The organism is Nocardioides massiliensis (assembly GCF_030811215.1).
Taxonomy (GTDB): domain Bacteria; phylum Actinomycetota; class Actinomycetes; order Propionibacteriales; family Nocardioidaceae; genus Nocardioides_A; species Nocardioides_A massiliensis.
In genome coordinates this window covers 1,583,908-2,039,817 of record NZ_JAUSQM010000001.1, presented here as the reverse complement: position 1 = coordinate 2,039,817, position 455,910 = coordinate 1,583,908, and the positions used below count along the sequence as shown (strand labels likewise).

Sequence of the window (455,910 nt, the reverse complement as noted above, 5' to 3'; positions counted from 1 at the left end):
GGCTACGAGGAGGCGCTGGGTTATTGCGTCGCGCCGCACCTGGTCCGCGACAAGGACGGCATCTCGGCCGCGCTGCTGGCCTGCGAGCTGGCCGATCGCGCCAAGGCCGAGGGGCGCACCCTCGACGACCTGCTCGACGACCTCGGCCGGCGCCACGGCCTGCACGCCACCGACCAGCTCTCGGTGCGCGTCACCGACCTCGCTGAGATCGACACCGCGATGCAGCGCCTTCGCGCCGTTCCGCCCACCCAGCTCGGCGGGTTCGCCGTGACCGGTGTCGACGACCTCAGCGCGGGCAGCGCCACGCTCCCGGCGACCGAGGGTCTGCGCTACCGGCTGGCCGAGGGCGGACGCGTCGTCGTACGCCCGTCGGGGACCGAGCCGAAGCTGAAGTGTTACCTCGAGGTCGTGGTGCCGGTCGAGCAGGAGGCCGAGGACGGCGTCGCTGCGGCCCGCATCGTCGCGGCGCAGCGGCTGGACGCCATCCGTACCGATCTGGCGCAGGCCGCGGGGCTCTGACGCGCGTTTTCGTCAGCCGCCGACCCCACACCTATGCTGGATCGGTGACCGCAACGGTGAATTCACGGCTCTCCGGGGAGCTCGCGGACGCGACGTCCTCCGATGCGGCGTTGCGGCGCTTCCTGCACGGCCTGCCGGGTGTGGACCAGGTCGGTGCGGAGGCCCGAGCAGCTCGGCTCGGCACCCGCTCCATCAAGACGTCCGCGAAGGCCTTCGCCATCGACCTCGCCATCCGCATGGTCGACCTCACCACGCTCGAGGGTCAGGACACCCCGGGCAAGGTGAGGTCACTGGCCAGCAAGGCGATGCGTCCGGACCCGACCGACCCGGCGTGCCCCGCCACGGCCGCGGTCTGCGTCTATCCCGACCTCGTCGGCGTGGCCAAGGAGACCCTGGGCGACTCCGGCGTGCAGGTGGCCGCGGTCGCCACGGCCTTCCCGTCGGGACGTGCCGCCCGCGACATCAAGCTCGCCGACACCGCCGACGCGGTCGAGGCCGGTGCCGACGAGATCGACATGGTCATCGACCGGGGCGCGTTCCTCACGGGGCGCTACCTGCAGGTCTTCGAGGAGATCGTCGCCGTACGCGAGGCGTGTGCCCGGCCCGACGGCACCAGCGCCCACCTCAAGGTGATCTTCGAGACCGGTGAGCTGCAGACCTACGACAACGTGCGTCGCGCGTCGTGGCTGGCGATGCTCGCCGGTGCCGACTTCATCAAGACCTCGACCGGCAAGGTGCAGCCGGCCGCGACGCTCCCGGTCACGCTGGTGATGCTGGAGGCCGTGCGCGACTGGCACGAGGCGACCGGCCAGATGGTGGGCGTGAAGCCCGCCGGCGGGATCCGCACGACCAAGGACGCGATCAAGTACCTCGTGATGGTCAACGAGATCGCCGGCGACGCCTGGCTCGACCCGGCGTGGTTCCGCTTCGGTGCCTCCAGCCTGCTCAACGACCTCTTGATGCAGCGCACGAAGATGCTCACCGGCCGCTACACCGGCCCCGACTACGTCACGGTGGACTGATGGTCTCGACAAGCTCGACCAACACGTTCGACTACGCCCCCGCACCCGAGTCACGCAGCATCGTCGACCTGTTGCCGTCGTACGGCCTCTTCATCGACGGCGCGTTCGTGGACGGCCGAGGCGAGGCGTTCAAGACGATCAACCCCGCGACCGAGGAGACCCTCGCCGAGGTCGCCGAGGCCGACGAGCGCGACGTCGAAGCCGCGGTGAAGGCCGCCCGTCGCGCCTACACCCGGGTCTGGTCACGGATGCCGGGCAGCGAGCGGGCCAAGTACCTCTACCGCATCGCCCGGATCATCCAGGAGCGCGGACGCGAGCTGGCGGTGCTGGAGTCGCTCGACAACGGCAAGCCGATCCGTGAGACCCGCGACATCGACGTGCCCACCGTTGCGGCGTTCTTCTTCTACTACGCCGGCTGGGCCGACAAGCTGCACTACGCCGGTCTCGGCACCTCGCCCCGGCCGCTCGGCGTCGCCGCGCAGGTCATCCCGTGGAACTTCCCGCTGCTGATGCTGGCCTGGAAGATCGCGCCGGCGTTGGCCGCGGGCAACACGGTCGTGCTCAAGCCGGCCGAGACCACGCCGCTGACGGCGCTGCTGGTCGCCGAGATCTGCCAGCAGGCCGACCTGCCGCCCGGCGTCGTCAACATCATCACCGGCGCCGGGGCCACCGGGCAGGCGCTCGTCGGCCACCCCGGCGTCGACAAGGTCGCGTTCACCGGCTCGACCGAGGTCGGCAAGGCGATCGCGCGCAGTGTCGCGGGCACCGAGAAGAAGGTGACGCTCGAGCTCGGCGGCAAGGCCGCCAACATCGTGTTCGACGACGCCCCCATCGACCAGGCGATCGAGGGCATCGTCGACGGGATCTTCTTCAACCAGGGTCACGTGTGCTGCGCGGGCTCGCGCCTGCTGGTGCAGGAGTCCATCGCCGACGAGGTGCTGGCGCGGCTCAAGCGTCGCGTCTCCACGCTGCGCGTCGGCGACCCGCTGGACAAGAACACCGACATCGGCGCGATCAACTCCGCCGAGCAGCTCGCGCGGATCACCGAACTCTCCGAGAGCGGCGAGACCGAGGGTGCGCAACGGTGGTCGCCGGCGTGCGACCTGCCGGAGACCGGGTTCTGGTTCGCGCCGACGATCTTCACCGACGTCTCGTTGGCGCATCGGATCGCGCGCGAGGAGATCTTCGGCCCCGTGCTGTCGGTGCTGACCTTCCGCACGCCCGACGAGGCGGTCGCCAAGGCCAACAACACGCCGTACGGACTCTCCGCCGGTGTGTGGACCGACAAGGGCTCGCGGATCCTCTCCATCGCCAACCAGCTGCGGGCCGGGGTGGTGTGGGCCAACACGTTCAACAAGTTCGACCCGACCAGCCCGTTCGGCGGCTACCAGGAGTCCGGCTACGGCCGCGAGGGCGGACGCCACGGGCTCGCCGCCTACCTGGCGACCGACGAGGACACCAATCGGGAGGGCGGCCGCTGATGGCACGCATCGACGTCCGCAAGACCAACAAGCTCTACATCGGCGGGGCGTTCCCGCGCTCGGAGTCGGGCCACTCCTACGAGGTCCTCGACGCGGGAGGGAAGTTCGTCGCCAACGCCGCGCTCGCCTCGCGCAAGGACGCCCGCGACGCCGTCGTCGCCGCGCGCAAGGCGGTCGGTGGCTGGTCCGGGCGTACGGCGTACAACCGCGCGCAGATCGTCTACCGCATCGCCGAGGTGATGGAGGACCGCCGCCCGCAGTTCGTCCAGGCGGTGCGCCAGTCCGAGGGCCTCACCGCCGCCAAGGCGGAGCGGGTCGTGGACGCGGCGATCGACCGCCTGGTCTGGTACGCCGGCTGGGCCGACAAGCTCACCCAGGTCGTCGGCAACGCCAACCCGGTCGCCGGTCCGTTCTTCAACCTGTCGACGCCGGAGCCCACCGGGGTGGTGGCCGTGCTCGCGCCGCAGCAGTCCTCGCTGCTCGGGCTCGTCAGCGTGGTCGCGCCGGTGATCGTGACCGGCAACGCCGTGGTCGCGGTGTCGTCCTATGAGCGCCCGCTGCCGGCCGTGACCTTCGCCGAGGTGCTGGCGACCTCCGACGTGCCCGGCGGCGTGGTCAACATCCTCACCGGTTCGGCCGCCACGATCGGGCCGTGGCTGGCCTCCCACATGGACGTCAACGCCATCGACCTCGTCGGCATCGCGGGTGACACGGCGCTGGCGACCGACCTCGAGGTCGCGGCCGCCGACAACCTCAAGCGCGTGCGTCGCGCCCCCGCCGCAGAGCCCGACTGGACCCTCGAGCCGTCGCTGAGCGCGATGACCGACTTCGTCGAGATCAAGACGGTCTGGCACCCGATCGGTGTCTGAGCACGCTCGCGTCATCGTCCTCGCCGGCCCTTCGGGCGCGGGCAAGAGCCGACTGGCGCGACGCCTCGGATTCCCGGTCCTGCGCCTCGACGACTTCTACAAGGACGGCGACGACCCGACGCTGCCGACGATGGAGCTCGGCCACGAGCGCGTCGTCGACTGGGACCACCCGGGCTCGTGGGACTGCGACAGCGCCGTCCGCGCGCTGACCGAGGTGTGTCGCCGGGGGCGGGTGGAGACCCCGGTCTACGACCTGTCCACCAGTGCCCGCACCGGGCACCATGTGCTGGATCTCCACGGGTCGGCGTACGTCGTGGCGGAGGGGATCTTCGCCCACCACGTGGTGGAACGCTGCCGCGAGGCCGGGATCCTCGCTGACGCGGTCTGCGTGCGCCAGCAGCCACTGGTGACCTTCTGGCGTCGGCTGCGGCGTGACCTCGCCGAGCGTCGCAAGCCGTGGTGGGTGCTGGTCCGGCGCGGGCTGCTCCTCATGCGTTTGCAGTCGTTCGTGGTCGATGCCGCGGTCGAGCACGGGTGCGCGCCCTGCACGCCCGAGCAGGCGTGGGAGCGGTTGTCGCCGCTGCGGGACCGGTCGGTCACCCGTGCCTGAACCGGCACATCTTCCCCGCCTCCCCCAGCCCGACACCACCTCGTGCGGGGCCTCCGCCATGGTCGTCGCACGTGCGCTGGCCGACCCGGCGTACGGCGATCGGGTGGTCAACGCACCGGATCCGTACGCCGCCTTCCGCGCCGAGGTGGTGGACCTGCATCCACGACTGCGACGCTGGTGGCCCCGCTCGCTCGGCGCGACACCGTGGGCGGTCGCGCGAGAGCTGCGGCGCGTCACCGGGGAGAGGTACGCCGTGCGCTGGGTCTGGCCGCGTCGTCGGCTCGCTGCGTGGCAGCTGCTGCACGGGACTGTCCGCGAGGGTGCGTTGGTGGCGGTCTACGTCGGCAACCGCTGGTCCCCACGGCATGTCGTCCTCGCGCACCGCGCAGCCGCGGACGCCGTCAGCGTCTACGAGCCCAGCCACGGCCAGACCCGCCGCGCCACCGCCGAGATGTTCGTCGAGGGCCGGCTGCGGTGGGGGTGGCGCACGCCGTGGGCACTCGTCGTGCCGCGCAGTTAGCTCGTCGTCGCCGGTCGAGCGTCGTCGAGACCCTCAGCCGCGGGCGCGGACCTCGCTCTGCTCGCGGCGCAGGATGCAGAACTCGTTGCCCTCGGGATCGGCCAGGACCACGAACGGGTCCTCGGCGCTCTGCCCGACATCGACGTGACTCGCCCCCAGGGAAAGCAACCGCTCGGCCTCGGCGTCTACGTCACCGTTGGCCGGTCGGAGGTCGAGGTGGGTGCGGTTCTTCGTGGTCTTCGGACCGGCGGAGGGTTGCAGCCAGATCGTCGGCGTCTCGATCGGCGCATCCTGCGGCGGGACCAGGTGGCAGGACCCGCCCTCATTGCGCACGATCGCGTAGCCGAGCGCCTGCGACCAGAACGCCGCCATCCGCTCGACGTCCTGCACGTCGATGGTCGTCTGCACGATCACGCTGGTCATCGGTCCTCCTCGTCGACTGTCACGGCGGTACCCAGGTGTGGCCGGGACGAACCGATCCCAACGGAAGGTCGAAGTGGTCGAGTGCCGAGCGAGGCGCTAGCCGGACTCCCCGGGAATGGTGGTCGAGTGCCGAGCGAGGCGCTAGCCGAGCCCGGTGTATCGAGACCTGACACCACGGACTTTCTCCCTCAACGACGCCAGTCTTGGTGGTCTCGATACACCACTCACTCCGTTCGCGGCACTCGACCAACCCGGTGGTCGAGTGCCGGGCGAGGCGCTAGCCGAGACCGGTGTATCGAGGCCAGGGTGACTGTCGGTGCCGCCTGTTTCACTAAGACCATGCTCGATCGAGGCGACCTGGAGAACTTCGGCAAGGCCGAAGTGTGGGAAGCCATGCGCGCTTCCCGCGCCCGGGTCCAGCGCGAGCAGACCGACGAGCTCCTCCTCGCCGCGCACCTCGCCGGCCTCTACGAAGCCGGCACGCTGGCTGAGGCCACGAAGGCGTTCCGCCACGACCCCGAACGGATGGTCGCCCTGGCCGGTGAGGGCGCACCGATCGTGAGTGAGTACGCCGCCAGCGAGCTGTCCGGCCAGCTGCGCATGCCGTTGCAGTCCGCACGGCAGCTGTTGGGGGACGCGATCGAGATCGCCCACCGCCTCCCGCGCCTGTGGCAGCAGATGGTCGAGGGCAAGACCGAGGCGTGGCGGGTCCGCGCCGTGGCCAAGGAGACCAGGCAGCTGTCGCTGCAAGCAGCGTCGTGGGTGGATGCGCAGCTGACGCACCGCCTGCAGAAGCGCAAGCCCAACAACGCCGCCCCGCAGCTCGTCGATGAGGCGATCAAGCGTTTCGACACCGAGCTGTTCGCCAAGCGCGAGCAGCGCCGCCAGGACGGCCGCGGCGTGTGGCTGGACCCCGACACCTGCCAAGGCCTGTTGCGTGGGGTGCACATGAACCTCGACGCACCGGATGCCGAGCTGTTGGACCAGACCCTCGACACCATCGCCGCAGGGCTGAAAGCCGCCGGAGACACCGACGACCACCAGGCCCGCCGCGCCAAAGCCGTCGGGACGCTACTCGACCCCCAGCTGGCGATGGACTTCCTCAACGGCACCCTGCCCGACACCGGCTCGGACGGCACAACGAAGACCAAGACGCCAGGCACACCGAGCCGGGTCGCGAACGTCTACGTCCACTGCTCCCTGAGTGATCTCGCGACCATGACCAGCGCCGGGGTCGACTACGGCGCGAGCATCGAGAAGCTCGGCCCCATCACGCTCGCCCGGATGTCTGAGTGGCTCACCCGCCCCGGCGGCGTCGGATCGGGACGCATCAACGTCCGGCCGGTGATCGACACCAACACCGACCAAGCAGTCGACCAGCACGACCCACCGCAGTGGATGCGCGAGGCGATGATCCTGCGCGATGACACCTGCGTGTTCCCCGGGTGCACCACCACCGCCAGAGCCTGCGACGCGGACCACATCGAGCCCTACGTCCCGATGGAAGACGGCGGGTCACCCGGCCAAACGTCGCTGGCGAACCTCGCGCTGCTCTGCCGCTCTCATCATCGGCTCAAGACCCATATGGGCTGGACCTACCAACGCAGGTCGGACGGCACCTATGAGTGGTGGGACCGGTGGGCGCGGCCTGTCCGGGAAAGCCATGACCTCGACCACTCAGGTGCTCGGGATCTCGACGCCGCGCGATGGACGAAGACCTCGGCCGCCGAGCTCTACCTCCACGACTTCCTGATTGAGTACGCCGGACCCGGCGGCACCGACCCCCCGACCTAGCTCCCTCGCCCCGACGCCCGCGCGACCAGCATGACGCGCGCGGGCGCATCGGCATGCCCCCAGCCAGTCCCTAGGTGCAGCACGCCTCGATCGCACTCGCCAACCGCTCGAGTTCGGCGCGCTCCGCCTCGTCCGAGACCGTCAGTTCCGGACGGGCCGCGTCCGTGCCACGACCCGGACGTCGAGATGCGCGGCCCGCAGCCGCTGGCGCAGGGCGGAGGTGCTCACTGGATTACCTTCCTCAGGTCGGTGGCTTCAGATGGGTTGCCGGTACACCCCTGGTCCCCACCGGACCATCGCCACGGTCGCTCGACCTTCGAGGTCCAGCGTGAGTTCTGCGAGGTCCGGTGGCCCAGGACCCGCCGACCGGCTACAGGGCTATGCGCCGATGAGCGCCGATCAGTGAGCGACCGGCTGCAGGGTCCCGGGACCACCGGGTGTTCTCTCACTGCTCCAACAGCGAGGAACTGACCATGAGTGTGACCCCTGAAGCGACCCGACCACGAGTGTGCGCCGGTCTGGACTGGGCCAAGGACGACCACGTCGTGTGCATCCTGGACCCCGACGGCGAGGTGCTTGACCGGTTCACCGTCGAGCACACCGCTGCCGGCCTCAAACGACTCGTACGACGTCTGTTGGCAGCTGAGGTCGTCGAGATCGGCATCGAACGCGGCGACGGGCCCGTCATCGATGCCTTGCTTGCCACCGAGCTGACCGTGCTGGTGATCAGCCCCAACCAGGTCAAGAACCTCCGCTCGCGCTACGGCTCGGCCGGCAACAAGGACGACCGGTTCGACGCCTACGTCCTGGCAGATGTGGTCCGCACCGACCGCCGTCGCCTGACCCCGCTGACCAGATCGACCCCGGCCACCCAAGCGCTGCGCTCCAGCGTGCGTGCTCGTCGGGACCTGGTCGCGCACCGCGTCGCGGCAGCCAACCAGCTCCGCGCGCACCTGCAGGTCGTGTTCCCCGGCATCGTGGACCTGTTCGCCCACCTGGACTCCGCGATCAGCCTGTCCTTCCTGGAACGGTTCCCCACCCAGACCAAAGCCGACTGGCTCACCGCCGACCGGCTCGCAGCATGGCTGAAGAAGCTCGCCTACTCCGGGCGCACCGACCCTGCCGTGTTGCACCAACGGCTGCTCGCTGCGCCCCGCGGCACCACCGGTGCTGAAACCGGCCCCCATGCCGCAACCACGCTCGCGTTCGTCGCGGTCCTGCGGAGCTTGAACACCCAGATCGCCACGCTCGCGGACTCGATCGCTGAGCAACTCGACGTCCACCCCGACGCGCACGTCGTGACCTCGCTGCCTCGCTCCGGGACCGTGCGCGCCGCGCGACTGCTCGCCGAGATCGGGGACGCCCGCGGCAGGTTCCCCACCGCCGACTCCCTGGCCTGTCTGGCCGGCGTCGCGCCCTCGACGCGGCAGTCCGGCAAGGTCAAAGCCGTCACCTTCCGGTGGGGATGCGACAAAGAACTCCGCGACGCCCTGTGTGACTTCGCCGCTGACTCCCGACACGCCAACCCGTGGGCCGCCGACCTCTACAACCGCGCCAGGGCACGCAACCACGACCACCCCCACGCCGTCCGGATCCTCGCCCGCGCCTGGGTCGACATCATCTGGCGCTGCTGGCAAGACCGGGCCACCTACGACCCTAGCCAGCACCGAGCCTTCCAACGCGTCCTCAACGAACACCACCAAATCGCCGCCTGACGGCGCGGAGGTTGACACAGGGCAACTCACGCGTCGAGCTCGGCGTACGCCGGCTTGATGACGTCCTCGATGATCACCAACCGCTCGTCGAAGGGCAGGAATGCCGACTTCATCGCGTTGACCGTCACCCACCGCAGGTCCGCCGGCCCCCAGTCGAACGCCTCGACCAGCGCGAGCATCTCCTTGGTCATCGAGGTGCCGCTCATCAGCCGGTTGTCGGTGTTGACGGTGACGCGGAAGCGCAGCTTCGCCAGCATCCCGATCGGATGCTCGGCGATCGAGGTCACCGCGCCGGTCTGCACGTTGGACGTGGGGCAGAGCTCGAGCGGAATGCGCTTGTCACGGACGTACGCCGCGAGCCGGCCGAGCCCCACCCCCTCCTCACCGTCCTCGATGTCGTCGACGATCCGCACCCCGTGCCCGAGCCGGTCGGCGCCGCACCACTGCAGCGCCTCCCAGATCGACGGGAGACCAAACGCCTCACCGGCATGGATGGTGAAGTGCGCGTTCTCGCGCTGGAGGTATTCGAAGGCGTCCAGGTGGCGGGTGGGTGGATAGCCCGCCTCGGCGCCCGCGATGTCGAACCCGACGACCCCGCGGTCGCGCCAGGCCACCGCCAGCTCGGCGATCTCGCGCGAGCGCGCCTGGTGGCGCATCGCGGTGAGCAGCTGGCGTACGACGATCGTGCGCCCGGCCTCCCGCGCGACCGCCTCACCCTCGAGGAAACCCAGCCGGACCGCGTCCACGACCTCGTCGAGCGTCAGTCCGCCGTCGACGTGTTGCTCGGGGGCGTAGCGCACCTCGGCATACACGACCCCGTCAGCCGCCAGGTCCTCGACGCACTCGCGCGCGACCCGGGTGAGGTTCTCGGCGCTTTGCATGACCGCGACGGTGTGCTGGAAGGTCTCGAGATAGCGCTCGAGCGAGCCTGAGTCGGCAGCCTCGGCGAACCACCGGCCGAGATCGGCCGGGTCATCGACCGGCAAGGTGTGGCCCGCATCGGGGGCCAGCTCCGCGACCGTCTCGGGGCGCAGCCCACCGTCGAGGTGGTCGTGCAGCAGCACCTTCGGCAGCCCGCGTACGACGTCCTCGGTCAATGTGGACCGGCGGGCCATCAGTTGCCCTCGTCGCGGTGCACGGTCTCCGGCGAGAACGCCGGCAGACAGACGGCGAAGTACTCGGTCTCGGCGATGTCGGTGCTGTAGCGCACCCGCTCACCGGCCTTGGTCAGGACCGCCTGTCCGGTCCGCACCTCGATCGTCTCCGGTGCGCCGGCCGCCCCGAACACCTCGACGCGCACCATGCCCCGCAGGACGACGGTGATCTCGTCGAACGCCGGGACCTGCGCCGGCTCGGTCCATCCGGGCGGGGCGACCATGTGGGCGACCGAGAGCTTCGAGGTCTGGGTGTTTACCCGACCGACGTACTCGTCGATCGTCTTCCCACCCGGGACAGGGATGCGCGTCGGCGCTTCGATCAGGATTGCCATCCAGGCATCCTGGCAGACGTCCGCCTGACACACTCGGACCCATGCGCACCTTCACCAGCATCGAGGACCTCCGCCAGGCCGCCGGTGACGAGCTGGGCGTGGGCGACTGGGTCCAGATCGACCAGCAACGCGTCGACCAGTTCGCCGAGGCGACCGGCGATCACCAGTGGATCCACGTCGACGTCGACCGGGCCGCGTCGGGACCGTTCGGCGGCACCATCGCCCACGGCTACCTCACGCTCTCGCTCGTCCCCTGGCTCGGGGAGTCGGTCTTCGCGATCGAGACGCCGGGAGCGAAGCTCAACTACGGCGTCAACAAGGTCCGCTTCCCCCAGCCCCTGCTGGTCGGCAGCCGCATCCGACTGCGGGTCGTGCTCGCGGACATCTCCGACGTGCCCAGCGGCACCCAGGTGGTGCTGCGCCACACGATCGAGATCGAGGACGCCCCCAAGCCGGCCTGCGTCGCGGAGACGGTCGTCCTGCTGCTGCCGGACGCCTGAGCACACGAAGGCCACGGCTGGGGATTCAGCCGTGGCCTGTGGTGGTGAGGCGGTGCGGAGGGTGCTGGTCGCTCAGACGAGCCACCGGTTCTTCTTGACCAGCGTGGTGGACTCCCAGCGAGCACCGAGGCCGAGGGGGCGGCCGGAGTAGCTCAGAGCGAGCATCGCCAGCAGACCGGCGTAGATCAGGTGGTCGTCCATGAAGGGGTTGTTGGCCGGCCAGAGGGCGGCGGCCCACATGAGGACCATCATCAGCGCGCCGCTCACCGCGGCGACCCGGACGCCGATGCCGAGGATCAGCGCGGCACCGATGCCGAGCAGACCGATCATGAAGGTCCAGTCGACGATGGCGTAGCCGGCCAGGGACTGGAAGGTGCCGGCGAGCGGACCCTGCGTGCCGAAGCTGAGGAAGCCCTCGGTGGGGCTACCGCCGTTGAGCCACGACGAGGCGCGCTCGGTGGCGAAGCCGAGGCCGAAGAGCTTGTCGAGGAAGGCCCACAGGAAGACCCAGCCGAGGCTGATCCGCAGGCCGGCACCGATGTAGCGAGCAGCCTTCGCGGAGCGGGTCTCGGGGGCGACGACCTCGGGGTGGACGAAGTTCGGGTCCGGCATGTCGAGGTGGCGGCCGGGGCGGGGGACGGCGGTGCTGCTCATGACACTCTCCTTTGAGTGTGTGGTGCGCTTTTCGGGACACCCCCACTCTCACCCGCGCACCACCCCCACCAGCAGGGTCGGAGGTGGGGACCCGATGGGACTTCAGTCCCGAGCGTCGTCGTTCTCGCCGAGGTGCTTGACGGCGAAGACCGCCGCCTGGGTACGGCGCTCCATGCCGAGCTTGCCGAGCAGGATCGAGACGTAGTTCTTCACGGTCTTCTCGGCGAGGAACATCTGCTCGCCGATCTGGCGGTTGGTCAGCCCCTCGCCGATCAACCGCAGCAGCGTGCGCTCCTGCTCGGTCAACCCCGCCAGAGCCGGGTCCTCCGCGGGTGGGTTGCGGATGCGGTCCAGGACCCGGGCGGTCACCTGCGGGTCGAGCGTGGACTGCCCGGCGGCCACGCGCCGGACCGTGTCGAGCAGGTCGCTGCCGCGCACCTGCTTGAGGACGTAGCCGGCGGCACCAGCCATGATCGCCGCGAACAGCGCGTCGTCGTCCTCGTACGACGTGAGGATCAGCGCCTTGACCTCCGGGACCTTTGCACGCACCTCGCGGCACACCTCGATCCCCGACCCGTCCGGGAGCCGCGCGTCGAGGACGGCCACGTCCGGGCGCAGCGCCGGGATCCGGCGCGCGGCCTCCTGCGCCAGGCCGGACTCACCGACGACCTCGATGTCGCCGTCGCGCTCCAGGAGCCGGCGCAACCCCTCGCGCACGACCTCATGGTCGTCGAGCAGGAACACCCGGATCGGGGTGGTCTTCTCCGTCATCACACGTCCTCACCGGTCGGTCGGTCGTCCTGCGGCTCCACCGGCACCTGCCAGGTCAGCATCGTCCCACCCCCGGGCCGGTCCTCGAGGGCGAAGGTCCCGCCGAGCCGATCGGCGCGCGCCCGGAGGTTGCGCAGCCCGCTCTCGTCGCGGTCGGCCGGCAACCCACGCCCGTTGTCTACGACCGTCAGGCTCACCTGCTGCGGATCGCCCACCAGCGTCACCGTCACCTCCGTCGCGGCGGCATGACGCGCAGCGTTCGACAACCCCTCCTGCAGCACAGCCAGCAGGTGACCGCGGATCGTGGAGGTGACCACGGCATTGACAGGTCCCTCCAAGGCGAGCCGAGGGGCGAACCCGAGCGAGCCGGTCGCCCGCTCGATGATCTGGTGCAACGCGTGGCGCAGATCGTCCCCACCGCGGTCGCCCAGGGCGAAGATCGCGCGCCGGATGTCCTTGATCGTGGTGTCGAGGTCGTCGACCGACGATGCCAGTCGCTCGGCGACCTCGGGGTTCACCGCGAGGTGGGCGACGCTGTCGAGTCCGAGCCCGACGGCGAACAACCGCTGGATGACCAGGTCGTGCAGGTCGCGCGCGATCCGGTCGCGGTCCTCATAGACCGCCAGCTGCGCGCGGTCGCTCCGGGACCGCTCCAACGCCGCCGCCATCGCGACCTGGTCGGCGAACCCCTGCGCCCGGGCGAGCTCCCCGGCCGCGCCGATGCCGTGGTCGGGCTCGCTCGCACCCAGGATCTCCAACGCGCCCAGCTGCTCGTCCCCCACGCGCAGTGGCAGCACCATCCGCCCGGGCTCCATCACCTGCTCGCCGCACGCCTCGGGATCCAGCATCACGAATGCCGTCTCGGCACCCGCCGCCTCGCGCGCATGCTCCTCCACGACCCGCAGCGCACCCGGTGTCAGCCCTTCGCGGAAGACCGTCCCGGACGCCTCGGACCCCGCACGCAGCCAGCCCTCGCGGCGCGCGGACTCGGCATACAGGCGCGCGTTCTCGATCACCACGCCGGCGGCCGAGGCGAGCGCGTCGGCGACGACCTCGTCCTCCTCGGTGAAGGCGTCCGCCCCGAGCTTGTCGGTCAGGTAGAGGTTGCCGACGACCGTCCCGCGGATCCGCACGGGCAGGCCGAGGAACGACCGCATCGGCGGGTGTCCGGGCGGGAAGCCGTACGACGCCGGGTGGCCGCCGATGTCGGAGATTCGGACCGGCTCCGGGAAGTCGATGATGTGGCCCAGCAGCCCACGCCCACCCGGCAGCTCGCCGAGCTCGCGGCTCTCCTGCTCGCCGAGGCCGTGGTGCAGGAACGCGGCGAGGCGGCGGTCACTCCCCTCCCCGAGCATGCCGAGGGCGGCGTACCGACACCCCACGATCTCGCACGCCGTCCGCACGATCCGCTGCAGCACGCTCTCGATCGACAGGTCGGCTGCGAGAGTCACCACCGCATCGACCAGCAGGGCCTGGCGGCGCTGGGCGTCCACGACCTCGTCGACGCGCGTCAGCACCTCCTCGAGCAGGCCTGCCAGCGGCGTCTCTCGTGGGTCCTGCGATGCAGCCATCGGTCCTCCTCCCGCCACACCCTAGTGGCGTACCGACATCGCAGAAGGACGAAGGTCCCGAGGCGCGAGTACGCCGGACCCTGCTGTCGCCACCGTGGTCGCGGCGATGCTGGAGCCCGACCCACCCGCACCCTTGGAGGCACACCATGCGTTCCCTGACCGCCACCCGGTCCACCCCGGTCACCCACACCGACGGTCGCACCGTCTCGGCCGGCATCGACGCCTCCCACCCCAGCTCCGCGGCGGTGCTGTGGGCCGTGGCGGAGGCGGAGTCGACCGGTCGCCCGATCCGACTGGTCAGCGCCTGTGAGCCGCTGATGGTCGCCACGCCCGTGGCCTACGTCGATGACGAGGTCCCCACGGAGCCCGACGTCGGCGACGCCCGCCGCTTCCTGGCGACCACCGCCTCGCGCTACGCCACCGGCCTGCCGCACGTCGAGGCCGACGTGATGGTCGGCGGGCCTGTCCAGGTCCTCCTGGAGTCGGCGAAGGATGCCTACCTGGTCGTCGTCGGCCAGCGCGGCGTCGGCGCCGTACGCCGGCTGGTCACCGGCAGCACCTCCATCGCCGTCGCCGGCCGCGCTCCGTGCCCGACCGTCGTGGTCCCCAACGGCTGGAGCGTCGCGGGCCAGTCCACCGCGCCCGTGGTGGTCGGTCTCGACCTGCGCGTCGACGACCTCCGGGTCGGTGACGGCGCGATGCCCGACCACCCCCGCCTCGACAAGGCCGCGGCCGCGCTCGACGCCGCTGTCGACCAGGCCGACCGCCGCCGAGTGCCGCTGATCGTGCTGTCGAGCTGGGAGGCGCCGCGCGAGATCGTCTGGACCAACGAGGACGTGCAGGACCACGAGACCGAGCGCGTCGCGCTGCTGGAGGAGTTCCTGCTCCCGTGGCGCGACACCCACCCGCAGGTGGAGATCGTCCTGCGTGCCGCGGTGGGGTCGGCCGAGGACGCCCTCGACGACGCCGCCCGCACCGCGCAGCTCCTCGTGGTCGCGCGGCGCACCAAGCCGATGCGTACGGGTGGCTTCGCGCTCGGCTCCAGCACGCGGCACCTGCTGCACCACCTGGTGTGCCCGCTGATGGTCGTGCCGTGAGCCCGGCCTGATCAGTCCGCGGCGATCCGCTCGATCACGACCCCGCTGGCGGCGTACGCCCCGGCGGGGTCGACGTCGATCCCACCGTCGAGGGCAGCGAGTGCCCGCGCGAAGCGCTCCGGCTCGTCGGTGTGCAGCGTCAGCAGGGGTGCGCCCTCGGCGACCGTCTCCCCCGGCCGGGCATGCAGCTCGACGCCGGCTCCGGCCTGCACCGGCTCGCCCTGCGTGGCGCGGCCGGCGCCGAGGCGCCAGGCGGCCAGGCCGACGGCCATCGCGTCGACCCGGGTGACGACTCCGCCGGCCGGCGCGCGTACGACGTGCGTCTCGGTGGCCGTCGGCAGCGGTGCGTCCGGGTCCCCACCCTGCGCGGCGATCATCGTCCGCCAGACGTCCATGGCGGAGCCGTCGGCGAGCTTGTCCGCCGGGTCGACGTCGCCGCGGCCCGCTGCCGTCAGCATCTCGCGCGCCAGGGCGATGGTCAGCTCGACGACGTCCTGCGGCCCACCGCCGGCCAGCACCTCCACCGACTCGCGGACCTCGAGCGCGTTGCCGGCCGTACGCCCCAGCGGGGTCGCCATGTCCGTCAGCAGGGCGACGGTCCGCACGCCCGCGTCGGTGCCGAGCGCGACCATCGTCTCGGCGAGCTCGCGAGCGCTGGCGAGGTCCTTCATGAACGCGCCGGAGCCGACCTTCACGTCGAGCACCAAGGCCCCGGTGCCCTCGGCGATCTTCTTGCTCATGATCGAGCTGGCGATCAACGGGATCGCCTCCACGGTGCCGGTGACGTCGCGCAGGGCGTAGAGCTTCTTGTCGGCCGGCGCCAGGCCGGTGCCCGCGGCGCAGATCACCGCCCCGACGTGCTCGAGCTGGCGCAGCATCTCGTCGTTCGTCAGGTCGGCGCGCCACCCTGGGATCGCCTCGAGCTTGTCGAGCGTGCCGCCGGTGTGGCCCAGCCCGCGACCCGAGAGCTGGGGTACGGCGACCCCGCACGCGGCGACCAGCGGCGCGAGCGGCAGGGTGATCTTGTCGCCGACGCCTCCGGTGGAGTGCTTGTCGGCGGTGGGCCGCGAGAGCGAGGAGAAGTCCATGCGCTCGCCCGAGGCGATCATCGCGGCGGTCCACCGGGAGATCTCCGCGCGCGACATGCCCCGCAGCAGGATCGCCATCGCCAGCGCCGCCATCTGCTCGTCGGCGACCTCGCCGCGGGTGTAGGCGGCCACGACCCAGTCGATCATCGAGTCGCTGAGCACGCCTCCGTCCCGCTTGCGGGCGATCACCTCGACGGCGTCGTGCGGGGCGGCCACCTCAGGCTCCCACGACCGGCACCGACTCGTAGCCACGCAGCACGAACGTGCCCCGCGACACCGGGTCGCCGTCGAGCCGGAGAACGGGATAGCGGGTGAAGAGCGTGCCCAGCGACTCCGCGAGCTCCATCCGGGCGAGTGGCGCCCCCAGACAGAAGTGCACCCCGACACCGAACGCGAGGTGCGGGTTGGGGTCGCGGTCGACGAGGAACGTGTCCGGATCCGCGAAGACTGCGGGGTCACGGTTCGCTGCCCCGAGCAGGGCGCAGATCTTCTGTCCCTCCTCGACGACGACGCCGCCGATCTCCACGTCCTCGGTCGCGGTGCGTTCGAACAGCTGCAGGGCCGAGTCGAAGCGCAGCATCTCCTCGACGGTGAGTGCCGGGTCGGGCCCGGGCCTCAGACCGCGCTGCAGCATCGCGACGAAGCCGTTGCCGAAGACGTTGACCGACGCTTCGTGGCCGGCGTTCAGCAGCAGCACGACCGAGGCGACGATCTCGTCCTCGGTGAGCGAGTCCCCGTCGGTCGAGCTCGTCGCCACCAGGTCGCTCACCAGGTCGTCCTGGGGGTCCTTGCGCCGCTCGGCCACCAGCTCGCGGACGAGGGTCGCGAAGTCGGTCGAGGCCCGCACCGCGGCGTCGACGGTCGCCTGGTCGCGCTCGACCTCATACATCCGCACGATCGCCTGCGACCAGTCGCGCAGGTCGGGCGCGTGCACCTTGGGTACGCCGAGCAGCTCGGCGATCACCAGGACGGGCAACGGCTCGGCGAAGTCGCCGATCACGTCGAACCCGCTGCCGGCGGTCTCGTCGAGCAGCTCACCGGCCAACTCGCGCACGCGCGGGCGCAGACGCTCGACGTGGCCGCGGGCGAAGGCCCGCGCGACCGGACGGCGCAGCCGGGTGTGCACCGGCGGCTCGTTCTCCATCATCTGGTTGCGGTGGAGCAGGTTGAACGGCTCCATCGTCTCCCGCGGCTCCTTGTCGGTCCACAGCCGACCCAGCCGCCGGTCGCGCTGCACCGCGGAGACGGCGGCGTGCGAGAACGTCAGGTAGCGCTGCGTCTCCTCATGCCAGGCGACCTCGTGCGCTGCACGCTCGCGCGCGAAGTGCGGGTAGGGATCGGCCGCGACCTCAGGCGAGGTCAGGTCGATCGAGGTCGTGGGGACCGAACGCATCGGGAAGCACCTCCGTCAGGGGGCGGATGCCGGACGCTGTGAGGAGCAGCATGGTGGGACCGCCGTTCTCGGACAACAACTGCCGGCACCGGCCGCACGGCATGATCAGACGGCTCTCGCCGTCCACGCACAAGAAGTGGGTGAGGCGACCGCCACCACCGCGGTGCAGCGACGAGACCAGGCCGCACTCGGCGCACAGCGCGACACCGTACGCCGCGTTCTCGACATTGCAGCCCGACACCACCCGTCCGTCCTCCACCAGCGCCGCGGCGCCGACGTGGTAGCCGGAGTAGGGAGCGTAGGCGTGCCGGGCCGCCTCGACGGCCTCGGCGTGCAGGCGGGGCCAGGGGTCCTCGGCCGGTATCTGCGTCATCCGACCGACCCGCGTCGGTAGACCAGGCCGTTGGCCGCGGGCATCCGCAGGTTCTGGCTGGCGAAGGCGAGCACCGCGAGCGTGGTGACGTACGGCGCCGCACTGCCGAAGTCCGGCGCCACGCTGTCGGTCAGGAGGAACCACGCAAGGAACCCGGCGGCGATGACGGCGTACACGATGCCCTTGCGGGTGTGCGCAGCGCGCAGCTGGAAGACCGCCATCACCACCAGCACGATCGCGATCAGCAACAGCAGCGCGTGCAGGCTGTCGGCGCCCCCGCGCAGCTCCACCGCGCGGGTATAACCGAACAGGCTCGCACCGATCATCAAGCCGGCCGGACGCCAGTTGCCGAAGATCATCGCGGCCAGGCCGATGTAGCCCAGGCCGCCGGTCATGTTGTTCTGATAGCCCGAGGAGGACACCAGGACGAGGAAGGCCCCCGCGAGGCCGGCCATGCAGCCCGAGACCGTGACCGCGATGAACTTCATCCGATAGACGTTGACGCCCAGCGACTCCGCCGCCGACGGGTTCTCACCGCAGGAGCGCAGCCGCAGACCGAACGGGGAGCGCCAGAGCAACCAGCCCGTGAACACGACGAGCAGCAGCGCCAGGATGGTCAGCACCGACAGGTTGCGGGTCAGCACCACGACGACTGCGGCGATGTCGCTGATCAGGAACCAGCCCTTGCCCGCGATGTCGGCGGCAGCATCCGCGATCGGCTCGATCGTCAGCGCCGGCGGACGCGAGAGGCTGGGCGACTGAGTGCGACCGCCCCCGGGGAGCCCGGCAAAGAAGACCTCGGCCAGGAAGCCGGTGATCCCGAGGGCGGCGATGTTGATGCCGACCCCGCTGACGATGTGGTCGACGCCGAAGACGACCGTGGTCAACGCGTGCAGGGCACCGCCGACGGCGCCGAACATGATCGCGCCGAGGATCCCCGCCAGGATGCCGTAGTGGTAGGTGAACACACCCGCGCCGAGGCAGCCCATGAGCATCATGCCCTCGAGACCGATGTTGACCACGCCGGCCCGCTCCGACCACAAACCCCCGAGACCGGCCAGGGCGATCGGGATGGCGGCGATCAACGCCGCGCGCAGCGCGCCGGCCGAGCTGATGTCGTCGGCGCCGGTGACCACGCGGACCGCAGCGACGAGGGCGAAAGCGGCGGCGAACCATACGAGGTAGCGGCGGGTGCGGCTGCGCGCTTCCGCCGGCTCCTCCAGCGGCGCGGCGCTGCGGGGGTCGGTCACGACGGTCATGCCGCCACCTCCTCGTCGATCCGAGCCGTCGCTGCGGAGCGCTGCTCCAGCCGAGCGCGGTAGCGGGTCATCACCGCATAGGCGATGACCACCGAGATCACGATGGTGCCCTGCGCGACCGAGACGATGTCGGGCGAGATCCCGCCCATGATGTTGAGCAGGGTCGCGCGCTCCCGCAGATAGGCGAAGATCAGCGCGCCGGCGGCGATGCCCGTCGGGTGGTTGCGCCCCAGCAGGGCGACGGCGATGCCGGTGAACCCGATGCCGCCCTCGAAGGACGACCCGTAGTTGTAGGTCTGACCGAAGACCGACGGCATGCCGATCAGCGCGGCGACGGCACCGGAGATGAGCATCGTCACGACGATCATCTTCTTGGCATTCACGCCCGAGGCCGTCGCGGCCGACTGGGAGCGACCGGCGGCACGCAGGTTGAAGCCGAAGACGGTGCGGTTGAGGATCACGGCGTACCCGATGCCGACGACGACCGCCAGCAGGCTCAGACCATAGAGCGCCTGCGTCGAGTCGGCGAACAACGAGATCCCTCCGACCCGGCTCTCCTCCGGCACGGGCTCGGTGGCTCGCGATACCCCGGTCGCGACTCCGACCTTGCGCATGAGGTAGCCGACGAGGATGCCGGCGATGGCGTTGAGCATGATCGTGGCGATGACTTCGCTGACGCCCCGCGTCACTCGCAGGATCGCAGCGATGCCCGCCCAGAGCGCACCGGCGAGCATCCCCAGCAGGATCGCGACGATGGTGTTGAGGTAGCCCGGCAGGACGGCCCACCCGGCGAAGACCGCTGCGACGAACGCACCGACGCGGTACTGGCCCTCCACGCCGATGTTGAACAGGTTCATCCGGAAACAGATCGCTGCGGCGACACCGGAGAGGTACAGGATCGCGGCGTAGTTGAGGATGTTGACGATCGACCGGTTCGCCGGGCGGTCGAGCAGCACCTCCCAGAAGACCCTGGGCTCCGAGCCCGTGAGGGCGAGCACCAGCGACGTGACGATCGCAGCGATGGCGAAGGCCAACACCGGGGCGACCAGCCCCAGGCCGATCCGACGGGCGAGGCTCATGCGTGCTCCTCGGCGCCGGTCATGGCCGAGCCGAGCTGCTCGGCGGTGACCGTACGCGGGTCGTAGTCGGCCACGAAGCGGCCACGCAGGATGACCTTGATGGTGTCGGACAGCCCGATCAGCTCATCGAGGTCGGCGGACAGCAACAGCACGGCCAGGCCCTCTCGTCGTGCGTGGCGGATGTGGTCCCAGATCGCCGCCTGCGCGCCGACGTCGACGCCTCGTGTGGGGTGCGCCGCGACCAGCAGCACCGGGTTGCCGGACATCTCACGGCCGACGATGAACTTCTGCTGGTTCCCACCGGACAGTGCACGGGCGGTCGTCTCGACCCCCGGCGTGCGTACGTCGAACTCCTCGACGATCCGCTCGGCGTCGCGGCGTGCAGCGCGACGGTTGATCCAGCCCCACTTCGACATCGGCTCGCGCCCCTGGTGGCCGAGGACGCGGTTCTCCCACAGCGGCGCGTCCAGCAGCACCCCGTGGCGGTGACGGTCCTCGGGGATCACGCCGATGCCGGCGCCACGGCGGTCCTTGACCGAGAGCCGGGTGATGTCGCGGCCATCGAGGCTGACGCGACCCTGCGCCGCAGGCAGCATCCCGACGATGACCTCGACGAGCTCCGTCTGGCCGTTGCCCTCGACGCCGGCGATGCCGACGACCTCCCCGGCGTGGACGGTCAGGTCGAGGTCGGACAACAGCGGCCGCGCGTCCGGCCCGTCGACCGTGATGCCCTCCAGGCGCAGCAGGACCCTGTCGGTGACGGTGGACTCGGCCGTCTCGGGGCTGGGGAGCTCCGAACCGACCATGAGCTCGGCGAGCTGACGGCTGGTGACCTCGCCGGGCGTCACGGTCGCGACCGTGGTGCCGCGCCGCATCACCGTGATCGTGTCGGCGATCGCACGGACCTCGTCGAGCTTGTGGGAGATGAACACGATGGTGTGACCATCGCGCTGGAGCTCACGGAGGTTGGCGAACAGCCGGTCGACCTCTTGGGGGACCAGCACCGCGGTGGGCTCGTCGAGGATGACGATGCGCGCACCGCGGAAGAGCACCTTGAGGATCTCCACCCGTTGCCGGGCGCCGACCCCCAGGGTGCCGACGAGCGCATCGGGGTCCAGCCCGAAGCCGAAGGCCTTCGAGATCCTCCGGATCTCCTCCCGCGCTGCCTGACCGATGCCGTGCAGCTTCTCGGCACCGAGGACGACGTTCTCCAACACCGTCAGGTTGTCAGCAAGCTGAAAGTGCTGGAACACCATGCCGACGCCACGCTCGATCGCGTCAGCCGGGGAGCTGAGGACGACCTCCTCGCCGGAGATCTCCAACGTGCCCTCATCGGCCTTCTGCACGCCGTACAGGATCTTCATCAGCGTGGACTTGCCGGCACCGTTCTCGCCGACGATGGCGTGGATCTTCCCGGCCTCGATGTCGAACGTGACGTCGTGGTTGGCGACGACGCCCGGGAATCGCTTCGCCACCCCGCGCACACGCACGGCAGGCGTGCCGCCCGCGGCGCTGGCGGTCTGCTCCGGTTGCTGCGACACCGGCTGGTCCCTCCTCCGTACCGGGCGGAAGCCCGGCGGCCACGGACACGCGTGTCCGCAGCCGCCGGGCTCCCTCAGCGTGCCGAACCGCGCGTCACGGCGCGGTCGGGACCTCGATCTCCCCGTCGATGATCTGCTGCGCGTAGTCGTCGAGCTCACCGGTGATGTCGTCGATGAAGCCACCCGAGGTCGAGTAGCCGACGCCCTCGTCGGAGAGGTCGTACTTCCGGCCGCCGCTGGGCTCCTCGCCCTCCATCATCGCCGCGGTGAAGTCGTAGATCGCCGTGTCGATGCGCTTGAGCATCGAGGTGAGGATCTGCGGCTGCTGGTCGGCGCTGGCGGTGAGGTACTGGTCGGAGTCGACCCCGATCGCCCACACGCCCTCGCCGGCCTCGACGACGGCCTGGAAGAGGCCCAGACCGGACTTGCCGGCGGCGTGGTAGATCACGTCGGCGCCGCGGTCGATCATGCCCTCGGCGGCGGTGCGAGCACCCGGCGGGTCCTCGAAGGCGTCGCTGTCGTCAGGGTCCTGGGTGAGGTACTGCACGAGCAGCTCGGCCTCCGGCTTCGCAGCCTTGACCCCGGCGACGAAGCCGGCCTCGAACTCCTTGATCAGGTCGCCGGGAGTGCCACCGATGAAGCCGATCGTGTCCGACTCGCTCTTGAGAGCAGCGGCGACACCGACGAGGAAGGAGCCCTCGTTGGCCGCGAAGGTCAGGTCGACGAGGTTGTCGGCGGGCGCGACGAACTCGCTGTAGCCGTCGATCACGGCGAACTCGGTGTCGGGGAACTCCGCAGCCACCTCGGCCGCTGCCGGCGAGTAGAGGAAGCCGACGCCGATGACGGGGTTGAAACCGGCCTCGGCGAGGGTGCGCAGACGCTCAGCGCGGACGACGTCGTCCTCGTTGGCGCCGGCCTCGGCCTCCTGGCAGGTCGCGTCGAGCTCCTCGACGGCGCGCACGACACCGGCGTACGCCGAGTCGTTGAACGACTGGTCACCACGGCCGCCGACGTCGTAGGCGACGCCGATCTTCGGGCCGTCACCGTCGGCCGAGGCGCAGATGTCCTCGGCAGAGCTGGTGTTGTCGGTGCTGCCGTCGGCGGCATTGTCGTTGTCGTCACTGCTCCCGCTGCCGCCACAGGCGGTGAGGACGAGCGACGCCGCAGCGATGCTCACCCCGAACTTCATGATTCGACGCACGGATGTGCCTCCAGACTCGAGCGACGCCCTCGGTCCGGGCGCGACGGCGAACACACTAGGTCCCTGCGGCAGGGAGCACGCGTGGAACCGGAGGCCGGGGGCGAAAGTGTTACCTACTCGTTGCGGCCAGCGCACGCAGCGCCGTCGCCGCCAGCAGATGTGCGCCGACCGCCACCGCACGGTCGTCGACCCGCAGGTCGCCCTGGTGCAGGTCGTAGGTCGGTCCGCCCGGCGTACGCGTCCCCAACCGCGCCATCGAACCCGGGACGTGCTCGAGATACCAGGCGAAGTCCTCACCACCGAGGCTCTGCGGCACCGTGACCACGTGCTCGGCCCCGACGACCTCCCGGGCGGCCTCCACCAGCACGTCGGTCGCACCCGGGTCGTTGACCACCGGAGGCACCCCCCGGACGTAGCCGACGTCGGCGCTCACCTCGTACGGCGCCACGATCTGCGCGACCACCGTCCGGATCAGCTCCTCGACCTCCCCCCAGGCCACCGAGTCGAGCATGCGGACCGTGCCGCGGGCACGGCCCTCGCGCGGGATGACGTTGGTCGCCGAGCCGGCCTGCACCTGGCCCCACACCACGCTGACGCCCGCGCGGGGATCCATGCGCCGCGACAGCACGGCCGGCAGGTCGGTCACGACCTTGCCGAGCGCATAGGTGAGGTCCTGGCTCAGGTGTGGCCGCGAGGTGTGCCCACCGCTCCCCCGCAGTCGCACCTCGAGCGCGTCCGCGGCACCCGTGAGAGGACCGTGCCGGACGCCGATCTGCCCGACGTCCAACCCCGGGTCGCAGTGCAGGCAGAACACGTGCTGCACGCCGTCCAGCGCCCCCGCCGCCAACAGCGCGAGTGCCCCACCGGGCATGACCTCCTCTGCAGGCTGGAACAACAGCCGCACCCGCCCGGGGAGGCCCCCGCTCTGCTCGAGTCCCGCCAGCACCAGGCCGGCCCCCACCAACGCCGCCGTGTGTACGTCGTGTCCGCAGGCATGCGCGACGCCCGGCACCGTGCTGCGCCAGGGGTCATCGGTCTCGTCCGCGATCGGCAGGGCGTCGAGATCCGCGCGCAACGCCACCGCGGGTCCACCGGTGGGGCCGATGTCGACCCACAGCCCCCCGCCAGCCAGCTCGTGCGGCGCCAGCCCCGCCCCACGCAACCGCTCGACGACCCGCTCGGCCGTCCGCTTCTCCTGCCAGGCGAGCTCGGGGTGGGCATGCAGGTCACGCCGGAACGCGACGAGCTCCTCACGGTGATCCTCCACGAGGCGGGCGGTCCTCTCGATGGGGAGCACGTCCGCGGGGAAGGTCGGTGGGTCGATCACACCCCGAGGCTAGCGACCGGCCCAGCCGTCACCGGTCGCACACCTCGTTCTCGGAGACGGTGATGCTGCGCGAGACCCGCCAGCCGCCCCCTTGGGGGACAAGCACGTTGCGGACCACGAAGAACGGCAGCGGCTGCTCGGCCGGCCTTCCGTCGGTGGTGAAGTTCAGTGCCTGGTTGACGAAGCACGAGCGCACCTCGGCCGAGCTCCGCCCCATGGTCACGTCGAGCACGGTCATCACCGCGCCGCCACGCTGGCGCAGTCCGTCACGCTGCAGCTCACCGACGTAGCCGACCGGCATGTCGAAGGCCCGGCCCTGGGCGACCCGGGCGAAGGCGGCGCGGTCGACCTTCGCCTCGGCGTACATCGCGAAGATCGCCTCCCAGTAGGCGATGGCAACGTCCGCGACCGCCTGCTCCTGCGCGTCGTCGGCAGCCACGTCGGCCACGACGACGCCCTCTTCCGGCACCTCGGGTCGCTCGGGACTACCGGTCGGTGAGCTTGCTGGCCCGATCGGATCGGTCGGTGCGGTCTCGGCAGGCGACGACGTCGCGGCCGAGTCAACGGTGGCGCTCGGCTGCGTCGACCCCTCGGTCCCGGTGTCCGCGCACCCTGCCGCAGTCATCGACAGCACCGCGGCGCAGATCGCCCACGTCCGAGGACGACGGGCCCCTGCGCGCCGCATCACTCAACCGACCGTCGTGACCAGGGCCTGGGACTCCATCACCGGCACAAAATCGGTGGAGGAGGTGCTGAGGGGGTCCAGCGGCGTGGGCGCCGAAGGACCGGGCACGCCGGTCCAGCTCGTCTCCCAGCTGGCGTTCACGTCCACCGGGAAGCCGTTGGCGTAGCCGCGCGAGGAGCGCCCGAAGGTGATCGTGCACCCCTCCTCAGGGCTCGTGCCGGCCGACCAGGCTCGGGTGAGTTGGGCGAAGTCGCAGGTCGCGCCGCCGGCGGGCGAGCTGAGGATCCACCGGTTGCCACGCGCGATCACGGTCGCCGAGATCGGTCCGACGGAGGCGGTGATGTCCCAGGTGTCCTGATAGTCGTCGGCCCAGAAGAACGTGTCGAGGTTGACCAGGGTCGCCGCGGCCGCGCTCACGGTCGGGTTCCGCTCCAGGTCCGGGTCGGGGATCGTCATCGAGTCGTAGGCCGCGTCGCGCAGGGTCTCGACGTCGACCAACGGTGCGGGAGCGGACTCACCAGGCCGGATCAGCCGCGTGATGCGCGCGTAGGGGTGGTCACCACCGGGGGCCATGTTGACGCTCTCCCCGGCGTAGTCGATCGCCTCGGGGTCGTCGAGGCCGATCCCGGTGCGGCACCGCAGCTGGTACCACCGAGCGTCCTGGAGGTCCTCGTTGTTGGCGACTTCCTCGATCTCGGCGCGGCTCCCGTAGAGCCGGAGGTGATCGATGCCCGAGTAGTGACCGTCGGCGGTGGCGTCGTCCCACTTCTGCAGCAGCTGCTGCGGCGTCAGGGGGTCGCCGTACCAGCACGTCGGCGGCACGCTGGCGACGTGGCGCGGAGACCCGGGGGCGGGCGCCGCGCTGCCGGAGTAGCGCACCGTCACGCTGCAGCCGGAGCCGCTGCACTCGGCGCCGGCGCCCGACCCGAGGGTATCGGCCTGCGCGGGGGCGGCCGTCACCACGACGCCGGCGGCCGCGATGAACGCACCGCCGAGAACGGTGCCGAGGAGCTTGCGGACGAACATGTCGATTCCCCTGTGGTCGTCGGTGGTCAGCACAGACCGGTGGATGCGCGGAAGGTGGTCATGCGCCACTGGTCCCCCTGGCGGACCAGGTCGGCGCCCAGGTTGTAGAAGGGCGTGAGAGTCTCCGTCGGCTCGCCGTCGGCGTCGCGGTCCGTGGTGAGGTTCTCCATGCAGGCCCGGACGGTCGCCTTGTTGCCCTTGAGCTGGACCCCCTCGACGTGCATCACCACGTCGCCTTCGATGGTGCCGCCGCGACTGCGAGCTCCTTCGATCAAGGCGATGGTGTTCTTCGCGGCCTCGCCGGTCGCGACCGCACCGATGGCGGCGGGATCGAGCTCGGCCTTCTCCCCCAGCTCGAGACGCACCTGCCAGAACCGCAAGAACGCCTCGACCGCCGCGAGCTGGTCCGGCTGGGTCACTCGCGCCGGGAACCTGCCGAGGTAGAGGTCGCTCCCCTCCTGGTCCGGACGGTCATCAGCGGAGGGTGCACGCCATCCGAGCGGATTGTCGGTGGCTTCGCCCGAGGGTGACGCTGACACCGATGGCGTCGGAGTCGGGGTGGGTGCCGCGGAGACCGGGCTCGTGGCCTCGTCGATCCCGGAGCCCTCGTCGGAGCCTCCACACGCACTCAGCAGGAGACCGGCGAGCGCCAGGACGGCCCACACCCGTGGCGAACGCCTCAGACCCGCCCCCCGCGCTTGCATCCGGACCCCCGTGATCGATGACCTCGACAGACTAACGAACCGCCACCGTTCAAGTCACACACGCATAGCCCGAACGGACGGGACACGGATGGTCCTTCCCGTCGGGGACGGTCCTCAGTCCTGCTCCCCCTCGTCCCGTCCGTCGTACGCCGCCAGGATCGCGTCGGCCGCCAGCGGTGCGGTGAGCTCGCCCTCGAGCACCCGCGCGCTGACCTCCTCGCGCACCCGGCGTACCTCCTCGGAGCGTCGCAGCCGCTGCTCGAGCTCGTCGCGCACGAGCGCCCAGGTGAAGTCGAGCTGCTGGTGGGCGCGCTTGCGCGCGAGGCCGTCATCTCCGAGGTGGTCGCGATGGGCGCCGACCCGGGCCCACACGGTGTCCACCTCATCGCCGGTCAGACCCGAGCAGGTGAGGACCGGCGGCACCCAGCCGTGCGCCTTGGCGCCACCATGGACCAGGCGGATCGCACCGGCGAGATCGCGCGCGGCGACCCGCGCCTCGGGCTCGCGGTCACCGTCGGCCTTGTTGACCGCGATGACGTCGGCGATCTCGAGGATGCCCTTCTTGATGCCCTGCAGGGAGTCACCGGTGCGGGCGAGGGTGAGGAACAGGAACGTGTCGACCATCCCGGCGACCGTCACCTCGGACTGGCCCACGCCGACCGTCTCGACGAGCACCACGTCGTAGCCCGCCGCCTCCAGCACCGTCATCGCCTGCGCGGTGGCGCGTGCCACGCCACCGAGGGTGCCGGCACTGGGCGACGGTCGGACGTACGCCGCGGGGTCGCTGCTGAGCCGCGCCATGCGGGTCTTGTCGCCCAGCACCGAGCCGCCGGTGCGCACGCTCGAGGGGTCGACGGCGAGCACGCCGACCCGGTGCCCCTCGCCGGTGAGGTAGGTGCCGAGGGACTCGATGAACGTCGACTTCCCGACGCCGGGTACGCCGGAGATGCCGACCCGCCACGCCGCCGGCCGCTCGGCGGCCACGCCGGTGAGCTCGGTCAGGAGGTCACGGGCGGCCTGCCGGTGCCGAGGGTGGCTGGACTCGACGAGCGTGATCGCCCGGGCGACCGCGGCGCGGTTGCCGTCGCGCACCCCCGCAGCGATCGCCCCGACGTCGACCGGACGCGCCATCCGACCTCGGCCTCCCTCAGCCGTGCAGCTGCGCGGAGAGCTTCTCGAGCAGCTCGAGTGCGGCCTCGGCGATCACCGTGCCGGGCAGGAAGACCGAGGTGGCTCCCATCTCCAGCAGCGCGGGGACGTCGTCGGGCGGGATGACGCCCCCGACCACGATCAGGATGTCCTCGCGGCCGAGGTCGGCCAGCGCGCGCTTCAGCTCCGGCACCAGCGTGAGGTGGCCGGCCGCGAGCGAGGAGACACCGACGACGTGCACGTCGTTGTCGACCGCCTGCTGCGCGACCTCCTCCGGGGTGCTGAACAGCGGACCCACGTCCACGTCGAAGCCGAGGTCGGCGTAGGCCGTGACCACGACCTTCTGGCCGCGGTCGTGCCCGTCCTGGCCCATCTTCGCGACGAGGATGCGCGGGCGGCGGCCCTCGTTCTCCTCGAACTCCGCGGTGGCAGCGATCGCGCGGTCCATCAGCTCGTTGCCGCCCGCCTCGGACTTGTACACCCCGCTGATCGTACGGATCGTCGCCTGGTGGCGGCCGTAGACCTTCTCCAGGGCGTCGGAGATCTCCCCGACCGTGGCCTTGGCCCGGGCCGCGTCGATCGCCAGCGCCAGCAGGTTGCCCTCGAGCCCCTGCCCGGCGCCGCGCTCAGCAGCGTTGGTCAGCGCCTCGAGGCTGCGCCGACAGGCGTCCTCGTCGCGCTCGGCGCGCAGCCGCTCAAGCTTGGCGATCTGCTGGGAGTAGACCGAGGCGTTGTCGACCTTGAGCACGTCGAGCGGGTCCTCGTCGGCCAGCCGGAACGTGTTGACACCGATCAGCTTCTGGGTGCCGGAGTCGAGACGTGCCTGCGTGCGTGCAGCCGCCTCCTCGATGCGCATCTTGGGGATGCCGGCCTCGATCGCCTTGGCCATGCCGCCGTACTGCTCGGCCTCCTGGATGTGACCCCAGGCGCGCTCGGCGAGGTCGTGGGTGAGCCGCTCCACGTAGTAGGAGCCCGCCCACGGGTCGATCGTCTGCGTCGTGCCGGACTCCTGCTGCAGCAGGAGCTGGGTGTTGCGGGCGATCCGTGCCGAGAAGTCGGTCGGCAGCGCGATCGCCTCGTCCAGGGCGTTGGTGTGCAGGCTCTGCGTGTGTCCCTGCGTCGCAGCCATCGCCTCGATGCAGGTGCGCGCGACGTTGTTGTAGACGTCCTGCGCGGTCAGCGACCAGCCGGAGGTCTGGCTGTGGGTGCGCAGCGACAGCGACTTGGGGTTCTTCGGGTCGAACTCGCGCACGAGCCGCGCCCAGAGGGCCCGGGCCGCGCGCATCTTGGCGACCTCCATGAAGAAGTTCATCCCGATCGCCCAGAAGAAGCTCAACCGCGGGGCGAACGCGTCGATATCGAGGCCCGCCTCGAGCCCGGCGCGGATGTACTCCACCCCGTCGGCCAGGGTGTAGGCCAGCTCCAGGTCGGCCGTCGCACCGGCCTCCTGGATGTGGTAGCCGGAGATCGAGATCGAGTTGAACCGCGGCATCCGCGCGCTCGTGAACGCGAAGATGTCGGAGATGATCCGCATCGACGGCAGCGGCGGGTAGATGTAGGTGTTGCGGACCATGAACTCCTTGAGGATGTCGTTCTGGATGGTCCCTGCGAGCTGCTCCGGCTTCACCCCCTGCTCCTCGGCCGCGACGATGTAGAGCGCGAGGACGGGCAGCACCGCGCCGTTCATCGTCATCGACACGCTCATCTCGTCGAGCGGAATGCCGTCGAAGAGGACGCGGGTGTCGTAGATCGAGTCGATGGCCACGCCAGCCATGCCGACGTCACCGCGCACCCGCGGGTGGTCGGAGTCGTAGCCACGGTGGGTCGCGAGGTCGAACGCGACGCTGAGGCCCTTCTGGCCGGCCGCGAGGTTGCGGCGGTAGAACGCGTTGGACTCCTCGGCGGTGGAGAAGCCGGCGTACTGACGGATCGTCCACGGCTGGGTGGTGTACATCGTCGGGTACGGCCCACGCAGGAACGGGCTCAGTCCGGGCAGCGTGTCGAGCGCGTCGAGCCCCGCGAGGTGCTCGGGCCCGTAGACGCCCAGGACGTCGATGCCCTCGGGGCTCGCCCACGCCTCACCGCCTTGCGGCGGCGGCGCGGCGGTGGACCCACCGTCCAACGGCAGACCTGCGAAGCTGCTGGGGATGCTCATGCCGACACCTCCCGGGTGCGGTTCAAGAAGGCGAGGGCATCGACGCCCATCGCGCAGGAATCGTCGACGTCCAGTTCGCCGGGCTTGCCGGCGAGGATCACGTGCTGGGCCCCGGCCTCTCGCAGGGCAGCGACCAGCTCGCGTCCCCATTCGGCGTACGCCGCGTCGCTGCCGGCCAGGCACACGACCGGGCGCCCGTCGTACGCCGCGAGCACGGCGTCGACGTCGGGTAGAGGACCGGGGTAGGTGACGGCGATGCCGCCGGCGGCGAAGAGGTTGCTCGCGAACGTGACCCGGGCGGTGTGGGCGGCGACGGTGCCCATCGAGGCGAGGAACACCGAGCCCCGCGGCTCGTCGCGCAGGGCCTCGAAGGCCGCGCCGTAGCGCCGCACCGGCGGCTGCAGCGGGTCGGACTCGCGCACGAGCCTGGTCTCGGCGGCGTCGGGGAACTCCGACAGACCGGTGATCGGGCGCTTGCGCTGCGCGACCTGCTGGTCGCGGCGGGCGACGACCTCGGCGACCCGGTCCCAGAAGGACGCGTCGGTCAGGGCCGCCACGACACCTCCACTCTCCTCGACCCGGCCGAGCTCCTCCCACCCGGCGACGGCGAGCTCGTCGGTGAGCCGCTCGACGGCGTACGCCCCGCCCGCGGGGTCGGTGACCTGCGCGACGCGGGACTCCTCGATCAGCAGGTGCGAGACGTTGCGCGCGATGCGGCGGCCGAAGCTCTCCGAACGGCCCAGCGGGCTGTCGAACGGCAGGACCGTGACCGCATCGGCTCCGCCGACGCCGGCCGCGAACGCCGCCACCGTCGTGCGCAGCATGTTGACGTAGGGGTCGTAGGCGCTGAGCATCGGCCGGCTCGTCACGGCGTGCTGGCGCTGGATGCGGTCGGACTCCGCCGCACCACTCAGCTCGAGCACCCGTGCCCATAGCCGGCGAGCGGCCCGCAGCTTGGCGATGGTGGGGAACTGCTCCCCCGTCGCGGCGAAGCGGAACTCGACGAGCGCTGCCGCCTGGGCGAGCTCGAGGCCGGCGTCGGTGAGCGCGCGGAGGTACGCCGCGCCCAGCGCGGTCGCGTAGCCGAGCTCCTGGACGTCGGAGGCGCCGCGGTCGTGCACCACCGTGGCGTCGACGACCACACCGAGGATGCCGTGGTCGGCTGCCAGTCGGGCCACCGCGGCGAGCTCCTCGCCGATCGCCGGGTCGCGCTCGGCCCGCAGGGCGGCACCGACCGGATCGGCGCCGAGGTTCGATCCCGGGTGGGGGTCGAGCCCGCGCTCGTCGGCGTACGCGAGGAAGGCCTGGGCGAGCGCGATGGCGTCCCCGCGGGACTCCAGCACGACGGGCGCAAGGTCCAGCAGTACGTCGGTGAGTGCGGTGGCCACCTCCGGGGCACCGCTGGCCCCGTCTGCCACCAGCCACAACGAGGTCGCGCCGCCCTCGAGCTCGGCGAGCGCGGCGTCGTGGGTGGCCTTCGGGTCGTCAAGGCCGACCTGGCTGCGGATGTCCCAGGCCCCGACGCGAGTCGGACGCCCAGCGGTGGTGCGGTTCTCGAGGTCGGCGGCGCGACCCAGCGGGGTGACCGCGATCCCGTCGAGGGTGCGGCGGGTCAGCTTGTCCCACACCGCGGCGTCGGGGTCATCGGCCCCGAGCCGTCCGCTCTTGCGCAGGACCTTGGCGGTCTCGGCCTCCCAGTCGGACAGCTCCCAGCTGTCACCGGCGTCGGCGAGCTCCAGCGTCCCTTGGCTCGGCTCGAGCTCGGTCGGCTCGTCGAGCCCACCCTCGACTGGACCTTCGTCGACTGGGCCTGCGTCTTGCGTGGTCATGCCTCGCACCCTAGAGAGGAAGTCCCCACCACCGGCAGGGGTGGTGCCGGCCGAGACGGTGTGGCATCGGTCACCGCCGGGTGTCGAGACCTTGCGTACCGGGCAAGTTAGGGTCGCCTCACGGGCGTATCTCACATGACCCCTGTCACTCTCAGGGTCCTCTCAGCGGTAGCGTGGCCTGCCGTGGCAACCCCGACCCTTGCAACGGGCATCCGGACGACGCGTTCGACGATCGCCCTGAAACTGATCATGGCCGTCAGCGGACTGCTCTTCATCGCGTTCGTCCTCGGTCACATGTACGGCAACCTGAAGGCGTTCGGCGGTGAGCTGGCGTTCAACGAGTACGCCCACCACCTGCGCGAGCTCGGCGAGCCGATGCTCCCGCACTCCGGCGCCCTGTGGATCATGCGCATCGGCCTCATCGTGGCGCTCGTCGCCCACGTGGTGGCCTCGGTGATCCTGGCGCGCCGCGCGGCCAAGGCCCGGACGTCGAAGTACGTCATGAAGAAGAACCGCGCCTCGTCGTTCTCCTCGCGCACCATGCGCTGGGGCGGCGCGACGCTGCTGGTGTTCCTCATCTGGCACCTGCTGAACTTCACCGTCGGCAAGGTCAACCCCCAGGGCGGTGAGACCAACAACCCCTACACCCTGATGGTCGACACGTTCGACCTGTGGTGGATGACCCTGATCTACCTGATCGCGATGGTGGCCCTCGGACTGCACCTGCACCACGGCACCTGGAGCGCGATGCAGACCCTCGGCTTCACCAACACCGCTGCCTCGCGCCTGCGGGCGAAGGCGGCCGGCTGGGTCGTGGCGGTCGTCATCGCCGGCGGCTTCTCGCTGGTCCCCCTGGCCGTCCTGCTCGGCATCATCGAGAAGTAAGGAGCTCTTCATGGCTGGTACGACTCTCCACGACGGGCTCACCCCCCTCAACGGGCCTTCCGAGCAGACCTCGGACGACGCCCGCGGCTACTACACCCACGGCGAGAAGATCGTCGACCCGGTGGCCCCGACCGGTCCGATCAAGGACCGCTGGACCACGCGCAGGTTCGAGAACCGCCTCGTCAACCCGGCGAACCGTCGCAAGCTCGACGTCATCATCGTCGGCACCGGACTGGCGGGCGGCGCAGCCGCTGCCACGCTCGGCGAGGCCGGCTACAACGTGAAGTCCTTCTGCTACCAGGACTCCCCGCGGCGGGCGCACTCGATCGCGGCACAGGGCGGCATCAACGCGGCGAAGAACTACAAGGAGGACGGCGACTCCACCTTCCGGCTGTTCTACGACACCGTGAAGGGCGGCGACTACCGCAGCCGCGAGTCCAACGTCTACCGCCTGGCCGAGGTCAGCGCCAACATCATCGACCAGTGCGTCGCCCAGGGCGTGCCGTTCGCCCGGGACTACGGCGGCCTCCTGGACAACCGGTCCTTCGGTGGCGTGCAGGTCTCCCGGACGTTCTACGCCCGCGGCCAGACCGGCCAGCAGCTGCTGCTCGGTGCCTACCAGGCGATGGAGCGGCAGGTCGGTGCCGGCACGGTGAAGCAGTACACCCGCCACGAGATGCTCGAGCTGATCGTCGTGGACGGCAAGGCCCGCGGCATCATCGCCCGCGACCTCGTCACCGGCGAGATCGAGACCCACCTCGCCGACGCGGTCGTCCTCGCCTCCGGTGGCTACGGCAACGTCTTCTTCCTGTCGACCAACGCCATGGGCTCCAACGTCACCGCGACGTGGCGCGCCCACCGCAAGGGCGCCTACATGGCGAACCCCTGCTACACGCAGATCCACCCGACCTGCATCCCGGTCTCCGGCGACCACCAGTCGAAGCTGACCTTGATGAGCGAGTCGCTGCGCAACGACGGTCGCATCTGGGTGCCGAAGAACGCCGAGGACTGCGACAAGGACCCGCGCGACATCCCCGAGGAGGACCGCGACTACTACCTGGAGCGGATCTACCCCTCCTTCGGCAACCTGGTCCCCCGCGACATCGCCTCCCGCCAGGCCAAGAACATGTGCGACGAGGGTCGCGGTGTCGGCCCCGCGGTCAAGGAGATCGGCGCGGACGGCCAGGAGCGGATGGTGCGTCGCGGCGTCTACCTCGACTTCACCGACGCCATCGCCCGACTCGGCGAGGACGCCGTCCGGGAGAAGTACGACAATTTGTTCGACATGTACGAGCGGATCACCGGCGAGAACCCCTACCAGGTGCCGATGCGGATCTACCCCGCCGTGCACTACGTCATGGGTGGGTTGTGGGTGGACTACCACCTGCAGTCCAACATCCCGGGCCTGTTCGTGACCGGCGAGGCGAACTTCTCCGACCACGGCGCCAACCGGCTCGGCGCCTCGGCGCTCATGCAGGGTCTCGCCGACGGCTACTTCGTCCTGCCCAACACCATCCGCGAGTTCCTCGCCGACGGTCCGTTCGAGAAGATCGACGAGAGCCACCCGGCGGTCGTCGAGGCGCGCACCAGCGTCGAGGAGCGGATCAACACGTTCATGTCGATCAACGGCACCCGCACGCCCGACAGCTTCCACAAGGAGCTCGGCGCGATCATGTGGGAGTACTGCGGCATGGAGCGCAGCGAGGCCGGCCTGCGTAAGGCGATCGACCTCATCCGTGAGCTCAAGGCGGAGTTCTGGAGCAACCTCAAGGTGCTGGGCACCCCCGACAGCCTCAACCAGTCGTTGGAGAAGGCCGGCCGGGTCGCCGACTTCATCGAGCTCGGCGAGCTCATGTGCATCGACGCCCTCAACCGCCGCGAGTCCTGTGGTGGGCACTTCCGCGCGGAGTCGCAGACGGAGGACGGCGAGGCGCTGCGCCACGACGAGGAGTTCGCCTACGTGGCGGCCTGGGAGTGGGGCGGTGACGACGGCCAGCCCGTCCTGCACAAGGAAGACCTGATCTACACGGCTATCGAGATGAAGCAGCGGAGCTACAAGTGAGCATGAACCTGACACTGAAGATCTGGCGGCAGGCGAATGCCGCCGCCGAGGGTGCGATGCACACCTACCAGCTCAGCGGCATCTCGCCGGACATGAGCTTCTTGGAGATGCTCGACATCCTCAACGAGGACCTCGCCGAGAAGGGCGAGGAGCCGGTGGCGTTCGACCACGACTGCCGCGAGGGCATCTGCGGCACGTGCTCGCTGATGATCAACGGCGACGCCCACGGCCCGGAGGTCACCACGACCTGCCAGCTGCACATGCGGTCCTTCAAGGACGGCGACACGATCACGATCGAGCCCTGGCGCGCCGACTCGTTCCCGGTCGTCAAGGACCTCTGCGTCGACCGGGGCGCGCTCGACCGGATGATCCAGGCCGGCGGCTTCGTCTCTGCCAACACCGGTTCGGCGCCCGAGGCCAACTCCGTGCCGGCCCCGCGGGACAAGGCCATGCGCGCCTTCAACGTGGCGACCTGCATCGGGTGCGGTGCGTGCGTCGCGGCCTGCCCCAACGGTTCCGCGTCGCTGTTCCTGGGCGCGAAGATCACCCACCTCGGCGAGCTCCCCCAGGGCCAGCCGGAGCGCCACACCCGCGTGGCGAGCATGGTCTCCCAGCACGACCACGAGGGCTTCGGCGGGTGCACCAACATCGGTGAGTGCACCGCGGCGTGCCCGAAGGAGATCCCGCTCGACGTGATCAGCCAGCTCAACAAGGACCTGCGTCAGGCCATGCGCGAGGGGCACTGACCTCCCCGCTTCCCCGCCCTCCCTTGGCAGTCCGCCCAACGCCCCGGTCCTCAACCGGGGCGTTGGGCTTTTGTGCGTAGGCTGCGAACGATCAGCACGCCTCACTCTCGGGGGTACTCGCCATGCGCAGCTGGAACCGTCCCGCCGTCCTCGTGGCCGCCGCCGCCCTCACCGTCTCGGGCCTCACAGCCGGCACAGCGACCGGCTCCGACGCCGACGTCCCGGCCGGCGACCAGGCTCCTGCGCCCGCCGCCCACTCCGCCCCCTCCGCCCCCGGAGCCGGTTTCGGTCTCGCGGCGAACGGGCGCTCCGCCCAGGCAATCAACACCAAGAGCAAGGCCGCCGTACGCCGTGCGTACCGGCAGCGCTACGCACCGACGATGGAGGTCCCGACCGGGTGGACCGGGTCCTACGCCGGCTGCAAGGCGGGCAACGTGACCAAGCGGTCGCGGGCAGCGACGCGCCAGGCGATCAACCTGGTGCGCGCGATGGCCGGACTCGACCCCGTCGGGTTCCGGCAGAACCTCAACGTCCAGTCCCAGCGCGCGGCCCTGATGATGGGCGCCAACCAGAGCCTGTCGCACTATCCGCCGCGGTCCTGGAAGTGCTGGTCCAAGGCCGGCGCCCAGGCGGCGCAGACCGGCAACCTGGCCCTGCGGTGGCCCGAGCTGCGGTCGGGCCGCGTCGTGGAGCAGTACGTCGACGACGAGGGCAGCAACAACCGCGCCGTCGGCCACCGCCGCTGGATCCTCAACCCGGCCACCCGCTGGATGGGCACCGGCAGCACCGACATCGCCAACGCGATGGTGGTCGTGACACCCCCGGCAGCCGGACGCGCGACCCCGCGGTGGATCCCCTGGCCGACCGCCGGCTGGTTCCCCAACCAGATGGAGCCCAAGGGTCGGTGGTCGTTCAGCTCCAGCGACCCGCGCCACGACTTCTCGCACGCCTTGGTCGCCGTCCGCGTGGTGAACGGCCGCAAGCTCAAGGTCACGCGTCATCGTCCCGAGGTCGGAGCCGGTCCCAACACCCTCGTCTGGCAGGTCAAGCCGCGCGCCTCGCGTGCGCACCGCGTGACGATCACCGGCATCCGCGACGCCAGCACGGGCAAGCGGTTCAAGCGGTCCTACGTCGTGCGGCTCTTCAACGCCCGCTGAGGTCGAAGCGGGCGGTCGGCTCCCAGCCGACGGCGTCGCTGTGGTGGTAGAGCCAGAAGTGGTCGCACTCGAAGGCACACTCGAAGTCGGCCTGCTCGGTGAATGCGCGGTCCAGCGCGGCGTCACCGAGGTCGTGCGCGATCGTGACGTGAGGGTGGTAGGGGAAGGCCAGCTCCACGGCGAGTGGGCCACGCCGCAGTCCCGCGGCCAGCCGCTCGCATCCGGAGATCCCCTCGGCGAGCGCGATGAACACCACCGGAGAGGTCGGGCGGAACGTCCCCGTCCCCCGCAGGTGGATCCGGAAGGGGCCGTGCTCGGCGGCTGTGCGCGCGAGCTGCTCGTGCACCGCGGGCAGCTCGGTGGCAGAGACCTCCAGCGGCGGCACGAGCGTGATGTGGGTCGGGATCAGTCGCGCCGTGGCATCGCCGAGGTCCTCGCGATACGCCTGCAGCTGCTGCGCCCACGGCGGGGGCACGGCGATGGAGACTCCGATGGTCGGCACGACAGGTCCTACCCGGCGTCCCGGCCCAGGAAGCCGATCCGGTCGTAGACCTGCTCCATGGTCCGTGCGGCGACCGCACCGGCCCGCTCCGCGCCGTCGCTGAGCACCCGTTGCAGCTCGGCCCGGTCGTCGAGCAGCTGCCTGGTGCGCGTGCGGAACGGCGTCACGAAGTCGACGACCACCTCGGCGAGGTCGCCCTTGAGGTCGCCGTACCCGCGTCCGGCGTACGCCTGCTCGAGCTCGGCGATCGGGCGGCCGGTGAGGGCGTTGTAGATGGTCAGCAGGTTGGAGACGCCGGGCTTGGCCTCGACGTCGAACCGGACCTCGGCCTCGGAGTCCGTGACCGCCGAGCGGATCTTCTTCGCCGACACCTTCGGGTCGTCGAGCAGCTCGATGATGCCGGCGGGAGAGGGCGCCGACTTCGACATCTTCGCGGTCGGGTTCTGCAGGTCGAAGATCTTCGCCGTCTCCTTGAGGATGTGCGGCTCGGGCAGCTTGAACGTCTTCTTGTAGCGCGAGTTGAAGCGCTGGGCGAGGTCGCGGGTCAGCTCGAGGTGCTGGCGTTGGTCCTCGCCGACCGGGACGTAGGCGGGGCGGTAGAGCAGGATGTCGGCGGCCTGCAGGATCGGGTAGGTGAAGAGACCGACGCTGGCGGCTCCCTCCCCCTCCTTGGCGGACTTGTCCTTGAACTGCGTCATGCGACGGGCCTCGCCGAAGGCGGTGAGGCAGTTGAGGACCCACGCCAGCTGGGCGTGCGCGGGGACCTGCGACTGCACGAAGATCGCCGAGCGTGCCGGGTCGATGCCCATGGCGATCAGCTGAGCGGCGGAGAGCAGGGTGCGCTCGCGCAGCACCTTGGGGTCCTGCGCCACCGTGATCGCGTGCATGTCGGCGATCATGTAGAACGCGTCGTGCCCGTCCTGCAGGTCGACCCACTGCCGCAGCGCCCCGAGGTAGTTGCCGAAGTGGAACGAGTCGGCGGTCGGCTGGATCCCGGAGAGGATCCGCGGGACGGCGGGCGCGGGGGTGGACGCGGACATGCGGGCCATTGTCCCCCACTCACGAGGCGGGGGAGGCCTCCGGGTCCGGCTGCGGGTTGGCGTGCGGGTCGGCGTGCGAGTCGGCACTGCGCGTCACCCGCACCCGGGTCAGCCGCCGGCCCTCCATCCCGAGCACGGTGATGCGGTGCTCGGCGTGCTCGACCTCGTCGCCTTCGCGGAGCACGCGGCCCAGTCGGTGCATGAGGAAGCCGGCGACCGTCTCGTAGGGGCCGTCGGGCAGCTCGACACCGGTCTCGTCCTCGAAGTCGTCGAGGTTGAGCAAGCCGTCGACCTCGACGGTCTCTCCGCGCCGTGTGGTCTCGGGCTCGACGACGTCGTACTCGTCGCGGATGTCGCCGATGAGCTCCTCGAAGAGGTCCTCCATCGTGATGATGCCGGCGGTGCCGCCGTACTCGTCGGCCACGATCGCCAGGTGCTGGCCCTCACGGCGCATGTCGCTGAGCGCAGAGAGGATCGGGCGCGTCCATGGCAGGGTCAGGGTCGGGCGGGCGAGCTCCCCGCAGCGCACGGACCGGTTGACCAGCTCCGGGTTGAGCAGGTCGCGCACGTGGACGAACCCGATCACGTCGTCGGAGGTCTGCCCGATCACCGGGTAGCGCGAGTGCGGTTTGGCGAGCGCGTCCTTGGCTGCGCGGTGGACGGGGGTGCTGGCCTCGAGGAAGTCGACCTCGGTGCGCGGGATCATCACCTCGCGCAGCTGGCGGTCGCCCGCCTCGAAGACGTCCTCGACGATCTGGCGCTCCTCGTCTCCGAGCGTCTGGTGTCCGTGGACGAGCTCGCGCAGCTCCTCCTCCGACATCTCCTCCTTCTGCGCCTTCGGATCGCCGCCGAGCAGCCGGACGAGGGCGTTGGTGGAGACCGACAACAGCCAGATTACCGGTCGCGCAAGGCGCGAGATCCGGTCGATGAGCGGGCCCAGCGCGAGCGAGAACACCTCGGCCCGCTGCAGCGCGAGCCGCTTCGGGGTCAGCTCGCCGAGCACGAGGGAGAGGTAGGAGATGAACACGGTGACGAGCATCAGCGCGAGCGGGTCGACGACGCCGGCCGGGACGTTGAGGCGGCCCAGGGCCGGGGCGAGGTCCGCCGCGAGCGTCGCGCCGCCGAAGGCCGCCGAGAGGAAGCCCATCAGCGTGACGCCGATCTGCACCCCGGAGAGGAACCGGTTCGGGTCCGCGTTGAGCTCGGCCACGATCTGCCCGCGGCGGCCGCGGTCGGCCAATGCCTTCGCCTGGGAGTCGCGCAACGAGACCAGCGCGATCTCGGCCGCCGCGAAGACGCCGCCGACCAGGACGAACAACAGCACCAGGGCGATGTTGGCGAGGGTGTCGTTCACGCGCGGTCCGTCCGAGCGGGGTCAGCGGGCATGCGCCTCAGCATAGGTGCCCGCTGCAGCGCCAGCCCCGCGAGGAAGATGACCAGTCCCCCGGCGGCGAGCCCGGCGCCGACCACGCTGGGCACGCGGTAGCCGTAGCCGGCCGCGATCACCACCGAGCCCAGCCAGGCACCCAGCCCGTTGGCGACGTTGAGCGCGGAGTGGTTGAGCGCCGCACCGAGCATCTCCGCGTCCCCGGCGACGTGCATGAGGCGCAGCTGCAGGTTGACCGCGAGCACCGAGCCGAGCATTCCGACGACGAGCATCAGCACGAGCGTTGCCGGCGCGCTGCCAGCACCGAGCGCGACGAGCAGCAGCGTCACCACCGACACGGCGAAGCCGCCCACGACCGACCGCTCGACATCCCAGTCCGCGAGCCGTCCGGCCAGCCAGGTGCCGAGCACCGACCCGATGCCGAACGCGAGGAGGAACCACGGCACCGTCCCCGCTCCCAGACCGGTCTCCTGGCGCACGAGCGGGGCGACGTAGCTGTACATCGCGAACACCCCGCCGAACCCGACCATGCCGGTCAGGACCGCGACGAGGACCTGGGGCCGGCGCAGGGCGGCGAGCTCACGGCGTACGGTCGCGTGCGGGTCACCCGGGCGGGCCGGGACGGCACGCAGCATCACCGCGGTCACGGCGGCGATGCCGACGACCAGCCAGTACGCCGAGCGCCAGCCGAGGCTCTGGCCCAGCCAGGTGCTGGCCGGGACACCGGCGACGGTCGCCACCGAGAGCCCGAGCATCACCCGGCTGACGGCGCGCCCGCGTTGTCCGGGAGGGACCAGCGAGGCGGCGATGAGCGAGGCGACGCCGAAGTACGCACCGTGCGGGAGGCCGGCGACGAAGCGCGCGAGCAGCATCGTGGTGTAGTCGTTCGCCAGGGCGGTGAGCGCGTTGCCGAGCCCCAACGCCACGATCAGCGCGATGACGAGACCGCGCCGCGGCAGGCGCGCTGCGAGGGAGACGATCACCGGGGCGCCGACGACCACGCCCGCGGCGTACGCGCTGATGACGTGCCCGGTGGTCGGGATGTCCTCACCGATCCCGGCCGCGACCTCCGGGAGCAGCCCCATCGTGACGAACTCAGTCGTCCCGATGGCGAACCCGCCCATCGCAAGGGCGAAGATCGCAAGTGCCGCCCGCCCCGAGGGGACGGACGGCACCTGCGATGGTTGCGCGTTCAGCTGCTCAGAACGACGCGAGCGCGTCGTTGAGCGTCTTCGACGGACGCATGACGGCGTCGGCCTTGGCCGGGTCGGGGCGGAAGTAGCCCCCGATGTCGGCCGGCGAGCCCTGCACCGCGAGCAGCTCGTCGACGATCGTCTGCTCCTGCTCGGCCAGCTTCTCGGCAAGCGGGCCGAAGGCCGCGGCCAGCTCCGCGTCGTCGGTCTGAGTGCTGAGCTCCTGGGCCCAGTAGAGCGCGAGGTAGAAGTGCGAGCCGCGGTTGTCGATGCCGCCGATGCGACGGGTGGGCGACTTGTCCTCGTTGAGGAACGTGCCGGTCGCCCGGTCGAGCGTGTCGGCGAGCACCTGCGCACGGGCGTTGCCGCGGGTGGTGGCGAGGTGCTCGAAGCTCGCGGCGAGGGCGAAGAACTCACCCAGGCTGTCCCAGCGCAGGTAGTTCTCCTTCACCAGCTGCTGGACGTGCTTCGGGGCCGACCCACCGGCGCCGGTCTCGAAGAGACCACCACCGTTCATCAGCGGCACGACCGACAGCATCTTCGCGCTGGTGCCGAGCTCGAGGATCGGGAACAGGTCGGTGTTGTAGTCGCGCAGCACGTTGCCGGTCACCGAGATGGTGTCCTCCCCGCGACGGATCCGCTCGAGGGAGTACGCCGTCGCCTCGGCCGGCGCCATGATCTCGATGGTGAGGCCGTCGGTGTCGTGATCGGCGAGGTAGGTCTTGACCTTCGCGATCAGGTTGGCGTCGTGGGCGCGGGTCTCGTCGAGCCAGAAGACCGCCGGCGCGCCGGTGGCCCGGGCGCGGGTGACCGCGAGCTTGACCCAGTCGCGGATCGGCTCGTCCTTGGTCTGGCACGCCCGCCAGATGTCGCCGGGCTGGACCTCGTGCTCCATGAGGACGTTGCCTGCGGAGTCGACGACCCGGACGGTGCCGGCGGCCGGGACCTCGAAGGTCTTGTCGTGGGAGCCGTACTCCTCGGCGGCCTTCGCCATCAGCCCGACGTTGGGCACCGAGCCCATCGTGGCGGGGTCGAAGGCGCCGTTGGCGCGGCAGTCGTCGATGACGGTCTGGTAGACGCCGGCGTAGGAGGAGTCGGGGATGACCGCGAGGGTGTCGTCCTCCTCGCCGTCGGGGCCCCACATGTGGCCCGAGGTGCGGATCATCGCCGGCATCGAGGCGTCGATGATCACGTCGGAGGGGACGTGCAGGTTGGTGATCCCCTTGTCGGAGTCGACCATGGCCATCCGCGGACCCTCGGCCAGACCCTGCTCCACCGCGGCCTTGATGGCGTCGCCGTCGGGCAGGTCCGCCACCGCGCTGAGCAGGCCGCCGAGGCCGTCGTTCGGGCTGATGCCGGCGGCGGCGAGCTGCTCGCCGTACTGCTCGAACAGCGTCGGGAAGAACGCCTGCACCGCGTGACCGAAGATGATCGGGTCCGAGACCTTCATCATCGTCGCCTTGAGGTGCACGGAGAAGAGCACGTCGTCGGCCTTGGCGCGCGCGATCTGCTCCGTGAGGAACCGCCGCAGGGCGGCGACGTCCATGTAGGTGCCGTCGACGACCTCGCCGGCCAGCACCTTGACGTCGTCCTTGAGCACGGTCGTCGCACCGTCGGCGGCGACGTGCTCGATGCGCAGGGTGTCGTCGGACTCCACGACGACCGACAGCTCGTTGGACCGGAAGTCGTGCTCACCCATCGTGGCGACGTTGGTCTTCGACTCCGGCGTCCACGCACCCATGCGGTGCGGGTGCGCCTTGGCGTAGTTCTTCACCGACGCCGGCGCGCGGCGGTCGGAGTTGCCCTCGCGCAGGACGGGGTTGACCGCAGAGCCCTTGACCCGGTCGTACTTGGCGCGGACCTCGCGCTCCTCGTCGGTCTGGGGGTTCTCCGGGTAGGCCGGAAGGTCGTAGCCCTGCTCCTGCAGCTCCTTGATCGCGGCCTTCAGCTGCGGCACGGAAGCGGAGATGTTGGGCAGCTTGATGATGTTGGCCTCGGGCTTCGTGGCCAGCTCGCCGAGCTCGGCGAGGTGGTCGTCGATCCGCTGCTCGGCGCTCAGCCGCTCCGGGAACTGCGCGATGATCCGGCCCGCCAAGGAGATGTCACGGGTCTCGACCTGGACACCCGCCTTCGCGGCGTAGGCCGAGATGATCGGCAGGAACGAGTACGTCGCCAGCAGGGGCGCCTCGTCGGTGTGGGTGTAGATGATCGTCTCGTCGCTCACCGAAGCTCCGTTCCTCGAAAGTTTCTTGACGTCAAGATATCTCACGAACCGCTTGATGCGAGTGCTGGGCGTCGAGGCCGTCGGGCACCGCGGTCCACGACCTGGCGAGATCCCCTGTCCGGAGATTACCTCCGGTCGCAGAAGGCTCTTCGGGGCGCGATAACGTCGGAGCCACCGCACCGCCCGACCGCACACCCCAGGAGTCGTCGTGAGCACCACCCCCGTCAAGGTCGCCGTCACCGGCGCCGCCGGCCAGATCGGCTACAGCCTGCTCTTCCGCATCGCCAACGGCGACCTGCTCGGACCCGACGTGCCCGTGCAGCTGCAGCTGCTGGAGATCACCCCCGCCCTCAAGGCACTCGAGGGCGTCGTCATGGAGCTCGACGACTGCGCCTTCCCCACCCTGGCCGGCGTCGAGATCGGTGACGACCCGACCAAGATCTTCGACGGCGCCAACCTCGCCCTCCTGGTCGGCGCGCGCCCGCGCGGTCCGGGCATGGAGCGTGGCGACCTGCTCGAGGCCAACGGCGCGATCTTCACGGCCCAGGGCAAGGCGCTCAACGAGGTCGCAGCCGACGACGTCCGGATCGGCGTCACCGGCAACCCGGCCAACACCAACGCCCTCATCGCGATGCACAACGCGCCCGACATCCCGCAGTCGCGGTTCTCGGCGCTCACGCGTCTCGACCACAACCGCGCCATCTCGCAGCTGGCGGCGAAGACCGGCGCGACGGTGCGCGAGATCAAGAAGATGACGATCTGGGGCAACCACTCCGCGACCCAGTACCCCGACCTGTTCCACGCCGAGGTCGGCGGCAAGAACGCCGCCGAGCTGGTCAACGACCAGGCGTGGCTGGAGAACGACTTCATCCCCACCGTCGCCAAGCGCGGCGCCGCGATCATCGACGCGCGCGGCTCGTCGTCGGCCGCCTCCGCGGCCTCGGCCACCATCGACGCCGCGCGCGACTGGCTCAAGGGCACCCCCGAGGGTGACTGGGTGTCGATGGCGGTCGTCTCCGACGGCTCCTACGACATCCCCGAGGGCCTCATCTACTCCTACCCCGTCACCACCTCCGGCGGTGACTGGGAGATCGTCCAGGGCCTGGAGATCGACGACTTCAGCCGCGCGAAGATGGACGCGACCGCGGCCGAGCTCGTCGAGGAGCGCGACGCGGTCAAGGGGCTCGGCCTCATCTGAGACCACGCTGACGCAGCACCCGCCGATCCCCGGCCGGATCCCTCAGATCTGGTCGGGGATCGTTGCTGCCAGGACGATCATCGCGACGCCGGAGGCCAGCGGGACCACGACGTCGAACCAGCGGTGCCGGCGTACCCGCAGCATCCCCGCGGCGTGGTCGTTGAGCACGAGCCGCCCGCCGGCGGCCACCACGAGCGTGGCACCGATGCACGACACCCCGGACCGCCAGGATCCCACCGCGACCAGGGCGATCCCCACCGCCACCGCGCCCAGCAGGCACAGGTAGATCACTCCCCCGATCGTCTGGGGGTGCCGCGACTCCGGAGCCGGCGCCGGGCTGCCGGCCGGGGGGACGATCACGCCAGGCCGGCTGCCCGCTCGGCGGCGAGGACGACGTTGGCCAACAGCATCGCCCGCGTCATCGGGCCCACCCCTCCGGGGTTGGGCGAGATCCAGCCCGCCACCTCATGGGCGTCGGGGGCGACGTCGCCGGCCAGCTTGCCGTCGACGCGGGAGACGCCGACGTCGAGCACGGCCGCTCCCGGCTTGAGCATGGCGCCGGTGATGATGCCGGGAACGCCGGCGGCCGCGACGACGATGTCGGCCTGGGCGACGTGGGAGGCGAGGTCACGCGTGCCGGTGTGGCACAAGGTGACGGTCGCGTTCTCCGAGCGCCGCGTGAGCAGCAGCCCGAGCGGACGGCCGACGGTCACGCCGCGCCCGACGACGCACACGTGGGCACCGGCGATCGCGACCTCGTGGCGACGCAGCAGCTCGACGATGCCGGCCGGGGTGCACGGCAGCGGCGCCTCCTTGCCGAGCACCAGCCAGCCGAGGTTGGTCGGGTGCAGGCCGTCGGCGTCCTTCAGCGGGTCGATCTGGCCCAGGATCGCGTTCTCGTCCATGTGCTTGGGCAGGGGCAGCTGCACGATGTAGCCGGTGCACGCCGGGTCGGCGTTCAGCGCCGCGACGGCGTCCTCGACCTCGGACTGCGGGACGTCACCGGGCAGGTCCACCCGGATGGACTCGATCCCGACCTCGGCGCAGTCCTTGTGCTTGCCCCCGACGTACCACCGGCTGCCGGGGTCGTCACCGACGAGCACCGTGCCGAGACCGGGGACGACCCCGGCCTCGCGCAGGCGCGCGATGCGGCCCTTGAGCTCGTCCTTGATCGCTGCTGCGGTCGCCGTGCCGTCGAGGATCTGCGCTGTCACGCGGCTGAGTCTAGGGCGTCAGCTCACGGTGCCCGGTCGAGGATCGGCAGCGACAGGAACGATGGCGTCACCGCGTTGGTCTGCACCCGGTAGATCCCACCGAGCAGCTGCAGGGCCTTCGCCACCGGAGGCAGCAGGTGGGGGGTGTCGCCGGTCTGCAGGACCAGCCGGAGCCGGTGGCCCTTCTTGAGGGTGGAGTACGCCGGGCGCAGCTCGATGTCGTGGGTGACGACCTTGCCGCGGGGCACCGGGGTCTCGGCCGCCCGGGTGTGCGGGTGGAACGGCAGCTGGTAGCTCCCGTTGGCGCCGCGCCAGCTCTTCTTCGGGGCGATCTTGCGGGCCGAGCCGAGTAGCGACCCGGCGGTGATGTCGGTGATGCTGCCGTCGGGCGCGACGTCCTGCAGCGTGGCGACGACCATCGTCTCCGCCTGCGTCGACGTCATCTGCAGCCGCAGGCCGACCGGTCCGGCGAGGGTCAGCGGCTCCTCCATCGGCGCGGTCTCGAAGGCTGCGTCACCAGGCTGGGGCTGGGCGAGGGCAGGGAACTTCTTGCACTGGTCGTAGATGTCGCGCAGCGCACCGGCGCCCCACTGGGCGATCGAGCGCTGGCACGACACCGTCAAGCCCTTCCAGACCAGGGTCGAGGCACCCTTCTGCGCCTTCGGTGCCGGCTCGGCGAGGCCGCCACCGGGCTGCAGGTGGAAGGCGGTCGGGGTGGCGCGCCGGTCGGGGTAGCCGGCCAGGCCGTACACCGGACCGGTCGTGTCGTGGATGTGCAGCGGGGTCTTGGTCGCGAGGATGCCGGTCTTCTTGTTCTTCAGCCAGCGGTCGAACCATGCGAGCTGCACGCGCGGCATGTCGAAGCCGCCGCCGGTGTTGCCGTGGTCCCACGGTCCGGTGCGCAGCTGGTAGCGCGGCGTCGGCTTCTGGTTCGGACGCATGGGACGCCACACGGAGCGACCACGGAAGGCGTTCTGCAGTCCGCTGTAGAGCAGCGGTTGGCCGCGCTGGAAGACGTCGTACTGGCCGCCGACGAAATACGCCGGGATCCGGTTCTTCACGATCTTGCGCAGCACCCGCTGCGGAGCCCGCTTGCGCCAGTAGGGGCCGTCGTACGCACGGCCGGTGTGGAGCAGGGCGTGGACCCCCACGGTCGCCTCGAACGGGATCGTGGCCAGCGCGTGCTCGAGGACCAGGCGCAGGGTGTGCAACGGGTCGACCGGGCCGCGCTCGACCAGGGGCGAGAGGGTGCGGACGCCGGCGTAGATCGCGAGCAGGCCGACGCTGGACTCGAGGTTGACCAGGCCGCCGGAGACGAACAGGTCGCGGTAGGGGTCGACCGAGGTGACGATCGGGAAGATCGCCTTCAGCGGGGAGTTCGGGCCGACCTCGGCGGCGGTGAACATCTGGTCGATGCCGAGGTAGGACCCGCCGAGCAGGCCGACCTTGCCGTTGGCCTTGGGCAGCGACGCCGCCCAGTGGACGAGCTCGACGCCGTCCTTGGCCTCGGTCTCGCCGAACAGCATCGACTGACCCTCCGAGCCGCCGGTGCCGGCCACGTCGACGACCACGCCGAGGTAGCCCCGGTTGATCAGGTGCGTGCCGACGACGCCCACGCCGTCGAGGGTCTTGCCGTAGGGCGTCTGGACGAGGATCACCGGGAACTTGCCGGGCGCCGGGTCCTGCGTGCCCTTCACGGTCGGGGTGTAGACCGTGGCGCGCAGCACGCGACCGTCGCGCATCTTCACGGGGATGTCGGACTTCGCGACGTGGTCGTAGAGCTCCGGGCCCGGGTCGTAGGTCGAGGTCTGCGGCGCCCCGGCGGGCGTGAGCGGATCGGCTGCGGCCGCGGCACTCAGCAGGGTCGGCAGGGCGCCGACGGCGAGCAGCGTACTGAGCAGGACGATGAGCAGGCGCCGCACGGGACCTCCCGATAGAGTCCGGAACTGATACGAATGTATGAAACAACTACCGGAGGCGGCATTGGTTACGCGGGCGCAGCTGACCCAGGAGCGCAGCCGGGTCCGGCGCGAGCAGCTGCTGGACGCCTGCCTCGCGCTCTTCGCCGAGGGTGGGGCGCGCGCCGTCACGCACCGGGCGGTCGCCGCCCGGGCCGGGCTCCCGCCCGCGACGACCGTCTACTACTTCGCCACCATCGACGACCTGCTGCGCGAGGCGCTGCGCCGGCACGTGCAGCAGTGGATCGCGACGATGGAGGAGCTGGCCGGGCTCGAGCTCGTCGACCTGCGCCGGCTCGTCGCCGATGCCGACCACGCCACCGGACTGGTGAGCGCGGTCTTCGCGCTGCGCGACGTCGCCACCGCCGGCACCGAGCTGGCGATCTATCTCGGCGCCGCGCGCGACCCGGCCCTGCGTGCGGACGCCGCGGACGCCTTGGGCCGCGCCGAGGGACTCGTGGCCCGGCTCCTCACCGCGCTCGGCGTACCGGATGCCCCGGAGGTCGCTGCCGGTGCCGTCGCCCTCATCCTCGGCTCCGCCGTACGCCGCCAGGCCGCCGTCCATCCCGAGCCCGACGAGGCCCGGCTCCTCGCCCACTCCCTGCGCCGGCTGCTCTCAGCGTCCCTGGACGGGGGCGCAGTTTCACCGCCCGACTAACGACACGCCCGCTCGTCGAACGTTTCTCCCGCCCCTGGCACCCGGTTTCGTTCGCGCGGTGGTGCAGCTGAGTCTGGTGGTACGTCGAGGGGCGGGATCGCCGCGGTGGTCGCCCGCACGCCTCGCAGGCACCACCAGCACCACTTGTCGACCGAAACCGGGCGTTGCAGGCGTCAGTTTCGTTCGGCAAGCGGGCGTGTCGTGGCACGGGCGGTGAAACTGCCCCCGCACTCCGCCTCAGTGGAAGAAGTGCCGGGCACCGGTGAGGTACATCGTGATGCCGGCGGCGTCGCAGGCGGCGATGACCTCGGCGTCGCGCACCGAGCCGCCGGGCTGGACGATGGCGGAGATGCCGGCGTCGATGAGGATCTGCGGGCCGTCGGGGAACGGGAAGAACGCATCCGAGGCCGCGACCGATCCCGGCGCGCGGTCGCCGGCGCGGGAGACGGCGAGCTTGCAGGAGTCGACCCGGTTGACCTGGCCCATGCCGACGCCGACGGAGGCGCCGTCACGCGCGAGCAGGATCGCGTTGGACTTCACCGCGCGGCAGGCGCGCCAGGCGAAGGCGAGGTCGGCGAGCTGCTCGGGAGTGGCCGCGGCGCCGGTGACGAGCTGCCAGGTGCTGGGGTCGTCGCCGCCGGGGCCGTCGCCCTCGACCGCGGCGTCGATTGCGTCGCGGACCTGCACCAGCAGGCCGCCGGAGATCTCCCGGGCCTCTGCACCGCCGCGCGGCAGCGGCTTGGCCTCGAGCACGCGGATGTTCTTCTTGCCGGTCAGGACCTCGAGCGCGCCCGCCTCATAGCCTGGCGCCACGATCACCTCGGTGAAGACCTCCGCCACCTGCTCGGCCATCGCCACGCTGACCGGGACGTTGGTCGCGATGACCCCGCCGAACGCCGAGACCGGGTCGCACTCGTGCGCCTTGCGGTGCGCCTCGGCGACATCGGCGCCGACCGCGATGCCACAGGGGTTGGCGTGCTTGATGATCGCCACGGCCGGCTCGTCGAAGTCGTACGCCGCCCGCCGCGCCGCGTCGGCGTCGACGTAGTTGTTGTAGGACATCTCCTTGCCGTGCAGCTGGTGGGCCTGGGCGAGCCCGGGCTGCTCCAGTGCCCCGTCGGAGTAGAGCGCGGCGCGCTGGTGCGGGTTCTCGCCGTAGCGCAGCACCGCGGACTTCTCCCAGGTCGCGCCGATCCATGCCGGGAAGCCGGAGCCCTCGGAGGTGTCGGTGACGACCGAGCCCATCCACGACGCCACCGCGACGTCGTACGACGCGGTGTGGACGAACGCCTCAGCGGCGAGCTTCTGCCGCTGGGCGAGCGTGAATCCCCCACCACGCACGGCATCCAGCGCGTCGTCGTACTGCGCCGGCGAGGTCAGCACCGCGACCGACGGGTGGTTCTTCGCCGCCGCCCGCACCATCGACGGTCCGCCGATGTCGATCTGCTCGATGCACTCGTCGGGCGTCGCGCCGGACGCGACGGTGTCGGTGAACGGATAGAGGTTGACCACGACCAGGTCGAACGGCTCGACCCCGAGGTCCTCGAGCTGCGAGCGGTGCGACTCCAGCCGTCGGTCCGCGAGGAGGCCGGCGTGCACGCGCGGGTGCAGCGTCTTCACGCGCCCGTCGAGGCACTCGGGGAAGCCGGTGAGCTCCTCGACCCGCGTGACCGGCACCCCGGCGTCGGCGATGCGCGCGGCCGTCGAGCCGGTCGACACGATCGTCACGCCCGCCTCGTGCAGGCCCGTGGCCAGCTCGGTCAGACCGCTCTTGTCGTAGACCGACACGAGGGCTCGGCGTACGGGCTGCTGGGTCTCGCTCATGAGGAGAACCGGACCTTCCTGTCGGTGATGGAGTAGCCGCGGACCATCCGGCCGACTGCCTCGACGAGCATTGCCCGCTCGGCGGTCTTGATCCGCTCGTGGAGGGACTCCACGTCGTCGTCGTCGTCCACCGGCACCACGGCCTGGGCCACGATCGGACCGGTGTCGACCCCGGCGTCGACGACGAAGAGCGTCGCACCGGTGACCTTGACGCCGTACGCCAGGGCGTCGGCGGGGCCGCGCATGCCGGGGAACGCCGGCGACAGCGCGGGGTGGGTGTTGACGGTGCGGCCGCCGAAGCGGGCGAGGAACGTCTCCCCCACCAGCTTCATGAACCCGGCCAGCACCACGAGGTCGGGCTCGTACGCCGCCACGCGGTCGGCGAGCGCCGCGTCCCACGCGGCCCGGTCGGGGTGGGCCTGGACGCGCTCGACGAACGTCGGCACCCCGTGGGTGACCGCCCGCTCGAGGCCGGTGATCCCGTCACGGTCGGCGCCGACCGCGACCACCTGGGCGCCGTACGCCGGATCGGCGCAGGCGTCGAGCAGCGCCTGGAGGTTGGTGCCGCTGCCGGAGACCAGGACGACCAGACGAGCGGGTGCGTCGGGGGCAGCGGGGATCGGCACGGGAGCAGGCTACCGAGCCGCCGGCTCTCCTCCGCGCCGCTGCCACCAGGTGGCTATCGCCGCACCCACGCCGCCGCCGAGTCCGAGCGCGACGCACGCCATGACGGTGACCGATCCCGCGGCCGGTCCGACGTCGGCCATCGCGCCGGGGCCGAGCGCGCCCGAGCCGAGCTTGGCGACGATCCCGAGGACGAGACCGGCGAGGACGCCGCCACCGATGCCGGTCGTCAGCGCCTCCTCCCACTCGAGGGCGGGACGCCGACGGGCCAACAGCACCACGGCGAGCAGGGCGCACAGCGCTGGCACGACGACCAACACACCGAGGTACGCCGGCTGGTCACCGGGGTCGGGCAGAGCGGCGAACATCGGCAGCGCCGGCACGGGACCGAGGTCGACGCTGCCAGCGGCGACGCTCGTCCCCTCGCCAACGGCGAACCCGGGTCCGACCAGGTAGGCCGCGGCGAGCACGAGCAGGTTGGGGACTGCCAACACTGTGACGACGGTCAGCGCGACCAGGTCGGGGGTGGTCAGCTCGAGGGCGGCGAGCACGTTGGCCGCCGACCCGAACGACAGCGCCCACGCGGCGGCGAGCAGTGCCGCAGAGGCGACCACGAGCAGACCGAGCGCGGCAGCGGCGACCTCCGCTGCCCGCACCAGCGGGACGCGTACGCCGGCGGGCACCCGGTCCCCGAACGCGGACCACCGCCCTGCGCCGCGCAGCACCCCGGCACCCCCACCGACGAACGCGACGACCGCGCCACCGACCACGGCCAGCGCCGGGTCCGTGCGGGCGGTGCTGGTGGAGGCGAGGACCGCCACGCCGCAGGCCAGCACGCTGTGGGCGAGCACCAGCAGCCCGACGGCCAGGGCCACGCTGCGGTCGTCGTCCACCTGGTCACGGCGCCCGAGGGTGGTCCCGGCCCGCCAGGCGCCGGCGAGTGCGAGGAGCGTGATCCCGAGCGGGACGACCGTGACCGCGCCGCCCCCCAGGTCGAGTCCGGCGCCGAGACCCAGCAGCCAGGCGTCAGCGCCGACCCGCAGTGCGTCCCGCGTGGTCCCGTGGGCGCCCGCGTCGGCGGCGAACCAGCCGACGACCGCCAGCACCACGCACAGCAACAGCGGTCCGAGCCCGCCGAGCACTCCCGCCAGCGGAGCCGTGAGCGCGAGCTGCGGGCCACCACCGTCGGCTGCCTGCGACGATCCGGATCCGCGGGGACGGCTGATCAGGTCGGTCACGCCCACCATGGTCCCCGACCACCCGGCGGCGCCCGGCCAGGCGCGCCGGGCCGGTAGCGTGGATCCGTCATGGCACAGCTGGGCAGGGACGCGGGCGCACGAGCGCGGGCGGTCGCAGAGGAGCAGTCGTTCGACGACTTCTACCTGCGCACGCGCGCCGACCTGTTGACGGTGACCTTCGCGCTGACCGGCGACGTCGCCGCCGCGCGTGCGGGCGTGCGGGAGGCCTACACCGCCGCCTGGCACCACTGGCGCAAGATCGCGCCGCTCGAGGACCCGTTGGACTGGGTCCGACCGCAGGCCTGGCGTCGGGCGCAGCGTCGCCACACCGCGCGGTTGGGCCGCCGCGACAAGGACCTGGACCCCGGCAACCGGCGGATCCTGGCAGCACTCGCGGACCTCGAGCCCGCCCAGCGCAGGGCAGTCCTGCTGCGCCATCACGCGGCGGTCCCGATGTCGCGCTCGGCGCGCGAGCTCGGGCTGCCCCTGGCGAGTGCCGCGGCCCGGCTGCAGGAGGGCGTCGCCTCGCTCACCTCCACGCTCGAGGTCGACGCCGACGCGCTCGACGAGCTCCTCGCGGGGCTGGCGTCGGAGACCGCGGGCGTCGTGCTCCCCCGCCCTCCGCTGATCCGCCGTGCCGGCAGCAAGCGCCGGCGTACGCACACGGTCGTCGCGTCCCTGACCGCCGTCGCGCTCGTCGTGGTCGCCGGCAGCGTGGTCAGCAGCCCGGTCGCGCCGGGTGCCGACCGCACCCCGCCACCACCGCCGCCGGACCTGGCCCGCAGCATGCTCCTCGCCGCGGACGAGCTCACCGATCTCGACGGGGAGGGCACGACCAGCCGCTGGGACGTCCGCTCGACCGGTGACAACACCCGTGGCGACGGGATCAACTACGTCTGTCAGCAGGCCCGGTTCGCCGACCCCGACGGCACGCGGGCACTCGTACGCCGCTTCGTCGAGGCCGGCGTGCCCGACGGACGTCCCGCACCGCGCACCGTGGTCCAGTCCGTCGAGCTGAGCAACACCGAGCCCGAGGCGCGTACGGCGTTCGCCACCACCGTCTCCTGGTTCGCCGGCTGCAAGGTCGCGCGGTTGCAGCTGTTGCGCACCCACCGGGTCCTGCACACCGCGGACGAGGCCTACCTGCTCACGTTCCGGGTGGCCGAGCGCCCGCAGACGACCTACACGGTCGCGGTCGGGCGCAGTGGCCGGCTCACCACGACCGTGGTCGTGTCGGCCCCCGGCGAGCGCAGCGTCCCCCCGCGTCGCACCGCCCAGCTACTGGCGTCCGCGGTCGCCGACCTCTGCGTCTCCCCCGTCTCCGGGACCTGCGCCCCCGTCGGCGCGGTTGAGCGGATCCCGCCGCTCGAGGCGGGTGAGGAGCCGGGCCTGATCGCCGTCGTCGACCTGCCGCCGGTGGGTCGCATCGAGCGCCCGTGGGTCGGCTCGTCTCCGGCACCGGCGAACCCCAATCCGGCGGTCACCACCTGCGACGACACCAACTTCGGGCGCAGCGGCGCCGACCGGGGTCGCAGCCGCACATTCGTCATCCCGGAGGCCGACCTGCCGCCGGAGTTCGGCGTCGCCACGTCGTACGGCGTCTTCGCGAACCCGCGTCGCGCGGCCGCCGTGCTCGAGCGCTCGACCGCGCGCCTGGACGGGTGCGCCGACCGGGACCTCGCGAGCACCGTCCGGCGGGTGGCCCAGGAGTCGACGGGACGCGGGCGCACGGCGATCGACCTGCGGGTGTGGGACGTCACGACCGAGATCTCGGAGGATGCCCAGGTGCAGTTCCGCACGGCCCTGGTGCGTGCCGGGTCCCGGGTCGCCCAGCTGACCTTCATCCCGACCGAGGGAGCAGGGATGGACGCCGACGCCTTCATCGCCCTCGCCGAGCGCGCGACCGAGCGACTGGCGGAGCTGGGATGACCGCGCCGGGCTGGCGCCGCGACCTGTTCGCGCTCCCGGACCTCGTCTACCTCGACGGCAACTCCCTCGGTGCGCTGCCCCGCACGGTCGCCGACCGGGTCGCGGCAGTGGTCGAGGACGAGTGGGGACGGGGCCTGATCGGCTCCTGGAACCACGTGCCCGGCAGCAGCAGCGGCTGGATCGACCTCGTCGACAGGTGCGCCCGCCTGCTCGCGCCGCTGCTCGGGGTCGACGCCGCCGACGTCCACGTGGGCGAGTCGACGAGCCAGTCGTTGTTCGCGACCACCGTGGCCGGCGCCCGGATGCGCCCGGACCGACGGGTCCTGGTCGTCGACCGCAGCACCTTCCCCACCGACGCGTACGTCGTCTCCTCGGTCGCGCGCCTGCTCGACCTCGAGGTGCGGTGGTGTGAGGGTCCCGGCGACGACGGCGGTGTGGCGGCACTCGAGGCGGTCCTCGACGACGACGTCGCGCTCGTGTCGCTCACCCACGTCGACTTCCGCACGGGCGCGATGTTCGACCTGCCGGCCGTCGCCGCGGCCATCCACCAGCACGGGGCGCTGGCCCAGTGGGACCTGTGCCACTCCACGGGCGCGATGCCGGTCGACCTCGCCGCCGCGGGCGCCGACCTGGCGGTCGGGTGCACCTACAAGTACCTCAACGCCGGTCCCGGGAGTCCGGCGTACGCCTGGGTCGCGCCGCACCTGCAGGCCGACCTTGACCCGCCGGTCGCGGGGTGGATGGGGCACGCCTCCCCGTTCGCCATGCGGCTCGACCACGAGCCGCGCACCGGTGTCGGCCGGCTGCGCGTGGGGACACCACCCGTCCTCGCCCTCAGCGCGCTCGAGGCGGCGCTCGGCGTCTTCTCCGGCGTCACGACGGCCGAGCTGCGGGCGGCGTCGCTCCAGCTGACCGGCCGCTTCCTCGCGCACGTCGACACGCTGGCCGCGCGGTTCCCCGACGAGCAGGTCGCGCTCGTCACCCCGCGCGCGCACCACCGGCGCGGCAGCCAGGTGTCGTTCCGCCACCCCCACGCCTACGGCCTCGTGCAGGCCCTCATCGCCCGCGGGGTCGTCGGCGACTTCCGCGACCCCGACATCGCCCGGTTCGGCTTCGCGCCGCTCTACACCACCCTCGACGACGTCGACCGTGCCGCTGCGGCGCTCGCCGAGGTGCTGGAATCCCGCGCGTACGCCGATCCCGCCTACGCCGAGCGCAACGCGGTCACCTGAACCGAACTGCTGAATGAACGGGCCCGGAGCCAGCCACGCTGAGCGTGGGCAGGCTCCGGGCCCGTGCGGTTGTTCAGTACTTCGGCGAGCCTCAGAGGCTCTGCATGATCTCCCGCATCAGCTGAGCGGTCTCGGACGGCGTCTTGCCGACCTTCACGCCCACGGCCTCGAGGGCTTCCTTCTTCGCCTGCGCGGTGCCCGAGGAGCCCGAGACGATGGCGCCGGCGTGGCCCATGGTCTTGCCCTCCGGAGCGGTGAAGCCGGCGACGTAGCCGACCACCGGCTTGGTGATGTGCTCCTTGATGTAGTCGGCGGCACGCTCCTCGGCGTCACCACCGATCTCACCGATCATCACGATGGCCTTGGTCTCCGGGTCGTCCTCGAAGGCCTGCAGGGCGTCGATGTGGGTGGTGCCGATGACCGGGTCGCCGCCGATGCCGATAGCGGTGGAGAACCCGTAGTCCTTGAGCTCGAACATCATCTGGTAGGTCAGCGTGCCCGACTTCGACACCAGGCCGATGGGGCCCTTGCCCGCGATGGTGTGCGGGGTGATGCCGGCCAGCGACTCCTCGGGCGTGATGATGCCCGGGCAGTTGGGACCGATCATCCGGGTGCCGGCGTGGTTGGCCTCGCTCTGCAGGTAGGACCACACCTCGGCGCTGTCCTGCACCGGCACGCCCTCGGTGATGACCACCATGAGGCCGATGCCGGCGTCGATGGCCTCGATGCAGGCGGCCTTGGTGAACGCCGGCGGGACGAACAGCACCGACACGTCGGCACCGGTCTTCTCCATCGCCTCCTTGACGTCACCGAAGACCGGCAGCTCCTGACCGGCCAGCTCGACCGTGGTGCCGGCCTTGCGGGCGTTGACGCCACCGACGATGTTGGACCCCGCCTCGAGCATGAGGGTGGTGTGCTTGGAGCCCATCCCCCCGGTCATGCCCTGGACGATGATCTTGGAGTCCTTGTTCAGGTAGATCGACATTCGTGTCTTCTCGCTCTCTGGCTCAGCCGTTGGCCAGCTCGGCGGCCTTGTCGGCCGCGCCGTCCATGGTGTCGACCTGCGTGACGAGCGGGTGGTTCAGCTCGTCCAGGATCGCGCGGCCCTTCTCGACGTTGTTGCCGTCGAGCCGGACGACCAGCGGCTTGGTGGCGCCGTCGCCGAGGATCTCCAGCGCGCCCTTGATGCCGTTGGCGACCTCGTCGCACGCGGTGATGCCACCGAACACGTTGACGAAGACGCTCTTGACCTGGGGGTCGTTGAGGATGACGTCGAGGCCGTTGGCCATCACCTCGGCGTTGGCACCACCCCCGATGTCGAGGAAGTTCGCCGGCTTCACGCCGCCGTGCGCCTCACCGGCGTACGCCACCACGTCGAGGGTGGACATGACCAGGCCCGCACCGTTGCCGATGATGCCGACCTCGCCGTCGAGCTTGACGTAGTTCAGCCCCAGGTCCTTGGCCTTCGCCTCGAGGGGGTCGGCCTCCTCGCGGATCTCGAACTCCGCGTGGTGCGGGTGCCGCACCTCGGAGGCGTTCTCGTCCAGCGACACCTTGCCGTCGAGGGCCTCGAGCTTGTCGCCGGCCAGCCGCGCGAGCGGGTTGACCTCGACGAGCGTCGCGTCCTCCTCGACGAAGACCTTGTAGAGGCTCTGGATCATCTCCACGGCCTGCTCGAAGACCGCCTCGGGGAACTTCGCGTCCGTGGCGATCTCGCGGGCCTTCGCCTCGTCGACGCCGGTGCCCGGGTCGATCGGGATCTGGCGTACGGCGTCGGGGTTGGTCTTGGCGACCTCCTCGATCTCGACGCCACCCTCGACGCTGGCGATGCACAGGTAGCGGCGGTTGGCGCGGTCGAGCAGGAAGGAGAAGTAGTACTCCTCCTCCGGCGGCGTCGCCGGCGTGACCAGGACGCGGTTGACCCGCAGGTCCTTGATCTCCATCCCGAGGATGTTGGAGGCGTGCTCGTAGGCCTCCTCAGCGGTCTTGGCGATCTTCACACCCCCGGCCTTGCCGCGGCCGCCGGCCTTGACCTGCGCCTTGATGACGGTCACGCCACCCAGCTCCTCGGCGGCGGCCTTGGCCTCGTCAGCCGTCTGGACGACGACGCCGAGGGTGGTCGCGACGCCATGCTTGGCGAAGAGCTCCTTCGCCTGGTACTCCATCAGATCCACGGTTCACCCGTTCTCGTCGATGTCCGCCGGGCAAAGGGTTGGCCCGGGCGCGGCACGGGGCAGATTCGCCTGCTGACACTAATGGGTGGGGGTGGTCACCACCACGTAGGGTCCATCACATGACCGGTGGCTCGGCGCCCGACTCCGGCGCACCCCTCTCGACGTCCCCTCCCAGCCCCCCGATGGTCTCGCCGACGGTGCCCCACCGTCGGCGTGGCGTCGCCTCCTCCCCGGCCGCCCCAGGCACGGGCGAGGCCGTGAGCCTCGCGGTGCGTGAGTACGGCGCCCGCAGCGAGGACGCCTCGGCCCACGTGTTGCTGCTGCACGGCTACCCCGAGCGTCAGGACGTCTGGGTGCCCGTGGTGGCGCACCTGCTGGAGCGGGACCCGGACCTGCACGTGATCACCTACGACTACCGCGGCGCGGGTGAGTCGACCCGGCCGACCTCCACCGCGGCGTACGTCGTGGACCTGCTGGTCGACGACCTGGTCGCCGTCCTGGACGCCACGTGCGGCGACACCGCGGTGCACCTCGTGGGCCATGACTGGGGGTCGGTGCAACTGTGGGAGGCGATCGCAGCCGAGGCGACGGGCGACCCGCGTCTAGCGGGCCGCATCGCGTCGTACACCTCCGTCAGCGGTCCTCCGCTCGACCACCTCGCCGACCTCGCGCGGGGGCGGGTCGGCAGCTGGCGCACGCGGGTCAGTCAGCTCGTGCACTCGTGGTACGTCTACGCGTTCCTCGTCCCCGGCCTGGCCGAGGCCGCGCTCAGCCCGCGCGCCGTGGCGCTCGGCTCGGCGCACGCCCATCGTCTCGACCCGACGCTCACCGACCTGACGCGCGCCGAGCACCTCAGCAGTGATGCTCGGCACGCTGTGCGCCTCTACCGCGCCAACGTCGTCGGCGGGATGCGGCGGCCCAAGGCGTGGGTGAGCGGCGTGCCCACGCAGGTGGTCGTGCTCGAGCGTGACGGGTTCGTGACCCCCGGATCGCTCGCTGACCTGGAACGACGCTGCCCGGACCTCGTCCGCCAGCACCTCGACGTCGGCCACTTCCTCATCCCCACCCACGGGGATCGGCTGGCCGAGCTCGTGCTCGACCACGTGCACGACGCGGGCGCACGCTCGGCGTGAGTTCGGCACCAGTTGTGGAGACCGGCTCGCACGAGCGGAGCTGGTTCGTTATGGTGAGTGACCGCGTGACCCTGTCTGTCCCTGAGTCGTTGTGTGCCCAGAGACGCTGGCGAGCGCTCGCGACCGACTGACCGAGATCACCCGCCGACGATCAAGGACGTGCATTGGGCAACCACCGCGCCGGGAAGCGTGAGCGCTCCCGCGGATCGCGCCCGAGCCCTGTCGTACCCACCACGACCCTCGGCTACACCGGCGGCGGCAAGCGGCGTGCGACCAAGCCCGTCCACGCCGGCAGCCGCAAGGGTCTCGTCCCCGGGCTCGCCTCCGTCCCGACGGCCGTGGGCGCCGCTGCGCTCCTGCTCGCTGCTGGCGGTGCGGTGACCCTGAGCCAGAACGGCTCGGCCCCCGTCGACTTCTCCCAAGCGAGCGTCCGCGCCGCGTCCAGTGACATCTCCGCCGCCCTGGCGAACCGCCAGCAGGCCGTCAGCCGCGACTCGCGCCGTCAGGCGCTCGCCGACGCCGCTGACGCCGAGCTGCAGGATGCCGCGGACGCCCAGCTCGTCGAGCGCGACGCCCGCGTCCAGAAGCTCGCCCTCAGCGCGCAGTCCTGGGCCGACGAGCTCGCCAAGAACCTCTGGGCCTCTCCCCTCCCGCCGGGCACCTACCGGCTCACCGCACGCTTCGGCCAGTTCGGCCTGTGGGCCTCCTCCCACACCGGCCTCGACTTCGCCGCGCCCCACGGCACCCCGATCCTGGCGATCGCCGCCGGCGTGGTCACCGAGACCGGCATGGACGGCGCCTACGGCAACAAGACCGTGGTGACGCTCGAGGACGGCACGGAGATCTGGTACGCCCACCAGTCGTCGTACGGCGTCTCCGTCGGCGACACGGTCGTCCCCGGCCAACAGATCGGGACCGTCGGCAACACCGGTCGCTCCACGGGTCCCCACCTGCACCTCGAGGTGCGCCCGGGCGCCGGCGACCCGGTCGACCCCTACAGCGCCCTGCTGGTCCACGGCGTCACCCCCTGACCTGCCGTTTTCCCCAGGGACAATTCGCCACATCTGTGGTGACCTTGGCGCTTCCGACAGGTTTCGTCCGGCGTGTCGCGCAAAGTTGCCACATATGTGGCGACTTTGACGGGCGCCGGGCTCAGAGCTTCTCGACGGGGGCGTAGCGCAGCAGCAGGCGCTTGACGCCCTCGGACCCGAAGTCGACCGAGGCGACGGCCTGCTCGCCGATGCCCTCGACGACCACGACCGTGCCGAGGCCGAAGGTGTCGTGCTGCACGCGGTCGCCGGACTCCAGCGAGGGGACCTCGCGGGTCTTTGTCGCTCGCGCGGCAGCGTCGGCCTTCGCGGCGGCGGCCCCGAACCGGCGTACGGCGGCCGCCCCGCGCGGCTGGAGCTTGGGCAGCACCGGTCGCGACCACTGCGTCTGTTGGGCCTCGGTGCGCTCCCAGTCGACGAGGTCGACGGGCAGCTCGTCGAGGAACCGTGAGGCGGGGTTGTGCATCGGCGCGCCCCACGCCGAGCGGACGACGGCCCGCGAGACGTAGAGCCGCTCGCGCGCACGGGTGATGCCGACATAGGCCAGGCGCCGCTCCTCCTCGAGCTCGGGACGGTCGCCGAGGGAGCGCTGGTGCGGGAAGATCCCGTCCTCCAGACCGGTGAGGAAGACGACCGGGAACTCCAGCCCCTTGGCCGTGTGGAGCGTCATCAGCGTGACCACGCCCGAGTCGTCGCCGTCGGCGGGCTGGTCGGGGATCTGGTCGGCGTCGGCCACGAGCGCCACGCGCTCGAGGAAGTCGCGCAGCTCCGGCGCCGGCGCGACCCCGGCCTCCACGTCGGCCGGATCGGCGGAGGGCCCGAGCACCGGGTCGTCGGCGAACTCGCGGGCGACCGCGACGAGCTCGGCGAGGTTCTCCACGCGGGTCTCGTCCTGGGGGTCGTCGGAGCTCTCCAGCTCGGCGAGGTAGCCCGAGGTGGCCAGGACGTGCTCGAGGACGACGTCGACGCGCTCCCCCGCCGCCACGAGCTGCTGGGCGTCGTTGACCATCGTCACGAACGCCTTGATCGCGTTGACCGAGCGGCTGGCGATGCCCGGCGCCTCCTCGGCACGCTGCAGCGCCTCCCAGAACGTGATCCGGTCGCGCTGGGCGAGGGCGTCGACGCAGGCTTCGGCGCGGTCACCGATGCCGCGCTTGGGGACGTTGAGGATGCGCCGCAGGCTGACCAGGTCTGCGGGGTTGTCGAGCATCCGCAGGTAGGCCAGGGCGTCCTTGATCTCGCGCCGCTCGTAGAAACGCACCCCGCCGACGACCTTGTAGGGCAGCCCGACCCGGATGAACACCTCCTCGAAGACCCGGCTCTGGGCGTTGGTGCGGTAGAAGACGGCCACGTCGCCGGCGCGGGCCTTCCCGGCGTCGCTCAGCTTGTCGATCTGGTCGGCGACGAAGCGGGCCTCGTCGTGCTCGTCGTCGGCGACGTAGCCGACGATCCGGTCGCCGTCGCCGGCATCGGACCACAGCCGCTTCGGCGTCCGCCCCTGGTTGTTGTCGATGACCGCGTTGGCGGCGGTGAGGATCGTCTGGGTGGAGCGGTAGTTCTGCTCCAGCAGGATCGTGGTCGCGTCGGGGAAGTCGGCCTCGAAGTCGAGGATGTTGCGGATGGTCGCGCCGCGGAAGGCGTAGATCGACTGGTCGGCGTCACCCACGACCATCAGCTCGGCCGGCTCAGCGCCCTCGTGGTCGATCTCCGGGTCGGGAGCGCACAGCGCCTGGACGAGGGCGTACTGCGCGTGGTTGGTGTCTTGGTACTCGTCGACCAGGACGTGGCGGAAGCGCCGGCGCCAGTGGTCCCGGGTGTCGGGGAACGCCTGGAGCAGGTGGACCGTGGTCATGATCAGGTCGTCGAAGTCCAGCGCGTTGGCCTGGCGCAGTCGCTGTTGGTAGAGGACGTAGGCCGCGGCGTACGCCTCGTCCTGGCCGTTCCTGGCCTCCTTGGTCGCGTCCTCGGGGTCCTTGAGCTCGTTCTTGGCGTTGGAGACCCAGTTGAGCACCGCACGGGGCGGGTAGCGCTTGACGTCCATCTCGAGGTCGCGCAGCACCAGCGTCATGAGCCGCTTGGAGTCGGCCGCGTCATAGATCGAGAAGCTGGACTTGAAGCCCAGCTTGGCCGCCTCCTTGCGCAGGATGCGCACGCAGGCGGAGTGGAAGGTCGAGACCCACATGACCCGAGCCCGGTTGCCGACCAGCTCCTCGACGCGCTCGCGCATCTCGGCGGCGGCCTTGTTGGTGAAGGTGATCGCAAGGATCGAGCCGGGGTGCGCCCCGCGCTGGGAGATCAGCCAGGCGATCCGCCGGGTGAGCACCCGGGTCTTGCCCGAGCCGGCGCCTGCCACGACCAGCAGCGGGTGTCCCTCGTGGACGACAGCTGCGCGCTGAGGCTCGTTGAGCCCCTCCAGCAGCTCCTCGCGGGAACGGCCCCGCGGGGTCGCCGCGTCGGCTGCGTCGGCTGCGTCGGCGTGGGGACGGGGGGCGGCGGGGATCGGGAACAACGCGGTCATCGTGGTCCCAGCCTAGGTTGCGACACCGACCCCTGGTGCCCGGCGTCAGAAGGTGTGGGCGCTGCTCCAGAAGACCGCGACACCGATGTTGAGCAGCGCGAGCGCCGCGATGCCCAGGAAGAGGCCCTTGGGCAGCGACGGCTTGCGGAGGTTGGCCATCACCAGGACCAGGACGACCAGGCTCACGGCGAACTTCACGCCGATCTTCATGTGGTCCACGTCGGCGTCCCCGCCCTCCAGCACCCCCACGAGCAGCAGGCCGCTGACGAAGGCGGTGCCGGCACCGTCACGCATGAGCGCGTTGACGGCGTACGGGCCCTTCAGCTGGACCAGGAGCCCGCCGACGAGCGCGGCGAAACCGAGGATGTGGACGACCAGCAGGATCTGACGCAGGATCTCCATGGTGCCGACCCTATCTGACGCAATGTCACGACGTGCTGGTGTCCTTGCGGAGCTCGAGGCAGGGCGCGGGACCTACCCCACCCGAGGGTTCAACCCTGTCAACCGGGCCGGTCGGCGTTCCCCTCGCGCCACCCGCGCTCGAACGGCAGCCGCCAGGCGTGGGGCGTGATGAGCTGGTGGATCGCGTTCGGTCCCCAGGACCCGGGCGGGTAGGGCCGCACCGGCGGCGGGGAGGCGAGCAGCGGCCGGGACTTCTCCCACAGCTGCTCGACGCCCTCGGCGGTGGTGAAGAGCGTGTGGTCGCCACGCATCGCGTCGTGGATGAGCCGCTCGTAGGCCTCCAGCACACCGCCCGCGTAGTGGGTGTCGTGCAGCGCGAACTGCATCGACAGCTTGTCGAGCTTCATCCCGGGTCCGGGCCGCTTGCCGTAGAACGACAGCGACAGCCGCGAGGAGTCGGCCAGGTCGAAGGTGAGGTGGTCGGGACCGTGCGTGCCGACGCCCGAGCCGGCCGGGAACATCGTCCGCGGCGGCTCCTTGAAGGCGATCGAGATGATCCGTGCCCCCTCGGCGAGCTTCTTGCCGGTGCGGAGGTAGAACGGAACCCCCGCCCAGCGCCAGTTGTCGATCTCGGCGCGCAGGGCGATGAAGGTCTCGGTGTCGGAGTCGGCAGGTACGCCGTCCTTGTCGCGGTAGCCGACGTACTGACCCCGGACCACGTGCTGCGGCTCGATGGGACGCAGCGAGCGGAAGACCTTGTTCTTCTCCTCCCCGATCGGGCCGGGCTCCAGCGACGTGGGCGGCTCCATCGCGGTGAATGCCAGCACCTGGAACAGGTGCGTGACCACCATGTCCTTGTAGGCACCGGTCGCCTCGTAGAACGCCGTACGCCCCTCGAGGCCGAGCGTCTCGGGCACATCGATCTGCACGTGGTCGATGTGGTTGCGGTTCCAGATCGGCTCGAACAGGCCGTTGGCGAACCGGAAGGCGAGGATGTTCTGCGCCGCCTCCTTGCCGAGGAAGTGGTCGATGCGGAAGATCTGGTCCTCGGTGAAGACCTCGTGCAGCTCGTCGTTGAGCGCCTTCGCGCTGGCCAGGTCGGTGCCGAACGGCTTCTCCATGACGATCCGGGCGCGCTCCACCAGGCCGGCGTCGTCGAGCATGTGCACCACCTGCAGCGCGGCCTTGGGCGGGACGCTCAGGTAGTGCAGCCGTCGCACCTCGGCCAGCTCGCCGGGATGCTCGCGCTCGACCTCCTCGGCGACCAGCTTCTCGGCCGCGATCACCGCGTCCCGCAGCGCCGCCGGTCCGGCCGCCTGGGGCACGTACTCCAACCGACCGGCGAAGTCACGCCACTGCTCGTCGTCGACCTTGCGGTTGCTGCCCTCCTGGCACGCCACCCGCGCCAGCTCGACGAACGCGGGCGTGTCGAGGTCGTCGAGCGAGGTGCCGATGATGCGGCTGTGCCGGACCAGCCCCGCCTGGAACAGGTGGAGCAGGCCCGGCAGCAGCTTGCGCTGGGAGAGGTCGCCGGTCGCGCCGACGAGGACGATGACGTGAGGCAGCTCCTGGTCGTGCGAGAAGGGGTCGCTCATGGGTCAAGACGGTACGGGACCCTCACATCTCCGGCACGCTCGTGTAGACCGACTTCAGCTCGGTGTACTGCGCCAGGCCCTCCGGACCGAACTCGCGGCCGATGCCGGATGCCTTGTAGCCACCGAACGGAGCCGCGAAGTCCATCGTGTAGGTGTTGACGCCGTACGTGCCCGCCCGCACCTGCCGCGCCACGTCGAGACCCGCCTCGGCATCGGCGGTCCAGACGGTGCCGGCGAGGCCGTACTCGGAGTCGTTGGCGATCTTCACGGCGTCCTCGACGCTGTCGTAGGCGATCAGCGACAGCACGGGGCCGAAGATCTCCTCCTGCGCGATCCGCATGGAGTTGTCGACGCCGGCGAAGAGCGTGGGCCGGACGTACCATCCGCGGTCGAGCCCGTCGGGCATCCCCTGCCCGCCGGCGACCAGGGTCGCGCCCTCGTCCTGTCCGATGCCGATGTAGCCGTTGACCCGCTCCTGCTGGCGCTTGGCGACCATCGGGCCGATCTCCGAGGCGGGGTCGAGCGGGTCGCCCACCGTCAGGCCACGCAGCATCTCGGTCAGCGCGTCGGCGACCTCGTCGTGGCGCTGCCGGCTGACCAGGATGCGGGTCTGCGCCACGCAGGCCTGCCCGGAGTTCATCAGTCCCATGAACTTGATGCCCTCCGACACCGCGGCGAGGTCGGCGTCGTCGAGGACGATCGCGGCCGACTTGCCGCCCAGCTCGAGGCTGACGCGCTTGAGCTGCTCGCCGCACACGGCGGCGATCTTGCGGCCGGCGGCGGTCGAGCCGGTGAAGGCCACCTTGTCGATGCCGGGGTGGGCGACCAGGTGCGCGCCGACCTCGCGGTCGCCGGCGACGAAGCTGACCACGCCCTCCGGTACGCCGGCCTCGGCGAGCAGCTCCGCCATGAGGTAGCCGTCCAGCGGGGTCTCGGGCGCGGGCTTCACGACGACGGTGCATCCGGCCAGCAGGGCCGGGACCACCTTCGACATCGTGGTGAACTGCGGGACGTTCCACGGCGGGATCGCGGCCACGACCCCGACCGGCTCACGGCGTACGACGACCTCCCCCAGTGCCCCGGCGCGCCGCTCCTCCCAGCCGAACTCGCGGGCGATGTTGACGAAGGTCTCGGCCATCATCCACGGTGCCGGCGCCTGCGCGAGTGAGGAGAACGAGATCGGCGAGCCCATCTCGGTGCTGATGACCTGCGCCATCTCCTCCATGCGCGTGGCGTAGAGGCCGGAGAAGCGGGCGACGACCTCGATCCGCTCCTCGGGTGTCATCCGCGGCCACGGGCCGTGGTCGAAGGCCCGGCGCGCCGCCTCGACCGCACGGTCGATGTCGGCGGGCGAGCCGGCCGGGACCCGCGCGACGACCTCCTCCGTTGCCGGTGAGACGACCTCGATCACCTCGCTCGTCGCGGGGTCGACCCACTGACCTCCGATGAAGAGCTGGGTGCGGTCCAGGGAGCTGTCGATGGTCGCGGTCACAGGTGCCTCTCAGTCGTGTTGTCGATCGAGCTTGTCGAGATCCAGGTCAGGGAGCGGTCGCGAACCAGTCGGTGAAGCCACTGGGGTCGTGGCGTCCGATGCAGAAGTGCTCGAACAGGCCGAAGCCCTCGTGGGTGCGGCCGTTCTCGGTCAGCACGGTGCGACCGACGTGGTCGATGCAGCCGAACATCATCCGGCCCTGCACGGCCTCGTCGGCGAGGTCGTAGTGGACGCGCTCGACGAACTTCTCGCCCTTCCACATGCCGTGCAGCCAGTCGGGGTCGCCGCCGTAGCCGCCACCGACGTGCAGGGGCGCGGCGAGCAGCGAGGAGACCTCGAGCTCGAGCGGCGTGCCGTCCAGGGTGGTGCAGGTGATGGTCGCCCCGCTCGGGAGCCGGGTGCCGCTGCGGTAGTGGACCTGGACGCGGGGCCAGCCGAGCTGCTCGGCACGGCCGTCGGGGAAGACCCGGTGGCAGTCGTTGAGCGTGCGGTAGCCGTCGGGCGACTCCTGCATGATCAGCACGACCGCGAACTCCTCGAACCGCATGGGGACGTAGAGCCACCACATGCCGTCGAACGGCGGGTCCGCCGGCGCGCCGGCGGGCTCGGACTCCCCCACCGGCCGGATGCCCCAGGACCGGTCGCGGGTGCCGACCCAGCGGTCGGGGGTGACGTCGATGCGCTCCCCGTCGACGTCGAGCTGCCCGCTCCACGTGCCGACCTGCGCGAACCGCTGGGCGTCCAGCGTCACGCGCGATCCGGAGCGCAGGACGTGCGGCAGCTCCTGCAGCACCGGGAAGGAACCCTCCCAGGTGAGCTCGGCTGCGATCCCCTCGGTCTCCTCGAGGGTGATCCGGATGCGCTGCAGCGGCTCCTCGACGTGGATCCGGTAGTTGCCGACCTGCTGGTTCATCCGGTCGTTGTCGCACAGGTCCGACAGGTGCACCGCCGTGTGGGTGCCGTTGCGCGCGATCAGCAGGTAGGCGTCCTTGGTGCCGAGGTTGGGGTAGTAGCCCAACCCGGTGATGAGGAACAGGTCGCCGGTGCGGTCGTGGGCGTTGAAGTAGCAGCGGTCGTAGAAGTTGCGATCGCTGCTGGCCGGCCAGGCGACCGGCAGCGGCGCCTGGTGGATCGGGAACTCGTCGAGCGGACTGACCATCACCGGTCTCCTACCTCGTCCAGGATGCGCTCGAGCAGCGCCTTGTGGTGGAACAGGCCCTCGGGGTCCTCGGGTCGCTCGATCTCCCCGAAGTGGACCTGGCGCGCACCGGTGCGCAGGAAGACGCAGCACCACTGGATCGCGTGCAGCACCGTGAACCACTCGAGGTCACCCAGCTCGATGCCCGTGCGGGCGAGGTAGGTGGCGCGTACGTCCTCCTCGCGCAGCACGTGCGGCATGCCGGGCAGGCCGAGCGCGCCGGTGATCCCCTCGAAGACGCGGTGGGCGAAGATCATCCACGACGGGTCGAGCTCGCGCGGTCCGAGCGCGGCCATCTCCCAGTCGAGGACGGCCACGGGCTCGAAGTCGCGGTAGAGCACGTTGCCGATCCGGGCGTCGCCCCAGCACAGCACGGCCTCCTCGGGCCGCGCGAGTGCCGGCGTGTGGGAGGCCAGCCAGTCCAGACCGCGCTCCACCAACGGCGAGCGACCCATGTCCGCCGCACCGAACTCGTACCACCGGCGTACGCGGGCCAGATGCTGCTCGTGCGAGCCCGGACGACCGGCGAGACCCTCGGCGAGGTAGCCGAACGTCGTCGTCGCGTCGGGGATGGCGTGGATGCGCGCGACCACGTCGATCGTGGCGTCCTGGAGCCGACGCTGCTGCTCGAGGGTGGCGTCGGCGAACCAGTTGTCGCCGAAGTTGTAGGGCAGCACGTCCGGCGGGACGATCCCGTCGATGTGCTCCATGAGGAAGAACGGCGCGCCCAGGACGCTGCCGGTCATCTCGGAGTACGGCACCGCCGGCACTGGCACGTCGGTGAGCTCACCGACCATCCGGATGACATCGCGCTGGTGGTGCAGGGCGTACACCGGGAAGACGGGTACGTCGCCCTCGGCCGGCGCCGCGCGGGTGACGAACCGTCCGCCGTGGCGCGTGCCCCCGCCGGCCCCGGGCAGGTCCCAGTGGGCGTCGAGGACGAGCGTGTCGGAGGAGAGTCCGTTGGAGTCGATGCCCCCGACGACCGCCACCTCGACGTGGTCCACCCCGACCTCGCCGGCCAGCCACGTGCCGATCAACGCGCCGGTCTCCTCCGGCGGCCGACTGCTGCGCTGCATCTGCATGTCCGGTGGCGGGGGCGCTTGCGTCATAAAGGCACCTTCATGGCCAGGCGCGGGTGAGGTGACCCGCGTCACGTCCGCCGAACGTAGGTGGAACGCGTTCTAGTTGTCAACGAGTTCGCCAAGAACCGCAACGAGCCTCGACACCGGTCGCAGCCGGTGGAAGGGTCCGACGACATGACAGGCCTGGCCGACATCGACCTGACCGACCTCGCTACCTTCGCGGACGGGTTCCCGCACGCGCTGTTCGCGCTGCACCGGCGCGAGGCACCCGTGCACTGGCAGGACCCGACGGAGTACACCCCCGACGGCGAGGGGTTCTGGTCGGTCGCGACGTACGCCGAGACGCTGGCGGTGCTGCGCGACCCGCAGACGTTCTCGTCCGAGCGCGGCGGCGAGCGCACCGGTGGCGGCACCCTGCTGCAGGACCTGGAGATGGCCGGCCGCGTGCTGAACATGATGGACGACCCGCGGCACAACCGGATCCGCCGGCTCGTGAGCGCCGGGCTGACGCCGCGCACCATCACCCGGGTCGAGGAGGACCTGCGCGAGCGCACCCGGAGGCTGCTCGACGGCGCGGCTCCCGGCGAGCCGTTCGACTTCCTCACCGACGTGGCCGCCGAGCTGCCGATGCAGATGATCTGCCTGCTGCTGGGCATCCCCGAGAGCGAGCGCCATTGGCTCTTCGAGGTCGTGGAGCCGTTGTTCGACTTCAAGGGGTCGCGCCGGTCGTTCGACCCGCCGACCGAGGAGCAGCTGGAGTCGCGGCGCCGGATGCACGCCTACGGCACCCAGGTGATCGCGGAGAAACGTGCGCGGCCCACCGACGACATGCTGTCGGCGATCGTGCACGCGACGCTGCCCGACATGGACCCGCCGCAGATGAGCGACGAGGAGCTCTATCTGTTCTTCTCCCTGCTGTTCAGCGCCGGCGCCGAGACCACCCGCAACGCCATCGCCGGCGGGCTCGTCGCGCTGATCGAGCATCCCGACCAGCTCGCTGCGTTGCGCGCGGACCCGCCGCTCGTGGGTGGCGCGGTCGAGGAGATCCTGCGCTGGACGACGCCGTCGCCGTCCAAGCGGCGTACGGCGACGGTCGACTGCGAGCTCGGCGGGCGCTCCATCGCCGCCGGCGACAAGGTGCTCGTATGGGAGGCGTCCGCCAACCGCGACCCGCTGCAGTTCCCCGACGCGGACACCTTCGACGTGACCCGCTCTCCCAACGCCCACCTGGGGTTCGGCCAGGGCATCCACTTCTGCCTGGGGGCCAGCCTCGCGCGGCTGGAGATCCGCACGGTGCTGGAGGAGCTGCTTCCCCGCTTCGACGCGATCAGCCTCGCTGCGCCGGTGGAGTGGACGCAGAGCAACCGGCACACCGGCATCCGCCGGCTCCAGGTCGTCCTCGACCGCCGGCCCGTCGGCGCCGGGAGCCCGGCATGAGCGAGAGCCCCGCCCGCCGCGCCGCGCAGCGCTACCTCGACACGATCAACGCCGGCGACCTCGAAGGCCTGCTGGCGTTGTTCGCCGACGACGCCGTCGTGCTCCACCCGCTGGGGACGTTCGAGGGCGCGGACCGGCTGCGCGAGTTCTACGGCACCTTCATCATCCCCGCGAAGCCGGAGATGACCGGCAGCGGCTGGGTCGCCGACGGCCGGATCTGCGCCTTCGAGCTCGAGGCGCTCACCGCGGGACGGCGTACCTTCGCCCTCGACCACCTCACCGTCGACGACACCGGCGCCATCATCCGCATGGCGATCGCCTACCGCACCCAGCCCGGCTGAGGTTCAGGAGTCCGGGCCTACGTCGACCACGCGCCGCGGTCCGACCAGCGCCTCGTCGGCCTCCTGGTCGGTGAGCTTCTCCTGGCTGAGCCGCTCCGCCTCGACCCGGCGCAGGTAGTGGTCGACCTCCTCGGCGACGCGGGCCGCGTCCCAGCCCAGCTCGTCGGCCATCAGCCGGGCCACGGGCTCGGCCGCGTGCACGCCCCGGTCGAAGGTCTCCATGGAGATCAGCGTCCGCCGGACCAGGACGTCGTCGAGGTGCTGGGCACCCTCGTGGGTGACGGCGTAGACAACTTCCGCGGTCAGGTAGTCGTCGGCGCCGTCGATGGGCTCGGCCAGCTCGGGACGCGCCCGGACCAGCTCGACGAGGTCGTCGATCAGCGTGCCGTAGCGTCCGAGCAGGTGGTCGACGCGACTCACGTGGATCCCGAGCCGGTGCGCCAGCGCCACGCGCTGGTTGCGGCGAGCCGCGAACCCGGCAGCCCCCAGCAGCGGCACCTCGTCGGTGATGGACGGACGCACCTCGACGTTGCCGGTCGCCCGCAGCGAGTGGGCTGCGGCGTCGATCGCGTCGCGCGCCATGACGCGGTACGTCGTGAGCTTGCCGCCGGCGATCATCACCAGGCCCGGCACGGGCGTCACCACCGTGTGCTCGCGGGAGATGCGCGATGTCGGCTCCGACTCGCCGCGCAGCAGCGGCCGGAGCCCGGCGTACACCCCCTCGACGTCCTCGTGGCCGAGCGGCTCACGCAGGATCGCGTTGACGCTGTCCAGGACGTAGTCGATGTCGGCTCTGGACGCGGCCGGGTGCGCCAGGTCGAAGTCCCACGGCGTGTCCGTCGTGCCGATGATCCAGTGCCGCCCCCACGGGATGACGAACAGCACCGAGGTGGCGGTCTTGGTGATGAAGCCGGCCTCGGAGCGGATCCGGTCGCGCGGCACGACGAGGTGGATGCCCTTGCTGGCCTGCACATGCAGTGCGCCGCGACCACCCACGAGCTCCTGGATCTCGTCGGTCCAGACCCCGGCGGCGTTGACGACGACCCGGGCGCGCACCTCGAGCTCGCGGCCCGACTCCAGGTCGCGCGCACGGACGCCGACGACCCGCTCGCCCTCGCGCAGGAACCCGATGACGCGGGTGCGGGTGGCGACATGGGCCCCGTGGTGGGCGGCGGTGCGCGCGATCGTCAGCACGAGCCGGCCGTCGTCGACCTGCGCGTCGTGGTAGCGGATGGCCCCGGACAGCTCGTCGGTGCGCAGGTCGGGGGCGATCCGGGCGACCTGGCGACGCCCGAGGTGCCGATGGGTGGGCACCCCGCGGGGGTACGCCCCGGCCGCGGCCATGGTGTCGTAGAGCGCCAGGCCCGCTCCGACGTACGGACGCTGCCAGGGGTGGTGCAGGGGATAGAGGAACGGCACCGGGCGCACGAGGTGCGGCGCCAGCCGGGTCAGCAGCAGGCCGCGCTCCTCGAGCGCCTCGCGCACGAGGCCGAAGTCGAACATCTCCAGGTAGCGCAGGCCGCCGTGCACCAGCTTCGAGCTGCGGCTGCTCGTGCCGGAGGCGAGGTCGCGCTGCTCGATGAGGCCGACGGACAGCCCGCGGGTCACGGCGTCCAGCGCCGTGCCTGCGCCGACGACCCCGCCCCCGACGACGAGCACGTCGAGCTCGGCCCCGTGCAGGTCGGTGGCCTCCATCGCCTCGAGCGCCGCTCTGCGCGTCTGCGGGCTCAACCGCGCCGACGCCTCACCGGTGCTGATCCCCATGCCGTCAGTCTGGCAGGCCGGTCTCAGGCGGCCCGGCCTCAGGCGCGACGTCGTACGCCGAGGTCGGGACGGACGTCGGCGAGCATGGTGTGCCGGGCCCGGGTGGCGGCGACCAGGGCCGGGTCGATCGTGGCGATCGCGAGCCCCTCCTCCGTGCCGAGCCGGGCCAGCGGTCTGCCTTCGGGATCGTAGACCGGCGAGCCTCCGCAGAACTCCGCGTCCCCGCACCGTCCGGTGAGGCCGGCGAACACGACGTACATCCCGTTCTCGACGGCCCGCGCCGCGTAGTAGAGGTCGCGCCGGTGCTCTCCCCCGGCGAAGTACGCCGCCGCGGCGAGATAGCCCACGGCACCGTCGGCCGCGGCCGCGCGCGCGTGCTCGGGGAAGCAGCCGTCGTAGCAGATGCTCAAGCCGAGCTCGAGGCCGTCGACGGTGAGCGAGGTGCCGTGGTCACCGACCCCGAAGTGCTGCTTCTCGTCCGCGTCGAGGTGCTGCTTGTCGTAGGGCAGGTCGACCTGGCCGTCGGGTTGCACGCGCACCAGGGCCAACCTCGCCCCCTGCGTACGGCGGACCGCGGTCCCGGCCAGCACGGTGACCCCGGTCGCGGCGGCCGCCTGCCGCAGCGGATCGAGCAGCGGGCCGGCGTGGTCGTCCTCGCTCGGGAGGTCGCCGGTGAAGACGCTCGTCGCGTAGCCGGTCAGGAACGCCTCGGGCAGCACCAGCAGGCGCACCCCGGCGTCACCGGCCTGTCGGGTGAGCCGAGCGGCGGTGCCGACGTTGGCATCCAGGTCACCGGCGACGGCCTCGGCCTGCCCCGCGGCGACGACCAGCGTCATGCCCGCCGGTCGCTCACTGGACGACGACCTCGACCCGCTGGAACTCCTTGAGCTCCGTGTAGCCGGTCGTGGCCATCGCGCGGCGCAGGGCACCGACGAGGTTCATGGTGCCGTCGGCCACCCGCGAGGGACCGAAGAGGATCTGCTCGAGCGTGCCGACGGTGCCGATCTCGACCCGCTGGCCACGCGGCAGCTCGGAGTGCCAGGCCTCCGAGCCCCAGTGGAAGCCCTGGCCCGGCGCGTCGGTGGCCCGCGCGAGCGGCGAGCCGATCATCACGGCGTCGGCGCCGCAGGCGATGGCCTTCGTCAGGTCGCCGGAGCGCCCGATGGAGCCGTCCGCGATGACGTGGACGTAGCGCCCCTGCGACTCGTCGAGGTAGTCGCGCCGGGCGGCCGCGACGTCGGCGACGGCGGACGCCATCGGCACCGCGAGGCCGAGCACCGACCGGGTCGTGTGGGCGGCACCGCCACCGAAGCCGACGAGCACGCCCGCGGCACCGGTGCGCATGAGGTGCAACGCGGCCTGGTAGGTCGCGCAACCGCCGACGATCACGGGCACGTCGAGCTCGTAGATGAACTCCTTGAGGTTCAGCGGCTCGGCCTGGCCGGAGACGTGCTCGGCGGAGACGGTCGTGCCGCGGATGACGAACATGTCGACGCCCGCGTCGACGACGACCTTGGCGAACTCCTTGGTCCGCTGCGGCGAGAGCGAGCCCGCCACGGTGATCCCGGCCTCCCGCATCTGCTTGAGGCGCGCGGTGATCAGCTCGGGCTTGATCGGCTCGGCATAGATCTGCTGCATCCGGCCCGTCGCCTCGGCGGCGTCGAGCCTGCGCACTTCGGCGAGCAGGTCGGTGGGGTCGTCGTACCGCGTCCACAAGCCCTCGAGGTCGAGCACGCCGAGCCCGCCGTGCTGACCGAGCGCGACCGCGGTCTCGGGCGACATCACCGAGTCCATCGGCGCCGCCAGGATCGGCAGCTCGAAGCGATAGGCGTCGATCTGCCAGGCGACGCTCACCTCCTCGGGGTCGCGGGTGCGACGGCTCGGGACGATGGCGATGTCGTCGAAGGAGTACGCGCGGCGTCCGCGCTTGGCACGGCCGATCTCGATCTCGGTCACCACCCCAGGCTAGTGGGCCTCGGCAGCGGCCAGCGCCCGGACCAGCGAGTCGACCGCGCTCCGTGGCCCGGCCAGCCCCCACTGGTGCCCCTCGACGTCGACCAGCTCGGCGACCCCACCTGCCCCGAGGACCAGCGCCGCGCCCGGCAGCCAGTCCCACGGCGGCGTGCGGGCCTGCAGGAAGCAGCCCAGTGCGCCGGTGGCGACGCCCATCATGTCCATCGACCCGCTGCCGAGCATCCGCATCGTCGCGGGCAGGCACGCCGCCCGCAGGAACGGCTCGCGCAGGCTGTCGTCGGAGACACGCAACGGATGGAGGTACGTCGCGACGCTGATCTGGTCGATGGCGCGGTCGGTCAGCTGCGGCACCGGCTCGCCGTCGGCCGTCGTCGGCAGCTGCGGCCCGCCCACGACCACGCGCCCGCTCGCGGCGTGCGCCACCGCGCCGAGCAGCAGCTCGTCACCGTCGACCAGCGCCACCGCCGAGCACCAGTAGTCGGATCCCTGGGTGAAGTTGTAGGTGCCGTCGACCGGGTCGATCACCCAGCGCCGCCCCGACGTCCCCGCCGAGGCGGCACCCTCCTCGCCCAGCACGCCGTCGTCGGGCCGCTCCTCCTGGAGCCGCTCGACGATCAGCCGCTCGGCGGCGTGGTCGGCCTCGGTGACCACGTCGGAGACCGAGGTCTTGCGCTCCACGTCGAGGTCGCCCTCGGAGCGGATGCGCGCGGCCAGCTCCACGGCGTCGCGCACGAGCGCGACGGCGAGGTCGACGTCGGCGGAGTCGGGGGTCACCGGGTGATGTAGTTCGGCGCCTCGACGGTCATCTGGATGTCGTGCGGGTGGCTCTCCTTCAGGGAGGCCGCCGTGATCCGGATGAACTGACCCTTCTCCTGCAGCTCGGCGATGTTGCGGGCACCGACGTAGAACATCGACTGCGTCAGGCCACCGATCAGCTGATGGGCGACGGCGGCGAGCGGCCCGCGGTAGGCGACCTGACCCTCGATGCCCTCGGGCACGATCTGGTCGTCGCTGGTGATCTCGGCCTGGAAGTAGCGGTCCTTGGAGTAGGACTTCTTGCCCCGGCTGCTCATCGCCGCCAGCGAGCCCATGCCGCGGTAGGCCTTGTATTGCTTGCCGTTGACGAACACCAGCTCGCCGGGCGACTCCTCGCACCCAGCCAGCAGCGAGCCGACCATGACCGTCTCCGCGCCGGCGACAATCGCCTTGGCGATGTCACCCGACTGCTGCAGACCACCGTCGGCGATGACGGGCACGCCCGCCTCGCAGGCTGCCGTCCACGCCTCGTAGACGGCGGTGATCTGGGGGACGCCGGCGCCGGTGACGACGCGCGTGGTGCAGATCGAGCCCGGACCGAAGCCGACCTTGACGGCGTCGGCGCCGGCCTCGACGAACGCCTGCGCTCCCTGGCGGGTGGCGACGTTGCCGCCGATGACCTGGACGTGGCGGGTGGCGGGATCGGTCTTGAGCCGGCGCACCATGTCGAGCAGCAAGCGCACGTGCCCGTGGGCGGTGTCGGCGACGAGCACGTCGACGCCGGCCTCGACCAGCGTGGTCGCGCGCTCCCAGGCGTCGCCGAAGTAGCCCACCGCGGCACCCACGAGCAGGCGCCCGTCGGCGTCGTACGACGCGTTCGGGAACTGCTCCGACTTCACGAAGTCCTTCACGGTGATGAGACCGGCCAGGCGACCGTCGTCGTCGACGAGCGGGAGCCGCTCGCGCTTGTGCTGGCGCAGCAGCGCGGTCGCGTCCTCGCGGCTGATCCCGACGGGGCCGGTGATCAGCGGCATCGGCGTCATCATCTCGACGACCTTGGTGCTCGCCCACTCCTTGACCGGGGTGAAGCGCAGGTCGCGGTTCGTGATGATGCCGAGCAGGCGGTTGTCGGTGTCGACGACCGGAAGGCCGGAGACGCGGTACTCGCCGCAGATCTGGTCGAGCTCCTCGAGCGTCGCGTCGGGGCCGATGGTGACCGGGTTGGAGATGATCCCGGTCTGGGTCCGCTTGACGAGGTCGACCTGGTAGGCCTGGTCCTCGATCGACAGGTTGCGGTGGAGCACGCCGATGCCGCCTTGGCGCGCCATCGCGATCGCCATCCGCGACTCCGTCACGGTGTCCATGGCGGCGGAGATCAGCGGCGCCTTGAGCGAGATCTCCCGCGTCAGCCGCGAGGTCGTGTCGATCTCGTCGGGGGCGAGGTCGGAGTAGCCCGGCAGGAGCAGGACGTCGTCGTAGGTCAACCCCAGCGCGGCGAACTTGTCGGGCACACCCGGCGGAAGGCCAGGCTCGGGGCTCGAGAGCGCGTTCATGGCGTCCTTCACAACAGGCAGCGTGGTGCCTGGAAGTCTAGCCGCGGACCAAGTCCTGCGACGCCGGCGTCCCGAGACGCTCGACCTCCCCGGCGATGCCCAGCAGGACCGTGACGTCGTCGCCCGCGACCCGCACCCGGACTCGTACGCCGAGCCGTGTGACGAGCGGCACCAGACCGGGGTTGTCCACCTGACCCCGCAGCACGACCTCGCGGTAGCCCTCGGTCCCGAGCTGGGCCAGCGCGGCACGCGTCAGCCGGGTGCCGACACCGCGCCGCTGCCACTCGTCCTCGACCAGGACGGTCAGCTCCGGCGTGGTGCCGCCGCCACGACGGACGACCTGGACGATGCCGACGACCTCCTCGCTCCCGTCGGGCTCGGCCACCACCGCCAGGACCGCGTCGCCACCCGTGAGGTGGCGGGCCAGTCGGTCGGTCAGCCGCAAGAGGGGTACGCCGTAGCGGTGGTAGACGGTGCGCGCGGAGCAGCGCGCGTGCATCCGTTGCAGGGCGGGGTGGTCGGCGAGCGTGGCGGCGCGCAGGACGAGCCGCGCCGCGTCGACCTCACCGGGCACCGGGTCCGGCGTCCGGACCGCCTCCGCCGCGTCGGCGACGGCGGCGAGCGCGGCGGCCCGGGCGTGCTCGGTGGCGGTGAACTCCTCCGCGCGCCGCAGCCGCACCGCGATGCCGCCGGCCTCGACCACCAGCGTGCTGCCGTCGTCGTGGGGGTCGTCCCCCTGGCCCTCGTGGACGGGAGTCGCCTCGAGCAGGTGCGCGAGCACCTCCTCGACGGGCACGAGTCCCTCCTGCACCTGCCGTGCCGCCTGCAGATAGCGCGTCGGCTCGTCGACGAGCGCGCGCTCGGGCGCCGTACGCACGATCACGTCCCGTCCGCCGGCGCGGGTCACCAGCGCAGCCACGTAGTCCGGGGCCCAGCCCGCGGGCGTCGACAGCACGAGCTCGTCGGTCACGCCCTCCAACCCGGGGAAGATCTGCAGCGCCAGGATGTTGGCCCCGTGGTCCCCACAGCTCTGCGCCAGCCGCGCCAGCGCGCCCGGGCGGTCCTCCAGCGTCGTCCGCACCCTCCACAACATCTCGCACCTCCACGTCCGCGTCTCCCGACCCCTCCCACGCCACGCTGCGCCGAGCCGAGCGGGTCCCACTGTGCGCCGCCAGGGTTCCGCGGGTGCTTCGGTCGTGTTTCGGGCGCGCAACGACTTGCCACGAGTGCAGCGAGCTCATTTCGGGTGCGTCGCGCCTCCGGCATCGCGCGGGTCATCCAGACATGGAACATCGCCGGCACCTCGTGCACGTGCAGTGCCAGCCCGTCGCGACGTGCCACGTCGGCGAGCCGGTCGATCGCCGGACGCAGGATGTCGTGGGCACCGGTGAAGACGTCGGTCGGGGGGAGGTCGAGGACCCGACCGTTGACGGGACTGACGAGGGGGTCCGCGGGACCGCGCTCGCCCGCCCACCAGCTCGCAGCGGCACGCAACCCGCTCTCGGCCAGCATCGGGTCGCTCGCCTCGAGGTCGGCGACCTCATCCTCGTCCAGGGTGCCGTCGAGCCACGGCGAGAGCAGCACGAGCCCTACTGGCGCCCGCGGCACGGTCGTGGCGTCCCCGTCCTCTGCGGCGTCGCGCAGGGCGGCGGCCACAACGAGGACCAGCGCTCCCCCGGCGGAGTCGCCCATGAGCAGCAGCGGCACGCGGGGATCCGCACCCGCGACCTCGGCGTACAACCGCACCAGCTGCGGCAGCACGTCGTCGATCGTGGCATCCGGCGCGAGCGGATAGGCGGGTACGACGACCTCGGCCGGCGCCGGCGCACGGGCCGAGGTCAGAGCCCGCACGAGGCGCCAGTAGTCGGCGGTCAGGGGATGCACGTAGCCGCCGCCGTGCAGGTAGACGACCCGCGCGACCGGCGTGCTCCGGCGCGGGGCGACCGTCCAGACCCGCAGGTCGTCCGTCCGGCGCTCCTCGACGCGGCGGACCCAGCGGGTCCAGCGCGTGGGCGGCGCGTCACCTTTCGCCTGCTGCTCGCGGGCCACGCGCAGCGTGTGGTCGGCTCCCTCGAAGGCCAGCTTGTCGCGGCGCGCCCACATCAAGGCGCGGTAGACCCGCGTGTAGAGCGTCGGCGAGCGATCGTCGACGGCCCAGCGCACGGGATCGGGGTACGACGGATCTGCGGAGGATGCCACGTCAGGGGCGTGCCCGCACCAGCAGCCACGCAACCATCGGAGCCGCGTGCCGGACTCGAACCGGCGACCTTCGCTTTACAAGAGCACTGCTCTACCAACTGAGCTAACGCGGCGGGCTCCGACCGTGTGGCGGAGCGCTCACATGCTAGACGCGGCCCGAGTCACGTTTTCCGGTGCCCGGTCCAGGGCACGCTGAGGGTGGCGATCACGCATCGCCGTCCCCATCCCCGACATGCGAGGAGGCAGTGATGGGTCTCGACGACAAGCTGAGCAACAAGGCAGACGAGCTCAAGGGCAAGGGCAAGGAGTCCTACGGCAAGGCCACGGACGATGAGTCCATGGAGGCCGAGGGCAAGGTCGACCAGGCGAAGGGCAACCTGAAGCAGGCCGGCGAGAAGGTCAAGGACGCCTTCAAGAGCGACTGAGCTCGACCCGTTGCACCAACGAACCCCGCGGCATCGCCGCGGGGTTCGTTGCGTCTCGGTTGCGTGTCGGCTCCCTCGTGAAGGGCAACGGACACAAGTGTCCTGACACGCAGCGACCCGCGGGCGTGGTGCTGTCGCACCGTCCGGGGGGACGTGCCCCGGGCGCCCGCGGGTCGGGTGACTGCTGTGGATTCGGCCGGGTTCGGACCCGGCCAGCTACTGCTGGTGTTGCGCGGGGGCCGAACTAGCCGGCAGCCACCTCACGCGTCCTCGAAGAATTCAACTTCGGACCACCTCCTTTCCCGTGTGCCACAAATCTAGGTCGCCCGGGAGGCCGTCACAAGGGATTAAAGGCGCGAGCCGCTCGACCGCGCAGGCGGTCCCGTGCACTTTCCCTCCCCCGTAGGTTGGGACCCACCGGCCCGAGCGCGCGACGCACGACGTACCGAGTCGCGGACGCTGCCGGACGAGCAACGCGAGGAGCGTGAACTTTCATGACGCGCAACAACCAGGGAACCGTCGACCGACTCGACTTCACTGCGGTGCTGCAACAGCAGGATGCCGACGGAGTGAAGCTCACCTTCGTCGTCCCGACCGACGTGACCGGGCAGAGCGACGCGACTTCCATCCTCACCCTCAAGAACCAGCTTCGCGAGGCGACGGATCGCCTCTTGGAGCAGGGACGGCGCCAGAATGAGGTCGACGACCTGCTGTCGCCCGTCGCGGCGCTGCTCGCTGACTCCTCCTACTGGCGGCTGCAGAGCCGAAGCCTCGTCGTGTTCTTGGCCGACGGCTTCTTCCGGGCCGTACGCGTGCCGGTGGAGCTCACGGAGGAGGTCACGGTCGGGGACCGGTTCAACCTGTTGCCCCTCGCCCCGGTCCTGGCGAGTGACCGCAAGGTCTACGTGCTCGCGCTCGCGAAGGGATCCGTCCGGCTCTTCGACTCGACGCGCAACGTCATCGAGGAACTGCCGCTCGAGCGCATCCCGGCCTCGTTCGACGACGTCATCGACGAGCTCCCCGAGCGCGTCGTCGATGTGCGCACGGGGTCAGCGGGGCCGGCCGGCACCGCGAGCTACCAGGGACCCGACGGCGACGTGGACCGCATCCTGCTCGAGAAGTTCATCCGTGCGGTGGGACAGGCGGTGGGCACTCGCCTCGGCACCGCGCGCTCCCAGCTGCTCGTGCTGGCCACCGTGGCGGAGTACCTTCCGATCTTCACGGAGGCCTGTCCCTACCCTGCGATCTTCGACGACGTCATCCCCGGCAACCCCGAGCACACGCTGCCCGACGACCTGCGGTCGGCCGCCTGGCGGCTCGTCAACGCCCACGAGGTCGTACGCGAGGCGGAGGAGCAGGACGACGCGAAGTCCCTGGCACATGCGGGCAAGGGGTCGTTCGACCTCGCGGAGATCCTGCGCGCCGCCGAGGAGGGTCGCGTCGACACGCTCTTCCTCCCGCGCGACGACGAGCACATCACCGACGCCGGCTCACGCGAGCGGGCCAACGGCGCACTCCTCGCCACCCTCCGCAACGGTGGGGTGCTGAGGACGCTCGGCGAGCTCAACGAGCAGGCTCTGGCGACGTTCCGGTACTGAGCCGGTCACGGCGCGAGCCGCTCGACCTCCCAGGCACCGTCGAAGTCGTGATAGCGCAGACGGTCGTGCATGCGTCCGACCCGGCCCTGCCAGAACTCGACGCTGCTCGGCAGCACGCGGTAGCCACCCCAGTGCGGCGGCGCCGGGATGGGGTCGGTGCCGTCGAGTCCGCCGTACTCGCGCGCGGTCTCGTCGTACGCCGCCTGCAGCGCCTCCCGGCTCTCGACCAACCGGGACTGCGGGCTCGCCCACGCCCCGATCTGTGAGGCCCGAGGGCGGGTGGCGAAGTAGGCCCCGGTGTCCGCGCGGTCGATGATCTCGGCCTCGCCGACGATGCGGACCTGGCGCTCCAGGGCGTACCAGCCGAAGTGCAGCGAGCACCGCGGGTCGGCGCTCAGCTGGTTGCCCTTCGCCGAGCGGTGGTTGGTGAAGAAGACGAACCCGCGCTCGTCGAGTCCCTTGAGCAGGACCGTGCGCGACTCCGGCTCGCCCGTCGGCCCGATGGTCGACAGCACCATCGCGTTCGGCTCGACCAGACCCAGCTCGCGGGCGGCGAGCGCGTCGTCGAACCAGCGGGCGAACTGCGTCAGCGGGTCGGGCGCGAGGTCGTCCTCGCTGAGTCCGCCCGCGGCGTACTCCTCACGGAGGGCCTGCAGGCGGGCGGTGAGCGTCGGGTCGGGTGCGGGACCTGCCATGACGACGAACTTAGCCCCGCCTCGGGGCGTAGGCCTGGTGATGCGCGGCACAACCGGTCGGGGCACAATGCCGAGCAACCAGGACGAAGGAGTGACGATGACCGAAGTGCAGCACGGACTCGAGGGCGTGGTGGCGTTCGAGACCCACATCGCCGAGCCCGACAAGGAGGGCTCCGCGCTGCGCTACCGCGGTGTCGACATCGAGGACATCGTCGGCCGGGTCCCGTTCGAGAACGTCTGGGGCCTGCTCATCGACGGCACCTACACCCCCGGGCTGCCGCCGGCGGAGGCCTACAACATCCCCGTGCGCACCGGCGACGTCCGCGTCGACGTCCAGGCCGCGATCGCGATGCTGGCCCCGGCGTTCGGGTTCGGCCAGACCTACGACATCAGCGATGAGCAGGCCCGCGAGGACCTCGCCCGCGTCGCGGTGATGGTGCTGTCGTACGCCGCCCAGTCCGCGCGCGGCCTGCACCAGCCCGTGGTCCCCCAGCGCATCGTCGACGAGGGCACGACGCTGGCGGAGAAGTTCCTCATCCGTTGGAAGGGCGAGGCCGACCCCGCCCACGTCAAGGCCATCGACGCCTACTGGAGCTCGGCTGCCGAGCACGGCATGAACGCCTCCACTTTCACCGCCCGGGTCATCACCTCCACCGGCGCCGATGTGGCTGCGGCGTTCTCCGGCGCGATCGGTGCGATGAGCGGCCCGCTGCACGGCGGCGCACCCTCGCGGGTGCTCGGGATGATCCGCGACGTCGAGGAGCGCGGCGACGCCCGTGCCTACGTCAAGGAGCTGCTCGACAACGGTGAGCGATTGATGGGCTTCGGGCACCGCGTCTACCGCGCCGAGGACCCGCGTGCGCGGGTGCTGCGGCGTACGGCGCGCGAGCTCGCCGCCCCGCGCTACGAGGTCGCCGAGGCGCTCGAGCAGGCCGCACTCGCCGAGCTGCGCGAGCGCCGCCCCGACCGCGTCCTGGAGACCAACGTCGAGTTCTGGGCCGCGATCGTCCTGGACTTCGCCGAGGTGCCGTCAAACATGTTCACCTCGATGTTCACCTGCGCCCGCACCGGCGGCTGGTCGGCCCACATCCTCGAGCAGAAGCGCACCGGCCGGCTGATCCGGCCCTCCGCGATCTACACCGGACCGGATCCGCGGCCCGCTGAGGACATCGAGGGCTGGGACGACGCCTGGGCGCAGTCCTGAGCCGACACCGCTAGCCGATCGCGGGCTTCACCTTCTCTGCGAGCAGCCGCAGGCTCTCCCACGAGGGCTCGGCAGGGAGCCCGCCACAGGCAGCGTGGGCGGTGACCAGCGGGAGGGTGCCGGCCTGGCCCCGGGCGATCAGCTCGTCCGGGGTGCCGACGACGTAGCGCCCGGCGGCACGCAGCTCGGCGACCGTGCCCGAGTCATCGCGCACGTGATGCTGGTGCGCCCCGCTCCACCGGGAGTAGCCCTGGGCGTCGGCGAGCAGGTGCCGGCCGTGCTCGGCCCAGAACCGGTCGGGGTCCTCGCTGCAGAACACCGCCGCCGGTCCCTCGGGAGGCATCATCACGAAGCCGTGCTTGCGGCCCAGCTCCGCGCAGGTGTCGCGGTAGAGCTGCTTGAGCGCCGGGTCGGCCTGCTGGGGGGAGAAGTGCATGCCGAGACGGGCGGCGCGCCGCGCGGCGGCCGGGGTGCCTCCGCCGTACAGGAAGACCGGGTGCGGGTCGGAGTACGGCGGCGGGCTGACCCGCACGCGCCGTCCGTCGACCTCCACCTCCTCGCCGGTGAGCAACTGCAGCAGCACGGTCAGCTGCTGCTCGATGGCGCGGCCGCGGGAGGACCACTCGCGACCGAAGTGCGCGTACTCCTCAGGGCGGTAGCCGAGACCGAAGGTGTAGCTGACCCGCCCGGCGCTGAGGTGGTCGAGCACGACGATGTCCTCCGCCAGCCGGACCGGGTCGTAGAGGTTCGCCAGCAGGGCCGAGATGGAGATCGGGATGGTCGAGGTCACCGCCGCCACCGCCGACGCCACCGGGATCGGGCTGGGCAGGTAGCCGTCGTCGGAGGCGTGGTGCTCCGACAGCGTCACGCCGCCGAAGCCGTGCTGCTCGACGTACGGGGCCTGCTCGAGCGCGCGGGCGTAGAGCTCCTGCCGCTCGGAGCGGGAGACGCCGGGGGCACGGAAGTCGTAGCGCAGGACGAAGAAGGTGCTGGTCACAGGCCCCACCCAACACCAGGACGAGAACGTGTTCTAGGACTTCGCCAACTTCTTCGCGTAACACCGCGAGAGCGGTGCGTCGCGGTAGTAGCCGTAGCCCGGGATCGGGACGTAGCCGTGGGCCTCGTAGAGCGCCATCGCCTCCGGCTGGCGCAGCCCCGTCTCCAGCACCAGCACGTCGATCCCGGCCTCGGCCGCGGTCTGCTCCAGGTGGCGCAGCACCGCGGCGGCGTACCCGCGCCGTCGGGCCGCGGCGTCGACGAACATCCGCTTGATCTCGGCGACCTCGCGCCCGCCGAGCGCTTGGGTCGACGCACGCCGCCAGCCGCCCATCGCCACGGGGACGGGCCCGGCACCGAGGTCGGCGTACCCGATGAAGAACGCCCCTGCCGGAGCGTCGAACTCGTCGTAGCGGATCGGCGCCTCGTCCTCGCCGCCGTAGCGCTCGACGTACTCGGCCTGGACGCGCGCGATCAGCTCGAGTGCGTGCGGGTCGCTGAGCCGGGACGGGCGCAGGTCCATCAAGCGTTCCTCTCGTTCAGGGCTGGGAAGCGGGTGAGACGATAACCGCGCCATGACGAACGACATCGTGATCCCCACCGACCTGCTCCCCGCCGACGGCCGCTTCGGCGCCGGGCCGTCCAAGATCCGCACGTCCGCGCTCGAGGCGCTGGCCGCGACGGGCGAGTCCCTCATGGGCACCTCGCACCGGCAAGCGCCCGTGCGCAACGTCGTCGGACGCGTGCGCGAGGGTCTCGCGGCGCTGTTCGACCTGCCCGAGGGTTACGAGGTCGTGCTCGGCAACGGGGGCGCGACGGCGTTCTGGGACATCGCGACCTTCGGCCTGATCCGCGAGAAGAGCCAGCACCTGACCTTCGGGGAGTTCTCCTCGAAGTTCGCCACCGCCGCGAAGCAGGCGCCGTTCCTCGCCGACCCGTCGGTGATCAGCTCGGAGCCGGGCAGCCGGCCGAGCCCGGTCGCCGAGGAGGGCGTCGACGTCTACGCCTGGGCCCACAACGAGACCTCCACCGCGGTCATGGCGCCGGTCGAGCAGGTCGCGGGCTCGGGCGACGACGCGCTCGTGCTGATCGACGCCACGTCGGGCGCCGGCGGTCTGCCGGTCGACGTGCGGGAGGTCGACGCCTACTACTTCGCCCCGCAGAAGTGCTTCGCCTCCGACGGCGGCATCTGGCTGGCCCTGATGTCGCCCGCCGCGCTCGAGCGGGCCGAGCAGATCGCGGCGAGCGACCGGTGGATCCCGGCGTTCTTCGACCTGCCGACCGCGATCGACAACTCGCGCAAGAACCAGACCTACAACACCCCCGCGGTGGCCACGCTCTTCCTCATGGCCGAGCAGCTGGACTGGATGAACGCCAACGGCGGACTGGCCGGCATGGTCGAGCGCACCACGCGCAGCTCAGACGCGCTCTACGGCTGGGCGGAGCGCACCGACTGGGCCACGCCGTACGTCACGGACCCGGCCGACCGCTCCCTGGTCATCGGCACCATCGACCTCGACGAGTCGATCGACGCCGCCGAGGTCGCCAAGGTCCTGCGCGCCAACGGGATCGTCGACACCGAGCCCTACCGCAAGCTCGGGCGCAACCAGCTGCGGATCGCGATGTATCCGGCGATCGACCCCGAGGACGTCGTCGCCCTCACCCGATGCGTCGAGCACGTCGTCGCAGCGCTTCCGGCGCCTGCTTGAGCAACCGCAGGGTCGCGCGCTCCAGCGCGGCCTGCCGCAGCGCCGGGTCCTCCGGCGCCCGGCGCAGTGCGGCCTCGATCGTGACGCCGTCCTCGTAGAGGTCGATCACTGCCGGGTCGACGTAGGAGTTGCGGGCGACGGTAGGGGTGTTGCCGAGGTACTCAGCGACCTCGACCATCGCCCCACGGATCGCGCGCTTGCGCGACGCCGCGCTCTCGCCGTGCTCGTCGCTGGCGGCCAGCGCCGCGGCGGCCAGCACGGTCGCGTGCCACGTCCGGAAGTCCTTCGCCGTGATCTCGTCGCCGACGATCTCGCGCAGGTAGCTGTTGACGCTCGGGCCGTCGAGCGGACCCCAGCGCCGACCGTCCTTGTAGGCGAGCAACCGGTCGTCTCCCCCGCGCCGGCGGCGCATCACCTCGACTGCCTCGACCGCGGGCAGGTCGTCGATCTCCACCCGGTGCTCGATGCCGGACTTGCCGACGAACTGGAAGACGAGCGCGCCGTTGCGGCGGCGTACGTGCTCGCGGCGCAGCGTGGTCAACCCGAACGAGTCGGTGTAGGAGTCGCTGCCGATGCGGAAGTAGCCCAGGTCCAGCAGGCGTACGGCGGCCGCAGCCGCGCGGTCGCGGGGCATCCCCTGCAGCGCCAGGTGCAGCGCGATCGCCTCGCGCGCCGCGGGCAGCCGGCGGGCGACCTTGGCCACCCGCTCGTGCTTCGCCAGGTCACGGCGTACCCGCCACTCGGGGTGGTAGAGGTACTGCCGCCGCCCGGCCGCGTCGGTGCCGACCGCCTGCAGGTGGCCGTTGGCGTGGGGACAGATCCACACGTCCTGCCACGCGGGCGGGATCACGAGGGCGCGGATGCGCTCCACGGCCTCGGGCGGCAGCCGAGTGCCGTCGGCGTCGAGGTAGACGAACCCCCGGCCCGCACGCCGGCGCGTCCACCCCTTCGAGTTCGCCGACACCGTGCGCAACCGGACCATGGCGTGGAGGTCCCCCGCCACGGGCCCGCCGAAACGCCCGCCCCTCCCCGTCACTCCCCTACGTGAGCGTTGCTCCGCGCAACCGCGGACGACGCTCACGTAGGGGAGTGTCAGGATCGGCGGCGCAGCACGAGCCCGACGATGAGCAGGCCGGCCAGGGTGACGGCCACGGGGACGGCGGGGCCGTCGAGCAGGCCGGTGGCGGGGTCGACCTCCGGCGCAGCTGCGGACTCGGCTTCCTCGTCGTCGGTCACCGACTCCGGCTCGGCCACCGACTCCAGTCCCGGCTCGGTCGAGGGCACCAGCGCGGGCGGCAGCCGCACCTCGTGGATGACGGAGTACCTCCCCTCCGTCGACACCAGCACCCGGCCGTCGGCCCCGACCGAGATCGCCTCACCCTGCTCCTGCTCCGGCAGCGCGATCTCCCCCAGCCGCTCGAACCCGGGGTAGGTCAGCAGGCTGGCCGCGCCGTAGTCGCGCAGGACCACGTGGCGCCCGTCGGGCCAGAAGGCACCGTCGGTGAGGAACCCGCTGACCCGCGTGACGGGCCGCAACCGGTTGAGCCGGTCGGTGCGCAGCTGCTTCGGCGCGACGTAGACCGTGCCGCCGAAGAGGCTCTTGGTGACGATGAGGACCCGCCCCGTGTCGGGGTGGACGAGCAACGTCTCGGCGTCCTGCGCCCGGTCGGGGTAGACCAGGCGGTACGCCGGCGCGGCCACCTCGCGGTCACCGCGGCCGACCGGCACGCGGTAGAGCCGGATGTCGGGGCGACGCCCGGCGTTGTCGCCGATGTCGCCCACCCACACGGTCGGCTCCCCGTCGACGTCCCCGGCCGGCGCGAGCGCCTCGACGTCGACGACCGAGTCGGCGAAGACGGTGGTGCCGACCGTGTCACCGGTCGTGAGGTCGACGACGTAGACGATCGCGTCGTCGCCGGAGTCGTTGACCGTGACAACGACGTCCCCGAGGTCGACCAGCCCGCTCGACTCGTCGATGCGCTCGTCGGTGAAGGCAGCACGCTCCTCCGCCGCCGGCTGCGCAGTCGCGGCCGCAGCCGGGGCGAGTGCGACCGCCGCCAGGACGGCGGCCAGGCCCGCCCGCGCCGTCCGCGTCATGCGCCGCGGGGGCTGTACATGATGACGGCGACGCCCACCAGGCAGATCAGCGCGCCGGTGACGTCCCAGCGGTCGGGGCGGAAGCCGTCGAGCGCCATCCCCCACGCCAACGAGCCGGCCACGAACACCCCGCCGTACGCCGCCAGGATCCGCCCGAAGTTGGCGTCGGGCTGCAGGGTCGCGACGAAGCCGTAGATCCCCAGCGCGATCACGCCGGCGCCGATCCACAGCCATCCCCGGTGCTCCCGCACCCCCTGCCACACCAGCCAGGCGCCGCCGATCTCGGCGATCGCCGCGGCGACGAAGAGCACCAGCGAGCGGGCGACATCGGCGCTGGAGTCCATGGGCTGAGGTTAGGCCAGGAGCTCCGCGAGCCGCGGCCGGATCCCCCACGCGGCGACCAGCGCGTCGTACTCCTCCTGAACGTCGCGCGGCTGCGCACCCGACCTCACCGCGCGGATGAGCGTGTTGCGCGGCGTGTGTTGGCTCTCGACGAACTCCATCACGTCGACCCGGTAGCCCTGCAGCCGCAGCAGCGAGGCTCGGAGGGTGTCGGTCAGGGTGTCGGCCAGCCGCTCGCGCAGGATGCCGTGCCGGGTGAGCAGGGTGTAGGGCGCCGGGGTCGGCGTACGACGGAGCTGCGCGGCGACGTCGTGGTGACAGCACGGTGCGGCGAGCACGAGGCAGGCATCCCAGCCGACCGCGCGGGCGAGCGCCTCGTCGGTGGCGGTGTCGCAGGCGTGCAGGGCCAGCACCACCTCGGGTGCGGCCGGCAGCACCCCGTCGAGGTCGGCGGCCTCGATCGAGGCGACGACCCACGAGGTGGAGTCACCGATGCCGAGCTCGTCGGCGACCGCGGTGTTGTGGTCATAGGACTGCTGCTTGGAGTCGACACCGACCAGGTGCACCGGCAGTCCCCGCCGGGTGAGGTGGCGGTGCGCGGCGAAGGTCAGGTAGGCGTTGCCGCACCCGAGGTCGACCACCCGCAACGGCTCCTCGGCGGTGGGCTGACGCAGCCGACCGGACTCCAGCGCGTCGGTGACCGCGACGTCGAGGGCGCGCAGGAACTCCTCGACCTGGCGGTACTTCGCCTGCCGCGACGGTTTGATCCGTCCCTCGGCGTCGGCGATGCCCAGCGCGCGCAGCACCGGGTCGCCCTCCGGCAGCAACCGCGCCTTCGCGCGGTCGTGGCCGCGGACGGGAGCGGCCGGGGTCTCCCGGGCGGCGGTGGCGTGCACCAGCGCCTCGCCCTTCTTGGTCACCCGCACCTGCAGCGACTCGGTGAGCGTGTCGACGTGCCAGTTGCCGAAGGGCTCCTCGAGCAGCGCATCGAGCGCCTCGGTCGCCGCCGGCCCGACGGCGTGGTTGGCGGTGTGGGCCTGGGTGTCGTCGTACGTCGTGACCTGCAGGTGCCGACCGGACTTGAGGTCGACGTAGCGCAGCTCGACCCGGCGCCAGGCCGGCTGCCGGCCGCGGCGCCGGCCGGTGGCCAGCGCCCGGACGAGCGTCTCGTCGTTCAGGATCGTGGCGCGGACGCGGGTCAGCGCTCGCAGCAGGGGCTCGGCGGCCACGTCAGCCCCGCACGAGCGCGGTGACCAGCACGACGAGCAGCAGTGCGCCCAGGGCGCACGGGATCACCAGGCGGCGGTAGCGGGGATTCACTCGGACGATCCTAGGCCGCGCTCTGCGAGGGCTTCGGCTCGGTGACCGCGATCGTCGCCTCGGCCACCGCTGCGGCCCGCTCGCTGCGACGGAAGAGCACCACGGCGAGCAGCACGCCGAAGATCGTCGCCAGCCCACCACCGATGAGCGTCCAGCGCGCACCGAACGTCTCGCCGATCCATCCGACGATGGGTGCCCCCAGCGGCGTACCGCCCATGAAGATCATCATGTAGAGGGCCATCACCCGCCCGCGCATGTGCGCCACGGTGGTGGTCTGCATGACCGTGTTGGCCGCGGTGATCATCGTCAGCGCCGCCAGCCCCAGGACCGGCGCCCAGACCAGGAAGGACCAGTACGTCGGCGCCAACCCCGCGATCACCTCGGCGATCCCGAAGGCCAACGCGGCCAGCACGACCAGGCGGTAGCGGATGCGGGTACGTCGCGCGGCGAGGAGCGCGCCGGTCAGCGAGCCGATGGCCAGCACCGAGCCGATGATCCCGTAGCCCTCGGCCTTCTGGTCGAAGACCTCGGTCGCCATCAGCGCCGACGTCATCTGGAAGTTGAGCCCGAACGTGCCGGCGAAGAAGACGATCATGAGGATGAGCTTGAGGTCGGGGCGGCTGCGCACGTAGCGGATGCCGTCGCGGATCATGCCCTTCGTGCGGGGCTGCGGCGTCGGGGTGTCGAGCAGCCGCGGGTCCATCCGCTCGAGGGCCACGACGACGGCGCCGTAGCTGATCGCGTTGAGGAGGATGACCCAGCCGGTCGCCGCCGCGCCGCCGCCGAGGGCGCCGATCAGCACACCGGCCAACGCGGGGCCGAGCATCCGGGCGGCGTTGAACGAGGCGGAGTTCAGCCCGACGGCGTTGGGCAGGTCCTCGGGACCGACCATCTCGCTCACGAACGACTGGCGCGCGGGCCCGTCGAAAGCCGTGCCGATGCCGAAGACCAGCGCGATGGCGTAGACGTGCCACACCTCGGCGACCCCGGTGATCGCCAGCACACCGAGCAGGCCGGCAGGCACCGCCATCATCAGCTGGGTCAGCTGGAGCATGCGGCGCTTGGGGAACCGGTCGGCCAGCAGGCCGGCGTACGGCGAGAGCAGCAGGATCGGCAGGAACTGCAGGCCGGTCGTGATGCCGAGGGCGGTGCCACTGCCAGCGGTGAGGACGAGCACGAGCCAGTCCTGGGCGACGCGCTGCATCCACGTCCCGGTGTTCGACACCACGCCACCGGCGGCGTACAACCGGTAGTTGCGGTTCGCCAGGGCGCGGAAGGTGGGGCTCAAGCGTTGGCCAGCCTTTCGAGGATCGGTGCGGCAGTGCGGAGCGCGTCGCGCTCCTCGGGGGTCAGGTTGCGCAGCTCGCGCGCGAGCCACGCGTCGCGGCGCTTGCGATCAGCAGCCAGCGTCGCGGCTCCCTGGTCGGAGATGCTGATCAGCGCGCGGCGGCCGTCGTCCTCGCACGCCCGCCGGGTCACGTAGCCAGCGGCCTCGAGGTCGTTGATCGCGCGGGTCATCGTCGGGGGCTGGACCATCTGGCGCCGGGCGAGCTCACCGACGCTGGCCTCCCCCTCGCGCAGCAGGTCACCCAGCACCGCGAGCTGGCCGATGCTCAGCTCGTTGTCGGGGTCCCGCTCGGAGCGGAGGCGGCGCACCAGCCGGAAGACGGACAGCCGCAGCGCGGACGCCAGACCGACGTCCGTGCGCGCGAGCTTCTCGATCGTGGGTGCCATATCGTGAGCATAACTCATTACCCTTGCTAACTATTTCCCGAAGGGCGCTCTGTGGGCGGGCTCACGCCGGGGCCGGACGACCCGACCGGACCGGTCCCGAGGTATCGGGCGCAGGGGACGTCGCCGCTGCAGGATGGTCGGCGAAGTCCACGACCGAGGAAGCAGAGGCACAGCGTGCTGCCAGCCCTGAACGAGATCGTCGACGCCGTCGAGGCGGATCTCGCCGCAGACGTCGACGTCGCTGCGGTGGCCGCGCGGCACGCGACGACCGAGTATCACCTGCGGCGGATGTTCTCCTCGCTCGCCGGGATGCCGGTGTCGGAGTACGTCCGTCGCCGGCGGATGTCGCGGGCCGCCGCCGACCTCACGCAGACCACCGACGACCTGCTGACCATCGCCGTACGCCACGGCTACGGCTCGACCGAGGCGTTCGGCCGGGCGTTCCGCGCCGTGCACGGCATCGGGCCGTCCGATGCGCGGCGCTCGGGCGGCCCGTTCCGCAGCCAGCAGCCTCTCCGCTTCCGTCTGACCGTCGAAGGGAACACCGCCATGAACGTTCGCATCGTCGACCGCCCCATCCTCCACCTCATCGGTCACGCGACGCGCGTCCCGCTGCTCTATGAGGGAGTCAACCCCGCGATCGCCGAGCACATCGCCGCCATCGAGCCGTCGGAGCACGCCCGGCTCAAGGAGCTGAGCAACACCGACCCGCGGGGGCTGCTGCAGGTGACCCACGGCACCGAGCCGGACGAGCCGGAGGGCGCCGAGCTCACCTACCTGCACGGCGTCGCGGTCTCCGAGGGGACACCCGTCCCGGGCGACCTCGACCACCTGCAGGTCGCTGGGGGCCGGTGGGCCGTGTTCACCAGCGCGGGACCGCATCCGCAGGCGCTGCAGGAGACCTGGGCCGCCACCGCGGCGGAGTGGTTCCCCGCACACCCGTGGCGACTGCGTCCCGGACCGTCGATCGTCGCGATCCTCGAGCACGACGCGGACTTCACCACGGCCACGTGTGAGCTCTGGCAGCCGGTCGAGCCCGCCTGAACGCGAGAGCGGGTGGTTCCGGTGCCACGTCGTGGCACCGGAACCACCCGCTCAGGACGCGGGGCGCGTGCCGATCAGGTCAGCAGCGCGCGGATCGGCTCGATCGCGAAGTAGGCGACGAACAGGACCGAGACGACCCACATGAGCGGGTGGATCTCGCCGATCTTGCCGCGCACCAGCTTGATCAGGGTGTAGGCGATGAAGCCCGCCCCGATGCCGGCCGAGATGGAGTACGTGAACGGCATCAGCGCGATCGTGAGGAACGCCGGGATCGCGATCTCCAGGTCGTCCCAGTCGATGCCCTTGACCTGCTGCATCATCAGGAAGCCGACAAGGACCAGTGCGGGCACGGCGGCCTCGTTGGGGATGACGGCGACGACCGGCGACAGGATCGTGGTCAGCAGGAAGAGCACACCGGTGACGACGCTGGCCAGACCGGTGCGCGCGCCCTCGGCCACACCCGAGGCGGACTCGATGAAGGACGTGTTGCTCGAGACGCTCGAGGCACCGCCGGCGACGGCCGCCAGCGAGTCCACGACCAGGATGCGCTTGGTGTTGGGCGGGTTGCCCTCGTCGTCGAGGAGCTTGGCCTCGGCGCCGATGGCGGTCATCGTGCCCATCGTGTCGAAGAAGTCGGCCAGCAGCAGGGTGAAGATCAGCAGCAGGACGGTGACGACGCCGGCCGACTCCCACGAGCCGAGCAGGTTGAAGTTGCCGACGAGGCTGAAGTCGGGGACGTCGACGATCTTGTCGGGCAGGGCCGGGACGTTGAGGTTCCAGCCGGTCGGGTTGTCGACGCTCGAGCCGAGCTTGCCGACGCTCTCGACGATGATCGCCACGATCGTCGCCACGACGATGCCGATGAGGATCGCACCCTTCACGCCGCGCACGTAGAGCACGATCATCAGTGCCAGGCCGACCACGAAGACGAGGACCGGCCAGCCCGACAGGGTGCCCCCGATGCCGAGCTCGACGGGGACCGGTCCGTTGCCGGTACGCCGCACGAAGCCGGCGTCGACGAGGCCGATGAGGGCGATGAACAGGCCGATGCCGACACTGATGGCGACCTTGAGCTGGATCGGCACGGCGCGGAAGACCGCCTCGCGGAACCCGGTCAGCACCAGGACGAGGATCACCACGCCTTCGATGACCACCAGTCCCATCGCGTCGGCCCAGGTCATCTGCCCGGCCAGCGAGTAGGCCACGAAGGCATTGAGCCCGAGACCGGCGGCGATCGCGATCGGGAAGTTCGCGACCACGCCCATGAGGATCGACATGACACCGGCGACCAGCGCGGTCGTCGCCGCGATCGTCGCGAAGTCCGCCAGGCTGTCGCCGTTGGCGTCGGTCCCGCCGGAGAGGATGATCGGGTTCAGGACGACGATGTAGGCCATCGTGAAGAAGGTGACGACGCCGCCGCGCACCTCACGGCCCACGGTCGAGCCTCGCTCGGAGATCTTGAAGAAGGTGTCCACGGGAGAGGATCGAACCAGATCGCGGCGCCGCGCGTCGGCCCTGTCCGAAACTGCCACCGTGGCGAGCGATACATTGACAGACGTGGAGGAGCCCGAGCTGCAGACGCACGAGATCGGCAGCCGCACCTACGTCGTCGCCGACGTGGACCCCCTCGACCTCGACGGCGTGCGGACGGTGGCGGTCGGCGCCGGGCTGTGGCTGGTCGCCTTCGTCGGGCTGATCCCGTTCTACGGCCGCCTCGAGGAGACCGACCGCGAGTGGTGGCTGTGGACCTGCCTGGCCGGCTTCGGGCTCGGTGTCATCGGCTGGGACTACTGCCGGCGCCGGCGCAACAACCGGATCGCCCGGCGCGCGGCCGAAGCCGACCGCACTCCTCCTGACTGAGCTCCGGCTGGCTCAGAAGGTCTCGAGCAGCGCCGGGGACTCCTCGTCGAGCACGGGCTCGGGCAGCGGCTCGGGCTGGTGCTTCTTCGACAACCGCACCTCGGAGTGCGCTCCGCAGCCGTGGTCGAAGGAGACGACCCGGCCGTCGTCGTTGGCGTTGCCGTTGGCGCACACGCCGAACAGCCGCGAGAGCGGACCCGCGAGCCGGACGAGGAAGCCGCAGCCCACGCACTGACCGGGGGCGGCCTGCGCGAGCGGGCTCTCAGGGCCCTGGTCGCCGTCGTACCAGCGCTGCGCGGCCTGGTCGCGGCCCTCGATCGAGAGCACACGCGGACGGCCGAGACCGACCTCGTGGATCACGTCGCGCATGGCGTCGCGGTCGACGATCTCGTCCCCGGCCGTCTGCCCCGGCACCAGGCGCGGGTCGTCGGCCTCGACGGGCAGCAGGTCGCCCGGGGACAGGTCACCGGGGGCGACGCGGTCCTTGTAGGGCACCCAGGCCGGCGCCACGATCGCCTCGTCGCCAGGCAGCAGGACCACGTCGTTGACGGTGACGGTGCGCAGCCGCGGCGCCCGGACGACGTCCACGGCCCAGGTCCAGCCGCGGTAGCCGCGCTTGGTGCAGGCGAACAGATGGGTCACCACGCGCTCGGCTTCCGCCTGCACGCCCAGGTGCTCCCCGACCTCGTCGGCGGTGACCTGCTCGAGCAGGGCCGCACGCGCGACGTCGACCGCAGCAGCGGCCACGGCGTCCGGCTTGGACGGGCGGGAGGTGATGACCATGCTCGGATTGTCCCCCATCCCCTGGATCGTTGTCCGCGCGACCCACGCGCCGGGCAAGATGGGCCCATGCCAGAGGCCCCCCACGCACCCCCCGGGCGCGCCCGGCAGGTGGCCACCGGCACCTGGCGCGGGACCGCGCGCGCCGCCCGGGCGACCGGCCGAGGCACCCGCACCGCCGTACGCGGCACGGTCCGTCTGGCGCGCCGCGCGTCGCGGGCCGAGGGAGCCGGCGACTCCGGGCTGTCACGGCTGATCGAGCTGCACGCGGTCAACGCCGCCGCCGACGCCGCGGTCGCGATCTCCTTGGCGGGCACCCTGTTCTTCCAGGTCCCCACCGGCGAGGCGCGCGGTCAGGTCGCGCTCTTCCTCGGCCTGACGATGCTGCCCTTCGCCGTGGTGGCTCCGCTCATCGGTCCGTTGCTGGACCGGTTCGGTCACGGCCGGCGCTGGGCGATCGGCGCGACGATGGCACTGCGCGGGTTCCTCTGCTGGGTCCTCGCCGACGCCGTCGCCAGTGGCTCGGTCGCGCTGTTCCCGGCAGCGCTCGGGGTGCTGGTCGCGTCGAAGGCGTACGGCGTCACCCGCGCCTCCGCCGTGCCCCGGGTGGTGCCGGAGTCGCTGAGCCTGGTGAAGGCCAACTCGCGGATCTCGCTCGCCGGCACGATCGGTGCCGCGGTGTCGGCCCCGATCGCGGTCGGGGCGTCGTTCCTCGGATCCGACTGGTCGCTGCGCTACGCGTTCGCGCTCTTCGTCTTCGCCACGATCCTGGCGATCCTGCTCCCCGCCCGCGTCGACTCGGCCCATGGCGAGGAGCAGCTCGCGCTCGGCTCGGTGGGCGGTATCGGCGCGTCGATGCGCTCGCCGGTGCCCGCCAGCGTGGTCTTCGCCCTGCGGTGCAACGCGGGGTTGCGACTGCTGTCGGGCTTCTTGGTGATGTTCATGGCGTTCCTGCTGCGCGACCAGCCCTTCCCCGGTTGGGAGGACCGCCCCGAGCTGTTGCTGGGCCTGGTCGTCGGTGCGGCGGGCGCCGGGAGCACCACCGGCATCGCCCTCGGATCGCTGCTGCGCAACGTCCGCCCCGAGCTGACCGTGGTCCTCGTGCTCGTGCTCGACGCCGTCGTGGTGGTGCTGGCGGCGTTCCTCTACGGGTTGGTCGTCGCCTCGCTGCTCGGCCTGACCGCCGGGCTGTGCCAGAGCCTGGGGAAGCTGTCCCTGGACGCGCTCATCCAGCGCGAGGTGCCCGAGCGCACGCGCACCAGCGCCTTCGCCCGCTCCGAGACCCTGCTGCAGATGTCCTGGGTGCTGGGCGGGTTCCTCGGTATCGCGCTGCCGCTCATCCCCCGTCTCGGGCTGGGCGTGGTGGCCGCGGTGCTGGCCGCCTGGACGGTGTTCGTGCTGACCCACCGGCCCGGGCGGACCGCGGCCCAGCCGGACCCGACGGCACCCTCGGCGTACTAGGCCTCGAGCTCGTCGGCGAGGGCCCGCAGCAGCTTCGCCGTCGGTCGCGCGGTCTTGGGGTCGGGGTGCCGGCCGTGGCGGTAGCCCTCGCCGAGCCCGTCGAGCAGGCGGATCAGGTCCTCGACGATCGAGACCATCTCCTCGGGCTTCTTGCGCAGCGCCTTGACCACGGACCCGGAGGAGTCGAGCACGCGCAGCTGCAGCGCCTGGTCGCCCTTGCGGCCCTGGGCGATGCCGAACTCCACGCGCATCCCGGCCCGCAGGCTCTCCACCCCGTCGGGGAGTGCCGAGGCGCGGACGAAGACGTCCTCACCGTCCTCGCGCGACAGGAAGCCGAAGCCCTTCTCCGCGTCGTACCACTTGACCTTGCCGATGGGCACCTCGAACGACCTCCTCATGTGGGCGCAGGGGGCGCCGATCCTGTGGTTCCCACTCTATGGGTCGCGGTTGCTCGCGCGCGCATGGGTTTGGGAGCATGGAGAGCCGGCGCCGTGCCCGTTCCGCACGATCTTCCCCCTTTGGCCACCGTGAGGAGGTCCGCCGTGCGCGCGTTGCGACGCCTTTCCACCGCCCTGCTCGCAGGCGGACTCGCCGCGAGCCTCACCGTCGCCGGGGCAGTAGGCGCAGCCACGTCGAGCAGTGCTGCGCCCCTGGCCGAGGTCGGGGACCCGACCGCCGCGACCGGTGGCGCCGTCTACCTGGTCACCGTGCAGAAGGGCGCGCAGGACCGCGTCCTGGCGAGCCTCGACGTCGACCCCCTCTACCGCTACACCCACACGATCGCCGGGTTCAGCGCGCGGCTGGAGCCGGCCGACGTGAAGGCGTTGCGTGCCCGCGCGGACGTCGTACGCGTCGAGCGCAGCACCCGGCAACGCCTGCAGTCCGGGTCCACGACGGACTTCCTCGAGCTCGCCGGCGACACCGGGGCATGGCAGTCGTTGGGCGGACCGGAGCGCGCCGGTGCCGGCGTCGTCATCGGGTCGGTCGACTCCGGGCTGTGGCCGCGCACACCGGCGTTCGCGCCCCTGACCGACGTCGACGCCCGTCCCGCCGGGTTCACCGGCGCGTGCCGCACCGGTGTGGCCGGATCGAACTTCTGCACCACCAAGGTCGTCGCCGCCGACTGGTTCGTGGAGGCCTTCGGCCCCGACGCGATCGCCAGCAACGAGGAGCTCTCCCCGCGCGACACCGTCGGGCACGGCACCCACAGCGCCTCGGTCGCGGCCGGTGGGGCGGGAGTCGACGCCCGGCTCAACGGCCGGCCCTTCGGGCAGGTCTCGGGCATCGCCCCGGCCGCCCGGCTGGCCGTCTACAAGGCGTGCTGGGCGGCCCCCGATCCCGACCAGGACGGCTGCGAGACCGCCGACCTCGTCGCCGCGGTCGACCGCGCGGTGGGCGACGGCGTCGACGTCCTCGACGTGCCCGTCTCCTCCACCCCGGCCGCCCCGTTCGACACCCTCTCCGCCGCGCTGCGCCACGCCGAGCGTCAAGGTGTCTTCGTTGCCACCGCCGCCGGCAACGCCGGGCCCGGGCCCGGCACCGTGCAGCAGCCCGCGCCGTGGGTGACCACCGCCGCAGCGAGCACCCACACCCTGCGTCAGGGCGCCGTCGTCCTCGGCGACGGCACCCGGCTCGTGGGCGCCATGGTGGCGCGGACGCCGGTCGAGTCGACCCGGTTGGTGGCGGCCCGCACGGCGGCCGCGCGCGGCAGCTCCACGCACGACGCGGCGCTGTGCCACCGCGGCAGCCTCGACCCCGCGGCGGTCAAGGACGCGATCGTCGTCTGCCAGCGCGGGGTGATCGCGCGCGTGGAGAAGTCCGCCGCGGTCCGCGACGCCGGCGCCGCGGGGATGGTGCTGACCAACCCCTACCCGCAGGAGCTCCCCACCGACGTGCACTCCGTGCCGTCGGTGCACCTCGACACCGCCGCTGCGCGCGAGCTCCAGCGCTACCTCGACCGCGAGTCCGCCGCGACCGCCGCTCTCGACCCCGCCGCCACCGACAGCACCCCGGTCCCCCAGGTGCTGGCCGCATCGGGACGCGGACCGGCTGACGTCGACGGGGACCTGCTCAAGCCCGACGTGACCGCGCCCGGCTCCGGGGTGCTGGCCGCCGCCAGCCCGCTCAACGGCGACGGCCAGCAGTGGGCGATGCGCACCGGCACGTCGGTCTCCTCCGCCCACGTCGCAGGCCTCGCGGCGCTGCTGCGCTCGGCACGCCCCGGGTGGTCCCCGGCCCAGGTGAAGTCGGCGCTGATGACCACGGCGTACGACGTCGAGGGGCCGAGCTCTCCGCTGACGCAGGGCGCCGGGCACGTCGACCTCGCCCGCGCGCTCGATCCGGGACTCACCTTCGACGTCTCGGCGCGCGCGTTCGCGCGCTACGCCGCGGGCCGGCTGCCGGCGCGGCGGCTGAACCTTCCCTCCGTCGCGGTCGACGACCTGCTCGACACCGCCCTGATCCGCCGCCGGCTGACCAACGTCTCGGGCCGCACCGAGTCCTACAGCGTCAACGCACCCGACCTGCCAGGAGTCCAGGTCACCGCGCGTCCGGCGTCCTTCACGCTCGCGCCCGGCGAGACCCAGACCGTGCGGATCCGGCTCACCCGCACCGCCAACGCCACCCCGGGCGTCGTGACCACCGGCCAGCTCACCTGGGTCGGCCAGACCGACCACGTGGTCCGCGTCCCGGTCGCGGTCCGCCCCGCCGTCGCGGCGTCTCCGGCCGTCGTGCGTGCTCCGTTGACCGCCGGGCGGGTGACCGTCCCGGTGCTGCTGGGAGCCAGCGCCGTACCCGTGCAGGTCGCGGGACTCGTCGGCGCCTTCCCGACCCCGTTCTCCCTCGTGGAGGCCGACGGCGACCGGGACACGCTCGGGGACGGCGACACCGTCGAGATGCCGCTCGCCGTGCCGGCCGGCACTCGATGGCTGCGCGTCGCTGTGGAGACCAACAACCCCCGCGACGACGTCGACCTGACGCTGCTGCGCGGTGACGATGTCGTGGCCGAGGCCTCCGGGCTCGACGCGCGCGAGACCCTCACGCTGCGCGCGCCGCGTCCGGGCGACTACCGCCTCGTGGTCCACGGCGCGCGTGCCGGCAACACCTCGACCGTCACCGGCCGCGTCTACACCTGGACGCTGTCGGACCGGGACGCGGGCAACCTCACCCCTGCCACCCGCACCGTCACCGGCACCTCCGGCGACCGCACCCGGCTCGGCCTGACCTGGCCGCAGCTCGACGGCACCCAGCGGTGGCTGGGCGTGGTCGGGCTCGGCGAGGGTGTCGAGACGATGGTCGAGCTCTCCTGAGACCGTCCCAGGCCGCGTCTCGTATCGTGGTGCGGATGTCCGTCTCCGTCCCGCGCAGCCTGGCCGAGCAGCTCCGCTCCTGGCCCGACGAGCGCCTGGCCACGCTCGTCCGGCACCGTCCGGACCTGGGCGTCCCGGCGCCGCAGGACTCCACCCAGCTGGCGTCGCGCGCCGCCGCTCGCCCGTCGGTGCTGCGCATGCTCGACCAGCTCGACCGGCTGCACCTGACCGTGCTCGAGGCGGCGGTCGTCCTCGGTCCCGGCTGCACGGCACCGCAGGTCGCCGCGATCGTCCACGCCGACCCGGCAGCGACCGCCCGCGCCCTGACCCACCTGCTCGACACGGCCCTGCTCTGGGGCGACGAGCACCACCTGCGCCCGGTGAGCGTGCTGACCGACCTGCTCGGGCCGTTCGCGGCCGGGGCGGGGGACGACGTACGCCGCCCGGTCGACGAGGTCCGCCGGTTGCTCGGCGAGGTCAGCCCGCAGGCTCGCGCGATGCTCGAGCACGTCGAGGGCAGCGGCCTGGTCGGCACCGTCGAGCAGGCCGACCGCCGGGTGAGCGTCGCGCAGGCCCGCACCCCGGTGGAGGAGCTGCTGGCGCGCCGGCTGTTGGTCGCCCGCGACAGCCGCCACGTGAGCGTGCCCCCCGACGTGGTGATCGCGCTGCGTGGCGGACGGACCACGACGTACGACGTGAGCGCCGCGCCTGCGCTGATGACCTCGGAGCGCGACGCCGCCGTGGTCGACCGCGTGGGCGCCGGGGCGGCGAGCGAGTTCGCGCAGCGAGTCGAGCTGCTGCTCGAGACCTGGGGCGCGACACCGCCGTCCGCGCTGCGCTCCGGCGGGGTGGGGGTGCGTGACCTGCGCGCCGCGACGGCGCTGCTCGGTGTGCCCGAGGAGACGACCGTGCTGGTGATCGAGGTCGCGGCTGCCGCCGACCTGCTCGCTGCAGGGCCGACCGACGACCTCGACGCCGCCTGGCTGCCCACCGATGCGTTCGACACGTGGCGCTCGCAGGACACCGCGCAGCGCTGGGCGCGGCTGACGCGCGCCTGGTGGGAGAGTCCACGGCTGGCCGCCGTGGTCGGGTCCAAGGACGGGCGGGGCCGGACCGTCAACGCGCTCGCGGAGGGAGCCGAGCGCACCTGGGCCGTCGACACCCGACGCGAGCTGCTGACCGCGTTGGCCGAGCTCCCGCGCGGCAGCGTCCTCGCCGCGACGACCGGTCCCCCGTCGCTGGTCGCCCACCTGGAGTGGCGCCGGCCCCGCCGGCCCACGGGTCGTGAGGAGCTGGTGACCGTCACGCTCGACGAGGCCGCGAGCCTCGGCGTGGTCGCGCTCGGCGGCGTCACCGCCCACGGCGCGGCGCTGCTCGACGGTGACCCGGCCGGCGTGCTCGCCCCGCTGCTCCCGCCGCCGGTCGACCACATCCTGCTGCAGGCCGACCTGACCGCCGTCGCACCCGGACCGTTGGAGCACGAGCTCGCGACCAAGCTGGCGACCCTCGCCGACGTCGAGTCGCGCGGTGGGGCGACGGTCTACCGGTTCGACGCCTCCTCGATCCGGCGCGCCTTCGACGCCGGTTGGTCCGCGCAGGAGGTGCACTCCTTCATCTCCACGGCCTCGCGCACGCCGGTGCCGCAGCCGCTGGTCTACCTGGTCGACGACGTGTCGCGCAGGTTCGGCACGGTGCGCATCGGCGCCGCGACCGCCTTCGTCCGCAGCGACGACGAGCAGGCCCTGGCCGAGCTCGCCCACGACCCGCGCGCGGCGTCGCTGCGGCTGCGGCTGATCGCGCCGACCGTGCTCGTCACCGACGCGCCGACCGACGTCGTGATGGCCACCCTGCGCGAGCTCGGGGTGGCGCCGGTGCTCGAGGCAGCGGACGGCACCGTCCGCCTCGCCCGCCGCGACACCCAGCGGGCCCGGACCCCGCGCCGGCGCACCTCCCCCGGAGTCGCGCAGGCCCGGGACGCCGCTCGGGTCTCCGCGGTCGTCACCGCCGTGCGCGCCGGTGACCGCGCCGTCGCGGCCCGCCCCACCGGCGGCACACCCGCCCCGAGCACCCCGGCCGCCGTCCTCAGCCAGCTCCGCGACGCGATCGAGTCCGGTCGCACGGTCTGGATCGGCTACACCGACAACGAGGGCGGGGTCAGCGAGCGGATCGTGGAGCCTCGCCGGGTCGACGGCGGCTGGCTCACGGCGTACGACGCCCGATCCGACGACACCCGCGCCTTCGCGCTGCACCGCATCACCGCGGTCCGCTCGATGTAGGACGCGGGCACCCGGTCGGCGGTTGTCGCCGCGTCCGTAGGCTGGAGGCATGGACTTCCTCCCCGCAGCCGAGCGCGCCGCGGCCCTCGTCTCCGGTGGTGCACCGCCCGAGCTGGCCGACTTCGCCGGCGCGTTGCGCCCGGTCTTCGAGGCCGCCGGCGACGGCGACGAGGAGCGTGCGGTCGCCGGGCTCAACGCCCTGCTGGCGCGGTTCCCCGTGCGGCCGGGCATCACCGGCGAGCCCGGGCAGTGGCGCCTCGCCGTGGCCCGCCCCGACGGGCCCCAGGCCGACACCGTCGTCGCCGAGTCCCTGCTGGCGCTGACGATGCTGGTCTGCGACCTCGGCCCGCACCGCCTCGGAGTCTGCGCGGCGCCGGACTGTGAAGCGGCGTACGTCGACGCGTCCCCCAACGCCACGCGGCGCTACTGCTCGGAGCGCTGCGCGTCGCGCACCAACGTGCAGGCCTACCGCGCTCGCCAGCGAGAGGCTCTCGCGTGAGCGACGGACCACTGATCGTCCAGTCCGACAAGACCCTGCTGCTGGAGATCGACCACGAGCGAGCGCAGGACTGTCGCAAGGCCATCGCGCCGTTCGCCGAGCTCGAGCGCTCCCCCGAGCACATCCACACCTACCGACTCACGCCGCTGGGACTCTGGAACGCCCGCGCCGCCGGCTACGACGCCGAGCAGGTGGTCGACACCCTGCTCACCTACAGCCGCTACGCCGTGCCGCACTCCCTGCTGGTCGACGTCGCGGAGACGATGGCCCGCTACGGCCGGCTGCGGCTCGACAAGCACCCGGTCCACGGACTGGTGCTCTCCAGCAGCGACCGTCCGGTGCTCGAGGAGGTGCTGCGGGCCAAGAAGATCAAGGGCATGCTCGGCGAGCGCGTCGACGACGAGACCGTGGTCGTACACCCCTCCGAGCGCGGCAACCTCAAGCAGGCGCTGGTGAAGATCGGCTGGCCGGCCGAGGACCACGCGGGCTACGTCGACGGCGAGGCCCATGCGATCGACCTGGTCGAGGACGGCTGGTCGCTGCGCGACTACCAGCGCGAGGCTGTCGAGTCGTTCTGGCACGGCGGGTCCGGCGTCGTGGTCCTCCCGTGTGGCGCGGGCAAGACGATCGTCGGTGCGGGTGCGATGGCCGAGGCGCGCGCGACCACCTTGATCCTCGTCACCAACACCGTCTCGGCGCGCCAGTGGAAGGCCGAGCTGCTCAAGCGCACGACGCTGACCGAGGACGAGATCGGCGAGTACTCCGGCGCCGTCAAGGAGATCCGCCCCGTCACCATCGCGACCTACCAGGTGCTGACGATGCGCAGGAAGGGCGTCTATCCCCACCTCGAGCTGCTCGACGCCCGCGACTGGGGACTCATCGTCTATGACGAGGTGCACCTGCTGCCCGCGCCGATCTTCCGCATGACCGCCGACCTGCAGGCGCGGCGCCGCATCGGCCTGACCGCGACCCTCGTGCGCGAGGATGGCCGCGAGTCCGACGTGTTCTCGCTGATCGGCCCCAAGCGGTACGACGCCCCGTGGAAGGACATCGAGGCCCAGGGCTGGATCGCCCCCGCCGACTGCGTCGAGGTGCGGGTGACCCTGCCCGACGTCGAGCGGCTCGCCTACGCCACCGCTGAGGCCGAGGACCGCTACCGGCTCGCCGCGTGCACCCGGGTGAAGACCCGTGTGGCCCAGGAGCTCGTCGCGCAGCACCGCGGCCAGCCGACGCTGGTGATCGGGCAGTACCTCGACCAGCTCGACGAGCTGGCCACGGCCCTCGACGCCCCCGTCATCACCGGCGACACCACCGTCAAGGAGCGCGAGCGGCTCTTCGAGGGCTTCCGCACCGGCGAGATCGAGCTGCTCGTCGTCTCGAAGGTCGCGAACTTCTCCGTCGACCTGCCCGGCGCGGAGGTCGCGATCCAGGTCTCCGGTTCGTTCGGCTCCCGCCAGGAGGAGGCCCAGCGCCTGGGCCGGCTGTTGCGTCCGGGCTCGGGCGGCAAGACCGCGCGGTTCTACACCGTCGTCTCCCGCGACACCGTCGACGCCGACTTCGCCCAGAACCGCCAGCGGTTCCTCGCCGAGCAGGGGTATGCCTACCGCATCGTGGATGCGGAGGACCTGCCGGCCTGACGCACCTCGCACCACTACGGTGCGTGCATGCGCTCTGCCCGGATCCTGCAGGTCGTGCTCGTGCTGGCCCTGCTGGCGGGGCTCGGGGGCACGGCGGCGTGGGCGGTCGGCGGAACGCTGGCGATCAGCACCGAGCCGGTCGACGTACCGGTGGAGGACCCGCAGCCGGCCCCGGCCCGCCCACACGTCGCGCCGCCCCGGATCACCGTGACTTCCGCGCCAGACGACCGGCGTACGCAGCTGGCGCTGAGGGAGCTCGAGTCAGCGGTCGCCGACGCACCGGAGACGCGCGGCACCGCGACGCTGCGCGTCGTCGCCGGCGGCGGGGACGACGCGTCCGACACCTACACGCTTCGGGGCTCGGCCGACGACCTGCGCATCGACGGCGCGAGCACAACCGGTGCGGTCCGCGGCATCTACGACCTCGCCGAGCGGGTCCGCGCCGGGCGCCCGGTCGCGCAGGACCTGGGACGCGAGGTCACCTCACGACTGCCGTTCCGGATGGTCGACCTGGGCGCCGCCGGTGTCGAGCCCGATCCGGACCAGTGGGCGTCCGGAGACGACTACTCCCACATCAGCCGCGCGTTCGAGCAGGTGATCCTGCCCGACGCGCCGTACGTCGACGCGGACGCGCTCGCCGAGGCGCGGACGAGTGTCCTGGCGTACGCCGAGCACGTGCTCGCGGCGGGCTACAACGCGATCGCGGTGCCGGGCTTCCTGGAGTACGTCACCTTCGACGGGCTCGGCGTCTACGGCGAGGACGACGACCACGTCGCGCGCGCCGAGGCCATGCGCGAGGCGTTCGGTCCGCTGTGGCGCGAGCTCGACGAGCTCGGGCTCGACGTCCACCTGCGCACCGACATGCTCGCGCTCAGCACCCCGCTGGCGGCGTACCTCGAGGACCGGTTCGGCACCGACACCGAGGACGCCCGGCTCTGGGACGTCTACGCGCAGGGCTTCCGCGAGGTGTACGCCGCGATGCCGTGGCTGGCGGGGGTGGTGATCCGGATCGGCGAGGCCGGACCGGTTTACGACCTGCCCGAGTGGGACTATTCCTCCGCGCTCGAGGTGCGCACGGTGCCGGCCGTGCGCGCGATGCTCCAGGCACTGACGGAGGTCGGCGAGGAGACCGACACCGACGTGGTCTTCCGCAGCTGGAGCGTCGGCGTCGGTGCCGTCGGCGACATGCACACCAACCCCGCGTCGTACGCCGAGGTCCTCGACGGCATCGACTCCGAGCACCTGGTGGTGTCGACGAAGTACACCCTCGGCGACTTCTACTCCCACCTCCCGCTCAACGACACCCTCACCCAGGGTGAGCACCGGCGGATCATCGAGTTCCAGAGTCGCCGGGAGTTCGAGGTCTTCGGGTCGATCCCCAACGACCTCGGCGTGATCTATCAACAGGCGCTGCAGCGCTTCCTCACCGCCAACCCCCGGATCGAGGGCGTCTGGACGTGGACGCAGGACGGTGGCCCGTGGCGCGCGGGACCGATGTCGCTGATGCTCACGGAGGGCTTCTGGCAGCTCTATGACCTCAACACCCAGCTGGCCGCACGCCTCGCGCGCGACCCCGACGTCGATGTTGCGGAGGTGACAGCCGACTGGGCGCGGCGGTGGTTCTCGACGTCGCCGACGACGGTCGCCCTGATCGGCGAGGTGATGGCGGCCTCACGCGAGGCGGTGAGCACGGGCCTCTACATCGGACCGTACGCCGACCTGCGCGTGCGGGCCCTGGGTCTCGAGCCGCCACCGATGATGTGGATCTTCGAGTGGGACATCCTTACCGGTGACAGTGCCGTGCTCGACATCATCTACTCCGTCAGCCGCGACCGGCTCGACGAAGCGATCGCCGAGGGTGAGCACGCTGTCGCGGTCGCCACCCGGATGCGGGACACCCTCGCAGCGACGGATCCGGCCACGTGGCGCGATCCCGCTCTGCGCAACGCTTTCGTCGACTCCCTCGCCTTCCAGGTCGACCTCTTCGAACTGCTCGCCTCCTACCGGACGATGGTGCTGCGGCATGGCCGGTGGCTCGACACCGGCGATGGTCGGGAGGAGTGGGCGGCGGCACGGGACCGGTTCACCTCCGTCGCGGCGAACCACGAACGCACCTATGGCAGCGACCTCGACCACCCGGCGTTCAACCTCACGCCGGCGCGGATCGGGATGGAGCGTGCCGAGCGCGACCTGCTGATGGCGTGGCTCGCGCGGATCGGGCTCGTCGTGCTGGTCGGCTGGCTGGCCGTCGGCGTCGTCCGGCGACGCGGGGCCGCACGCGCACTGCTCGCCGCCGGCCTCCGCCCGTGGCGGGCCGCCGATGCGGTCGCCGGCCTCACCCGAACGCAGCGCATCGCACTGCTCGCCGTGCCCGTCCTCGCCCTGGTCGGCAGCCGGCTTGTGCTGATCTGGTTCGCCGCGCCGACCCACCTGCTCGTCACGGGCCTTGGCTGGCTCGCCCTGGCCGCAGTGACCGCCTTCGCCGTACGCCGCCAGAACGCATGGCCGGTGGTCGCGGCCCTCGGCGGATCCGTGCTCCTGCGCTGCCTCCTCTTGCTGGCCGTGCTCGCGCCTCGCGGACCGGGCGGCTACTGGTTCTCGTTCTGGACCGAGCCGGGCGTGCGTACGGCGTACCTCGTCGTCGCCGCACTCGGATGGGGCTGGGTGCTCGCCGCGCTGGTGTGGGCGCTCGCGCCGCAGGTCGGCGTACGACGCGCGGTTGCCGCGCTCCTCGCGGTGCTGGGTCTCGGCGCGGCGGCCGTCGGCGGGTTGCTCGCCGGGGTGGGACTGGAGCAGGCGCTGACGGCGTGGAACGACCAGATGTCCCTGCTGCCATGGGGGCTCTCGCGCATCCTCGGCATCACGGTGCACCTCGGCATCCCGACCGACCTGCCCGTCGTCGTGCTCGCCGCCGGGGCGGTCCTGCTGGTGCTGGCAACGGCCCTTGCCCTCCCCCGCCGGAATACCCGCTCGCCCGCGGAGGTTCTCGCTGCATGACGACCGACCGCGCCGCTTCCGCGCCCGAGGGCCCCGAGACGCCCGCCGTACCTGTGCTGACGACCCTCGCCGGCGCTGACGACGCAGGCGTCTGCGACATCGACGGGAACTGCGCATGAGCACGCCGTTCCCCACCCGCCCCGACGCCGTGGTGGTCGACGTCTGGAGCGACGTCATGTGCCCGTTCTGCTACATCGGCGACGCGCTGCTCGCGCAGGCCGCGGAGAAGTTCGAGCAGCCGGTCGAGATCCGCTACCACTCCTACCAGCTGATGCCGCACCTGCCGCACGGTGAAGCGGCCGACCTCAACGAGCTGCTGGCCCGGGAGAAGGGCATGTCGCGGGAGCAGGCGCAGTCGATGAACGCCCAGGTGTCCGCCCGCGCCGCCTCCGTCGGTCTGGACTTCCACACCGACCAGGCCATCGCCACCAACACCCGCACCGCCCATCGGCTCACGCACTTCGCCGCCGAGCACGGCAAGCAGCACGCGTTGGTCGACCGTCTCTTCCGCGCGTACTTCTCCGACGGTCTCCACACGGGCGACCGCGAGGTGCTGGCCGACCTCGCCGCCGAGGTGGGACTCGATCGGGACGCGGCGCTCGCGGTGATCGACTCCGACGCCCACAGCGACGCCGTCGACACCGACATCGCCCTCGCCCGGCAGATCGGCATCAGCGGGGTGCCGTTCTTCGTCTTCGACGGCAAGTACGCCGTCTCGGGTGCGCAACCGGTCGAGGCGTTCACCCAGGCGCTCACCACCGCCTGGCAGGACCACGTCGGCTGAGCTCGCGCCTCAGATCTGGTCCCACAGCCAGGTCGGCCCGACGCTGAGGGCACCTGCGCCCTCGACCCGCGCCCGCAGGAAGCGGTCGGCGGTCACGACCGTGACCCGGGCCCCGGTGGCGACGGCATCGCGCGTCGCCTCGACGATCGCGGCGTCGCCATCGGCTGCGGCGTGCACCGTGCGCACGTGTCCGTCGCGACCGGCGCGGTGACCACCCTTGGCCTTGCCCTCCAAGACGAGCACGACCTCGTCGTGGGGCAGGTCGGCGGTCATGAGTGCCTCGTGCAACCGTCGCGCGGCACCGGCGCGGTCCTTCCACCACCCGTCCGGACGCGCGCCGACGACGTTCGCAGCGTCGACCACCAGCACCTGCACGGGGCGAGCGTACGGCGCGGCCGCGGCTCACGCCCGCAGCGGCTGCGCGAGGACCTCCTCGAGATGGGCGACACCGGCGGCGACCGCGTCGGTGGCGCGGATCGTCGCTGCGAGCTCCGCGGCTACGGTCCGGTGCGGGCCTGGTGCGGCGAGCTCCCGGATCACGGTCGCCAGCTCCGCGACGCTCGCGTCCTTCGCAACGACCCGTCCCGCACCGATGGCCTCCAGGCTGGCCCCGACCTGGGGCTGGTCGGTGGTCGGGTCCATCGGCATCACCACAACCGGTACGCCGTGGGCCAGCGCCTGCATCGTCGTCCCGTGACCGCCGTGCCCGATCAGAAGCGTCGCGTGCGGAAGCAACTCGGCGTGCGGGACGAACCGGTGCACCTCGACGCCCGCCGGCACGCGGAGCTCGTCCGGGGCGATCATCGGGCCCGTGGTGACCACGACCCGGTCGGGCAGCCCCGCACACGCGTCGACGACGCGCTGCAGGCAGTCGGCCATCCGGGGGAAGCCGAACGTGCTGAGGCTGACCAGGACCAGCGGCTCCTCCGACGTGACCGTGGCGCCGTCGACCACCGGACCCACCTGACGGACCTGCGGGTCGTCGACGGGGTCGAGCGCCGGCAGGGTGGTCAGGAGCCGCGACCGTGCGGCCGCCACCGCACGGCGTGGTCGACGTCCGCTCGCCGTCAGCGCCAGGGCCAGCGGTCCAGCCAGGACGCCCGCGCGGAAGTAGGCGTCGTAGAGGTGCTCGAGGACGACGAAGTCGATCCCCCGGCGCCGCAGCACGTCCATCACCCCGATGAGGAAGCAGTCGACGACGACCAGGTCGGCGGGTCGGCGCTCGAGCGTGGCGCACAGGTCACGCCCCATCCCCCGGTCGCCGAAGGTCCGGACGAACGACATCATCGAGTGCGGTCCGGCTGCGTCGAAGGACCGTGCCCGCGGCGCGTCGATCACCTCGAAACCCGCACGGTTGAGCGGTTCTCGCTGCGCCGCGTGGCCGATGAACCGCACGGCATGTCCGCGGTCGGCGAGACCACCGGCGAGCGCGAGTGCCGGTGGCACGTTGCCCCCACCGTCCCAGGTCACGAAGACGATCTCGCTCACGACCCCTCCTCCCGCAGCAGCGCCTCGACCATCCGGCGTACGGCGGCCTCGGTCGCGCGCCGCGAGAGGCGGCGGTCCCGGCGCAGCAATTTCCAGGTGTAGACGTCCGTCGCCACGATGAGCAGGTCGATCAGCTCGTCGGCGTCTGCTCGACCGACCAGGAGCGGTGCGAAGACCTCGCGGACCCAGGCGCGATGGATCCGCCGGCCGTCGCGCACCACGCGGGTGGCGAACTCCTCCTGCCCCTCCTGCGCGAGCAGGACCAGGACGCCGTCACCGCGCTTCTCGTAGTGTGCGACGACCTGTGCGACAGCAGCCGCGACGTCGCCGGCCGGCGCCCGCCGCTCCGCCACGACCTCCTGCTGGGCCTCGACGAGGGCGGTCTCGATCAACGCCGCTCGGTTGCCGAAGTGTCTCAGGATGGTCTGCACGCTGGTCCCGGCGCGGTCGGCGACGTCGCCCAGCCCGATCGAGCTCGCCGGTCGGCTCAGGTGCAGCGCGATCGTCGCATCCAGAATTGCCCGCCGGGTGCGCTCGACCGCCTCGGCACGCGCGGTCATCGCGTAGGGACGGCTGCTCACCTGTTCAGTGAACGCCCCACGCAGATTTCATGTCAATGGTGGTTAACGTTAAATTCTCAGGCAGGGAGCGATGCTCGCGACGAGGAGGCGATCTCCCGCATCCGCGCCGGGTCGACGAGGCGTCGTGCGGGGCGGCCGTCGCGCTCACCCCACGCCTGCTCGAAGCGCCGGATGCGCCGCCAACCGGTGCCGTCGACGACGTCGGGCCGCGCACGGCGGACGAGTGCCGCGAAGTCCTTGAGCGGACGCGTCGGCGCGGGCAGCAGGCCCGCGTTGAAGTCCTCGACCAGCTTGTCGACCGTCTCTGCGGAGCAGGACTTGTTGGTGCCGATGTAGCCGTTCGGCCCGCGCTTGATCCACCCGGCGACATAGACGCCCGGCACCTCGACGCGGCCGAGCGCGTTGGGCACCGTGCCGGTGAGCTCGTCGAACGGCAGGTCGGCAACAGCGACACCGCGGTAGCCGACCGAGCGAAGCACCGCGCCGGCCTCGATCTGCTCGACCTCACCGGTCGGCACGGCAACGGCGCGACCGTCTTCGGTGCGCACCTGGGTGCGCTCGATCTCGATACCGGCGACCCGATCCACGCCGAGAATCCGGCGTGGTTGAGCGCCGAACCGGAGCACGATGCGCCGCCGGCTCCCGCGCGGGAGGGTCGCGGGCGGCAACGACTCGACCGCCTGCAGGGCGAGCTCGGCGGTGGCGTCCAGCTCGCCGGCGGCGCGGCGACGTACGGTTTCAGGGTCCAGGCACAGGTCGCCGTCGACGACGACCTCGATGTCGTCGCGGGCAAGCAGCCCGGTCAGCTCGGGCAGGGTGTACGCCGCCTGGGTCGCTCCGCGCCGCGCCAGCACGACCACCTCGCGCACCGCGCTGTGCCGCAATGCCTCCAGGGCGTGGTCGGCGATGTCGGTGCGCGCCAGCCGCTCGGGATCGGTGACGAGGATGCGGGCGACGTCGAGGGCGACGTTGCCGTTGCCGACGATGACGACCCGCTCGGCGTCGAGGTCGGGCGCGAGGTCGGCGTGGTCGGGATGGCCGTTGTACCACCCGACGAACGCGGTCGCCGTCCCGCTGCCGGGCAGGTCCTCGCCCTCGATTCCCAACCGCCGGTCGGCGGATGCGCCGGTGGCGTAGATGACCGCGTGGTGGTGGGCGAGCAGGTCGGCGAGCCGCACGTCGCGCCCCACGTCGACACCGAGGTGGTAGGAGAATCCCTCCTCCGCCTCGATCGTGGCGAAGAGCTTCGTCACCTGGCGGGTGTCGGGGTGGTCGGGCGCGACGCCGGACCGGACGAGTCCGTAGGGCACGGGCAGCCGCTCGATCACCGACACCTGAGCGCCGTCCTGCTTGAGCACCTCGTCGGCGGCATACAGCGCGGCCGGTCCGGAGCCGACGATCGCCACCCGCAGCGGCCCGCGCGCAGGATCGGCGCGGCGGATGGGGGTGACCGGAGCCTGCACGGGCCGCGGGGCCGGCGGGGTGTGGAAGGCGGCGTTGATGTCGATGAACGCCAGCTCACTGCTGGTCAGCTCCGTGTGCGGCTTGATCGCGCCGACCGGGCAGGCGCTCACACACGCCCCGCAGTCCACGCAGGACGCGGGGTCGATGTAGAGCATCTCGGCGGTCCCGAAGTCCGGCTCGTCCGGGGTCGGGTGGATGCAGTTGACCGGGCAGGCATAGACGCACGAGGCGTCGCCGCAGCAGGACCGGGTGACGACGTGGGGCACGGGGACTCGACTCGACTCAGGGGACGCGCACGGCGTCAGGCGGCGAACTGGACGGGCGGCTCGCTGCGGAAGCGCGCGGGGCGACCGTCCATCTTCAAGAAGCGCCACCAGCGACGGGCGACCGGGTTCATCAGCCCGGCGTCCTCCGCCAGCGCACGCACGTCGGCGAAGACGTCGCTGAGCATCTTGCGCGACTCCGGCGCATCCCAGTAGAGCTCCTTGATGACGGAGTCGGGGATGTCGAACTCGCGACGGAACTCCTTCGGCGGCACGAGGATCGCATCGCCCAGGATGCGCATCAGCACGGGGTAGATCAGCGAGACGATGAAGCGCTGACGCTTCTTCAGGCGCGGCGACATGCGCTTGATGTATTCGTGGGCGAAGGAGATGTGGCGCGCCTCCTCGGCGACGTGGATCTCCATGATCCGCCCCATCATCGGGTGCAGTTCCTCGCGACCGCGCAGGATCGCCTTCTGCACGTGGTCGATGGGCTCCTCACCGGCGAGCACGCCGCTGAAGAACACCACCGGGAAGCGGTTGGCGAACAGCGAGAACGTCGGGCTGAGCGCGCGGATCCACAACGGCATGCCCGGCACGTTGATGCCGATCCGGTTCACCGCCTCTTGGAACATCTGCGTGTGGTGGCACTCCTCCGTCGCCTCGTGCATGAGGTAGCGGTACTCCGGGCTGTGGATCGGCAGGCTGAAGACGTGCTGCATGATCCCGCGGATCAGGATGTTTTCGAACTGCCAGCCCACGCGGAAGACGTTGGCCTGACGCCACAGCCCCATCGCGATCTGCTTGTCCTGCGGCTGGGAGCGGTACCACTCCGAACGGCCGAGCGGGTCGGCCATCGGCAGGACCCAGCGCGGGTCGTCGTGCTTGACCTCGAAGTCGGGGTGGTCCCAGTCGATGTCGGCGAACGCGTCGAACTTGCGCTCGACCGACGCCACGGAGAGCCGGTGGAGGACGGCGCGGTACTCCTCGTCGGACAGGCCCTCGGGGATCTCCGGGGCGTCCAGGTCGATCTCGTCCACCACAGACATGGCACTGGACATGGGACGGGTGCGCTCGGGAGCGATCTCGGCGACCATGCTCAACTCCTCTGCTCGAGGCCGTCATCGACGGCGGGTTCACCCAATCGTCGTACCCGCCGAGAACCGTGTCAATGCCTATGTAACATTCATCGTGTCACATTGGTTCGGGCATGCTGGATCCATGAGCACCCTCCTGGAGCCGGCCCGCACCCGCCTCGGCGAGGCGTTGTTCCTCCGCGTCGCCGGGCCCGACGGGCCACAGAAGGCCGAGCGCATCCACGGCACCCCGGGGCCGCGCTGGTTCGAGGCCGGCAGCCCGATCACCCGGGTGCACGGTGATGCGTCGATGTTCGTCGGCGGGATCCGCGCGCTCCTGCTGCAGTCGCTGCATCCGGCCGCGATGACCGCGGTCGGTGAGCACTCCGGCTACCGCGGCGACATGTGGGGCCGGCTTGCGCGCACCAGCTCCTTCATCGCCGTCACCACCTTCGGCACCGCGGCCGACGCCGAACGGACCGTCGCGATGATCAACCGTATCCACCGCTCGATCACCGGCACGATGCCGGACGGGACGCCGTACCGCGCCGACGACCCGCACCTGCTCGCGTGGGTCCACGCTGCGGAGATCGACAGCTTCCTGCGCGCCCACCAGACCTATGGCGCGAAGCCGCTCGACCAGGCCGAGCGCGACACCTACGTCGCGCAGACCGCCGAGGTCGCGCGTCGTCTCGGCGTCATCGCGCCGCCCACCACCGAGGCGGAGCTCGCGCAGGTCCTCGATGCCTACCGCCCCGAGCTCGCCTCGACGGCGTACGCGCGTGAGGCCGTCTCCTACCTCCTCTTCCGCCCGCCGCTCCCCCTCGCCGCCCGCCCGGCGTACGGCGTGCTGGTCGCCGCCGCCGTCGGGTTGATGCCGCGCTGGACCCGGTGGCCGTTACGCCTGCCCTACCTCCCGGTCGCCGAGCACACCGTGGTGCGCGCCCTGGGCGCCGCCGCCACCGGCACGATCCGCTGGGCGATGGCGCCGGGCAACGCCCAACGCCGTACCGCTTCCTGAGTCGCTCGTGCACTGGCCGCTGCCTTCCCAACCGGAGGTCCGGGACCGGCTGCTCGCGGCGTACGCCGACCCCGCGCGGGGCTACCACGACACCACGCACCTGACGGAGGTCCTCGCGCGCATCGAGGAGCTCCTCGCCGCGCACCCCGTCGCGGATCCGGACGCCGTCCGGTTGGCCGCGTGGTTCCACGATGCCGTCTACGACGGCGCCCCAGGCGAGGACGAAGAAGCCTCGGCGGCCCTCGCCGAGGAGGCGCTCGCGTCGGTCGTCGATCCGGCGACCGTCGCCGAGACCGCGCGGCTCGTCCGCCTCACGGCAACGCACGCTCCGGCCGAGGCCGACCTGTCTGGGCAGGTCCTGGTCGACGCCGACCTCGCGATCCTGGCCGCGGCACCCCAGCGCTATCTGGACTACCGCCGCGGCGTACGACGCGACTACGCCCACGTCCCCGACCAGGACTTCATCCGCGGACGAAGCCAGGTGCTGGCCGACCTGTTGGCGCGTCCTCGGCTCTTCCACACCCCCACGGCGCGCACCTGGGAGCCGACTGCCCGAGCGAACCTCGCGGACGAGCTCGGTGCGCTGGCGATCGTGCGGGACTGGGAGACCGGTGGCAACGGCCCGGTGGAGTTCGTCGATGTCGACGGCTTCACGCCGGGGCAGCCGGATGTCGTCGACGTCGACCCTGGCTGGGCGAGCGCCTACGCCGAGCTCGAGTCCCGTGTCCGTACGGCGCTCGGACCGCTCGTGCTCGCGATCGAGCACGTGGGCTCCACGTCGGTCCCGCTGCCGGCGAAGCCCGTCATCGACGTCGATCTCGTCGTGCCCGACCCGGCCGACGAGGCCGCCTATGCAGAGCCCTTGCGCGAGGCGGGTTTCCTCTTCGTCCTGCGCGAGCCCGGCTGGCACGAGCATCGCGTGTTCCGGGGCACCGACCCCGCCGCCAACATCCACGTCTTCGGCCCGGACTCTCCCGAGGTGGTCCGGCACCGGCTGTTCCGCGACCACCTTCGCGGGCACGCCGAGGACCGCGAGTTGTATGCCGCCGCCAAGCTCGCCGCCGCCGATGCGACCGGTGATGACGAGCACGTCATGGACTACAACCGGCGCAAGCAGGAGGTCGTGCGCAGCATCTACGAGCGGATCTTCCGCGCGGATCCGCGCCTGGGTGCAGCGCTCAACCCTTCAGCTCCTGCGCGAGCATCACGATGATCCCGCTCGGACCACGCACGTAGGTCAGCTTGTAGGCGTCCTCGTAGGTCGCCACACCGCGCAACGGGTGACACCCGTGCCGGGCCGCGATCGCGAGCGCCTCGTCGATGTCGTCGACGGCGAGCGCGACACGGTGCATGCCGATCTCGTTGGGCCGCGTGGGCTCGGTCTCGATCGGGGCGGGGTGGAGGTACTCGAAGAGCTCCACGCGGCCGCCACCGGGTGCCTCCAGCATCGCGACCTTGGCGTGGTTGCCGTCGAGCCCGACCGCGGTATCGGACCACGCGCCGCTCACGGTCGCCCGCCCGAGCACGGTCAGGCCGAGATCGGTGAAGAACGCGAGGGCAGCCTCGATGTCCCGCACGGCGATCCCGACGTTGTCGATCCTGGTGACCATGCGAGCACGCTACGCCCGCGCGGGCGCGTCGTCCCTGCGAACAGTTGCCTGGCTTCGTCGTCGGTGCGCGGTCTATGTGCGTCTGTGGAACCGGTAGGAGCCATCGGCGTGGCGGGTGTTGTCGTACGTGGGGTCGTGGACGCGGTGGTGGTGCCAGGAGCACAAGAGCACCCCGTCGTCGAGGTCGGTGCGGCCGCCCTCGCACCAGGGGTCTCCGGCGTGATGTGCTTCGCACCAGCGGGCGGGGATCGTGCATCCCTGCGCGGCGCAGGTGGGGTATTTCAACGCGAGTGCCTTGCGTTGCGCGGCGGAGAACAGCCGCTGGGTGCGACCCAGGTCGAGGACCTCGCCCTCGCCGTCCAGCACCGCGGGGACGATCCCGGCGGTGCAGGCGTAGCGGCGGACCTCGGAGACCGGGATCGTGCCGTCATCCGGGAGCAACCCGGCGCCGAGTCCATCGCGCAGGTCGTCGAGATCGATGCGCACGATGATGGTGGTGGCCATCCCGCCGTGCTGGGGGAGCTTGTTGGGGTCGTAGGCGTCGAGGAACGCACAGAACGCCTCACCCAGCACCCGCTCGTGCGACAGCTTCGCCCCGGTGGCCTCGTCGGTGGTGGCGACGGATTCGATGCCGAAGATGCTTGTGCCGTTGGCCTTGAGGGCCTCGGTGAGGGCGGTCTCGCGGCGGGGTGCGGTGAACGCCTCCAGGTAGCCGCGCAGCCGCTTGGCGTAGTGCCGCGGGATCCGCGCGGTGATGTCGGCGGTGCCATCCCCGCGGTGGCGGATCGTCATCTTTGTCTGCGCTTCGGCCTCGCGGAGCTCCTTCTCGAGCTGTTCGCGCTCGTGGTCGGCGAACCCTTCGGGATCGAGGTGGGACCAGACGCGGTCGGCGAGGCGGGTGAGTGCTTTGGGTCCCCACTTCTGTGCGAGCTCGACCAGGTCGGTCTCGGCCCGTCTGCGGAGCTCGCGCGGAGCGGAGGGTGGTGCTTTGTCGAGGGCTTTGACGATGATCTCGGCCTGGCTCATGCGGACTCGTCCGTCGCGTACGGCTGCACCCAGCACCTGGTAGCGGACCCGCAGCGCCTCGCCGAGGTCCTGAGCATGCGCGACACGTCCGGGGTGCTCGCGGGTGACATCGGCCACCCAGTTCGCCGTACGCCGAGCAGCGGTGTCAGCGGCAACATCATCGGCAGCCGCCAACACCTCGTTGCGCAACGCCACCACCCGGTCAGCGAGCTCCGTCAGCTCGGTGAGCATGGCCTTCTTGGCCTCGGTGGTGGCGAACAACGGATCAATATCGGCGACCTCATCAAGTGCTGCGCGCACCCGCGAGACACAGGTCAGCACCGGATGCGAAGGACGCTGCGCCCCGCCCCGATCCATGACCTGGCCACCCGAGATCTCTGCCATACCCGGACTCAACCAGACGGCACCGACAACGACCGTCCGCACAACGATCCGCACGTCACGGCAGCGCCGAGGTGCCAGGATGTGCCGGTGCGAGACTCCCAGGACTACACGTGGGCCGGCCCCACCCCTGCGCTTCCGCGTTCGATCTGGGTGGTGGCCTGGGCATCGCTCGCGGGCCAGCTCGTGCTCCTTCTCGATCGAGGCGTGCGCTCCGACAACGAGGTCTCGATCATCGGCTCGGTCCTGCTGGGAATGCTGCTCCTCGGCTTCGTCTCCGCCGGCGTCGTGCGGGCGCGGACGATCCGGCTCGTGCTCGCCTGGATCGTGCTCGGGTTGAGCGCGCTCGCCGAGACAGTCGCCCTGATCGAGCACCTCGACGGCGGTGCGCTCGAGGACCGGGAGAGCGTCCTCCTCCCGGCGGCCCTCCTCACGACCGTCGTCTGCCTGGTGGCTCTCTGGCGGTTCCACCAGTCCGCGTGGTTCGCCTGGCACCGCAACAACAAGCCCGCAGCGAACAGACCATCCATCACCCACCTCGTCGCGGTCGGGGTCCTGGTCGGCGCGCTGGGAGGACTCGCCGGCGCCACCGACGACGGGTTCGAGGCAGGAATCCACATCTCTGCGACGGGTCAGCGATGATCAGGCTGCGCGACGCGCTCGCACCCGTGCGTACGGCGTACCGCGCCACCGGCGCCGACGGGTTCTTCGGCGACCCCCTGCCCGCGCACGGCGTGGCGATGGAGGGGTATTTCTGGCGCTTCACCGACCCGTCCTCGGGACGCGTGCTGATCGCGCTCAACGGCGTCAACCGCGCGGCCGACGGCCACTGGTCGACCCTCGGTGTCGCCGCCCACCCGCACGGCTTCCTCCGCACCGTCGCCCACCCCGTCGGCGAGGCCGACCCCGACCATCTCGGGGCGTACGCCGGCGATGCGTTCCGCGGGACCGCGGACCATCTGGACGTCGACCTCGGTCCCGACGCCAGGATCGAGGCGACGATCAGCGCCCCGGTGCCCTGGTCACGGCGCAGCGTCGGCGGGTCGAGCGTGGCGCAGATGATCCCTGGCCTCAATCAGTACTGGCACCCGTGGCTCCTGGGCGGCACCGCGCACGGCCAGGCCGTCGTCGGCTCGGAGACCTGGGACCTCGAGGGTTGGTCGGTCTACGGCGAGAAGAACTGGGGCAAGGAGGGCTTCCCCGACTCCTGGTGGTGGGGTCAGGCGCACGGCTTCGGCGATCGCGGTGCGTGCGTCGCGTTCGCCGGCGGCCAGGTCACGGCCGGCCCACTGCGCACCACCGTCACCGCCGTCGTCGTCCTCCTCCCGAACGGCCGGCTGATCCGGCTCGGTGACCCCGTCGTCTCGCCGGTGCGCGCCGACGTCACCGACGAGCGTTGGGTCCTCCACGGACGCAGCGCCCAGTGGGCCGTCGACATCGAGGGCACCGGTGACCTCGCCTGCGCCCACGTACTCCCGGTCCCGCTGCCGGCCGCGCGGCGCAACGTCCCCGGGGCCATCGAGCACCTCGGTGCCACGCTGCACGTCACGGTGCGACGCTGCGGCCGCATCGTGTGGGAGGACACCTCCGACGTGGCCGCGCTCGAGCACGGCGGGATCGACCGCGCACGGGCAGAGGTCGTACGCCGGGGGCACGGTCCGGACGCCGTCGACGCCTCGCCGCTGCGGGCCGAGTAGCCGCAGGATCAGCGCAGGCCCACGACCCGCACGGTGGCGTCGACCCGCACCTCGGCGCGCGCCCCCAGCAGCACCGGCGCGTTCTCCTCACCATGCCCGATCGGCAGCCCGACGACGATCGGAACGCCGAGATCCACGAGCCGGTCGCGCAGCACCGACTCCACGTCCGCCGGATCCCCGCACCGGGTGAAGCCGCCGCACACGACCGCCCGCACACCCCGGAACCACCCCGAGCGGAGCAGCTGGGTGAGCAGCCGGTCGATCTTGTAGGGCGGCTCGTTGACGTCCTCGAGCAGGGCAACCGCCCCGCGCGCCGAGCCGGCCTCCGGCGTGCCCACCGCCGCGGCCAGGACCGCGAGGTTGCCGCCCACCAACGGGCCGGCCACCGCAGCCGGCGCCGGCACCAGCCACCGTCCCGCGAGCTCCGTCGCTCCCCCGTCCAGCACGACGCTGCGCAGCCGCGCACGAGCGGACTCCGACAGGTCTCCGAGGGCAGCGACACCGGGTCCGTGGAGGCTCGCGACACCGAGGCGGGTGCCGACCGCGCGGTGCAGCGCGGTGACGTCGGAGTAGCCGACCAGCAGGCGCGGCTCGGCCGCCGCCATCACGGGGATGTCGAGCAGGTCGAGCAGGCGCTGCGCGCCATAGCCTCCCCGCGTCGCCCACACAGCCGACACCTCGGGGTCGCACCACGCCTGCTGCAGGTCGGCGGCGCGTTGCTCGTCCGCGGCCGAGAGGTAGCGCATCGGACCCCTGCGTCCCACACCCTCGGCGAGCTGCACGCGCAGCCCCCACGACTCCAGCACCTCGACGCCCGCCGCGACCCGATCGGGTCGCGCCGGACCCGACGGGGCCACGACGCGTACGTTGTCGCCGGGCGCGAGCCGGCGCGGGCGTACGGCGTACTTCGCCCGCCGCAGTCCCGAGCGGGCCAGCCGCGCGACGAGCTCCTTGGGTGACACCGCGACCGCGCCGGCGGCGAGCGCGGCCTCGTAGTGGTCGGCCGGCAGGTCGTAGTGATCGCGGTCGAAGGCGACGCGCGGAATCCCGAGCCGCGCGGCGAAGGCGTGCAGCTCCTCGTGCGAGGTGTCGCTGATCAGGTGCGACCACCAGCGCCCGCGGGCAGGCACCGACGGCGGGTCGATGAGGATCATGGGCCACTCACCTCAGGCCGTCAGCGCTGCGTGGCGGCGACGGCGTCGTCGAGCAGCAGCCGCCACGACCGCACCAGCGCCGCGTCGACGTACGCCTTGGGCGACCCGCCGGGTCGCGCCTGCGGGCCAAGGTGGAACTGGCGTACGCCGACGCGCACGAACCACGGCACGTGCTCGGCAGCCAGACCCGCGGCCGGCATCAGGACGCGCGCGACGTCCGGATCGGCGGCGAGCGCGAGCAGGTCGTCGTACCCGACGTCCAGTCCCTGTGGCGAGCCGCCGGACTTCACCGCGTCGAGGCCGGGCAACCCGGTCAGCCGGCGCCAGGCCCGCCGCGGCTCGAGCACCGCGTCGACGGCGTCGGAGAACGTCCACGGGACGTGCTGCAGCTTCTCGGCGAGTGCCAGGCAGGTGTCGACGTCGACCTCCAGGTCGCGGTCGAGGAACCCGAAGACGACGCCTTCTGCGCCGAGGCCCACGTAGGTGTCTCCGAGACCGACCAGCCTGGCGAACTCACCGCCGGTCGTGGTGAAGCTGTCGTCGAGGCGCAACACCACACGCACGGGAACCTCGGCCTCCCGGCACACGGCCGAGACCAGCGCGGGCTCCGGGGACAGCCCGACACCGTCGGTCGGCACGGCGAGCTCCAGGCGGTCGGCACCGCCCTCGAGCGCGCCGGCGACGTCGCGCGGCCCGAGCACGGCGACCTCGAGCAGCGCGCTCGGCGCCGGAGTCGTCGCAGAACCGGAGGTCATGGGCCCATGTTCGCACCGACCCGCCACCATGGAGGGCATGGACACCCCGGACCCCGTGCTCGCCGACGCCCGCGCGTTGGTGCTGCGTGACCTCCAGGCGACCGGCGCCGCGGACGCCGAGACCGTGTCCGCGCTCGAGGACGCCGTCGCCATCAGGCGCTGGTGGGCCGAGCAGTGGACCGAGGGAGCGCCGTACGTCGCCGGGCTGGTCGCGCAGGATCTGCAGGACGCGCTGCTGACCAGTCGCGGCAAGTGGCCGCTGTGCACGGCGTGCGACCACCTCGACCCGCACCCGCTCTACATCCACCCCGACCTCGGTGGCCCCGACCCCACCTGGGTGTGCGAGGTCAGCGGCATCGAGGTCGCCCCACTGGGCCGGCTCTGACCGGCCGCCCGGACCCGACGCCGGTCAGCGGCAGGCGATCGTCTCCGCCGGCACCGCAAGGTCGAAGTCCACCTGGACGGTCTCTGTCTGCGTCATGCCGTCCACGAGAGTGGCCACCCCGCGCACGCTGGTGCCGGCGGCGTCGAGCGTGATGTTCGGGTTCTCCGGGCCGCCGAACACGCCTTCGGGGCCGGACCAGGAGACCTCGTGGAGGTCGACCCCGTTCGCCTGCTGCAGGTAGACGTCGATCTGGACCCGCTCCCCGTCTGCCTCACCGAGACCCTGCAGCTCCAGCTCGCGCTCGAAGACCCCGTCGTCGAGCGGCTCGCAGTTGCGCAGCTCGGTGATCGAATACTCCGTGCCGTCGACGATCACGATGCCCTGCTCGGCGCTGGCCCCGGGTGGCGTCTCTGCCTCCTCCACGGCCTCCTCCGGCGCGGCGTCGGTCTCAACAGCGTCCTCGGTGACGGTGGCTTCCTCCGCGGACTGGTCGGCGCCCCCGTCGGAGTCGTCCGTATCGCCTCCGCAGGCGGTCAGCAGGAGCAGCATCGTGCTCGCCACAGCGACGCCGATGGGACGGACTCTTCTCATGTGGCTCTCCTGGTCGATGAGTGCGGAAAAGGGGAATCAGGAACAGGTGCCGGCAGCGACGAACTCGCCCTCCAGCGGCTCCGGTGCTCCGGGCACGCGCTGGAGGACGCCGCTGGCGGTGACCTCTGAGCCGACGGCCCGGATCATCGGCGAGGCGTCGGCGCTGCCGCTGAGCCACTCGATATCGGAGTCCAGGTCACGCTGCGACTGGGCCATCGAGTTGCTGACCGCACCGGTCTCGTTCTCACCGGGCAGCGTCGTCATCAGCGCGAGCTGGACCTTCTCGTCCTCGAAGCTCCAGCCCATGTCGGGCCCGACCGTCCGGTCGAAGTACAGCTTGTGCCCGGCGCCATCGGTGTCGTCGTAGGCGGTGATCCGCACGTACGCCGCGCCGGGGGTCTCATAGACCGAGCAGTCCACCGTGGTGAACTCGAAGCGCTCTCCGCCGATCTCGATGTAGGCCGTGCCCGCCGCCGCCGGCGTCACCGCGTCGTGGAGGCTGTCGGCGTAGAGGTCGTCGAGGTGGTCGGAGCTCCCGGCCCCACCATCGGTCCCGCCATCGGTCCCGCTGTCGGTCCCGTCGTCGCCGTCGGTCGCCTGCTCGGCCGCTGACTCGTTCGCCGCCGCGCCCACGGCGTCGTCGTCGGCGGAGCTGTCACCCCCGCAGCCGGCGAGCACGGCGGCGACAGCCACGACGCCGGCAATCCCGGTGGCGCGGCGGGTGCGGGCGGGCATACGGCGTACGAACATCACATCTCCTCGACAGGGGTTTGCGCGGGTCGCCGCAAACCTGGCGAAACCACCCGCAGAACTGCGCGGCGACGCTATAGTCCCGGCCACGAGCGCTGCCATAGTCAGATGTATGCCATGTGCGAGGTCGATGTCCGCCGGCGCTCCGAACGGGTGGGAAGTGACGCGTGTCGACTGTTGATGACCGGTCTGCGACGGACCGGACCGAACTCCTGTTGAGCGGTCTTGAATCACGTCGAGCGCTGTTGCTGACCGGTGATCGCGGTAGCGGGAAGACCTACCTGTTGCGAGCCGCCAGCAGTGCGCTGGGCCGTGCCGGCCGCTACGCGCCGATGTTCTCCGGGAGCGGTGCGGGAGCCACGATCCCGCTGGGCGCGTTCACCGGCGCCGCCGACCTGCCCGAGGACGCGTTGAGCTCCCCCGCCGCGATCATCGACGCGTTCTCCCGACGGCGCACGTCGACGGTGCTGATCGTGGACGACGTGGACTGTCTCGACGAGGCTTCATTGCACGTCGTCGTCCACCTCGTCGCCACCACCCGACTTCCGGCGATCCTGGGCGCCCAGGACCTCACCACTTCTCCCGGTCCGATCCGCCGGCTCTACGACAGCGGCGACCTGTCCGAGTGGCCCCTGGCACCACTGTCCGACGGCGAGGCCGCAGAGCTGGTACGCGCCGAGCTCCAGGGGGACCTGACCCCGACAACCCTCACCGACGTCCTGACCGCTGGCAGGGGCAACCCTCTGCACCTGCGCGAGGTGATCCGCGGCTCCGTGCTGCGCGGGCGGCTGGTCGAGACCGAGCACGGCTGGGACCTGCGCGGCACTCCCGTGCCGACGCCCCGCCTCGCTCAGCTCGTCGGCGAACGATTCGAGGGACTCGACCAGGCGAGCTTGGACGCAGCCACCCTGCTGGCGATCGCGCGCGAGCTTCCGGCGCACGCGATCGGTGACGCCGAACGACGCGCGCTCGCCCGCGCCGATGTCATCGAGCCGTCGCCGGGTGGGTGGGTGGGTTTGTCGCACCCCCTCGACGCGGAGTATCTCCGTTCCCGCTGCTCGACGGCGCTGTGGCACGAGTTCGTCGGCGAGGTCGTCGCGATCCTAAGGAAGGAGGCGACGACGGGACGTCCGCGGTCCCGGCGACAGGCCGAGCTGCTCGCCCTCGACCACGACCTGCCGGTCGACGTCGATGCGCTGCTCGGCCTGGCCGAGCACGCACTCGGCGCGTTCGACGAACGGCTCGCCCTGCGTGCTGCCACCGCGGTCATCGCGACGGACCGCACGCGCGCGCACGCACATCGCATCGCCGGGATGGCCGCGTCCGTGCTCGGGATGGAGGAGGATGCGCTGGCCTCCGCCGCCGACGAGCACTTCGCCACAGCTCGTGACTGTGCACGGAGCGACCCGGAGCGCACCGCCGTCGCGCTCGCGCATGCCGAACATCTCGCCCTCCGGCGCCACGACGGCGAGGGCGCGCTGGCGGTCCTTCGCACTGCGGAGGGATCGGTGGACGACCCGGAGTGCCTCGCCCACCTCCAAAGCGCCAGCGTGCGGTGGAGCATGGTGGCCGGCATGGGCGGCGGGCCGATCAGTGCGCCCGACGGGGTCTCCAGCCCGGAGAGCGTCGTCGGCCTGATCACCGCAGGGGTGTCCGGAGTGATCGCCGGACCGCTCCAGGACGCCGTGGCCTTCCTGCCCCGGCTCCGCGACGTGCCCGATGACCTGGTCGCCATGGTGCCCGGGGGAAGCACCCTGATCGACCTCACCGCGTCCATGGCGCTGTCCTACACCGGTGACGTGCTGGCCACCCGTGCGCGGCTGGAGCAGCAGATCGCCGCCGCGCAGCAGGACGCGCCGGAGGACCTCGGTGTCTGGGAGTACGCACTGGGATTCCTCGAGCTGCTGTCTGCCGACGCGGTCCGCGCGTACGAGCTCGGGCGGTCGGCGGCTGCCCACCTGGCCTGGCGCGACAGCACCGGCCTGCACGCCCCCGCGCTCGCTCTGACCGCCGCCGCGGCGACAGCCACCGACCGACCAGTGGAGGCCCGCAAGCTGGTCGAGAGCATTCCCGAGCCGGCGACAGCGGACCCGAAGGTGGTGATGCTCTCCAGCTGGTCGGAGGCGTGGCAGCTCAAGGAGGACCGACGACCGGCTGCCGCCGCCGAGCGGCTCATGACGACGGCTCAGTGGTTGCTCGACGACGCCCAGCACACGTTCTTCGGCGGAATGACCGCACACTGCGCCGCGCGCCTGGGTCACCAGGTCGACGAGGCGGCGGACGTCCTCCGGACGGCACGCTCCCGCGCCGGCGGAGGGCTGCTGCGCCTGCTCACCCGGCACGCTGACGCGATGTCGACCTCCGACGTCGAGACGCTCGACGCCGTTGCCGCCGATGCCCGCGAGCTCGGGGTCGTGACCACCGCTGCCGACACCTGGGCGTGGATGGCGCGGAGCACCGAGCGCACGGGCGGCACCGATCTGACGTCGCGGCGGTACCAGACGGCGTCCGACGCGCTGCGCGCGGACGTGCCGGGCATGGCGCTGTGGTCCACGGGCCCGCCGCGCCCGGCGACCCTCACCGAGCGCGAGCGGCAGGTGGCCGACCTCGCCGCGCGTCGCTACACCTCGAAGGAGATCGCCGAGCTCAACGGTGTCTCGGTCAACACGGTCACCAACCAGCTCGCCTCCGCCTTCCGCAAGCTCGGAGTCAGCAGCCGCGCGGAGCTCCGCGAGGTGTGGGGCACCGACGGCTGACTGACCCCGCACCTGGCCAGCCGCGAGTCGGCGTCATGGCCAGGTTTTCACCATTCCGCTCTCCGGAGACTGGACCGAGCGTCCTCGGCTGACACCCTGTCCACCGAAGGAGCATCCATGTCCGACTCCTGCCTCCCCTCCCGCCTCGCCGGTGGTCTGCGCCGCAGGCTGCGTCGGCCCCGGTACGCCGACGTGGCGTCCACCTTGGCACTGGCCCTGGCGCTGGGCACCGGGAGCGCCTACGCCGTGCAGACGGTCACGGCGAAGGACATCCAGCCCGGCGCGGTGAAGACCCGGCACCTGGCGAAGGGCGCGGTCAAGCCTGCCCGGATCGCCAAGGGCGCGGTCCGCGCCAACAAGGTCGCCGACGCCGCCGTGCGGCCGCGCCACCTGCACCCGGCGCTGCGCGCCCAGATCGCCACTACCGACACTGCGGGACCGGCGGGACCGGTCGGACCGGCGGGTGGCTTCTCCGGCCTGGAGGTCAGGACGATGACGTCGGGGTCGATCGCCCCGGACGACGACAGCAACATGATCGTGTCCTGTCCGAGCGACAAGGTGGCACTCGCGGGCGGGTACGACGCCGACCCCGACATCGAGGTCCGGACCTTCGCACCCGCTGCCGGCACCGGCGTCTGGTGGTCCGGTGCCGGTGACCCCACCGGATGGGCGGTCTTCGTGACCAACCACGCGGGGTCGCCGCAGGAGGTCCTCGCCACCGTCACCTGCGTCGACGCGCCCTGAGAGCGGCGGACTCGTCCTCGCCGCGTCCTGCTGCGGCCTCGGCCACGGTCACTCCGTGGCGATCGCCCGGAGCACGTCGAGCCGGGCCGCCCGCCGAGCCGGCACGAGTGCGGCGAGGATCCCGACGACGACCGCCGCCACCACGAACGCCCCGAGCTGGCCCCACGGCACGACGACCGCCTCGAGACCCTGGTCGGCCAGCGCGGTCAGCAGCGACAGCCCGAAGACGACGCCGAGCACCAGCCCGAGCAGCGTCCCGAGCAGTGCGATCACCACCGACTCCAGGCCGATCATCCGTCGTAGCTGACGCCGGCTGAGCCCGACCGCGCGCAGCAGTCCGACCTCGCGCGTGCGCTCGATGATCGACAGCGCGAGGGTGTTGACGATGCCGAGCACGGCGATCACCAGGGCGAGGCCGAGCAGGGCATAGATCAGCAGCAACAGCTGGTCGATCGGCGCCCGCTGCTCCTCGGCGTAGTCGGCCTGGTCCTTCACCGAGACCAGTGGCAGGTCGGCGGTCACCTCCCGCGCCGCCTCGAGCAGGTCCTCCTGACTGCCGGCAGCGGTGAGGAAGAGCGTGTTGTCCTCGTCGGGGTAGCCGGCCGCGACCATCGCGTCGACCGAGACCAGGTGTGCACCGCCGGCGAACGCGTTGCGCGCGTAGATCCCGGCCACGGTGAAGGTCTGCGTGCCGCGCGGCACCTGCACCTCGAGCTCGTCACCGACCGCCAGTCCGAGGTCCTCCGCCTCGTCCTCGGCCACGAGGAGCTCGCGCTCGCCGAGCGGGTTCGCCCGACCGTCGAGCATCTCGAACACGACGATGTCGGCGATGGACTCCGGGTCGAAGCCGAGCAGGAACTCCTCGGCACCGTCGATCCGCGCCATGCCGAACCGCACCCGGCTCACCACGTCGACGGCCGGCTCCTCGGCCAACTGCCTGCCGACCGCGGGCGAGAACGGCGTACCCACGGCGTTGGAGACCACGACGTCGCCGGAGAAGTTCTCCTCGATCGTCTGGTCCACCGAGGCGCTGGCCGACGTGCCGAGGATCGACATCGTCGTGACCAACGCCAGCCCGATCATCAGGGCGGACGCGGTGGCTGTCGTGCGCCGTGGGTTGCGACGTGCGTTCTGACCGGCCAGCGTGCCGACCATCCCGAAGGCACGACGGTAGACCGCCGATGCCAGCGCCAGCAGCGGCCGCGAGAGCACCGGGCTCGCTGCTGCGGTGCCGAGCAGGACGGTGAGCACACCGGCCCCGACCCACCACCCGGCGCTGCCGACGTCGGTGACCAGCCCGACCGCCATCGCACCCGCGCCGACGCCGATCATGACGACGCCCACGACGAAGCGCCTGCGCAGGGATCCCTCGGGCAGCGCGATGTCGTCGCGCAACGCCTGCACCGGCTCGATGCGGCTGGACCGCCGCGCCGGCAGGTAGGCCGCCACGACGGTGACCACGATGCCCACGGCGTACGCCGCCACGACCGTGCGCGGCGCGAAGACCAACGGACCGGTGAGGTCGAGACCGGCGGTGGCGGTGATCGCACGGATGCCGTGGGCGAGCCCGATGCCCAGAAGCAGTCCGAGCGTGGAGCCGACGATGCCCAGCACCAGCGACTCCAGCAGCACCGAGCCGGTCACCTGACGTCGCGACGCCCCGAGTGCCCGCAGCAGGGCGAGCTCGCGGGCCCGCTGCGCCACGAGGATCGAGAAGGTGTTGACGATGAGGAACGACCCGACGACCAGCGCGACGCCGGCGAAGATCAGCAGGAACGTCGTGATGAACGAGATCGCCTGCAGCAGCTCGCTGGCGCTCTGGTCGGCGGCCTCGTCGCCGGTGAGCACGGCGTACTCCTCGGGCACGACCTCCTCGACCGCATCGCGCAGCTCCTCCTGGCTGACGCCGTCGGCGGCGGTCACCCACACGTCGGAGTAGGCGTCCGCCCCGTCGAGGAAGAGCTCCTGGGCGGTCCTGGTGTCGAAGACGCTCATGGTCGCGCCGTTGAGCCCGCCCCCGTCGCCGTAGCCCACCGTCCCGACCAAGGTGGGCTTCAGACTCGGGCGCGAGCCGTTGGTGACGAGCTGGACGGTGTCACCGATGCCGTAGCCGGCGCGCTCCGCGGTGCGCTCGTCGAGCGCAACCTCGTCGATGCCCTCGGGCACCTTGCCGTCGATGATGCGCAGTCCCTCGAGACCGTGCCCGGCCGGGGCGTCGTTGAACGACAGTCCCAGGCCGGGCGCGCCCTGCCCGCCGACGACCTTGCCACCCGCGTCCACGACGAAGGTGCCGACCGAGGTGACGTTGCCGTCCGCGCGCGCCGCCCCGTCGACCTGCGCCAGGGTCGCGACAACCTCGGCCGGGATGGTCAGGCCGGTGGTCGTCATGCCGTCGGCGCGGTCGCTCGGCTGCACGACGACGTCGCCGACGGAGGAGGCGAAGATCGACGTGAACGACCGGTTGAGCGTGTCGGTGAACATGAACGTGCCGGCCACGAAAGCCACACCCAGCACGATCGCGAAGGTGCTCATGAGCAGCCGGACCTTGCGGCCCAGCAGGCTGCGGAGCGCGACCCGGATCATGCGCCGGGACCCGCGACGTCGAAGGCCGCCATCCGCTCCATGATCGACTCGCGGCTGGGCTCGCGCAGCTCGTCGACGACCCGCCCGTCGGCGAGGAAGACGACGCGGTCGGTGTGAGCGGCCGCGACCGGGTCATGGGTCACCATGACGACGGTCTGGCCGAACTCCGCGACGGTACGCCGCAGCAGCGCCAGCACCTCGGCACCCGAGCGCGAGTCGAGGTTGCCGGTGGGCTCGTCGGCGAACACGATCGTCGGGCGCGACACCAGGGCGCGGGCGACCGCCACCCGCTGCTGCTGCCCCCCGGAGAGCTCGTTGGGTCGGTGGCTGAGCCGCTCGCGCAGTCCGACCGCGTCGAGCACGGTGGCGTACCACTCCGGGTCCGGCTTGCGTCCCGCGATCGCCAGCGGCAGCGTGATGTTCTCCTCCGCGGTGAGCGTCGGCACCAGGTTGAAGGACTGGAAGACGAACCCGAGCGCGTCGCGGCGCAGTGCCGTCAGCTGCTTGTCCTTCATCCCCGCCAACGGCGTCCCGTCGATCTCCACCGATCCGCTGTCGGCGGCGTCGAGCGCGGCCGCACAGTGCATCAGCGTCGACTTGCCCGACCCGGAGGGGCCCATGATCGCGGTGAACTCACCGGCGTAGAGGTCGACCGAGACGCCGTCGAGCGCGACCACCCGGGCGGCTCCGGTGCCGTAGGTCTTGGTCAGGTCACGGATGCGGGCGGCGACGGCACGCGCGGGCGCAGGGGCTACCGAGGTCATGGCCTCACTCTCGCGCAGCGCCTGGACCGGCGCTACCGGGATTCGCCCCGGCTCACCCCTGAGGGACGCTCAGGGTGACCCTCATCCGCCGTACGCCTCTTCCCACTGCGCGGCGTACTCAGCGCTCCAGGGGCCGGAGTAGCCACACGCCGTGATCGTCCCGTCCTCGACCGAGAGCAGGTAGCGCTGGCCCACCTCGACCTCCCCGATGCCCCCGATCAGCGCCACCGAGGTCGCGCCCAGGCTGCGCACGACCAGCTCGTCGACCGGCGCACCGGCGTAGGTGCGGTTGACCTCCATCCGCGCCCGACCGCCCTCGACCGCCACGGCGGTGGCGTCGTAGGCCGGTGCGTAGCCGGCGAGCGTCGCGAGGTCGAAGGGCAGGCACATCGCCATGGCCGCCTCCTCACCCGGGGCCTCGACCTCGAGGACGGTCGGTGCGGCCGCCGGCTCCGGGTCGTCGCCGCCCAGCTGGGTCCAGGTGGCCACGCCGAGGGCCGCCGCTGCGATGGCCGCGGCCGTCAGCAAGGTGGTGCGCCGTCGGGTCGGCGAGGGCGCCGGTGCCTGGCGCGGGGTCAGGGTGCTGCTCATCGTGGCCTCCAGGAGCGCGTCGAGATCGGGTCCGGGAGGCGTGGAGCGTGCCGGGTCGGCTCGCTGCAGTCGTGCGCGCAGCTCGTCGTCGGTCATGCTCCCCCTCCCTTCACCCTGCTCCTGTCCGGCTGGGGTGCCGGGCTTTCGCCGAGAAGCGCAGCGAGCCGGCGCCGTGCCCGGTGCAGCCGGATGCTCACCGCGTTGGGGCTGATGCCCAACACGACCGCGATCTCCCGCGGCTCGAGCTCCTCCCACGCCCACAGCCGCAGCAGCTCCTGCTCCCCCTCCGGCAGCCGGCGCAGGGCGGCGTGCAGATCGTCGTACGCCGGCTCGTCCTGCCCGGGCTCGTGCACACGCTCACCCCACACCCGGTCCGCGAGCCGCGCCCGTCGTCGCTCGGCCCGGCGGGCGTTGGCCAGGCACCCGCGGGCGACGCCGTAGCACCACGGGAGCCGGGCCTCGGCAGGGACGTCGTCGAGGCGGCGCCACAACACGAGCAGCACCTCGGCCAGGACGTCGTCGGCGTCGGCAGGCGCACGGCGCACCAGGTAGGCCCGCAACGGATCGACCACCGCGCGGGCCAGCGCGGTGAACCGGGCCTGCCGGTCGGCGTCGTCGGGCGGGTGCACGGGGTCCACGCTCTCTCATGTCCGGGACGCGTGCGGCTCTTTCACACGGTGTCGGAGCCGGAACCTACGGTGCGCGACATGGGACGCAACAGCCAGAAACGACGCGAGGCCAGGTCCAGGGCGCGGGCGAGAGAACGAGCGCGACAGGCCCACGCGCGCCAGGAGCAAGCGACAGACCCGACGGATGTCTTCACGCTGCCCCCGCCGGATCGCAGCGAGCCAGCCGAGGCCGCGTGGGCATCGGTGCTCCTCCCCCGCGGTGTGCCGGAGGCCGGGCGGCTCGCGGCGTTCAACGCCCTGGTGCGCGGCGACCGCGCGACCGTCTGTCGCGCCGCCGAGGTGCCCCTCCTGGACCAGGTCGACCTCCTGTGGGCCAACGGCTGGCAGCCGGACGACGTGCTCCACCACACCCGAGTCGCGCTGGCCGACGCGAAGCAGCGACGCCTCGTCCCCGACCTCGTCGCCGCCGACCGGGCCGGGCGTTCGACGCAGGCCATCGACCCGCGGTGGCAGCAGCAGCTGGACGACGCCGGCCTCGGCGACGCGCAGGCGCGTCGGGGTTGGCTTGCGCGATGGTCCGCCCGCGAGGGTCTCGAGGGCGCTCAGCTGGTGCTGGCGGTGCTGGCGGTGGTCGAGACGCTCCGCGTCCCGCCGCTCGACTTCCTGCTGCCTCCGCCGGGACGACCTGACCAGCCGCTCGCCTCGGCGGCCTCGGCCCCCGACCGCGCCGATCCGGTGCTGGTCAGGGTCCGCCGGCTGTTGGCCAAGGCCGAGTCGACGGAGTTCGAGGCCGAGGCCGCCACCTACACCGCCAAGGCGCAGGAGCTGATCACCCGGCACGCGATCGACGCCGCGCTGCTGGCGGCCAACCGCGGCCGCAACGGCGAGGCACCGACGATGATCCGGGTGCGGGTCGACCCGCCGTACGCCGACATCAAGAACGTCCTCCTCAACGTCGTGGCCGCCGCAACCCGGTGTCGCGTCGTCGTGCTCGGGCAGGTCTCGATGACGGCCGTGATGGGCACGGCCAGCGACCTGGCCGCGGTCGAGGCGCTCTACACCTCCCTGCTCGTGCAGGGCCAGCACGCACTCGCCGAGACCGCACGGTCCGCCCCGCCCGGCGCGCGCACCCGCAGCGCGAGCTACCGCTCGGCGTTCTGGCTGGCCTACGCCGACCGCCTCGGTGAGCGGCTGCGCGAGGTGACCGACCACGTCGTTGCCGGGTCCACCGACAGCGACCGCCTGCTCCCGGCCCTGCAGTCCCAGGCCGATGCCCTCGACGCCTGGGTCACCGAGCGGTTCGGCACCTTGGGGACGAGCCCGGTGCGCGGCGGTTGGGACGCCGCCGGCTGGACCCAGGGCCGGCTGGCCGGCGACACCGCGAAGCTCGCCACCGGCGACCTGCGTCCGACACGACGAGCGATCGGTTGAGGATCAGGCAACCCCCGCGGGGCGGAACTGCACGCTGATCCGCGGCCCGACATGCTGGGCCGTCTTCAGCACGGCGTGCTCCCAGGTCCGCTGGCAGGAGCCACCCATCACGACCAGGTCGCCGTGCCCCATCGCGAACGACAGCGACCGGCCACCACCGCGGGGGCGCAGCGAGAGCCGGCGCTGGTCGCCGAGGGAGACGATAGCGACCATCGTGTCGTGGCTGGCGCCGCGACCGAAGGTGTCGCCGTGCCAGGCGACGGAGTCGCGGCCGTCGCGGTAGTAGCAGCATCCGGCCGTGGTGAACGGTTCGCCGAGCTCGTCGGCGTAGTGCGCCGACAGCTGCGCGCACCACGCGCGCAGCGCCGGGTCCGGCCAGGTCTCATCGGCGCGGAAGTAGCGGGTCAGCCGCGGCACGGCGACCGTGCGGTCATACATCACCCGGCGCTCGGCCCGCCAGTCGACGCCCTCGACCATGCGGGCAAACACGGTGTCCGGGTCCCCGGCCCAGCCGGGTGCGACGTCGACCCAGGCGCCGTGGGACAGCGGCGTACGGCGGAAGCGGACGCCCGTGGCGGTGTCGGGATCGGCGAACAGCAGGCCCTGGATCTCAGCTGTCATGGGATCAGCCTACGCCAGGATCGAACAGATGTTCGATATCCGTTCGCGAGGGTGTCGACTCAGACGTCGGTCGAGGAGGCGAGGCGTTCCGCGAAGACCACGACGTTGGACTGGTAGTCACCGTTCACCCAGTCCTCGCAGGTGACCAGCACGAGCCGGCCGTCATCGCGGTCCTGGCCGAACAGCTCCTCGGCGCGCGCGGAGACCTCCTCGCGGCTGAGCTTGTGGACCCGCAGTACGGCGTACTTCGCCACCTCGCCGTCGGAGTGGACGAGCACCTCGGCGCCCCGACGGACCTTCTTGAGCCGGTTCATCACCCCACCGCCGGTGTGGACGGTGTGGCCGGTGATCACGGTCTGGCCGGCGCGAGCGCCCGGCTCGGCGCTGCGCTGCCACCATCCGACGCGCTGCACGTCGGCCGGCGGGGTGAGAACCCCTGCCGGGTCGACCTCGATCGGGTCGATCGGCGCATCGAGCTGGATCGACGGGATCTCCAACAGGTCGCTGTCGGCAGCGGCCGGCAGCGCGACCGCCGGCTCCTCGGAGCTGTCGTCGCCGCCCCCCACGCCGGGGATGGACGGCCAGAGAAAACCGGCGGCCAGCAGCACCAGCGCCAGTCCCGCGATGATCGCGGGAAGGGAGCGGGGCTGCTGACCGTCGGTCTCTCGTGAGCTCATCGGACCAGGCGTGTCACAGACGTCCGAGGCGGCGGTAGCCGGCCAGGCCGGCACCGGCGGCCAGCGTCAGCAGGGCCGCACCCATGGCACCCTCGCCCAGGCCCACGCCGTTGCCGGCCGCACCGGCGTCGACCTCGGTCGGGATGTCGGGCAGCTCGGGGTCAGGCTCGGGCTGCGGGTCGGGCTCGGGCTGCGGGTCCGGGGCGGGGCTGTAGGTCGAGTTCACACCGCAGGTCACGTTGCCGATCTCGACGGCCAGCAGCGAGGCGTCGATGAACTGCTGGGCCGCCGGGAGGAGCTGCAGGTCGAGCGCGGTGACCTCGATCCGGCCCTGCTCGGGTCGGGTCTGCTTGTTGAGCGTGATGTCGAGGATGTTCTGCTCGAGCGGCTCGAGTGCATCGGCGATCTGCGCGACCAGGGTGTCGACGATGGCGGACTGGATCGCGTCGGTCAGACCGACGACCGGCGCAAGCGCCCCGTCGAGGGTGTTCTCGATCGTGGTCTCGACCGCGTCGATCACGCGGTTGAGGACGACGTCGAGGTCGGTGACGACCTTCTCGTTGATGCCGGGGTTGACCGGCAGCTCTGCGATGGTGACCCGCTGCCCGAGGACGATGGCCTCGATCCGGCTGTCGATGAGGTTCGCCGTGCCGTTGGCACGCCCCGGCACCGCCTCGCAGCTGCCCTGCACCACGCCGAGAGTGCCCTGGATCGCGACCTCGGGGAGCGCGCCCAGCGCGGACGACAGCTGGGCGGTGATCGGCCCGACGAGCTCGCTGATGATGACGTTCAGCGGCGCCAACGGAGCCAGCGCGTTGCCGACGGCATTGGTGTTGATCAGCAGTGCCTCGGAGAGGTCGAGGTTGCCGATCGTGACGCCGACCGGCTGACCGGGCTCGAGACAACCCGAGTCGCCGATCTCGGCGATCGCGCCGCCGTCACCAGCGACGCCCGCACATGCGGCGGAGATGCCGCGGCGGTTCTCGACGCGAGCAGTGGCGTCCTGCGCCAGCACGCCCGCGTTGACGAGGTTCTGCTGGCCGAGGATGGCGATCGGCGGATTGACCGGGCCGTTGATGTTCTCCTGACCGGTGCCCGTGTGGGTCGCCGTCACGGTGCCGGTGCCCTGGCCGTTGCCGGCGAGCGAGATGGTGAGCGCGTTCGCGCTGGACTGCGCGACGACGTCGGCGGCGGCGGCCGGCGAGATGGTCAACGACAGGAGGGCGCCTGCGGCCCCGAGAGCGGCCACGCGCTTGGCGGCCCTGGTCTTGATCTTCACTGAAAGCTCCCCTGTACCCGAAGGCACCGTTGGTCTGCGACGCGCTGGAGGGCGCGCACCGAATGACGTGGACCACACTAGTGGACGGTTTCACGCGGATGTCACATCGGTTTGTCGCATGCTCAACGACGCAGGCCCCGAGGAGTTACCTCGGGGCCTGCGGGAACTGCTGTGATCTGTGGCTCAGCCGGACCGACCGAGCCGGGTGGCGGGACTCAGAAGTCCATGCCGCCCATGCCGCCCGACGGGTCCGGCATGGCCGGCGCCTTCTCGGGCTTGTCGGCGATGACCGCCTCGGTGGTGAGGAACAGCGCGGCGATCGACGCGGCGTTCTGCAGCGCCGAGCGCGTCACCTTGGCCGGGTCGAGGATGCCGGCGTCGATCATGTCGACGTACTCCCCGGTCGCGGCGTTCAGGCCGTGACCGGCCTCCAGGTTGCGCACCCGCTCCGAGACGACGCCACCCTCGAGACCGGCGTTGATCGCGATCTGCTTGAGCGGGGCCTCGATGGCGACCTTGACGATGTTGGCACCGGTGGCCTCGTCGGCGTCGGTGAGCTCGAGCTTCTCGAACACCACGGCACCGGCCTGGACGAGCGCGACGCCGCCACCGGCGACGATGCCCTCCTCGACGGCCGCCTTCGCGTTGCGCACGGCGTCCTCGATGCGGTGCTTGCGCTCCTTGAGCTCCACCTCGGTGGCTGCGCCGACCTTGATGACCGCGACGCCGCCGGCGAGCTTGGCCAGCCGCTCCTGCAGCTTCTCGCGGTCGTAGTCGGAGTCGGAGTTCTCGATCTCGGCGCGGATCTGGTTGACCCGACCGGCGATCTGGTCCGCGTCGCCCGCACCCTCGACGATGGTGGTCTCGTCCTTGGTGATGACGACCTTGCGGGCCTGGCCGAGCAGCTCGATGCCGGTGTTCTCCAGCTTCAGGCCGACCTCCTCGGAGATGACCTGGCCGCCGGTCAGGATCGCGATGTCCTGCAGCATGGCCTTGCGACGGTCACCGAAGCCGGGGGCCTTGACCGCGACGGACTTGAAGGTGCCGCGGATCTTGTTAACGACCAGCGTCGAGAGGGCCTCGCCGTCGACGTCCTCGGCGATGATCAGCAGGGGCTTGCCCGACTGCATGACCTTCTCGAGGACCGGCAGCAGGTCCTTGACGTTGGAGACCTTCTGGTTGGCCACGAGGATGTAGGGGTCCTCGAGGACGGTCTCCATGCGCTCGGGGTCGGTGACGAAGTAGGCCGAGATGTAGCCCTTGTCGAACCGCATCCCTTCGGTCAGCTCGAGGTCGAGCCCGAAGGTGTTCGACTCCTCGACGGTGATGACGCCTTCCTTGCCGACCTTGTCCATCGCCTCGGCGATGGCGTCACCGACGGTGTTGTCACCGCCGGCCGAGATCGACGCGGTGGCCGCGATCTGCTCGCGGGTCTCGACGTCCTTCGCCATCTGCAGCAGCTGCGAGGACACGGCCTCGACAGCGGCCTCGATGCCGCGCTTGAGCGCCATCGGGTTCGCACCCGCGGCGACGTTGCGCAGACCCTCGCGGACCATGGCCTGGGCCAGGACGGTCGCGGTGGTGGTGCCGTCACCGGCGACGTCGTCGGTCTTCTTGGCGACCTCCTTGACGAGCTCGGCCCCGATCTTCTCGTACGGGTCCTCGAGCTCGATCTCCTTGGCGATGGAGACGCCGTCGTTCGTGATGGTGGGGGCGCCCCACTTCTTCTCCAGGACGACGTTGCGTCCCTTGGGGCCGAGGGTGACCTTGACCGCGTCAGCGAGAGTGTTCATTCCTCGCTCGAGACCGCGGCGGGCCTCCTCGTTGAAAGCAATGAGCTTCGACATGGCTCCTGCGATTCCTCACTCGATGAGTTCGGGTGGTCCGGTGCGCCGCCCGCGACGGACGATCCCCCGGGGCCGACGGAACCCTTCTCCGCGGGCGGAGGACCTCGACGTACCGGTCCTGGATGTTGTCACTCTCCCACGGAGAGTGCTAACGCCAGTTTGGCACTCGGGTCAAGAGAGTGCAAGACGAGCGGCCACCACGTCGGCGAAGGCCGGCGCGAGCTCCGGGCGGACGTCGAGGTAGAGACCGGGCTCGATCAGCTCGAGCTCGCTCACCACCCACCGGCCCTCGAAGTGCAGCAGGTCGACGCGCGCGTAGTCGAGCGTCCACCCGTGGGTGCGCTCGACGTGCGACACCACCGTCGCGGCGCGCGCCGCCGCCTGGGGGTCGAGCTCGACGGGGGCGCTGGCACCGCCGTACTCCTCGTGGACGCGGATCTCCTCGCCCGCCGGGAGCTTGCGCACCTGGCCCTGCGCGCGCCCGCCCAGGACGAAGACCGAGTGCTCGCCCACGGTGCGGATCGACTCGACCAGCGGCTGCACGACCCAGGGGCCGGCGAGCAGGGCAGACTCGTCGAGCTCCTCGGGGCCACCCGGGACGCCGTCGAACACGACCACACCCCGCCCGCCCGCTCCCACGGTCGACTTCACCACCGCATGCTCGTAGGTCGCGACCGCGGGCGGGAGCTCGCCCTCGTCCTCGGCGACCAACGTGGGGACGACCGGCAGGCCGGCGGCGTAGAGCTCGGCGAGATAGCGCTTGTCGGCGTTCCAGCCGAAGACCGCGGCACCGTTGAGCAGCCGGTCCCCCGCCGCGGCCCCGACGCGCTCGGCCCACGCGAGGAACTCACCCAGCCGCTGGTCGTAGTCCCAGGTGCTGCGGACCGCGACGAGCGGCGCCGCGGCCCAGTCGACGGAGGGGTCGTCCCACGCGACCCAGCGCGCGGCGACCCCGCGCGCGTCGAGCGCTTCGAGCAGGTGCTCACCGCCCGGTTCGCCGTCGGGCCGGGCCGCGCAGGTGACGAGGAGGACGGGGGCAGTCACCCGTGTCACCGTAGTTGGTGGATCGGCGCCGGTCCGGGGGCGGGTCGCTCAGTGCGCGGGCGCGCCCAGGTCGGCGGCGAGCTGGTGGAGGAACGCCACGACGCCGTCGGGACCCGGCACCAGCACGTCGGCGAGCTCGCGCAGTGCCGGCTGCTCCTCCGAGCCCGAGCACACCAGCAGCCCGGCCGCGCCGGCGTCGCGCAGCGCGGCGACCGCGCGGAAGGCCTCGACGTCGCCGAGGTCGTCGCCGATGAAGCAGAACCCCTGCGCGCCGAGCTCGGCGGCGATCAGGTGGACGGCCTCGCCCTTGTGGGTCTCGCCTCCCCGCACCTCGATCACCTGCCGGCCGGGCTCGACCGTCAGGCCGTGCGCGGCGGCGAGCTCGGTGAGCACGGGGAGCAGCCGCGCGTACGCCGCGGTGGCATCCGGGAGCCGACGGGTGTGGACCGCGACCGCGAGCCCCTTGTCCTCGACGTACGCAGACTCGGCCCCGGCCGCCCGCAGGGCATCAGGCAGGGCCGCGGAGTAGGCGTTGACCCCAGGCGGGGTCGGCGGCGACACCACGCTGCGCCGGGTCGAGCGCCAACGCTCGTTGCCGTACTGCCCGAGCACGAACAGCTCGCGTCCCTGCTCCGCGAGGGCGTCGGCGAGCTCCTCGAGCGCGCCGAGCTGGAGCGCCTGGGCGACCGGTCGTCCCGTCACGACCGCGACAGCGCGCAGCCGGCCCGCGACCGCGAGCACCGCGGCGGCCGCGTCCGGGTGGATGCGAGCCAGGGTCGGGTCGTCGACGATCGGCGCGAGTGTGCCGTCGAAGTCCAGCCCGAGTACGGCGTCGCCTGCCGCGGCCACGAAGGCGGCGTACCGCTCGGGCGCGTGCGGGTTCAGGTGCTCCATGGGCGTGATCGTCCTCCGGCCCCCGCGGGTGCCGACGCGCGGGGGTGGTCGGTCAGGCGAAGTCTGCGGTGAGGATCACGGTCAACCGGTCGAGCTTCATCGGGTCGACGGCCGGGCGGACCCGGTTGATGCCGAGGTCGCGGGCCAGCAGCCGGCCGGCGGCGCGCAGCCGCGGGGGGAAGTAGACGGTGGACTCGGTGATGGTGCCGTACCAGTTGTCCTCACCGACCACCTGCCAGCCGGCACCCTTGACCGTGGCGGAGGTGCGGGCAGCGAGGCCCGAGATGCCGGAGTTGTTGTAGACCTCGACGTAGACCTGACCGCGCTGGACGCGCGGACGGCGCTTCGTGGGGGTGGCCTCGGCTGTCGGGGTGGGTGTCGGGGTCGCGGTGGCGACCACCGTGGGGGTGGGCGCAGCGGGCGTCGGCTCCTCGGCGGCGCCACCGGTGGACACGAAGAACACGCCCGCGGCGATCACGACGACCGTGCTGAGCACGGCGACGAACGCCGGGGCGGCGACTCCGCGCTCCCGCGCGCGCCTCGCCACGTCCTAGACCTCGAAGCCGAGACGGCGCGCCGAGCGCGCCCGCTGCCGCGCCGCACGCAGCCGCCGCAGCCGGCGCACCAGCAGCGGGTCGTGGGCCAGCGCCTCGGGACGGTCGATCAGCGCGTTGAGCACCTGGTAGTAGCGGGTCGCGCTCATGTCGAACTTCTCGCGCACCGCCTGCTCCTTGGCGCCGGCGTACTTCCACCACTGGCGCTCGAAGTCGAGGATCTCGCGGTCCCGCTCGGAGAGATCCGCGGTCAGGGTCTCCTCGGAGGTGGTCCGCGCTACGGCACCGGAGGGGTGGACGGCGTCCATGCTGACTCCCAGAAAGCTCGACTCGGACTCGACTGCTGAGACGAGGATAGGCGACGAACCACACCCGTGTCATTCCGTCGGCGGGTCGGGTTCGGCGGCTCCCGTAGGGTGCGAGGCGTGAGCCAGAACTCGCCCGCGAAGGCCGACCTCGTCATCGTCGCCAACCGGCTGCCGGTGGACCGCGTGGTGGAGCCCGACGGGACCGTCGGATGGCGCCGCTCCCCCGGTGGACTCGTCGCGGCCATCGAGCCGGTGATGCGCGCCAATGAGGGGGCCTGGATCGGCTGGCCCGGCAGCGCCGAGACCGAGATCGAGCCGTTCGTCGAGGACGGGATGTCGCTGGTCCCGGTCGCGTTGACGGCTCAGGAGGTCGAGGAGTTCTACGAGGGCTTCTCCAACGCGACGCTGTGGCCGCTCTACCACGACGTCGTCGCCAAGCCGGAGTTCCACCGCGAGTGGTGGGACGCCTACGTCACGGTCAACCGGCGCTTCGCCGAGCGGGCCGCGGAGGTGGCAGCCGACGGCGCGACCGTGTGGGTCCACGACTACCAGATGCAGCTGGTGCCGGCGATGCTGCGCGAGCTGCGCCCCGACCTGCGCATCGGCTTCTTCCTCCACATCCCGTTCCCGCCCGCCGAGCTCTTCAGTCAGCTCCCCTGGCGCCGGCAGATCCTCGAGGGACTCCTCGGCGCCGACCTGGTGGGCTTCCAGCTGCCGGGCGCGGCGCAGAACTTCGTCCGGCTCGTGCGCCAGCGCGTGGGCCACAAGACGCATCGCGACAACGTCTATCTGCCCGACGGCCGGGTCGTGCAGGCGGGTGCGTTCCCGATCTCGATCGACACCGCCGGCTTCGAGGAGCTCGCCCGCACTCCCGCGGTGGTGCAGCGGGCCGCGGAGATCCGCGACCAGCTCGGCAACCCGCGACGGATCCTGCTGGGTGTCGACCGCCTCGACTACACGAAGGGCATCTACGCCCGCCTGCGCGCCTTCGGCGAGCTGCTCACCGACGGTGTCATCGACGTCGAGGACGCGGTGTTCGTCCAGGTGGCCACGCCGTCGCGTGAGCGGGTCAACCAGTACCGCGTCCTGCGCGACGACATCGACCGGCTCGTCGGCCGGATCAACGGCGACCTCGGCCGGATCGGTCGCCCGGCGATCAGCTACCTGCACTCCTCCTACCCGCGCGAGGAGATGGCCGCGCTCTACCTCGCCGCCGACATCATGATGGTCACCCCGTTGCGCGACGGGATGAACCTCGTCGCCAAGGAGTACGTCGCCTGCCGCCTCGCCGACGACGGGGCGCTCGTGCTCTCGGAGTTCGCTGGGGCCGCCGACGAGCTGCGCCAGGCCTACCTCATCAATCCCTACGACATCAACGGGATGAAGGCCGCCATGGTCGACGCGCTCAACGCCGACCCCAAGGACCTCGGCAAGCGCATGCGCGCGATGCGCAAGACCGTGGCCGAGCACGACGTCACGGCCTGGGCCGACCGCTTCCTCGCCGCGCTCAACGCCGACCTGCGCACCCACGGCAAGACCGTGCGGCCGGCCAAGCGGTCCTGACCCCTCTGGGGCGCAACCACCGTCGCCGTACTCTCACGCCATGGATCTGATCCCGAAGCCGGGCCAGGTCGTCGCCGCGGCCAACAACCTCGCGCACCGGGTGGTGTACGGCGGGCTGGCCGACCTGCGGCCGATGCCGCGCACGCTCATCGACGACGGCGTGCTGCGGGAGGTCTACCACTACCGCCCGTCGGGGACCTCGCGCACGATCGGTGACCCGGTGCTGCTCGTCACCCCGTTGGCCGCGCCGGCGCTCTGCTACGACCTGCGCCGCGGGTGCTCCCTGGTCGAGCACCTGGTGCAGCAGAACCGCCCGACCTATCTCGTGGAGTACGGCGAGGTCTCCTTCCGCAATCGCAGCCTCGGGATCGAGCACTGGATCGAGGAGGTGGTCCCCGAAGCCATCCGCGCGGTGCACGAGCACTCCGGGCGCCGGCCCGTCCACGTCGTGGGGTGGAGCCTGGGCGGGATCTTCGCCGCGCTGAGTGCGGCGGACCGCGCCGACCTGCCGATCGCGTCGCTGACGATCCTCGGCTCGCCGGTCGACGTCCGCCAGGTGCCGCTGGTCGCACCCCTGCGTCCCCTGCTCAACCTCAGCAACGGCGGTGGACTGGTCACCCAGGTCTACCGTGCCCTCGGTGGCGTCCCGAAGCCGCTGGTCACCCGCGCCTACCAGCTGACGAGCGTGCAGAAGGTGCTGACCAAGCCGCTCGCGGTCGCCACCAACCTCGACGATGCGGACTTCCTCGCGCAGATCGAGGCGGTCGACCGCTTCACCGCGAGCATGACCGCCTACCCGGGCCGCACGTTCGGGCAGCTCTACCACCGCTTCCTCAAGGGCAACCAGCTCGCCGGCGGCACCTTCGAGCTCGCGGACCGCACGATCGACCTGGCCGCGATCACCGCGCCGGTGCTGGTGTTCGCGGGCAGCAGCGACACGATCGCCCCCGCCCCGGCCGTGCGCGCCGTGCGCGACCACCTCACGGGCGCCGCCGAGGTGCGCTTCGAGCTCGTCCCGGGCGGTCACCTGGGCATGGTCACCGGTCGGGCCGCGCGCGAGACGACGTGGCGCATCCTCGACGAGTGGGTCGCGCAGTGGTCCGGGGCCGCCGTCCCGGATCTTCCCGAGACCGACGGGGCCATCGGCACCAACCCGCGCCGGCGCTACGCGTCGGCCGCCTCCCGGTCGTTGTGAGGGGTGCCCCGCGGCCCGGGGCGGGCCTGCTGGCGACCCTGGTCGGCGTCGTGCTCGCCTGCCTGCTCGTCGCCTGCAGCTCCGGCGACCCGCGCCGGGTCCCGACCGAGCCGATCACGTCGCCGGCCGACGTCCCCAGCACGGCGAAGGCACCAGCGATCGGGACGTACGTCGCCCTGGGCGACTCGTTCACCGCGGCGCCGTACGTCCCCCGCACGGATCTCGCCGACGGCTGCTTCCGCTCCGACGGCAACTACCCCGCGCTGCTCGCCGAGCGGCTCGGCGCCGACCTCGCCGACGTGAGCTGCAGCGGTGCGACCACCACCGACGTGCTGCAGGGACAACGGATCCTCGACTACGACATCGCCCCGCAGATCGAGGCGGTGACCCCCGAGGCCGACCTGGTGACGGTGGGGATCGGCGGCAACGACTTCAACCTGTTCGGCACGATGATCGACCTGTGCACCGCGCCCACGGACAGCGAGCTCGCTGACCGCGACGGCTCGCCGTGCACCGACCGGCTCGAGGCCGAGGGCCGCGACCTGCGCACCGAGGTGGCGCAGGTGGAGCAGAACGTCGCCCGCGTGCTGCGCCGTGTCACCGACCGCGCACCCGACGCAGCGGTGGTGCTGGTCGGCTACCCGCACTTCCTGCCACCCACGGGCGAGGCCTGCGACATCCTGCCGATCGCGACCGGCGACCTCGACCTCGTGCGCGAGATCGCCGACGGTCTCGACCGGGCGATGCGCGACGCTGCGCAGGCGGCAGGGGTGCGCTTCCTCGACCTGCGTGCGGTCTCCGCGGACCACCACATCTGTGCCGACGAGCCCTGGGTCAACGGTGCCGTCCGCGACACCGAGCGCGCACTGGAGTACCACCCCTTCGCCGCCCACCAGGAGGCCGTGGCCGACCAGCTGGTGCGCGAACTCGCCGACAACGGCTGACCTGCGCCACTAGGGTCCGACCATGTCCGAACTGCGTCGCCGCGAGCGCGTGGGCTACGGCATGGGCTCGGTCGCGACGGGTGCGTTCGGCACCGTCCCGGGCCTGATGCTCCTGCCCTACCTGACCGACACCCTCGGGATCGCGGCCGCGGCCGCGGCCGTCATCGTCTTCCTGCCCAAGGCCTGGGACGTCGTCCTCAACCCGATCGCCGGCCGGATCAGCGACCGCAGCACGGACCCGCGCGGTCCCCGGCGGCCGTTCCTGCTGCGCGCCGGGCTGCTGCTCGCCGTCACCTTCGCGCTGATCTTCGCCGCTCCCGCTATGGGCTCACGCGTCGCCGAGGCCGCGTGGGTGCTGGTGTTCTTCCTCGCCTGCGCGACGGCGTACGCCTTCTTCCAGGTGCCGTACGTCGCGATGCCGGCCGAGCTCACCGCCAGCTACGACGAGCGCACCCGGCTGATGACGTGGCGGGTCGCGATCCTTGCGCTGACGATCATGATCTGCGGCGCCTCGGCCCCCGCCATCCGCGACGCGATCGGCGGACGCGACGGCTATCGCGTCATGGGCGTCGTCGTCGCGGTGATCATCGTGATCGGCGTGATCGGGTCCTACCGCGGCACGCGGACGGCGCCGACGGATGCGGTCGTCGCCGCGGGCGGGTCCTTCCGCGAGCAGCTGCGGATCGTCGCCGCGGCACGTGACTTCCGGCTGCTGCTGACGACGTTCGTGCTGCAGGCGCTGGCGACCGGCATCATGCTCGCCGGCGTCGACTACCTCGCCCGGCACGTGCTCGGCCGCTCGGGCGCGTCGACGATCCTGTTCGTCTGCTTCGTCGGACCGGCACTGCTGCTCACGCCCGTGTGGGCGCGCATCGGTGAGCGGGTCGGCAAGAAGCAGGGCTACATCGCCTCGTCGGTCGTGCTCGCCGCGGGTGCGCTGTTGGTCGTGCTGGCGCGCGAGGTGCCGGCGGTCGTCGTCTTCGCCTCGGTCACGCTGATCGGCGTCGGGTACGCCGGGTGCCAGATGTTCCCGCTCGCGATGCTGCCCGACGCCGCCGCGGTCGACGCGGCCCGTTCCGGCAGCAACCGCGCGGGGGTCTACACCGGCGTCTGGACCGCGGGCGAGACCCTCGGTCTCGCGCTCGGTCCGGGACTGTTCGCCCTCGTGCTGGCCGCCGGCTCCTACCAGTCCTCGACCGGCGAGGCCGTCGTGCAGCCGGACTCGGCGCTGACCGCGATCGTCGTCGGGTTCTCCGTGCTGCCAGCCGTGCTCACGCTCGCCAGCCTGCTGGTCCTGCGCCGCTACTCCCTGACCGCTGCCGACGTCGCCGCCGCAGCGGCTGTCGCACCTACGACGCCCACCCCGGAGACACCGTGACCGACCTGAGCCCGCACTCCCTCTCCGTCCTCGAGCGGCTGCGCGCCCTGCAGGCCGACGACCTGCCGACCCACGGCGGGCGCACGCTCGCCTACGTCTACGACTCCGGTCTCGCCGAGGCCGACGAGGTCGGGCGACGCGCGACGGCGGCGTTCGCCGCGACCAACGGCCTCGACCCCACGTCGTTCCCGAGCATGCTGCAGATGGAGAACGAGCTGGTCGGCTTCGCCGCCGACCTGCTCGACGCGCCCGCCGAGGCCGTGGGGTCCGTGACGTCGGGCGGCACGGAGTCGGTGCTGCTCGCGGTGCAGTCCGCCCGCGATGCCCGCCCCGAGGTCACGCGCCCCCGGATGGTGGTGCCGTCGACCATCCACGCCGCCTTCTTGAAGGCAGCCCACTACTTCGGTGTCGAGGCGGTCGTCGTCGACGTCGGCCCCGACTTCCGGGCCGTGCCCGAGGCGATGGCGGCAGCGGTCGACGCCGCACCCAACGACACCGTTCTCGTCGCGGTCAGCGCTCCGTCGTACGCGCACGGTGTGGTGGACCCCGTGCCCGCCGTCGCTGCGCATGCCGCCGCCCGCGGGATCCGCTGCCACGTCGACGCCTGCATCGGGGGCTGGGTGCTGCCGTACGCCGCCCGGCTGGGCCGGCCCGTCCCGCCGTGGACCTTCGCGGTCGAGGGCGTCACCAGCATCTCGGTCGACCTGCACAAGTACGGCTACACCCCCAAGGGCGCCTCGATCCTGCTGCACCGCAGCCCCGGGCACCGACGCTCGCAGTACTTCGCGTACGCCGACTGGCCGGGCTACACGATGCTCAACTCCACGCTGCAGTCCACGAAGTCGGGTGCACCGCTCGCCGCCGCCTGGGCGGTCGTGCAGACGATCGGCGACGAGGGCTACCTCGAGCTCGCCCGGCAGGTGTTCGACGGCGTCGACGCGCTGGCGTCGGGGGTCGCCGGCATCGCCGGCCTCTCCCTGCTGACGCAGCCCGACTCCACGTTGATCGCGTTCACCACCGACGAGACCTGCGACGTCTTCACCGTCGCCGACGAGATGAACGCCGCCGGGTGGTTCGTGCAGCCGCAGATGCGCTTCGGCGACGCCCCGGCCAACGTGCACCTGTCGCTGTCGGCCGCCACCGCGCCGGTCGTCCCCGAGTTCCTGGCCGCACTCGAGAAGGCCGTCGCAGCAGCCCGGGCGGTCGGGCCCGTCGTCGTCGACGAGGGCGTGGCCGCCGTCATCGCCGCGCTCGACCCCGCCGCCCTGACCGACGACGACTTCGACGGGCTGCTCGCGGCCGCGGGGCTGATCTCCGACGGCCAGCACTCGTCGGTCGAGCCGTCCTCGTCGGTCGAGCCGTCCTCGTCGGTCGAGCCTGTCGAGACCCTCGCGCTGCCCAGCCGCATGGGCGAGGTCAACGCGATGCTCGACCTCGCCGCCCCGCGCCTGCGCGAGGCGTTGCTGATCGCCTTCCTCGACCGCCTGCAGCGCCCGGTGCGGCGTACGACGTAGGGAGCGGGGAAGCCTGCTGCTCGCAGGTGGCACCAGACTTCCCCGATGCCACGGCCGGCGCCTTGTCCACAGGCAGTCTGCGCCCCTGCGCGGGTTGCGGCAGGGTTGCGCGGATGGACCTGGCGGACCTCCTCGCGGCACAGAACGGCGTGGTGTCGCGCTCCCAGCTCGGCGAGTGCGATCTCGCGCCGCATCGCATCCGGCGTCTGCTCCGCACCCGCGAGCTGGCGTCCATCCACCCCGGTGTCTACGTCGACCACACCGGTCCCCCGTCATGGATCCAGCGCGCGTGGGCCGGGTGTCTCCATGCCTGGCCCGCGGCGTTGTGGGGACCATCAGCACTCCGCGCAGCGGAAGGACCCGGCCGCCGTGCGACCACTGGGGTCGGCGACGAGGAGACCATCCACGTCGCGATCCACCACGCGCGGCGGGTCCGGGCTGTCTCGGGCGTGACCGTGCACCGTGTCGTCGACCTTGACGAGCAAACCCTGTGGAACCTGGGACCACCCCGCCAGCGCCCCGAGGACGCCGCGCTGGACGCCGCAACACACGAACGCCTCCCAGCGATGGACCGGATCGGCGTCCTCGCCCGAGTCCTCGGGGCTCGCGCCACCACTGCGGCGCGCACCCGCGCAGCGCTCGACAGGAGGGCTCGGTTCCCCGACCGCGCGTGGTTCGAGCAGTTGCTCGACGACCTGGCGAAAGGAACTGCGTCCGTCCTCGAGCACGGCTACCTCACGCTCGTCGAGCGGCCTCACGACCTTCCGACGGCGCGTCGCCAGGTCTGGGCACGCACCGCGTCCGGGTCGGTGTTCCGTGACGCCGAGTACGACGAGCAGGTGATCGTAGAACTCGACGGGCGACTCTTCCACGACTCGACGCGCAGCCGCGATCGCGACATGGATCGCGACCTCGACGCGGCCCTGGACGGACGCATGACGGTGCGCATCGGCTACGGCCAGGTGTTCGACCGGCCGTGCGCCACGGCCGGCCGCGTCGGGGCGATCCTGCGCAGGCACGGAATCGGCGACGGCGCCCACCCGTGCGGCGCGGGATGCGTTGCGGCCGGCCCGTCGGTCGCCTGAGCGGGGAAGCCTGTTGCCACCATCGAGCAGCAGGTTTCCCGTGTCCCCACGCGGCCCCTCTAGGGTCGTCCCTCGTGAGCACGCTGAGCGCACTGGTGGACAAGGGTCTCGTCGCATCCGACTGGGCACAGGCGCTGGCGCCGGTGGAGGCGCAGATCGCGGCGATGGGTGACTTCCTGCGCGCGGAGCTGGCGGCGGGGCGGAGCTACCTGCCGGCCGGCGAGCACGTGCTGCGGGCGTTCGCACGGCCGCTGGCCGAGGTGCGAGTGCTGGTGGTCGGGCAGGACCCGTATCCCACGCCGGGTCACGCCGTCGGGCTGTCGTTCTCGGTGGCACCCGGCGTCCACCCGCTGCCGCGCAGCCTGGTCAACATCTATCGCGAGCTCGTCGAGGACCTCGGCGTCCCCGCCCCGACGGACGGCGACCTGACACCCTGGACCGAGCAGGGCGTGCTCCTGCTCAACCGATGTCTCACCGTCCGGCCCGGCGAGCCGGCGTCCCACCGCGGCAAGGGCTGGGAGGCCGTGACCACCCAAGCCATCCGCGCGCTCGTCGCGCGCGCTGAGGAGGGCCAACCGATGGCGGCGATCCTGTGGGGTCGTGACGCCCAGAGCCTCGGACCCCACCTCGGGCCCATCCCCCGCGTGGAGTCCGCGCACCCGTCGCCGCTGTCTGCATCGCGCGGGTTCTTCGGGTCGCGCCCGTTCAGCCGGGTCGATGCGCTGCTGGTCGAGCGCGGCGGTGCGCCGGTCGACTGGCGCCTGACCTGAGCAGGCCAGCGGTCAACTGAGCGTCTTCAGCCCGGACTCGCGGATGTTCTCGCCGATCTGGGTGGCGATGGCCGTCAGCTGCTTCACCTGCTCACGCGACAGCCCGTCGAAGACCAGCGACCGCACCGTCTCGACGTGACCGGGCGCGGCGTCCTGCACCGCTTCCCACCCCTCGTCGGTCAGCACCGCGAGCGTCGTACGCCGGCTCGCGGGGGCGGGCTCGCGGCGGACCCAGCCCCGAGCCTCCAGCTTGGTGACGACGTGGGACAGCCGCGACAGCGACGAGTTGACCTGCGCGGCCAGCTCGCTCAGGCGCAAGGTGCGGTCCTCGGCCATCGAGAGCATCGCGATCACCTGGTAGCCGAAGTGCGTGAGGTTCGAGTCCCGGGTCAGCTGCGAGTCCAGGGCCGGGTTGAGGCGCAGCAGGATCGCGACGAGGGCAAGCCACGCCTCACGCTCGGTGTCGTCGAGCCACCGGGGCTCTGCGGACCTGTCAGCTCGTCTCTCGGGCACGAGCAGGGACTCTAGCCGCGATCCGCCCGACCCTCACTTGAATCTTCAAGCTTTGCGCTCTATGCTCGTGCCATGACCACCACTTCTGTCGACACCACCCCCGCGGACTCCGGACGCGGGGAGACGTCGATGCCCGCGCTCTACATCGGCCACGGCGCTCCCCCGCTGCTCGACGACCCGCTGTGGTCGGCGCAGCTGCGCTCGTGGGCCGACGAGCTGCCGCGGCCGAAGGCGATCCTCATCGTCTCCGCTCACTGGGAGTCCGCGCCGCTCGCGCTCAGTGCCACCGCGGCGGGCACCCCACTGGTCTACGACTTCGGTGGGTTCGCGCCGCGCTACTACCAGGAGAAGTACGAGACCCCCGACGCCTCGGCCCTGGCCGCCCGGATCACGGCGATGATGCCGCGCACCGAGACCGTCCACCAGCACACGAGCCGCGGACTCGACCACGGTGCGTGGGTGCCGTTGAAGATCATGTTCCCCGCCGGCGACATCCCGGTGCTGCAGATGTCGATGCCGACCCACGACCCCGAGAAGCTGCTCGCTCTCGGCCGCCGGCTGCGCCCGCTGCGCGAGGAGGGCGTGCTGATCATCGGCTCGGGCTTCCTCACCCACGGGCTGCCGTTCCTGACCGAGTTCCGCATCGACGCCACGGCGCCGGGCTGGTCCCAGGACTTCGACGTCTGGGCCGGCGAGGCGCTGGCCCGCGGCGACGTCGACACGCTTGCGGCGTACTCCTCCAAGGCGCCCGGCATGCCCTACGCCCACCCGACGGTGGAGCACTACACGCCGCTCTTCGTCACCCTCGGCGCCGCGACGGATCCCTCCGTCCCCGGCGTGCAGAAGATCGACGGCTACTGGATGGGGCTCTCGAAGCGCTCCCTCGAGGTCGCCTGACCCTGCGCCTGCCGCCAGCGCAGGCCGAGCGCGACCAGCAGCGCCAGCACCGTGGCGGTGACCGTCACGGCGAACGCCGCGGTGTGCCCGCCCGCACCCACGTGGTCGGCCAGACGACCCGCGGTGGCCGAGCCCACGGCGTACCCGATCCCGGTGGCGCCGGCGAGCAATGTCATCACCAGGCCGATGCGGTCGGGGCTGACCAGCGAGCCGGCCATCGCGAAGGTCGAGATCATGTACGGCGCCACCGCGAACCCGAGCAGGCCGATGACCACGAGCAGCGCGCCGATCGAGTCGACCAGGAGCAACGGCGCCGACAGCACGACCAGACCGGTCGCCGCGACGGTCAACCGTGTCGGGTAGCCGATGCGTTCGGGCAGGGCGGCGATCGCGAAGCCGGCGATCGCGCTGCCGACCCCCAAGGTGGCGTGGATCAGACCGGCGATGCCGGGCTGCCCCTCGGCGGTCGCGAGCACCGTCGAGCCGGTCTGCGTGCCACCGAACAGCATCCCGATGAGGAACTGCGCGCTCGCGAGCACCAGCACGATGCCGGTCAGCACCCGCCCCGTCGAGCGCACGACGCTCGGGTCGGGGTTGGTGAGCGCCGCCGTCCGGTGCAGCGCGAAGCCGGAGCCGAACGCCGCCAGCAGACCCGCGGCGGTCAGCAACGCACCCGACGGTGAGACGAGCACCGCGAGCAGCCCGATCAGCGCCGGTCCCGCGACGAAGGAGATCTCGTCGGTCGCGCCCTCGTAGGAGAAGGCCGCATCGACCAGGCGGCGCTGCCGGTCCGGGGACTCCCCCGCCAGCGCCGGGCGCCACCGCACCCGCGCCAACGGTCCCACCTGCGGGATCGCGAGCCCAGCGAGCGCCGCGGTGGCGACGATCACGGGTCCGCGCGCACCGCTGTCGACCACACCCACCAGACCCACCAGGCCGGCGGCGCCCACCAGCGACTGCCCCAGCACGACGAACCGCTGCCCGAACCGGTCGGCCAGCGATCCGAAGAACGGAGCAGCGACGGCGTTCGTGACGGCGAGCGCACCGGCGGCGGCTCCGCCCAGGCCGTAGCTGTCGGTCGCGCCCGAGACCAGCAGCAGGGTGCCCATCTGGCTCATGGCAAGCGGAACTCGCCCGAGGAAGGCTACGACGAGGTAGGCGGGCCCGACGGTGCGCAGCAGCGCGCGATAGGAGTGGAGAGCAGACAAGGCGGCCGGAGCATATCCCTCCGGGCCGGGTGGGTAGGAACTCGCAGGTGAGTGATCTCGACGACCTGCTCGCACTCGAGCGCCGCGGCTGGGACAGCCTGTGCGACGGGACCGGTGCGGAGTTCTACGGAAGCCTCATGACCGCGGAGGCGGTGATGGTGCTCGCGCACGGGTTCGCCCTCGACCACGAGCAGGTGCGCGCCTCGCTCGCCGACGCGCCGCCGTGGTCGTCGTACGAGATCACCGAGCCGCGCCTGGTGCCGGTCGGTGAGCACGCCGCCGCGCTGGTCTACCGCGCACGCGCGACGCGGGGGGACGAACCGGCGTTCGAGGCCTGGATGACGAGTGTGTACGACCTCTCCGGTCCCGAGCCGCGGCTCAGCGTCTACCAGCAGACGCCGATCCCAAGCTGAGACCGGGCGCCCACCGAGCAGGTCAGCGGCCGAGCTTGCTCTGGAACGTCATCGCCTTGAGCATCCCGTCGCGCTGCTTGGCGAAGTCGGCCGGGTCGCGCGGCGAGGTCATGACCTGCTTCTTCATGACCGCGAGGTTCTGCACATCGGTGTACTTCAGCAAGCCCTGGTCGCCGTGGCGCGCGCCCACCCCGGACTGCTTGACGCCACCCGAGGGCGTGCCCTTGGCGGCGTACGCCGCGGCGAAGCCCTCATTGATGCTCACGTTGCCGCTCTGGATCCGCGCGCCCACCTTGGCGGCCGCGGTCAGGTCGGTCCCCCACACGCTGGCCGACAGGCCGTAGTCGGTGTCGTTGGCCAGCCGCACGGCCTCGTCGACGGAGTGGTAGCGGTGCAGCGCGACGACCGGACCGAAGGTCTCGGTGCAGCCCGCGAGCATGTCCTTGGTGACGCCCTCGAGCACAGTCGGCTCGAAGAACGCCGGGCCGAGGTCGGGGCGGGCGTTGCCACCGGTGACCAGCGTGGCGCCCTTGGCGAGGGCGTCGGCGACGTGCTCGGCGACCCGGTCCTTGTGGTCGGGCGAGATGAGCGAGCCCATCTCGGGACCGAAGTCGTACGCCGCACCCAGCCGCAGGTCCTCGACCGCGGCGACGAACCGCTGCCTGAACGCGTCGTAGAGGGAGTCGTGGACATACATCCGCTCCACGTGCATGCAGACCTGGCCGGTGTTGCGGAACACCGCGTCGAGCGCGCCGGGGACGGTCTCGTCGAGGTTGGCGTCGGGCAGCACGATCATCGGGTTCTTGCCGCCGAGCTCGAGGCAGGCGCCGATGAGGTTCTGACCCGCCCGCTGCCCGATGAAGCGACCGGTCTGGGTGGAGCCGGTGAACATCACGTAGTTGGCGTTGTCGATGACCGGCGGACCGGCCACCGGCCCGTCACCGCAGACCACCTGGAACAGCCCCTCGGGCAGGCCCGCCTCATAGAGCAGGTGCACGCCGTAGAGCGGGCTCAGCGCCGTCTTGTTGTCCGGCTTGAGGACGACCCCGTTGCCGGCGAGCAGCGCGGGGATGGCGTCGGAGATGCCGGTCGCGAAGGGGAAGTTCCACGGCGCGATGATCCCGACGACACCCTTGGGCTGGCGGATCTCCGTGGAGGTGGAGACCAGCGGCACCGGGCCCGAGCGCTTCGTCGGCGCCAGCAGCTTGCGCACCCGCGGCAGGTAGTAGTTCATGATCATCATCGGGTCGACGGTCTCCTCGACCGCCATCCGCCGCGCCTTGCCGCTCTCGACCTGGATCAGGTCGGCGATGGTGTCGTTGCGCTCCACCAGCAGCTTGAAGAACCGCTTGAAGACCTTCACCCGCTTGCGCACCGGCCACTGCGACCAGGTCATCTGTGCGCGCCGGGCGGCGGCGTACGCCTGCTCGATGTCCTCGGGCGTCGACTGCGGGAGCTCGACGACGACCTCACCGGAGTAGACCTCGGTGAGCTTGTGGGTGCCGCCCGCGGTGGAGGGGACGCGGGCGGTGATCGCCGCGAGCAGCTCGTCGGTGACGGAGGCGGGGAGGGTCATGGGTTCAGCCTTCCAAGATGAGTTCTGCGGCGCGCTCACCGATCATCATCGCCGGCGCGTTGGTGTTGCCGCCGACGATGCTCGGCATGATCGAGGCGTCGGCGACCCGCAGGCCCTCGATGCCCCGGACCTTGAGCTTCGGGTCCACGACCGCCCGCTCGTCGACGCCCATCCGGCAGCTGCCGACGGGGTGGTAGACGGTCGTCGCCCGCAGCGGGATCTCCTCGCGCAGCGCCTTCTCGTCGGCGTACTGCGCGCCGGGGGTGCGCTCCTTGGCGACCTTGCCCACGATGCCCGGCGCCTTCATCGCCTCGCGGATGCGCAGCATCCCCTCGAGCAGGACCTGGGCGTCGTCGTCGACCGAGAGGAAGCCCGGGTCGATGAGCGGAGCGGCCAGCGGGTCGGCCGACGCGAGCCGGATCGAGCCCCGGCTCTTGGGGTAGATCAGGGTGGAGAAGATCGTCAACGCCGGCTGCGGCTCGACGAAGTGCCGGCCCGGGGCGTCCTGGTTGGGCGCGGGGTAGCCCCACGGCAGCGCGAGGATCTGGATGTCGGGCACGTCGGTGGCCAGCGAGGACCGGACGAAACCGTTGACCTCGAACACCGTGCTGGCCAGCCAGGTGTTGCCGCGGATGTACTCCTTCATGACCGCCGAGGCGAAGTACGGCGCGTTGGAGCGGTGCGGGATGTTGGTCATGTCGAAGGTCAGCGGCACGAACATGTGGTCGTGCAGGTTGTCGCCGACGGGCAGGTCGGCCTTGACCTCGATGCCGAGGTTGCGCAGGTGGTCGGCCGGGCCGACGCCGGAGAGCTGCAGCAGCTGGGGCGACTGGTAGGCGCCGGCCGAGATGACGACCTCGGCGTTGGCGTGGATCGTGTGCGCCCCGGTCTTGTCGACGACCTCGACACCGGTCGCGCGGCCGTCCTCGATGATCACGCGGGTCACCTGGGCGCCGGTCATCACCATGAGGTTGCCGAGGTTGTGGTCGTCGAGGTAGGCGATCGAGGAGCTGTAGCGCTTGCCCTTGTGGGCACTCTGCTGGACCAGCGACATGCCCTCCTGCTCCGCACCGTTGTAGTCCTCGATGAGGGGGACGCCCGCCGTCTCGGCCATCGCGTCACGGAAGAGCAGCGAGCCCTCGGTGGGGTTCTTGACCGTCGTGACCTCGACCGGCCCACCGGCGCCGCGCAGGTCGCTGGCGCCGCCCTCCCAGTTCTCCATCCTCTTGTAGGACCGCAGGACGTCGGACCAGCCCCAGCCCTCGTTGCCCTCGGCGGCCCAGGCGTCGTAGTTCTTCTGGTGGCCCCGGACGAAGATCATCCCGTTGATCGACGACGAGCCCCCGAGCACCTTGCCGCGCGTCGCGGGCAGCTTGCGGTCCAGGGCGTGCTTCTGAGGGACGGTGTAGAAGCCCCAGTCGAGCTTCTTCTTCAGCTGCGGGATGTTGTGGAAGACCGCGATCAGGCCGGGCTTGCGGACGAAGCGCGTCTTGTCGGGGTCGCCCGCCTCGATCAGGACGACGCTCGCCCCGGAGTCGGCGAGGCGACGGGCGACGATCGCTCCCGCCGAACCCGCACCCACCACGATGTAGTCGGCCTGCCGCATGCTCGCACCTTCTTCTGCTCCGGGAGGGTCTGTACGCCGGCCTGGCGCGGCAAAACTGTAACGCGTTCCAATTCAGTTGTGTATCGAATCCGCGGGTCAAGTTCGCGCGGGCGTCTCGAGGACGAGGGTCACCGGGCCGTCGTTGACGAGCGCGACCGCCATGTCCGCACCGAAGACGCCGCGCTCGACGTGGGTGCCCAGGGACTCGAGCTCGGCGCAGAACGCCTCGTAGAGGGGCTCCGACACCGCACCCGGCGCCGCGTTGTTCCACGTGGGGCGCCGCCCCTTGCGGGCATCGCCGTACAGCGTGAACTGGCTGACCACCAGCACGGGCGCGTCGACGTCGCTCGCCGACTGCTCCTCGCGCAGGATGCGCAGGTCGCGCACCTTGCGCGCCAGCCAGGCGACCTCGGAGGGCCCGTCGTCGTGGGTCACACCGAGCAGGACGAGCAGACCTGGCCCCGAGAGCGCGCCCACCACCTCCCCGCCGACGGTCACGGAGGCGGACGACACACGCTGGACGACGGCTCGCATGAAACCATCTTGGCGTGAACATCCTCTCCATCCAGTCATCGGTCGCCTACGGATACGTCGGGAACTCCGCCGCCGTGTTCCCCCTGCAGCGGCTGGGCATCGAGGTCTGGCCCGTCAACACGGTGCACTTCTCCAACCACACCGGGTACGGCGCGTGGCGCGGGCCGCTGCTCGCGGCCGACGACGTACGCGAGGTGATCCAGGGCGTCGAGGAGCGCGGGGCCCTGGCGCGCGCCGACGCGGTGCTGTCGGGCTACCAGGGCGGTGAGGAGGTCGGCGCCGTCGTCCTCGACGCCGTCGCCCGCGTCAAGGAGCTCAACCCGGAAGCGGTCTACTGCTGCGACCCGGTGATGGGCGACGTCGGCCGTGGGTTCTTCGTGCGTCCCGGGATCCCCGAGTTCATGCGCGATCAGGTCGTGCCGCGCGCCGACATCGTCACGCCCAACCACTTCGAGCTCGACTTCCTCGCCGGCACCACGACCCGCACCCTCGACGACGTGCTCGCCGCCATCGACGCCGTCCGCGCGCGCGGGCCGCAGGACGTCCTGGTCACCAGCGTCCTGCACGAGACGACCGAGCCCGGGACCGTCGACATGGTCGCGGTCGGCGCCGACGGGGCGGCGTACGCCGTGACGACGCCGTTGCTGCCGATCCTGCCCAACGGGTGCGGCGACGTGACGGCGGCGCTCTACCTCGCCCACCTGCACTCGACCGGATCGCCGGCCACCGCGCTGTCACGGGTGGCAGCGTCGGTCTTCGCCGTGCTCGAGCGGACGATCGCCGCGGGCACCCGGGAGATCCAGCTGATCGCGTCGCAGGAGGACATCGCCCACCCCACCGAGCGGTTCGCCGTGCGCCAGGTGCGCTGAGGCGCGCGTGCAGCTCGGTCTCGGCGCCGCGCAGGCGGTGCAGTACGCCGGGCTTCTCGTCGCGTGCGGCCTGGCGGCGTTCGTCGTCACCGCGCTCCCGCTCGAGCGGGCGACGGAGGCCGCGCGGCAACGCTGCCGGCGGCTCGTCCTCGCGGCCGCGGCCGCGGGCCTGCTCGGCGCGGTCGGGGTCGGGGTCCTCGCCCCGTCCGGATCGGGCCTGCACCTGACGGCGGCCTGGGTGGGCGCCGGCCTGGCGTTGACCGCCATACTCGCCCGTCCCGCCAGCCGCTCGTGGCATCCGCGCCTCGTCGTCGGCGCGGCGCTGGCCACCCTGCTCGGACCGGTCCTCAGCGGGCACTCCCGCTCCCACGAGCCGCTGGCCCCGGTGCTGCTGGCCGACGCGGTCCACCTGGGCGCGGCGGCGCTCTGGACGGGCGGGCTGGCCGGACTCGCGGTGGTCCTGCCGGCGTTGCTGCCCCGCGCGCGACTCGCGGCCGGCGTGCTGGCCCGGTTCTCGACCGTCGCCGGTGCGGCGCTGCTGGCCGTCGCGCTCACCGGCGCGCTGCTGACGTGGCGCTACCTCGGGGACTGGACGGCGCTCGTCGCCACGGCGTACGGCCGGGTCCTGCTGGCGAAGGTCGCGCTCGTGGGCGTGGTCGCCGTCGTCGCCGCCTGGAACCGGCGGGTGCTGCTCCCGAGGGTCGAGGGCGCGGCCGGCCACCGGGACCGGCTGGCGGCCGGGGCGCTGCTGCGCCGTGCCGTGGCCCTCGAGGCGACCGGGCTGGTGGGGGCGGCCGTCCTGGCCGGGTTCCTCGTGGGGCTCGCGCCGCGCTGAGCCGTCAGTCCTGCCGGGAGACCTCGGTGGCCCGGCGCCGCAACATCTCGTTGTAGGCCTCGAGCTCCGCGTCACCGGAGGCGTCCTCACGCCGGTCGAACCTGGCCGACTCCCGGCGGTCCTTGCGGAACCACTGCACGAGCATCGCCAGCGCGACGATGAGGATCGGGACCTCACCGAGCGCCCACGACAGGGACCCGCCGACGTACTGGTCCTGCGCCAGGTCGGCCGCGAAGGGGCGGTCCAGCATGCGGTAGTACTCCCCGCCCACGATCCGGCTCGTCGACATCAGCCCGATCGAGAAGAACGCGTGGAACGGCGCCACCACGAGCAGCAGGAGCAACCGGCCCAGGTGCGGCAGCCGACGCGGGACCGGCGCGCTGCCGAGCAGCGTCTCGTAGAAGAGGTAGCCGGTGATGAGGAAGTGCAGCTCCATGAACCCGTGACCGAGATGGTTGGTCATCAAGGCGTCGAAGATCGGCGTGTAGTAGACCGCGTAGAGGCTGCCGACGAAGATGATCGCCGCGACCGCGGGGTGCGCGAAGAACCCGGCGACGCGCGTGCGCAGCATCGCGGCCAGCAGCTGCCGCGGACCCTGACCCCCGGGGCGGTCGGCACCGGGCAGCGCCCGCAGCGCGAGGTTGATCGGCGCACCGAGCACGAGGAAGATCGGCGCGATCATCGACAGCACCATGTGGGCACCCATGTGGGCGCTGAACATCACGTGCGAGTAGACGCCCAGACCGCCGATGGTCGCGTAGCCGAAGACCAGCAGGCCGATCCCCCAGGCGACGCTGCGCCCGAGCGACCAGTGCTCACCGCGACGGCGCAGCGACCAGACCCCCACGGCGTACGCCGCAGCACCGAGCAGCACGACCGCCAGGCCGACGCCCGAGGCGCGGAACGACCACAGCACCTCGCCGATGGTGGGTGCGGGGGGCATCGGGCCCCCGAGCAGGCTGGCCGCGAGCTCGGTGTAGGGCTCACCGACCGGCGGCGGGGTGCGCGAGAGCGCGGTGCCGAGGCCGATCGCGGTCGCCATCAAGACGAGCTCGACCCCGGTCAGCGACACGAAGGTGCGCCACCCGCTGCCCGTCTCCGGGGTGGCCGACGCCAACCAGCCGCGCACGCGGTAGGCGACGAGACCGAGGAGGGCGAGCACGGCGGTCTTCGCGAGCACCCCGGCCCCATAGCCCGTCGTGAAGAGCTCGGTCAGGGTGTCGACCCGCACCAGCGCCGAGACGACCCCACTGACGGCGACGATGCCGAAGCACCAGGGGGCCAGGGACGAGAAGCGGCGTACGGCGCGCAGCCGGGCACCGCCCGGGATGCGCAGGTGGCCCCAGAGCGCGACCACACCACCGACCCACACGGCGACCGGGATGACGTGGAACAGCAGGGCGACCACGGCCATGTCGTGGCTTCCCGACGAGGCCGCGTGCCCGGTGAGGATCGGCGGGACCAGCGCGAGCAGGGCGAGCCCGAGCACCACCAGCGCCTCGCGGACCGCGAGCACCCAGTGGGCGGCGACGGCGACGATCGCCACGAGGGCCACCTGGGCGAGGGCGCTGCGTCCCTGCGGGATCTGGAAGGCGTAGCTGAAGGCCGTCCCGACGTCGACCTGGCTCGGCGGGAGCGCCAGCTGGTCGGAGACGGTGAACCACACCTCGGCGAGGCCGAAGCCGACCCAGGCGACCGCGACCCAGCGGGCACTGCGGATCGCGCGGAACCCCGACGCGGTCAGCTCATCGGTCGTGCGGGTCATCGCCAGCACTGCCACGAGCAGCGCCCCGATCACCAACACGCCGCTGAGCTGCACGAACAGCCCCAGCACCGGGAGGGCGACGACCGTGACCCGGCCGGGGTCCGGCAGACCCTCCGGCGCCGGCTCAGGAATGCCGCCACCGAGGAACGCCAGGACCAGCATCGCCGCGAGGGCCACGACACCGGCGAACACCGCGAACGGCACGCGGCGCTCGGGGATCGGGCGTCGGGTCTCGGGGGCGACCTCGGGCTCGGTCGCCTCCGTGGAAGTGGTCACGGGATCACCCCGCACGGCGCCGCCTCGCGGCCACCACGAAGGTGCCGACGACCAGGACGAGCCCCGCGCCGAGCAGCAGCAGGCTGCCGTTGGCGGCGAGGAAGCCCTCGTCCTCCTCGGCGGGCACGGTGGCACCGCCGGTGTCCGCGGGCTGCGGGGCGTCCTCGGCGGACTCCGAGTCGGAGTCGGAGTCGTCGGCGCCGGGCGACGGGGCGGGAGTGTCGGTGGCCCCCGGTGACGGCGCGGCGGCGTCCCCCGTGACGGTGAACGACAGCTCACCGGTCACGCGGTGGCCGTCGGCAGACACGACGCTGTAGGCGAGCGTGTAGTCGCCCGGCCCGCCCGCGGTGATCGGCTGGCGGACCAGCGCGCCCTCGACCCGCGCCTCGCCCTCGGCGAGCGCGGTGTCGTCGGTGTGGCGCACCACGACGTACGCCGGCGGGTTGATGTCCTCGGTGAAGGTCAGCGTCACCTCGGACGGCAAGTCGTCGAGGGTCGCCCCGTCCCGCGGCGTGGAGTCCACCAGGCCGGCGTGCGCCTGCGCGGCGGTCGGCACCAGCGCCGCCGCGCAGGCCAGCAACCCGGCCAGGAGTGCCAGGAGGACGGTGCGGATCACGGTGCGGATCTCGGTGCGGATCTCGGCGCGGATCTCGGAGGTCACGACGCTGCGACGGCCTCGTCGACCAGCTTCTCGAGGTCCTCGGGCGTCGAGATGTCGACCTTGTCGCCGTTGAGCAGCACGGTCGGGGTGCCCGTGATGCCCTCGTCGAAGGTCGCGTCGGTGGTCTGCTCGACCCACTTGTCGTAGCTGCGGTCCTCGATGCAGTCGCTGACCCGGTCCTCGTCGGCGCCGGCGTCGACCGCGAGGTCGATCAGCGTCGCGTCGTCGAGCCCGGCGCCGCCCTCGGAGGGCTGGTTGGCGAAGAGCGCTGCGTGCATCTGCCTCCAGACGTCCTCACCGTCCTCGACGGTGCAGACCGCGGCGTTGAGCGCGCGGCTGGAGTACTCGGTGGAGGACGCCCGATCCAGGAAGGCGATCCCGCGGAACTCGACGCGCAGGTCGTCGCGCTCGGAGAGCTCGTCGAGCTTGTCGCCCATCACGGCTTCGAACTGACCGCAGGCCGGGCACTGGAAGTCCTCGACGACCTGCAGCACCGTCTCGGCGTCCGGGTTGCCCAGGACGACAGCGCCGTCGGCGCTGAGGTTCGGCGGGGTCTCCGCGGGCGCGTTGGCCGTGCGCTGTCCGGCGATCACCGCGGCGGTGATGGCGCCACCGGCCACGAGCACGAGGACGACCGCCAGCAGCTGGTTGATCCGACGACGCCGCTTGACCTGCTTCTCCTGCTCGGCGCGGACTTCCGCGGCGCGTGCGCGTGCCCGGGCTGCGGGGGTGCCGCCGGTGACCTTGTCGTCCCCGGAGTCCTGCTTCGCCATGCTTGATCCTCTCGTCCTGGTCACAGTGCGGGGGTGCCCAACAGCTCGCGCCCCACGTAGTCGCCGTCCTCGGGCGAGCAACCCCCCGGGACCGCCCACACGCCGGACCCGATCGTGGTCACCCACTCGTTGAGGCGGTCCTGCTCGGCGAGTCGCTGCTGGACCGGGACGAACTGGGCGACCGGGTCCGCTGCGAACGCGACGAACAGCAGTCCCGCCTCGACACCGTCCGGCGCCAACGCTGGATCTGCCTCGTCCCGAGTGTAGTTGTAGGGCCTGCGCAGGAATCGCTCGTCCGGCTTCTGCGGCTGCGCGCGCAGCACGTGGGCCGCCCGGTCGAGCACCGGGAGGCCACGATCATCGACCGCGTGGGGGTCGGGCGCATCGTGCTCCGCACCTCCCGTCAGCGGGGCGCCGTCGCTGAGCCGGCGACCGATCGTGTGCTCACGCGTGCTGCGCGACAGGCTCTCCCAGTCCACCAGGTCCATCGCGATCCGGCGCAGCACGAGGAACGTCCCGCCGCCCAGGCCGGGCAGGTCGCTCCACAGCAGCCGGTCGTGGTCACGATCGCGCTCGGAGAGGTTGACCGTCCCGTCGACCTGACCCATCAGGTTGCGCATCGTCGTCCCGGCCGGCTCGGCACCGCGGGCGCGACGGAACCCCTCCTGGGTCCAGCGCACCCGGGCGAACACGCGCGCGTCGCGTAGCAGCACCCGGCGGGTGTGGGCGAGCGTGACCGGGTCGTCGGCGCACAGCTGGACGACAAGGTCGGTCTGGCCCCACTGCGGGCGCAGCCGGTCGGTGGCGAAGTCCGGCAGCTCCGCGAAGTCGAAGCGGTGCCGTGGCGGCACGAGCTCGGCGACGACCCGTGGGCCGAACCCGAAGGTCGCCGTCAGCCGGGCCGGCAGCACCGCAAGCTCCCCCAGGGTGTCGGCCAGCGCCGGGCGCCCCTGGGAGAGCCGCGCGACGTCGTCGCTGAGCAGCCGCATCATCCGGGCCAGGCCGGCGCGGTCGACACCGGAGCGCAGGTCGAGGCCCAGGACGAGCGCGTGCGCCTGCGGTGGGGTCACGATGCCGGACTGGTGCCGACCGTGGAACGGCTCCCGCTCCCCGCCGTACGCCGGTGCGGGGGCGGCGTCAGCGGGCTCCGCGCCACGGTCGTGGGTGAGGTCACGCGCGGACCAGCCGACGAGCCCGCCGCCGAGGGCGGCACCTGCCTGGAGCAGGTGCCGCCGGCCGAGGTCGGAGCTCAATGGTCGTGATCCTCATGCGCGTCACCGTCCGCGTCACCGTGCTCGGCGTACTTCTCGTCGCCGGCGGGTGCCTGCTTGACGACCGCGGTGACGGTGGCGGTGGAGCCGTCGTCGAAGGTGAGCACGACCTCGACGTGCTCGCCGACCGCCAGCGGCCGGGTCAGCTCCATCAGCATGAGGTGGTCGGCACCAGGTGCGAGCTCGTGGCTGCCGCCGCCCGGGACGATGAATCCGCCGGCGCGCTCCTGCATGACCGCCTGGCCGCCGGACTCGACGACCTCGTGCAGCTCGACGGCGCCGGCGACGTCGCTGGTGGCTGCGACCAGCACGCGGTCCTCGGGGCCGGGGTTGACCAGGGTGCCGAACGCCGCGGTCATGGCGCCGTCGGCGGCACGGACCCAGAGGTCCTCGGCGCTGAGCGAGACGGCTTCGGCCGTGGCGGCAGCCGGGGGCGGCGGGTCGTCGTCGTGCGCGCAGCCGGTGGCGGTCAGTACGAGGGCCGCGGCCAGAGCCGTCGCGGCCAGTGGTGCGCGCAGGCGTGCACGCAAGGTGGCGATGGTCATCGAAGTCCTGTCGTCGTACGGCGCGTCCAGGCGCGCAGGGGGCGCCCGGACGAGCGCCGTACGACGGCTCAGGCCCGGACGAGGAGGAGTGCTGGGGAGGGGCGTCGACCGGGCGGCGCGCGCAACGACGGCACCGCGCACGCGTGACGACGGCTTGACCCGCTCGTCGTCGCTCGCCGGGAGCACCGACCGCAGGGCGGCCGGGACCGGCCGCAGGACCTGCAGCAGCCGGCGACCGAGGCCGACCACGGCCCACAGCACACCGCGCCAGGCGGCCTCGCTGCCGGAGGCGAGCACGGCGGTGAGCACCGCGGCGGCCAGGTGGCCCAGCAGCATGAGTGCCGGGTCGCCGTGCAGGTGGTGCGCTGACTGGCCGACGGTGACGTAGACCGAGTCGCCCGCGTGGCCGGCCGCGTCTGCCGTCATCGTCAGGTGCAGCAGACCCTGCGTCACCAGAGTGACGCCGAGCAGGAGGGAGGGCTCGAGTCGGTCACCGGCGAGCGCCACGCAGACCAGGACGGCCGCCACGACGACGCCCACGGTCGTGGTGAGCGACGGTGCCGCCGCTCCGGCCGCGACGTGCGCGAGCACCGCGCCGACCCCGCAGACGAGCCCCGCCATCGTCCCACGCGTACGCCGCAGCGCAGCAGCACGCACGGGGGCGCGGGTGAGCATCAGGCACCGCTCTCGCTCGGACGACAGGCGCGTCCATCGTAGGCGGGCCCGCGGACGACGCACGCCCCCGGCTCCGTGCGGAGCCGGGGGCGTGCGGGCTGTCGTGAAAAGCGGAACCGTCAGTGACCGTGGCCGTGGCCGTGGCCGGCCGCGGCGGTCTCGTCCTCGTCCTCGGGCTTCTCGACGATCAGCGTCTCGGTCGTGAGCAGCATGCCCGCGATCGAGGACGCGTTGGCCAGCGCGGCCTTGGTGACCTTGACCGGGTCGAGCACGCCCTGGGCGACCAGGTCGCCGTACTCGCCGGTCGCGGCGTTGTAGCCCTCGCCGACCTTGCCGGAGCGGACGTTGGCGACGACGACGTAGCCCTGCTCGCCGCCGTTCTCGGCGATCCAGCGCAGCGGCTCGTCGACGGCCTTGCGCACGACGCGGACGCCGATGGCCTCGTCGCCGCTCAGGCCGAGGTCACCGTCGAGCGCGGAGGCGGCGTGGACGATGGCGGAACCGCCACCGGCGACGATGCCCTCCTCGATCGCGGCGCGGGTCGCGGAGACCGCGTCCTCGATCCGGTGCTTCTTCTCCTTCAGCTCCACCTCGGTGGCGGCGCCGACCTTGATCACGCACACGCCGCCGGCGAGCTTCGCGAGGCGCTCCTGGAGCTTCTCGCGGTCCCAGTCGGAGTCGGTGTTGTCGATCTCGGCCTTGATCTGGCTGACGCGCCCCTCGACCTCGGCCGCGTCGCCCGCGCCCTCGACGATCGTGGTGGTGTCCTTGGTGACCACGACGCGCCGGGCCTGGCCCAGCACCTCGAGACCGACCTGGTCGAGCTTGAGGCCGACCTCGGGGGCGATGACCTGACCACCGGTCAGGGTCGCGATGTCCTGCATCATCGCCTTGCGGCGGTCGCCGAACGCCGGGCTCTTCACCGCGACGGCGTTGAAGGTGCCGCGGATCTTGTTGACGACCAGCGTCGAGAGCGCCTCGCCCTCGACGTCCTCGGCGAGGATGAACAGCGGCTTGCCGGCCTGGATGACCTTCTCCAGCAGCGGGAGCAGCTCGGCGATGGCCGAGATCTTGCCCTGGTGCAGGAGGATGTAGGGGTCGTCGAGGACGGCTTCCATGCGCTCCGCGTCGGTGACGAAGTACGGCGACAGGTAGCCCTTGTCGAACTGCATGCCCTCGGTGAAGTCGAGCTCGGTGCCCATGGTGTTGGACTCCTCGACGGTGATGACACCGTCCTTGCCGACCTTGTCGAAGGCCTCGGCCAGCAGCGAGCCGATGTGCGCGTCGCGCGAGGAGACGGTCGCGACCGCGGCCATGTCCTCCTTCGAGTCGATGTCGCGCGCCGACTTCAGCAGCGCCTCCGACACCGCCTCGACCGCGGCGTCCATGCCGCGCTTGAGACCGAGCGGGTTCGCGCCGGCAGCCACCGCACGCAGACCCTGGTGCACCATCGCCTGAGCGAGCACGGTCGCGGTCGTCGTACCGTCACCGGCGATGTCGTTGGTCTTGGTCGCAACCTCCTTGGTGAGCTGCGCACCGAGGTTCTCGAACGGGTCGTCCAGCTCGACCTCACGCGCGACGGTCACACCGTCGTTGGTGATGGTCGGGGCGCCCCACTTCTTGTCGAGGACGACGTAGCGGCCCTTGGGGCCGAGCGTCACCTTGACCGCGTTCGCGAGCGCGTCGACGCCGCGCTCGAGCGAGCGGCGTGCGTTCTCGTCGAACTCCAGAATTTTGGGCATGTGTTTCTCCTTGTCGAAAACGGTGTGGCGTCAGCGACGCACAAAGACAGCAGCCCGCCAGGGATCGCAGGGATCTTCTGGCGGGCAGCCGAAGTGCCAGTTCGTCAGGAGACGATGGCCAAGACGTCACGCGCGGACAGGATGAGGTACTCCTCGCCGCCGTACTTGACCTCGGTGCCGCCGTACTTGCTGTAGATGACCTTGTCGCCGACGCTGATGTCCATCGGGACGCGCTCGTCACCGTCGTCGTTGAAACGGCCGGGACCGACCGCCACGACCTCGCCCTCCTGGGGCTTCTCCTTGGCGGTGTCCGGGATCACGAGGCCCGAGGCAGTGGTCTGCTCGGCGTCGACCTGCTTGACGACGATCCGGTCCTCGAGGGGCTTGATGCTGACCGACACGATGTCGACCTCCACTTTCGCTGAAGTGATTCGCGTGTTGTCGATTGGGGGTGCTCATGGCCGGCGCGCCGTCGCGGGGGTCGCGCCACACGAGCTGGCACACTCACGCGGAGAGTGCCAATCCGAAATCTAGGCCGCGGTTAGCACTCGGTCAAGTCGAGTGCCAACACCTCAGGCGTGGGGGCGCCACAGCGACCGTCCTGGTTGGATGACGGCGTGGATCCCGACGCGTTCGCCTGGCTGCTCACCCCACCCGGTCAGCAGCTTCTCGCCCGGGCCGAGCAGGCGTGCGCGGAGCATGCGGACCCGGTCGCCCGCGCCGAGGCCGTACGCCGCACCGGTGCGTCCGCCGAGCGGGCGACGACCGCCCTCGCCCAGGCCGAGCTGCGGATCCGCGCGGTGGCGAAGTTCGGCGAGCTCGCGTCGCGGATGTACTTCACTCCCGACGGCCTCGAGCAGGCGACGCGGCTGCCGGTGGCCCGCCATCGGGCTGGGCGCCTCACCGCGGCGACCCCGCACTCCCTGCTCGACCTCGGCTGCGGCATCGGCGGCGACCTCGTCGCCTTCGCGGACGCGGGTCTGACCGCGGCCGGCGTCGACACCGACCCGCTGCGGGTGGCGATCGCCCGCGCCAACCTCGAGGCCCTCGACCTGCCCGGAGCGGTCCAGGTCGCCGACGGCACGACTCTCGACCTCTCCCCCTTCGACGTGGTGTACGCCGACCCGGCCCGCCGCGGGGCGCGAGGACGTGTCTTCGACGCCGAGGGGTGGACGCCGCCGTGGTCGTTCATCACGTCGCTGCTGCGCCGCGCCTCGGTCGTGAAGCTCGCGCCCGGTCTGGATCACGACCTGGTCCCGGGCGGTATCGAGGCCGAGTGGGTCAGCGACCGCGGCGACGTGAAGGAGGCCGTGCTGTGGTCGTCGTGGCTGGCGACCTGTGCGCGACGCGCAACGGTGCTCGGCGCCGGCGGTCTCGCCACCCTCACCGAGGAGGACGACCCCTGGCACCTCACCCCCGCCGACCGCCCCGTCGGGGACGTCGGCGCCTTCCTCTACGAGCCGGACGGCGCGGTGATCCGCGCCGGCCTGGTCACGGCCGTGGCCGCGGGCGTCGATGGCCGGCTGGTCGACCCGCGGATCGCCTGGGTGACGGCGGATGCGGCGTACTCCACCCCCTTCGCGCGCGGCTACCGCGTCGTCGAGGAGGTGCCGTTCCGGGAGAAGCCGTTGCGCGCCGCCTTGCGCGCGCGCGGGATCGGGGCGCTCACCATCAAGACCCGCGGCGTCGCGGTGACGCCCGAGCAGCTGCGCCCCCGGCTTGCCCTGCGCGGCGACAGCGCCGCCACGCTCGTCCTCACGCGCGTGGCCGACAAGGGCTGCGCGTTCCTGGTCGAGCCGCTCAGCCCCGCGCAGACCGCCCCCTAACGTCATACGCCCCCGGGGCTATAGCTCCGGGGGCGTATGACGTCCTGCGAGACGGCGTGGGTCAGACGGTGGTGACGCCCGCCTTGCGCTCCTCCTCGGCGCGCTTGGCGTGCCGCATCCCGAGACCGGCGAGGATCAGCAGCAGGACCGCGCCGACGAAGGCACCGATGGCGGCGTACCCGGCGATCGTGCCCATCGTGGCGAACGCGTAGCCGTAGAGCAGCAGGCCGCGCAGGGTGTTGCCCTTGAACGCGGTGTCGCGCTGGGCGTTCACCTGCGCGCACTCCTCGCTCTCGGGGTCGGCGCACGCCTCGCGCTGGACCGCGCCGAGCGAGTTGTAGGTCTCGCCACCGGTGGCGGCCTCCATGTGCCGGAGGATGTAGTTGTCGGCGTAGGCCTTGGCCTTCGGACCGTTGTCGAGGGGCTCACCGGCGAACTCACGCAGCGCGTCCCGGTCCTCGTCGGTCAGCGCCTCGTCGGCATCGATCGCCTCCTCGGTCGGCATGACGATCTCCTGGTCGGAGAGCTGCTGGTCGACCTGGTCGCCGATGAACATGCTGGCCCAGGTGAGCAGTCCGCCCGCGACGAGCAGGACGAGGGCGAGCAGGATTCCAGTCCAGGAGATGAGCCGGTCGAGTGCCGCGCGCATGAGATTTCCTTCCGTTGTGAGGGGCTCTTTCCCCTCCCGAGAACAACGTACGAAGACCGCGCCTACCCGGCCTACCGCTCAATGACACGTGTCAGTGGGCCTTTGGTCCCGAGCAGACGACAACGGTGTCGTCTGGTGCCACCTGCTGACACCAGACGACACCGTTGAGGGGTCGCGGTCGGGCTACTCCCCGAGCGTCGCCTTCTCCGCGCCGATCGTCGTGTCGTCACCGTGGCCGGTGTGGACGACCGTGTCGTCGGGCAGCGGGAAGAGCCGGGTGCGGATGGAGGACTTGATCAGGTCCTCGTCGGAGTACGAGCGTCCGGTCGCTCCCGGACCACCGTTGAACAGCGTGTCGCCGGTGAAGACGCACCCCAGGTCGGGGGCGTAGAAGCAGACCGCGCCCGGAGCGTGCCCGGGCGTGTGGATGACCTGCAGCGACGTGCCGCCGATCTCGATGGTGCGGCCGTCGGTGAGGTCGGCGTCCCACAGCTCGTCGGGGTGGGTGAGCTCCCACAACGGCTTGTCGTCGGGGTGCAGCAGCAACGGCGCCTGCGTCCGCTCCCGCAGCGCCGGAGCGACCCGCACATGGTCGTCGTGGGCGTGGGTGAGCAGGATCGCGCGCACGGTGCGGTCGCCGACGACCGCCATGATGCCGTCGACGTCGTGCGGGGCGTCGATGACGACGCACTCGGTGTCGTCGCCCACCACCCACACGTTGTTGTCGACGTCGAAGGTCTGCCCGTCGAGGCTGAAGGTGCCCGACGTGGTGCCGTGATCGATGCGTGCGGTCACTTGAGGATCACCACCGAGCGGAGCACGTCACCGTGGTGCATCTTCTCGAAGGCCGCCTCGATGTCGTCGATGCCGATCTCCTCGGTGACGAACGCGTCCAGGTCGAGCCGCCCCTGCTGGTAGAGGTCGACCAGCATCGGGAAGTCGCGCTCGGGCAGGCAGTCGCCGTACCAGCTGGACTTCAGGGCACCGCCGCGGCCGAACACGTCGATCAGCGGCAGCTCGGGCACCTGCATGTCGGGCGTGGGGACTCCCACGAGGACCACGACGCCGGCGAGGTCGCGGGCATAGAACGCCTGCTTCCAGGTCTCCGGGCGACCGACCGCCTCGACGACCACGTCGGCGCCCTCGGCGCCCTCGTAGGTCTCGGCGCAGATGCGCTTGATCTCCTCCACCGCGTCGACCTGGGACGAGTCGACCGTGTGGGTGGCGCCGAGCTTCTTGGCCGCCTCGAGCTTCTTGGCGTCGATGTCGACCGCGATGATCGGGCTGGAGCCGGCGAGCGCAGCGCCCGCGACCGCGGCCACGCCCACACCGCCGCAGCCGATGACCGCGACCGACTTGCCGCGGGTCGCGGCCCCGGTGTTGATCGCCGCACCGATGCCGGCCATCACGCCGCAGCCGAGCAGGCCGACCGCCGCCGGGCGGGCCGACTCGTCGACCTTGGTGCACTGACCGGCCGCGACCAGGGTCTTCTCCGCGAACGCGCCGATGCCCAGCGCCGGGGAGAGCTCGGTGCCAGCGTCCGGACCCTCGGCGAGCGTCATCTTCTGCGTCGCGTTGTGCGTGGCGAAGCAGTACTCCAGCTGGCCGCGCTTGCAGGCGCGGCACTCACCGCAGACCGCGCGCCAGTTGAGGACGACGAAGTCACCGGGCGCGATCGCCGTGACGCCCTCCCCGACGGCCTCGACGACACCCGCCGCCTCGTGACCGAGGAGGAACGGGAAGTCGTCGTTGATGCCGCCTTCGCGGTAGTGCAGGTCGGTGTGGCAGACCCCGCAGGCCTGCACCTTCACCACTGCCTCGCCCGGCCCCGGGTCGGGCACGTTGATCGTGACCACCTCGACCGGCTCGCCCTTGGCTCGTGCCACCACTGCGCGTACCTGCTGCGCCACGTCTCCTCCTCAAGCTCGCTGCAGGACCACTCCGTCCCGCTGCCCCCACCCTAGTGACCATGGGCACGCCACCGGCAGGGCGGCGAGCACCCCGATGCAACCTGCGACGCGCCCCTCGCGTCTTGGTGTCGACACTGGTCCACCGGCCGGTGGACCAGGAAGGATGGAGGGGCCGATGCAGGCACGAGATGCCGCGGCCGGCATACCCGTACGGGAGGTGGGCATGGCCGGCGAGACCGACCGGGTGGCGAGCAGTCGGGCGGCTGACCGCGACGCCGAGTTCGCCTCCTACATGGCCGCGCGCCAGCCGTCGCTGTTGCGGACGGCGTACCTGCTCAGCGGGGACCGGCACACCGCCGAGGACCTCGTGCAGACCGCGCTCGCCAAGCTGTATCTGTCGTGGGACAAGGTGCGCGACCAGCAGGTGATCGACGGCTACGTCCGCCGGATCCTCGTCAACGAGCACAACTCCCTGTGGCGCCGCGCGTGGAAGCGCCGTGAGCACGCCAGCGACGCGTTGCCCGACCGGGCGTACGCCGACGTGCCCGATGACGGCCTCCAGGCCGCGCTGTGGGACTTCGTGCAGACCCTGCCCCGCAAGCAGCGGGCCGTGGTGGTGCTGCGCTACTACGAGGACATGAGCGAGGCGGAGATCGCCCAGGTGCTGGGGATCTCCCCCGGCACCGTGAAGTCGCAGGCCTCCCGTGCCCTGGCAACCCTGCGCGGCCGCGCCACCGAGACCCAGGCGCTGGCCGGCTACCGCTCCGACCCGACAGAGACCGACCGAGAGGGGGAGGAGGCCCGATGAGTCCCCTCGACGAGCTGGACCTGGTGCGCACGCTGCGCACCCAGGCGGACCGACCGGACCTCACCCCGATCGGACTCGACGACATCAAGTCCACCGCCCGCGGCATCCAGCGCCGCCGGCGCATCGGCACCGGGCTCGCCGCGCTGGCGATCGTCGCCGGCGCGGCGGTGCCCGGCGCGTTGCTGCTCGGCAACGAGGGCTCGCGGGTCGACGACCCGATCGACGAGCCCGCCGTCGTGCAGCTGGACTACGGCCGCGTGGTCCCGCTCGACCTGCGCGACGCGGAGCCGGGCGAGCCTCCGGCGACCACCGGGTTCGTCGTCGACGGTCAGACGCTGCGCCTCGGCGACCTGCAGGTCGACGACCTCGGCACCACCCAGCAGGCCGTGCCGCTCGGGGACGGGTGGTTCGTGCAGGGCTACGTGCAGGGCGAGGACCGCTACGGCTGGATCCTCGACGCCGACGGTGCGGTCACCGACGGGTTCCCCTCGGCCGCGCCTGCCCACGACCCCGCCACCGGGCGTACGGCGTACGTCGTGCGGGAGGGGGACACCGCAGAGCTGGTCGTGGTCGACGCCGATGGCGTCGAACTGTGGCGCGCGGACCTGTCCGACGGCACCGTCCCGCGCGGCTTCGCCGGCGACGACGTCATCACCCTGGTCGAGCCGGCCACCAAGGCGGAGTCACCCACGCTGCAACGGATCTCCCCCGACGGCACCGCGACCCCGATCGGCACCCCGCCGGAGGGCTTCGAGGGTCTCGACGCCGCCACCGGACGCGTGACCGCGCAGGTCGACGTCCGCGCCGACAACACCGGCTGCTTCGCGGTGATCGACGTCGCGACCGGCCAGCCGGCCTGGGAGCGCACCTGCGAGCAGGGGCTGCGCGACTTCAGTCCCGACGGCCGCTTCCTCAGCGCAGGGCCGGCCTATCGCAGCGGAGGGGGCGACCCGGGCATCTCGGTGCTGGACGCCACCACCGGGGAGACGGTCGTGGACTTCACGGCCCCACAGGGCCTGCAGTTCTTCGTGATCCAGTCAGCGTGGGAGGACGCGGACTCGCTGCTGGTGAGCGTCGACCAGAGCGACGGGGAGGGCCCGGCGGAGTACGCCGTGCTGCGCCTCGACCTCGACGGCACCGTGGAGCTGGTCTCCGAGGTGCTGCCCTGGTCCGAGAACGCCGACCAGCGCCTCACCCTGCTGCACCCACAGGCCCAGGGCTGAGTCAGCCCCGGACCTCGGACGGCGGCAGCGAGGAGTCGACGGCCAGGTCCAGGCCCGAAGGCTCCTGGCCGGCGGCGACCACGGCAGCACCGAGAGCGGCGATCATCGCGCCGTTGTCGGTGCACAGCCGTGGTCGTGGCGTGCGCAGCCGGACTCCCGCCGCCTCGGCGCGGGTCGCGGCCATCTCCCGCAGCCGGGCGTTGGCCGTGACTCCCCCGCCGACCACCATGTCGGTGATGCCGTGCTGCTTCGCGGCGTCGAACGCCTTGCGGGTGAGCACGTCGCAGACGGCTTCGCGGAAGGATGCCGCGACGTCGGCGACCGGCACCGGCTCTCCGGCGGCCTCCTTCGCCTCGACCCAGCGCGCGACCGCGGTCTTGAGGCCGGAGAACGAGAAGTCGTAGCGGTGCCGCTCGAGGTCGCGCTGCGAGGTCAGCCCGCGCGGGAAGCGGATCGCCGAGGGGTCACCGTCGACGGCGACCGCGTCGATGCTCGGCCCGCCCGGGTAGGGCAGGTCGAGCAGCCGGGCGACCTTGTCGAAGGCCTCGCCCGCGGCGTCGTCCAGCGTCCCGCCGAGCTCCTCGACGTCGGACGCGATGTCGGCCACGCGCAGCAGGTTGGTGTGGCCGCCGGAGACCAGCAGGGCAAGGCACTCAGGAGGCAGCGGACCGTGCTCGAGCTGGTCGACGGCGACGTGGCCGACGACGTGGTTGACGCCGTACAACGGCTTGCCGAGGCTGACCGCGAGCGCCTTGGCAGCAGCGACGCCGACGAGCAGCGCACCCGCGAGTCCGGGGCCGCTGGTCACGGCGATCGCATCGACGTCCCACAGGCTCACCCCCGCCTCGTCGCACGCGCGCTCCAGCGTCGGGACCATCGCCTCGAGGTGGGCGCGGGAGGCGACCTCGGGCACGACGCCGCCGAAGCGGGCGTGCTCCTCGACGCTGGAGGCCACGGCGTCGGCGAGCAGGGTGGTGCCGCGCACGAGACCGACGCCGGTCTCGTCGCACGAGGACTCGATGCCCAGCACCAGTGGCTCGTCCTTCACTGCGTTCCTCCCGGGAGTGCGAGGTCGCGCCGCAGCACCAGCGCGGCACTGCCGTCGCGGTAGTAGCGCGGGCGTACGTCGATCGGGGTGAAGCCGCGCGCGGTGTAGAACGCGACGGCTCCTGCGTTGGCGTCGCTGACCTCGAGCAGCATCCGGTCGGCGCCGGCCGCTCGGGCATGGGCGACCGCGTCGCCGAGCAACGCCGTGGCGACACCGGTGCGCCGCGCGGACGGGTCGGTGGCGATGCGCAGCAGGTCGGCGACGTCGCCGGCGACGAGCACGTCGGCGTAGCCGACCATGCTCCCGGCGTCATCGGTCGCCACGCGCAGCTGCCGGCCCGGGCCGGTGAGCTCGGCGCGCAGGGAGCCCGTGTCCCAGGCGTCAGCGCCGAAGCAGGCGTGCTCGAGCGCGGCGAGCGCCGCCAGGTCGGCCGCTTCTCCGGCACGCAGCGCGACCGTCACGGTGCTCACGAGACCCGCCGGCGCGGCGTGGGCTCGACCGCGTCGGGCCGGCGGAGGTAGAGGGGTTCGGGATCGCGCAACTCGACCCGCTCGGCGGCGACGACCTCGGCGAGCACGGCCGCCGACGGCCGCTCCGGACCCCGGACGTCACCGAACGCGACGGGGTAGAGACGCCCGCCCTCCCCGACGACCGGCAGCGCGCGCAGCTCGGCCGGCAGATCGGCAGCGGCACCCACCTGCGGACCGTCGAGACGCACCACCTGCTCACCCGGACCCGCGACGTCGTACGCCGCCCAATAGACCTCCTTGCGCCGCGCGTCGCTGGCGACCAGGAAGCGGCCCTCGACCACCCCGGTGTCGGCGGCCTGTGCGGCGAGGACGTCGAGCGTGCACACGCCGTACGTCGGGATCCCCAGCACCGCGGCCATCGTGCGCGCCGTGACGATGCCGACGCGCAGGCCCGTGAAGGGTCCCGGCCCCGTGCCGACCGCGATCGCGGTGACGTCGCGGGGCGTCGCGTCGACGGCGGCGAGCACCTCGGCGATGGCCGGTGCGAGCTGCTCGCCGTGGCGCATCGGGTGATCACCGCCGGCGCTCGCCACGACGCGTTCGTCGTCGCGCAGGGCGACGGTGACGTCGGGGGTGGCGGTGTCGAGGGCGAGGAGCACGAGGCCCAAGCCTACGGCCTGGGCGGGGTGAGCAGTCCGAGGTGCAGCGCCCGGAGCACCGCCCGGGTGCGGTCCTTGACCCCGAGCTTGGCCAGGACGGTGGAGATGTGGTTCTTCACGGTGCCCTCGGCGAGGAACAGCGCCTCGGCGACCTCGCGGTTGGTGAAGCCACTGGCGAGCAACCGGAGGATCTCGGTCTCGCGCGAAGTCAGCGACTGCGGGGTGGGCAGGTGGCTGAAGCCGTCGGGCAGCGGCTCGGCGTCGATGTGGCGCAGCAACCGGTCGGTCAGCGCGGGCTGGACGAGCGTCCCGCCGGCAGCCAGCACCCGGATCGCTTCGACGAGCTCCTCGAGGGTGACGTCCTTGAGCAGGTAGCCCCTGGCGCCCGCACGCAGCGCGCGCAGCACCAGCTCGTCGTCGTCGAACGTGGTCAGGACCAGGACCGCGACGCTGCTTCCCGCCTCACGCAGTGCCTCTAGCGTCGCGATGCCGTCCCGGCCGGGCATGCGGAGATCGAGCAGGAGGACGTCGGGGCCCGCGGTCTCGACGACGGTCAGCGCCTCGTCACCGTCGCTGGCCCGTCCGACGACCTCGACCTCGTCGCTCAGGGCCAGCAGGCTCTCGATGCCCTGCCGCACGATGGTCTGGTCGTCGGCGATGCAGACCCGGATCATGCGGGCGTCGCCTGCCGCGCTGGGAGCTCGACTCGGACCCGGAACCCCGAGGTCCCGTCGAGCTCGACCGTCCCGCCGATCTCGGCGACCCGTTCGGTCAGCCCGCGCAACCCATTGCCCGGCACGATGACGCCGCGGGGCACCCCGACCCCGTCGTCCCATGCCTCCAGGCAGACCCGGCGTCCGTCCCCGCCGAGGCGGATCCACAGGTGCGCCGCAGCGGAGTGGCGGATGGCGTTGGTGGTGACCTCCTGCACGATGCGCACCAGCGCTGCAGCACGGTCGTCGTCGAGGTCCACGTCCGGGTCGACGTCGAGATGCACCTGCGGCCGTGGCACCTCCGTGACGATGCCGACCAGGGCGGACGCAAGGTCGAAGGAGCGGTGTCGCTCGTTGCCGACGACGGCCCGCACGTCGCCGAGCAGCTCCTTGGCCAACCCCCGCGCCCGGAGCACGTGCTCCTCAGCCGCACCCTCGACCCGGTGCGAGGCGATCTCGAGCTCGAGCGCCAGCGCAGCGAGCTGGTGGCCGAGGACGTCGTGCAGGTCCCGAGCGATCCGCAGTCGCTCCTGCGCCTGGCTCGACTCGGCCAACAGCGCCGAGGTGCTGCGCAGCGCGACGTGGGCGGCCGAGACCTCCTCGAGCGCTGCCTCCACCCGTTGCTGGCTCCACACCGCGGCGGCGCTGCCGGCTTGCAGCAGCGCGTAGAGCACGGCGACCAGGACGACCTCCGATGTCCGAGCAGGATGGCCCACCAACGGGCCGAGACCCGCCGCGGCGGCCGCGATGACGGCGGAGTTCCCGACGATGACGACGGTGAGACCGCGTACGCCCAGGTGGTAGGCGCAGATGGCGGTGCTCACCACCACCAGGATCGCGACCATCCCCCCGCGGCTGGGGGAGAGCAGGACCAGCACCGCTGCCGCCCCCACCGGAGGGGCCACCAGCAGCAGCCGCTGCGCCGGCTCCCGCGAGCGCCCCACCATCACTGCAGCGAGCAGCAGGCCGACGACGAACACGACGAAGGTCAGCAGCCAGCCGGCGAAGTACCCGCCCGTTGCGTGTGCCAGGACCGAGCTCGCCTCCACACCCCCGATCAGCAGGCAGACGACGAGCATGCTCGCGCCCGCCCAGAGCTCCACCCGGTCGTTGTGCTGCATCGGCTCAGCCTAGGGAAGCCGAGGCCAGCCGGCAGGTGCCGAAGGTCATGGGTGCGGGTGGTGACGATCGGCAGATGTGCCGGCTCCGTTCGGCTCCTAGCGTCCTCGGCACCGATGAAGGGGGAACCGATGCCGGTTGTCGAGATCACCGACCTGCGCAAGACGTACGGCGGTCGTGCCGTCGTCGACGGCGTGAGCCTGGCGGTCGAGCGCGGCGAGATCTTCGGGGTCCTGGGCCGCAACGGCGCCGGGAAGACGACGACGGTCGAGTGCGCCCTCGGGCTGCGCAGGCCCGACGGTGGCCAGGTGCGGGTCTTCGGACTCGATCCCCGCACCGAGCGCGCCCGGGTCCAGCAGGTCGTCGGCGCCCAGCTGCAGGCCACCCACCTGCACCCGAGCCTGACAGTGATGGAGCTGGTGCGGTTGTATCGCTCGTTCTATCGCGAGGGCGCGGACCCGGAGCAGCTGGTGGAGCGGCTGGGTCTGGGCAAGGTCCGCGACTCACGCTACGAGAAGCTCTCCGGCGGCGAGGGTCAGCGGCTGAGCATCGCGCTCGCGCTGGTCGGCCGACCGCGCCTGGCCGTGCTGGACGAGCTCACCACCGGGCTCGACTCCTCGGCTCGGCGTGGGGTGTGGCAGCTCGTGGAGGAGATGCGCGACGACGGCACCACCATCGTGCTCGTCAGCCACGACATGGCCGAGGTCGAACGCCTCTGCGACCGGGTCGCGATCCTCGACACGGGGAAGGTCGTCGCCCTCGACAGCCCGGCAGGGCTGGTGCGGCGCGTGGCCGCCGACGTACCCGCCACCGACTTCCGCGCGACCACGGTGACCCTCGACGACGCGTTCCTCCAGCTCACCGGTCACGAGCTCGGTGAGCCCGGGCAGCCCGACGAGAGGCCATGACGATGACCGACCCCCGCATCGAGCTTCCCGCCCCCCGTCCGTTGCCGGCGGCCGCCTGGGGCCAGCTGCTCCTCGCCGAGGCTCGGATGACGGCCCGGGACACCTCCGGGCTGATCCTCCCGATCGGCATGCCGTTCCTGCTCCTGGTGATGAACGGGATCGGCCAGGACGGCGACCAGCGCCTGGCCGACGGCTCCACCGTCATGAACGCCATCCTCATGCCGCTGACCGTGACGATGGTGGTGGCGCTGGTCGGGGTGGTGAACATGCCGTCCTTCCTGGCGACCTATCGCAAGTACGGCGTCCTCAAACGGCTCGCGGTCACGCCTGCCCGACCCGTGATGATCCTGCTCGCGCAGGTCGCCGTCAGCCTCGCGCAGGTCCTGATCGGCGTCGGGCTGATGTTCGGTGTGGGCGCCGCGTTCTTCGGCGTGACACCGCCCGCGCGCCTCGGGTGGGCGCTGCTCGTCGGCGTCCTGCTGCTCACCGCCATGTATGGCGTCGGCATCCTCATCGCCGCCGTGGCCCCGTCGGTCAACGCCGCGCTCGCCCTCGGACTCGGCGCGTTCTTCGTCATGCTCGCGCTCGGGGGCGGCTTCGGTCCGGCGGAGAACCTGCCGGGAGTGCTGCAGACGATCGGGGAGTCCTTGCCGTACGGCGCGGGCAACGCGGCGCTGTCGGACGTGTGGGTCGGCGAGCGGCCCGAGCCGGCCCACATCGCCGCACTCGGCGGGTGGGGGGTGGTGACCGGTGGCCTAGCGGCCCGGCTCTTCCGCTGGGTGTGACCGTGCGCCGGTCAGCACCGCCCGCAGACCGGCGCCCACCCAGCGCCGTCCGACCGGGGTGACCACCAGCTCGCGGGGGTCGGTGTCGTCGAGATCGTCGTTGTCGACGAGAGCGTCGCTGCCGCGGCGGCGACGCAGGGTGATCTCGAGCCGGTCCTCGGCCAGCGCCTCGGCCATCTGCTCCCCCCACTCCACGACGGCGACGGAGGTCGCGAGCGCGGTGTCGAGGTCGAGGTCGTCGAGCTCGTCGATCCCCCCGAGGCGGTAGGCGTCCACGTGCACCAGGCCCGGCCCGTCGCCCAGCGAGGGATGGGTGCGGGCGAGGATGAAGGTGGGCGAGGTGACCTGCCCGCGCACGCCGAGCCCCTCTCCCAGGCCCTGGGTGAAGGTGGTCTTGCCGGCGCCGAGGTCGCCGGTGAGGATCAGCAGGTCGCCGGCGCGCAGCAGGCCGGCCAACCGGGCACCCGCGGCGCGGGTGTCCTCGGCGGTGGCGAGGTCGATGGCGACCGGGAGCTCGCGTGCCATCGTCAGGTGGGGACCGGCACGGTCGATCACGGCGTACCCGAGGTTGCGCCAGAACTCCACGTTGTGCGGGAGCTCGACGCGGGCACCGAGCTCGACCCCGCTGTGGCCCCGGGTGTGCGCCTCGTCCTCGGCGGCCTGGGCCATGGCGACCGCGATGCCCTCGCCCTGGTGGGTCGGCAGCACCGACACCCGGTGCAGGCCCAACCGCTCGCCGTGGTCGGCGAGCAGGATCGTGCCGACGACCGACCCGTCCGGCCCGAGCGCGACCAGCGCCCCCGATCCGTCGACCACCCGGCCCACCGAGGCGGCGGTCTCCTCGAGCTGGGTGGAGGGTGGGTCGAGGGCGGGTCGTGCGGCGAACGCGGTGTGGATGACTTCGACCATGGCGGGCACGTCGGCGGGGACGGCGCGGCGGACGCGTGCGGCGCCGGTCATCGTGCGCTCGCCCGCTCGACCAGGGTCGCCAGGGCTGCGTTGACCTCGTCGGGCTGCTCGAGGATCACCATGTGACCGGCACCCTCGCACTCGATGAGATCCGCGGTCGGCAGCAACGAGGCCATCTTGCGCGAGTGCCCGATCGAGGTGAGCTTGTCGCGGGTGCCGCAGACGATCACGGTCGGGACGTGCGCGAGCGAGTCGAGCACCGTGAACTTGTCGAGGCGCCCGAAGTTGTCGAAGAACTCCGCCAGCACCTCGAACGACGTCTGCGCGATCATCTCGTCGACGAAGATCGCGGTCGCGGGGTCGGGCCGCTCGCCGAAGGCGAACATGCTGATCACGCGCGTGCCGATCTCGGTGCCGCGGCGCCGGGCGAGGTCGACCGCCGCCGGCACCCGCGACAGTGCCGCCATCGCACGGGGTGCGAGGGTGCCGGAGAGGTCGGCGGGCAAGAAGGGCGCCAGCACGCGACCCGGGTTGAGCCCACCTGCCGTGGTCGATACCAGGGCGACGCCGACGACCTTCTCGCCGAACAGCTCCGGACGCTCCTCGGCCAGCGCCAGCAGCGTCATCCCGCCCATCGAGTGGCCGACCAGCACGACCGGTCCCGGGCAGGCCTCGTCGATGACGCGCGCGAGGTCGCGGCCGAGCTGCTCGATGGTGGCGTTGTCGATCTCAGAGCGCTCGGATCGGCCGTGGGAGCGCTGGTCGTAGAGGACCGCACGGATCCCCGCCTTCCGGGCCCACGCACGCTGGTGGTGCCAGCAGTCGTGGTTGAGGGCGTAGCCGTGGACGAAGACGATCGTCAGCTCGCCCGCGTCGCCGTTCGGCTGCTCACCCGGCTCGTCGACCTCCACGTGCAGACCGACACCGTCACCCGCGCGCACCGTGCGCACCTCCCCCCGCAGCGAGCCGAGTCGGTCGATGGACCCCTGCAGCCGGGAGCGGCGGCGCGTGTGGGCGCGCTCGGCCACGACTCCGGCCGCACCGGCGGCAGCGACCAGCCCGCCGAGCCCCAGGGCGATCCGGCGCAGGGTGCTCACCGGGTGTCCTCCTCGGCGTGGGCGCCGACGTAGCGCCGCTGTTGACGCCCCCGCATGCGGGTGACGATCTCGTAGCCGATCGTGCCGGCGGCGTCGGCCCAGTCCTGGGCGCTGGGCGCACCGTCGGCCGACCCGAGCAGCGTCACCGGGTCACCGGCGCGGGCGGGGATCCCGCCGTCGGCCGGGTGTCCCAGCTCGACGACGAACTGGTCCATGCAGATGCGACCGCGCACCGGTGCCCGGCGTCCGCCGACCAGCACCTCGGCACCGCGGCCGTCCGGTCCGGAGGAGGCGTGGCGCGGGATCCCGTCGCCGTACCCCAGCGGCACCAGGCCGACGACGGTGTCGCGGGGCGCGCGCCAGGTGTGGCCGTAGGAGACGGCCTCGCCCGCGGCGACAGGCTTCACCAGCACGAGGTGCGAGCGCACCGTCATCGCCTGGCGCAGGCCGAGCTCGGTGGCGGTGCCGAGCACGGGGTCGGGGGTGAGGCCGTACGCCGCGATGCCGCACCGAACGAGGTCCCAGTGTGCAGACGGCCGGACCAGGGTGGCCGCCGAGTTGGCGAGGTGGCGCACCTCGAAGCGCAGGCCGGCGTCCTCGGCGACGGAGACCGCCCGGGCGAAGACCCCCTCCTGGGCGCCGTTGGCGGGGTGGTCGGGCTCGTCGGCGCAGGCGAGGTGGGACCACATGCCGGTGACCTCGACCTCGCCGGAGCGCTGGGCGTCGAGCGCTGCCTGCACCACCGCCGGCCACGCGGTCTCGGTCGCGCCGCCCCGGTGCAGGCCGGTGTCGATCTTCAGCTGCAGCCGGGCACGCACGCCGGTGTCGCGGGCCGCCGCCCGCACGTGCTCCACCTCCGCGACGGAGTACGCCGTGAGGTCCAGCCCGGCGCGTACCCCCGCACGCACGTCCTCCCCCGGCACGGTGAGCCAGGTCAGGATCCGGCCGGTGTCGCCGGCCTCGCGCAGCGCCAGCGCCTCCTCGAGGACGGCGGCGCCGAGCCACGGTGCACCGGCGCGCCGCGCGGCCCGGGCGACCGGGACCATCCCGTGGCCGTAGCCGTCGGCCTTGACGACGACCATCAGCCGCGCGGGGCCGGCGGCCGCGGCGAGGCGGCGGACGTTGGCCTCGATCGCGTCCAGGTCGACGACGAGCTCGGCACGAGCGACACTCACCACGGACCGTCCTCGGGGTCGGTCAGCAGGCGGCGCACGGTGCCCGGGATCGCCCTGGCGAGCTGCGAGGCGGTCAGCGGACCGTCCGCGGCGAGCTCGGACGCGGCGGCGCCGGCCACCCAGGAGCCCACGGCGCCGGCGAGCACCGGTTCCAGACCGGCCGCCATCAGTGCGCCGCACAGGCCGCCGAGCACGTCTCCGGCACCGGCGGTCGCCAGCCAGGGCGTGCCGGTGGTGTTGACGTAGACCCGTCCGCCGGGCTCGGCGACCAGGGTGCGGCGACCCTTGAGCAGCACCGCGGCGCCGAACCGGTCGGCTGCCTCCCGTGCGTGGCGCAGTGGCGCGGTCTCCACGTCGTCGCGTGGGACGTCCAGCATCGCGGCGAGCTCCCCGGCGTGCGGCGTGAGCAGCGCCGGGACCGGCGGCGGCGCGTCGAGGTGCCGCAACCCGTCGGCGTCGATGAGCACGGGCACCTCGTCGGCGAACGCGTCCGCCAGCGCCTCCGCCGCCTCGTCGCCACCCCCGGATCCGACCACCCATGCCTGCACGCGTCCGGCGCCCACGATCTCGGGCGCGACGGCCAGCACCTGGTCGGTCGCGCTGCCGACGTAGCGCACCATCCCGACCAGCCCGCTGGAGGCACCGAGCGCGCTGAGGACCGCGGCTCCCGGATAGGTCGCGGAGCCGACCCGCAGCCCGACGACGCCACGGGTGTATTTGTGGGCGTCCGGCGTCGGGCGCGGCAGCAGGGCTCGAACCTCGGGTGCTTGGAGGGCGACCACATCGGCACGGGGCAGGTCGAGTCCGAGATCGACCAGGTGCACCGCACCGCAGGCCTGCGCGGCCGGGTCGATCAGGTGACACGGCTTGAGCGTCCCGAACGTGACGGTCAGGTCGGCGACGACGTGTGCCTCCGGTGTCTCGCCGGTGTCGACGTCGACCCCCGACGGCACGTCCACCGCCACCACCGGCGCATCGACCATGTCGAGCACGGCCATCGCCTCGGCCCGCAGACCCGGCGTGCCCCCGATCCCGACGATGCCGTCGACCACCACGTCCGTGTCGCGCACCTGCGCGGGCTCGACCACCTGGCCACCCGCTGCGCGGTACGCCGCGAGCCCCGCGGCGTGGGTGCGCTCGCCCCCCAGCAACACCGCGTCGACCTGCGCGCCGCGGCGCGCGAGGCTGGCTCCGGCGTACAACGCGTCACCGCCGTTGTTGCCGGCACCGACGAGGAGCAGGACGCGTGCGCCGTACACACGTCCAAGGAAGTCCGCGAGCGCGCTGGCGAGACCGCCGGCGGCGCGCTGCATCAGCGCACCGTCGGGGACGCGGGCCAGCACGACGTCCTCGGCGGCGCGCACCTGCTCGACGGTGTGGGCCTCACGCATGTCGTCAGCCTATTCCTGGGAGCTCAGGACTCGAGGACCACGACCGCGCTGGCGATCCCGGCGTCGTGCGAGAGCGACACGTGGCTGCTGGTGACGCCGAGCTCCGCGGCGCGTATCGCGACGGTGCCGCGCAGCTGCAGGTGCGGGCGCCCCGAGTCCTCGCAGACGACCTCGGCGTCCAGCCACGACAGGCCGACCGGGGCGCCGAGCGCCTTGGCGACCGCCTCCTTCGCGGCGAACCGCGCCGCGAGTGAGGCGATGCCGAGCTCCTGCTCCGCGGGGGTGAAGAGCCGTAGGCGCATCGCCGGTGTCCGCTCGAGGGTGGCGGCGAACCGGTCGATGTCGACCACGTCGATGCCGACGCCGACTACAGCCATCGGGCGACCGACTTCACTCGACGGTGACGGACTTGGCGAGGTTGCGCGGCTGGTCGACGTCGTGGCCACGGAGCGTGGCGAGCTCGCACGCGAACAGCTGCAGGGGCACGACGGAGAGCAGCGGCTGCAGCAGCGTCGAGACCTTCGGCAGCCGGATCAGCCGGTCGGCGTACGGCGTGATCTCGTCGTCGTCGTCCTCGGCCAGGCAGATGGCGGTGGCACCGCGCGCCTTGATCTCCTGGATGCCGCTGATCATCTTGTCGTGCAGCTGGTCGCGCCCGCGGGGCGGGACGACGCAGAAGACCGGCAGGCCGTCCTCGATGAGCGCGATCGGGCCGTGCTTGAGCTCGCCCGCGGCGAACCCCTCGGCGTGGATGTAGGCGAGCTCCTTGAGCTTCAGCGCGCCCTCGAGCGCGACCGGATAGCCCGCGTGGCGGCCGAGGAAGAGCACCGAGGTGGCATCGACGTACTCGCGGGCGAGGGCGTAGACCTCCTCGGCGTTGTCGAGCACGGTCTGGATGTGCTGCGGCATGGTCTCGAGCTCGCGCACGATCATCGCGATCTCGTCGCCGAACCGGGTGCCGCGGACCTGGGCGAGATAGAGGCCGAGCAGGTAGCAGGCGATGAGCTGCGTCAGGTAGCCCTTGGTGGAGGCGACGCCGATCTCGGGGCCGGCGTGGGTGTAGATGACCGCATCGGACTCGCGCGGGATCGTCGAGCCGTTGGAGTTGCAGATCGCCAGCACCTTGGCGCGCTGGGCGCGGGCGTAGCGGATGGCCATGAGCGTGTCGGCGGTCTCGCCGGACTGGCTGATCGCGACCACGAGGGTGTCGCGCGTGAGGATCGGGTCGCGGTAGCGGAACTCTGAGGCGAGCTCGACCTCGCAGGGGATGCGGGTCCAGTGCTCGATGGCGTACTTCGCGACCAGGCCGGCGTAGAACGACGTCCCACACGCGATCACGATGATCTTGTCGACCTCACGCAGGTCGTCCTCGGAGATCCGCACCTCGTCGAGCTGCAGCGCACCGGTGGCCGTGTGGCGGCTCAGGAGGGAGGCGGCGACCGCGTCGGGCTGCTCGAAGATCTCCTTGCGCATGAACCAGTCGAACCCGTCCTTCTCCGCCGCGGAGAGGTCCCAGGTGACGTGGTAGGGCTTGCCTTCGGCCGGGGTGCCGTCGAAGTTGGTGACGCTGACGTCCTCGGCGGTGATCGTGACGACCTGGTCCTGGTCGAGCTCGAGCGCCTCGCGGGTGTAGGGGATGAACGCCGCGACGTCGGAGGCGAGGAAGTTCTCCCCCTCGCCCAGCCCGACCACGAGGGGCGAGTTGCGCCGCGACGCGACCACCCGGGCCGGGTCCTGGGCATCGATCGCGACGAGGGTGAAGGCACCCTCGAGGCGGCGCGAGACCTCCTGCATCGCCGTGGTGAGGTCGGCACCCGCGACGACCGCGCGGTCGAGCAGGTGCGCGGCGACCTCGGTGTCGGTCTCGGACGCGAAGTGGTGCCCCTCGGCCTCGAGCTCGTCGCGGAGCCGGGCGAAGTTCTCGATGATCCCGTTGTGGATCAGCGCGACCCGCCCGCTGCCGCCGAGATGGGGGTGGGCGTTGACGTCGTTGGGCGCGCCGTGGGTCGCCCACCGGGTGTGACCGATGCCGGTGCTGGACGCGGGCAGCGGACTCTCGGCGAGCGCCTTCTCCAGGTTGGCGAGCTTGCCGGCCCGCTTGTCGCTGGCGATGGCGCCGGCCGCGGTGTCGACGACAGCGACGCCGGCGGAGTCGTAGCCCCGGTACTCCAGCCGCCGCAATCCCTCGATCACGACCTCGCGCGCCTCCCGGGCGCCCACGTATCCCACGATCCCGCACATGCGCCTCAGGGTACGCCGCGCGCGGGCCCGCTCCCGCCTCCGCGCGCGGGCGTTGGGACCCAGGTCACGTCGGGGCACGCGCCGCCGTACGCAAGAATGCCGGACATGTCGCGGCCCGCCCCTACGCCCGAGACGCGCGAGACCTCTCCCTACATCGAGCTGGAGCGAGCCGCGTGGGCCGCGCTGGCGGCTAACAACGAGCAGCCGCTGAGCCAGGAGGAGATCGAGCGGGTCCGCGGCCTGGGCGACGAGCTCGACCTCGACGAGGTGCGCCAGGTCTACCTGCCGCTGTCGCGCCTGCTGAGCCTCTATGTGAGCGCGGCCGGCGGGCTGCACCGGGCGCAGGAGGAGTTCCTCGACCGCCCGACGCCGCCGCGTACGCCGTTCGTCATCGGCCTGGCCGGGTCGGTCGCCGTCGGCAAGTCCACGACCGCGCGCGTGCTGCGCGAGATGCTCGCGCACTGGCCCGAGCACCCCAGCGTCGCGCTGGTCACCACCGACGGGTTCCTGCTCCCCAACGCCGAGCTCGAGCGCCGCGGCCTGCTCCAGCGCAAGGGCTTCCCGGAGTCCTACGACCGCAAGGCGCTGCTGCGCTTCGTCGTCGACATCAAGTCCGGCAAGGACGAGGTCGAGGCGCCGGTCTACTCCCACCTGACCTACGACGTCGTGCCGGACGAGCGGATCGTCGTACGCCGCCCCGACATCGTGATCATCGAGGGGCTCAACGTCCTCCAGCCCGCACGCGTGGGAGCCGACGGCCGCACCGGGCTCGCGGTCAGTGACTTCTTCGACTTCTCGGTCTACGTCGACGCCTCCGCGGGCGACATCCGGCGGTGGTACACCGAGCGATTCCTGCGCCTGCGGAAGACCGCCTTCCGCAACCCGGCGTCCTACTTCGCGAAGTACGGAGCGATGAGCGTCGAGGAGGCGCGCGGCGAGGCGGCACGGATCTGGGACTCGATCAACGGTCCCAACCTGCGCGAGAACGTCGCTCCAACCCGCTCACGCGCGACGCTGGTGCTGCGCAAGGACTCCGACCATTCGGTCCGTTATGTCCGGCTTCGCAAGCTCTGACCGGATGACATTGATGTAATTCTGCAGAATTTCTCGGCGTGTCGGCTTGACTGCCGAAGGGACTGGGGTAGCGCGATCCGTCCTCGGGTCGCTAGCCTCACGAGTCACACCGGTCCCAACGGGCTCATCAGCCCCGCCGTCTTCCCCGGGGGAATCTCCATGCGCACCCACCGTCTCCTCGTTGCTGCCGCGAGCGCAGCCGTCCTCGTCGTCGCCTCGCTCGCCGGTCCGGCGATCGCCGAGCCGACGGCAGCGGCGCCCCTCGCCGTACCCCAGAAGCAGGGCGCGGAGCAGCCGCCGCGCGCCTTCGAGCTCACCGGGTCCGGCTGGGGCCACGGGGTGGGGCTCTCGCAGTACGGCGCCCAGGCGATGGCCAAGGCCGGGCGCACCACGCCGCAGATCCTGCAGCACTACTACCGCGGCACGGAGCTCGGCAAGAACAACCAGGGCCGGCTCGTCGACGTCAACGTCCGCTACCAGACCAGCCGCTTCACCGCGGCCCTGCGCGCGCTGCAGCCGGGAGCCGTCCTCGAGGTCTGCGGCATGCGGGGTGGCACGTGCGTCGCCAAGCGCCGCATCGCCGACGCCACCGCCGACGCGGCGACCGCCGGCCAGGTGGTCGTGGAGCGCTCCGGCAACGGGGTGCGCGCGCTCGTCACGAACGCCCGCGGCCGCACCCACACCGTGACCGGCGACACCGTGCGGATGCGCTGGACCGGCACGCGCTACGTCAAGGGCAAGAACGCCGTCCTACGTCTCGACACCGGCCGCGAGTACCGCCACGGCCGGCTGTGGGTGCACCCCTACGGCAGTGGCGCGCTCAACGCCGTCGTCCGGCTGAACCTGCAGCGGGAGTACCTGCGCGGCATCGCCGAGATGCCCTCGTCGTGGGAGACCGCAGCGCTACAGGCCCAGGCGATCATCGCCCGCACCTACGCCTTGCGCGTCGCGCCCGGCATCAAGAGCGACTGCCGGTGCAACCTGCGCGACTCGGTCGTCAACCAGGTGTACGGCGGATGGGGCAAGGAGTCCGAGGGCACCAACGCGGCGTACGGCAAGCGCTGGGTCGCCGCCGTCGTCGCCACCCGCGGCACCGTCCTGCGCTACGGCAGCGGGCTGGCGGAGACCTTCTACTACTCCTCCTCCGGCGGCAGCACGCTCAACAGCGAGGACGTCTGGTCGGCGGAGGTGCCATACCTGCGCGCGGTCAACGACCCGTGGTCCATCACCGCCGACAACCCCAACCGCAGCTGGACCACCACGCTGAGCCAGGCGCAGGCCCGTGAGCTGTTCAACCTCAAGCAGGTCCTGCGCATCGAGATCACCGGCCGCCACACCGGCGGCGGGCTGCGCGAGCTGACGGCCTACGGCCCCAAGGCCACCCGGCGGATCTCCGGCAAGGCCGACCAGATGCGCATCCGCCTCGGCCTCAAGTCCTCCTGGCTCAACGACATCGCTGCGGTGTCCTGACCCGTCGGGCGGGGGCAGTTTCACCGCCCGAGCCACAACACGCCCGCCCGTCGTACGAAACTGACGCAGCAGACGCCCGGTTTCGTACGACGAGTGGGACCCGTGGGACCCGAGGGGCGCAACTTACGGCGTCTCGGAGGCCTCGGTCGCGACGACGCCACGCAGCGTGACCGGCACGTTGCCGCGGGTGGCCTTGGAGTAGGGGCAGATCTCGTGTGCCGCCTCCATGAGCTCCTGGGCCTGCTCAGCATCGACGCCGGGGATGCGGCCAGTGAGCTCGACCGTGAGCGCGAACGACTTGTCGTGCGGGCCGAACCCGACCGCCACCTCCACAGTCGACTCCGAGGCGTCGACGCCGGCCTTCTTCGCGACCGCCGTCAGCGCGCTCTGGAAACAGGCTCCGTAGCCCATCGCGAAGAGCTGCTCGGGATTGGTGCCCGTGCCCGGCCCGCCGGTCTCCTTCGGCGCCGTCAGCTGCACGTCCATCACGCCGTCCTCCGACACGGCTCGGCCGCCCTGCCTGCCGCCCACGATCTGCACGCGCGCGGTGTACTGGATCTCGTCAGGTGTGTTGGTCATGGGTAGGTCGTACCCACCTGACCTCACGCGTCACAAGATTCGCCACATATGTGGCGTTTTTGCGCGACACGCCGGCCAAGAGCTGTCGGAAGCGTAAAGGTCACCACATATGTGGCGACTTTGGCCGACCGCGCGTACGCCGGTCAGAGGGCGAGGCGGGAGCGGACGACCCCGGCGAGCCGGTCGGCGACGGCGTGTGCCTGGTCGGCGCTGGTGGCCTCGACCATGACGCGGACGAGCGGCTCGGTGCCGGAGGCGCGCAGCAGGACGCGACCGGTGTCGCCCAGCTCGGCTTCGGCCTCCGCGACGGCGGCGAGCAGCTCCGGGTCGTCGGTGCGGTTCTTGTCGACGTCGGGGACGTTGACGAGCACCTGCGGGAGGCGGGTCATGACGGCGGCGAGGTCGGCGAGGCTGCGACCGGTGCGTGCCATGCGCTGGACGACGTGCAGGGCCGTCAGCAGGCCGTCACCGGTGGTGGCGTGGTCGCTGAGGATCACGTGGCCGGACTGCTCGCCGCCGAGGGAGTAGCCGCCGGCCTTCATCTCCTCGAGGACGTAGCGGTCCCCCACCTTGGTCTGGCGTACGGCGAGGCCCTCGCGCTGCAGCGCCTGGACGAACCCGAGGTTGCTCATCACGGTGCCGACGACCGTGTCGGCGTGCAGCCGGTCGGCGTCGCGCAGGGCGAGGGCGAGGATGGCGAGGATCTGGTCGCCATCGACGACCGCCCCGGTGTGGTCGACGGCGAGGCAGCGGTCGGCGTCCCCGTCGACGGCGAACCCCGCGTCGGCCCCGTGCTCGAGCACGGACCTCTGCAGGACCTCGAGGTGGGTGGATCCGCACCCGTCGTTGATGTTGAGCCCGTCCGGCTCGGCGCAGATCGCGACGACGTCGATGCCGGCTTCGCGCAGCGCCCGCGGGCCGGCCACCGAGGCAGCCCCGTGGGCACAGTCGAGGACGATCCGCAGCGGCCGCTCGCCGGCGCCACCCAGCCCACCAAGCCCGCCGTCGAGAGTGCCGACCAGGTGCGCGGCGTAGTCGGCCACGGCCGCGTCGTACGTGCGGATCCGCCCGACCCCGTCGCCCGTGGGCCGCTGCCAGGTCTCGCGCAGCCGCTGCTCGATCGCGGTCTCCAGGGCGTCGTCGAGCTTGACGCCGCCACGGGAGAGGAACTTGATGCCGTTGTCGGGCATCGGGTTGTGGCTGGCCGACAGCATCACGCCGAGATCGGCGTCGAGGTGGGCGGTCAGGTAGGCCACCGCAGGGGTCGGCAGCTCCCCCAGCAGGAGTACGTCGACCCCGGCGGAGGCCAACCCGGCCACGACCGCGGCCTCGAGGAACTGGCCCGAGATCCGGGTGTCCCGGCCGACGACGGCCACGGGCCGGTGCCCCTCGAAGGCTCCGGCCTCGCCCAGGACGTGTGCGGCGGCAACGGAAAGGTCCAGGGCCAGCTCCGCGGTCAGATGACCGTTGGCCAGGCCCCGGACCCCGTCCGTGCCGAAGAGACGTGCCATACGGCGTACGTCTCCTGAATCAGCGCTTGCTGTACTGCGGCGCCTTGCGGGCCTTCTTGAGACCGGCCTTCTTGCGCTCGATGACGCGGGCGTCACGCGTGAGCAGCCCGGCCTTCTTCAGCGCGGGGCGGTTGGCCTCGAGGTCGACGGCGTTGAGCGCACGAGCCACGCCGAGACGCAACGCGCCGGCCTGGCCGGTGATGCCGCCGCCGGAGATCCGGGCGATGACGTCGAAGCGGCCCACGAGGTCGGCGGTCACGAAGGGCTCGTTGACGACCTGCTGGTGCAGCTTGTTGGGGAAGTAGGAGTCAAGGGCGCGGCCGTTGACGGTCCACTCGCCGGTGCCCGGGACGATCCGGACGCGGGCGACAGCCTCCTTGCGGCGGCCGGTGGCCGACGCGGGGGCGATGGTCGCCGGGCGCGGGGGCGCGTCGGCGGAGGGGGCGCTCTCGCTGGTGTAGGCGACGCCCTCCTCGTTGACCTGGAAGTCCTCGACCTCGGTCTCAGAAGTGCTCACGGTGTTCCTCACTGGTCCTTGCTGGTCGGTGCGCTGGTGGGGGCGGCGTTCACTGCGAGATCTGCGTGATCTCGAACGGCTTCGCCTTCTGGGCCTGGTGCGGGTGCTCGGGGCCGCTGTAGACCTTGAGCTTCTTCAGCTGCTGCCGACCGAGGCGGTTCTTCGGCAGCATCCCCCACACGGCCTTCTCGATCGCCTTGCGCGCATCCTTCTCCAGCAGCTCCCCGATGGGGGTCGCGGAGAGGCCACCGGGGTAGCCCGAGTGGCGGTAGGCCATCTTGGTGGTCGCCTTGTTGCCGCTGAGGGCAACCTTCTCCGCGTTGACGATGATGACGAAGTCACCGAGGTCCATGTGCGGGGCGAACTGCGGCTTGTGCTTGCCGCGGATCAGGTTCGCGGCCTGGACCGCCAACCGACCCAGGACGACGTCGGTGGCGTCGATGACGTGCCACTCGCGCTGGATGTCAGCGGGCTTGGGGCTGTACGTACGCACGGCTCTGCTCTCTTCGTTCGTGGTTCCCGCACGGATGTGTCCGCCGGGTGGTGCTGCCACGTCTTCTGACGAACTCTGCCCGGGTTCGGCGGGGAGCCGATCCGGGTCTGCACCACGGCGGAGTCGCACGATTCGGATCAGGCTTGGATCAAGTCGTGATCGAACACCGCGGCGCGGCAGGAGACGCAACTACGCACAATACGGTGCGCTGCGCAGGAGGGTCAAAACGAGGACGACGTACGCCGTGCGAGCCCGGCACCGCACAGCACGGACCAGCGAGCCACGCGCTCACGTACTGGACGGTAGCCGACCCGGTTTCGCGGTCCCGCGCGCGCGGGAATAGGTTGGGACCGACCGCGCCCCACCGGGCCGACGGTCAGCATGGATTTTTCCCAGACCGACGGCCCCGGGGCCAGCTCAGCGACAGCTCAGCGACATGGCGCACCACAGCGCGACCAGTTCACCCGGGCCCGACAGCGAGGAGCCGACGTGGCCGACAGCCTGACCGTGACAGACAACCGCACCGGGGAGTCCTACGAGGTGCCGATCACCGACGGGACCGTCCGTGCGGCGGACCTCGGCAAGATCCGCGTCGATGACGACACCCCCGGGCTGGCCGTCTACGACCCGGGCTTCGTCAACACCGCCTCGTGCCGCAGCGCGGTGACCTTCATCGACGGCGAGAAGGGGATCCTCGAGTACCGCGGCTACCCCATCGAGCAGCTGGCCGAGCACTCCACCTTCCTGGAGGTGGCCTACCTCCTCATCCACGGCGAGCTGCCCACCAGGGAGCAGTACGCCGCGTGGGAGCACGAGATCACCTTCCATACGTTCGTGCACGAGAACGTCAAGGGCTTCATGGAGGGCTTCCGCTACGACGCCCACCCCATGGGCATCCTGATGGCCTCGGTCGGGGCGCTCTCGACGTTCTACCCGGAGTCGCGCAACATCAGCGACCCCGAGAACCGGCACATGCAGATCGTCCGCATGATCGCCAAGATGCCGACGCTCGGCGCCTGGGCTTTCCGCAACGCGCAGGGCAAGCCGTACGTCTATCCCGACAACGACCTGTCCTACACCGAGAACTTCCTCGCCATGCTCTTCAAGATGAGCGAGCGCAAGTTCGAGGCGGACCCGCGCCTGGTCAAGGCGCTCGACGTGCTCTTCATCCTGCACGCCGACCACGAGCAGAACTGTTCCACCAATGCCGTGCGCTCGGTCGGCTCCTCGCAGGTCGACCCCTACTCGGCCGTCGCGGCCGGGGTCGCGGCGCTCTACGGCCCGCTGCACGGTGGCGCCAACGAGTCGGTGCTGCGGATGCTGCGTCGCATCGGTACCAAGGACAACATCCCCGCGTTCATCGAGGGTGTGAAGAACGGCGACGAGAAGCTCATGGGTTTCGGTCACCGGGTCTACAAAAACTACGACCCGCGCGCCAAGATCATCAAGAAGGCCTGCGACGACGTCTTCGAGGTCACCGGCGTCAACCCGCTGCTCGAGATCGCCCAGGAGCTGGAGAAGATCGCGCTCGAGGACGAGTACTTCGTCTCGCGCAAGCTCTACCCCAACGTGGACTTCTACTCGGGCCTGATCTACGAGGCGCTGCAGTTCCCGCCTGAGATGTTCACCGTGCTGTTCGCCATCGGGCGTACGCCGGGCTGGCTGGCGCAGTGGCTCGAGCTGGTGCAGGACAAGGAGCAGAAGATCGCTCGTCCCAAGCAGATCTACACCGGCGGCCGCGGTCTGGACTTCACCCCGCGCGAGCAGCGCTGGGCCTGATCGCCCCAGTCACGCGAGAACGCCCCGCACCGATGGTGCGGGGCGTTCTGCGTCTGGGGTCAGGACTCGCCGGCGCCTCGGGACACGGCCGGCACCAGGTGGACGGTGCCGACGAGGTGCGTGTGGGTGCGCGAGCCGACCTCCGGTATCGCGCTGGTGATCGAGACCGCCGCTTCGACGACGTGCTCGGCGGCCTGGAGGCGGACCCGCCAGACAGGTCCGAGCAGCTCGGCGTCGAGCACCACGGCGGCCGCCTCCTCCCCCGCGCGGGCCGGGGTCAGCAGCACCTGCTCGGGTCGCACGAGCACCGCCGCCGGGCCGTTCGCCGCGGCGCTGGACCCCACCGGGGCCTCGCCGAGAGCACAGACGACGGACGTCGCGGTCTGGTGCAGGACCGGCAGCAGGCTGGCCCGACCGAGCAGGGTCGCCACCGCAGCCGTCGCCGGGCGGCGGTAGACCTCCTCGGGTCGCCCCGCCTGCGCGACGCGGCCTCCGCCGAGCACGACCACCTGGTCGGCCACCGAGAGCGCCTCCTCCCGGTCGTGGGTCACCATCAGTGCCGTCGCCTGCTCCTCGTGCAGCGCTCGACGCACCTCGCGGCGTACCTCGTGGCGGGTGCTGGCGTCGAGAGAGGCGAAGGGCTCGTCGAGCAGCACCACGTCGGGCCGCGGTGCGAGGGCCCGCGCCAGGGCGACCCGCTGCTGCTGGCCGCCCGAGAGCTCGCGGGGGTACCGGTCGCCATAGCCGGCCAGGCCGATCAGGTCGAGCAGCTCCGCGATCCTGGCTTCGCGGTCGCGCGCACGTCGCGGCAGCGCGAAGCCCACGTTGTCGGCCACGCGCAGGTGCGGGAAGAGCGCACCCTCCTGGGGGACGATGCCGATCCGGCGCCGGTCGGCGGGTACGAAGCGCGCACCCGCGACCTCGCGATCGCCCAGCAGGATCTGCCCGGCACTCGGACGCTCGAAGCCGGCGAGCAGTCGCAACAGGGTCGTCTTGCCGCACCCGCTCGGACCGATCAGGCTCGTGAGGCTTCCCGAGGCGACGTCGAGGTCGATGCCGTCGAGGACCGGCGGTCCGGCGTACGCGAAGACGAGGTCTCGGACCCGCACCTCGCTCATCGTCGCTCTCCCGCCGTCGGCCGAGCGCGAGGCTGCGGCGTGCTCAGTCGGCCCATGTCGACCTCCGCGTGAGCAGGAAGGACGGCACACTCGCGACCAGGACCAGGGCCAGAGCGTACGGGGCGGCAGCTCCCTGGGCCGCGCTCGAGGTCCGGCTCCACATCTCCACCGCCAGGGTGTCCATCCCGGTCGGGCGAAGCATCAACGTGGCGGGGAGCTCCTTCATCGCCGTCACGACGACCAGGCACAAGCCGACGAGCACACCGGGTGCCGCGAGCCGACCGGTCACCAAGGCGGCACGCCAGGGCGGACGACCCAGGCTGCGCGCGACCTCGGGCAGGCGCGGGGAGACAGCGGCGACCGACGTCCGTACCGCCCCGACGGCCTTGGGCATGAACAGCACGCCGTACGCGAGCACCAGCAGGGTCAGTGTCTGGTAGAGCCCGGGGGCGGTGCGGAGGCCGAAGTAGACGAAGGACAGCCCCACCACGATGCCGGGCAGGGCGTGCGCGGAGAACGCGACCGACTCGATCGTCTGGCTGAACGGCGAGCGATACCGGGCGGCCAGCACACCGACGCCGGCCGCGAGCAGCAGAGCGAGCAGTCCGCCCAGGAGCGCCACCGTCACGGTGGCCACCGTCGCGTCGACCAGGGTCGGCCAGTGCAGCGAGCTGCGGGTGCCCAGGGCCATCCGCCGGAACAGCGCGACGATCGGGATCGCCACGCCCACGACCGTGGGGACGACGGCCACCGCGAGCGCCGCCCATCGCCACGGACCCAGCCGGACGGGTCGGGCAGGCCGAGCAGCGCCCGCCGAGGTCCGCCAACGCTCCCCGTTGCCGCGCGCCCTCAGCTCGAGCGCGACCAGGAGCACGGCACCGAGCACCAGGATCACGGCGAGCAGCGCTGCGCGCTCGCGGCCCACGAAGGAGCCGTACTGGCGGTGGATGGCCAAGGTGAGCACCTGGTGCCGAAGCAACGCGGGCGTCCCGAAGTCGGCCAGGGCATACAGCGCGGCGAGCAGTGCGCCCGCGCTGGCAGCCGGCGCGATCTGGGGCCAGACCGCTTGGCGCCAGGCACGCACGGGACCCGATCCGGCTGCCTGCGCGACCTCGATCAGACCGTGGTCCAAACGGCGGCACGCCGCCGCCACCGGGAGGGTCACGTAGGGGACACAGGCGGCCGAGAGCACCCACCATGTCGGCCAGAAGCCCTGCAATCCGACGATCGTGCTGGTCCAGCCATACGCGGCGACGTACGACGGGGTGGCCAGTGGCAGTGCCGCCAGGACCAGGACGGTGCCCCGCATGGGCAGGTCGGTGCACGCGACCCACCACCCCGTGAGCACTCCGAGCACCAAGCAGGTCCCGCCCACCGCGACCACCAGCACGACGCTGTTGAGCGTCCACGGCAGCACCTGGCGCTGCAGGACCGAGGTGGTCAGCTCATCGCCCACCGCGCCGCCGGCGCGGACCATCAGGTAGGCGAGCGGGAACAGCACGACGCCCGCCCCCACCAGCGCGCTGAGCAGCAGCGCGGCCGGTGGGCGACGGCGGGCGCCGGACCGGGTCAGCTCAGGCCTGCTTCATCGATCATCAGGAGGGAAGCCTCCAGGTCGGCGAGGTCGCCGAGGTCCGAGATCGGCCCGTCGATGTCCTCGAGCGACGGCAGCCCCTCCGGCGCCTCGACGGACGGCACGAGCGGGTACTCGAAGGTCTCCTCGACGAAGTACCGCTGGCCGTCCTCGGAGACCAGGTAGGCGATGAATTCCTCCGCCGCCGGGTGCTCCGACAGCGCACCGGCGCCCGTGACGTTGACCAGCGCACCCGGGTCACCTGCCGCCGGGAACTTCAACCGCGCGGTGAGGTTGTCCATGCCGACCTCCGCGGCATTGCGGTAGAGGTAGTAGTGGTTGATCAGACCCAGGTCGAGCACTCCACTGTCGACAGCCTCGAGGACGTCGCCGTTGCTCTCGAAGGTCTGGACGTCGTTGCCGGCCATGCCCTCGAGCCACGACTGCGCGGCGTCGTCGCCCTCGGCGACCCGGAAGGCCGTGACGAACGCCTGGAACGAGGCATTGCCGGGCGGGAAGCCGACGCGCCCCTCCCAGGTGTCGTCGGTGAGCGCCAGCACGCTGTCGGGCACCTCGTCCTCGGTGAGGGCATCGGAGTTGTAGGCGATGACCCGCGCACGACCGGTCACGCCGACCCAGGAACCGTCGGTGGAGGTGAAGCCGGGACGGACCGCGTCGGTGATCTCGGCCGACAACGGCTGCAGCATGTCGGCGTCGGACAATGCACCCAGCGCACCGGCGTCCTGGGACAAGAAGACGTCCGCGGGGGTGTTGTCGCCCTCCTCGAGCAGCGTCGCGAGGTGGTCGGTGGTCCCGGCGTACCTCGCCTCGACCTCGATCCCCGTCTCGTCCGTGAACTGCTCGATCAACGGGGCGACGAGCTCCTCGTCGCGGCCCACGTAGACCACGAGGGCCTCGTCGCCGTTGCCCTCCTCCCCGCCGTCGCCGGAACCGCCGCAGGCGGCGAGAACCGGCGCGGCGAGGAGGAGGAGAGGGACCAGGATGCGGGCGGAGCGGGAGGGACGCGTCATCGGAGCTCGCTTCAGTTGGGAAGGCTTACCTAACTGATGTTACGCGCGCTCGCCGCGCCCATCCCCGGGGCTCACTCCGCGGACCGATCAGCTCTTCCGGTTGAACAGCCGCATCGCGATCGGGGCGAAGATGGCGATCAGCGCCGCCGAGAGCCCGAGCACCCAGACGATGTCGGAGACGTCGGTCGCACCGTTCATCAGGCCGCGCGCGGCCTCGACGAGCAGCGTGATCGGGTTGACCTCGACGAACGAGCGCAGCCAGCCGGGCATGGTCTCCGGCGGAGCGAAGACCGAGCTCACGAAGGTCAGCGGGAACAACACCATCATCGACACCCCCATGACCGCGTTGGGGGTGCGCACCTTGAGACCGACGATCAGCCACAGCCACGTCAACGAGAAGCAGAACGTCACCAGCAGGACGACCGCGGCGATGACGCCGAGGAACCCGCCGGGTGCGCGGTACCCGATGATCACGCCCACGGTGAGCACGACAGTGGAGGCCATCGCGTAGCGCGCCGAGTCGCCCAGCAGCGCGCCGACCAGCATCGAGGGCCGCCACACCGGCAGGGAGCGGATCCGGTCGAAGACGCCCTTCTCGATGTCGGTGTTGACCGTGAGTGCGGTGTACATCGTGATGAAGACGACCGTCTGCACGAGGATCCCGGGCAGGGCGTACTGCAGGTACTCCCCCGGCGAGCCCGAGATCGCCCCGCCGAACACGTAGGTGAACATCAAGGTGAACATGATCGGGAACATGGTCACGTCGAAGAGCTGCTCGGGGACGTGCTTGATCTTGAGCATCGCGCGCCAGCCGAAGGCGAACGAGCTCGTCCACGGCGAGGCCGGCGCGGGGCGCTCCCCGCCACCGAGGGCGGCGATCACCTGGGCGTCGAGCTTGCCCCCGGCGTCGGGTCGTTCGGCGGTGGTCGTCATGCCGGCACCTCCTCGGGCTGCAGGTCCGCACGGGGCTCATCGGCCGGACGGCCGGTCAACGCCAGGAACACCTCGTCCAGGCTGGGCTGGCCGAGCGAGTACTCACTGACGGTCAGGCCGGCGTCGCCCACCCGCGCCAGCGCGCCGGCGACACGACCGGGCGCGTCGACGCGCAGCGACAGCGCGGCGGGGTCGGACTCCAGCAGCGGCTCCACGCCGAGCGACTCGGCCAGCATCCGGGCCACCTCGTCGCGCTGGAGCGGGTCGGCCACCCGGACCCGCACGGCACCGGAGCCGACCGAGGCCTTGAGCTCGCCGCTGGTGCCCTCGGCGATGACCCGACCATGGTCGATCACCGCGATCCGGTCGGCCAGCTGGTCGGCCTCCTCGAGGTACTGCGTCGTCAGCAGCACCGTGGTCCCGGCGCTCACGAGCGCGCGGACGATCTCCCAGACCTGGTTGCGACTGCGGGGGTCGAGCCCCGTGGTGGGCTCGTCGAGGAACATCAGCTCCGGGCGTACGACGAGGCTGCCGGCGATGTCGATGCGTCGCCGCATGCCCCCGGAGTACGCCTTCACCTGCCGGTTCGCCGCGTCGCTGAGGTCGAAGGCCGCCAGGAGCTCACGCGCGCGCTCCTTCGACGCGGCGCGACCGAAGCCGTAGAGCCGTGCAAGGAGGGTGAGGTTCTCCAGACCGGTGAGGTCCTCGTCGAGGGAGGCGAACTGACCGGTCATCGCCACGCGCGAGCGGACCTCGGCGGCCTGCCGGGCGACGTCGTACCCGAGGACCTCGGCACGCCCCCCGTCGGGGGTGAGCAGGGTGGCCAGCATCCTGATCGTCGTCGTCTTGCCCGCCCCGTTGGGGCCGAGCACGCCGTACACCCCTCCGGTCGGGATGCGGAGGTCGACACCGTCGACCGCGCGGTTGTCGCCGAAGATCTTCACCAGATCCTCGGTCTCGATGGCCAGTCCGGTCATCGCGGCTCCTTCCTGTTGCTCCGGTCCATGACCGGCTCGTGCCGCCCACCCGTCGGGTGGGTGCCCGGACCGACCTCTCGATTGTGCGGCGACCTGTCCGGCCGCGCACCTGCTTTTCCGGTCACGCTCCGCCCACTTCCGGCGTCCGGGTGGCGCCGTCGAGGAGGAGCACGACCGCCTCCTCCATCGCCTCGCGGGCCTCGCGCTCGAGGTAGGGCTCATCGTCGCCCCCGTCTTCGCTGGCGCCGTCATAGGCGCCCGCGCTCGACAGCCGGGTGAGCGACGGGATCAGCTCGGCGAGGTGCGGCGCGACCTCGTCGAGCTTGGCCGAGCGGGCATACCACCAGTCGGTCTCCGAGATCCCCGTGACGCGGGTGGTCTCGCGCGTCTCGGCGACCAGCAGCGCCGAGCCGCGGACCAGCTGCGCCAGCCCCGACATCACCCGCACCTGGCGCACCGGTGTCAGGCCGGCCGCGTCGAGGATCACGCTCAAGGCCTCCAGGTCGGCGAACTCGTGGGGTCCGAGCGTGGGCCGGGCCGAGCCGATCTTCACCATCCACGGATGGCGCAGGTAGAGCGTCCAGTGGGCGCGCACCCAGGCCAGCACGCCGGCGCACCAGCTGTCCTCGTCGTACGCCGCGGGCAGCTCGCCGAGCACGTGGTCGTACATCAGCTCGGCAAGGTCGTCCTTGCTCGGCACGTAGGTGTAGAGCGCCATCGGGGTGCGCCCGAGCCGCTCCGCGACGGCCCGCATCGACACCGCGTCGATCCCCTCGGCGTCAGCGAGCTCGACCCCGGCCGCCACGACGGCGTCGACGCTGAGCGACTGGGGGCGCCCACGCCGCTCGCCATCCGCCGAGGTGCCGGGCGGACGGTGCGCGCGCCACAGCAGCGGCAGGGACCGTGTCGGATCGAAGGCGTTCTCGCTGGGCACTCGACCTCCTCGCCGCCCGCGCTGCAATTCTTTTACACCGTAAAGGAATCCCAGCCGAGAAGCAACCATGTCGCGCTGAGCACGCACCGCCGAGTGCCGAGCCGGTCCACGATTTCCGCTACCGGCTCGCGGGGTAGGAACTGCCTGCCGCACGCACGCCACCGGGAGCAGCCATGGACACCACGAACTCCCCGTCCTCGACGGACACCGACGACGAGCCGCGCTGGAAGATCGTCGGCCCGGGGCTCCTGGTCGCGGCGACCGGCGTGGGCGCCGCCGACCTGATCGCCACCCTGATCGCCGGCAGCAGGTACGGCTACACGCTGCTGTGGTGCGCCATCCTCGGCTGCATCATGAAGATCGTGCTCGTCGAGGGCGCCGGCCGCTGGACCCTCGCGACCGGACACACCATCTTCGAGGGCTGGTCCAGCCTGGGCCGCTGGACGCACTGGTACTTCGGTCCCTACATCGTGATCTGGGGCTTCGTCTACGGCTCGGCGGCGATGGCCGGCACCGGGCTCGCCCTGGCCGCGCTGCTGGGCGGCCTCAGCGTCGCCTGGTGGGGGATCCTCTCCGCGCTCCTGGGGCTGACGCTGGTCTGGTTCGGCCACTACGGCCTGTTCGAGAAGGTCATCACCGCGATGGTCGCGTTGATGTTCGTGTCGATGGTGACCGCTGCCGCCATCGCCGTGCCGAACGTGCCCGACCTGCTGCGCGGGCTGGTCCCGACCATCCCCGACGGAAGCGTGGTCTATCTGCTCAGTGTCGCCGGCGGTGTCGGCGGGACGATCACCGTCGCGGCGTACGGCTACTGGCTGCGGGAGAAGGGCTGGAACACGCCACGGTTCATGCGGGTGATGCGGATCGACAACCGCATGGCCTACGTCATCACCGGCATCTTCGTGAGCGCCACTCTGATCGTCGGTGCCGAGCTGTTCCACGCCGCCGACATCGCCGTCAGCACGGGCGACCAGGGCATGGTCGACGTCGCGGAGGTCCTGCGCGACAGGTACGGCGACATCTACGGCACGCTCTTCCTCGTCGGCTTCTGGGCGGCGGCGATGTCGTCCCTGCTCGGGGTCTGGCACGGCGTCAGCCTGATGTTCGCCGACTTCGCCACCGAGCTGCGCGGCCTTCCCGGCGACCACCCCGACGCGCAGGCGGGCGGTCGCTACTTCCGCGCCTACCTGCTGTGGCTCACGTTCCCGCCGATCACGATCATCTTCTGGGGCGAGCCGGTGTGGCTCATCCTCGCGTACGGCGTGCTGGGTGCGGTCTTCATGCCGTTCATGGCGGTCACGCTGCTGTGGTTGCTCAACACCTCGCGGGTGCCCGACCGGTGGCGCAACCGATGGTGGACCAACGTCGCCCTCGCCCTGATCGCCCTGGCCTTCGCGGCACTGGCCGTCACCGAGATCCAGAAGGCCGTGTCGGGAGTCCTCTGATCCGTGGCTCAGGCCCTCCCGGACCCGTCGGCGACCACGAGCCGCCCGAACTTGACCGCCTGGTCGACGAGCTCCTCGCGCGACAGCAGCCCGACCGGGTCGCCGGTCACGCGCCACGCGAGCACCTCGGAGGCGAGCAGGCGCCAATCCTCACCGAAGTGATCGACGACGTGGCGCCCGGCGCCGTTCTTGGAGGTGAGCCGGCCGTGGACCAACAGGTGATGCAGGCGCGCGACCCCGAGCACCACCCAGGCGACGTCGGCGATGCCGGCATCGGCACGGAAGCCGTCGAGTGCGTCGATCTGCCCTGCCCAGTACGTCGCGAGGTTCGTACGCGTGTGCTCCCGCAGCGCCTGCGCGTCCCGCCACAGCCTGAGCGGGACCTCGCCGCGGACGCTGACCGCGTGCTCGGCGAGCTCGTGCCAGGTCACCGGCGTGAGCTCCTTCCGGGCCGCAGGCAGGAACCGGCCCTGCAGGGTGCAGGGGCGGTCCGGGGTCGCCGCGGGGCCGGCGAGCAAGTCCTCACCCACCAGGTGGATCCCGTCGAACGCCGGACTCGGGTACGCCGCCGCCAACCGGTCGTGCACGGACGCGAGCACCTCGACCACCGCAGCGGGTGAGCGCGTCAGGACCGCGACGTAGTCGACGTCGCTGCGCCCGGCGTACCACTCACCGAAGCCGAGCGACCCACGCAGGTGCAGACCCTCGACCAGGCCCGGCACGGCCTCGTCGGCGAGAGCGAGGAACTCGGCGCAGACCGCCTCGACCTCGCGCGGCAGCGCCTCGGGATCAGTCCACTCCACGCTCTCCCCCACGGCGCACCTCGAGGACGCGGAACCCCTTCGCGCTGGCCAGCCGCGAGGCCGGCCACCCCTGCGCGTCCAGCCAGCGCTGCAGCGAGTCGGCGCCCAGGTTCTTGCCGACGACCAGCACCGCGCGCCCACCCGGCGCGAGCCGCGGGAGCCACTGCAGGAGGAGGGCGTGCAGGGCCTCCTTGCCGATGCGGATCGGCGGGTTGGACCAGATCTCGTCGTACGTCGCCCCCGGGTCGACGTCGTCGGCGAGGACCGCGCGGAACCGGTCGGCGACGCCCAGTGCCGCGGCGTTCTCGTTGGCGAGCAGGACCGCGCGGGCGTTGACGTCGACACCGGTGACGTCGGCCGCGGCATCCTGGCGGGCGAGCGCCGCGCCGATCACGCCGTACCCGCAGCCGAGGTCGAGGAAGCGTCCGGCACCCGGCGGGTCGGTCTCGCGGAAGAGCACCGCGGTCCCGACGTCGAGGCGCCCGTTCGCGAAGACCCCGGAGCCCGAGGTGAGCTCGAGGTCGAGGCCCCACACGGTGCAGCGGACCGGGGTGCGGGCGAAGGCCACGTCAGGGTCGGCGGAGAAGTAGTGCTCCTGCTCGCTCACAGCACCCCCTCGCTCTCCAGCAGCGTACGGACGCGGCGGGCCGCGGCCGCCTGGGCCGCCAGCTGGTCGTCGGGCGGGTAGCCGACCTCCTCCAGCGTCAGCCCGTGGGCGTGGACGACGGTGACGGCCGGGTCCCGCTCCCGACGGGCGAGCACCTGCGCGGGCCAGTCGGCCGGACGCCGCCCCTCCCCCACGGCGAGCAGGCAGCCGACCAGGGAGCGCACCATGTGGTGGCAGAAGGCGTCGGCCTGGACGTGGGCGACAGCCGTGCCGTCCTCGGCGCGGTGCCAGGCGAAGGCGGTCAGCCGGCGGATCGTCGTCGCGCCCTCACGACGCTTGCAGAACGCGGCGAAGTCGTGCTCCCCGACCAGGCCGTGGGCGCCGGCGTTCATGGCCTCGAGATCGAGCTGGCGTGGCCACGCGAGCACGTGGCTGCGGGTCAGCGGGTCGAGGGCACCGGGCCGGTCGGCGACCCGGTAGGCGTAGCGGCGCCAGGTCGCGGAGAACCGCGCGTCGAACGCGGGCGGCACCTCCCGCACGCCGCGCACGCGCACGTCGGGAGGAAGGACGCCGTTGAGGCGACGGCACAGGGCTTCGGTCGGGGTCGCGGTCGACCGGCCGGCGGCGGCGTCCAGGACGGTGGGCTCGAGGTCGAGGTGGACGACCTGACCCCGCGCGTGCACGCCGGTGTCGGTGCGTCCAGCACACGTCACGGGCGCGGCATCGAGGCGCAGCACCCGACTCAACGCACCTTCCAGCTCCCCCTGCACGGTCCGCAGATCCGGCTGGGTCGCCCAGCCGTGAAAGTCGGATCCGTCGTAGGCGACGTCGAGACGCAGGCGCACGCGCCCATCGTCCCAGACCACCGAGGCCGCTTTCCTCAACCAAGGGGTTGACAACGAGCGGCGGCGAGGCGGATGGTTGCTCAACCGATCAGTTGACTACCAGGAGGTGCCGTGACCGACCAGCTCGGCCGCGTCTTCGCCGCCCTCGCCGATCCCGTCCGCCGCGACCTCGTGGAGCGGCTGACCGACGGGGACGCCACGGTCGGCGAGCTGGCCGCGCCGTACGACATCAGCCTGCAGGCGGTCTCGAAGCACCTGAAGGTGCTCGAGGCCTCGGGGCTGGTCACCCGCGGACGCGACGCACAACGCCGACCCGTCCGACTCGAGGCCGAGGTGCTCGACCTCGCCACGAAGTGGCTCGAGCGCTACCGGCAGCGCGCCGAGGGGCGCTACCAGCTCCTCGACGCCGTGCTCGACGAGCTCGCCCCCGACGGCAGCGACCTGCCGTCCTCTCCCGACCGATCCGCACGCCCAGGAGAAGCATCATGACCACGACCCAGACTCCATCGACCCCGACCGACCAGCGCTACCCCCGTGCCGAGATCACCGCCGACCCCGAGGTCCCGGCAATCCACATCGTCCGCGACTTCCGCGGCACCCCCGCCCAGCTGCTGCGCGCTCACACCGACCCGGAGCTCTTCGCTCGGTGGGTGGGCCCGACCGAGCTCGAGAACGAGATCCTCGCGTGGGACGCGCGCTCCGGGGGGAGCTGGCGCTACGTCGCCCGCCAGCCCGGCTCCGATGACGAGCACTTCTTCCGCGGGTGCTTCCACACCATCGCACCCGATCGGATCGTGCAGACCTTCACCTGGGAGGGCATGCCCGACGACGTCAGCCTGGAGACGCTCACCTTCACCGACCTCGGCGATGGCACCACCCGGCTGCATGCGATGTCGCTGTGCGACTCCTTCGTCGGCCGCGACCAGTGGCTGGCCAGCGGCATGGAGTACGGCATCCACCCCGGCTACGCCGCCATCGACGCGATGCTCGCCGACGGCACGCTGGACGACGCCTCGTGACCTGGCCGACCGACCCGGCGGACCGGCACCGCGTCGTCGCAGCACGCTTCGAGGACGTGGTGGGCGGCGTACGCGACTGGGAGGCGCCGACGCCGGTCGCGTCGTGGCGAGCGCGTGACGTCGTCGAGCACCTGGTGACCTGGCTGCCCGGCTTCCTCGCCGGCGGCAGCGAGCACCACCTGTCGGCCCACGGCGCCGGCGACACCACCGACCCGCCGCAGGTCTGGCGCACGCACGCGACGCGCGTCCAGGCGCTGCTCGACGACCCGGTCGCTGTCAGCTCCGCGTTCACTCACCCGCCGCTGCCGCCCCAGACGTTGACCGAGGCGGTCGCGGCCTACTACGTCACCGACATCTTCCTGCACACCTGGGACCTGGCCCGGGCCACCGCCCAGGACGACGCGCTCGACGCGGAGGTGTGTGCCGAGCTGCTCGCCGGCATGGAGCCGATGGCGGACACGCTCGCGGCATCAGGGCAGTACGGCCCGCGGGTGCCCGTGCCCGATGACGCGACCACCCAGGAGCCACTCATCGGACTCATCGGCCGCGACCCCGCCTGGCGGCCCTGAGACACGACGAAGGCCTGCCACCGTGACGGTGGCAGGCCTTCGTGGTGTACGACGGGGGGTGGATCAGGCCTTCGCCTCGTCCTCACCCTCGGTGGACTCCTCAGCAGGAGCCTCGTCCTCGGCCGGAGCCTCGGCGATCTCCGCCTCCGCCTCCGCCTCGGTCTCCTTGACCTCCAGGACCTGGGTCTCCCCGGCCTCGTCGGTCGCCTCGATCTCGGCCGGAGCGGCGTCGGTCTCGGGCTCGGTGACCTCGGCGGCCGGAGCAGCGGCGGCAGCCGGAGCAGCCTTCGTGCTCGACGCCTTCGGCTCGTAGGCCTCGGTCACCAGCTCGATGACCGCCATGGGGGCGTTGTCGCCCTTGCGGGGGCCGAGCTTGGTGATGCGGGTGTAGCCGCCCGGGCGCTCGGAGAACGACGGCGCGATCTCGGTGAAGAGCAGGTGGACGACGCCCTTGTCGCGGATGGTGCGCAGGACCAGGCGACGGGAGTGCAGGTCACCCTTCTTCGCACGGGTGATCAGCCGCTCGGCGTACGGACGCAGGGTGCGCGCCTTGGCCTCGGTGGTGGTGATCGAACCGTGCTCGAAGAGGGCGGTCGCCAGGTTGGCGAGCATCAGCCGCTGGTGGGCCGGGCTGCCGCCGAGGCGGGTGCCCTTCTTAGGGGTAGGCATGAGGTGTTCTCTCTTTTCTCCCCGGCCGTATCAGGTACCGGAGTAGATGGTGGGGAAGATCAGTACTGCTCGTCCTCGACGAAGCTGGCGTCGTCGTCCTCGTACGCCGCCAGGGCAGCGGTCGGGTCGAAGCCCGGGGCGCTGTCCTTGAGCGAGAGGCCCATCTCGACGAGCTTGGCCTTGACCTCGTCGATGGACTTCGCGCCGAAGTTGCGGATGTCGAGCAGGTCCTGCTCCGAGCGCGAGATGAGCTCACCCACGGTGTGGATGCCCTCACGCTTGAGGCAGTTGTAGGACCGGACGGTGAGCTGCAGGTCCTCGACCGGGAGGGCGAGGTCGGCGGCCAACTGCTCGTCGACCGGCGAGGGGCCGATCTCGATGCCCTCGGCCTCGACGTTGAGCTCGCGGGCCAGGCCGAACAGCTCGACCAGGGTGCGGCCGGCCGAGGCGAGGGCGTCGCGGGGACGGATCGAGGGCTTGGTCTCGACGTCGATGACGAGACGGTCGAAGTCGGTGCGCTGCTCGACACGCGTCGCCTCGACCTTGTAGGTCACCTTGAGCACGGGCGAGTAGATCGAGTCGACCGGCATGCGGCCGATCTCGTTGTCGAGGCCCTTGTTCTGCACGGCGCTGACGTAGCCGCGACCGCGCTCGACGACCAGCTCCATCTCGAGCTTGCCCTTGCTGTTGAGCGTGGCGATCTTGAGGTCGGGGTTGTGCACCTCGACACCCGCCGGGGGTGCGATGTCGGCGGCGGTGACGTCACCGGCACCGGACTTGCGCAGGTACATCGTGACCGGCTCGTCGTGCTCGGAGGAGACCACGAGACCCTTGAGGTTGAGGATCACCTCGGTCACGTCCTCCTTCACGCCCTCGATGGTCGAGAACTCGTGGAGCACGTTGTCGATACGGATGCTGGTGACGGCTGCCCCGGGGATCGAGGAGAGCAGGGTGCGCCGCAGCGAGTTGCCGAGCGTGTAGCCGAAGCCGGGCTCCAGCGGCTCGATCACGAACCGCGAGCGGAACTCGTCGACGACCTCTTCCGACAGGGTCGGACGCTGAGCGATGAGCACTGTGGGTGTCCTTTCCGGATCCGACCGCTATTTGAAGGACCCGAACGAGAGAGATGGAGAGAGGCGAAATCGTGGGGACTTCCGCTGCCCTCCCGCTGGTGGCTGCAGCTGATCAACGACCGCAGCCACCGAACGGGGGGCAGTCGGGGGGCGGAGCCCCCCGACCGATTACTTCTTGGAGTAGAACTCCACGATCAGCTGCTCCTGGATCGGCAGGTCGATCTGCGCACGCACCGGCAGCGAGTGGATCAGGATTCGCATCCGGTTCGGCTGCACGTCCATCCACGCGGGGACGACGCGCTCGCCGTGGGTCTCGCGGGCGATGATGAACGGGGTCATCTCCAGCGACTTCTCGCGGACGTCGATGACGTCGAACTGGCTGACCTGGTACGACGGGATGTCGACCTTCTTGCCGTTCACGCGGAAGTGGCCGTGCACCACGAGCTGACGCGCGTGCCGCCGCGTGCGGGCGAACCCGGCGCGGTAGACGACGTTGTCGAGGCGCGACTCGAGCAGCTGCAGCAGGTTGTCACCGGTCTTGCCGGGGCGACGGTTCGCCTCGACGTAGTAGCGGTGGAACTGCCGCTCGAGGACGCCGTACGTGAGGCGCGCCTTCTGCTTCTCCTGGAGCTGAGTGCGGTACTCGCTCTCCTTCACCCGGGCGCGGCCGTGCTGGCCGGGCGGGTACGGGCGACGCTCATAAGCTGCGTCGCCGCCGACGAGGTCGACACCGAGGCGGCGCGACTTCTTGGTCATGGGGCCGGTGTAACGGGCCATCTGTCAGTCTCTCCTTAGCCTTCGGTGTCGGGTCAGACGCGGCGGCGCTTGGGCGGCCGGCATCCGTTGTGGGGCGTGGGCGTGACGTCCTGGATGGTGCCGACCTCGAGGCCGATCGCACCCAGCGAACGGATCGCCGTCTCGCGGCCCGAGCCCGGGCCCTTGACGAAGACGTCGATCTTCTTCATCCCGTGCTCCATCGCCCGACGACCAGCGGCCTCGGCGGCCATCTGCGCGGCGTACGGCGTGGACTTGCGCGAGCCCTTGAAGCCGACGGTGCCGGCAGAGGCCCACGAGATCACCGCACCGGTCGGGTCGGTGATCGTGACGATGGTGTTGTTGAACGTGCTCTTGATGTGGGCTTCGCCCTGAGCGATGTTCTTCTTCTCCTTGCGGCGCACCTTCTTGGCGCCGGAAGCCTGGCGGCTCTTGGGAGGCATCTAGAAATTCTCCTGAGGTTCTGGGTTGGCTCTACGAGGAAGGGAAGTGCTGCGCGAGGCGCAGGTCACTTCTTCTTCTTGCCGGCGACGGTGCGCTTGGGTCCCTTGCGGGTGCGCGCGTTGGTCTTGGTGCGCTGACCGCGGACCGGGAGGCCCTGACGGTGGCGGCGCCCCTGGTAGCTGCCGATCTCGATCTTGCGTCGGATGTCAGCCTGGACCTCACGACGGAGGTCACCTTCGATCTTGAAGTTGGCCTCGATCTCGTCGCGGAGCTTCACCAGCTCCTCGTCGCCCAGCGTGTGGACGCGCGCATTCGGGTCGACCCCGGTTGCGGCGAGCAGCTGCTGGGCGCGGGTACGGCCGATGCCGTAGATGTAAGTGAGTGCGATCTCGATGCGCTTGTCGCGCGGGAGGTCAACACCAACGAGGCGTGCCATGCGGCGGTGTCCTTTCGATGTCGACAGGTGTCGGTCGTGTCGCGTCCCGGTCCTCGTCGGTGCGGGCTCCGGCCTGTCCCCGGAGGTGAGAGTCCCGTTCGGCCAATGCCGATCGGTACCCAGCGATCACGTTGTTCGGTGTTCAGTTGTGCATGTTCAGTTGTGGCGGTTCTCGGTCGAGCTGGTCAGTCCCTCTCGGGATCTCGACCCGCCCGTTCCGACCTCGCAGGCTCGGTCGGAGGGCTTGCTCGATCTGCGGCTGAGACGCCTCGCGCTCCTTCGTCGCGCGTGGCTTCAGCCTTGCCGCTGCTTGTGGCGAGGGTTCTCGCAGATGACCATGACGCGGCCGTGGCGACGAATCACCTTGCACTTGTCACAGATCGGCTTGACGCTCGGCTGGACCTTCATGGGTGAGGCCTTTCAGGTGTCGGCTGCCTACTCACTTGTAGCGGTAGACGATGCGACCCCGGGTGAGGTCGTACGGCGACAGCTCCACCACGACGCGGTCCTCGGGGAGGATCCGGATGTAGTGCTGGCGCATCTTGCCGCTGATGTGCGCGAGAACCTTGTGGCCGTTGGAGAGCTCCACCCGAAACATCGCGTTCGGGAGGGCCTCAACCACCGTGCCCTCGATCTCGATCACGCCTTCTTTCTTCGGCATGTCCTCCGCAATCTGCTCAAGAGTCGTCGTTCACGTCATCTACCGTTGGCCCGGGAACCGCCCGGACCCCCGACGCGGGTGCGCCGCGGGGCCGGTGGACCTCACGGGACCGTCGTGAACCCCATGCCGAGCACGTGCGAACCACGCCGTGAAGGAGTGGATCGAGCGAACGCCGGGCAGCCGCGAGGCACCACAGAACGGACCCATGTTGGGCCGACTGGCCAGTCTAGTCCGATCCGGGGGCAATCACCAATCGAGGCCGCCTGCGGCCTCGGCGAGCAGACGCAGGGTCTCGGCGCGTGCCGGGGCAGCGGCGGGATCGGTCCCGGCGTACGCACCGGCCACCGGGTGGACCATCACCTCGTCGACGTCGAAGCCGGCAGCCAGCTCACGCACCCGGTGCGCCGCGGTGCCGGGGTCGCCGATGATCCAGCGCTCGCGCATCGCCGCCAGGAGCCGCTCGTGCTCGGTGGGCACGGCGACGTCCTCGGCCTCCTCGACGAGGAGCTGCGCTCCGAGCGGCCCGCCGGTGCGCAGCGTCAGCATCGCGAGCAGCTGCGGGAGCGCGAGCCGCTCCGCCTCCTGCGCCGTCGGGGCGACGGCGACGTTCACGGTCAGGAACGTGCGCGGCTCCGCGCAGAGCTCGGAGGGCTGGAACTGGTCGCGATACAACGCCAGCGCCTCGGCCGTCCCCTGCCCCGAGAAGTGGTGGGCGAAGACGTACGGCAGCCCGCGAGCCGCGGCGAGCCGCGCGGAGTAGTCGGAGGACCCGAGCAGCCAGACCGGTGCACGGCCTGATGCGACCGGGGTCGCCCGCAGCGGATGGGTCCGCCCGGCCACCTCCAGCCCGACGCCGGCGGTGTCCATCATCGCGATGATCTCGTCGACGTACTGCGGGAAGCGCGCCACCGCGTCCTCCCCCACTCCCCCGGCGCCGTGGCGCAGGGCCCAGCTGGTGACCGGGTCCGTCCCGGGCGCGCGTCCGAGCCCGAGATCGATCCGACCCGGGAACGCGGCCTCGAGGAGCGCGAACTGCTCCGCGACCACGAGCGGGGCGTGGTTCGGCAGCATCACGCCACCGGACCCCACCCGGATGCGCTCGGTCGCTGCCGCCAGGAGCGCGATCAGGACCGGCGGGTTCGTCGCCGCGACCGCCGGCATGTTGTGGTGCTCGGCCACCCAGTAGCGGTGGTAGCCCGCCGCGTCCGCCACCCGGGCGAGCTCCCGGCTCGCCGCCACCGCGTCGGCACTGGTCTGGTCGGTGCGCACGGGGACGAGGTCGAGGACGGAGAGCCGGAGCGGGCGGGGTGAAGTCACACCACCACCAACGCCCACGACCGCCGTACCCTTCCGGACCTTGTACACGAACTTGCGCGACACGCCGACTGGAACGTGTACACAGGGACAAATTCACTACACGTGTAGCGAATTCGCAGGGAGCTCAACGCCCGCCGAAGGGGACGCCGAGGGCGGTGAGGCGCGCCTCGCCGCCGTCGAGGGCGGTGAGCACCCACGCGCCGTCGGGGGTGAGGGTGAAGGAGTGCTCGAAGTGGGCCGCCCAGCTGCCGTCGAGGGTGACGACGGTCCACTCGTCGTCGAGCACCCGGTTGGCCTGGTCGCCGAGGGTGATCATCGGCTCGACCGCGAGGGCGAGGCCCTCGACGAGCTTCGGGCCCTTGCCGGGCCTGCCGAAGTTCGGCACGTTGGGCGGCTGGTGCATGGCCGAGCCGATGCCGTGGCCGACGTAGTCCTCGACGATGCCGTACGTCGCGGGCTGGCTGCGCACCGACTGCTCGACCGCGTGGGAGATGTCGGTGACCCGACCGCCGAGCCGAGCGGCGGCGATGCCGGCCCAGAGCGCCTCCTCGGTCACGCGCAGCAGCTCGGCCACCTCGGGGGCGACCTCGCCCACGGGCACCGTGATCGCGGCGTCGCCGTGCCAGCCGTCGACGATCGCGCCGCAGTCGATGGAGATGACGTCACCCGCGGCGAGCACGCGATCGTCGGGGATGCCGTGGACGACCACGTCGTTGACCGACGTGCACAGCGTGCCGGGGAACCCGTGGTAGCCCAGGAACGACGGCGTCGCGCCGGAGCTGCGGATCGCGTCCTCCGCGATCGCGTCGAGCTCCCGGGTCGAGACCCCGGGCCGGACGTGCCCGCGCAGCAGCTCGAGGGTCTGCCCGACCACCAGTCCGGCGCGCCGCATCAGAGCGATCTGCTCCGGAGTCTTGATCTCGACCCCGCGGTCACGCAGGCCCATGGCGCACGCCGATGCTCAGGACGCGGGTGCGTCGGTGCCGAGTGCGGCGAAGACGCGTGCCCGGACCTCGTCGACCGAGCCCATGCCGTCGACCTCGCGCACGAGGCCGCGCTCGCCGTAGACCGCGATCAGCGGCGCGGTCTCCTTGGCGTAGACCTCCTGGCGGTGCCGGATCACCGGCTCGGTGTCGTCGGTGCGACCCTCGGTCTCCGCGCGCTGGAGCAGTCGCTGCACGACCTCGTCCTCATCCACGGTCAGGACGACCACGGCGTCGAGGCTCGAGCCGAGCGCGGTGAGCATGCCGTCGAGCTCGTGCACCTGGGCGACGGTGCGCGGGTAGCCGTCGAGGAGGAAGCCCTCGCGGGCATCGTCCTCGGCCAGCCGGTCGCGGACCATCCCGTTGGTGACCTCGTCGGGGACGTACTCACCGGCGTCCATGTAGCGCTTGGCCTGGACGCCGAGAGCCGTGCCCTCAGCGACGTTGGCGCGGAAGATGTCACCGGTCGAGATCGCGGGGATGCCGAGCCGCTCGGCGACGACCTTCGCCTGCGTGCCCTTCCCGGCGCCGGGAGGCCCCATCAGGATGATTCGCATGTCAGCGCAGGAACCCTTCGTAGTTGCGCTGCTGGAGCTGGCTCTCGATCTGCTTCACCGTGTCGAGGGCGACGCCGACCATGATCAGGATCGAGGTGCCACCGAACGGGAAGTTCTGGTTGGCGTCGATCAGCACGAACGCGATCAGCGGGATCAGGGAGATCAAGCCGAGGTAGAGCGCACCAGGCAGCGTGATGCGGGACAGCACGTAGCTGAGGTAGTCCTCGGTCGGCTTGCCCGCCCGGATCCCGGGGATGAAGCCGCCGTACTTCTTCATGTTGTCGGCGACCTCGACGGGGTTGAAGGTGATCGCGACGTAGAAGTAGGTGAAGAAGATGATGAGGGCGAAGTACACCGCCATGTAGAGGGGGTGTCCGCCGTCCTGGAAGTACGTGGTGATGAAGTCGACCCACCACGACTGGGTGTTCTGGTTGAACTGCGCGGCCATCATCGGCAGGTACATCAGGCTCGAGGCGAAGATGACGGGGATGATGCCGGCCTGGTTGACCTTCAAGGGGATGTACGTCGAGGAGCCGCCGAACATCTTGCGTCCGACCATCCGCCGGGCGTACTGCACCGGGATCCGGCGCTGCGCCTGCTCGATGAAGATGACCGCGGCGATGATGACCAAGCCGATCGCGAAGACGACCGCGAAGATCGTCCAGCCCTGCTGGACGCGGACCTGCCACAGCGAGCTGGGGAAGGTCGCGACGACCTGGGTGAAGATCAGGATCGACATGCCGTTGCCGACACCGCGCTCGGTGATCTGCTCGCCGAACCACATGATGACGGCCGTGCCGGCGGTCATCGTGACGACCATGATGAGGAACTGCATGGTGCTGTTCTCGTCGCGCAGCAGCGGCAGGTTGCAGCCCTCGAAGAGGTTGCGGCTGCGGGCCAGCGCGACGATGCCGGTCGCCTGGAGGACGGCGAGGCCGAGCGTGAGATAGCGGGTGTACTGGGTGATCTTGCTCTGTCCGGCCTGCCCCTCCTTCTTCAGCGTCTCCAGCCGCGGGATCACCACGACGAGCAGCTGCAGGATGATGCTGGCCGTGATGTAGGGCATGATCCCGAGCGCGAAGACCGACAGCTGGAGCAGCGCGCCGCCGGAGAACAGGTTGATCAGGCCGTAGAGACCTTCGCTCTCGATCTGGGCGAAGCACTCCTGGACGTTCTCGTAGTGCACGCCGGGGGTGGGCAGCTGCGAGCCGGCACGGAAGATCACGAGGATCCCCAGCACGAACAGCAGCTTGCGACGCAGGTCCGGTGTCCGGAAAGCGTTGGCGAAGGCGCCTAGCACGTATACGGCCTTTCTTGCATGTCCTGGTCGTCTTCCCGAGGCCCCGGGGACCGGCGGAAGCCTAACAGCGGCGGTGACCCGGGATGGGAACGGGCGAGGGACGCAGTCGGCTGGTTGGCCGTCTACGTCCCTCGCTCAACGTCCGGACGGGTCGGTCACAGCTCGGTGGTCGAGCCTCCGGCAGCAGCGATCTTCTCCTTGGCGGAGGCCGAGAACGCATGCGCGCTCACCGCGACCTTCACCGAGATGTCGCCCTGGCCCAGGACCTTGACCGGCTGACCCTCGCGGACCGCGCCCTTGCGGACGAGGTCGGCCACGGAGATGTCGCCCCCCTCGGGGAACAGCTTCTCGATGCGGTCGAGGTTGACGACCTGGAACTCCACCTTGAAGGGGTTCTTGAACCCCTTCAGCTTGGGGAGCCGCATGTGCAGGGGCATCTGGCCACCCTCGAAGGCGGCCGGCACCTGGTAGCGCGCCTTGGTGCCCTTGGTACCGCGACCGGCGGTCTTGCCCTTCGAGGCCTCACCGCGACCCACGCGGGTCTTGGCGGTCTTGGCGCCCGGAGCGGGACGCAGGTGGTGCAGCTTGAGCGTCATGTCAGTCGACCTCCTCGACGGTCACCAGGTGGCGAACCGTGTGGACCATGCCGCGGATCTCCGGGCGGTCCTCCTTCACGACGACGTCGCCGATGCGCTTCAGGCCCAGCGTGCGCAGGGTGTCGCGCTGGTTCTGCTTGCACCCGATCGTCGACTTCTTCTGCTCGACCTTCAGGCGTGCCATCAGGAAGCCACCTCCGCACGAGCCTTCAGCAGCGCGGCCGGGGCGACGTCCTCGACGGGAAGCCCACGGCGAGCGGCGACCGCCTCCGGGGACTCCAGCGAGCGCAGCGCCTCGGCGGTGGCGTGCACGATGTTGATCTGGTTCGACGAGCCGAGCGACTTGCTCAGCACGTCGTGGATGCCGGCGGCCTCGAGCACCGCGCGCACCGGTCCACCGGCGATCACGCCGGTACCAGGAGAGGCCGGGCGCAGGAACACGACGCCTGCAGCCTTCTCGCCCTGGACCGGGTGCGGGATGGTGCCCTGGATGCGGGGGACGCGGAAGAAGTTCTTCTTCGCCTCCTCCACGCCCTTCGCGATCGCGGCGGGCACCTCCTTGGCCTTGCCGTAGCCGACACCGACCATGCCGTCGCCGTCGCCGACGATCACCAGGGCGGTGAAGCTGAAGCGCCGACCACCCTTGACGACCTTGGCGACACGGTTGATCGCGACGACACGCTCGATGTAGGCGGTCTTGTCCGCAGAGTCGCGGCCGCGACGATCGTCACGGCCACCGCGGCGCTGGGATCCGCTCATGTCTGTCCTCTTCCTTCGTACGTCTCGTCTGCGATCAGAACGCCAGACCGCCCTCGCGGGCGCCCTCTGCGAGCGCCGCGATCCGGCCGTGGTACTTGTTGCCGGCGCGGTCGAAGACCACGCCCTCGACACCCGCGGCCTTCGCCCGCTCGGCGACGAGCTCGCCGACCCGGCGGGCCTTGGCGGTCTTGTCCCCGTCGGTCGACCGCAGGTCGGCCTCCATGGTGGAGGCGTACGCCAGCGTCTTGCCCACGAGGTCGTCCACGACCTGCACGGTGATGTGCTTGGCAGAGCGGGTGACCACCATCCGCGGACGCTCGGCGGTCCCGGCGATCTTCTTGCGACCGCGGACCTGGCGACGCAGACGCGAGGCGGTGCGAGCGCTCGTGCGCTTGCCCTGCTTGAGTGCGATGGCCATCACTTACCAGCCTTTCCGACCTTGCGGCGGACCTGCTCGCCCGCGTAGCGGACACCCTTGCCCTTGTAGGGCTCGGGCTTCCGGAGCTTCCGGATCTTTGCAGCGGTCTCGCCGACGAGCTGCTTGTCGATGCCCTGGACGCCGAGGCGCGTGGGCCCGTCGACCGTGAAGGTGATCCCTTCGGGGGCGTCGAAGATGATCGGGTGGGAGTACCCGAGCTGGAACTCCAGCTGGGTCGGACCCTTCGACAGCACGCGGTAACCGACGCCGACGATCTCGAGCTTCTTCTCGTAGCCGTCGGTCACGCCGGTGACCATGTTGGCGATCAGGGTGCGGGTGAGGCCGTGGCGGGCCTTGCTGTCCCGGTGGTCATCGGGACGCTTCACCTCGATGGTGCCGTCCTCGCCGCGGTCGACCGTGATCGGCTCGACGACGTTGTGGGTCAGGGTGCCCTTGGGGCCCTTCACGGTGACGACGTTCTCGGCGAACGCCACGTCAACACCGGACGGGACCGCAATGGGGAGCTTGCCAATACGCGACATGTCTTGTCTCCTCCTTCTCGGTCCGTCGTCACCAGACGTAGGCGAGGACTTCCCCACCTACGCCCTTCTGGTTGGCCTGGCGGTCGGTCAGCAGACCCTGGCTCGTGGAGATGATCGCCACGCCCAGACCGCCGAGGACCTTGGGCAGTCCGGTGGACTTCGCGTAGACGCGCAGACCGGGCTTGCTGATGCGGCGCAGGCCGGCGATGGAGCGCTCGCGGTTCTGGCCGTACTTCAGCGTCAGCGTCAGCACCTTGCCGACCGTCTGGGCGGATTCGGAGGCCGCAGCGTCCTCGACCTTCCAGCTGGTGATGTAGCCCTCCTGCTGGAGGATCTCCGCGACGCCAGCCTTCAGCTTGCTGTAGGGCATCGTCACGGTGTCGTGGTACGCCTGGTTGGCGTTGCGCAGACGCGTGAGCATGTCTGCGATCGGGTCAGTCATCGTCATGGCCGTCAGGCCCTTTCTCGCCGTGGTTTCCGCAGGAACTCGTCTGCGGACCTTCGCCGTGTCTCGTGTTCAGGTGTCCCGGCTTCCCGGGGGTCTGGGGGCGGAGCCCCCAGCGGGGTACTCGGGGCGGAGCCCCGAGCGATTACCAGCTCGACTTGGTCACACCGGGCAGCTCGCCCCGGTGCGCCATCTCGCGCAGGCAGATCCGGCACAGGCCGAACTTGCGGTAGACCGACTTCGGCCGTCCGCACCGCTGGCACCGGGTGTAGCCGCGCACCGCGAACTTGGGCTTGCGGGCCGCCTTGACCTTGAGGGATGTCTTCGCCATCGACTCACTGCTCCTTGAACGGGAAGCCGAGGTGCTTCAGCAGCGCCCGACCCTGGTCGTCGTTGGTGGCCGTCGTGACGACCGTGATGTCCATGCCCCGGCTGCGGTCGACCTTGTCCTGGTCGATCTCGTGGAACATGACCTGCTCGGTGAGACCGAACGTGTAGTTGCCCCGGCCGTCGAACTGCTTCGCGGACAGGCCGCGGAAGTCCCTGATCCGCGGGAGCGCAAGGCTCAGCAGACGGTCGAGGAACTCCCACATGCGGTCGCCGCGCAGCGTGACGTGCGCACCGATCGGCATGCCCTCGCGCAGCTTGAACTGCGCGATCGACTTGCGGGCCTTGGTGACCTGCGGCTTCTGACCGGTGATCGCGGTCAGGTCGCGGATCGCGCCCTCGATCAGCTTCGAGTCACGCGCGGCCTCGCCGACGCCCATGTTGACCACGATCTTGGTCAAGCCGGGCACCTGCATGACGTTGGCGATCTCGAACTCGCTGCGCAGCGCGGGGAGGACCTCCTCGCGGTAGCGCGCCTTGAGACGCGGGATCTCGTTGGTGGTGGTGCTCATCAGATCTCCTCACCGGACTTGCGCGAGACCCGGACGCTGCGCTGAGCGGCGTAGGTCGAGCCGTCCGGCCGACGCTTGGTGACCTCGGTGCGCTTGAAGCCGACACGGGTGACCCCGTCGCCGTCCTTCAGCATCACGTTGGAGACGTGGATCGGGGCCTCGGTGGTGACGATGCCGCCGGTGTTGCCGTCGCGACCGCCGGTGTTGACCACCTTGGTGTGCTTCTTGATCCGGTTGACGCCCTCGACGATGACGCGCGACTCCTCGGGGAGGACCGCGATCACCTTGCCCTCGGCGCCCTTGTCCTTGCCGGCGATGACCTTGACGGTGTCGCCCTTCTTGATGTTCAGCTTGTTCGCCTTCTTCTGTGCCATGTCAGAGCACCTCCGGAGCGAGCGAGACGATCCGCATGAAGCGCTTCTCGCGAAGCTCACGGCCGACGGGGCCGAAGATGCGGGTCCCACGCGGCTCGCCGTCCGCCTTCAGGATCACCGCGGCGTTCTCGTCGAAGCGGATGTAGGACCCGTCGGGCCGACGGCGCTCCTTGGCCGTGCGCACGACGACCGCCTTGACGACGTCGCCCTTCTTGACGTTGCCGCCGGGGATCGCGTCCTTCACCGTGGCAACGATGACGTCTCCGATGCCGGCGTAGCGACGACCGGAGCCACCGAGCACGCGGATGCACAAGATCTCCTTGGCACCCGTGTTGTCGGCGACCTTGAGTCGCGACTCCTGCTGAATCATTTCCTTCTCCTTGTCGCCCCGGTTCTTCCGCTACGGAAGCCTGGGGGATCACCGCCGGCCTAGAGGCCGGAAATGCTTGGACCGGCTGCGCCGGGCTGATTGACGTTCCGCCGAACCAAGCGCGCTTCGCTCGACGGTTCGGCGGTCACTTGGCCTTCTCGAGGACCTCGATGACCCGCCACCGCTTGGTGGCGGACAACGGCCGGGTCTCCATGATCAGGACGCGGTCGCCGATGCCGCACTCGTTGGTCTCGTCGTGCGCCTTGAGCTTGCTCGTGCGCCGCATGACCTTGCCGTAGAGGGCGTGCTTCACGCGGTCCTCGACGGAGACCACGATGGTCTTGTCCATCTTGTCGCTGACGACGAGTCCCTCACGCACCTTGCGGCGCGAGCGCTCCTCGGTGCTGGTGGCCTGCTCGCTCATGCGTCACCGTCCTTGTCGGTCTCTGCGTTGGTCGCGTCCGGGTCCTGCCGGATGCCGAGCTCGCGCTCACGCACCACGGTGTAGATCCGGGCGATGTCCTTCTTGACCGTGCGGAGCCGGCCGTTGCTCTCGAGCTGGCCGGTGGCGGCCTGGAAGCGCAGGTTGAACAGCTCTTCCTTGGCCTCGCGGAGCTTGCTCTCCAGGTCCGACGCGTTCAACGCGTCGAGCTCGTGTGCTGTCGTGCTCATCAGAACTCACCTGCCTCGCGGGTGACGAAGCGGCACTTCATGGGGAGCTTGTGCATCGCGCGGCGCATCGCCTCACGGGCGACGTCCTCGGGGACGCCGGACAGCTCGAACATGACGCGGCCGGGCTTGACGTTGGCGACCCACCACTCGGGCGAGCCCTTGCCGGAACCCATGCGGGTCTCAGCCGGCTTCTTGGTCAGCGGGCGGTCGGGGTAGATGTTGATCCACACCTTTCCACCACGCTTGATGTAGCGGGTCATGGCGATACGCGCGGACTCGATCTGCCGGTTGGTCACGTAGTGACCCTCGACAGCCTGGATGCCGAAGTCGCCGAAGGCCAGCCGGGTGCCACCCTTGGCCATGCCACGACGGCTGGGGTGGTGCTGCTTGCGGTGCTTGACCCTGCGGGGCATCAACATGGCACTCAGCCCTCCTGTCCGGTCGCTGCGGCCTCGGGGGCAGCAGCCTCAGTGCTCGGCGCGGCGTCGGCCGGAGCCTCGGCGCGCGAGCGGTCGTTGCGGGTGGGGCGGTCGCCGCGGGTGCCGCGGCCCGGGCGCTCGCCGGTCCGGCCAGCACCACCACGGCCACGGCTCGGCGCACCGGCGCGTGCGGCGGCCTGCGCCTCACGCTCGGCGCGGGTGCCCGCGACCTCGCCCTTGTAGATCCAGACCTTCACGCCGATGCGGCCGAAGGTGGTCTTGGCCTCGTAGAAGCCGTAGTCGATGTCGGCCCGGAGCGTGTGCAGCGGGACGCGACCCTCGCGGTAGAACTCCGAGCGGGACATCTCGGCGCCGCCGAGTCGGCCGGAGCACTGGATCCGCACGCCCTTGGCGCCGGAGCGCATGGAGGTCTGCATCGCCTTGCGCATCGCGCGGCGGAACGCCACGCGGCCCGCGAGCTGCTCGGCCACTCCCTGAGCGACCAGCTGCGCGTCGACCTCGGGGTTCTTGACCTCGAGGATGTTGAGCTGCACCTGCTTGCCGGTCAGCTTCTCGAGCTCGCCGCGGATGCGGTCGGCCTCGGCGCCGCGGCGACCGATGACGATGCCGGGGCGCGCGGTGTGGATGTCGACGCGGACACGGTCACGGGTGCGCTCGATCTCCACGCGGGAGATGCCGGCGCGCTCCATGCCCTTGGAGAGCAGCTTGCGGATCGCGACGTCCTCACCGACGTAGGACTTGTACAGCTTGTCGGCGTACCACCGGCTGCGGTGGTCGGTCGAGATGCCGAGCCGGAACCCGTTCGGGTTGATCTTCTGACCCATCAGGCGGTCCGTCCCTTCTCCTCCGCCGGCTGAACGACCAGCGTGATGTGGCTCGTGCGCTTGTTGATCCGCGAGGCGCGGCCCTGCGCACGGGGGCGCCACCGCTTCATGGTGGGTCCCTCGTCGACGGTCGCCTTGCTCACGACCAGCGAGGCGCGGTCGAGGTTCTCGGTGGTCTCGGCATTCGCCACTGCGCTCTCGAGGACCTTGTAGACGGTCTCGCTGGCGGCCTGCGGTGCGAACTGCAGGAGGGCCAGGGCCTCGTCCACCGGAAGGCCGCGCACCATGTCGACGACACGGCGAGCCTTCATCGGCGTGATCCGGACGAAGCGTGCGCTGGCGAAGGCACCCGGCTGGTCACCCAGCAGGGACTCGCGGCGGGCGCTGCTGCGCCGGCGCTCTGTAACGCTCATTGCTCTGTCTTCTCTCGTCGTTGCTCGTCGGCCCCGCGTCAGCGGCGGCGGCTCTTGCGGTCGTCCTTGATGTGACCCTTGAAGGTCCGCGTCGGCGCGAACTCGCCCAACTTGTGGCCGACCATCGAGTCGGTCACGAAGACCGGGACGTGCTTGCGACCGTCGTGCACCGCGATCGTGTGGCCGATCATGGCCGGCACGATCATCGAGCGCCGCGACCAGGTCTTGATGACGTTGTGGGTGCCCTTCTCGTTCTGGACGTCCACCTTCTTGATGAGGTGGTCGTCGACGAAGGGGCCCTTCTTCAAGCTGCGAGGCATCTGACTACTTCCCTACTCAGCGCTTCTTGCCGGTGCGGCGACGACGGACGATCAGGGCGTCGGAGGCCTTGCGCTTGCGCGTCCGGCCCTCGGGCTTGCCCCACGGCGAGACCGGGTGGCGACCACCGGAGGTCTTGCCCTCTCCACCACCGTGCGGGTGGTCGACCGGGTTCATGACGACACCGCGGACGGTCGGGCGCTTGCCCTTCCACCGCATGCGGCCGGCCTTGCCCCAGTTGATGTTCGACTGCTCGGCGTTGCCGACACCACCGACGGTGGCGCGGCAGCGCACGTCGACGTAGCGCATCTCGCCGGAGGGCATGCGCAGCTGCGCACGGCTGCCCTCCTTGGCGACCAGCTGGACCGAGGCGCCCGCGGAGCGGGCGATCTTGGCGCCACCGCCGGGCCGCAGCTCGATGCAGTGGACCGTGGTGCCGACCGGGATGTTGCGCAGCGGCAGGTTGTTGCCGGGCTTGATGTCAGCCCCGACGCCGGCCTCGATGCGCGTGCCCTGGGTGACACCCTGCGGCGCGATGATGTAGCGCTTCTCGCCGTCGGCGTAGTGCAGCAGCGCGATGCGCGCGGTGCGGTTGGGGTCGTACTCGATGTGCGCGACCTTCGCCGGGATGCCGTCCTTGTCGTAGCGACGGAAGTCGATGACCCGGTAGGCGCGCTTGTGACCGCCACCCTGGTGCCGGGTGGTGATCCGGCCCTGGTTGTTGCGGCCGCCCTTCTTGGGCAGCGGGCGGACCAGCGACTTCTCCGGGGTCGACCGCGTCACCTCGGCGAAGTCGGCGACCGACGAGCCGCGACGACCGGGCGTGGTCGGCTTGTACTTGCGGATTGCCATGAGTTCTCAGTCCTCGCTCGTGAGCCCGGTCAGGAGACCGGACCTCCGAAGATGTCGATGCTCTGGCCCTCGGCCAGGCTGACGATCGCCCGCTTGGTGTTGGCGCGCTTGCCCATGCCGAAGCGGGTCCGTCGCGTCTTGCCCTGACGGTTGATCGTGTTGACGCTGGTGACCTTGACGTTGAACACCTTCTCGACCGCGATCTTGATCTCGGTCTTGTTGGCGCTGGGGTGCACCAGGAAGGTGTACTTGTTCTGGTCGAGCAGGCCGTAGCTCTTCTCGCTGACGACCGGCGCGATCAGGACGTCGCGGGGGTCCTTCTGCAGGGTGCTCACTTCGCGGCCTCCTTGGTGCTGGTGCGGGCGGCGACGAAGGCGTCGTACGCGCCCTTGGTGAAGACCACGTCGTCGGAGACCAGCACGTCGAGCGTGTTGAGCTGGTCGACGGCGATCAGGTGCACGCTCGGCACGTTGCGCAGCGACAGCCAGCTGACGGTGTCGGCCCGCTCGAGGACGACCAGCGCACGGCGACGGTCGGTGATCGAGGCGAGGGCGGCGAGGCCGGCCTTGGTGCTGGGCTTGTCACCCTCGACCAGGGTCTCGACGACGTGGATCCGGCCCGCGCGAGCCCGGTCGGAGAGAGCACCGCGGAGCGCGGCGGCCTTCATCTTCTTCGGGGTGCGCTGGTCGTAGCTGCGCGGCGTCGGGCCGTGCACCACGCCACCGCCGGCGAACTGCGGCGCGCGGGTCGAACCCTGGCGGGCACGACCGGTGCCCTTCTGCTTGTAGGGCTTGCGGCCACCGCCGCGGACCTCGCCGCGGGACTTGGTGTCGTGGGTGCCTTGGCGAGCAGCTGCCTGCTGGGCGACGACGACCTGGTGCATCACCGGGATGGACACGTCGGCGTCGAAGATCTCAGCCGGGAAGTCGACGCTGACGACCTTGGCGCTGGACTTCTCGCTCATGCGCGGGCCTCCTTCTTGGCAGCCGAACGGATCATGACGAGTCCGCCCTTGGGGCCGGGAACGGCGCCCTTGAGCAGGATCAGACCCTTCTCGGCGTCGATGGCGTGCACGGTGACGTTCTGGGTGGTGACCGTGTCGCCACCCATCCGGCCTGCCATGCGCATGCCCTTGAAGACGCGGCCGGGCGTGGCGCAGGCGCCGATCGACCCGGGCTTGCGGTGGTTGCGGTGCGCACCGTGGGAGGCGCTGACACCGGCGAAGCCGTGGCGCTTCATGACGCCGGCGAAGCCCTTGCCCTTGCTCGTGGCGGTGACGTCGACGACGTCACCGGCAGCGAACAGGTCAGGAGCGATCTCCTGGCCGACCTCGTAGGAGGACGCCTCGGCGGTACGGATCTCGACCAGCGCGCGGCGCGGGGTGACCCCGGCCTTCGCGAAGTGGCCGGCCTGCGGCTTGGTCACCTTGCGACCGTCGATCTCGCCGTACCCGATCTGCACGGCGTTGTAGCCGTCGACCTCGGGGGTACGGACCTGGGTGACGACGTTGGTCGCGGCGGAGACGACGGTGACCGGGACGATGCGGTTGTTCTCGTCCCAGGTCTGGGTCATCCCGACCTTGGTGCCCAGCAGGCCCTTGACGTTGCGTTCGAACGTAGTGCTCATCGTGACGTCCTCAGAGCTTGATCTCGATGTCGACGCCGGCAGGAAGGTCGAGTCGCATCAGCGAGTCGACGGTCTTCGGCGTGGGGTCGATGATGTCGATGAGGCGCTTGTGGGTGCGCATCTCGAAGTGCTCGCGGCTGTCCTTGTACTTGTGCGGCGAGCGAATCACGCAGTAGACGTTCTTCTCGGTCGGCAGGGGCACAGGTCCAGCGACCTTCGCGCCCGTACGGGTGACCGTGTCAACGATCTTGCGCGCCGAGGTGTCGATCACCTCGTGGTCGTAGGCCTTGAGCCTGATGCGGATCTTCTGTCCCGCCATAGCTCCTCGTCGTCCTTTGCTTGTCGGTGCCACTTCGTCCGGTCGCACCCCCGGTGGAGTACGCCGCCCCGCTCCCACCCCCGCGGTCGGGCGTGTCGCGCTGACTTCGCGCGACGAACGACCGAATCCGTCGATGTTGGTGGCCCCCGACCGGGCGGTCGGGATCGGACAGGGTCTCCTGATGGAGTGCCCACCACGCAGCTCGCAAGGTAGGGCCGACGCGCGGTGGTGACCGACGACGTCGAGGAGAACCTGTTCACGAGTCAAAGTGGCGTGCACCCCGGCACCCAGCCGGAGCAACCGGACTATCTTGGCAGACATCCCACCCAGCACCAAATCGAGCCGCGGCCGCCCCTGGGCAACACGCCACGGGGTGACTAGGGTCACCACGTGACCGACGAGAACACGTTCTATTCTGCCGCGCCCCTGGCGGTCGCGGACCGGGTGCCGGTGCTCGTGTGGGGCACCGGCAACATGGGGCGTGCCTCGATCCGGGCGGTGCTCGCCCACCCCGGGCTGGAGCTCGCCGGGGTCGTGGTGCACACCGCAGCCAAGGTCGGTGTCGACGCCGGTGAGCTCGCCGGCGCCGGCGCCAGCACCGGCGTGCGAGCCACGACCGACGTGGAGTCCGCGCTCGCGCTGGTCGCAGGCCGCGGTGCCGTGGTCTATGCCGCCTCGGGCGACATCCGCCCCGATGACGCGGCGGCCGACGTGTGCCGGGCGCTTGCCCGTGGGGCCGCCGTCGTCACCCCCGCGCTCTACGCGCTCTACGACCCGGCCAGCGCCCCGGCGGAGCTCGTCGGCCCGATCCGCGCCGCGGCGGCTGAGGGTGGGTCGGCGCTGTTCGTCAGCGGCATCGACCCCGGGTGGGGCAACGACGTCCTGCCCCTGTTGCTGAGCGGTCTGGCCGGGACGGTCGACGAGGTCCGCTGCCAGGAGATCTTCGACTACAGCGCCTACGACCAGCCCGACGCCGTACGCACGCTCGTCGGCATGGGTGAGCCGATGGCCTACGAGCCGCCGATGGTCGCTCCCGGCGTGCCCACGATGGTCTGGGGCGGGCAGGTCCGGTTGTTGGCGCGCGGGCTCGGGGTGGAGCTCGACGAGGTCCGTGAGACCCTCGAACGGCGCGCTCTCGACGCCGATGTCCACAACGCGATGGGCACGTTCGCGGCCGGCACCCAGGGCGCACTGCGTTTCGAGGTGCAGGGGATCGTCGGCGGCCAGCCCCGCATCGTGGTCGAGCACGTGACCCGCATCGGTCCCGACGTCGCCCCGGACTGGCCGCGTCCGGCCGACGGTGCCGACGGCGCCCACCGGGTCGTGATCGAGGGACGCCCCCGGTTGTCGGTCACGATCGAGGCGGAGGACGAGGGTGGCAACCGCGCCGCGGGCGGCAACGCCACCGCAGCGGTCCGCCTCGTGAACGCCATCCCCTGGCTGCGCGCGCAGTCCCCGGGGATCTACGACGCGCTCGACGTCCCCCTCTCCCCCGCCGCCGGCCGTCTCGGAAGGAGCAGCTGATGCGCATCGACGTCCCCGAGGGTGTCGACCCGATCATGCACGTGTGGGGCAGGCTCGTGCCGGGCATCGGGCCCGCGGCGGCCACCCTGGCCACCGCCGTCTACGAGCACTCCACCCTCGACCTGCGCGAGTTCGAGGCCGCCCGGTTGCGGATCGCCCAGATCAACGGCTGCGTGTTCTGCCAGGACTGGCGCACCGATCGCGACGGCGTCACGGTCGAGGCGGACTTCCCCGCGGCGGTGAGCAACTGGCGGACCACCGAGGCGCTGGACGACCGTGCCCGGATGGCGGCCGAGTACGCCGAGCGGTATGCCCTGGACCACCACGGGCTCGACGACGAGTTCTGGGACCGATGCCGAGCCCTGTACGACGACCGGCAGCTGGTCGAGCTGACGATGTGCCTGGGTTCTTGGCTGTCGTTCGGCCGGCTCAACCGCGTCCTCGGCCTCGACACCGCCTGCGTGCTGCCGAGCCACCCGGATCAGCGGCGGCGGTAGGCGAAGTCGGCGATCGGCCGCCCGGCCTCGATGCCGCGTCGCTCGAACCGCGTGACCGGCCGGGTCTCCCACCGCTCGACCGCCCCGCCCTCGAGCAGGGGCTCGGCCCCGAGGACCTCGGCGATCTGCTCGGCGTAGTCCGGCCAGTCCGTGGCCAGGCGCCAGGTCGCTCCCGCGCGGAGCCGGCTCGCGGCCCGGGCGACGAACGCGGGCTGCAGCAAGCGTCGCTTGTGGTGCTTCTTCTTGGGCCACGGGTCGGGGAAGAAGGTGAGCAGCTCGTCGATGCTCCCCGCGGCGAACAGGTGGTCCATCGCCCACACGGCGTCGAGCCCGCACAGGCGCACGTTGTCGACACCTGCGCGCTCCATCCGCAGCATCGTCTGGGCGACGCCGGGCAGCCACACCTCGAGGGCGAGGACGTTGTGGTCCGGGTGCCGCTCGGCGACCGCGACCGTCGCCTCCCCCACCCCCGAACCGATCTCGACCAGGAGCGCCGCATCCCGTCCGAACGCACCGGCCCAGGTGAAGCCCGGGGCCTGGACGGTCTCGGGCGAGAGCCACCACCGCTCGCGCTGCCGCTCCCACGCCTGCTGCTGGCCGTCGCTCAGTCGCGCGCTGCGCCGGGCGTAGCTGAGCACCTCGCGCATCCGGCGTCCGTCATCGGTCAGCCGGGTCTGGGGACGAGCGGGCTGCACGGAGCCGTCGGGTGCGTCGGTCACCGGGACATTCTCCCTGGGCGGTCCCGGCGAGGCACCACGGGGCCGTCGTGCAGGCCGCGCGGGCGCACACGCCCCCGGCACGCCAGAGGCCCCGGACCGTCGGGTCCGGGGCCTCTGGTGGAGATCAGCTGGTCAGTGACCAGCGGCGATCACTTGAGGATCTTGGTGACGCGACCAGCGCCGACCGTCCGGCCACCCTCGCGGATGGCGAACTTCAGGCCGTCCTCCATGGCGATCGGCTGGATCAGCTCGACCGACATGTCGGTGTTGTCGCCGGGCATGACCATCTCGGTGCCCTCGGGCAGGGTCACGACACCGGTCACGTCCGTGGTCCGGAAGTAGAACTGCGGACGGTAGTTGTTGAAGAACGGCGTGTGACGGCCACCCTCCTCCTTCGAGAGGATGTAGACGCTCGCCTCGAAGTTGGTGTGCGGGGTGGTGGTGCCGGGCTTGATGACGACCATGCCGCGCTCGACGTCCTCGCGCTTGGTGCCACGGAGGAGCAGACCGACGTTCTCGCCCGCCTGGCCCTCGTCGAGGAGCTTGCGGAACATCTCGACACCGGTGACGGTGGTCTTCTGCGAGGCCTCGCGGATGCCGATGATCTCGACCTCCTCGTTGACCTTCACGATGCCGCGCTCGATGCGACCGGTGATGACGGTGCCGCGACCGGTGATCGTGAAGACGTCCTCGACCGGCATGAGGAACGGCTTGTCGACGTCACGCTCGGGGGTCGGGATGTAGTCGTCGACCGCCTGCATGAGCTCGGCGACCGACTCGCCCCACTTGGCGTCGCCCTCGAGAGCGGGGAACGCTGCGACGCGCACGACCGGGATGTCGTCACCCGGGAACTCGTACTCGCTGAGGAGCTCGCGCACCTCCATCTCGACGAGCTCGATGAGCTCCTCGTCGTCGACCATGTCGCACTTGTTGAGCGCGACGACCAGGGCGGGGACGCCGACCTGGCGGGCGAGCAGGACGTGCTCACGGGTCTGCGGCATCGGACCGTCGGTGGCCGCCACGACCAGGATCGCGCCGTCCATCTGCGCAGCACCGGTGATCATGTTCTTGATGTAGTCGGCGTGACCCGGGCAGTCGACGTGGGCGTAGTGGCGCGCCTCGGTCTGGTACTCCACGTGCGAGATGGAGATCGTGATGCCGCGCTGCCGCTCTTCGGGCGCCTTGTCGATCATGTCGAAGGCGGAGGCTTCGTTCAGATCGGGGAACTTGTCGTGCATGACCTTGGTGATCGCAGCAGTCAGCGTCGTCTTGCCATGGTCGATGTGACCGATGGTGCCGATGTTGATGTGCGGCTTGGTCCGCTCGAACTTCGCCTTAGCCACGGGGGGCTCCTCCTGGTGTGGTTGTGTCTTGACTCGTGGTGGGTGGTGCGTGCCGAGGCCGCGGTGCTACTCGCCGCGGACCTTCTTGATGATCTCGTCGGCGACGTTCTGGGGAACCTCGGCGTACGAGTCGAACTCCATCGAGTACGACGCCTGACCGGAGGTCTTGGACCTCAGGTCGCCAACGTACCCGAACATCTCTGAGAGGGGCACCAGCGCATTGACGACCATGTCGCCGTGGCGCTCCTCCTGGGCCTGGATCTGACCGCGTCGCGAGTTCAGGTCACCGATGACGGTGCCCAGGAAGGACTCCGGCGTGGTGACCTCGACGGCGAACATCGGCTCGAGCAGGACGGGCTTCGCCATGCGGGCGGCCTCCTTGAAGGCCTGGTTGCCGGCGATCTTGAACGCGAGCTCGGAGGAGTCGACGTCGTGGTAGGCGCCGTCCTCGAGCGTGACCTTCACGTCGACCATCGGGTAGCCGGCGAGCACGCCGAACTCCATGGCCTCCTGGGCACCCTGGTCGACCGAGGGGATGTACTCCTTCGGCACCCGGCCACCGGACACGGCGTTGACGAACTCGTAGCCCGCACCCGCCCCGGTCTCGGGGTCGATGCTCGGCTCGATCGAGATCTGGATCTTCGCGAACTGGCCGGACCCACCGGTCTGCTTCTTGTGGGTGTAGGAGTGCTTCTCGACCTTCTTGCGGATGGTCTCGCGGTAGGCGACCTGCGGCTTGCCGACGGTGGCCTCGACCTTGAACTCACGCTTCATCCGGTCGACCAGCACCTCGAGGTGCAGCTCGCCCATGCCGGCGATGATGGTCTGGCCGGTCTCCTCGTCGGTCTTCACCGTGAAGGTCGGGTCCTCGTCGGACAGCCGCTGGATCGCGGTGCCGAGCTTCTCCTGGTCACCCTTGGTCTTCGGCTCGATGGCCACCTCGATGACGGGCGCCGGGAAGGTCATCGACTCCAGCACGACCGGGGCGTTCTGCACGCAGAGCGTCTCACCGGTGGTGGTGTTCTTCAGACCCATGACGGCCACGATCTGGCCCGCGCCGACGGAGGCGATCTCCTCACGCTTGTTGGCGTGCATCTGGTAGATCTTGCCGATCCGCTCCTTGTTGCCCTTCACCGAGTTGAGCACGGTGGCGCCGGCCTCGAGCTTGCCCGAGTAGACGCGGACGTAGGTGAGCTTGCCCAGGTGGGGGTCGGCGGCGATCTTGAACGCCAGGCCGGCGAACGGCTCCTCGTCGGACGGCTTGCGCGCGATGACCTCGTCCTCGTTGTTGACCGCGTGACCCTCGATCGCGTCGATGTCGAGCGGCGAGGGGAGGTACTTCACGACCGCGTCGAGCAGGGGCTGGACGCCCTTGTTCTTGAACGCGGTGCCGGTCAGGACGGGGTTGACCTTGTCGGCGAGCGTCGCGCGCCGGATGGCCGCCTCGATCTCCTCGACGGAGATGTCCTCGCCCTCGAGGTACTTCTCCATGATCGCGTCGTCGGCCTCGGACAGCGTCTCGAGCAGCTTCTCGCGCCACTCGTTGGCCTGGTCGACCAGCTCGGCCGGGATCTCCTCGACCTCGTAGTCCTCACCGATCGTGGTCTCGCCACGCCAGGTGAGGGCCCGCATCTGGACCAGGTCGACGACGCCCAGGAAGTCCTGCTCGGCACCGATCGGGATCTGCAGGACCAGCGGGGTGGAGTTCAGCCGCTCGACGATCATGTCGACGCAGCGGAAGAAGTCGGCACCGGTGCGGTCGAGCTTGTTGACGAAGCACATCCGCGGGACGGCGTACTTGTTGGCCTGGCGCCACACCGTCATCGACTGCGGCTCGACACCGGCGACACCGTCGAACACCGCGACCGCGCCGTCGAGGACGCGCAGCGACCGCTCGACCTCGACCGTGAAGTCGACGTGGCCGGGGGTGTCGATGATGTTGATCTGGTGGTCCTTCCACCAGCAGGTCGTCGCAGCCGACGTGATGGTGATGCCGCGCTCCTGCTCCTGCTCCATCCAGTCCATCGTCGCCGAACCCTCGTGGGTGTCGCCGATCTTGTAGTTGATCCCGGTGTAGAACAGGATCCGCTCGGTCGTGGTGGTCTTGCCGGCATCGATGTGCGCCATGATGCCGATGTTGCGGACCTTCTTCAGGTCCGTGGTGATGTCGACGGCCACTTCTCGGGAGTCCCCTCGGGTTCGGTGCTGATCTTCTGGATCCGGATGGGCCGGAGCCCACTCCACTCTGGGTGGACCGCGTTCGTGACGCGGATGGGTGGTGCGGGACTGGCGGACGGCGACGGCGGACGGGTGGTCACGCCGTCACCGTGAGGTCACCAGCGGTAGTGCGCGAAGGCCTTGTTGGACTCGGCCATCTTGTGGGTGTCCTCGCGCTTCTTCACAGCGGCACCGAGGCCGTTGGAGGCGTCGAGGATCTCGTTCATGAGCCGCTCGGCCATCGTCTTCTCACGACGGTCGGCGGCGTAGCCGACGAGCCAGCGCAGCGCGAGCGTGGTGCTCCGGCCGGGCTTGACCTCGATCGGGACCTGGTAGGTCGCACCACCGACGCGGCGGCTCTTGACCTCGATGGCCGGCTTCACGTTGTCGAGCGCGCGCTTGAGCGTGACGACCGGGTCGGTGCCGGTCTTCTCGCGGCAGCCCTCGAGGGCGGTGTAGACGATGCGCTGCGCAGTCTGCTTCTTGCCGTCGCGCAGAACCTTGCTGACCAGCTGGGTGACGACGGGCGACCCGTAGACGGGGTCGACGTCGACCGGACGCTTGGGAGCGGGACCCTTGCGCGGCATCAGCTCTTCTCCTTCTTCGCGCCGTAACGGCTACGGGCCTGCTTGCGGTTCTTGACGCCCTGGGTGTCGAGCGAGCCACGGACGATCTTGTAGCGCACACCCGGGAGGTCCTTCACCCGGCCGCCGCGGACGAGCACGATGGAGTGCTCCTGGAGGTTGTGACCCACGCCCGGGATGTAGGCGGTGACCTCGACGCCGCTGGACAGCCGCACACGGGCGACCTTGCGCAGGGCGGAGTTCGGCTTCTTCGGGGTGGTCGTGTAGACACGCGTGCACACGCCGCGCCGCTGGGGCGAGCCCTTCAGCGCGGGCGTCTTGTTCTTCGACACCTTGTCCTGGCGGCCCTTACGGACCAACTGCTGGATGGTGGGCACCGCGTGGTTCCCCTTCGTTCGTGGATCTCGTCTTGGCGGTCACCGGCCGGTGACCTCGGTTGACCGGCGGCCGGAGCCGGGCGGTCCTGGTGGAGCTGTTTAGGTTTCGCGTTCGTGGTGGGCTGGTCCGGCATCCCGCGGCGATCTCCCCCCGAGGTCGGGCGTGTCGCCCTCCCCGGACCGGCGCGCAGCACTGCCGCTGACCAGTGGGATCTCGTCCTGGGACGCTCTCGACGAGCGCCGCGAGCCGCTGCGGACGCGGACCGGAGGACCGGGCCGTGCCAGAGGGGCACGCAAGATGTGCCTAGTCGACCAGGCACGAGGGAAAAGATTACCGGCTCGGTCAGGAGGGGTCAAAACGAGGGCACCGCGGCTGCGCCAGCATGCCGGTCGAGAAGCTCCGCCAGGTGCAGCGAGCCTACCCCGGCGAGGTCGTCGAGCTGGGTGCGACACGAGAATCCGTCGGCCAGGACGACCGCCTCCGGACCTGCCTCACGGACCGCCGGGAGCAGGTCGTGCTCGGCCACCGCGACCGAGACCTCGTAGTGACCCTGCTCGACCCCGAAGTTGCCGGCCAGGCCACAGCAACCCCCCACCCGCCGTACGTCGGCCCCGGTGCTGCGCAGCAGCGCATCATCGGCGCTCCAGCCCAGCACCGACGCGTGGTGGCAGTGCGGCTGGGCGACCACGGTGCGGCCGCTGAGGTCCGGCGCGGTCCAGCCCGCCAGGCTGGTGAGGTGCTCGGCGAGCGTCCGCACGGATCCGGCGACCTCCGCGACCCGCGGGTCGTCGACGAGCTCGGCGGCGTCGTGGCGCAGCACCGCGAGGCAGGACGGCTCGACCCCGACGATGGGGGCGCCGGTGGCGGCGTACGGCGCGAGGGTGGCGATGGTGCGCGAAAGGATCCGGCGCGCGCCGGTGAGCTGCCCCGTCGAGATCCAGGTCAGTCCGCAGCAGGCCGGTTCGGTGACGACGCCGACGCGCAGGCCGGCGCGCTGCAGCACCCGGACGGTGGCCAGTCCCGGGCCCGGGGTGAAGGAGTCGGTGAAGGTGTCGGCCCACACCCACACGTCGGCGCCCCCGTCGAGCTCGGTCACGAGCGGCGCGAGCAGTCCTGCCTCGGACCCACCCACGACCCGGCGGAACGACCGGCGGACGAACGCCGGCAGCGAGCGGCGCCGGTCGACGCCGGCGGCGGACTTGGCGAGGCCTCCCCCGGCCCGGCTGCGCAGCACGGCGTTGGCGACCGGCGCCAGCGGGCCGGTGGTCATGCGGGCCCAGCGCGGCAGCTGCCCGAGCGCGTAATGGCTGCGAGGGCGGAGTCGGCGCCGGTAGCGCTGGTGCAGCGCCTCGGCCTTGTAGGTGGCCATGTCGATGCCCGTCGGGCAGTCGCTCGCGCAGCCCTTGCACGACAGGCACAGGTCGAGCGCCTCGTGGACGGCGTCGTCGGCCCACCCGTCACCGACCACGTCGCCGACCAGCATCTCCTGCAGGACCCGGGCCCGCCCGCGAGTGGAGTCCTTCTCGTTGCGCGTCGCTTGGTAGGAGGGGCACATGACCCCGCCCGTGCCGGTGTTGTCGGCGATGCACTTGCCGACGCCGGTGCAGCGGTGCGCGGCCGCATCGATCGAGCCGCCGTCGTGGGTCAGCCGCAGGAACGTCCGCCCCGACTCGCGCCGGGAGGCGGCCAGCCGGATGTCGACGTCGAACGGCGCCGGGTCGGCGATGTTGCCGGGGTTGAGCAGGTTCTGCGGATCGAAGAGCCGCTTGGCCTGGGCGAAGAGCGCGAGCGCGACGTCGTCGTACATCCGCGGCAGCAGCTCCGAGCGCGCCCGTCCGTCACCGTGCTCTCCCGAGAAGCTCCCGCCGTACGACGCGGCGAGGTCGGCGGCCGCCTCGACGAACCGGCGGAACCCGACACGACCGGCGTCGTGCTCGAGCTCGAAGTCGATGCGGACGTGGATGCAGCCGTCGCCGAAGTGGCCGTAGGGCACCCCGTCGAGGTGGTGCTGGCGCAGCAGGGCGTCGAAGTCGCGCAGGTAGGCGCCGAGCCGCTCCGGCGGCACGGCCGCGTCCTCCCACCCCGCGTGGGCTGGGCGCGACAGACTGCGCGCGGCCAGGCCGGCCCCGTCCTCGCGGATCCGCCACAGCGCGGCCTGCTCCGCCGGACCGGTGACGATGCGGGTGTGGGGGGTGCCGGCGTCGCGGCACACCGCCTCGGCGAGAGCCAGGGCCTCGGCCTCGGTGTCGCCGGTGACCTCGGTGAAGAGCCAGCCGGCGCCCTGGGGCAGCTCCGGCAGCGGACCGGCGCCCGGGCGTGCCCGGAGCACGCTCACCAGCCGGTCGTCGAGCCCCTCGCAGGCCGTGAGGGGGTGCGGCAGCAGACCGGGGACGGCGTCCGCGGCCTCAGGCATCGACGGGTAGCCGAGCACCGCCATCGCGCGGTGGGGCGCGTCGGCGACCAGCCGCATCTCGGCGCCGACGACGACCGCGAGCGTCCCCTCGGAGCCGACGAGGAACCGGTCGGCCCGGCGGCCGTTCTCGGGCAGCAGGTGCTCGAACGAGTAGCCCGAGACCTGACGGGAGAACTGGCCGAACCGCGTGCGGATCTCCGCCAGGTGGGCGTCGACCAGCGCGTCGAGGCCGGCGACCGGTTCGACGGCTCCGGGTCCGACCCGCAACCGGCGTCCGTCGACGGTCAGCACCTCGAGGGCCTCGACGTTGTCGACCGTGCGGCCGTAGGCCAGTGCGCGGGACCCGCAGGCGTTGTTGCCGATCATCCCGCCGATCGTGCAGCGGGTGTGGGTCGACGGGTCCGGACCGAAGCGCAGACCGTGGGGGCGCGCAGCGCGCTGGAGGGTGGCGTGGACGGCCCCCGGGTCCACCCACGCCGTACGGCGATCCGGGTCGATGTGGTGCACGCGGTTGAGGTGCTTGACGAAGTCGACGACGATGCCCGGCCCGACGGCGTTGCCGGCGATCGACGTGCCGGCGCCGCGCGGGGTGATCGGCGTACCGGTCTCGCGTGCGGCGGCCAGGACTGCTGCGACCTCGTCGATGTCGCGCGGACGCACGACGACCTGGGGCGGGACCCGGTAGAGCGAGGCGTCACTGGAATACAGCGCTCGCGCCAGGGCGGAGTCGTCGACGTCGGTGAGGCCGTGCGCGCGGAGGGCGGCGGCGACGTCGCGGGTGTCGGCCGAGGTCGGGGTCGCGGTCATCAGTCCTGCTCGAGGTCGGGGTGGCGGCGCGGGTGGTAGGCGCGATACATCCGCACGAGCCACACGCCGGTGAAGACGAGGTAGGCGAAGAGCGCGACGAAGAATCCCCAGCCCAGGCGCGGCTCGTCGGCCTGCGCCGCGGCGACGGTGGAGGCCGCCACCACGACCAGCAGCGCCATCGTGGCGGCGGCGAAGAGGTGCATGTCGTCGCGCATCAGCAGGCGAGCCCGGTCACGGCGGGCGGGGGTCGCGGTCCACCACGGCTTGTGCGGGATGTTGAGCATGCTCATGTCGCCGCGCCGGAGGAGGAGGTCGGTGAGCACGAAGATCAGCGCGGTCCCGAGCCCGACCAGGCCCAAGGTCACGAGCGCCTCGGTGCGCGAGGCGAACCGGTCGGCCTCGCCCAGCGGACCGAAGTGGACGGGCACCCGCTGCGGGAGCACCGCGGCGGCGTAGGCCCAGACCACGAAGTACGCCGCGACCGTGCCCCAGAACCAGGCCCTCACCACAGCTCCAGCGAGCGGGTGAGGATGCCCGCCAGGTCCCCGGCCCCGACCGGGCGCGGAGCGGTCGCGAGCAGCCGCTGCTGCTTCAGCGCCCCCTCCACCAGGTCGTCGACGTCACTGGCGCCGTAGCCGACCGCGGCCAGTCCCGGCGGGATGGCGATGTCGCGCATGAGGTCGGCCAAGACGTCGGGCAGCAGGTCGGGACCGTCGTCCCGCGTGGTGGCGGGGGCCAGCAGCCGGGCCGCGCGCAGGTGGCGCGACGGGTCGGAGTCGAAGGTGAACCGGAACGTCTCGGGCGCGGTCAGCGACACCGCCATCCCGTGCGGCACCATCGGCTCGCGGGTGCCGTCCGGGTCCGGGTAGCCCGCCGGTCGGAAGTCGCGCACCCGGCCGGCGATGGGGTAGGCGCAGGCGTGCGGGACGTGGACGCCGGCGTTGCCGAAGCCCATCCCGGCGAACGTGGCCGCGAGCGCCATCTGCTCGCGTGCCGCCAGGTCGTCGCCGTCGCGCACCGCAGTGCGGAAGGCACCCGCCAGCAGGCTCAACGACTTCTCGGCCCACATGTCGGCGATCGGGTTCGCGCCGCAGTAGGGCACGCGCTCGTGGGGCTGCTTGCGCTGCCCGGCGTCGTACGGCGTCGCGGTGTAGCTCTCGAGGGCGTGGCAGAGGATGTCCATGCCTGCAGCGGCGGTGACCTCCGCGGGCTGGGTGAGGGTGAGCAGCGGGTCGACGACGGCGAGGGTCGGGCGCAGCCGGGCGTGGCTGATGCCGGTCTTGACCTGCAGGGCCAGGACGTCGAGCACGCAGATGGTGGTGCTCTCACTGCCGGTGCCCGTCGTCGTGGGCACGGCGACCAGCGGTCGCAGCGGCTGCTCGGGTGCACGGGCCTTGCCGACCGGCGCGTTGAGGTAGTCCATCAGCTCGCCGGGGTTGGTGGTCAGCAGGTTGACGGCCTTGGCGGTGTCGATCGCCGACCCGCCCCCGACGGCGACGATGACGTCCCAGGGCCCCTCCTCGCGGCCGAACGACACCGCGTCGTCGATGCTCACGTCGGTGGGCTCGACGTGGACGGCGTCGAACACCACCGCCCCCGCACCGGCGGCCCGGACGCGCTCGGCGACGGCGTCGGCGTGGCCGGCGGCCCGCACTCCGGGGTCGGTGACGACCAGGACGCGCGCGGGGCGCGTGCGCACACCGTCGGCGAGCTGGACGACGTCGTGCCCGATCTCCTCGGCGGCGCCCAGCCCGAACTTCAGGGCGGGCGCGCCATAGGTGAAGACCGACTCGGGCCGCGCGTCCATGGGGCCCACGGTATCGCTCCCGCTCACGGGGCGAGCAGGCCCACCACGTGGTCGACGAGCGGGACGGTCGGCAGGTCCGCGACGTCGGCCCATGCCACCCACTCGCTGCGATCGGTGGTGCTGTCGTCCTCCGTGACGTGTGGGACGACATCGCGCGACTCCGGGCGCGGCACCCCGGCGAAGACGACCTGGATGGCGTGGAAGTCCTCCACGACGCCGTCGGGACGGGGACCCACCCAGTGAGCGGAGCGGACGTCGACGACCGCGCCCACCTCGACGTGCAGCCCGGTCTCCTCGTAGACCTCACGCACCGCCGCCGTACGCAGGTCCTCACCGTGGTCGATGCCGCCGCCCGGCAGGGTCCAGCGACCCGCCGCGCCGGCGATCCGCGGCGCGACCCGGGTCAGCAGCACCGCGCCGTCCTCGCGCCGGACCACGGCGTACGCCGCCACGCGCTGGCGCTGCGGGACGGGGCCCTCGGGCTGACTCACGGCCGCGACTGTACGCCCGGCGTCGGCGCGCTCGCCCGCTCCCCGGCGTAACGCCCGTCACGTGCAGGCGTTGGGCTGCACAGAGTCGACCCTGGAGGATCCATGCGCCTGCGCACCGCACTGCCCGCCGCCCTCGCTGCACTCGCCCTCGGGGTGACGTCGCTGGCCGGCCCGAGCACCGCAGCGCCGGCCCCCGACTTCGGCACCCCCGACCATCTGGTGCACGACCTCGGCAACATCGCGGCCGCCTACGGGCGGATCACCGGCCCCGGTGGCCAGCTGCGCAACCCGGCGTACCTTCCCGCCCTCGTGCAGCAGGCCTCGGCGGTCACCGTCGCACAGCTGCTCGCCCAGGTCGCGACCCCGCACCGGCTGGCGCTGACCGCGGGGATGGTCGTGCCCGGATGGAACGTCGGCAACCCGCTGCGTGCCGGCTGGGAGCGCACCCGTGGCCGCATGCGCGACGTCGCCTTCACCAACCGCTTCGGTGCGTTGCTCCGGGGCACGGTCTACGCACCGCGGGCGGGTGCCCGGGACCCCTACACCGGCGTTCGCCTGAAGGGCCCCTTCCCGGGTGTGGTGATCACGACAGGGTCCGTGCAGGGCTCGGAGAACATGTATCGCTGGCTGGCACAGGACCTCGCCGAGCGCGGGTACGTCGTGCTCACCTACGACGTGCAGGGGCAGGGCCGCAGCGAGACCCTTCCCCACACGTCCGGTGCCGCGTTGCCGTTCTGCGAGCTCTTCGGCACACCGGCCGGCCAGACCGCTGACGGCACCGCCGAGGAGACGGGCTGCCCCGGCGTGCCGTTCCAGCAGCTGTCGAACTTCACCACCGGCACCAGCGACGCGATCGACTTCTTCGTCTCCCGCCCGGGCAAGCCCTACCGGGGGAAGGCGAGCGGCGACGTGCGCACCCACCGGTTCAACCCCTACTGGCGGCTGTGGGACCGGTCGCCGGACCCGCGACCCGCGACCCCGGGGCGGCGTACGCGGCTGGCGATCGTGGGCCACTCCATGGGCGCACGGGCGGTCTCCTACGTGCAGGGCCACGACAAGCGGGTGGCGGCGGTCGTCGCGCTCGACAAGCTCAGCGGTCCGAGCGCGACCGGCCCGCTGGCCGGGGACGGCGTCCGTCCGGCCGTGCCGGCGCTGGCCCTGCAGGCGGAGTACGGCTTCACCGTCGCGCCGTCGGTCCTCGGCGGCGACTCGCTGGCTCCCTCGCTGAGCACCAGCGGCCCGGACCCGATGCGCGAGCGCCGCACGGGCTACGACGCCTGGCGCCGGGCGGGGGTGGATGCGATGCTCGTGGTCGGCCGCGCCACGACCCACCTCGACTACACCGACATCCCGCTCGTCCTGCCGGCCAGCCGGTGGGGGCAGGCGCTCAGCAGCGTCCTCACCCAGGCCTGGCTCGACCGCTATCTCAAGCACGACCGGCGCGACCGCCGGCTGCTGCGTCCGCGGTTCCGCTACCTCGAACCGGTCGGCAACGGCAGGTGGGAGCCGGTCGTGCTGCGTCGGCCGAAGCTGCTGAGCAGCTACTACTGCTCGGCCTACGGCTTCCGGTCCGGCAAGCGAGTGCGCACCGACCCCGACTGGAGCGACGTCGGCTGTCGCTGACCCCCCGGCTCGCCGCGGTCCGTCCGGTGGTTTCTGCTCCCGCGGGCAGGGGGATGCTCGGGCGGTTATGAGCAGTCCCCCGCCCCGGTCCTCCACGGCTGCCCGCCCCGGGCGGGACGCCTGGCTCGACAACGCCAAGATGGCGTTGGTGACGCTCGTCGTCGTCGGCCACGCGTGGGTGCTGCTGCCCACCTCCGAGCTGGAGCAGTCGGCGTACCACGCGTTGTACGTCTGGCACGTGCCCGCGTTCGTGATGGTCACCGGCTACCTGTCCCGCTCGTTCGCCTGGACGCTGCCGCGGTTCCGGAGCCTGCTGCTGACCGTCGCCGTTCCCTACGTCGTGTTCGAGGCGGCGATGGCGGCGTTTCGCATCGGCGTCGGCGGCGAGGACCTCGACCGGCTGTTCCTCGACCCGCACTGGCCGATGTGGTACCTCGCCGCGCTCTTCCTGTGGCGCCTGGTGACCCCGGTCTTCCTGCGGCTGCGCCACCCCCTGCTCGTGGCCGTGGCGATCAGCCTGGCCGGCGGGGTCGTCGGCGGCGATGTGCTCGACATCGCGCGCACGACCGGGCTCCTGCCGTTCTTCGTGCTCGGCCTGCGTGCCTCCGCCGCCGACCTCGACCGGCTGCGCACGACAACGTGGCGGGTGGTCGGCGTGCTGGCGCTCGTCGCGGTCGCCATAGCCGGCTGGCTCCTGCACGACGCGATCTCGATGGAGCTGCTCTACTGGCGCTCGTCGTACGACGAGGCGGGCTACGGCCTCGCCGCCGGGCTGCTGGCGCGGACGACCCTCCTGGTCCTCGCGGGCGTCACCGCGCTCGGCGCGCTCGCGCTGGTGCCGCGCCGGCGCAGCTGGTTCTCCGCCCTCGGACCCGCGACGCTGATCGTCTACCTCTTCCACGGGTTCGCGGTGAAGGGGGTGGAGTACGCCGACGTGCTCGGCTGGGCCACCGACCTCCCGGTGACCGGCTTCGTCGTGGTCACCTTCGGGGCGGTGGCGCTGGCGCTCGCGCTGGCTGCGCCCCCGGTCTCCCGGAGCCTCAACCCCGCGATCGACCCCCTCGGCACGATCGACGACCTCAACGTCCGCACCTGGTCCGAGCAGATCCCCGCCCGTGATCTGGCCGCACCGCTGCCCCCGGAGTCCAGTGGTCCCGTCGATCTCCTGCGCTACCCCGGCAACCTGCGGTGACCGCACGCGCCCTCCGGGTCCTCGTCGGCACGCCCCACCCGGCTCGCGACCCCTTCCTCGACAACGCTCGGTTCGCCGTGATGGTCTTGGTCGTCGCCGGGCACGCGATGACCCGCATCCGCGGTGTCGACGGGGTGCTCGCCGGCTACGTGTGGATCTACGCGTTCCACATGCCGTTGTTCGTCCTGCTCTCCGGCTATGCCGCCGCCAGCTACCGCGGCGAGCCGAGGCAGGTGCGCCGGATGGTCACCACCCTGATCTGGCCGTTGCTGCTGGTCGGGTTCGCCCTGCACGCGCAACAGGCCGCGATCCACGACCGGCCCCTGCTCGACGGCTACTCCCCCCTCGATGCGCCGTGGCTGCTGTGGTTCATCGCCGCCCTGCTGCTGTGGCGGCTGACGACGCCGATCTGGCTGGCGCTGCGCTTCCCCGTCACCACGGCCGTGCTCATCTCGCTTGCCTCCGGGATCTTCCCCGTCCCCGGCGTCCTGGGCCTCGACAAGGCGATGGCGTTCCTGCCGTTCTACGTGCTCGGCCTCACCGTCGTACGCCGTCGGCACTTCGACCAGCTGACCCGGCCCGTGGTGCGGGCCCTCGCCGCGGTCACGGTGGCGGCGTCCTTCGTCGTCGTGCTCACGCAGGTGCAGGGCTGGGAGATCCGCTGGTTCTACTGGATCCGGCGCTACTCCTCCCCGGCCCTCGACGTCGACGTGTGGACCGGGATGGGCATCCGGCTGGCGATGATCGTCGGCGCGCTCGTGCTCTCGGCCGCGGTCCTGGCCCTGATCCCGCAGCGGCGCGCGTGGTTCAGCGCACTGGGCGCCAACACGCTGTACGCCTACCTGCTGCACGGCTTCCTCATCCGCTTCGCCGCGGACCAGGGGTGGTTCGCCGACGCGCGTACGGCGGGGGTCGCCGGCGCCGTCATGGTCGTCGCGATCAGCGCCGCGGTCGCCGTGGTGCTGATGAGCCGTCCCGTGGCCCGGCTCTTCCGTCCGCTCTTCGAGCCGCGGGCGGCGTGGCTCTTCCGTCCGGAGACGACGTCAGCTGAACGGCGGGCGGTGGTCGAGCGCCAGTGAGCGCCGACCGGCCCACTGCCACACCCGGGCCGCGGCGTCGCGGTCCTCATCGGTCACCAGGTTGCCCATCCACCGCAGTGCCAGGGTCATCAGCAGGGTGGAGCGCATGCCCGGCGGGCCGAAGCGCGGCAGCACCCACGGCACCGTCACCAGGCCGGCGAGCCGACGGGCGATCGAGAACGCCTCGCCGTAGTGGTTGCGCAGCGTCGCGGGCCAGACCGCACCGAGGGCCGCGCGGTCGGCGAGGAGGCCGGCGACCAGCCGTCCGGACTCCAGTCCGTAGTCGATGCCCTCGCCATTGAGCGGGTTCACGCACGCGGCGGCGTCACCGATGAGGGCCCAGTTGGCCCCGGCGACACCGGTGACCGCGCCCCCCATGGGCAGCAGCGCGGAGGTCGGCATGCGCAGCTCGTCACCGAGCTTGAAGTCCTCGCGGCGCAGTGCGGCGTAGTGCTCCATCAACGGTCGCAACGCGACGTTGGCCGGTCGCTTGGCGGTCGCGAGCGTTCCGACGCCGAGGTTCACCTGTCCCCCGCCGAGCGGGAAGATCCATCCGTAGCCGGAGAGGATCTCGCCGTCGACACCGCGCAGCTCGAGGTGCGAGCTGATCCACGGGTCGTCGGACTCGGCGGAGTCGACGTAGGAGCGGCCCGCGACGCCGTACACCGTGTCGCGGTGCCAGATCCGGCCGAGCAGCTTCCCGAGCGGCGAACGGACCCCGTCGGCGACGACCAGCCGCTCGCAGGCGACCTCGACGCGCTCCCCGTCCTGGACGAACACCACCGCGCGCACCCGGTCACCGTCACGGACCACGTCGACCGCACGCGCCCCCTGCAGCTCAGCCGCACCGCTCTCGAGGGCCGTCTCCCGGATCTTGGCGTCGAGCTCGGTGCGGGCCACGGCCGAGCCGTGGTCGGGCAGGTTGCCGCCGGGCCAGCGCAGCTCCAGCACCTGGCCGAAGCCATGGGCGCGCAGTCCGTGGTTGACGGTGTGGGAGCGCACCCAGTCGCCGAGACCCAACCGGTCGAGCTCGCCGATCGCACGCGGAGTCAACCCGTCACCGCAGGTCTTGTCGCGCGGGAACACCGCCGCGTCAGCCAGCAGGACGTCGAGACCGGCCCGTGCCGCCCATGCGGCGGCGGCCGATCCGGCGGGTCCCGCGCCGACCACGAGGACGTCGGTGCGCAGGGTTCGCTCAGCGGTGCTCACCGCGCCATTGTCCCCCACCGGCGGAAACCCCCTCCGGACGGGTGGGGCTCAGCGGTGGAGCAGCCAGAGGCCGATCAGCGTGGGCAGGACGCCCAGGACGAGCCACCACGAGAGCGGGTGGGCCCGGTGGATGAGCCGCCCCAGGACGATGCCGAGCACCATCATGATCCCGGCGATCACCATCAGCCCCTCGGCGGCGCCCTCGCGGATGTCGTCGAGGTACAACGCGGCCACGATCAGCCCGCCCGCGAGGTGGGCGACGGTGCTGACGGCCAGGATCGACATGACCCACTGCTGCACCCGCGTCAGCGACCGCTCGGTCTTCGCCGTGGCGCGCGGTGGCGGGTTGTCGAGGTCCAGCAGGTGCTTGGACCGGCGCGGCTCGGGGGTGGTCATGCTCACGGTTCCAGGATAGGTGCGCCCGAGAGGGGTTTCGGGCGGGACCGGTGTCGATCGTGTCTCATCTGCGGCTATCGCCACAGGGGCCACGCAAGCGTGGCCATGACCGCGCAGACTGCGCTTCCACCTCCAACCGGATCTCGATGCGCCAAGACCCGGCCACGCAAGCGTGGCCGGGTCTTGGCTTACTCGATCTGGGTCCTGGATTACCAGGGCTTCACTTCGTTCAGCCCTGGTAGGACCCAAAGTCGAAGTCGTCGAGCGCTACGGCCTGACCGCCGCTACCGGCGAAGTCGTAGTCGTAGCTGTCGTAGCCGGTGACGGAGTACGCCGCGGCGCGGGCCTCCTCGGTCGGCTCGACCCGGATGTTGCGGTACCGCTCGAGGCCGGTGCCCGCCGGGATCAGCTTTCCGATGATCACGTTCTCCTTCAGGCCCGCGAGCGAGTCCGACTTGCCGTTGATGGCGGCGTCGGTGAGCACGCGGGTGGTCTCCTGGAAGGAGGCCGCGGAGAGCCACGACTCGGTGGCGAGCGAGGCCTTCGTGATCCCCATCAGCACCGGACGACCCGAGGCGGGCTTGCCGCCCTCGGACACCACGCGACGGTTCTCCTCCTCGAAGCGGACCCGGTCCACCAGGTCGGAGGGGAGCAGGCGCGTGTCGCCGGCCTCGATCACCGTGACCCGGCGCAGCATCTGCCGGACGATGATCTCGATGTGCTTGTCGTGGATCGCCACGCCCTGGCTGCGGTACACAGCCTGGACCTCGTCCACCAGGTGCTCCTGCGCCTTGCGCACACCCAGGATCCGCAGGACGTCCTGCGGGTCGGGCGTACCCTGCGTGAGCATCTGGCCGACCTCGACGTGGTCGCCGTCGGCGACCAGCAGGCGCGAGCGCTTGCTGACGGGGTACTCCTGGACCTCCGAGCCGTCGTCGGGAGTGACAAGGACCTTGCGGGCCTTGTCGGTCTCCTCGATCTCGACCCGACCGGCCGCCTCGGTGATCGGCGAGCGACCCTTGGGCGAACGCGCCTCGAAGAGCTCGACCACACGGGGCAGACCCTGCGTGATGTCGTCGGCCGAGGCCACACCACCGGTGTGGAAGGTACGCATGGTCAGCTGCGTGCCGGGCTCACCGATCGACTGGGCGGCGATGATGCCGACCGCCTCGCCGATGTCGACGAGCTTGCCCGTCGCCAGGGAGCGGCCGTAGCACTTCGCGCAGGTGCCGGTGCGGGCGTCACAGGTCAGGACCGAGCGGACCTTGACCTCCGTGATCCCGGCCGTCACGAGCTCGGCGATCTTGACGTCGCCGAGGTCCTCGCCGGCCCCGGCGAGCACCTCGCCGGTCTCCGGGTGGACCACGTCGACGGCAGCAGCCCGGGCGTACGCCGCGGTCTCGGCGTTCTCCGCCTTGACCACACGGCCGTCCTCGAGCTTGTCGCCGATCCGCTTGGGCAGACCGCGCTCGGTGCCGCAGTCGTCCTCGCGGATGATGACGTCCTGCGACACGTCGACCAGTCGCCGGGTCAGGTAGCCCGAGTCAGCCGTCCGCAGCGCGGTGTCGGCCAGACCCTTGCGGGCACCGTGGGTGGCGATGAAGTACTCCAGGACCGACAGGCCCTCGCGGAAGTTCGACTTGATCGGCCGCGGGATGATCTCGCCCTTGGGGTTGGCCACCAGACCACGCATGGCCGCGACCTGACGGATCTGGTTCATGTTTCCGGAGGCGCCGGAGTCCACCATCATGTAGATGGGGTTGCTCCGGTCGAAGTTCGCCTCCATCGCACGACCGACCTCGCTCGAGGCCTGGGTCCAGATCTCGATGAGCTCCTGACGACGCTCGTCGTCGGTGACCAGACCGCGCTCGAACTGCTTCTGGACCTTCGCGGCCTGCGCCTCGTAGCCCTCGAGGATCTGGGCCTTGTCCGCCGGGGTGACGACGTCCTCGATCGACACGGTCACGCCGGACCGGGTGGCCCAGTAGAAACCGGTGTCCTTGAGAGCGTCGAGCGACGCCGCGACCTCGACCTTGGTGTAGCGCTCGGCCAGGTCGTTGACGATGGCACCCAGCTGCTTCTTGCCGACCTCGTAGTTCACGAAGGGGTAGTCCATCGGCAGGGTCTCGTTGAACAGCGCGCGACCGAGCGAGGTCTCGACCGTGATCGGCTGACCGGGCTCCCAGCCCTCCGGCACCTCCATGCCGTGGGACGGCACGATGTCGGTGAACCGGATCTTGACCAGGCTCTGCAGCGCCAGCTCGCCGCGGTCGAACGCCATGACGGCCTCCGAGGCGGACGAGAACACGCGACCCTCGCCGACGGCACCCTCGCGCAGGGTGGTGAGGAAGAACAGACCGATGATCATGTCCTGGGTGGGCATGGTCACCGGACGGCCGTCCGACGGCTTGAGGATGTTGTTGGTCGAGAGCATGAGGATGCGGGCCTCGGCCTGCGCCTCAGCAGACAGCGGCAGGTGCACCGCCATCTGGTCACCGTCGAAGTCGGCGTTGAACGCCGAGCAGACGAGCGGGTGGATCTGGATGGCCTTGCCCTCGATCAGCTGCGGCTCGAAGGCCTGGATGCCGAGACGGTGCAGCGTGGGTGCGCGGTTGAGCAGCACGGGGTGCTCGGTGATGACCTCCTCGAGCACGTCCCACACGACCGGACGCGCGCGCTCCACCATCCGCTTGGCGGACTTGATGTTCTGCGCGTGCGAGAGGTCGACCAGCCGCTTCATCACGAACGGCTTGAACAGCTCCAGCGCCATCTGCTTGGGCAGACCGCACTGGTGCAGCTTGAGCTGCGGACCGGACACGATGACCGAACGGCCCGAGTAGTCCACGCGCTTGCCGAGCAGGTTCTGACGGAAGCGACCCTGCTTGCCCTTGAGCATGTCGGAGATCGACTTCAGCGGCCGGTTGCCCGGCCCGGTGACCGGACGACCGCGGCGACCGTTGTCGAACAGCGAGTCCACGGCCTCCTGGAGCATCCGCTTCTCGTTGTTGACGATGATCTCCGGCGCACCCAGGTCGAGCAGCCGCTTGAGGCGGTTGTTGCGGTTGATCACCCGGCGGTAGAGGTCGTTGAGGTCGGAGGTGGCGAACCGGCCACCGTCGAGCTGCACCATCGGCCGCAGCTCCGGCGGGATCACCGGGACCGCGTCGAGCACCATGCCGGTGGGCTGGTGGCCGGTCTTGCGGAACGCGTCGACGACCTTGAGCCGCTTGAGCGCCCGGACCTTCTTCTGGCCCTTGCCGTTGGCGATGGTGTCGCGCAGCGACTCGACCTCGGCGTCGATGTCGAAGTCCTGGAGCCGCTTCTGGATCGCGGCGGCACCCATGTGGCCCTCGAAGTACTTGCCGAACCAGGACTTCATCTCCCGGTAGAGCATCTCGTCGCCCTCGAGGTCTTGGACCTTGAGGTTCTTGAACCGGCTCCAGACCTCGTCGAGGCGGTCGATCTCGCGCTGCGAACGGTCGCGCAGCTGCTTCATCTCCCGCTCGGCGCCGTCCTTGACCTTGCGCTTGGCGTCGGACTTGGCGCCCTCGGCCTCCAGCGCGGCGAGGTCCTCCTCGAGCTTCTTGGCCCGCTCGTCGATCGCGGAGTCGCGACGGTTCTCCAGGCGCTTGCGCTCCAGGTCGACCTTCGCCTCGAGCGAGGACAGGTCGCGGTGGCGCGCGTCCTCGTCGACCGAGGTGATCATGTAGGCGGCGAAGTAGATGACCTTCTCGAGGTCCTTCGGCGCCAGGTCGAGCAGGTAGCCCAGGCGGCTCGGCACACCCTTGAAGTACCAGATGTGCGTGACCGGGGCGGCCAGCTCGATGTGGCCCATCCGCTCGCGGCGGACCTTGGAGCGGGTGACCTCCACGCCACACCGCTCGCAGATGATCCCCTTGAAGCGCACGCGCTTGTACTTGCCGCAGTAGCACTCCCAGTCCCGGGTGGGACCGAAGATCTTCTCGCAGAAGAGACCGTCACGCTCGGGCTTGAGCGTGCGGTAGTTGATGGTCTCCGGCTTCTTGACCTCGCCGTGGCTCCAGGCGCGGATGTCGTCCGCGCCGGCCAGGCCGATCTTCAGCTGGTCGAAGAAGTTCACGTCGAGCACGGTGGCTGCAACCCTTCGGTAGTTCTCGAAATCAAGACGGTGAGTAACCCAGATGCACGGACGGGCTTCGCCCGACGCTCACCCGTTCCGCAGAACAGGCGCTTCGCGCGTTCTGCGGTCACACTTCCTCGACGCTGCTCGGCTCACGACGGGAGAGGTCGATGCCGAGCTCCTCGGCCGCCCGGAAGACGTCCTCCTCGGCGTCGCGCATCTCGATGGCCGTGCCGTCCTGGCTCAGCACCTCGACGTTCAGGCACAGCGACTGCATCTCCTTGACGAGCACCTTGAACGACTCGGGGATGCCGGAGTCGGGGATGTTCTCGCCCTTGACGATCGCCTCGTAGACCTTGACGCGTCCGGGGACGTCGTCGGACTTGATCGTCAGCAGCTCCTGGAGGGCGTAGGCAGCGCCGTACGCCTCCATCGCCCAGACCTCCATCTCACCGAAGCGCTGGCCACCGAACTGGGCCTTACCGCCGAGCGGCTGCTGGGTGATCATGGAGTACGGCCCGGTCGAGCGCGCGTGGATCTTGTCGTCGACCAGGTGGTGGAGCTTGAGGATGTACATGTAGCCGACCGACACCGGGTCCGGGAACGGCTCGCCACTGCGGCCGTCGAAGAGCCGCGCCTTGCCGTTCTCGCCGACCAACCGGACGCCGTCGCGGTTGGGCCGGGCTGCGCTGAGCAGACCCGTGATCTCGTCCTCGCGCGCGCCGTCGAACACCGGGGTCGCGACCTTGGTGCCCGGCTCGGCGGAGTCGGCGTGGATCTTGATCAGACGCTGCTTCCAGTCGGCGTCGTCCTGGTCCTCGGAGAGGTTCAGGTCCCAGCCCTGCTTGGCCAGCCAGCCCAGGTGCAGCTCGAGGATCTGGCCGATGTTCATCCGGCGCGGGACACCGAGCGGGTTGAGCACCACGTCGACCGGGGTGCCGTCCTCGAGGAACGGCATGTCCTCGATCGGCAGGATCTTCGCGATGACGCCCTTGTTGCCGTGACGGCCCGCGAGCTTGTCACCCACCGAGATCTTGCGCTTCTGCGCGACGTAGACCCGGACCAGCTGGTTGACGCCCGGGGGCAGCTCGTCGCCGTCCTCGCGGTCGAAGACCCGGACGCCGATGACCGTGCCGGCCTCGCCGTGCGGGACCTTCATCGAGGTGTCGCGGACCTCGCGCGCCTTCTCGCCGAAGATCGCGCGCAGCAGCCGCTCCTCGGGCGTCAGCTCGGTCTCGCCCTTCGGGGTGACCTTGCCGACGAGGATGTCACCGGTGGTGACCTCGGCGCCGATGCGGATGATGCCGCGCTCGTCGAGGTCGGCGAGCATCTCCTCGGACACGTTCGGGATGTCGCGGGTGATCTCCTCCGGTCCCAGCTTGGTGTCGCGGGCGTCGACCTCGTGCTCCTCGATGTGGATCGAGGTGAGGACGTCCTCCTGCACCAGCCGCTGGCTGAGGATGATCGCGTCCTCGTAGTTGTGGCCGTGCCACGGCATGAAGGCGACGAGCAGGTTGCTGCCGAGCGCCATCTCGCCGTTGTCGGTGCACGGACCGTCGGCGATCGGCGTACCGACCTCGACGCGCTCGCCCTCGGCGACCAGCGGACGCTGGTTGATGGAGGTGCCCTGGTTGGAGCGGCTGAACTTCTGCATCCGGTAGGAGCGGTAGGTGCCGTCGTCCTGGGCGACCTCGATCAGGTCGGCCGAGACCTCCTTGACCACGCCGGGTGCGTCAGCGGTGACGACGTCACCGGCATCGACCGCGGCGCGGTACTCCATGCCGGTGCCGACCAGCGGGGAGTCGCTCTTGACGAGCGGGACCGCCTGGCGCTGCATGTTGGCGCCCATGAGCGCGCGGTTGGCGTCGTCGTGCTCGAGGAACGGGATGAGAGCCGTCGCGACCGACACCATCTGGCGCGGCGAGACGTCCATGTAGTCGACCTCGTCGCGCGGGATGTCGACGGTCTCACCACCGCGGGTGCGGACGAGCACCCGCTCCTCGGCGAAGCTGCCGTCGTCGGTCAGCGCGGCGTTGGCCTGCGCGATGACGAAGCGGTCCTCCTCGTCGGCGGTCAGGTAGTCGATGTCGTCGCTGACCTTGCCCTTGACCACGCGGCGGTACGGCGTCTCGATGAAGCCGAACGGGTTGATCCGGCCGAAGGTCGACAGCGAGCCGATCAGACCGATGTTGGGACCTTCGGGCGTCTCGATCGGGCACATGCGGCCGTAGTGCGACGGGTGGACGTCGCGGACCTCGAAGCCGGCGCGGTCGCGCGACAGACCACCGGGGCCGAGCGCGGAGAGCCGGCGCTTGTGGGTCAGGCCCGCGATCGGGTTGGTCTGGTCCATGAACTGCGACAGCTGCGAGGTTCCGAAGAACTCCTTCAGCGCCGCGGTGACGGGCCGGATGTTGATCAGTGACTGCGGCGTGATCGCCTCGACGTCCTGGGTGGTCATCCGCTCGCGGACCACGCGCTCCATCCGAGCCAGACCCGTGCGGAGCTGGTTCTGGATGAGCTCTCCGACCGTGCGCATACGGCGGTTGCCGAAGTGGTCGATGTCGTCGGCGCGGACCTCGATGGTGCCCGCCGGCGCCTCGACCTCGGTGCGCCCGTCGTGCAGCGCGACGATGAACCGGATCGTGGCGACGATGTCGTCCACGGTCAGGGTCTGCTGGTCGAAGGCTTCCTGCGTGCCGAGCTTCTTGTTGATCTTGTAACGACCGACCTTGGCCAGGTCGTAGCGCTTGGGGTTGAAGTAGTAGTTCTCCAACAGGGTCTGCGCGGCCTCCTCCGTGGGGGGCTCGCCCGGACGCAGCTTGCGGTAGATGTCGAGCAGGGCGTCGCGCTGGGTCTCGGTGTTGTCCTTCTCCAGCGTGAGCATCATCGACTCGTAGTCGCCGAACTCCTCACGGATCTGCTCGTTGGTCCAGCCGAGCGCCTTGAGCAGGACGGTGACGTTCTGCTTGCGCTTGCGGTCGAGACGGACGCCGACGATGTCGCGCTTGTCGATCTCGAACTCCAGCCACGCACCGCGCGACGGGATGATCTTGGAGGTGTAGATGTCCTTGTCGGACGTCTTGTCGGCCGAGCGCTCGAAGTAGACACCGGGCGACCGCACGAGCTGCGAGACGACGACGCGCTCCGTGCCGTTGATGATGAAGGTGCCCTTGTCGCTCATCAGGGGGAAGTCCCCCATGAAGACCGTCTGGCCCTTGATCTCGCCGGTGTCGTTGTTGGTGAACTCGGCGGAGACGTACAGCGGAGCGCAGTAGGTGAAGTCCTTCTCCTTGCACTCCTCGACGCTGTACTTCGGGTCGTAGAAGACCGGGTTCTCGAACGAGAGCGACATCGTCTCGGAGAAGTCCTCGATCGGCGAGATCTCCTCGAAGATCTCCTGCAGGCCCGACTTGGGGCTGACGTCCTCGCCCTCATCGGTCCGACGCTGCACCTCGGCCTGCCAGCGCTCGTTGCCGACCAACCAGTCGAAGCTGGTGGTCTGAAGAGCAAGGAGCTGGGGAACCTCGAGGGGTTCGGAGATCTTGGCGAAGGAGATGCGGCGGGGGTTGGTACGGTCGTTCTGGTTGCTGCGCGAGGCGGCCAAGAGGGGTCCTTCCGGGCTTCGCAATCTCAAGATCGCGCCGCCCCCCGCACATCAGCCACCAGGCAGGCGATGATCATCTGAGGGCAGACGCAAGGATCCATGCTAACGCATGGACGCGACGAATTCCACCACCCCCCGGATTGCCAGGTCACGACCGGAGCGGGCTCCACGGTCGCCACCCGGCACAGGGATGATCAGTGGCACCGATCATCGCGCCCGACCCCGGCCAGGTCAAGCACCGTGGCCGGCGGGGCGCCTCAGTAGGACTCGATGTCGTCGACCAGCCAGGTGCCGTCGCGCTCGACCATCGTGAACCGCACCCGGTTGAGCGCCGTGGTCGGCTGGCCGTCGTTGGCCTTGCTCGTGGTGACCTGGTTGACGTAGAGGAGCACCTCGGCGCGACCCGGCTCCGCGCGGATGACACCGGTCTCCAGCACCTCGGCGACCACGGTCGCCTCCGTCTGGCTCGCGGTGTCGGCGATGACCGAGTCCATCGTCTCGACGTAGTCGTCGCGGTAGTTGCCGGTGAAGTACTTCACCCCGGCGTCGCGGTCTGCCGCGAGCGTGTCGTGGCTGTAGGCCAGCACCGCCTCGGCGGCCTCGGCCGCGACGGCGGGGGCGACCCGACGGGCGTCCTCGACCTGCGCCGCCTCGCTCGCCTGCATGCGCAGCCAAACGGCGGTGCCGGCGGCCAGCACGGCCAGCACCACCACGACGGCCACCATGAGCCGCGGCGGTCCCGAGCGTACGGCGGACCCCGCCGCGACGGGCTCCCCCGCCGGCTCCGGCTCGGGTGCCGGCTCGGGTGCCGGCTCCGGCGTCGGACGCGCCGTGAGGCCGGCGTCGTACTCCGCTCGCCGGGCCGGGTCGAGCAGGACCTCGGCCGCGGTGTTGAAGAGGGTGAACTGCGCGGACCCCTCCCCCGGGTCGTAGCGGTCGATCGCGGCGCGCCAGGCGGCCTTGATCTGCTGCGGGTCGGCGTCGCGGGACACGCCCAGCACGTCGTAGTAGGTCAGCTCGGGTGGGGTCACTGGTCGTCCTTGCTCGCTCGGCCCAGCCTCGTCGATGCGACTCACTGGACCGGCACGAAGTCGTCGACGAGCCAGTCGCCGTCGACCTTGGCCAACGTGATCTTCCACCGGAAGTGCCGGTTGAGCTGGTCGAACACGGTGGTGACGGCGGCGTCGGCGACGACGAGGACCTCGGCGGAGTCGGGGTCGATGGAGGAGACCCCGGAGACCAGGATCTCTCCCTGCGAGGTCATCTTCGCCTCGTCGACCTGGGTGACGATGTCCTCCATCGCCTGGTCGAACTCGGCGCGGAACTTCGTGGTCAGGAGCTCACCCACGGTGTCGCGGTACTGATCGATCGAGTCCGCGTCGTAGTTGTTGACCTCGGCGGTGAACTGCTCGGCGACCCGGATCACGGCGGTGCGCTCCTGGGACTCGCTGCGCGCGTCGGACCAGGTGCGAGCCGAGGTCGCGCTGACGACCAGTCCGGCGACCAGGACGGCCAGGGCGACGAACAGCACGATCCAGCCCGCCCGGCCCCCGCGTCGAGGCGTGGCGTTGTGCGGCAAGGTCACTCCCCAGCGGTCAGCGGTCCGAGGAGCAGCCACTTCCAGGAGTCCTCCCCGTATGCCGCACGGGCGCCGCCTCGGTAGGTCACGTCGGCGTCGGGGTCCTTGTCGGTGAACTGCAGCTCTTTGGTGGCGCCATCGTAGGTGGCGATCACCGGAGCCCGGTTGCTGCTCCCCCGCACGGTCGACTGCTGACCGGCGCGCGGGGCGTTCTGGGCACCCCGGGCGTTGGACTTGGAGGCGGGCTCGGTGCAGCGTGCCGTCTCGTTCATCGGCAGGTCGGTCAGGTCCTGCGGGGCGCGGATCGGCGTGTCGTAGCCCTCGACGCAGACATGCGGGTCGGTGGTGAGGATCAGGCCGAAGTGGGCGTCGTACAAGCCGTCGCTGTTGGCCGACTTCGACACCACGGTGTAGCCGCCCGCGACGACGTAGGGATAGAGGATCAGCAGCTGACGGATGCCGGGGATGCGGGTCACCACGATCTCACCGGTCGTCACGAGGTTGTTGATCAGCTCGGCGAGGTCGACCTCGTTGCGCTCGAGGAAGGTGCGCAGCTGACGGGCAGTGGCGCTGCCCGACTCGATCACCGTGCGCAGGCTCGCGTCGCTGGCGACCAGGGTGTCGCTGAACAGACCCAGGTCACGGGAGAAGTCGCGGATCGCCGAGGCCGCGCCGAGCTGGGTGCGCAGCACCGTGTTGGAGTCGCGGATCAGGGCCGCGGTGGCCTCGAACCGGCGATCGGCCTCGCGCAGGAAAGAGTTGCCGGTGTCGATGATCTGCGACAGCGCCGGACCGGTGTCGGCGAAGGCGTCGCCGAACTCGGTGATGACGGTGCGCAGGTCTGCGTTGTCGACCGACTGGACGGTGTTGCTGAGGTCGGTGAGCAGCTTCGTCGTCGTGATCGGGATGGCGGTCTTCGCCAGCGGGATCTCGGCGCCGTCCTCGAGGAAGGGGCCCTCGTCGACCTCGGGCTGCAGGTCGACGTACTGCTCGCCCACCGCCGACTTGTTGGCGACGATCGCCCGCGTCTGTGCCGGGATCGGCTCGGTGCCCTTGTCGATGGCGAGGGTGACGTAGACCCCCTTGTCGGCGGCCTCCAGCTTGGCGACCTGACCGATGGTGACGCCGCGGTAGGCGACGGCGGCGTTGGTGAAGATGCCGCCGGAGTCCTCGAAGTGGGCGACCACCTCGAAGGTGCTGTCGTAGAAGAGCCGGTCGAGCTTGGCGTAGCGGCCGCCGATGAACGTCACGCCCACGACGGTGATGAGGACGAAGATCAGCAGCTGGACCTTCGTACGGCGGGTGATCATCGCGCACCCTCCTCGGTCGCGGGGAGTCCCTGGGTGAGCAGTCCGGTCAGGGCGGCGGCGCCGCTGCTGCGGGTCGCACTCCCGTCACCAGCCGCGGTCCCGCCGGGCGCAGGGCGGCACAGGATGCCCGGCAGCAGGCAGGAACGCTGCTCGCCATCGACCTGACCGCCACGACCGCCGAGCAGGTCACCCAGCAGCGGGATGTTGCCGAGCAGGCCGCCACCGCCGGTCGCGCCACCGCCGGCGCCGCCTGCGGCACCACCGTTCGTCCCGCCCGCACCCTGCCCCGGGCACAGCGCGGTGGTGAGGGGGCTGCGGGGGAACGCGGCGCACAGCTGCTTGAGCTGCTTGGGCTTCAGCGACTCGCACAGGGCGCTGTCGGCGTCGCCGCTGAGCAGGCAGCGCTGGATCGCGTTGAACGGCGACGCGTTGCCACCATCCTTGGCGCCGCCCCCGCCCAGGAGGTCGCCCACCACGGGCAGACCCCCCAGCTGCGGGATCGGCGGCAGCCCGGGGAGGGTCGGCAGCCCGTTGGCCAGGTCGACGTCCATCTGCACGGCGAGGTTGGTGTAGTCACCGATGTGCAGGTTGCGCGCCGCGGTGGGGTTGCGGCCGATCACCTCGTCGACGAACGGGTAGGTCCACAGGGTCGAGAGCGAGTCGGGCAGCGCCTGTCCGGCCTCGGCGAGCTTGGTCAGGACCGGGTCGAGGGCCCGTAGCGAGTCGACCGTGCCCTGCTTGGAGGTGCGGATGACCTCGACACTCGCGGCGCTCAGCTCGTCGAGCGCGCCGAGGACCTTCACCAGGTCGTCGCGCTGGCGGTCGATCGACGCAACGGCGTCGGGCAGCTCGTCGAGGGCGAGCTCGATCGAGCCGCGCTGCTCGTTGGCGACGATCGCCAGGTCGTTGAGCCGCTCGATCGCCTCGACGATCTCGCCGCGGCCCGCGTCGAGGCGCGTCATGAAGGTGTCGATGCGCGACAGCACCGACTTCACGGTGCCCTCGCGACCCTCCAGCGCGCTGTTGATCTCCTGGGAGATGGTGCGCAGCTGGGCGATGCCGCCGCCGTTGAGCACGAGCGACATGGCCCCGAAGACCTCCTCGACCTCGGGGTTGCGCCCCGTGCGCTCGAGGGGGATGACGTCCCCGTCGTCGAGGCGGCCCTCGCTCGCGCCGGTCGCCGGCGCCCGCAGGGAGACGAACTTCTCGCCGAGCAGGCTGGTCTGGCGGATCTCGGCCATGGCGTTGTCGGGCAGCTCGACGTCCTTGCGCAGCCGCACGGTCACCCGGGCCGTGTAGTCGTCGAGCTCCACCTCGTCGACCCGGCCGACGTTGACGTCGTCGACCTTGACGACCGACTGCGGCACCAGGTCCATCGCGTCGCGCAGCTGGACGGTGACCGTGATCGGGTCGTCCCCGAGGTCGGCCCCGCCGGGCAGCGGGATGTCGTACGGCGTGAAGCTGCACGAGGTCAGCACGGTCACGGCGGCGGCGAGGACGCCGACGAGCCGGGTACGGCGCAGGCGGGTCATCGGTCCCCTCCCAGGAGTCCGCCGAGGGTGCGGTCGACGCGCTCGACGTCGACCGGCGGTCGCGGCTCTTCGCCGGCGCCGGGGGCAGGCCGGTTGGCCGACCCGGCCGGAAGCAGGCCCTTGAGCAGGTCACAGCCCTGCTTGCCGCCGGGCAGCTGGAGCAGCAGCCCGCACAGGAACGCACCCGGGCCGGCCTGGATCTGGCCCAGCGCCTCGGTGATGTTGGCCCGGGTGTCGAGCGTGCCGGTTGCGGGGTTGTAGGTGTGGAAGAGGTTGTTGAGCGCCAACGGAGCGACGTCGAGGACCTCGGTGAGGGCGTCGCGCTGCTTGACCAGGATGCGGCTCAGGCGCTTGAGGCCGGTGATGTTCTCGCGCAGGACGCCGCGGTTCTCCCGCACGAAGGTGCCGACCTCGCCGAGGGCGACGCCGAGGTTGTCGAGCGCGGTGGCCAGGTCCTCACGCTCCCCCTCGAGCAGGTCGGCTGCGCCGGCCAGGCTCTGGTTGAACGCCCGGACGGTGTCGTCGTTCTCGGCCAGCACGCCCACGAACTCGCCGAGCTCGTCGACGGTGCCGAAGAGCGCGTCCTTGTTGTCATCGAGCGTGCCGGTCAGCTGACCGAGGTTGCGGATCGTCTCGTTGAACTGCTTGCCCTGCCCGCCGAAGTTGCGCGCGGTCGCGTCGAGCAGCCGGCTCAGCGCCCCGTCGGCGTTGGCGCCCTCGGGTCCGAGGGCGACGGTCAGGTCGTCGATGCTCTGGTAGATCTCGTCGAGCTCGAGGGGGACCGCCGTCCGCGTCGCGTCGAGGCGGGCGCCGTCGACCAGCTTCTCCCCGCCGGTGTAGGCCGGGGTGAGCTGGACGTAGCGGTCCCCGACGATCGCCGGGGTCACGATGACGGCCTGCGCGTCGGCGGGGACAGGGTGCTTGCCGTCGACCCACAGCCGCACCTCGACCTGGGTGCCCTTCGGCGTGACCTTCTCGACCTGGCCGACCGGGACGCCGAGGATGCGCACGTCGGAGCCTTCGTAGAGCGACACGGTCCGGGGGAAGGACGCGGTGACGTAGGTGCGGTCGCCGTTGCCGAACAGCGTGAGGGCGGCGGCGACGACGAGGGCGAGCACCACCCCGACCGAGAGCAGGCGGGTGACGGTGGACGCGGCGGTGGCGCCGGTGGACGACTGGCTCACTGGTCCCTCCTTCCGCCGATGCCGTTGAGGATGCCCGGCAGCTCCGGGATGCCGTCGGAGAAGTCCGGGATCGGGTAGAGGAGGTTCTGGATGTAGGTGTCGAACCACGGCCCGGTGCCGAGCGTGTTGGCGAAGACGCGGTAGAACGGCGCCATCAGTCGCAGTGAGTTGTCGAGGTTCGCCTGGTTGCGGTTGAGCACGTCGACGACGTTGTCGAGGTGCTGCAGCGCCGGCTTGAGGTCCGCGCGACTCTGCCGGACCAGGGCGGTGAGCTCCTGGGAGAGCCGCGCGGTCGAGCGCAGCAGGTTGCTGATCGACTGCCGGCGCGCGACCAGGGCCTGGAACAGCACGTCTCCGTCGCGCATCAGCGTGACGATGTCCTGGTTGCGGTCCGCGAGCACGCCGGTGACGTTGCGGGTGTTCTGCAACAGCGTGGCGAGCTGCTCGTCGCGGGCCGCGATGTTGGCCGACAGGCGGGAGACGCCGTCGAGCGCCTCGCGGAACTCCTCCGGGGTGTTGTCGGTGAGCTCGGCGAGCGTGTCGAGGGCGCCGGCGAGCTGCTCGGTGTCGATGGCCTCGGAGGTCTCGGCCAGTCCCTCGAAGGCGTCCACCACGTCGTACGGCGGAGTCGTGCGGTCGGTCGGGATGGTGGCACCGGCGGTGAGCTCGCCCTCGCCCCGTGGCACCAGCGCGACGTAGAGCGCACCCAGCAGGGTGCGGATCTTGATCTCGGCGCCGGTGCGCTCCCCGAGATCGACGTCCTCGGTGATGAGCAGCTCGGCGACGACCTTGTCGCCGTCGAGCTCGACCGACTTGACCTTGCCGACCCGGACGCCGGCGACGCGTACCTCGTCGTTGGCCTTCAGTCCGCCGCTCTCGGTGAACTCGGCGTAGTAGGTGTCGCCGCCCCCGATCAGCGGCAGGCTGTCGGCGCGGAAGGCGGCCAGCAGCAGCGCGGCGATGACCGCGATGCTCACGGCGCCGATGATGACGGGGTTGCGGTCACGGAACGGGACGCTCATGGCAGGTCACACCTCCCCGTGCCGACGGAGTAGTCGAGCAGGCTCACCGTGCCGACCGGCTTGGGCAGCCGGACGGTCGCCTCGAAGTTGCACAGGTAGAAGTTGAACCAGGAGCCGTAGATCGCGGTCCGTCCGATCTTGCGCAGCTTGATGGGCAGGATCTGGGTCGCGCGGTCGATCTCGGCGCGGTTGCGGTCGAGGGTGCCGGCGACCTTGCGCAGCTCCTTGATGTCCTTGACGAACGGCTCGCGGATGCCGCCGATCAGGCCGGAGGTCTCCACCGCGAGCTCGGAGATGCTGTCGAGCGGGCCGAGGATGGCCTCGCGGTCCTGGGCGAGACCGCCGATGAACTCGCGCAGCCGCACGATCAGCGAGGAGAGCTCGTCGTCGCGGTCGCCGATGGTCTCCATCACCTCGTTGAGGTTGACCAGCAGGTCACCGATCACCTCGTCGCGGTCGGCCAGCGTGCTGGTCACCGACGCGGTGCGGTCGAGCAGGCTCTCCAGGGTGCCGGACTCGCCCTGGAAGACCGAGATGATCTCGAAGGAGAGCTTGTTGATGTCCTCGGGCGTCAGCGCCTCGAACAACGGTCGGAACCCGTTGAACAGCACCGACAGGTCGAGCGCGGGCGCGGTCCGGTCGATCGGGATGGTCGCGCCCTCCTCGAGCGGGGTGCTGGCGCCGGTGCCGCGGGTGAGGGCGATGTAGCGCTGACCGACGAGGTTGCGGAACCGGATGGTGGCCTCGGTGCTCTCGGTGACCGGCGCATCCACGTCGACGTCGAAGCTCACCAGCGCACGATCCCGTTCGACGATCTCGACGTCGCGCACGCTGCCGACCTTCACGCCGGCGATGCGGACGTCGTCGCCGGCGACCACGCCGGTGGCGTCGCTGAACACCGCCTGCATCCGGCGGCTGTCGCCGAAGCTCAGGTTGCCGACGACGACGACGAGCATGCCGGTCGCCAGGGTCGTCACGACCAGGAAGATCGCGAGCTTGACGCTGGCCCCGACGGTCGCCGCGTCGAGGGTGGGACGCCTCATCGCAGGCTCACCTCCGTCCCGCGGGCGAGCGGCGCGAACAGCAGGCTGGCGATCGCGGGCACCTCGTCGTAGGAGCGACCCAGCACCGGGCCGAGGACCGTGCCGACGACCTCCTGCTCGGCGCGGCTGCCCGCGTAGCCCGAGCTGAGGTCGATGCCGGGGACGTCGAGTCCCTCAGGAGCGACCCGGTTGGGCGACACGCCCTTGCCGGTCGGGCTGTCCACGCCGTCGGCGAGCTCGGGCACGAGCCGCTGCGGCGGGAGATTGTCCTGGCCCCAGGTGTCGTTCATCGCCCGGCGGCAGTCGCCGAGGATGCTGTCCGGAGCCCGGTCCTCGGCGTAGCGCGGCAGGTCGGCGGTCGAGTAGCCACGCGGCTGGGCGGGCAGCAGCTCGAGGTTGATGTGCAGCGTGTGTCCGCGGAAGGCCTCGGCCTGGCGCGGAGCGATCTTGGCCATCGCCTCGAGGAAGCACGGGTAGATCGGCGCCTGCTTGGCGAAGACCGGAAGGATCTGCTGGCCCTGGTCGGCGAGGCGGATGATGTTCTGCCCGTTGGCCTCGACGAAGTCGCGGGTCGTGCCGGAGAAGGCGGTGACCTCGCTGAACAACGCGGTGATCCGCTGCTCCTTCTCCTGGAACGTCGCGCCGGTGGTGACGGCATTGCGCAGGGTGCGCGCGATGTCCGGGAGCACCTCGCCGTAGACCTGGGACACCTGCGACAGCTGGCGCAGGTCGTCGACCAAAGTCGGGATCTGGGGGTTGAACCGCGCGAGGTAGGAGTCGAGGACCTCGAGGTTCTCGCCGAGCTGGTCGCCGCGGCCCTCGAGGGCGGTCGAGATGGCAGTCAGCGCCCGGTTGAGCAGCTGGGGCTGGAGCGTCTCCAGGAGCGGGTAGAGGTCGGAGAGCACCTGCTCGACCTCGATGGCCACCTCCGCCTGCTCGATGACCGCACCGGGTTCGATCGCGGTCGTGACCACGCCGCTGGGTGCGTCGAGGGCGACGTACTTCTCGCCGAACAGGGTCTTGGGCAGGATCCGCGCGGTCACGTCGGCCGGGACCTGGTCGCGCTGCGCGGGGTAGAGCCCGAGCACCAGCTCGGCCCCGTTGCCGGTGCTGGAGATCTCCCGCACCTCGCCCACGATCACGCCGCGGAACTTCACGTCGGCGCGGGTGGGCAGCTGCAGTCCGAGCTTCGAGGAGCGCAGCGTGATCTCGTCGTAGGAGACGAACGTCTTGGAGAACACGGCGTACGTCGTCCACACGAACCCGAGGATGAGGGCGATGGACACCAGCCCCAGTGCGCGCTTGGCGAGGGTCGACTTCATGCCTCAGCCCGCCAGTCTCACGGTCGTGGTGGTGCCCCAGATCGCCATCGACAAGAACAGGTCGATCACGTTGACCGCGACGATCGAGGTCCGCACCGCACGGCCCACCGCCACGCCGACGCCGGCGGGACCGCCGCTGGCGTAGTAGCCGTAGTAGCAGTGGATGAGGATGATGACGACCGCGAACACCAGCACCTTCGCCAGGGACCAGAGCACGTCCCCTGGTGGCAGGAACTGGTTGAAGTAGTGGTCGAACGTGCCGGCACTTTGGCCATAGAACTGGGTCACCGTCAGGCGCGTGGCGAAGTACGACGACAGCAGGCCGACGACGTAGAGCGGGACGATCGCGATCAGACCGGCGATGATGCGGGTGGTCACGAGGAACGGCATCGACGGCACGGCCATCACCTCGAGCGCGTCGACCTCCTCCGAGATCCGCATGGCGCCGAGCTGGGCGGTGAAGCCGCACCCGACGGTCGCGGCCAGACCGATGCCGGCCACGAGCGGCGCGATCTCGCGGGTGTTGAAGTAGGCCGAGACGAAGCCGGCGAACGCGGCGGTGCCGATCTGGTCGAGGGCGGCGTACCCCTGCAGACCCACCTCGGTGCCGGTGAAGAAGGTCAGGCCGACGATGACGCCGATGGTGCCACCGATGACGGCCAACGCCCCCGAGCCGAGGGTCACCTCGGCCAGCAGCCGCAGGACCTCCTTCTTGTAGCGCACCAGGGCGCGCGGCGTCCACGCCAGCGCGCGGATGTAGAACCACAGCTGGTCGCCGAGACGGTCGAGCAGGGCGAGCGGACGCTGCGTCACGCCCCGCAGGGTGGAACCGAGGTCTGCCATCGACTCCCCCCTCATCCTGTCTTCGGTGGGACGAGCTGCAGGTAGATCGCGCTCATCACGAAGTTGACGACGAACAACAGCAGGAAGGTGATCACGACCGACTCGTTGACCGCGTCACCGACCCCCTTGGGGCCACCCTTGGCGTTCATGCCCTTGTAGCACGCCACGATCGCCGCGATCATGCCGAACACCAGCGCCTTCGCGAGTCCCTGCCAGACGTCGGAGAGCTGGGCGAGCGCGGTGAACGAGGCGAGGTAGGCGCCGGGTGTGCCCTCCTGCAGGATCACGTTGAAGAAGTAGCCACCGATGACGCCTACGACGCTCACCAGGCCGTTGAGGAACACCGCGACCAGCATGCAGGCCAGCACCCGCGGCACCACCAGCCGCTGGATCGGGTCGATGCCGAGCACCATCATCGCGTCGAGCTCTTCGCGGATCTTGCGCGCACCCAGGTCGGCGGCGATCGCCGACCCCCCGGCACCGGCGACCAGCAGTGCGGTCGCGATCGGCCCGGCGTTGCGGACCACCGCGAGCACCGACGCCGATCCCGTGAACGACTGGGCCCCGAACTGCTGGATCAGACCACCTACCTGGAGCGCGATCACCGCACCGAACGGGATCGCGACCAGGGCCGTGGGCACGATCGTGACCGAGGCGATGAACCAGGCCTGCTGGAGGAACTCCCGCAGCTGGAAGGGTCGCCGGAACAGGTTGCGCAGGACGTCGAGCGCGAAGGCGAACAACGACCCGGCGGTCCCGAGCGGGGCGAGCGCGCGGCTCGCCGTGAGTGTGGCCATGGTGTGGGGAGTGGGGTGGGGTCAGGCGCCGGGCGCGAGGGACATGTTGGCCTGGAAGGATCCAGGGGGTGGCGTCACGCCGTTGGCACGGCACCACTCACCGGGCTCGCGCTGCGAGCGACGGCGGATGCCGCTGGACGGCTCCAGCTGCAGCGGAATCGGCGGGAGCGGCGGCATCTCGAGGTCGCGCTCGGCCTCGAGCTCGTCGGCGTCCTTCTCCTCGCTCATCCCGATCGGACCGACGGTCTGGGCATTGAGGAACTGCCGGACGACCGGCTCTTCAGAGCTGAGCAGCATCTCGCGCGGCCCGAACATCGCCAGGTGCTTGTGGTAGAGCAGCCCGATGTTGTCGGGGACCGTGCGCGCGGTGTTGACGTCGTGGGTCACGATGAGGAAGGTCGCGTCGATCTGGGCGTTGAGGTCGATGAAGAGCTGGTTGATGAACGACGTGCGGACCGGGTCGAGGCCGGAGTCGGGCTCGTCGATGAGCAGGATCTCGGGGTCGAGCACGAGTGCGCGCGCGAGTCCGGCCCGCTTGCGCATGCCGCCGGAGATCTCGCCCGGGAGCTTGTCCTCGGCGCCGATGAGGCCGACGAGCTCCATCTTCTCCATCACGATGCCGCGGATGTCGGACTCGGACTTCTTGGTGTGCTCGCGCAACGGGAACGCGACGTTGTCGTAGAGGTTCATGGATCCGAACATCGCGCCGTCCTGGAACAGCACGCCGAAGAGCTTGCGGATCTCGTAGAGGTCCTTCTCCGAGCAGGAGGCGATGTCGAGACCCTCGATCACGATGGAGCCCTCGTCGGGCTTCAGCAGTCCGATGAGCGCCTTGAGGAAGACCGACTTGCCGGTGCCCGAGGGGCCGAGCATGACCGACACCTCGCCGGCCGGGATCGTGAGGGACACGTCCTTCCAGATCAGCTGCCTGCCGAAGCTCTTGGTGAGGTGCTCGACCTTGATCTCCACGCCCACGGGCGCACCCTCCCTCTTTCACGGCTTGCCACCTGTAGGCACGACTCTCATACCAACGAGTAGCCCGGGGCTAAGTTACGCGGGTCACTCCTCATCCGTCACCCTTCCCGGGGGTGCGTCACCGAGCTGTGACCTGCGGCGGGAGACGCCGACGGCCGCCCTCCCCCGAGGGGGAGAGCGGCCGTCGTACGAGAACAGGTGCGGTCAGCGAGCCGACCGCGACCGCGTCACTTGAGGGTGACGGTGGCCCCGGCGCCCTCGAGGGCCTCCTTGGCCTTCTCCGCAGCGTCCTTCGCAACCTTCTCGAGGATCGCCTTGGGGGCGCTCTCGACCAGCTCCTTGGCCTCCTTCAGGCCGAGGCTGGTGAGGGCGCGCACCTCCTTGATGACGTTGATCTTCTTGTCGCCGGCAGCCTCGAGGACGACGTCGAACTCGTCCTGCTCGGCGGCCTCGGCCGCGTCGCCGCCGCCACCGGCGGCCGGAGCCGCGGCAACTGCAACGGGGGCAGCGGCGGTGACGCCGAAGGCGTCCTCGAACTGCTTCACGAACTCGCTCAGCTCCAGGAGGGTCATCTCCTTGAACGCGTCGAGCAGCTCGTCGGTGGTGAGCTTCGCCATGGTGGCGGTTCCTTCCGTCTGGTTCTGACTAGTGGTGCGTGCTGGTCGTGCAGGTGAGGCTCAGGCCTCGGTCGACTCCTCGGCGGGTGCGTCGTCGGACGCCTCCGCTGCAGGGGTCTCGTCGGTCGTCTCCGCGGGAGCGGTCTCCTCGGCCGGTGCCGCAGCAGCCGGCTCTCCGGCACCGCCGGCGAGGATCGAGGGGTCCTGCTCTGCCTTCGCCTGCAGGGCGCCGGCGAGCCGGGCAGCCTGTGCGAGCGGGGCGTTGAGCAGGTAGACGGCCTGGCTGAGCGAAGCGAGCATCCCACCCGCGAGCTTCGCGAGGAGGACCTCACGCGACTCGAGGTCGGCCAGCTTCGCGATCTCCGCTGCGTCGAGCGTCTTCCCCTCGAGGAAGCCGCCCTTGATGACGAGGGAGGGGTTGGCCTTGGCAAAGTCACGCAGACCCTTGGCCGCCTCGACGACATCGCCGTTGATGAAGGCGATGGCGGTCGGGCCGACCAGCAGGTCGTCGACACCGTCGACGCCCGCCTGCTCGGCGGCGATCTTGGTGAGCGTGTTCTTGACCACGGCGTAGGAGGCGTTCTCGCCGAGAGCTCGCCGCAGTTCCTGCAGCTGCTTGACGGTGAGACCGCGGTACTCGGTCAGCACGGCACCGGCGGATTCCGTGAACGAGTCCACGATCTCCGCGACGCCTGCTGCCTTGTCTGGCCGCGCCATGGGTCTCCTTCCGTACCTGTCTGACGAGACCGTCCGGAGAAGACGAAAAACGCCCCGACGCAGGCGTCAGGGCGTGGGGGCTGCGCACCCGGAGGCACACGGCGTACTCACTCTCTGGCTCCTGCGCAGGTCGCCCGCTCGCGAGCGGGACCTTCTGTCTGTGTCACCCAGGGGGCGACGTCGACGACCGGCGGTCTCTGGTTCCAGCGGTGAACGATACGGCGGTTGGCCACCAGGACCAAATCGGCCGCCCCCGGAACGCGAGAGCCCCCGCCGGACCAGGTCCGGCGGGGGCTCGCAGCGGGCGTACGACGCGGGCTCAGGCCTCGTCGTCGCTCGCGACGTTGCGGGTGCGGTTCGGGTCGACCTGGACGCCGGGGCCCATGGTGGTCGAGACCGTGATCTTCTTGATGTAGCGACCCTTGGAGCTGGCCGGCTTGAGCCGCAGCACCTCCTCGAGGGCGGCGGCGTAGTTCTCCGCGAGCTGAGTCTCGGAGAACGACGCCTTGCCGATGATGAAGTGCAGGTTGGCGTGCCGGTCGACGCGGAACTCGATCTTGCCGCCCTTGATGTCCGTGACGGCCTTGGCGACGTCGGGGGTCACCGTGCCGGTCTTCGGGTTGGGCATGAGGCCGCGGGGGCCGAGGACGCGGCCGAGGCGACCGACCTTGCCCATCATGTCGGGGGTCGCGACGACGGCGTCGAAGTCGAGCCACCCGCCGGCGACCTTCTCGATCAGCTCGTCGCCGCCGACGATGTCGGCGCCGGCCTCACGCGCCGCCTCCGCCTTCTCGGCGTTGGCGAACACCAGTACCTTGGCGGTCTTGCCGGTGCCGTGGGGCAGGTTGACGGTGCCGCGGACCATCTGGTCGGCCTTGCGCGGGTCGACGCCGAGACGCATGGCCACGTCGACGGTCTCGTCGAACTTCTTCTTGCTGCCGGCCTTGGCGAGGCGGACGGCGGCGAGGGGGCTGTAGAGCTCGTCGCCGTCGATGCCCTCGGCGGCTGCTCGGTAGGTCTTGCTGCGCTGCATGATCTGGTCTCTCTTCTTCCAGGTGTGGTGCGGGCCAGCGCGGCCCTTCCACAGGTGCGGGTCGGTGCGGCGGTGGATCAGTCGGTCGTGACGCCCATGGAGCGGGCGGTGCCCTCGACGATCTTCATCGCGGCCTCGACGTCGTTGGCGTTGAGGTCGGGGAGCTTGGTGGTGGCGATCTCGCGGATCTGGTCCTTGGTCAGCTTGCCGACCTTGTCGGTGTGCGGGACACCGGAGCCCTTGGACAGACCAGCAGCCTTCTTGATCAGCTCCGCGGCCGGCGGGGTCTTGGTGATGAAGTCGAACGTCCGGTCCTCGTAGATGGTGATCTCGACGGGGATGACGTTGCCGCGCATGGCTTCGGTCTGGGCGTTGTAGGCCTTGCAGAAGTCCATGATGTTGACGCCGTGCGGGCCGAGGGCCGTACCGACAGGCGGGGCGGGCGTTGCCGCGCCGGCCTGCAGCTGCACCTTGACCAGTGCGGCGATCTTCTTCTTGGGGGGCATGTGCTTCTTCTTTCTCTCACGTGGTCCTGACGGGGGTCGATCCCCCTGCCACTTCGTGTTGCCTGGTGGTGCTGTCCTTGCGGACGGTGGTGCTGGTGGGCGGTTTGCTCACCGGGTCTCGATACGCGTCACGGTGCGCCTTGCTTCGCTGCGGCGCTCCGTCGACGCTACTCGACCTCCCACGCTTTGCCTGACCCTCGCTGCGCTCGGGTCAGACGCGTTGGATCTGGCTGAAGGAGAGCTCGACCGGGGTCTCCCGGCCGAAGATCTCCACCAGGGCCTTGACGCGCTGGGTGTCGGCGTTGATCTCGGTGATGGTCGCGTGCAGCGTCGCGAACGGGCCGTCGACGACCATGACCGAGTCGGAGACGTCGAAGTCGGCGACCTCGACGGGCTTCTGGTTCGGCACGGCACCACCGGCGGCGCGCTGCTCCGGCGTGGCGGCGGCCTCGGCGGCGGCGACCACCGACGGGGCGAGCATGTTCTCGACCTCGGCGAGGCTCAGCGGCACCGGCTGGTGGCTGTGGCCGACGAACCCGGTCACCGACGGGGTGTGCCGCACGGCGGCCCAGGACTCGTCGGTGAGGTCCATGCGGACCAGGACGTAGCCGGGGAGGACGGTGCGCTTGACCAGCTTGCGCTGGCCGTTCTTGATCTCCGCGACCTCCTCGGTGGGGACCACGACCTCGTGGATGTAGTCCTCCATGTTCAGCGAGGTGATGCGGTTCTCGAGGTTCGCCTTCACCCTGTTCTCCATGCCGGAGTAGGTGTGGATCACGAACCAGTCGCCGGGCTTGGCCCAGAGCGCGTCGCGGAACTCCTCGAGCGGGTCGACCGGTCCGTCGTCGACGGAGTCCTCGGTCTCGGCCGGGTCCTCGTCGGCAACCTCGGTCTCGCCGATCTCGGCCGGAGCCTCCTCGGCGGGCGCGTCGGCGTCGGCCGAGGCAGCGCTCAGCTCGTCGACCTCGGCCTGCGGCTGGTCGAGCTGATCGTCTGAGTGCGGCACGTCGGACACGTCGTTGTCACCTTCGTTCGTCTTGCGGGGTCTCGGCCGGCGCCGGGCGCCGGGCCGATGGTCCTCGGCTGGGTCAGCCGAAGATCCAGAACGCCATCCGGCCGAAGCCGAGGTCCAGGAGCGACACGATCGCCATCACCACGACGACGAAGACCATCGTCACGATGAAGTAGGTGACCAGCTGGTTCTGGGTCGGCCAGACCACCTTGCGGAGCTCGGCGACGACCTGGCGGTAGAACGTGACCGGGTTGGTGCGCTTCTTCCCGTCGGAGGACGGGATCGGTCGGCTCTCCGACACTCCTGCCACCTCTCCTGTGTCGCGCACTGCGCGCACGTCGTTGCTGCTTCGTCGCTGCTGGGTCGTTCCTGCGGTTCTCGCAGGGCACGAGGGACTTGAACCCCCAACCTTCGGTTTTGGAGACCGATGCTCTGCCAGTTGAGCTAGTGCCCTCCGGCGTCGTGCGGGCATGCCGAAGCATGGGCCGAAGACACCGAGGAAGGAGTCTACGGGGAGCTCCCAGCCAAAGTCGAACCGAACCGGTTCGCGCCCGCGCGCCGCGCTCTGGAACGATAGCCGGCGTGAGTGAGTCCCCTGCCCGTCCCGACGGTCCCCTGTCCGCCCTCCCCGCTGCGGAGCTGACGGCCTTCCACCGCGCCCAGGAGGCGGCGTACGCCGAGCTGCGCGCCGCCGGCCTCAAGCTGGACCTCACGCGCGGCAAGCCGGCCGCCGCCCAGCTCGACCTGTCGGACGGGCTTTTGACGCTGCCGCGCGGGACGACCGACTCCGGCGGCACCGACGTGCGCAACTACGGCGGGCTCGAGGGGCTGCGCGACCTGCGCGCGATCTTCGCCGAGCTCCTCGGCACCCCGGTCGAGCAGCTGGTCGCCGGCGACAACTCCAGCCTCGTGATGATGCGCTCGGTGCTCAGCTACCTGTGGCTGCACGGCGGCGTGACGAGCGAGCGGCCGTGGTCGGCCGAGGAGAAGGTGACGTTCGTGTGCCCGGTGCCGGGCTACGACCGGCACTTCACGCTGCTGGACTGGTTCGGCATCGACACCGTGACCGTCCCGATGAACGACGACGGCCCGGACGCCGAGGCGATCGCCGAGCTCGTCGCGCACGACCCGACGATCAAGGGCATGTGGCTGGTGCCGACGTACGCCAACCCGACCGGCACCATCACCTCGCCGGCGGTCGCCGAGCGGCTCGCGTCGATGCCGACCGCCGCCCCGGACTTCACCATCTTCTGGGACAACGCCTACGCGCTGCACCACCTCACCGAGGAGGAGACCGCCTCGGCCGACATCCTCGGGCTCGCCGAGGCCGCGGGGAACCCGCACCGGCCGATCGTGTTCGCCTCCACCTCCAAGATCACGTACGCCGGCGCGGGCGTGGGCTTCCTGGCCGCCTCGACCGACGTCGTGAAGTGGTACACCACTCATCTCGGCAAGGGCGCGATCGGACCCGACAAGGTCAACCACCTGCGCCACGCCCAGTTCTTCGGCTCCGCCGACGGCGTGCGCGCCCACATGGTCAAGCACCGCGAGCTGATCGCCCCGAAGTTCGACGCGGTCGACCGGATCCTCACCGAGCGGCTCGGTGGGCTCGGCGTCGCGGAGTGGAAGGTGCCCGTGGGCGGCTACTTCTTCAGCCTCGACGTGCTCGACGGCACGGCCGCGCGGGTCGTGCAGCTGGCCAGGGAGGCCGGCATCGCGCTGACCCCGGCCGGGGCGTCGTTCCCGAAGGGCCTCGACCCGCGCGACCGCAACATCCGGCTCGCGCCGACGTTCCCGCCGCCCGAGGAGGTCGCCCGCGCGATGGAGGGCGTCACCACGTGCGTGTTGCTCGCCGCTGCCGAGAAGCTGCTCGACGCGAACGGCTGAGGCGTGACGGGGCACGGGGGCGCTGAGGCCGGGACGGGTGCCCGGCGCGACCTGCGCGCGCTGCCCAAGGCCCACCTGCACCTGCACTTCACCGGCTCGATGCGGCACGCGACGCTGCTCGAGCTGGCCGCCCGCGACGGCGTACACCTGCCCGACGCCCTGGTCGAGGACTGGCCGCCGACGCTGTCGGCGGCCGACGAGAAGGGCTGGTTCCGCTTCCAGCGGCTCTACGACGTCGCCCGCTCCGTGCTGCGCACGCCTGACGACGTACGCCGCCTGGTGCGGGAGGCCGCGGAGGACGACGTCGCCGACGGCTCGCGCTGGTTGGAGATCCAGGTGGACCCCAGCGGCTACGCAACCCTCTTCGGGGGGATCACCGCGTTCACCGACCTGGTGCTCGACGCCGTGCGCGAGGCCTCGCAGGCCACCGGGCTCGGCATGGCGCTCGTGATCGCCGCCAACCGCACGCGGCATCCCCTCGACGCGCGGGCGCTGGCCCGGCTGGCCGCGCAGTACGCCGACCGCGGGGTCGTCGGCTTCGGGCTGTCCAACGACGAGCGCCGGGGCACGACCACGGAGTTCGCCCCGGCCTTCCGGATCGCCGAGCGGGCCGGTCTGCTGCTGGTGCCGCACGGCGGGGAGCTGCGCGGCCCCGAGCACGCCCGCGTCTGTGTCGAGACGCTCGGCGCGGGGCGGCTGGGGCACGGCGTACGCCTCGCGGAGGACCCGGCGCTGCTCGACGACGTCGTACGCCGTGGGGTGGCGCTGGAGGTGTGCCCGACGTCCAACGTGTCGCTGGGGGTCTACTCCGACCTGACGTCGGTGCCGCTCCCGACACTGCTGGCGGCCGGCGCGACCATCGCGCTCGGCGCCGACGACCCGCTGCTGTTCGGCTCGCGGCTGGCCGCGCAGTACGCCACGATGCGCGCCGCCCACGACCTCGACGACGCGACGCTGGCGCACCTCGCGCGCAGCTCGTTCCTCGCTTCCCGCGCCCCCGACGACGTCAAGCAGCGCGCGCTCGCCGACATCGACGCCTGGCTCGCTGCGGCTCCCTAGAGGGAGCAGCCGACGAGCACCGGCTCGGGGTGCAGCGTGATGCCGAAGCGCTGCTGCACGCCGGAGCGGATCTCGGCGGCCAGGGCGAGCAGGTCGCCGGTCGTGGCGTGGCCGCGGTTGGTGAGCGCGAGCGTGTGCTTGGTCGACAGGGTCGCGGGGCCATCGCCGTGGCCCGGGGCGAAGCCGGCGTGCTGGATGAGCCAGGCGGCGCTGGTCTTGACGGTCCCGTCGGGCTGGGCGAAGCGGGGGGCGCCCTCGGGGAGCCGCGCCGCCTCGTCGGCGCCGAGCAGCGGGTTGGTGAAGAACGAGCCGGCGCTCCAGGTGTCGTGGTCGGCGGCGTCGAGGACCATCCCCTTGCCGGCGCGCAGCCGCCGCACCGCCGCGGCCACGTCGGCGGCCGGGGCGCGCTGCCCCACCTCGACCCCCAGCGCGCGGGCGAGCTCGGCGTACGCGACCGGGGCGCCCAGGCTGCCCGGGCGGAGCTGGAAGGTGACGGTCAGGACGACGTAGCGACTGCCGCTGCCGTCGCCGTACCGCTCGGTCTTGAACCGGCTGGTGCGGTAGCCGAACCCGCAGTCGGCCGCGGCGAACGTGCGCACGACGGCGCTCTCGCGGTCCCAGACCCGGACCGCGGCGATCGTCTGGGCGACCTCCTGTCCGTAGGCGCCGACGTTCTGGATCGGGGTCGCACCGACCGCTCCGGGGATGCCGGTGAGCGCCTCGACGCCGACCCAGCCGCTGGCGACGGCGCCGGCGACGAAGGCGTCCCACCCCTCCCCCGCCGCGACCTCGACGCGCTCGCCGTCGGGGTGGACGCCGCGCGTGGCGACCTCCACGACCGTGCCGTCGAAGCCGGCGTCGGCCACGACGACGTTGCTCCCCCCACCGAGCACGAGAACCGGCTCACCGGCGCCATCGCAGTCGCGCACCGTGGCGAGCAGCTCCTCGGTCGTCTCGGCCCGCACCCAGCGGCGTGCGGGACCACCCAGGCGCAAGGTGGTGTGGTCGCGCAGGGCGACCGGTCCGGGGACCTCAGGCACGGACGACCGCCGTCGGGCGACCGAGCACCTTGGCGCCGCCCGACGTCACCTCGAGCGCGAGCGTCACGCGGTCTCCGTCGACCTTCTGGACCGTCGCGGCCACGGTCACCTCGACGCCGGTGTCGTCGTCGGGGACCTGGACCGGAGAGGTGAACTTGGCGCCGAGCTCGAGGACCTCGGCGTGGTCGGTCCAGTCGGCGACCGCGCGGGCGGCGAGGGCTTGGGTGAGCATGCCGTGGGCGATCACGCCGGGCAGGCCGACGGCGGCGGCGACGCGGTCGGACCAGTGGATCGGGTTGAAGTCGCCGCTGGCGCCGGCGTAGCGGACCAGGTCGGCGCGGGTGATCGTGTAGGTGTGCGCGGGCAGCTGTGCGCCCGCCTCCCAGCCGCTCATGCGTCGGCCCCGCGGTGGACGAGGGTGGCCGCCGCGGTGCAGACCAGTGCGCCGTCGGCGTCGTGGATCTCGCTGCGGGTGCCGATGATGTCGTTGCCGCCGATCTGGCGCAGCGACGCGATGGTCAGCTGCGCGGTGAGCACGTCGTCGACGACGACGGGACGCTCGTAGGCGAAGCGCTGCTCGCCGTGGACGATGCGGGCGAGCTCGACCTGCTCGGCGGCGAGGAAGTCGTTCATCGCGGCGAACGCCAGGACGATGGGGAACGTCGCCGGCACCTGGGTGACGGGGCCGGCCGGACCGTCGTACGCCGTGCCCACCGCGGTCGCGAACTCTCGGACCTTCTCGGCGCTGACACGGTAGGGAGCGGTCGGCGGATAGCTGCGTCCGACCAGATCGGGGCCCAGGCTCATGGGTGTCAATCTAGTCTCGACAAGCTCGACCACCGAAAAGCCGCAGGGCGGCCACCCCCGATGGGGTGACCGCCCTGACTGCGAGTGCGCGCTTCGCTCAGCGGGTCTCGCGGTGGTCGGTGTGCGTCCGGCACCGCGGGCAGAACTTCTTCATCTCCATGCGGTCCGGGTCGTTGCGCCGGTTCTTCTTGGTGATGTAGTTCCGCTCCTTGCACTCGACGCACGCAAGGGTGATCTTCGGGCGGACGTCAGAGCTCTTGCTGGCCACGGTGCTGCCTCGTTTTCGTCGTCGTCGTGGTGCGTGGTGGCGGCAGAGGACCTGCCGCACACAAGAGTAGCGGGGGCGGGTATCGAACCCGCGACCTCACGATTATGAGTCGTGCGCTCTAACCGTCTGAGCTACCCCGCCACCGGGACGGAGCGGCTCACCCAACCGGGCGAGAACCCCTACCCCAGAGCCCCTTTACGGAATCGAACCGTAGACCTTCTCCTTACCATGGAGACGCTCTGCCGACTGAGCTAAAGGGGCAACAGCCGAGAAGAATACACACGCCCCCACCGGAGCGGAAATCGAGGGCCCCCCGCGTGGAATGACGCTCGTCACGCCGTGATCCGGCGGAACGGACGAGCCTCCTCGACGGCGTACGCGAGCTCCAGAAGCGTGCGGTCCGCGCCCTTCGGTCCGGCCAGCTGGATGCCCACCGGCAGCCCCTCGGAGTCCTGTCCGAACGGCAGGGAGAGGGCCGGCTCGCCGGTGGCGTTCTGCAGCGGCGTGAAGCTCACCCAGTCGGTGAGGCGGGCGATGATCGTCTCGTAGTCCTCGGTCGGCGAGAGGTGCCCCAGCCGGGGCGTCGTGTGGGCGAGCACGGGGCTCAGGACGACGTCGAGGTGCTCACGCTCGTAGAACCGCGCCGCGACCCGGGTACTGGCCCGCAGCCGGGCGATCGCCAACGGCAGCCGGTGCAGGCGCCGTCGTGACGCGCGCGCCAGTCCGCGGGTGAGGTTGTCGGTGAGGGCGGTGTCGAAGGAGGCGTCGAGCATCCGCTTGCCGCCGGCGGTCATCGCCAGCGCCAGGGAGCCCCAGTAGAGGACGAAGTCCTCCTCGAAGTACGCCGGCACGGGCGGTATCACCTCGCGGACGTCGTGCCCCAGGTCGGCGAGCATCGCCGCCGCCTCCCGCACGACGCGCTCCGTGGTCTCGTCGGTCGTCCGGAACGGGGAGTTCACGACCAGCCCGACGCGCAACCGGCGCCGGACGGGACCCTCGACGTGGCCGAGCGGGGAGAGGTGGAGGTTGCGGTACTCCCGCTCGGCGGCGGCGAGGAACGCGGCGGTGTCGCGCACCGAGCGCGTGACCACACCCTCGTGGACGATGCCGACGGGCATCGACCGGGTCAGCTTGTCCGCGCGCAGGCGCCCGCGCGTGGGCTTGAGGCCGACCAGACCGCAGACTGCGGCCGGGATGCGGATCGAGCCGCCGCCGTCGTTGGCGTGGGCGATGGGTACGACGCCCGCCGCGACGAACGCCGCCGAGCCGGCCGACGACGCGCCCGAGGAGTGGCTGGTCGACCACGGGTTGCGGACGGGGTCGCCGGAGGGGTACTCCGCGCTCGCGGAGAAGCCGAACTCCGAGAGCCGGCTCTTGCCGAGCGGGACCAGGCCGGTGCCGAGGAGCTGCTCGGTGAAGTCGCCGTGCGCCGCGGCCGGACGGGAGGTGAACGCGCCGGTGCCGTGCTGCGTCGGCCACCCCGCGACATCGACGTTGTCCTTCACCAGCGTGGGGATCCCGTGCAGCAACGTGCCCGCCAACGAGGAGACGACGCCACGAGCCTCGGCGCGGGCGCGGTTGAAGTCGGCGTACGCCAGTCCGTTGAGCACCGGCTGTACGCGCTCGGCGCGGGCGATGGCGGCCTCGACCAGCTCGATCGGCGCCACCTCGCGGGTCGCGAGCCGGGCGACCAACCCGACGGCGTCGTCGTCGCCGAGGGCGTCGTCGGTGAAGGCGTGGATCGTGCGCGGGAGGGAGCCGGGACCGGGCTGCGTCGACATGGCCCCGCAGCGTAGTGGCCCGGGGCTACTCACGGGTCACGTCGGTCAGCCATCGGTCAGGCCAGGCCGAACCAGGGCAGCATCAACGGCATCAGCAGCGAGGTGGTCAGCGCGGTCAGCGCCATCGCCAGGCTGCCGTAGGCGCCCTCGACCGGGTGGCCCCCGAGGATCCGGGCGAGACCGATGCCGTGAGACGAGGTGCCGACGGCGAGCCCACGGGCGCGGGGGTCGCGGATCGCCAGCCGGTCGAGGACCCACGGACCGAACAACGCGCCCAGCACACCGGTGAGGATCGTCAGCACCGCGGTGATCGCGGGCATCCCGCCGTACGTCTCGATGAGGGACAGTGCGACCGGCGTGGTGGCCGACTTCGGCGCCATGCTCAGCTCGAGCGCCTCGTCTCCCCCGAGCAGCCGCACGATGCCGACCGCTGCGGCCAGCGCCGCCGCCGACCCGAGAACCACCGCGCCGGGCACGGCGAGAGCGGCCGAGCGGAGGGTGGAGAGCTGGCGGTAGAGGGGTACGGCGAGCGCGACGGTGGCGGGCCCGAGGAGGAAGTGGATGAGCGAGCCGCCGACGAAGTAGTCGGCGTAGTCGACGTCGAAGGCCAGCAGGATGGCGCCGATCACCGTGATCGAGACGATGACCGGCTGCAGGATCGCCGGCTTGCCCGTGCGCTCCCACACCGTCCGGCTGGCGACGTAGACCCCGAGGGTCAGCGTGAGGCCGAAGAGGACGGTGCTGGTGAACGGCTCGCTCATCGGGCCCGCCACCGGTCGACGAGCATCGCCTGCAGGCGCAGCAGTACGGCGGCGACGACGCCGGTCACGACGATCCCGACGGCCCAGGCGCCGACGAGGCCACCGATCAACGGCACCGGGGCGTCGCGGAAGATCGCCGCGGCCGTGATGATGCCGACGCCGACCGGCACGAACAGCAGCTGGAGGTGGGTCAGCAGACCGTCGGCGGCCTGCAACACCGGCGACTTCTCGTCGGGACGCCGCAGCGCCAGCAGGGCCAGGAGGATCAGCATCCCCGCCACCGGACCCGGCAGCGGGGCGCCGGTCAGGCGGACCAGGGTCTCCCCGCCGAGCTGGCACAGCAGCAGCGCGAGGAGTCCGATCAGCACGCGCCGATCATGCCTGACCCGTCAGCGACGTACGCGCACCGCCTTGGTCCGCACCCGGGTGAGCCGGTGCTGGGGCGTCTTCACGCTGACGCGCACCGACAGCTTCCGCCCGCGGTCGGCGGGGCGCACCCGATAGACCTTGCGTGCGCCCACCTTCCCCTTGATCGGGGCGTTGCCGCGGAACCAGCGGAAGGCGATCGCCCGCGGCTTGGTCGACCAGCGACCCGTCGTGACGCGGACCTTCCGTCCGACGCGGGGGACGCCCTTGATCACCGGGCGCTGCTTCAGGACGAGCTTCTTCTTGGTCGCCGGGGGCGGCGTCGGCGACGGCTTGGTCCCTGACTGCAGGCCCGCGGGCGACCAGTGCGGCTGGGAGCCGCCGGGGGCGATGCTGCGGTTGACGTTGCTCTCACAGGTACTGCCCTCGGTGATGACGGTCAGTCCGCCGGTCTCGGCGGCCACGACCGAGCGATTGTCCGGCCCCCAGCTCGGGGAGGCGAGGTTCGCGTCCTCGTTGGTGGTGCACAGGTAGGTCGGGTCGGGGACCGCGCCGGGTGCGCCGGTGCGCACGTTGCCGTTGACGGCTGCGAGGAACAGCCTGGTCTCGTCGCCGTACCCGCGCAGGACCGCGAGCCGGCTGCCGTCGCGCGAGACCGCGGCGTCGTCGAGGTCCTCGCCCACGACGCCCTCGGGGACGACGTCCTCGTCGTCGAACCAGTGCACGGGGCTCTGCCCGAGCTCGTGCAGCATCACCTGGAACTGGTAGCCACCGTGGAGCATGAGCCGCTTGTTCGTCACCCACGACGGGTTGCGGAAGCTGCTGACCGCGGTGGGCGCGGTCGCCCGCGAGGACGCGGTGACACCGGAGGCGGTGCGGACGCCGCAGCCCAGGCCCGCGGGGCACGTATAGGCGGTGAAGGCGTAGGCGATCCGGCTCCCGTCAGGGGAGATCGCGACCGTCATCGGGGGGCCGTCGATGTTCTGCCCCGCCGAGTTCTTCAGGGGCTGGGGGTCGAAGCGGCGCACGACGGTGCCGTTCTGCCGCAGCTGGACGATCTCGTCGCCGAGACCGACCGCGATGACGCCCGCGTCCGACATGGACGGGGACCGGTACGGCGTCGACGACGTCCCGTCCCGGGTGACGCGGCGCATGCCGGTGCCGTCCGGTCGGACCAGCCACACGTCGTGGTCCTTGACGAACACGATCGTGCCGCCGGGGCCGGCCGCGTGCGCGACCTCGGGCACAGCCATCTGGGTCCCGACCGACGTCAGCAGACCGACCACCATCGCGAGTACGGCGGCTGCTGCCACCCGTGCAGATCGCATCGAGCTCCCCCTCTTCGGCCGGCGTCCGGCCGCCGACCACGGATGCGAGGAGCCTCGCCCGTCGCGCACCCCCGCGGCATCGTCTCCGAGGACGAACCGTCTCGTCCTGCAGGAGGAGCAGTTCGGCCGTTCGGCTGTGGTCAGGCGCCCGGACGCCTAGCATCCGGAGGATGGGCGGTGGGGGTCGCCGGATCACTCTCGGTGTGAGCGTCGCGGGGGCAGGCTGGGCAGCCGTCGCGCTGGTCGGTGAACCCGTGACCGGGTGGGCCGTACCCCTCCTCTTCGCCGCCGGGGTGCTGACGATGCTGCGGCTGCCGGTGACCGGCGCGCTGGTGGTGGTCGCCACCCAGGCCTGGGGCATGGCTGCCGGCATCCCGCACGACAATCCCTCCGGTCTCGTCGCGGGGCTGGGGGCTATGGCGCTGCTCGGGTTGCACGGCGTCCGTCCGGTGCGTGCGCTCGTCCCCGTCACGCTGAGCGCCGTCGTCGTCATCGCGACCGACCTCTCGGCCGCCCAGGAGACCGTCGGCGTCCCGTTGTTCGCCGCGGCGTACTTCTTCGGCGCCGGCGCGCGACGCCATCACGACCGGCTCGAGGAGGCGCGCGCCCGCGTCGCGCGGCTGGAGGCCGAGGAGATCACCACGCGGGCGGAGCGGATCGTGTTGGCCGAGCGGCACCGGCTCGCGGCCTCGTCCGCCGCCCTGGTCCGCGCCGCGACGATCGAGATGCAGGAGCTCGCGCGCACGGCGCGCCAGAGCCTCGCCCCGGCGACCATCCGGCTGCTGCGCGAGCGCGGGGTCGACGCGGTCGACGAGCTGCGGGTGCTCCTGCAGATGCTGCGCCGTCCCGGACCGGCGCGCACCGCGCCGCCGGCCGCCCCCGCCGTACGCCCGGTGCTGCCGGCGTGGACGACGGGCGTGGCGATCGCCGCCAGCCTGGCGCTGGTCGTGCTGGTCGAGTGGTGGACGACCCCGGGCGCCGTCCTGGCCTGGCCGTTGTTCGTGCTGTGCGGCGCCGCCGCGCTACGCCGGCGCCCGGTGATCGCGTGTGCCGTGGCGACGTGCGCTCTCGGGGGGCTGGCCTGGGTCGGCTACTCGCAAGCGATCAACGTGCCGGTCGCCGCGGCCACCGCGTTGTTGACGTCAGAGGTGCTCACGCGTCCGACCCGGGTGCGCGGTGTGGCGCTGGCCGGCACCGTCGTCACGGCTCTGGGCGTGGCCAGCGCCTGGCCGGGCGGGTCGGCGGCCATCCTCGCCAACGTGCTGGCGTTGACCGCCGTGGGCACGGTGACGTGGCGCATCCTCGACCGGAGGTACGCCGCGATCTCGGAGCGCTCCGAGCGCTACGCCAACCACCTCGCCGAGGTCGTCGCGGCCGCCGTCGCCGAGGAGCGAGTGGCGGTCGCGCGGGACCTGCACGACGTCACCAGCCGTGCGCTCGGCGTGATGGTCCTCCACGCCTCGTCCGCCGCCGTGGCCCGGGACGACGCCGCCGCGCGCCTCGCACTGGACGTGGTGGTGCAGGCCGGGGACGACGCGCTGACCGAGCTGGCGCGGCTGCAGACCGCGCTGGGCCCGGCGGTCGCCGACCAGGACCTCGCCACTCGTCTCCACGACCTGGTCGCGACGATGCGGCGGGCAGGCCTGCGGATCGAGCTGCAGGCACCGGCCGCGCCGGTGAGTGCCGCGACCGCCGACGTCGCCTACCGCGTGGTCAGCGAGGCGCTGACCAACGTCGTGCGGCACGCACCCGGCGCGGGCGTCCGGGTGAGGCTCACGCAGGAGGACGAGCGGCTGCAGGTGCGGGTGCGCAACGACGGCGTACGTCGCCGGCACGGTCAGCCCGGCACGGGCCATGGCCTGCTCGGGCTGCAGGAGCAGGTGGCGCGGTGCGCCGGACAGCTGCGCTACCGACACCTGCCCGACGGCGGGTTCGAGGTGGAGGCCCGGCTGGCCGAGCCGCGGACCCACCTGGGAGCTCCGACATGATTCGGGTCGTCATCGCCGACGACCAGCCGCTGATCCGGGCGGGGCTGCGCGCGGTCCTCGAGAGCGACCCCGAGGTGGAGGTGGTGGCCGAGGCCGGCGACGGCGCGGAGGCGGCCGCCCGGGCCCGCGAGCACGAGGCCGACGTGGTCCTGATGGACGTCCAGATGCCCGGCACCGATGGGCTGGTCGGCACCCGGATGGCGATCACCGCGCGACCGACGGCCCGTGTCCTCGTGCTGACGATGTTCGACCTCGACGAGAACGTCCTCGCAGCGTTGCGCGCCGGGGCGAGCGGGTTCCTGCTGAAGTCGACGGACCCGCGGGAGCTCCTGCACGCGATCCGTGCGGTGCACCGCGGCGACCTGTTGTTCGCCCCGAGCATCACGCGCCGGTTGGTGGAGAGCTTCCTCGGCTCCCACCGCAGGCCCGGTGGGGAGCAGTCTGCGCTGGGCCGACTCACCCCACGGGAGCGTGAGGTCTTCGAGCTGATGGCCCGGGGGGCGTCGAACGCCGAGATCGCGGATGCGCTCTTCCTCAGCGGGACCACGGTGAAGTCGCACGTCGCCCGGGTGCTCGACAAGCTCGACCTGCGCGACCGCGTGCAGGCGGTCGTGCTCGGCTATGAGCTGGGGGTCGTGGTGCCCGGCGACCTCAGCTCAGGAGCGTGAGCGCATCCGACCGTTGGGCAGCGGCGGGGCGGGAAGCGGGTCGTTGCCGCGCTCGTCGGGGACGATCGTGAACTGGTCGGGGTCGGTGACGTCGGCCTCGTCGCGCCCGATCGCGGCGTGGTAGTTCGCCCGGTAGGCCGCGACCTCGTCGTGGTCGCGGCCGATGAAGTTCCACCACATGACGATGCGCTCCCCCAGCGGGACGCCGCCGAGCAGGATCAGCCGGGCGTCCGCGGTGGCCTCGATGCGCAGCCGGTCGGCGCCGGGTGGGTGGTAGCCGAGCTCGTCACGCGTCACCTCGCTGCCGTCGACCAGGACGGTGCCGGTGTCGAGCAGCACGCCGTGCTCGTGGCGCGGGTCGACGTCGAGCTCCAGCGTGGTGCCGGCGGCGAGCTCCAGCTCGGCGCCGAGGAGCGAGGTGAAGGTGTGGGCCGGCGAGGTGTCGCCCAGCAGGGAGCCGATGAAGACGCGCGCGGTCCAGCCGGGACCGGTGACCGGCTCAGGTGCGTAGCGCTCGTAGCCAGGCTCGACGAACCGCTCGGCGTCCGGCAGGGCGACCCAGAGCTGGACGCCGTGCAGGACGGTGGTGTCGTCGGTGGTGTATTCAGTGTGGGTGATGGCCCGTCCGGCGGTCATCAGGCTGAGAACGCCGGGCGGGATGTGGCCGCGCCCACCGGTGCTGTCGGCATGGGTGATGGTGCCGGTGAAGAGCCAGCTCACGGTCTGCAGGCCGGTGTGGGGGTGCGGCGGGAGCATCATCCCGCCGGTGACCGCGACGTCGTCGGGTCCGTAGTGGTCCACGAAGCACCAGGCGCCGATGAACGACCGCCGGCGCTGCGGCAGGGTCCGTCGTACGGTCATCGCCCGGGGTCCGCCGAGGGGCACCTTGCGCGGCTCGAGGATCTCCCAGTCGGATGCGGTCATGCCGCCATCGTGGCCCACCGGTCCCAGGAGCGGTAGGCCTCAGTCCGGCCAGACCCCCGACGTGCCGCGTCGGTGGCTGTCGAGCAGGTGGGTGTCGACGATCCCGACCGCCTCCATGAGGGCGAACATCGTCGTCGGGCCGACATGGGCGAACCCGCGGCGCTTGAGCTCCTTGGCGAGCGCGTGGGACTCCGGGGAGGTCGTGGGGACTTCGTCGTAGGTGCGCGGGCGGGGCGTCTCGGCCGGCTGGAACGACCAGATGAGGTCCGCCAACCCGCCGTCGTCGCGCAGGGCGATCGTGGCGCGCGCGTTCTGGATCGTGGCCTCGATCTTGCGGTGGTTGCGCACGATCCGGGCGTCGGCCATGAGCCGGGCGACGTCGCGGTGGTCGTACGCCGCGACGGTGTCGGGGTCGAAGTCGGCGAAGGCGTCCCGGAAGCTGCGGCGCTTGCGCAGGATGGTCGCCCACGAGAGACCGGACTGGAACACCTCGAGGCTGAGCCGCTCGAACAACCCGCGCTCGTCACGGACGGGCATGCCCCACTCGGTGTCGTAGTAGGTGCGCATGAGGTCGTCGTTGGCCGCCCACGGCGGGCGTCGCAGGCCGTCGTCACCGAGCACCGTCACGTTGCAGATCCTCCCCCATGGGATCCAGCCCGGCGTGCGCGAGCTGGAGTCGCGCGAGCGCGAGGACGACGTCGCCGTCACCGCGTCGCCAGCCGGCCGCGGCGTCGGGCACCTGGGCTGCCACGACGTGCGGGGGCAGCGAGGTGAGTGCGCGCAGCCCGAGCAGGTCGATCCCGAGCTGACCGCTCTGGGCGACCTGGTGGGTGCGCCGGGCGGTCAGCGCGAACCGGACACGGCTCGGCACGTACTGCACGAGGACCGGGACGACGAGCACCAGCGCCAGGGCGACAGCGAGCCACGCACCGACAGCCTCGGTCGTCTCGGCGCTGCGCAGCGCTGAAGCACCCACCCCGGCGGAGGCTTCCGCCGCACGGTCGAGGGGAGACCGGACCCCGTCCCCCACCAGCGGTATCCCGCCGAGGAAGTCACCCGCGTCGTCGAGACCGGCAGACAGACGGGACGTGGCTCCGTCCGCCTCGCGGACACGATCGGCGAGCGTGCCGAAGCGGTCGCGCACGGAGACAGCGAGCCAGACCGCCACCACCACCCAGGCAAGCACCAGGAGGTCACCGGCCACCTGGGTGGTACGGCGGCTCGAGGCGCTGGCGTAGCAGAAACGCAACCAGGACATGGGGATCGTCTGCCCGGTAGCGGCAGCGCACGAACCCGCGACCACCGGCCTCCGCGCTCCCCGGCCGGGTGGCATGATCGACGGCGTGCCTTCTGAGTTCTCCTCCGGTGTCGTCGGTCTCGCGGGACGGGTGCCCGCCACCGATCCCCGCCCCCTGCTCAGCAGCGCGCTGACCCTGGCTGGGACTTCCCTGCCGCTGACCGGTCGGGCCCGCATCTATACGTGCGGCATCACGCCGTACGACGTGACCCACCTCGGGCACGCCGCGACGTTCGTGTGGTCCGACCTGCTCGCGTCGGTGGTGCGGGCGACGGGTGTGGAGCCCGAGGTGTGCCGCAACGTCACCGACGTCGACGACGTGCTGACTGCCGCGGCGTCGGGGCACGGGCGGCCGTACGACGAGTTCGCGCTGTCGCAGGAGTTCCTCTTCGAGCGCGACATGCGCGCGCTGGGGGTGGCCCGTCCCGCGCACGCCCCGCACGCCCGCGGTCATGTGCGCGACGTCGCCCAGCTGGCGGCGGCGCTGCTGCGCGCGGGGGCGGCGTACGAGACGGAGGGGACGGTGTGGTTCCGCGGCGAGGACGTGGCGGCGGCCTCCGGTCTCGCGGAGCACGAGGCACTGGCACTGCTGCGCGAGTTCGGCGAGGAGCCGGGAGCCGCGGGCAGCCAGTCGCCGTTCGACGTCCCCGTCTGGCGGCCGTCGGCCGCCGAGCACCCGGCCTGGCCGAGCCCGTGGGGCTGGGGCCGTCCGGGGTGGCACGCGGAGTGCGCGGCGATGGGTTGGTCGACCTTCGGGGCCGGCATCGACGTGCTCGCTGGCGGGGCCGACCTGGAGTTCCCCCACCACGCCTACCAGGTGGCGATGGTCGAAGCCGCAAGCGGCACGACGCCGTACGCCCGGGCGCAGTTCCGGGTCGGCTCGGTGTTGCTCGACGGCGCGAAGATGGCGAAGTCCACGGGCAACCTGGTGCTCGTCTCCGACCTGCTCGAGGACCACACCGGTGGCGCGATCCGGATGATGCTGCTGCATCGTCCGTGGTCGCAGGCGTGGGAGTTCACCCCTCACCTGCTGGTCGAGGCCGAGGAGCGGTTGGGGCGGCTGTACGCCGCCGCCGGCCGACCTGGCCGCGCGGAGGACGTCGCGCCGGTCTTGGAGGCGTTGCTCGACGACCTGGACGTCGTCCGCGCCTGCGCGCTGGCCGAGGAGATCGGTGGGCCGGCCGCGCGCACCCTGCTGTCGGTGCTGCGCGTGGACCAGACCTCGCGCTAGCGCCCACGCCCGGGCGCCGGGTGCCCTAGATTCCGGGCATGAGTGATCAGACCCCCTCCTTCGACCTCACCGACGACCACCGCGAGCTGCAGGCGTGGCTGCACCAGTTCGCCGCCGACGTCATCCGCCCCGCCGCATCCGAGTGGGACGAGCGCGAGGACTTCCCGTGGCCGGTGGTCGAAGAGGCGGCGAAGGCGGGGATCTACTCCGTCGACTTCTTCGCCACGCAGAGCTTCGACGCGACGGGCCTCGGGTTGCCGGTCGCGATGGAGGAGCTGTTCTGGGGTGACGCGGGCATCGGGTTGGCGATCGTCGGTACGGCGCTCGCTGCCGCCGCGGTCAGCTCCAACGGCACGCCCGAGCAGGTCGGCGAGTGGGTTCCGGCGATGTTCGGTGAGCCGGGTGACCTGAAGCTGGGTGCGTTCTGCTCCTCGGAGCCCGACGCCGGCTCCGACGTCGGCAGCATGCGGACGCGCGCGCGGTACGACGAGGCCACCGACGAGTGGGTGCTCAACGGCACCAAGACGTGGGCGACCAACGGGGGTCTGGCCGACGTGCACGTGGTCACTGCCGTCGTCGACCCCGACCTGCGCGCTCGCGGGCAGGCGAGCTTCGTCGTACCGCCCGGCACCGCCGGCTTGTCGCAGGGGCAGAAGTTCCACAAGCACGGGATCCGCGCCAGCCACACCGCCGAGGTCGTCCTCGACAACGTGCGGGTGCCCGGGCGCTGTCTGCTCGGCGGCAAGGAGAAGCTCGACGCCCGGTTGGCCCGCGCGCGCGAAGGCGCGGGCAGCCGCGGGAACGCGAGCATGGCGACCTTCGAGCGCACCCGCCCCGCCGTCGGCGCGCAGGCGATCGGCATCGCGCGGGCGGCGTACGAGGTGGCGCTGGACTACGCGAAGACCCGCGAGCAGTTCGGTCGACCGATCATCGAGAACCAGGCCATCGCCTTCGCTCTGGCCGACATGAAGACCAGCATCGACGCCTCCCGCCTGTTGGTGCACCGCGCCGCGTGGATGGCAGCGAACGGTCGCAAGTTCGACGCCGCTGAGGGGTCGATGTCGAAGCTCTTCGCCGGGGAGACGGCGGTCAAGGTCACCACGCAAGCCATGCAGATCCTGGGCGGCAATGGCTTCACGCGCGAGTACCCGGTCGAGCGGTGGTCGCGCGACGCCAAGATCTACACGGTCTTCGAGGGCACGTCGGAGATCCAGCGGTTGGTCATCGCGCGGGCCATCTCAGGCATGACGATCCGCTGACGACGCTAGTGCGGGAGACCGAGGTGCGTCGCGGGTGGCGGACGCCGGTGTACGTCGCGCTCGCCGTGCTCGTCCTCGTAGCTGCCGCTGTGGGGTTCCTCGCGGGGCGGCAGTCGCGGGTGATCACCGAGACGGTCGAGTGTTCCTCCGCGGTCCGCGTCATTCAGTGCACGCTGGAGGACGGATGGACCGTCTCGGTCCCGCTGCGCGTGGGCTGGAGCGACAACTTCGGTACGTCGCACCCAGGTCAACGCCCGGAGTGCCTGCCCCCGAGCGGAATCGGACTCGAGGGGCCGGTGGAGATCACGTGGACCGAGGTGGAGGTTGACGGCCGGGGTTGGCGCCAGGTGCTCTGGGTTGGCTGCTGACGGTGTCCGGGCATGCCGGTGCGCCCGCGCGGGGTCTCGTTGGTCGAGCTGCTCATTGCTGGTCGAGCTTGTCGAGACCGCGCGGGCGACGGGGCGGGATCGCTAGGTCGGTGGGTCGGTGCCGCCGGGTCCGGCGTAGCTGATCAGGAAGTCGTGCAGGTAGATCTCGATGGCTGACGTGTTCGTGGTCGATCGAGCGAAGCGATGTCCTGAGCTTGTCGAAGGGTCGAGATCTAGCGGATCGGCTTCGTCGCCGTCTCGAACGGGTCGTCCCCACCGGTCCCACCACTCATAGCTGCCGTCGGTTCGGCGTTGGTAGGTCCAGCCCATGTGGGTCTTGAGCCGGTGGTGGCTGCGACATAACGGCGCCAGATTGCCGAGGTGGGTCTGTCCGGGTGGCCCGCCCTCCTCGAGTGGGACGTAGGGCTCGATGTGGTCGGCGTCGCAGGCTCTGGCGGTGGTGGTGCAACCGGGGAACACGCAGACCTCATCGCGCAGGATCATCGCCTCGCGCATCCACTGTGGCGGGTCGTGCTGATCGACGGCTCGGTCGGTGTTGGTGTCGATCACCGGCCGGACGCTGATCTTGCCGGAGCCGACACCGCCGGGGCGCGTGAGCCACTCGCTGAGCCGGGTCAGGGTGATCGGACCCAGCTTCTCGATGCTCGCCCCGTGGTCGACCCCGGCGCTGGTCATGGTCGCGAGATCACTCAGTGAGCAGTGGACGTAGACGTTCGCGACCCGGCTCGTCGTCCCCGACGCCTTCGACTTCGTGGCTGTCCCGCACTGGTCCGGGAGCGTGCCGTTGAGGAAGTCCATCGCCAGCTGTGGGTCGAGCAGCGTCCCGACCGCCTTGGCGCGGCGGGCCTGGTGGTTGTCGGTGTCGCCGGCGGCCTTCAGCCCTGCGGCGATGGTGTCGAGGGTCTGGTCGAGCAGTTCGGCGTCGGGTGCGTCGAGGGTCATGTGCACCCCACGCAGCAGGCCTTGGCAGGTGTCGGGGTCGAGCCAGACCCCGCGGCCGTCTTGGCGGCGCTGCTCCCGCTGCGCGAACAACGCGGTGTCGAACTTCTTGATCGCCTCATCGACGAGCTGCGGGGCGGCGTTGTTGGGCTTGCGCTTCTGCAACCGATGCGTCAGCTGCGCATCCACCCACGACGCTGCTTGCAGCGACAGCTGCCTGGTCTCCTTGGCCACGGCCCGCACGCGCCAGGCCTCGGTCTTGCCCTCGACCATCTGTTGCCACAGGCGCGGAAGGCGGTGGGCGATCTCGATCGCATCCCCCAGCAACTGGCGCGCGGACTGCAACGGGATCCGGAGGTGGCCGGACAGCTCACCGGCGGCGTACTCACTCAGGATCGGTGCGCCCTCGCCCGCCAGGGCGACCATGCGCTCGGGGTCGTGACGAAACGCTTTCGTGGCCTTCGCCAACGTGCCGGCTTCGTACAGGCCCGCGAGGTGGTTGGCGATGAGCAGGTCGTCGACATCGAGGCGGTCACGCGTGGCGCGGTTCGAGCGCAGCGTTTCCCAGGCTTCGGCCTTGCCGAAGTTCTCCAGGTCGCCTCGATCGAGCATGGTCACAGTCTCCCAGGGCCCACCGACATTGATGATGGACACGGACCTGATCGCCGTGCCTCTGCCACCGACTGTCGCCCTGCTGGGTTGACCATCAATTGGTCTGGCCGGTGGTCAGGTCTCCCGCTCGCCGGCCGGGCGGACATGACCTAATAAGAGCCTGGCAAGCGCCTCATCAATGTCCTGTCTGCTCGCCCGACCGGCGTCGACCCATCCGATTCGACACGGAAGGCATTGCCATCATGACAGCGACCGCCCTGCATCCCAGAGTCATCGCCGGCGTGGACACCCACGCTGACACCATCCACGTCGCCGCCATCGACCCGCTCGGTCGCGACCTGGGCGATGCCGAGTTCGCCACCACCCCGGACGGCTACCGCGACGCGATCGCATTCCTGAGGTCCTTCGGGGAGCCGGAGGTGATCGGGATCGAGGGAACCAGTTCCTACGGCGCCGGGATCACCAGAGCCACCGCTGCTACCGGGATAGAGGTCGTCGAGGTAATCCGCCCCGAACGCTCGGTGCGACGGCTGCAGGGCAAGTCTGACCCCATCGACGCCTACCAAGCCGCCCGAGCCGCACTGTCGGGACGGGCCCAAGCGGCACCCAAGAGCGAGGACACCGAGGCGTTGCGCGCGGTCCACAACGCCCGCCGCTCGGCAGTCAAAGCGCGCACCGCGGCGATGAACCAGATCCACCACATGCTCATCACCGCACCCACCGCAGTGCGTGAGAAATACCGCCCGCTGAAAGAGAAAGCGCTGGTCACCGCGCTCGCGACTTGCCGACCCACCGCCTCGAAGGACCCCACTACAAGCGCAGTGCTCAGTGCGTTGCGGATGCTGGCCAAACGCCACCAGTTCCTCACCGCCCAGGCCGACGACCTCGAAGACCAGCTCCGCGAACTGGTCACAGCAGCCAACCCACACCTGCTATCGCTGCACGGTGTTGGAGCGAACAGCGCTGCACAGCTGCTCATCACCGCCGGCGGCAACCCCGAACGTCTTCGTAGCGAAGCCGCCTTCGCCGCGCTCTGCGGCACCGCCCCGGTCCCGGCCTCCTCGGGCAAAACCACCCGTCACCGCCTCTCCCGCGGCGGCGACCGCGCCGCCAACTGCGCGCTGCATACCATCGCGCTGGTCCGGATGTCCTCCGATCCCCGCACCCGCGCCTACGTCGCCGCGCAACGCAACAAGAGTCGACCCGACGCCGAGATCTTGCGCATGCTCAAACGCGCCATCGCCCGCGAGGTCTTCAAGTCCCTCACCCGCGGCCTGACCGCACCCGATCTCGCCGACCTCCGTTCCGCTCGACAGGCCAAGAACATCACCCTCACCGCCGCAGCCAAGGCAATGGACACCTACATCACCAAGATCGTCCGCACCGAGCTCGGCACCTACCCCGACTACCAACTCGCCGGCCGCTACCGCGAATGGCTCAAAGCCGCTTGACACAGATAGGAGCATCACTCGCCGGTCGTGAAGGTTCGTCGAGTGCCCCGAACGAAGTAAGGGGTATATCGAGACGGGCGTGGTTGACAGCGACAGTCCCGGTCGTGGTCTCGATACACCGGTCTCGGCTAGCGCCTCACCCGGCACTCGACCACCGACATGACGGCACGCACCGGTGGCGCCGGTGCGGTCGTGATCGTGGTGGTTGAGCATGCTCAGATCATCCCAGCGAGGACCGACAGTCCCGGGTCGTCCTGGTTCGTCGAGTGCCGCGAACGAAGCGAGGGGTGTATCGAGACGACCGTGGTTGACAGGGAAAGTCCCGGTTGTGGTCTCGATACACCGGTCTCGGCTAGCGCCTCGCCCGGCACTCGACCACCAACACCAGCCCTGCGCTCGGCTGGCGCCTCGCCCGGCACTCGGCCAGCCCCATGACGGCGCGCACCGTGAAGGTTCGTCGAGTGCCGCGAACGAAGTGAGGGGCGTATCGAGACGGCCGTGGTTGACAACGAAAGCCGCGATGCTGCCCTTCCTACGAACCTGCCAGCACGCGTGCGGTGGCGAAGCCCAGGACGATGGCGGCGAGACCCAGCACGAGATGGACGCCCACGACGACTGCTGCCTGTCGGTAAGCACGCTCCTCCAGGAGCTGCACCGTCGCCAGGCTGAAGGTGCTGTAGGTGGTGAACGTGCCGCAAAGCCCGATCTGCAACGCGTCAGCGACATCGAGGCCCAGGAGAATCCCCAGAAACAGAGTCCCGATCAGGTTCACCGCAACGGTCCCCCACGGCATCCCCGTGGTGTGCCTCGCCTGCACCGCACGATCGAGCAGGTATCGCGCCGGGGCGCCGACGGCGGCACCGAGGCACACCCAGACCAGCTCGCTCATCGCAGCACCCGCCGCGCACCGAGCATGCCGATGACCGTGGCCGCGAGTGCCACGACCACGGTGCCCACCCAGTACGTCATCGCCAGCCACGGCCGACCGTCCTGCAGCAACTGCAGTGTCTCCCCGGCAACCGCCGAGAAGGTCGTGAACCCGCCCAGCACGCCGACGGCGAGGAAGGCACGCGCGAGCTCGGAGCCGCCGCGGTTGTCGAGCAAGACGACGAGCGCGCCAAGCATCAGGCAACCGGTGGCGTTGACCGCCATCGTCGGCCACGGGAACCCCTCAACGGCGGGTGAAGCCAGGGCAATGCCGTAGCGCGCCAGCGCCCCCAGCACACCTCCGACCGTCACGACGAGGAGCACGACGCCCAGAGGCGGGGTCTCGACTTCGCTCGACCGCCCTCTCATGTCGATCGACCCGTCATCGCGCCGCGATCCGCAGCCGGCACCAGCGTCCCCCCACTCCCACCACGAGTACGGCGATCCCTACCGCGAGCGCCGCGGCGGGCAGGGTCACGACAAGCACGACGCAACCGAGCAGGCCGAAGACCTGCAGCCCCCGAGGCCAGCGCCGGTGGGGCGGGGCCTGGCGGAGCGCCCCGAGGTTGGCGACGAAGTAGTAGGTCAGCACGCCGAACGACGAGAACCCGACCGCTTCGCGAAGGTCCACCGTGAGCACCAGCAGGCAGACCACGACCGCGAGGACCACCTCGGCACGATGCGGCACCCGGTGTCGCGGATGCACCGCCGCCAGCCACCCGGGCAGGTCCCGCTCGCGAGCCATTGCCAGGGACGTGCGTCCGATCCCGGCGATCAGCGCCAGCAACGCACCGAGTGACGCGGCCGCGGCACCGACCCGTACCACCGGACCGGCCCACTCCCAGTCGCTGAGCGCGACGGCGTCCGTCAACGGCGCGGCGGACGCCGCCGTACCTCCTGCGCCGAGCACGGCCAGCAACGCGACCGCGACGACGGCGTACACCGCCACCGCTACCGCCAGCGCACCCACCACCGCGCGGGGGATCGTCCGCGCCGGATCCCGCACCTCCTCCCCGAGGGTGGCGATCCGGGCATAGCCGGCGAAGGCGAAGAAGAGCAACCCCGCCGCCTGGAGGACGCCGTACGACCCGCCCACCGCGTCGGCCCCCGGTGGAACGCCCGACCAGTCCGGGTCGCCCCCGACCAGGAGTGCCAGCACCGTGGCTCCGAGCGCGAGCAGCACGACCGCGACGATGACCCGGGTCAGCCTCGCGGTCCGGGAGATCCCCCGGTAGTTGACCCCGGCGAGCACGACGACGGCGGCGACTGCAGCCGCGCGTTCCCACCCGGCTGGGGCGACGTAGGCACCGAAGGTCAACGCCATCGCCGCACACGAGGCGGTCTTGCCGATCACGAACCCCCACCCGGCGACGAAGCCCCACCACGGTCCGAGCTCCTCGCGGCCGTAGAGGTAGGCACCGCCGGCGGACGGATGTTGCGCGGCCAGTTGCGCGGTCGAGGTGGCGTTGGCGTAGGCGACGGCAGCGGCGATCGCGAGGCCGATCAGCAGTGCACTCCCGGCCGCTTGCGCGGCGGGCGCGAACGCGACGAACACGCCTGCGCCGACCATCGATCCGACGCCGATGACGATCGCGTCACCGGTCCCCAGCCGGCGCGCGAGGCGGTCGTGCCCGGGCTGGACGGCGCTCACACCGCCGAGGTTCTCATGTCAGGGTGCGAGCACCTGCAGGGCGCCCTCCCACACCTCCACGCGTACGGCGTCCTCGGCCGAGGTCGGGAGTGGGTCCAAAGGTTCGCCGTCGCCGCCCATCGGGGCGCCCGGCGTGCCGTGCAGCCGCACCGAACGTCCCCGCAGCACGTGCACCTCGTCGAGCTCGACGTGCGCGCCGTCGTACACCTTCGGCAGCGCGCGGATGAGTCCGTGCCGCGACGCGGCCTCGATGACGACCACGTCGAGCAGGCCGTCATCGACCTGCGCGGAGGGCGCGATCCGCATGCCCGAGCCGTAGTAGGCGGAGTTCGCGACGACCACCGTCGCCGCGGTGAACGTGTGCGCCACCCCGTCCACCTCCACGTGCGCACGCACCGGCCGGTAGGTCGCGAGGGCGTGCAGCGCGGCGTACGGGTACTGCAGCCGCCCCGGCAACCACCGCACGCGATCGACGATCCGGCCGGCGACGGCGTCCACTCCGGCGTAGACCGAGCTGACGACGACGTCCTCCGCACCGGACGCGCGGATGACGCGCAGCAGGTCCACCGACCGGGTCGTGCCGGCGAGCAGCACCTGGGCGACCGATGCCGGATCCGTCTCGAGTCCCAGCATGCGCGCGAAGTCGTTGCCGCGACCGGCGGGCAGCAGCCCGAGCGTCCCGCCCCGGGTCGCCACCTGGCCGGCCACCGACGACAGCATCCCGTCACCACCGACGGACACCACGACGTCACCCCGCGCGACCGCCGCATCGACCTCGCCCAGGACCTGCCGGGGGCCGCGGGAGTAGACCACCTCGACCTGCGCTCCCGCCTCACGCAGCGCGCGTGCCACCGGCATGACGGCCGCGGACGCAGCCCCGGCCCCCGACGCCGGGTTGACGAGGAACGCGTAGGAGCCGCGCTCGGAACCGGTCACGGGATCAGCACGCCCGGGTTGAGGATGAGCAAGGGGTCGACCGCCGCCTTCACGCCGCGCAACATCGCCACCCCCACCGGGCCGATCTCCCGCGCCAGCCACGGGAGGTGGTCGGTGCCGACCGCGTGGTGGTGGGTGATCGTCGCACCGGCGTCGATCATCGCGTCGGACGCGGCGCGCTTCGCGGCCCACCACTGCGCGAGCGGGTCATCGGCCTGCGGAGCGGCGACGGTGAAGTAGAGCGAGCATCCGGTCTCGTACACGTGCGAGATGTGGCAGAGCACCAGCGCCTTCTCCCCCAACGAGGCCTGCAGCGCGGAGCGCACGGCGTCGTACACCTCCCGCCGGCGCGACCAGAAGGTCGCCGTCTCGAGGGTCTCGACGAGCACGCCGACGTCGAGCAGCGAGTCGCGGAGGTACGGCGCGTGGAAGCGTCCCGCGACCCACGCCTCGCCGCGCTCTGCCCCGAGCGCGGTGCCACCGGCCCCGGCGAGCACCGCGCCTACTGCCTCCCGCGCCCCGGCGACGTCCGCACCCTCGAACCCCACCACCAGCAGGCAGCCGGCCACCCCCTCGCCGCCGATCGCGGTCTGGCTGGCCAGGTTGACCATCGTCTCCGCCTCGTCGGACAACCGCAGCACGGTGGGCCGCAGACCCGCCTGGATCACCCGGCGCATCGCGTCCGCGCCGGCGTCGAAGTCGGCGAACGCCCAAGCCTCGTAGGCCTTCTGCGTCGCAACCGGTCGCACGCGCACCGTCACCTCGGTGATGACGCCGAAGGCTCCCTCCGACCCGAGCACGAGCTCGCGCAGGTCGGGTCCGGCGGCGTTGGCGGGCGCCGAGCCGAGCACGAGGTCGCCGGCGGGTGTCGCCACGCGCAGCCCGACCACCATGTCGTCGAAGCGGCCGAACCCCGCCGACGCCTGGCCGCTCGACCGCGTCGCCGCGAAGCCACCGATGGAGGCGAACTCGAAGGACTGCGGGAAGTGCCCGAGCGTCAACCCGTGCGCGGCGAGTGCCGCCTCCGCGGCGGGGCCGCGCATCCCCGCCTGCAGTACGGCGGTCCGTGACTCCTGGTCGACGGCGACGAGCGCGTCGAGGCGCAGGAGGTCGAGGCTGACCAGGCCGGCGTACCCCTCGCGCCGCGCCGCGAGCCCACCGGTGACACTGGTGCCGCCACCGAACGGCACCACCGCGACGCGGTGCTCCTGCGCCCACTGCAGGACGATCGCGACGTCGTCGTGCGAGCCCGGTCGCACCACCGCGTCCGGCGCGTCGGCCAGGTCGCCGGCCCGGGCGCGCAGCAGGTCGGGGGTCGACTTCCCCCGTGTGCGCAAGCGGCGTACGCCGTCCTCGGTCAGCACCGCGTCGGCGCCCAGTGCGGCACGGAGGGGGTCCAGCATCTCGGCGGCCAGGCCGTTCGGCGGGAGCGCGACGTCGGTCGCGGACGGTGTCGGACGAGTGCCGACGAACGCCTCGACGAGGGCGCGCGTGCTCTCCGGCAGGGTCTCGGCGGCCGCGGGGTCGCCCCAGCGCTGCGCGTGCATCTCGAGGGTCATGCGTTACAGTGTGACATATGGCGTCCATCCGTAACATCACTCAGGAGCAGGCCACGCCTAGCCCGACCGCCGAGCGATTGCTCGACGCCGCGCGCGAGGCCGTGCTCAGTGTCGGGTTCCGGCGCACGACGCTCAGCGACGTCGCCCGGCGCGCCCAAGTGTCACGGATGACGGTCTATCGCACCTATCCCGACATGACCACGATCTTCGGCGATCTCATGACCCGCGAGTGGGGCCAGGTCGTCGAGTCCGTGATCGCCGACGTGGAGACCCGCGAGGAGGACGACCCGGCCACGCGGATCGCGCAGGTCCTGGTCGGCGTCCTCGCCGCGCTGCGCGAGGACGCGCTGCTGCGCCGGGTGATCGACGTCGACCCGGAGCTGCTGCTGCCCTACCTCGTCGACCGGCGCGGTCGCTCCCAGGACGCGGTGATCGACCTGCTCGCCGCGCGCATCGCTTCCGGCCAGGAGCACGGCATCCGCGCCGGCGACCCGGTCGTGCTCGCCCGCACGCTCGCCCTCGCCGCGCAGGGGTTCCTGCTGTCGGCCGCGACCATGACCGATGACGAGGTCGGCCTCGAGACGCTGGACGCCGAGCTCGTCGAGCTCGTCCGAAGGTACCTCGCATGAGGATCCGTGCCGGCCTGGTGGACGCCCCCGACCACGTCGACCTGGTCGTCATCGGCCTCGGTGTCACCGGCGCCGGCGTCGCCCTCGATGCCGCCTCCCGCGGCCTGTCCGTGTTGGCGGTCGACGCCCACGACGTCGCGTTCGGTACGTCGCGCTGGTCGAGCAAGCTGGTGCACGGCGGGTTGCGCTACCTCGCCTCCCTCCAGGTCGGCATCGCCCACGAGAGCGCGGTCGAGCGCGGCATCCTCATGGAGCGCACCGCACCGCACCTCACCCACCCGCTGCCGTGGCTGCTCCCCCTGACCGACGCGGTGTCCGTCTCCCACGCCGCGCTCGCCTCGGCGGGCTTCCGCACCGCCGACCTGCTGCGCCTGAGCGCCCGTACCCCCCGTGCGACGCTCCCCAGTCCCCGTCGGGTCTCGCGCACCGAAGCGCTCGCGATGGCGCCCGCTCTGCGCGCGCACGGCCTGCGCGGTGGACTCGTCTACTGGGACGGCCAGCTCGAGGACGACGCCCGCCTGGTCACGTGCATCGCCCGCACCGCAGCGGCGTACGGCGCCGAGGTGCGCACGCGTGCCCGCGCCCTCGATGCCACCGGCACTCGCGTTCGTCTGCGCGACGAGCTCTCTGGCGAGCTGCGCACGGTGACGGCCCGCGCCGTCGTCAATGCCACCGGCGTGTGGGCAGACGCCCTCGTCGACGGCGTCCGGCTGCGACCCAGTCGCGGCACCCACGTCGTGCTGCGCGCCGACGCCATGCCGGGACTCACCACCGCGCTGACGGTCCCGGTCCCCGGCACCACCAACCGCTACGTGTTCGCCCTTCCCCAACCCGAGGGCGTCATCTACCTCGGCCTCACCGACGAGCCCGTCGACGGCGAGATCCCCGACGTGCCCGAGCCGTCCGAGAGCGAGATCGGCTTCCTGCTCGACGTCGCGGCGTCCGTGCTCGACCGGCCCCTGCGCCGCAGCGACGTCGTCGGCGCGTTCGCGGGGCTGCGGCCCTTGCTCGAGGCGGAGGGCTCCACCGCCGACCTCTCCCGCAAGCACGCAGTGCTGACCTCGCCCAGCGGCGTGGTCACGGTCGTCGGCGGCAAGCTGACGACGTACCGCCGGATGGCCCAGGACGCCGTCGACGCGACCGGGATCGCGACGGCTCCGTGCCGCACGCGCGACCTGCCCCTGCTCGGCGCGGCCGACCGGGACACGCTCGCCGCGCTGCCCGACCCTGCTCGCCTCGTACGCCGCTTCGGCACCGAGGCACGCACGGTGATCGACGAATCCCGCTCAACCACAGGGCTTCCGGAGGCCGAGCTCGTCGCTCCGGGCCCCGGCGGCATCACGCTGGCCGAGCTCGTCTTCGGTGTCACGCACGAGGGTGCCGTCGACGTCGATGACCTGCTGGACCGCCGGACGAGGGTGGGACTCGTGCCGGCGGACCGGGCCGCTGCCGTGCCTCTCGCCGAGCGCGCCCTGGACCTGGCGCTGATCGCACAACGGGCGTGACCTCCGCGAAGATCACGCCCGCCGGCTGTGGTGCTGACTGACCCCGCTGCTCAGTCGTTCTGACCCTGCACGTCCTGCTGCACGCGCTCGGCCCGGTGTTGGCCCTCCTGCTTGAGCGAGTCCGCGGAGGACTGGCCTTCGTCCTTCACGTTCTGCACCGACTCCTCGGCCGTGCTCCGGACCTCCTCGGCCGCCTCGCCGGCGGACTCCTTGAGGTTGTCGCCCATCTCCTGGCCGATGGACCTCACCTCGTCCATCAGCGGGCTCTCCTTCGCGGTCTCGACGAGCTGGTGGGCCGCACGGGCCTCCTTCTCACTCGCCGGCATCAGCGCAGAGATCAGCCACCCGGCACCGAACGCGACCAGTCCCGCCGCAAGGGGGCTGCCCTCGGTCTGGCCCTCGATCGTGTCCTTGGCGCCCTGGGCACCACTGGTGACGGAGTCGACCGCGCCGGAGGCGGCGTCCGACATCGAACCCCCGGCCCCGGACCCGGCCGAACCGACGCTGTCCTTCGCGTCGCGGGCGGTGCCCATCACCTTGTCGCGCATCGAGCGGACCTTGCCGCGGGCGGCGGCCTTGCGCCGTTCGACGATCTGGGACGGGCTGATCTTGTCCGACAGCGCGTCGAGGTCGCGCGACAGCTCGGCCCGCCGCGCCTCGATGTCCCTGGTCAGCTGTTCTTCTGCTGCTTGGCCCATTGCACGTCCTCCTTGATCGTCTTCTGCGTGGTCTCGAGCGCGTTCATCTTCTTGAGCTCCGTGCGGCCCGTCGCGGCCATCGCCGCGGCGACGACCGCCCACAGGGCGGTGACGATCAGTGCCGCCCAGCCGGTGTGCATCCAGCTGTCGAGCATGAACATCAGCGCGAGCGAGCCGAACAGCAGCGCGAGGTGGCCGGCGACGCCGGCCCCGCCCAGCAGGCCGGCGCCCTTGCCCGCCTTCGCGGCCTCCTGCTTGGCCTCGGTCTTGGCGAGCTCGAGCTCGTCCTTGACCATCGTCGTCAGGTTGCTGGCGATGTCACCGAGCAGGTCGCCCAACGAGCGGTCGTCAGCACCGTCCGGGGCACGCCCCGCGGTCTCATGGCTCCCCGGCACCGTCATCGCGGATCTCCCGGCGTACCGCCGAGCCCGGGCGAGAGCGGCTGGTCCATCGTGGTGCCCGGCTCACCCAGACCTGACCCGTGCGGGTACGCCGGGGGGTTGACGGGGGTGCCCACGCCAGCGGTGGGCTGGGCGGCTGCGGTGCCGGTCGGGCTGGAGGTGCTCACGGGCGCGGAGCTCGCGGCTGAATCCTGCGAACCGCCCGCCTTCGCGCCGCGGGTCACCCGACCCGCGATCACGCCGGCCGCCAACGCCCCGACGAGGAACGTCCCGGGCTTGCGGCGTGCGAACGAGCGGACCTCGTCGAGGAGCTCGGTGGGCTCGCGGCCATCCATGCGGCCGCTCAGCTCACGGGTGCGGTCGGCGAGCTGGCGTGCGAGGTCGTGGGCGAGGCCGCTCTCGACCCGCTCACCGCTGACCATCTTCTCGACGTCGTCACCGAACGTGCGCAACAACTCGACCATCCGGTCGCGCTGGCTGCCCGCCTGCTCGTTGACCTGGGACATCGCCTCGTCGACGAGGTTCATCGCCTGGTGGCGCGACTCCTCGACGACGTTCTTGGCCTCCTCGGCTGCGGTGCCCGCCAGCCGGCCGGCCTCGTCCTTGGCGACGTCCGCGGCCTCGCGTGCCTCGTCGGCCGCAGTCGTCGCTGCGTGCTTGGCCTGCTCCGCCTTGCTGTCCGGTCCGGAGCCGCCCACGGAGCCGCTCGGCGCGAGGTCCCCGGGCGGCGTGGCGGTTCCACCGGGATTGCTGGGTGTGCTCATCTCTCACTCCTCGGGGTTGGATCTTCGAGGAGTACCCGGGCGACGGGGAAACACGCGGCCCGGGTCAGCGCGCTTCCAGGACCCCCCGTGCACCGCGCTCGGCGTCCACCATCGCGTGGGAGACGAACGGATAGTTGCCAGCCTCGGGCAGCGTCAGCTCGACGAACCCACCCTGCGCCGGAGCGAGCGCGAGTGCCTGCGCGCCGCCGGTGCCGTCCGGTCCGCCGTCGCGCAGCAGGTAGGCGCCCTCGGCGTACGTCGTCGCGAACTGGCCGCCGACCACATGGAAGGAGGTGCCGCGGTTGGGTCCGGCGGCCAGCACCCAGATCCGGATCCGCTCCCCGACCCGCACCTGCACCGGGTCGTGGAAGTACTGATCGGCGTACCCGTTGAACACCACGGCGTCGGGTCGCTCCGCGGCGAGCTCGTCCGCGTCGACCACTCCGCCCTGCGGGCCGTAGTAGTGCTCGCCCTGCACCAGGACCAGGCTCCGGTCGACCGGCGGGAGGCCGGGCGGTTCGATCACCACCGCGCCGAACATCCCGTTGGCGATGTGGGCCGACATCGGCATCGTCGAGCAGTGATACATCCAGATGCCTGCACGCTCGGCGGTGAACCGGTAGGTCAGCGACTCCCCAGGCCCGATGGTGCGCATCGGCCGGTCCGGCGCCAGCGCCCCGGCGTGGAAGTCGATCGAGTGCCCGATCGTGCCGTCGTTGACCAGGGTGATGACAAACTCGTCACCGACCCGTCCGTGCAGCGTGGGCCCGGGTGCCCCACCGTTGTAGGTCCACAACCGCTGCGTGACCCCGGGCGCCACCTCCCGTTCGACCTCGCTCACGGTGAGGGTGAGCCGGCGCGTCCGCGGCCCGTCACCGCGCAACGGCGCGAGCGTGGGGTCGCTCGCGCGGAAGCCGGGATCGGGACGGGCCGCCGGGTCGTACGCCGCGGCGGGTTCAGCCCGGTCATCGGCGTCCGTGCCGTGGTGCGCGTGCTCGCCCGTGCCGTCGTCCGCCGCAAGCCCTCCCGTGACCACCACGTCGAGCGTCATCCCCATCTGCCGGTGCCCCACCAGCGAGCACCAGCCCTCCAGGTCACGGCCGACGAGGTCGACCACGACGCGCGCGGTCTCTCCGGGGGAGATCCGTCCCGACCTCTCGCCGTTCTCGAGCACCAGGTCGTGGACGTCGGTGTCGGTGTTGACGACCTCGATCACGAGGCGGTCGCCGGCGGGGACCTCGATCCGGGAGGGGGTGAACCGCATGTCACCGGCCTCGACCCGGACCGTCGTCGTCTCCCCCGTCGCCGGGACACCGGGCGTCTCGGCGGAGGCGAGGACGGTGCCCACCGACGTCGGATCCAACGCGACCGCACTCGCGACCGCCAGCATCACGGCGGCGGCTCCGGCGACCGCGGACCCCACGGCGCGTCGGCGTCGGACCGGCTCCTGCGCGGCGTCGGACAGCGGGGGCCCGCCCGCGGTGCGCCGCGCCCGGCGGGACGCCCGGATCGCCAGCACCAGCAGGGGGATCTGCGCGGCGAGCGCAAGCAGCACCAGCAACGAGCACAGCACACGGACCAGGCTGGGAGCCGGTAGCGCGCAGACGAGCAGGCCGAGATTCACCGCGGTCACCCGGAATGCGCCCGCACGGTTGAGGACCTCGTTGGCGGCCCGTACCGCACGGCCACCGCCCCCGAGCGCGGACGGGACCAGGTAGCCGAGCGCGCCCACCAGCACCTGCGCGACGAACCCGGTGGCGAGGAAGGGGACGATCGCCTCGAACCGCTCCAGGACCGCCGGCGCCTCTCCCCCGCGTGTCACGGCGTACGCCCAGGCCACCAGGCAGCCGATCAACCACACGACGCCGGCGCCCATCGACCAGGCGGGGTGCTCCGTGGGTGGCTTGCGCCGCGCCGCCTCCGCCAGTGGGACCCCGAGCACCAGCCACCCCAGCCCGTACGCCGTGAGACCCGCGGCCGCCAGCGGCCAGAGCCCCACGAGACAACCGACCGCCGTGACCAGCACGGCCGCGAGCAGCAGCGGCAGCGCGCGCCGCAGAGCCGCGTCGGAGCCCGCGCCGAGTCGTGTGCGCAGGATCGTCGGCCACAGCGTCATCACCGTGCCGGCCACCGTCATCCCGACCCAGCCCAGCAGGTTGAGCGCGACGTGTGCCAGCAGCACCTGGCCGTGCCACGGGTCGGGCAGGGCCGTCACGAGGAGCACACCCAGCGCCGCACCGACCGGGAGCAGCAGGGCGGCTGCGACGTAGTAGCGCACGACCACCGCGAACCGGACCGGCAGTGCCCGCCGGAGCTGCCCGGCCAGTCGCGCAGCGTGCCAGAGCGCCGCACCGGCGACCGCGCTCGCACCCACCGACGTCACCTGCCACGACACGGTCTGGGTGCCGACCATGACCGTCAGTGCGCCCAGGTTGAGCAGGCCGAGCAGCGCAGGGCGTGGGACCGATGGGACGCGCAGCAGCGCATCGGCGAAGTGCTGGCTCCACACCACGATCGAGTGCGTGGCCGCGCCGAGCAGCAACAGGTGCACCAACAGCCAGCGCGGCTCGGGGATCCACGGATGCGCGAAGGCCACCACGGGGATCGCGGTGAGCCAGACGAGTGCCGGAAGGTCGCGCAACGGCGAGAATCCGCGCCTCATCGTCGCGACCCTGCTGCGACCCGCCAGGCGGCGATGGCCACGAAGCCCAGTACGGCGACGATGTTGAGCACTGCGCCGATCTGCCAGGCGTGCGGCACCTCGAGCGCGTCGCCGAGCCACAGCCGGACGACGAGTGAGCCGTGCAGCAGCGCCACCGGGACATAGAGCGCGGGATGGAAGGCCAGTGTCCGACCGAGCACGACCGGCACGATGACCGGTGCGTGCGCCATCACCATCGAGAGCGTGAAGCCGAGGAAGATCGCGTGGACCACGGTGTCGTACCGCGTCCCGTCGTGGACCGCGCCGGTGGTGAGCCACGTCGCTGCGGCGACCAACGCCCACGCGTAGCCCGCGAGCATGCAGGCCGCCATGTAGCGGGGTAGCCCGGGCGCGCGAACGGTGCGGCGGGCGACGTCGTGGGTGGCGAGCCAGCCGATCAGTGCGGCCAGGACGATGCCGAGGGCGACCGAGCCGGGGCCGGGGACCAGCAGGGAGCCCACGGTCGCGCCGCCGAGGGCGATCGCCAGCAGTACGAGGACGGCACCGGCCGACGGACCCATGGCCAACCGGGCGAGCTCGAGCCGCTCACCGGCGATGGTCAGGACGACGAACCCGACCAGCCACGGCAACAGCACCGCGATCTCGACGCCACCGAGCCACAGTGCGGCCGCGCCGACGGCCAGGACGGCGCCGAGGGCCTGGACGAGAACGGCCTCGTCGGCTTGCCGGCGCCACAGCGGGACATAGACGGCGACCAGGGCGACCGTCCCGCCGAGCATCAGCCCGCGGCCGACGGTGATCGGCGCCGGCGAGAGCAGCAGCAGCGATCCTGCTCCGAGGAGCAGTGGCGCGGCCAACGCCCAGCGTGTGCCGAGTGCGACCGCACGCTCCAGCGCGATCAGGGTGCCGACGAAGCCGAGCACCAGCAGCATGCCGTGGACCAGCGGCAGTCGCGCGGTCGTGAACGGAGCCGGCAGCTGGAGCAGGAGCAGCGCCGCATCGAGGCCGGCGAGCAGCGAGATCCCGGCCGGCAGCATGAGCAGCGGACGCCAGCCACGAGCTGGGGTGTGCGAGGTGTGCGAGGTACGCCGGGAACCCGAGGTGTGCGCGAGCACCGGACTGGCGGTGGTCATGCCGATCTCCCCAGCCGCAACCGACAGGCACCCGGCTCGGCGAAGGGCACGAGCTCGACGCCCGCGGCGGTGCCGCCCGCCGCGGTCATCAGGCCCTCGGCGATCCCCTGGTGCACGGAGCAGACGACGTCGGGGTGTTCGCGCGCCGCCTGCAGCAGCGGACACCGGGTCAGCCGGACCTCGACATGGTCGGCGTCCGGCTCGGGCGCGAAGCCCATGTCGTCGAAGACCTCGTTGACCGCTCGCCTCGCGGCACGCTCCCGACGTACGGCGGCCGGGGTGAGGCCGGACTCCCGGGCCAGCTCCTGCCCCCACTCGACGCCGGCACGCCGTGCGTCCTGGACCGGCTCGGCACTGGTCCGCACGATCACCCGTGCCAGCGCCACCGCCAGTCCGGCGTACTCCGGGCGCGGGTCGTCCTGGCTCGCACCGGTGGCCTCGTAGCGCCAGGCCGGCCGACCGCGACCCTCGGCCGGGGCGGGGCTCCGGCTCACCAGGCCCGCGTCGCGCAGTCCCTCGAGGTGCTCGCGCACGGTGTTGGGGTGCAGTCCGCTCAGCGTCGCCAGGGCGTCGACGCCGACCGGCTCGGCCTGTGCCTGGAGGGTCTCCAGCAGCGACGCGCGGGTGCCTGAGAGCCGCTCCTGGCTGCGTCGGCGGGCAGGCCGAGGGCCGCGCGCAGGACCGGGAATCTTTTTCACGGAGTTCAGTGTGCCAAAATAACGGTCCACCACCAAGACCGGGCGCCGCCCGGGTGAGGAGACGGACATGACGATCGGCAATGACCTGGGCCTGACCGACGCAGGCGGCTGCGGTTGCGGCTGCGGACCGGCGGCGAGCCTGCCCGAGCTCGACGCGCGGGTGATCCCCCACGCGGTGCGGCACGGTGCGATCAAGGGCGCGCTCGGTCAGCTCGCGCCGGGCGCCGGGATGGTGCTTGTCGCACCCCACGACCCGGTCCCCCTGCTCCAGCAGATCAGCGAGGAGCACCCCGACACCTACGCCGTCGACTACCTCGACCGCGGCCCCGAAGCCTGGCGGCTGCGGTTCATCCGGCGCTGAGTCAGCTGCGTTCGCGCAGCGCGGCCGCGATCTGGTCGGTGTGGGCCTGCCCCTCGACGAGCTGGCGCAGCAGCCACAGCCGCAGCACCTTCGTCACCGCGGTAGCGAGATACATCCCGGTCCCGACGACGGCGAGTCCCAGACACGCGACGGCCAGGATCAGGCTCGAGGTGATGTCGCGCGTGTCGGACTGCGCGAGCGAGGCGTTGTAGGCCACGAAGGCTCCCACCACGCCAGCGATCATCAGCAGGATCCCGATGATCCGCACCGGACGGTCGGACTTCGACGCGTCGGTCTTCAGCTTGTGGTCCGCGACCTGCTGGTGGAAGTCGGCGCGGCGTTCTTCGGTGAGCATGGGTCAGCCTCCCAGGTAGGTGGTGGAGAGTTCGTCCTCGATGTCGGCGGGGGGACCGACCTTCACGACCCGGCCGCCGAGCATGAGCGCGGCCGTGTCGGCGATGGGGAGCACGACGCGGGCGAACTGCTCCGCGACGAGGATCGAGATGCCCTCGGCTGCGAGCCCGCCGACGATGTCGTACATCTGCGACACGATCATGGGCGCCAGTCCCATCGACAGCTCGTCGAGCAGCAGCACCGCGGGGTCCGTGCCGAGCGCCCGCGACAGCGCGAGCATCTGCTGCTCGCCGCCCGACATGGAGCCGGCCAGCTGGTGGCGCCGCTCCCCGAGCTTGGGGAACCGCGCGTACGCCGCCTCCTCGATCGCCTCCAGCCGCGTGCCGGTGCCGGTCGCGACCCAGAGGTTCTCGCGGACCGTGAGGTTGGCGAAGATGCCACGCCCCTCGGGGATCGAGCAGACGCCCAGGCGGCTGGCCTCGGTGGCGGTGATGCCGGTGACGTTGCGTCCCGACAGCCGCAGCTCGCCGGCGGTGGTCGGCATCAGCCCCGACGCGACGCGCATCGTGGTGGTCTTGCCGCCACCGTTGGGGCCGAGCACCGCGAAGACCGTGCCGGCAGGAACGGTGAGGTCGACGCCCTTGAGCACCTCGATCGCGCCGTACGCCGCCCGCACCCCGACCATCTCGAGGACGGGGTCCTCGACGAGGTCGGGCGCGCCGGGTGCCTGCGACTGCGTGAGCGTCATGCCACCACCTCCGTGCCGATGTAGGCCTCGATGACGGCCGGCGACGCCTGGATCTCCGCGGGCGTGCCCGACGCGATGAGCGCGCCGTGGTCGAGGACGTGGATGCGCGAGCACAGCCCCATCACCAGCGGCAGGTCGTGCTCGACCAGGCAGACGGCGAGCCCGTCGTCAGCGAGCCCACGCAGGAGCTCGGCGAACCGCTCGGTCTCCTGGTCGGTCTGGCCCGAGGCGGGCTCGTCCAGGAGCAGCAGCCGCGGCTGGGTCATCAGGGCGCGCGCGACCTCGACCACCCGGGCGCGGCCGGTGGGGATGTCGGAGACGTCGAGGTGGGCGATGTCGCCGAGGCCGGTCAGCTCGAGCACACGGTCGGTCTCGGCCTCGACGTCGACCTTGCGCGAGGTGTTGGCGCGCACGATGTCGCCGGCGACGCGGATGTTGTCGCGCACGCTCAGCGAGAGGAACAGCTCCAGCCGCTGGAAGGTCCGGGCCATGCCCATGCGCGCGCGGTTGCCCGGGGCGAGACGGGTGATGTCCTGACCGTCGAAGACGACCTTCCCGGCGTCGGGTCGCTGCATCCCGGTGATGCAGTTGAACAGCGTCGTCTTGCCCGCGCCGTTGGGCCCGATCAGCCCCGTGACAGTGCCGGTCCGCACGTCGATGCCGACGTGGTCGACCGCGGTGTTGCCGCCGAAGCGCACGACCACGTCGGTGGTCTCGAGCAGGATGTCAGGCGCGGACATGGGACTCGCCCTCCTCGGAGGTGGCCTGGGCCGGGACGGTGAGAGCGCTCCCGGCGACCGCTGCTGACGGTCGCGAGCGGCGCTGGCGGGCCGGGATGCCCAGGGTGCGGTCGAGCTGCTCGCTGTAGCCGGACGGGTACGGCGCGTCGACCCCGAGCAGCTCGAGAGGCACGCCGCGGCGGGCCGCGAGCGCCTGCGGTGGCAGCAGCCGCTCGGCGCGCAGCCACAGCCCGAGTGCCGGCAGCGCCATCCAGAGCACGACGGTGAGGAGGACGAACGTCCAGGTGCCGATCACCCCGGCGTACGCCAAGCCATAGAGGGCGACCGTGACGCCGAGGGCGGCGTACCGGACCTCGGGAGCACCGGCGAGGAACCGGTGGCCGGCGAAGATCGAGGACATGTTGCCGCTGGGGTTGTGAGCGACGCCGAGGCCGACGAGCGCGACGGCCACCAGGATGAGGTGGGAGATGATGCTGAAGGTCGAGGCGTGGTCGGGATAGCTCGCGCCGAGGTCGGTGAACGTCGCGGTGATGACGCTGAATCCGGCACCTGCGAGCAGGCCACCGAAGAGGGCGCCGCTGACGTAGCCGATGCCGCCGACGACCGTGAGCATCACCAGCGACAGTGACAGCGTGTAGACGAAGTGGTCGGAGGTCACCGACGACAGCGCCATCGACATGAAGATCCCGCCGAGACCGGCGATCGCGGTGGAGATCATGAAGACCGAGAGCTTGAGCCGGACCAGCCGCTGGCCGAGCATCACCGCGGCGGCCGGGCTGTCCTTCATGGCGGCGAGCCGGCGCCCGTAGCCACTGTTGCGCAGCGCGATCACCCCGACGCCGAGGACCGCGAACACGGTCGCGACGGTGTAGAGGAACACGTCCTGGTTGCCCAGGTCGAGCGGCCCGATCTGCAACGGCCACACGATGATCGTGCCTTGGGGGAAGAGCGCGAACTCCTGGCCGAACCACGACCGGGGCTGGGTCTCGCGCAGCACCATGGAGGAGACGATGCCGCCGAAGGCCAGGGTGGCCAGTGCGAGGTAGAGACCCCGCAGCCGCAGGGCGGGCAGCGCGACCAGGGCGCCGGTGATAGCCGCGGCGATGACGCCGAGGACCAGGCCGACGATGCTCATCCGGGCGTTCAGGCCGTCACCGGTGATCCCGGTGTGGAAGGCCACGAGGGTCGCGATCGCACCGAACGAGACCGGGGCGAGGTTGAGCTCTCCGGCATAACCCGTCAGCAGCGTGAGCGAGAGCGCGATGATCGCGAAGCTCAACCCCAGGATGAGCGTGCCGACGCTGGAGTCGTCGATGAGCTGACGGAAGGCGACGGTGGCGACGACGAGGACGACGGCCCAGACGGCGGCCCGGCGCACCGGCGGCACCTCGTAGCGCTCCCGGGTGCGGACAGCCGCTCCGCGCAGACGATCCTGGGGCAGTGCGAGCAGCACGACGAACAGCAGGATCATCGGCAGCGCGTCGCGCACGTTGGTGATCCAGGTCCACGACGACGGCGCATAGGCGACCAGGTAGGTGCTCAGCAAGCCCAGCACGACCGCACCCACGAAGGTGCGGGGGATGCTGCGCAGGCGGCCGAACAGGGCGGCGGCGAAGGCGTCGATCACCAGGAGGGTCAAGGCGTTGGCCTCGAGCGTGCCGCCGCCGACCGGGGTGATGAGGATGCCTGCCAGCACGGCGAGCGTGGAGCCCATCGCCCAGGCGATGGCGGCGATCCGCTCCGGGTCGTGGCCGTTGAGGCGGAGCAGGTCGGGGTCGTCGACGGTGCCGCGCATGAGTACGCCCATGCGCGACCTGGTGAACAGCAGCCGGAGTCCGATCGCGATGCCGGCGGCCGCCACCAGGCAGATGATCTCGTGGTAGCGGATGACCACGCCCCCGACGGAGATGTAGCTGTCGGCGCCGAAGAACATCCGGACCATGCGCGGGTCCTGCGGGCTCCAGATCCAGTGCGAGAGCGCCACGAAGCCCAGCAGGATCGCGACGGTGACGACGATCTTGGTGACCTCCGCGGTGTCGCGCAGGCCGCCCATGATGAAGCGGTGGAGGAGGTAGCCCATGAGCGGGCCGAGGATGCCGAGCACCAGCGCCACCGCGAGCAGCGTGGGCACGCCCCAGACCACCTGCAGCTGGTAGAACGTGAACGCGCCGATCATCGCTTGCGCGCCGTGGGCGAAGTTGAAGATGCCCGAGGTGTTGTAGGTGAGGACGAGGCCGGAGGCTGCGATGGCGTAGACCGCCCCCAGCACCAGGCCCAAGACCGTGAAGGTCAAGAACATCGTCATGTCCGACTCACTCTCACATCACCCAGGTTGGACGGGGTCCGACCACGGCCGGCCGCACGCGGCGACCGGCCGTGGCCGGAGGGGGACTACTGCTTGGCGAAGGTCGTCGAGACGCGGTTCTCGTCGAGAGTCACGCCCGCCGACGCCGGGTCGAGCTCGATCCGGGTGCTGTCGTCGCAGAAGAACTCACCGCGCTCCTCGGGGAAGACCTGCGTGTATTCCGAACCTTCGACCCGGAGGACCAGACCACAGGTGGTGGGCATGTTCTCGCCCGGGTTGGACGGCGCGTGCAGGCCGCCGCCGGACCACTCGGTGGTGTTGTCGAGGTTGCTCATCACGCAGTCACGGGTGAGGTCCGCACCGCACGCGTCGGCGGCAGTGGCCCACAGCAGGAAGGCGGAGGTGGCCTGCATGCCGAGCAGCGACGGGGTGGTCCCGGCCTCCTCGATCAGGTCGATGTAGTCCTGGACGGCCGGCACGAGGTCGGCGTTCTCGAGCGGCTGGAACATCGAGCCGATCAGCGCACCGTCGATGGCACCGGACTCGCCGTTCCAGCCCCGCACCATCTCGGAGTACCACGTGGTCTCCAGGACGTACTGGATGTCGGCGTCGACCCGCTGCAGCGCCTCGAAGAGACCGAACGCGATGGGGCTGGGGCTGTTGGTGTTCCACAGGGTCGCGACGTCACAGTTCTTGAGCTTCTGCGCGAACGGCACGTAGTTGGGCTCGCCCTCCTGGCCGATCGTCACGCCACAGTCCTTGAGGTTCATCTCCAACTCGCCGAAGGCCTTGATCACCCGGCTGAGGCCCAGCTGGACGGCGGGCGAGGAGGAGCCGACCATGCCGACGCTCTCCTTGAACGCGGGCTCGACCTCGATCAGGGCGGTCAGCATCGCGCCGTTGTAGTAGTCGACCGGCAGCGGGACGGGCTCGTACTTGTTGGGACCCATCGCGGTGTTGGGGCCGACCGCGAAGGCCGGGACGCTCGGCAGGTCGCAGCCGACGCGGAACTGCTCGCCCGCCTCGTCGTAGCCGAAGCCGTGGGCGACGAGCATGAAGTCGCGCTGGCAGGACTTCTGGACCACTGCCGCGGCGTTCGTGATCGCGGCGTCATAGCGGTTGCCCACCAGCTTGCGGCCGTTGATGCCGCCCTGGTCGTTGCACCAGGCGATCATCGCCTCGACCGTGTCGCCCATCTCCTTGTTGAGGCCCGGCGCACCCACGAACCCGCGGTCGTCGCCGTAGCCGATGGTGATGTCGCGGTCGGTCACACCCTGGTCGGTGGCGCCGGTGGCGCCGGTGGCGTCGCCCTCGCCGCAGGGTGACTCGAGGTCCCCGAAGCTCGCGGCCGCGGCCGGGGACTCGGAGGTGTCTCCGGTGGCGGGCTGGGCTGCGTCGTCGTCGTCGCGCTCTGCGCCGCAGGCGCTGGCGGCCAGCGCCAGGACCAGGGCGGCGGCGCCGACTCGGACCCCGCGCCGGCTCCTGAGGTTTCTCATCTGCGATCGATCTCCTTCTCGCTGACCGCCGGGGGCGGCAGGTGCGGGTGGGTGGCCGGTGACGACGGGCATCGCCCGGCGGGGCAGGTCCCGGACCCTGCGGGACCGAGCATGAATGTGACCCACACCACGGCTCCGTCGGTTGTCCCGGTCACCGGGACATATCGAGATCCCGCAGCAGCAAACGGCAGACGAGCTCGGTGTCGGCGCGCACCTGTGTCGGCCCGATGTGGCCGTTGAGGGCGCTCATCACGATGCCGTACCACGCCTGCTCCACCAGCCGGAGCAGGCGCAGGTCCTGCTCGGTGGGCTCGTCGAAACCGCCGGCGGCGAGCATCAGGTCGAGGAACACGTACGTCACCGCCGCGCTCGGGTTGTGGGCGACAGTCGCGTTGTTGGACTGCACCATGGCGTGCGTCAGCAGCGGGGTGCGCAGCATGTCGTCCCCCATCTGGCACAGCAGCCGGCCGATGCCCTCCGCGGGGTCCGCAGCCGGGGGCTCGACGACCAGGTCGACCAGTCGCTCCACCCGGTGTCGCATCAGCGCCGTGAACAGGTGGGTCTTCGACGGGAAGTAGCGGTAGAGCGTGGCGATCGCGACACCGGCGTCACGCGCGACGTCGAGCATCTGCACACGTTCGAGACCCTTGGCTGCGCCGTGCTTGGCGGCGGCGCGAAGGATCCGGCGATAGCGCTCGCGCTGGTCCGGCGAGACGGGCTCGGCGGGCAGCCGGTCCTCGGCAAGTCGTGGCACCTGCCCTCCTTCGGTCGGGCACCACCATGAGCGGCGGCCCGGAGGGCGGCAACGACGCCAACCGGTGAGTGGGATGCTGCGGAGCGCTCGTGGCTCAGACCGAGCGCAGGACCCGGCCGCGGCGGTGCTCGAGGTCGGGGTAGAGCTCGCGCGAGACCTGACGAGCGGCGTCGAGGACGAGCGGAGCGACGCGTTCGTACGCCGTGGTCGAGTCGCCGACGACGGAGATGGCGCCGATCGGCCCCTCGGGGGCGTGCACGGCAGCGGCCACGCAGGCGATGTCGTCGTAGCACTCGCCTCGCTCGACGGCGAGCCCGTGGCGCACGCGCACCCGGTGCAGCTCACGGTGCAGCGATGCGAGGTCGGACACCGTGCTGGTGGTCATCGCGCGCAGGTCGTCGCCGACCAGCTCATCGACCTCCTCGGCGGGGAGCCACGCGAGCATGGCGCGACCCAGCGCCGTGCAGTGGGCCGGGGCATAGCCCCCCACGCGCGACGGCACCGTCACCGCCGTACGCGATCCCAGCTTGTCGAGGTAGTGGACGCAGCCCTCGTCGAGCACGGCCAGATGCACGGTCAGGCCCGTGCGCAGCATCAGATCGTGCAGGTGCGGGGCGGCGACCGCCCGCAGCTCGGAGGTGTCGCCGGCGGCACCGGCCAGCTGGAGCGCACGGGGGCCGAGGCAGTAGCCGAAGCCTGCGTGCTGCAGCCACCCCAGCTTGAGCAGCTGGTCGAGGATGCGGTGCGCCGTCGAGCGCGGCAGGTGGGTCGCGCGGGCGACCTCCTCGAGCGTCAGCCGGGTGGTCCGGCCGGGGAAGGCGTCCAGGATCAGCGTCATCCGTTCGACCATGGACGGCGGGATGGTGGGGCGTTCGCGTGCTTCGACGGGGCCGACGGACATGGGTTCCCTCCCCAGAGAACTGAAACAAATTCTAGGCGGCCGAACAGCGCCACTCTAGGCGCGATGTGACCTGCGTCGCAGCCGAAAACTGAAATTCGTTCCACCGCGCCGGACTCAACGGTCGACGCACTCAGGTGGTTCTCCAGCAGGATCGAACGGCGTCGCTGCGCACATCCCCACGGTGGCGGTCACATGCTGGGAGAACTCCTCGCCGGCGATGGCGTAGTCGATGACGAACCCCTCCACCACAACAGCCTGCTCCGATGGTTCCGGAAGCAGCACGGCCACCTCGAGCCCGGTCACCGAGCTTTCGGAGTCGCAGGACTCGACCTGCCCGGAGGTGTCCTTCCACTCGCCGAACGCGTCCTCCATCTCGGAGATCGTTCCCGACGCGTACTTCAGGGGTTCGTTCTGCTCGGGCCAGGCGGCCGCGAACTCGATGTCGGCCTCGTCGGCACCTGTCACCGCCTTCGGGCGCAGGTCGCGAATCGTCACCACCTTCGCGTCCCCTTCGACGCAGCCGGGGAACGCCATGAAGGAAGGCCCGTTCAGCGGGTACATGATGCCGGCGAAGTTCCCAGCAGTGAACTCCAGCGGCCCGGCGTTCCCGGAGGCGTCGGATCCGGTACAGCTGCTCAGCAGGGCAAACGCCGCAACGACAGCCGGGATTCGAGCGAGCCAGGGTCCCCGTTGCCCTGCGCCGGTAGAGCGGAACCCGCGTTGACCCATGAGGTGGAGCCTCCCGAGAGAACAGCCCAATCACTTCCGGACGGAAAAGTGCCCAGCCCCCCACTCAACGCGGGGGACTGGGCACTCACATCGGTGGCAGGTGCAGGATTCGAACCTGCGTAGGCATAAGCCGACGGATTTACAGTCCGTTTCCATTGGCCACTCGGACAACCTGCCATGTCGCCTGCCGGAATCGACCCGTGGTTGGTCCCGGCGCAACGACAGGGAAGAATACAACAGCCGTGGCGCCGGGCCACAATCGCCCGCCCGCGCCCCCAGACAGACCGCACGACCCATCCGCACCACCGACCGGAGGACCAGCCCACCATGGCCGACTCGTCGTTCGACATCGTCAGCAAGCTCGACCAGCAGGAGATCGACAACGCCATCAACCAGACGCAGCGCGAGATCGCCCAGCGCTTCGACTTCAAGGGCACCGGCGCCTCCATCGAGCGCAAGGGCGACAACGCCGTCGAGATCTCGGCGAGCGCCGACGACCGGGCGAGCGCCGTCCTCGACGTCTTCAAGGACAAGCTGATCAAGCGCAACCAGTCGCTGAAGATCCTCGAGGCCGACGAGCCGCGTCAGTCCGGCAAGGAGTCCAAGATCGCGGTCGCGCTCAAGGAGGGCATCAGCCAGGAGCAGGCCAAGAAGGTCGGCAAGCTCATCCGCGACGAGGGCCCCAAGGGCGTCAAGGTCCAGGTGCAGGGCGACGAGCTGCGCGTCAGCAGCAAGAAGCGCGACGACCTGCAGGCGGTCATCGCCCTGGTCAAGGAGCAGGACTACGACTTCCCGGTCCAGTTCACCAACTACCGCTGAGGTCAGCGCCCGACGGCGTACCCCTGCATCCCACGAGGGTTCGCCGCGGCGCCGAGGCGGCCGGTCGCGGGGTCGCGGGTGACGGCGGAGAGCCGACCGAGGGACCAGGGTGCGCTGCGGGTGACGCGGTGGCCGCGGCGCTCGAGGTCGGCGACGACGCCCACGTCGAACCGGTCCTCCACCAGCAGCCCGCCCGGGTTCCACGCGCGCGGCCAGAACGAGTTGGGGAACGCCGCCGAGCTCAGCATCGGCGCGTCGATCGCCTCCTGCGGGCTCATGCCGCCGGCAAGCGTGCGCAGCAGGTAGAGCAGCTGCCACTGGTCCTGGTCGTCGCCACCGGGCGTGCCGAGCGCGCTGACGGCCTCGTCGTCGTGCAGCACCAGCGTCGGGGTCAGCGTCATCCGCGGTCGTCGGCCGGGCTCCAGCGCGCTCGGCGCGGCCGGGTCGAGCCAGCACTGCTGCAGGCGCGTGCCGAGGGCGAAGCCGACCTCGGGGATGAAGGGCGAGGACTGCAACCATCCGCCCGAGGGAGTCGCGGAGATCATCGTGCCCCAGCGGTCGACGACGTCGAGGTGGCAGGTGTCGCCCTGCATGATGCCGCTGCGCCGCACCGTCGGCTCCCCCGCCGCGACGTCGGTGGGCGCGAGGTGCGACTCGACGAGCGGGGGGTGGTACGGCGTACGCCCGCCCGGACTGCCCGGGCGGAGCTCGAATGAGGCGTCGTCGGTGATGAGGACGCGGCGGGAAGCCAGGTAGTCGCGGTCGAGCAGCGCGGCGACGGGGACGTCGTCGCGGTCGCCCAGGAAGCCGTCGCGGTCGGCCATCGCCAGCTTGATCGTCTCCACGACCAGGTGCAGCGCGGCCGGGTCGGTGAGGTCGAGCGCCTCGTCGGACGCGGCGTCGAGGATGCCGAGCGTCTGCAGCAACGAGATGCCCTGCGTCCACGGTCCGCACTTCGCGATGCGATGCCCCCGGAACGTGCCGACGACCGCGGGCTCGAAGTGGGCGCGGTGCGCGGCGAGGTCGGATCCGGTGAGCAGCCCGGCGTACGTGCCGCCGTCGGAGTGCCGGTGCGGGGTGCGCACGAACGCGTTGATCGCCTCGGCGACGAAGCCCTCGGCCCACGTACGCCGTACCGCATCGATGCGCTCCTCACGGCTGGCGCCCGTGCCGGCGGCGACGAGCCGCTCGAGGGTGCGTGCCCAGGGCTGGTTGGTGAGCTGCGCCCCCGCCGCGGGGACACCATCGGCCAACCACTGCGCCGCCGACGTGGGCCAGTGCTGGCGGAAGAGGTCCTCGACGGTCGCGATCGTCCGGTGGATCGTCGGCACCACCGGGAAGCCGCGCGTGGCGTAGTGCAGCGCGTACGCCGCGACGTCGGAGAGCTCCCACGTGCCGTGGTCGCGCAGCAGGAGTAGCCACGCGTCGGACTGGCCCGGCACCGCCGCGGCGAGCGCGCCAGCGCCCGGCACGAGGTCCAGCCCGAGATCGGCGTACCGCTCGATGGTCGCGGCGGCGGGCGCCGGGCCGGTGCCGCTCAGCGCAAGGGGCGCGTCGGCGTCGGCGTGGTGCAGCAGCAGCGCCATGTCCCCGCCGGGACCGTTGAGATGCGGCTCGACGACCTGCAACACGAGGCCACCCGCGACGGCGGCGTCGGCGGCATTGCCTCCGCGCTCGAGCACGGCCATCGCCGACGAGCTGGCCAGCCAGTGCGTGCTGGCCACCATGCCGAAGGTGCCGTCGAGGTCGGGGCGGGTGGTGAAGGTCGGCGTACGCACTCCCCCACTGAACCTCATTGGCCCCAGAGACAACACCGGTCGAACGAAACTGGGCGCCTGAGGCGTCAGTTTCGTTCGACCAGCGGGCGTGTCGTTAGTCGGGCGGTGAAACTGCCCGGAGCGTCAGAGACCGAGGTCGCGGCCGATGAGCTCCTTCATGATCTCGTTGGAGCCGGCCCAGATCTTCGAGACGCGGGCGTCGCGCCAGGCGCGGGCGACGCGGTACTCGTTCATGAAGCCGTAGCCGCCGTGCAGCTGGACGCAGTGGTCGAGCACCTCGTTCTGCACCTGCGAGCTCCACCACTTCGCCTTCGCGGCGTCGACCGGGGTGAGCTCACCCTGGTCGTGGGCGACGACGCACTGGTCGATGTAGGTCTCGGTGACCTCGATGCGGGTGAACAGGTCGGCGAGCAGGAACTTGTTGTGCTGGAACTGCCCGATCGACTGGCCGAAGGCCTTGCGGTCCTTGGCGTACTGCAGCGTCTCGATGAGGATCTGCTTGGCGTGCGCGACGTTGGAGACCGCACAGCCCAGACGCTCCTGCGGCAGCTTCTGCATCATGTGGATGAAGCCGCTGTCGACCTCGCCGACGACCTCGGCGTCGGTGACCCGGACGTCTTCGAAGAACAGCTCGGCGGTGTCGGACTCGTCCTGGCCGACCTTGTCGAGCTTGCGGCCGCGGCTGAAGCCGGGCTTGGTGGTCTCGACGGCGAACAGCGTGATGCCGCGCGACTTCTTCTCCGGGCTGGTGCGCGCGGCGACGAGGACCAGGTCGGCGGAGAAGCCGTTGGTGATGAAGGTCTTGGACCCGTTGATGACCCACTCGTCGCCGTCGCGGACGGCGGTGGTCTTCAGCGCGGCGAGGTCGGAGCCACCGGACGGCTCGGTCATGCCGATGGCCAGCAGGATCTCGCCGCTCGCCACGCCCGGAAGCCAGCGCTGCTTCTGCGCTGGCGTGCCGAGCTCCACGAGATAGGGCGCGGTGATGTCGAAGTGGATCCCGCCGCACGAGCCCAGGGCGGCGTTGACCTTGCTGAGCTCCTCGGCGAGCACGGCGTTGAACCGGTAGTCACCGGCGCCGGCACCGCCGTACTCCTCGGGGATGTTCAGACCCCAGAACCCCTGCTTGCCGCCCTCGATCCAGAACTCGCGCGGGATCGCCTTGTCCTCGGCGTACTGCTCGACGTTGGGCAACACGGTCCGCTCGAGGAACTCGCGCACCGACGAGCGGAAAGCCTCGTGGTCCTCGTTGTAGATCGTGCGGCGCATGGGTCCCCTCCGGTGAGCTCGACTGACGAAGACCGGCGACCTACCGGCCGGTAACGATGGTAGCGAGCCGCCCGAAGGTGCGGTGCGCGTGCCCGCTCAGGCGCTCTGGCGCACCGCGGGCGAGGTCGCGAAGGTGAGGTACCACAGCCCGACCTCGATCGAGCTGCCGTCGGTGAGGACCGCCTCGTGGCCGACCTCGAGGAGCTCACCGTCGACGCGGACCTCCGGAGCGCTGGCCAGCGCGGCGAGCCGATAGCACCCGTCGGCCCCGCGGCGCACGACGGCCTGCACGGGGCTCAGCCCGGGCAGCCGCAGGCCGGCGGACTCGGCCGAGCCGATGGCGGTGGTCTCGGTGAGGAGCTGGACGGCGTCCTCCCAGCCGCGGCCGGCCGGCAGGACGAGGCGGGGCAGCTCGGCGCCGGCGTGGAACGGGCCCGTGCGGGGAAGGAGGTCGGTCACGGTGGCGGCGGGGGCGGTGCGCGTCATTGCAGCTCCTCGGTCTCGCAGGTCGGCCGGCCCGACCTCTCGCAGCCCCTCCTTCCACACGCTGTCGAGATTTACACTCCTGTGGTGGACCAATTGTCGAGGCCGGGCCTCACCATCAGCCAGGTCGCCGCTGCCACCGGCGTGAGCGCCACGACGCTGCGAGCCTGGGAGTCCCGCCACGGGTTCCCCGTGGTCGCGCGCGAGCGGGGGCGGCACCGGCGCTACGCCGCCGGCGCGGTCGACGACGTACGGCGCGTGCTGGCTCTGCGCGCCGACGGGCTCACGCTCGACGCGGCCATCGGCCGCGTGCGCGCTGCCGTGCACCCCACGGACCGCACCGTCTTCGCAGCAGTGCGGCGCCTGCACCCGGAGCTGCCCGTCCAGACGCTCACCAAGCGCACGCTGCTGGCGCTGAGCCACGCGATCGAGAACGAGTGCTGCGCCCGGGCCAGCAGCCCGCATCTGTACGCCGGCTTCCAGCGCCACCGGTTCCTCGACTCCTCCGCGTCCCGCTGGCGCGAGCTCGCGCGCACCGCCGAGGTGGCGGTGGTCGCCGCGACCGGGGTCGGCGACGCGGATCGGCGTACGTCGTTGCAGGTGGTGGAGATCCCGGAGGACTCGCCGCTGGCGCGGGAGTGGTCGGTCGTCTGCCACGCGCCGGACCACAGCGCCGCCCTCGCCGCATGGGAGCTGCCCGGCCAGGAGGGCGTGGCCGACGGCCGACGACGCTTCGAGGCGGTCTGGTCCCTTGACCCGGCGGTGGTGGCCGACGCCGCGGTCGCCGCCCACCGGTTGCTGGGCGGGCTCGGCGTCGCCGATGTCCCCGCCCCGCCACCGGCTCGGCTGCCCGACGCCCGCGAGTCCGCCGCCTGGGGACTCGCCGCGTCCGTGCTCCTGCGCGCGTTGGCCGAGGTGGACACCGCGCACTGAGGCGCTCACACCGCGCGGACGACCGGGACCGTGGTCGCGCCGCGGTGGGGACGCAGCCAGACCCGCGAGCCCACCTCGACGCCGCTGGCGCGGGCGTCGGCCCGGGTGAGGGCGACCTGGGCCTCCTCGCCGTCGACGGTGAGGACGAGCAGCCGCACCTCGAACCCGACGCGGGTGAGCCGGGCGACCTCGCCGGCGTGCACCTCGGACGGGTCGTCGGCGACCGGGACGGTGTGCACCTCGATGTCGTGCGGGCGGATCAGCTGGCCGCCGAGGCGGGTGACGTCGCCGAGGAAGCCCATGACGAAGTCGTTTGCCGGGGCGTCGTAGAGCTCGTCGGGCGCGCCGATCTGCTCGATGCGCCCCTGGTTGATCACGACGATCTCGTCGGCGACCTCGAGCGCCTCCTCCTGGTCGTGGGTCACGAAGACCGTGGTCACGTGCACCCCGTCGTGCAGCCGGCGCAACCAGTCGCGCAGCTCCTTGCGCACCTTCGCGTCCAGGGCGCCGAACGGCTCGTCGAGGAGCAGGACCGACGGCTCGATCGCCAGCGCCCGCGCGAGCGCCATCCGCTGCCGTTGGCCACCCGAGAGCTGGGCGGGCAGCCGGTGGGCGAACTGGTCGAGGTGGACCAGCTCCAGCAGCTCGATGACCTTGCGCTGGATCTCGTCCTTGGGACGCTTGCGGATCTCCAACCCGAAGGCAACGTTCTTGGCGACGCTCATGTGCTTGAACGCCGCGTAGTGCTGGAAGACGAAGCCCACGTTGCGCTTCTGCGCCGGCAGCCCCGTCGCGTCCTTGCCCTCGATGACGACGCGCCCGCTGTCGGCGCTCTCCAGCCCGGCGATGATGCGAAGCAGCGTCGACTTGCCGCCGCCGGACGGGCCGAGCAGCGCAGTGAGCCCGCCGCTGGGAATCGTGAGGTCGACGTCCTGGAGGGCGACGAAGTCGCCGAAGCTCTTCGTGACGCCGGTGATCTCGATGCTCATGACGGCATCCCTTCTCGCCTCATCGGCGTTCTTCCTTCGGGCGGATGATCGCCACGATCACGATGCACGCGACGGACACCAGGGCGAGCAGAAAGGCGGTCGCGTACGCCCCCTGTTGGTCGAAATTGAGGTACTTCTCCTCGACGACGAGCGTCGCCGTGCGGGTCTGGCCCAGGACGTTGCCGGACACGACCTTCACCGCGCCGAACTCCCCGAGCGAGCGCGCCAGGCTGAGCACGACGCCGTACACCACGGCCCACTTGATGGCAGGCAGGGTGATCCGGCGGAAGGTCTGCCAGCTGTTGGCGCCCAGGCTGCGCGCGGCCTGCTCCTGCTCGGTGCCGATCTCCTGCAGCACCGGCACGACCTCGCGGATCACCAGCGGCAGCGCCACGAACACCGTCGCCATCACGATGCCGGGGGTGGCGAAGATGACCTGGAACCCCGCGCTCTCGAGCGTGGGGCCGAACCAGCCGTTGCGCCCGCCGTACACGAGGACCAGCGCGAGCCCCACCACGATCGGCGACACCGACAGTGGCAGGTCGATCAGTGCGCTCAACAGGCGCTTGCCGGGGAACTCCTGGCGCACCAGCAGCAGTGACATGCCGACGCCGAAGACCGTGTTGACGACGACCGCGATGATCGCGACCGTCACGGTCAGCTGCAGGGCGGTGATCACGTCGGGGTCGGTGAGGATCGCCTCCAGCGAGGCGAAGCCGTCCTCGAAGGTGTTGACGGCGACCAGCGACACCGGCCACGCGACGAGCAGGAAGAGGTACGCCGCCACGACGAGGCGCAGCACGTAGGTGGTCGGCGTACGCCGGGCCCGGGTCCTTGTCTCAGACACGGCCCGACACCCGCCTCTGGATCACGTCGAGCAGGACGATCACGGCCAGCGAGATCGCCAGCAGCACGGTGGCAGTGGCGGCGGCGCCGGCGAGGTTGTTGTTCTCGATGCTGGAGAGGATCCGCACCGACGTCACCTCGGTCTTGAACGGCAGGTTGCCCGACAGCAGGACGAGCGAGCCGTACTCACTCACGCCGCGGGCGAACGACAGCGCCGCGCCCGCCGTGATCGCCGGGACGAGGCTCGGCAGGATCACCCGCCGGAAGGTCGTCACCTTGCCCGCGCCCAGTGACGCCGCCGCCTCCTCGACCTCGCGGTCGAGCTCGGCGAGCGTCGGCTGCACCATGCGGACGACGAACGGCAGCGTGACGAAGAGGAACGCCAAGAACACCGCCGAGCGCTGGTTGGCCACGTCGATGCCGAGGGGTGAGTCCTTGCCATAGAGCGCGAGCAGGACCAGGCCGGCGACGATCGTGGGGAGTGCGAACGGGATGTCGATGAGCACCTCGAGCAGCGCCTTGCCGCGGAAGTGGTCGCGGACCAGCACCCAGGCGATCAGCGTGCCCATGACGACGTTGACGACAGTCACGAGCGCGGCCTGGCCGACGGTGAGCCGGATCGCGGCAGCGGTCTGCTCGCTGGTGACGGTGCGCCAGAACAGGTCCCACCCACCGCCGGCCGCGGTGAAGACGACGGCGCTCAGAGGGATCAGCACGAGCAGGCTGAACCACGTCATCGCCAGGCCGAGGCCGAGGCCGGAGGCGCGGGTGAGGGTGCTCACTCGGCCTTGCCCGAGGCGATGATCGCCTTGGTCACGATGCCGTCCTCCTCGTCGAAGAACTTCGCCGACAGCTCCGACCAGCTGCCGAAGTCCTCCTCCACCGTCAGCAGGCGGGGCACGGCCGGGAACGGGTCGCTCGGGTCGTTGGCGCCCTCGACGGTCCCGCCGAAGTCGACGTCGTCACGGATCGGGCGGAAGCCGGTCAGCGCGAACTGGCGCTGGCCCTCGTCGCTGAGGACGAAGTCGAGCCAGTCCTGCGCCTTGGGGTCGGCGCCCTTGAGGATCGCGCCGGGGTTCTCGATGAGGAGCGTGGTCTCCGGGATGATGTAGTCGAAGCCCTGGCCCGACTGGTTGGCGAGGATCGCCTCGTTCTCGTAGGCCATCAGCACGTCTCCGGTGCCGCCGAGAAAGCTGGTGGTGGCGTCGCGGCCGCTGCCGGGCAGGGAGACGACGTTGGCGAAGAACTTGTCGATGTAGGCGGCCGCCTCCGCCTCGGTGCCGCCGCCGGCGATGACCTGGCCGTACGCCGCGAGCGCGTTCCACCGGGCCGCACCCGAGGAGCCGGGGTTGGGCGTGACGATCTCGACGCCGGGCTCGATCAGGTCCTCCCAGGTCTGGATGTCCTTCGGGTTGCCCTCACGCACGCCGAAGACGACGACGGAACGCGAGACGACGCCCTTGTTGTCCCCGTCGTCCCAGGTCTCGTCGACGAGGCCGGCGTCGACCAACCGCGTCACGTCACTGGCGACGGAGAAGTGGACGTAGTCGGCGTCGAGGCCGGCCTCGACGGCGCGGCTCTGGTCGCCCGAGGCGCCGTACGACGTCTGGAACTCGACGCCCTCGCCCGCGGGCGTCTCGACGAACTCGGCGGCGATGGCCTTGTTGGCCGCCTCGGGGACCGCGAAGCCGACGATGTCGAGGGTAGTGCTGCCGGCCGCGCTGGCGGAGTCCTCGCTCCCGCAGGCGGCGGTCGCGAGCACGGCGGCGGCGACACCGGCGATGAGGGCCAGGCGGCGGGCCTGGCGCGGGCGGGTCGGGACGGAACTGGCGTTCGGGTTCATCGGTCTTCCTTCGGTCAGGGGCGGTCGGCCGCTCGGATCGGTCGACAACTACACACAGTAAGTTAGTAGAGATTAGTTGTTCACTGCAACATGCCGACAAAGTTGCCGATACGTCCGCGCATCGAGACGGCCCGAGCCGGCCGGATGCGGCCGTCACGATGGATGCGTCGGAAGATGGATGACCGAGGGATGCGGCGTCCGAGCGACGTGACGGGTGTTACCGGCGTTTGCCTGTGCCCGTCCCGGCCCGCCTCGTACGCTGGTACTTGGACACCTGTCCAGTTTCGGCGGACGGGATGCAGCAGCGGCCCCCTCCGCGCGTCGACCACGCGCACGAGGCCGCACACCAGGAAGTAGGGACAAGGACGTGACCAAGCAGGTCAAGCAGCTGGACCGGGTGATCATCCGGTTCGCAGGCGACTCCGGTGACGGCATGCAGCTGACCGGTGACCGGTTCACCGCGGAGTCCGCGGCGTTCGGCAACGATCTGTCGACGCTGCCGAACTTCCCCGCCGAGATCCGCGCACCCCAGGGCACGATGGCCGGCGTCTCGTCGTTCCAGGTGCACTTCGCCGACCACGACATCCTCACCCCCGGCGACGCCCCTGACGTGCTGGTGGCGATGAACCCCGCCGCGCTGAAGGCCAACGCCTCCGACCTGCGCCCGGGCGGCACGCTGATCGTCGACACCCACGACTTCACCAAGCGCAATCTCGACAAGGCCGGGTACGCCGCCAACCCGCTCGAGGACGGCTCGCTGGGCGACTTCACTGTCCACACCGTCGACCTGACCGGGATGACGGTGGAGGCGGTCAAGGAGTTCGGGCTCTCGCGCAAGGACGCCGCGCGGGCGAAGAACATGTTCGCCCTGGGCCTGCTGTCGTGGATGTACGGGCGTCCCACCGACTCCACCACCGCGTTCCTCGAGCGGCGCTTCGCGAAGGTCCCCGCGATCCGCGATGCCAACATCACCGCGTTCAAGGCGGGCTGGTACTTCGGCGAGACCACCGAGACGTTCGTGGTGTCGTATGAGATCAAGCCCGCCGCGATGACCGCGGGCACCTACCGCAACATCACCGGCAACCTCGCCACCGCGTACGGCCTGGTCGCGGCCGGCGTGCGCTCGGGCCTGCCGGTGTTCCTCGGCTCCTACCCGATCACCCCGGCCTCCGACATCCTCCACGAGCTCAGCAAGCACAAGCGCTTCGGCGTGACCACGCTGCAGGCCGAGGACGAGATCGCCGGCGTGTGTGCCGCGCTCGGCGCCTCCTTCGGTGGTGCGCTCGGTGTCACCACCACCTCCGGACCGGGTGTTGCGCTCAAGGCCGAGACCATCGGGCTGGCGGTGATGACCGAGCTGCCGTTGCTCGTGATCGACGTGCAGCGCGGTGGCCCCTCGACCGGCCTGCCCACCAAGACCGAGCAGGCCGACCTGCTGCAGGCGATGTATGGCCGCAACGGCGAGTCGCCGCTGCCGGTCGTCGCACCGAAGTCGCCGGCTGACTGCTTCGACGCGACCCTCGAGGCCGCACGCCTCGCGATCAAGTACCGCACTCCCGTGATGCTGCTTTCGGACGGCATGCTCGCCAACGGCTCCGAGCCCTGGCAGCTGCCCGAGGTCGATGAGCTGCCCACGATCGAGCCGAACTTCGCCACCGAGAAGAACCACGGCGAAGGTGACAACGGCGAGGCGACCGACTTCTGGCCCTACCTGCGCGACCCCGAGACCCTGGCCCGCCCCCTGGCCGTGCCCGGCACCCCCGGCCTCGAGCACCGCATCGGCGGGCTGGAGAAGGGCGATGGGCACGGCAACATCTCCTACGACCCCGCCAACCACGACAAGATGGTGCGGATCCGCCAGGCCAAGATCGACGGCATCGCCACCGACATTCCCCCCACCGAGCTCGACGACCCGCACGGTCCCGACAACCCCGCCCGGGTGCTCATCCTCGGGTGGGGGTCGACCTACGGGCCGATCGGTGCCGGCGTACGCCGTGCGCGTCGCGCCGGCCACGCGGTCGCCCAAGCTCACCTGCGCCACCTCAACCCGTTCCCCGCCGACCTCGGCGAGATCCTCGCGCGCTACGAGAAGGTGCTGATCCCCGAGATGAACCTCGGCCAGCTCTCCCTGCTGATCCGCGCCAAGTACCTCGTCGACGCGATCGGCTACAACCAGGTCAACGGCATGCCGCTGAAGGCCGCCCAGCTCGAAGAGGTCATCACCGACCTGGTGACCTCCCTCGACACCACGCAGGAGGCGTGATGACCGCCCAGTCGACTAGCCAGGCCCTTCCGTTCCCCACCCACGGCACCGCCGGCGTACCGACGCTCGCCGAGGGCGAGAAGCAGACCGGCAAGGACTTCACCAGCGACCAGGAGGTCCGATGGTGCCCCGGCTGCGGTGACTACGCCGTGCTCAAGGCCGTGCAGTCGTTCCTGCCCGACCTCGGCCTGCGCCGCGAGAACATCGTCTTCGTCTCCGGCATCGGCTGCTCCTCGCGCTTCCCGTACTACCTCGACACCTACGGGATGCACTCCATCCACGGGCGCGCCCCGGCCATCGCCACCGGCCTGGCGACCGCTCGTGAGGACCTCTCGGTGTGGGTGGTGACCGGTGACGGCGACGCGCTGTCGATCGGCGGCAACCACCTCATCCACGCCCTGCGCCGCAACGTCAACATCAAGATCCTGCTTTTCAACAACCGGATCTACGGCCTCACCAAGGGCCAGTACTCCCCCACCTCCGAGCCCGGCAAGGTCACCAAGTCCACCCCCATGGGCTCGCTCGACCACCCGTTCAACCCGGTCTCGCTCGCGCTCGGTGCCGAGGGCACCTTCGTCGCCCGCACCATCGACTCCGACCGCAAGCACCTCACCTCGGTGCTCGCCGCGGCCGCCGCCCACCGCGGCACCGCGCTGGTGGAGATCTATCAGAACTGCCCGATCTTCAACGACGGCGCGTTCGACGCGATCAAGGACAACGACACCAAGCACGACGCGCTCATCCCGCTCGTCCACGGCGAGCAGATCCGCTTCGGCGCACCCGGCGAGGACGGGCTCGGCACCAAGGCCGTCGTCCGCGACGATCACGGCGTCCGCGTCGTCGAGGCGGCTGACGTCGACGACGCGCAGATCCTCGTCCACGACGAGAAGGCCGACGACCCCGACCTGGCCTTCGCGCTCTCGCGCCTGACCAGCGCCGGCTACCTGCACCAGACCCCCATCGGGATCTTCCGCAACGTCGACCGCGCCACCTACGACGACCAGGCCCGCGCCCAGGTCAACACCGCCGTCGCCGCCCAGACCGACGCCGGCACCACCCCGACCGACGCCCTCACCGGCCTGCTCCACGGCACCGACACCTGGACCGTCGTCTGACCCACCACCGTCATTCGGGGCCGCGTACGGCGGCGCGCAGTGCGGGCAGCACGCTCGCCAGGTCGCCGTCGGCACGCAGTACGACGACCGCTGCGGGCTCGTCGTCCGACCGGGGGCCGTGCAGCTCGAGGATGGCCGCGAGGGCGGTGCGCAGCTGCGTCGCGGGGTCGGCGGTCTCGCCGCGCAGCCAACCGCGCAGGACGTGGTTGTGGGCCGTGACGACCGAGTCGGCGAGCAGCTCGGCACGTAGCTGCACCCCGAGCACGTCGCCGTCGGCGACCTGTCCGGTCTCGGCGAGCCAGGACTGCAGGAACTCGCCGAACACCTGGCGATAGCGCTGCATCCCGGCGAGCTCGCGGTGGCGCAGCGCCGGGACGGTGCGGGTGAGCCGGTAGCGCGCGCGGGCGAGGTCGCCCTCGGCGAGGTAGTGATCGAGCACGACGACAGCCGCCTCGACGACCGCGACCGGGCCCGTGCCGGCGGTCGCGTGCGCGAGCCGGGTGCGGATGCGTTCGAGCAGCACGTCGGCGTCCGGGAAGATCACGTCCTCCTTGGACCCGAAGGTCCGGAAGAACGTCGCCCGTCCGACGCCCGCGCGCGCCGCGATGTCGTCGACCGTCGTCCGGTCGTAGCCCTGCTCCTCGAACAGCGCGAAAGCGGCCGCGACGAGGCGCTCGCTGGTCGATCCGGTCATGCGCTGGACCCTCTCACGGACGGGCGAATGGACGAGCCCCATGGTACGGCGTATCGTTGCTGCGGTACTCAGTCTCACGAAGCCTGGGAGGGCGAACAGATGCAGCGAGTCGGCGTAGTCGGATGCGGCCTCATGGGCGCGGGCATCACGGAGGTCGCAGCGCGCTCGGGCCTCGACGTGGTGGTCGTGGAGTCGAGCCAGGCGGCCGCCGACGCGGGCCGCGACCGGCTGGAGAAGTCACTCGCCCGCGCCGAGTCGCGCGGCAAGATCGACTCCGCCGCCGCCGTGCTCGAGCGCATCCGGGTCGAGACCGACCTGGACGCACTCGCCGACCGTCAGCTCGTGGTCGAGGCGATCCTCGAGGAGGAGACCGCCAAGGTGGAGCTCTTCCGCTCCCTCGACAAGATCGTCGCGGCCGAGGACGCCATCCTCGCCTCCAACACCTCCTCGATCCCGATCATGAAGCTCGGCACCGTGACCCAGCGTCCCCAGCAGGTCATCGGCATCCACTTCTTCAACCCGGTGCCGGTCCTGCAACTGGTCGAGCTCGTCCCGAGCCTGCTGACCTCGCAGGAGACCACCGATCGCTCCCGGGCACTCGCCGAGGAGCAGCTGGGCAAGAAGACGATCCTGTGCCAGGACCGCGCCGGCTTCGTCGTCAACGCGCTTCTCATCCCGTTCGTGCTCTCGGCGATCCGCATGCTCGAGTCCGGCTTCGCCACCGCGGAGGACATCGACCGCGGCTTCGTCCTCGGCGCCGCCCACCCGCAGGGGCCGCTCGCACTGGCCGACCTCATCGGCCTCGACACCATCCAGGCGATCGCACAGTCGCTCTACCAGGAGTTCCGCGAGACGCAGTACGCCCCGCCCCCGCTGCTGCAGCGGATGGTCGACGCCGGCCTGCTCGGCCGCAAGACCGGTCGCGGCTTCTACACCTACTGACCCGAGGAACCGTCATGTATCCGATGTACGCCCTCTCCGAGGAGCACCAGGCGATCCGCGAAGCCGTCCGCGCGGTGGCCGAGGCCAAGATCGCGCCGTACGCCGCCGCCGTCGACGAGGAGTCGCGCTTCCCCGAGGAGGCCGCGAAGGCTCTGCTCGATGCCGACTTCCATGCCGCCCACGTGCCTGAGGAGTACGGCGGTGCCGGCGCGGACGCCCTCGCGACCGTGCTGATCATCGAGGAGGTCGCGCGCGTCTGCGTCTCGTCCTCGCTGATCCCCGCGGTCAACAAGCTCGGCTCCCTCCCGCTGCAGATCGCCGGTAGCGAGGAGCTGAAGGAGAAGTACCTCAAGCGGCTCGCGGCCGGGGACGGCGGCTTCTCCTACTGCCTGTCCGAGCCCGACGCCGGCTCCGACGCCGCGGCGCAGAAGACCCGCGCCGTGCGCGACGGCGACGACTGGGTCCTCAACGGCACCAAGCGGTGGATCACCAACGCTGGCGTGAGCGAGTACTACACCGTCCTCGCGATGACCGACCCCGAGAAGCGCTCGCGCGGCATCAGCGCGTTCGTCGTGGAGAAGTCGGACCCCGGCGTCTCGTTCGGCGCCCCTGAGAAGAAGCTCGGGGTCAAGGGCTCGCCCACCCGCGAGGTCTACCTCGACAACGTGCGCATCCCCGGCGACCGGATCATCGGCGCCGAGGGGACCGGCTTCGAGACCGCGATGAAGACCCTCGACCACACCCGCGTCACCATCGCGGCGCAGGCGGTCGGCGTGGCCCAGGGGGCGCTCGACTACGTGCTCGGCTACGTGCAGGAGCGCCAGCAGTTCGGCAAGAACATCGCCGAGTTCCAGGGCATGCAGTTCATGCTCGCCGACATGGGCATGAAGATCGAGGCCGCCCGCCAGATGACGTACGCCGCTGCAGGCCGCTCCGAGCGCGGCGACAAGGACCTCACGTTCTTCGGTGCCGCGGCCAAGGCCTTCGCCTCCGACGTCGCCATGGAGGTCACCGTCAACGCCGTGCAGGCGCTCGGCGGTTACGGCTACACCCGCGAGTACCCCGTCGAGCGGATGATGCGCGACGCGAAGATCACCCAGATCTACGAGGGCACCAACCAGGTGCAGCGGATCGTGATGGCGCGACAGCTCCTCGCTGGGATCCAGTCGCAGCTCTAAGCCCGGATCCACCGATGGCCATGGCGCTGAGCGCTTGATCCGGTTCGTCTGGTCATGAGGAGCCGCGGGCATGTCGATGTGCCGGACCTCGTTGTCCGGTGTCGTCCACTTGGTCCTCGGTTCGCGCAGCGGCGGGCTGCTGGGTGGTCAGGCCGCGAGGACCGGTGGCGGGTCGTTGACCCGGTCAAACAGTGCTGTCCAGGCGCTCTCCCAGGGCCAGGCATGGGGCAGGTGCAGGGCGATGCGGCGTGCTGAGGTCGCGACCCTTGCCGGCACGATGATCAGCTTGCGACGGATCTTGGCGGTGGTGGCCTTTGCCAACTGTTGGTCGGTCAGGCTCGCGGCGGCTCGGGTGAGGTTGAACGCGATGACGGCGAGCACCAGCCAGGCGGCGTTCGCGGTGAACACCCCGGACGGCAGGTGTGCCAGCGCGGCACCTTTGAGGTCGGCGTGGACTTGTTCGATGACCGCGTGCTGGCGGTGAATCTTGTCGGCGGCGACGGTGTCCAGCACGCCTGGGTCGGTGGTGGTGAAGAAGGCGTGGAAGCGCCAGGTGTCGAACAGGGTGTCCTGGCCGGCTGCCTTGTTCTTCTCGGCGTTGAAGTCCGGGATCCTGCGAACCACGAGCCGGCCCGGGACGTGGTCGGACTTCTTCTGCGCAGCGAACGCGGTGAAGTCGATCTCGGCGACCTCGGCCCGGGAGATCCACCGCTGGCTGGCTTCGTCGAAGACAGCGTCGGTGTACTCGATCGTGGTCCACGCGTCCTCGCTGATCGCTGCGATCGCGGCCTTGATGCGTTTGTCCATCCGCACGGTCACCGACACCGCGGCCCCACCAGCGATCGCGGCGTGGACTGGTCCGCGACCGTAGAACGCCGAGTCCATCCGCACCAGGACCGGGTGAGGCTTGCCCAGCAGCCGTCGGGCGGTCCTCACCGCGTCGCCGACCAGACGCTTCGCGCCGCGCGGCGACCCGGTCGAGCCCTTGCGCAGCCGCTGGGCCACGACCACCGGGGCCCCACCGGCGACGGTGAGTGTGGCGAGCAGTGCGTTGAGACCGCGGACCCCGGAGTAGCCGAACCCGGCGCCCTGCTTGGCATAGCCGTGGACCTCGATGATCGTGTCATCGACATCGACCAACGCATACCCGCGATCCACCTCGGTGTCGGTGTCGGTGTCGGTGTCATCGTCGGCGCCGGTGGCAGCGGGTGCGCCGAGCAAGCCGGTGAGGCCGGCCAGTGCGATCAGGAACCGCGAGGCGACCGCGTCGAGCTGGCGCACGTGCCCGAAGGTGAAGGTCCGCAGGAACGAACCCAACGTCGACGGGGCGTAGGCCCGGGTGAACAGCCGACCCATTCCGCCATGACGCAGCAGCGCCATGTCATCGATGCTGTCGGCGCCGGCGACCATCCCGCCGACCAGCGATGCGACCTTCAACCCGGCGTTCGCGCCTTTGTCCGTCGGGACGCTCAGGTGCTCATTTGCCAGGTCCCGCAGGCCGGCGGACTCGGCCAATGCGAGCGCCGGAACCAGGCCTGCGGCCGACACGAGATTCGGGTCATCGAAGACCGCCGAGGTCGATCGAAGCGTGTGAGAGAGTTTCACCTCAGAGATGCCCTTGCTGTTGGTGTGAATCGTTGCCTCAAGAACTCCGATTCTCCCGCCCAGCAAGGGCATTCTCGTTCTACGCCACGCTCACCCACCCAAGTTCATCGGTGGATCCGGGCTAAGGCGATAGCGTCGCGGCACACCCACGACGCGAGGAGGGCGCCGGTGCCCGCAGTGACCCGGGACGACCACGATGGCGGGATCGCCGTGCTCACGCTCGAGGACCCCGACCGGCTCAACCCGCTCTCGCGGGCGATGGTCGTCGAGCTGGCTCGCGCCGTCGACGAGGTGGAGCAGGACCGGTCGTTGCGGGCGGTCGTCCTCACCGGTGCCGGGCGGGGCTTCTGCTCCGGTGCCGACCTCGATGCCGCCGCGGACCCGTCGCACGACCAGGGGCGCAACCAGGTGAGCGTCATCCTCGAGAGCCAGGACGCGATCGCCTCGATCAACCGCCGGCTGCACAACCTGCCCGTCCCGGTCGTCGCCGCCGTCAACGGGGCGGCTGCCGGCGGCGGATTCGCCCTCGCGCTGGCGTGCGACTTCCGGATCGCGGCCGAGACGGCGAAGTTCGTCGCGTCGTTCATCAAGCTCGGCGTCTCCGGTGCCGACATGGGCAGCAGCTACTTCCTCCCCCGGCTGGTCGGCCCGTCACGGGCGATGGAGATCCTCATGACCGCGCGCCATGTGCTGGCCGACGAGGCGCTGCGCATCGGGCTCGTCCACGACGTCGTCCCGGCCGCCGCAGTGGTCGAGGCGTCGGTCGCCTTCGCCCACACCCTCACCCAGCACTCCCCCGTCGCGACCTGGATGACGAAGCAGACCCTGTGGCACAACGTCGACGAGACCAGCCTCGAGCGCGCGATGCAGGTCGAGAACCGCACCCAGGTGATGTGCTACGGCAGCGGTGAGATGGAGAAGGCCGCCACCGCGTTCGTCACCGGGGAACCGGTCACCGACTGGTTGCCGCGCTGAGGTCCACCTGCATACTCGCGCCATGACGAAGACGATGATGGTGACCGGAGCGGCCGCCGGGATCGGGCGGGCAATCGCTCGCCGCTTCGCGCAGGCCGGCTACCGGGTCGGGGCGTACGACGTCGACACCGCGGGCCTCGCAACGCTCGCCGACGAGCTCGGAGATCGGGTCGTCATCGGTGAGCTCGACGTCCGCGACGCCGCCGGGTGGCAGGCGAGTCTCGCCGACCTGACGAAGGCGTCGGACGGCGCGCTGCACGTGCTGGTCAACAACGCGGGCATCCTGCGGTCCGGCGCGTTCACCGACATCGCGCTCGAGGACCAGCGCGCGATCGTCGACGTCAACGTCACCGGCGTGCTCAACGGTTGCCACACGGCCTACCCCTTCCTCCGCGCCGCCGACGGTGCCCATGTCGTCAACCTCGCCTCGGCATCGGCGATCTACGGCCAACCCGACCTGGCGACGTACTCCGCGTCGAAGTTCGCCGTCCGCGGGCTGACCGAGGCGCTCGACCTGGAGTGGGCCGACGACCGGATCAGCGTGACGGCCCTGTGGCCGCTGTTCGTCGACACCGCGATGGTGACCGGGATGGATACCGGCGCGACCCGCTCGCTCGGGATCCGGCTCACTGCCGAGGACGTCGCCGAGGCTGCCCTGGCGGCCGTGCGCCCGCGGTCGCGCTACGCCGGCGTCCACCGGGCGGTCGGGCGACAGGCCAAGGCGCTGCTGACCTCGTCCCAGCTTGCCCCGAGCGCCATGCTGCGGGCGATGAACCGGCGGATCGCCGATCGTTGACCTGAGGGTCCTGCCCACGAGCGCAGCACGGCTTCAGGCGAAGATGTCGCCGTGCTCCGCACGCAGGGCCTTTTTGTCGATCTTGCCGACGCCGGTGCGCGGCAACTGGTCCACCACCAGGATCTCGTCGGGTAGCTGCCACTTCGCAAAGCCCTGGGCGAGGTGCTCGCGCAGCGCGTCGGGGTCGACCTCGTCGTCCGGCGACGCGGGGACGACCAAGGCGACGGGGCGCTCCTGCCACTGCGGGTGAGGAGCACCGACAACGGCTGCCTCGCGCACCGAGGGATGCTCGACCAGGGCATTCTCGAGATCGATAGAGGAGATCCACTCCCCACCGCTCTTGATGACGTCCTTCAGACGGTCGGTGACCTTGAGATAGCCGTCCGCGGTGATCGTGCCCAGGTCCCCGCTGCGCCAGTAGCCACGGTGGAAGCGCTGGTCGTTGTCCTCGGCGCGCCAGTAACTGGTCGTGATCCACGGGCCGCGGATGCAGATCTCCCCCACCGCGCGTCCGTCGTGCGGGAGGAAGTCACCCTCGGGCCCGAGCAACCGGATGTCGACCCCGGCAACCGGGAGGCCCTGGGACCGCTTCAGGTCCCAGCGCTCCGCCTCGTCCAGCCGTGCGACGAGCGAGGGCTTGAGGTGGTTGCTGGTGACCAGCGGCGTGGTCTCGGTCGCTCCATAGCCATGCACGATCTGCGCACCGGTGAGCTCGTAGTAGCCGCGCATCAAGCTCAACGGCGGCTCGGTGCTGCCCGAGATCATCCGAGTTCGCGACAGATCCGGCGGATCCGGAAGCGACCGCAGGTGCTCCAGCATCGGCGCGAAGATCGCCGGCGCACCGTTGGTGACGGTCACGTCGAAGCGCACCATGGCGTCGGCCAGCACATCGATCTGCTCCGCAGAGTAGCGGCCCGGCAGGACGATCCGGCTACGCGCATAGACGCCGACCTGCGGGAGACCCCAGCACTGGGCGTGGAACATCGGGGTGGTGAGAAGCACGCAGTCGTCGTCACGGACGGCCTGGTCAGCTGCCCACATCATGGTGTGCAGGACGATGCCCCGGTGGGAGTAGAAGACGCCCTTCGGTCGCCCCGTCGTCCCCGTCGTGTAGCACGCGCTGTAGGCGGACCGTTCATCGATGATCGGCCAGGCGAATTCTTCCGGCTGCCCAGCCAGGAGCGCCTCGTGGTCGATGGCGTCCGGAAGGTCGTGCTCGACCTCGGCAAGTGGCCTGTCGGTCATCACCACCCATTGGCGCACCTCAGGACACCGTCGCGCCAGCTCCGCTGCCTGACCCACCAGGCTCTCGTCGACGAACACCACCGACGCTCCACTGTGTCCGACGACGTACGCGAGGTCGTCTGCCGCCAGTCGGAGATTCATCTGCAGCATCACCGCCCCGGTTCCGGGGATCGCCCAGTAGAGCTCGAAATGGCGCAGGTGGTTCCAGTCCAGGATCCCCACCACGTCGCCAGGCCCGATGCCCAACGACGCCAGCGCGTTCGCCGTCCGCCCCACCCGCTTCCACGTCGCCGCGTAGGTCGTCGTGCGCCACTGCCCGCGACTGTCGCGGTAGGCGATCTCCTGCTCCGGGTGGGTGGTGACCGCCTGGCGAAGGATGTTGGTGGTGTTGAGCTGGTAGCCGTCACCGTGCGTCGACGGGTGACCAAGGACGAGGTGCGTCATGGACGGGGCCGCTCGTCGATCACGCGCCGCGCCTTGAACACCGTGGCCGGCAGCGAACCCGGGTCCAGCACCTCGACCGGCACCCGGATGCCCGTGACCCTCTTCAGCATGGCCTCGCCCTGCTCCTGCAACGCGCGGGCAGCGTCCTCACCACCGGTCGTCGAGGCGTCTCGCTCCGCGCGGACGACGATCTCGTCGAGCGCTCCCCGCTTGGTGACCCGGATCTCGAACTCCGGACCGAAGCCACCGACGCTGCGCAGCCCGGTCTCGATCGCGCTGGGAAAGATGTTGGCGCCGCGGATCACGAGCATGTCGTCCAACCGGCCCAGCACACCTTCGGGCAGCTGCGGGTAGGTGCGTCCGCACCCGCACGGTTCGTGCGTCAGGTAGGACTCGTCGCCGGACGCGAAGCGAATCATGGGCTGCGACTCGCGCCACAGATGGGTGTAGACGATGGCGCCGCGCTCTCCGTCGGGCACGGGCTGGTTGAGCTCGTCCGTGGAGACGATCTCAGGGTAGACCTCGTCGGAGATGATGTGGGTCCCGCTGCGTGCCTCGCAACCGACGTTGGTCTGGAACGGGTACATCTCCGAGGTCGACCCGGCATCGATAAGGGTTGCCCCCCACGCCTCCTCCAGGATCTGCCGCGTGCCCGGCAGGCTCCCTCCGGGCTCGCCACCCACCAGCAGTGTCTTCACCGACGATTCCTTGAGATCGATCCCCAGCTCCTGAGCAACAGAGATGAGGTGCATGCAGTACGACGGTGTGCCGCTGAAGACCCGCGGCTTCAGCCGCTCGATGAACTCGAGGTGCTTCTCGGACTCCGCGACGCCGAGAGGGAAGAGCGCTGCGCCGATTCGCTCGACGCCCTGCACGACCCCCCAGCCCCCGAAGAACAGTCCGAACGGGAAGCCGACCTGCACGAGGTCGCTGGGCCTGACACCGCCGCACCACTGTGCCATCGCATGCACGTCAGCGGCGCGGTCCCAGTCCGTCTTGTTCACGGCATACAGCGTGGGCACCCCGGAGGTCCCGGACGACCCGTGGATGCGCGCAATCTCCGTCATGTCGGTGGCGGCGGTGTAGCTGCCGAACGGCGGGTGCTCCTGCTGGTCGGCGACCAGCATCTTCTTCGTGATGACCGGGACCTTGCGAGTGAAGTCCTCGAGGGACTTCACGTCGTCGGGGTGGAAGCCGTGCGCGTCGTAGTGCCGTCGGTAGAACGGCAGATCGCGATAGACGCGGTGCAGCTGATGTTGCAGGCGCGCCAGGATGACGTCGTCGCGCTGCGCCCGGGGCATCGTCTCGCGTGCCTCGTCCCAGAACCGGGGAAACCCGCGCTCGTCGGTGGCGGTGGACCGGGGAGTGTTCTTCGTCGTCATGTGAGCGCCTTCTTCGTGACGGGCGGAGCGACGCCAACCGGCGCAGACCGCGCATTCTCGTGCCGTAGCCGACCAAGCGGCTGGCTACACTCTGCAGCAACGTGAGCGGCAACACAAGCGGCTCGAGCCGCGCCCTCGCTCCCCGTCCCGAGTCCCACCAGGAGGCACCCATGACCGACTCTGCCAGCGTTCACGTGGAGGTCGACACCGACGCCTGCGTCGGGTCGGGCACGTGCGCCATGATCGATCCCCTTCACTTCCAGCTGATCGACGGCAAGGCCGTGGTCACCGCCGGCGAGCCCCTGACCCTCACCGATGAGCTCGACGACGCACTCCTCAGCTGCCCGGTCGAGGCGCTTCGCAGCACCGTCGCCTCCTGAGCTGCAGAAATTCGACTTACGTTTCCTACCTTTCGTTTGGTAACGTGAAGCGCTGCACGCACGCAATCGAACCAGGAGGCATCGTGTCGACCATCGTCTACATCGACCCGCACGGGACGAAGCACACTGTCGACGCATCCGACGGGGACTCGCTGATGGAGGTGGCCGTCCGCCAGGGCGTCCCCGGTGTCGTCGGCCAGTGCGGTGGCTCCCTCGCGTGCGCGAGCTGTCACGTCTACGTCCAGGCTCCGTGGACCGAGGTGGTGGGACCCGCCTCCGACATGGAGGACGACATGCTCGACGGGGCGATGGCTCCTCGCCTCCCGGAGAGCCGACTGTCGTGCCAGATCCGAGCGAGCGCGGACCTCGACGGATTGATCGTCGAGGTCGCACCGGAGCAGCTGTGAGCGACCGGGTCCTCGTCATCGGCGCCAGTCACGCCGGCGTCCAGGTGGCGGCCGCGGTTCGCGACGGGGGACACGACGGGACGATCACCCTGATCGGAGCAGAGCCGCACCTGCCCTACCACCGCCCCCCGCTCTCGAAGGCGTTCCTGGCCGGTGACGGTTCCACCGACGGCCTGTCCCTGCGCCCCCGCGCGTTCTACCACACCAAGGACATCGGGCTGCGGCTCGGCGAGCGGGTCACCGAGGTGGATCTTTCCGCCGGCGTCGCGACCACCCACACCGGGGCGCGCATCGGGTTCGACCGCCTCGCGCTGGCCACCGGAGCCCGGGTGCGCCGCCTCCAGGTGCCCGGCGCGGATCTCCCCGGCGTGGTCTACGTGCGTGCTCTCGATGATGCGATCGAGCTGCGTGCGCGCCTCACCGACGCCCGACGCGCCGTGGTCGTCGGTGGTGGATTCATCGGGTTGGAGGCGGCCGCGGGACTCGCGCAGCGCGGCATCGAGGTGACGGTCGTAGAGGCCTGCGACCGGCTGCTCGCCCGCGCCGTGACTCCGGCTCTGTCGGAGTGGTTCGCGCGCCTCCACCGTGAGCGGGGCGTCCATGTCCGGTGCGAGGCGAGCGTGACGAGCATCGAGGGAGCCGGGGCGGTGGAGGCAGTGGTGCTCGATGACGGCACCCGGCTGCCCACGGATCTCGTGCTCGTGGGCATCGGGGTCGAACCCCGCACCGAGCTCGCGGAGCAGATGGGTCTCCGCGTGGCACGAGGCATCGTGGTTGACGACCGGGCCCGTACCAGCGATCCCGCGGTCGTCGCGACCGGTGACGTGACGGTTCTCCCCCACCCGGTGGCCCCCGGGACGACCACACGCCTGGAGTCGGTGCAGAACGCCACCGACCAGTCGGCGGTCGCCGCCAGCACCCTCCTCGGTGGCGAACGCACCTACGACGCAGTGCCGTGGTTCTGGTCCGACCAGTACGACGTGAAGCTGCAGATGGCGGGCGCAGCTCCGGCGTACGACGACCTCGTCGTGCGCGGGTCCCTCGAGTCCGGGTCCTTCAGCATCCTGGCCTACCGTGACGGCCGGCTGGTGGGCGCCGAGTGCATCAACGCCGCCGCCGACTTCGTCGCTGTACGGCGTGCTCTGGCGCTCGGGGTGAGTCCGCCGGCCCACCTCGCCGCGGACCCCGAGGTGCGTCTCAAGACGTTGATCTGACCGAGCAGGTCTTCAATTGCGGCTGCGGGCGAGCGCGCCGGCGAGGAACACGTCCGCGAGCTGGTCGGCGACCGCGCGAGCACGCACTGGGTCGCCCGGCTCGTACCAGCGCGTCATCCAGTTCAGGGAGCCGATGAAGCAGCGGGTCGCGACGCGCACGTCGAGGTCGTCGGCGAAGATGCCCGCCTCCACGCCCTCCATGAACGCCTTCTCGATCAACGACATGTACTCGCGGTCCATGTCGGTCCATTCCTGAGAGATGCCGCGACCCGCGATCTCCTGCACGTAGACGCTGACGTAGGGGAGCTTGCGGTCGATGATCTCGACGTGCACGCGAGCGATCTGCCGCAGCTTCTCCGAGGCCGGCAGATCGGTGCCGCTGAGCCTCCTTGCCTTCATGAGAAGCTCGTCGGCGTCGGGACGCACAACGGCGAAGAGCAGGTCTTCCTTGCTCTTGATGTAGTTGTAGAGGCTGCCCTTGAGCATGCCGACCTCGTTGGCGACATCCTCGAGCGAGGCGCCGCCGAAGCCCTTCTCGCTGAACACCCGGGCGGCGGCTGCCACCACGTCGTCCCACCGACTTGGACGAGGCACTGAGATCCCTCCGCTCGATCGTTGACAGAACCTCGGAGGATCCTTGGTTCGTCGCTGTGGCACCGTCACGCACACCTGCGGACAGGGGCCGCGCCGACGTGTTCAGCCTACTGGCGTCGCGCCGTCCCCGCTGGTCCTCGACGGACTGCAGGGCGGTCCCTTCCCGCGTAAGGAGAAGGGACCGCCATGCGCGTGGCTGCCCTCAGTCCAGGCCGAGGGCCTGACGTGCGAGTCGGTCCCGGCGGGCCATGTGCTGGCGATCTTGGAACTGCGGCATCACGTAGCGGGCGAACAGCTCGAGAGACCGGTTCCACAAGTCGGTCGTGACCCAGTCGCGGGAGTTGATGAGGAACACCCCGAAGTCTCCGACCTCCTCACGGATGTGGTGGATCTGCTCCACGCAGTCCTCCGGGCTTCCGATGATCCAGGGAATGTTCTCGACCATCCAGTCGAAAGTGAGCTCCGCGTCCGGCATCTCCTGGTCGCGCTTCATCAGCGCCCCGAGACCGAGCCCGAGCAGGTAGTCGTACGAACGACGCACGCCCTCACGGATCTCGTTCATGGCCTGGTTGCGGTCGGACGACACGTAGACCTCCCGACTGACCCGCCAGTTGCCCACCGCAGCCCCGGCGTCCAGCGACGCGTTGGCCGCGCCCTTCAGGATGGCGTCGCGGTGCGCGACGAGATCCGGGGCCGCGGGGTTGGACTCGACGTGCAGGGGTGCGAAGTAGACGCTGAGCGGGATCCACCCCCGGTTGCCGCACCGTTCGAAGTTGTGGGTGCCGGTGAGGCCGGCCACCGCCATGGGCGGTGTCGTCTGGTAGGGGCCAACCTGCAGCTGCCGGTCCTCGTAGTGCCAGAACACTCCTTCGTGGGTGACCGGGTCGGGCTCGGTGAGCAGTCGCCAGATGATCTCGAGGGACTCGTTCGTGCGCGGCGTGGCCTCCTCCGGTGCCATCTGGAACAGCGCCTTGTCGGTCGGCAGTCCACCTCCGCCGAAGCCGTAGATGAGGCGCCCATGGGTGAGGTGGTCGAGAAAGGCGAGCCGCTCCGCCACCAGGAAGGGGTCCTGGTAGGGCAGGTTGACCACGCCCGTGCCCAGCCGGATGCGGCTCGTCACGGCCGATGCCTTGGCGATCATCAGCTCCGGCATCGGGACGTTCTCGTAGCCGCCGGTGTGGTGCTCGCCGATCCAGAACTCCTCGAACCCCAACGACTCCGCCTTGACGATCTCGGCGATGTCCCGGTCGTAGGAGAGCGTCCAGTTCTCTCGCGGTGGGTGCTCCGGCATGGTGAAGATTCCGAACTTCATGGCATCGCCTTTCGTACGGTGTGTCGTGGATGAGGAGGGACAGTCGTGACGGGCTCAGGCGCTGGCGAGGGTCCGGAACCGGCTGCCGTGGAAGACCAGCGGCTCCACGTGGTTGTCGAACCACAGCTCGTGCACCCGCAGCAGCGCGATGGCGTGGTCTCCCGCCGGGACCACGGTGTGGATCCCGCAGTTCAGCCAGGCGGCAGCGCCCTCGATGAACACGGAGCCGTGCGCGTCGGACTGCCACCCCACGCCGGCGAACCGATCGCCCTCGGGCCGCGCGAGGCGCTGACAAGTCAGGTGCTGGTCGCTGGCCAGCACGCTGACCCCCATGCGCAGGAGCGAGCGGAGCTGGCGCCACGTCCGCGAGCTGTTCTGGATGCACACCGACACCAATGGCGGGTCCAGCGACACCGAGGTGAAGGAGCTGGCGGCCATGCCGATCGGCTCTCCGTCAACCTCGGCACACACAGCGGTGACGCCGGTCGGGAAGCATCCGAAGGCGGCGCGCAGGTGACTCGGCGACACCTCGTGAGAAGACAGCTCGATCATGGGGTGATGCACCTCGAACTTCCGGTGGAAGTGGATCGCTTAGTGGATAACCGACCATAGGGTCGGATACCGTGGACGTGTCAAGGGTCACATCACGAAGGAGTGCCGATGCACCTGGACCTCACCCGCAGCGGAGCCGCGCTGGGCGATGCGGAGAACTTCCGCGAACTCGACGTCCGTGCCGCAGCCGACCTCGAGGACGCCGATGTCGCACGGCAACTCAACGCACTGGGCGCCGACACCACGCAGCCCGGGCATGCGTGGCTTCCGGCGCGGGTGATCCTCGATCGCGGCCGGGCCGACGACCCCGAGTGGCGGGCGGAGTTCGATGCGATGCTCGCCTACGCCGACGGGGCGGGATGGACGCGCGTCGACGCCGACGGACAACAGCTCGTCCGTGCCCACATCGTGCATGCGGGCCGATAACCAACCGCTAGGTCGCCTACGGCACCTGCGGACCTACGACGGGTCAGTGGAGGGTCCACCCGCCGTCGACGGCCAGCGTGACGCCCGTGATGTAGGACCCCGCGTCGCTCGCGAGGAGCAGGAGCGCCCCTGCCAGCTCGTCCGCCTCGCCAAGCCGGCCCAACGCGGTCCGGGCGGTCAGTTCCTGCAGCCGCGTCGGATCGGCCAGCAGCGGTTGGGTCATCTCTGACGAGAAGAACCCCGGCGCCAGGGCGTTGACCCTGATCCCCTTGCGGCCGGACCACTGCACCGCAAGGTCGCGCGTGAGCCCGAGCAGCCCGGCCTTCGACGCCGAGTAGCCCGCCTGCGGGGTGGTGCTCGCGGCGATCCCGAGGATGGACGCGATGTTGACGATGCTGCCCCCGTGACCGGAGGCGATGCACTGGCGAGCGAAGGCCTGCGCCATGGCGTAGGCCCCGGTGAGGTTGACGTCCACGATCGAGGCGAAGTCCGCGAGGTCCTCGTGGTGCGCTGGCTCGGTGCGACTGATGCCGGCGTTGTTCACGAGTACGTGAACGTCACCCAACTGGGCGGCAGCCTCGCGGATGACGCCGTCACAGTCTTCCCGACGGGAGACGTCCGTGGGCACCGCGATGCAACGCCGCCCGCTCGCCCGGATCGCGGCAGCGACATCCTCGAGCAGCTCGGTGCGACGCGCAGCGAGGACGATGTCCGCGCCCGCCGCGGCCAGCGTGTGGGCGAAGCGGACGCCCAGCCCGGACGAGGCCCCCGTCACCACTGCGACCTTGCCCCGTAGGCTGAACAACTCCCCGGGCCCGAGCGCAGCGTCGTGCGTCATCCGTCCAGCCTGACCAGGAGCCTGCGCAGGCCGCGGGTCAGGATCACGGGGTTCCACTCGAGCTCCTGGTCGGCGATCGTCAGCGAGGGGAAGCGCTGCAAGATCCTCGGGATCACGATGCTCGCCTCCAGGCGAGCCAGCGTAGCCCCGAGGCAGTAGTGCACCCCGATGCCGAAGGCCAGGTGCGCGCCCTTGGACCGACGGAAGTCGAGCTCGTGCGGAGCGTCGAAGACCTCCGGGTCGTGGTTGGCCGCGGAGAGCATGAGGAAGACCCGGTCACCCGCCGCGATCGTGCGCCCCCCAAGTTCTACGTCCTCCGCCGCGAGCCGGACGACCGCCTTGGCCGGTCCGTCGTAACGCAGGAGCTCCTCGACGGCTTTGTTGATCAGCGCTGGCTCCTCGCGGAGGAGGTCTGCCTGTGCGGGGTGCCGCGCGAGAGCGAGCACGCTGTTGGCGATCAGGTTCGTCGTCGTCTCGTGGCCCCCGAACAGCAGGTTCACGCAGATCGCGACGAGCTCTTCCTGGGTGAGCGCCTCGTCACCGTCGCGCGCTTGGACCAGCGCCGTCGCGAGGTCCTCACCCGGTTCCACGCTGACGCGCTCGAGAAGCTGGCTGATGTAGCGCACGAGCTCAGCCATCCCGGACTGGGCACGGTCGTGGCGATCGGGGTCCTCCATCGCCCCGAACACCAAAGCGGAGATGTCGTCCGACCAGTTCTTGAACAGCGCCCGGTCCTCGGGCGGCACCCCGAGCATGCTGGCGATCACGATCGCCGGCAGCGGGAAGGCAACCTCCTGGACCAGGTCGATCGCCCCGTCCGCACCCGCACGGTCACGGGCCTCGTCCAGGAGCTCGTCGGCGATCCGCTCGACCTCTGCACGCATCGCCGCGATGATCCGGGGCGAGAAGGCCTTGTGCACGAGCCGGCGGAAGCGCGTGTGTTCCGGCGGGTCCCGGAACACCAACCAGCCGTTGAGCAGCTCCAGGGTCTCGACCAGGTCGAGGTCGGGACGCTCCTTGCGGCGCTCGCGCTGGATCACGGGCGAGATGCGGTCCGAGGAGAAACGGAGGTCTGACATGGCCGCGCCGACGTCCGCGTGCCGGGTCAGCACCCAGGACCGGTAACGCGCATTCCAGTGGACGGGATCGCTCGCACGCAGCCGCTCGAGGAAGCCGTACGGGTCGGCGACCGCGGACGGCGACAGGATCTCGTCGAGGTCCGCCTGGTCGTGTGCGCTGACGTCTGTCATGACTTTCCCTTGCCCTCTGCGGCCCTCAGGAGCGCGACGACGCAGGCATTGCCGTCCACCCCCGAGACTCCGCCGCCCATGGTCTCGACCAGGCCCACTCGAGCACCGGTCACTTGCCGTCCTCCTGCTTCGCCTCGCAGCTGCCAAGCGATCTCGGCCACCTGCGCCACTCCGGTCGCGCCCAGCGGGTGTCCGCGCGAGAGCAGACCCCCGGACGGGTTGACCGGTAGCCGGCCACCCAGTGCCGTGACCCCGTCCGCAGCCATCCGCCCTGCCTCGCCCTCACCCGCGAGCCCGAGCGCCTCCGTGGTGGTGAGCTCGCCGATCGTGAACGCGTCGTGCACCTCGGCGAGGTCGACGTCCGCAGGCCCGAGCCCCGCCTTTGCGTACGCCGTCTGCGCGGTGTCGTGGATCAGCTGGTAGCCCCACACGTTGGTGCTCCGGTGGTCCCACGGTCCTCCGGACAGCTGTGCGCTGGCGAGCAGCTCGACGTCGCGGCCGGAGCCGCGCCGTGCCGAGAGGACGACGGCCGCTGCACCGTCCGAGATCGGACTGCACTGCAACAGCGTCAGGGGGTCCGAGATCATCGGTGAGTCCAGGACCTCGGCGATCGTGTAGTCACCGCGATACTGGGCGCGAGCGTTGTGCAGCGCGTGCCGGTGGTTCTTCACCGACACCGCCGCCAGCTGCTCCAGGGTGACGCGGCCCTCGTGCAGCCACCGGCTGGCCTCCATCGCGTACATGCTGGGCATCGCCAGACCGGTGCGGCCCTCCGTGTCGCTCTGCTGCGGCACGATCGGTCCCCTGAACAGCGTCGACATGTGTTCCAGGCCCAGCACGAGGACGGTCTCGTACCGACCGGACTCGAGGGCGAAGGCGGCCTCGTGGAGGGCGGAGGTGCCGCTGGCGCAGGCGTTCTCGACGGTCACGATCGGCACGCCCGTGATGGCACACCCTTGCAGGGCCCGCATGGCGACGCCCGGCTCACCAAACACGCTTCCGACGTAGACCGCATCGATCCGTCCGGGATCCACGCCCTCACCGTCCACGAGCGCCTCGCCGATCGCCTGCCAGGCGAGCTCGGCGACAGAGACGTCGCGCTGCTTGCCGAAGTGAGAGGTGCCGACCCCTCGGATCCACTGGCTCACGCGACCACCTCCACGGTGACGTCGCCGGCGGTGGGGGCAACGAGACGCACGCGACTCCCGACCGGTGGCGCGGACTCCTGGCCGTCTACGTGGGCGAGGACCCGCGGGCCGCCGTCGAGGTCGACGTAGGCCAGGGCGTAGGGCGGGGTGCGGTCACCGACGGCGATGCGCACCACGGTTGCAGACCACACGACCCCGTCGGGACCGAAGCGCGCCTCGGCCACCGGCCCCCGGCACACGGCACAGGCCGGGCGCGGGGTCGGCATCGGGTGGGAGCATCGGGTGCACGTGACCCCGACGATGCGCGGTGGGTCGGACAGCTCGACTCGCGGACGCGGATCACTCATGGTCGTGTCCTCCTCTACGGCTGGCGGTGCAGCCAGTTAAGCAAACCATAGTTTGGCTACCTCGTCTCCTCGCCGCGCTGCTCCTCGCGGCTCCCTACCTCTCCGAGGTAGGCCCGCTGGACCTCACCGGAGGCAGCTACCTCGGACGCAGGTCCTTCGAGGACCACCTGGCCGCGCTCGATGACGTACGCCCGGTCAGCAAGCTCCAGGGCGCGGTCGACCATCTGCTCGACCAGGAGGATCCCCACCGGGAGGTGCTCCCGGATCTTCGCGACCGTCTGAAACAGCCGGGTCGTGAGGGCCGGGCTCAGCCCGAGCGAAGGCTCGTCCAGCAAGAGGTAGCGCGGTCGACCGACCAGCGCGCGGGCGAGGGCCACCTGCTGCTGCTCCCCGCCTGACAACAGACCGGCGCGTTGGTGAGCCCGTTCGGCGAGGATTGGGAAGATGTCTCCCAGTACCTCGAACGGGTCGACGTCGGACCGCCCCGCACGCGCGGACCGCCCGAGATCGACATTCTCCTGGACAGTCAGGCTTGCGAAGAGCCGACGGCCCTCGGGCACCATCACGAGCCCGCGACGGGCGCGCGCATGGGCTGATGTGGTCGTGATCGCGTCACCGTCCATCGTGATGGTTCCCGACCGGGCGGTCAGCAACCCGGTCAGCGTGCGGACCAGCGTGCTCTTCCCGGCTCCGTTGGCCCCGACCACCGCGACGACCTCGTCCTGCGCCAGTGTCAGGTCGATGCCGCGTAGAACGTCCACCGACCCGTAGCCGGCGGCGACCCCTCGCGCCTCAAGCATCGGCTCCGCCCTTTCCCTTGATGGTGACGTGACCTTCGCCGAGGTACGCCGTGAGCACCTGTTCGTCCTGCTGCAGACCGGCCGCGTCCCCGTGATAGATCCGTGCGCCGCGTTCCATGCAGGTGACTTCATCCGCGACCCGGATGACCAGGCTCATGTCGTGCTCCACGAGCAGGATCGCGACACCGGAGGCGGCGATCGCCTCGAGCGTGGTGCCGAGCTCGTAGGTCTCCGACGGGTTCAGTCCCGCCGCCGGCTCGTCCAGGATGAGCACCTTCGGGTCGCTCGCCAACGCCCTCGCGAGCTCCACCGCTCGCTGGAGTCCGTAGGGAAGCTCGCCCGTGGGCACCTCAGCATGCTCCTCGATCCCCAACCGACGCAGCAGCTCCATTGCGCGCTCGCGCGCCTCCGCCTCGAGCCTGCGGATTCGGGGAAGCCGCAGGAGCGTGGCGAGGAAGGACTGGCCCAGGCGGGCGTCGAGACCCGACATCACGTTGACGAGAGCCGACTCGCCGTGGAACAGCTGCGGGGTCTGGAAGGTGCGCGCAACCCCGAGGCGGTAGATCTCGTGGGGTGGGAGTCCTGTCGCCTCGGTCCCGAGGATCGAGCTCGACGACCCGCCCTGCATCGGGTAGACGCCCGTGGTCAGGTTGACCAGGGTCGTCTTGCCGGCACCGTTGGGTCCGACGAGCGCGTGAATCGACCCTGCGCGCAGCGTCAGCTGCATGTCGTCGACCGCGATCAGGCCGGAGAACCGGTGGGTGACGTTCGCCAGCTCCATGGCTACGGGGAGCTCGGCAAGCGGCGTCGTGGACGCCTCATGCCGAGCGGCTTCGCGACGGATCGTCGCATCAGCGTCGATTGCCACCTCGGGGTCGGGAGCGGCCTCGGTACGCCGGGACCGCCGGTAGCGCAGCTGCTGGGCCCCGCCGACGATCCCTGACGGAAGAAACACCAGGGTGAGGATCAGCAGAAGACCGGTGAGGCCCTCGTCCGAGAGGAACCAGCTGTCGCTGAGGTTCTCCTGCTGGAACTCGACGAGCGCGTGCATGGCGTTGGAGTGCTCGAGCGTCATCAACACCAGCACACCGACGACCGGGCCGTAGAGCCGGCCAGCCCCCCCGAGGATGACCATGATCACGAGGCTGAGGCTTAGCGTGAACGTGAAGGACTCCGGCTGCAGGTGCGCCTGCAGCTGCGTCTGCATCGTGCCGGCCACGCCGCCGAAGGCTGCGGCTACGGTGAAGACCGCGGTCTTGCGACGGCGGGCGTTGATCCCGATGTGGGAGGCGACGATCTCGTTGGTGGCGATCGCTCGCAGGCTCCGCCCCCACGCCGACTGCGTCAGGTTGCGGTACGCGACGAAGGCGAGCACGACCACGACGGCGACGAGCAGCATGACCAACGGCGATGTGCCGGCGAACAACGGCGGCTCCAGCGCGACCCCTCCGATCGTCACGGGATCGAGCAACGACGTGTCGTGGTTGGAGACGTTCGGGTAGCCGGCGAGCCGACCGAACATCCCGAGCTCGTTGAACAACCGGTGCACCACGATGGCGAAGGCCAAGGTGATCATCGCGACTTGGGGCCCGGACAGGCGGGCTGCGGCAAGCGAGAGGACGGCCCCGGCGCCGGCTGATGCGGCGATCGCCGCCACGATCGCAAGCGGCCACCAGAGCCCGAGGTCGAGCATCGCCCAGGCGCTCAGATAGGCACCGATCGCGACGAACGCGCCCTGACCGAGCGAGACGAGTCCGGCGTACCCGGCCAGCAAGTTCAGTCCGCACGCCGCGATGAGGGCGACGCCGATAGCCCCCATCGACTGACTCCGGGAGATCGTCATCGGGTCGCCGCCGATGCCGGGAACGACCGCAACCGCTGCGATGGTCACGGCAACGAGGAGGACCAGCAGGTCCTTGCGCAGGAGGCTACGTCGGTAGCCGTCGACAGTGGACATCAGACCTTCTCCATCACGACGCGGCCGAGCAGACCCTGGGGGCGCACGGCAAGGACGACCACGGTCAGGACCAGTCCGAGAACTCCTCCGACCGCGGTGCCGAACAGATCCATGGCCACCACCGAGGTGACGCCGTACACCAGTCCTCCGAGCAACGCTCCGGGGATGCTGTCGAGTCCGCCCAGGATCGCCGTGGCGAATCCGGCGACGAGCAGCGACTGCCCTGTGCCTATCGAGAGTCCTACCTCCGCGCTGTACATCACGCCGGCGAGGGCTGCGATCCCCATGGCCAGTGCGTAGGCGCCGAGCGCAACGACAGCGGGGTTGATCCCCATCAAGGACGCGGTCTCGCGGTCCTCGGCGACTGCGCGGAAGATGGTGCCCACGCGCGTGCGTTGGGTGAACCAGGTCAGTGCGAGAGTCACGACGACGGCGAGCACGAGCATGAACAACAGCTGCGTGCTGACGCGCACGCCCGCGATGGCGGTGAAGCCGTCGAACCCGATGTCACCGACCGCTCGGGTGCCGGCACCCTGCGAGTTGCGCAGGAGGTCGAGCATGATCAGTGACAGCCCTGCGGTCGTGAGCAACCACCTGATGTCGTGCGCACCTGAGTTGAACGGACGTACGACCAGGCGCTCGATGATGGCCCCCAGGATGCCGATCGCGACGACCGCGAAGGCCAGTGCGAGCCAGGCGGGCAGGTCGAGGGCGACGAACGCCAGGAAAGCGAACCCGCCTGCGGTGATGAACTCACCCAGCGCGAAGTTCAGGGTGCGGGTCGTCTGGAAGGTCAGGACGAATGCCAGTCCGACCAGGGCGTACAGTCCGCCGATCGTGATGCCGACGAGGACGGAGTCCATGCGTGCTCCTCAGAGGATGGGTGGCCGGGCTGACGCGTGCGCCAGCCCGGCCGCTGGTCAGTCGACCTTGACGACTTCGCCGGACTCGTCGAAGCGGTAGGCGATCCAGTCGTCGGGGGTGAACAGCTCGTGGTCGTCCTCGGCGAAGGGCTGGTCGAACGTCTGGCCGAGGACCTCGACGCTCTCCAGGGACTCCATCGCGTCGCGGACCGCCGTGTAGTCATTGGCGTCGCCGGCCTCCGCCACGGCTGCCGCGTAGGTCAGCGTCGCGGAGTACAACGACCACACCGCGGTGAGGATCAGCGGCTCCTCGCCGTACTCCTCCTCGTAGCGGTCGGTGAGGTCAGTCAGCTCGGGGGCCTGGAAGTCGATCGGAGCGGCGAACACCGTGCCGTCCCACTCCGCCGGCTTCGAGAGCTCGGTGAACGCTGGGTCGAGGATCGTCGCCGTGGCCACGACCTCCGGCTCGTAGCTGACCTGCGCCATGCTCCGCAGCATCGTGGCGTGGTCGGCACCGGTGGTGAACCAGACGATGACGGTGTCGACCCCGTCCCGCCTCAGGGCGTTGACCTGCGCGGTCATCGACGTCGCTCCGGGGTCCACACCCTCGGCCTTCACGAGGTCGAGTCCGTTGTCCTCGGCGTAGGAGCGGACAGCGTCATAACCCGCTTGGCCGAAGCCGTCGGTGCCATAGATCATTCCGACGGTCTTGCCCTCGCCGAAGGCCGTGGCGGCGACGGCCTCGATGTTCTGCGCGTTGTTGTAGTTGGTGCGGAAGGCCCAGTTCGGCTGCGCCGAGTAGTCGATGATCTCGTCGGCTGTCGGGATTCCCGTCATCCACGGCCGCCCGGATCGCTGGATGATCGGCGCGACCTGGAGGGCGACGCCTGAGAGCGAGGGACCGAACAGCACATCGACCTGCTCCTGGTTCAACAGCTCCTGGATCAGGCGCGCCCCCGTCTCGGGCTCGCCCTTGTCGTCACGCTTGACGAGGTCGAAGGTCACGCCGTAGCGCTCCTCCGCTTCGTCCTGCGCCAGCTCGATGCCGCGCTCCAGCTCGGTCCAGTACTGCGAGGCGGGGCTCGTCTTGGGACCGATCACTCCAGCCTTCACGTTCAGGCCGCCGGACGCGGAGTCGCCGCCCATGCCCGAGTCGCTGCACGCCGCCAGCGCACCGCTGAGCAGCACGGCGCTGGACAGCGCCGCCACGATCTTCTTCGTTGACATTCCTGCTCCATCTCTCAGTAACAAACGATCGGTTTGAATCGAGGCCGGGCAGCACCCGAACCGGGCACCGTGCCCGAACCCGGGACGGACTCCTAGAGGGAGATGCCCCCGTCGACCATCAGGGTCTGCCCCTGGATCATGACGTTCTGGGGGGCGGTGATCAGCTCGAGCGCGGCGATGACGTCATCGAAGCCCAGGCCCCGCCCACTGGGATTTGCGGCCGCGGCGCCGTCCAGCCGTGCTTGCGCACTGTCTCCGAACATCGTGCGGAACGCCGGCGTATCCAGCGGCCCCGCTGCGATCGTGTTGGCGCGGACCCCGTGCGGCGCTAGCTCGACAGCGAGATAGCGGATCAGGGCCTCTCCCAAGGACTTGGACGGCCCCAAGGCGACGTACGAAGGCACAACCGAGCGCGCGCCGCGGCTGCTGATGTAGACCACACTGCTGCCACGCTGGAGCACCGGCAGCAACCCCTGGACCAGCGGCACCAGAGAGGTGCCGTTGACCGCGATCGCCTGGGCCAGCAGAGTCGGATCAACCTCGAGCGCTCCCCCGGTGACAGCGAGCGCGGCGCAGTGGACGTAGAGATCGAGCACCTCGGTCTCGCGACGCACGGCTTCGGTCACCGCGCGGACACCGTCCTGCGTCCCTACGTCAGCCTTCACCAGGACCGGACGTCCGCCAGCGGCGGCCACGACCTGCTTCGTCTCCTCGGCAGCACCGTCATTGGCGTGGTAGTTGACGATCACGTCGTGCCCGAGACCTGCCCAGTGCACCGCGATGGCGCGACCGATCCCGGAGGAGCCCCCGGTGACCAGGATGGTCATCGCGCCCCCAGATCGACCTCGTGCACCTCGCCCATGCCGACCGTCAGGCTCACTCCGAACCGTTCGATCATGACCCCGGCGTCGGCGCGCATGGCAGCCCACTCCGGGGACTGCTCGCTGGTCTCGAGGTCCGCCTTCGAGTCGAACACGAGCTCGGCGACCCGATAGAACCCGGACTCGGCACCTTCGAGACCACTGGTCGTGCGCGTCGCCACTAGCTGCCGCATCCCCGGCGCCTTCGCGGCGGCCGGGAGATGAACCTCGGCGTAGTGCTTCTCGAACTCGTCCTCGTCCTCGGCTGACGGTGCGGACCAACAGGCAATGAGCTTGAACATCGCGCCTCCCCACGGGTGACCGGCATCACGTGAAGCCGGATAACCAAACATACAGAAGGTTATCCGTTTTGTGTAGCGCGGATCACATAGCCCGGTCGAGCCGGCAGCTAGCGCCCCGCGCGGTCCCACCCGCGCCGCGGGCTGTGGCTCCCGAGCTGCGTGGTGTCGCGGCTGCGGTAGACGATGTAGGGCCGGGTGACGTAGCCGAGCGGCGCGCTGAAGACGTGGACGAGCCGGGTGAAGGGCCAGATTGCGAAGAGCAGGAACGCCGTCATCGCGTGCAGCTGGAATCCCGGCGGCGCCTCGGCCATCAGCGAGGGGTCGGGCTGGAAGGCGAGGAACTGGCGGTACCAGACCGAGACGCCTTCGCGGTAGTTGTATTCCCCGCCGATGGTGAAGATCGAGCCGGCAATGGTGTTCCACATCCCGAAGACGATGGCCAGGGCGAGGAAGGCGTACATCACCTTGTCCATGACCGTCGTCGCGGAGAAGACCGGTCCGATGGTGCGTCGGCGGTAGATCAGGATGACCATCCCGACGACCGTGAGGATCCCGGCGGCGAGCCCGCCGACGACGGCGATGTAGTGGTAGAGGTGGTCGTCGATCCCGATGGCGTCGGTCCACGAACGCGGAATCAGCAGGCCGATGACGTGGCCGCCGACGACGCCGAGCATCCCGAAGTGGAACAGCGGGCTCCCCCATCGCAGCAGCCGGTCCTCGTAGAGCTGCGAGGAGCGCGTCGTCCAGCCGAACTTGTCGTAGCGGTAGCGCCAGAAGTGGCCGACGACGAAGACGGCCAGGCAGATGTAGGGCACGATCACCCAGAGGAAGACGTCCATCAGCGCGCTCCCGGGAACGACGGCATGGGCAGGGTGACCGGACCCGCTTCGGGTGCGGCCGGGCCGGGGTCGAAGCCCGGTGTGGCGTACGGCGTGAGCCCGACCTCCTCCTCGGGCGGGCCCTCCGCAGCCAGTCGGCGTACGGCGTCCCACTCGTCCTCGCCGAGGGGCGGGAGGGTCGCGCACACGGCGGCGACCGCACCGGCCCAGGGCGAACCGACCTCGGCGAGCGAGATCCGCAGCAGCTCGAGCCCGGCGCGATGATCGAGCATCAGCTGCTTGCCGGTGGCGGCGTCGACGGTTGCGGCGAACTCCAGCACGACGCAGAGGTGGTCGGGGAGCTCGGAGTCGTCGGGGACGAAGCCGGCCTCGAGGTAGGTCTGCTTGAACCGCAGGAGCGCGAGCCCGCGCTTGCGGGTGTCGCCATGGGCGAAGTAGGTGAGGAAGAGGTTGTGCCGACGGCGGGTGTCGAAGGTCTCGACATAGTCCGCCTGCGCCTGGTCCCAGTCGACGTGCTCGAGGTGCTCGAGGGTGGTGCCGAGCGGACCGGCGACCGAGTCGGGCAGCGCCTCGACCGCGCGGCGTACCAACGGCAGTCGCGCCCGCAGGTCGTCGTCGGGGTAGCCGAGCAGCAGCGACGCCGACTGCCACGCCCAGAGCAGCTGCTCGTGCTCGAGGCCGGTCGTCCGCCGACGCCGTGTCGCGAGCCTCATCGGGGGCCTCCTTCGCCCTCGCCCGGGATCGGTCCGTCGGTGCCGCCCGTGAGTCCCGCGGCCGGCCGGTCACCGTCGGCGTCCGGCGGTGGTGGGAAGAGACCCTGCGGCTTGCCCTTGCCGTCCCAGTTGAGCAGGTTGACCCGGTCGCTCTTGCTGTCCGGCGCCGCCAGCGAGTCGGCCGTCTGGCGGTCCTGCAGCATCTGGAAGTTCTCCACCGCGATCGGTGTCGGCATCCCGGATCCCTCACCGAACAGACCCTGCTGGCCCCCGCCGTACTCCGACACCGCGCACTCGGTGCCGATCTCCTCGAGGGAGTGCGCCTGCTCCGCGTGGGCCGGCGGGATCACGTAGCGGTCCTCGTACTTCGCGATTGCGAGGAGGCGGTACATGTCGTACATCTCCTCCTCCGTCATCCCGACGCCGGCGGGAATGGAGCCGTCGGGGTCGCGGCCCATGTTGATGTCGCGCATGTAGGACCGCATGGCGGCGAGCTTCTTCAGCACGCGGTCCACGGGCGCGACGTCGCCGGCGGTGAACAGCTCGGCGAGGTACTCGATGGGGATGCGCAGCGCGTCGATCGCGGCGAACAGGTTGCCCTTGTCCTCGGCGTCGTAGCCGGTCTCGCGCACCACGTCGACCACGGGCGAGAGCGGCGGGATGTACCAGACCATCGGCATGGTGCGGTACTCCGGGTGCAGCGGGAGCGCCACCTTGTAGACGTTGATCAACGCGTGGATCGGCGAGCGCTGCGCGGCCTCGATCCAGTCGCGCGGGATCCCGTCGCGCTCGGCCGCGCGGACGACCTCGGGGTCGTTGGGGTCGAGCAGCACCGAGCGCTGCGCCTCGTAGAGATCGTGGTCGTCGGGCACGGAAGCCGCCTCCAGCACGGCGTCGGCGTCGTAGAGCACGAGACCGATGTAGCGCAGCCGCCCCACGCACGTCTCGGCGCAGACCGTCGGCATCCCCACCTCGATGCGCGGGAAGCAGAAGGTGCACTTCTCCGCCTTGCCGGTGCGGTGGTTGAAGTAGACCTTCTTGTAGGGGCACCCCGACACGCACATCCGCCAACCACGGCAGCGGTCCTGGTCGACGAGCACGATGCCGTCCTCGGAGCGCTTGTAGATCGCACCGCTGGGACAGCTCGCTGCACACGACGGGTTCAGGCAGTGCTCGCAGATCCGCGGCAGGTAGAACATGAAGGTCTGCTCGAACTCGAACTTCACCTTGTCGCCGATCTTCTTCAGCATCGGGTCGTGCTTCGCCGTCGCCGCCGAGCCGCCGAGGTTGTCGTCCCAGTTGGACGACCACGTGACCTTCATGTTCTTGCCGGTCAGCAGCGACTTCGGCCGCGCGACCGGCGTGTGCTCCTGCGCCGGGGCATCGGTGAGGGTGGAGTAGTCGTACGTCCAGGGTTCGTAGTAGTCCTCGATCGAGGGCATCTTCGGGTTGGAGAAGATCGTCGCCAGCTTCTTGAACCGACCGCCGGCCTTCAGGGTCAGCCGGCCACGCTTGGTCAGCGTCCAGCCGCCCTTCCACTCCTCCTGGTCCTCGTAGGTGCGCGGGTAACCCTGCCCGGGGCGGGTCTCGACGTTGTTGAACCACACGTACTCCGTGCCCGATCGGTTGGTCCACGCCTGCTTGCAGGTGACCGAGCAGGTGTGACACCCGATGCACTTGTCGAGGTTCATCACCATCGCCATCTGGGCCATGACCTTCATCGTCAGTACTCCACGTCCTGCGAACGACGACGGATGACCGTCACCTCGTCGCGTTGGTTGCCGGTCGGTCCGATGTAGTTGAACGCCCATGACAGCTGGGCATAGCCGCCGATCAGGTGGGAGGGCTTCACCAGCAGCCGGGTGAGCGAGTTGTGGATGCCGCCCCGCTTGCCTGACGTCTCGGAGAGAGGTACGTCGATGAGCCGGTCCTGCGCGTGGTGCATGTAGACAGTCCCCTCCGGCATGCGGTGGGAGACGATCGCGCGGGCCACCACGACGCCGTTGCGGTTGACCGCCTCGATCCAGTCGTTGTCCTCCACGCCGACCTTGGCCGCGTCCTTGTCGCTCATCCAGATGTTCTGCCCACCGCGGGAGAGCGAGAGCATGAACAGGTTGTCCTGGTACTCCGAGTGGATCGACCACTTGTTGTGGGGGGTCAGGTAGCGCACCGTCACCCCTTCGACCGCCGGCCCGCCGGCATCGGCGACGTCGCCGATGGCGGGCTCGGCGAACAACGCCGCCATGTTGAGCGGTGGTCGGAAGACCGGCAGGTTCTCGCCCAGCTCGGTCATCCAGTCGTGGTCGAGATAGAACGACTGTCGCCCGGTCAATGTGTGCCACGGCTTGAGCCGCTCGACGTTGATGGTGAACGGCGAGTAGCGCCGGCCCCCGGACTCGGACCCGGACCACTCCGGGGAGGTGATCACCGGGACGGGTGCGGCCTGGGTGTCGGCGAAGGTGACCTGTTTGCCCTCGTGCTCGGCGGCCAGGTCGTGCATCTGGTGACCGGTCCGCTTCTCCAGCTGCTTGAATCCCTGCACCGCCAGGTGACCGTTGGTGGTGCCCGACATCGCGAGGATCGCCTCGCACATGTGCACGTCGCGCTCCAGCTTCGGTCGGCCGTCGGCGACCCCACCGCGGACGGCGCCGTTCTTGGCGCGCAGGTAGTCGATCTGCTTGCCGAGCTCGAAGGTCACCCCCTTCGTGGTGGCGCCGAGCTTGTCGAGCAGCGGACCGAGTGCCGTCATCTTCTGGCCGACCGCACCGAAGTCGCGCTCGACCTCGACGAGCTTCGGCATCGTGACGCCGGGCACCGGCTCGCACTCGGCGGGCTTGCCCGGGCGGGCCTTCCAGTCCTTGACGATGCCGTGGGGCGTCGCCATCGCGTCCGGGGTGTCGTGCATGAGGGGTACGGCGACGACGTCGCGCCGGGTGCCGAGCCGCGGGCCGGCGAGCTCGCTGAACTTTGTCGCGATCGCTCGCCAGGCATCCCAGTCGGTGCGTGTCTGCCACGGCGGGGCGATCGCCGGGTTGAACGAGTGCACGAACGGGTGCATGTCGGTGGTGTTGAGGTCGTGCTTCTCGTACCAGGTCGCCGCGGGCAGCACGACGTCGGAGAACAACGTCGTGCTGGTCTGGCGGAAGTCCAGCGTGAGCAGCAGGTCGAGCTTGCCCTCCGGCGCCTCGTCGTGCCACGTGATCTCCTGCGGGCGCAGGTCTTCTGGCGTCTCCGTCGCCCGCACGGACGAGTCGGTGCCGAGCAGGTGCTTGAGGAAGTACTCGTTGCCCTTCGACGACGACCCCAGCAGGTTGGCGCGCCAGATCGAGAGGATCCGGGGGAAGTTCTCCGGGGAGTCCGGGTCCTCGCAGGCGAACGCCAAGGACCCGTCCTTCAGGCCAGCGACCACGTGCTCGGCGGTGCTGGTGCCGGCCGCCGCAGCCTCGTCGGCGAGGTCGAGGGGGTTCTTGTTGAAGGTGGGGTACGACGGCGACCAGCCCAGCCGGGCGCTCTGCGCGATCACGTCGGCGGTGCTGCGGCCGGCCAACTGGCCCTCACCGGTGCGCGCCGAGAGCGTGTCGGCGCCGAACTGGTCGTAGCGGAACTGGTTGGTGTGGAGATACCAGTACGCCGTCTGGATCATGTTGCGCGGCGGACGGTTCCAGTCCAGCGCGTTGGCGACCTGGTTGTAGCCCGTGATCGGACGGACCTTCTCCTGCCCGACGTAGTGCGCCCATCCCCCACCGTTGACGCCCTGGCAGCCGGTGAGGGTCGTGAGGGCGAGGAACGCCCGATAGATCGTGTCGGAGTGGAACCAGTGGTTGGTGCCGGCGCCCATGAGGATCATCGAGCGACCCTTGGACTCCTCCGCGTTCTGCGCGAACTCCCGCCCGATCCGAGCCGCAGCCTCACCGGGCACGCCGGTGAACTGCTCCTGCCAGGCCGGGGTGCAGGGCGACTCGGCGTCGTCGTACCCGCTGGCCCACTGACCGGGTAGACCCGGGCGGCCGACGCCGTACTGCGCGAGCATCAGGTCGAAGACGGTGGTGACGAGGTGACCGTCGACGCGGCGCACCGGCACGCCCCGACGCACCGAACCCGCGGACCCGTCGGGGTTGTCGAAGCGCGGGAGCTCGATCTCCACCGACTCCGCGCCCTCTTCGAGCAGCGACAGTCGCGGGTCCACGTCGCCGAGGTCGAGGTTCCAGCGGCCCTCGCCGTCGGGCCCGAAGCGGTGGCCCAGGGTGCCGTTGGGCACCACCGGCTCACCCGTCGCGCCGTCGACCAGCACGGTCTTGAAGGCGGCGTTCTCGTCGTCGCGGTGCGCCTCGAGGTCGGCGGCGGTGAGGAACTTGCCGGGGCGGTGGAGCGTCTGGTCCCCCTCGGTGACCTCGTCGACCCGCACCAGGAACGGCAGGTCGGTGTAGCGCTTGGTGTAGTCGCGGAAGTACGGCGTCTCGCGGTCGACGAAGAACTCCTTGAGCAGCACGTGCCCCATCGCCATCGCGAGCGCACCGTCGGTGCCGGGATGCGGGGCGAGCCACTCGTCGGCGAACTTCACGTTGTCGGCGTAGTCGGGCGCTACCGCGATCACCTTCTGGCCGCGGTAGCGCGCCTCCGCCATCCAGTGCGCGTCCGGGGTCCGCGTCACCGGCAGGTTGGAGCCCCACATGATCAGGTAGCCCGCATCCCACCAGTCGCCGGACTCGGGCACGTCGGTCTGGTCGCCGAACACCTGGGGCGAGGCCACCGGCAGGTCGGCGTACCAGTCGTAGAAGCTCAGCATCGAGCCGCCGATGAGGTGCAGGAAGCGCGCACCGGAGGCGTGCGAGACCATCGACATCGCCGGGATCGGCGAGAAGCCTGCGACCCGGTCGGGACCCCACTTCGCGATGGTGTGGACGTGGGCCGCCGCGATCATCTCGACCGCCTCGTCCCACGACGCCCGGACCAGGCCACCCTTGCCGCGCGCGGACTTGTAGGCCTTGGCGCGTAGCGGGTTGTCGACGATGTGGGCCCAGGCCTTCACCGGGTCGCCGCCGTGCTGGGACTTGGCCTCGCGATACATCTGCAGCAGCACGCCGCGGATGTAGGGGTAGCGCACCCGCGTCGGGGAGTAGGTGTACCAGGAGAACGCCGCACCGCGCGGGCAGCCGCGGGGCTCGTACTCCGGGGAGTCCGGACCCACCGACGGGTAGTCGGTCTGCTGGGTCTCCCACGTGATGATCCCGTCCTTGACGTAGACCTTCCACGAGCACGAACCCGTGCAGTTGACACCGTGTGTGGACCGTACGACCTTGTCGTGCGCCCACCGGTCGCGGTAGAAGTCGTCGGCCTCGCGCCCGCCCTTCTTGGTGAGCATCCGCCTGTCCTCGGAGACCACGCCCCGGGTGAGGTAGCGACGCGTGCCGACCAGGGCATCGGTGAGGGGCGTGTCCATCCCTGGCGTGCGGGCGGTCTCCTCGGGGTGAGTGGTCACGCAGGCTTCCTCTCCTCGGCGGTACGACGGACGATGGTCACGGTGAGCAGGAGGGTGAGGGCGGCGGTGATCGCCAGGAGCCACAGGCCGATGGCGTAGGAGTCGGTGCGGCCGTAGACGTAGCCCATGATCAGCGGCGGCACGAACCCGCCGAGCCCGCCGGCTGCGCCGACCAGGCCGGTGATGCCGCCCACCCGGGCCGGGTCGCTGACCTGGGCGATGAGCGCGAAGGTGGCACCGCTGCCGGAGCCGAGGGCTGCGGCCATCGCGAGGAAGGCGATGGTGCCGATGCCGTCCAGCGGCGGGGTGCCGGCGGAGATCGCAGCACCCACGACGACGATCGCGAAGCCGACGGCGAGCACGGGGATCGCGCCGAGCTTGTCGGCAAGCCACCCGCCGACGGGGCGCATCAGGACGGCCAGGACGACGAAGCCCGCCATCCGGTTGGACGCGTCGGCCGCGGAGAGGTCGTGGGCGGCGATCAGGTAGGCGGGCAGGTAGACGGAGAAGGCGACGTAGCCGCCGAACGCGACGGCGTAGAGGATGCACGCCTGCCACGTGATGGGCAGCTTCGCCGTGGCGACGATCCGGGCGCCGAGGGGCGTGGTCGGGACGGTGCGGCCGGGCGCGTCGCGCAGGACCACCCAGGCGACGACGGCATAGACCGCCAGCGCGGCCGCGGTGATGAGGAAGGGTGCCTTCGTGCCGAGCCCGTCGTACAGCTTGACGGTCGTGAGTGCGCTGATCGCGGTGCCGCCCATGCCGGCACCGAAGATGCCGACCGCCAGTCCGCGTTGGGCCGGCGGGAACCAGGCGTTGACGAACGGCACGCCGACCGCGAACGCCGTACCTCCGATGCCGAGGAAGAACCCGCCCACCAGCACCAGTGCGTAGGACTCGAGGGCGAAGAACGCCAGGAACAGGACGGGTACGACGGTCGCGGCGGAGACCAGCGGGAACATCACCCGTCCGCCGAGCTTGTCGGTGAAGGCGCCGACGAGGATACGGCCGAGCGAGCCGACGATGACCGGCACCGCCACCATCAGCGAGACGTCGGCCTCGCTCAGGTCACCGAGCGTCCCGTCGCCGCGCCACAGCGGGCCGAGTGGGCTGATCAGCGCCCACGCCCAGAAGTTGATGGCGAAGCCGAGGGTCGCAATGGCCAGCATCAGCCAGGGATTCCCGCTCCGTTGAACGCCTTCTTGGTGTTGTTCGGCCTGCTGGGTCATCCGTGCGCTCCGTCCTCCGGGTGGCGACTGCGCCCACCATGGCACAGGCGGGACGCGGCGTCACGGGTCAACATGCCCCGAATATCCGGGTCCGAAGTCCCTGCGGCCCTCGATGTGCGGCGCGTGGTCGGCGGGGTCCGTGCGGCTCTCGGCGATCTCCAGCAGGTCGTCGCGATCGCCGGAGGGCAGGGGGCCGTGGCGGATCGCCGCGATCAACCGATGGCGATGACGGTCCAGCACCGGCACGAGATCCTCGCGGCCGTTGGCTGTCACATGGTCCTCGAGCATCCGGATCGTCCGCAGCAGTGCGGCCAGCACCTGCGGCTGCTCGGAGGCGCTCTGACGCAGCTGATCGAGCCCGTGGTCGACGTACTCCTCGTGGTCGAGCTCCCACGGACGCAGCAGCACCCGGCCGTCCGGGCCGGCCACGGCGGGCAGGGGAAGGTCGGCGAGCAGGAGCCGGCGGAGCAGTCCCCCGACCCGGAGCACGACCTCGACCGCGGGGTGGGGTCGTTCACCCCCGAGCCGAGCGCCCTTAACCCGACGTTGACGACCTGACGCAGCGCGAAGTCGACGTCCTGCTGCATCGTGCGCGTGTCGGAGACGTCCACGGCCGAGGTGAGCTTCTTTGCGACGCGTTCGGCGTTCTCCGGACGCGGGGCGACGGTGACCAGGAGCTCACCTTCGTGGATGTAGGCACCCGTGCGGGTCTCCAGTCGCAGCGTGCTGTCGGCCGGGATGACCGCGAACGTCTCCTCGCTCGACGCCTGGGTCACCCGACCTCCCCGCCGCGCTCGTACGACGAGGACATCCTCACGGTCCGGGTGGTGCGGCGGGTCCCCCTGCCAGGCCTTCTCACCCGAGCTGGTGCGCCACGGTCACGACGGAGAGGACCACGGCGACTGTCAACGTCAGCGACGGCGCCGGTTCGGCCGGAACCGCGTCCATCTCGCGCAGTGTCACGGCGCAGTAGACGAAGGTGGCGACCAGGAGCCCGATGACGACCTGGCTCAACCGGTCGCGCACGAACGAGCGCATCACCCGCGGCGAGAACTGGCTGCTGGCCAGTTGCAGGCTCACGACCGTCAACGAGAACACCACACCGAGCGTGGTGATCATCGCCCCGTCCAGCGTACTGAGAAGCCACGTGGCGGCGTTGCTGTTGATGCTCAGCGTCACCGGGGTGTCCGTGGCTTCACCCCATGCGTCGTCGAGCCGCGGCACCACCTCGGCCAGCACGAGCCCGCCGAGCACGATCAGCATCGGCAGCTGAAGCAGGCTCTCCCGAAACCGGTAGCGCAACGACGAGAGCCGCATTCCGAGCAGCGGGCTCGACGGCATCCGGACCGCCTGGCAGCGACGGCGTGCCCCTGCCGTACCCAGGATCAGCGCACACCTGCACCTCTCCGCGCCACCGCCCGTCGCGGTCGACGATCCGATGCCGGTGGTCGTGCGGGAGGTGGAGTCGGCGCGTACGGCGCTCGCGACCGCGCCCGCGGGCCGGCTGGTCACCACCGCTGCGGGCGGGATGCGACTGCGGGACTACCTGCCCGCCCGGACCTTCGAGCTCGCCGCGCACTGCCTCGACATCAGCGGCGGAGGTCTGTGCTCTCAGCGGTGACCCCCAGGACGGACAGGCCTTCTTCCGTCACCTGCTCGGTCGCCCTGGCGGGACACATCACCCGATGTTCGAGTGACACTCGACGAACGAAGAACAATGCCGGTCGAGCGAAGCGATGTCCTGAGCTTGTCGAGGGGTCGAGACCCGGGGACTGTCGGTCCTGGGTGGGATGATCTGAACATGCTCACCCACCACGATCACGACCGCACCGGCGCCACCGGTGCGTGCCGTCATGTCGGTGGTCGAGTGCCGGGTGAGGCGTTAGCCGAGACCGGTGTATCGAGACCAGGAGCGGGACTTTCCCTGTCAACCGCGGCCGTCTCGATACACCCCTCACTTCGTTCGGGGCACTCGACGAACCTTCACAACCGGCGAGTGTCGGTGGGCCCTGGGAGACTATGACCATGCTCGATCGAGGCGACCTGGAGAACTTCGGCAAGGCCGAAGCCTGGGAAACGCTGCGCTCGAATCGTGCCATGCGGGACCGGCTTGAGGTCGACGACCTACTGATCGCCAACCACCTCGCCGGGCTCTACGAGAGCCACCAGATCATGGCCGATCACGCGGCGTTCAAGCACGAACCGGAGCGGATGGTGGCGCTGGCCGGTGAGGGTGCACCGATCCTGAGCGAGTACGCCGCCAGCGAGCTGTCCGGACACTTGCGGATCACGCTGCAATCAGCGCGGCAACTGTTGGGTGATGCGATCGAGATCGCCCACCGCCTCCCACGTCTATGGGCACAGATGGTCGAGGGGAAGACCGAGGCGTGGCGGGTCCGGGTGGTGGCAAAGGAGACCCGCACGTTGAGCTTCGAAGCCGCCGCCTGGGTCGATGCGCAGCTCGTGCACGCTCAGCAGAAGCGCAAGCCCAACAACGCCATCCCTCAGCTGGTGGACGAGGCGATCAAGCGATTCGACCTCGAGCTGTTCGCCAAGCGGGAGGAACGTCGGCAGGACGGCCGTGGGGTCTGGTTGGACCCCGACACCTGCCAAGGTTTGTTGCGTGGGGTGCACATGAACCTCGACGCCCCCGACGCTGAGCTGTTGGACCGGACCCTCGACACCATCGCCGCAGGACTCAAGGCCGCTGGCGACACCGATGATCACCAGGCGCGCCGCGCGAAGGCGGTTGGGACGTTGCTCGACCCGCAGCTCGCGATGGACTTCCTCAACGGCACCCTCCCCGGCACCAGCGCGGAAGGGACCACGAATACGAAGGCGCCGGGCACGACGAGCCGGGTCGCGAACATCTACGTCCACTGCACCCTCGCGGACCTCGCGGTGATGACCCGCAGCGACATCGACCACGGGGCGAGCATCGAGAAGCTCGGACCCATCACGCTCACGCGGATGGGCGAATGGCTCACGCGACCTGGGGGCGTCGGATCCGCACGCATCAACGTCCGTCCGGTGATCGACACCAACACCGACCAAGCAGTCGACCAGCACGACCCGCCCGCGTGGATGCGCGAGGCGATGATCCTGCGCCACCCCACCTGCGTGTTCCCCGGCTGCACCACCACCGCCCGAGCCTGCGACGCCGACCACATCGACCCCTACATCCCACTCGACGAAGGCGGACCACCCGGCCAGACGTGTCTGGCGAACCTGGCGCCACTCTGCCGTTCACATCACCGGTTGAAGACCCACATGGGGTGGAGCTACCAGCGCCGGTCAGATGGCACCTATGCCTGGTGTGACCGGTGGGGGCGACCCGTCCGAGACGGTGACGCACCAGGTGAACTCGACGATCTCCGAGTGATTCCCGCACCGTCACCCATCGAGATCTACCTGCACGACTTCCTCATCACCTACGCCGGAACCGGCGGCACCGACCCACCGACCTAACGACCCTGCCCCGACGCCCGCGCCTTCTCGAAACCAGAGAGCGCTGCGCGGGCGTACCGGCATGCCCACACCGCTCAACCAGCGGCAAAGCTGCGCCCGAAACGATGGATCGCCGAACAACACCTTGGCGCGGCACGCCGTCGTAGTGCCGCAACGGGTCGCTGCTGCCAGTGCGCAACGCGTCATCGGGCCGGGTATGGAGATCTATCTCCATGACTCCCTCGTCGTACACCGGGTCAGGCGGCACCGACCCGCCCACCTAGCGATCCCGCCCGACGCCCGCGCTGGTCTCGACGAGCTCGACCAACGACGAGTACCCGACCAAGTACGCCGCGCGGGCGTACCGGTATGCCCACACCCCTCAGCCCTGATCCACCGATGGGTGGAGAGTTGAGCGTGGCGTAGAACGAGAATGCCCTTGCTGGGCGAGAGAATCGGAGTTACCACACACACGATTCCGGGCCGAGCAAGGGACACCTCGTAAGTGAAAGCCTCTCACACGATCAGGCCCGTCTTCGATGATCCGAACTTGGTGTCGGCCGCAGGTCTGGTTCCGGCGCTTCGGTTGGCCGAGTCGGCCGGCCTGCACGATCTCCTCGCGCAGCGACTGACGGTGCCTTCGCCGAATGCGGCGACGAAGGCGACCAGCGTGGTGGGCGGGATGCTCGCGGGCGCAGACAGCATCGATGACCTGGACCTACTCCGGCACGGCGGGATGGGTCGGCTGTTCGGCGGGGTGCGGGCACCCTCCACGCTGGGCACGTTCCTACGTTCCTTCACCCACGGGCACGTGCAGCAGCTCGACGCGGTCGGTGGCCGGCTCCTGGCCGGCCTCGCCGACCGGGTTCCAGGACTGGTCGCTGGCGGCGATGCCGCTGAGGAGACCGCGTTCATCGATGTCGATGACACGATCCGCGAGGTCCACGGCTATGCCAAGCAAGGCGCCGCCTACGGCTACTCCCGGGTGCGGGGGCTGAACATCCAGCTCGCCACGGTCTCCACGCCGTTGAGCGCGCCCGTGATCGCTCGGGCACGGCTACGCAAGGGCAACACCGCGTCCGCAGCGGGTGCCGGCCGGCTGCTGGCCCAGGCCATCGGCACCGCCCGTGCATCGGGCGTGAAGGGCCCGATCCTGTGCCGGGCCGACTCGGCCTACTACGGATGGGCCTTCGTCGGGACCGCGATCCGCGCGAAGACCTGGTTCTCCGTGACCGCCCGGATGACCCCCAGCGTGAGCGCCGCAATCACCGGCATCGACCAAGAAGCATGGACACCGATCAAGTATCCGAACGCGATCTGGGAGGAGACAGAGCAGCGCTGGATCTCCGACGCGGAGGTCGCCGAGGTGGCCTTCGTGGCGTTCACCGGCCGCCGCAAGGCCGAGCACGTGGCCTGCCGGCTGGTTGTGCGCCGGGTCAAGCGGCTCCAGGCCCTCGCCGGCGACGGCACCGAACAAGGTGAGCTGTTCGCCAGCTACCGGCACCACGCGTTCATCACCAACTCCACCCTCGACATCGTTGAGGCAGACCAGGCTCACCGTGACCACGCGATCGTCGAGCAGGTCATCGCCGAACTCAAGGACGGCGCCCTGGCGCACCTGCCGTCGGGGAAGTACGCGGCGAACGCCGCGTGGGTCGCGCTCGCAGTGATCGCGTTCAACATCGCCCGTGCCACCGCCGTCGCCGCCAACATGGCCAAGGTCCGATGGGCGACCCTGCGCAAGCGGATCATCAACATCCCCGCCCGGATCGCGGCCACCGGCCGCCGACTCATCCTGCACCTCCCGATCCGATGGCCCTGGGCAGAGCAGTGGGACACCCTCCACGCGCTCGCGACCGGACCACCAACACCCGCCACGACGTGACCATCCAGCCCAGCACGGGCGCAACCGAGGACCCTGAAGTGGAAGAACCGGCGTAGACCGGCAGGTCCCGCACGCCCACGACGCCGCGATACCCGCCAGCGCCGAGAACGACCACTACAGAAACAACGTCGGTGGATCAGGGCTCAGTCAGCGGCAACCTGCCCGGGGAACGACCGATCGCCGAACAACACCTTCGTCGCAGCAGCGCGACCCGGCGCGGTGCGCAGGCCGACGAATGCTGCCTCGGCGAGTGCCGACGTACGCACCGCCGCGAGCCCGCGTCGCATCGTGAGCCGGCCGCGGAACTTCGCGCGCAGCGGGGCGCCGTCGTAGTGCCGCAGCGGGTCGCTGCTGCCGGTGCGCAGCGCGTCGTCGAGCACGTCGACCGCCCGATCCGACAGCCGCAGACACGGGTCGAGGCCGCCGGCGGTCAGCGGTGAGACCGCTCCGGCAGCGTCCCCCACCAGCAGCCCGCACGGCGAGGCGATCCGGCGCAGCACGCCGCCCACCGGGATCGGCCCGCCGCGGCGCTCGACCTCCCCCACCGCTACCAGCGGCGCGAGTTCGCCAAGACCACTGGCGAACCGCGACAGGGCCGCACGCATGCCGTCGGGGTACCGGGCGGCGTACCCCGCAACCCCGACGTGGGCGTGCCGGCCGTCGTCGACGACCCACGCCAGGTAGCCCGGCGCGAGCCGCGGGTCCACGACGCAGTGGAACGTCGGCGGGCCGGCGTGCGACTCGATCGCGAACACCTCCTCCGCCCCGACCAGCATGCGCTCGTTGCGGTCGAGCCCGAGGTCGGCGGCGACCCGGGACCGCGCGCCGTCGGCGCCCACGACGTACGTCGCCCGCACCTGCCGTACGCCGCCCGGACCGTCCAGCACCGCGTCGGCACCGGCACGCCCGACGTAGCGGGTGCCGAGCACCACCTCCACACCCGCGGTGGTGGCCTCGGCGACGAGGTGGCGGTAGAGACCGGCCATGTCGCCGACGCGGTACTCGTCGCGGTCGCTCTCGAGGGCAACCGGCCGGCGCAACGACGGTGGGTAGAGCACGACCCGCCGGATGGGTGGCCCGAGCAGGTCGTCGGGCAGGGCGTAGTCGTCGAGGGTCTTGCGCACGAAGATCCCGGTCGTGCGGATGGCCGCCCCGAGGTCGCGGCGACGGTCGACCAGGACGACCTCGTGGCCACGCCGGCCGAGCTCGATCGCGACGTGCAGCCCAGCGAGCCCGGCACCGACGACCAGGACGTCGGCCCTCATGGCTCGAAGCGCAAGATGTCGCCCGGCTGGCACTCGAGCACCTCGCAGATCGCCTCGAGCGTGCTGAACCGCACCGCCTTCGCGCGCCCGTTCTTGAGCACCGCGAGGTTGGCCGGCGTGATGCCCACGCGCTCGGCCAGGACGCCGACCGGCATCTTGCGGCGCGCGAGCATGACGTCGATGTCGACGATGATCGGCACTCAGATCACCTCGTCGAGCTCGGCCTGCATGGCCCGAGCCTCGGCGTCGCGCGCGACCGCCTGGGCGAGGAGCATCCGCATCACCAGGACGATGAGCGCGATGCCGGCGACCACCCCGCCGGCCCCACCGATCAGCAGCACCATGCCCGGCGCCACCTCCTCGCCCGGCGCGAGCACGAAGCCGAGCGCGAAGAATAGCCCGGCCCCCACGGCGATCGCCACGATGATCGCGTCGACGAAGCGGAAGGACGCGGGGGTGAACACCGTCCCGCGGCGCACCATCGTGAGCAGCCGCCAGACGCAGACCGCGCAGACCTGGAGCACGACGACCAGGCAGAAGGCGATCGCGACGAGGGGGAACCACAGCCGGGTCAGCTCGCCACCCTCCCCACGCAGATCGGCGGCCGCCAGCGGGATCATCACTGCCTGGACGAACACCGAGCCAAGCAATGCCAGCACCAGGACGGTGCGCAGCGCACCGATCACCCATCGATTCATTCGCGATGCCTTCCTATCGAATTTCGATAGGACTCTATCGCAGGTCGATCAGGTGCGGTACTCCATGTCGGCTTCGATGTCCCCGCTGGCCGGCAGCGGGTGCAGCTGCAGATGGGGGGCCGCCCGCAGCGCCGACCGCACGCGCCACACGTCGGGGAAGAGCGCCAGGAGCGTGCCGTCCCGCCGCTCGAGCACCTCAGCACCGCGGATGCCGCGCACCTCGTCGGCCTGCTCCGGCTCAACGCGCCGGGCCACGGTGTAGCCGAGCTGCTCGAGCCGCACGGCGGCGCCGAACTCGGCCTCCATCCGCGCCACCACGACCTCGAACTGCATCGGTCCGACGGCAGCGAGGATCGGGTTGTGGTCACCGCGCGCCGGGGAGCGCAGCACCTGGACGACCCCCTCCTCGTCGAGCTGGCTGATCCCGCGCCGGAACTGCTTCCAGCGCTGGGTGTCCGTGACGCTGGCGGCCGCGAAGTGCTCGGGCGCGAAGCTCGTGATCGGCGGGTAGCGCACGGGCCGGCCGGCATAGATCGTGTCGCCGACGAGCAACGCCGAGGCGTTGACCAGGCCGACGACGTCACCGGGCATCGCTCGGTCGACCACCACCCGCTCGCGGCCGAAGACCGCTTGGGCGTACTTCGTGGCGAACGGCCGTCCGGTCGTCCCGTGCGTGGCGACCATGCCGCGCTCGAAGACCCCCGAGCACACGCGCACGTAGGCGAGCCGGTCGCGGTGCGAGGCGTCCATCCCCGACTGCACCTTGAACACATACGCGCTGAAGTCGTCGTCGACCGCGCGCTCACCACCGTCGATGGTCGGCGTCGGCGCTGGCGCAGGTGCGATGTCGACCAGCAGGTCGAGCAGGGTGGACACCCCGAAGTTCGACAGGGCGGAGGCGAACAGCACCGGCGTCGTGCGCCCGGCGCGGTAGGCCGCCAGGTCGTGGTCGGCCCCGTCGGCGCTCAGCAGCTCGTCGCCCTCGACGGCCTCGTGCCAGTCCTGGCCCTCGGCCGCGGCCGCCGCGTCGGGCTCGAGGTGCTCCTCGGGCGCGCGGGTCGCGCCACCGGCCGTGCGGGTGTAGCGGATGTAGCGACCCGTACGCCGATCGAGCACGCCGCGGAAGTCGCCGGCGATGCCGACCGGCCAGGTCAGCGGGGTGGGCCGCAGGCCGATGCGCTGCTCGATCTCGTCCATCAGCGCGAACGGGTCGAGCCCGGGTCGGTCCCACTTGTTGATGACCGTGATGACGGGCAGCCCGCGCTGGGCGCACACGCGGAACAGCTTGAGCGTCTGGGGCTCCAGACCCTTGGCGGCGTCGACGAGCATCACCGCGGAGTCGACCGCGCTGAGCACGCGGTAGGTGTCCTCGGAGAAGTCCGCGTGGCCGGGGGTGTCGACGAGGTTGATCACGTGGTCGCCGTACGCGAACTGCAGCGCCGCTGAGGTGATGGAGATGCCGCGGGCCTGCTCCATGTCCATCCAGTCCGACACGGTGCCCTTGCGGCCGGCCTTGCCGTGGGTGGCGCCGGCCCGCGAGATCACCTCGGCATGCAGCGCGAGCGCCTCAGTGAGCGTGGACTTGCCGGCGTCGGGGTGGCTGATGACGGCGAAGGTACGACGGGGCCGGGTGTCGGGGAGGTCGGGCACTGCTCCGACTCTACTGGGACCTCAGGCAGCACCCCGGCGCAGCCGACGGGCGGCGCGGACGGCACCCCACCCGGCCAGCACCCACGGGCCCGCGACGATCACCGGGTCGAGCCACTGGTGCTTGACGTCGGCCCGATTGCGCCCGAACCTCGAGGAGATGCCGTGCCGACGCGGCTCGCTGAGGATCCCGGTCTCGGTGATGGGGTTGTCGGGTCGTCCGCGCAGTGCCGAGGTGACGGCGCTCTCGACCATGTCGACGCGGTCACCGAGCATCAGCAACAGCCAATGCGCGGCGCGGGCCTCGCTGTAGCGGGCGTACGCCGCCTTGCGGATCACCCCCGACAACCCCTTGGGCGGGCAGCTCGTGCCGAAGGCCGGCGTGAGGCGCATGTGCTCGATGGAGCGCTCCCGCGGCCAGCGCTCCTCCTGCTGCTCGGGCAATGTCCAGTGCGCGCCGGGAGCCGGCTCGGGGTCCCGCATCCGCGGCACTGAGGGCCGGTCGGCGGGATCGAGGTCGACACCCCACCCGGGGATCCGGGCGCGCAGCTCCTCGCTGCTGGGGACGAGGTCGGGCTTGGCGGCGGTGTAGGGCATGGGGTCCTCCGGCGTACGACGGGAGCGGTCGGTCAGGCGGCGTCGTTGACGATGATCGGCTTGATGCAGTCGTCGAGCTTGGCCGAGAACATGTGGTAGCCCTCGGCGATGTGCTCCAGCGGGATCCGATGGGTGATGATCTCGCTGGGGTTGAGGTAGCCGTTGCGCACGTGCTCGAACAGCCGCGGCCACTGGCGCTTCACCGGGCACTGGTTCATCCGCAGCGTCAGCCCCTTGTTGAGCGCGTCGCCGAACTTCACCGCGCTGAACAGCGGCCCGTAGGCGCCCACGACCGAGACCGTGCCGCCCTTGCGGGCCGCGTCGATCGCCCAGTTGAGCGCGACCGGCGAGCCGCCCTGCATCTTGAGCTTGGCCGAGGTGACGTGCTGCAGGAGGTTGCCGTCGGCCTCCGCACCCACGGCATCGATGACCGCGTCGGCGCCGAGCCCCTCGGTCAGCCGCTTGAGCAGGACGACGATGTCGTCGTGCTCGGCGAAGTTGTAGGTCTCGGCATGGGCGAAGTCGCGTGCCTTGGCGAGCCGGTAGTCGAGGTGGTCGATGACGATCACCCGCCCCGCTCCCATGAGCCACGCGGACTTCGCCGCGAACAGCCCGACCGGGCCGGCGCCCAGGACCACTACGACGTCACCCTCGACGATGTCGCCGAGCTGAGCGCCGAAGTAGCCGGTCGCGACCGCGTCGGTGAGCAGCGCCGCGTCGTCCTCGCTCATCCAGTCCGGGATGAGGCTGGGCCCGACGTCGGCGAACGGCACCCGCACGAACTCCGCCTGCCCGCCGTCGTACCCACCGGTCGTGTGCGAGTAGCCGTAGATCGAGCCCACGGCCGTCGCGTTGGGGTTGACGTTATGGCTGTTGGAGTAGAGCCCGCGGGCGCAGAAGTAGCAGGTGCCGCAGAAGATGTTGGACGGCACCATGACCTTGTCGCCGACCTTCAGGTGCTGCACCGACGGTCCGACCTCGTGGACCACGCCGACGAACTCGTGGCCGAACGTGTGGCCGATCCCGTGGTCGAGGCGCAGCATGCGGGTGCGGTACCGCGCCGCCACGACGTCATACGTTCCGGGACCTATTGCTTCGGGGGCGTATGACGTCCGGGAGAATCGCGGCGTGCAGAACGTCTGGGTGGTGGCCGACGACACCGACCGCGAGGGCGGGTACGTCGTCGAGCGGCTGCGCGAGGTCGCGCAGCGCGTCTCCTACGTCGACCGCGACGAGCTGACCGGCGAGGCGCTGGGTGCCGCCGACGACCTGGTGCTGCTGCTCGGCTCGGTCCGCTCGGCCCACGACCCGGCGCAGGCAGCCGTCGTCGAGGCGGAGGCGGCGACGATCGGCGCGAGCCTCGATGCCGGCGTACCGGTGCTGGGGATCTGCTACGGCGCGCAGCTGCTCGCCCGCGCACTCGGCGGGACGTCGTACCGGGGCCCGCGCCTGGAGATCGGCCTGATCGAGGTCGAGACCGACGACCCCACCCTCTGCCCGCCCGGACCGTGGGCGCAGTCGCACAGCGACGTCTTCGTCGCGCCCCCGACCTCACGGGTGCTGGGCCGCACGGACGTCGGCCCCCAGGCAATCGCCGACACCTCCCGCGCCGCGCGGGCGCTGGCGTGGCAGTTCCACCCCGAGGTCGTGCCGACGACGTTCGCACGGTGGGCTCGGGGTGACGCGGAGGCCGCACGCGCGATCGGTGTCGACGCCGAAGCAGTCATCGCCGAGGTCGCCGCCGCCGCATCCGCCAGCCGCGAGCGCGCCCGACTGCTCACCGACGCCGCAGTCTCCTGGCTGACCGCTAGAGCTTGAACCGCCCCGCGAACGCCCGCAGCGGCAGGTCGTTGCTGGTGACGATGCCCGGCGGCGCGGCGACCACCGAGCGGATCGCGTGCAGCGCGGGCATGCCGGTCACCGTCATCCCGAGGCTCGCGAACTGCGACGGGTCGGACAGGTCGACGCCGGCCGCCGGGAAGACCATGTGCTTGTTGTAGATGAACGGGTCGCCCTTCACCTGCGTGATGTAGCAGCCCTTGATGTCCCACGACGGGTCGGTGTGGGGCGTCATCTGCCACTCGAGGTGGGTCTCGACGCGCGCGACGCCGTCGAGCATCCCGACGTACTTCACGTAGGACCCGCCCAGTGATCCCTTCGGCAGCTGGTACCACCCCAGGTCGACGTCCTTCGTGCACGCGCCGAGCTCGGCCTCGAAGACCACCTCGTCCAGCTCGAGCCCGAACGCCTCGGCCTTGAGGTAGACAGCGTCGGCGAAGACCTCGGTGTATTTCCGCAGCATTCCCGGCAGCTCGGGGTCGTCGACCGGTCGGCCGTAGCCCACCTCGCGCCAGGTGTCGGCCGAGTGGTGGCAGGACACGTCGACCGACTCGATGGTGGTGACGTTCTCGATGTCGGCCACGTCGGCGGTGCAGGCGATCCCGATGATCTGGTTGACGCCGGGGTTCATCCCCGTGCCGTAGAACGTCGACCCACCCTTGAGGCAGGCCTCCTGCAGGACCTCGCTCGTACGCCGCCCCGACGGGTGCGGGTGGTTGGTGTCGCGGTGGAAGCCGGTGATCCAGTCGGCGGTGGTGACGACGTTGATGCCCGCCTCGAGCACCTGCACGTAAAGGTCCTCGTCGGGGAAGACGCCGTGGAACGTCACCACGTCCGGGCGCGCCGCGATGATCTCCTCGACCGTCCCGGTGGCCGTGATGCCGAGCGGGCCGATCCCGGCGAGCTCGCCCACGTCCTTGCCGATCTTGTCGGGGGTGTAGCAGTGCACGCCCACGAGCTCGAGGTCGGGGTGGGGGCCGAGACGCTTGATCATCTCGGAGCCGACGTTGCCGGTGGCGACCTGGAAGATCCGGATCGGGCGGGTGGACGGGGACATGGCGACTCCTCGCGCTGGCGGTCCGCAGAATGTATGTTCTGCGTCACAGAATCTCCGTTCTGCCCTACCCGGTCAAGCGATTCAGCGCAGGAGGCGCGATGACCCTCGTCGAGGAACGCCACGCGCTCTACCGTGCCCTCGTCCTCGACGCGGCCGAGCGCGAGTTCGCCCAACAGGGGTACGCCGACACGAAGGTCACCGCGATCGCGCGAGCCGCCGGCGTCTCCCTCGCGACGTTCTACAAGGCCTTCCCCGGCAAGGAGGAGGTCTGGAACGAGCTGCACCGGCGTCGCAACACCGACCTGCGCGCCCGGGTCGACGAGCGCATCGCCGCGACCGACCAGCCGTTGGAGCGCATCCTCACCGGCGTCGCGGGCGCCGTCTCCTACCTCGCGGACCACCCCACCTACCTCGAGCTCAACCTGCGCACCGCCTCGGGCTGGCTCTACGGCACCGGGACCACCGCCGACCAGGCCACCGCGTGGGCCGCCGGCATGCGCACGATCGACGCCGGCGTCCGCGCCGCAGTCACCGCCGGGCAGCTGGGCGACCTCCGACCCGCGATCGCGCGCGGCATGATCATCTCCGCGTTGCAGGTCTGGCTCGCCGACTGGGTCGACTCCGGCTACGACCGCGAACCCGACGCTCTCGTCGACGACCTCGTCGCGCACCTGCGACGCCTGCTGACCACGACCACCGGGAGCCCCGCATGAGCCCGTACCCGCACCTGCTCTCCACCGGCCGCATCGGCTCGATGGAGCTGCGCAACCGGATCGTCCTGTGCCCGATGGGCATCCTGCTGAGCAACCCCGACGGCTCGGTCAGCGACACCGAGGTCGCGTTCTACGAGGCCCGGGCGCGCGGCGGCGCCGGACTGCTGCTGATCGGCACGGCGCAGGTGGCCTATCCCGAGGGCGTCAACCACCCGCAGATGCAGGCGATCTCCGACGACCGCTACCTGCCGGGGATGCGCCGTCTCGCCGACGCAGTGCACGCACACGGGTCGAAGATCGCGGCCCAGCTCAACTACATGGGCATCTACGCGCAGTACGACATGCTCCAGGGCAACCCGCGGGTCGTGGCCTTCGAGCAGCCGTTCCCGAACCCCGACGAGGTCGGTCGGATGCTTCCCCGCGAAGAGGCCACCGCGATGGCGGAAGCCTGGCTGACCCCGGGTGCCAACCTCGAGCAGAAGGTCGCGGACGAGGACGACATCGTCCGCATCATCGGCCGGTACGCCGACGCAGCCGCGCGCTGCCAGCGGGCCGGCTATGACGGCGTCGAGATCCACGCCGGTCACGGCTACTTCATCGACTCCTTCCTCACACCGCGCAATCAGCGCACCGACGGCTGGGGCGGGGACCTCGACGGCCGGACCCGGGTGCTGCTCACCGTCATCCGGCAGGTCCGCGAGACGGTCGGTCCCGACTATCCGGTGTGGATCCGGCTCAACAGCAGGGAATATCACCACGAGGTGGGCGAGACCTTCGACGAGCAGAGCGAGGTAGCGCGGCGCGCGCTCGCTGCCGGTGCGGACGCGATCCACCTGACGGCGTACGCCAACACCGACGTCGCGACCTCGGCCACCGACTCCTATGCACCGCACCGGGTGCAGGACCTCCCCCGCTTCGCCGCCGAGCTGCGGCGCGAGACCGGTGCCACGGTGATCACCTACGGCCGCCACGATGCCGCCGCCGCCGACGGACTGATCGCCGACGGCACGGGCGACTTCGTGGGCTTCGCGCGGCGGCTGCTCGCCGACCCGGACATGCCGCGCAAGCTCGCCGACAGCGAGGGCGACCGGGTCCGGCCGTGCATCTACCAGTACACCTGCATCGGCAACATCGCGCTGCGCACACCGGTGCGGTGCGCCGTCAACCCGCAGCTCGGCCGCGACGCGGAGCCGCTTCCGACCCCGACGCGCCCCCGGCAGGTCCTCGTCGTCGGCGCAGGTCCTGCTGGCCTGGAGGCAGCGATCCGGCTCAACCATGCGGGTCATCGCGTCACGTTGCTGGAGCGCGCCACCGAGGTCGGCGGCATGCTGCGGCAGGCTGCCGCCGTCGACGGCCCACTCGCCGACTACCTGGCGTGGCTGCGCCGTACCCTCGCCGACACCGACGTCGAGCTGCGCCTCGGCGAGGAGCTGCGCGCCCCGACCGCCCAGGGGTACGACGACGTCGTCCTCGCCACCGGCGGCGACTGGTCCACGATCGACCACCCCGCCGGTGCCCTCGACGTCCCTTCGCTCGCGTCGTGGCTGGAGGACGACGACGACACCGTCGGCGCACGCGTGCTCGTCCTCGGCACCAGCATCGCGGCCCTGCGGATCGCCCAGATCTGCCGGGCCCGTGGGCGCGAGACGACCCTCGTGAGCCCGGAGCGGTATGTCGGTCCCGAGCTCGGCGCGCTCGGGCGGCACCGGCACATCCAGGACTACCTGGACGCCGGTGGCCACCTGCTGCTGCGCACGGCGTACGACGCCCATGAGGTCGAGGCCGACACCGTGATCGACGTGCGGCCCCGCGTGGGTGCGGACAACCCGCTGGTGGCGAGTCTGCGGGCAGCGCTGCCGTCGGACGTGCGGATCCATGTCATCGGCGAGGCTGCCGGCCCCGGCGCCATCAACGCCGCGACGCAGGCCGCGTTGGACCTGGTCCTGGCGCTGGCGCCCGCGGGTCGCTAGTCGCCCTGGGCCAGCTCCGGCGGTGGCAGGTCCTCGTCGGCCAGCTCCTCGACGACCATCGGCTCGGGTACGCCGGCGGTGATCGTGGTGCCGTCGGCGCGGGTGCCGCCGGTCTGCGGGACGTTGCTCATGAGGCCGTCGATGCGCGGTCCCTGGTCGGGCAGCGGCACCCGAAGTGGACGGTCGACGGCGGCGGAGTAGGCCTCGCCGCGCACCCGCACGCGGACCTCCTCCTCGCCCCTCTCGACGACCTCGATGACCAGCTCGTCCTGGGTGACCTGCACGATCAGCCGCGAGCCGCGCCAGGTCATGCGGAAGCGCAGGTGCGACCAGTCCGCGGGCAGCCGGGGGTTGAAGGTGAGCCGGCCGTTGCGGTCGCTCATGCCGGCGAAGCCGAACGTCAGCGCACTCCATACGCCACCGAGCGAGGCGATGTGCATGCCGTCGACGGTGTTGCCGTGCAGGTCGGCGAGGTCGACGTAGAGCGCCTTGCGGAAGTACTCCATCGCCGTCTCGTGGTAGCCCACCTCGGCGGCGACGATCGACTGCACGACCGCCGACAGGGTGGAGTCCCCCGTGGTGATCGGGTCGTAGTAGTCGAAGTTCGCCTTCTTCTGCTCCGGGGTGAAGCGGTCGCCCTGAAGGAACATCGCCAGGACCACGTCGGCCTGCTTGAGCACCTGGAACCGGTAGATCACCAACGGGTGGTAGTTCAGCAGCAGCGGCCGCAGCTCGTCGGGGGTGCGGGAGAGGTCCCACACCTCGCGGTCGAGGAAGAAGTCGTCCTGGGGGTGGATGCCGAGTCCCTCGTCGAACGGGATCGCCATACCCTCGGCGCACTTGCGCCACAGCTCGGGCTCGGACTCGGTGAGCTCGAGCCGCCGCGCCATGGCGGCGTACTCCGTCGGGTGCTCGACGCGCATCCGCTCGATCACGATCGCGGCGCGCTCGAGGTTGAAGCGCGCCATGACGTTGGTGAACAGGTTGTTGTTGACGACGGTCGTGTATTCGTCCGGCCCCGTCACGCCGTGGATGTGGAAGGTCGGGTCGTCACCGTTGCGCCGGCGCCAGAAGCCCAGCTCCGACCACATCCGCGCGGTCTCCACCAGCAGCTCGGCACCCTCGCGCACGAGGAACCCGGTGTCGTTGGTGGCGCCGACGTACTGCATCAACGCATAGGCGATGTCGGCGTTGATGTGCATCTGGGCGCTGCCGGCGGCGTAGTAGGCCGAGGCCTCCTCGCCGTTGATGGTGCGCCACGGGAACAACACCCCCGACTGCGCCATCTCGCGCGCACGGCTGCGGGCGGCCGGCAGCATACGGCTGCGGAAGTGCAGCACGTTGCGGGCGTTGTGGGGCTGGGTGTAGGTGAGGAACGGAAGGACGTAGATCTCGGTGTCCCAGAAGTAGTGACCCTCGTAGCCGGAGCCGGTCACGCCCTTCGCCGCGACGCCCTGCTGATCGGCGCGCGAAGTGGCCTGCTCGAGGTGGAAGAGGTTGAAGCGCACCGCCTGCTGCATGGCGTTGCCGCCACCGACCTCGACGTCGGCGACCTCCCAGTAGCGGGCGAACCACTCGCGCTGCTCGGCATGGAAGTGCTCGACCGAGTGCCGGGCGGCGCGGTCGAGGGTGCGGTCGCAGCGGTCCACGAGCTCGCGCACGGGCACGCCCGCGGAGCTGTGGTAGGTCACGAACTTCTCCAGCCGGGCGGTCTGGCCCTCGGTCGCCTCGATCCGGAAGACGACCTTGCCGCGGTCCTCCTCACACGAGGTCACGACCTCGGTCTCGTCCTTGGTGTGCAGGTGGTGGTCGGCCGCGACTGCCAACGTCATCCGGGACCGCGCGCACCGGTAGCCCAGCCACATGCGGTCCTCATCGATCTGGTGACCCATCGGCTCGAGCACGCGCTCCTCGAAGGTCGCGGTCTTGCGCGGGTCGAATCCCTCGCCCATCGCGGCGTCGCGGACGTGGTACTCGTCCTCGCCGTCCTGGCGGTTGAGGATCTGCGAGGAGATGACGATCGGCGCATCGCCCTCCAGCATCGTGACCTCGAGGGTCATGATCGCCAGATGGCGCTGGGCCATCGACACCATCCGGGTCGAGACGACCTGCACCCGCTTGCCGGCCGGCGTGCGCCAGATCAGCTCGCGGCGCAGGACGCCGTCCCGGAAGTCCAGCGAGCGCTCGTAGTGCTCGAGGTCGGCGGTCCCCAGGATCAGCGGCTCGTCGTCGACGTACAACTTGATGACCTTGGTGTCGGGGACGTTGACGATCGTCTGGCCCGTGCGCGCGAAGCCGTACGCCGCCTCGGCGTGCCGGATCGGCCAGGTCTCGTGGAAGCCGTTGATGAAGGTGCCGTGGGCGTAGGCGTCGCGGCCCTCCTCGGGGTTGCCGCGCATGCCGAGGTAGCCGTTGCCGACGGCGAAGACCGTCTCGGTGGTGCCGAGGTCCTCGGAGCGGTACGCCGTCTCGACCAGCCGCCACGGGTCGACCGGGAAGCGACCCCGGTCGACGGGCTCGCCGGAGCCGAGCCAGCGCTTCATCGGTCCTCCCCCGGGACGAGCTCGGCGAGGTCGGCCACGACCAGGTGGGCACCGGCGTCGGTGAGCACAGCGGCGCCCGCACCACGGTCGACACCGATCACGAGTGCGAACCCGCCACTCGCTCCGGCGCGCACGCCGGAGACGGCGTCCTCGAGGACGACCGCGCGCTCCGGCGTCGTACCCAGCACCGTGGCGGCGTGCACGAACGTGTCGGGGGCCGGCTTGCCGGGCAGGCCGAGCTCGGCCGCGACCGCGCCCGACACGACGGTCTCGAACCGGTCGGCCAGGCCGGCGGCCTCGAGCACCGACGGTGCGTTGGCCGACGACGACACCACTGCCAGCGGCAGCCCGAGGTCGCGCAGGTGGTCGAGCAGCAGCACCGAGCCCGGGTACGCCGTCACACCGTCGCGCTCGAGCACGGCGTTGAACGCGTCGTTCTTGCGGTTGCCGAGGCCGTGGACGGTCTGGACGTCGGCGGAGTCCTCCGGCCCACCCTCCGGCAGGTCGATCCCCCGCGCGCGCAGGAAGTCGCGCACGCCGTCGAAGCGGGGCTTGCCGTCGACGTGGGCGAAGTAGTCGTCATCGGTGTACGGCGAACGGTCCCCGCCGCCCGTCACGGTGTCATCGGCGAGGAAAGCGTTGAACATCTCCGCCCAGGCGCGCATGTGCACCTCGGCGGTCGGGGTCACCACGCCGTCGAGGTCGAAGAGCACGGCGTCGTGGTCGGCCCAGGCGAGGGCTGCAGGGTCAACAGTCACCCCCGAAGCGTAGGCGGTGACCGGTGGTTCCCCACTCACTGAGACCTCGGGTGTGACCCACGTTGCTTCCTCCTACAGTGCAGCGACGCCACCGACGAAGGAGCAGCCCATGACCGCCGCGACCGACCCAGGCCAGCTGCGCGAGCGCTACGGACCGTGGGCGGTCGTCGCCGGTGGTTCGGAAGGGGTCGGGCGGGAGTTCGCCACCCAGCTCGCCGACGCCGGCGTCCACCTCGTCCTGCTGGCCCGCAAGCCCGAGCCGCTGGAGGAGACCGCGGCGATGTGCCGCGAGCGGGGTGTCGACGTACGCACGATCGCGATGGACCTCACCGCCCCCGACGCGGTCGCGCAGCTGACGGCGGTGACCGACGACCTCGAGGTCGGGCTGCTCATCTACAACGCCGGCGCCAACACCCACAGCGCCGAGTTCCTCGACGGCGACCTCGAGGCGTTCGGCCAGGTCATCACGCTCAACATCACCACGCAGATGGCGCTGGTGCAGCACTACGGCCGGCCGATGCGGGACCGCGGTCGCGGCGGGATCCTGCTCATCGGGTCGATGGCCGGCTACATGGGCTCGACGCGGCACTCCGTGTATGGCGGGGTGAAGGCGTTCGGCCGGATCTTCGCCGAGAGCGTCTGGGTCGAGCTGCGCAAGCAGGGGGTCGACGTGGTCGAGCTCGTGCTCGGCGTGACCCGCACTCCGGCGATGGAGCGGGTCGGTCTGAACTTCGACGCCCCCGGCTTCCACGCCTCCGACCCCGCCGACGTGGCGCGGCAGGGGCTCGCCAGCCTCGGCCACGGCCCGGTCGTGATCGCCGAGGGCAACGAGGAGGGCGCCCGGATCCGCAGCGCGGTCGACGAGCGCGCGAAGCTCGTGGCGGGTGCCGACAGGCGGATGCGGCAATTGATGGAAGGCTCAACGCAGCACGGGGCAGAGGCATCGAAGTGAAGATCGGCATCGCCACGCCCACCCTCTTCCAGGTCCCCGCCGTCGCGTCGGCGTGGGAGCGGACCGCCGGCGTCGAGGACGTCGTGACGGTGGCCCGCGCCGCCGACGAGGCCGGGATCGACTACCTCACCTGCGCCGAGCACGTCGCCGTACCCGAGGAGGCGGCCGCGACTCGCGGTGGCACCTACTGGGACCCGCTTGCCACGTTGTCGTTCCTCGCCGCCCACACGCAGCGGATCAACCTCGTCACGGCCGTGCTGGTCCTCGGCTACCACCGCCCTGAGGCGATCGCGAAGCGCTACGGCACCCTCGACCTGCTGAGCAACGGCCGGGTCGTGCTCGGCGTCGGCGTCGGATCCCTCAAGGAGGAGTTCGACCTGCTCGACGCCCCGTGGGAGGACCGGGGCGCCCGTGCCGACGCCGATCTGCGCCGGCTGCGCGAGGTGTGGGGCCAGTCATCGGTCGACGGGATGCGCTACGACCCGACCTCTCCGCGTACGACGGTCCCGGTCTGGGTCGGCGGCCGGACCGTCCGGTCCCTGCGCCGCGCGGTCGAGCTCGGCACGGGCTGGATGCCGTTCGGCCTCGGCCGCGACGAGCTCGCCGCGATGCTCGCGCGCTTCGACCTTCCCGACGGGTTCGAGGTCGTGCTGTCCCCCGGCGGCACCCTCGACCCGCTCGGCGACCCCGAGGCCGCGCTGCGCAAGCTGCGCGCGGTCCAGGAGGTCGGTGCGACGCGGGCCACCTGCACCGTCGACGCCGACTCGGCCGCCCACTACGCCGAGCAGATGGCCGCACTCGCCGCCCTGGCCCAGGACCTGGAGGACCGATGACCGACCTCGCTGCCCGCCTCGACGCCCTCGAGCACCGCCTCCAGCTGGCGGAGGACAAGCTCGCCATCACCCAGCTGATCGCCTCCTACGGCCCCCTCGTCGACGCCGGTCGCGCCGACGAGGTGGGCCAGCTGTGGACCGAGGACGGCGAGTACGACGTCGAGGGCTGGGCGATGCGCTCGCGCGCCGACATCCACGCGATGGTGCTGAGCGACGCCCACCAGCGGCTGATCACGAACGGCAGCGTGCACTTCCTCGGTCCCGTCTGGGTCGAGGTCGCCGGCGACGAGGCGAAGGCCGTCTGTGACTCGCTGCTCGTCCTCAACGGCGAGGAGGGGTGGCGGGTCGCCCGCGGGAGCGTGCACCGGTTCCAGCTGGTCCGCGACGGCGGCGCCTGGCGCATCAAGCACCGGATCTCGCGCCAGCTGGACGGCTCACAGAGCTCGCGTGACCTCCTCCCCCTCTGAGTCGCGCTGGCTGGTCCTCGCCCTGGCGCTGCTGACCACGGTCACCGGCATCGTCTCCAGCCTCGGGGCACCGCTCGTCCCGTCGATCGCCGACGAGCTCGACGTCTCCCTCGGCTCCGCGCAGTGGACGCTGACGGTGACACTGCTGGTGGGTGCGGTCTCGACGCCGTTGCTGGGGAGGTACGCCGCCGCGCACCGCCGCCGTCCCGTGATCCTCATCGGGCTCGCCGTCGTGGTCGCCGGCACCGCCCTGGCCGCGCTCGCGACTGCCGTCCCCCAGCTGGGGCTGCCCGCGCTGATCCTGGGCCGCGCGGTCCAGGGCCTCGGGATCGCCCTCACCCCGCTGGCGATGACGGTCGCCCGAGACGTGTTCACCCCGGAGAAGGCCCAACGGGTCATCCCGATGCTCTCGGTGGCCGGCGTCGTGGGCGCCGGTCTCGGCTACCCGCTGACCGCCTCGGTCGCGCAGTTCGGCGGCGTACCCGCGGCGTTCTGGTTCGGCGTCGTGCTCACCGCCGGCACTCTGCTGCTGGCGTGGCGGACCCTGCCCCGCGCCCCTCGCGGCCCGACCCCGCGCGTGCAACCGCTCGAGGCGCTGCTGCTCGGCGGCAGCACGCTCGCTGTCCTGCTCGGCATCAACCAGACCACGAGCTGGGGTTGGGGCGACCTCCGGACTGTCGCCCTCTTCACGCTCGGCATCGCCGGGGCGGCCCTGTGGTCCTGGCTCACGCTGCGTTCGCCGTCGCCGCTGGTCGACCTGCGCCTGGCCTTCGGCACCCCGGCGCTCGGCCCACACGTGACGGTCATCCTGGCCGGGACGGGGATGTATATGTCCCTGGCGCTGGTGATCGTGCTCGTGCAGACCCGCACGCCTGCGGGCTGGGGCCTCGACCAGCCGGTGCTGGTCGCCGGCCTGATGCTGGTGCCGTACTCCCTCACCGCTGTCGTCGGCACCCGGATCTCGCAGTGGGCCGGGCGCTACGTCCCCGCCGTACGCCTCCTGCCGATCGGGTGCGCGCTCTACCTCGCCTCGGTGCTCATGCTTGCGTTCGCGCACGACCACGTGTGGCAGGCCCTGGTGGCGATGGGCATCGCCGGAGTCGGCAGCGGGTTCACCTTCGCGATGATCCCGGCGCTGCTCGTGCGCACCGTGCCTGTTGCGGAGACCAGCAGCGCGCTGAGCTTCAACATGGTCCTGCGCTACGTCGGCTTCTCCACCGGCAGCGCCCTGGGCGTGACCGTGCTGGCGCTGGGCAGCGGCGGGACCGTCCCGACCGAGCACGGCTTCGTCGTCGCGTCGCTCGTGAACGCCGCCGTGTGGTTGGTCGCGATCGTGGTCGTGCTGGTGATCGGCACCCGCCGACCGCCGGCCTCGCTCAGGGCAGGTGCGTGACCCGGGCCAGCCGCCCGATCGCGACCAGACCGACCAGCGGCAACAGCACCATCACACCCAGTGCTTGCGGGACGCCGAGCACCGGACCGAGCCCACCGACGACCGCGGACCCGATCGAGCCGCCCACCATGAACAGCAGCGTCGCCACGCCGAGCGCGATGCCGCGCACCTCCAGGCTCACGGCCTCGCCGACCGCGGCGCTCATCGCCGGCTGACCGACGCCGAACGCGACGGTCGTCAGGATCATCGCGGCCAGGAGCAGCGCGGGGGCGACGAAGTAGACGCCGAGCCCCGTCGCGACCAGCGCCGTGGCGGCGACGGCGCAGGCGGTGGCGATCGTGCGGAACGGCCCGAAGGTGTCGATCAGGCGGCCGGTCACCGGCGGGATCAGCAGCGCGATGAACGCGGCCGGCATCAGGAGCAGACCGATCTGCCAGGTCTCCCACCCCTCCTCGATCAGGGCGGCGGGCAGCGCGACGAGCAGTGCGAACCAGGCTGCCGGGATCGCGGCCGCCGCGATCGCGCTGCGCACGAGCGGGCCGTTGCTGATGACGGCGCGCGGAAGAAACCCGTGGGGCTGTCGGCGGACGCGCCAGACGACGCTCGGCGTGCCGACCGCCATGAGGGCGAGCCCCACCAGCGCGACCACCACGCCCGTGGAGGGTGACTGGACGACCAGGATCACTCCGCCCGCGGTGACGGAGACGAGGAAGGCGCCCAGCAGGTCGAGGGTCGCGCCACTGCCGCCGCCGAGCAGCGAGCGCAGCAGGAACGGCAGGACGAGGGTGCCGAGCACCGGCAGCATCATCACCGCACGCCAGCCGATGAAGTGGTCGACGGCGCCACCGATCAGCGGTCCCGCACAGGTGACGGCCGCCGAGACGCCCGCGAGCCGTCCGAGGGCGACGCCACGGATCGGGCCGTCGTACCTCGTGGTGAGGAGCGTGACGCCCAGCGTCGGCACGGCTGCAGCGCCCATGCCCTGCAGCAGGCGGGCCACCACGACGATCTCGAAGGCCGGGGCGAGCGCCGCGATGACCGCACCCAGGCTCATGAGGCCCACCCCAGCGAGCAGCGGGATCCGGACCCCGACAAGATCGGCGATCCGGCCGTAGAGGGCGGTGGTGATGGCCAGTGCCAGGATGTAGAGGCTGATCGCCCAGGTCGCCACACCGACGGTGACGTCGAGGTCGGCCGCCATCGGCACCAGGGCGATCGACGCCGACGACGACCCCATGCCGGCGAGCCCGAACAGCAACCCCAGGAGCATGGAGGTACGGCGGGAGTCGTCGCGGGTCACCTGCGCAGTCAACACCGGGCCGGAGTGGGCCGCGGCGTCGGGTGCGTGGTCAGTCGGCGCGGGCCACGCGGGCGAGCACGTTGCGCGCGGAGCGCACGACGGCGAGGTCGACGAGCTTGCCGCGCGGGTCGAGGGCCACCCCGCTGCCGTCGTGCTCGGCCTGCTCGAAGGCGGCCACGACCGCGCGAGCATCGGTCACCTCGTCCTCCGTGGGAGCGAGTGCCTGGTGCACGACCGGCACCTGCTTGGGGTGGATGAGCGTGCGGGCGGCGAAGCCCTGACGCACCAGCAACGCCGTCGAGCTGGCGAGCCGGTCGGCGTCGGAGAGGTCGGTCTGCACCGGTCCGACCGGTGCCGCGATGCGGGCCACCGCACTGGCCACGACCACGTCGCTGCGGATCGCCCACAGCTCGCGTCGCTCCGGGTCCGGGTGCATCCCCAGCTCGGCAGCGAGGTCGGCCTCACCGATCCCGAGCCGGTGCACGCGGGGTGCTGCCGCGACGGCGCGCACCTCGGCGACGCCGTACGCCGTCTCGAGCAGACCGATCACGGCGAGCGGCCCTACGCCACGCTCGGGCTCGGCACTGGCGAGGAGCGCGTCGACCCGCGCGAGCAGCTCCGGCTCGGCCGACGGCACGAAGACCCCGGTCGTGCCGGTCAGAGCAGCAGCTCGTACACCGTCCTCGAGCCGGGCCGGGTCGAGCCGGACCCACCACTGGACACCTGGCGTGCGGACGTGGTCGGCCACCGCTGCGTGTGCGGCGTCCTTGCCCGCCGGACCGACGCCGTCCTCCAGGTCGAGGACGACGGCGTCGGCACCGCTCCCGGCCGCCTTCGCGAAGCGGTCGGGGCGGTCGCCCGGCACGTAGAGATAGCTGCGTGCTGGAGCCGGCGAGGCGGACACTGCTCAGCCCCGGGTCAGCGGCCGCGCGAGGTACTGCCCGGTGGGCTCGCCCTGCACCTGACCGTCGGCGAACACGTGCGTCCCGCGGACGAAGGTGTCGGTGACCTTGGCGGTCATGTCGAAGCCCTCGAACGGCGTGTACTCCTGGGCGGACTCCGAGTCCTCGGCCCGCACGGTCCACGACACGTTGTCGTCGACCAGCGCGATGTCGGCGTCGAAGCCGACCGCCAACTGACCCTTGGTGCGCAGACCGAAGCGCTGGGCGGGGTTCTTCGCGATCAGCTCGGCGATGCGGCCGACCGACAGACCCCGCTTGGTGCCCTCGGTGACCATGCCGGCCAAAAGGTACTCCGCGCCGCCGAAGCCGGACTTCGCGACGAAGACGTCGTCGCGGTCCTCGCCGAACTTCGCCTCGTCCTTGCAGCACGCGTGGTCGGAGACGACCCAGTCGATCTTGCCGTCGAGGAGGTACTCCCACAGCGCCTCGACGTCCTCCCGCGGACGGATCGGCGGGTTGACCTTCGCGCCGATGCCGCTGGCGGTGTGGATGTCGGCCAGCAGGTGCCCGACGGTGACCTCGCGCCGGAAGTTGATGTGCGGGAAGGCCTGCGCCATCCGCAGCGCGGCGTCGACTGCCTTGCGCGAGGTCAGGTGCAGCAGGTTGATCGTCGGCAGGCCGGTCTCGTGAGCGAGGTAGGAAGCGATCGAGATCGCCAAACCTTCGGAGTGGGGGGGCCGGCTGGCGTGGTAGGCCTCGAGGCCCTTCAGCTCGCCGGCGTCCTCGACCAGCTTCGTGTAAGCCGCCATGATCTCGGCCGTCTCGCAGTGCAGCGACAGCGAGATCTCGTCGGCGAGGTCGGGGAACTGCTCGCGCGCCTTCTGGACCCCGCGCATCACGAACTCGAAGTGCGCGTAGTCGTAGCGCTCGCCCTCGGGGATCATCAGGAAGGAGTTCTGGTCAGCCGAGCGGCCGTGCAGGCCGTGGCTGCCGTAGAACATGAAGACCTTGAAGGACGTCACGCCGTGGTCGCTCACCAGCGACGGGATCTCCTCGATGTGCTTGCTCATCATCGGCGCGAGGTGGAACGCGTAGTCGACGTAGGACTTGCCCTCGGTGGTCGCGAGGACCTCGGGAAAGAAGTCCGCGTACTCCCCGCCCTTGTTGAGGTAGTACTGCCCGGTGCGCATGTAGGTGATCCCGGTGGTGACACCGCCCTGCGCGTTGGCCCGGCTCTCGATCGACGCGTCCTCCCCGAGCGGGTTGTAGATCCCCCAGTGCTGGTGGGCGTCGACCACGCCGGGGAAGGCCAGACGGCCGCCGCCGTCGACGACCCGTGCGCCCTCGGCCGGGGTGAGGTCCGGTCCGATCTCGACGATCTGGCCGTCGGCGACGGCGATGTCGGCGACGACCGGCTCGGCGTTCTCAGGGGTGACGGCACGGACGTTCTTGATCAGCAGATCCATCTGAAGATCGCCTTCCTGTCTTGGTTGGTCGGCGCGGCCGCGGTCAGGCGCGGGGTGCCGAGGTGGGGACGAACAGGCTCATGAGCTCATCGAGCGACGTCATCGAGCGCAGGTCGCGCAGTCGCACCTCGATGTCATTGACGACCGGCCCGGCGAGCTCGCCGGAGGCGTTCTCGCGGAACTTCACCGCCAGCTCCTCGTCGCTGAGCGGACGCTGCGGTCCGCCGCGGTTGGCGAGGATCGCGACGTGCTCGGTGCGGCCGTCGGTGAGCTCGGCGACGACCTTCGCCGGGAACTGGTGCGGGAAGATCTCGTCGCACTCCGGGTCGGCGACCACGTCTACCTTCGCCATGAGGGCGCGCCGCTGCGGGTCCTGGGCCAGCGCGTCGGTGTAGTCGCTGAGCGCGACCCCCAGTCCGCCGCCTCCGAGGAGGCCGGCGACGAGGGCATACGGACCGCTGAACTGCGCCTGGTAGCCGGTGTACGGCGCCCGCTTGACCTCGATCGGCTGGCCGATGGTCCGCTGGGCAGCGGCCGGTACGCCGAGCTCCAGGCGCACGATGTCGTCGGGGCGTACGCCGCGCTCGCGCAGCTCGATCCCGGCATCGACCGCCGCGTGCGTGAAGTGGTTGGCCGGGTAGGGCTTGAAGAAGATGCCGGGGACGGCCCACTCGGTGCCGAGACCGACGCTGACCGCGTCGTAGTCGATGCGCGAGCCGTGCAGCCAGGCCTCGAAGAACCCGAACCGACCCTCGAGCACGGACGGCGGTCCGGTGAAGCCGCGCTTCACGAGCTGCGCAGCGGCGACGCCGGCCTCCGCGGCCCAGCCGCAGTGCAGACGCTTGACCGTCCCGCCCGTGCGGTTGGCCTCGAGGATTCCCGATGCACGCGAGGCGGCGAGGCCGAGGGAGTGCACGACGCCATCGGCGTCGAGACCCTGGACCATCGCGGCCGCGACCGCGGCACCCATCGCGCCGCAGATCGAGGTGGCGTGCTGACCGTGCTCGAAGAACACCGAGTTGCCGAGCTTCTCGTCGTAGCCGGCCATGCCCAACCGGACCGCGACCTCGAGGCCGACGGCGATCGCTCGCACGACGTCCTCACCGGAGGCGCCGGCGTCCTCGGCCGCGGCGAGCGCGGCGGGCACGACGTTGGCGCTCGGGTGCAGCACCGACGGCAGGTGGGTGTCGTCGTAGTCGAGCGAGTGGGCGAGGACACCGTTGACGAACGCGGCGGCGGGGGCAGGCAACCGGCGTCCGACGCCGACGGCGGTCGCGCGCTCGGCACCCCCCGCGTCCACGGCATACCCGATCGCGGCCTTGCTGGTCGGCAGGACGTGGGCGGCGACGCACAGGCCGAGGACGTCGACGACCCGTTGCACGACGCTGCGGGCGACGTCCTCGGGCACGCCGTCACGCGCGACGGTGGCGGCGAACTCGCCGAGCTGCTGGGCGAGCGTCTGCTCGGGGGAGGTCACGGAACTCTGGTCAGCCACGGGAGACCACCGCCAGAGGGCGCGCGGGCGACCCGGTCGCGCCGTAGAGCGCGAGCGGCGACAGCATGAAGAGGAACTCGTGGTGCCCGGCCTCGGCCAGCTCCTCGAGGTCCATCGCCTCGATGATGTAGATGCCGCTCTCCACCAGCAGCACGCGGTGGGCTGGCAGCACGGCGTGGCCGGCGCCGGGCGCCAGCCGCTCGAACGCGATGGTGTCCGCACCGGCAGCGCGTACCTTGTGCTCGGCGATCCAGCGCGCGCCGTCCTCGCCGACGCCCGGGACGCCGGAGGCACCACCCACGTACGGTGCGCCCTCGGCGAAGAGCCGGCCCCATCCGCTGCGGACGAGCACGACGTCACCCTCTTCGGGGCGGGTCCCCTGCTTCTCGACCGTCGCCTCGAGGTCGGCGCGGGTGATCTCGTAGCCCGCCTCGCACCCGTTCGGCGTACCCAATGCGGCAGGCACGTCGAGGAGCACACCCCGGCAGACCATCGGCGCGATGGTGTGCGCGCCGAGCTGCTCGTAGCGGCCGCCGGTCAGGGCGTCCTCGGCGTCCAGACCTCCGTGGAGCTTGCCGTCGTGGGAGACGTGCGAGAGGGCGTCGATGTGCGTTCCGACGTGGGTGCCCATGCTGATGATGTCGTTGGCGGCCGAGCCGCCGTCGCTGCGCACCATGTCCCCGTGGCGGCGCGGCAGCGCGTGCCAGTACGCCGGGTGGTTAGGCGACTGCGGCATGCCGACCGCGTACTGCCGTCCGAGGTCGAAGACCTCGACGCCGTCGCTCAGGGCCGCCAACAGCGGCGCGGGTGCGCGGGATGGGCTCACGGTCGTCACGTGGTGTCGTCCTTCGTCTACTCGGGGATGGTGCTGCACGGCGCGGCGGAAGTGGTCGGGGGCGGCGTCAGGCGATGACGTTGCGATGGCGAAGGTCGGCCAACTGGTCGGCGTCCAGACCGGCCTCGGCTAGGACCTCGTCGGTGTCGGCGCCCAGCGAGCGTCCGGTGAAGCGGATCCGGCCAGGGGTCTCGGACATCCGCCACATCACGTCGTGCATGAGGACGTCGCCGAGGTCCTCGTCGGGGACGGTGTGCAGCATCCCGGTCTCGCGGACGTGCTCGTCCTCGGCCAGGTCACGCGCGTCATAGACGGGCGCCACCGCGGCGCCGGCGGCGGTGAACTCCGCGACGACCTCGTCGCGGGTCCGCTGACCGATCCAGTCGCCGACGTACCCGTCGAGGAGGTCGGCGTGCTGCGCCCGGGTGTGCCCGGAGGCGAACCATGGCTCAGCGATCACCTCGGGGTGTCCGACGAGCTCCATCACCTTCTCGGCGATCCGCTGGGCACTCGTGGAGATGGCGACCCAGGACCCATCGGCGGTCTGGTAGGTGTTGCGCGGAGCGTTGTTGGTGGAGCGGTTGCCGTGACGCTGCCCGATCGTGCCGTTCTGCTGGTAGTACGTCGCACCCGGGCCGACGGCCGTCATGATCGGCAGCAGCAGGCTGGCGTCGATGTCCTGGCCGACGCCGCCGTTGCGCTCACGGGCGAGCAGTGCCATCGAGACCGCCGAGGAGCCGGCGATGCCGCAGATGCTGTCGGCGAGGCCGAACGCAGGCAGGGTCGGCGGCCCGTCGGGCTGGCCGGTGAGGTGAGCGAAACCGCTCATGGCCTCGGCGAGCGTGCCGAACCCGGCACGCGACGCGTACGGGCCGGTCTGTCCGAAGCCCGTGATCCGCAGGATCACCAGACTTGGATTGTCGGCCCGGAGCGTCTCCGGAGACAGACCCCACCGCTCGAGGGTGCCGGGACGGAAGTTCTCGACGATCACGTCGGCCGTCTTCGCCAGCGCACGGAAGGCGGCGGCCCCGTCGGGGTCCGACAGGCTGAGCCCGATGGTCCGCTTGTTGCGCGAGATCTCCTTCCACCACAGCGGCACGCCGTCCTTGGACTCACCGTGTCCGCGCATGCTGTCGCCGGCCGTGGGGTGCTCGATCTTGATCACGTCGGCGCCGAAGTCGCCCAGGATCTGGCAGCACAACGGGCCGGCCAGGATCGTCGACGCGTCGATGACGCGCATCCCGGTCAGGGGGCCGTCCTGCATGAGTTCTCCTCGACGTCAAGTGTTCCGCTGACAGATACGACGTTCCGCTACCGGGAAGCGTACGTGGGTGGCTTCGGCGGCGTCAACGCTCGTGTCCGCTGAGGTGCTCTTCGGCGAACACCTCGCGCAGCAATCGGCTGAAGCCCACCGGATCCTGCTCGGCGACGAAGTCCGTCGCCTCGGGCAGGACACGCTCGTCGGCCCAGGTGATCCGTCGCCGGGCGCGCTCGTGCATGAAGCCGATCCGGTCGCGCCCGCCCGCGAGCAGGGTCGTCCGGACGTTCGCATCACCGATCGTGCGCAACGCGTCGTCCAGGTTGTAGCGCCACATCGCGCGGTAGGCGGTGGCGAAGTCGGGTCCGGCCGCCAGGTAGTCGGCGACGAAGGAGGTGACCAGTTCCGGGGGCGCCCAGGGGTACTCCCCTCGCACGCGTTGCCAGATCCACTGCAGGTGCGTCCCCTCCTCGTCGGGGACGTACGGCGGCGCGAAATCCCGCAACCGTGACTGGGCTTCCTCCGCGGTGTAGAGCGGCACCCCGTGCAGCACCAAGTGGCGCACGCGGTCCGGTCGATCCGCGGTCATCGCGGCGGCCAGGACCGCACCCGTCGCCCGGCCGAGGATCCGGACCGGGCCGGCCGCCATCGCGTCGATGGCGGCCCACAGGGTCGCGGCGAGATCGTCGACGGTGGTCTCGGTCGCCAGCGGCGGCGAGTCCCCATAGCCCGGGGTGTCGGGCGCCAAGGCCCTGGTCCACGACCCGAGCTCAGCGAGCAGGGGGGTGAAACGACGCGACGACAACGGTGACTGGTGCACGAGGACCAACGGCGGCACCGCAGATGCGTCCCCGCCCGCGTCACCGTCCATCGCGACCGCGCGCAGGTGCACCGAGCCGCCGCCCCCGACCCGCACGACGTGGCGCTCGACCAAGGGCGGACCGGCGGCGGTCATGCCGCACCGAGGCGAGCGCGGAGCGCGTCGCCGGGGAGTTGCATCAGGCGCACGGCCGGCCCGCCAGCGTCGACACCGGCCAGCCGCAGCCCCGCCCACAGCGTGGCGAGGTTGCTGGAGACGACGGGGAGACCGGTGTGGTGCTCGAGGTCGGCCAACCGGTCGAGCGTTCGCCAGTTCGTGCAGCTGATCATGATCGCGTCGGCTCCCGCCACGTCGACCGAGCGGGCCAACTCCTCCGCGGCGGAGACGGGCAGACGCCCCTTCTCCAGGTTGCTCAGCAACTCGAGGTCGGCGCGAGCGACCACCTCGAACCCGGTCTGTTCCAGATAGGTCACCGCGCCCGCTGCCACCGGAGCGACGTACGGCGTCACCACCGCGAGCCGGCGCGCCCCGAGGGCGCGCAGGGCCGCCGTGACCGCCGTCGACGTGGTGTAGGACGGGACGCCGCTCGCCTCGCTCAACGACGCACAGGTCTCGGCGTCGACGTCGCGCCCGCCGAGGAAACTCCCCGACGTACAGGCGTAGGCCACCGCGGCAGGGCCGAGCGAACCCAGCTCCGCCGCGGCAGCTGGGAGCCGGCCATGCATCGCCAGCAGACTGTCGACCTTCTCGGCCTCGGTCGCGACCTCCGCGACCGGGACCCGGGTCGCGTAGAACGCGACCCCTTCCGGGGCATGGCCCTGGAGCTCCGGTTCGACCACCGAGTTGGTGGACGGGACGATCAGTCCGATGCGTGCCCGACTCCCGTACACCTCAGCTCACCCGGCCTCGACCGTCAGCGGCACCCGGAAGCCGTCCGCCATCTCGTCCATCAGGAACTCGAGGCGGTAGGTGTGCCGGATCTCCCGGTCGAGCACGGGATCGTGCAACCGGAACGACCATTCCTGGCCGTAGTCCAGCTTGCCGTCGAGCGCGACGATCGTGCCTGCGAACAACACGTAGTCGGACTTCGGCGGGTTCGCTCGCTCGTCGAGGATGCGCAGCAGGTCCTCGGGCGACAGGAACGTCCCCGTCGGGGTCTGCTGATAGAGCTTCCCGTCGACCCAGGACTCCAGGACGCACTCATCCCAGTGGTCAGCGATCTCCGAGAGCCGCCACAGAGTCGGCGCGAGGATGTTCGGACAGGTCTGCTTGCTGTAGACGATGCTGACCCGCTCGAGGTCCCGGTCGGTGTGATCGGATCCCACGCCCACGAGCACCTCACCGTCGCTGACGATCAGGACGATCTCGACCTCACCCGACGTCCGGCTGCCGTGCACCTCGACCGAGGTCGCGGTGGTGAGGGCCTGCGGGGTGATCGGGTAGATCCGCGGGGCCGGGATGTCGAAGGCGATCTTCACCCCGGCGTCCGCAACCTCCTTCTGGTGGTGCACCGCGACGTCGGCGTCGCGGGTCGCGGACCCCATGTTGTACATCCGCTCGACCGCCAGCTCCCGCGGCGTTCGTGTCCCGTCCGTCGAGAGGACCTCTGCTTGGAGCGTGAACGGCATCAGGCGTCAGCCCCGTCGGTGTCCTCGGGAGCACCCTGCTCGACCCAGCCCTTGCCCTGCAGCATCTCGGCGAAGGCGATCGTCGCCGCCTCCACCGTCGGCATGCCGCCGGGGAGCCCGGCGAGGAGGATGGCCTCGAGGACCTCCTTCTCGCTGGCGCCGTACTTCATCGCGTTGCGCGTCGCCCACTCGACGCCCTCACGGTCGCCCTTGACCGCGGTGGTGATGCCGACTAGTACGAGGAAGCGGGTCTTGAGGTCCAGGTGCCGCGGCTCGGGCCCGAAGATCAGGTTGCCGGCCAGGGCGTTGTAGGCGCGCAGGATGTCGGGGTCGACCGACGCCATCACTTCGTGCACGGGCAGGGTGAACCCGCGGCGCGCCCGCACCTCCGCCAGCGCCTCTTCCCCGGCCTCGTCGTACTGCCACTCGTAGGTCACCTTCGACATGCGTCTCTCCTCAGTCAGATCTCGCGGGCAGCCAGCTCGGCTTCCCAGATGGCGTTGAACACGCGGCGCGGCGACACACAGTCACCGACTGCGCGCACCTCGACGCCGGCCTGCTTGAGGCCGTAGTACAGGGCGTCCTCGGCCTTGCTCCCGGTGACAAGGACGACGGAGTCGACGGGCTCCCGCTCCTCGATCTCGTCGGTGTGGACGTCGCGCAGGCTCACGCGGTCCTCGTCGATCGCGGCGACCTCACGGTTGGTCGTGAAGACAACCCCGGCCGTACGCAGTCGCTTGTGCACCCAACCGACGTCGCGGGTGGCGGAGAGCTCCGGGGCCACCGAGCTGAGCGTGGTGACCAGCTCGACCTGGTGCCGGTTCGCCTGCAGGTGCTCGGCGACGACAACCGCCTGCCGGCCGCCGATGTCGTCGAAGACCATGACGTTGGGGCCGAGCTCGCTGTGGTTGAGCAGCGCCTCCTGTGCGGTGACCACGTTGAACTGGTCCACCCCGGGCACGCCGTCCGGGTTCGCCCAACGGACGGGGTGGTTGACGCTCCACCCGGTGCGCAGCGGGGTGGAGCCCGTCGCCACCACGACCGAGTCGTAGCCACCGGCCTGGAGCGACTCGACGGTGGCCTCGACGCCCAGTTCGATCTTGACGTTAGTGCCGCCGAGCTGGCTGATGAGCCAACCGGCGATGCTGCCCCACTCGCTGTAGGCCTCGGAGCGCGCGATCCAGTTGACCTGGCCGCCGAGCTCGGAACCCTTCTCGAAGAGCGTCACCTCGTGACCGCGCTGGGCCAGGGTCAGCGCCGCGCGCATGCCGCCGGGGCCACCGCCGACGACGGCGACCGACTTCGGCCGGTCCGTGATCTGCAGCGTGTCAGTGCCGAGCTCGGCCTCACGCCCCACCGCGGGATTATGGATGCACGCCAGAGGTGCGCTGACGATGGATGCCATGCAGTGGTTGGCCCCGACGCACGGACGGATGTCGGTCTCCCGCTGCTCGCGCGCCTTGTTGGGCCACTCCGGGTCCGCGATCAGCGTGCGCGCCATGCCGACCATGTCGCCGGCGCCGCTGGCGATCGCGAACTCGGCCTTCTCGGGCGAGGTCATGCGACCGGCGACCACGACGGGCAGCTCGGGCACCATCTGCTTGATCTGCCGGGTGGCCTCGATCTGGTAACCCTGCTCCCGAGGCGTCGTCGGGTAGATCAGCATGCGGTTCTGGTAGGTCCCTTGCGACACCGAGATGTAGTCGATCATGCCGGTGTCGGCGATGGCACGGGCGATCTTCGCCCAGTGCTCGGTGCGGAGGCCGTCCTCGACCTCGCCGTCGTCGCCGTTGATCCGGACGCCCACGATCAGATCAGGTCCGACCTCGCGGCGGGTGCGCTCGATGATGTCGAGCACGATCCGCAGCCGATTCTCGTCGGAGCCGCCGTACTGGTCGGTGCGGTGGTTCGTGGCGGGCGAAAGGAACTGCCCCAGGAGGTAGCCGTGGGCGAGACCGTGGACCTCGACCCCGTCGAGACCGCCCTCGGCGGCGTACCGCGCGGCCAGCGTGTAGCCCTCGAGGATCTCGTTGATGTTCTCCTGGTCCATCGCGTGCGGCATCTCGCGGTAGACGGTGTCCGGGATCGCCGACGGGGCCCAGACGGGCAACCGGTTGACGACGCCGTTGGTCTCACGTCCGCGGTGCCACGGCTGTGCGAGCAACAGCGCCCCGTGCTCGTGCACCGCCGCACTGAGCTTCTTGTAGTTCGGGATGACAGCGGGGTCGAAGGCGTGGATCTTCCCGGCGTACGGCTGCGTCGTCGGGTGGGTCGCCATCGCCTCCATCGTGATGACGCCGACGCCTCCCTTGGCACGCTCCGCGTAGTACTCGACGTGGCGGTCGGTGAAGTTATGGTCCTTCACCAGCTGGGTGCTGTGGGCGGTCATCCAGATGCGGTTCTTGGCGAGCTTCGGCCCGATCTTGATCGGTTCGAACAGATGGGCGTACGGGTGAGCCATCAGGTGGTGCTCCTCAACTCGCGGTAACGGTGGGCAGCGGCGCAGCGGCCGGCAGGATGTTGGTGCCTTCGGGGACGCGGACGCAGGCTGCGCCGTGCCCGGGAGACACCTCGTAGAGCGGGGGGACGGCGCCGAGGCAGTCCTCGCGCACCAGAGGACAACGTGGGGCGAGCGGGCAACCGTCGGGGAGGTCCACCGGGCTGGGCGTCTCGCCCTGCAGCACGTGCCGCGTACGCCGCTGGCCGGGGTCGATCGGCAGCGCCGCCGACAGCAGTGCCTGCGAGTACGGCTGCTGGGGGTTGCCGAGCACCTCGGCAGCAGGCCCGCGCTCGATCACGGTGCCGAGATACATCACCGCGACCTCGTCCGACATCGCCGCGACCGTCGCCAGGTCGTGGGAGATGAACAAGAAGGTGATGTCGAGCTCGCGCTGGAGTCGCTTGAGCAACCGCAGCACACCCGCGCGCACGCTGAGGTCCAACGACGACGTCGGCTCGTCGAGGACGAGGAACTCGGGGTCAGTGGCCAGCGCCCGGGCAATGCCGATGCGCTGCAGCTGACCACCGCTGAGCTCGTGGGGGAACCGGTCGAGGTGGAACTCCTCGAGCCGGACCATGCGCATGAGCTCCGCTGCCCGCCGCCGGCGGGCAGCGCCGTCGAGGTCCGTGTGGAGCATGAGGGGCTCCTCCACGACCGACCGGATCCGCATCCGGGGGTTCAGCGACTCGTACGGGTCCTGGAAGACCATCGCCGCGCGGGCGCGGTGGCGTCGCAGGGTCTCGGGCTTCATTGCGAGGACGTCGTGCTCGCCGTGACGGATCGTGCCCTCGGTCGGCTCGAGGAGTCGCAGCAGGCACCGTCCGACGGTGCTCTTGCCCGAGCCGCTCTCCCCGACCAGCCCGAGCGTCTTGCCGCGCGGGATGACGATGTCGACGCCGTTGACGGCGCGGACCAGCGCGCGGGACCCCCGCACGGAGAAGTTCTTCACGACGCCGCGGGCCTCGATGTGCGCGGTCATGACCCCACCTTTCCGACGGTCTCGGCGCGAGCCAGGTCGATGTCCTCTTCTCGCCGCAGCTGCTCCGGGAAGTGGCACAGCGCGCGGTGCCCTCCGCCGACGTCCACGAGGGGCACCGGCTCGGCGCACTGCTCCGCGGCGAACCGGCAGCGCAAGCGGTAGTGACAGCCGGAGGGGAGGTCGAGCAGGTTCGGGGGCTCGGACCGGTCCGTCGCCTCGACGGCTTCCTCGTCGAGCGTCTCGCGGCTCGCGGCGACCAGCGCTCGCGTGTAGGGGTGACGTGGGTTGCCGAAGATGTCGGTGACCGTCCCCTCCTCCACGATCCGGCCCGCGAACATCACCGCCACCCGGTCGCAGTAGTTCGCGACGACGCCGAGGTCGTGGGTGATCAGCAGGACCGCCGAGCCGCTCGCATCAACACGCGCGCGCAGCAGGTCGAGGATCTGCGCCTGCACCGTCAGGTCGAGCCCGGTGGTCGGCTCGTCGGCGATGATGAGCTTCGGCTCGTTGATCATCGCCAACGCGATCAGGACGCGCTGCGCCATGCCGCCGCTGAGCTGGTGGGCGAAGGCCTTCGCGCGGCGCGCCGGGTCGGAGATGCCAACGTCGCGCAGCGCGCGGATCGCGTTGTCCTTGGCCTGTGAGCGGCTCGTGCCTCGGTGACGACGGTTGGTCATCGCGATCTGGCGGCCGACGGACCGCAGCGGGTCGAGAGCCCCGCGCGGGTTCTGGACGATGACGGCCAGGTCCTTGCCGCGCAGCCGTCGCCGCTTGCGCTCGGGCATCGTCACGAGGTCGGCGCCTTCGAACTCCGCCGTCCCGTCGACCACCCGCGCACGGGTGCCGAGCAGACCGAGCACCGACCACGCGGTCAGCGACTTGCCGGCACCGGTCTCACCGATAAGCCCGACGATCTCGTGCTCGGCCACCTCGATGTTGACGCCGTTGAGGGCGTGGGCGGTGCCGTTGGGGGTGTCGATGTGGACCCGCAGGTCCTTGATCGAGAGCAGGGCCACGACTCAGTCCTTCCGGGGGTCGAGGTAGTCCTGGATGGCGTCTGCCAGGAGGTTGAAGCCGAGCACGAGGAGCATCAGCGCGAGGCCTGGGAAGACCGAGGGCCACCACTGCCCGGAGGTGATGTAGGCGGACCCGTGGCGGATCATCGCGCCCCACTCGGGAGTGGGCACCTGGATGCCGACGCCGACGAAGGCCAACGAGGACACGATCATCACCGACCACGCGAGCCGCACGGCAGTCTGGATGATCAGTGGCGGCAGCGTGTTGGGCATGATGTGGCGCCACATGATGCGCCAGGGCTTGTTGCCCGTGGCGCGAGCAGCCTCGACATACATCGCCTCGCGCAGGCTCAGCACCTGACCGCGGGTCATGCGGATGAAGACCGGGGTGTCGAGCAGCGCGATCACGAAGATGACGGCCGCGATCGACTCCTGCGACGCGGCGACGACGGCCAGCGCGAGGATGAGCGCCGGGAACGCCTGCAACACGTCCATCACCCGCAGCAGGATCATCTCGAACCAGCCACCGCGGTAGCCGGCGACGAGGCCGAGCGCGACACCGACGACGATCGAGATGCCGACCGCCGTCACCGAGATCACGAGGTCGATCTGGATCGCGTGGATGGTCCGCGCGAAGACGTCCATCCCGTTGCCGTCGGTCCCGAACCAGTGGTCGCTACTGGGTGGCTGCAACAGATCGCTGCCGAACACCCGCAGCGGATCGGTCTGGACCAGCACGTCGGCGAGGGCACCGACGACGACGAACGCGACCACGATCGTCGTACCGGTGAAGGCCGCCATGCTGGACGTCATGAACCGCCACAGGCCACGCGCAAGGCTGCGGAAGCGACCGACGTCGTCGTGGTCGACGTGCGCGGGCGGACCGCCCGCCTCGGGCACCGGGCGGCTGGAGGCCGCGGCCGCGTCGTCCTGCATCGGAATGCTCATTGCAGCTTCACCCTCGGGTCGATCGCAGCGACGAGGAGGTCGGCGACCAGGTAGATCACCGCGGTCAGGACACCCATCACGAGGATGAAGCCCTGCACGACGGCGAAGTCGGCGTTGGTGATTGCCTCGAGGCCGAGCTGGCCCAGCCCGCCCCAGGAGAAGATCAGTTCGGTGATCGCTGCCCCGCCGAGCGCAAGGCTGAAGGTGATCCCGAAGTACCCGATCAGGTCGGGCAGCGCGTTGCGGAACGCCAACCAGACCACGCCGCGCTCTGCCATCCCGCAGGCACGGGCGTAGCGGACGGCCGGGCTGGCCAGGGTCTCGACCATCGCGGCGCGTGCCTGCTTCGCGATCGTCGCCCCGGTGATGAGCGTGATCGTCAGGACCGGCAGGGCGATGTGCGCGAGTGCCGACAGGGCGGTGGCGAAGTAGCCGGTCACCACCGAGTCGAAGATGAGCATGCCCGTGATGTGGGGCGGCAGGTCCATCCCGCGCTCGACGCGTCCCAGCGGGGGCGGCGCCCAGCCGAGCACGGTGAAGAAGAACGCGATCATGAGCAGCGCGCCCCAGAAGATGGGGATCGACACCCCGGCCAGCGTCACAATGCGCAGGACCTGGTCGACGAGGCCGCGCTGGCGCACGGCCGACGCGATGCCCACGAGGACGCCGAAGATGGCGGCGCCGACGATGCCCAGCCCGATGAGCTCGAACGTAATGGGAAGCTTCTCCCACAGCTCCTCGGTCACCGGGCGGTTCGACATCCACGAGGTGCCGAGATCGCCCTGGACCGCATGGACGAGCCAGGTCCAGTACTGGACCGGCAGCGAGCGGTCGAGGCCCATCTCGGCTTCGATGGCCTCGATCTGCGCCAGGGTCGCGGTCGGACCGGCCACCATGACCGCCGGGCTCGAGTCGCCCAACCGGACCAGCAGGAAGGTCAGGACCGAGACGCCGAACAGGAGGGGAACCAGCAACAGGATGCGATAGGCCAGGTAGCGGCCAAGTCCCTTGCCCACGTCCTCTGCCACCTTTCAGGGATGGATGTCGTTCGTTCGTCGGTGCCGGGTTGCGGAGCCGGCGTCGGTGCCGGCTCCGCAACCCGTGCACCAGCGGGGTCGAGCGGGGATCAGCGGCTGAGGTCGGCCCAGCGCTCGTGGTTGTCCGGGTGCCAGACCCAGCCCTCGATGTCCTCGCCCATGGCCTCGTGGCCACCGATCTCCGCCGAGTAGATCCACGAGGCGTCCTCGAGGTGGATCTGCTGCGCCTGGTTGATCAGCTCACAACGCTGGGTCTCGTCGGTGATGACGTTCGCCTGCTGGATCAGCTTGGTCAGCTCGGGGTTGTCGTAGGCGTTGCGGTCCGCCGAGCCGTCCGGGGTCGAGGTCAGCAGCATGCTGTAACCCGGGTCGAGGACGATGGACTGCTCGTAGAAGGTGAAGAACGGCAGGTTGCGCTCGGTGATCGCCGCGCGAGCCGTCATGTCGGCGTCCGGGATCCGCTTCAGGTTGACCCGGATACCCGCCTTGGCGAGCCCGTCCTTGAGCTGGATGCCCAGGGGCTCCTCCCACCAGTTCAGACCGGAGTACTCGAGGGTGATGTCGATGCCGTTGGGGAACCCGGCGTCGGCGAGCAGCGCCTTGGCCTGGTCGACATCGGTCTCGTAGCTCCAGAGCTGGTCGTTGTAGCAGGGGATGGTCGACACCAACGGTCCGCGGCTCTGCTGAGCCCGACCGGCGAAGACGTTGGTCAGGATCTGCTCGTGCGGGGTGGCGAAGTTGATCGCCTGGCGCACGCGCTTGTCCTTGAAGGGCTCGTAGTTCGGGTTCATGAGGGCCCGAGCCTGGAAGTTGCCGGCCACCGACTGCACCTTGACGCCATCGCTCTTCTCGAGCTCGTTGAGCTGCTGGAAGGTGAGCTCCTCGATCCAGTCGACCGAGCCGGCCTGCAGCAGCTGCACGCGGGTCGAGGCGTCGGGGACGGAGCGGTAGACGACCGTGGTGAAGTGCGGCTCGTCGCCGTAGTAGTTCGGGTTCGCCTTGAAGATGGCCTCGCTACCGGCCTTGACCTCGTCGACGTAGTACGGGCCGAAGCCGGCGCTGTTGGTCTTGATCCACTCCAGCGCCCACGGGTCGTCCTCCGTGGCGTGCTTCTTCATCTCGGTCGAGTCATAGATCGAGGGCGTGTAGAGCGTGAGGGCGCGCAGCAGGATCGGGCTGGGGTCGGTGAGGTTGAACTTCACCTCGTAGTCACTGACGACCTCGACGCTCTCGACGTTGGAGACCTCACCGATGAAGGCGCCGGTGCGGCCCTGGTCCTTGGACTTGTCCCAGCTCCACTGGACGTCCTCGGCGGTGAGCTCGTTGCCCCAGTTGCTCTGGACACCCTCGCGCAGCTTGAAGACCACGCTGAGCTCGTCCTCGGCGAACTCCCAGGACTCGGCCAGGCGCGGCTCGATGACCGTCGCGTCCACCTCGCTGGCGCCGCCTTCGGCCTCCTTGACGCCGTAGCCGACGAGGGGTTCGTAAAGCTGGGTCACAGTGTGCTGCGTGCCAGGGGTGAGGACGTCGCCGTCAAAACCACCGGGCACGTTGACGGCGGCGACGATCAGCTCGTCGCCACCACCTCCGGACTCCTCGTCACTCGGGTTCGATGCGGAGCATGCGGCGACGACGAGCGTCAGCGACAACGCTGCCGCCACCCGACCGGCGCGACCCCTCAGTCCACGTGCCAATGTCTTCTCCTTCTGCTTCCTAGCCCGAGAGCCTGTTCCGCCACACGAAACAGCGTTCCTCTTGCGGAATCACACTGAACCTCGCCCGCCGTGCCCGCGTCAAGGGTTGGGAGACCGATTTCTTGCAGCCGTTACAAACCACGGCCTGAGGTCAGCGCGTCGTGACTCCGCCGTCGACGAAGAGGGTCTGGCCGGTGACCATTCCGGCCGCCGGAGAGACGAGGAAGGCGATCGCGTGGGCGACGTCCTCGACGCTGGCCATCCGGCCGAGCGGGATGGAGGCGAGTTTGTCGGCCATGTAGACGGGGTCCTGGCGCACTGCCTCCGTCATCGCGGTAGCCACGATGGTCGGAGCGACAGTGTTGAGCCGGATCCCGTCAGCGGCCCACTCCGAGGCCAGGACCCGGGCGAGGTGCACCAGGCCGGCCTTGGACGTCGAGTACGCCGCGTTCTGGGGCACGGCGACCGCGGCGGCCGTGGAGGTCAGGCTCACGATCGCTGCTGCAGGCGACTCCCGCAGCGCGTCGTACGCCGCCTGGATCATGCGGAAGGTGCCGGACAGGTTCACCTCCAGCACCCGCGCCCACTCCTCCGGCGTGGTCTGCGACGGCGCGGACCGCGCGTTGATGCCGGCGCTGTTGACGAGCAGGTCGAGTCGCCCGTGAGCTTCGCGAACCTCGGCCACGACCCGCTGCGGGTCGGTCGCGTCCAACAGGTCGAGACGGTGCGTCGAGGTGGCCGCACCGAGGTCGTCAGCCAGAGGGCTCAGCGCGTCCGGAGCGCGGTCGGCCACCGCCACGACGGCACCGCGATCCGCGAGGAGCCGGGCAGCGCCCTCGCCGATGCCGCCTCCAGCGCCGGTCACGAGGGCGACGAGTCCGTCGAGGCGGATGGGATCGGAGGCGGGCGTAGTGGTCATCGGTGCTCCTCGCGGTCGGGGGATCGGTCGATGCGTCGTTCGGACGTCGCCGGCACGGGGATGGCCAGGGCGTGCAGCACGGCCCGCTGCGCCTCGTAGGTCGCCTCGACGAGGGACCGCGGCGCGAGCGCGTCTCCGACCAGCAGCAGCCGGGGTCCGAGACCGCGCGCCGTCAGCACGGCGTGCAGTCCGTCGCGAGCGACCCGGGCCGGGAGGTCGACCACCAAGTCGACGTCGGGGATCGTCTCGCCCCCGCCTGCGCCGGTGAGGGCATCGGCGAGGACCAGCCCGTCGGACGTGATCGCCACAGGCCGGCGTGCCAGATGGGTCGAGACCGGCAGCTCCTGCAGACGGCCGAGCAGACCGGCGCGGCTATAGAGCGTGACCTTGGCGAAGAGCTGCGGGGCCGGCGCGACGAGATGGACCCGATGGCCGGCCAGCCCCAGCGCCTCGACCAGTCCGGCAGCGATCCAACTGCCTTCGTCGTCGATCACTGCGACCCGGCGGCGCCTCCCACTCCACACTTCGTGCTCGAGCGCGGCCGCTGCCGACTCGGCGCCCAGGACCTCGACGCCGACGGGGACGGCGCCGTCCAGCGACCGCGCGACGGATGCGGCCCCGGTTGCCAGCACGACGTGGTCGAAGGTCGCCGGGTCGGGCACATCCTCACCCCGGGCGTCGCGGTCCGGCGCATCGACAGGGAGCTCGACACCGAGCCGGACGTCGACGCCCAGACGCAGCCCGGCGGCGTGCAGGTCGTCGACCAGAACGCCGAGACGTTCGCGTCCCTTCAGCGAGCGGGCGCTGCGCAGCTGACCGCCGACGACGGGTGCCCCATCGATGAGCACCACCTCGGCTCCGGCCGTCGCTGCGGTGACGGCGGCCTGCAGACCCGCCGGGCCGGCGCCGACGACCAACACGGAGCGTCCGGCCCCATCCGCACGCTTTCGCAGCTGGTCGTCGAGGCGCTCCTCCCCCGCGGCCGGGTTCGCGACGCACGAGAGCGAGAGGCTGTGCTCGATCCGGCCGATACACGCCTGGTTGCAGGCCAGGCAGCGTCGTACCTCGTCGGCTCGGCCGCTCGCTGTCTTGCGAACGAGGTCGGGATCCGCGATCTGCGCCCGCGCTAGTGCCACCAGGTCCGCGTCGCCGGCGTCGAGCAGCTCGTCGGCGACGGCCAGGTCGTCGATGCGGCACACCCCGATCACCGGGATGTCGGGGAACGCCTGCTTGAAACGGCGCGGGAAAGCGCGGTACGGCGCAGGCCCGTGGCTCATGTCGGCGATCTGGGTGCTCAGCGAGGCTTGGGCGACGTACGCCGAATGGCTGACGTGCAGCAGGTCCAGCCGGAAGTCGGCCCGCAGGACGTCGACGATCTCGACGACATCGTCGGGCTCGAGCCCGCCAGGCAGGAACTCGTGGGCGCTCAGTCGCACCCCGAGGAGCATCGAGTCCGGCAGCTCGGCGCTGACGGCCGCCAACACCTCACGGCTGAACCGCATCCGGTTCTCGAGCGTGCCGCCGTAGGCGTCGTCGCGCCGGTTGGTCGCCGGGGACAGGAACTGTTGGAGCAGGTGCCCGTGGCCCAGATGGATCTCGACCCCGTCGAGACCGGCCTGCGCCATGCGCCGGGCGGCCGTACCGAACGACTCCACCACCGTCGCGATGTCGTCGGCGGTCATCACGTGCGGCACCGGCCCGCCGTGGGTCCACGGGAGCGCCGAGGCCGACCAGGCCGCCGTCCGCGCACTGTCACCGGCCGCCTGGCGTCCCGCATGCATCAACTGGGCGAGCAGCAGCGCACCCTCGCCGTGCACGGCCTCACCCAGTGCGGCGTACGCCGGCACCGTGTCCGGGTGGTAGGAGCCCAGCGTGCTGTCGCGACCGGCACTCGTGGGATGCACGCGGACGGCCTCGGTGATCACCATCGCGGCGCCGCCTCGCGCGCGCCGGGCGAGGTAGTCGCGGTGCCGCTGTGTCGGCAACGCGTCGACACCGAAGTTCGTGGTGTGGCCAGGGAAGACCACGCGGTTGCGCATCTGCGCGGTGCGCAGGTCGATCGGAGCGAGAGCGGACGAGCCGATGACGGTCACGCGGGCGCCTCCCAGGGCCGGCGGTGCGATGATCAGCGAGTAGACGTCGGCGCCGCGACCATGTGTTTCGGCCAGCGGATCGACATTTCGCTCTCCGCAACACTAGGATCCGGGGACCCGGCTGTCAAAGCCCGTTCCACCGCGCCGAGACCGCCAGAACGTCACCGTCCGGACGCCGATCACGGCACAGTTGCCCAGGTCCGACCGACGCCGAGCAGGAGACCCCGTGCCGCCCACCTCCGAGAAGTCCCCGTCCGCCACGACCACGCGCGGCAGCCGCACTCTCGAAGGGCTGGAACGTGCCCTCGACGTCCTCATGCTGTTCGCCCGGCCCGGGACCGAGAGCCTCGGCATCTCGGAGATCTCCCGGGCGCTGGACCTGCCCAAGGCAGTCGTCCACCGCATCGTCACGACGTTGTGCGGTCGGGACTTCCTCGAGCTCGATCCGGTGTCGCGGCGCTACAAGCTGGGCCCCTCCTGGCTGGTCATGGGCAGCACCTACAGCCACCGCCTCGACGTCCGCGACCTCACGCGCGACACCCTGCGCGAGCTGAGTGCGGTGACCGACGAGACCTCGACGTTGTCGATCCGTCACGGCTACCACCGCGTCTACCTCGACCAGGTCACGCCGAACCGGCTGGTCATCATGTCGGTGCAGGTCGGTGACCGGTTCCCGCTGCATGCCGGTAGCTCCAGCAAGGCCTTCCTCGCCTACCTCCCACGCGAGGAGCAGGAGGACTACCTCGACAGCGTCGACCTCGTCCAGCTGACCGAGCAGACGAAGGTCGACCGCACCGAGCTGACCGAGGAGCTGGCGCAGATCCGCGAACGCGGTTATGCGTTCTCGTTCGGCGAGCGGCAGCAGGGTGCCGGTGCGGTCGCGGCGCCGCTCCTGGACTTCGAGGGCAAGCCGGTCGCCGTGATCAGCGTCTGCGGGCCAGGAGATCGCATCCAGCCGCGGGTGGACGAGCTCGCGACGACCTTGCTCGAGCGGACGCGAGCCCTCTCGACCCGGCTGGGATACGCCGGCCACTGAGTTGCCCCCGCCCCGGAGACTGCTCCTCCCCACCCTGCTCCTGCTGACCACGGTCGGCGGGATCGTCAGCAGTCTCGGCGCCTCTCTCGTCCCGAAGATCGCCCAGGACCTCGACGTCTCACTCACCTCGGCGCAGTGGACGCTGACCGCCACGATGATCACGGCCGCGGTCAGCACTCCGGTGATCGGTCGATTCGCCGTGGCCCACCGACGCCGACGCGTCATCCTCGTCGGGCTCGGCGTCGTCGCTTTCGGCACCGTGCTGTCGGCCGTCGCGGTCGAGGTGTCTGCGCTCGGCCTGCCCACCCTCATCGCCGGTCGTGCGGCGCAGGGTGTTGGCATGGCCCTCGCGCCGCTGGCCATGGCGGTCGCGCGCGACGTACTGCCTGCGGCTCGGGTGGGCTCGGTGATGGCCGTGCTCTCGGTCGGCATGGTGGCAGGCGCCGGACTGGGCTACCCGCTGACGGCCCTGGTCGCCCAGACCGGTGGTCTGGCCGCCGCGTTCTGGTTCGGCACGGCGCTGACCGGTCTGACGTTCGTGCTGTCGTGGTGGCAGCTGCCGAGTGCGCCGTACGCCGTCACCCCGCGGGTCCGCACCGGCGAGGCCCTCGTGCTTGGCACCAGCACGCTGTGCCTCCTGCTCGGCGTGAGCCAGACGACGGCCTGGGGGTGGGGCGACGCCCGGACGATCACGTTGCTTGTCGTCGGTGCCCTCGGGGTGGCCCTGTGGGTGCGCGTCTCCCTCGCCGGTGACAACCCGCTCGTCGACCTGCGCCTGGCGTTCGGCACCCCCGCGATCGGGCCCAACCTGGCCGGGCTGCTGGCCGGAGTCGGGATGTACATGGGCCTGACGCTGCTCATGGTGCTCGTGCAGACCCGCAGCGACGCGGGCTGGGGACTCGGTGAATCCGTGCTCGTGGCCGGGCTGCTGTTGGTGCCCTACTCGGTGATGAGCGTCCTCGGGAGCCGGGTGTCGCTGCTGGTCGGACGATTCGTCGACCCGGCGACAGTCCTGCCGTTCGGGTGCGCGATCTATCTGCTCTCCTCGGTATTCATCGCCATCTGGCACGACCAGGTCTGGCATGCCGTGGTGGCGATGGTCCTGGCGGGCATCGGCAGCGGAGGCACCTTCGCGACCCTGCCGGTGCTCCTCGTGCGGGTGGTCCCGGTCGCCGAGACGAGCAGCGCCCTGGCGTTCAACCAGGTGTTGCGCTACTTCGGGTTCTCCGTCGGCAGCGCTGTCGGCGTCACCGTGCTGACCCTCGCGAGCGGTCCGGTCCCCGACGAGCACGGGTTCGTGGTGGCGTCGCTGGTCAACGCAGCAGTCTGGGTCCTGGCGATCGTGGCGATCGTCGGCTTCAGCCGAAATTCGGGCTCGCGAGGAGCGCAGTCTGCATGAGGAGACGCTCGTACGTGTCATTAGGCAACCAGTTGTTCGAGGTGGTCGACGACTGGCTTGACCGAGGTGTCGATGCCCTCATGGGCAGGGTCGCCGGCCTGGCCGAGCGCGACGGCATCATCTACGTGCTCCAGTGCGGCACTCCGTCTCTGTTGGCACTCCACACGGACGGGACGCTTGCTCGTTGCTTCCCCACCGTCGACGTCATCGACGGACACGGCATCGCGATCGATGACGATGGCTCGATCTGGATCGCTGATCGAGACGCCCATGCTGTCTACGGCTACACGGCGGAGGGCGAGTTGTTCTTCCAGCTCGGCTCCTCACGCACCCCATATCCCCATGGTCCGCTGAGCCATCCGACCCTCGCCGTCAAGGTCGGCAGTCATGTCCTCGTCGCCGATGGCTACGCGGAATCTCGGGTGTCCGTCTTCGACTTAAACGGTCGCCTGGCCCACTCGTGGGGCGAACCGGGCCGTGGACGAGGTCAGTTCAGGACCCCGCACAGCCTCTGCGTCACACACAGCGGACACGTTGCGGTCGCTGACCGGGACAACGACCGGGTGCAGGTCTTCACCGAGACCGGCACTCTGCTGGCGGTGTGGGACGACTTCCTGCGACCGATGGATCTCGCTGAGGACGCTGCTGGGTTCCTCTACGTGACCGAGCAGGTGCCGCGGCTCAGCAAGTGGGCCCCTGACGGTTCGCTCGTCGGCCGGTGCCGCATCCCGTCGACCAGCTCCCATGGCCTCTGCCTCGACGGAGAGGGCAACATCTATCTGGCCGAGATGCTGCAATCGAATGTCACGCGGCTCGTCGCCCTGAGCGATGTCGACGATTCCGACGCTGCCGCTCATGGCCAGGTGTCAGTCGAAGTACATCGCCCATCCGCCCCCGCTGGCGGTGCTTAACCCGACCAACCCCACCCCACCGAGCGCGATCAGCCAGCTGGCGAACGATCCGATGAGGAAGTACTCCGTCACGTCGCTCGCACCCCCCTCGGCCGACCCTCGCTGCAGCTCGGGGAACCGGAGCAGGCCCTTGGCGGCAACGACGATGGTGGCCGCAGTCAACGAACCCGCGATACCGAGTCCGAGGATGAGGAGCCGCTCCATCGGTCCGAGCATCCGACCGCCCTTGAGCTGCTTCTCCCCCGCCGAGGCCGGGACGCCGACCGAGTCGAGTACGAGCCGGATCGCGATGTTGGCGGTCGAGAGCTGGATGGCGACGACGCCGAGGACGAGGACGAGGTGGTCGAGGCCGATCTGGCCGAGCAGGGTGCCCTCGAGGATCGAGGCCGGGGCGCCGTACGACTCGATGACCCCACCGCCCAGGACCGACACGACGATCCCGACCGCGAGCCCAAGGAACGCCACCACACGTGCCACGACCGCGACCTGTGCGTCCTGCCGATCGGTGAGGGCGGCGGACGACCCGAGCAGCCACAGGAGCGCGCCAACGATCCACGCCGCGCCCAGCCCGATCCACTCACTGCCATCGATGCCGACGAGGACACCTGCCAGGACCAGCAGCACCACGGCCAGCGCGGCGATCAACCCACGGCGTACGCCGGTGGTGGTGTCGCGCGCCGCGCGGAGCAGGTCGCACAGGCCGATGACGAGCAACCAGGTCCCGAGCGCCATGGGTGAGTTCTACACCACATGCCCCTGCAAGATTGTGACAATGGGGCCTGGTAGCCGACCCGCCAGCGCGATGCTGCACTCATGGAAGGGTTCAAGTACTTGCGGAGGCGGATCCGGTGTCGGATGAAGTACCGGGGCGCGTGTCCGCACAACCCTCGCTACCACGGCCACGCGGCGCGCCAGGCCGCTGACTCCTGACGCGGATCGCCTGCGCTTCCCTCGCGGGACCGTGCGTCAGGCAGGTACGCCGATCGACGCCGCGAGCTCCTCGATGCGGTCGCGGGCGTCGCCGAAGAGCATCGCGGTGTTGTCGCGGAAGAACAGCGGGTTCTGCACGCCGGCATAGCCGGAAGCCATCGACCGCTTGAAGACGATGACGTCGGTCGCGTGCCAGACCTCGAGGACGGGCATGCCGGCCAGGGGGCTGCCGGGGTCCTCGGCCGCGGCCGGGTTGACGGTGTCGTTGGCACCGATGACCAGCACGACGTCGGTGTCGGCGAAGTCGTCGTTGATCTCATCCATCTCGAACACGATGTCGTAGGGAATCCGGGCCTCGGCCAGCAGCACGTTCATGTGCCCCGGGAGCCGACCGGCCACCGGGTGGATGCCGAAGCGCACCTCGACGCCCCGGGCGCGAAGCGCCGCCACCAGGTTGGCCACGCCGTGCTGCGCCTGGGCAACCGCCATGCCGTAGCCGGGGGTGATGATCACGCTGCGTGCGTTCTCCAACAGCTCCAGCGCACCGTCGACGGTGATCTCGCGGTGCTCACCGGTGACGTCCTCAGCACTGGTCTCGGTCTCGATCCCGAAGCCGCCGGCGATGACGGCGAGCAAGGAGCGGTTCATCGCCTTGCACATCAGGTACGACAGGTAGGCACCCGAGGAGCCCACGAGCGCGCCGGTGATGATCAGCAGGTCGTTCTGCAGCAGGAACCCCGACGCCGCCGCGGCCAGACCGGAGTAGCTGTTGAGCACCGCCACCGCGACCGGCATGTCGCCGCCACCGATCGAGGCGACCGCGTGCCAGCCGAGGACCAGCGCGAGCACGGTGACGAAGATCAGCAGCCCGATGTGGGCATCGATGGCGAACCACACCACGGCCGCCACCGTTGCCGCCAGGGCGAGCAGGTTGAACGCGTGCCGACCCGGCAGCATCAGCGGCGAGGACTTCATGTGCCCCGAGAGCTTCAAGTACGCCACGATCGACCCGGTGAAGGTCACGCCGCCGATGAACACCCCGGCCATCACCTCGATGCCGTGGATCGTGAGCATCCCCTGGGCCTCCAGCAGCCGCGCCTGAGGACCATCGGGGTCGGCCTCGACGCCGAGGTAGCCGTTCCACGCGATCAGCACCGAGCCGAGCCCGACGAACGAGTTGAGCAGGGCGATGAGGCCCGGCATACCGGTCATCTCGATGGTCCGGGCCCGCCACAAGCCGATCAGCGCGCCGAGCGCGGTGGCGCCGACGATCAGCGCCAGCCAGCGCACGCCGGCGCCCTGGTCGACGACCAGCGCCAGCGTGGCCACGAGCGCCACGCCCATGCCGGCCATGCCCAGCACGTTGCCTGTCCGCGCCGACTCGTGCTTGGACAGGCCGGTGATGGCGCCGATGAACAGCACGCCGGCCACGATGTAGGCCGCTTGGGCAACGCTCACGAGATCCATGGGGTCACTTCCTGGGCGAGTTCGGTGAAGAAGGGCGGGGCTCAGCTGCGGATGAACATCGACAGCATCCGGTGGGTGATGCCGAAGCCGCCGAAGATGTTGATGCTGGCCAGCACGATCGCAGTCGTTGCCAGGACAGTCGCAGCGATGCCGGTGCCCCCATCGAGCACACCGACCTGCAAGAACGCCCCCACCACGACGATGCCGGAGATCGCGTTGGTGACGCTCATCAGGGGCGTGTGCAGCGCGTGGTGCACGTTGCCGATGACGTAGTAGCCCACCACGATCGCGAGGAAGAACACCGTCAGGTTGCCCTGCATCACCGGGGGCGCCAGCGCCGTGATGATCGCGAAGACCGCGACCGCCGCACCCAGCGCCGCCAACCGGCGCCGCGGCGAGGCCGGCTTCGGCTCCTCGACCTTCTTAGCCGGGGCGGCAGCCGCCGGGGTCGGCTGAGCCGAGACCGCCACCGGCGGAGGCGGCCAGAGCAGTTCGCCACCGTGAGCCACGGTGATCGACCGCACCACGACGTCATCGAGGTCGAAGACGACCTCGCCGTCCTTGGCCGGGGTCAGGAGCTTGAAGAGGTTGACGACGTTGGTGCCATAGAGCTGGCTCGACTGCGCCGGCAGTCGCGCCGGCAGGTCGGTGTAGCCGATCAGCGTCACGCCGTTCTCGGTCACCACCGCCTCCCCCGGCACCGTGCCCTCGACGTTGCCACCGCTCGCGGCGGCCATGTCGACGACCACCGAACCGGGCCGCATGCTCGCGACCATCTCGGCGGTGATGATCCGCGGCGCCGGACGGCCCGGGATCAGCGCGGTGGTGATGACGATGTCGACGTCACGGCACTGGTCGGCGTACAGCTGGGCCTCGAGCTGCTTGTAGTCCTCGTCCATCTCGCGTGCGTAGCCCGTGGCCGAGGTCTCGGCCTCGGGACGCACCGGGAGGTACTCCCCGCCGAGTGAGGCGACCTGGTCGGCGACCTCCGGCCGGGGATCGGTGGCGCGTACGACGGCCCCCAGCGACCCCGCCGCGCCGATCGCCGCGAGACCGGCCACCCCGGCGCCGACCACGAGCACCTTCGCCGGGGGCACCTTGCCCGCCGCCGTGACCTGCCCGGCGAGGAAACGACCGAACGCGTGCGCCGCCTCGACGACCGCGCGGTAGCCCGCGACGTTGGCCATCGACGACAGCACGTCCATCGACTGCGCCCGGCTGATCCGCGGCACGGCATCCATCGCGAGCCCGGTGAGCTTGCGCTCGACCAGGTCGGCGATCTCGTCGGTGCGGGTGTGCGGCGACATCAGCGAGACCACGGTCGTGCCCGGCCGCAACAGGCCCAGGACGTCAGCGCCGAGGGGGTTGATCGCGACCACGGCATCAGCCTGGGCAACCTCCTCCAGCCCGCCGACCGACGCCCCCGCCGCCTCGTAGTCACCGTCACCGAACGACGCCGCCACACCCGCGCCCCGCTCGAGCACCACCGCGTGACCGAGCTTGATCAACTGCCCGACGGTGGTCGGCGTCGCCGCGACCCGGGTCTCACCGGGCAGGCGCTCCGTCACGATTCCGATCAGCATGGGTGTGTTCCTTCTCGGTCCGGTTCCAGGGCAGGGCGGGCCACCCTCGGAGGGGTCGAACGCCGCGACGAGGTCCACCAGAGCTGGACCGTGGTGCCTACGCCTACCAGCGATTCGCTGGCCTGTGCAGGTGTTCCACGTCTCAGTCACGGATCCAGATCGGCGTCCCCTCCGCGATTCGGGCCGCGACGCGTGATGGACCTCACAGCTGATTCGCGGACCGATCTCAGCCTTCGGTCAGCAACTCTTGGGCCTCGCGTACGGCGGAGACCCCGCGGGCGAACTGCTGCGACACCGCCGAGGGCGAGATCCCCTCGGCCTCGGCGATCTCGCGCTGGGTCCGCCCCTGCAGGGCGGCGAGCAGCATGCGCTGCGCGCGCTCACCCAGGCGGTCGACGAGCTGGTCGCGACACAGCAGGTAGGCGTTGATGCGCCCCGCGTCGCCCGGCTCGTCCGGGTCGACGTACCAGGTCCGCTGCCCCGAGCGCCGCGGCTGCGCCAGCACGTCGAGTGCCGCACGCGCTGCCCACCAGGCCGGCCCGTCCTGGAGCAACGGCCGGCGCGTGTCGTCGAAGACGGTCGTCTCGCCCACCCCGACCCCGCAACGGACGTCGATGACGGGCAAGCAGCCCAGACGGACGAGGAGCGTGGCCTGGGTCGCCTCGCCGATCGAGGCGAACCCACCCTGGAGCTCGTCGCCGACGGTCTGCTCGAGTGGCTGCACGGGCGCGAGCGCTTCATTGGTCGCCTCGAGCACCTCCCGCACGTGCCGGTGGACGGCCGCGCGCTGCGGGGTCGAGCGGGAGGCCACGAGGTCCCCGATCACGGCGTACATAGGAAGATGATAGCTGAACTCTCCCGATCTTCAGTTATATCCTTCACTTGTGTTTAGTGAAGGATATAACTTCACTCCCCTCACCCCCCCCGTCCCGTCACTCCCCTACGTGAGCGTCGCCCGGCACCCCGATCGAGCACGCTGAGGTAGGGGAGTGTCGGGGAGGTTCAGGCGGGCGGTGCCGCCTGCGGGCCGCGGACCAGCCGGCCCGGCAGCTCACCGGTCGCCTGGCCGTCGACATAGGTCTCGACGCCGCTGACGACGGTGTGGCGGTAGCCGTCGGCGCGTTGCAACAGCCGCCGCCCACCGGCGGGCAGGTCGTGGTGCACCTCGGGCTTGTGCAGGTGCAGGGCGTCGAGGTCGATGACGTTGAGGTCGGCCTTGTAGCCCGGCGCGAGCAGGCCGCGGTCGAGGAACCCGACCGCCTCGGCCGTGGCGCGGGCCTGGCGCTGCACGACGAACTCCAGCGGCAGCCGGCCCCGCTCCCGGTCACGCACCCAGTGCTGCAACAGGGTCGTCGAGAAGCTCGCGTCGCAGATGGTGCCGACGTGCGCACCGCCGTCGGACAGCCCCGGGATCGTGAAGTCGTGCGCGAGCATGTCCCGCCCGCCGTCGAGCGAGCCGTCGACGTAGTTGGTGAACGGCAGGTAGAACATGCCGCGTCCCTCGTCGGCGATGAGCAGGTCGTAGACGAGCTCCTCCACCGGGACCCCGGCGCGCTGCGCCCGCGCCTCGAGGGTGTCGGCCGGGTCGGGCTCGTAGTTCGGCGGGTCGGTGAGCTCGAACATCTGGTCAAACCGGTCGAGGACGCTGCCGCCGATCCGGTTGGGATCGGCCTTGACCCCGAGCGCGAGCACCTCGCGGCGCATCTCCGGGTCCTGCAGCGCACGCACCTGCTCGGCGACGGGGAGGTGGGCGATGCGCTCGTACGCCGGGTTCGCGCTCAGCGGGTTCAGCGTGCAGTCCAGGCCCATGAGCAGTCCGATGCCGCGTGCGGAGACCTGCGCGCGCACGCGGTGGCCCTCGGCGTTGACCTCTTCGAGGAACCGCAACGTCTCGCGGAACCGGTCAGGTCGCCGACGCGACTGCGACAGCGAGAACGACATCGGCCGCCCCGACGCCTCCACCATCGCGCGGATCAGGTCGTAGTCGGTGCCGTAGCTCTCGTCGTCGAAGTCGGTCACCAGCTGCAGCACGCCCTTGCCGGTCGCCCCGATGGCGCGGGAGATCTCGACGAGCTCGTCGCGCCCGGCGGCGTACGACGGAGTGAGCTCGCCGGAGATGGACTTGTGATTGAGCGTGCGCGAGGTGCTGAACCCGACCGCGCCGGCCTCGACCGCCTCGGCGGCCAGCTTGGCCATCATCGCAATCTCCTCGTCGTCGGCCAGCGTGTGCGCGGCCGCCCGCTCCCCCATCGCCCGCACGCGCAGCGCGGCGTGCGGCACCTGGGCGGCGAAGTCGAGGTCGTGGGGACGGGTCTCGAGCGCGTCGAGGTACTCCGGGAACGACTGCCACGTCCACGGCAAGCCTTCGGTGAGCGCGACGCCGGGGATGTCCTCGACACCCTCCATCAGCTCGACCAGCCGCTCGCGGTCGGCCGGCACGACGGGCGCGAACCCGACCCCGCAGTTGCCCATCACGACGGTCGTGGCGCCGTGCCACGACGACGGCTGGAGGTAGGAGTCCCAGGTCGCCTGGCCGTCGTAGTGGGTGTGGACGTCGACGAACCCCGGCGTCACCAGCGCCCCGTCGGCGTCGATCTCGCGCCGGCCCCTGCCCGACACCTGGCCGACCTCGACCACGATGCCGTCCTTGATCGCGACGTCAGCCGTACGCCGCGCCTCCCCGGTGCCGTCCACCACCGTGCCGCCCCGGACCACCAGGTCGTATGCGCTCATGAGCCACCCCTTCGTCGACGTCGCCGCAGTCTCGGCGAGGCCGCAGCTACGCTGCAACGGAAGTTGCTGGACCGGCAAAAGGGAGGCGTACGGCGTGCAGCACGACTGGCAGCAGGCACTCGACCAGGTCGCCCCGCGCCTGCGCCACCTGCGACAACGCCGCGGGCTCACGCTGGCCCAGGTCGCCGAGCAGACGCAGATCAGCGTCAGCACCCTGTCGCGCCTGGAGTCCGGTACGCGCAAGCCGACGCTGGAGCTGCTGCTGCCGCTCGCGCAGGCCTACCGCGTCCCGCTCGACCACCTCGTCGATGCGCCCGCCTCCGGCGACCCGCGCATCCACCCGCGCCCGGTGCAGCGCGCCGACATGGTCTACATCCCGCTGTCGCGCCGCGGCAGTGACGTGCAGGCCTACAAGCTGCTGCTCCCAGCTCACGGCGTCGCCGGCGAGCAGCGCCTGCGCACCCACGAGGGCACCGAGTGGCTCTACGTCCTCGAGGGCTCCGCGCGGCTGCAGGTCGGCGAGAGCGTCACCGTGCTGGGGCCGGGTGAGGCCGCGGAGTTCGACTGCCATGTCCCCCACGGCGTACGCAGTGACGACGACCAGCCGGTGGAGATCCTGGCGCTGTTCAGCCCCCAAGGTGCGCGCCTCCACATCGGTCCGGAGTGAGGCCGGCGCACGACCGGACTAGGGTCCGATCATGACCACCCCCGTGCTCCTCGTGATCGGTGCCGGTCCCGGCGTCAGCGGTTCGCTGGCCCGGTTGTATGCCGAGGAGGGGTACGACGTGGGCCTGGTCGGTGTCGACACCGAGGTGCTGGCCGAGCTGACCGCTCAGCTGGGCGAGTCCGGCGTACGCGTCGAGGCAGCCACGGTCGACATCACCGACACCGAGGCCGCGCGGAACGCGATCGGCCTGCTCGCCTCGGCGTTCGGCCGCATCGACGTCCTGCACTTCAACCCCAGTGCCTTCCGCGAGAAGGATCCGCTGGAGCTGAGCGTCGCCGAGCTGCTCGAGGACGTCGCGCTCGGCGTCGGCGGCCTGCTCACCGCCGTGCAGGCAGCGCGGCCGTTCATGCCCGAGGGCGCCCGCGTGACCGCGACCGGCAGCATGGCGGCCGACAAGCCGTGGAACCGCGCCGCCTCGCTCGGCGTACAGAAGGCCGGGTTGCGCAACCTCGTCCGCAGCCTCGACACGACCCTCGAGCCCCACGGCATCCGCGCCACGACCGTGACGGTCCGCGGCGCGCTCAGCGCCGAGGGACCGTTCAGCCCCGACCGGGTCGCCGAGGCGCTCCGGGCAGCCGCGCGTCAGGACGTCGCGTCGTGGGAGGTCGAGGTGGCGTACGACGGGTGAGGCGCGGCCTCAGCCCAGCTGCGCCCGGATCCGCCCCGCCATCTCGCTGCCGAACGCCACGATCCGCAGCTCGTCGAACCCCTCCGCGACGGTCAGCACCTCGAGCGCGGCAGCGACGGCGTCGTCCTTCGGCCAGCCGTAGACCCCGGCCGAGACGAGCGGGAACGCCATCGTCCGCGCCCCCAGCTCGCGCCCGATCCGCACCGCCTCGCGGTAGCAGGACGTCAGCAGCGAGCGATCCCGCTCACCAGCCGCGTAGTTCGGCCCCACGACATGCACGACCCAACTCGCCGGCATGTCCCCGGCCGTCGTCCAACCGGCAGCACCGGTGGCCAGACCGTTGGGGAAGCGCCGGATGCAGTCCTCGAGCACAGCCGGCCCTCCGGCCCGGTGGATCGCGCCGTCCACCCCACCGCCCCCGCGCATCCCGCGGTTGGCGGCATTGACGATCGCATCGACCTGCTGGGTGGTGATGTCACCCTCGACGACGGTGACGACGTGTCCACTCATGACTTCGAGCGTACGGCGCGCTCAGGCTGCGCTGCCAGAGCGACGGCGCGGCCGACGGACGAGTCCCAGCACGCCCCGGCGTCGGACGGCAGGCGCAGCAGCTTCGTCCTGTGGGGAGGCGTCCTCGGACCAGACAGCGACGTCGGGGACCCCGGCGTGATCCATGCCCATCCACTCCGCCACCTCGGGCGGCAACGGTTGCCAGTCCATGCGGTTCTCCTCCCCGGTGGGAGATGTCTACCCGCTGCGCAGCGCCGACGTTCCACCAGCCGCGCGGGAGGCCGCTATTCGACCGACTCGGCTCGGACTGCATAGCCCGAAGTGACTAACCGCTCGACGACGGACGGATGACCCCGTCCCTCAAAAGTGCCGCTCAGGCTTCCACCGTCGTGCGCGACGCGGTCCCTCCGACGCCCGCCCATCCCTGCATCAACCGACGCGCAGCGGGCGGACCAGCCGATCCCGTATTGCGGATCTGGACGACCTCGAGCGGCTCGACGTCGACGTGAGAGACCAGCGGGTGCTTGGGGCGCTCGTCGTCCTCGCCACCCCCGAGCAGCACCTCGTGCATCTTCTCCCCCTCGCGCAGACCGGTGAACACGATCTCGATGTCCTCCCCCGACTGCGCAATGAGCTGCTCGGCAACCTCGACGATCCGCACGGGCTGTCCCATGTCGAGGATGAGGGCCTCGCCGTCGGAGCCGATCGCCGCCGCCTGGATGACCAGCTCCACGGCCTCCTCGACAGTCATGAAGTAGCGCGTGACGTCGGGGTGGGTGACGGTGACCGGCCCCCCTGCGGCGATCTGCGCCGCGAACGCTGTCAGGACCGACCCCCGGCTACCGAGCACGTTGCCGAAGCGGACGCTGAGATAAGTGCCTTCGGGAGTACGCCGAGCGACGTCGGCGGTCAGCCGCTCGGCGACCCGCTTCGACAGCCCGAGCACACTGGAGGGATCGGCGGCCTTGTCGGTGGAGATGTTGACGAAGTGCGTCACGCCGACGGCGGCAGCGGCCTCGAGCACGTTGAGGGTGCCGTGGACGTTGGTCTTGAGCGCCTCGGAGGGGTACTGCTCCAGCATCGGTAGGTGCTTGAGCGCGGCGGCGTGGAAGACCACCTCGGGTTGGCGCTCGCTGAAGATCCGCTGCAGCGCCTCGGTGTCGCGGATGTCGGCGAGGATCACCTCGTCGGTGTCGAGCATCGCCCGCCCGTGCAGCGAGAGCTGGACGCCGTGCAGCGCCGACTCGTCGCGGTCGAGCAGCATCAGCTCCGACGGTCCCCACTTGTGGATCTGGCGAGCCAGCTCAGACCCGATCGAGCCGCCGGCGCCGGTGACCAGCACCCGGCGGTTGGTGAGGTAGCCCGCCACGGCGGAGACGTCGGTGTCGATGCGGGTGCGGCCGAGCAGGTCGGCGACGTTGATGTCACGCACGTCGCGGATGCTGATCGGCCGGTTGAACATCTCGTTGACACCGGGCAGCACCTTGATGCCGATGCCGAGCTCGCGCGCCGCCTCCGAGGCCCGGCGGATCAGGTCACCGTCGGCGCTCGGGATGGCCACGATCAGCTTGGTCGCCCCGGTGTTGCGGACGGCCTTCTCCAGGTCCGCACCGGTGCCGAGCACGCGCACGCCGTGGATCTCGAGGTTGCCTTTGCCCTTGTCGTCGTCGAGGAACCCGACCGGCGTGTACGGCGACGTGGGGTCACCCAGCATGGAGCGCAACAGTTGCCGGCCGCCGGAGCCGGCGCCGTAGATAATCGTGGGCCGGGCGTCACGGGAAGGGCCGCGCAGCTCGGTGCGGTCCCAGAAGTGCCGCCACGCCACCCGGCTCCCGACCATCACCAGTAGCGCGGCCGGGGTCGCCGCCACGGGCACCGCGCGGGCAATCATGTCGGGCACGACGAAGGCGTTGATCAACCCAGTCGCGAGACCGGCGAACATCGTGGTGGCTGCCAGGTCGACGATCTCCTCGAGGCTGGCGACCAGGTGGCGGTGGCGATAGACGTGAGTGAGGATTCCGATGACCGCCTGGAGGGCCACGGCGATCGCAGCCACCATCGCCACGTCCTGCCACACCGGCGCCGAGGCGGAGTCGCCGTAGCGCAGGGACGCGAAGACGAAGTACGCCGCGACCAGCGCGGCGGAGTCGTGGAGCAGCATCAAGGGTCGCCGGATCTGGCGAAGACGATTGGCGAAGGTCACTGGCAGTGCTCCGAGATGCGCGGGGGAGGGTTGGGGACGTGCCACGATCCCAAGGTAAGGGCTCACGGCGGACTGGTCTCGCCAAACGAGTCCTACCCGTCCGCAATTCACGCAATCCTGCAGTTGCGTTCGACCAGCATTGCCCTTCAGCGGCGGCCGGTGACCTGCCGCAGCGCCGGCCGCACGTCGAGCAGGTAGACGAACGCTGCGACGGTGCCGACGATGTTGATCAGCCCGAGCGGGCTCCACATGATCATGTGGGCGGCGAGGAAGATTCCGGTGATCAGCAGCCACGCCTGTTTGGTCAGCTTGTCCGCCGCTGGGAACGCCTCGGCCCGGTGGCTGACGGCGTCGATGAACGCCCACGCCTTCACCCCGAACAACACAAGGGTGGCGACGAGGGTGATGCCGTTCTGGACCGCAAAGACCTCCACCCCGCCAGTCTAGGGGCGGAGTGGAGGTCTTCTTGTCGGTCGAGCGAAGTCGAGACCTCAGTCGCCGACCTTCGCCCCAGCGTCAGCGGTGGCCTTGGCGGCCGACTTCGCCGACTTCTTCGCGGCGGTGCCGGTAGCCTTGGCGCTGCTCTTGGCCGGACCGGACGACTTCTTCGCCGACTTCTTGGCGGTCGAGGTCGTCTTCTTGGCGGTCTTCTTGGCCGCAGCCGTGCCCTGGGTGCGGGTGGTCTTCGCCTTGGCCGTGGTCGTCGAGGCGGCCTGCTTGGTCTCCTGCGTCGACTCCTGCGTACGGACCCGGCCGATCAGCTTCTCGCCGCGGGCGGCGAGGTCACCGTAGGTGCCGGTGACCTCGGCGAGGGTCTCCGCGACGTACGCCTCGACCTTGGCCGGCACGGCCTGGGCGTCGGCCTGCAGCTCGAGCACGCGGGCGGCAGCGCGGTCCTGGGCGGCCTTGGCGTCCTTGGTGAGCCCGTCGACGCGGGTCGCGACGAGGGTGAGGGTCTGGTCGCGCAGCGCCTTGGGGTCGCGCTCGACCTTGCCGAAGCGGTCGATGACGATGGTCTGGGCGACGCCGGCGTAGGCGCGGGCCTTCTCGACAACGAGGTCGGTGGCACCGACGACGGCATACAGCGGACGCGTGACCTCGGTGGGCACCTGCGGGGTGGTGAGCTTGATGGCCATGAGTGGATTCACTCCTTCTCTGTGGCCGGCGAGGTACCGGCCTGGGGGGTCTGGGTGGATGCCGCCTCCGCACCATTGGCGGCGCGGAACGAGGCGTAGACATCGAGCAGGGTCTGCTTCTGGCGCTCGGTGAGCCCGGAGTCGGCGAGGATCGCCAGCTCGACGGAGCGCACCTCACCGTCCTCGGGTCGGAGGATGCCGGCGTGGACGTAGAGCTGCTCCGCGGAGATCCGTAGCGCCTTCGCGAGCTGCTGCAACACCTCGGCCGACGGCTTGCGCAGTCCGCGCTCGATCTGGCTCAGATAGGGGTTGGACACCCCGGTCTGCTCAGCGAGCTGGCGCAGTGACAGCTGCGCGCTCTGCCGCTGGTCGCGCAGGTATTCGCCCAGGGTCCCGACGGTCTCGTTGACCGCTCCGGTGACCTTGGCCGCCTGCGCGCCCACCTTGCTTCGTGCCATGACTCCATGGTGCTAACTTTTGCTAGCACTTGCAAGCACTACGCAGGTGAGCCGAGTCACCCGGGGGCAGCGCCGGTGGATCCGTACTGCCAGGGTCCATCCCACGGGACATACCGACCCAGCGCCCCCGAGCGGCGCCTAACTTCAGTGCGATGGTGTGACGACTCTAGGAGGCCCCGTGGCACTCGGCTTCGGCCACCGAGCACGTGTCGGCCAGCTCTATCCGTCCGGCGGGCTGTGCGACTACGAGCTGCAGATGATGGCTCCTGCGGGCGTCCAGGTCGTCACCACCCGCATGCCCTTCGCCGCTACGAGCGCAGCCGACGACCTCGCGATGATCCGAGACCTCGAGCGCAACGCGTTGCTGCTGGCGGACGCGGAGGTCGACCTGATCGCCTTCAACTGCACCGCCGCCAGCCTGCTCGCCGGGCCCGAGGTCGTCACTGCCCGGATCACTGCAGCGACCGGCATCTCGGCAGTGACCACCATCGACGCGGTCGAGCAGGCGCTCCTGGCTCTGGATGCGCGCCGCATCGCCTTGGTCAACCCCTACCCGCCCGAGGTCGAGGAGCACGAGATCTCCTACCTCGCCGACCACGGCTTCACGGTGGTGGCGACCGCCGGCCCGGCCTGCGCCACGCCGACGGAGCAGGGTGCGATCCCCCATGACACGTGGCGTCGCGAGGTCGGTGGGCTCGACCCGGCCGCCATCGACGCCGTGCTGATCAGCTGTGCCGGTGTCCAGACTGCGGAGATCATCGGCGAGCTAGAGGATCTCTGCGGCCTTCCGGTGGTCACCAGCAACCAAGCATTGCTTCGTCTCGTACTTCTCCACTTGGGGCTCGAACCTGTCTCGCCCGACTACGGCCGTCTCCTGGCTGCTCGTGCCGCCGCCCTGCCCGCCACAGAGGTTGTTCGATGATGAAGGGGTACGCGCCGTCGCGCTTCGGTCAGCTGCACTACGTCGAGGTCGGTTCGGGCCGCCCGGTGCTCCTCCTGCACCAGACACCCCGCAGCTGGGACGAGTTCCGCGACGTCATCCCGCTGCTCGCCGGGCACTGCCGAGCGATCGCCATGGACACGGTGGGATTCGGCGCCTCGGCGCGCGTCGACGAGCCGTTCAGCATCGAGCTCTTCGCCGATGGTGTCGCAGATCTGTTGACCGCGCTCGACCTCGAGGACGTCCTCCTCGTCGGGCACCACACCGGGGGCGTGGTCGCCATGGAGGTCGCCGCCCGCGGCGACCGACGCGTGACCGGGTTGGCCCTCTCCGGCGTTCCCTGGGTCGACCAGCCACGCCGGGAGCGGGTCGCGTCGGCGCCGCCGATCGATCACGTCGACCCGTCCCCCGACGGCGCACACGTCGGCCAGCTCTGGGCGCGCCGGCGTGACTTCTACCCCGCGGACCGTCCGGACCTGCTCGACCGCCTGACCCGCGACGCCCTCGCAGTCCTCGACCGGGTCGAGGAGGGACACCAAGCGGTCAACCGCTACCGGATGGAGGACCGCGCCGGTCTCGTGACCGTCCCCACGCTCGTGCTCTGCGGCGCGGAAGACGCGTACTCGCTGCCCGACGTGCCCGCGCTGGTGGCTGCGCTGACGGCGACGCCCGCCGTTCGCACCGACGTGCTGGACGACACCGGCGTGCCCTCCGCTGACCACCGTCCTGACTTGTTCGCCGCGGCCCTGATCGCCGAGCTCGAAGCCCAAGGAGCACGATGACCGACCGATCGGTGCACTGGTTCGCCCTCGGAGGCACCATCCAGGCACAGGGTCATGACGCCCTGGACCGCCACCGCTACTTCCGCACCGGCCAGACCGTGGACGCCACCGCCCTGTTGGCGCAGTGGCCGGCCGCGGGCCCGGCTGTCGTCGTCGAGCAGATCGCTGCCGGCGCCAGCCACAACCTCTCCCCTGCGCTCGTGCTCGATCTGGCGCGACGCTTGCGCGACCTCGACCCGCGCACGGTCTCGGGCGCGGTCGTCTCGTTGGGATCCAACGCCCTGGAGGAGGTCGCCTTCCTGCTGTGGTTGTTCGGACCGGCACCCGTCCCGGTGGTCGTGACTGCCGCCATGCGGCCGCCGACGGCCCTCGGGACCGATGCGCACGCGAATCTCTTCGCGTCCCTGACGCTCGCAGGGAGTGCCGAGGGTCTCCGCGCCGGGACCGTGGTCGTCTCCGACGACGCGGTCCTCCACCCGGTGGGACTGACGAAGAGTCATACTGCCGACGTCGATGCGTTCAGCGCGAGCGGCGTCCGCCTCGGGACCGTGGAGCCGGGCCGACGCCCGAAGATCCACCGCAGCGGCTCTGCCTCCCCCCTGGTCGGCTCCGAGCTGCCCGCCGACCTGGCCCCGGTCTTCCAGCTCGCTTCCCACCTGGGCTCCGACGGCACGCTGGTGCAGGCTGCGGTGCAGGCCGGCGCGCGCGGCATCGTTGCGGTCGGCCTGGGTGCAGGGTTCCCACCCGCCGCCGAGCTCGACGCCCTCCGGGCGGCGCACGAGGCCGGGGTCGCGATCTGCCTGGCACGCCGCACCGCCCGCGGTCGTACGACCGGGGCGGCCGAGACCGCCCCGCTGTTGAGTGCGGGTGAGCTGACCGCGCTCCAGGCCAGGCTGGTGCTGTCGGTGGCCCTCAGCGGAGAGTCCGCGTCGACGGCGGTCTTGCAGACGCTGCTGGACGACTGCCACGCCTGAGTCGGCGCCGCTCAGCTCGCGAGCAGGTCCTCCACGGCGTGCTCGACGAGTCCGGCGACGGCGTCGAGCTTCCACGCGTTGTTGGCCAACGGGTGCGCGTGTGCGTTGAGCTCGCGGTCCAACAGTGAACGTACTCCCGCCGCCGAAGGGGTCGTGCCGTCGAGAGCACGCTCGGTCTCCGTCGCCCGCCACGGGACCGGCCCGATGGCGCCGAGGACGATCCGGACGTTGGACCAGACGCCGTTCACGATGTCCGCGCTGACGGTGGCGGACGCCGTGGCGAAGTCACCCTGGTAGAGCGCGAGCTTCTTGAACGACGACCGGCTGGTCGGCGACGGCAGCGGGACGACCAGCTCGGTGATGACCTCACCCTCGTGGAGCGCCAGCTCACCCGGCCCGTCATAGAGGTCAGCCAGGGACAGCTGGCGCCGAGCCTCGCCGCGTGCGATGACGACCCGGGCGTCGGCGACCTGCAGCACCGTTCCCAGGTCCGAAGGGGTCACGGCCTGGCACCGATGGCCGTCGATGACGGCGTGCTGGAACCGATGGTCGCCATCCACCGCGTAGCACGGGCTGGTGACCCCGTTGCGCTTGTAGCACGAAAAGCCGTTGCGGAAGAACCAGCACCGCTTCTCCTGAGCGAGGTTGCCGCCCACCGTGGCCGAGTTGCGGATCTGGGGCGAGGCGATGCTCGCGACGGCGGCCACCACGTAGCCGAGCGACTCCGGCAGTGACTCCTCGAGCTCAGCCAGGGTCACCGCGGCGCCGATCCGCAACGCATCGCCGTCCTGGCGGATGAGGCGCATCGACGGCACGCCGATCGTCGAGATGAGCACCGGCGCCGGTCGGCTCTGTCGCTCGCGCTCGACGACGGCGTCGGTCCCCCCGCCGATCGGTTGTGCGCCGTCCACCGTCGCCGCCGTCAGCTCATCGACGGTGTCGGGTCGCAGGACCCTCGGCGGGGCAGGCGGCGCGGAGCTCCTCGCCTTCGGCCCCAGCTTGGTGCCCCAGCGGTGGAGTGCGCTGTGCAACCCGCGTGGATAGAGCCACCGCAGCAGGGCGATCCACCAGCGATCCGGACGACGCCACAAGCCGTGGCGGCGTACCCGGCCCTCCTGGCGCGCCAGCGCGGTGAGGACCTTGTCGGGCGTGATCGGCAGCTCGGTGATGCGCACACCGACCGCGTCCGCGACCGCGTTGGCGATAGCGGCACCCGGAGGGATGATCGACATCTCCCCGACGCTCTTGGCGCCATAGGGGCCAGCGGGGTCGTCGGCGTTGACGATCACCGGACGGATGGACGGCAAGTCGGCCGAGCGCGGCATGGCGTAGTGGAGGTAGGTGGAGTTGACCACCCGGCCCCCCTCGCGGATTAGCTCCTCGCCCAGCGCGGCGCCGAGACCCATCGCGGCACCGCCAGCGATCTGCCCCTCCACTGCGGTGGGGTTGAGCGCCGTGCCGACATCGTGAGCAGCGACGTAGTCGAGGACCTGCACCTTCCCCGTACGACGGTCCACCTCCACGAGGGCACCGTGGGCGGCGTACGCGTAGGTCGGCGACAGGTTGAACCGGTCCTTGTCCGGCGAGATCATCTCGGTGCCGTCGAGGACGTAGCTCACTTCGTGGCTCAGGCAACCGTCGCGCGCCTCGTCGCTGAGCAACACCAGGTCGCCGAGATCCACCTCGCCGGTGGGGGCGACGGCCTTGCCGTCGCGGAGCTCGACGTCGTCGCTGCCGAGCTTGACCGCGGCCAGGGCGCGGATCTTGTCCCGGAGCTCGCGCGCCGCGAGGCCGACCGACGATCCGGTCATGTGGGTGCCCCGGGACGACCACGCGCCGAGCTCGAAGGGCGTCAGCTCACTGTCCATCGAGAGCACGTCGACGTCGTCGAGATCGACGCCGAGCTCGGTCGCGGCGATCTGCGCGAGGATCGTGTTCTGTCCCGTTCCGGCGTCGGCGCTGCCGTGGCGCACCCGGACCCGGCCGTCGGCGAAGACGTCGACTGCGGCGTCGCTGCGGTTGGCCATCTCGTAGGCGTAGGCACCGCTGCCGTGCATTCCGGCTGCGACGCCCAGACCCCGGTCTGCCCGGTCGCTGCGGTGCTCCTCCTTGCGCTGGTCCCAGTCCAGTCCGTCGCGTACGGCGCGCAGGCAGTCCTCGAGGCGGGAGGTGGTGACGGCGTAGCCGCACAGCGTGGTGGCGTACTCGGGCCCGAGGTTGTCCAGGCGCATCTGGAGCGGGTCGAGGCCCAGCTCGCGGGCGAGGTCGTCCACCTGGGACTCGACCGCCAGCGACACCTGGGGGGTCCCATAACCGCGGAACTGGCCGCCCGGCTGCGTGGCCGTGTCCACGAGTCGCGCTGCGAAGCGAGCGCCGTCAGGGCGGTACATCGAGCCAAGGGTGATGACACCGACGCGCATCACCGACGAACCCATGTGGTTGTAGCTTCCGTTGTCGACCAGGATGTCGGCGTCGAAGAGCCGAATGGTCCCGCGGGCGTCGGCGGAGGTCCGCAGTCGGGTCTCGAACCGGTGGCGGGGCTTGTTGGCGCCGAACTCCTCCTCGCGGGTCAGCTCCAGCAGCACCGGACGCCGGGCCTTGCGGGAGAGCGCGGCCGCCAGGACCTCGTGCTCGCTGGCCTTCGACTTGGACCCGAAGCCCCCGCCCACCGCCACCTCGCGGCAGATGACGTGGCTGTGCGGGATCTCGAGCAGGTGCGCGACTTCCTTGGCGATGAACCATGGCGCTTGGGTCGAGGTCCACAGCTCGACGCGTTGGCCCTCCTCGTCCCACGCTGCCAGCGTGGTGTTGGGCTCCATGCAGGCGTGGGACACGCTCGGGTAGACGTACTCACCCTCCACCGTGTGGATGCCTGCTGCCTGGCCCGAGGCGACGTCGCCCCAGTCGGTCCGCAGCAGCACGGCGACGTTCGCCTCATCAGTGACGCGCTCGTGCAGGCGGCGTGCGGCCGGCTCGAGAGCCGCCCGGGGGGTCAGGGGAGCACGCCGGACCCGGTACTTCACCTTGATTGCGGCGAGTGCCGCGCGCGCGATCGCGGGCGTCTCCGCCGCCACCGCCGCGACCTCCTGACCCACGTGCCGCACCACCGAGTCGGCCAGTGGCGGACGATCCGAGAGGGGCGCCCCCCGGTGCAGGTAGGTGATCCCCGGCCGGAAGTCGTCCTTGGTGATCACAGCGTGCACGCCGGGCATACGCTCGGCGGCCGAGACGTCCAGCGTGACGATCTCCGCGTACGGGTGGGGCGAACGCAGAACCGCGGCGTGCAGGTGCTCGGGGGTGCTCAGGTCCGCGGTGAAGAGCACCCGCCCGCGCGTCCGGTCGTCCCAGTCGAGGGGCCGCACGCGAGCACCGACGTAGCTCACCGGATCTCCTCCTTCTCGACCCGCGCCTCGACCCGTTGCTCGACCACGGAGCACAGTGCGGCGGTGATGGCCTGGTAGCCGGTGCAGCGACAGATGTTGCCCGACAGGCGCTTGCGTACGGCGCACGGCAGGTCGCCCTCCTCGGCGAGCCGCCCGGCCTGACGCACCAGTGCGGCGCCGTGGACGAGCTGTCCGGGCGTGCAGAACCCGCACTGGAACGCCCCGCGGTCGGCGAACTCCTCACGCAGGTCGCTGATCTCGTCGGCCAGACCCTCGAGCGTCTCGACCGGACCGCGCACCAGACCGGCCATCGTCACGCACGCCATCGTGGGTCGTCCGTCGACCAGCACCGTGCAGGCACCACACTCGCCGCGCCCACAGGCGACCTTGGTCGCTGTGAGTCCGAGCTGATCACGCAGGACACTCGCGAGTGACTGCGATGCAGGGGCGAGGACCTCGGTGCCGTTGACGACGAGCGTCGTCGGGTCGTCCTCGCTGCCTGCCCCGAGGGTCACAGGTGGCTTGCCCAATGCAACCGCCGCGTCTCGATCCAGGCATACAGGTTGTTGATCACGTTGCCCAGGACGCCCAGGATCAGCAGCGCAGTGAACATGCCCGCGATGTCGAACATCGACTGCGCCTGGGTCAGGTAGAAGCCGATCCCGTTCTGACCACCGACGAGCTCGGAGACGACCATCATGATCAGCGCGATCGGCAGCCCGACCCGCAGACCCGCGGAGATCATCGGGATCGCCGACGGCAGGACGACCCGGCGGATCACCTGGAACCGGTTGAGTCCGTACATCCGCGCCACGTCGATCCGCTCGCTGCGGCAGCTCCGCGCACCGGCGATGGTGTTGACCAGGACGGGGAAGGCGACGCCGAAGGCGATGATCGACACGCGCATCCCGTCGCCCAGGCCGAAGAGGAGGACGGCGATGGGCAGCACGGCGACGGCCGGCAGCGACCGCAGGAACTCCATCGTGGGGGTCGTGTAGTCGGCGATCCGGCGCGACGAGCCGATGGCGAGGCCCGCCAGGATCCCGACCAGTGCCCCGATGACGTAGCCCATGGCGAAGCGCTCGAGGCTGGGGAGCAGGTCCGAGCGGGTGCGGTCCCACATCCAGTCGTCGCGCAGCGTGATGAGGACGTCGCTGAGCGGCGGCAGGTAGATGCTGGTCGTGTTGCGGCCGGCGAACTCCCACAGTGCGAGCAGGGTGATCGGCAGGATCCACGGTAGGAGCAACCGGCCTGCGCGGTTCGCGATGCGGTGCGTCATCAGTTCCCCTCCGTCCGGGCCGCGCTCCAGAACACCATCCGGCGCTCGAGGGCGGCCACGATGAGCGCGATCGTGTAGCCCAGGACACCGACGACGAGGATGCCGGCGTACATGTCCTCGGTGCGGATCGCCACCTGCATCCGCACGATGTAGTAGCCCAGTCCACCGTTGCGGGTCAGGATCTCGACCGTGATCACCAGGATGAGGGCGATCGCCGAGCTGATCCGGATCCCCGTGACGATGCTTGTCGCCGCCGAGGGGATCTGAACGCGGCGGAAGATCTGCCAACGGTTGAGGCCGAAGGTCCGCGCCGCGTCGATCGAGACCTGGTTGACCCCCTTCACGCCGTAATAGGTGTTGAAGAGGATCGGCCACAGAGACGCGTAGACGACCATCGCCACCGTGGTGGTCGTCCCGACGCCGAGCAGCAGGATCGAGAACGGGATGAGCGCCACCGACGGCAGGGGCCGCAGGAACTCGATGACGACACGGAAGAACTCCCATGCGGTGCGTGAAGCGCCGAGCGCCGCTCCCAGCAGGACACCGGCCACGATCGCGATCCCGAGCCCGCGCGCATACGCGCCCATCGTCGCACCGACACCGGACAGGATGTCGCCGCGCTGGATCTCGGACCAGAGGGCGACTGCGACCTCACTGGGGCGAGGGACGTAGAGCGACGTGATGACGGTCGCCGTCAGCACCTCGAGGAACAGCACCAGACCGACCGCGAAGACCGCACCCCGGAAGTTGGGGCGGCCCCTCCGTCGGCGCGGCCGTGCCGGGCGCGGCGCCGACGGGTCGGGAGCAGCAGACCCGACCTTTTCGTCGAGCACCGTACTCGTCGTACTCATGGGGATCCTTCCGGGCAGATGTCGAGAGGCGGAGCCGGCGCGGACGACTCGTGGTCGTCCGCGCCGACGGCGCGTCAGTCGATCTGGGCGATGATGTCGGTGGCCTCGACCGGCTTGGGGAGCACGTTGAAGCGGCTCATGACGTCGATGACCGGCTGGAGCATCTCCTCGGTCGCCTCGTCACCGAACTGGAGCAGCTGCAGGGTCGCGACGCTCTCGTCCGTGAGGTTGGTGTACTCCTGGAGGATCTGCTTGCGCTCGTCCTCGTTCGCCTCGTCGTTGGCCCAGGCGTTGGTGTCGGCGATCGCCGCCTGGAACTTCTCGATCAGCTCCGGGTTCTCCTCCACGAGGCTGCGCTGTCCGAACCAGATGGTGTTGTAGAAGTCCTGGCGATCGTTGACAGCGTCGTAGGGGACCGTCAGCACCGATCCGAGACCGTCGGCCTCGATCTGTGCGTTGAAGGGCGCGGTCACGGTCGCCGCGTCCACCTGTCCGCTCTCGAAGGCCTGACCGACCTGCGTGAAGTCGAGCGTGACGAAGTTGATCTTGTCGATGTCGACACCGGCATCGTCGAGGGTCGCCAGCGTCGAGAGGTGCGGCATCGTGTTGAGGGCGTTGACCGCGATCGACTTGCCGGCAAGACCCTTGACGTCGGTGATGTCACTGCCCTTGGGCACCATGACCCACACGCCGGGGTTGTCCTCCTTGTAGACGGCGCCGCCGGCGACGATCTGGAACCCGATGCCGGCCGCATTCGCGGAGGCCACCGACGTCGGCGAGGTGAGCGCGAACTGAGCGTCACCCGACTCCACCGCTGCAGCGAGCTCGGGCACGTTCGCGACGATCTTGACCGTGACGTCCAGGCCGTTGTCCTCGAAGAAGCCCTGCTTCTCTGCGTAGAAGGCTTGGGACCCGGAGTCCGAGCCGACCGTGGCGATGGTGATGCTGGTCGAGCCGTCCTCGTTGGCGGACACACCCGAGCCGCCGTCGTCGCTACCGCAGGCCGACAGGAGGGCGAGTGCTGCGAAAGCGGCGACCAACGGCGCTGATCGCTTGAGGTTTCTGCGCATGGCGTTCCTTACTTCTGGTGGGAGTGGGCGGGTTGTGGTCCGTCAGTGCCCGGGAACGGCCTGGCGCTGCTGCGTGAGGCCCATGACGTCGTGGATGTAGGCGCGGATGCGCAGGAACTCGGGGTGACTGCGCGTGGCCACCTGGCTGCGCGGTTGCGGCAGCTCGACGCGCAGCTCCTCGGCGACGAGACACGGCGGCTTGCTGAGGATCACGATCCGGTCGGCGAGGTAGATCGCCTCGTCGATGTCGTGGGTCACCATCAGCATCGTGTTGCCGGACTCCCGCAGGCGGTCGCGCACGTCGAGCAGGGTGTCCTCGAGCCCCTCCTTGGTGAGGGCGTCGACGGAGGCGAAGGGCTCGTCGAGCAGGAGGATCTGGGGCTGGAACGCCAGCGCGCGAGCGATCGCCACGCGCTGCTGCATCCCTCCGGAGAGCTGCCCGGGGTGGTAGCTCTCGAAGCCGCTGAGGCCGACACTCGAGAGCGCGTCGCGGACCCGGTTCGCCTTCTCCTGCTTGTCCATCTTCTTGTTGCCGGCCAACGGGAAGCGAACGTTCTTCTCAACCGTGAGCCAGGGGTAGAGCGAGCGCGTGTAGTCCTGGAAGACCAGGGCCATCTCCGGCGGCGGCCCCGAGATCTTGCGCCCGTTCAGCTGGACCGTCCCCGAGGTCGGCGGCAACAGCCCCGCCATCATCCGGAGCAGGGTGGACTTGCCGCAGCCGGAGGGGCCGATGATCGCGACGAACTCCCCCTCCTCGACGTTGAAGGTCAAGCCGTCACAGACGAGGGGGCCCGACTCGGTGTACCGCTTGCGCAGGTCCTCCACCTCGAGGATGCGACGAGCCGAGGCGACATGGTTGCCCCCGGTCGGCGGAGTAATGGTTGGTGCACTCATCGGGCTGCTCCCTCCCTGGCGCCATCGCCGTGGCGCTGATTGAAACGACGAGACCGGTCCCACGACGCAGGACGCACCAGGCGGCCGCATGCGCTGCCGGCGGCGGGCTGATTCCGCGGTCCGAACCCATCCAGCGGGCCCGTCGTACAATGTACGGTACATCGCTGGGCCGAGATTGGAAGTCTTTTCTCGAAGGTTTTCATGTGGTTTTCGGGGCCTTCCCGCCGGGTGCAGCTCACCGGATCGCCAGGGCCCGCGAGCGGGCTGCCGGTATCCGAACGTCGGATCAGGCTAAGTCCGCCCCGACGCCGCGCAGCCAGGCGTCCCGTGCGACGGAACTGCGCACCGCGAGCACGTGACGGCGCTAGGGGCAGCCCGGTGCCGCGAGATCGCCGGGCTTCATCACGGCCGATCCGCGTGGCGCAGGTGTTCATCGGACCCTCTCCCTTTCCCGCGAAGCACATCGTCCCGTACTATGTACGGTACGTTGTTGGTCGAGCGCACAGCATTCCCTCTACGGGTTTCGCGGTTGTTACGGCGACGTTCCGCCGGGATGTTCTTCGAATCGCCCGGCATCGCAGTGCTCCGGGCCCGGCGTTCGCAGGCTAAGGGCGCTCATTCGCAGCGAAGGAGGTCGTCCCGTGACGCGGAACACACCCTCGCGCGACCAGGCGAACATGCTCGAGAAGTGCCTCCGCATCCTCCAGGCCTATCGGAGTGGGGACATGCACTTGAGGCTGGCCGACCTCGCCCAGCGGACGGGGATGCCGAAGTCGACGGTGCACCGCCTGGCCCACGTGCTGATCGAGCACCGGCTGCTCTCCCACGACGAGCAGGGCTACCAGCTGGGGATCGCGCTGTTCGAGCTGAGCAGCCTCGTCCCGGTCGAGCAACAGCTCCGGTTGGCGGCACTGCCGTTCCTTCAGGACCTGTTCATGGCCACGCACGAAACGGTCCACCTCGGTGTGCGCGAGGGAGTCGACGTGGTCTACGTCGAGAAGATCCACGGGCACTCCGACCTCGGTCTGCCCTCCCGGGTCGGCGGACGCCTTCCGCTCAACTGCACCGGCATCGGCAAGGCACTGCTCGCCTTCAGCAGCGACGAGGTGCGGGCGGACTACCTGGCACGACCATTGCGCCGCATCACCGACAAGTCCGTCACCGACCCGGCCCGGCTCAGTCGTGAGCTGTCGGAGGTGCGCGCGACGGGCCTCGCCTTCGAACGCGAGGAGGCGACGATCGGACGCGAGTGCGTCGCCGCCCCCGTCCTCGTGCAGGGCGAGGTGGTTGCGGCGATGTCGATCTCCGTCCCGGTCTCGGCCTACCGCATGCCGCACCTCGCGGCGGCGGTGAAGACATCCGCGCTCGGCCTGTCGCGCTACCTGCGCAATGCCCAGGAGGTGTTGGAGAACGGGACTCGTTCCGTCTCACGGGAAGCGGACTCCCCCAGGGGTGAACGGGTCGTCACCATGCGTATGACCTGAGCCACGAGGATGCGCGCCGACGGGCCACGATCCGCATCCCCCACAACGTCACGAACGATCAGGCAATCCGATCAGGAGTTGAGCACATGAGCACGGTGGTTGGCGGCGTCGCCGCATCCCACAGCACCCTGATGAACACCCATTGGGAGGAAGTCGACCACCTGCCGGAGGCGCACCGCTTCCGCGATGGTCTGCACGCGGCACGCGACTTCCTGGCAGAGCGCCGACCCGACACCATCGTCGTGATCGGCTCCAACCACTTCCGGGGTCTCTTCCTGGACCTGATGCCCTCGATCACGGTGGGCGTCGCGGAGGTCAACGGCGCGGGCGAGGCCGGTACGCCGGCAGGGCCGCTGCCCGTCGACACCCAGCTCGCCAAGAGCCTGGTGGACGGACTGGTCGACGACGGTTTCGACCCGGCGTTCTCGCTGCGCCTCACTGTGGACCACGGGATCACCCACAGTCTCCAGCACCTGGTGCCCGAGCTGGACGTGCCGATCGTCCCGGTCGTCCTCAACATGTTCGCTCCCCCGCTGATCCCGCTCCCGCGGGCGCAGGCGATCGGGAAGTCACTGCGCAGGGTGATCGAGGCCGACGGTGCGGACAAGCGGGTCGCCGTCATCGCGTCCGGCGGGTTGTCCCATCGCCTGCCGTGGCCCGACTGGGCGGACGCGCTCTCGGAGGACGACCAGTTCCTGGTCGAGGCCTGGCTCAACGGCCGCGAGCAGTGGAAGGAGTTCGAGGTACGGCGCCGGCAGATCATTCGCGCGGCGAAGGCCGACATCAACCCGGCGTTCGACCAGGACTTCCTGGCCCAGCTCGAAGCCGGCGATCTCTCCCGCACGCTCGAGCTCACCAACGCCGAGGTGGAGGACGTCGCAGGCAACGGCGCTCAGGAGATCCGATCCTGGATCGCCATGGCAGCCGCTGTCGGCGGCCGCGGCCGCACTCTCGCCTACTCCGCCGTCGACGAGTGGCTCACCGGCATGGGTGTGGCCGTCGTCGAACCCGCCTGATCCGCCCTACACACCAGCACCTAGGAGAACCCTTGACCATCTGGACCGAACTCTCTGATGTCCCCTTCGCCGTCGAGTACGTCGACGCGGGCGGCCTGCGTACCCGCGCCCTGCGCGCCGGCAGCGGCGAGCCGATCATCATGCTGCACGGCACCAGCGGACACCTGGAGGCCTTCGTCCGCAACGTCGCGGTGCTGTCGGAGCACTACGACTGCCACGCGGTCGACATGATGGGCCACGGCTACACCGACAGCCCGCAGGTGCCCTACCGGATCCCGGGCTATGTCCAGCACGTCCTGGACTACCTCGACGCCCAAGGCATCGAGTCCGCCCACTTCATCGGTGAGTCCCTGGGCGGCTGGGTCGCAGGTCGCCTTGCGGCCGACCACCCCGAGCGGGTGCGCACCCTCGCGCTCGTCGCCGCCGGCGGCACCGTTGCCAACCCTGAGGTGATGGAGCGGATCAAGGCCAGCACCCGACGCGCAGTGATGACCGACGATCGTGACCTGACCCGGGCCCGCCTGGAGCTCCTGATGCACGACCCGGTCAACGTCACCGAGGAGCTGGTCGACGTCCGCCACACGATCTACCACCGGCCGAGCTTCGTCGAGAACATCGACCACCTGCTCTGCCTGCAGGAGATGGAGAACCGGACCCAGGACCTGCTCACCCCCGAGCAGATGGGTCGCATCACGGCCCCGACCCGCGTGGTCTGGGGTGCGGAGAACCCGTTCGGCGACGTCCCCGAGGCGCGAGCGATGAGCGCCGCGATCCCGGGCTCCGAGCTTGCGATCTATCCCGAGTGCGGGCACTGGCCGCAGCACGAGCACGCCGACCGCTTCAACAAGGAGACGCTCGAGTTCCTGGCAGCTCAGCGATGACGTCCTCGTTGCGGATCGGCCTGCGCGTCCCGCCGTGCAAGCCGGTGGCGGAGCTGGGCGAGTTCGCCGCCGAGGTCGAGCGCGCCGGCTTCGACGACATCTACGTGCCGGACTCGCAGGTGCTGTGGCGCGACGCGTGGATGACACTCTTCGCCGCCGCGCAGGCCACGCAACGGATCGGACTGGGGACGGCGGTGACCAACGTGGCCACGCGCCACCCCAGCGTCGTCGCGTCGCTGGCGCGGACGGTCGCCGAGGCCGCGGACGGCCGGTTCCGGCTCGGCCTGGGTGTCGGCAACAGCTCCGTCGAGCCCATCGGCCTCTCGCCGAGCACGGGTGCGGAGCTCCGCAACGGCATCGTCGCTATCCGGCGCCTGCTCGCGGGCGAGGAAGCCAGCTTCGGCGAGGCTTCGGTCCGGCTGCGTGACCCTTATCCAGGCGTACCGGTGCTGGTGGCAGCCAGCGGCCCGCGCAACCTGCGCCTTGCAGGCGAGGTCGCCGACGGTGCGGTCCTGCTCAGTGGCGTCTCGACGCCACTGCTCACCCGTGCCGTGGGTCTGGTGCGCGAAGGTGCCGAGGCGGCCGGTCGGGACCCGGAGTCCGTCGAGATCATCGTCTCGGCCCACGCCCGGGTCACCGACGACATCGAGCGCGACGCCCGGATCCTGAAGCCGATCTGTGCGGGCATCGCCCAGCACGGTGGCCGCAGCGCGCTGGCGAGCGCCGGTCTGGAGATCGAGGTGCCGTCGCACGTCCCCGAGATCTACCCGGACCTGGTGCACGCGGAGGACTGGGACCTGGCCGTCGAGCACTGCTCACGCTGGGTGAGCGACGAGGACGCGGTGACCTTCGCGCGTGCTTTCGCGCTGTTCGGTACGCCGGAGGAGATCGTCGCCCGCATGCGGGACGCGGAGTCGCTCGGCGCCACGACGATCTTCTTGCAGCACGTCGGCTCCTACGACCTCCCGTACTCCCTGCGCGACGACATCGCTGCGAAGGTGCTGCCGCTCCTCGGTGTCGATGACCGCTGACGGGAGCCTGACCGGTGCGGAGATCGCCTCGATCACGCACCGGTCGGGCTCGGCGCCGGACGCGGCTCGGCAGCGCGCGGTGCTGGAGCTCGTCGACGCGGTCGCGTGCATGCGGCTGGGCGCCTCCCATCCGCTCGTCACCGAGGTCGCGGCTGCCGAAGCGTGGCTGCAGGCCGGCCCCCATGCGTCGTTCGCGGCGCGCGACCTCGGACTCGAGCAAGCCGTCCGCCTGGACGCCCTCGCGTGTCACGTGGACGAGCTCGACAGCATCGAGCCGGCCTCCGCCGTCGTACCCGCAGCACTGATCATCCCCGCCGCCCTGCACGTCGCGGTCTGGCGCGGGGTCTCCGGCGACGTGCTCGTGAACGCCATCCTGGCCGGGTACGACGTCGTTACCACGTGCGGAAGGGCGCTCGGCGGGCCCGAGGCCTACCGCCACGGTTGGTGGCCGAGCTCCACGGTCGGGGCGCTGGGCGCCGCCGCCGCGGTCGGGGTCGTGCTCGCCCTCGACGAGCAGCAGCAGGCGGCGGCTTCGGGCATCGCCGCTGCGCGCACCGGTGGCCTGCTCTCCGATGACGAGCTCGGGGCGGGTCACTACCTTGCGGCGGCCGACGCCAGCGTCGCAGGCATGCGCGCGGCCCTCCTGGCGGAGCGGGGCTTAGGTGCCTCCGCCACCTACTTCGCCGGTCCGATCGCCCGCGCGATGCCGTCGTGGCGAGCCGCGGTCGCACCGGCGCCGGGCGCCGGGGTCACCGCGACGCTCGTCAAGCCGTTCCCCTGTGCGCGCCCGCTGCAGGGGGTCGCCGCTGCCCTCCAGGACACCCACCTGCCGCTCGAGCGCGTCACCGCGGTGGTGGTCGAGCTTCCGGAGCCGCTGCTGCGGTTCGTGTCGAGCGCCATCGAGGTGCCCGACGCCACCGCCGCGGCCGCCAGCCTGGCCCATGTGTTCGCGGCAGCCCTCGACGGCCGGGTTGCCGACGCGCGGTTCTATCGCGCCGCCGCGCTGCCCGACCCGGCGCGCCTCCCGACCCTCGAGCTCCGGCCCCTCCCCGACGCGCCCGCCGGCTCCTGGGGGTGCCGGGTCCACCTCCGCACGGACACCGGCGAGACGGATGTCCTCGAACGGCAACCGCCGAGCGTGCGGGACGACGCGATCATCGCGAAGAGCCGACGCACCCTGACCGACGCCGGAGTCCCCCGGGCGGTCGCGGACGAGGTCCTGGGTGATCTCCTCGTAATCGACACGTGTCAAGACCTGAGCTCGCTCGAGCTGCAAGCACGCCTCACGCCGACGAACGGATGACTAGAGTGAGCGACGCCATGGACCAGATCACCTCACAGCCCCGCGGCAACGGCTCGCGTGACCGAGCCCTGAACGCCGAGATGATCGCCCGACAGGCGTTGACCCTCGCCGACGAAGGCGGACTGGAGAAGCTGACCGTCCGCAGTCTCGCCAACGCACTCGGCATCGGCACCATGACGTTCTACGGCTACTTCCGCTCCAAGGAAGAGATCCTGGACGCGATGGCCGACGAGGCCCTCGGCTCCCTCCAACTTCCGGAGGGACCGCCCGACGAGTCGCCGCGCCAGGCCATCGAGAGCGTCGCATCGGCCTTCCGCGGCCTGATGCGCGACCATCCCTCGATCGCCCAGATCCTCTCGTCGCGGGTCACCACCAGCCAGCGGGCGCGCCGCGGAGCGATGGAGGTCGTCATCGACCGGCTCATGCGCAGTGGCATCCCCGGACCGCTGGCGGTCAAGAGCTACGGCTTCCTGATGATCTATGCCCTCGGGTTCGCCGGCTACCAAGCCGTGCGCCCATGGGGAAGCGACGGCGCTCCGGCCGACGAGGTCGACGAGTCGGAGCTGCGCCGACAGCAGCGCCACTACTACGCCGCCCTCCCCCGGGCCGAGTTCCCCCGGCTCGTGGAGCTGCGCGACGAGCTGATCGAGCTGCCGGGCGAGGAGCAGTTCCGGTTCGGCGTGTCATGCCTGTGCGACATCGTCGAGGCGACGCTCGACATCTCCTCGCCCAGCTGACCCCACGATCAGCTCGTCGCAGGCGGGCCATCACCTCAGCGGCAGATGGTGAGCGCGGTGCGGACCAGCCACCGGGTCAACCGCTCCATCTCGCGCACGTCCACCACGTTCATCCCGGCGGGGAAGTCCAACGCCAACGGTGCGTCCGGCCCGATCCGGTCCATGCCGATCCGGGCTGTCGGAACGCCTCGCCCCCGCAGGATGTTGGCATCGGTCGCGCCGCTGTTCGCGACGATCGGCTCGTGCGGCCGGCCGCGCTCGGCGACGTAGGCGTCGACCGCGGCGACGACCACCGGGTCGTCCTGTGGCGTACGGGTGCCGGGGATCGCCAGCACCATGTCCCAGTCCACCTGCAGCTCCGGGTGCCGGGCACGGACCCGGTCGATCAGCTCGCCGAACTCGCGCGCCACCTGGTTGGGCGGCGCATCCGGGCTGGTGCGCAGGTCGACGCGCAGCACGCAGGACGCGGGGGACACCGCCGGCATGTGGTGGTAGCCGGCGCGGATCGATCCGATGTTGCCCTGGGGTGCGACCAGGCCCGCCGTGTGGCGAGCGGAGTACTCCGGGAACCACTCCTCCAGCGCGGCGACGACCTTGCCGGCCTCCACGATCGGGTTCACGTACGGCATCCGGTGCCGGCTACCGACGTAGCTGAAGGTGCCGCGCACCGTGACGTCGAACCAGCACAGACCGACCTCCTCCCACGCGACGGCCCCACCGGGCTTGGCGATCACGGCGTGGTCGGGGAAGATCCCCTGCTCGAGCATGAACGAGCAACCGACCCCCTGACCGGCGTTCTCGCGCGGGAGGTCGGGGCGCGCCCGCCGGTTCGTCGGCATGCCCCCGGCACCGAGGCCGACCCAGAGGTCGCCCGCGAGCTCGATCCCGCTGGCCCTGATGGCCTCGGTCGCCGCCATCACGCACGCGGCGTGGCCCTTGGGGTTGCTCGCCCCGAGGCCGATGACGTGATCGCCGTCGACCTGGGCGACCGGTTGCATGTCGGGGCGCAGACGATCCGCGGCCCAGGGCTCGTCCTCGTCCGCGTTGCCCGTGGTCAGGGTGTCGATCGGCGCGTAGAGCAGCAACGAGCGCCCGTCGCCGGCACCCCGCACGCGACCGACGGCGTTCGCCTGGCGGTCGTCGATCGGTTGCGGGCGGGCCTCGACCCCGGCGTCGGCGAGGTGCTGCGCGGCCCACGCGGCCAGCGGCGCCTCCTCCCCCGTCGGGCTCGGGATGTCCACCAGGCCGACGACGATCTCGCGCAGCAGGTCAGGGCTGACGTGGCCCATCACCTGCGCGACCGCCTGGTCGAGAGACGTCACCGGCCCTGCCGAACGTCGCGGACGACGGTGCCGTTGTAGCGCGCGAGCGCCTTCTTGACTGCTGCCACGCCGCCCACGAGGGCGAGCGCGACAACGACGGTGCGCAGAGGAGCATTCATCATCGGTGGTCCTTCCGGTCGAGGAACTCGTTCACTACACGGGCATAGTCGTCGGGACGTTCGGCCTGGGGGTGGTGGGCGGTCTCGTCGAGGACCACCAGCTCCCCCCGTGGCATCCTCCCGGTGATGGTGGCGGCGTACGCCGGCGACGCGAACGGATCCTGCGCGCCCCAGACCAGGAGCGTGGGCGCACCCACCGCGGGGATCTGCGCGTCGAGGCTCTGCGGGGTGCCGCGGCCGGTGCCGTCGGCCACCGCCATCGCCCAGGGGGTGATGCTGGAGCCGTACCGCTCACGCACGGTGACCTCCGGGATCCGGCTGCCGTCGCACCACTCGAGCTGCGCCATCAGCTCGCGCATCTTCAGCCAGGTCGGCCCCTCGCCGCCGTAGTAGCGCGAGCGCGCTTGGACGGCCAACGAGGTGTCCGATCGGTCGTCGGGGACCGGCTGGCTGCCGGTCGCCACGAGGCGTCCGACCCGTTCCGGTGACGTGGCGGCCATCAGCATCGCGACCGATCCGCCCAGCGACTGGGCCACGACGTCGACGTGCGGGATCTCCAGGAGGTCCAGCGTCGCCGTCAGCTGACGCACGTGGTAGTCGAACGCCGGCTCGCTGTGGCGCGGCGCCTCGGAGGCGCCGTACTGGGCGAGGTCGACGAACAGGTGCGGCCGCTCCGGCGCGATCGCCGCCGCGGCGGTGCGGAAGTCGGTATAGCTGGCGCACCCGGGCCCTCCTCCGTGGAGGAAGAGCACGGGTACGCCGTCCCGGCCGCCGGTGAGGCGATGGGCGAGCCTCACCGGCGGGGCCGGTGCCTCACTTGATGACACGGACCGTCGGGTCCTGCTGGGCGACGGGCGCGACCTTCTCGATGTGGCGCCGCCACGCCGTCAGGGACAGGTCCGGGCGGTACAGCTTCTCCGGCGGGGCGTCCATGACGTCGACCATCCACGCGTCCTGGGCGGTGAACTGGCCGTGGAACAGCCAGCGGATCGCGCCGAGGTACTTCGCCTTGAACGCGGCGGCCTTCAGGCCCTTCTCGAAGCGGACCATCAGCTGGACGTAGCGGACGTTGTCCTCGTCGACCGGCACGTACCACTCGTAGTGGATGAAGTGCGGGTAGGCCACGCGCAGCAGTCCGGGGAGCCGGATCGAGACGAAGCCGGGGATGTCCAGGCTCTTGATGACGGGGTTGATGTCCTCCGCCTTGCCCGGGGCGTCGGGCAGCGGCATGCGCTTGTACCAGCGCTTGTTGGTCCACTTGCCCAGGCCCGGGAAGTCGGCCTCCCAGTGCACGGCGTCCTGGACGCGGATCAGCCAGCTGTCCTCCTCGACGATCCTGGTCTCGTTCCACGCCGGCATCACCTTGAACAGCCGCCAGAGCGCGGTGTTGTGCAGGTACTTCGCGTGGCCCTCGTCGAAGCCGTTCTCAGCGGCGAAGCGCCAGTTGCCCTGGCGGATGTCCCAGCGGCCACCGACCGCGAAGTCGTTCTCGATCAGCTCGGCGGGGATGTCCCGCTCCACCGGCGGTGCCTCGCCGTCGCCGACGTACACCCAGACCAGACCGAGGCGCTGCTCGACGGGGTAGGTGCGCACCGAGATCTTGTTGTTGATCGGGGAGCTCGGCCCGTCCGTGAGCGCGGCGCACATCTTCCCGCTGTCCAGCTTGTAGGTCCAGCCGTGGTACGGGCAGCTGATCGTGCCCTCGTACTGACGACGGCCCAGCGACAGCGGCACACCACGGTGCGGGCACCGGTCATGCAGCGCCCGGATGTCGTCGCCGTCGCGGATGAGCATGATCTTCTCGCCCAGCAGCGTCACCGGGACCGGCTTGTCGCCGATCTGCTCGGCCCACATCAGCGGGTACCAGTAGTTGCGGAACCCCAGCGACGCGGAGTCGTAGGTCGGCCAGAAGGACCAGTCGTTGCCCGGGGACTCGGGCTTCGGCTCGGTCGGCTTCTCCGTACGGGCGCGGCGCTTGGCGACGCGCTGCTCGCCTGAAGTGATGGTCATGGTTCCTCCTGGATCAGATGTCGAGTACGAGTCGGGGGGTCGTCGCGCGCGAGACGCAGACGGCGAGGCTCGAGGTGTCGTCGAGCTCGGCGCCGACACGGATCGAGTCACGGTGCTCGGGCGTGCCGTCGAGGATCGCCACCTCGCAGGAGCCGCAGACGCCCTCGCGGCAGGCGTTGGACACCGAGATGCCCTCCTGCTCGAGGACGTCGAGGACGCTGGTGCCGGCCGGGACCTCGCGCTCGACCTCGCTCTTGGCGCAGATCACGGTGAACGGGGTGTCGACGAGACCGGAGAGGTCCTTCGCAGTGAACCGCTCCAGGTGCACGCTCACTCCGGCGAGGGTCTCGCACCTGCCCTCGATGACGTCGAGCAGCCCGGACGGGCCGCAGCAGTAGATGCCGAGGTCGTCGGGGGCGTCCGTCAGGAGCCGGTCGAGGGGGAGCAGCCCGTGCTCGTCCTCGGGCCACAGCTCAACCTTGTCGCCGTAGGCGGCGAGCTTCTCGAGGAAGCCCATGGATGCCCGGGACCGGCCACCGTAGACCAGCTTCCAGTCCTCGCCTCGTGCCTCCACGTCGCGGATCATCGGGAGCAGCGGGGTGATGCCGATGCCGCCGGCGATGAAGAGGTAGCGCTTGGCGGGCAGGAGCTCGAAGTGGTTGCGGGGACCGCCGACCTCGACCAGGTCGCCGGGGCGCAGCACGTCGTGGACGTGGGTCGACCCGCCGCGCGAGGCCGACTCGCGGAGGACGCCGATGGTGTATCGCGTGCGGTCCTCGGGGTCTCCGCACAGGGAGTACTGCCGCGGACCTGCCGGCGTCTCGATGTCGATGTGCGCCCCGGGCGTCCACTCGGGCAGCCAGTACCCGTCCGGATCCACCAGGGTCACCTGGAGCACGCCGTCGGCGATCCTCGTGAGTGACTCGACCATCAGGTCGAGGACTCCCTCTTCCTCGGACATGGACCTCACTCCTTCACTTCGTCGGCGCCGGCCCAGCGGCTGGCGGCGAGCACGATTGACACGGATGCCGCGAACGCGGCGACGGCGACGATGAGCCAGGCGGTTCCGACACCGCGGGCATCGAGCGCCCAGGCGAAGACCAACGGCCCCAGCACCCCACCCAGGAAGACTCCGCCCTGGGTCAGACCGGTGGCTGCGGAGACTCGGCCGACCCGGGCGCGCGAGACGCTGAGGTTGAACAGACCGTTCCATCCCCAGCCGAAGGCGTAGGCGACGATGACCCCGACGCAGAAGACCGTGGCGGAGGGGACGGCGAGCAGACCGAATCCCGCCGCGCCGACCAGGAGCATCGCCGCGACCACGCCGAGGACGCGCCACTCGCCGAACAGCGACCCGCGCCACGCGGCGAGCACCCGCAGGCCGATGCAGGTGAGGCTTCCCAGCACCTGCACGGTGGCCACCTCGCCAGGCCCCATCCCGCGGGCCGCCCCGGTGGAGGCGACGAAGGACGGCAGGGTGGTCGCCGCCATCGAGGCAAGGACCGCCCCCAGCACGAGCGCGGTCATGAGGGGCGCTCCCCCGAGCGGAGCCGGGAGGGGTCGAGCGCTCACCTGGCGACCGGCAGCCGCTTCCTGTGGTCCGGTGCGGGGGCGCCGGATGGCGAGCTGTGCGACCAGGGTCAAGACCACGACGGACCAGACCGCTGCCCGCCACTGGTTCTCCGCACCGAAGATCGCGAGCAGCGACCCGCTGAGGAGTGTGGCCGACGGGATGGCCGACTGCACCAAACCGAACGCGACCCCCTGCCGGTGGACCGGGACGGTGTCGGACAGGACCTGGTTGGCCGCCGGCTGGACCAGCGCGTTCGGCAGGCCCAGCAGGCTCAACGCGACGACGATGGCACCCGCGCTGGGCGCGAGCGCGATGCCGATCAAGCCCAGGGTGGCGCCGAAGCAGGCCACGCGCATGGCGAGCGTCGGGCCGAGGCGGCCCGCGAGCCGGCCACCCATCGGGGAGACGACGGCGGAGACCAGGTAATAACCGGCGACGGCCGTCCCGAGCTGAGCAGCGGAGAACGCCATGGTCGCCGCGACTTGGATGGCCACGGTGCCGACGAGGAACGGAGGCGCCGAGACGCTGATCATCGTCACCACCACACCCGCGACCGCACGACCGCTGCCCTCACCGGGCTCGCGTCGCCTCGCCCTCCTGGCGGGCATGACCGTCTCCGACATCTCTCACCTCCCTCGCGTACTTAGTACGGTACAGGAATCGAACGCACTTCGGGGCCGGTCCGTCCCGCCCGACGGGACGAGCGTCAGGAGCCGACCTGCACCCGCACCTCGGAGGGCTGGAATCCGTTGCCGGGGTTGCGGTCGGCCGGGCAGTTGGAGAGGCCGACGAGGAGGTCGGTCTCGGCGCGGAGCTCGAACACGCTGCCGGGCCTGCTCGGGGACTCCTCGATCGAGACCCGGCCGGCGCCGTACGCGATCGCCATGAACAGCGACGCGCAGGCGTCCAGCTCCAGGTCCATCGGATGGCCGACCCAGTCGGCGAGACTCGCCGCGAGGTTGTCGCGGCAGTTGATGGTGCCCTCCACCCCGTAGCGGAATCGATTCGTCTCCTCCGAGCAGAACCCTCCGCCGAACCAGTGCCGGCCCACGTCGTCCTGCGTCACGGTCGCGAGCGGCGTGGCCGCCTTGCTGTAGAGGACGTGGCCGGTCGTGATGCGGTCGGTCCCGTTGAGCAGGGTCGTGAAGATGCACGACAACCAGTCCCGGGTGTCCGCGGCGGACCTCAGCATCACGTCGACCGCCTGTCGACCCCCCAGATCGGTGATGCGCAGGCATGCGCCCGCCGGGACGAGGCGAGCCCGCAGGAACCCCCGCGGCGGAATGACGACGTCGATGTCCATCCTCAAGGCTTAGCCGCATTCGCCGCCGCGACGGGGTGTTGTCCCGGGCGACGGAACACCCCGGGGCCGGGTGTGCTGGTCGATGCGACGATCGACCACTCCGAACGCGCGGCGCGACGTCGAGGAGTGGGATCAATGAGCACGAGCGAGTCCGGATCCGACGGGTCCGCCGCGTATGACACCGACGTGCTCGTCGTGGGGACCGGCCCTGCCGGGGCGACGACCGCCCTCGCCCTCGCCACCTACGGGATCCGCACGCGAGTGATCAACCAACGGAGCTGGCTCGCCAACAGTCCCCGGGCGCACATCACGAACCAGCGTGCGCTGGAGGTCCTGCGTGATCTCGGCGTCGAGGACGCCGTCCGACGGGTCGGCACGCCGTGGGAGCTGATGGGCGACATGGTCTTCGCCACCAGCCTGACCGGCGACGAGGTGGCCCGTCTGCGGACCTGGGGCACGGGGGACGACCGCCGTAGCGACTACCTCACCGCGAGCCCGTGCCCGCTGCTGGATCTCCCCCAGCCGCTGATGGAGCCGATCCTCGTGGATGGCGCCGCCGTCCGCGGTGCGCAGGTCTCGTTCAACGTCGAGTACCTCGACCACCACCAGGACGAGCATGGCGTCACCTCAACCGTCCGCGACCGGCTGAACGGTCAGCAGAGCACCGTGCGGAGCCGGTTCCTCGTCGGCGCCGACGGCGCTCGCTCGCGCATCGCCGAGCAGATCGGGTTGCCCTTCGAGGGACGCATGGGCCGCGCCGGCACGGTCTATGCCCGCTTCCACGCCGACCTGACCGCACTCGTCGCCCACCGGCCGAGCATCCTGCACCGGATCCTGGCGCCGGCCTTCGGCGAGATCGGCATGCGAACCCTCCGCGTCGTCCGCCCCTGGACCACGTGGATCGCCGGGTGGGGATACGACCTCGACGACGCACCCGACCTGGACCACGCCCCCGCCGAGCGGAAGATCCGCGAGATGATCGGCAACCATGACGTGGCGGTGCAGGTCGAGAACGTCTCGGCGTGGCAGGTCAACCAAGCTTGGGCCACCGAGTACTCCCGCGGGCGCGTGCACTGCGCCGGCGACGCGGTCCACCGGCACCCTCCCAGCAGCGGCCTGGGATCCAACACCAGCATCCAGGACGCCTTCAACCTCGCCTGGAAGCTCGCGTACGTCGTCCGCGGGTGGGCGGACGAGACCTTGCTCGACAGCTATTCGGAGGAGCGAGCACCCGTCGGGCGCCAGGTGGTCGCGCGGGCGAACCAGTCCCGGCTCGACTACCAGGAGCTCAACGACCTGCTGGACCCCGACGCCGCGAAGCTCGGACAGCCGAGCATCGTCCACCTGCGCGAAGCCGGGCCGGAGGGCGTCGCAGCCCGCGACGCCCTGGCGGCAGCCATCGCGCGCAAGAACTTCGAGTTCAACGCTCTGGGCGTCGAGCTCGGTCAGCACTACCGCTCCGGAGCCGTCGTCCCCGAGGGAGACGCCGGGGACGAGCCTGACGCGGAGGACGCGGTCCTCCATCACCGGGCGACCACACGACCGGGTGCGAAGCTGCCGCACGTGTGGCTGGTTGACGCGCAGGGTCGGAGGATCTCCACCCTCGACATCGTCGGAAAAGGTCGCTTCACGCTCCTCACGGGCCTCGCAGGGACTGCGTGGGTCACCGCCGTGGACCGGCTGTCGCTCGCGTTCCTCGATGCAGTCGTGATCGGAGCCGACGGGACGCGCGACCTCTACCACGACTGGGCCCGTCGCCGGGACATGCCCGAGGGCGGCGCTCTGCTGGTCCGCCCCGATGGTTACATCGCCTGGCGCTGCGCGGAGACCGTCGGCGACGAGCACGCCCAGGAGCTGCTCGGAGCGACCGTGGCGACGATCCTCAGCAGCTCGATCCTCAGCAGCTCGACGCAGCCACACTCGACTTGGCCACCGGCTGCACGCCAGGGGTGACCCGCACGGCCGCGTCCCCGGCCTGCCCCGGGCCGGTGGTCATCGACCACGTCACCTCGACCTCCTGCTGCGGCTCGAGCAGGACGGTGAGCACCTGAGCTGGCCGGCCACGCTCTGCGGCGGTCGCGATCGGCTCGGCCGCGACCCCGTCGACCTGCACGCCGCTGATGGCGCCATTCACCGGTCCGTGCAGACGCACGAGCAAGAGCTGCGAACCACGCTCGGTGCCGAAGTTGCCGCCCCCGGTGACGCTCGGCGTCAGCTCGCTCATGTCGTACGGCGTGATCGAGCGGAAGATCGCCCGGCCCGACAGCTCCTGCACCCCGTCGGCAGTGCACCGCTCGCTCGTGACGCGTGCGCCGTAGTCGAGGTAGTACTGCATCTTCGACGCCGTCGCGTCGTTGACCGAGACGTCGACGAACGGCACGTCGGCAGGCTCAGTGCGCAGCTCGCCGGCGACCTTCGTGCCAGCCAGCTGCTCCTGCTCGGCGTCACGGAAGGAGTGCACGAGGAGCCGCCCCTCCCCCGCACCACGCGCGAGCGCGGAGAGCATGGCGCCCGGGTCATCGACACCATCGGTCAGGGCGCTGAACACCTCGCCGGTGACAGCGGAGAAGAACGCGTCCTGCGCCACCGGGTCCTCGATCTCCACGTAGACCCGGTTCAACAGCACGTCGACGGCGTTGTCGGCGCTGATCGTCCGGCCTGCGACATCGATCGGGCCGGTGGCGCGCAGGAGGTACGACAACGCCACCGGGTCGATCGACAACACCCCGTCGAGCTCGTCGTCATAACGCACCGCCCAAAAGGCGCGGGCTAGCTCGGCACTACGGGGGAAGTGCGGCGTGAAGTTGACGTCCTGGAAGTACGTCCCGAGCTGCTCGTCATAGAGCGTGAGCTCAGCGTCGGTCAGCGGCAGCACCGGGTCTGGCTGCTCGCCGAACTCGACCGGACCTGACTGCCGCCCGAGCGCCAGCTGTCCGTCGTCGGCGCTCACGAGCGCCATCGCGCCCACGAGGCCACCCGTGGCGCGCGCCTCCGCGTTGTTCTGGAACAGCACGAGGTAGTTGCGCTCCTCCTCGCCACCGAGCATGCCGGGCAGCAGGGGCAACGCCCGGGCAGCGGTGACCACCCCGTCGGTGACCGGCAGCAGCTCGTCCTGCAGACGGATCACCTGGGTGGCGACCGGTCCGAGCAGTCCGTCCGTCGATAGCGCCCGCACCCGCTCACTGGCCTCGGCGAAGGCCGGAGCGGCGTCGACGACCGGCGCCTCGAGATCCCGGAGCGGCTGGAGTGGAATCACCCCACCCGACGGCGCGAAGGATGCAGGCGTGAGGCCGGCGGCGGAGCCCAGAAGCGGGGAAGCCCCGCGCTCGGCGAGATCCGCGATCACGTTGGCGACCTCACTCACGGTGCGCAGGTCGTCGCCGAGGAACGGCAGCCGCTCACCCGCACGCCAGAACCCACCCTCGGTGCGATCACGGGCAGCAAAGGCCCGGTCGATCATCCGTTCCAGCGCACGCTCGCGCGCGCTGGGGTCGTCCCCAGGCAGAGCTCGTTGCAGCTCGCGCGCGTGGTCCTGCGCCGCGACGAGGTCCCCGCGCACCGTCCACACCTGCCACGCGCCGTACGCCGCGACGGCGAGCAGGACGACGAGCAGACCGCCGCCGATGCTCCACCCGATGCGTCGACGACGCCTGCGCGCGGCGCGTCCGGAGGCGTCGTGGGATCCAGACTCGGGCTGCAGGTCAGCGGGCACGGCGCGATTGTCTCCTGTCACAGCTGGCGACGCGGATCACGGACACGCAGAAGGGCCGCACTCGAGGAGTGCGGCCCTTCCGACGATGCTGGGGGTGATCAGCGCTTGGCGAAGCGCACGATCCGCTGCCCGTTCTGGAACACCGAGCCGTTGGGCGTGAAGTACTCCATCTTCATCACGTAGCGACCACGGGGCAGGTTGCGCCCGAACTGCCACTTGGCCACCCCGCCGCGGTAGTTGCGCGAGATGATCCAGATGCGGCCGGTGCCGCGGTGCCGGATGGTCATGAAGACCTTGGCGGCAGCCTTGCCGTTGCCGCCGGTGGCGATGCGGAAGTTGACGCGCACGGGCTTGCGCTTGGCGACCGGCTTCGCGGGAACCTTCGCCTGACCGGCGGTCGGGACGGAGCCTGCGTAGGGGTTCGCGGAGGCGCTCGACATGGTCAGCGCGACCGGCGAGGCGATCAGGACGGCCGAGGTCGCAGCTGCGACGAAGGTCTTCTTCATAAACAAACTCCCCGTAGAGGGTGGGCAAAGATCTGTGGGTCCGGATAGACGGTAACGCATCACTGCTCGAATGTCTCCCCGAAGCGGGACCGGACAAACCTCACCGATCCCACAACGGGCGCAGCTCACCCACCTCGTGCCCGCCGCCGAGCAGCGGCGCCCGTCCAATCTGCCGCACCGCGTCCGCGTCGACACCGGGCTCGGAGAGGGCCCCCGATCGGTCGAGCGCCCCGGCCATGACGACGGGCCGCGCCCGACCGCCCCCGTCCTCGATCTTCAGCGCCCAGGCGCGCCCGTCGGGCAACGCGAACACCTGACTCGCCTCTGCCCCGCTCTTGCCGATCCCACCGGGGACGGCTTCGAGGAGTCGCAGCTCGTCGCGGGTCGACCCGCTGACGTACGCCGGGTGGGAGCGGATCGCCTCGGCGACGCGGAGCTCCGGGCCGCTCGTGGCCGTCGCGAGGGCCCGGAAGGCGCGGGCGAGTCCACGGAGCGAGGTCGCCAGCAGCGGCAGACCGCACCCGTCGACGGCCATGTGCGCGATCGGCTCGCCGGTGAGCTCGGCGAACGTCTCGGTCACCAGCTGCTGCAGCGGGTGCTCGAGATCCCGGTAGGTCGCGGTGTCCCAGCCGCGCTGGACACAGACCGCCAGCATCGCGGCGTGCTTGCCGGAGCAGTTCATGAGTGCGGGCGCCTTCTCCCCGCCGGCGCGGATCAGGTCGTCGCGGACGGCCTCATCGAGTGGCCAGTCCGGCGGGGTCCGCAGCGCGGATTCATCCAACCCGGCGCCTGCCAGGACCTCCCGGACACCGGCGAGATGGAAGTCCTCGCCGGAGTGGGACGCGCAGGCGAGCGCGAGGTGCCGTTCGTCGATGGGGTCCCAGCCGGCGCGCAGCAGCGCCAGCGCCTGGATCGGCTTGTTGCACGAGCGCGGCAGGAACGGGCCTTCGACGTCCCCAACCGACCAGTCGACCGACCCGTCCGCAGCCAGCGCGACGATCGAGCCGCGGTGGCGTCCCTCGACGAATCCGGAGCGCACGACCTCGACCAGCACCTGTGAGGACTCCATGGCTTCGACCCTGCCACACTCTGCGCGTGAGCCTCCCGCAGCACTGCCCCTCCGCCCGCGAGCTCGACGACCTGGAGCTCTTCGCGGTCGGCGCGCTCGCGCCCGCCCGGTTCGAGTCGGCCGACGGCGTCCTCACACTGGTCGTCCCCGACGCCGTCGGCGTCGCCGCGGTCGAGGCCGGCACCCTCGAGCTGGTCGAGCCAGAGGGCACGCCAATCGCTCGGGTAACGGTCGAATCCACCTACCCCGCGCCTGCGGGCACCGGCATCGTTGGCTCGGTCGAGACCCTTGCCCGCAACGAGGTCGGTCCGTTCCGCCGGCTCTACCTCACCCCCGTCGAGGTTGCCGCGCAGCACCCGGACGCCGTCACGGTCCCGGTCACCGCCCCGCTCACCAGCGGCGAGATCGAGGCCATTCGCGACCGCGCCGCCGGACGACCGGTGGCCCTGCTCGCACTCGCGGGCGTCGGCACGCCGGTCGACACAGACCCGATCGGCTTGATCCGCTCAACCTTGTCGGCCGCTGAACAGTTGTCGGCCGCGGTGGTCGCGGTTCCGCTCGCGTCGCACGGCGATGCGGAGGCAGATCACGCCCTCGGCACGACGGTCGTCGCCGCCTACGCCCCCGGCGAGATCCTGGCGCTCCCGACTCCCGCGGACGACGCAGAGTCCACGGAGCAGCCCGAGGCGAGCCGAGGGGTGGTCGTTTTCTTCACCGGCCTCTCGGGGAGCGGCAAGTCTACGATCGCCCGCGCCCTCACCGACGTCGTGCTCGAGTCCGGCGCCCGGAGCGTGACGAGCCTCGACGGCGACATCGTCCGCCGCAACCTCTCGGCCGGCCTCACCTTCTCCAAGGAGGACCGCGAGACCAACATCCGCCGCATCGGCTGGGTAGCCGCCGAGATCGCCCGCCACGGCGGCATGGCGATCTGCTCCCCCATCGCCCCCTTCGACCAGACCCGCCAGCAGGTGCGCCAGTTCGTCGAGGACGCCGGCGGCGACTTCGTCCTCATCCACGTCGCCACCCCGCTGGAGGAGTGCGAGCGCCGCGACAAGAAGGGCCTCTACGCCAAGGCCCGCGCCGGCGAGATCCCGGAGTTCACCGGCATCTCCTCGCCCTACGAGGAGCCCACCGACGCCGACCTGGTGATCGATACAACCGGCCGCGCCCTCGACGACTGCCTCCAGGAAGTCCTCGACCTCCTCGACCCCTACCTCTCGTAGTCGGTCGAGCGAAGTCGAGACCACTCGCTGATCGAGTGCCGGGCGAGGCGATAGCCGAGCCCGGTGTATCGAGATCCCCGAGCGCGTTTGGCTGGTTGAGTGCCCGCGAGTGGCTACCCGAGCGGGTGTATCGAAAACCGGCTCTTCGTACCTGCGGTGGGTGTGAGCGACTCGCGGCGGTGAGCTGAGGGCAGAAGGGGTCGAGGCCTTCCAAGATCGGGAGCGACCAAGCTGCCCAACCGGAAGGCCTCGACGGTGTCCGAGCCTACGGCGTGTTCCCGCGCGCGTTCATGTCCTGATCCCTCCTACTGCCAGCGCTGTGATCTGCTCGTCGGGCTCGAGGGCTTCCACGTCCTCGAGGTCGCCGAGCGCGGTGAGCGGCTGCGTGTCGTGGTGGAGTCCGCACCCTCGCCGATGGGCTGCCGGGTCTGCGGAGTCATCACCCACAGCCGCGGTCGCCGCGACGTGGTCCTGGTCGACGTGCCCTGCTTCGGCCGCCCGGTCCAGCTGATCTGGCGCAAGCGCACCTGGCGCTGCGCCGAGCCCACCTGCGAGGTCGGGGGGTTCACCGAGCAGCACGCACAGCTCGCCGCTCCGCGTGCGCTGCTGACCACGCGGGCGTGTTGGTGGGCCATCGCCCAGCTGCGTCGTGAGCACGCGTCCGTGGCCGGTCTGGCTCGCCAGCTCGGCACGACGTGGCGCACCGTGTGGCGCTCGATCAAGCCGCTGCTCGAACAGATGGCCGCCGATGAGGATCGCTTCGCCGACGTCGCCACCCTCGGGGTCGATGAGCACATCTGGCACCACGTCTCCACCAAGCCCATCACCGACGGCGGCCGGGGACCGAAAGAGCTGACCGGGATGGTCGATCTGACCCGTGACCAGCAAGGACGCGTCCGCGCCAGGCTGCTGGACCTGGTCCCGGGCCGGTCGGGGAAGGCCTACGCCGACTGGCTCGACGAACGTGGCGAGGGCTTCCGGGCGGGCGTGAAGGTCGCCGCCTTGGACCCGTTCCAGGGCTACAAGACGGCGATCGACGACAAGCTCCAAGACGCCGTCGCGGTCCTCGACGCCTTCCACATCGTCAAGCTCGGCACCAACGCGGTCGATGAGTGCCGGCGCCGGGTCCAGCAAGAGACCCTGGGCCACCGTGGTCGCAAGGGCGACCCGCTCTACGGCATCTCGAAGCTTCTTCGCGCCGGGGCCGAGAAGCTCACCGACAAGCAGTGGACCCGCTTCGAGAACGCGATCGCCGCCAACGAGGCCCACCTGCAGGTCTACCTCGCCTGGTCCTGCGCCCAACAGTTGCGCTCGGCCTACCGCCACCGCGACACCGCCGAGGGCAAGAAGATCGCCACCAAGATCATCGAGACGTTCCCGACCTGCCCCGTCCCGGAGATCGCCCGGCTGGGCCGCACCCTGAAGCGCTGGCGCACCGCGTTCCTGGCCTACTTCGACACTGGCCGCTCGAACAACGGCGGCACCGAAGCGGTCAACGGACTGATCGAGCTGCACCGCCGCGTCGCCCGCGGGTTCCGCAACCGCGACAACTACCGACTACGCATGCTGCTCATCGGCGGCGGACTCACCAGCCCCCACCTCAAGTAAGAAGAGCCCGAAAACCACCCCCTCAGGTCAGCCGACGCCCCCGCACGACCAGCGCAACCCCCACGCCAACTACGGCGAGCGCAACCAGCAGGATCCACAACGAGAACCCACCGGTGTTGCCGAGCCCGCCTGCGGCGTTGTCGCCCCCGACCACGGTGTCATCGACCTGCTCGACGTTCTCATCCACGTCACCACCTGCTCGGACGTTCACCCCGTCGACACCGGCGTTGCACGGCTTGAAGTCGGAGCCGGCGGCCGGAAAGAACCGCAGGCTGAAGTCATAACGCCCCGGCTCGAGCGACCGCGGGATGGTGAAGCTCGCCGAACCGTCGCGCAGCTGCATCCGCCGCTCGAACGACCCAAGAGCCACCTCGACCTCGCCGCGCGGTGACCCGGCGTCCGAGCTCACGCTCACCTGCACCGACTCGCCCTGACGTACGGCGGAGCCGCGCAACGAGCCGGCGTCACACGACGTCTCGGCCTGCGCCTCGTAGGCGTCGTCCGCGACAGCGGGCGCGGAAAGAGCGAAGATCCAGGCGCCGGCAGCGAGCGCCAGCGCGATCATGAACCTCGACAGGGGCTGGACTGTCGACATGGTCGTCCTCCTGCGGCACCGTTGGAGGGGGCGGCACCGTTCCGGCATGGTAGCGCCACCGCCGCCGGGCAGTCGATACAAACTTGCTGGTCGAGTGCCGCTCATTGGTGGTCGAGTGCCGCCGAGGGGTTACCCGAGGCGGTGTATCGAGACCGCATTGGTCGGTCGAGCAGTCGCATGGGCGGTCGAGCGGAGCGATGTCCTGAGCGGAGTCGAAGGGTCGAGACCACTACGCTGCCCCGGTGGACGACCTCCTCACCGGCGCAGCCCTGGCCCTGTTCCTCGTCAGCTTCGGCGTCGGCATCGTCGTCGGCCTGACGGGCATGGGTGGCGGCGCTCTCATGACCCCAGCGCTGATCTTCCTCGGCATCCCGCCGACGACGGCGGTCGCCAACGACCTGGTCGCCGCAGCGGTCAACAAATCGGTGGGGGCGGCCGTCCACTGGCGCTCGGGCTCCCCCAACCTGCGGCTCGCCGGTTTCCTCGTCCTCGGCTCGGTCCCCACGGCCTTCGCCGGCGCGTTCATCATCGACGCCATCGGCGCCACCTCGGACCAGGAGGCGTTCGTCGCCAACGCCATCGGCGTCGCGCTGCTCTTCACCGCGGCGACCTACGCCCTGCGGATGTATCTCCAGCTGCGCCACGTCACCGCCGGCAACACGCTCTCAGAGGACGATCCGGACGTGAAGCCGTTGCGCACCATCGCGGTCGGTGCCGTAGGCGGCCTGCTGGTCGGCATCACCTCGGTCGGGTCCGGGTCGCTCATCATGGTCGCCCTGCTGTTGCTCTACCCCACCCTTTCTGCGGTCCGCCTCGTCGGCACCGACCTCGTGCAGGCCGTCCCTCTTGTCTTCTCCGCAGCCGTCAGCCACGTGCTCGTCAGTGGCATCGACTGGGCCGTCCTGATTCCGCTGATCGTCGGTGGGACGCCCGGCACGTTCCTCGGCGCCCGCATCGCCGGCTGGGTCTCGCAATCGGTCATCCGCCGCGGCATCGTCATCGTCCTCAGCCTCACCGGCCTCAAGCTCCTCGGCGTCCCTGCCGAGTGGGTCGGCATCCTCGGTGCCGGTGCACTGCTCCTCGGCCCGCTCGCCTGGGGCTTCGTCCGGCAGACCCGCGGCCTTCCTGCTTTCGACAACAACTCCGCCGCCTGGCGCATCGATCAGGACACGAAAGAATAGAACCTGTTCTAGATTGGACACGGTTCGGCACTCCTGACCGCCACGGCTAGCATGACGGCTGCTCCCGAAGAGAGGCCCTGAGCACTGATGACGTCCACGCACGCGGACTACCGCCTGAGCCAGCTGGATCAGCTGGAGGCGGAGTCGATCCACATCTTCCGCGAGGTCGCTGCGGAGTTCGAGAAGCCGGTCCTGATGTTCTCCGGCGGCAAGGACTCCATCGTGATGCTGCGCCTGGCCGAGAAGGCCTTCTACCCGGCGCGCATCCCGTTCCCGGTGCTTCAGGTCGACACCGGCTACGACTTCCCCGAGGTCCTGGCCTGCCGCGACAACTGGGTCGACCGCCTCGGCGTGCGCCTTGTCGTCGCTTCTGTCGAGGAGGCGATCAAGAACGGCGTGGTCGTCGACGACGGCAAGACCAGTCGCAACCGCCTCCAGATCGGCACCCTGCTGAACGCCATTGAGGAGGAGGGCTTCACCGCCGCCTTCGGTGGCGGCCGTCGCGACGAGGAGAAGGCGCGCGCCAAGGAGCGCGTCTACTCCCACCGTGACGACTTCGGTCAGTGGGACCCGAAGAACCAGCGCCCGGAGCTCTGGAGTCTCTACAACGGTCGCCTTCATGAGGGCGAGCACATGCGGATCTTCCCGCTGTCGAACTGGACCGAGCTCGACATCTGGCACTACATCGGCCAGGAGGGCATCGAGATCCCCTCCATCTACTTCTCCCACCAGCGCCGCGTCTTCGAGCGCGACGGCATGCTCCTGACTGAGTCGGAGTTCAACCCGCTCAAGCCGGGCGAGGAGGCCAGCGAGCGCACGGTGCGGTTCCGCACCGTCGGCGACCTGACATTGACCGGCTGTGTCGAGTCCGGCGCAGCCACGATCGGCGAGATCATCGACGAGGTCGCTGCCTCCCGGATCACCGAGCGCGGCGCGACCCGCGGTGATGACCGGTTCAGCGAAGCAGCCATGGAGGACCGGAAGAAGGAGGGCTACTTCTGATGGCCACCGAGGCAATCACCCAGCAAGGCCAGCAGATGGACATGCTCCGCTTCGCGACCGCCGGCTCGGTCGACGACGGGAAATCCACGCTCATCGGGCGCCTGCTCCTCGACTCCAAGGCGATCTTCGAGGACCAGCTCGCGGCCGTCGAGGCATCGAGCGTGTCGAAGGGCTTCGACTACACCGATCTTTCGCTGTTGACGGACGGCCTGCGCTCCGAGCGCGAGCAGGGCATCACCATCGATGTCGCCTACCGCTACTTCGCGACGCCCCGGCGCAAATTCATCATCGCCGACACCCCCGGCCACGTGCAGTACACGCGCAACATGGTCACCGGCGCCTCGACCGCCGACCTGGGTCTCGTGCTCGTCGACGCCCGCCAGGGTCTGACCGAGCAGTCCCGTCGCCACGCCGTCCTGCTGTCGCTGCTGCGCGTGCCACACCTCGTACTCGCGGTCAACAAGATGGACCTCGTGGACTACGACCAGGCGGTTTTCGACCGGATCCACCAGGAGTTCACCTCGTTCGCGACCAAGCTATCGATCCCGGACCTGGAGATCATTCCGATCTCCGCGCTCAAGGGCGACAACGTGGTCACGCGCAGCGAGAACATGCCCTGGTATCAGGGCCAGTCGCTGATGCACCACCTGGAGAACGTGCACGTCGCTTCCGACCGCGACCTGGTCGACGCCCGCTTCCCGGTGCAGTACGTCATCCGGCCGAAGTCGGATAAGTTCCACGACTACCGCGGCTACGCCGGGATGGTCGCCGGCGGCGTGTTCAAGCCCGGCGATGAGGTCATGGCGCTCCCCAGCGGCCTCACCACCAAGATCGCCGGCATCGACCTCTATGACCGCCAGATCGACGAGGCGTTCCCGCCGATGAGCGTCACCATCCGACTCGAGGACGACATCGACGTCTCCCGCGGCGATATGCTCTGTCGCCCGCAGAACGCGCCGACTCCCAGTCAAGACATCGATGCGATGGTCTGCTGGATGACCAACGAGCCGATGCGTCCGCGGCAGAAGCTCGCCATCAAGCACACGACCCGCACGGGACGCGCGCTGGTCAAGAACGTCCAGTACCGGATGGACGTCAACACCCTGCACCGGGACCAGGACGCAGGTGAACTCGGGCTCAACGAGATCGGTCGAGTTCAACTCCGCACCACCGTGCCACTACTGTGCGACCCGTACGCGAAGAACCGGACGACGGGTTCCTTCATTCTTATCGACGAGGCGACTGGCGTCACGGTCGCTGCAGGGATGATTCTCTAGACCGGTGCAGCTGACTGGCTCAGCCGGGTCCCCGCACCTCACCGACCCGGCCAGCTGGCATATTAGAGGCGCTCTGCCCGGGTGGCCATGGACTTGCGCTTCATCCTTCAGTGTCGCCTCCGCTTGGGATAAGCAGCGACTATGGTCGGAGGCCTGCTGCGTGAGCGCGTGCCTCAGGCGGCAAGTACTCTGCGCCCGGAGCTGCAAACAGCGCGTCGATTAATGGCGCATCTTCAATCGTGGCGAGGCCCTGGAGCGGCACCAGAAGCCCCTGCCACCCAGCATCTTGGAGAAACTCTTCGATCTTATTGGAGTAGACAATTTGCACCATCGGCAGGCCGAGGCCTAGGGCCAGGATACCAGAATGGAAGCGCACCGCAAGGACGCGCGAACAACTGGCGAAGTCTCGTAACAATACGTCGATATCTCCTCGATAAGAACAATTCTGAACTCGACGAGCTCCGTCTTTTCCCAGCCGCACCATCAGTTCTTCGCACAGCAAGTCGTCGCGCACGAAACGATCCTGGAATCCCAGCAACTTCACCGTGACCGACGGATCGCGGCTGAGTATGGCTTCCACCATGGATGCATATCGGGCTCTTCGTACCTGCGGTGGGTGTGAGCGACTCGCGGCGGTGAGCTGAGGGCAGAAGGGGTCGAGGCCTTCCAAGATCGGGAGCGACCAAGCTGCCCAACCGGAAGGCCTCGACGGTGTCCGAGCCTACGGCGTGTTCCCGCGCGCGTTCATGTCCTGATCCCTCCTACTGCCAGCGCTGTGATCTGCTCGTCGGGCTCGAGGGCTTCCACGTCCTCGAGGTCGCCGAGCGCGGTGAGCGGCTGCGTGTCGTGGTGGAGTCCGCACCCTCGCCGATGGGCTGCCGGGTCTGCGGAGTCATCACCCACAGCCGCGGTCGCCGCGACGTGGTCCTGGTCGACGTGCCCTGCTTCGGCCGCCCGGTCCAGCTGATCTGGCGCAAGCGCACCTGGCGCTGCGCCGAGCCCACCTGCGAGGTCGGGGGGTTCACCGAGCAGCACGCACAGCTCGCCGCTCCGCGTGCGCTGCTGACCACGCGGGCGTGTTGGTGGGCCATCGCCCAGCTGCGTCGTGAGCACGCGTCCGTGGCCGGTCTGGCTCGCCAGCTCGGCACGACGTGGCGCACCGTGTGGCGCTCGATCAAGCCGCTGCTCGAACAGATGGCCGCCGATGAGGATCGCTTCGCCGACGTCGCCACCCTCGGGGTCGATGAGCACATCTGGCACCACGTCTCCACCAAGCCCATCACCGACGGCGGCCGGGGACCGAAAGAGCTGACCGGGATGGTCGATCTGACCCGTGACCAGCAAGGACGCGTCCGCGCCAGGCTGCTGGACCTGGTCCCGGGCCGGTCGGGGAAGGCCTACGCCGACTGGCTCGACGAACGTGGCGAGGGCTTCCGGGCGGGCGTGAAGGTCGCCGCCTTGGACCCGTTCCAGGGCTACAAGACGGCGATCGACGACAAGCTCCAAGACGCCGTCGCGGTCCTCGACGCCTTCCACATCGTCAAGCTCGGCACCAACGCGGTCGATGAGTGCCGGCGCCGGGTCCAGCAAGAGACCCTGGGCCACCGTGGTCGCAAGGGCGACCCGCTCTACGGCATCTCGAAGCTTCTTCGCGCCGGGGCCGAGAAGCTCACCGACAAGCAGTGGACCCGCTTCGAGAACGCGATCGCCGCCAACGAGGCCCACCTGCAGGTCTACCTCGCCTGGTCCTGCGCCCAACAGTTGCGCTCGGCCTACCGCCACCGCGACACCGCCGAGGGCAAGAAGATCGCCACCAAGATCATCGAGACGTTCCCGACCTGCCCCGTCCCGGAGATCGCCCGGCTGGGCCGCACCCTGAAGCGCTGGCGCACCGCGTTCCTGGCCTACTTCGACACTGGCCGCTCGAACAACGGCGGCACCGAAGCGGTCAACGGACTGATCGAGCTGCACCGCCGCGTCGCCCGCGGGTTCCGCAACCGCGACAACTACCGACTACGCATGCTGCTCATCGGCGGCGGACTCACCAGCCCCCACCTCAAGTAAGAAGAGCCCGTTTAGTGTGCCACCGCGCCGACCTCCACCGTCCTGACCAGCACAAACGCGCGGCCGGCCCCGAAATCAGGCCCGACCTGTGCAAGTCAGGTCGGATTCCGCAACCTGACCAACTACATCGCCAGATCACTGCTCGAGACTGGAGGCTTCAGACCACAACTACACCCTCGATTCGGATGAGCCCTAAATCTGTGCAACTCGGGCCAGACCAGCGGTGACTCCGTCCGCCTCACCCAAGCCCTCGCCGGCCAGGGGGTGAACCCGTTGGCCTGACCACCCTGGTCGGTGGTGGCCACCAGCCCCTCCTGGGCAGATCCCATCGCCACCATCGGGCAGATCTCGTGACCGTCAGCGGGCAGGTCTCATGACCGCCACTGGGCAGCGGAAGGTGTCAAGCAGGTTGAGACACGTCTCGTTACGCGGTCTGTATGAGGGCCTCCGGTGATGGCTGGTTGATCCAGGCGGCCTTGGGCAGCGCCGGTGCCTGGGGTCGGCGGTTGCCGAACCGTTCGGGGTGGGCGGCGTGCGCTGCGTCGAGGGTGGCCTGGCGGTAGGCGCGGATCTCGCTCGCGGTGCCGTGGTGCACCGATGCGGGGGTGTGCAGGCCGATCCCGGAGTGGCGGTGCTCGTGGTTGTAGTAGCCGAAGAACGCCTCGCAGAACGCGCGGGCGTCGGTCAGCGACCCGAACGCCTCGGGGAAGACGGGCGCGTACTTCAGCGTCTTGAACGCCGCCTCGCTGAACGGGTTGTCGTTGCTCACCCGCGGCCGGGAATGAGACCGGTCCACGCCCAGATCGAGCAGCAGCTGGGCGACCGGTTTGGACGTCATCGAGGTGCCCCGGTCGGCATGGACGGCCTCGGGGATGCCGTGCACGCCCATCGCTTCTTCGAGCATCGTCTTGGCGATCTCGGAGTCCTCCACCGTCTGGACGGTCCAGGCGACGACGTAGCGGGAGAAGATGTCGAGCACCACGTAGAGCTGGAACCAGATCCCGCGGCAGGGGCCGCGGAGCTTGGTGATGTCCCACGACCACACCTGCCCGGGACCGGTGGCCAGCAGCTCGGGCTTCTTCTTCGCCGGATGGGTGGCTTGGCGGCGCCGCTCACCGGCGGCGTCGCAGGCACGCAGCAGCCGGTGCATCGTGGACATCGAGCACAGGTAGGTGCCTTCGTCGAGCAACGTGGCCCAGGTCTGCGCCACCGACTTGTCGCAGAACCGCTCGCTGGTCAACACGCCGAGCACCTGCGTCTGCTCGTCCGCGGCGAGCGCGTTCGGTGGTGTCGGTCGCTTCGGTGCCGGGCCGTGCATCCGGGGCCGCTTGGCGCGGTAGTGGCTGCCGCGGGGTCGGCCCAGCAGCTCGCACGCCCGCTTCACGTTGACCTGCTGAGCGAGGTCGTCGACGGCGGGGTTGATCACCGCTTCGGCGGCTTCGCCGTGCCCGTGCTCTCGGAGAGCGTCTCCAAGAGCGCGTGTGCTTTTCCCACGATGTCCAGCGCAGCCCTCGTCCGGGCGAGCTCGGCCTCGGCCCTCTCCGCGCGGATGCGGAGCTGCTCGACCTCCCGGTCACGGCGCTCACGAGCCTTCGGCCCGAGCGCCGATGCCGCGCCGGCCTCGGCGGCCTTGCGCCACTCCACGATGTGAGAGGAGTACAGGCCCTCCCGGCGCAGGATCGAACCACGCTCGCCGCGGTCGGCGGCGTCGTACTCGGCCAGGATCGCGGCCTTGTACTCGGCGGTGAACGTGCGTCTCTTCGGACGGTCAGCTCGAGGGGTCACCACCCCATCATCGATCTGGGCAGCATCAGCCAACGTCATGGTCATCAGGTGTCTCGCTTCTCGCCCCGTGCAGGGAAGGAACTCAGAAGTGGTGTCTCACCTCAGCCTGACGCACAGGGAGTTCCTACTGGCCCTTGACACCTCCGCGCCCCGTAAGCACAGAACGCCATCCCACAGGCGCCGACCCCGAGGTCACAGTGGAACCCGCTCGCGGCCCTTGATTCCTCTGCAACCGACTTGAAGGTTGACCGGGTCCCGCTTCCAGGCCCGCCCCAGCGGAGTGAGCAGCATTTTGATCCCCATCGTTTGGGCTAGTGACCCCGAAGTACGGTGCGATAGACCGCAAGCGTCGCCTTCGCTACCAAGTCAGGGTGCTGGGCAGCAACGGCCGAACGCGCCGTTGACCGGGTGCCATCGCCAATCCTCGCCAGTGCCGTCGCGACGTCTTGGACAGACGAGCCCACCGGCAGAACGATCCCCGCGCGGTCGTCAACTTGAGCTCGAGCGGTACCAACATCAAACGACAGGACCGGACAGTTGCTTGCAAGTGCTTCTGCGAGGGCTATTGATGACGTTTCTCGGAGGGAGGTCGTCACCCAGGCCCTTGCGCGCGCGAGCATTGTCAGCAGAGTAGCTTCATCGACCCGCCCCAAAAACTCTATTCGTCCCGGCAGCGCTGCTGCCGCATCACGGCATTCCGCGGCGTAGCGAGGATCTGAATCACTACCGGCGACCAGCAGGCGGCCGGGTCCACCTCGACGCGCATACTCCAAGAACGCGTCGATGAGAAAACGCTGGTTCTTCCGACGCATCAGATCACCCACCGTCAGAAAGTCGCTCCCCGGCGCGCGCTCGACCGAGAACAACGCCTTCCGGAGCGGATTCGCAATTCGGGTATATTCCACTCCCAACCCTTCAGCGAGGTCTGCAACCTCGTCAGAGATGGCAATCACTTGTCGGGCACCTTTAACCCCCCGGCGGAATGGACCTTCTAAGACAGCGGCGGACAACCGGCCCCGGGCACCGGGATGACGTAACGAGGATTCCAGATGAGGAAATCCGTGAACCGTTAGGACGCTCCTCGGGTGCGCAAGCGTATACTGAGCACCAAGATGTACATGGAGCACGTCGGCGTCTGCCGAGCCGATGGCTTCGTCGAGTCCGCGTGGAACCCGCGTGAATGCGCCGGCTACGGCTCGAAGTTGAGGTAGGCGAACGATCTCAACCGCCGAAGGAGCTAGAGTTGAGTATCCAGAAAATGGATCTATCACGATCGGGCTCACCCCATCGATCTCCGAGAGCGAGCGTGCGAGGCTGGCGACGGCCGCCTCGACCCCACCAGCTGGCATGTCCTCTCGCTCGGGATATGGCCCCAGAATCGCTACTCTCATTTGCTGCCACCCGCTCGCCCCAGCTGGCGCATCTGCGAAATCACCGCTGACGGAGAGTATCGGCTGTCGACCCGCTCCTGCCCTCCGTAGAGGCGTGAAAGACCGCCGGTTCTCAGAATCTCTATCGTAGCGCGCGCGAATTCCTGAGGACTAGTGCGCGACGGACTTGGAAGCACTACACCAGCGGCCGTCTCAGGACCATCAACGAGCATCTCTCGACAAGCACCTACGTCTGATGCCACGACGGGCAAACCTACGCTCATCGCTTCCAAAACCACCATGGGAAACCCCTCATGGAATGAAGGAAGGACCAGGACATCCGCCGTTCTAAGCAGATCTTCAACCTCTTTCGGCGCCAACTGGCCCGTGACGTGGATCCCGAGCTGCGCAGCATCCCGCGCGAAGGATGCCTCGATGGCCGGATCAAGTGGGCCGGCGACGGTCAGCCGTTCGCCACCACGCAGGAGTCTGCCAATCTCCAACAGCACACCGCTCCCTTTGTCATGAGCAACGCGGCCGACGTACAAGAGACGTTCAGCATGCACTCGCGGTGCCTCGAGTCGGCTACGAGTCTGCATGAAATTTGGCAGCCGGGAAATTTTACGCCCAGCCAGTTCCTCCAAGCGTTCTTCTGTTGCGCTGTCAAGGACAACCACGACCGCTGCGGCCCGTAAACCCAGCCTGGCCCACCGTTGGGAGACCGGCGACCGCCCGAGGAGGCCGTCCAGGTGCGAACCATGAATCTGGACGATCACGCGGACCCCCAAGAGCCGCGCAAGGACGATGAACGGCACATCTCGGACGCGGTACCCAATCGTCGGCGAGACAGTCGCCCAGATCGACCGTTTCGTCGTGCGCGCCAATACGAGTGACTTCGTCCAACGATGGATACCCGCCGCTAGGTCTACAAATGCGCCACCTCCCGAGGCGGACTGTGACGGCTTGCGGTGCGGCGGTGACGTGTCTATAAATGTGAGGTCATCGCCCGGCCAAGCCCGCTCTAGTTGAGTCGCCCAGGAATTAATCCCGCCCATCGCCCTTCGGGGCGCCAAGACAATCAAGGCACCGGTCCCCTCACTACCGGACTCTCAATCCGCATTAGCCATCCTTTCCGTATTGCCACGGACGCCAACAACGCGATGTATACCCAGAGAGGCCGCCGGGCCTCTAGCGTCAGAGTCGTCGCCATAACCGCCACGACGACACCCATCAAGAAGAGCTCCTGAGTCCACGGCGAGCGCCGTGCGGCGATTAAAAGGCGCCCGAACATCCAACTCCAAACGGCAATTCCCAGCAGTCCCAGTTCAAGCGCGAGCCCTAGATAGACAGAATGCATAACCGCCGGAATCCCGACCGCTTGCAACATAAATGCGGGGGTGGTTCCGAACCCTGTTCCGACGGCGCTCGGGATCCCCGCTAGGGCAGCGTCCCAAAAGTGCTCGCGCGCATTAAGCGAACCTCCCTGTATTGCTCCAGGAATATCGAGGACTCGCTGTGGCACGTCGACGCCAATTGTCACGGTCAGGGACGCAAGAAATGAAACCAAGCCGGCGCTCAGGATCAGAAGTCCGAACCGCAGCCGAACCATCTGGACGATCACGAGCGCGATAACGCTTATGCCCAGCGCAAGAACACCTGACCTAGAACCTGTCGCAACCAGCGCACCCAAGTGAACAAGGGCGGCAACCAGGCAGACGCTACGCATGCGTCCGTCGGTCGACGGGCGCAATAATTGGGAGACAAGGAACACCACGGCCAACGCGAGCAGTACAGCTATGTCGTTGGCATTGCTGACGGTATCTGCTCGTCCATCGATGTCCCGATCTGCCGCTAGCACCCTCACCGACATTATCGAGGTTCCAGCCAGCAGTGCCATGACAGCCGTCCGAAATGTCCCAGAAATTGCAAGCGCAGCGGCAAGGGAACTTAGCGCTACGAAAGTCAGGACCGTAGCGGCATGCACGGTTCGACCCGTGTCTATCGACCACACTACCGAGAGCCACGCAAGCACGACTACGGAAAGAACAGGAATAGTTACGTGACGATCGATTCCCGCAGCCCATCTTGGCGAAAAAGCGAGGTTTAGACCGACAGCACCGGCCAGGAGAGCCCCTATCCAAAAGGTCAGGGACCGTCCGGCCAAGACGATGTCGATCTCGAAAGGGACCGAAGCGAGGTACAGATACGCGATGATCCGCAAGTGGCTGGGCGGGGCGCCGTTAGCAGGCCTATGCCCACCGGGCTCTACCTGCACGGGACCACCTCGGCGTGTCACCTCCTAATACCAGCCCAAGCGTGATGGCGATTTACGGTAGAGTTAATGAAGTTCACTACTCGTCGCGAGGTATCACGGATCGTATAATCAGCCGGAAGCGACCTATCATCCAAATTGTCGGCAAGCGCGATCTTGATACCTCGTACAACGTCATGTGCATCGAGGCCAGTCATGACAATGGCGCCAACGTCCAGAGCCTCTGGACGCTCGATCGAGTCGCGCAGCGTGATAGCCCGGAAACCCAGGATGGCCGACTCTTCGGCGATGGTGCCGGAATCCGACAGGACACAGGCAGCACCAAGCTGCAGCTTATTGTAATCGTGAAAGCCGAACGGCTCCATAAAATGGATATCTCTCAGGTCGAGCGCAGTGTCAAGCTCTGCGAGACGCTTTCGAGTGCGCGGATGAGTTGACACCACGACACGTTTGCCAAATTCGTCGCGCACGGCCACGAGGCACTCGAGTAGCCTCTCCAGGCGCTCGGGAAAATCCACATTCTCCTCGCGGTGGGCGCTGACCAGAAAATAGCCTCCTCGAGAGAGTCCGAGGCGATCGGGCGCGTCGGATCTTTCGATTTCTTGCCGGAACTCGTCCAACACTTCCCGCATCGGCGATCCCGTGACCAGAACGCGGCGCGGGTGGATGCCCTCAGCGAGTAGGTTTCGGCGCGCGTGCTCGGTGTAGGCCAAATTGAAGTCGGCGACGTGGTCGACAAGGCGACGGTTAGTCTCCTCAGGGACGTTCTCGTCGAAGCAGCGGTTGCCGGCCTCCATGTGATAAGTCGGGACGCGCATCCGCTTGCCCATTAAGGTCGCCACGCAGGAGTTGGTGTCGCCCAGGACGAGCATCGCGTCGGGGTTCTCCTTCGAAATCACCTTTTCCGCGCCGACCAGAACTCCGCCGAGCACCGCGCCCAGGCTTGAGGTGTCGACGCCCATGTAGTGGTCCGGAGCGCGCAGTCCCAGGTCGTCGAAGAAGACTTGATTGAGCGAGTAGTCATAGTTCTGACCCGTGTGGACGAGGACGTGCTCAATGCCCGGGGTGCTGTCGAGCCGCTTCATCACAGCGGCGAGCCGGATGATCTCCGGGCGGGTGCCGACCACGGTCATGACCTTCATGCGGTTGTCTCCTGAGCAATCGTCTCGGGGAACTGATCCGGGTGGTCCAGGTCGAGCAGTTGGTCCGCCCAGAACATCGTCATCAACTCCGTGTCCCCCACGTTACGGATGTTGTGCACCCACAGGGCAGGCATGTCGACGAACGACGGCTCGTCGCCACTCAGGCGGAAGGTCACGACTTCGTCGTGCAGCAAGCGGCGGAGCTCGATCTCGGCCTCCCCCTTGACCACGAAGAACCTCTCCACCTTGTGCAGGTGGTAGTGCTCCCCACGCTTCTGGCCGGGCAGTGTCGTCGACATGAACGCCATGCCTGTGCCTCCGTGCGCGCGAACCGTCTCGTAGAGATCGCCGCGGTTGTCACCGTGCACCTGCGGAAAGATCGGCCACATCTCCGGGAAGGCAGCGGCACGATAGGTGTTGAAGAGATTGCGACGCATTGGCGTCGCGATGTCGGGCACCTCGCCGCGGGTCGCGTACAACTCGTGCGTCTCGAGGAAGAACCGCAGCACCTCGCCGATGCCGGTCGCCTCGGCCGGCACAACTTCGGAGACGTCCCTGCCAAGCGCCTCGATCAGTGCGGCGGCCGCATCCTGAGCATGGAGAAGTTGGATCTCCCGGTCTCCGGCGACGGTGGGCACCCGGCCGGCGGCGACCTCGTGGGCGAAGGTGGCCACGAACGAGTTGTAGCCGGGGCGTCCGTGCTCGCCGAACAGATTGGGCAGGAGCAGGTCGGCAAAGTGACCGCCCATCTCGGCGGCGGCCTCCTTGAGAACCTGCGCCGCGTTGGCTTTGCCGCGACCGTAGGGGTTGTCCAGTTTCGCTTGGATCGAGTTGGCGAAGACCACATCGAAGGGCTTGCCAACCTTGCGCATCGCAGCCGCCAGCGCAGTCGCCAGGTGGACATTGCCCTGCTCAACAGCCTCGTCGGACTCTGCACGGTTAACGCCAGCGATGTGGATCACCGCGTCCACACGGCGGAGTGCCTCGGCGAGGCGGGCAGGTTCGGCGAAGTCGTCGCGCCCCAGGCGCACGGGCTCAACCTGGTGCATAGCCCGGAGCCGGCACGCGGTGTGCCAACCGAGGAAGCCGAAGCCGCCGGTGATGGCGATGCGCCGCGCCGCGGTCACAGCGCCTTCTCCGGGTCGATGCCGGCCACCCTGAGCTCGTGGCGGATCTCCGGAAGCGTCAGAAGCAGGCGCTTAACGCCTTCGACATCGAGGCGCTCGGTGTTGTGCGAGTGGTAGTCCTCGTCGGGGAGGTCGGCGTCTCCCTCGTCGAAGAAGAGCTCGTACTCCAGGCCGCGCGCATCGAGCGGCACCGCATAGTAGTCACCTCGGTCCTCCGCCTTCTGGCGCTCCTCACGACCCAGCAGCGACTCGTACAGCTTCTCCCCGTGGCGGGTACCGATGACGCGAATGTCGGGGTTGTCATTGCCGAACAGCGACGCCACCGCTAGCGCCAGATCGCGGATTGTTGAAGCCGGCGCTTTCCTGACAAAGATGTCACCCGGCCGTGCGTTGTCGAAGGCGTACTGGACCAGGTCGACCGAATCCTCGAGCGACATCAGGAAGCGTGTCATGTCGGGGTCTGTCAGCGTCAGCGGCTTGCCTTCACGCAGCTGCTGAACGAAGACCGGGATCACTGACCCGCGGCTGTACATGACGTTGCCGTAGCGGGTGACCGAGACGGTCGTGCCTGTGTCTGACCAGTTCCGAGCGTAGGACTGAGCGACCTTCTCCATCATCGCTTTGGAGATTCCCATCGCGTTGACCGGGTAGACGGCCTTGTCGGTGCTGAGGCACACCACCGACTTCACACCGGCACGCTCGGCGGCGCGGATGACGTTGTCGCTTCCGTGGACGTTGGTCATTACGGCCTGCTGCGGAAAGAACTCGCAACTCGGGACCTGCTTGAGGGCCGCGGCATGGAAGATATGTTGCACCCCGTGCACGGCATCCTCGACACCTCGGAAGTCGCGGACGTCGCCCACATAAAAGCGGACGCGACTGTCCGCTAATTGGCGACGCATGGTGTCCTGTTTGGCTTCGTCGCGGCTGAAGATGCGGATCTCTGCGACATCGCTCTGGAGCAAACGGCGCACCATCGTGGAGCCGAACGACCCAGTGCCTCCGGTGACGAGGATGGGGCCATGGGGATCGCTCACGAGCGCTTCCTTTCGGGATGAGTCGGGGCCGTATGTCCACCGCGACTGCCTCGCCGCTGGGCGGCACTATCGAGCAGGTCTGAGAGCCGAGCGGCACCGACAGCACGGGCCATCGACGACCGGTAGAGGTCACGCCCCCGCGATCCCATCGCCGTCAATTCGTCCGGAGTCGCCGCCAAGAGCGTGCGCACCGCCTCGACGATGGCGTCGATGTCCCCAGGAGGCGCCGCCGCCCCGGCATCCGCTTCTATGACGACCGACGCAGCGTCACCGCGGGCAACCACCAGCATTGGCCGGGCGCTGGCCAGGCCCGACTGCACCTTGCTCGGCATCGTCACTGCAAAGAGGGGCTCGTCCGCCAGGGCTACCACCGAGACATCAGCGTCCTCTAGGAGCCGACCAGCCTCGGCCCGGTCGACAGGCGCGAGGAAGTGCACGCGCGGGTGGTTGCCTGCCAGCTTGACCAACTGCTTCTTGGTGACGCCGTCCCCGACAAGTACCAGTTGCGCGGGGGCGGTTCGGTCGTCAAGAAACGCCCGCACAACCCCGTCCAGGGCCTGGGCGCGACCATGGTTGCCGGCGTACAGGAAGAGGCGGTCATCCGCGGATGCGCCGACACGATCCGCCAGGGAAATGTGTGTGTCACCGGCACACGTCGCTGCCCCCGCTTGGTCCTCCTCGGGCACCCAGTTGTGCACGACCGACAGTTTCTCGCGTGGGACGCCTCGTGCGGTGAGCAGGTCGACCATGCCTGGGGAGATCACCGCGACGTGATCGGACCATGCGTACGCACGCCGAACGAAGGCATCGATGATCCGGTGCACGACGCGACCCATCGCACCCGGGATGAAGCCGGAGGACAGAACTGAATCTGGCCATACGTCCTGAATCAGTAGCACATACGGGGTGCCCCATAATCGACGCGCCACCATGGCCGGGAGCGCTGCCGTAGCTGGCGAGGAGTACACCAGCGTCGCCTCGGCAGCCCGCAACATGCGCTGACCGAACAGGGCTGAACTGACTGCCCAAGAGACGTAATTGGCAATACGTCCGAGAGCGCCTGAGTCATGGCTCGGGTACAGGGGAGTCCGACGCACGGGCAGGCCGTCGATCTCCTCCATGCGCAGTTCGAGCGCGCGGTGTCCCTCTGCTACCCGGCCGGTCGGGTAGTTGGGCACCCCCGTCAACACCGACACCTCGTGCCCGCATGAGCCGAGGGAGAGCGCGATGTTGCGCGGAATCTCAATCGGCTCCGGCGGAAACCACTGGCACACGAACGCGAGTTTCGTCATCGCGCCGGCACGCCCTTGACAACAGCCCCGGGGGGGACGTCACGCACCACGCAAGCGCTCCCGCCCACCAGGGCACCGGCTCCGACAGTCAACCGATTAAGCACCACTGCGCCCACGCCGATCAGGGCACCTTCCCCGACGTGACAGTCGCCCGAGACCGACGCGGCAGGATTCATGCTGACGAAACTAGCCAGCACGCTGTCGTGACCAACGGTGACGTTGGGATTGAGGTGGACGTGACGCCCGAGACGGATGTTGGTGGTGAGTCGTGCTCCGGCCAGAATCACGGTGCCCTCCCCCAAACTGCACCCGGAGCCGATAGTGGCATCCGGGTGGACGAGGGTTGCCGCCCGAAAACCCGCCTCGTCCATGCGGTCAGCGAGCATTCGGCGGACGCGGGGATTGCCCACGCCAACGACGTACCCCGGACGATCGGCACGACTCAGGACGCCCTCCGTAGTTCCCAGGTATGGGATTCCCCGGCCCTCCAGCCGCTTGAGATTCTCGGTCGAAGGGGAGTCATCCACGACCCCGAGGAGGCTCCAGCGCGGCTCATTCGCAGCACGGTTGACCGCCTCCACGACATCAGCAGTCTCTCGGCCAAACCCGCCGGCGCCGAGGATCACCAGAGGATCAGGCATGCGAATTCCCCATGAACTCAGGCATGGTCACGTCGCCGTCAGCTGCGATCCCGTCCCGCTTCACGACCTTGGCGATCGTCATGAGGACGATCCTCAAGTCGAGAAGTAGCGAACGGTCGTCGACGTACTCGACATCCTTCGCGAACTTGTCGTCCCAAGAGATTGCGTTGCGTCCGCTTACCTGTGCCAGCCCGGTAATGCCGGGGCGCACTTCGTGGCGTCGGGCCTGCTCCGGGGTGTACCGGTCCAGATAGCGCACCAACAAGGGCCTGGGGCCGACAAGGCTCATGTCGCCTTTGATGACGTTCCACAGGGTCGGAAGTTCATCCAAGCTCGTCGCACGCAGGAGCGAGCCGAGTGGGGTCATGCGTTGCGCATCGCTGACCCGCCCGGCCTCCTCATCGACGTCGAGCATGGTCCGGAACTTGACCAACTCGAAGATCTCACCGTCCTTCCCTGGCCGTTCCTGGCGGAAGAGGACCGGCGAGCCGAGCCGGCGCTTGATAAGGAGACCGATGACCGCCTGCATCGGTAGGGAGGCCAGGAGGGCGAGCGAACCCACCGTCGCGTCTATCGTCCGCTTGACGAAGTCATACGGCCGCATCAGTCGGTCACCTCCTTGATCTCAGCGATCACACGGTCGAAGGCCTCGTCCGCGAGTGCTGAGCCGCTCGGCAGGGTGAGACCGTGCGCGAAGAGTCGTTCGGACGACCCGTCCAGACTGCCGGCGAAACCGGCACAGGTGGGCTGGAGATGCATCGGCTTCCACACCGGTCGCGTCTCGATCCCAGCTGCGCCTAGCGCCGCGCCGAGATCGCCCGCGGACCACGGCGACAGGGCTGGATCGACGAGGATCGCGGTCAGCCAGCAGTTGTCTTCGGCGTCGGCGGCTCCGCCCAGGATCTCGACCCCGGGTTGACCGGCGAGGGCTTCGCGGTACCGCTCGCGCCACTGCCGGCGCCGCTTGACCATGTCATCGAGCCGGCGGAGCTGGGCGCGACCTAGCGCCGCCAGGATGTTGGAGAGCCGGTAGTTGTAGCCGATCTCGGTGTGCTCGTAATGCGGCACGGGCTCACGCGCCTGGGTGGACAGCTTGCGGACGTGCGCGGCGAGGTCACCGTCGTTCGTCAGCAGCATCCCGCCGCCGGACGTCGTCATGATCTTGTTGCCGTTGAAGGAGATCACGGAGGCGTCCCCAAACGCTCCCGCGAGACGTCCCCGATAGGTTGCACCGAAGGATTCGGCCGCGTCGCAGAGAAGCCGCGCACCCGCCGACTCGGCGATCGCGCTGATCGCGTCGTAGTCGACGCACTTGCCCAGCATGTCCACCGGGACGATCGCCGGGACGCTGGCGCCCTCGGACTTCAGACCCGTTAGGGCCTGCTCGAGGAGCGCGGGGTTCATGTTCCCCGTCTCTTCGAGGCAGTCGACGAAGTAGGGCGTGGCCCCCACGTATCGGATGGCGTTCACGGTGGCCGCGAAGGTGAAGGTCGACACCGGCACGACGTCGCCGGGGCCAACCCCCCACGAGACGAGTGCCAGGTGGAGCGCAGCGGTGCCGGAGGAAAGCCCGACGGCGTGCTCGACGCCCACGCGCCCGGCGACTTCTTCCTCGAAGGCGGTGAGGTCCGGTCCGGCGGGAGCGACCCACCCCGAGCGCAGCGCGGCGAGGACGAACTCCTCCTCGAGCGGCCCGGTATCGGGCGACGAGAGGGGTACGGTGAACAACTTTGCTCCCAAATCTATCGATTTCCCGGCCACAGTCTGCCCCACGTTAGGGTGTGGTCGCTGCCGTTCGCTCGGGGGCTGACCAGCGCCGTACCCAAGGAGAGCCTGTGGAACTCCGCGACTACCTGCGGATCATGCGGCGACGATGGAAGTCCATCGTCGCCGTCTTCGTGCTGTGTGTGGCAGCCGCGGCCCTGCTGACCTTCCAGGCGACCCCTCAGTACTCCTCGACCGCGCGGCTCTTCGTCTCGACGATGCCGTCCGACACCAACGAGGCCTACCAGGGAAGCCTCTTCGCCAGCCAGCGGGTGACGTCCTATGCCGACCTCGTCAACGGTCGGGAACTCACCGAGCGGGTGGCCGACAGGCTAGGTGTCGCAGACGACGAGAACTCACTGGCGAGCCAGGTCACTGCACGCGCCGTCCCCGACACGGTCATCCTCGAGCTCAGCGTCACCGATCCGCGTCCCTCGCAGGCTCAGGAGATCGCGCAGGCCTACGCCGACGAGCTCGTGGACTTCGTCGACGAGCTGGAGACGCCGGCGGGACGCGACTCGGCCCCGATCAAGGTCAGCATCGTCGACTCAGCGTCCTACAACTCCTCCCCTGTGTCCCCCCAGCCGGTGCGCAACCTCGGGCTCGGCGTCGTCCTCGGTCTCCTGCTCGGCTTCGGCCTCGCCGTGGTGCGCGAGCTGCTCGACACCACGGTGAAGACCGTCGACGACATCGCCGACTCGACCGAGGCGCCGGTGATGGCGACGATCGCGTTCGACTCCCAGGCCACGAAGCGGCCGCTGGTGACCGACCTCGACTCCCACGCCCCGCGGGTCGAGGCATTCCGCGTACTGCGCACCAACATGCAGTTCGTCGACGTCGACGGTGGCAACAAGATCTTCGTGGTCTCCTCCTCTGTCCCCACCGAGGGCAAGACCACGACCGCGGTCAACCTCGCGCTCACCCTCGCGGCTGCCGGCCAGAAGGTGCTGCTCGTCGACGGCGACCTGCGGCGTCCGCGGGTTGCGGACATCCTCGGCCTCGAGAAGGCCGTCGGGCTCACCACCGTCCTGCTCGGCCGGATCAGCATCAACGAGGCCATCCAGCCGGATTCCCACGGCGGACTCGACGTGCTCACCAGCGGCGCCGTGCCTCCGAATCCGTCCGAGCTCCTGCAGTCGCACGCCATGCGCGATGTGCTCACCGACCTGCGCGCGGCGTACGACATCGTGATCATCGACGCCCCGCCGCTGCTGCCGGTCACCGACGCCGCGCTGCTGGGCAGCCAGTCCGATGGCGTGCTGCTGGTCGTCCGGCACGGCCGCACCACCCGCGACCAGCTCGGCCACGCGGTCGAGCGGTTGGAGAACGTCGATGCCAAGGCGATCGGAGTCGTGATGAACATGATCCCGGTGCGTCGGGGTGGGAGCTCGTACTACGGCTATGGGTATGGATACGGCTACGGGTACGCGCCGGACTCGGCGACCGCGCCTAAGGACGGCGGGCGCAGGAAGCGCAAGGCGGAGAAGGGCGTGGACGCGTAGGTCCTGGCCGGGCGGTAGGTGGTCTCGACTTCGCTCGACCGACCAGACGCTCCGCTCGACCGACAAACGCTTCGCTTGACCGACCA

At 70.7% G+C, this 455,910-nt stretch carries 437 protein-coding genes, 5 tRNA genes and 2 pseudogenes (1 of these 444 only partly in view); 127 read left to right on the top strand and 317 right to left on the bottom strand.

Annotated elements, in window-relative coordinates; genetic code table 11:
- The 6 genes in view from J2S59_RS10110 to J2S59_RS10085 are tightly spaced (at most 58 nt apart) and all read left to right on the top strand, a layout consistent with a single transcriptional unit that may run on beyond the window.
- Positions 1-519: the 3' end of a phospho-sugar mutase gene (locus tag J2S59_RS10110; RefSeq protein WP_306825072.1), read on the top strand. 1,176 nt of this gene lie to the left of the window's left edge; the window shows 519 of its 1,695 coding nt (coding positions 1,177-1,695); its start codon lies beyond the left edge, outside the window; it ends in the stop codon at positions 517-519.
- 44 nt (positions 520-563) lie between these two features.
- The gene (deoC, locus tag J2S59_RS10105) at positions 564-1,541 is read left to right on the top strand and encodes a deoxyribose-phosphate aldolase (protein WP_068116890.1); all 978 of its coding nucleotides are present in this window, start codon (positions 564-566) and stop codon (positions 1,539-1,541) included.
- Complete coding sequence (locus J2S59_RS10100; RefSeq protein WP_068116888.1) at positions 1,541-3,022, top strand: aldehyde dehydrogenase family protein; 1,482 nt, start codon at positions 1,541-1,543, stop codon at positions 3,020-3,022. Before deoC ends, J2S59_RS10100 begins: the two co-directional genes overlap by 1 nt.
- A complete protein-coding gene (locus tag J2S59_RS10095; protein WP_068116886.1) occupies positions 3,022-3,891 on the top strand; it encodes an aldehyde dehydrogenase family protein in 870 nt (289 codons plus the stop codon). Before J2S59_RS10100 ends, J2S59_RS10095 begins: the two co-directional genes overlap by 1 nt.
- Positions 3,884-4,501 (top strand): uridine kinase family protein, encoded by a 618-nt coding sequence (locus J2S59_RS10090; RefSeq protein WP_068116884.1) that lies wholly within the window; start codon positions 3,884-3,886, stop codon positions 4,499-4,501. Before J2S59_RS10095 ends, J2S59_RS10090 begins: the two co-directional genes overlap by 8 nt.
- A gap of 58 nt (positions 4,502-4,559) precedes the next feature.
- Entirely contained in the window at positions 4,560-5,021 is a 462-nt protein-coding gene (locus J2S59_RS10085; protein WP_306825071.1) for a hypothetical protein, read from the top strand.
- A 33-nt stretch (positions 5,022-5,054) separates the two neighbouring features.
- On the opposite strand, the gene J2S59_RS10080 is transcribed toward J2S59_RS10085, so the two are convergent.
- Positions 5,055-5,444 (bottom strand): VOC family protein, encoded by a 390-nt coding sequence (locus tag J2S59_RS10080; RefSeq protein WP_068123230.1) that lies wholly within the window; start codon positions 5,442-5,444, stop codon positions 5,055-5,057.
- 339 nt (positions 5,445-5,783) lie between these two features.
- On the opposite strand from J2S59_RS10080, the gene J2S59_RS10075 reads away from it, so the two are divergent.
- Both J2S59_RS10075 and J2S59_RS10070 read left to right on the top strand, forming a co-directional pair.
- Positions 5,784-7,238 (top strand): HNH endonuclease signature motif containing protein, encoded by a 1,455-nt coding sequence (locus J2S59_RS10075; RefSeq protein WP_306825070.1) that lies wholly within the window; start codon positions 5,784-5,786, stop codon positions 7,236-7,238.
- A 473-nt stretch (positions 7,239-7,711) separates the two neighbouring features.
- Positions 7,712-8,953: an IS110 family RNA-guided transposase gene (locus tag J2S59_RS10070; protein WP_068124533.1), complete on the top strand. Its 1,242-nt coding sequence runs from the start codon at positions 7,712-7,714 to the stop codon at positions 8,951-8,953.
- Between the two features lie 26 nt (positions 8,954-8,979).
- Here J2S59_RS10070 and J2S59_RS10065 read toward each other — a convergent pair whose 3' ends face one another.
- Positions 8,980-10,068: an adenosine deaminase gene (locus tag J2S59_RS10065; RefSeq protein ID WP_068121451.1), complete on the bottom strand. Its 1,089-nt coding sequence runs from the start codon at positions 10,066-10,068 to the stop codon at positions 8,980-8,982.
- Positions 10,068-10,442, bottom strand: a complete 375-nt coding sequence (locus J2S59_RS10060) for a cupin domain-containing protein (RefSeq protein ID WP_068121453.1) — start codon at positions 10,440-10,442, stop codon at positions 10,068-10,070. The genes J2S59_RS10065 and J2S59_RS10060 overlap by 1 nt, the downstream gene beginning before the upstream one ends.
- 41 nt (positions 10,443-10,483) lie before the next feature.
- Here J2S59_RS10060 and J2S59_RS10055 point away from each other — a divergent pair, with 41 nt between their 5' ends.
- Positions 10,484-10,942, top strand: coding sequence for a MaoC family dehydratase (locus tag J2S59_RS10055; RefSeq protein WP_068121456.1), 459 nt, complete (start codon positions 10,484-10,486; stop codon positions 10,940-10,942).
- Positions 10,943-11,014: 72 nt separating this feature from the next.
- Here the strand turns inward: J2S59_RS10055 and J2S59_RS10050 are convergent, their stop codons facing one another.
- From J2S59_RS10050 to J2S59_RS10040, 3 genes are all read right to left on the bottom strand, one after another.
- Positions 11,015-11,596, bottom strand: a complete 582-nt coding sequence (locus J2S59_RS10050) for a DoxX family protein (protein ID WP_068121458.1) — start codon at positions 11,594-11,596, stop codon at positions 11,015-11,017.
- Between the two features lie 102 nt (positions 11,597-11,698).
- Positions 11,699-12,367, bottom strand: a complete 669-nt coding sequence (locus J2S59_RS10045) for a response regulator (protein WP_068121461.1) — start codon at positions 12,365-12,367, stop codon at positions 11,699-11,701.
- Complete coding sequence (locus tag J2S59_RS10040; protein ID WP_306825069.1) at positions 12,367-13,938, bottom strand: GAF domain-containing sensor histidine kinase; 1,572 nt, start codon at positions 13,936-13,938, stop codon at positions 12,367-12,369. The genes J2S59_RS10045 and J2S59_RS10040 overlap by 1 nt, the downstream gene beginning before the upstream one ends.
- Before the next feature lie 146 nt (positions 13,939-14,084).
- Here J2S59_RS10040 and J2S59_RS10035 point away from each other — a divergent pair, with 146 nt between their 5' ends.
- Positions 14,085-15,035, top strand: a complete 951-nt coding sequence (locus tag J2S59_RS10035) for a universal stress protein (protein ID WP_306825068.1) — start codon at positions 14,085-14,087, stop codon at positions 15,033-15,035.
- A gap of 11 nt (positions 15,036-15,046) precedes the next feature.
- On the opposite strand, the gene J2S59_RS10030 is transcribed toward J2S59_RS10035, so the two are convergent.
- The 14 genes from J2S59_RS10030 to J2S59_RS09965 all read right to left on the bottom strand — a co-directional run bounded on the left by J2S59_RS10030 (position 15,047) and on the right by J2S59_RS09965 (position 31,844).
- The gene (locus J2S59_RS10030; protein ID WP_068125175.1) at positions 15,047-16,339 is read right to left on the bottom strand and encodes a thymidine phosphorylase; all 1,293 of its coding nucleotides are present in this window, start codon (positions 16,337-16,339) and stop codon (positions 15,047-15,049) included.
- A 1-nt stretch (position 16,340) separates the two neighbouring features.
- Positions 16,341-17,516, bottom strand: a complete 1,176-nt coding sequence (locus J2S59_RS10025; protein WP_068125172.1) for a cytochrome P450 — start codon at positions 17,514-17,516, stop codon at positions 16,341-16,343.
- Complete coding sequence (locus J2S59_RS10020) at positions 17,473-17,889, bottom strand: cytidine deaminase (protein WP_068125177.1); 417 nt, start codon at positions 17,887-17,889, stop codon at positions 17,473-17,475. The genes J2S59_RS10025 and J2S59_RS10020 overlap by 44 nt, the downstream gene beginning before the upstream one ends.
- Positions 17,886-19,148, bottom strand: a complete 1,263-nt coding sequence (locus J2S59_RS10015; protein ID WP_306825067.1) for an ABC transporter permease — start codon at positions 19,146-19,148, stop codon at positions 17,886-17,888. The genes J2S59_RS10020 and J2S59_RS10015 overlap by 4 nt, the downstream gene beginning before the upstream one ends.
- On the bottom strand, positions 19,145-20,227 hold the full coding sequence (locus tag J2S59_RS10010; RefSeq protein ID WP_068123065.1) for an ABC transporter permease: 1,083 nt from the start codon (positions 20,225-20,227) through the stop codon (positions 19,145-19,147). Before J2S59_RS10010 ends, J2S59_RS10015 begins: the two co-directional genes overlap by 4 nt.
- Entirely contained in the window at positions 20,224-21,768 is a 1,545-nt protein-coding gene (locus J2S59_RS10005; RefSeq protein ID WP_220138552.1) for an ABC transporter ATP-binding protein, read from the bottom strand. Before J2S59_RS10005 ends, J2S59_RS10010 begins: the two co-directional genes overlap by 4 nt.
- 94 nt (positions 21,769-21,862) lie before the next feature.
- Positions 21,863-22,957, bottom strand: coding sequence for a BMP family lipoprotein (locus tag J2S59_RS10000; protein ID WP_181642399.1), 1,095 nt, complete (start codon positions 22,955-22,957; stop codon positions 21,863-21,865).
- 121 nt (positions 22,958-23,078) lie between these two features.
- Positions 23,079-24,296 carry an amidohydrolase gene (locus J2S59_RS09995; protein ID WP_246360508.1) on the bottom strand — a complete coding sequence of 406 codons (1,218 nt, stop codon included), beginning with the start codon at positions 24,294-24,296 and terminating at the stop codon, positions 23,079-23,081.
- Between the two features lie 28 nt (positions 24,297-24,324).
- The gene (locus tag J2S59_RS09990; RefSeq protein ID WP_306825066.1) at positions 24,325-24,921 is read right to left on the bottom strand and encodes a hypothetical protein; all 597 of its coding nucleotides are present in this window, start codon (positions 24,919-24,921) and stop codon (positions 24,325-24,327) included.
- A gap of 63 nt (positions 24,922-24,984) precedes the next feature.
- Entirely contained in the window at positions 24,985-26,007 is a 1,023-nt protein-coding gene (locus J2S59_RS09985; protein ID WP_306825065.1) for a hypothetical protein, read from the bottom strand.
- A 26-nt stretch (positions 26,008-26,033) separates the two neighbouring features.
- Complete coding sequence (locus J2S59_RS09980; RefSeq protein WP_181642401.1) at positions 26,034-26,426, bottom strand: hypothetical protein; 393 nt, start codon at positions 26,424-26,426, stop codon at positions 26,034-26,036.
- A 399-nt stretch (positions 26,427-26,825) separates the two neighbouring features.
- Positions 26,826-27,842 (bottom strand): methylmalonyl Co-A mutase-associated GTPase MeaB, encoded by a 1,017-nt coding sequence (meaB, locus tag J2S59_RS09975; RefSeq protein ID WP_306825064.1) that lies wholly within the window; start codon positions 27,840-27,842, stop codon positions 26,826-26,828.
- A gap of 16 nt (positions 27,843-27,858) precedes the next feature.
- Positions 27,859-30,015: a methylmalonyl-CoA mutase gene (scpA, locus tag J2S59_RS09970; protein ID WP_306825063.1), complete on the bottom strand. Its 2,157-nt coding sequence runs from the start codon at positions 30,013-30,015 to the stop codon at positions 27,859-27,861.
- On the bottom strand, positions 30,012-31,844 hold the full coding sequence (locus J2S59_RS09965; protein WP_306825062.1) for a methylmalonyl-CoA mutase family protein: 1,833 nt from the start codon (positions 31,842-31,844) through the stop codon (positions 30,012-30,014). Before J2S59_RS09965 ends, scpA begins: the two co-directional genes overlap by 4 nt.
- A 183-nt stretch (positions 31,845-32,027) precedes the next feature.
- Between J2S59_RS09965 and J2S59_RS09960 the strand changes: the two genes are divergently transcribed.
- The 4 genes from J2S59_RS09960 to J2S59_RS09945 all read left to right on the top strand — a co-directional run bounded on the left by J2S59_RS09960 (position 32,028) and on the right by J2S59_RS09945 (position 36,694).
- Positions 32,028-32,729, top strand: coding sequence for a succinate dehydrogenase cytochrome b subunit (locus J2S59_RS09960; RefSeq protein WP_068121596.1), 702 nt, complete (start codon positions 32,028-32,030; stop codon positions 32,727-32,729).
- A gap of 10 nt (positions 32,730-32,739) precedes the next feature.
- A complete protein-coding gene (locus J2S59_RS09955; RefSeq protein WP_306825061.1) occupies positions 32,740-34,791 on the top strand; it encodes a fumarate reductase/succinate dehydrogenase flavoprotein subunit in 2,052 nt (683 codons plus the stop codon).
- 2 nt (positions 34,792-34,793) lie between these two features.
- Entirely contained in the window at positions 34,794-35,537 is a 744-nt protein-coding gene (locus tag J2S59_RS09950) for a succinate dehydrogenase/fumarate reductase iron-sulfur subunit (RefSeq protein WP_068117323.1), read from the top strand.
- 122 nt (positions 35,538-35,659) lie between these two features.
- A complete protein-coding gene (locus J2S59_RS09945) occupies positions 35,660-36,694 on the top strand; it encodes a CAP domain-containing protein (protein ID WP_068117320.1) in 1,035 nt (344 codons plus the stop codon).
- Here J2S59_RS09945 and J2S59_RS09940 read toward each other — a convergent pair.
- Genes J2S59_RS09940 through J2S59_RS09920 form a run of 5 tightly spaced genes read right to left on the bottom strand, consistent with a single transcriptional unit; the run spans position 36,681 to position 43,040 of the window.
- Positions 36,681-37,196, bottom strand: a complete 516-nt coding sequence (locus J2S59_RS09940) for a 2'-5' RNA ligase family protein (RefSeq protein ID WP_068117317.1) — start codon at positions 37,194-37,196, stop codon at positions 36,681-36,683. The two genes, J2S59_RS09945 and J2S59_RS09940, sit on opposite strands and share 14 nt — an antisense overlap.
- 8 nt (positions 37,197-37,204) lie before the next feature.
- A complete protein-coding gene (gene trpS / locus J2S59_RS09935) occupies positions 37,205-38,236 on the bottom strand; it encodes a tryptophan--tRNA ligase (RefSeq protein ID WP_068117326.1) in 1,032 nt (343 codons plus the stop codon).
- A gap of 19 nt (positions 38,237-38,255) precedes the next feature.
- Complete coding sequence (locus tag J2S59_RS09930; protein WP_306825060.1) at positions 38,256-39,590, bottom strand: hemolysin family protein; 1,335 nt, start codon at positions 39,588-39,590, stop codon at positions 38,256-38,258.
- The gene (locus J2S59_RS09925) at positions 39,587-40,798 is read right to left on the bottom strand and encodes an MFS transporter (RefSeq protein WP_246360265.1); all 1,212 of its coding nucleotides are present in this window, start codon (positions 40,796-40,798) and stop codon (positions 39,587-39,589) included. Before J2S59_RS09925 ends, J2S59_RS09930 begins: the two co-directional genes overlap by 4 nt.
- Before the next feature lie 25 nt (positions 40,799-40,823).
- Positions 40,824-43,040, bottom strand: a complete 2,217-nt coding sequence (locus J2S59_RS09920; protein WP_068120182.1) for an NADP-dependent isocitrate dehydrogenase — start codon at positions 43,038-43,040, stop codon at positions 40,824-40,826.
- Positions 43,041-43,248: 208 nt separating this feature from the next.
- Between J2S59_RS09920 and J2S59_RS09915 the strand changes: the two genes are divergently transcribed.
- Positions 43,249-44,238 carry a malate dehydrogenase gene (locus J2S59_RS09915; RefSeq protein ID WP_068120184.1) on the top strand — a complete coding sequence of 330 codons (990 nt, stop codon included), beginning with the start codon at positions 43,249-43,251 and terminating at the stop codon, positions 44,236-44,238.
- 42 nt (positions 44,239-44,280) lie between these two features.
- On the opposite strand, the gene J2S59_RS09910 is transcribed toward J2S59_RS09915, so the two are convergent.
- The 3 genes from J2S59_RS09910 to J2S59_RS09900 are packed head-to-tail and all read right to left on the bottom strand — an operon-like array spanning position 44,281 to position 47,374.
- Positions 44,281-44,598, bottom strand: a complete 318-nt coding sequence (locus J2S59_RS09910) for a DUF3017 domain-containing protein (RefSeq protein ID WP_181641639.1) — start codon at positions 44,596-44,598, stop codon at positions 44,281-44,283.
- A complete protein-coding gene (locus tag J2S59_RS09905; RefSeq protein ID WP_068118322.1) occupies positions 44,595-45,452 on the bottom strand; it encodes a bifunctional methylenetetrahydrofolate dehydrogenase/methenyltetrahydrofolate cyclohydrolase in 858 nt (285 codons plus the stop codon). Before J2S59_RS09905 ends, J2S59_RS09910 begins: the two co-directional genes overlap by 4 nt.
- 23 nt (positions 45,453-45,475) lie before the next feature.
- On the bottom strand, positions 45,476-47,374 hold the full coding sequence (locus J2S59_RS09900) for a CocE/NonD family hydrolase (protein WP_068118325.1): 1,899 nt from the start codon (positions 47,372-47,374) through the stop codon (positions 45,476-45,478).
- A gap of 37 nt (positions 47,375-47,411) precedes the next feature.
- Here J2S59_RS09900 and J2S59_RS09895 point away from each other — a divergent pair, with 37 nt between their 5' ends.
- Positions 47,412-48,068, top strand: a complete 657-nt coding sequence (locus tag J2S59_RS09895) for a TetR/AcrR family transcriptional regulator (RefSeq protein WP_306825059.1) — start codon at positions 47,412-47,414, stop codon at positions 48,066-48,068.
- A 237-nt stretch (positions 48,069-48,305) separates the two neighbouring features.
- On the opposite strand, the gene purH is transcribed toward J2S59_RS09895, so the two are convergent.
- The 3 genes from purH to J2S59_RS09880 are packed head-to-tail and all read right to left on the bottom strand — an operon-like array spanning position 48,306 to position 51,754.
- A complete protein-coding gene (gene purH, locus J2S59_RS09890; RefSeq protein WP_068118331.1) occupies positions 48,306-49,892 on the bottom strand; it encodes a bifunctional phosphoribosylaminoimidazolecarboxamide formyltransferase/IMP cyclohydrolase in 1,587 nt (528 codons plus the stop codon).
- A complete protein-coding gene (gene purN, locus J2S59_RS09885) occupies positions 49,889-50,518 on the bottom strand; it encodes a phosphoribosylglycinamide formyltransferase (RefSeq protein WP_246360161.1) in 630 nt (209 codons plus the stop codon). The genes purH and purN overlap by 4 nt, the downstream gene beginning before the upstream one ends.
- A 9-nt stretch (positions 50,519-50,527) precedes the next feature.
- The gene (locus J2S59_RS09880) at positions 50,528-51,754 is read right to left on the bottom strand and encodes a cell division protein PerM (RefSeq protein WP_181641640.1); all 1,227 of its coding nucleotides are present in this window, start codon (positions 51,752-51,754) and stop codon (positions 50,528-50,530) included.
- A gap of 69 nt (positions 51,755-51,823) precedes the next feature.
- On the opposite strand from J2S59_RS09880, the gene J2S59_RS09875 reads away from it, so the two are divergent.
- Together J2S59_RS09875 and J2S59_RS09870 are read left to right on the top strand one after the other, a co-directional pair.
- Entirely contained in the window at positions 51,824-53,683 is a 1,860-nt protein-coding gene (locus tag J2S59_RS09875; RefSeq protein WP_068118339.1) for a SigE family RNA polymerase sigma factor, read from the top strand.
- Positions 53,680-54,915, top strand: coding sequence for an aminotransferase class V-fold PLP-dependent enzyme (locus J2S59_RS09870; RefSeq protein WP_306825058.1), 1,236 nt, complete (start codon positions 53,680-53,682; stop codon positions 54,913-54,915). Before J2S59_RS09875 ends, J2S59_RS09870 begins: the two co-directional genes overlap by 4 nt.
- Positions 54,916-55,006: 91 nt before the next feature.
- Here J2S59_RS09870 and sucD read toward each other — a convergent pair whose 3' ends face one another.
- Together sucD and sucC are read right to left on the bottom strand one after the other, a co-directional pair.
- Positions 55,007-55,900 carry a succinate--CoA ligase subunit alpha gene (gene sucD / locus J2S59_RS09865; RefSeq protein WP_068123683.1) on the bottom strand — a complete coding sequence of 298 codons (894 nt, stop codon included), beginning with the start codon at positions 55,898-55,900 and terminating at the stop codon, positions 55,007-55,009.
- A gap of 22 nt (positions 55,901-55,922) precedes the next feature.
- Positions 55,923-57,089 (bottom strand): ADP-forming succinate--CoA ligase subunit beta, encoded by a 1,167-nt coding sequence (gene sucC / locus J2S59_RS09860; protein WP_068123686.1) that lies wholly within the window; start codon positions 57,087-57,089, stop codon positions 55,923-55,925.
- Between the two features lie 119 nt (positions 57,090-57,208).
- Between sucC and J2S59_RS09855 the strand changes: the two genes are divergently transcribed.
- Both J2S59_RS09855 and J2S59_RS09850 read left to right on the top strand, forming a co-directional pair.
- Positions 57,209-58,222, top strand: coding sequence for an alpha/beta fold hydrolase (locus tag J2S59_RS09855; RefSeq protein ID WP_181642468.1), 1,014 nt, complete (start codon positions 57,209-57,211; stop codon positions 58,220-58,222).
- Between the two features lie 164 nt (positions 58,223-58,386).
- Positions 58,387-59,253, top strand: a complete 867-nt coding sequence (locus tag J2S59_RS09850) for a M23 family metallopeptidase (protein WP_068123691.1) — start codon at positions 58,387-58,389, stop codon at positions 59,251-59,253.
- A 121-nt stretch (positions 59,254-59,374) separates the two neighbouring features.
- On the opposite strand, the gene pcrA is transcribed toward J2S59_RS09850, so the two are convergent.
- The 6 genes from pcrA to J2S59_RS09820 form a co-directional block, all read right to left on the bottom strand.
- Complete coding sequence (gene pcrA / locus J2S59_RS09845) at positions 59,375-61,789, bottom strand: DNA helicase PcrA (protein ID WP_068123694.1); 2,415 nt, start codon at positions 61,787-61,789, stop codon at positions 59,375-59,377.
- A 45-nt stretch (positions 61,790-61,834) separates the two neighbouring features.
- The gene (locus J2S59_RS09840) at positions 61,835-62,191 is read right to left on the bottom strand and encodes a hypothetical protein (protein ID WP_068123698.1); all 357 of its coding nucleotides are present in this window, start codon (positions 62,189-62,191) and stop codon (positions 61,835-61,837) included.
- 98 nt (positions 62,192-62,289) lie between these two features.
- Positions 62,290-63,786: a glucose-6-phosphate dehydrogenase gene (zwf, locus tag J2S59_RS09835; protein WP_068123702.1), complete on the bottom strand. Its 1,497-nt coding sequence runs from the start codon at positions 63,784-63,786 to the stop codon at positions 62,290-62,292.
- A 22-nt stretch (positions 63,787-63,808) separates the two neighbouring features.
- On the bottom strand, positions 63,809-65,278 hold the full coding sequence (locus tag J2S59_RS09830; RefSeq protein ID WP_246360534.1) for an aldehyde dehydrogenase: 1,470 nt from the start codon (positions 65,276-65,278) through the stop codon (positions 63,809-63,811).
- A gap of 46 nt (positions 65,279-65,324) precedes the next feature.
- Positions 65,325-66,437: an Rv3169 family protein gene (locus J2S59_RS09825; RefSeq protein WP_306825057.1), complete on the bottom strand. Its 1,113-nt coding sequence runs from the start codon at positions 66,435-66,437 to the stop codon at positions 65,325-65,327.
- On the bottom strand, positions 66,437-67,588 hold the full coding sequence (locus J2S59_RS09820) for a phosphotransferase family protein (protein ID WP_068121671.1): 1,152 nt from the start codon (positions 67,586-67,588) through the stop codon (positions 66,437-66,439). The genes J2S59_RS09825 and J2S59_RS09820 overlap by 1 nt, the downstream gene beginning before the upstream one ends.
- Positions 67,589-67,735: 147 nt before the next feature.
- On the opposite strand from J2S59_RS09820, the gene J2S59_RS09815 reads away from it, so the two are divergent.
- A complete protein-coding gene (locus tag J2S59_RS09815; protein WP_306825056.1) occupies positions 67,736-68,998 on the top strand; it encodes a cytochrome P450 in 1,263 nt (420 codons plus the stop codon).
- Positions 68,995-69,339 (top strand): nuclear transport factor 2 family protein, encoded by a 345-nt coding sequence (locus J2S59_RS09810; RefSeq protein WP_068121659.1) that lies wholly within the window; start codon positions 68,995-68,997, stop codon positions 69,337-69,339. The genes J2S59_RS09815 and J2S59_RS09810 overlap by 4 nt, the downstream gene beginning before the upstream one ends.
- 3 nt (positions 69,340-69,342) lie before the next feature.
- On the opposite strand, the gene J2S59_RS09805 is transcribed toward J2S59_RS09810, so the two are convergent.
- From J2S59_RS09805 to J2S59_RS09770, 8 genes are all read right to left on the bottom strand, one after another.
- On the bottom strand, positions 69,343-71,103 hold the full coding sequence (locus J2S59_RS09805; protein ID WP_068121655.1) for a glycerol-3-phosphate dehydrogenase/oxidase: 1,761 nt from the start codon (positions 71,101-71,103) through the stop codon (positions 69,343-69,345).
- A 38-nt stretch (positions 71,104-71,141) separates the two neighbouring features.
- Positions 71,142-71,939, bottom strand: coding sequence for a carbon-nitrogen hydrolase family protein (locus tag J2S59_RS09800; protein ID WP_068121654.1), 798 nt, complete (start codon positions 71,937-71,939; stop codon positions 71,142-71,144).
- Between the two features lie 13 nt (positions 71,940-71,952).
- Complete coding sequence (locus J2S59_RS09795) at positions 71,953-73,059, bottom strand: GuaB3 family IMP dehydrogenase-related protein (RefSeq protein ID WP_068121664.1); 1,107 nt, start codon at positions 73,057-73,059, stop codon at positions 71,953-71,955.
- 9 nt (positions 73,060-73,068) lie between these two features.
- The gene (locus J2S59_RS09790) at positions 73,069-73,851 is read right to left on the bottom strand and encodes an inositol monophosphatase family protein (RefSeq protein WP_068121652.1); all 783 of its coding nucleotides are present in this window, start codon (positions 73,849-73,851) and stop codon (positions 73,069-73,071) included.
- The gene (guaB, locus tag J2S59_RS09785; RefSeq protein ID WP_306825457.1) at positions 73,848-75,386 is read right to left on the bottom strand and encodes an IMP dehydrogenase; all 1,539 of its coding nucleotides are present in this window, start codon (positions 75,384-75,386) and stop codon (positions 73,848-73,850) included. Before guaB ends, J2S59_RS09790 begins: the two co-directional genes overlap by 4 nt.
- A gap of 37 nt (positions 75,387-75,423) precedes the next feature.
- Positions 75,424-76,467: a GNAT family N-acetyltransferase gene (locus J2S59_RS09780; RefSeq protein ID WP_181642016.1), complete on the bottom strand. Its 1,044-nt coding sequence runs from the start codon at positions 76,465-76,467 to the stop codon at positions 75,424-75,426.
- Entirely contained in the window at positions 76,353-77,585 is a 1,233-nt protein-coding gene (locus J2S59_RS09775) for an alpha/beta hydrolase fold domain-containing protein (protein ID WP_181642015.1), read from the bottom strand. The genes J2S59_RS09780 and J2S59_RS09775 overlap by 115 nt, the downstream gene beginning before the upstream one ends.
- Before the next feature lie 40 nt (positions 77,586-77,625).
- A tRNA-Thr gene (locus tag J2S59_RS09770) sits at positions 77,626-77,698 on the bottom strand.
- 135 nt (positions 77,699-77,833) lie between these two features.
- On the opposite strand from J2S59_RS09770, the gene J2S59_RS09765 reads away from it, so the two are divergent.
- Positions 77,834-78,010 carry a CsbD family protein gene (locus tag J2S59_RS09765; RefSeq protein WP_068121259.1) on the top strand — a complete coding sequence of 59 codons (177 nt, stop codon included), beginning with the start codon at positions 77,834-77,836 and terminating at the stop codon, positions 78,008-78,010.
- 494 nt (positions 78,011-78,504) lie between these two features.
- Complete coding sequence (locus J2S59_RS09760; RefSeq protein WP_068121254.1) at positions 78,505-79,608, top strand: baeRF3 domain-containing protein; 1,104 nt, start codon at positions 78,505-78,507, stop codon at positions 79,606-79,608.
- A gap of 5 nt (positions 79,609-79,613) precedes the next feature.
- Here the strand turns inward: J2S59_RS09760 and pdxH are convergent, their stop codons facing one another.
- Positions 79,614-80,303 (bottom strand): pyridoxamine 5'-phosphate oxidase, encoded by a 690-nt coding sequence (gene pdxH / locus J2S59_RS09755; RefSeq protein ID WP_068121252.1) that lies wholly within the window; start codon positions 80,301-80,303, stop codon positions 79,614-79,616.
- Positions 80,304-80,400: 97 nt separating this feature from the next.
- On the opposite strand from pdxH, the gene J2S59_RS09750 reads away from it, so the two are divergent.
- Positions 80,401-81,507 carry a citrate synthase 2 gene (locus J2S59_RS09750; RefSeq protein ID WP_068121250.1) on the top strand — a complete coding sequence of 369 codons (1,107 nt, stop codon included), beginning with the start codon at positions 80,401-80,403 and terminating at the stop codon, positions 81,505-81,507.
- A 10-nt stretch (positions 81,508-81,517) separates the two neighbouring features.
- Here the strand turns inward: J2S59_RS09750 and J2S59_RS09745 are convergent, their stop codons facing one another.
- Together J2S59_RS09745 and J2S59_RS09740 are read right to left on the bottom strand one after the other, a co-directional pair.
- On the bottom strand, positions 81,518-82,504 hold the full coding sequence (locus tag J2S59_RS09745; RefSeq protein WP_068121248.1) for an LLM class flavin-dependent oxidoreductase: 987 nt from the start codon (positions 82,502-82,504) through the stop codon (positions 81,518-81,520).
- 33 nt (positions 82,505-82,537) lie between these two features.
- Positions 82,538-83,026 carry a GNAT family N-acetyltransferase gene (locus J2S59_RS09740; RefSeq protein WP_068121246.1) on the bottom strand — a complete coding sequence of 163 codons (489 nt, stop codon included), beginning with the start codon at positions 83,024-83,026 and terminating at the stop codon, positions 82,538-82,540.
- 52 nt (positions 83,027-83,078) lie between these two features.
- Here J2S59_RS09740 and serC point away from each other — a divergent pair, with 52 nt between their 5' ends.
- Positions 83,079-84,212, top strand: a complete 1,134-nt coding sequence (serC, locus tag J2S59_RS09735; RefSeq protein ID WP_068121240.1) for a phosphoserine transaminase — start codon at positions 83,079-83,081, stop codon at positions 84,210-84,212.
- Here serC and J2S59_RS09730 read toward each other — a convergent pair.
- From J2S59_RS09730 to J2S59_RS09705, 6 genes are all read right to left on the bottom strand, one after another.
- Positions 84,163-85,215 carry a DNA topoisomerase IB gene (locus J2S59_RS09730; protein ID WP_246360347.1) on the bottom strand — a complete coding sequence of 351 codons (1,053 nt, stop codon included), beginning with the start codon at positions 85,213-85,215 and terminating at the stop codon, positions 84,163-84,165. The two genes, serC and J2S59_RS09730, sit on opposite strands and share 50 nt — an antisense overlap.
- 89 nt (positions 85,216-85,304) lie before the next feature.
- Positions 85,305-86,309: a hypothetical protein gene (locus tag J2S59_RS09725; protein ID WP_068121235.1), complete on the bottom strand. Its 1,005-nt coding sequence runs from the start codon at positions 86,307-86,309 to the stop codon at positions 85,305-85,307.
- Complete coding sequence (locus J2S59_RS09720; RefSeq protein ID WP_068121232.1) at positions 86,306-86,653, bottom strand: YnfA family protein; 348 nt, start codon at positions 86,651-86,653, stop codon at positions 86,306-86,308. The genes J2S59_RS09725 and J2S59_RS09720 overlap by 4 nt, the downstream gene beginning before the upstream one ends.
- A 9-nt stretch (positions 86,654-86,662) precedes the next feature.
- Complete coding sequence (locus tag J2S59_RS09715; RefSeq protein WP_068121229.1) at positions 86,663-87,880, bottom strand: class I SAM-dependent methyltransferase; 1,218 nt, start codon at positions 87,878-87,880, stop codon at positions 86,663-86,665.
- Positions 87,881-87,981: 101 nt separating this feature from the next.
- Positions 87,982-89,259 (bottom strand): MFS transporter, encoded by a 1,278-nt coding sequence (locus J2S59_RS09710; protein WP_306825055.1) that lies wholly within the window; start codon positions 89,257-89,259, stop codon positions 87,982-87,984.
- Entirely contained in the window at positions 89,256-89,705 is a 450-nt protein-coding gene (locus J2S59_RS09705; protein ID WP_246360168.1) for a MarR family transcriptional regulator, read from the bottom strand. The genes J2S59_RS09710 and J2S59_RS09705 overlap by 4 nt, the downstream gene beginning before the upstream one ends.
- A gap of 174 nt (positions 89,706-89,879) precedes the next feature.
- Between J2S59_RS09705 and J2S59_RS09700 the strand changes: the two genes are divergently transcribed.
- Entirely contained in the window at positions 89,880-90,749 is an 870-nt protein-coding gene (locus J2S59_RS09700) for an AraC family transcriptional regulator (RefSeq protein WP_068118783.1), read from the top strand.
- A 74-nt stretch (positions 90,750-90,823) separates the two neighbouring features.
- On the opposite strand, the gene J2S59_RS09695 is transcribed toward J2S59_RS09700, so the two are convergent.
- Positions 90,824-92,224 carry an NCS2 family permease gene (locus J2S59_RS09695; protein ID WP_246360174.1) on the bottom strand — a complete coding sequence of 467 codons (1,401 nt, stop codon included), beginning with the start codon at positions 92,222-92,224 and terminating at the stop codon, positions 90,824-90,826.
- Between the two features lie 82 nt (positions 92,225-92,306).
- Here J2S59_RS09695 and J2S59_RS09690 point away from each other — a divergent pair, with 82 nt between their 5' ends.
- Complete coding sequence (locus J2S59_RS09690; protein ID WP_246360175.1) at positions 92,307-92,609, top strand: DUF2530 domain-containing protein; 303 nt, start codon at positions 92,307-92,309, stop codon at positions 92,607-92,609.
- Between the two features lie 12 nt (positions 92,610-92,621).
- On the opposite strand, the gene J2S59_RS09685 is transcribed toward J2S59_RS09690, so the two are convergent.
- Positions 92,622-93,392: a DUF3027 domain-containing protein gene (locus J2S59_RS09685; RefSeq protein WP_181641678.1), complete on the bottom strand. Its 771-nt coding sequence runs from the start codon at positions 93,390-93,392 to the stop codon at positions 92,622-92,624.
- Positions 93,393-93,458: 66 nt separating this feature from the next.
- On the opposite strand from J2S59_RS09685, the gene J2S59_RS09680 reads away from it, so the two are divergent.
- Positions 93,459-94,850, top strand: coding sequence for an MFS transporter (locus tag J2S59_RS09680; RefSeq protein ID WP_306825054.1), 1,392 nt, complete (start codon positions 93,459-93,461; stop codon positions 94,848-94,850).
- On the opposite strand, the gene J2S59_RS09675 is transcribed toward J2S59_RS09680, so the two are convergent.
- Positions 94,847-95,230 carry a cold-shock protein gene (locus J2S59_RS09675; RefSeq protein WP_068119424.1) on the bottom strand — a complete coding sequence of 128 codons (384 nt, stop codon included), beginning with the start codon at positions 95,228-95,230 and terminating at the stop codon, positions 94,847-94,849. The genes J2S59_RS09680 and J2S59_RS09675 overlap by 4 nt on opposite strands.
- A 162-nt stretch (positions 95,231-95,392) precedes the next feature.
- Between J2S59_RS09675 and J2S59_RS09670 the strand changes: the two genes are divergently transcribed.
- Genes J2S59_RS09670 through J2S59_RS09640 form a run of 7 tightly spaced genes read left to right on the top strand, consistent with a single transcriptional unit; the run spans position 95,393 to position 106,351 of the window.
- Positions 95,393-98,158, top strand: coding sequence for a S8 family serine peptidase (locus J2S59_RS09670; protein WP_068119421.1), 2,766 nt, complete (start codon positions 95,393-95,395; stop codon positions 98,156-98,158).
- 35 nt (positions 98,159-98,193) lie between these two features.
- Complete coding sequence (locus tag J2S59_RS09665) at positions 98,194-100,434, top strand: helicase C-terminal domain-containing protein (protein WP_068119418.1); 2,241 nt, start codon at positions 98,194-98,196, stop codon at positions 100,432-100,434.
- A 49-nt stretch (positions 100,435-100,483) separates the two neighbouring features.
- On the top strand, positions 100,484-100,933 hold the full coding sequence (locus J2S59_RS09660; RefSeq protein WP_068119416.1) for a CGNR zinc finger domain-containing protein: 450 nt from the start codon (positions 100,484-100,486) through the stop codon (positions 100,931-100,933).
- Positions 100,930-102,570 (top strand): DNA repair helicase XPB, encoded by a 1,641-nt coding sequence (locus tag J2S59_RS09655; protein ID WP_306825053.1) that lies wholly within the window; start codon positions 100,930-100,932, stop codon positions 102,568-102,570. The genes J2S59_RS09660 and J2S59_RS09655 overlap by 4 nt, the downstream gene beginning before the upstream one ends.
- A gap of 27 nt (positions 102,571-102,597) precedes the next feature.
- A complete protein-coding gene (locus tag J2S59_RS09650; RefSeq protein WP_068116412.1) occupies positions 102,598-105,567 on the top strand; it encodes a hypothetical protein in 2,970 nt (989 codons plus the stop codon).
- Positions 105,564-105,686 carry a hypothetical protein gene (locus tag J2S59_RS09645; RefSeq protein ID WP_281366681.1) on the top strand — a complete coding sequence of 41 codons (123 nt, stop codon included), beginning with the start codon at positions 105,564-105,566 and terminating at the stop codon, positions 105,684-105,686. The genes J2S59_RS09650 and J2S59_RS09645 overlap by 4 nt, the downstream gene beginning before the upstream one ends.
- Positions 105,683-106,351 carry a DsbA family oxidoreductase gene (locus J2S59_RS09640; RefSeq protein WP_068116410.1) on the top strand — a complete coding sequence of 223 codons (669 nt, stop codon included), beginning with the start codon at positions 105,683-105,685 and terminating at the stop codon, positions 106,349-106,351. The genes J2S59_RS09645 and J2S59_RS09640 overlap by 4 nt, the downstream gene beginning before the upstream one ends.
- A gap of 9 nt (positions 106,352-106,360) precedes the next feature.
- Here the strand turns inward: J2S59_RS09640 and J2S59_RS09635 are convergent, their stop codons facing one another.
- From J2S59_RS09635 to J2S59_RS09615, 5 genes are read right to left on the bottom strand one after another with little or no spacing between them, the layout of a single operon-like run.
- A complete protein-coding gene (locus J2S59_RS09635; protein ID WP_068116409.1) occupies positions 106,361-106,726 on the bottom strand; it encodes an NYN domain-containing protein in 366 nt (121 codons plus the stop codon).
- A gap of 27 nt (positions 106,727-106,753) precedes the next feature.
- Positions 106,754-107,839: a glycosyltransferase gene (locus J2S59_RS09630; protein WP_306825052.1), complete on the bottom strand. Its 1,086-nt coding sequence runs from the start codon at positions 107,837-107,839 to the stop codon at positions 106,754-106,756.
- Positions 107,836-108,420, bottom strand: a complete 585-nt coding sequence (locus J2S59_RS09625; protein ID WP_306825051.1) for a TetR/AcrR family transcriptional regulator — start codon at positions 108,418-108,420, stop codon at positions 107,836-107,838. The genes J2S59_RS09630 and J2S59_RS09625 overlap by 4 nt, the downstream gene beginning before the upstream one ends.
- A gap of 56 nt (positions 108,421-108,476) precedes the next feature.
- Positions 108,477-110,150 carry an FAD-dependent oxidoreductase gene (locus J2S59_RS09620; RefSeq protein ID WP_306825050.1) on the bottom strand — a complete coding sequence of 558 codons (1,674 nt, stop codon included), beginning with the start codon at positions 110,148-110,150 and terminating at the stop codon, positions 108,477-108,479.
- Positions 110,151-110,185: 35 nt separating this feature from the next.
- Complete coding sequence (locus tag J2S59_RS09615) at positions 110,186-111,244, bottom strand: AurF N-oxygenase family protein (RefSeq protein ID WP_246360430.1); 1,059 nt, start codon at positions 111,242-111,244, stop codon at positions 110,186-110,188.
- A 124-nt stretch (positions 111,245-111,368) separates the two neighbouring features.
- Between J2S59_RS09615 and J2S59_RS09610 the strand changes: the two genes are divergently transcribed.
- Together J2S59_RS09610 and J2S59_RS09605 are read left to right on the top strand one after the other, a co-directional pair.
- Positions 111,369-112,244 carry an oxygenase MpaB family protein gene (locus J2S59_RS09610; RefSeq protein ID WP_306825049.1) on the top strand — a complete coding sequence of 292 codons (876 nt, stop codon included), beginning with the start codon at positions 111,369-111,371 and terminating at the stop codon, positions 112,242-112,244.
- Between the two features lie 7 nt (positions 112,245-112,251).
- Positions 112,252-113,457, top strand: coding sequence for a GrpB family protein (locus J2S59_RS09605; protein WP_220138643.1), 1,206 nt, complete (start codon positions 112,252-112,254; stop codon positions 113,455-113,457).
- Here the strand turns inward: J2S59_RS09605 and J2S59_RS09600 are convergent.
- On the bottom strand, positions 113,423-113,854 hold the full coding sequence (locus J2S59_RS09600; RefSeq protein WP_068125054.1) for a VOC family protein: 432 nt from the start codon (positions 113,852-113,854) through the stop codon (positions 113,423-113,425). The two genes, J2S59_RS09605 and J2S59_RS09600, sit on opposite strands and share 35 nt — an antisense overlap.
- A 72-nt stretch (positions 113,855-113,926) precedes the next feature.
- Entirely contained in the window at positions 113,927-115,264 is a 1,338-nt protein-coding gene (locus J2S59_RS09595; RefSeq protein ID WP_306825048.1) for an HNH endonuclease signature motif containing protein, read from the bottom strand.
- 87 nt (positions 115,265-115,351) lie between these two features.
- On the opposite strand from J2S59_RS09595, the gene J2S59_RS09590 reads away from it, so the two are divergent.
- Both J2S59_RS09590 and J2S59_RS09585 read left to right on the top strand, forming a co-directional pair.
- Positions 115,352-115,903 (top strand): hypothetical protein, encoded by a 552-nt coding sequence (locus J2S59_RS09590; RefSeq protein ID WP_068123428.1) that lies wholly within the window; start codon positions 115,352-115,354, stop codon positions 115,901-115,903.
- On the top strand, positions 115,900-116,958 hold the full coding sequence (locus J2S59_RS09585) for a tocopherol cyclase family protein (protein WP_068123425.1): 1,059 nt from the start codon (positions 115,900-115,902) through the stop codon (positions 116,956-116,958). Before J2S59_RS09590 ends, J2S59_RS09585 begins: the two co-directional genes overlap by 4 nt.
- An 8-nt stretch (positions 116,959-116,966) precedes the next feature.
- Here the strand turns inward: J2S59_RS09585 and J2S59_RS09580 are convergent, their stop codons facing one another.
- Both J2S59_RS09580 and J2S59_RS09575 read right to left on the bottom strand, forming a co-directional pair.
- A complete protein-coding gene (locus tag J2S59_RS09580; protein WP_306825047.1) occupies positions 116,967-118,112 on the bottom strand; it encodes a DUF4031 domain-containing protein in 1,146 nt (381 codons plus the stop codon).
- A gap of 20 nt (positions 118,113-118,132) precedes the next feature.
- The gene (locus J2S59_RS09575; RefSeq protein ID WP_068118244.1) at positions 118,133-118,867 is read right to left on the bottom strand and encodes a copper homeostasis protein CutC; all 735 of its coding nucleotides are present in this window, start codon (positions 118,865-118,867) and stop codon (positions 118,133-118,135) included.
- 37 nt (positions 118,868-118,904) lie between these two features.
- Here J2S59_RS09575 and J2S59_RS09570 point away from each other — a divergent pair, with 37 nt between their 5' ends.
- Positions 118,905-119,252, top strand: coding sequence for a DUF8819 family protein (locus tag J2S59_RS09570; RefSeq protein ID WP_181641627.1), 348 nt, complete (start codon positions 118,905-118,907; stop codon positions 119,250-119,252).
- A 24-nt stretch (positions 119,253-119,276) separates the two neighbouring features.
- On the opposite strand, the gene J2S59_RS09565 is transcribed toward J2S59_RS09570, so the two are convergent.
- Together J2S59_RS09565 and J2S59_RS09560 are read right to left on the bottom strand one after the other, a co-directional pair.
- A complete protein-coding gene (locus tag J2S59_RS09565; RefSeq protein ID WP_181641628.1) occupies positions 119,277-119,843 on the bottom strand; it encodes a hypothetical protein in 567 nt (188 codons plus the stop codon).
- A 36-nt stretch (positions 119,844-119,879) separates the two neighbouring features.
- Positions 119,880-120,593 carry a hypothetical protein gene (locus J2S59_RS09560; RefSeq protein WP_181641629.1) on the bottom strand — a complete coding sequence of 238 codons (714 nt, stop codon included), beginning with the start codon at positions 120,591-120,593 and terminating at the stop codon, positions 119,880-119,882.
- A gap of 167 nt (positions 120,594-120,760) precedes the next feature.
- Between J2S59_RS09560 and J2S59_RS09555 the strand changes: the two genes are divergently transcribed.
- Both J2S59_RS09555 and J2S59_RS09550 read left to right on the top strand, forming a co-directional pair.
- A complete protein-coding gene (locus J2S59_RS09555; RefSeq protein WP_370871482.1) occupies positions 120,761-123,349 on the top strand; it encodes a helix-turn-helix transcriptional regulator in 2,589 nt (862 codons plus the stop codon).
- Between the two features lie 117 nt (positions 123,350-123,466).
- The gene (locus tag J2S59_RS09550; RefSeq protein WP_306825046.1) at positions 123,467-124,093 is read left to right on the top strand and encodes a hypothetical protein; all 627 of its coding nucleotides are present in this window, start codon (positions 123,467-123,469) and stop codon (positions 124,091-124,093) included.
- 48 nt (positions 124,094-124,141) lie between these two features.
- Here the strand turns inward: J2S59_RS09550 and J2S59_RS09545 are convergent, their stop codons facing one another.
- The 4 genes from J2S59_RS09545 to J2S59_RS09530 form a co-directional block, all read right to left on the bottom strand.
- Positions 124,142-126,676, bottom strand: a complete 2,535-nt coding sequence (locus J2S59_RS09545) for an ABC transporter permease (RefSeq protein WP_306825045.1) — start codon at positions 126,674-126,676, stop codon at positions 124,142-124,144.
- Positions 126,673-127,440 carry an ABC transporter ATP-binding protein gene (locus J2S59_RS09540; protein WP_068117065.1) on the bottom strand — a complete coding sequence of 256 codons (768 nt, stop codon included), beginning with the start codon at positions 127,438-127,440 and terminating at the stop codon, positions 126,673-126,675. Before J2S59_RS09540 ends, J2S59_RS09545 begins: the two co-directional genes overlap by 4 nt.
- A gap of 81 nt (positions 127,441-127,521) precedes the next feature.
- Positions 127,522-128,127, bottom strand: coding sequence for a hypothetical protein (locus J2S59_RS09535; RefSeq protein ID WP_068117064.1), 606 nt, complete (start codon positions 128,125-128,127; stop codon positions 127,522-127,524).
- Positions 128,124-128,669, bottom strand: coding sequence for an RNA polymerase sigma factor (locus tag J2S59_RS09530; protein WP_068117063.1), 546 nt, complete (start codon positions 128,667-128,669; stop codon positions 128,124-128,126). Before J2S59_RS09530 ends, J2S59_RS09535 begins: the two co-directional genes overlap by 4 nt.
- Before the next feature lie 234 nt (positions 128,670-128,903).
- Here J2S59_RS09530 and J2S59_RS09525 point away from each other — a divergent pair, with 234 nt between their 5' ends.
- Entirely contained in the window at positions 128,904-130,091 is a 1,188-nt protein-coding gene (locus tag J2S59_RS09525) for a DUF2786 domain-containing protein (protein WP_068117062.1), read from the top strand.
- A 3-nt stretch (positions 130,092-130,094) separates the two neighbouring features.
- On the opposite strand, the gene J2S59_RS09520 is transcribed toward J2S59_RS09525, so the two are convergent.
- The 8 genes from J2S59_RS09520 to napA form a co-directional block, all read right to left on the bottom strand.
- On the bottom strand, positions 130,095-130,712 hold the full coding sequence (locus J2S59_RS09520) for an alpha-ketoglutarate-dependent dioxygenase AlkB (RefSeq protein WP_068117060.1): 618 nt from the start codon (positions 130,710-130,712) through the stop codon (positions 130,095-130,097).
- 59 nt (positions 130,713-130,771) lie between these two features.
- Positions 130,772-131,389, bottom strand: a complete 618-nt coding sequence (locus tag J2S59_RS09515) for a class F sortase (protein WP_181641511.1) — start codon at positions 131,387-131,389, stop codon at positions 130,772-130,774.
- A gap of 13 nt (positions 131,390-131,402) precedes the next feature.
- Complete coding sequence (locus tag J2S59_RS09510) at positions 131,403-132,668, bottom strand: hypothetical protein (RefSeq protein ID WP_068117057.1); 1,266 nt, start codon at positions 132,666-132,668, stop codon at positions 131,403-131,405.
- A gap of 215 nt (positions 132,669-132,883) precedes the next feature.
- Positions 132,884-134,515, bottom strand: coding sequence for a chaperonin GroEL (gene groL, locus J2S59_RS09505; protein ID WP_068117055.1), 1,632 nt, complete (start codon positions 134,513-134,515; stop codon positions 132,884-132,886).
- Between the two features lie 171 nt (positions 134,516-134,686).
- Positions 134,687-135,559, bottom strand: coding sequence for an ATP-grasp domain-containing protein (locus J2S59_RS09500; protein WP_306825044.1), 873 nt, complete (start codon positions 135,557-135,559; stop codon positions 134,687-134,689).
- 48 nt (positions 135,560-135,607) lie between these two features.
- Positions 135,608-136,453 (bottom strand): trehalose-phosphatase, encoded by an 846-nt coding sequence (otsB, locus tag J2S59_RS09495; RefSeq protein WP_068125235.1) that lies wholly within the window; start codon positions 136,451-136,453, stop codon positions 135,608-135,610.
- Between the two features lie 52 nt (positions 136,454-136,505).
- Complete coding sequence (locus J2S59_RS09490) at positions 136,506-137,000, bottom strand: LytR C-terminal domain-containing protein (protein WP_068125236.1); 495 nt, start codon at positions 136,998-137,000, stop codon at positions 136,506-136,508.
- Between the two features lie 3 nt (positions 137,001-137,003).
- Positions 137,004-137,315 (bottom strand): nucleoid-associated protein NapA, encoded by a 312-nt coding sequence (gene napA / locus J2S59_RS09485; RefSeq protein WP_068125238.1) that lies wholly within the window; start codon positions 137,313-137,315, stop codon positions 137,004-137,006.
- A gap of 117 nt (positions 137,316-137,432) precedes the next feature.
- Here napA and J2S59_RS09480 point away from each other — a divergent pair, with 117 nt between their 5' ends.
- The 7 genes from J2S59_RS09480 (at position 137,433) to J2S59_RS09450 (ending at position 145,764) form a co-directional block, all read left to right on the top strand.
- A complete protein-coding gene (locus tag J2S59_RS09480; protein ID WP_306825043.1) occupies positions 137,433-138,878 on the top strand; it encodes an alpha,alpha-trehalose-phosphate synthase (UDP-forming) in 1,446 nt (481 codons plus the stop codon).
- A gap of 40 nt (positions 138,879-138,918) precedes the next feature.
- A complete protein-coding gene (locus J2S59_RS09475) occupies positions 138,919-140,073 on the top strand; it encodes an alpha/beta fold hydrolase (RefSeq protein WP_220138583.1) in 1,155 nt (384 codons plus the stop codon).
- On the top strand, positions 140,070-141,017 hold the full coding sequence (locus J2S59_RS09470) for an SGNH/GDSL hydrolase family protein (RefSeq protein WP_068123939.1): 948 nt from the start codon (positions 140,070-140,072) through the stop codon (positions 141,015-141,017). The genes J2S59_RS09475 and J2S59_RS09470 overlap by 4 nt, the downstream gene beginning before the upstream one ends.
- A 22-nt stretch (positions 141,018-141,039) precedes the next feature.
- Positions 141,040-142,395 (top strand): MFS transporter, encoded by a 1,356-nt coding sequence (locus J2S59_RS09465; RefSeq protein WP_068123941.1) that lies wholly within the window; start codon positions 141,040-141,042, stop codon positions 142,393-142,395.
- The gene (locus J2S59_RS09460) at positions 142,392-143,909 is read left to right on the top strand and encodes a pyridoxal phosphate-dependent decarboxylase family protein (RefSeq protein ID WP_246360565.1); all 1,518 of its coding nucleotides are present in this window, start codon (positions 142,392-142,394) and stop codon (positions 143,907-143,909) included. The genes J2S59_RS09465 and J2S59_RS09460 overlap by 4 nt, the downstream gene beginning before the upstream one ends.
- A gap of 113 nt (positions 143,910-144,022) precedes the next feature.
- A complete protein-coding gene (locus tag J2S59_RS09455) occupies positions 144,023-144,994 on the top strand; it encodes a type IV toxin-antitoxin system AbiEi family antitoxin domain-containing protein (RefSeq protein WP_068123943.1) in 972 nt (323 codons plus the stop codon).
- 74 nt (positions 144,995-145,068) lie between these two features.
- Positions 145,069-145,764 (top strand): uracil-DNA glycosylase, encoded by a 696-nt coding sequence (locus tag J2S59_RS09450; protein ID WP_068123945.1) that lies wholly within the window; start codon positions 145,069-145,071, stop codon positions 145,762-145,764.
- 12 nt (positions 145,765-145,776) lie between these two features.
- Here the strand turns inward: J2S59_RS09450 and J2S59_RS09445 are convergent, their stop codons facing one another.
- Positions 145,777-146,277 (bottom strand): MarR family winged helix-turn-helix transcriptional regulator, encoded by a 501-nt coding sequence (locus J2S59_RS09445; RefSeq protein ID WP_068123946.1) that lies wholly within the window; start codon positions 146,275-146,277, stop codon positions 145,777-145,779.
- 72 nt (positions 146,278-146,349) lie between these two features.
- Between J2S59_RS09445 and J2S59_RS09440 the strand changes: the two genes are divergently transcribed.
- Entirely contained in the window at positions 146,350-147,174 is an 825-nt protein-coding gene (locus tag J2S59_RS09440; RefSeq protein WP_068123948.1) for a dioxygenase family protein, read from the top strand.
- On the opposite strand, the gene J2S59_RS09435 is transcribed toward J2S59_RS09440, so the two are convergent.
- The gene (locus J2S59_RS09435; protein ID WP_068123949.1) at positions 147,132-148,382 is read right to left on the bottom strand and encodes an MFS transporter; all 1,251 of its coding nucleotides are present in this window, start codon (positions 148,380-148,382) and stop codon (positions 147,132-147,134) included. The genes J2S59_RS09440 and J2S59_RS09435 overlap by 43 nt on opposite strands.
- Before the next feature lie 47 nt (positions 148,383-148,429).
- Between J2S59_RS09435 and J2S59_RS09430 the strand changes: the two genes are divergently transcribed.
- A complete protein-coding gene (locus J2S59_RS09430) occupies positions 148,430-148,795 on the top strand; it encodes a DUF4440 domain-containing protein (RefSeq protein WP_068123950.1) in 366 nt (121 codons plus the stop codon).
- A gap of 22 nt (positions 148,796-148,817) precedes the next feature.
- Here the strand turns inward: J2S59_RS09430 and J2S59_RS09425 are convergent, their stop codons facing one another.
- From J2S59_RS09425 to dtd, 3 genes are all read right to left on the bottom strand, one after another.
- A complete protein-coding gene (locus tag J2S59_RS09425; RefSeq protein WP_068123952.1) occupies positions 148,818-150,371 on the bottom strand; it encodes a succinic semialdehyde dehydrogenase in 1,554 nt (517 codons plus the stop codon).
- A gap of 4 nt (positions 150,372-150,375) precedes the next feature.
- The gene (locus J2S59_RS09420) at positions 150,376-151,977 is read right to left on the bottom strand and encodes a GMC family oxidoreductase (protein WP_068123954.1); all 1,602 of its coding nucleotides are present in this window, start codon (positions 151,975-151,977) and stop codon (positions 150,376-150,378) included.
- Positions 151,978-152,073: 96 nt separating this feature from the next.
- Positions 152,074-152,511, bottom strand: a complete 438-nt coding sequence (dtd, locus tag J2S59_RS09415; protein ID WP_068123957.1) for a D-aminoacyl-tRNA deacylase — start codon at positions 152,509-152,511, stop codon at positions 152,074-152,076.
- Positions 152,512-152,525: 14 nt separating this feature from the next.
- Between dtd and pdxY the strand changes: the two genes are divergently transcribed.
- Both pdxY and J2S59_RS09405 read left to right on the top strand, forming a co-directional pair.
- Entirely contained in the window at positions 152,526-153,380 is an 855-nt protein-coding gene (gene pdxY / locus J2S59_RS09410; protein ID WP_068123960.1) for a pyridoxal kinase PdxY, read from the top strand.
- 7 nt (positions 153,381-153,387) lie between these two features.
- Positions 153,388-154,215 carry a CopD family protein gene (locus J2S59_RS09405; RefSeq protein ID WP_306825042.1) on the top strand — a complete coding sequence of 276 codons (828 nt, stop codon included), beginning with the start codon at positions 153,388-153,390 and terminating at the stop codon, positions 154,213-154,215.
- A gap of 4 nt (positions 154,216-154,219) precedes the next feature.
- On the opposite strand, the gene J2S59_RS09400 is transcribed toward J2S59_RS09405, so the two are convergent.
- From J2S59_RS09400 to groES, 7 genes are all read right to left on the bottom strand, one after another.
- On the bottom strand, positions 154,220-156,256 hold the full coding sequence (locus J2S59_RS09400) for a bifunctional copper resistance protein CopD/cytochrome c oxidase assembly protein (RefSeq protein WP_181642046.1): 2,037 nt from the start codon (positions 156,254-156,256) through the stop codon (positions 154,220-154,222).
- A gap of 4 nt (positions 156,257-156,260) precedes the next feature.
- A complete protein-coding gene (locus J2S59_RS09395) occupies positions 156,261-156,917 on the bottom strand; it encodes a copper resistance CopC family protein (RefSeq protein WP_068121546.1) in 657 nt (218 codons plus the stop codon).
- Positions 156,914-157,690: a DsbA family protein gene (locus tag J2S59_RS09390; protein WP_068121549.1), complete on the bottom strand. Its 777-nt coding sequence runs from the start codon at positions 157,688-157,690 to the stop codon at positions 156,914-156,916. The genes J2S59_RS09395 and J2S59_RS09390 overlap by 4 nt, the downstream gene beginning before the upstream one ends.
- 20 nt (positions 157,691-157,710) lie before the next feature.
- Complete coding sequence (locus J2S59_RS09385; RefSeq protein WP_068121553.1) at positions 157,711-158,943, bottom strand: Dyp-type peroxidase; 1,233 nt, start codon at positions 158,941-158,943, stop codon at positions 157,711-157,713.
- A complete protein-coding gene (locus tag J2S59_RS09380) occupies positions 158,940-160,181 on the bottom strand; it encodes a copper chaperone PCu(A)C (RefSeq protein ID WP_306825041.1) in 1,242 nt (413 codons plus the stop codon). The genes J2S59_RS09385 and J2S59_RS09380 overlap by 4 nt, the downstream gene beginning before the upstream one ends.
- Positions 160,182-160,300: 119 nt before the next feature.
- A complete protein-coding gene (gene groL, locus J2S59_RS09375) occupies positions 160,301-161,923 on the bottom strand; it encodes a chaperonin GroEL (RefSeq protein WP_068117009.1) in 1,623 nt (540 codons plus the stop codon).
- Positions 161,924-162,027: 104 nt separating this feature from the next.
- Entirely contained in the window at positions 162,028-162,324 is a 297-nt protein-coding gene (gene groES, locus J2S59_RS09370) for a co-chaperone GroES (protein ID WP_068117014.1), read from the bottom strand.
- Positions 162,325-162,540: 216 nt separating this feature from the next.
- On the opposite strand from groES, the gene J2S59_RS09365 reads away from it, so the two are divergent.
- Positions 162,541-163,749, top strand: coding sequence for a class I SAM-dependent methyltransferase (locus J2S59_RS09365; protein ID WP_068117007.1), 1,209 nt, complete (start codon positions 162,541-162,543; stop codon positions 163,747-163,749).
- A gap of 61 nt (positions 163,750-163,810) precedes the next feature.
- On the opposite strand, the gene J2S59_RS09360 is transcribed toward J2S59_RS09365, so the two are convergent.
- The 3 genes from J2S59_RS09360 to J2S59_RS09350 form a co-directional block, all read right to left on the bottom strand.
- Positions 163,811-164,398: a hypothetical protein gene (locus J2S59_RS09360; protein WP_068117005.1), complete on the bottom strand. Its 588-nt coding sequence runs from the start codon at positions 164,396-164,398 to the stop codon at positions 163,811-163,813.
- 183 nt (positions 164,399-164,581) lie between these two features.
- Positions 164,582-165,193, bottom strand: a complete 612-nt coding sequence (locus J2S59_RS09355) for an MBL fold metallo-hydrolase (RefSeq protein WP_068117001.1) — start codon at positions 165,191-165,193, stop codon at positions 164,582-164,584.
- The gene (locus J2S59_RS09350) at positions 165,190-166,308 is read right to left on the bottom strand and encodes an S-(hydroxymethyl)mycothiol dehydrogenase (protein WP_068116999.1); all 1,119 of its coding nucleotides are present in this window, start codon (positions 166,306-166,308) and stop codon (positions 165,190-165,192) included. Before J2S59_RS09350 ends, J2S59_RS09355 begins: the two co-directional genes overlap by 4 nt.
- 223 nt (positions 166,309-166,531) lie before the next feature.
- Between J2S59_RS09350 and J2S59_RS09345 the strand changes: the two genes are divergently transcribed.
- The gene (locus J2S59_RS09345) at positions 166,532-167,116 is read left to right on the top strand and encodes a SigE family RNA polymerase sigma factor (RefSeq protein WP_181641501.1); all 585 of its coding nucleotides are present in this window, start codon (positions 166,532-166,534) and stop codon (positions 167,114-167,116) included.
- Complete coding sequence (locus tag J2S59_RS09340) at positions 167,113-168,339, top strand: hypothetical protein (RefSeq protein ID WP_068116997.1); 1,227 nt, start codon at positions 167,113-167,115, stop codon at positions 168,337-168,339. Before J2S59_RS09345 ends, J2S59_RS09340 begins: the two co-directional genes overlap by 4 nt.
- Position 168,340: 1 nt before the next feature.
- Here the strand turns inward: J2S59_RS09340 and tsaD are convergent, their stop codons facing one another.
- Genes tsaD through J2S59_RS09315 form a run of 5 tightly spaced genes read right to left on the bottom strand, consistent with a single transcriptional unit; the run spans position 168,341 to position 172,350 of the window.
- A complete protein-coding gene (gene tsaD, locus J2S59_RS09335; protein WP_068116995.1) occupies positions 168,341-169,387 on the bottom strand; it encodes a tRNA (adenosine(37)-N6)-threonylcarbamoyltransferase complex transferase subunit TsaD in 1,047 nt (348 codons plus the stop codon).
- Positions 169,384-169,857: a GNAT family N-acetyltransferase gene (locus tag J2S59_RS09330; RefSeq protein ID WP_246360086.1), complete on the bottom strand. Its 474-nt coding sequence runs from the start codon at positions 169,855-169,857 to the stop codon at positions 169,384-169,386. The genes tsaD and J2S59_RS09330 overlap by 4 nt, the downstream gene beginning before the upstream one ends.
- A complete protein-coding gene (gene tsaB, locus J2S59_RS09325) occupies positions 169,854-170,516 on the bottom strand; it encodes a tRNA (adenosine(37)-N6)-threonylcarbamoyltransferase complex dimerization subunit type 1 TsaB (protein WP_181641500.1) in 663 nt (220 codons plus the stop codon). The genes J2S59_RS09330 and tsaB overlap by 4 nt, the downstream gene beginning before the upstream one ends.
- Before the next feature lie 11 nt (positions 170,517-170,527).
- Positions 170,528-171,190, bottom strand: coding sequence for a response regulator (locus J2S59_RS09320; RefSeq protein WP_068116993.1), 663 nt, complete (start codon positions 171,188-171,190; stop codon positions 170,528-170,530).
- Positions 171,187-172,350: a sensor histidine kinase gene (locus J2S59_RS09315; protein WP_306825040.1), complete on the bottom strand. Its 1,164-nt coding sequence runs from the start codon at positions 172,348-172,350 to the stop codon at positions 171,187-171,189. The genes J2S59_RS09320 and J2S59_RS09315 overlap by 4 nt, the downstream gene beginning before the upstream one ends.
- A 129-nt stretch (positions 172,351-172,479) precedes the next feature.
- Here J2S59_RS09315 and J2S59_RS09310 point away from each other — a divergent pair, with 129 nt between their 5' ends.
- A complete protein-coding gene (locus J2S59_RS09310; protein WP_068125141.1) occupies positions 172,480-173,256 on the top strand; it encodes an ABC transporter ATP-binding protein in 777 nt (258 codons plus the stop codon).
- Complete coding sequence (locus tag J2S59_RS09305) at positions 173,253-174,041, top strand: ABC transporter permease (protein WP_306825039.1); 789 nt, start codon at positions 173,253-173,255, stop codon at positions 174,039-174,041. The genes J2S59_RS09310 and J2S59_RS09305 overlap by 4 nt, the downstream gene beginning before the upstream one ends.
- Here J2S59_RS09305 and tsaE read toward each other — a convergent pair.
- From tsaE to glmS, 6 genes are read right to left on the bottom strand one after another with little or no spacing between them, the layout of a single operon-like run.
- A complete protein-coding gene (gene tsaE, locus J2S59_RS09300) occupies positions 174,012-175,001 on the bottom strand; it encodes a tRNA (adenosine(37)-N6)-threonylcarbamoyltransferase complex ATPase subunit type 1 TsaE (protein WP_068120294.1) in 990 nt (329 codons plus the stop codon). The two genes, J2S59_RS09305 and tsaE, sit on opposite strands and share 30 nt — an antisense overlap.
- Positions 174,998-176,047, bottom strand: a complete 1,050-nt coding sequence (locus tag J2S59_RS09295) for an alpha/beta hydrolase (protein WP_068120293.1) — start codon at positions 176,045-176,047, stop codon at positions 174,998-175,000. The genes tsaE and J2S59_RS09295 overlap by 4 nt, the downstream gene beginning before the upstream one ends.
- Entirely contained in the window at positions 176,044-177,222 is a 1,179-nt protein-coding gene (gene alr / locus J2S59_RS09290) for an alanine racemase (protein WP_306441322.1), read from the bottom strand. Before alr ends, J2S59_RS09295 begins: the two co-directional genes overlap by 4 nt.
- Positions 177,219-178,613, bottom strand: a complete 1,395-nt coding sequence (locus tag J2S59_RS09285) for an NAD(P)H-hydrate epimerase (RefSeq protein WP_068120289.1) — start codon at positions 178,611-178,613, stop codon at positions 177,219-177,221. Before J2S59_RS09285 ends, alr begins: the two co-directional genes overlap by 4 nt.
- 23 nt (positions 178,614-178,636) lie before the next feature.
- Entirely contained in the window at positions 178,637-178,990 is a 354-nt protein-coding gene (locus tag J2S59_RS09280) for a holo-ACP synthase (protein ID WP_068120287.1), read from the bottom strand.
- A 13-nt stretch (positions 178,991-179,003) separates the two neighbouring features.
- Entirely contained in the window at positions 179,004-180,854 is a 1,851-nt protein-coding gene (gene glmS / locus J2S59_RS09275; RefSeq protein WP_068120285.1) for a glutamine--fructose-6-phosphate transaminase (isomerizing), read from the bottom strand.
- Positions 180,855-180,959: 105 nt separating this feature from the next.
- Between glmS and coaA the strand changes: the two genes are divergently transcribed.
- Positions 180,960-181,928, top strand: coding sequence for a type I pantothenate kinase (gene coaA / locus J2S59_RS09270; protein WP_068120296.1), 969 nt, complete (start codon positions 180,960-180,962; stop codon positions 181,926-181,928).
- 159 nt (positions 181,929-182,087) lie between these two features.
- Positions 182,088-183,398 carry a SpoIID/LytB domain-containing protein gene (locus tag J2S59_RS09265; protein ID WP_306825038.1) on the top strand — a complete coding sequence of 437 codons (1,311 nt, stop codon included), beginning with the start codon at positions 182,088-182,090 and terminating at the stop codon, positions 183,396-183,398.
- A 123-nt stretch (positions 183,399-183,521) separates the two neighbouring features.
- Here the strand turns inward: J2S59_RS09265 and J2S59_RS09260 are convergent, their stop codons facing one another.
- The 4 genes from J2S59_RS09260 to rplM all read right to left on the bottom strand — a co-directional run bounded on the left by J2S59_RS09260 (position 183,522) and on the right by rplM (position 186,498).
- Complete coding sequence (locus J2S59_RS09260; protein ID WP_068124965.1) at positions 183,522-183,977, bottom strand: organic hydroperoxide resistance protein; 456 nt, start codon at positions 183,975-183,977, stop codon at positions 183,522-183,524.
- Positions 183,978-184,120: 143 nt separating this feature from the next.
- Complete coding sequence (glmM, locus tag J2S59_RS09255; protein ID WP_068124963.1) at positions 184,121-185,488, bottom strand: phosphoglucosamine mutase; 1,368 nt, start codon at positions 185,486-185,488, stop codon at positions 184,121-184,123.
- Between the two features lie 19 nt (positions 185,489-185,507).
- The gene (gene rpsI / locus J2S59_RS09250) at positions 185,508-186,017 is read right to left on the bottom strand and encodes a 30S ribosomal protein S9 (RefSeq protein ID WP_370871481.1); all 510 of its coding nucleotides are present in this window, start codon (positions 186,015-186,017) and stop codon (positions 185,508-185,510) included.
- A 37-nt stretch (positions 186,018-186,054) separates the two neighbouring features.
- Positions 186,055-186,498, bottom strand: coding sequence for a 50S ribosomal protein L13 (rplM, locus tag J2S59_RS09245; RefSeq protein WP_068124961.1), 444 nt, complete (start codon positions 186,496-186,498; stop codon positions 186,055-186,057).
- 489 nt (positions 186,499-186,987) lie between these two features.
- On the opposite strand from rplM, the gene J2S59_RS09240 reads away from it, so the two are divergent.
- Entirely contained in the window at positions 186,988-188,277 is a 1,290-nt protein-coding gene (locus tag J2S59_RS09240) for a citrate synthase (RefSeq protein WP_068124959.1), read from the top strand.
- Between the two features lie 59 nt (positions 188,278-188,336).
- On the opposite strand, the gene J2S59_RS09235 is transcribed toward J2S59_RS09240, so the two are convergent.
- The 6 genes from J2S59_RS09235 to J2S59_RS09210 form a co-directional block, all read right to left on the bottom strand.
- Positions 188,337-189,395, bottom strand: a complete 1,059-nt coding sequence (locus tag J2S59_RS09235; protein WP_306825037.1) for an ABC transporter ATP-binding protein — start codon at positions 189,393-189,395, stop codon at positions 188,337-188,339.
- Positions 189,396-189,438: 43 nt separating this feature from the next.
- Entirely contained in the window at positions 189,439-190,896 is a 1,458-nt protein-coding gene (locus tag J2S59_RS09230; RefSeq protein ID WP_068119073.1) for an ABC transporter permease, read from the bottom strand.
- A gap of 68 nt (positions 190,897-190,964) precedes the next feature.
- On the bottom strand, positions 190,965-191,999 hold the full coding sequence (locus J2S59_RS09225) for an iron ABC transporter substrate-binding protein (protein ID WP_306825036.1): 1,035 nt from the start codon (positions 191,997-191,999) through the stop codon (positions 190,965-190,967).
- Between the two features lie 87 nt (positions 192,000-192,086).
- Positions 192,087-192,932, bottom strand: coding sequence for an ABC transporter permease (locus J2S59_RS09220; RefSeq protein ID WP_068123932.1), 846 nt, complete (start codon positions 192,930-192,932; stop codon positions 192,087-192,089).
- Positions 192,929-193,909, bottom strand: a complete 981-nt coding sequence (locus J2S59_RS09215) for an ATP-binding cassette domain-containing protein (protein ID WP_068123930.1) — start codon at positions 193,907-193,909, stop codon at positions 192,929-192,931. The genes J2S59_RS09220 and J2S59_RS09215 overlap by 4 nt, the downstream gene beginning before the upstream one ends.
- A gap of 121 nt (positions 193,910-194,030) precedes the next feature.
- Complete coding sequence (locus J2S59_RS09210; RefSeq protein ID WP_220138582.1) at positions 194,031-194,843, bottom strand: TetR/AcrR family transcriptional regulator; 813 nt, start codon at positions 194,841-194,843, stop codon at positions 194,031-194,033.
- A gap of 173 nt (positions 194,844-195,016) precedes the next feature.
- Between J2S59_RS09210 and J2S59_RS09205 the strand changes: the two genes are divergently transcribed.
- Complete coding sequence (locus tag J2S59_RS09205; RefSeq protein ID WP_306825035.1) at positions 195,017-196,288, top strand: Nramp family divalent metal transporter; 1,272 nt, start codon at positions 195,017-195,019, stop codon at positions 196,286-196,288.
- A gap of 8 nt (positions 196,289-196,296) precedes the next feature.
- Here J2S59_RS09205 and J2S59_RS09200 read toward each other — a convergent pair whose 3' ends face one another.
- From J2S59_RS09200 to truA, 3 genes are read right to left on the bottom strand one after another with little or no spacing between them, the layout of a single operon-like run.
- Positions 196,297-197,091: a hypothetical protein gene (locus J2S59_RS09200; protein ID WP_306825034.1), complete on the bottom strand. Its 795-nt coding sequence runs from the start codon at positions 197,089-197,091 to the stop codon at positions 196,297-196,299.
- Entirely contained in the window at positions 197,078-197,698 is a 621-nt protein-coding gene (locus J2S59_RS09195) for a class I SAM-dependent methyltransferase (RefSeq protein WP_068118621.1), read from the bottom strand. The genes J2S59_RS09200 and J2S59_RS09195 overlap by 14 nt, the downstream gene beginning before the upstream one ends.
- Complete coding sequence (gene truA / locus J2S59_RS09190; protein ID WP_068118628.1) at positions 197,695-198,543, bottom strand: tRNA pseudouridine(38-40) synthase TruA; 849 nt, start codon at positions 198,541-198,543, stop codon at positions 197,695-197,697. The genes J2S59_RS09195 and truA overlap by 4 nt, the downstream gene beginning before the upstream one ends.
- A gap of 111 nt (positions 198,544-198,654) precedes the next feature.
- Here truA and J2S59_RS09185 point away from each other — a divergent pair, with 111 nt between their 5' ends.
- The 3 genes from J2S59_RS09185 to J2S59_RS09175 are packed head-to-tail and all read left to right on the top strand — an operon-like array spanning position 198,655 to position 200,131.
- Positions 198,655-199,032: an ArsR/SmtB family transcription factor gene (locus tag J2S59_RS09185; protein WP_068118623.1), complete on the top strand. Its 378-nt coding sequence runs from the start codon at positions 198,655-198,657 to the stop codon at positions 199,030-199,032.
- A complete protein-coding gene (locus J2S59_RS09180; protein ID WP_068118625.1) occupies positions 199,029-199,562 on the top strand; it encodes an SRPBCC domain-containing protein in 534 nt (177 codons plus the stop codon). Before J2S59_RS09185 ends, J2S59_RS09180 begins: the two co-directional genes overlap by 4 nt.
- On the top strand, positions 199,559-200,131 hold the full coding sequence (locus tag J2S59_RS09175) for a DinB family protein (protein WP_306825033.1): 573 nt from the start codon (positions 199,559-199,561) through the stop codon (positions 200,129-200,131). Before J2S59_RS09180 ends, J2S59_RS09175 begins: the two co-directional genes overlap by 4 nt.
- 63 nt (positions 200,132-200,194) lie before the next feature.
- On the opposite strand, the gene rplQ is transcribed toward J2S59_RS09175, so the two are convergent.
- The 32 genes and pseudogenes from rplQ to rpsJ all read right to left on the bottom strand — a co-directional run bounded on the left by rplQ (position 200,195) and on the right by rpsJ (position 218,212).
- Positions 200,195-200,800 (bottom strand): 50S ribosomal protein L17, encoded by a 606-nt coding sequence (gene rplQ / locus J2S59_RS09170; RefSeq protein ID WP_306825032.1) that lies wholly within the window; start codon positions 200,798-200,800, stop codon positions 200,195-200,197.
- A 59-nt stretch (positions 200,801-200,859) separates the two neighbouring features.
- Positions 200,860-201,873, bottom strand: a complete 1,014-nt coding sequence (locus tag J2S59_RS09165) for a DNA-directed RNA polymerase subunit alpha (RefSeq protein ID WP_068118290.1) — start codon at positions 201,871-201,873, stop codon at positions 200,860-200,862.
- A 168-nt stretch (positions 201,874-202,041) separates the two neighbouring features.
- Positions 202,042-202,650: a 30S ribosomal protein S4 gene (gene rpsD / locus J2S59_RS09160; RefSeq protein ID WP_068118291.1), complete on the bottom strand. Its 609-nt coding sequence runs from the start codon at positions 202,648-202,650 to the stop codon at positions 202,042-202,044.
- 32 nt (positions 202,651-202,682) lie between these two features.
- Positions 202,683-203,090, bottom strand: coding sequence for a 30S ribosomal protein S11 (gene rpsK, locus J2S59_RS09155; RefSeq protein WP_068118292.1), 408 nt, complete (start codon positions 203,088-203,090; stop codon positions 202,683-202,685).
- Positions 203,091-203,155: 65 nt separating this feature from the next.
- Entirely contained in the window at positions 203,156-203,527 is a 372-nt protein-coding gene (rpsM, locus tag J2S59_RS09150; protein WP_068118295.1) for a 30S ribosomal protein S13, read from the bottom strand.
- 294 nt (positions 203,528-203,821) lie between these two features.
- Complete coding sequence (gene rpmJ / locus J2S59_RS09145) at positions 203,822-203,935, bottom strand: 50S ribosomal protein L36 (protein ID WP_068116313.1); 114 nt, start codon at positions 203,933-203,935, stop codon at positions 203,822-203,824.
- 31 nt (positions 203,936-203,966) lie between these two features.
- Positions 203,967-204,188: a translation initiation factor IF-1 gene (infA, locus tag J2S59_RS09140; protein WP_011757309.1), complete on the bottom strand. Its 222-nt coding sequence runs from the start codon at positions 204,186-204,188 to the stop codon at positions 203,967-203,969.
- 246 nt (positions 204,189-204,434) lie between these two features.
- On the bottom strand, positions 204,435-205,505 hold the full coding sequence (locus tag J2S59_RS09135; RefSeq protein ID WP_306825031.1) for an LLM class flavin-dependent oxidoreductase: 1,071 nt from the start codon (positions 205,503-205,505) through the stop codon (positions 204,435-204,437).
- A 124-nt stretch (positions 205,506-205,629) separates the two neighbouring features.
- Positions 205,630-206,451 (bottom strand): type I methionyl aminopeptidase, encoded by an 822-nt coding sequence (map, locus tag J2S59_RS09130; RefSeq protein ID WP_068123822.1) that lies wholly within the window; start codon positions 206,449-206,451, stop codon positions 205,630-205,632.
- A 15-nt stretch (positions 206,452-206,466) separates the two neighbouring features.
- The gene (locus tag J2S59_RS09125) at positions 206,467-207,045 is read right to left on the bottom strand and encodes an adenylate kinase (RefSeq protein ID WP_068123815.1); all 579 of its coding nucleotides are present in this window, start codon (positions 207,043-207,045) and stop codon (positions 206,467-206,469) included.
- A gap of 1 nt (position 207,046) precedes the next feature.
- Positions 207,047-208,345 carry a preprotein translocase subunit SecY gene (gene secY / locus J2S59_RS09120; RefSeq protein WP_068123813.1) on the bottom strand — a complete coding sequence of 433 codons (1,299 nt, stop codon included), beginning with the start codon at positions 208,343-208,345 and terminating at the stop codon, positions 207,047-207,049.
- Between the two features lie 155 nt (positions 208,346-208,500).
- Positions 208,501-208,941, bottom strand: a complete 441-nt coding sequence (rplO, locus tag J2S59_RS09115) for a 50S ribosomal protein L15 (protein WP_068123809.1) — start codon at positions 208,939-208,941, stop codon at positions 208,501-208,503.
- 1 nt (position 208,942) lies between these two features.
- Positions 208,943-209,125 carry a 50S ribosomal protein L30 gene (rpmD, locus tag J2S59_RS09110; RefSeq protein WP_068123807.1) on the bottom strand — a complete coding sequence of 61 codons (183 nt, stop codon included), beginning with the start codon at positions 209,123-209,125 and terminating at the stop codon, positions 208,943-208,945.
- Positions 209,125-209,700 (bottom strand): 30S ribosomal protein S5, encoded by a 576-nt coding sequence (gene rpsE / locus J2S59_RS09105; RefSeq protein ID WP_068123804.1) that lies wholly within the window; start codon positions 209,698-209,700, stop codon positions 209,125-209,127. The genes rpmD and rpsE overlap by 1 nt, the downstream gene beginning before the upstream one ends.
- A 34-nt stretch (positions 209,701-209,734) precedes the next feature.
- Complete coding sequence (gene rplR, locus J2S59_RS09100) at positions 209,735-210,118, bottom strand: 50S ribosomal protein L18 (protein WP_068123802.1); 384 nt, start codon at positions 210,116-210,118, stop codon at positions 209,735-209,737.
- Positions 210,118-210,660 carry a 50S ribosomal protein L6 gene (rplF, locus tag J2S59_RS09095; RefSeq protein WP_068123800.1) on the bottom strand — a complete coding sequence of 181 codons (543 nt, stop codon included), beginning with the start codon at positions 210,658-210,660 and terminating at the stop codon, positions 210,118-210,120. Before rplF ends, rplR begins: the two co-directional genes overlap by 1 nt.
- A gap of 28 nt (positions 210,661-210,688) precedes the next feature.
- The gene (gene rpsH, locus J2S59_RS09090) at positions 210,689-211,108 is read right to left on the bottom strand and encodes a 30S ribosomal protein S8 (RefSeq protein WP_068123797.1); all 420 of its coding nucleotides are present in this window, start codon (positions 211,106-211,108) and stop codon (positions 210,689-210,691) included.
- A 142-nt stretch (positions 211,109-211,250) separates the two neighbouring features.
- The gene (locus tag J2S59_RS09085) at positions 211,251-211,436 is read right to left on the bottom strand and encodes a type Z 30S ribosomal protein S14 (protein ID WP_056599702.1); all 186 of its coding nucleotides are present in this window, start codon (positions 211,434-211,436) and stop codon (positions 211,251-211,253) included.
- A 4-nt stretch (positions 211,437-211,440) separates the two neighbouring features.
- Positions 211,441-212,004 carry a 50S ribosomal protein L5 gene (gene rplE / locus J2S59_RS09080; protein WP_068123793.1) on the bottom strand — a complete coding sequence of 188 codons (564 nt, stop codon included), beginning with the start codon at positions 212,002-212,004 and terminating at the stop codon, positions 211,441-211,443.
- Positions 212,004-212,378: a 50S ribosomal protein L24 gene (rplX, locus tag J2S59_RS09075; protein WP_068123790.1), complete on the bottom strand. Its 375-nt coding sequence runs from the start codon at positions 212,376-212,378 to the stop codon at positions 212,004-212,006. The genes rplE and rplX overlap by 1 nt, the downstream gene beginning before the upstream one ends.
- 1 nt (position 212,379) lies before the next feature.
- Positions 212,380-212,748: a 50S ribosomal protein L14 gene (gene rplN / locus J2S59_RS09070; RefSeq protein WP_068123788.1), complete on the bottom strand. Its 369-nt coding sequence runs from the start codon at positions 212,746-212,748 to the stop codon at positions 212,380-212,382.
- A 145-nt stretch (positions 212,749-212,893) separates the two neighbouring features.
- Positions 212,894-213,172, bottom strand: a complete 279-nt coding sequence (gene rpsQ / locus J2S59_RS09065; protein WP_068123786.1) for a 30S ribosomal protein S17 — start codon at positions 213,170-213,172, stop codon at positions 212,894-212,896.
- Positions 213,169-213,420, bottom strand: a complete 252-nt coding sequence (gene rpmC, locus J2S59_RS09060) for a 50S ribosomal protein L29 (RefSeq protein WP_068123783.1) — start codon at positions 213,418-213,420, stop codon at positions 213,169-213,171. Before rpmC ends, rpsQ begins: the two co-directional genes overlap by 4 nt.
- Entirely contained in the window at positions 213,420-213,839 is a 420-nt protein-coding gene (gene rplP, locus J2S59_RS09055; protein ID WP_068123780.1) for a 50S ribosomal protein L16, read from the bottom strand. Before rplP ends, rpmC begins: the two co-directional genes overlap by 1 nt.
- Before the next feature lie 5 nt (positions 213,840-213,844).
- Entirely contained in the window at positions 213,845-214,684 is an 840-nt protein-coding gene (gene rpsC, locus J2S59_RS09050; RefSeq protein ID WP_068123778.1) for a 30S ribosomal protein S3, read from the bottom strand.
- Positions 214,684-215,097 (bottom strand): 50S ribosomal protein L22, encoded by a 414-nt coding sequence (gene rplV, locus J2S59_RS09045; protein WP_068123774.1) that lies wholly within the window; start codon positions 215,095-215,097, stop codon positions 214,684-214,686. Before rplV ends, rpsC begins: the two co-directional genes overlap by 1 nt.
- A 38-nt stretch (positions 215,098-215,135) precedes the next feature.
- Positions 215,136-215,417: a 30S ribosomal protein S19 gene (gene rpsS, locus J2S59_RS09040; protein ID WP_068123772.1), complete on the bottom strand. Its 282-nt coding sequence runs from the start codon at positions 215,415-215,417 to the stop codon at positions 215,136-215,138.
- Between the two features lie 16 nt (positions 215,418-215,433).
- The gene (gene rplB, locus J2S59_RS09035) at positions 215,434-216,267 is read right to left on the bottom strand and encodes a 50S ribosomal protein L2 (RefSeq protein WP_068123769.1); all 834 of its coding nucleotides are present in this window, start codon (positions 216,265-216,267) and stop codon (positions 215,434-215,436) included.
- 29 nt (positions 216,268-216,296) lie between these two features.
- Positions 216,297-216,602: a 50S ribosomal protein L23 gene (gene rplW / locus J2S59_RS09030; protein WP_068123767.1), complete on the bottom strand. Its 306-nt coding sequence runs from the start codon at positions 216,600-216,602 to the stop codon at positions 216,297-216,299.
- A gap of 5 nt (positions 216,603-216,607) precedes the next feature.
- A pseudogene (rplD, locus tag J2S59_RS09025) lies at positions 216,608-217,231 on the bottom strand (50S ribosomal protein L4); the annotation flags it as partial.
- Positions 217,228-217,893 (bottom strand): 50S ribosomal protein L3, encoded by a 666-nt coding sequence (rplC, locus tag J2S59_RS09020; protein WP_068123762.1) that lies wholly within the window; start codon positions 217,891-217,893, stop codon positions 217,228-217,230. The pseudogene rplD and the gene rplC, both read right to left, overlap by 4 nt.
- A 10-nt stretch (positions 217,894-217,903) precedes the next feature.
- Positions 217,904-218,212 (bottom strand): 30S ribosomal protein S10, encoded by a 309-nt coding sequence (gene rpsJ / locus J2S59_RS09015; RefSeq protein ID WP_008360994.1) that lies wholly within the window; start codon positions 218,210-218,212, stop codon positions 217,904-217,906.
- Between the two features lie 390 nt (positions 218,213-218,602).
- Between rpsJ and J2S59_RS09010 the strand changes: the two genes are divergently transcribed.
- Both J2S59_RS09010 and J2S59_RS09005 read left to right on the top strand, forming a co-directional pair.
- A complete protein-coding gene (locus tag J2S59_RS09010; RefSeq protein ID WP_246360543.1) occupies positions 218,603-219,736 on the top strand; it encodes an NAD(P)H-dependent amine dehydrogenase family protein in 1,134 nt (377 codons plus the stop codon).
- Positions 219,736-220,233: a carboxymuconolactone decarboxylase family protein gene (locus J2S59_RS09005; protein ID WP_068123760.1), complete on the top strand. Its 498-nt coding sequence runs from the start codon at positions 219,736-219,738 to the stop codon at positions 220,231-220,233. Before J2S59_RS09010 ends, J2S59_RS09005 begins: the two co-directional genes overlap by 1 nt.
- On the opposite strand, the gene trmB is transcribed toward J2S59_RS09005, so the two are convergent.
- The 9 genes from trmB to J2S59_RS08960 all read right to left on the bottom strand — a co-directional run bounded on the left by trmB (position 220,218) and on the right by J2S59_RS08960 (position 230,992).
- Positions 220,218-220,952, bottom strand: coding sequence for a tRNA (guanosine(46)-N7)-methyltransferase TrmB (trmB, locus tag J2S59_RS09000; protein ID WP_246360541.1), 735 nt, complete (start codon positions 220,950-220,952; stop codon positions 220,218-220,220). The genes J2S59_RS09005 and trmB overlap by 16 nt on opposite strands.
- Positions 220,953-221,101: 149 nt before the next feature.
- Positions 221,102-222,295, bottom strand: a complete 1,194-nt coding sequence (tuf, locus tag J2S59_RS08995; RefSeq protein ID WP_068123757.1) for an elongation factor Tu — start codon at positions 222,293-222,295, stop codon at positions 221,102-221,104.
- A gap of 66 nt (positions 222,296-222,361) precedes the next feature.
- Positions 222,362-224,473, bottom strand: a complete 2,112-nt coding sequence (gene fusA / locus J2S59_RS08990; RefSeq protein ID WP_068123755.1) for an elongation factor G — start codon at positions 224,471-224,473, stop codon at positions 222,362-222,364.
- A 155-nt stretch (positions 224,474-224,628) separates the two neighbouring features.
- Entirely contained in the window at positions 224,629-225,099 is a 471-nt protein-coding gene (rpsG, locus tag J2S59_RS08985; protein WP_068119636.1) for a 30S ribosomal protein S7, read from the bottom strand.
- Positions 225,099-225,473, bottom strand: a complete 375-nt coding sequence (gene rpsL, locus J2S59_RS08980) for a 30S ribosomal protein S12 (protein WP_068119638.1) — start codon at positions 225,471-225,473, stop codon at positions 225,099-225,101. Before rpsL ends, rpsG begins: the two co-directional genes overlap by 1 nt.
- A 353-nt stretch (positions 225,474-225,826) precedes the next feature.
- The gene (locus J2S59_RS08975) at positions 225,827-228,694 is read right to left on the bottom strand and encodes an FAD-binding and (Fe-S)-binding domain-containing protein (RefSeq protein ID WP_306825030.1); all 2,868 of its coding nucleotides are present in this window, start codon (positions 228,692-228,694) and stop codon (positions 225,827-225,829) included.
- The gene (locus J2S59_RS08970) at positions 228,694-229,200 is read right to left on the bottom strand and encodes a DUF1648 domain-containing protein (protein WP_306825029.1); all 507 of its coding nucleotides are present in this window, start codon (positions 229,198-229,200) and stop codon (positions 228,694-228,696) included. Before J2S59_RS08970 ends, J2S59_RS08975 begins: the two co-directional genes overlap by 1 nt.
- Positions 229,197-230,501 carry a hydroxyacid-oxoacid transhydrogenase gene (locus J2S59_RS08965; RefSeq protein ID WP_306825028.1) on the bottom strand — a complete coding sequence of 435 codons (1,305 nt, stop codon included), beginning with the start codon at positions 230,499-230,501 and terminating at the stop codon, positions 229,197-229,199. Before J2S59_RS08965 ends, J2S59_RS08970 begins: the two co-directional genes overlap by 4 nt.
- Positions 230,502-230,524: 23 nt before the next feature.
- Entirely contained in the window at positions 230,525-230,992 is a 468-nt protein-coding gene (locus J2S59_RS08960) for an NUDIX hydrolase (protein ID WP_068123994.1), read from the bottom strand.
- Positions 230,993-231,094: 102 nt separating this feature from the next.
- Between J2S59_RS08960 and J2S59_RS08955 the strand changes: the two genes are divergently transcribed.
- The 3 genes from J2S59_RS08955 (at position 231,095) to J2S59_RS08945 (ending at position 234,886) form a co-directional block, all read left to right on the top strand.
- Positions 231,095-232,615 (top strand): alpha/beta hydrolase family protein, encoded by a 1,521-nt coding sequence (locus J2S59_RS08955; RefSeq protein ID WP_068123996.1) that lies wholly within the window; start codon positions 231,095-231,097, stop codon positions 232,613-232,615.
- Between the two features lie 67 nt (positions 232,616-232,682).
- Entirely contained in the window at positions 232,683-233,807 is a 1,125-nt protein-coding gene (locus J2S59_RS08950; RefSeq protein WP_068123999.1) for an acyltransferase family protein, read from the top strand.
- Entirely contained in the window at positions 233,804-234,886 is a 1,083-nt protein-coding gene (locus J2S59_RS08945; protein WP_306825027.1) for an acyltransferase family protein, read from the top strand. The genes J2S59_RS08950 and J2S59_RS08945 overlap by 4 nt, the downstream gene beginning before the upstream one ends.
- On the opposite strand, the gene J2S59_RS08940 is transcribed toward J2S59_RS08945, so the two are convergent.
- The 22 genes from J2S59_RS08940 to J2S59_RS08835 form a co-directional block, all read right to left on the bottom strand.
- Positions 234,851-236,095: a geranylgeranyl reductase family protein gene (locus tag J2S59_RS08940; protein WP_246360056.1), complete on the bottom strand. Its 1,245-nt coding sequence runs from the start codon at positions 236,093-236,095 to the stop codon at positions 234,851-234,853. The two genes, J2S59_RS08945 and J2S59_RS08940, sit on opposite strands and share 36 nt — an antisense overlap.
- A gap of 48 nt (positions 236,096-236,143) precedes the next feature.
- Entirely contained in the window at positions 236,144-236,497 is a 354-nt protein-coding gene (locus J2S59_RS08935) for a hypothetical protein (protein ID WP_181641455.1), read from the bottom strand.
- Between the two features lie 223 nt (positions 236,498-236,720).
- Entirely contained in the window at positions 236,721-240,599 is a 3,879-nt protein-coding gene (locus tag J2S59_RS08930; RefSeq protein ID WP_068116699.1) for a DNA-directed RNA polymerase subunit beta', read from the bottom strand.
- Between the two features lie 118 nt (positions 240,600-240,717).
- Positions 240,718-244,194 carry a DNA-directed RNA polymerase subunit beta gene (gene rpoB, locus J2S59_RS08925; protein WP_181641456.1) on the bottom strand — a complete coding sequence of 1,159 codons (3,477 nt, stop codon included), beginning with the start codon at positions 244,192-244,194 and terminating at the stop codon, positions 240,718-240,720.
- 257 nt (positions 244,195-244,451) lie between these two features.
- Complete coding sequence (locus J2S59_RS08920) at positions 244,452-245,225, bottom strand: J domain-containing protein (protein WP_306825026.1); 774 nt, start codon at positions 245,223-245,225, stop codon at positions 244,452-244,454.
- A gap of 41 nt (positions 245,226-245,266) precedes the next feature.
- Positions 245,267-245,779: an Rv1363c family protein gene (locus J2S59_RS08915; RefSeq protein ID WP_068125267.1), complete on the bottom strand. Its 513-nt coding sequence runs from the start codon at positions 245,777-245,779 to the stop codon at positions 245,267-245,269.
- Complete coding sequence (locus tag J2S59_RS08910; protein ID WP_306825025.1) at positions 245,776-247,083, bottom strand: MCE family protein; 1,308 nt, start codon at positions 247,081-247,083, stop codon at positions 245,776-245,778. The genes J2S59_RS08915 and J2S59_RS08910 overlap by 4 nt, the downstream gene beginning before the upstream one ends.
- Complete coding sequence (locus tag J2S59_RS08905) at positions 247,080-248,615, bottom strand: MCE family protein (protein WP_306825024.1); 1,536 nt, start codon at positions 248,613-248,615, stop codon at positions 247,080-247,082. The genes J2S59_RS08910 and J2S59_RS08905 overlap by 4 nt, the downstream gene beginning before the upstream one ends.
- Positions 248,612-249,799, bottom strand: coding sequence for an MCE family protein (locus J2S59_RS08900; RefSeq protein WP_306825023.1), 1,188 nt, complete (start codon positions 249,797-249,799; stop codon positions 248,612-248,614). Before J2S59_RS08900 ends, J2S59_RS08905 begins: the two co-directional genes overlap by 4 nt.
- Positions 249,796-250,821 (bottom strand): MCE family protein, encoded by a 1,026-nt coding sequence (locus tag J2S59_RS08895; protein WP_068116421.1) that lies wholly within the window; start codon positions 250,819-250,821, stop codon positions 249,796-249,798. Before J2S59_RS08895 ends, J2S59_RS08900 begins: the two co-directional genes overlap by 4 nt.
- A complete protein-coding gene (locus J2S59_RS08890) occupies positions 250,818-251,864 on the bottom strand; it encodes an MCE family protein (protein WP_068116419.1) in 1,047 nt (348 codons plus the stop codon). The genes J2S59_RS08895 and J2S59_RS08890 overlap by 4 nt, the downstream gene beginning before the upstream one ends.
- Entirely contained in the window at positions 251,861-253,186 is a 1,326-nt protein-coding gene (locus J2S59_RS08885; RefSeq protein WP_068116416.1) for an MCE family protein, read from the bottom strand. The genes J2S59_RS08890 and J2S59_RS08885 overlap by 4 nt, the downstream gene beginning before the upstream one ends.
- Positions 253,187-253,189: 3 nt before the next feature.
- Positions 253,190-254,029 (bottom strand): MlaE family ABC transporter permease, encoded by an 840-nt coding sequence (locus tag J2S59_RS08880; protein ID WP_306825022.1) that lies wholly within the window; start codon positions 254,027-254,029, stop codon positions 253,190-253,192.
- 11 nt (positions 254,030-254,040) lie between these two features.
- On the bottom strand, positions 254,041-254,826 hold the full coding sequence (locus J2S59_RS08875) for an MlaE family ABC transporter permease (protein WP_068121102.1): 786 nt from the start codon (positions 254,824-254,826) through the stop codon (positions 254,041-254,043).
- 21 nt (positions 254,827-254,847) lie between these two features.
- Positions 254,848-255,801, bottom strand: coding sequence for an ABC transporter ATP-binding protein (locus J2S59_RS08870; protein ID WP_306825021.1), 954 nt, complete (start codon positions 255,799-255,801; stop codon positions 254,848-254,850).
- 227 nt (positions 255,802-256,028) lie between these two features.
- The gene (rplL, locus tag J2S59_RS08865) at positions 256,029-256,418 is read right to left on the bottom strand and encodes a 50S ribosomal protein L7/L12 (protein WP_306825020.1); all 390 of its coding nucleotides are present in this window, start codon (positions 256,416-256,418) and stop codon (positions 256,029-256,031) included.
- A 60-nt stretch (positions 256,419-256,478) separates the two neighbouring features.
- On the bottom strand, positions 256,479-257,135 hold the full coding sequence (rplJ, locus tag J2S59_RS08860; protein ID WP_068123567.1) for a 50S ribosomal protein L10: 657 nt from the start codon (positions 257,133-257,135) through the stop codon (positions 256,479-256,481).
- Positions 257,136-257,454: 319 nt separating this feature from the next.
- Entirely contained in the window at positions 257,455-258,168 is a 714-nt protein-coding gene (gene rplA / locus J2S59_RS08855; protein WP_220138569.1) for a 50S ribosomal protein L1, read from the bottom strand.
- 77 nt (positions 258,169-258,245) lie between these two features.
- A complete protein-coding gene (gene rplK / locus J2S59_RS08850) occupies positions 258,246-258,674 on the bottom strand; it encodes a 50S ribosomal protein L11 (RefSeq protein ID WP_068123573.1) in 429 nt (142 codons plus the stop codon).
- 211 nt (positions 258,675-258,885) lie between these two features.
- A complete protein-coding gene (nusG, locus tag J2S59_RS08845) occupies positions 258,886-259,680 on the bottom strand; it encodes a transcription termination/antitermination protein NusG (RefSeq protein ID WP_181642458.1) in 795 nt (264 codons plus the stop codon).
- An 82-nt stretch (positions 259,681-259,762) separates the two neighbouring features.
- On the bottom strand, positions 259,763-259,987 hold the full coding sequence (gene secE / locus J2S59_RS08840; protein ID WP_068123578.1) for a preprotein translocase subunit SecE: 225 nt from the start codon (positions 259,985-259,987) through the stop codon (positions 259,763-259,765).
- 80 nt (positions 259,988-260,067) lie between these two features.
- A tRNA-Trp gene (locus tag J2S59_RS08835) sits at positions 260,068-260,140 on the bottom strand.
- 128 nt (positions 260,141-260,268) lie between these two features.
- Here J2S59_RS08835 and J2S59_RS08830 point away from each other — a divergent pair.
- Together J2S59_RS08830 and J2S59_RS08825 are read left to right on the top strand one after the other, a co-directional pair.
- A complete protein-coding gene (locus J2S59_RS08830) occupies positions 260,269-261,573 on the top strand; it encodes an aspartate aminotransferase type Ic (RefSeq protein WP_246360531.1) in 1,305 nt (434 codons plus the stop codon).
- Between the two features lie 3 nt (positions 261,574-261,576).
- Entirely contained in the window at positions 261,577-262,632 is a 1,056-nt protein-coding gene (locus J2S59_RS08825; protein WP_068123582.1) for an adenosine deaminase, read from the top strand.
- Here the strand turns inward: J2S59_RS08825 and J2S59_RS08820 are convergent.
- From J2S59_RS08820 to J2S59_RS08775, 10 genes are all read right to left on the bottom strand, one after another.
- Complete coding sequence (locus J2S59_RS08820; protein WP_068123585.1) at positions 262,629-263,672, bottom strand: UDP-N-acetylmuramate dehydrogenase; 1,044 nt, start codon at positions 263,670-263,672, stop codon at positions 262,629-262,631. The genes J2S59_RS08825 and J2S59_RS08820 overlap by 4 nt on opposite strands.
- Positions 263,665-264,066, bottom strand: coding sequence for a MaoC/PaaZ C-terminal domain-containing protein (locus J2S59_RS08815; protein WP_068123586.1), 402 nt, complete (start codon positions 264,064-264,066; stop codon positions 263,665-263,667). Before J2S59_RS08815 ends, J2S59_RS08820 begins: the two co-directional genes overlap by 8 nt.
- Positions 264,063-264,479 carry an FAS1-like dehydratase domain-containing protein gene (locus J2S59_RS08810; protein ID WP_068123588.1) on the bottom strand — a complete coding sequence of 139 codons (417 nt, stop codon included), beginning with the start codon at positions 264,477-264,479 and terminating at the stop codon, positions 264,063-264,065. The genes J2S59_RS08815 and J2S59_RS08810 overlap by 4 nt, the downstream gene beginning before the upstream one ends.
- Positions 264,480-264,576: 97 nt before the next feature.
- Entirely contained in the window at positions 264,577-264,747 is a 171-nt protein-coding gene (gene rpmG / locus J2S59_RS08805) for a 50S ribosomal protein L33 (protein WP_068123591.1), read from the bottom strand.
- 67 nt (positions 264,748-264,814) lie between these two features.
- Positions 264,815-264,888, bottom strand: a tRNA-Met gene (locus tag J2S59_RS08800).
- A 47-nt stretch (positions 264,889-264,935) separates the two neighbouring features.
- A tRNA-Thr gene (locus J2S59_RS08795) sits at positions 264,936-265,008 on the bottom strand.
- A 71-nt stretch (positions 265,009-265,079) separates the two neighbouring features.
- Entirely contained in the window at positions 265,080-266,528 is a 1,449-nt protein-coding gene (locus J2S59_RS08790; protein WP_068123597.1) for an amidase, read from the bottom strand.
- A gap of 56 nt (positions 266,529-266,584) precedes the next feature.
- Positions 266,585-267,289 carry an LrgB family protein gene (locus J2S59_RS08785; protein ID WP_068123614.1) on the bottom strand — a complete coding sequence of 235 codons (705 nt, stop codon included), beginning with the start codon at positions 267,287-267,289 and terminating at the stop codon, positions 266,585-266,587.
- Entirely contained in the window at positions 267,286-267,657 is a 372-nt protein-coding gene (locus J2S59_RS08780) for a CidA/LrgA family protein (RefSeq protein WP_068123599.1), read from the bottom strand. Before J2S59_RS08780 ends, J2S59_RS08785 begins: the two co-directional genes overlap by 4 nt.
- 21 nt (positions 267,658-267,678) lie before the next feature.
- Positions 267,679-268,983 (bottom strand): TolB-like translocation protein, encoded by a 1,305-nt coding sequence (locus J2S59_RS08775; RefSeq protein ID WP_181642460.1) that lies wholly within the window; start codon positions 268,981-268,983, stop codon positions 267,679-267,681.
- Between the two features lie 203 nt (positions 268,984-269,186).
- Here J2S59_RS08775 and J2S59_RS08770 point away from each other — a divergent pair, with 203 nt between their 5' ends.
- Both J2S59_RS08770 and J2S59_RS08765 read left to right on the top strand, forming a co-directional pair.
- Complete coding sequence (locus J2S59_RS08770) at positions 269,187-270,971, top strand: sensor histidine kinase (RefSeq protein ID WP_068123603.1); 1,785 nt, start codon at positions 269,187-269,189, stop codon at positions 270,969-270,971.
- Positions 270,968-271,639, top strand: a complete 672-nt coding sequence (locus J2S59_RS08765; protein WP_068123606.1) for a response regulator — start codon at positions 270,968-270,970, stop codon at positions 271,637-271,639. The genes J2S59_RS08770 and J2S59_RS08765 overlap by 4 nt, the downstream gene beginning before the upstream one ends.
- On the opposite strand, the gene J2S59_RS08760 is transcribed toward J2S59_RS08765, so the two are convergent.
- Genes J2S59_RS08760 through J2S59_RS08750 form a run of 3 tightly spaced genes read right to left on the bottom strand, consistent with a single transcriptional unit; the run spans position 271,628 to position 273,821 of the window.
- Complete coding sequence (locus J2S59_RS08760) at positions 271,628-272,563, bottom strand: pirin family protein (protein WP_306825019.1); 936 nt, start codon at positions 272,561-272,563, stop codon at positions 271,628-271,630. The two genes, J2S59_RS08765 and J2S59_RS08760, sit on opposite strands and share 12 nt — an antisense overlap.
- Before the next feature lie 39 nt (positions 272,564-272,602).
- Positions 272,603-273,190 carry a DNA-3-methyladenine glycosylase I gene (locus tag J2S59_RS08755; RefSeq protein ID WP_281366726.1) on the bottom strand — a complete coding sequence of 196 codons (588 nt, stop codon included), beginning with the start codon at positions 273,188-273,190 and terminating at the stop codon, positions 272,603-272,605.
- Positions 273,174-273,821 carry a hypothetical protein gene (locus J2S59_RS08750; protein ID WP_068120389.1) on the bottom strand — a complete coding sequence of 216 codons (648 nt, stop codon included), beginning with the start codon at positions 273,819-273,821 and terminating at the stop codon, positions 273,174-273,176. Before J2S59_RS08750 ends, J2S59_RS08755 begins: the two co-directional genes overlap by 17 nt.
- An 85-nt stretch (positions 273,822-273,906) precedes the next feature.
- On the opposite strand from J2S59_RS08750, the gene J2S59_RS08745 reads away from it, so the two are divergent.
- Genes J2S59_RS08745 through J2S59_RS08735 form a run of 3 tightly spaced genes read left to right on the top strand, consistent with a single transcriptional unit; the run spans position 273,907 to position 276,718 of the window.
- Complete coding sequence (locus J2S59_RS08745; protein ID WP_246360288.1) at positions 273,907-275,091, top strand: cysteine--tRNA ligase; 1,185 nt, start codon at positions 273,907-273,909, stop codon at positions 275,089-275,091.
- 38 nt (positions 275,092-275,129) lie between these two features.
- A complete protein-coding gene (locus J2S59_RS08740; RefSeq protein ID WP_306825018.1) occupies positions 275,130-276,350 on the top strand; it encodes an acyl-CoA dehydrogenase family protein in 1,221 nt (406 codons plus the stop codon).
- 8 nt (positions 276,351-276,358) lie between these two features.
- Positions 276,359-276,718 carry a hypothetical protein gene (locus J2S59_RS08735; RefSeq protein WP_068122324.1) on the top strand — a complete coding sequence of 120 codons (360 nt, stop codon included), beginning with the start codon at positions 276,359-276,361 and terminating at the stop codon, positions 276,716-276,718.
- A 102-nt stretch (positions 276,719-276,820) separates the two neighbouring features.
- On the opposite strand, the gene J2S59_RS08730 is transcribed toward J2S59_RS08735, so the two are convergent.
- On the bottom strand, positions 276,821-278,290 hold the full coding sequence (locus J2S59_RS08730; protein WP_306825017.1) for an HNH endonuclease signature motif containing protein: 1,470 nt from the start codon (positions 278,288-278,290) through the stop codon (positions 276,821-276,823).
- Positions 278,291-278,532: 242 nt separating this feature from the next.
- Here J2S59_RS08730 and J2S59_RS08725 point away from each other — a divergent pair, with 242 nt between their 5' ends.
- On the top strand, positions 278,533-279,741 hold the full coding sequence (locus J2S59_RS08725; RefSeq protein WP_306825016.1) for an IS110 family RNA-guided transposase: 1,209 nt from the start codon (positions 278,533-278,535) through the stop codon (positions 279,739-279,741).
- A 532-nt stretch (positions 279,742-280,273) separates the two neighbouring features.
- On the opposite strand, the gene J2S59_RS08720 is transcribed toward J2S59_RS08725, so the two are convergent.
- The 5 genes from J2S59_RS08720 to J2S59_RS08700 all read right to left on the bottom strand — a co-directional run bounded on the left by J2S59_RS08720 (position 280,274) and on the right by J2S59_RS08700 (position 284,814).
- Positions 280,274-280,630 (bottom strand): fluoride efflux transporter FluC, encoded by a 357-nt coding sequence (locus J2S59_RS08720; RefSeq protein ID WP_068123049.1) that lies wholly within the window; start codon positions 280,628-280,630, stop codon positions 280,274-280,276.
- A complete protein-coding gene (locus tag J2S59_RS08715) occupies positions 280,627-280,980 on the bottom strand; it encodes a fluoride efflux transporter FluC (RefSeq protein WP_181642397.1) in 354 nt (117 codons plus the stop codon). Before J2S59_RS08715 ends, J2S59_RS08720 begins: the two co-directional genes overlap by 4 nt.
- 70 nt (positions 280,981-281,050) lie before the next feature.
- On the bottom strand, positions 281,051-282,319 hold the full coding sequence (locus J2S59_RS08710; protein WP_068123055.1) for an APC family permease: 1,269 nt from the start codon (positions 282,317-282,319) through the stop codon (positions 281,051-281,053).
- A gap of 18 nt (positions 282,320-282,337) precedes the next feature.
- Entirely contained in the window at positions 282,338-283,255 is a 918-nt protein-coding gene (locus J2S59_RS08705; protein ID WP_068123058.1) for a diacylglycerol/lipid kinase family protein, read from the bottom strand.
- Entirely contained in the window at positions 283,252-284,814 is a 1,563-nt protein-coding gene (locus J2S59_RS08700) for an FAD-binding oxidoreductase (RefSeq protein WP_306825015.1), read from the bottom strand. Before J2S59_RS08700 ends, J2S59_RS08705 begins: the two co-directional genes overlap by 4 nt.
- A gap of 17 nt (positions 284,815-284,831) precedes the next feature.
- Here J2S59_RS08700 and J2S59_RS08695 point away from each other — a divergent pair, with 17 nt between their 5' ends.
- Together J2S59_RS08695 and J2S59_RS08690 are read left to right on the top strand one after the other, a co-directional pair.
- Positions 284,832-285,443, top strand: a complete 612-nt coding sequence (locus J2S59_RS08695) for a TetR/AcrR family transcriptional regulator (protein WP_181641685.1) — start codon at positions 284,832-284,834, stop codon at positions 285,441-285,443.
- Entirely contained in the window at positions 285,440-286,948 is a 1,509-nt protein-coding gene (locus J2S59_RS08690; protein WP_068118865.1) for a glycerol-3-phosphate dehydrogenase/oxidase, read from the top strand. Before J2S59_RS08695 ends, J2S59_RS08690 begins: the two co-directional genes overlap by 4 nt.
- Positions 286,949-286,998: 50 nt before the next feature.
- On the opposite strand, the gene J2S59_RS08685 is transcribed toward J2S59_RS08690, so the two are convergent.
- The 6 genes from J2S59_RS08685 to J2S59_RS08660 all read right to left on the bottom strand — a co-directional run bounded on the left by J2S59_RS08685 (position 286,999) and on the right by J2S59_RS08660 (position 293,304).
- On the bottom strand, positions 286,999-287,646 hold the full coding sequence (locus J2S59_RS08685; RefSeq protein ID WP_068118863.1) for a DUF3618 domain-containing protein: 648 nt from the start codon (positions 287,644-287,646) through the stop codon (positions 286,999-287,001).
- On the bottom strand, positions 287,619-288,047 hold the full coding sequence (locus J2S59_RS08680; protein WP_068118861.1) for a phage holin family protein: 429 nt from the start codon (positions 288,045-288,047) through the stop codon (positions 287,619-287,621). Before J2S59_RS08680 ends, J2S59_RS08685 begins: the two co-directional genes overlap by 28 nt.
- Positions 288,044-288,811: a F0F1 ATP synthase subunit B family protein gene (locus tag J2S59_RS08675; protein ID WP_068118857.1), complete on the bottom strand. Its 768-nt coding sequence runs from the start codon at positions 288,809-288,811 to the stop codon at positions 288,044-288,046. The genes J2S59_RS08680 and J2S59_RS08675 overlap by 4 nt, the downstream gene beginning before the upstream one ends.
- A gap of 64 nt (positions 288,812-288,875) precedes the next feature.
- Positions 288,876-291,473, bottom strand: a complete 2,598-nt coding sequence (locus J2S59_RS08670; RefSeq protein ID WP_068118854.1) for a multicopper oxidase domain-containing protein — start codon at positions 291,471-291,473, stop codon at positions 288,876-288,878.
- The gene (locus J2S59_RS08665) at positions 291,470-292,606 is read right to left on the bottom strand and encodes a DUF8744 domain-containing protein (protein ID WP_246360180.1); all 1,137 of its coding nucleotides are present in this window, start codon (positions 292,604-292,606) and stop codon (positions 291,470-291,472) included. The genes J2S59_RS08670 and J2S59_RS08665 overlap by 4 nt, the downstream gene beginning before the upstream one ends.
- Positions 292,603-293,304, bottom strand: coding sequence for a helix-turn-helix transcriptional regulator (locus tag J2S59_RS08660; protein WP_246360178.1), 702 nt, complete (start codon positions 293,302-293,304; stop codon positions 292,603-292,605). Before J2S59_RS08660 ends, J2S59_RS08665 begins: the two co-directional genes overlap by 4 nt.
- A 67-nt stretch (positions 293,305-293,371) precedes the next feature.
- Between J2S59_RS08660 and J2S59_RS08655 the strand changes: the two genes are divergently transcribed.
- Positions 293,372-293,665 (top strand): DUF2249 domain-containing protein, encoded by a 294-nt coding sequence (locus J2S59_RS08655; protein WP_068118851.1) that lies wholly within the window; start codon positions 293,372-293,374, stop codon positions 293,663-293,665.
- Position 293,666: 1 nt separating this feature from the next.
- Here the strand turns inward: J2S59_RS08655 and J2S59_RS08650 are convergent, their stop codons facing one another.
- From J2S59_RS08650 to J2S59_RS08610, 9 genes are all read right to left on the bottom strand, one after another.
- Positions 293,667-294,020, bottom strand: a complete 354-nt coding sequence (locus tag J2S59_RS08650; RefSeq protein ID WP_068118848.1) for a hypothetical protein — start codon at positions 294,018-294,020, stop codon at positions 293,667-293,669.
- 3 nt (positions 294,021-294,023) lie between these two features.
- On the bottom strand, positions 294,024-294,767 hold the full coding sequence (locus J2S59_RS08645) for an ABC transporter ATP-binding protein (RefSeq protein ID WP_068118844.1): 744 nt from the start codon (positions 294,765-294,767) through the stop codon (positions 294,024-294,026).
- Positions 294,764-295,507: an ABC transporter ATP-binding protein gene (locus J2S59_RS08640; RefSeq protein WP_068118839.1), complete on the bottom strand. Its 744-nt coding sequence runs from the start codon at positions 295,505-295,507 to the stop codon at positions 294,764-294,766. The genes J2S59_RS08645 and J2S59_RS08640 overlap by 4 nt, the downstream gene beginning before the upstream one ends.
- On the bottom strand, positions 295,494-297,812 hold the full coding sequence (locus tag J2S59_RS08635; RefSeq protein ID WP_068118836.1) for an ABC transporter permease: 2,319 nt from the start codon (positions 297,810-297,812) through the stop codon (positions 295,494-295,496). Before J2S59_RS08635 ends, J2S59_RS08640 begins: the two co-directional genes overlap by 14 nt.
- A gap of 86 nt (positions 297,813-297,898) precedes the next feature.
- Positions 297,899-299,308: an ABC transporter substrate-binding protein gene (locus J2S59_RS08630; RefSeq protein ID WP_068118833.1), complete on the bottom strand. Its 1,410-nt coding sequence runs from the start codon at positions 299,306-299,308 to the stop codon at positions 297,899-297,901.
- 151 nt (positions 299,309-299,459) lie between these two features.
- Complete coding sequence (locus J2S59_RS08625) at positions 299,460-300,062, bottom strand: TetR/AcrR family transcriptional regulator (RefSeq protein ID WP_068118830.1); 603 nt, start codon at positions 300,060-300,062, stop codon at positions 299,460-299,462.
- 94 nt (positions 300,063-300,156) lie between these two features.
- Positions 300,157-300,963, bottom strand: a complete 807-nt coding sequence (locus J2S59_RS08620) for an IclR family transcriptional regulator (RefSeq protein WP_068118828.1) — start codon at positions 300,961-300,963, stop codon at positions 300,157-300,159.
- A 114-nt stretch (positions 300,964-301,077) separates the two neighbouring features.
- Positions 301,078-301,692, bottom strand: a complete 615-nt coding sequence (locus J2S59_RS08615; RefSeq protein WP_181641683.1) for a hypothetical protein — start codon at positions 301,690-301,692, stop codon at positions 301,078-301,080.
- A gap of 94 nt (positions 301,693-301,786) precedes the next feature.
- Positions 301,787-301,869: transfer RNA gene (locus J2S59_RS08610), tRNA-Tyr, on the bottom strand.
- A gap of 150 nt (positions 301,870-302,019) precedes the next feature.
- On the opposite strand from J2S59_RS08610, the gene J2S59_RS08605 reads away from it, so the two are divergent.
- On the top strand, positions 302,020-302,511 hold the full coding sequence (locus J2S59_RS08605) for a YajQ family cyclic di-GMP-binding protein (RefSeq protein WP_068118823.1): 492 nt from the start codon (positions 302,020-302,022) through the stop codon (positions 302,509-302,511).
- Positions 302,512-302,513: 2 nt separating this feature from the next.
- Here J2S59_RS08605 and J2S59_RS08600 read toward each other — a convergent pair whose 3' ends face one another.
- From J2S59_RS08600 to J2S59_RS08590, 3 genes are all read right to left on the bottom strand, one after another.
- The gene (locus J2S59_RS08600; RefSeq protein ID WP_306825014.1) at positions 302,514-304,289 is read right to left on the bottom strand and encodes a gamma-glutamyltransferase family protein; all 1,776 of its coding nucleotides are present in this window, start codon (positions 304,287-304,289) and stop codon (positions 302,514-302,516) included.
- 123 nt (positions 304,290-304,412) lie between these two features.
- Positions 304,413-305,558, bottom strand: a complete 1,146-nt coding sequence (locus tag J2S59_RS08595; protein ID WP_068120263.1) for an acyl-CoA dehydrogenase family protein — start codon at positions 305,556-305,558, stop codon at positions 304,413-304,415.
- A gap of 96 nt (positions 305,559-305,654) precedes the next feature.
- Complete coding sequence (locus J2S59_RS08590) at positions 305,655-306,044, bottom strand: FHA domain-containing protein (protein WP_068120260.1); 390 nt, start codon at positions 306,042-306,044, stop codon at positions 305,655-305,657.
- An 84-nt stretch (positions 306,045-306,128) separates the two neighbouring features.
- On the opposite strand from J2S59_RS08590, the gene J2S59_RS08585 reads away from it, so the two are divergent.
- Positions 306,129-306,974 carry a DICT sensory domain-containing protein gene (locus J2S59_RS08585; RefSeq protein ID WP_181641866.1) on the top strand — a complete coding sequence of 282 codons (846 nt, stop codon included), beginning with the start codon at positions 306,129-306,131 and terminating at the stop codon, positions 306,972-306,974.
- Between the two features lie 5 nt (positions 306,975-306,979).
- On the opposite strand, the gene J2S59_RS08580 is transcribed toward J2S59_RS08585, so the two are convergent.
- Genes J2S59_RS08580 through J2S59_RS08565 form a run of 4 tightly spaced genes read right to left on the bottom strand, consistent with a single transcriptional unit; the run spans position 306,980 to position 310,652 of the window.
- Complete coding sequence (locus J2S59_RS08580; protein ID WP_068120256.1) at positions 306,980-307,963, bottom strand: sulfate/molybdate ABC transporter ATP-binding protein; 984 nt, start codon at positions 307,961-307,963, stop codon at positions 306,980-306,982.
- Positions 307,964-307,982: 19 nt separating this feature from the next.
- On the bottom strand, positions 307,983-308,810 hold the full coding sequence (locus J2S59_RS08575; RefSeq protein ID WP_306825013.1) for a sulfate ABC transporter permease: 828 nt from the start codon (positions 308,808-308,810) through the stop codon (positions 307,983-307,985).
- A complete protein-coding gene (cysT, locus tag J2S59_RS08570; protein ID WP_306825012.1) occupies positions 308,803-309,591 on the bottom strand; it encodes a sulfate ABC transporter permease subunit CysT in 789 nt (262 codons plus the stop codon). The genes J2S59_RS08575 and cysT overlap by 8 nt, the downstream gene beginning before the upstream one ends.
- Positions 309,588-310,652, bottom strand: a complete 1,065-nt coding sequence (locus tag J2S59_RS08565) for a sulfate ABC transporter substrate-binding protein (RefSeq protein ID WP_068123919.1) — start codon at positions 310,650-310,652, stop codon at positions 309,588-309,590. The genes cysT and J2S59_RS08565 overlap by 4 nt, the downstream gene beginning before the upstream one ends.
- Before the next feature lie 367 nt (positions 310,653-311,019).
- Between J2S59_RS08565 and J2S59_RS08560 the strand changes: the two genes are divergently transcribed.
- Together J2S59_RS08560 and J2S59_RS08555 are read left to right on the top strand one after the other, a co-directional pair.
- Positions 311,020-312,915 carry a 2-oxoacid:acceptor oxidoreductase subunit alpha gene (locus J2S59_RS08560; protein WP_068123921.1) on the top strand — a complete coding sequence of 632 codons (1,896 nt, stop codon included), beginning with the start codon at positions 311,020-311,022 and terminating at the stop codon, positions 312,913-312,915.
- Positions 312,915-314,030 (top strand): 2-oxoacid:ferredoxin oxidoreductase subunit beta, encoded by a 1,116-nt coding sequence (locus J2S59_RS08555; protein WP_068123923.1) that lies wholly within the window; start codon positions 312,915-312,917, stop codon positions 314,028-314,030. Before J2S59_RS08560 ends, J2S59_RS08555 begins: the two co-directional genes overlap by 1 nt.
- Positions 314,031-314,040: 10 nt before the next feature.
- On the opposite strand, the gene J2S59_RS08550 is transcribed toward J2S59_RS08555, so the two are convergent.
- The gene (locus tag J2S59_RS08550) at positions 314,041-314,724 is read right to left on the bottom strand and encodes a TetR/AcrR family transcriptional regulator (protein ID WP_068123929.1); all 684 of its coding nucleotides are present in this window, start codon (positions 314,722-314,724) and stop codon (positions 314,041-314,043) included.
- A gap of 99 nt (positions 314,725-314,823) precedes the next feature.
- On the opposite strand from J2S59_RS08550, the gene J2S59_RS08545 reads away from it, so the two are divergent.
- On the top strand, positions 314,824-315,666 hold the full coding sequence (locus tag J2S59_RS08545) for a 3-hydroxybutyryl-CoA dehydrogenase (protein ID WP_181642486.1): 843 nt from the start codon (positions 314,824-314,826) through the stop codon (positions 315,664-315,666).
- A gap of 14 nt (positions 315,667-315,680) precedes the next feature.
- Entirely contained in the window at positions 315,681-316,844 is a 1,164-nt protein-coding gene (locus J2S59_RS08540; RefSeq protein WP_068123927.1) for an acyl-CoA dehydrogenase family protein, read from the top strand.
- 147 nt (positions 316,845-316,991) lie between these two features.
- Here J2S59_RS08540 and J2S59_RS08535 read toward each other — a convergent pair whose 3' ends face one another.
- Entirely contained in the window at positions 316,992-318,449 is a 1,458-nt protein-coding gene (locus J2S59_RS08535; protein ID WP_306825456.1) for an IS1380 family transposase, read from the bottom strand.
- Positions 318,450-318,617: 168 nt separating this feature from the next.
- Here J2S59_RS08535 and J2S59_RS08530 point away from each other — a divergent pair, with 168 nt between their 5' ends.
- Positions 318,618-319,424 (top strand): enoyl-CoA hydratase/isomerase family protein, encoded by an 807-nt coding sequence (locus J2S59_RS08530; protein WP_181642674.1) that lies wholly within the window; start codon positions 318,618-318,620, stop codon positions 319,422-319,424.
- A gap of 22 nt (positions 319,425-319,446) precedes the next feature.
- Positions 319,447-320,220 carry an SDR family oxidoreductase gene (locus J2S59_RS08525; RefSeq protein WP_068125149.1) on the top strand — a complete coding sequence of 258 codons (774 nt, stop codon included), beginning with the start codon at positions 319,447-319,449 and terminating at the stop codon, positions 320,218-320,220.
- A 33-nt stretch (positions 320,221-320,253) separates the two neighbouring features.
- On the opposite strand, the gene J2S59_RS08520 is transcribed toward J2S59_RS08525, so the two are convergent.
- Positions 320,254-321,909 carry a long-chain-fatty-acid--CoA ligase gene (locus J2S59_RS08520; protein WP_068125147.1) on the bottom strand — a complete coding sequence of 552 codons (1,656 nt, stop codon included), beginning with the start codon at positions 321,907-321,909 and terminating at the stop codon, positions 320,254-320,256.
- On the bottom strand, positions 321,906-323,291 hold the full coding sequence (locus tag J2S59_RS08515; RefSeq protein ID WP_306825011.1) for a phenylacetate--CoA ligase family protein: 1,386 nt from the start codon (positions 323,289-323,291) through the stop codon (positions 321,906-321,908). Before J2S59_RS08515 ends, J2S59_RS08520 begins: the two co-directional genes overlap by 4 nt.
- 170 nt (positions 323,292-323,461) lie before the next feature.
- Here J2S59_RS08515 and J2S59_RS08510 point away from each other — a divergent pair, with 170 nt between their 5' ends.
- From J2S59_RS08510 to J2S59_RS08500, 3 genes are all read left to right on the top strand, one after another.
- Positions 323,462-323,671: a ferredoxin gene (locus J2S59_RS08510; protein WP_068120117.1), complete on the top strand. Its 210-nt coding sequence runs from the start codon at positions 323,462-323,464 to the stop codon at positions 323,669-323,671.
- Positions 323,672-323,754: 83 nt separating this feature from the next.
- Positions 323,755-324,078 (top strand): 2Fe-2S iron-sulfur cluster-binding protein, encoded by a 324-nt coding sequence (locus tag J2S59_RS08505; protein WP_068120119.1) that lies wholly within the window; start codon positions 323,755-323,757, stop codon positions 324,076-324,078.
- On the top strand, positions 324,075-325,292 hold the full coding sequence (locus tag J2S59_RS08500; protein ID WP_068120121.1) for an NAD(P)/FAD-dependent oxidoreductase: 1,218 nt from the start codon (positions 324,075-324,077) through the stop codon (positions 325,290-325,292). Before J2S59_RS08505 ends, J2S59_RS08500 begins: the two co-directional genes overlap by 4 nt.
- A 12-nt stretch (positions 325,293-325,304) precedes the next feature.
- Here the strand turns inward: J2S59_RS08500 and J2S59_RS08495 are convergent, their stop codons facing one another.
- The 3 genes from J2S59_RS08495 to J2S59_RS08485 form a co-directional block, all read right to left on the bottom strand.
- The gene (locus J2S59_RS08495; RefSeq protein ID WP_068120123.1) at positions 325,305-325,856 is read right to left on the bottom strand and encodes a TetR/AcrR family transcriptional regulator; all 552 of its coding nucleotides are present in this window, start codon (positions 325,854-325,856) and stop codon (positions 325,305-325,307) included.
- Between the two features lie 232 nt (positions 325,857-326,088).
- A complete protein-coding gene (locus J2S59_RS08490; protein WP_068120125.1) occupies positions 326,089-327,198 on the bottom strand; it encodes an LLM class flavin-dependent oxidoreductase in 1,110 nt (369 codons plus the stop codon).
- Between the two features lie 54 nt (positions 327,199-327,252).
- The gene (locus tag J2S59_RS08485; RefSeq protein WP_068120127.1) at positions 327,253-327,750 is read right to left on the bottom strand and encodes a flavin reductase family protein; all 498 of its coding nucleotides are present in this window, start codon (positions 327,748-327,750) and stop codon (positions 327,253-327,255) included.
- A 108-nt stretch (positions 327,751-327,858) separates the two neighbouring features.
- Here J2S59_RS08485 and J2S59_RS08480 point away from each other — a divergent pair, with 108 nt between their 5' ends.
- A complete protein-coding gene (locus J2S59_RS08480; protein ID WP_306825010.1) occupies positions 327,859-328,176 on the top strand; it encodes a hypothetical protein in 318 nt (105 codons plus the stop codon).
- Between the two features lie 43 nt (positions 328,177-328,219).
- Here the strand turns inward: J2S59_RS08480 and J2S59_RS08475 are convergent, their stop codons facing one another.
- From J2S59_RS08475 to J2S59_RS08395, 17 genes and pseudogenes are all read right to left on the bottom strand, one after another.
- Positions 328,220-329,014 carry an SDR family NAD(P)-dependent oxidoreductase gene (locus J2S59_RS08475; protein ID WP_068120405.1) on the bottom strand — a complete coding sequence of 265 codons (795 nt, stop codon included), beginning with the start codon at positions 329,012-329,014 and terminating at the stop codon, positions 328,220-328,222.
- The gene (locus tag J2S59_RS08470; RefSeq protein ID WP_306825009.1) at positions 329,011-330,264 is read right to left on the bottom strand and encodes a cytochrome P450; all 1,254 of its coding nucleotides are present in this window, start codon (positions 330,262-330,264) and stop codon (positions 329,011-329,013) included. The genes J2S59_RS08475 and J2S59_RS08470 overlap by 4 nt, the downstream gene beginning before the upstream one ends.
- A complete protein-coding gene (locus J2S59_RS08465) occupies positions 330,261-331,412 on the bottom strand; it encodes a thiolase family protein (protein WP_068117903.1) in 1,152 nt (383 codons plus the stop codon). The genes J2S59_RS08470 and J2S59_RS08465 overlap by 4 nt, the downstream gene beginning before the upstream one ends.
- On the bottom strand, positions 331,409-331,759 hold the full coding sequence (locus J2S59_RS08460) for a Zn-ribbon domain-containing OB-fold protein (RefSeq protein WP_068117906.1): 351 nt from the start codon (positions 331,757-331,759) through the stop codon (positions 331,409-331,411). Before J2S59_RS08460 ends, J2S59_RS08465 begins: the two co-directional genes overlap by 4 nt.
- Before the next feature lie 56 nt (positions 331,760-331,815).
- On the bottom strand, positions 331,816-332,559 hold the full coding sequence (locus J2S59_RS08455; protein WP_068117909.1) for an ABC transporter ATP-binding protein: 744 nt from the start codon (positions 332,557-332,559) through the stop codon (positions 331,816-331,818).
- Positions 332,552-334,516: a branched-chain amino acid ABC transporter ATP-binding protein/permease gene (locus tag J2S59_RS08450; protein ID WP_068117913.1), complete on the bottom strand. Its 1,965-nt coding sequence runs from the start codon at positions 334,514-334,516 to the stop codon at positions 332,552-332,554. The genes J2S59_RS08455 and J2S59_RS08450 overlap by 8 nt, the downstream gene beginning before the upstream one ends.
- A complete protein-coding gene (locus tag J2S59_RS08445; RefSeq protein WP_068117915.1) occupies positions 334,516-335,379 on the bottom strand; it encodes a branched-chain amino acid ABC transporter permease in 864 nt (287 codons plus the stop codon). Before J2S59_RS08445 ends, J2S59_RS08450 begins: the two co-directional genes overlap by 1 nt.
- A gap of 57 nt (positions 335,380-335,436) precedes the next feature.
- Complete coding sequence (locus tag J2S59_RS08440) at positions 335,437-336,606, bottom strand: ABC transporter substrate-binding protein (protein WP_068117919.1); 1,170 nt, start codon at positions 336,604-336,606, stop codon at positions 335,437-335,439.
- Between the two features lie 92 nt (positions 336,607-336,698).
- Positions 336,699-337,433 carry an SDR family oxidoreductase gene (locus J2S59_RS08435; protein WP_068117923.1) on the bottom strand — a complete coding sequence of 245 codons (735 nt, stop codon included), beginning with the start codon at positions 337,431-337,433 and terminating at the stop codon, positions 336,699-336,701.
- Positions 337,430-337,768: an EthD family reductase gene (locus J2S59_RS08430; protein ID WP_068117926.1), complete on the bottom strand. Its 339-nt coding sequence runs from the start codon at positions 337,766-337,768 to the stop codon at positions 337,430-337,432. Before J2S59_RS08430 ends, J2S59_RS08435 begins: the two co-directional genes overlap by 4 nt.
- Before the next feature lie 107 nt (positions 337,769-337,875).
- Positions 337,876-338,607 carry a respiratory nitrate reductase subunit gamma gene (gene narI / locus J2S59_RS08425; RefSeq protein WP_068117931.1) on the bottom strand — a complete coding sequence of 244 codons (732 nt, stop codon included), beginning with the start codon at positions 338,605-338,607 and terminating at the stop codon, positions 337,876-337,878.
- Positions 338,607-339,320 carry a nitrate reductase molybdenum cofactor assembly chaperone gene (gene narJ / locus J2S59_RS08420; RefSeq protein WP_068117933.1) on the bottom strand — a complete coding sequence of 238 codons (714 nt, stop codon included), beginning with the start codon at positions 339,318-339,320 and terminating at the stop codon, positions 338,607-338,609. Before narJ ends, narI begins: the two co-directional genes overlap by 1 nt.
- Entirely contained in the window at positions 339,317-341,041 is a 1,725-nt protein-coding gene (gene narH, locus J2S59_RS08415) for a nitrate reductase subunit beta (protein ID WP_306825008.1), read from the bottom strand. The genes narJ and narH overlap by 4 nt, the downstream gene beginning before the upstream one ends.
- Before the next feature lie 2 nt (positions 341,042-341,043).
- Positions 341,044-344,760 carry a nitrate reductase subunit alpha gene (locus J2S59_RS08410; RefSeq protein WP_068119385.1) on the bottom strand — a complete coding sequence of 1,239 codons (3,717 nt, stop codon included), beginning with the start codon at positions 344,758-344,760 and terminating at the stop codon, positions 341,044-341,046.
- A gap of 35 nt (positions 344,761-344,795) precedes the next feature.
- A complete protein-coding gene (locus tag J2S59_RS08405) occupies positions 344,796-345,968 on the bottom strand; it encodes an MFS transporter (protein WP_306825007.1) in 1,173 nt (390 codons plus the stop codon).
- Positions 345,969-346,088: 120 nt separating this feature from the next.
- Positions 346,089-346,825, bottom strand: a pseudogene (locus J2S59_RS08400) (DUF2254 family protein); the annotation flags it as partial.
- A gap of 58 nt (positions 346,826-346,883) precedes the next feature.
- Positions 346,884-347,345, bottom strand: coding sequence for a DUF2254 family protein (locus tag J2S59_RS08395; RefSeq protein ID WP_181642409.1), 462 nt, complete (start codon positions 347,343-347,345; stop codon positions 346,884-346,886).
- A 121-nt stretch (positions 347,346-347,466) separates the two neighbouring features.
- On the opposite strand from J2S59_RS08395, the gene J2S59_RS08390 reads away from it, so the two are divergent.
- The 3 genes from J2S59_RS08390 to J2S59_RS08380 all read left to right on the top strand — a co-directional run bounded on the left by J2S59_RS08390 (position 347,467) and on the right by J2S59_RS08380 (position 351,360).
- Positions 347,467-347,649, top strand: a complete 183-nt coding sequence (locus J2S59_RS08390; protein ID WP_068123137.1) for a hypothetical protein — start codon at positions 347,467-347,469, stop codon at positions 347,647-347,649.
- Positions 347,650-348,053: 404 nt separating this feature from the next.
- Positions 348,054-349,496 (top strand): HNH endonuclease signature motif containing protein, encoded by a 1,443-nt coding sequence (locus tag J2S59_RS08385; RefSeq protein WP_306825006.1) that lies wholly within the window; start codon positions 348,054-348,056, stop codon positions 349,494-349,496.
- Between the two features lie 484 nt (positions 349,497-349,980).
- Positions 349,981-351,360 (top strand): IS1380 family transposase, encoded by a 1,380-nt coding sequence (locus J2S59_RS08380; protein ID WP_370871479.1) that lies wholly within the window; start codon positions 349,981-349,983, stop codon positions 351,358-351,360.
- A gap of 143 nt (positions 351,361-351,503) precedes the next feature.
- On the opposite strand, the gene J2S59_RS08375 is transcribed toward J2S59_RS08380, so the two are convergent.
- From J2S59_RS08375 to J2S59_RS08350, 6 genes are read right to left on the bottom strand one after another with little or no spacing between them, the layout of a single operon-like run.
- Complete coding sequence (locus J2S59_RS08375) at positions 351,504-352,625, bottom strand: NAD(P)/FAD-dependent oxidoreductase (protein ID WP_068117257.1); 1,122 nt, start codon at positions 352,623-352,625, stop codon at positions 351,504-351,506.
- Entirely contained in the window at positions 352,622-352,825 is a 204-nt protein-coding gene (locus tag J2S59_RS08370; RefSeq protein ID WP_068117260.1) for a helix-turn-helix domain-containing protein, read from the bottom strand. Before J2S59_RS08370 ends, J2S59_RS08375 begins: the two co-directional genes overlap by 4 nt.
- Positions 352,826-353,323 carry a DUF2975 domain-containing protein gene (locus tag J2S59_RS08365; RefSeq protein WP_068117264.1) on the bottom strand — a complete coding sequence of 166 codons (498 nt, stop codon included), beginning with the start codon at positions 353,321-353,323 and terminating at the stop codon, positions 352,826-352,828.
- A gap of 48 nt (positions 353,324-353,371) precedes the next feature.
- Positions 353,372-354,973 (bottom strand): peptide chain release factor 3, encoded by a 1,602-nt coding sequence (locus tag J2S59_RS08360; RefSeq protein WP_068117267.1) that lies wholly within the window; start codon positions 354,971-354,973, stop codon positions 353,372-353,374.
- Between the two features lie 21 nt (positions 354,974-354,994).
- Positions 354,995-355,567 carry a hypothetical protein gene (locus tag J2S59_RS08355; RefSeq protein ID WP_068117270.1) on the bottom strand — a complete coding sequence of 191 codons (573 nt, stop codon included), beginning with the start codon at positions 355,565-355,567 and terminating at the stop codon, positions 354,995-354,997.
- Positions 355,568-355,599: 32 nt separating this feature from the next.
- Positions 355,600-356,610, bottom strand: coding sequence for a zinc-binding dehydrogenase (locus J2S59_RS08350; RefSeq protein WP_181641534.1), 1,011 nt, complete (start codon positions 356,608-356,610; stop codon positions 355,600-355,602).
- A gap of 85 nt (positions 356,611-356,695) precedes the next feature.
- Here J2S59_RS08350 and J2S59_RS08345 point away from each other — a divergent pair, with 85 nt between their 5' ends.
- Positions 356,696-357,385 (top strand): type 1 glutamine amidotransferase, encoded by a 690-nt coding sequence (locus tag J2S59_RS08345; protein WP_306825005.1) that lies wholly within the window; start codon positions 356,696-356,698, stop codon positions 357,383-357,385.
- Here the strand turns inward: J2S59_RS08345 and J2S59_RS08340 are convergent.
- Entirely contained in the window at positions 357,375-358,463 is a 1,089-nt protein-coding gene (locus J2S59_RS08340; RefSeq protein WP_068121440.1) for an NAD(P)H-dependent amine dehydrogenase family protein, read from the bottom strand. The genes J2S59_RS08345 and J2S59_RS08340 overlap by 11 nt on opposite strands.
- 98 nt (positions 358,464-358,561) lie before the next feature.
- On the opposite strand from J2S59_RS08340, the gene J2S59_RS08335 reads away from it, so the two are divergent.
- Both J2S59_RS08335 and J2S59_RS08330 read left to right on the top strand, forming a co-directional pair.
- Complete coding sequence (locus tag J2S59_RS08335) at positions 358,562-359,176, top strand: TetR/AcrR family transcriptional regulator (protein ID WP_068121437.1); 615 nt, start codon at positions 358,562-358,564, stop codon at positions 359,174-359,176.
- Complete coding sequence (locus tag J2S59_RS08330) at positions 359,173-361,146, top strand: oxidoreductase (protein ID WP_306825004.1); 1,974 nt, start codon at positions 359,173-359,175, stop codon at positions 361,144-361,146. Before J2S59_RS08335 ends, J2S59_RS08330 begins: the two co-directional genes overlap by 4 nt.
- On the opposite strand, the gene J2S59_RS08325 is transcribed toward J2S59_RS08330, so the two are convergent.
- Together J2S59_RS08325 and J2S59_RS08320 are read right to left on the bottom strand one after the other, a co-directional pair.
- Positions 361,143-363,689 (bottom strand): glycoside hydrolase family 65 protein, encoded by a 2,547-nt coding sequence (locus J2S59_RS08325; RefSeq protein WP_068121720.1) that lies wholly within the window; start codon positions 363,687-363,689, stop codon positions 361,143-361,145. The genes J2S59_RS08330 and J2S59_RS08325 overlap by 4 nt on opposite strands.
- On the bottom strand, positions 363,686-364,447 hold the full coding sequence (locus tag J2S59_RS08320) for an HAD family hydrolase (protein WP_068121722.1): 762 nt from the start codon (positions 364,445-364,447) through the stop codon (positions 363,686-363,688). The genes J2S59_RS08325 and J2S59_RS08320 overlap by 4 nt, the downstream gene beginning before the upstream one ends.
- Positions 364,448-364,556: 109 nt before the next feature.
- Between J2S59_RS08320 and J2S59_RS08315 the strand changes: the two genes are divergently transcribed.
- Genes J2S59_RS08315 through J2S59_RS08300 form a run of 4 tightly spaced genes read left to right on the top strand, consistent with a single transcriptional unit; the run spans position 364,557 to position 368,092 of the window.
- On the top strand, positions 364,557-365,399 hold the full coding sequence (locus J2S59_RS08315; protein ID WP_306825003.1) for an SDR family NAD(P)-dependent oxidoreductase: 843 nt from the start codon (positions 364,557-364,559) through the stop codon (positions 365,397-365,399).
- Positions 365,396-366,232 (top strand): TIGR03619 family F420-dependent LLM class oxidoreductase, encoded by an 837-nt coding sequence (locus tag J2S59_RS08310; protein WP_306825002.1) that lies wholly within the window; start codon positions 365,396-365,398, stop codon positions 366,230-366,232. The genes J2S59_RS08315 and J2S59_RS08310 overlap by 4 nt, the downstream gene beginning before the upstream one ends.
- Positions 366,229-366,699 carry a nuclear transport factor 2 family protein gene (locus tag J2S59_RS08305; RefSeq protein ID WP_068120036.1) on the top strand — a complete coding sequence of 157 codons (471 nt, stop codon included), beginning with the start codon at positions 366,229-366,231 and terminating at the stop codon, positions 366,697-366,699. Before J2S59_RS08310 ends, J2S59_RS08305 begins: the two co-directional genes overlap by 4 nt.
- Positions 366,680-368,092 (top strand): MFS transporter, encoded by a 1,413-nt coding sequence (locus J2S59_RS08300; protein ID WP_306825001.1) that lies wholly within the window; start codon positions 366,680-366,682, stop codon positions 368,090-368,092. The genes J2S59_RS08305 and J2S59_RS08300 overlap by 20 nt, the downstream gene beginning before the upstream one ends.
- Here the strand turns inward: J2S59_RS08300 and J2S59_RS08295 are convergent.
- The 18 genes from J2S59_RS08295 to J2S59_RS08210 form a co-directional block, all read right to left on the bottom strand.
- The gene (locus J2S59_RS08295) at positions 368,076-369,392 is read right to left on the bottom strand and encodes an MFS transporter (RefSeq protein WP_306825000.1); all 1,317 of its coding nucleotides are present in this window, start codon (positions 369,390-369,392) and stop codon (positions 368,076-368,078) included. The genes J2S59_RS08300 and J2S59_RS08295 overlap by 17 nt on opposite strands.
- A gap of 49 nt (positions 369,393-369,441) precedes the next feature.
- Positions 369,442-370,296 carry an HpcH/HpaI aldolase/citrate lyase family protein gene (locus J2S59_RS08290; RefSeq protein WP_068119538.1) on the bottom strand — a complete coding sequence of 285 codons (855 nt, stop codon included), beginning with the start codon at positions 370,294-370,296 and terminating at the stop codon, positions 369,442-369,444.
- Between the two features lie 3 nt (positions 370,297-370,299).
- Positions 370,300-371,760 carry a dihydroorotase gene (locus J2S59_RS08285; protein ID WP_068119540.1) on the bottom strand — a complete coding sequence of 487 codons (1,461 nt, stop codon included), beginning with the start codon at positions 371,758-371,760 and terminating at the stop codon, positions 370,300-370,302.
- A 43-nt stretch (positions 371,761-371,803) separates the two neighbouring features.
- The gene (locus tag J2S59_RS08280) at positions 371,804-373,237 is read right to left on the bottom strand and encodes an MmgE/PrpD family protein (RefSeq protein ID WP_068119550.1); all 1,434 of its coding nucleotides are present in this window, start codon (positions 373,235-373,237) and stop codon (positions 371,804-371,806) included.
- A 10-nt stretch (positions 373,238-373,247) separates the two neighbouring features.
- Positions 373,248-374,081 (bottom strand): cyclase family protein, encoded by an 834-nt coding sequence (locus J2S59_RS08275; protein WP_068119553.1) that lies wholly within the window; start codon positions 374,079-374,081, stop codon positions 373,248-373,250.
- A 76-nt stretch (positions 374,082-374,157) separates the two neighbouring features.
- The gene (locus tag J2S59_RS08270; protein WP_068119543.1) at positions 374,158-375,354 is read right to left on the bottom strand and encodes a CaiB/BaiF CoA transferase family protein; all 1,197 of its coding nucleotides are present in this window, start codon (positions 375,352-375,354) and stop codon (positions 374,158-374,160) included.
- An 82-nt stretch (positions 375,355-375,436) separates the two neighbouring features.
- On the bottom strand, positions 375,437-376,303 hold the full coding sequence (locus tag J2S59_RS08265; RefSeq protein WP_068119546.1) for an alpha/beta fold hydrolase: 867 nt from the start codon (positions 376,301-376,303) through the stop codon (positions 375,437-375,439).
- Positions 376,300-377,058: a maleate cis-trans isomerase family protein gene (locus J2S59_RS08260; RefSeq protein WP_306824999.1), complete on the bottom strand. Its 759-nt coding sequence runs from the start codon at positions 377,056-377,058 to the stop codon at positions 376,300-376,302. The genes J2S59_RS08265 and J2S59_RS08260 overlap by 4 nt, the downstream gene beginning before the upstream one ends.
- Before the next feature lie 6 nt (positions 377,059-377,064).
- Positions 377,065-377,796: a DUF2848 family protein gene (locus J2S59_RS08255; RefSeq protein ID WP_068124369.1), complete on the bottom strand. Its 732-nt coding sequence runs from the start codon at positions 377,794-377,796 to the stop codon at positions 377,065-377,067.
- Positions 377,796-378,242, bottom strand: coding sequence for a carboxymuconolactone decarboxylase family protein (locus J2S59_RS08250; RefSeq protein ID WP_068124365.1), 447 nt, complete (start codon positions 378,240-378,242; stop codon positions 377,796-377,798). Before J2S59_RS08250 ends, J2S59_RS08255 begins: the two co-directional genes overlap by 1 nt.
- A 14-nt stretch (positions 378,243-378,256) precedes the next feature.
- On the bottom strand, positions 378,257-380,257 hold the full coding sequence (locus J2S59_RS08245) for an oxidoreductase (protein WP_068124362.1): 2,001 nt from the start codon (positions 380,255-380,257) through the stop codon (positions 378,257-378,259).
- A 13-nt stretch (positions 380,258-380,270) separates the two neighbouring features.
- Positions 380,271-381,275 carry an ABC transporter ATP-binding protein gene (locus tag J2S59_RS08240; RefSeq protein WP_181642546.1) on the bottom strand — a complete coding sequence of 335 codons (1,005 nt, stop codon included), beginning with the start codon at positions 381,273-381,275 and terminating at the stop codon, positions 380,271-380,273.
- A complete protein-coding gene (locus J2S59_RS08235) occupies positions 381,272-382,291 on the bottom strand; it encodes an ABC transporter ATP-binding protein (RefSeq protein ID WP_068124361.1) in 1,020 nt (339 codons plus the stop codon). The genes J2S59_RS08240 and J2S59_RS08235 overlap by 4 nt, the downstream gene beginning before the upstream one ends.
- Positions 382,292-382,294: 3 nt before the next feature.
- Positions 382,295-383,239 (bottom strand): ABC transporter permease, encoded by a 945-nt coding sequence (locus J2S59_RS08230; RefSeq protein WP_306824998.1) that lies wholly within the window; start codon positions 383,237-383,239, stop codon positions 382,295-382,297.
- Positions 383,236-384,255 carry an ABC transporter permease gene (locus J2S59_RS08225; RefSeq protein WP_181641633.1) on the bottom strand — a complete coding sequence of 340 codons (1,020 nt, stop codon included), beginning with the start codon at positions 384,253-384,255 and terminating at the stop codon, positions 383,236-383,238. The genes J2S59_RS08230 and J2S59_RS08225 overlap by 4 nt, the downstream gene beginning before the upstream one ends.
- Before the next feature lie 110 nt (positions 384,256-384,365).
- On the bottom strand, positions 384,366-385,970 hold the full coding sequence (locus J2S59_RS08220; RefSeq protein WP_181641634.1) for an ABC transporter substrate-binding protein: 1,605 nt from the start codon (positions 385,968-385,970) through the stop codon (positions 384,366-384,368).
- Between the two features lie 151 nt (positions 385,971-386,121).
- Positions 386,122-386,889: an SDR family NAD(P)-dependent oxidoreductase gene (locus J2S59_RS08215; RefSeq protein ID WP_306824997.1), complete on the bottom strand. Its 768-nt coding sequence runs from the start codon at positions 386,887-386,889 to the stop codon at positions 386,122-386,124.
- On the bottom strand, positions 386,886-388,982 hold the full coding sequence (locus J2S59_RS08210; protein ID WP_220138615.1) for an oxidoreductase: 2,097 nt from the start codon (positions 388,980-388,982) through the stop codon (positions 386,886-386,888). Before J2S59_RS08210 ends, J2S59_RS08215 begins: the two co-directional genes overlap by 4 nt.
- Before the next feature lie 226 nt (positions 388,983-389,208).
- On the opposite strand from J2S59_RS08210, the gene J2S59_RS08205 reads away from it, so the two are divergent.
- The 3 genes from J2S59_RS08205 to J2S59_RS08195 are packed head-to-tail and all read left to right on the top strand — an operon-like array spanning position 389,209 to position 392,328.
- Positions 389,209-390,018, top strand: a complete 810-nt coding sequence (locus J2S59_RS08205; protein ID WP_068124572.1) for an IclR family transcriptional regulator — start codon at positions 389,209-389,211, stop codon at positions 390,016-390,018.
- 1 nt (position 390,019) lies between these two features.
- Entirely contained in the window at positions 390,020-391,417 is a 1,398-nt protein-coding gene (locus tag J2S59_RS08200; protein ID WP_068124574.1) for an MFS transporter, read from the top strand.
- Positions 391,414-392,328 carry an NHL repeat-containing protein gene (locus J2S59_RS08195; protein WP_068124576.1) on the top strand — a complete coding sequence of 305 codons (915 nt, stop codon included), beginning with the start codon at positions 391,414-391,416 and terminating at the stop codon, positions 392,326-392,328. Before J2S59_RS08200 ends, J2S59_RS08195 begins: the two co-directional genes overlap by 4 nt.
- Here the strand turns inward: J2S59_RS08195 and J2S59_RS08190 are convergent.
- From J2S59_RS08190 to J2S59_RS08170, 5 genes are all read right to left on the bottom strand, one after another.
- Complete coding sequence (locus tag J2S59_RS08190) at positions 392,284-393,060, bottom strand: hypothetical protein (RefSeq protein WP_068124578.1); 777 nt, start codon at positions 393,058-393,060, stop codon at positions 392,284-392,286. The two genes, J2S59_RS08195 and J2S59_RS08190, sit on opposite strands and share 45 nt — an antisense overlap.
- A gap of 234 nt (positions 393,061-393,294) precedes the next feature.
- Positions 393,295-394,725, bottom strand: coding sequence for an NAD(P)(+) transhydrogenase (Re/Si-specific) subunit beta (locus J2S59_RS08185; RefSeq protein ID WP_068124580.1), 1,431 nt, complete (start codon positions 394,723-394,725; stop codon positions 393,295-393,297).
- Between the two features lie 41 nt (positions 394,726-394,766).
- A complete protein-coding gene (locus J2S59_RS08180) occupies positions 394,767-396,308 on the bottom strand; it encodes a Re/Si-specific NAD(P)(+) transhydrogenase subunit alpha (protein ID WP_068124582.1) in 1,542 nt (513 codons plus the stop codon).
- Between the two features lie 226 nt (positions 396,309-396,534).
- Positions 396,535-397,143 (bottom strand): SatD family protein, encoded by a 609-nt coding sequence (locus tag J2S59_RS08175; RefSeq protein WP_068124590.1) that lies wholly within the window; start codon positions 397,141-397,143, stop codon positions 396,535-396,537.
- 167 nt (positions 397,144-397,310) lie between these two features.
- Complete coding sequence (locus tag J2S59_RS08170) at positions 397,311-399,041, bottom strand: N-acyl-D-amino-acid deacylase family protein (RefSeq protein ID WP_068124592.1); 1,731 nt, start codon at positions 399,039-399,041, stop codon at positions 397,311-397,313.
- Between J2S59_RS08170 and J2S59_RS08165 the strand changes: the two genes are divergently transcribed.
- Positions 399,040-399,708, top strand: coding sequence for a helix-turn-helix domain-containing protein (locus J2S59_RS08165; RefSeq protein ID WP_181642593.1), 669 nt, complete (start codon positions 399,040-399,042; stop codon positions 399,706-399,708). The two genes, J2S59_RS08170 and J2S59_RS08165, sit on opposite strands and share 2 nt — an antisense overlap.
- 31 nt (positions 399,709-399,739) lie before the next feature.
- Positions 399,740-400,396, top strand: a complete 657-nt coding sequence (locus tag J2S59_RS08160) for an SDR family oxidoreductase (RefSeq protein ID WP_068124596.1) — start codon at positions 399,740-399,742, stop codon at positions 400,394-400,396.
- A gap of 9 nt (positions 400,397-400,405) precedes the next feature.
- On the opposite strand, the gene J2S59_RS08155 is transcribed toward J2S59_RS08160, so the two are convergent.
- From J2S59_RS08155 to J2S59_RS08130, 6 genes are all read right to left on the bottom strand, one after another.
- Complete coding sequence (locus J2S59_RS08155; protein ID WP_068124598.1) at positions 400,406-400,906, bottom strand: macro domain-containing protein; 501 nt, start codon at positions 400,904-400,906, stop codon at positions 400,406-400,408.
- A gap of 21 nt (positions 400,907-400,927) precedes the next feature.
- A complete protein-coding gene (locus J2S59_RS08150; protein ID WP_181642594.1) occupies positions 400,928-401,116 on the bottom strand; it encodes a hypothetical protein in 189 nt (62 codons plus the stop codon).
- Between the two features lie 163 nt (positions 401,117-401,279).
- Positions 401,280-403,067 carry a polysaccharide biosynthesis protein gene (locus J2S59_RS08145; RefSeq protein ID WP_068124601.1) on the bottom strand — a complete coding sequence of 596 codons (1,788 nt, stop codon included), beginning with the start codon at positions 403,065-403,067 and terminating at the stop codon, positions 401,280-401,282.
- Between the two features lie 188 nt (positions 403,068-403,255).
- A complete protein-coding gene (locus J2S59_RS08140) occupies positions 403,256-403,543 on the bottom strand; it encodes a DUF2516 family protein (RefSeq protein WP_068124603.1) in 288 nt (95 codons plus the stop codon).
- 57 nt (positions 403,544-403,600) lie between these two features.
- Positions 403,601-404,245, bottom strand: a complete 645-nt coding sequence (locus J2S59_RS08135) for a hypothetical protein (protein WP_068124605.1) — start codon at positions 404,243-404,245, stop codon at positions 403,601-403,603.
- Between the two features lie 8 nt (positions 404,246-404,253).
- The gene (locus J2S59_RS08130; protein WP_068124608.1) at positions 404,254-404,703 is read right to left on the bottom strand and encodes a helix-turn-helix domain-containing protein; all 450 of its coding nucleotides are present in this window, start codon (positions 404,701-404,703) and stop codon (positions 404,254-404,256) included.
- 178 nt (positions 404,704-404,881) lie between these two features.
- On the opposite strand from J2S59_RS08130, the gene J2S59_RS08125 reads away from it, so the two are divergent.
- Genes J2S59_RS08125 through J2S59_RS08115 form a run of 3 tightly spaced genes read left to right on the top strand, consistent with a single transcriptional unit; the run spans position 404,882 to position 407,399 of the window.
- Positions 404,882-405,625 carry a maleate cis-trans isomerase family protein gene (locus tag J2S59_RS08125; protein ID WP_068124612.1) on the top strand — a complete coding sequence of 248 codons (744 nt, stop codon included), beginning with the start codon at positions 404,882-404,884 and terminating at the stop codon, positions 405,623-405,625.
- Positions 405,622-406,425: an alpha/beta fold hydrolase gene (locus tag J2S59_RS08120; RefSeq protein WP_068124614.1), complete on the top strand. Its 804-nt coding sequence runs from the start codon at positions 405,622-405,624 to the stop codon at positions 406,423-406,425. Before J2S59_RS08125 ends, J2S59_RS08120 begins: the two co-directional genes overlap by 4 nt.
- A complete protein-coding gene (locus J2S59_RS08115; protein WP_068124616.1) occupies positions 406,422-407,399 on the top strand; it encodes an asparaginase domain-containing protein in 978 nt (325 codons plus the stop codon). Before J2S59_RS08120 ends, J2S59_RS08115 begins: the two co-directional genes overlap by 4 nt.
- 11 nt (positions 407,400-407,410) lie before the next feature.
- Here the strand turns inward: J2S59_RS08115 and J2S59_RS08110 are convergent, their stop codons facing one another.
- The 6 genes from J2S59_RS08110 to J2S59_RS08085 form a co-directional block, all read right to left on the bottom strand.
- The gene (locus J2S59_RS08110; protein WP_068124618.1) at positions 407,411-410,782 is read right to left on the bottom strand and encodes a molybdopterin cofactor-binding domain-containing protein; all 3,372 of its coding nucleotides are present in this window, start codon (positions 410,780-410,782) and stop codon (positions 407,411-407,413) included.
- Positions 410,779-411,297 (bottom strand): (2Fe-2S)-binding protein, encoded by a 519-nt coding sequence (locus J2S59_RS08105; protein ID WP_220138616.1) that lies wholly within the window; start codon positions 411,295-411,297, stop codon positions 410,779-410,781. The genes J2S59_RS08110 and J2S59_RS08105 overlap by 4 nt, the downstream gene beginning before the upstream one ends.
- Positions 411,294-412,061 (bottom strand): ABC transporter permease, encoded by a 768-nt coding sequence (locus tag J2S59_RS08100; protein WP_068124622.1) that lies wholly within the window; start codon positions 412,059-412,061, stop codon positions 411,294-411,296. The genes J2S59_RS08105 and J2S59_RS08100 overlap by 4 nt, the downstream gene beginning before the upstream one ends.
- Positions 412,061-412,912, bottom strand: coding sequence for an ABC transporter permease (locus J2S59_RS08095; RefSeq protein ID WP_181642595.1), 852 nt, complete (start codon positions 412,910-412,912; stop codon positions 412,061-412,063). The genes J2S59_RS08100 and J2S59_RS08095 overlap by 1 nt, the downstream gene beginning before the upstream one ends.
- A gap of 74 nt (positions 412,913-412,986) precedes the next feature.
- Complete coding sequence (locus J2S59_RS08090) at positions 412,987-413,982, bottom strand: ABC transporter substrate-binding protein (protein ID WP_181642596.1); 996 nt, start codon at positions 413,980-413,982, stop codon at positions 412,987-412,989.
- A gap of 42 nt (positions 413,983-414,024) precedes the next feature.
- Positions 414,025-414,876 (bottom strand): ABC transporter ATP-binding protein, encoded by an 852-nt coding sequence (locus J2S59_RS08085; RefSeq protein ID WP_068124628.1) that lies wholly within the window; start codon positions 414,874-414,876, stop codon positions 414,025-414,027.
- Positions 414,877-415,517: 641 nt separating this feature from the next.
- On the opposite strand from J2S59_RS08085, the gene J2S59_RS08080 reads away from it, so the two are divergent.
- The 6 genes from J2S59_RS08080 (at position 415,518) to J2S59_RS08055 (ending at position 421,328) form a co-directional block, all read left to right on the top strand.
- Positions 415,518-416,360, top strand: coding sequence for an IclR family transcriptional regulator (locus tag J2S59_RS08080; protein WP_220138617.1), 843 nt, complete (start codon positions 415,518-415,520; stop codon positions 416,358-416,360).
- Between the two features lie 86 nt (positions 416,361-416,446).
- Complete coding sequence (locus tag J2S59_RS08075) at positions 416,447-417,376, top strand: DODA-type extradiol aromatic ring-opening family dioxygenase (RefSeq protein WP_068124630.1); 930 nt, start codon at positions 416,447-416,449, stop codon at positions 417,374-417,376.
- Positions 417,377-417,408: 32 nt separating this feature from the next.
- Positions 417,409-418,257, top strand: coding sequence for an alpha/beta fold hydrolase (locus J2S59_RS08070; RefSeq protein WP_068124632.1), 849 nt, complete (start codon positions 417,409-417,411; stop codon positions 418,255-418,257).
- The gene (locus J2S59_RS08065; RefSeq protein ID WP_068124635.1) at positions 418,254-419,288 is read left to right on the top strand and encodes an LLM class flavin-dependent oxidoreductase; all 1,035 of its coding nucleotides are present in this window, start codon (positions 418,254-418,256) and stop codon (positions 419,286-419,288) included. The genes J2S59_RS08070 and J2S59_RS08065 overlap by 4 nt, the downstream gene beginning before the upstream one ends.
- Positions 419,278-420,591 carry an MmgE/PrpD family protein gene (locus tag J2S59_RS08060; protein WP_181642597.1) on the top strand — a complete coding sequence of 438 codons (1,314 nt, stop codon included), beginning with the start codon at positions 419,278-419,280 and terminating at the stop codon, positions 420,589-420,591. The genes J2S59_RS08065 and J2S59_RS08060 overlap by 11 nt, the downstream gene beginning before the upstream one ends.
- Before the next feature lie 5 nt (positions 420,592-420,596).
- A complete protein-coding gene (locus tag J2S59_RS08055; RefSeq protein ID WP_220138618.1) occupies positions 420,597-421,328 on the top strand; it encodes a TetR/AcrR family transcriptional regulator in 732 nt (243 codons plus the stop codon).
- A 35-nt stretch (positions 421,329-421,363) separates the two neighbouring features.
- On the opposite strand, the gene J2S59_RS08050 is transcribed toward J2S59_RS08055, so the two are convergent.
- The 7 genes from J2S59_RS08050 to J2S59_RS08020 all read right to left on the bottom strand — a co-directional run bounded on the left by J2S59_RS08050 (position 421,364) and on the right by J2S59_RS08020 (position 427,655).
- Positions 421,364-422,650 (bottom strand): M20 family metallopeptidase, encoded by a 1,287-nt coding sequence (locus J2S59_RS08050; protein ID WP_220138619.1) that lies wholly within the window; start codon positions 422,648-422,650, stop codon positions 421,364-421,366.
- Complete coding sequence (locus tag J2S59_RS08045) at positions 422,647-422,772, bottom strand: hypothetical protein (protein ID WP_281366805.1); 126 nt, start codon at positions 422,770-422,772, stop codon at positions 422,647-422,649. The genes J2S59_RS08050 and J2S59_RS08045 overlap by 4 nt, the downstream gene beginning before the upstream one ends.
- The gene (locus tag J2S59_RS08040; protein ID WP_068124640.1) at positions 422,769-423,566 is read right to left on the bottom strand and encodes an alpha/beta fold hydrolase; all 798 of its coding nucleotides are present in this window, start codon (positions 423,564-423,566) and stop codon (positions 422,769-422,771) included. The genes J2S59_RS08045 and J2S59_RS08040 overlap by 4 nt, the downstream gene beginning before the upstream one ends.
- Before the next feature lie 16 nt (positions 423,567-423,582).
- Positions 423,583-424,779 carry a Rieske 2Fe-2S domain-containing protein gene (locus J2S59_RS08035; RefSeq protein ID WP_306824996.1) on the bottom strand — a complete coding sequence of 399 codons (1,197 nt, stop codon included), beginning with the start codon at positions 424,777-424,779 and terminating at the stop codon, positions 423,583-423,585.
- A gap of 13 nt (positions 424,780-424,792) precedes the next feature.
- Entirely contained in the window at positions 424,793-425,740 is a 948-nt protein-coding gene (locus J2S59_RS08030) for a PDR/VanB family oxidoreductase (protein ID WP_068120281.1), read from the bottom strand.
- 5 nt (positions 425,741-425,745) lie between these two features.
- The gene (locus J2S59_RS08025) at positions 425,746-426,975 is read right to left on the bottom strand and encodes an MFS transporter (RefSeq protein WP_306824995.1); all 1,230 of its coding nucleotides are present in this window, start codon (positions 426,973-426,975) and stop codon (positions 425,746-425,748) included.
- 83 nt (positions 426,976-427,058) lie between these two features.
- Positions 427,059-427,655: a DUF1989 domain-containing protein gene (locus J2S59_RS08020; RefSeq protein WP_068124406.1), complete on the bottom strand. Its 597-nt coding sequence runs from the start codon at positions 427,653-427,655 to the stop codon at positions 427,059-427,061.
- A 135-nt stretch (positions 427,656-427,790) separates the two neighbouring features.
- Here J2S59_RS08020 and J2S59_RS08015 point away from each other — a divergent pair, with 135 nt between their 5' ends.
- A complete protein-coding gene (locus J2S59_RS08015; protein WP_068124404.1) occupies positions 427,791-429,608 on the top strand; it encodes an FAD-dependent monooxygenase in 1,818 nt (605 codons plus the stop codon).
- On the opposite strand, the gene J2S59_RS08010 is transcribed toward J2S59_RS08015, so the two are convergent.
- The 3 genes from J2S59_RS08010 to J2S59_RS08000 form a co-directional block, all read right to left on the bottom strand.
- The gene (locus tag J2S59_RS08010) at positions 429,553-431,367 is read right to left on the bottom strand and encodes a DUF4012 domain-containing protein (RefSeq protein WP_068124402.1); all 1,815 of its coding nucleotides are present in this window, start codon (positions 431,365-431,367) and stop codon (positions 429,553-429,555) included. The two genes, J2S59_RS08015 and J2S59_RS08010, sit on opposite strands and share 56 nt — an antisense overlap.
- 98 nt (positions 431,368-431,465) lie before the next feature.
- Complete coding sequence (locus J2S59_RS08005) at positions 431,466-431,873, bottom strand: hypothetical protein (RefSeq protein ID WP_068124400.1); 408 nt, start codon at positions 431,871-431,873, stop codon at positions 431,466-431,468.
- A gap of 100 nt (positions 431,874-431,973) precedes the next feature.
- Entirely contained in the window at positions 431,974-432,942 is a 969-nt protein-coding gene (locus tag J2S59_RS08000; protein WP_068124398.1) for an asparaginase, read from the bottom strand.
- 26 nt (positions 432,943-432,968) lie between these two features.
- Between J2S59_RS08000 and cysC the strand changes: the two genes are divergently transcribed.
- The gene (gene cysC / locus J2S59_RS07995) at positions 432,969-434,165 is read left to right on the top strand and encodes an adenylyl-sulfate kinase (protein WP_306824994.1); all 1,197 of its coding nucleotides are present in this window, start codon (positions 432,969-432,971) and stop codon (positions 434,163-434,165) included.
- 255 nt (positions 434,166-434,420) lie between these two features.
- The gene (locus tag J2S59_RS07990; protein ID WP_220138607.1) at positions 434,421-435,773 is read left to right on the top strand and encodes an ISL3 family transposase; all 1,353 of its coding nucleotides are present in this window, start codon (positions 434,421-434,423) and stop codon (positions 435,771-435,773) included.
- A gap of 22 nt (positions 435,774-435,795) precedes the next feature.
- Here J2S59_RS07990 and J2S59_RS07985 read toward each other — a convergent pair whose 3' ends face one another.
- On the bottom strand, positions 435,796-436,368 hold the full coding sequence (locus tag J2S59_RS07985; RefSeq protein WP_181642446.1) for a hypothetical protein: 573 nt from the start codon (positions 436,366-436,368) through the stop codon (positions 435,796-435,798).
- A 242-nt stretch (positions 436,369-436,610) separates the two neighbouring features.
- On the opposite strand from J2S59_RS07985, the gene J2S59_RS07980 reads away from it, so the two are divergent.
- The 3 genes from J2S59_RS07980 to J2S59_RS07970 all read left to right on the top strand — a co-directional run bounded on the left by J2S59_RS07980 (position 436,611) and on the right by J2S59_RS07970 (position 439,828).
- Complete coding sequence (locus J2S59_RS07980) at positions 436,611-437,549, top strand: sulfite exporter TauE/SafE family protein (RefSeq protein WP_068118671.1); 939 nt, start codon at positions 436,611-436,613, stop codon at positions 437,547-437,549.
- Positions 437,550-437,636: 87 nt separating this feature from the next.
- On the top strand, positions 437,637-438,551 hold the full coding sequence (gene cysD / locus J2S59_RS07975) for a sulfate adenylyltransferase subunit CysD (protein WP_068118679.1): 915 nt from the start codon (positions 437,637-437,639) through the stop codon (positions 438,549-438,551).
- Positions 438,551-439,828 (top strand): sulfate adenylyltransferase subunit 1, encoded by a 1,278-nt coding sequence (locus J2S59_RS07970; RefSeq protein ID WP_068118688.1) that lies wholly within the window; start codon positions 438,551-438,553, stop codon positions 439,826-439,828. Before cysD ends, J2S59_RS07970 begins: the two co-directional genes overlap by 1 nt.
- Before the next feature lie 139 nt (positions 439,829-439,967).
- Here the strand turns inward: J2S59_RS07970 and J2S59_RS07965 are convergent, their stop codons facing one another.
- Positions 439,968-440,408 (bottom strand): hypothetical protein, encoded by a 441-nt coding sequence (locus J2S59_RS07965; protein WP_181641668.1) that lies wholly within the window; start codon positions 440,406-440,408, stop codon positions 439,968-439,970.
- Positions 440,409-440,539: 131 nt separating this feature from the next.
- On the opposite strand from J2S59_RS07965, the gene J2S59_RS07960 reads away from it, so the two are divergent.
- The gene (locus J2S59_RS07960; protein ID WP_220138607.1) at positions 440,540-441,892 is read left to right on the top strand and encodes an ISL3 family transposase; all 1,353 of its coding nucleotides are present in this window, start codon (positions 440,540-440,542) and stop codon (positions 441,890-441,892) included.
- Between the two features lie 424 nt (positions 441,893-442,316).
- Here J2S59_RS07960 and J2S59_RS07955 read toward each other — a convergent pair whose 3' ends face one another.
- The 12 genes from J2S59_RS07955 to J2S59_RS07905 form a co-directional block, all read right to left on the bottom strand.
- A complete protein-coding gene (locus J2S59_RS07955) occupies positions 442,317-443,276 on the bottom strand; it encodes an IS3 family transposase (protein WP_438361604.1) in 960 nt (319 codons plus the stop codon).
- Positions 443,277-443,314: 38 nt separating this feature from the next.
- Positions 443,315-443,722, bottom strand: coding sequence for a transposase (locus tag J2S59_RS20340; protein ID WP_181642406.1), 408 nt, complete (start codon positions 443,720-443,722; stop codon positions 443,315-443,317).
- Between the two features lie 266 nt (positions 443,723-443,988).
- Positions 443,989-445,026 (bottom strand): glycosyltransferase family 4 protein, encoded by a 1,038-nt coding sequence (locus J2S59_RS07950; RefSeq protein ID WP_246360510.1) that lies wholly within the window; start codon positions 445,024-445,026, stop codon positions 443,989-443,991.
- Positions 445,027-445,064: 38 nt separating this feature from the next.
- A complete protein-coding gene (locus tag J2S59_RS07945) occupies positions 445,065-445,823 on the bottom strand; it encodes a glycosyltransferase family 4 protein (protein WP_306824993.1) in 759 nt (252 codons plus the stop codon).
- A gap of 302 nt (positions 445,824-446,125) precedes the next feature.
- Positions 446,126-446,944: an O-antigen ligase family protein gene (locus J2S59_RS07940; RefSeq protein WP_181642403.1), complete on the bottom strand. Its 819-nt coding sequence runs from the start codon at positions 446,942-446,944 to the stop codon at positions 446,126-446,128.
- A gap of 395 nt (positions 446,945-447,339) precedes the next feature.
- Positions 447,340-448,461, bottom strand: a complete 1,122-nt coding sequence (gene wecB, locus J2S59_RS07935) for a non-hydrolyzing UDP-N-acetylglucosamine 2-epimerase (RefSeq protein ID WP_068123100.1) — start codon at positions 448,459-448,461, stop codon at positions 447,340-447,342.
- Complete coding sequence (locus tag J2S59_RS07930) at positions 448,458-449,588, bottom strand: polysaccharide biosynthesis C-terminal domain-containing protein (RefSeq protein ID WP_068123097.1); 1,131 nt, start codon at positions 449,586-449,588, stop codon at positions 448,458-448,460. Before J2S59_RS07930 ends, wecB begins: the two co-directional genes overlap by 4 nt.
- Positions 449,585-450,625: a polysaccharide biosynthesis protein gene (locus J2S59_RS07925; protein ID WP_181642402.1), complete on the bottom strand. Its 1,041-nt coding sequence runs from the start codon at positions 450,623-450,625 to the stop codon at positions 449,585-449,587. The genes J2S59_RS07930 and J2S59_RS07925 overlap by 4 nt, the downstream gene beginning before the upstream one ends.
- Entirely contained in the window at positions 450,622-451,917 is a 1,296-nt protein-coding gene (locus J2S59_RS07920; RefSeq protein ID WP_068123094.1) for a glycosyltransferase family 4 protein, read from the bottom strand. The genes J2S59_RS07925 and J2S59_RS07920 overlap by 4 nt, the downstream gene beginning before the upstream one ends.
- A complete protein-coding gene (locus tag J2S59_RS07915) occupies positions 451,914-452,558 on the bottom strand; it encodes an acetyltransferase (protein ID WP_306824992.1) in 645 nt (214 codons plus the stop codon). Before J2S59_RS07915 ends, J2S59_RS07920 begins: the two co-directional genes overlap by 4 nt.
- Entirely contained in the window at positions 452,551-453,162 is a 612-nt protein-coding gene (locus J2S59_RS07910; protein WP_068117864.1) for a sugar transferase, read from the bottom strand. Before J2S59_RS07910 ends, J2S59_RS07915 begins: the two co-directional genes overlap by 8 nt.
- The gene (locus J2S59_RS07905) at positions 453,162-454,319 is read right to left on the bottom strand and encodes a DegT/DnrJ/EryC1/StrS family aminotransferase (protein WP_220138319.1); all 1,158 of its coding nucleotides are present in this window, start codon (positions 454,317-454,319) and stop codon (positions 453,162-453,164) included. Before J2S59_RS07905 ends, J2S59_RS07910 begins: the two co-directional genes overlap by 1 nt.
- 74 nt (positions 454,320-454,393) lie before the next feature.
- On the opposite strand from J2S59_RS07905, the gene J2S59_RS07900 reads away from it, so the two are divergent.
- Entirely contained in the window at positions 454,394-455,824 is a 1,431-nt protein-coding gene (locus tag J2S59_RS07900; protein WP_068117859.1) for a tyrosine-protein kinase domain-containing protein, read from the top strand.
- The last annotated feature ends 86 nt before the right edge of the window (positions 455,825-455,910 follow it).

Bases quoted from the DNA above. Each gene is read 5' to 3' on its own strand.
- J2S59_RS09705 (WP_246360168.1), bottom strand. From the start codon at position 89,705: ATGGCACCCACGATCGAGAAGCTCGCGCGCACGGACGTCGGTCTGGCG.
- J2S59_RS09990 (WP_306825066.1), bottom strand. From the start codon at position 24,921: ATGACTGCGGCAGGGTGCGCGGACACCGGGACCGAGGGGTCGACGCAG.
- J2S59_RS09760 (WP_068121254.1), top strand. From the start codon at position 78,505: ATGACGCGCAACAACCAGGGAACCGTCGACCGACTCGACTTCACTGCG.
- rplP (WP_068123780.1), bottom strand. From the start codon at position 213,839: ATGTTGATGCCCCGCAGGGTCAAGCACCGCAAGCAGCACCACCCCAGC.
- J2S59_RS07940 (WP_181642403.1), bottom strand. From the start codon at position 446,944: ATGGCACTGCTGGCTGGAACCTCGATAATGTCGGTGAGGGTGCTAGCG.
- narI (WP_068117931.1), bottom strand. From the start codon at position 338,607: ATGGACGTCTTCCTCTGGGTGATCGTGCCCTACATCTGCCTGGCCGTC.
- wecB (WP_068123100.1), bottom strand. From the start codon at position 448,461: ATGAAGGTCATGACCGTGGTCGGCACCCGCCCGGAGATCATCCGGCTC.
- J2S59_RS09565 (WP_181641628.1), bottom strand. From the start codon at position 119,843: ATGAGAAGAGTCCGTCCCATCGGCGTCGCTGTGGCGAGCACGATGCTG.
- J2S59_RS08700 (WP_306825015.1), bottom strand. From the start codon at position 284,814: ATGACCCTCGAGATGCACGCGCAGCGCTGGGGCGACCCCGCGGCCGCC.
- J2S59_RS09680 (WP_306825054.1), top strand. From the start codon at position 93,459: ATGCCAGAGGCCCCCCACGCACCCCCCGGGCGCGCCCGGCAGGTGGCC.
- J2S59_RS08100 (WP_068124622.1), bottom strand. From the start codon at position 412,061: ATGACGCACCGCATCGCGAACCGCGCAGGCCGGTTGCTCCTACCGTGG.
- J2S59_RS08890 (WP_068116419.1), bottom strand. From the start codon at position 251,864: ATGAGGCGTCCCACCCTCGACGCGGCGACCGTCGGGGCCAGCGTCAAG.
- J2S59_RS09545 (WP_306825045.1), bottom strand. From the start codon at position 126,676: ATGATCCGGGTCGCGCTCCGCAGCCTGCTGGGCCGCAAGGTCCGGCTG.
- J2S59_RS08265 (WP_068119546.1), bottom strand. From the start codon at position 376,303: ATGACCGCCGCCGGTCCGCCCTTGGTCGAGCGCCACGTCGTGCGGGTC.
- J2S59_RS09740 (WP_068121246.1), bottom strand. From the start codon at position 83,026: ATGGACCTGCGCCCGTCCCGGCTCAGCGACCCGCACGCACTCGAGCTG.
- rpsE (WP_068123804.1), bottom strand. From the start codon at position 209,700: ATGAGCGGATCCCAGCGCCGCGGTGGCCGTGACGATCGTCGCGGCCGC.
- J2S59_RS10010 (WP_068123065.1), bottom strand. From the start codon at position 20,227: ATGAGCCTCGCCCGTCGGATCGGCCTGGGGCTGGTCGCCCCGGTGTTG.
- rplV (WP_068123774.1), bottom strand. From the start codon at position 215,097: ATGAGCGTTACAGAGCGCCGGCGCAGCAGCGCCCGCCGCGAGTCCCTG.
- J2S59_RS08340 (WP_068121440.1), bottom strand. From the start codon at position 358,463: ATGTCCCCGTCCACCCGCCCGATCCGGATCTTCCAGGTCGCCACCGGC.
- J2S59_RS07970 (WP_068118688.1), top strand. From the start codon at position 438,551: ATGGCCACCGAGGCAATCACCCAGCAAGGCCAGCAGATGGACATGCTC.
- J2S59_RS08405 (WP_306825007.1), bottom strand. From the start codon at position 345,968: ATGCTGGCCATTGCGACCCTCGGCTTCGCCATCAACTTCTGGGCGTGG.
- J2S59_RS09955 (WP_306825061.1), top strand. From the start codon at position 32,740: ATGGCTGGTACGACTCTCCACGACGGGCTCACCCCCCTCAACGGGCCT.
- J2S59_RS08085 (WP_068124628.1), bottom strand. From the start codon at position 414,876: ATGAGTGCACCAACCATTACTCCGCCGACCGGGGGCAACCATGTCGCC.
- J2S59_RS08565 (WP_068123919.1), bottom strand. From the start codon at position 310,652: ATGAACCCGAACGCCAGTTCCGTCCCGACCCGCCCGCGCCAGGCCCGC.
- rpsS (WP_068123772.1), bottom strand. From the start codon at position 215,417: ATGCCTCGCAGCTTGAAGAAGGGCCCCTTCGTCGACGACCACCTCATC.
- J2S59_RS08650 (WP_068118848.1), bottom strand. From the start codon at position 294,020: ATGCTCACCGAAGAACGCCGCGCCGACTTCCACCAGCAGGTCGCGGAC.
- J2S59_RS09310 (WP_068125141.1), top strand. From the start codon at position 172,480: ATGCCGGTTGTCGAGATCACCGACCTGCGCAAGACGTACGGCGGTCGT.
- rplX (WP_068123790.1), bottom strand. From the start codon at position 212,378: ATGGCACAGAAGAAGGCGAACAAGCTGAACATCAAGAAGGGCGACACC.
- J2S59_RS08315 (WP_306825003.1), top strand. From the start codon at position 364,557: ATGACCGCCGCGACCGACCCAGGCCAGCTGCGCGAGCGCTACGGACCG.
- map (WP_068123822.1), bottom strand. From the start codon at position 206,451: ATGGGCCTGCGTGACCGCGGGGTCGAGATCAAGACTCCGGAGCAGATC.
- J2S59_RS09340 (WP_068116997.1), top strand. From the start codon at position 167,113: ATGAGTCCCCTCGACGAGCTGGACCTGGTGCGCACGCTGCGCACCCAG.
- J2S59_RS09965 (WP_306825062.1), bottom strand. From the start codon at position 31,844: ATGACCACGCAAGACGCAGGCCCAGTCGACGAAGGTCCAGTCGAGGGT.
- J2S59_RS08790 (WP_068123597.1), bottom strand. From the start codon at position 266,528: ATGTCGACGCAGCCCGGTCCCGGCTCCCTCCCGCGCACGATCCACGCC.
- J2S59_RS08525 (WP_068125149.1), top strand. From the start codon at position 319,447: ATGACGAAGACGATGATGGTGACCGGAGCGGCCGCCGGGATCGGGCGG.
- J2S59_RS08395 (WP_181642409.1), bottom strand. From the start codon at position 347,345: ATGCGGCTCTCGTCGTTGCGCTACCGGTTTCGGGAGAGCCTGCTTCAG.
- groL (WP_068117055.1), bottom strand. From the start codon at position 134,515: ATGTCGAAGCTCATTGCTTTCAACGAGGAGGCCCGCCGCGGTCTCGAG.
- J2S59_RS09560 (WP_181641629.1), bottom strand. From the start codon at position 120,593: ATGTTCGTACGCCGTATGCCCGCCCGCACCCGCCGCGCCACCGGGATT.
- J2S59_RS08350 (WP_181641534.1), bottom strand. From the start codon at position 356,610: ATGCTGCGCCTCGACCACGGGATCGGCCACACGTTCGGCCACGAGTTC.
- J2S59_RS09345 (WP_181641501.1), top strand. From the start codon at position 166,532: ATGGCCGGCGAGACCGACCGGGTGGCGAGCAGTCGGGCGGCTGACCGC.
- rpsC (WP_068123778.1), bottom strand. From the start codon at position 214,684: ATGGGTCAGAAGATCAACCCGAACGGGTTCCGGCTCGGCATCTCGACC.
- J2S59_RS08740 (WP_306825018.1), top strand. From the start codon at position 275,130: ATGAGTGATCAGACCCCCTCCTTCGACCTCACCGACGACCACCGCGAG.
- rpsG (WP_068119636.1), bottom strand. From the start codon at position 225,099: ATGCCGCGCAAGGGTCCCGCTCCCAAGCGTCCGGTCGACGTCGACCCC.
- J2S59_RS09875 (WP_068118339.1), top strand. From the start codon at position 51,824: ATGGCACAGCTGGGCAGGGACGCGGGCGCACGAGCGCGGGCGGTCGCA.
- J2S59_RS08875 (WP_068121102.1), bottom strand. From the start codon at position 254,826: ATGGCCACACTCACGGCGAGCCGCGCGCTCGCCCCGCTCGGGACCGCC.
- J2S59_RS08605 (WP_068118823.1), top strand. From the start codon at position 302,020: ATGGCCGACTCGTCGTTCGACATCGTCAGCAAGCTCGACCAGCAGGAG.
- J2S59_RS08690 (WP_068118865.1), top strand. From the start codon at position 285,440: ATGAGGATCCGTGCCGGCCTGGTGGACGCCCCCGACCACGTCGACCTG.
- J2S59_RS08695 (WP_181641685.1), top strand. From the start codon at position 284,832: ATGGCGTCCATCCGTAACATCACTCAGGAGCAGGCCACGCCTAGCCCG.
- J2S59_RS08165 (WP_181642593.1), top strand. From the start codon at position 399,040: ATGAGCCACCCCTTCGTCGACGTCGCCGCAGTCTCGGCGAGGCCGCAG.
- J2S59_RS10015 (WP_306825067.1), bottom strand. From the start codon at position 19,148: ATGACCGTCGTGACCGACCCCCGCAGCGCCGCGCCGCTGGAGGAGCCG.
- J2S59_RS09315 (WP_306825040.1), bottom strand. From the start codon at position 172,350: ATGCAGCACAACGACCGGGTGGAGCTCTGGGCGGGCGCGAGCATGCTC.
- rplF (WP_068123800.1), bottom strand. From the start codon at position 210,660: ATGTCGCGTATTGGCAAGCTCCCCATTGCGGTCCCGTCCGGTGTTGAC.
- J2S59_RS08880 (WP_306825022.1), bottom strand. From the start codon at position 254,029: ATGGCAGACCTCGGTTCCACCCTGCGGGGCGTGACGCAGCGTCCGCTC.
- infA (WP_011757309.1), bottom strand. From the start codon at position 204,188: ATGCCGAAGAAAGAAGGCGTGATCGAGATCGAGGGCACGGTGGTTGAG.
- J2S59_RS08485 (WP_068120127.1), bottom strand. From the start codon at position 327,750: ATGATCGAGCTGTCTTCTCACGAGGTGTCGCCGAGTCACCTGCGCGCC.
- J2S59_RS10025 (WP_068125172.1), bottom strand. From the start codon at position 17,516: ATGCGTTCGGTCCCCACGACCTCGATCGACCTGACCTCGCCTGAGGTC.
- J2S59_RS07985 (WP_181642446.1), bottom strand. From the start codon at position 436,368: ATGTCGACAGTCCAGCCCCTGTCGAGGTTCATGATCGCGCTGGCGCTC.
- J2S59_RS08450 (WP_068117913.1), bottom strand. From the start codon at position 334,516: ATGTCCACTGTCGACGGCTACCGACGTAGCCTCCTGCGCAAGGACCTG.
- J2S59_RS08760 (WP_306825019.1), bottom strand. From the start codon at position 272,563: ATGACCGCATCCGACTGGGAGATCCTCGAGCCGCGCAAGGTGCCCCTC.
- J2S59_RS08515 (WP_306825011.1), bottom strand. From the start codon at position 323,291: ATGACGACGAAGAACACTCCCCGGTCCACCGCCACCGACGAGCGCGGG.
- J2S59_RS08060 (WP_181642597.1), top strand. From the start codon at position 419,278: ATGACCGCTGACGGGAGCCTGACCGGTGCGGAGATCGCCTCGATCACG.
- rplA (WP_220138569.1), bottom strand. From the start codon at position 258,168: ATGCAGCGCAGCAAGACCTACCGAGCAGCCGCCGAGGGCATCGACGGC.
- J2S59_RS08810 (WP_068123588.1), bottom strand. From the start codon at position 264,479: ATGAGCCTGGGCCCCGATCTGGTCGGACGCAGCTATCCGCCGACCGCT.
- J2S59_RS09615 (WP_246360430.1), bottom strand. From the start codon at position 111,244: ATGGTCGCCGAGATCGCTCCCGAGCGCACCCGTCCCATGTCCAGTGCC.
- J2S59_RS08095 (WP_181642595.1), bottom strand. From the start codon at position 412,912: ATGAGTACGACGAGTACGGTGCTCGACGAAAAGGTCGGGTCTGCTGCT.
- J2S59_RS09575 (WP_068118244.1), bottom strand. From the start codon at position 118,867: ATGACCTCCGGTTCTGCGACGACTCCGGCGCCGAGCGCGCTGCTCGAG.
- J2S59_RS08115 (WP_068124616.1), top strand. From the start codon at position 406,422: ATGACCGACCGATCGGTGCACTGGTTCGCCCTCGGAGGCACCATCCAG.
- tsaE (WP_068120294.1), bottom strand. From the start codon at position 175,001: ATGACCGGCGCCGCACGCGTCCGCCGCGCCGTCCCCGCCGACGTGCCC.
- J2S59_RS08120 (WP_068124614.1), top strand. From the start codon at position 405,622: ATGATGAAGGGGTACGCGCCGTCGCGCTTCGGTCAGCTGCACTACGTC.
- J2S59_RS09650 (WP_068116412.1), top strand. From the start codon at position 102,598: ATGCGCTCTGCCCGGATCCTGCAGGTCGTGCTCGTGCTGGCCCTGCTG.
- J2S59_RS09425 (WP_068123952.1), bottom strand. From the start codon at position 150,371: ATGACCCTCCCCGCCTCCGTCACCGACGAGCTGCTCGCGGCGATCACC.
- J2S59_RS09225 (WP_306825036.1), bottom strand. From the start codon at position 191,999: ATGACGCGTCCCTCCCGCTCCGCCCGCATCCTGGTCCCTCTCCTCCTC.
- J2S59_RS09725 (WP_068121235.1), bottom strand. From the start codon at position 86,309: ATGACGCGGACGGCGCGGGCGGGCCTGGCCGCCGTCCTGGCGGCGGTC.
- J2S59_RS09280 (WP_068120287.1), bottom strand. From the start codon at position 178,990: ATGGCTGTAGTCGGCGTCGGCATCGACGTGGTCGACATCGACCGGTTC.
- J2S59_RS08195 (WP_068124576.1), top strand. From the start codon at position 391,414: ATGAGGAGACGCTCGTACGTGTCATTAGGCAACCAGTTGTTCGAGGTG.
- dtd (WP_068123957.1), bottom strand. From the start codon at position 152,511: ATGCGAGCCGTCGTCCAGCGTGTGTCGTCCGCCTCCGTGACCGTCGGC.
- J2S59_RS09750 (WP_068121250.1), top strand. From the start codon at position 80,401: ATGACCGAAGTGCAGCACGGACTCGAGGGCGTGGTGGCGTTCGAGACC.
- J2S59_RS08895 (WP_068116421.1), bottom strand. From the start codon at position 250,821: ATGAGCGTCCCGTTCCGTGACCGCAACCCCGTCATCATCGGCGCCGTG.
- J2S59_RS08230 (WP_306824998.1), bottom strand. From the start codon at position 383,239: ATGAGCATTCCGATGCAGGACGACGCGGCCGCGGCCTCCAGCCGCCCG.
- rplC (WP_068123762.1), bottom strand. From the start codon at position 217,893: ATGAGCACTACGTTCGAACGCAACGTCAAGGGCCTGCTGGGCACCAAG.
- J2S59_RS08590 (WP_068120260.1), bottom strand. From the start codon at position 306,044: ATGACGCGCACCGCCCCCGCCGCCACCGTGACCGACCTCCTTCCCCGC.
- J2S59_RS09640 (WP_068116410.1), top strand. From the start codon at position 105,683: ATGAGCACGCCGTTCCCCACCCGCCCCGACGCCGTGGTGGTCGACGTC.
- pcrA (WP_068123694.1), bottom strand. From the start codon at position 61,789: ATGACCGCGTTGTTCCCGATCCCCGCCGCCCCCCGTCCCCACGCCGAC.
- J2S59_RS09825 (WP_306825057.1), bottom strand. From the start codon at position 66,437: ATGGTCAGTCCGCTCGACGAGTTCCCGATCCACCAGGCGCCGCTGCCG.
- J2S59_RS07910 (WP_068117864.1), bottom strand. From the start codon at position 453,162: ATGCGGCCGTATGACTTCGTCAAGCGGACGATAGACGCGACGGTGGGT.
- J2S59_RS08435 (WP_068117923.1), bottom strand. From the start codon at position 337,433: ATGACCATCCTGGTCACCGGGGGCTCCTCCGGGATCGGTCGCGCCATC.
- J2S59_RS09265 (WP_306825038.1), top strand. From the start codon at position 182,088: ATGCGCACCCACCGTCTCCTCGTTGCTGCCGCGAGCGCAGCCGTCCTC.
- J2S59_RS09665 (WP_068119418.1), top strand. From the start codon at position 98,194: ATGTCCGTCTCCGTCCCGCGCAGCCTGGCCGAGCAGCTCCGCTCCTGG.
- J2S59_RS08410 (WP_068119385.1), bottom strand. From the start codon at position 344,760: ATGGACACGCCCCTCACCGATGCCCTGGTCGGCACGCGTCGCTACCTC.
- J2S59_RS08475 (WP_068120405.1), bottom strand. From the start codon at position 329,014: ATGACGCACGACGCTGCGCTCGGGCCCGGGGAGTTGTTCAGCCTACGG.
- J2S59_RS09550 (WP_306825046.1), top strand. From the start codon at position 123,467: ATGTCCGACTCCTGCCTCCCCTCCCGCCTCGCCGGTGGTCTGCGCCGC.
- J2S59_RS10050 (WP_068121458.1), bottom strand. From the start codon at position 11,596: ATGAGCAGCACCGCCGTCCCCCGCCCCGGCCGCCACCTCGACATGCCG.
- J2S59_RS08510 (WP_068120117.1), top strand. From the start codon at position 323,462: ATGACCGACTCTGCCAGCGTTCACGTGGAGGTCGACACCGACGCCTGC.
- serC (WP_068121240.1), top strand. From the start codon at position 83,079: ATGACGAACGACATCGTGATCCCCACCGACCTGCTCCCCGCCGACGGC.
- groL (WP_068117009.1), bottom strand. From the start codon at position 161,923: ATGCCCAAAATTCTGGAGTTCGACGAGAACGCACGCCGCTCGCTCGAG.
- J2S59_RS09855 (WP_181642468.1), top strand. From the start codon at position 57,209: ATGACCGGTGGCTCGGCGCCCGACTCCGGCGCACCCCTCTCGACGTCC.
- J2S59_RS10080 (WP_068123230.1), bottom strand. From the start codon at position 5,444: ATGACCAGCGTGATCGTGCAGACGACCATCGACGTGCAGGACGTCGAG.
- J2S59_RS08665 (WP_246360180.1), bottom strand. From the start codon at position 292,606: ATGACCACCGCCAGTCCGGTGCTCGCGCACACCTCGGGTTCCCGGCGT.
- rplL (WP_306825020.1), bottom strand. From the start codon at position 256,418: ATGGCGAAGCTCACCACCGACGAGCTGCTCGACGCGTTCAAGGAGATG.
- rplJ (WP_068123567.1), bottom strand. From the start codon at position 257,135: ATGGCGCGGCCAGACAAGGCAGCAGGCGTCGCGGAGATCGTGGACTCG.
- J2S59_RS08645 (WP_068118844.1), bottom strand. From the start codon at position 294,767: ATGACGCTCACGCAGTCGCAGGCACCCGGCGCGCCCGACCTCGTCGAG.
- J2S59_RS08670 (WP_068118854.1), bottom strand. From the start codon at position 291,473: ATGAGGCGCGGATTCTCGCCGTTGCGCGACCTTCCGGCACTCGTCTGG.
- J2S59_RS08480 (WP_306825010.1), top strand. From the start codon at position 327,859: ATGCACCTGGACCTCACCCGCAGCGGAGCCGCGCTGGGCGATGCGGAG.
- J2S59_RS08130 (WP_068124608.1), bottom strand. From the start codon at position 404,703: ATGGCACGAAGCAAGGTGGGCGCGCAGGCGGCCAAGGTCACCGGAGCG.
- trpS (WP_068117326.1), bottom strand. From the start codon at position 38,236: ATGTCCGCGTCCACCCCCGCGCCCGCCGTCCCGCGGATCCTCTCCGGG.
- J2S59_RS08150 (WP_181642594.1), bottom strand. From the start codon at position 401,116: ATGGACTGGCAACCGTTGCCGCCCGAGGTGGCGGAGTGGATGGGCATG.
- J2S59_RS08155 (WP_068124598.1), bottom strand. From the start codon at position 400,906: ATGAGTGGACACGTCGTCACCGTCGTCGAGGGTGACATCACCACCCAG.
- J2S59_RS09455 (WP_068123943.1), top strand. From the start codon at position 144,023: ATGGACCTGGCGGACCTCCTCGCGGCACAGAACGGCGTGGTGTCGCGC.
- rpsD (WP_068118291.1), bottom strand. From the start codon at position 202,650: ATGGCCCGTTACACCGGCCCCATGACCAAGAAGTCGCGCCGCCTCGGT.
- J2S59_RS08910 (WP_306825025.1), bottom strand. From the start codon at position 247,083: ATGATCACCCGCCGTACGAAGGTCCAGCTGCTGATCTTCGTCCTCATC.
- J2S59_RS08620 (WP_068118828.1), bottom strand. From the start codon at position 300,963: ATGTCCGTCGGCCCCGTCGAAGCACGCGAACGCCCCACCATCCCGCCG.
- J2S59_RS09420 (WP_068123954.1), bottom strand. From the start codon at position 151,977: ATGCGGCAGGCCGACTACATCGTGGTGGGTGCGGGTTCGGCGGGAGCG.
- J2S59_RS10055 (WP_068121456.1), top strand. From the start codon at position 10,484: ATGCGCACCTTCACCAGCATCGAGGACCTCCGCCAGGCCGCCGGTGAC.
- J2S59_RS08030 (WP_068120281.1), bottom strand. From the start codon at position 425,740: ATGTCCGAGGAAGAGGGAGTCCTCGACCTGATGGTCGAGTCACTCACG.
- glmS (WP_068120285.1), bottom strand. From the start codon at position 180,854: ATGTGCGGGATCGTGGGATACGTGGGCGCCCGGGAGGCGCGCGAGGTC.
- J2S59_RS08065 (WP_068124635.1), top strand. From the start codon at position 418,254: ATGACGTCCTCGTTGCGGATCGGCCTGCGCGTCCCGCCGTGCAAGCCG.
- J2S59_RS09815 (WP_306825056.1), top strand. From the start codon at position 67,736: ATGACAGGCCTGGCCGACATCGACCTGACCGACCTCGCTACCTTCGCG.
- J2S59_RS08785 (WP_068123614.1), bottom strand. From the start codon at position 267,289: ATGAGCGAGCCGTTCACCAGCACCGTCCTCTTCGGCCTCACGCTGACC.
- J2S59_RS09085 (WP_056599702.1), bottom strand. From the start codon at position 211,436: ATGGCGAAGACATCCCTCAAGGTCAAGGCGGCCCGCAAGCCCAAGTTC.
- J2S59_RS10035 (WP_306825068.1), top strand. From the start codon at position 14,085: ATGCGTTCCCTGACCGCCACCCGGTCCACCCCGGTCACCCACACCGAC.
- J2S59_RS09475 (WP_220138583.1), top strand. From the start codon at position 138,919: ATGGATCTGATCCCGAAGCCGGGCCAGGTCGTCGCCGCGGCCAACAAC.
- J2S59_RS08090 (WP_181642596.1), bottom strand. From the start codon at position 413,982: ATGCGCAGAAACCTCAAGCGATCAGCGCCGTTGGTCGCCGCTTTCGCA.
- J2S59_RS09180 (WP_068118625.1), top strand. From the start codon at position 199,029: ATGACCACGACCCAGACTCCATCGACCCCGACCGACCAGCGCTACCCC.
- J2S59_RS07920 (WP_068123094.1), bottom strand. From the start codon at position 451,917: ATGACGAAACTCGCGTTCGTGTGCCAGTGGTTTCCGCCGGAGCCGATT.
- J2S59_RS08035 (WP_306824996.1), bottom strand. From the start codon at position 424,779: ATGACCATCACTTCAGGCGAGCAGCGCGTCGCCAAGCGCCGCGCCCGT.
- J2S59_RS08680 (WP_068118861.1), bottom strand. From the start codon at position 288,047: ATGACGGTGCCGGGGAGCCATGAGACCGCGGGGCGTGCCCCGGACGGT.
- rpsQ (WP_068123786.1), bottom strand. From the start codon at position 213,172: ATGAGCGAGCAGGCCACCAGCACCGAGGAGCGCTCGCGCCGCAAGGTG.
- J2S59_RS09660 (WP_068119416.1), top strand. From the start codon at position 100,484: ATGGACTTCCTCCCCGCAGCCGAGCGCGCCGCGGCCCTCGTCTCCGGT.
- J2S59_RS10020 (WP_068125177.1), bottom strand. From the start codon at position 17,889: ATGACGCAGATACCGGCCGAGGACCCCTGGCCCCGCCTGCACGCCGAG.
- coaA (WP_068120296.1), top strand. From the start codon at position 180,960: ATGTCGCGGCCCGCCCCTACGCCCGAGACGCGCGAGACCTCTCCCTAC.
- otsB (WP_068125235.1), bottom strand. From the start codon at position 136,453: ATGGAGCACCTGAACCCGCACGCGCCCGAGCGGTACGCCGCCTTCGTG.
- J2S59_RS10065 (WP_068121451.1), bottom strand. From the start codon at position 10,068: ATGGCCCGCCGGTCCACATTGACCGAGGACGTCGTACGCGGGCTGCCG.
- J2S59_RS08330 (WP_306825004.1), top strand. From the start codon at position 359,173: ATGAGCCCGTACCCGCACCTGCTCTCCACCGGCCGCATCGGCTCGATG.
- purH (WP_068118331.1), bottom strand. From the start codon at position 49,892: ATGAGCGAGACCCAGCAGCCCGTACGCCGAGCCCTCGTGTCGGTCTAC.
- glmM (WP_068124963.1), bottom strand. From the start codon at position 185,488: ATGGCACGTCTCTTCGGCACGGACGGGGTCCGGGGCCTGGCCAACGGT.
- J2S59_RS08595 (WP_068120263.1), bottom strand. From the start codon at position 305,558: ATGCGCCGCACGATCTACAACGAGGACCACGAGGCTTTCCGCTCGTCG.
- rpmD (WP_068123807.1), bottom strand. From the start codon at position 209,125: ATGGCACGCCTGAAGGTCGAGCAGAAGAAGTCGACGATCGGGTGCAAG.
- J2S59_RS08375 (WP_068117257.1), bottom strand. From the start codon at position 352,625: ATGAGGGCCGACGTCCTGGTCGTCGGTGCCGGGCTCGCTGGGCTGCAC.
- J2S59_RS07915 (WP_306824992.1), bottom strand. From the start codon at position 452,558: ATGCCTGATCCTCTGGTGATCCTCGGCGCCGGCGGGTTTGGCCGAGAG.
- rplN (WP_068123788.1), bottom strand. From the start codon at position 212,748: ATGATTCAGCAGGAGTCGCGACTCAAGGTCGCCGACAACACGGGTGCC.
- J2S59_RS09320 (WP_068116993.1), bottom strand. From the start codon at position 171,190: ATGATCCGGGTCTGCATCGCCGACGACCAGACCATCGTGCGGCAGGGC.
- J2S59_RS09600 (WP_068125054.1), bottom strand. From the start codon at position 113,854: ATGGTCACCAGGATCGACAACGTCGGGATCGCCGTGCGGGACATCGAG.
- rplK (WP_068123573.1), bottom strand. From the start codon at position 258,674: ATGCCCCCCAAGAAGAAGATCGCCGCACTGGTCAAGGTGCAGCTGCAG.
- J2S59_RS08540 (WP_068123927.1), top strand. From the start codon at position 315,681: ATGTATCCGATGTACGCCCTCTCCGAGGAGCACCAGGCGATCCGCGAA.
- narJ (WP_068117933.1), bottom strand. From the start codon at position 339,320: ATGAGGCTCGCGACACGGCGTCGGCGGACGACCGGCCTCGAGCACGAG.
- J2S59_RS09945 (WP_068117320.1), top strand. From the start codon at position 35,660: ATGCGCAGCTGGAACCGTCCCGCCGTCCTCGTGGCCGCCGCCGCCCTC.
- J2S59_RS10045 (WP_068121461.1), bottom strand. From the start codon at position 12,367: ATGACGGAGAAGACCACCCCGATCCGGGTGTTCCTGCTCGACGACCAT.
- J2S59_RS08025 (WP_306824995.1), bottom strand. From the start codon at position 426,975: ATGTCGGAGACGGTCATGCCCGCCAGGAGGGCGAGGCGACGCGAGCCC.
- J2S59_RS08385 (WP_306825006.1), top strand. From the start codon at position 348,054: ATGCTCGATCGAGGCGACCTGGAGAACTTCGGCAAGGCCGAAGCCTGG.
- rpsH (WP_068123797.1), bottom strand. From the start codon at position 211,108: ATGACGATGACTGACCCGATCGCAGACATGCTCACGCGTCTGCGCAAC.
- J2S59_RS08655 (WP_068118851.1), top strand. From the start codon at position 293,372: ATGACGATCGGCAATGACCTGGGCCTGACCGACGCAGGCGGCTGCGGT.
- J2S59_RS09585 (WP_068123425.1), top strand. From the start codon at position 115,900: ATGATCAGGCTGCGCGACGCGCTCGCACCCGTGCGTACGGCGTACCGC.
- J2S59_RS09870 (WP_306825058.1), top strand. From the start codon at position 53,680: ATGACCGCGCCGGGCTGGCGCCGCGACCTGTTCGCGCTCCCGGACCTC.
- J2S59_RS09360 (WP_068117005.1), bottom strand. From the start codon at position 164,398: ATGCGCGCGGCACTCGACCGGCTCATCTCCTGGACTGGAATCCTGCTC.
- J2S59_RS09440 (WP_068123948.1), top strand. From the start codon at position 146,350: ATGACCACCACTTCTGTCGACACCACCCCCGCGGACTCCGGACGCGGG.
- J2S59_RS08170 (WP_068124592.1), bottom strand. From the start codon at position 399,041: ATGAGCGCATACGACCTGGTGGTCCGGGGCGGCACGGTGGTGGACGGC.
- J2S59_RS08765 (WP_068123606.1), top strand. From the start codon at position 270,968: ATGATTCGGGTCGTCATCGCCGACGACCAGCCGCTGATCCGGGCGGGG.
- J2S59_RS08675 (WP_068118857.1), bottom strand. From the start codon at position 288,811: ATGAGCACACCCAGCAATCCCGGTGGAACCGCCACGCCGCCCGGGGAC.
- zwf (WP_068123702.1), bottom strand. From the start codon at position 63,786: ATGAGCGACCCCTTCTCGCACGACCAGGAGCTGCCTCACGTCATCGTC.
- J2S59_RS09840 (WP_068123698.1), bottom strand. From the start codon at position 62,191: ATGGAGATCCTGCGTCAGATCCTGCTGGTCGTCCACATCCTCGGTTTC.
- J2S59_RS10075 (WP_306825070.1), top strand. From the start codon at position 5,784: ATGCTCGATCGAGGCGACCTGGAGAACTTCGGCAAGGCCGAAGTGTGG.
- J2S59_RS10085 (WP_306825071.1), top strand. From the start codon at position 4,560: ATGGTCGTCGCACGTGCGCTGGCCGACCCGGCGTACGGCGATCGGGTG.
- J2S59_RS08015 (WP_068124404.1), top strand. From the start codon at position 427,791: ATGAGCACGAGCGAGTCCGGATCCGACGGGTCCGCCGCGTATGACACC.
- J2S59_RS08630 (WP_068118833.1), bottom strand. From the start codon at position 299,308: ATGAGAAACCTCAGGAGCCGGCGCGGGGTCCGAGTCGGCGCCGCCGCC.
- J2S59_RS08490 (WP_068120125.1), bottom strand. From the start codon at position 327,198: ATGAAGTTCGGAATCTTCACCATGCCGGAGCACCCACCGCGAGAGAAC.
- scpA (WP_306825063.1), bottom strand. From the start codon at position 30,015: ATGAGCATCCCCAGCAGCTTCGCAGGTCTGCCGTTGGACGGTGGGTCC.
- J2S59_RS09535 (WP_068117064.1), bottom strand. From the start codon at position 128,127: ATGACCGACGACGAGCTGCGCGCACGACTGCAGCGAGCCGACCCGGCA.
- J2S59_RS08270 (WP_068119543.1), bottom strand. From the start codon at position 375,354: ATGCAGGACGGCCCCCTGACCGGGATGCGCGTCATCGACGCGTCGACG.
- J2S59_RS08580 (WP_068120256.1), bottom strand. From the start codon at position 307,963: ATGAGCATCGAGATCACCGGCGTCACGAAGAGCTTCGGCGACTTCGTC.
- J2S59_RS08815 (WP_068123586.1), bottom strand. From the start codon at position 264,066: ATGAGCGGCTGGGAGGCGGGCGCACAGCTGCCCGCGCACACCTACACG.
- J2S59_RS09595 (WP_306825048.1), bottom strand. From the start codon at position 115,264: ATGGCAGAGATCTCGGGTGGCCAGGTCATGGATCGGGGCGGGGCGCAG.
- J2S59_RS09125 (WP_068123815.1), bottom strand. From the start codon at position 207,045: ATGCGAATCATCCTGATGGGGCCTCCCGGCGCCGGGAAGGGCACGCAG.
- J2S59_RS08075 (WP_068124630.1), top strand. From the start codon at position 416,447: ATGAGCACGGTGGTTGGCGGCGTCGCCGCATCCCACAGCACCCTGATG.
- J2S59_RS09260 (WP_068124965.1), bottom strand. From the start codon at position 183,977: ATGACCAACACACCTGACGAGATCCAGTACACCGCGCGCGTGCAGATC.
- J2S59_RS09005 (WP_068123760.1), top strand. From the start codon at position 219,736: ATGCGCATCGACGTCCCCGAGGGTGTCGACCCGATCATGCACGTGTGG.
- J2S59_RS08965 (WP_306825028.1), bottom strand. From the start codon at position 230,501: ATGGACGCGCGGCCCGAGTCGGTCTTCACCTATGGCGCGCCCGCCCTG.
- rpsJ (WP_008360994.1), bottom strand. From the start codon at position 218,212: ATGGCGGGACAGAAGATCCGCATCAGGCTCAAGGCCTACGACCACGAG.
- J2S59_RS08175 (WP_068124590.1), bottom strand. From the start codon at position 397,143: ATGTACGCCGTGATCGGGGACCTCGTGGCCTCCCGCTCGACCCCGCAG.
- J2S59_RS09820 (WP_068121671.1), bottom strand. From the start codon at position 67,588: ATGACGCAAGCGCCCCCGCCACCGGACATGCAGATGCAGCGCAGCAGT.
- J2S59_RS08445 (WP_068117915.1), bottom strand. From the start codon at position 335,379: ATGGACTCCGTCCTCGTCGGCATCACGATCGGCGGACTGTACGCCCTG.
- J2S59_RS09215 (WP_068123930.1), bottom strand. From the start codon at position 193,909: ATGACCGGACTGGCCATCGAGACCGAGGATCTGGTGAAGATCTTCGGC.
- J2S59_RS08285 (WP_068119540.1), bottom strand. From the start codon at position 371,760: ATGGATCTGCTGATCAAGAACGTCCGTGCCGTCACCCCTGAGAACGCC.
- J2S59_RS09610 (WP_306825049.1), top strand. From the start codon at position 111,369: ATGAGCACCCTCCTGGAGCCGGCCCGCACCCGCCTCGGCGAGGCGTTG.
- J2S59_RS09800 (WP_068121654.1), bottom strand. From the start codon at position 71,939: ATGACGCTGGTCGTCGCCGCGGGGCAGGCCGAGGCCGTCGCCGGTGAC.
- rplQ (WP_306825032.1), bottom strand. From the start codon at position 200,800: ATGCCTACCCCTAAGAAGGGCACCCGCCTCGGCGGCAGCCCGGCCCAC.
- J2S59_RS08545 (WP_181642486.1), top strand. From the start codon at position 314,824: ATGCAGCGAGTCGGCGTAGTCGGATGCGGCCTCATGGGCGCGGGCATC.
- J2S59_RS08250 (WP_068124365.1), bottom strand. From the start codon at position 378,242: ATGTCGAAGGTGACCTACGAGTGGCAGTACGACGAGGCCGGGGAAGAG.
- J2S59_RS08440 (WP_068117919.1), bottom strand. From the start codon at position 336,606: ATGTCAACGAAGAAGATCGTGGCGGCGCTGTCCAGCGCCGTGCTGCTC.
- J2S59_RS08635 (WP_068118836.1), bottom strand. From the start codon at position 297,812: ATGACGATGTTCTTGACCTTCACGGTCTTGGGCCTGGTGCTGGGGGCG.
- J2S59_RS09895 (WP_306825059.1), top strand. From the start codon at position 47,412: ATGAAACAACTACCGGAGGCGGCATTGGTTACGCGGGCGCAGCTGACC.
- J2S59_RS09765 (WP_068121259.1), top strand. From the start codon at position 77,834: ATGGGTCTCGACGACAAGCTGAGCAACAAGGCAGACGAGCTCAAGGGC.
- J2S59_RS09985 (WP_306825065.1), bottom strand. From the start codon at position 26,007: ATGTTCGTCCGCAAGCTCCTCGGCACCGTTCTCGGCGGTGCGTTCATC.
- rpmC (WP_068123783.1), bottom strand. From the start codon at position 213,420: ATGAGCACGACAGCACACGAGCTCGACGCGTTGAACGCGTCGGACCTG.
- J2S59_RS10100 (WP_068116888.1), top strand. From the start codon at position 1,541: ATGGTCTCGACAAGCTCGACCAACACGTTCGACTACGCCCCCGCACCC.
- J2S59_RS08045 (WP_281366805.1), bottom strand. From the start codon at position 422,772: ATGATGAATGCTCCTCTGCGCACCGTCGTTGTCGCGCTCGCCCTCGTG.
- J2S59_RS08365 (WP_068117264.1), bottom strand. From the start codon at position 353,323: ATGAATCGATGGGTGATCGGTGCGCTGCGCACCGTCCTGGTGCTGGCA.
- J2S59_RS09220 (WP_068123932.1), bottom strand. From the start codon at position 192,932: ATGACGACCACCGCCGAACGACCCGACGCCGGGGGCAAGCTCGACGCC.
- J2S59_RS09810 (WP_068121659.1), top strand. From the start codon at position 68,995: ATGAGCGAGAGCCCCGCCCGCCGCGCCGCGCAGCGCTACCTCGACACG.
- J2S59_RS08135 (WP_068124605.1), bottom strand. From the start codon at position 404,245: ATGGCCATCAAGCTCACCACCCCGCAGGTGCCCACCGAGGTCACGCGT.
- J2S59_RS08955 (WP_068123996.1), top strand. From the start codon at position 231,095: ATGCGCCTGCGCACCGCACTGCCCGCCGCCCTCGCTGCACTCGCCCTC.
- rplO (WP_068123809.1), bottom strand. From the start codon at position 208,941: ATGACGCTCAAGCTGCACCACCTGCGTCCCGCTCCGGGCGCCAAGACC.
- J2S59_RS08750 (WP_068120389.1), bottom strand. From the start codon at position 273,821: ATGTCCTGGTTGCGTTTCTGCTACGCCAGCGCCTCGAGCCGCCGTACC.
- J2S59_RS08390 (WP_068123137.1), top strand. From the start codon at position 347,467: ATGCCGGTGGTCGTGCGGGAGGTGGAGTCGGCGCGTACGGCGCTCGCG.
- J2S59_RS09305 (WP_306825039.1), top strand. From the start codon at position 173,253: ATGACGATGACCGACCCCCGCATCGAGCTTCCCGCCCCCCGTCCGTTG.
- J2S59_RS10040 (WP_306825069.1), bottom strand. From the start codon at position 13,938: ATGGCTGCATCGCAGGACCCACGAGAGACGCCGCTGGCAGGCCTGCTC.
- J2S59_RS08725 (WP_306825016.1), top strand. From the start codon at position 278,533: ATGACAGCGACCGCCCTGCATCCCAGAGTCATCGCCGGCGTGGACACC.
- J2S59_RS09720 (WP_068121232.1), bottom strand. From the start codon at position 86,653: ATGGACTCCAGCGCCGATGTCGCCCGCTCGCTGGTGCTCTTCGTCGCC.
- J2S59_RS08550 (WP_068123929.1), bottom strand. From the start codon at position 314,724: ATGACCGGATCGACCAGCGAGCGCCTCGTCGCGGCCGCTTTCGCGCTG.
- rpmJ (WP_068116313.1), bottom strand. From the start codon at position 203,935: ATGAAGGTCCAGCCGAGCGTCAAGCCGATCTGTGACAAGTGCAAGGTG.
- J2S59_RS08005 (WP_068124400.1), bottom strand. From the start codon at position 431,873: ATGAAGAAGACCTTCGTCGCAGCTGCGACCTCGGCCGTCCTGATCGCC.
- J2S59_RS08720 (WP_068123049.1), bottom strand. From the start codon at position 280,630: ATGAGCGAGCTGGTCTGGGTGTGCCTCGGTGCCGCCGTCGGCGCCCCG.
- J2S59_RS08240 (WP_181642546.1), bottom strand. From the start codon at position 381,275: ATGACCGCGCACATCGAGGCCCGCGGCGTCGTGAAGAACTTCTCCGTG.
- J2S59_RS08460 (WP_068117906.1), bottom strand. From the start codon at position 331,759: ATGAGTGATCCGCGTCCGCGAGTCGAGCTGTCCGACCCACCGCGCATC.
- J2S59_RS08305 (WP_068120036.1), top strand. From the start codon at position 366,229: ATGACCGACCTCGCTGCCCGCCTCGACGCCCTCGAGCACCGCCTCCAG.
- rpsM (WP_068118295.1), bottom strand. From the start codon at position 203,527: ATGGCACGCCTCGTTGGTGTTGACCTCCCGCGCGACAAGCGCATCGAG.
- J2S59_RS08555 (WP_068123923.1), top strand. From the start codon at position 312,915: ATGACCGCCCAGTCGACTAGCCAGGCCCTTCCGTTCCCCACCCACGGC.
- J2S59_RS09580 (WP_306825047.1), bottom strand. From the start codon at position 118,112: ATGATCCTCATCGACCCGCCGTCGGTGCCTGCCCGCGGGCGCTGGTGG.
- J2S59_RS10070 (WP_068124533.1), top strand. From the start codon at position 7,712: ATGAGTGTGACCCCTGAAGCGACCCGACCACGAGTGTGCGCCGGTCTG.
- pdxH (WP_068121252.1), bottom strand. From the start codon at position 80,303: ATGGCAGGTCCCGCACCCGACCCGACGCTCACCGCCCGCCTGCAGGCC.
- J2S59_RS08255 (WP_068124369.1), bottom strand. From the start codon at position 377,796: ATGCCGTTCACGCTCCAAGCAGAGGTCCTCTCGACGGACGGGACACGA.
- cysD (WP_068118679.1), top strand. From the start codon at position 437,637: ATGACGTCCACGCACGCGGACTACCGCCTGAGCCAGCTGGATCAGCTG.
- J2S59_RS08180 (WP_068124582.1), bottom strand. From the start codon at position 396,308: ATGCTGATCGGAATCGTGACGGAGCGCCTGCCCGGTGAGACCCGGGTC.
- J2S59_RS10000 (WP_181642399.1), bottom strand. From the start codon at position 22,957: ATGAAGTTCGGGGTGAGCATCGCTGCGGCGTCGCTCGTCCTCACCGCC.
- narH (WP_306825008.1), bottom strand. From the start codon at position 341,041: ATGAAGGTCATGGCCCAGATGGCGATGGTGATGAACCTCGACAAGTGC.
- J2S59_RS09950 (WP_068117323.1), top strand. From the start codon at position 34,794: ATGAACCTGACACTGAAGATCTGGCGGCAGGCGAATGCCGCCGCCGAG.
- J2S59_RS08640 (WP_068118839.1), bottom strand. From the start codon at position 295,507: ATGTCCGCGCCTGACATCCTGCTCGAGACCACCGACGTGGTCGTGCGC.
- J2S59_RS09205 (WP_306825035.1), top strand. From the start codon at position 195,017: ATGGACACCACGAACTCCCCGTCCTCGACGGACACCGACGACGAGCCG.
- meaB (WP_306825064.1), bottom strand. From the start codon at position 27,842: ATGGCGCGTCCGGTCGACGTCGGGGCGATCGCTGCGGGGGTGCGCGAC.
- J2S59_RS08685 (WP_068118863.1), bottom strand. From the start codon at position 287,646: ATGGGCCAAGCAGCAGAAGAACAGCTGACCAGGGACATCGAGGCGCGG.
- J2S59_RS09380 (WP_306825041.1), bottom strand. From the start codon at position 160,181: ATGCTCACCCGCGCCCCCGTGCGTGCTGCTGCGCTGCGGCGTACGCGT.
- J2S59_RS08000 (WP_068124398.1), bottom strand. From the start codon at position 432,942: ATGGAGTCCTCACAGGTGCTGGTCGAGGTCGTGCGCTCCGGATTCGTC.
- J2S59_RS20340 (WP_181642406.1), bottom strand. From the start codon at position 443,722: ATGACCATGACGTTGGCTGATGCTGCCCAGATCGATGATGGGGTGGTG.
- J2S59_RS09645 (WP_281366681.1), top strand. From the start codon at position 105,564: ATGACGACCGACCGCGCCGCTTCCGCGCCCGAGGGCCCCGAGACGCCC.
- J2S59_RS08190 (WP_068124578.1), bottom strand. From the start codon at position 393,060: ATGGCGCTCGGGACCTGGTTGCTCGTCATCGGCCTGTGCGACCTGCTC.
- J2S59_RS08950 (WP_068123999.1), top strand. From the start codon at position 232,683: ATGAGCAGTCCCCCGCCCCGGTCCTCCACGGCTGCCCGCCCCGGGCGG.
- J2S59_RS08215 (WP_306824997.1), bottom strand. From the start codon at position 386,889: ATGACCACTACGCCCGCCTCCGATCCCATCCGCCTCGACGGACTCGTC.
- J2S59_RS09285 (WP_068120289.1), bottom strand. From the start codon at position 178,613: ATGCGTGAGGCCCACACCGTCGAGCAGGTGCGCGCCGCCGAGGACGTC.
- J2S59_RS08520 (WP_068125147.1), bottom strand. From the start codon at position 321,909: ATGACGCACCTCGTCCTTGGTCACCCGTCGACGCACGGTGACGGCTAC.
- J2S59_RS09540 (WP_068117065.1), bottom strand. From the start codon at position 127,440: ATGACCTCGGTAGCCCCTGCGCCCGCGCGTGCCGTCGCCGCCCGCATC.
- J2S59_RS09515 (WP_181641511.1), bottom strand. From the start codon at position 131,389: ATGAGCTCACGAGAGACCGACGGTCAGCAGCCCCGCTCCCTTCCCGCG.
- J2S59_RS08355 (WP_068117270.1), bottom strand. From the start codon at position 355,567: ATGCCCTACACCGCCGCCAAGCCCGACCTCGTCCCCAGCAGCGAGGAG.
- J2S59_RS08730 (WP_306825017.1), bottom strand. From the start codon at position 278,290: ATGCTCGATCGAGGCGACCTGGAGAACTTCGGCAAGGCCGAAGCCTGG.
- J2S59_RS09685 (WP_181641678.1), bottom strand. From the start codon at position 93,392: ATGGTCATCACCTCCCGCCCGTCCAAGCCGGACGCCGTGGCCGCTGCT.
- sucD (WP_068123683.1), bottom strand. From the start codon at position 55,900: ATGTCGATCTACCTGAACAAGGACTCCAAGATCATCGTCCAGGGCATG.
- J2S59_RS10060 (WP_068121453.1), bottom strand. From the start codon at position 10,442: ATGGCAATCCTGATCGAAGCGCCGACGCGCATCCCTGTCCCGGGTGGG.
- J2S59_RS08885 (WP_068116416.1), bottom strand. From the start codon at position 253,186: ATGAAGTCGACCCTCGCCAAGCGCGCACTGGGGCTGGTGTCCATCGCC.
- rplB (WP_068123769.1), bottom strand. From the start codon at position 216,267: ATGGCAATCCGCAAGTACAAGCCGACCACGCCCGGTCGTCGCGGCTCG.
- J2S59_RS08160 (WP_068124596.1), top strand. From the start codon at position 399,740: ATGACCACCCCCGTGCTCCTCGTGATCGGTGCCGGTCCCGGCGTCAGC.
- J2S59_RS07950 (WP_246360510.1), bottom strand. From the start codon at position 445,026: ATGCCAGCTGGTGGGGTCGAGGCGGCCGTCGCCAGCCTCGCACGCTCG.
- J2S59_RS09235 (WP_306825037.1), bottom strand. From the start codon at position 189,395: ATGAGCGAGGTGCGGGTCCGAGACCTCGTCTTCGCGTACGCCGGACCG.
- rplE (WP_068123793.1), bottom strand. From the start codon at position 212,004: ATGAGCACCACCACCAACGAGATCCCGCGTCTCAAGGCGCGCTACCGC.
- rplR (WP_068123802.1), bottom strand. From the start codon at position 210,118: ATGGCCATCGCACTCAAGCAGGGCAAGCGCACGAGCGCTCGCACCGCC.
- J2S59_RS08775 (WP_181642460.1), bottom strand. From the start codon at position 268,983: ATGCGATCTGCACGGGTGGCAGCAGCCGCCGTACTCGCGATGGTGGTC.
- J2S59_RS09465 (WP_068123941.1), top strand. From the start codon at position 141,040: ATGTCCGAACTGCGTCGCCGCGAGCGCGTGGGCTACGGCATGGGCTCG.
- J2S59_RS08975 (WP_306825030.1), bottom strand. From the start codon at position 228,694: ATGACCGCGACCCCGACCTCGGCCGACACCCGCGACGTCGCCGCCGCC.
- guaB (WP_306825457.1), bottom strand. From the start codon at position 75,386: ATGAACGCGCTCTCGAGCCCCGAGCCTGGCCTTCCGCCGGGTGTGCCC.
- J2S59_RS08245 (WP_068124362.1), bottom strand. From the start codon at position 380,257: ATGGCTCACCCGTACGCCCATCTGTTCGAACCGATCAAGATCGGGCCG.
- rpsK (WP_068118292.1), bottom strand. From the start codon at position 203,090: ATGCCTCCCAAGAGCCGCCAGGCTTCCGGCGCCAAGAAGGTGCGCCGC.
- J2S59_RS08455 (WP_068117909.1), bottom strand. From the start codon at position 332,559: ATGCTTGAGGCGCGAGGGGTCGCCGCCGGCTACGGGTCGGTGGACGTT.
- J2S59_RS09570 (WP_181641627.1), top strand. From the start codon at position 118,905: ATGGACACCCCGGACCCCGTGCTCGCCGACGCCCGCGCGTTGGTGCTG.
- J2S59_RS08470 (WP_306825009.1), bottom strand. From the start codon at position 330,264: ATGACAGACGTCAGCGCACACGACCAGGCGGACCTCGACGAGATCCTG.
- J2S59_RS10095 (WP_068116886.1), top strand. From the start codon at position 3,022: ATGGCACGCATCGACGTCCGCAAGACCAACAAGCTCTACATCGGCGGG.
- J2S59_RS08615 (WP_181641683.1), bottom strand. From the start codon at position 301,692: ATGGGTCAACGCGGGTTCCGCTCTACCGGCGCAGGGCAACGGGGACCC.
- napA (WP_068125238.1), bottom strand. From the start codon at position 137,315: ATGGACGCCGTCCACCCCTCCGGTGCCGTAGCGCGGACCACCTCCGAG.
- J2S59_RS09390 (WP_068121549.1), bottom strand. From the start codon at position 157,690: ATGGCGAAGCAGGACTCCGGGGACGACAAGGTCACCGGCGGCACCCCC.
- J2S59_RS08325 (WP_068121720.1), bottom strand. From the start codon at position 363,689: ATGAAGCGCTGGCTCGGCTCCGGCGAGCCCGTCGACCGGGGTCGCTTC.
- J2S59_RS09805 (WP_068121655.1), bottom strand. From the start codon at position 71,103: ATGGGGATCAGCACCGGTGAGGCGTCGGCGCGGTTGAGCCCGCAGACG.
- J2S59_RS09520 (WP_068117060.1), bottom strand. From the start codon at position 130,712: ATGACAGCTGAGATCCAGGGCCTGCTGTTCGCCGATCCCGACACCGCC.
- J2S59_RS08335 (WP_068121437.1), top strand. From the start codon at position 358,562: ATGACCCTCGTCGAGGAACGCCACGCGCTCTACCGTGCCCTCGTCCTC.
- J2S59_RS08905 (WP_306825024.1), bottom strand. From the start codon at position 248,615: ATGACCCGCCTGCGCCGTACCCGGCTCGTCGGCGTCCTCGCCGCCGCC.
- J2S59_RS08185 (WP_068124580.1), bottom strand. From the start codon at position 394,725: ATGGATCTCGTGAGCGTTGCCCAAGCGGCCTACATCGTGGCCGGCGTG.
- J2S59_RS08430 (WP_068117926.1), bottom strand. From the start codon at position 337,768: ATGTTCAAGCTCATTGCCTGTTGGTCCGCACCGTCAGCCGAGGACGAG.
- J2S59_RS08020 (WP_068124406.1), bottom strand. From the start codon at position 427,655: ATGGACATCGACGTCGTCATTCCGCCGCGGGGGTTCCTGCGGGCTCGC.
- J2S59_RS08145 (WP_068124601.1), bottom strand. From the start codon at position 403,067: ATGCTGCTCCACGACTCCGCCGCGCTGGTCGCGGCGTACTTCGTCTTC.